406 protein-coding genes, 1 tRNA gene, 15 pseudogenes and 1 riboswitch (1 of these 423 running past the window's edge) are annotated in these 459,128 nt (G+C 71.5%); of the genes and pseudogenes, 202 read left to right on the top strand and 220 right to left on the bottom strand.

The annotated features are described in order from the left end of the window. Positions 1-132: 132 nt before the first annotated feature. The 3 genes and pseudogenes from ACFPIJ_RS29015 to ACFPIJ_RS64590 form a co-directional block, all read right to left on the bottom strand. On the bottom strand, positions 133-693 hold the full coding sequence (locus tag ACFPIJ_RS29015) for a transposase (RefSeq protein ID WP_380119406.1): 561 nt from the start codon (positions 691-693) through the stop codon (positions 133-135). Between the two features lie 168 nt (positions 694-861). Next, positions 862-1,830, bottom strand: coding sequence for a transposase (locus ACFPIJ_RS29020; protein ID WP_380119408.1), 969 nt, complete (start codon positions 1,828-1,830; stop codon positions 862-864). A gap of 177 nt (positions 1,831-2,007) precedes the next feature. Then, positions 2,008-2,330 (bottom strand): annotated as a pseudogene (locus tag ACFPIJ_RS64590) (IS110 family transposase); the annotation flags it as partial. A gap of 310 nt (positions 2,331-2,640) precedes the next feature. On the opposite strand from ACFPIJ_RS64590, the gene ACFPIJ_RS29025 reads away from it, so the two are divergent. Both ACFPIJ_RS29025 and ACFPIJ_RS29030 read left to right on the top strand, forming a co-directional pair. After that, on the top strand, positions 2,641-3,330 hold the full coding sequence (locus tag ACFPIJ_RS29025; protein WP_380119410.1) for a DUF998 domain-containing protein: 690 nt from the start codon (positions 2,641-2,643) through the stop codon (positions 3,328-3,330). Between the two features lie 262 nt (positions 3,331-3,592). Next, positions 3,593-3,934, top strand: a complete 342-nt coding sequence (locus ACFPIJ_RS29030; RefSeq protein ID WP_380119412.1) for a CPCC family cysteine-rich protein — start codon at positions 3,593-3,595, stop codon at positions 3,932-3,934. A 461-nt stretch (positions 3,935-4,395) separates the two neighbouring features. On the opposite strand, the gene ACFPIJ_RS29035 is transcribed toward ACFPIJ_RS29030, so the two are convergent. Together ACFPIJ_RS29035 and ACFPIJ_RS29040 are read right to left on the bottom strand one after the other, a co-directional pair. Beyond that, on the bottom strand, positions 4,396-4,992 hold the full coding sequence (locus ACFPIJ_RS29035; RefSeq protein ID WP_380119414.1) for a hypothetical protein: 597 nt from the start codon (positions 4,990-4,992) through the stop codon (positions 4,396-4,398). Positions 4,993-5,232: 240 nt separating this feature from the next. Further along, positions 5,233-5,583, bottom strand: coding sequence for a hypothetical protein (locus tag ACFPIJ_RS29040; protein ID WP_380119416.1), 351 nt, complete (start codon positions 5,581-5,583; stop codon positions 5,233-5,235). A 754-nt stretch (positions 5,584-6,337) separates the two neighbouring features. Between ACFPIJ_RS29040 and ACFPIJ_RS29045 the strand changes: the two genes are divergently transcribed. Beyond that, complete coding sequence (locus ACFPIJ_RS29045) at positions 6,338-6,604, top strand: STAS domain-containing protein (protein WP_380119418.1); 267 nt, start codon at positions 6,338-6,340, stop codon at positions 6,602-6,604. A gap of 34 nt (positions 6,605-6,638) precedes the next feature. Next, positions 6,639-7,127, top strand: coding sequence for a cation:proton antiporter regulatory subunit (locus ACFPIJ_RS29050; RefSeq protein ID WP_465252339.1), 489 nt, complete (start codon positions 6,639-6,641; stop codon positions 7,125-7,127). 843 nt (positions 7,128-7,970) lie between these two features. On the opposite strand, the gene ACFPIJ_RS29055 is transcribed toward ACFPIJ_RS29050, so the two are convergent. Both ACFPIJ_RS29055 and ACFPIJ_RS29060 read right to left on the bottom strand, forming a co-directional pair. Continuing rightward, positions 7,971-9,191 (bottom strand): IclR family transcriptional regulator domain-containing protein, encoded by a 1,221-nt coding sequence (locus ACFPIJ_RS29055; protein ID WP_465252340.1) that lies wholly within the window; start codon positions 9,189-9,191, stop codon positions 7,971-7,973. A gap of 231 nt (positions 9,192-9,422) precedes the next feature. Then, positions 9,423-9,575 (bottom strand): hypothetical protein, encoded by a 153-nt coding sequence (locus tag ACFPIJ_RS29060; RefSeq protein WP_380119422.1) that lies wholly within the window; start codon positions 9,573-9,575, stop codon positions 9,423-9,425. Positions 9,576-9,699: 124 nt separating this feature from the next. On the opposite strand from ACFPIJ_RS29060, the gene ACFPIJ_RS29065 reads away from it, so the two are divergent. From ACFPIJ_RS29065 to ACFPIJ_RS29080, 4 genes are all read left to right on the top strand, one after another. Then, positions 9,700-10,062, top strand: coding sequence for a hypothetical protein (locus ACFPIJ_RS29065; protein WP_380119424.1), 363 nt, complete (start codon positions 9,700-9,702; stop codon positions 10,060-10,062). A gap of 25 nt (positions 10,063-10,087) precedes the next feature. After that, positions 10,088-11,086, top strand: a complete 999-nt coding sequence (locus ACFPIJ_RS29070; protein ID WP_380119426.1) for an amidohydrolase family protein — start codon at positions 10,088-10,090, stop codon at positions 11,084-11,086. Between the two features lie 193 nt (positions 11,087-11,279). Then, positions 11,280-11,762, top strand: a complete 483-nt coding sequence (locus ACFPIJ_RS29075) for a nuclear transport factor 2 family protein (RefSeq protein WP_380119428.1) — start codon at positions 11,280-11,282, stop codon at positions 11,760-11,762. A gap of 115 nt (positions 11,763-11,877) precedes the next feature. After that, entirely contained in the window at positions 11,878-12,258 is a 381-nt protein-coding gene (locus ACFPIJ_RS29080) for a PPOX class F420-dependent oxidoreductase (RefSeq protein ID WP_380119430.1), read from the top strand. 431 nt (positions 12,259-12,689) lie between these two features. Here ACFPIJ_RS29080 and ACFPIJ_RS29085 read toward each other — a convergent pair whose 3' ends face one another. Together ACFPIJ_RS29085 and ACFPIJ_RS29090 are read right to left on the bottom strand one after the other, a co-directional pair. Continuing rightward, positions 12,690-13,538 carry an SDR family oxidoreductase gene (locus tag ACFPIJ_RS29085; RefSeq protein ID WP_380119432.1) on the bottom strand — a complete coding sequence of 283 codons (849 nt, stop codon included), beginning with the start codon at positions 13,536-13,538 and terminating at the stop codon, positions 12,690-12,692. Between the two features lie 478 nt (positions 13,539-14,016). Then, complete coding sequence (locus ACFPIJ_RS29090) at positions 14,017-14,805, bottom strand: IclR family transcriptional regulator (protein WP_380119434.1); 789 nt, start codon at positions 14,803-14,805, stop codon at positions 14,017-14,019. Positions 14,806-14,921: 116 nt separating this feature from the next. Here ACFPIJ_RS29090 and ACFPIJ_RS29095 point away from each other — a divergent pair, with 116 nt between their 5' ends. Next, the gene (locus ACFPIJ_RS29095; protein WP_380119436.1) at positions 14,922-15,845 is read left to right on the top strand and encodes an alpha/beta fold hydrolase; all 924 of its coding nucleotides are present in this window, start codon (positions 14,922-14,924) and stop codon (positions 15,843-15,845) included. Positions 15,846-15,874: 29 nt separating this feature from the next. Here the strand turns inward: ACFPIJ_RS29095 and ACFPIJ_RS29100 are convergent, their stop codons facing one another. Next, the gene (locus ACFPIJ_RS29100; protein WP_380119438.1) at positions 15,875-16,792 is read right to left on the bottom strand and encodes a hypothetical protein; all 918 of its coding nucleotides are present in this window, start codon (positions 16,790-16,792) and stop codon (positions 15,875-15,877) included. A gap of 620 nt (positions 16,793-17,412) precedes the next feature. Then, positions 17,413-17,802, bottom strand: a complete 390-nt coding sequence (locus ACFPIJ_RS29105) for a winged helix-turn-helix transcriptional regulator (protein ID WP_380119440.1) — start codon at positions 17,800-17,802, stop codon at positions 17,413-17,415. An 87-nt stretch (positions 17,803-17,889) separates the two neighbouring features. On the opposite strand from ACFPIJ_RS29105, the gene ACFPIJ_RS29110 reads away from it, so the two are divergent. Both ACFPIJ_RS29110 and ACFPIJ_RS29115 read left to right on the top strand, forming a co-directional pair. Beyond that, positions 17,890-18,390 (top strand): luciferase domain-containing protein, encoded by a 501-nt coding sequence (locus ACFPIJ_RS29110; RefSeq protein ID WP_380119442.1) that lies wholly within the window; start codon positions 17,890-17,892, stop codon positions 18,388-18,390. Between the two features lie 2 nt (positions 18,391-18,392). Then, positions 18,393-19,319 (top strand): NADP-dependent oxidoreductase, encoded by a 927-nt coding sequence (locus tag ACFPIJ_RS29115; RefSeq protein ID WP_380119444.1) that lies wholly within the window; start codon positions 18,393-18,395, stop codon positions 19,317-19,319. Here the strand turns inward: ACFPIJ_RS29115 and ACFPIJ_RS29120 are convergent. From ACFPIJ_RS29120 to ACFPIJ_RS29135, 4 genes are all read right to left on the bottom strand, one after another. Continuing rightward, positions 19,309-19,470, bottom strand: a complete 162-nt coding sequence (locus ACFPIJ_RS29120; protein ID WP_380119446.1) for a hypothetical protein — start codon at positions 19,468-19,470, stop codon at positions 19,309-19,311. The two genes, ACFPIJ_RS29115 and ACFPIJ_RS29120, sit on opposite strands and share 11 nt — an antisense overlap. Before the next feature lie 1,222 nt (positions 19,471-20,692). Continuing rightward, entirely contained in the window at positions 20,693-21,160 is a 468-nt protein-coding gene (locus tag ACFPIJ_RS29125) for a nuclear transport factor 2 family protein (RefSeq protein ID WP_380119448.1), read from the bottom strand. Positions 21,161-21,181: 21 nt separating this feature from the next. Continuing rightward, positions 21,182-21,598: a hypothetical protein gene (locus ACFPIJ_RS29130; RefSeq protein WP_380119450.1), complete on the bottom strand. Its 417-nt coding sequence runs from the start codon at positions 21,596-21,598 to the stop codon at positions 21,182-21,184. Positions 21,599-21,607: 9 nt separating this feature from the next. Then, positions 21,608-22,039: a hypothetical protein gene (locus tag ACFPIJ_RS29135; protein WP_380119452.1), complete on the bottom strand. Its 432-nt coding sequence runs from the start codon at positions 22,037-22,039 to the stop codon at positions 21,608-21,610. Between the two features lie 175 nt (positions 22,040-22,214). Between ACFPIJ_RS29135 and ACFPIJ_RS29140 the strand changes: the two genes are divergently transcribed. From ACFPIJ_RS29140 to ACFPIJ_RS29155, 4 genes are all read left to right on the top strand, one after another. Further along, a complete protein-coding gene (locus tag ACFPIJ_RS29140) occupies positions 22,215-22,754 on the top strand; it encodes a TetR/AcrR family transcriptional regulator (protein WP_380119454.1) in 540 nt (179 codons plus the stop codon). Positions 22,755-23,648: 894 nt separating this feature from the next. Further along, complete coding sequence (locus tag ACFPIJ_RS29145) at positions 23,649-24,083, top strand: NfeD family protein (protein ID WP_380119456.1); 435 nt, start codon at positions 23,649-23,651, stop codon at positions 24,081-24,083. Positions 24,084-24,089: 6 nt separating this feature from the next. After that, the gene (locus ACFPIJ_RS29150) at positions 24,090-25,151 is read left to right on the top strand and encodes an SPFH domain-containing protein (protein ID WP_380119458.1); all 1,062 of its coding nucleotides are present in this window, start codon (positions 24,090-24,092) and stop codon (positions 25,149-25,151) included. A 104-nt stretch (positions 25,152-25,255) separates the two neighbouring features. Next, positions 25,256-26,461 (top strand): cation:proton antiporter, encoded by a 1,206-nt coding sequence (locus ACFPIJ_RS29155; protein WP_380119460.1) that lies wholly within the window; start codon positions 25,256-25,258, stop codon positions 26,459-26,461. A 15-nt stretch (positions 26,462-26,476) separates the two neighbouring features. Here the strand turns inward: ACFPIJ_RS29155 and ACFPIJ_RS29160 are convergent, their stop codons facing one another. Further along, positions 26,477-27,130 carry a response regulator gene (locus ACFPIJ_RS29160; protein ID WP_380119462.1) on the bottom strand — a complete coding sequence of 218 codons (654 nt, stop codon included), beginning with the start codon at positions 27,128-27,130 and terminating at the stop codon, positions 26,477-26,479. After that, complete coding sequence (locus tag ACFPIJ_RS29165) at positions 27,127-28,038, bottom strand: sensor histidine kinase (RefSeq protein WP_380119464.1); 912 nt, start codon at positions 28,036-28,038, stop codon at positions 27,127-27,129. Before ACFPIJ_RS29165 ends, ACFPIJ_RS29160 begins: the two co-directional genes overlap by 4 nt. Before the next feature lie 698 nt (positions 28,039-28,736). Between ACFPIJ_RS29165 and ACFPIJ_RS29170 the strand changes: the two genes are divergently transcribed. Beyond that, positions 28,737-29,939, top strand: coding sequence for a HEAT repeat domain-containing protein (locus tag ACFPIJ_RS29170; RefSeq protein ID WP_380119466.1), 1,203 nt, complete (start codon positions 28,737-28,739; stop codon positions 29,937-29,939). 530 nt (positions 29,940-30,469) lie between these two features. On the opposite strand, the gene ACFPIJ_RS29175 is transcribed toward ACFPIJ_RS29170, so the two are convergent. From ACFPIJ_RS29175 to ACFPIJ_RS29200, 6 genes are all read right to left on the bottom strand, one after another. Next, positions 30,470-31,327: an SAM-dependent methyltransferase gene (locus ACFPIJ_RS29175; protein WP_380119468.1), complete on the bottom strand. Its 858-nt coding sequence runs from the start codon at positions 31,325-31,327 to the stop codon at positions 30,470-30,472. Further along, complete coding sequence (locus ACFPIJ_RS29180; RefSeq protein ID WP_380119470.1) at positions 31,324-32,868, bottom strand: hypothetical protein; 1,545 nt, start codon at positions 32,866-32,868, stop codon at positions 31,324-31,326. The genes ACFPIJ_RS29175 and ACFPIJ_RS29180 overlap by 4 nt, the downstream gene beginning before the upstream one ends. Then, positions 32,865-33,305, bottom strand: a complete 441-nt coding sequence (locus ACFPIJ_RS29185; protein WP_380119472.1) for a hypothetical protein — start codon at positions 33,303-33,305, stop codon at positions 32,865-32,867. Before ACFPIJ_RS29185 ends, ACFPIJ_RS29180 begins: the two co-directional genes overlap by 4 nt. Next, a complete protein-coding gene (locus ACFPIJ_RS29190) occupies positions 33,299-34,519 on the bottom strand; it encodes a pyridoxal-dependent decarboxylase (RefSeq protein WP_380120910.1) in 1,221 nt (406 codons plus the stop codon). Before ACFPIJ_RS29190 ends, ACFPIJ_RS29185 begins: the two co-directional genes overlap by 7 nt. Beyond that, positions 34,519-35,361 carry a hypothetical protein gene (locus ACFPIJ_RS29195; RefSeq protein ID WP_380119474.1) on the bottom strand — a complete coding sequence of 281 codons (843 nt, stop codon included), beginning with the start codon at positions 35,359-35,361 and terminating at the stop codon, positions 34,519-34,521. Before ACFPIJ_RS29195 ends, ACFPIJ_RS29190 begins: the two co-directional genes overlap by 1 nt. 433 nt (positions 35,362-35,794) lie before the next feature. Then, the gene (locus ACFPIJ_RS29200; RefSeq protein ID WP_380119476.1) at positions 35,795-37,270 is read right to left on the bottom strand and encodes an APC family permease; all 1,476 of its coding nucleotides are present in this window, start codon (positions 37,268-37,270) and stop codon (positions 35,795-35,797) included. A 1,255-nt stretch (positions 37,271-38,525) separates the two neighbouring features. On the opposite strand from ACFPIJ_RS29200, the gene ACFPIJ_RS29205 reads away from it, so the two are divergent. The 7 genes from ACFPIJ_RS29205 to ACFPIJ_RS29235 all read left to right on the top strand — a co-directional run bounded on the left by ACFPIJ_RS29205 (position 38,526) and on the right by ACFPIJ_RS29235 (position 45,926). Beyond that, complete coding sequence (locus ACFPIJ_RS29205) at positions 38,526-39,413, top strand: helix-turn-helix domain-containing protein (protein ID WP_380119478.1); 888 nt, start codon at positions 38,526-38,528, stop codon at positions 39,411-39,413. Further along, a complete protein-coding gene (locus ACFPIJ_RS29210) occupies positions 39,410-39,607 on the top strand; it encodes a DUF397 domain-containing protein (RefSeq protein WP_380119480.1) in 198 nt (65 codons plus the stop codon). The genes ACFPIJ_RS29205 and ACFPIJ_RS29210 overlap by 4 nt, the downstream gene beginning before the upstream one ends. A gap of 138 nt (positions 39,608-39,745) precedes the next feature. Continuing rightward, positions 39,746-41,239 (top strand): hypothetical protein, encoded by a 1,494-nt coding sequence (locus ACFPIJ_RS29215; protein ID WP_380119482.1) that lies wholly within the window; start codon positions 39,746-39,748, stop codon positions 41,237-41,239. Next, a complete protein-coding gene (locus ACFPIJ_RS29220) occupies positions 41,236-42,165 on the top strand; it encodes a phosphotransferase enzyme family protein (protein WP_380119484.1) in 930 nt (309 codons plus the stop codon). Before ACFPIJ_RS29215 ends, ACFPIJ_RS29220 begins: the two co-directional genes overlap by 4 nt. Further along, complete coding sequence (locus tag ACFPIJ_RS29225) at positions 42,166-43,551, top strand: hypothetical protein (RefSeq protein WP_380119486.1); 1,386 nt, start codon at positions 42,166-42,168, stop codon at positions 43,549-43,551. Then, the gene (locus ACFPIJ_RS29230; RefSeq protein ID WP_380119488.1) at positions 43,548-44,264 is read left to right on the top strand and encodes a 2'-5' RNA ligase family protein; all 717 of its coding nucleotides are present in this window, start codon (positions 43,548-43,550) and stop codon (positions 44,262-44,264) included. The genes ACFPIJ_RS29225 and ACFPIJ_RS29230 overlap by 4 nt, the downstream gene beginning before the upstream one ends. Before the next feature lie 387 nt (positions 44,265-44,651). Continuing rightward, positions 44,652-45,926 carry an XRE family transcriptional regulator gene (locus tag ACFPIJ_RS29235; protein WP_380119490.1) on the top strand — a complete coding sequence of 425 codons (1,275 nt, stop codon included), beginning with the start codon at positions 44,652-44,654 and terminating at the stop codon, positions 45,924-45,926. Positions 45,927-45,942: 16 nt separating this feature from the next. Here the strand turns inward: ACFPIJ_RS29235 and ACFPIJ_RS29240 are convergent, their stop codons facing one another. Beyond that, entirely contained in the window at positions 45,943-46,659 is a 717-nt protein-coding gene (locus ACFPIJ_RS29240; protein ID WP_380119492.1) for an HAD family hydrolase, read from the bottom strand. 148 nt (positions 46,660-46,807) lie between these two features. Further along, the gene (locus ACFPIJ_RS29245; RefSeq protein ID WP_380119494.1) at positions 46,808-47,764 is read right to left on the bottom strand and encodes a hypothetical protein; all 957 of its coding nucleotides are present in this window, start codon (positions 47,762-47,764) and stop codon (positions 46,808-46,810) included. 228 nt (positions 47,765-47,992) lie between these two features. On the opposite strand from ACFPIJ_RS29245, the gene ACFPIJ_RS29250 reads away from it, so the two are divergent. The 9 genes from ACFPIJ_RS29250 (at position 47,993) to ACFPIJ_RS29290 (ending at position 58,872) form a co-directional block, all read left to right on the top strand. Next, positions 47,993-48,181, top strand: coding sequence for a hypothetical protein (locus ACFPIJ_RS29250; RefSeq protein WP_380119496.1), 189 nt, complete (start codon positions 47,993-47,995; stop codon positions 48,179-48,181). 510 nt (positions 48,182-48,691) lie between these two features. After that, entirely contained in the window at positions 48,692-49,042 is a 351-nt protein-coding gene (locus ACFPIJ_RS29255) for a DUF2306 domain-containing protein (RefSeq protein ID WP_380119498.1), read from the top strand. A 140-nt stretch (positions 49,043-49,182) separates the two neighbouring features. Further along, the gene (locus ACFPIJ_RS29260; RefSeq protein WP_380119500.1) at positions 49,183-49,623 is read left to right on the top strand and encodes a hypothetical protein; all 441 of its coding nucleotides are present in this window, start codon (positions 49,183-49,185) and stop codon (positions 49,621-49,623) included. Next, a complete protein-coding gene (locus tag ACFPIJ_RS29265) occupies positions 49,620-50,540 on the top strand; it encodes a hypothetical protein (protein ID WP_380119502.1) in 921 nt (306 codons plus the stop codon). Before ACFPIJ_RS29260 ends, ACFPIJ_RS29265 begins: the two co-directional genes overlap by 4 nt. Beyond that, positions 50,537-51,490 carry an AAA family ATPase gene (locus tag ACFPIJ_RS29270; protein ID WP_380119504.1) on the top strand — a complete coding sequence of 318 codons (954 nt, stop codon included), beginning with the start codon at positions 50,537-50,539 and terminating at the stop codon, positions 51,488-51,490. Before ACFPIJ_RS29265 ends, ACFPIJ_RS29270 begins: the two co-directional genes overlap by 4 nt. A gap of 6 nt (positions 51,491-51,496) precedes the next feature. Beyond that, positions 51,497-53,239 (top strand): hypothetical protein, encoded by a 1,743-nt coding sequence (locus tag ACFPIJ_RS29275; RefSeq protein ID WP_380119506.1) that lies wholly within the window; start codon positions 51,497-51,499, stop codon positions 53,237-53,239. Next, positions 53,236-54,468, top strand: coding sequence for a CHAT domain-containing protein (locus ACFPIJ_RS29280; protein ID WP_380119508.1), 1,233 nt, complete (start codon positions 53,236-53,238; stop codon positions 54,466-54,468). Before ACFPIJ_RS29275 ends, ACFPIJ_RS29280 begins: the two co-directional genes overlap by 4 nt. Then, entirely contained in the window at positions 54,465-57,926 is a 3,462-nt protein-coding gene (locus ACFPIJ_RS29285) for a hypothetical protein (protein ID WP_380119510.1), read from the top strand. The genes ACFPIJ_RS29280 and ACFPIJ_RS29285 overlap by 4 nt, the downstream gene beginning before the upstream one ends. Beyond that, the gene (locus ACFPIJ_RS29290) at positions 57,841-58,872 is read left to right on the top strand and encodes an aminoglycoside phosphotransferase family protein (RefSeq protein WP_380119512.1); all 1,032 of its coding nucleotides are present in this window, start codon (positions 57,841-57,843) and stop codon (positions 58,870-58,872) included. The genes ACFPIJ_RS29285 and ACFPIJ_RS29290 overlap by 86 nt, the downstream gene beginning before the upstream one ends. Here ACFPIJ_RS29290 and ACFPIJ_RS29295 read toward each other — a convergent pair. Together ACFPIJ_RS29295 and ACFPIJ_RS29300 are read right to left on the bottom strand one after the other, a co-directional pair. Further along, complete coding sequence (locus ACFPIJ_RS29295) at positions 58,867-59,874, bottom strand: M23 family metallopeptidase (protein ID WP_380119514.1); 1,008 nt, start codon at positions 59,872-59,874, stop codon at positions 58,867-58,869. The genes ACFPIJ_RS29290 and ACFPIJ_RS29295 overlap by 6 nt on opposite strands. A 444-nt stretch (positions 59,875-60,318) precedes the next feature. Beyond that, on the bottom strand, positions 60,319-60,501 hold the full coding sequence (locus tag ACFPIJ_RS29300) for an alpha/beta fold hydrolase (protein WP_380119516.1): 183 nt from the start codon (positions 60,499-60,501) through the stop codon (positions 60,319-60,321). A gap of 121 nt (positions 60,502-60,622) precedes the next feature. Here ACFPIJ_RS29300 and ACFPIJ_RS29305 point away from each other — a divergent pair, with 121 nt between their 5' ends. Further along, positions 60,623-60,946 (top strand): trypco2 family protein, encoded by a 324-nt coding sequence (locus tag ACFPIJ_RS29305; RefSeq protein ID WP_380119518.1) that lies wholly within the window; start codon positions 60,623-60,625, stop codon positions 60,944-60,946. Continuing rightward, on the top strand, positions 60,852-64,691 hold the full coding sequence (locus tag ACFPIJ_RS29310) for a trypsin-like peptidase domain-containing protein (RefSeq protein ID WP_380119520.1): 3,840 nt from the start codon (positions 60,852-60,854) through the stop codon (positions 64,689-64,691). Before ACFPIJ_RS29305 ends, ACFPIJ_RS29310 begins: the two co-directional genes overlap by 95 nt. Before the next feature lie 149 nt (positions 64,692-64,840). Here the strand turns inward: ACFPIJ_RS29310 and ACFPIJ_RS29315 are convergent. From ACFPIJ_RS29315 to ACFPIJ_RS29345, 7 genes and pseudogenes are all read right to left on the bottom strand, one after another. Then, positions 64,841-65,352 (bottom strand): annotated as a pseudogene (locus ACFPIJ_RS29315) (DUF4262 domain-containing protein). 34 nt (positions 65,353-65,386) lie between these two features. Then, complete coding sequence (locus ACFPIJ_RS29320) at positions 65,387-66,391, bottom strand: NACHT domain-containing protein (protein WP_380119521.1); 1,005 nt, start codon at positions 66,389-66,391, stop codon at positions 65,387-65,389. A 23-nt stretch (positions 66,392-66,414) separates the two neighbouring features. Beyond that, entirely contained in the window at positions 66,415-66,633 is a 219-nt protein-coding gene (locus ACFPIJ_RS29325; protein ID WP_380119523.1) for a hypothetical protein, read from the bottom strand. A gap of 86 nt (positions 66,634-66,719) precedes the next feature. Next, on the bottom strand, positions 66,720-68,663 hold the full coding sequence (locus ACFPIJ_RS29330; protein WP_380119525.1) for a tetratricopeptide repeat protein: 1,944 nt from the start codon (positions 68,661-68,663) through the stop codon (positions 66,720-66,722). Between the two features lie 131 nt (positions 68,664-68,794). Further along, positions 68,795-69,472 carry a hypothetical protein gene (locus ACFPIJ_RS29335; RefSeq protein ID WP_380119527.1) on the bottom strand — a complete coding sequence of 226 codons (678 nt, stop codon included), beginning with the start codon at positions 69,470-69,472 and terminating at the stop codon, positions 68,795-68,797. 129 nt (positions 69,473-69,601) lie between these two features. Next, positions 69,602-69,952 carry a hypothetical protein gene (locus ACFPIJ_RS29340; RefSeq protein WP_380119529.1) on the bottom strand — a complete coding sequence of 117 codons (351 nt, stop codon included), beginning with the start codon at positions 69,950-69,952 and terminating at the stop codon, positions 69,602-69,604. Between the two features lie 1,064 nt (positions 69,953-71,016). Then, complete coding sequence (locus tag ACFPIJ_RS29345) at positions 71,017-71,607, bottom strand: hypothetical protein (RefSeq protein WP_380119531.1); 591 nt, start codon at positions 71,605-71,607, stop codon at positions 71,017-71,019. A gap of 392 nt (positions 71,608-71,999) precedes the next feature. On the opposite strand from ACFPIJ_RS29345, the pseudogene ACFPIJ_RS29350 reads away from it, so the two are divergent. Continuing rightward, a pseudogene (locus ACFPIJ_RS29350) lies at positions 72,000-73,234 on the top strand (IS110 family RNA-guided transposase). A gap of 78 nt (positions 73,235-73,312) precedes the next feature. After that, a complete protein-coding gene (locus tag ACFPIJ_RS29355) occupies positions 73,313-74,257 on the top strand; it encodes an O-acetyl-ADP-ribose deacetylase (RefSeq protein ID WP_380119533.1) in 945 nt (314 codons plus the stop codon). A 374-nt stretch (positions 74,258-74,631) separates the two neighbouring features. Here ACFPIJ_RS29355 and ACFPIJ_RS29360 read toward each other — a convergent pair whose 3' ends face one another. Together ACFPIJ_RS29360 and ACFPIJ_RS29365 are read right to left on the bottom strand one after the other, a co-directional pair. Further along, the gene (locus ACFPIJ_RS29360) at positions 74,632-75,309 is read right to left on the bottom strand and encodes an XRE family transcriptional regulator (RefSeq protein ID WP_380119535.1); all 678 of its coding nucleotides are present in this window, start codon (positions 75,307-75,309) and stop codon (positions 74,632-74,634) included. Between the two features lie 209 nt (positions 75,310-75,518). After that, positions 75,519-75,923: a hypothetical protein gene (locus tag ACFPIJ_RS29365; RefSeq protein WP_380119537.1), complete on the bottom strand. Its 405-nt coding sequence runs from the start codon at positions 75,921-75,923 to the stop codon at positions 75,519-75,521. A 14-nt stretch (positions 75,924-75,937) separates the two neighbouring features. Between ACFPIJ_RS29365 and ACFPIJ_RS29370 the strand changes: the two genes are divergently transcribed. Together ACFPIJ_RS29370 and ACFPIJ_RS29375 are read left to right on the top strand one after the other, a co-directional pair. Next, positions 75,938-77,164: a hypothetical protein gene (locus ACFPIJ_RS29370; protein WP_380119539.1), complete on the top strand. Its 1,227-nt coding sequence runs from the start codon at positions 75,938-75,940 to the stop codon at positions 77,162-77,164. 90 nt (positions 77,165-77,254) lie between these two features. Then, a protein-coding gene (locus tag ACFPIJ_RS29375; protein ID WP_380119541.1) for an IS3 family transposase occupies positions 77,255-78,489 on the top strand; the annotation gives its coding sequence in 2 pieces (ribosomal slippage) (positions 77,255-77,534 and positions 77,534-78,489; 1,236 coding nt in all). Between the two features lie 147 nt (positions 78,490-78,636). Here the strand turns inward: ACFPIJ_RS29375 and ACFPIJ_RS29380 are convergent. Both ACFPIJ_RS29380 and ACFPIJ_RS29385 read right to left on the bottom strand, forming a co-directional pair. Further along, positions 78,637-79,674, bottom strand: coding sequence for an IS110 family RNA-guided transposase (locus ACFPIJ_RS29380; RefSeq protein ID WP_380119543.1), 1,038 nt, complete (start codon positions 79,672-79,674; stop codon positions 78,637-78,639). 85 nt (positions 79,675-79,759) lie between these two features. Beyond that, a complete protein-coding gene (locus ACFPIJ_RS29385; RefSeq protein ID WP_380119545.1) occupies positions 79,760-80,971 on the bottom strand; it encodes an IS110 family RNA-guided transposase in 1,212 nt (403 codons plus the stop codon). Positions 80,972-81,378: 407 nt separating this feature from the next. Here ACFPIJ_RS29385 and ACFPIJ_RS29390 point away from each other — a divergent pair, with 407 nt between their 5' ends. From ACFPIJ_RS29390 to ACFPIJ_RS29405, 4 genes are all read left to right on the top strand, one after another. Beyond that, entirely contained in the window at positions 81,379-82,362 is a 984-nt protein-coding gene (locus ACFPIJ_RS29390) for an IS110 family RNA-guided transposase (protein ID WP_380119547.1), read from the top strand. 290 nt (positions 82,363-82,652) lie between these two features. Continuing rightward, positions 82,653-84,434 carry an RICIN domain-containing protein gene (locus ACFPIJ_RS29395; RefSeq protein ID WP_380119549.1) on the top strand — a complete coding sequence of 594 codons (1,782 nt, stop codon included), beginning with the start codon at positions 82,653-82,655 and terminating at the stop codon, positions 84,432-84,434. A gap of 118 nt (positions 84,435-84,552) precedes the next feature. Further along, positions 84,553-85,719, top strand: coding sequence for a NucA/NucB deoxyribonuclease domain-containing protein (locus ACFPIJ_RS29400; RefSeq protein ID WP_380119551.1), 1,167 nt, complete (start codon positions 84,553-84,555; stop codon positions 85,717-85,719). Between the two features lie 50 nt (positions 85,720-85,769). Further along, positions 85,770-86,213 (top strand): hypothetical protein, encoded by a 444-nt coding sequence (locus ACFPIJ_RS29405; protein WP_380119553.1) that lies wholly within the window; start codon positions 85,770-85,772, stop codon positions 86,211-86,213. Between the two features lie 296 nt (positions 86,214-86,509). Here the strand turns inward: ACFPIJ_RS29405 and ACFPIJ_RS29410 are convergent, their stop codons facing one another. Further along, the gene (locus ACFPIJ_RS29410) at positions 86,510-88,039 is read right to left on the bottom strand and encodes an AlbA family DNA-binding domain-containing protein (RefSeq protein WP_380119555.1); all 1,530 of its coding nucleotides are present in this window, start codon (positions 88,037-88,039) and stop codon (positions 86,510-86,512) included. A gap of 696 nt (positions 88,040-88,735) precedes the next feature. Here ACFPIJ_RS29410 and ACFPIJ_RS29415 point away from each other — a divergent pair. The 11 genes and pseudogenes from ACFPIJ_RS29415 to ACFPIJ_RS29465 all read left to right on the top strand — a co-directional run bounded on the left by ACFPIJ_RS29415 (position 88,736) and on the right by ACFPIJ_RS29465 (position 104,752). Further along, positions 88,736-90,331 (top strand): ATP-dependent nuclease, encoded by a 1,596-nt coding sequence (locus ACFPIJ_RS29415; RefSeq protein WP_380119557.1) that lies wholly within the window; start codon positions 88,736-88,738, stop codon positions 90,329-90,331. 151 nt (positions 90,332-90,482) lie between these two features. Further along, a complete protein-coding gene (locus ACFPIJ_RS29420; RefSeq protein ID WP_380119559.1) occupies positions 90,483-91,373 on the top strand; it encodes a UvrD-helicase domain-containing protein in 891 nt (296 codons plus the stop codon). 308 nt (positions 91,374-91,681) lie between these two features. After that, positions 91,682-92,146 (top strand): AbrB/MazE/SpoVT family DNA-binding domain-containing protein, encoded by a 465-nt coding sequence (locus tag ACFPIJ_RS29425; protein ID WP_380119561.1) that lies wholly within the window; start codon positions 91,682-91,684, stop codon positions 92,144-92,146. Then, positions 92,136-93,164 carry a tyrosine-type recombinase/integrase gene (locus ACFPIJ_RS29430; RefSeq protein ID WP_380119563.1) on the top strand — a complete coding sequence of 343 codons (1,029 nt, stop codon included), beginning with the start codon at positions 92,136-92,138 and terminating at the stop codon, positions 93,162-93,164. The genes ACFPIJ_RS29425 and ACFPIJ_RS29430 overlap by 11 nt, the downstream gene beginning before the upstream one ends. A 200-nt stretch (positions 93,165-93,364) precedes the next feature. Beyond that, the gene (locus ACFPIJ_RS29435) at positions 93,365-93,688 is read left to right on the top strand and encodes a trypco2 family protein (protein WP_380119565.1); all 324 of its coding nucleotides are present in this window, start codon (positions 93,365-93,367) and stop codon (positions 93,686-93,688) included. Between the two features lie 18 nt (positions 93,689-93,706). Further along, a complete protein-coding gene (locus ACFPIJ_RS29440) occupies positions 93,707-95,740 on the top strand; it encodes a trypsin-like peptidase domain-containing protein (protein ID WP_380119567.1) in 2,034 nt (677 codons plus the stop codon). A 124-nt stretch (positions 95,741-95,864) separates the two neighbouring features. After that, positions 95,865-96,707: an AAA family ATPase gene (locus ACFPIJ_RS29445; protein WP_380119569.1), complete on the top strand. Its 843-nt coding sequence runs from the start codon at positions 95,865-95,867 to the stop codon at positions 96,705-96,707. After that, a complete protein-coding gene (locus ACFPIJ_RS29450; protein ID WP_380119571.1) occupies positions 96,704-102,616 on the top strand; it encodes an SAV_2336 N-terminal domain-related protein in 5,913 nt (1,970 codons plus the stop codon). Before ACFPIJ_RS29445 ends, ACFPIJ_RS29450 begins: the two co-directional genes overlap by 4 nt. A 12-nt stretch (positions 102,617-102,628) precedes the next feature. Then, positions 102,629-102,823 (top strand): annotated as a pseudogene (locus ACFPIJ_RS29455) (ParA family protein); the annotation flags it as partial. Between the two features lie 3 nt (positions 102,824-102,826). Beyond that, positions 102,827-103,147 (top strand): annotated as a pseudogene (locus tag ACFPIJ_RS29460) (transposase); the annotation flags it as partial. Positions 103,148-103,318: 171 nt separating this feature from the next. Next, complete coding sequence (locus ACFPIJ_RS29465) at positions 103,319-104,752, top strand: NF041680 family putative transposase (RefSeq protein WP_380120912.1); 1,434 nt, start codon at positions 103,319-103,321, stop codon at positions 104,750-104,752. A gap of 2 nt (positions 104,753-104,754) precedes the next feature. On the opposite strand, the gene ACFPIJ_RS29470 is transcribed toward ACFPIJ_RS29465, so the two are convergent. Next, positions 104,755-107,409, bottom strand: a complete 2,655-nt coding sequence (locus ACFPIJ_RS29470; RefSeq protein WP_380119573.1) for an AAA family ATPase — start codon at positions 107,407-107,409, stop codon at positions 104,755-104,757. A gap of 361 nt (positions 107,410-107,770) precedes the next feature. Here ACFPIJ_RS29470 and ACFPIJ_RS29475 point away from each other — a divergent pair, with 361 nt between their 5' ends. From ACFPIJ_RS29475 to ACFPIJ_RS29510, 8 genes and pseudogenes are all read left to right on the top strand, one after another. Next, a complete protein-coding gene (locus ACFPIJ_RS29475; protein WP_380119575.1) occupies positions 107,771-108,364 on the top strand; it encodes a hypothetical protein in 594 nt (197 codons plus the stop codon). Between the two features lie 253 nt (positions 108,365-108,617). Continuing rightward, positions 108,618-109,148: a hypothetical protein gene (locus tag ACFPIJ_RS29480; RefSeq protein WP_380119577.1), complete on the top strand. Its 531-nt coding sequence runs from the start codon at positions 108,618-108,620 to the stop codon at positions 109,146-109,148. Positions 109,149-109,214: 66 nt separating this feature from the next. Then, the gene (locus ACFPIJ_RS29485; RefSeq protein ID WP_380119579.1) at positions 109,215-109,535 is read left to right on the top strand and encodes a hypothetical protein; all 321 of its coding nucleotides are present in this window, start codon (positions 109,215-109,217) and stop codon (positions 109,533-109,535) included. A gap of 183 nt (positions 109,536-109,718) precedes the next feature. Beyond that, a complete protein-coding gene (locus ACFPIJ_RS29490) occupies positions 109,719-110,696 on the top strand; it encodes an HNH endonuclease (RefSeq protein WP_380119581.1) in 978 nt (325 codons plus the stop codon). A 78-nt stretch (positions 110,697-110,774) separates the two neighbouring features. After that, on the top strand, positions 110,775-111,428 hold the full coding sequence (locus ACFPIJ_RS29495) for a hypothetical protein (RefSeq protein WP_380119583.1): 654 nt from the start codon (positions 110,775-110,777) through the stop codon (positions 111,426-111,428). A 356-nt stretch (positions 111,429-111,784) separates the two neighbouring features. Next, positions 111,785-112,249: a hypothetical protein gene (locus ACFPIJ_RS29500; RefSeq protein WP_380119585.1), complete on the top strand. Its 465-nt coding sequence runs from the start codon at positions 111,785-111,787 to the stop codon at positions 112,247-112,249. Next, positions 112,239-113,267 carry a tyrosine-type recombinase/integrase gene (locus ACFPIJ_RS29505; protein ID WP_380119587.1) on the top strand — a complete coding sequence of 343 codons (1,029 nt, stop codon included), beginning with the start codon at positions 112,239-112,241 and terminating at the stop codon, positions 113,265-113,267. The genes ACFPIJ_RS29500 and ACFPIJ_RS29505 overlap by 11 nt, the downstream gene beginning before the upstream one ends. Positions 113,268-113,572: 305 nt before the next feature. Next, positions 113,573-113,794 (top strand): annotated as a pseudogene (locus ACFPIJ_RS29510) (response regulator transcription factor); the annotation flags it as partial. Between the two features lie 108 nt (positions 113,795-113,902). Here the strand turns inward: ACFPIJ_RS29510 and ACFPIJ_RS29515 are convergent. The 3 genes from ACFPIJ_RS29515 to ACFPIJ_RS29525 are packed head-to-tail and all read right to left on the bottom strand — an operon-like array spanning position 113,903 to position 117,116. Continuing rightward, the gene (locus ACFPIJ_RS29515) at positions 113,903-114,688 is read right to left on the bottom strand and encodes an ABC transporter permease (RefSeq protein ID WP_380120946.1); all 786 of its coding nucleotides are present in this window, start codon (positions 114,686-114,688) and stop codon (positions 113,903-113,905) included. Continuing rightward, entirely contained in the window at positions 114,688-116,196 is a 1,509-nt protein-coding gene (locus ACFPIJ_RS29520; RefSeq protein WP_380119589.1) for a hypothetical protein, read from the bottom strand. The genes ACFPIJ_RS29515 and ACFPIJ_RS29520 overlap by 1 nt, the downstream gene beginning before the upstream one ends. Then, positions 116,193-117,116 carry an ABC transporter ATP-binding protein gene (locus ACFPIJ_RS29525; protein WP_380119591.1) on the bottom strand — a complete coding sequence of 308 codons (924 nt, stop codon included), beginning with the start codon at positions 117,114-117,116 and terminating at the stop codon, positions 116,193-116,195. Before ACFPIJ_RS29525 ends, ACFPIJ_RS29520 begins: the two co-directional genes overlap by 4 nt. Positions 117,117-117,251: 135 nt before the next feature. Here ACFPIJ_RS29525 and ACFPIJ_RS29530 point away from each other — a divergent pair, with 135 nt between their 5' ends. The 3 genes from ACFPIJ_RS29530 (at position 117,252) to ACFPIJ_RS29540 (ending at position 119,808) form a co-directional block, all read left to right on the top strand. Beyond that, a complete protein-coding gene (locus tag ACFPIJ_RS29530) occupies positions 117,252-118,400 on the top strand; it encodes a sensor histidine kinase (protein WP_380119593.1) in 1,149 nt (382 codons plus the stop codon). Continuing rightward, on the top strand, positions 118,397-119,059 hold the full coding sequence (locus ACFPIJ_RS29535; protein WP_380119595.1) for a response regulator: 663 nt from the start codon (positions 118,397-118,399) through the stop codon (positions 119,057-119,059). The genes ACFPIJ_RS29530 and ACFPIJ_RS29535 overlap by 4 nt, the downstream gene beginning before the upstream one ends. Positions 119,060-119,535: 476 nt before the next feature. Further along, on the top strand, positions 119,536-119,808 hold the full coding sequence (locus ACFPIJ_RS29540) for a hypothetical protein (protein WP_380119597.1): 273 nt from the start codon (positions 119,536-119,538) through the stop codon (positions 119,806-119,808). A 294-nt stretch (positions 119,809-120,102) separates the two neighbouring features. Here ACFPIJ_RS29540 and ACFPIJ_RS29545 read toward each other — a convergent pair whose 3' ends face one another. The 9 genes from ACFPIJ_RS29545 to ACFPIJ_RS29585 all read right to left on the bottom strand — a co-directional run bounded on the left by ACFPIJ_RS29545 (position 120,103) and on the right by ACFPIJ_RS29585 (position 132,901). Next, entirely contained in the window at positions 120,103-121,008 is a 906-nt protein-coding gene (locus ACFPIJ_RS29545; RefSeq protein ID WP_380119599.1) for a DUF2637 domain-containing protein, read from the bottom strand. Next, positions 121,005-123,332 (bottom strand): BTAD domain-containing putative transcriptional regulator, encoded by a 2,328-nt coding sequence (locus ACFPIJ_RS29550; protein WP_380119601.1) that lies wholly within the window; start codon positions 123,330-123,332, stop codon positions 121,005-121,007. Before ACFPIJ_RS29550 ends, ACFPIJ_RS29545 begins: the two co-directional genes overlap by 4 nt. A gap of 296 nt (positions 123,333-123,628) precedes the next feature. Further along, complete coding sequence (locus ACFPIJ_RS29555; protein WP_380119603.1) at positions 123,629-124,129, bottom strand: hypothetical protein; 501 nt, start codon at positions 124,127-124,129, stop codon at positions 123,629-123,631. 192 nt (positions 124,130-124,321) lie between these two features. After that, positions 124,322-125,704, bottom strand: coding sequence for an IS607 family element RNA-guided endonuclease TnpB (gene tnpB / locus ACFPIJ_RS29560; RefSeq protein WP_380119605.1), 1,383 nt, complete (start codon positions 125,702-125,704; stop codon positions 124,322-124,324). A 203-nt stretch (positions 125,705-125,907) separates the two neighbouring features. Beyond that, on the bottom strand, positions 125,908-126,693 hold the full coding sequence (locus tag ACFPIJ_RS29565) for a hypothetical protein (RefSeq protein ID WP_380119607.1): 786 nt from the start codon (positions 126,691-126,693) through the stop codon (positions 125,908-125,910). 170 nt (positions 126,694-126,863) lie between these two features. Next, complete coding sequence (locus tag ACFPIJ_RS29570; RefSeq protein WP_380119609.1) at positions 126,864-127,988, bottom strand: hypothetical protein; 1,125 nt, start codon at positions 127,986-127,988, stop codon at positions 126,864-126,866. Next, the gene (locus tag ACFPIJ_RS29575; RefSeq protein WP_380119611.1) at positions 127,985-130,045 is read right to left on the bottom strand and encodes an AfsR/SARP family transcriptional regulator; all 2,061 of its coding nucleotides are present in this window, start codon (positions 130,043-130,045) and stop codon (positions 127,985-127,987) included. The genes ACFPIJ_RS29570 and ACFPIJ_RS29575 overlap by 4 nt, the downstream gene beginning before the upstream one ends. Next, positions 130,042-131,988, bottom strand: coding sequence for an Hsp70 family protein (locus ACFPIJ_RS29580; protein ID WP_380119613.1), 1,947 nt, complete (start codon positions 131,986-131,988; stop codon positions 130,042-130,044). Before ACFPIJ_RS29580 ends, ACFPIJ_RS29575 begins: the two co-directional genes overlap by 4 nt. Positions 131,989-132,235: 247 nt before the next feature. Continuing rightward, entirely contained in the window at positions 132,236-132,901 is a 666-nt protein-coding gene (locus ACFPIJ_RS29585; RefSeq protein WP_380119615.1) for a hypothetical protein, read from the bottom strand. Here ACFPIJ_RS29585 and ACFPIJ_RS29590 point away from each other — a divergent pair. Continuing rightward, on the top strand, positions 132,882-134,255 hold the full coding sequence (locus tag ACFPIJ_RS29590) for a PepSY-associated TM helix domain-containing protein (RefSeq protein WP_380119617.1): 1,374 nt from the start codon (positions 132,882-132,884) through the stop codon (positions 134,253-134,255). The two genes, ACFPIJ_RS29585 and ACFPIJ_RS29590, sit on opposite strands and share 20 nt — an antisense overlap. Before the next feature lie 230 nt (positions 134,256-134,485). Here ACFPIJ_RS29590 and ACFPIJ_RS29595 read toward each other — a convergent pair whose 3' ends face one another. The 3 genes from ACFPIJ_RS29595 to ACFPIJ_RS29605 all read right to left on the bottom strand — a co-directional run bounded on the left by ACFPIJ_RS29595 (position 134,486) and on the right by ACFPIJ_RS29605 (position 136,695). Further along, positions 134,486-134,740: a hypothetical protein gene (locus ACFPIJ_RS29595; protein ID WP_380119619.1), complete on the bottom strand. Its 255-nt coding sequence runs from the start codon at positions 134,738-134,740 to the stop codon at positions 134,486-134,488. 31 nt (positions 134,741-134,771) lie between these two features. Beyond that, positions 134,772-135,716 (bottom strand): aldo/keto reductase, encoded by a 945-nt coding sequence (locus ACFPIJ_RS29600; RefSeq protein ID WP_380119621.1) that lies wholly within the window; start codon positions 135,714-135,716, stop codon positions 134,772-134,774. Between the two features lie 268 nt (positions 135,717-135,984). Further along, positions 135,985-136,695 (bottom strand): GNAT family N-acetyltransferase, encoded by a 711-nt coding sequence (locus tag ACFPIJ_RS29605; protein ID WP_380119623.1) that lies wholly within the window; start codon positions 136,693-136,695, stop codon positions 135,985-135,987. Positions 136,696-137,007: 312 nt separating this feature from the next. Between ACFPIJ_RS29605 and ACFPIJ_RS29610 the strand changes: the two genes are divergently transcribed. Beyond that, positions 137,008-139,038, top strand: coding sequence for a GDSL-type esterase/lipase family protein (locus tag ACFPIJ_RS29610; protein ID WP_380119625.1), 2,031 nt, complete (start codon positions 137,008-137,010; stop codon positions 139,036-139,038). 55 nt (positions 139,039-139,093) lie between these two features. On the opposite strand, the gene ACFPIJ_RS29615 is transcribed toward ACFPIJ_RS29610, so the two are convergent. The 4 genes and pseudogenes from ACFPIJ_RS29615 to tnpA (ACFPIJ_RS29630) form a co-directional block, all read right to left on the bottom strand. Next, positions 139,094-142,072 (bottom strand): discoidin domain-containing protein, encoded by a 2,979-nt coding sequence (locus ACFPIJ_RS29615; protein ID WP_380119627.1) that lies wholly within the window; start codon positions 142,070-142,072, stop codon positions 139,094-139,096. Between the two features lie 69 nt (positions 142,073-142,141). Beyond that, on the bottom strand, positions 142,142-144,037 hold the full coding sequence (locus ACFPIJ_RS29620; protein ID WP_380119629.1) for an amylo-alpha-1,6-glucosidase: 1,896 nt from the start codon (positions 144,035-144,037) through the stop codon (positions 142,142-142,144). Beyond that, positions 144,034-146,655, bottom strand: a complete 2,622-nt coding sequence (locus tag ACFPIJ_RS29625; protein ID WP_380119631.1) for an MGH1-like glycoside hydrolase domain-containing protein — start codon at positions 146,653-146,655, stop codon at positions 144,034-144,036. Before ACFPIJ_RS29625 ends, ACFPIJ_RS29620 begins: the two co-directional genes overlap by 4 nt. Before the next feature lie 139 nt (positions 146,656-146,794). Continuing rightward, positions 146,795-147,209: pseudogene (gene tnpA / locus ACFPIJ_RS29630) on the bottom strand (IS200/IS605 family transposase). A gap of 26 nt (positions 147,210-147,235) precedes the next feature. Here tnpA (ACFPIJ_RS29630) and ACFPIJ_RS29635 point away from each other — a divergent pair. Continuing rightward, positions 147,236-148,471: an RNA-guided endonuclease InsQ/TnpB family protein gene (locus ACFPIJ_RS29635; RefSeq protein WP_380119633.1), complete on the top strand. Its 1,236-nt coding sequence runs from the start codon at positions 147,236-147,238 to the stop codon at positions 148,469-148,471. Positions 148,472-148,484: 13 nt separating this feature from the next. Here the strand turns inward: ACFPIJ_RS29635 and ACFPIJ_RS29640 are convergent, their stop codons facing one another. Next, positions 148,485-148,823: a VOC family protein gene (locus tag ACFPIJ_RS29640; RefSeq protein WP_380119635.1), complete on the bottom strand. Its 339-nt coding sequence runs from the start codon at positions 148,821-148,823 to the stop codon at positions 148,485-148,487. Positions 148,824-148,944: 121 nt separating this feature from the next. Here ACFPIJ_RS29640 and ACFPIJ_RS29645 point away from each other — a divergent pair, with 121 nt between their 5' ends. After that, complete coding sequence (locus tag ACFPIJ_RS29645) at positions 148,945-149,421, top strand: GNAT family N-acetyltransferase (RefSeq protein ID WP_380119637.1); 477 nt, start codon at positions 148,945-148,947, stop codon at positions 149,419-149,421. Positions 149,422-149,451: 30 nt separating this feature from the next. Beyond that, positions 149,452-150,738, top strand: a complete 1,287-nt coding sequence (locus tag ACFPIJ_RS29650; protein WP_380119641.1) for an EAL and HDOD domain-containing protein — start codon at positions 149,452-149,454, stop codon at positions 150,736-150,738. Between the two features lie 6 nt (positions 150,739-150,744). Here ACFPIJ_RS29650 and ACFPIJ_RS29655 read toward each other — a convergent pair whose 3' ends face one another. The 3 genes from ACFPIJ_RS29655 to ACFPIJ_RS29665 form a co-directional block, all read right to left on the bottom strand. Further along, the gene (locus ACFPIJ_RS29655; RefSeq protein WP_380119643.1) at positions 150,745-152,127 is read right to left on the bottom strand and encodes an alpha,alpha-trehalose-phosphate synthase (UDP-forming); all 1,383 of its coding nucleotides are present in this window, start codon (positions 152,125-152,127) and stop codon (positions 150,745-150,747) included. Positions 152,128-152,191: 64 nt separating this feature from the next. Beyond that, positions 152,192-152,779 carry a class I SAM-dependent DNA methyltransferase gene (locus tag ACFPIJ_RS29660; protein WP_380119645.1) on the bottom strand — a complete coding sequence of 196 codons (588 nt, stop codon included), beginning with the start codon at positions 152,777-152,779 and terminating at the stop codon, positions 152,192-152,194. 88 nt (positions 152,780-152,867) lie between these two features. Then, positions 152,868-153,716 carry an RNA-guided endonuclease InsQ/TnpB family protein gene (locus ACFPIJ_RS29665; RefSeq protein ID WP_380119647.1) on the bottom strand — a complete coding sequence of 283 codons (849 nt, stop codon included), beginning with the start codon at positions 153,714-153,716 and terminating at the stop codon, positions 152,868-152,870. 98 nt (positions 153,717-153,814) lie between these two features. On the opposite strand from ACFPIJ_RS29665, the pseudogene ACFPIJ_RS29670 reads away from it, so the two are divergent. Continuing rightward, positions 153,815-155,407, top strand: a pseudogene (locus ACFPIJ_RS29670) (IS1634 family transposase); the annotation flags it as partial. Between the two features lie 40 nt (positions 155,408-155,447). Here ACFPIJ_RS29670 and ACFPIJ_RS29675 read toward each other — a convergent pair. Further along, positions 155,448-156,056: a TetR/AcrR family transcriptional regulator gene (locus ACFPIJ_RS29675; RefSeq protein WP_380119651.1), complete on the bottom strand. Its 609-nt coding sequence runs from the start codon at positions 156,054-156,056 to the stop codon at positions 155,448-155,450. A gap of 98 nt (positions 156,057-156,154) precedes the next feature. On the opposite strand from ACFPIJ_RS29675, the gene ACFPIJ_RS29680 reads away from it, so the two are divergent. Both ACFPIJ_RS29680 and ACFPIJ_RS29685 read left to right on the top strand, forming a co-directional pair. Next, positions 156,155-157,045, top strand: coding sequence for an alpha/beta fold hydrolase (locus ACFPIJ_RS29680; protein ID WP_380119653.1), 891 nt, complete (start codon positions 156,155-156,157; stop codon positions 157,043-157,045). Between the two features lie 701 nt (positions 157,046-157,746). Next, positions 157,747-158,340 (top strand): integrase core domain-containing protein, encoded by a 594-nt coding sequence (locus ACFPIJ_RS29685; protein WP_380119655.1) that lies wholly within the window; start codon positions 157,747-157,749, stop codon positions 158,338-158,340. Positions 158,341-158,544: 204 nt separating this feature from the next. On the opposite strand, the gene ACFPIJ_RS29690 is transcribed toward ACFPIJ_RS29685, so the two are convergent. The 4 genes from ACFPIJ_RS29690 to ACFPIJ_RS29705 form a co-directional block, all read right to left on the bottom strand. Then, the gene (locus tag ACFPIJ_RS29690; protein WP_380119657.1) at positions 158,545-158,955 is read right to left on the bottom strand and encodes a hypothetical protein; all 411 of its coding nucleotides are present in this window, start codon (positions 158,953-158,955) and stop codon (positions 158,545-158,547) included. A gap of 232 nt (positions 158,956-159,187) precedes the next feature. Next, a complete protein-coding gene (locus ACFPIJ_RS29695; protein WP_380119659.1) occupies positions 159,188-163,069 on the bottom strand; it encodes a trypsin-like peptidase domain-containing protein in 3,882 nt (1,293 codons plus the stop codon). 37 nt (positions 163,070-163,106) lie between these two features. After that, the gene (locus ACFPIJ_RS29700; RefSeq protein ID WP_380119661.1) at positions 163,107-163,430 is read right to left on the bottom strand and encodes a trypco2 family protein; all 324 of its coding nucleotides are present in this window, start codon (positions 163,428-163,430) and stop codon (positions 163,107-163,109) included. Between the two features lie 186 nt (positions 163,431-163,616). Beyond that, the gene (locus ACFPIJ_RS29705; protein ID WP_380119663.1) at positions 163,617-164,204 is read right to left on the bottom strand and encodes a hypothetical protein; all 588 of its coding nucleotides are present in this window, start codon (positions 164,202-164,204) and stop codon (positions 163,617-163,619) included. Positions 164,205-164,286: 82 nt separating this feature from the next. Here ACFPIJ_RS29705 and ACFPIJ_RS29710 point away from each other — a divergent pair, with 82 nt between their 5' ends. Further along, on the top strand, positions 164,287-164,694 hold the full coding sequence (locus tag ACFPIJ_RS29710) for an ester cyclase (RefSeq protein WP_380119665.1): 408 nt from the start codon (positions 164,287-164,289) through the stop codon (positions 164,692-164,694). A gap of 353 nt (positions 164,695-165,047) precedes the next feature. On the opposite strand, the gene ACFPIJ_RS29715 is transcribed toward ACFPIJ_RS29710, so the two are convergent. Next, positions 165,048-166,109, bottom strand: coding sequence for a C40 family peptidase (locus ACFPIJ_RS29715; RefSeq protein ID WP_380119667.1), 1,062 nt, complete (start codon positions 166,107-166,109; stop codon positions 165,048-165,050). Positions 166,110-166,518: 409 nt separating this feature from the next. Here ACFPIJ_RS29715 and ACFPIJ_RS29720 point away from each other — a divergent pair, with 409 nt between their 5' ends. The 5 genes from ACFPIJ_RS29720 to ACFPIJ_RS29740 all read left to right on the top strand — a co-directional run bounded on the left by ACFPIJ_RS29720 (position 166,519) and on the right by ACFPIJ_RS29740 (position 171,346). After that, positions 166,519-166,821, top strand: coding sequence for a hypothetical protein (locus ACFPIJ_RS29720; protein ID WP_380119669.1), 303 nt, complete (start codon positions 166,519-166,521; stop codon positions 166,819-166,821). 3 nt (positions 166,822-166,824) lie between these two features. Beyond that, positions 166,825-167,562, top strand: a complete 738-nt coding sequence (locus tag ACFPIJ_RS29725; protein ID WP_380119670.1) for a DUF8175 domain-containg protein — start codon at positions 166,825-166,827, stop codon at positions 167,560-167,562. Between the two features lie 32 nt (positions 167,563-167,594). After that, on the top strand, positions 167,595-168,974 hold the full coding sequence (locus tag ACFPIJ_RS29730) for a hypothetical protein (protein WP_380119672.1): 1,380 nt from the start codon (positions 167,595-167,597) through the stop codon (positions 168,972-168,974). Between the two features lie 5 nt (positions 168,975-168,979). Continuing rightward, positions 168,980-169,726 carry an SCO6880 family protein gene (locus ACFPIJ_RS29735; protein ID WP_380119674.1) on the top strand — a complete coding sequence of 249 codons (747 nt, stop codon included), beginning with the start codon at positions 168,980-168,982 and terminating at the stop codon, positions 169,724-169,726. 261 nt (positions 169,727-169,987) lie between these two features. Beyond that, positions 169,988-171,346: a YncE family protein gene (locus ACFPIJ_RS29740; RefSeq protein WP_380119676.1), complete on the top strand. Its 1,359-nt coding sequence runs from the start codon at positions 169,988-169,990 to the stop codon at positions 171,344-171,346. 60 nt (positions 171,347-171,406) lie between these two features. Here the strand turns inward: ACFPIJ_RS29740 and ACFPIJ_RS29745 are convergent, their stop codons facing one another. Continuing rightward, positions 171,407-171,907: a hypothetical protein gene (locus tag ACFPIJ_RS29745; protein WP_380119678.1), complete on the bottom strand. Its 501-nt coding sequence runs from the start codon at positions 171,905-171,907 to the stop codon at positions 171,407-171,409. 645 nt (positions 171,908-172,552) lie between these two features. On the opposite strand from ACFPIJ_RS29745, the pseudogene ACFPIJ_RS29750 reads away from it, so the two are divergent. From ACFPIJ_RS29750 to ACFPIJ_RS29765, 4 genes and pseudogenes are all read left to right on the top strand, one after another. Then, positions 172,553-174,340: pseudogene (locus ACFPIJ_RS29750) on the top strand (sensor histidine kinase); the annotation flags it as partial. After that, positions 174,264-176,198, top strand: a complete 1,935-nt coding sequence (locus ACFPIJ_RS29755; RefSeq protein ID WP_380119680.1) for a glycoside hydrolase family 15 protein — start codon at positions 174,264-174,266, stop codon at positions 176,196-176,198. The pseudogene ACFPIJ_RS29750 and the gene ACFPIJ_RS29755, both read left to right, overlap by 77 nt. Positions 176,199-176,328: 130 nt before the next feature. Continuing rightward, on the top strand, positions 176,329-176,973 hold the full coding sequence (locus ACFPIJ_RS29760; protein WP_380119682.1) for a DedA family protein: 645 nt from the start codon (positions 176,329-176,331) through the stop codon (positions 176,971-176,973). Positions 176,974-177,132: 159 nt separating this feature from the next. Beyond that, complete coding sequence (locus tag ACFPIJ_RS29765; RefSeq protein WP_380119684.1) at positions 177,133-178,230, top strand: integrase core domain-containing protein; 1,098 nt, start codon at positions 177,133-177,135, stop codon at positions 178,228-178,230. Between the two features lie 288 nt (positions 178,231-178,518). On the opposite strand, the gene ACFPIJ_RS29770 is transcribed toward ACFPIJ_RS29765, so the two are convergent. Further along, positions 178,519-179,244, bottom strand: a complete 726-nt coding sequence (locus ACFPIJ_RS29770) for a DUF4184 family protein (protein ID WP_380119686.1) — start codon at positions 179,242-179,244, stop codon at positions 178,519-178,521. A gap of 137 nt (positions 179,245-179,381) precedes the next feature. On the opposite strand from ACFPIJ_RS29770, the gene ACFPIJ_RS29775 reads away from it, so the two are divergent. Together ACFPIJ_RS29775 and ACFPIJ_RS29780 are read left to right on the top strand one after the other, a co-directional pair. Then, positions 179,382-180,128: an SDR family oxidoreductase gene (locus ACFPIJ_RS29775; protein WP_380119688.1), complete on the top strand. Its 747-nt coding sequence runs from the start codon at positions 179,382-179,384 to the stop codon at positions 180,126-180,128. A 37-nt stretch (positions 180,129-180,165) separates the two neighbouring features. Beyond that, positions 180,166-180,918, top strand: coding sequence for a GNAT family N-acetyltransferase (locus ACFPIJ_RS29780; RefSeq protein WP_380119690.1), 753 nt, complete (start codon positions 180,166-180,168; stop codon positions 180,916-180,918). On the opposite strand, the gene ACFPIJ_RS29785 is transcribed toward ACFPIJ_RS29780, so the two are convergent. Together ACFPIJ_RS29785 and ACFPIJ_RS29790 are read right to left on the bottom strand one after the other, a co-directional pair. Next, positions 180,893-181,600 carry a hypothetical protein gene (locus ACFPIJ_RS29785; RefSeq protein ID WP_380119692.1) on the bottom strand — a complete coding sequence of 236 codons (708 nt, stop codon included), beginning with the start codon at positions 181,598-181,600 and terminating at the stop codon, positions 180,893-180,895. The genes ACFPIJ_RS29780 and ACFPIJ_RS29785 overlap by 26 nt on opposite strands. Before the next feature lie 5 nt (positions 181,601-181,605). Next, entirely contained in the window at positions 181,606-182,271 is a 666-nt protein-coding gene (locus ACFPIJ_RS29790; protein WP_380119694.1) for a hypothetical protein, read from the bottom strand. A gap of 77 nt (positions 182,272-182,348) precedes the next feature. Here ACFPIJ_RS29790 and ACFPIJ_RS29795 point away from each other — a divergent pair, with 77 nt between their 5' ends. Next, positions 182,349-184,622 carry an ATP-binding cassette domain-containing protein gene (locus tag ACFPIJ_RS29795; protein ID WP_380119696.1) on the top strand — a complete coding sequence of 758 codons (2,274 nt, stop codon included), beginning with the start codon at positions 182,349-182,351 and terminating at the stop codon, positions 184,620-184,622. A gap of 154 nt (positions 184,623-184,776) precedes the next feature. Further along, positions 184,777-185,169: a hypothetical protein gene (locus tag ACFPIJ_RS29800; RefSeq protein WP_380119698.1), complete on the top strand. Its 393-nt coding sequence runs from the start codon at positions 184,777-184,779 to the stop codon at positions 185,167-185,169. 66 nt (positions 185,170-185,235) lie between these two features. On the opposite strand, the gene ACFPIJ_RS29805 is transcribed toward ACFPIJ_RS29800, so the two are convergent. Next, positions 185,236-185,463 carry a hypothetical protein gene (locus tag ACFPIJ_RS29805; RefSeq protein WP_203847366.1) on the bottom strand — a complete coding sequence of 76 codons (228 nt, stop codon included), beginning with the start codon at positions 185,461-185,463 and terminating at the stop codon, positions 185,236-185,238. Between the two features lie 100 nt (positions 185,464-185,563). On the opposite strand from ACFPIJ_RS29805, the gene ACFPIJ_RS29810 reads away from it, so the two are divergent. Beyond that, on the top strand, positions 185,564-186,091 hold the full coding sequence (locus ACFPIJ_RS29810; RefSeq protein ID WP_380119700.1) for a hypothetical protein: 528 nt from the start codon (positions 185,564-185,566) through the stop codon (positions 186,089-186,091). Between the two features lies 1 nt (position 186,092). Here ACFPIJ_RS29810 and ACFPIJ_RS29815 read toward each other — a convergent pair whose 3' ends face one another. The 6 genes and pseudogenes from ACFPIJ_RS29815 to ACFPIJ_RS29840 form a co-directional block, all read right to left on the bottom strand. Further along, entirely contained in the window at positions 186,093-187,325 is a 1,233-nt protein-coding gene (locus tag ACFPIJ_RS29815) for a hypothetical protein (protein ID WP_380119702.1), read from the bottom strand. A gap of 47 nt (positions 187,326-187,372) precedes the next feature. Next, positions 187,373-187,663, bottom strand: a complete 291-nt coding sequence (locus tag ACFPIJ_RS29820) for a hypothetical protein (protein WP_380119704.1) — start codon at positions 187,661-187,663, stop codon at positions 187,373-187,375. A gap of 26 nt (positions 187,664-187,689) precedes the next feature. Next, a pseudogene (locus ACFPIJ_RS29825) lies at positions 187,690-188,418 on the bottom strand (phosphotransferase); the annotation flags it as partial. Next, positions 188,408-188,860 carry a hypothetical protein gene (locus tag ACFPIJ_RS29830; RefSeq protein WP_380119706.1) on the bottom strand — a complete coding sequence of 151 codons (453 nt, stop codon included), beginning with the start codon at positions 188,858-188,860 and terminating at the stop codon, positions 188,408-188,410. The pseudogene ACFPIJ_RS29825 and the gene ACFPIJ_RS29830, both read right to left, overlap by 11 nt. Further along, a complete protein-coding gene (locus ACFPIJ_RS29835) occupies positions 188,857-189,366 on the bottom strand; it encodes a P-loop nucleotide/nucleoside kinase family protein (RefSeq protein WP_380119708.1) in 510 nt (169 codons plus the stop codon). The genes ACFPIJ_RS29830 and ACFPIJ_RS29835 overlap by 4 nt, the downstream gene beginning before the upstream one ends. An 18-nt stretch (positions 189,367-189,384) precedes the next feature. Beyond that, positions 189,385-190,332 (bottom strand): hypothetical protein, encoded by a 948-nt coding sequence (locus tag ACFPIJ_RS29840; protein ID WP_380119710.1) that lies wholly within the window; start codon positions 190,330-190,332, stop codon positions 189,385-189,387. A 44-nt stretch (positions 190,333-190,376) separates the two neighbouring features. Here ACFPIJ_RS29840 and ACFPIJ_RS29845 point away from each other — a divergent pair, with 44 nt between their 5' ends. Further along, entirely contained in the window at positions 190,377-191,639 is a 1,263-nt protein-coding gene (locus ACFPIJ_RS29845; RefSeq protein ID WP_380119712.1) for a hypothetical protein, read from the top strand. A gap of 35 nt (positions 191,640-191,674) precedes the next feature. On the opposite strand, the gene ACFPIJ_RS29850 is transcribed toward ACFPIJ_RS29845, so the two are convergent. Beyond that, on the bottom strand, positions 191,675-192,814 hold the full coding sequence (locus ACFPIJ_RS29850) for an RNA-guided endonuclease InsQ/TnpB family protein (RefSeq protein WP_380119714.1): 1,140 nt from the start codon (positions 192,812-192,814) through the stop codon (positions 191,675-191,677). A gap of 50 nt (positions 192,815-192,864) precedes the next feature. On the opposite strand from ACFPIJ_RS29850, the gene tnpA (ACFPIJ_RS29855) reads away from it, so the two are divergent. Together tnpA (ACFPIJ_RS29855) and ACFPIJ_RS29860 are read left to right on the top strand one after the other, a co-directional pair. Next, a complete protein-coding gene (gene tnpA / locus ACFPIJ_RS29855; protein WP_380119716.1) occupies positions 192,865-193,260 on the top strand; it encodes an IS200/IS605 family transposase in 396 nt (131 codons plus the stop codon). Between the two features lie 57 nt (positions 193,261-193,317). Further along, positions 193,318-194,715: a nitronate monooxygenase gene (locus ACFPIJ_RS29860; RefSeq protein WP_380119718.1), complete on the top strand. Its 1,398-nt coding sequence runs from the start codon at positions 193,318-193,320 to the stop codon at positions 194,713-194,715. Here ACFPIJ_RS29860 and pyrF read toward each other — a convergent pair. Next, positions 194,660-195,421 carry an orotidine-5'-phosphate decarboxylase gene (gene pyrF / locus ACFPIJ_RS29865; protein WP_380119720.1) on the bottom strand — a complete coding sequence of 254 codons (762 nt, stop codon included), beginning with the start codon at positions 195,419-195,421 and terminating at the stop codon, positions 194,660-194,662. The two genes, ACFPIJ_RS29860 and pyrF, sit on opposite strands and share 56 nt — an antisense overlap. An 18-nt stretch (positions 195,422-195,439) precedes the next feature. Here pyrF and ACFPIJ_RS29870 point away from each other — a divergent pair, with 18 nt between their 5' ends. Beyond that, complete coding sequence (locus tag ACFPIJ_RS29870; RefSeq protein ID WP_380119722.1) at positions 195,440-196,048, top strand: HIT family protein; 609 nt, start codon at positions 195,440-195,442, stop codon at positions 196,046-196,048. A gap of 5 nt (positions 196,049-196,053) precedes the next feature. Here ACFPIJ_RS29870 and ACFPIJ_RS29875 read toward each other — a convergent pair whose 3' ends face one another. Together ACFPIJ_RS29875 and ACFPIJ_RS29880 are read right to left on the bottom strand one after the other, a co-directional pair. Further along, positions 196,054-196,482 carry an ASCH domain-containing protein gene (locus ACFPIJ_RS29875; protein WP_380119724.1) on the bottom strand — a complete coding sequence of 143 codons (429 nt, stop codon included), beginning with the start codon at positions 196,480-196,482 and terminating at the stop codon, positions 196,054-196,056. Next, the gene (locus tag ACFPIJ_RS29880) at positions 196,479-197,480 is read right to left on the bottom strand and encodes an ArsR/SmtB family transcription factor (RefSeq protein WP_380119726.1); all 1,002 of its coding nucleotides are present in this window, start codon (positions 197,478-197,480) and stop codon (positions 196,479-196,481) included. Before ACFPIJ_RS29880 ends, ACFPIJ_RS29875 begins: the two co-directional genes overlap by 4 nt. Before the next feature lie 72 nt (positions 197,481-197,552). On the opposite strand from ACFPIJ_RS29880, the gene ACFPIJ_RS29885 reads away from it, so the two are divergent. Further along, positions 197,553-198,461, top strand: a complete 909-nt coding sequence (locus ACFPIJ_RS29885; protein ID WP_380119728.1) for an aldo/keto reductase — start codon at positions 197,553-197,555, stop codon at positions 198,459-198,461. A gap of 16 nt (positions 198,462-198,477) precedes the next feature. Next, complete coding sequence (locus tag ACFPIJ_RS29890; RefSeq protein ID WP_380119730.1) at positions 198,478-198,834, top strand: hypothetical protein; 357 nt, start codon at positions 198,478-198,480, stop codon at positions 198,832-198,834. A 4-nt stretch (positions 198,835-198,838) separates the two neighbouring features. Here ACFPIJ_RS29890 and ACFPIJ_RS29895 read toward each other — a convergent pair whose 3' ends face one another. The 3 genes from ACFPIJ_RS29895 to ACFPIJ_RS29905 form a co-directional block, all read right to left on the bottom strand. Beyond that, complete coding sequence (locus tag ACFPIJ_RS29895; RefSeq protein ID WP_380119732.1) at positions 198,839-200,071, bottom strand: PP2C family protein-serine/threonine phosphatase; 1,233 nt, start codon at positions 200,069-200,071, stop codon at positions 198,839-198,841. A 66-nt stretch (positions 200,072-200,137) separates the two neighbouring features. After that, positions 200,138-200,443, bottom strand: a complete 306-nt coding sequence (locus ACFPIJ_RS29900) for an STAS domain-containing protein (protein ID WP_380119734.1) — start codon at positions 200,441-200,443, stop codon at positions 200,138-200,140. Between the two features lie 68 nt (positions 200,444-200,511). Then, positions 200,512-201,657 (bottom strand): diguanylate cyclase domain-containing protein, encoded by a 1,146-nt coding sequence (locus tag ACFPIJ_RS29905; protein ID WP_380119736.1) that lies wholly within the window; start codon positions 201,655-201,657, stop codon positions 200,512-200,514. Positions 201,658-201,746: 89 nt separating this feature from the next. Between ACFPIJ_RS29905 and ACFPIJ_RS29910 the strand changes: the two genes are divergently transcribed. Both ACFPIJ_RS29910 and ACFPIJ_RS29915 read left to right on the top strand, forming a co-directional pair. After that, complete coding sequence (locus ACFPIJ_RS29910; RefSeq protein ID WP_380119738.1) at positions 201,747-202,070, top strand: ArsR/SmtB family transcription factor; 324 nt, start codon at positions 201,747-201,749, stop codon at positions 202,068-202,070. Beyond that, on the top strand, positions 202,067-202,549 hold the full coding sequence (locus tag ACFPIJ_RS29915) for an SRPBCC family protein (RefSeq protein WP_380119740.1): 483 nt from the start codon (positions 202,067-202,069) through the stop codon (positions 202,547-202,549). Before ACFPIJ_RS29910 ends, ACFPIJ_RS29915 begins: the two co-directional genes overlap by 4 nt. A 91-nt stretch (positions 202,550-202,640) precedes the next feature. On the opposite strand, the gene ACFPIJ_RS29920 is transcribed toward ACFPIJ_RS29915, so the two are convergent. The 3 genes from ACFPIJ_RS29920 to ACFPIJ_RS29930 all read right to left on the bottom strand — a co-directional run bounded on the left by ACFPIJ_RS29920 (position 202,641) and on the right by ACFPIJ_RS29930 (position 204,711). Continuing rightward, positions 202,641-203,339, bottom strand: coding sequence for an RICIN domain-containing protein (locus tag ACFPIJ_RS29920; protein ID WP_380119742.1), 699 nt, complete (start codon positions 203,337-203,339; stop codon positions 202,641-202,643). A gap of 104 nt (positions 203,340-203,443) precedes the next feature. Next, entirely contained in the window at positions 203,444-204,283 is an 840-nt protein-coding gene (locus tag ACFPIJ_RS29925) for a glycoside hydrolase family 26 protein (protein WP_380119744.1), read from the bottom strand. 41 nt (positions 204,284-204,324) lie between these two features. Then, positions 204,325-204,711, bottom strand: a complete 387-nt coding sequence (locus ACFPIJ_RS29930; protein ID WP_380119746.1) for a ricin-type beta-trefoil lectin domain protein — start codon at positions 204,709-204,711, stop codon at positions 204,325-204,327. A 16-nt stretch (positions 204,712-204,727) separates the two neighbouring features. Here ACFPIJ_RS29930 and ACFPIJ_RS29935 point away from each other — a divergent pair. Further along, positions 204,728-204,892 (top strand): annotated as a pseudogene (locus ACFPIJ_RS29935) (RICIN domain-containing protein); the annotation flags it as partial. Positions 204,893-204,952: 60 nt separating this feature from the next. Here the strand turns inward: ACFPIJ_RS29935 and ACFPIJ_RS29940 are convergent. The 3 genes from ACFPIJ_RS29940 to ACFPIJ_RS29950 form a co-directional block, all read right to left on the bottom strand. Next, positions 204,953-205,780, bottom strand: a complete 828-nt coding sequence (locus ACFPIJ_RS29940; RefSeq protein ID WP_380120913.1) for a DUF72 domain-containing protein — start codon at positions 205,778-205,780, stop codon at positions 204,953-204,955. Positions 205,781-205,806: 26 nt separating this feature from the next. After that, positions 205,807-206,250: a nucleotidyltransferase domain-containing protein gene (locus ACFPIJ_RS29945; RefSeq protein WP_380119748.1), complete on the bottom strand. Its 444-nt coding sequence runs from the start codon at positions 206,248-206,250 to the stop codon at positions 205,807-205,809. A 732-nt stretch (positions 206,251-206,982) separates the two neighbouring features. Further along, positions 206,983-207,747 (bottom strand): LysR substrate-binding domain-containing protein, encoded by a 765-nt coding sequence (locus ACFPIJ_RS29950; protein ID WP_380119750.1) that lies wholly within the window; start codon positions 207,745-207,747, stop codon positions 206,983-206,985. A gap of 93 nt (positions 207,748-207,840) precedes the next feature. Here ACFPIJ_RS29950 and ACFPIJ_RS29955 point away from each other — a divergent pair, with 93 nt between their 5' ends. Further along, positions 207,841-208,347 carry a DUF5997 family protein gene (locus tag ACFPIJ_RS29955; RefSeq protein WP_380119752.1) on the top strand — a complete coding sequence of 169 codons (507 nt, stop codon included), beginning with the start codon at positions 207,841-207,843 and terminating at the stop codon, positions 208,345-208,347. A 14-nt stretch (positions 208,348-208,361) separates the two neighbouring features. Here ACFPIJ_RS29955 and ACFPIJ_RS29960 read toward each other — a convergent pair whose 3' ends face one another. The 6 genes from ACFPIJ_RS29960 to ACFPIJ_RS29985 all read right to left on the bottom strand — a co-directional run bounded on the left by ACFPIJ_RS29960 (position 208,362) and on the right by ACFPIJ_RS29985 (position 212,395). Further along, complete coding sequence (locus ACFPIJ_RS29960; RefSeq protein WP_380119754.1) at positions 208,362-208,847, bottom strand: DinB family protein; 486 nt, start codon at positions 208,845-208,847, stop codon at positions 208,362-208,364. Beyond that, on the bottom strand, positions 208,847-209,362 hold the full coding sequence (locus ACFPIJ_RS29965) for a hypothetical protein (RefSeq protein WP_380119756.1): 516 nt from the start codon (positions 209,360-209,362) through the stop codon (positions 208,847-208,849). Before ACFPIJ_RS29965 ends, ACFPIJ_RS29960 begins: the two co-directional genes overlap by 1 nt. Positions 209,363-209,379: 17 nt before the next feature. Further along, positions 209,380-210,300: a hypothetical protein gene (locus ACFPIJ_RS29970; RefSeq protein WP_380119758.1), complete on the bottom strand. Its 921-nt coding sequence runs from the start codon at positions 210,298-210,300 to the stop codon at positions 209,380-209,382. A gap of 16 nt (positions 210,301-210,316) precedes the next feature. After that, positions 210,317-211,117, bottom strand: a complete 801-nt coding sequence (locus tag ACFPIJ_RS29975; protein WP_380119760.1) for a MerR family transcriptional regulator — start codon at positions 211,115-211,117, stop codon at positions 210,317-210,319. Positions 211,118-211,157: 40 nt separating this feature from the next. Beyond that, a complete protein-coding gene (locus ACFPIJ_RS29980) occupies positions 211,158-212,039 on the bottom strand; it encodes a UbiA prenyltransferase family protein (RefSeq protein ID WP_380119762.1) in 882 nt (293 codons plus the stop codon). 83 nt (positions 212,040-212,122) lie between these two features. After that, the gene (locus ACFPIJ_RS29985; RefSeq protein ID WP_380119764.1) at positions 212,123-212,395 is read right to left on the bottom strand and encodes a hypothetical protein; all 273 of its coding nucleotides are present in this window, start codon (positions 212,393-212,395) and stop codon (positions 212,123-212,125) included. A gap of 100 nt (positions 212,396-212,495) precedes the next feature. Between ACFPIJ_RS29985 and ACFPIJ_RS29990 the strand changes: the two genes are divergently transcribed. The 3 genes from ACFPIJ_RS29990 (at position 212,496) to ACFPIJ_RS30000 (ending at position 215,275) form a co-directional block, all read left to right on the top strand. Beyond that, entirely contained in the window at positions 212,496-213,434 is a 939-nt protein-coding gene (locus ACFPIJ_RS29990) for an RNA polymerase subunit sigma-70 (protein ID WP_380119766.1), read from the top strand. A gap of 55 nt (positions 213,435-213,489) precedes the next feature. Then, entirely contained in the window at positions 213,490-214,053 is a 564-nt protein-coding gene (locus tag ACFPIJ_RS29995) for a dihydrofolate reductase family protein (RefSeq protein ID WP_380119768.1), read from the top strand. A 30-nt stretch (positions 214,054-214,083) separates the two neighbouring features. After that, positions 214,084-214,169: riboswitch (ZMP/ZTP riboswitch) on the top strand. A gap of 29 nt (positions 214,170-214,198) precedes the next feature. Then, positions 214,199-215,275 carry a phosphoribosylaminoimidazolecarboxamide formyltransferase gene (locus tag ACFPIJ_RS30000; RefSeq protein ID WP_380119770.1) on the top strand — a complete coding sequence of 359 codons (1,077 nt, stop codon included), beginning with the start codon at positions 214,199-214,201 and terminating at the stop codon, positions 215,273-215,275. A gap of 17 nt (positions 215,276-215,292) precedes the next feature. Here ACFPIJ_RS30000 and ACFPIJ_RS30005 read toward each other — a convergent pair whose 3' ends face one another. Then, positions 215,293-215,703 (bottom strand): VOC family protein, encoded by a 411-nt coding sequence (locus tag ACFPIJ_RS30005; RefSeq protein WP_380119772.1) that lies wholly within the window; start codon positions 215,701-215,703, stop codon positions 215,293-215,295. 91 nt (positions 215,704-215,794) lie between these two features. Further along, entirely contained in the window at positions 215,795-216,412 is a 618-nt protein-coding gene (locus ACFPIJ_RS30010; protein WP_380119773.1) for a GDSL-type esterase/lipase family protein, read from the bottom strand. A gap of 128 nt (positions 216,413-216,540) precedes the next feature. On the opposite strand from ACFPIJ_RS30010, the gene ACFPIJ_RS30015 reads away from it, so the two are divergent. Together ACFPIJ_RS30015 and ACFPIJ_RS30020 are read left to right on the top strand one after the other, a co-directional pair. Then, the gene (locus tag ACFPIJ_RS30015) at positions 216,541-217,320 is read left to right on the top strand and encodes an ArsR/SmtB family transcription factor (protein ID WP_380119775.1); all 780 of its coding nucleotides are present in this window, start codon (positions 216,541-216,543) and stop codon (positions 217,318-217,320) included. Between the two features lie 74 nt (positions 217,321-217,394). Continuing rightward, positions 217,395-217,667 (top strand): annotated as a pseudogene (locus tag ACFPIJ_RS30020) (SDR family NAD(P)-dependent oxidoreductase); the annotation flags it as partial. A gap of 62 nt (positions 217,668-217,729) precedes the next feature. Here the strand turns inward: ACFPIJ_RS30020 and ACFPIJ_RS30025 are convergent. Then, positions 217,730-218,899: an RNA-guided endonuclease InsQ/TnpB family protein gene (locus ACFPIJ_RS30025; RefSeq protein ID WP_380119777.1), complete on the bottom strand. Its 1,170-nt coding sequence runs from the start codon at positions 218,897-218,899 to the stop codon at positions 217,730-217,732. Then, positions 218,896-219,315 (bottom strand): IS200/IS605 family transposase, encoded by a 420-nt coding sequence (gene tnpA, locus ACFPIJ_RS30030; RefSeq protein ID WP_380119779.1) that lies wholly within the window; start codon positions 219,313-219,315, stop codon positions 218,896-218,898. Before tnpA (ACFPIJ_RS30030) ends, ACFPIJ_RS30025 begins: the two co-directional genes overlap by 4 nt. A 102-nt stretch (positions 219,316-219,417) precedes the next feature. Here tnpA (ACFPIJ_RS30030) and ACFPIJ_RS30035 point away from each other — a divergent pair, with 102 nt between their 5' ends. Next, positions 219,418-219,822 (top strand): SDR family NAD(P)-dependent oxidoreductase, encoded by a 405-nt coding sequence (locus ACFPIJ_RS30035; protein WP_380120916.1) that lies wholly within the window; start codon positions 219,418-219,420, stop codon positions 219,820-219,822. Between the two features lie 5 nt (positions 219,823-219,827). On the opposite strand, the gene ACFPIJ_RS30040 is transcribed toward ACFPIJ_RS30035, so the two are convergent. From ACFPIJ_RS30040 to ACFPIJ_RS30055, 4 genes are read right to left on the bottom strand one after another with little or no spacing between them, the layout of a single operon-like run. Beyond that, positions 219,828-220,226, bottom strand: a complete 399-nt coding sequence (locus ACFPIJ_RS30040) for a hypothetical protein (RefSeq protein ID WP_380119781.1) — start codon at positions 220,224-220,226, stop codon at positions 219,828-219,830. Between the two features lie 43 nt (positions 220,227-220,269). Then, positions 220,270-221,106 carry a hypothetical protein gene (locus ACFPIJ_RS30045; protein ID WP_380119783.1) on the bottom strand — a complete coding sequence of 279 codons (837 nt, stop codon included), beginning with the start codon at positions 221,104-221,106 and terminating at the stop codon, positions 220,270-220,272. Further along, on the bottom strand, positions 221,103-221,654 hold the full coding sequence (locus tag ACFPIJ_RS30050) for a SigE family RNA polymerase sigma factor (RefSeq protein ID WP_380119785.1): 552 nt from the start codon (positions 221,652-221,654) through the stop codon (positions 221,103-221,105). The genes ACFPIJ_RS30045 and ACFPIJ_RS30050 overlap by 4 nt, the downstream gene beginning before the upstream one ends. A gap of 48 nt (positions 221,655-221,702) precedes the next feature. Continuing rightward, positions 221,703-221,894, bottom strand: coding sequence for a hypothetical protein (locus tag ACFPIJ_RS30055; RefSeq protein ID WP_380119787.1), 192 nt, complete (start codon positions 221,892-221,894; stop codon positions 221,703-221,705). A 51-nt stretch (positions 221,895-221,945) separates the two neighbouring features. Between ACFPIJ_RS30055 and ACFPIJ_RS30060 the strand changes: the two genes are divergently transcribed. The 3 genes from ACFPIJ_RS30060 (at position 221,946) to ACFPIJ_RS30070 (ending at position 224,131) form a co-directional block, all read left to right on the top strand. Then, positions 221,946-222,482 carry a uridine kinase family protein gene (locus tag ACFPIJ_RS30060; RefSeq protein WP_380119789.1) on the top strand — a complete coding sequence of 179 codons (537 nt, stop codon included), beginning with the start codon at positions 221,946-221,948 and terminating at the stop codon, positions 222,480-222,482. Positions 222,483-222,620: 138 nt separating this feature from the next. Continuing rightward, positions 222,621-223,085: a GNAT family N-acetyltransferase gene (locus tag ACFPIJ_RS30065; protein ID WP_380119791.1), complete on the top strand. Its 465-nt coding sequence runs from the start codon at positions 222,621-222,623 to the stop codon at positions 223,083-223,085. A 110-nt stretch (positions 223,086-223,195) separates the two neighbouring features. Continuing rightward, complete coding sequence (locus ACFPIJ_RS30070; RefSeq protein WP_380119793.1) at positions 223,196-224,131, top strand: septum formation family protein; 936 nt, start codon at positions 223,196-223,198, stop codon at positions 224,129-224,131. Between the two features lie 38 nt (positions 224,132-224,169). Here ACFPIJ_RS30070 and ACFPIJ_RS30075 read toward each other — a convergent pair whose 3' ends face one another. From ACFPIJ_RS30075 to ACFPIJ_RS30110, 8 genes are all read right to left on the bottom strand, one after another. Further along, positions 224,170-225,651, bottom strand: coding sequence for a family 43 glycosylhydrolase (locus ACFPIJ_RS30075; RefSeq protein WP_380119795.1), 1,482 nt, complete (start codon positions 225,649-225,651; stop codon positions 224,170-224,172). A 9-nt stretch (positions 225,652-225,660) separates the two neighbouring features. After that, positions 225,661-228,117, bottom strand: a complete 2,457-nt coding sequence (locus tag ACFPIJ_RS30080) for a glycoside hydrolase family 127 protein (RefSeq protein ID WP_380119796.1) — start codon at positions 228,115-228,117, stop codon at positions 225,661-225,663. Between the two features lie 71 nt (positions 228,118-228,188). Continuing rightward, on the bottom strand, positions 228,189-228,986 hold the full coding sequence (locus ACFPIJ_RS30085; protein ID WP_380119798.1) for a carbohydrate ABC transporter permease: 798 nt from the start codon (positions 228,984-228,986) through the stop codon (positions 228,189-228,191). A gap of 10 nt (positions 228,987-228,996) precedes the next feature. Further along, positions 228,997-229,911: a carbohydrate ABC transporter permease gene (locus ACFPIJ_RS30090; protein WP_380119800.1), complete on the bottom strand. Its 915-nt coding sequence runs from the start codon at positions 229,909-229,911 to the stop codon at positions 228,997-228,999. Positions 229,912-229,961: 50 nt separating this feature from the next. Further along, the gene (locus tag ACFPIJ_RS30095; RefSeq protein WP_380119802.1) at positions 229,962-231,230 is read right to left on the bottom strand and encodes an ABC transporter substrate-binding protein; all 1,269 of its coding nucleotides are present in this window, start codon (positions 231,228-231,230) and stop codon (positions 229,962-229,964) included. Positions 231,231-231,268: 38 nt separating this feature from the next. Beyond that, entirely contained in the window at positions 231,269-232,300 is a 1,032-nt protein-coding gene (locus tag ACFPIJ_RS30100) for a LacI family DNA-binding transcriptional regulator (protein ID WP_380119804.1), read from the bottom strand. Positions 232,301-232,340: 40 nt separating this feature from the next. Beyond that, entirely contained in the window at positions 232,341-235,649 is a 3,309-nt protein-coding gene (locus tag ACFPIJ_RS30105) for a discoidin domain-containing protein (RefSeq protein ID WP_380119806.1), read from the bottom strand. A 41-nt stretch (positions 235,650-235,690) separates the two neighbouring features. After that, complete coding sequence (locus tag ACFPIJ_RS30110; protein ID WP_380119808.1) at positions 235,691-237,445, bottom strand: glycoside hydrolase family 127 protein; 1,755 nt, start codon at positions 237,443-237,445, stop codon at positions 235,691-235,693. Positions 237,446-237,666: 221 nt separating this feature from the next. Between ACFPIJ_RS30110 and ACFPIJ_RS30115 the strand changes: the two genes are divergently transcribed. After that, entirely contained in the window at positions 237,667-238,698 is a 1,032-nt protein-coding gene (locus tag ACFPIJ_RS30115) for a LacI family DNA-binding transcriptional regulator (RefSeq protein WP_380119810.1), read from the top strand. On the opposite strand, the gene ACFPIJ_RS30120 is transcribed toward ACFPIJ_RS30115, so the two are convergent. Beyond that, positions 238,669-239,040 carry a GntR family transcriptional regulator gene (locus ACFPIJ_RS30120; RefSeq protein ID WP_380119812.1) on the bottom strand — a complete coding sequence of 124 codons (372 nt, stop codon included), beginning with the start codon at positions 239,038-239,040 and terminating at the stop codon, positions 238,669-238,671. The two genes, ACFPIJ_RS30115 and ACFPIJ_RS30120, sit on opposite strands and share 30 nt — an antisense overlap. 13 nt (positions 239,041-239,053) lie before the next feature. Continuing rightward, the gene (locus ACFPIJ_RS30125; protein WP_380119814.1) at positions 239,054-239,443 is read right to left on the bottom strand and encodes a winged helix-turn-helix transcriptional regulator; all 390 of its coding nucleotides are present in this window, start codon (positions 239,441-239,443) and stop codon (positions 239,054-239,056) included. A 174-nt stretch (positions 239,444-239,617) separates the two neighbouring features. On the opposite strand from ACFPIJ_RS30125, the gene ACFPIJ_RS30130 reads away from it, so the two are divergent. Next, positions 239,618-240,175, top strand: a complete 558-nt coding sequence (locus ACFPIJ_RS30130; RefSeq protein WP_380119816.1) for an NADPH-dependent FMN reductase — start codon at positions 239,618-239,620, stop codon at positions 240,173-240,175. A gap of 63 nt (positions 240,176-240,238) precedes the next feature. On the opposite strand, the gene ACFPIJ_RS30135 is transcribed toward ACFPIJ_RS30130, so the two are convergent. After that, on the bottom strand, positions 240,239-240,754 hold the full coding sequence (locus ACFPIJ_RS30135; protein WP_380119818.1) for a hypothetical protein: 516 nt from the start codon (positions 240,752-240,754) through the stop codon (positions 240,239-240,241). Between the two features lie 111 nt (positions 240,755-240,865). Then, entirely contained in the window at positions 240,866-242,347 is a 1,482-nt protein-coding gene (locus ACFPIJ_RS30140; RefSeq protein WP_380119820.1) for an MFS transporter, read from the bottom strand. Between the two features lie 62 nt (positions 242,348-242,409). Here ACFPIJ_RS30140 and ACFPIJ_RS30145 point away from each other — a divergent pair, with 62 nt between their 5' ends. Together ACFPIJ_RS30145 and ACFPIJ_RS30150 are read left to right on the top strand one after the other, a co-directional pair. Next, entirely contained in the window at positions 242,410-243,033 is a 624-nt protein-coding gene (locus tag ACFPIJ_RS30145) for a TetR/AcrR family transcriptional regulator (RefSeq protein ID WP_380119822.1), read from the top strand. A 74-nt stretch (positions 243,034-243,107) separates the two neighbouring features. Beyond that, positions 243,108-246,734 (top strand): Hsp70 family protein, encoded by a 3,627-nt coding sequence (locus tag ACFPIJ_RS30150; protein WP_380119824.1) that lies wholly within the window; start codon positions 243,108-243,110, stop codon positions 246,732-246,734. 53 nt (positions 246,735-246,787) lie between these two features. On the opposite strand, the gene ACFPIJ_RS30155 is transcribed toward ACFPIJ_RS30150, so the two are convergent. Then, entirely contained in the window at positions 246,788-248,719 is a 1,932-nt protein-coding gene (locus ACFPIJ_RS30155) for an IPT/TIG domain-containing protein (protein WP_380119826.1), read from the bottom strand. Between the two features lie 238 nt (positions 248,720-248,957). Here ACFPIJ_RS30155 and ACFPIJ_RS30160 point away from each other — a divergent pair, with 238 nt between their 5' ends. From ACFPIJ_RS30160 to ACFPIJ_RS30170, 3 genes are read left to right on the top strand one after another with little or no spacing between them, the layout of a single operon-like run. Next, positions 248,958-250,250 carry an ABC transporter substrate-binding protein gene (locus ACFPIJ_RS30160; protein WP_380119828.1) on the top strand — a complete coding sequence of 431 codons (1,293 nt, stop codon included), beginning with the start codon at positions 248,958-248,960 and terminating at the stop codon, positions 250,248-250,250. A 3-nt stretch (positions 250,251-250,253) separates the two neighbouring features. Continuing rightward, entirely contained in the window at positions 250,254-251,117 is an 864-nt protein-coding gene (locus ACFPIJ_RS30165) for a carbohydrate ABC transporter permease (RefSeq protein WP_380119830.1), read from the top strand. After that, positions 251,114-251,926, top strand: a complete 813-nt coding sequence (locus tag ACFPIJ_RS30170; RefSeq protein ID WP_380119832.1) for a carbohydrate ABC transporter permease — start codon at positions 251,114-251,116, stop codon at positions 251,924-251,926. The genes ACFPIJ_RS30165 and ACFPIJ_RS30170 overlap by 4 nt, the downstream gene beginning before the upstream one ends. Positions 251,927-252,031: 105 nt before the next feature. Here the strand turns inward: ACFPIJ_RS30170 and ACFPIJ_RS30175 are convergent, their stop codons facing one another. From ACFPIJ_RS30175 to ACFPIJ_RS30185, 3 genes are read right to left on the bottom strand one after another with little or no spacing between them, the layout of a single operon-like run. Beyond that, positions 252,032-252,676: an SRPBCC family protein gene (locus ACFPIJ_RS30175; protein WP_380119834.1), complete on the bottom strand. Its 645-nt coding sequence runs from the start codon at positions 252,674-252,676 to the stop codon at positions 252,032-252,034. Continuing rightward, the gene (locus tag ACFPIJ_RS30180; protein WP_380119836.1) at positions 252,673-253,023 is read right to left on the bottom strand and encodes an ArsR/SmtB family transcription factor; all 351 of its coding nucleotides are present in this window, start codon (positions 253,021-253,023) and stop codon (positions 252,673-252,675) included. The genes ACFPIJ_RS30175 and ACFPIJ_RS30180 overlap by 4 nt, the downstream gene beginning before the upstream one ends. Before the next feature lie 32 nt (positions 253,024-253,055). Further along, a complete protein-coding gene (locus tag ACFPIJ_RS30185) occupies positions 253,056-254,996 on the bottom strand; it encodes a glycogen debranching N-terminal domain-containing protein (RefSeq protein WP_380119838.1) in 1,941 nt (646 codons plus the stop codon). 118 nt (positions 254,997-255,114) lie between these two features. On the opposite strand from ACFPIJ_RS30185, the gene ACFPIJ_RS30190 reads away from it, so the two are divergent. From ACFPIJ_RS30190 to ACFPIJ_RS30205, 4 genes are all read left to right on the top strand, one after another. Then, complete coding sequence (locus tag ACFPIJ_RS30190; RefSeq protein ID WP_380119840.1) at positions 255,115-256,119, top strand: LacI family DNA-binding transcriptional regulator; 1,005 nt, start codon at positions 255,115-255,117, stop codon at positions 256,117-256,119. 31 nt (positions 256,120-256,150) lie between these two features. Continuing rightward, complete coding sequence (locus ACFPIJ_RS30195; RefSeq protein ID WP_380119844.1) at positions 256,151-257,374, top strand: sugar ABC transporter substrate-binding protein; 1,224 nt, start codon at positions 256,151-256,153, stop codon at positions 257,372-257,374. Between the two features lie 63 nt (positions 257,375-257,437). Continuing rightward, positions 257,438-258,445 carry a carbohydrate ABC transporter permease gene (locus ACFPIJ_RS30200; RefSeq protein ID WP_380119846.1) on the top strand — a complete coding sequence of 336 codons (1,008 nt, stop codon included), beginning with the start codon at positions 257,438-257,440 and terminating at the stop codon, positions 258,443-258,445. Between the two features lies 1 nt (position 258,446). Then, entirely contained in the window at positions 258,447-259,277 is an 831-nt protein-coding gene (locus tag ACFPIJ_RS30205; protein ID WP_380119848.1) for a carbohydrate ABC transporter permease, read from the top strand. 7 nt (positions 259,278-259,284) lie between these two features. On the opposite strand, the gene pth2 is transcribed toward ACFPIJ_RS30205, so the two are convergent. From pth2 to ACFPIJ_RS30220, 3 genes are all read right to left on the bottom strand, one after another. Next, positions 259,285-259,638 carry a peptidyl-tRNA hydrolase Pth2 gene (gene pth2, locus ACFPIJ_RS30210; RefSeq protein WP_380119850.1) on the bottom strand — a complete coding sequence of 118 codons (354 nt, stop codon included), beginning with the start codon at positions 259,636-259,638 and terminating at the stop codon, positions 259,285-259,287. Positions 259,639-259,698: 60 nt separating this feature from the next. Then, positions 259,699-260,952, bottom strand: a complete 1,254-nt coding sequence (locus tag ACFPIJ_RS30215) for a phytase (protein WP_380119852.1) — start codon at positions 260,950-260,952, stop codon at positions 259,699-259,701. A gap of 108 nt (positions 260,953-261,060) precedes the next feature. Then, positions 261,061-261,987: an anti-sigma factor RsbA family regulatory protein gene (locus ACFPIJ_RS30220; protein WP_380119854.1), complete on the bottom strand. Its 927-nt coding sequence runs from the start codon at positions 261,985-261,987 to the stop codon at positions 261,061-261,063. 153 nt (positions 261,988-262,140) lie between these two features. Here ACFPIJ_RS30220 and ACFPIJ_RS30225 point away from each other — a divergent pair, with 153 nt between their 5' ends. Genes ACFPIJ_RS30225 through ACFPIJ_RS30235 form a run of 3 tightly spaced genes read left to right on the top strand, consistent with a single transcriptional unit; the run spans position 262,141 to position 265,222 of the window. Further along, positions 262,141-263,397 (top strand): EAL and HDOD domain-containing protein, encoded by a 1,257-nt coding sequence (locus ACFPIJ_RS30225; protein WP_380119856.1) that lies wholly within the window; start codon positions 262,141-262,143, stop codon positions 263,395-263,397. A gap of 15 nt (positions 263,398-263,412) precedes the next feature. Next, positions 263,413-264,420, top strand: coding sequence for a hypothetical protein (locus tag ACFPIJ_RS30230; RefSeq protein WP_380119858.1), 1,008 nt, complete (start codon positions 263,413-263,415; stop codon positions 264,418-264,420). A 55-nt stretch (positions 264,421-264,475) separates the two neighbouring features. Beyond that, the gene (locus ACFPIJ_RS30235; protein WP_380119860.1) at positions 264,476-265,222 is read left to right on the top strand and encodes an SDR family NAD(P)-dependent oxidoreductase; all 747 of its coding nucleotides are present in this window, start codon (positions 264,476-264,478) and stop codon (positions 265,220-265,222) included. A gap of 9 nt (positions 265,223-265,231) precedes the next feature. Here ACFPIJ_RS30235 and ACFPIJ_RS30240 read toward each other — a convergent pair whose 3' ends face one another. After that, complete coding sequence (locus tag ACFPIJ_RS30240) at positions 265,232-266,656, bottom strand: aldehyde dehydrogenase family protein (RefSeq protein ID WP_380119862.1); 1,425 nt, start codon at positions 266,654-266,656, stop codon at positions 265,232-265,234. A gap of 172 nt (positions 266,657-266,828) precedes the next feature. Here ACFPIJ_RS30240 and ACFPIJ_RS30245 point away from each other — a divergent pair. Beyond that, positions 266,829-267,020 (top strand): annotated as a pseudogene (locus ACFPIJ_RS30245) (helix-turn-helix domain-containing protein); the annotation flags it as partial. 124 nt (positions 267,021-267,144) lie between these two features. After that, positions 267,145-267,666 carry an MmyB family transcriptional regulator gene (locus tag ACFPIJ_RS30250; protein ID WP_380119864.1) on the top strand — a complete coding sequence of 174 codons (522 nt, stop codon included), beginning with the start codon at positions 267,145-267,147 and terminating at the stop codon, positions 267,664-267,666. 39 nt (positions 267,667-267,705) lie between these two features. On the opposite strand, the gene ACFPIJ_RS30255 is transcribed toward ACFPIJ_RS30250, so the two are convergent. Next, entirely contained in the window at positions 267,706-268,578 is an 873-nt protein-coding gene (locus tag ACFPIJ_RS30255) for an alpha/beta hydrolase (RefSeq protein WP_380119866.1), read from the bottom strand. 22 nt (positions 268,579-268,600) lie between these two features. Then, positions 268,601-269,407: an alpha/beta hydrolase family protein gene (locus ACFPIJ_RS30260; RefSeq protein WP_380119868.1), complete on the bottom strand. Its 807-nt coding sequence runs from the start codon at positions 269,405-269,407 to the stop codon at positions 268,601-268,603. A gap of 116 nt (positions 269,408-269,523) precedes the next feature. Between ACFPIJ_RS30260 and ACFPIJ_RS30265 the strand changes: the two genes are divergently transcribed. Next, on the top strand, positions 269,524-270,648 hold the full coding sequence (locus tag ACFPIJ_RS30265) for a PucR family transcriptional regulator (RefSeq protein ID WP_380119870.1): 1,125 nt from the start codon (positions 269,524-269,526) through the stop codon (positions 270,646-270,648). Between the two features lie 46 nt (positions 270,649-270,694). Here ACFPIJ_RS30265 and ACFPIJ_RS30270 read toward each other — a convergent pair whose 3' ends face one another. Next, positions 270,695-271,999 carry a condensation domain-containing protein gene (locus tag ACFPIJ_RS30270; RefSeq protein ID WP_380119872.1) on the bottom strand — a complete coding sequence of 435 codons (1,305 nt, stop codon included), beginning with the start codon at positions 271,997-271,999 and terminating at the stop codon, positions 270,695-270,697. 205 nt (positions 272,000-272,204) lie between these two features. After that, a complete protein-coding gene (locus ACFPIJ_RS30275) occupies positions 272,205-272,858 on the bottom strand; it encodes a hypothetical protein (RefSeq protein ID WP_380119874.1) in 654 nt (217 codons plus the stop codon). A 169-nt stretch (positions 272,859-273,027) separates the two neighbouring features. On the opposite strand from ACFPIJ_RS30275, the gene ACFPIJ_RS30280 reads away from it, so the two are divergent. The 4 genes from ACFPIJ_RS30280 to ACFPIJ_RS30295 all read left to right on the top strand — a co-directional run bounded on the left by ACFPIJ_RS30280 (position 273,028) and on the right by ACFPIJ_RS30295 (position 278,601). Further along, positions 273,028-274,518, top strand: a complete 1,491-nt coding sequence (locus tag ACFPIJ_RS30280; RefSeq protein ID WP_380119876.1) for a M1 family metallopeptidase — start codon at positions 273,028-273,030, stop codon at positions 274,516-274,518. A gap of 162 nt (positions 274,519-274,680) precedes the next feature. After that, positions 274,681-276,843 (top strand): ricin-type beta-trefoil lectin domain protein, encoded by a 2,163-nt coding sequence (locus ACFPIJ_RS30285; protein WP_380119878.1) that lies wholly within the window; start codon positions 274,681-274,683, stop codon positions 276,841-276,843. Positions 276,844-276,916: 73 nt separating this feature from the next. Beyond that, entirely contained in the window at positions 276,917-277,744 is an 828-nt protein-coding gene (locus tag ACFPIJ_RS30290) for an NmrA family NAD(P)-binding protein (protein ID WP_380119880.1), read from the top strand. A gap of 41 nt (positions 277,745-277,785) precedes the next feature. Next, the gene (locus ACFPIJ_RS30295; RefSeq protein ID WP_380119882.1) at positions 277,786-278,601 is read left to right on the top strand and encodes an NAD(P)H-binding protein; all 816 of its coding nucleotides are present in this window, start codon (positions 277,786-277,788) and stop codon (positions 278,599-278,601) included. Between the two features lie 163 nt (positions 278,602-278,764). On the opposite strand, the gene ACFPIJ_RS30300 is transcribed toward ACFPIJ_RS30295, so the two are convergent. Continuing rightward, positions 278,765-279,418 carry a GNAT family N-acetyltransferase gene (locus ACFPIJ_RS30300; RefSeq protein ID WP_380119884.1) on the bottom strand — a complete coding sequence of 218 codons (654 nt, stop codon included), beginning with the start codon at positions 279,416-279,418 and terminating at the stop codon, positions 278,765-278,767. 120 nt (positions 279,419-279,538) lie between these two features. Here ACFPIJ_RS30300 and ACFPIJ_RS30305 point away from each other — a divergent pair, with 120 nt between their 5' ends. Next, entirely contained in the window at positions 279,539-279,973 is a 435-nt protein-coding gene (locus tag ACFPIJ_RS30305; RefSeq protein ID WP_380119886.1) for an EAL domain-containing protein, read from the top strand. Further along, complete coding sequence (locus ACFPIJ_RS30310) at positions 279,910-280,386, top strand: hypothetical protein (protein ID WP_380119888.1); 477 nt, start codon at positions 279,910-279,912, stop codon at positions 280,384-280,386. Before ACFPIJ_RS30305 ends, ACFPIJ_RS30310 begins: the two co-directional genes overlap by 64 nt. A gap of 6 nt (positions 280,387-280,392) precedes the next feature. Here ACFPIJ_RS30310 and ACFPIJ_RS30315 read toward each other — a convergent pair whose 3' ends face one another. Further along, the gene (locus ACFPIJ_RS30315) at positions 280,393-282,606 is read right to left on the bottom strand and encodes a DEAD/DEAH box helicase (protein WP_380119889.1); all 2,214 of its coding nucleotides are present in this window, start codon (positions 282,604-282,606) and stop codon (positions 280,393-280,395) included. Positions 282,607-282,740: 134 nt separating this feature from the next. Between ACFPIJ_RS30315 and uppS the strand changes: the two genes are divergently transcribed. Then, a complete protein-coding gene (gene uppS / locus ACFPIJ_RS30320) occupies positions 282,741-283,523 on the top strand; it encodes a polyprenyl diphosphate synthase (RefSeq protein WP_380119891.1) in 783 nt (260 codons plus the stop codon). Positions 283,524-283,527: 4 nt separating this feature from the next. On the opposite strand, the gene ACFPIJ_RS30325 is transcribed toward uppS, so the two are convergent. Further along, positions 283,528-284,172: a CBS domain-containing protein gene (locus ACFPIJ_RS30325; RefSeq protein WP_380119893.1), complete on the bottom strand. Its 645-nt coding sequence runs from the start codon at positions 284,170-284,172 to the stop codon at positions 283,528-283,530. Between the two features lie 197 nt (positions 284,173-284,369). On the opposite strand from ACFPIJ_RS30325, the gene ACFPIJ_RS30330 reads away from it, so the two are divergent. Next, positions 284,370-285,233, top strand: a complete 864-nt coding sequence (locus ACFPIJ_RS30330; RefSeq protein WP_380119895.1) for a universal stress protein — start codon at positions 284,370-284,372, stop codon at positions 285,231-285,233. 2 nt (positions 285,234-285,235) lie between these two features. On the opposite strand, the gene ACFPIJ_RS30335 is transcribed toward ACFPIJ_RS30330, so the two are convergent. Together ACFPIJ_RS30335 and ACFPIJ_RS30340 are read right to left on the bottom strand one after the other, a co-directional pair. Next, positions 285,236-285,898, bottom strand: coding sequence for a response regulator (locus ACFPIJ_RS30335; protein WP_380119897.1), 663 nt, complete (start codon positions 285,896-285,898; stop codon positions 285,236-285,238). Beyond that, a complete protein-coding gene (locus tag ACFPIJ_RS30340) occupies positions 285,895-287,001 on the bottom strand; it encodes a sensor histidine kinase (RefSeq protein WP_380119899.1) in 1,107 nt (368 codons plus the stop codon). The genes ACFPIJ_RS30335 and ACFPIJ_RS30340 overlap by 4 nt, the downstream gene beginning before the upstream one ends. 195 nt (positions 287,002-287,196) lie before the next feature. On the opposite strand from ACFPIJ_RS30340, the gene ACFPIJ_RS30345 reads away from it, so the two are divergent. Then, positions 287,197-287,523 carry a DUF6223 family protein gene (locus ACFPIJ_RS30345; protein ID WP_380119901.1) on the top strand — a complete coding sequence of 109 codons (327 nt, stop codon included), beginning with the start codon at positions 287,197-287,199 and terminating at the stop codon, positions 287,521-287,523. Positions 287,524-287,852: 329 nt separating this feature from the next. On the opposite strand, the gene ACFPIJ_RS30350 is transcribed toward ACFPIJ_RS30345, so the two are convergent. Beyond that, on the bottom strand, positions 287,853-288,494 hold the full coding sequence (locus ACFPIJ_RS30350) for a response regulator transcription factor (RefSeq protein ID WP_380119903.1): 642 nt from the start codon (positions 288,492-288,494) through the stop codon (positions 287,853-287,855). Positions 288,495-288,536: 42 nt separating this feature from the next. After that, the gene (locus ACFPIJ_RS30355; protein WP_380119905.1) at positions 288,537-290,486 is read right to left on the bottom strand and encodes a sensor histidine kinase; all 1,950 of its coding nucleotides are present in this window, start codon (positions 290,484-290,486) and stop codon (positions 288,537-288,539) included. A gap of 160 nt (positions 290,487-290,646) precedes the next feature. Between ACFPIJ_RS30355 and ACFPIJ_RS30360 the strand changes: the two genes are divergently transcribed. Both ACFPIJ_RS30360 and ACFPIJ_RS30365 read left to right on the top strand, forming a co-directional pair. Next, on the top strand, positions 290,647-291,357 hold the full coding sequence (locus ACFPIJ_RS30360; protein ID WP_380119907.1) for a hypothetical protein: 711 nt from the start codon (positions 290,647-290,649) through the stop codon (positions 291,355-291,357). A gap of 13 nt (positions 291,358-291,370) precedes the next feature. Then, positions 291,371-291,721, top strand: coding sequence for a hypothetical protein (locus ACFPIJ_RS30365; RefSeq protein WP_380119909.1), 351 nt, complete (start codon positions 291,371-291,373; stop codon positions 291,719-291,721). 58 nt (positions 291,722-291,779) lie between these two features. Here ACFPIJ_RS30365 and soxR read toward each other — a convergent pair whose 3' ends face one another. Further along, the gene (gene soxR, locus ACFPIJ_RS30370) at positions 291,780-292,244 is read right to left on the bottom strand and encodes a redox-sensitive transcriptional activator SoxR (protein WP_380119911.1); all 465 of its coding nucleotides are present in this window, start codon (positions 292,242-292,244) and stop codon (positions 291,780-291,782) included. 84 nt (positions 292,245-292,328) lie between these two features. Here soxR and ACFPIJ_RS30375 point away from each other — a divergent pair, with 84 nt between their 5' ends. Both ACFPIJ_RS30375 and ACFPIJ_RS30380 read left to right on the top strand, forming a co-directional pair. Continuing rightward, positions 292,329-293,216: an NmrA family NAD(P)-binding protein gene (locus ACFPIJ_RS30375; RefSeq protein WP_380119913.1), complete on the top strand. Its 888-nt coding sequence runs from the start codon at positions 292,329-292,331 to the stop codon at positions 293,214-293,216. Positions 293,217-293,347: 131 nt separating this feature from the next. Then, complete coding sequence (locus ACFPIJ_RS30380) at positions 293,348-293,845, top strand: pyridoxamine 5'-phosphate oxidase family protein (protein ID WP_380119915.1); 498 nt, start codon at positions 293,348-293,350, stop codon at positions 293,843-293,845. A gap of 10 nt (positions 293,846-293,855) precedes the next feature. Here the strand turns inward: ACFPIJ_RS30380 and ACFPIJ_RS30385 are convergent, their stop codons facing one another. Then, positions 293,856-296,255: a phosphoketolase family protein gene (locus ACFPIJ_RS30385; RefSeq protein WP_380119916.1), complete on the bottom strand. Its 2,400-nt coding sequence runs from the start codon at positions 296,253-296,255 to the stop codon at positions 293,856-293,858. A gap of 370 nt (positions 296,256-296,625) precedes the next feature. On the opposite strand from ACFPIJ_RS30385, the gene ACFPIJ_RS30390 reads away from it, so the two are divergent. Continuing rightward, positions 296,626-297,840 carry an EAL and HDOD domain-containing protein gene (locus ACFPIJ_RS30390; protein ID WP_380119918.1) on the top strand — a complete coding sequence of 405 codons (1,215 nt, stop codon included), beginning with the start codon at positions 296,626-296,628 and terminating at the stop codon, positions 297,838-297,840. A gap of 241 nt (positions 297,841-298,081) precedes the next feature. Here the strand turns inward: ACFPIJ_RS30390 and ACFPIJ_RS30395 are convergent, their stop codons facing one another. Continuing rightward, positions 298,082-299,302 (bottom strand): MFS transporter, encoded by a 1,221-nt coding sequence (locus ACFPIJ_RS30395; protein WP_380119920.1) that lies wholly within the window; start codon positions 299,300-299,302, stop codon positions 298,082-298,084. Positions 299,303-299,374: 72 nt separating this feature from the next. Between ACFPIJ_RS30395 and ACFPIJ_RS30400 the strand changes: the two genes are divergently transcribed. Continuing rightward, complete coding sequence (locus ACFPIJ_RS30400) at positions 299,375-300,217, top strand: LysR family transcriptional regulator (protein ID WP_380119922.1); 843 nt, start codon at positions 299,375-299,377, stop codon at positions 300,215-300,217. 140 nt (positions 300,218-300,357) lie between these two features. Here the strand turns inward: ACFPIJ_RS30400 and ACFPIJ_RS30405 are convergent, their stop codons facing one another. Together ACFPIJ_RS30405 and ACFPIJ_RS30410 are read right to left on the bottom strand one after the other, a co-directional pair. Continuing rightward, positions 300,358-301,677: a glycosyltransferase gene (locus ACFPIJ_RS30405; protein ID WP_380119924.1), complete on the bottom strand. Its 1,320-nt coding sequence runs from the start codon at positions 301,675-301,677 to the stop codon at positions 300,358-300,360. Positions 301,678-301,725: 48 nt separating this feature from the next. After that, the gene (locus tag ACFPIJ_RS30410) at positions 301,726-304,725 is read right to left on the bottom strand and encodes an AfsR/SARP family transcriptional regulator (RefSeq protein WP_380119926.1); all 3,000 of its coding nucleotides are present in this window, start codon (positions 304,723-304,725) and stop codon (positions 301,726-301,728) included. A gap of 120 nt (positions 304,726-304,845) precedes the next feature. Between ACFPIJ_RS30410 and ACFPIJ_RS30415 the strand changes: the two genes are divergently transcribed. From ACFPIJ_RS30415 to ACFPIJ_RS30425, 3 genes are read left to right on the top strand one after another with little or no spacing between them, the layout of a single operon-like run. Further along, the gene (locus ACFPIJ_RS30415; RefSeq protein WP_380119928.1) at positions 304,846-306,690 is read left to right on the top strand and encodes a serine/threonine-protein kinase; all 1,845 of its coding nucleotides are present in this window, start codon (positions 304,846-304,848) and stop codon (positions 306,688-306,690) included. Then, positions 306,687-308,987, top strand: coding sequence for an FHA domain-containing protein (locus ACFPIJ_RS30420; RefSeq protein WP_380119930.1), 2,301 nt, complete (start codon positions 306,687-306,689; stop codon positions 308,985-308,987). Before ACFPIJ_RS30415 ends, ACFPIJ_RS30420 begins: the two co-directional genes overlap by 4 nt. Positions 308,988-309,023: 36 nt before the next feature. Continuing rightward, positions 309,024-309,671, top strand: a complete 648-nt coding sequence (locus ACFPIJ_RS30425) for a hypothetical protein (protein WP_380119932.1) — start codon at positions 309,024-309,026, stop codon at positions 309,669-309,671. Between the two features lie 22 nt (positions 309,672-309,693). Here the strand turns inward: ACFPIJ_RS30425 and ACFPIJ_RS30430 are convergent, their stop codons facing one another. Then, positions 309,694-310,239, bottom strand: a complete 546-nt coding sequence (locus ACFPIJ_RS30430) for a GbsR/MarR family transcriptional regulator (RefSeq protein ID WP_380119934.1) — start codon at positions 310,237-310,239, stop codon at positions 309,694-309,696. Positions 310,240-310,310: 71 nt separating this feature from the next. Between ACFPIJ_RS30430 and ACFPIJ_RS30435 the strand changes: the two genes are divergently transcribed. From ACFPIJ_RS30435 to ACFPIJ_RS30445, 3 genes are all read left to right on the top strand, one after another. After that, a complete protein-coding gene (locus ACFPIJ_RS30435) occupies positions 310,311-311,204 on the top strand; it encodes an ABC transporter ATP-binding protein (RefSeq protein ID WP_380119936.1) in 894 nt (297 codons plus the stop codon). After that, positions 311,201-312,805, top strand: a complete 1,605-nt coding sequence (locus ACFPIJ_RS30440) for an ABC transporter permease (protein ID WP_380119938.1) — start codon at positions 311,201-311,203, stop codon at positions 312,803-312,805. Before ACFPIJ_RS30435 ends, ACFPIJ_RS30440 begins: the two co-directional genes overlap by 4 nt. Before the next feature lie 96 nt (positions 312,806-312,901). Next, positions 312,902-315,133 carry a molybdopterin oxidoreductase family protein gene (locus ACFPIJ_RS30445; protein ID WP_380119940.1) on the top strand — a complete coding sequence of 744 codons (2,232 nt, stop codon included), beginning with the start codon at positions 312,902-312,904 and terminating at the stop codon, positions 315,131-315,133. Positions 315,134-315,142: 9 nt separating this feature from the next. On the opposite strand, the gene ACFPIJ_RS30450 is transcribed toward ACFPIJ_RS30445, so the two are convergent. Then, positions 315,143-315,631 carry a sensor histidine kinase gene (locus ACFPIJ_RS30450; RefSeq protein WP_380119942.1) on the bottom strand — a complete coding sequence of 163 codons (489 nt, stop codon included), beginning with the start codon at positions 315,629-315,631 and terminating at the stop codon, positions 315,143-315,145. A gap of 241 nt (positions 315,632-315,872) precedes the next feature. Between ACFPIJ_RS30450 and ACFPIJ_RS30455 the strand changes: the two genes are divergently transcribed. The 4 genes from ACFPIJ_RS30455 (at position 315,873) to ACFPIJ_RS30470 (ending at position 319,909) form a co-directional block, all read left to right on the top strand. Then, positions 315,873-316,505: a hypothetical protein gene (locus ACFPIJ_RS30455; RefSeq protein WP_380119944.1), complete on the top strand. Its 633-nt coding sequence runs from the start codon at positions 315,873-315,875 to the stop codon at positions 316,503-316,505. A 69-nt stretch (positions 316,506-316,574) separates the two neighbouring features. Continuing rightward, a complete protein-coding gene (locus ACFPIJ_RS30460; RefSeq protein WP_380119946.1) occupies positions 316,575-317,411 on the top strand; it encodes a universal stress protein in 837 nt (278 codons plus the stop codon). A 129-nt stretch (positions 317,412-317,540) separates the two neighbouring features. Further along, positions 317,541-318,176: a response regulator gene (locus ACFPIJ_RS30465; RefSeq protein WP_203847504.1), complete on the top strand. Its 636-nt coding sequence runs from the start codon at positions 317,541-317,543 to the stop codon at positions 318,174-318,176. Positions 318,177-318,301: 125 nt separating this feature from the next. Beyond that, positions 318,302-319,909, top strand: a complete 1,608-nt coding sequence (locus ACFPIJ_RS30470) for a sensor histidine kinase (RefSeq protein WP_380120918.1) — start codon at positions 318,302-318,304, stop codon at positions 319,907-319,909. Positions 319,910-319,925: 16 nt separating this feature from the next. Here ACFPIJ_RS30470 and ACFPIJ_RS30475 read toward each other — a convergent pair whose 3' ends face one another. The 3 genes from ACFPIJ_RS30475 to ACFPIJ_RS30485 all read right to left on the bottom strand — a co-directional run bounded on the left by ACFPIJ_RS30475 (position 319,926) and on the right by ACFPIJ_RS30485 (position 322,088). Then, positions 319,926-320,906 (bottom strand): Acg family FMN-binding oxidoreductase, encoded by a 981-nt coding sequence (locus ACFPIJ_RS30475; RefSeq protein WP_380119948.1) that lies wholly within the window; start codon positions 320,904-320,906, stop codon positions 319,926-319,928. 51 nt (positions 320,907-320,957) lie between these two features. Next, positions 320,958-321,278, bottom strand: a complete 321-nt coding sequence (locus ACFPIJ_RS30480) for a DMT family transporter (RefSeq protein WP_380119950.1) — start codon at positions 321,276-321,278, stop codon at positions 320,958-320,960. A gap of 174 nt (positions 321,279-321,452) precedes the next feature. After that, positions 321,453-322,088: an FMN-dependent NADH-azoreductase gene (locus tag ACFPIJ_RS30485; RefSeq protein ID WP_380119952.1), complete on the bottom strand. Its 636-nt coding sequence runs from the start codon at positions 322,086-322,088 to the stop codon at positions 321,453-321,455. 60 nt (positions 322,089-322,148) lie between these two features. Between ACFPIJ_RS30485 and ACFPIJ_RS30490 the strand changes: the two genes are divergently transcribed. Next, positions 322,149-322,703 (top strand): TetR/AcrR family transcriptional regulator, encoded by a 555-nt coding sequence (locus ACFPIJ_RS30490; protein WP_380119954.1) that lies wholly within the window; start codon positions 322,149-322,151, stop codon positions 322,701-322,703. On the opposite strand, the gene ACFPIJ_RS30495 is transcribed toward ACFPIJ_RS30490, so the two are convergent. Next, positions 322,700-323,164 carry a chemotaxis protein CheX gene (locus tag ACFPIJ_RS30495; protein ID WP_380119956.1) on the bottom strand — a complete coding sequence of 155 codons (465 nt, stop codon included), beginning with the start codon at positions 323,162-323,164 and terminating at the stop codon, positions 322,700-322,702. The two genes, ACFPIJ_RS30490 and ACFPIJ_RS30495, sit on opposite strands and share 4 nt — an antisense overlap. A 178-nt stretch (positions 323,165-323,342) precedes the next feature. Here ACFPIJ_RS30495 and ACFPIJ_RS30500 point away from each other — a divergent pair, with 178 nt between their 5' ends. Continuing rightward, positions 323,343-323,933 (top strand): hypothetical protein, encoded by a 591-nt coding sequence (locus ACFPIJ_RS30500; RefSeq protein ID WP_380119957.1) that lies wholly within the window; start codon positions 323,343-323,345, stop codon positions 323,931-323,933. Positions 323,934-324,013: 80 nt separating this feature from the next. Here ACFPIJ_RS30500 and ACFPIJ_RS30505 read toward each other — a convergent pair whose 3' ends face one another. Genes ACFPIJ_RS30505 through ACFPIJ_RS30515 form a run of 3 tightly spaced genes read right to left on the bottom strand, consistent with a single transcriptional unit; the run spans position 324,014 to position 327,747 of the window. After that, entirely contained in the window at positions 324,014-324,460 is a 447-nt protein-coding gene (locus ACFPIJ_RS30505) for a GNAT family N-acetyltransferase (protein ID WP_380119959.1), read from the bottom strand. A 29-nt stretch (positions 324,461-324,489) separates the two neighbouring features. After that, entirely contained in the window at positions 324,490-326,286 is a 1,797-nt protein-coding gene (locus ACFPIJ_RS30510; RefSeq protein ID WP_380119961.1) for a WD40 repeat domain-containing protein, read from the bottom strand. Continuing rightward, positions 326,287-327,747: an alpha/beta fold hydrolase gene (locus ACFPIJ_RS30515; protein WP_380119963.1), complete on the bottom strand. Its 1,461-nt coding sequence runs from the start codon at positions 327,745-327,747 to the stop codon at positions 326,287-326,289. A gap of 136 nt (positions 327,748-327,883) precedes the next feature. On the opposite strand from ACFPIJ_RS30515, the gene ACFPIJ_RS30520 reads away from it, so the two are divergent. The 4 genes from ACFPIJ_RS30520 (at position 327,884) to ACFPIJ_RS30535 (ending at position 332,896) form a co-directional block, all read left to right on the top strand. Then, positions 327,884-328,432, top strand: a complete 549-nt coding sequence (locus ACFPIJ_RS30520) for a TetR/AcrR family transcriptional regulator (RefSeq protein ID WP_380119965.1) — start codon at positions 327,884-327,886, stop codon at positions 328,430-328,432. A gap of 142 nt (positions 328,433-328,574) precedes the next feature. Continuing rightward, positions 328,575-330,779: an MMPL family transporter gene (locus ACFPIJ_RS30525; protein WP_380119967.1), complete on the top strand. Its 2,205-nt coding sequence runs from the start codon at positions 328,575-328,577 to the stop codon at positions 330,777-330,779. 108 nt (positions 330,780-330,887) lie between these two features. After that, entirely contained in the window at positions 330,888-332,219 is a 1,332-nt protein-coding gene (locus ACFPIJ_RS30530) for a TrkH family potassium uptake protein (protein ID WP_380119969.1), read from the top strand. A 20-nt stretch (positions 332,220-332,239) separates the two neighbouring features. Then, positions 332,240-332,896, top strand: coding sequence for a potassium channel family protein (locus tag ACFPIJ_RS30535; RefSeq protein WP_380119971.1), 657 nt, complete (start codon positions 332,240-332,242; stop codon positions 332,894-332,896). A 9-nt stretch (positions 332,897-332,905) separates the two neighbouring features. On the opposite strand, the gene ACFPIJ_RS30540 is transcribed toward ACFPIJ_RS30535, so the two are convergent. Beyond that, positions 332,906-333,304: a RidA family protein gene (locus ACFPIJ_RS30540; protein ID WP_380119973.1), complete on the bottom strand. Its 399-nt coding sequence runs from the start codon at positions 333,302-333,304 to the stop codon at positions 332,906-332,908. A gap of 69 nt (positions 333,305-333,373) precedes the next feature. On the opposite strand from ACFPIJ_RS30540, the gene ACFPIJ_RS30545 reads away from it, so the two are divergent. After that, positions 333,374-334,399 (top strand): hypothetical protein, encoded by a 1,026-nt coding sequence (locus ACFPIJ_RS30545; protein ID WP_380119975.1) that lies wholly within the window; start codon positions 333,374-333,376, stop codon positions 334,397-334,399. Positions 334,400-334,401: 2 nt separating this feature from the next. Here ACFPIJ_RS30545 and ACFPIJ_RS30550 read toward each other — a convergent pair whose 3' ends face one another. Next, positions 334,402-334,566, bottom strand: a complete 165-nt coding sequence (locus ACFPIJ_RS30550) for a hypothetical protein (RefSeq protein WP_380119977.1) — start codon at positions 334,564-334,566, stop codon at positions 334,402-334,404. 76 nt (positions 334,567-334,642) lie between these two features. After that, positions 334,643-335,656, bottom strand: a complete 1,014-nt coding sequence (locus tag ACFPIJ_RS30555; protein ID WP_380120920.1) for a saccharopine dehydrogenase NADP-binding domain-containing protein — start codon at positions 335,654-335,656, stop codon at positions 334,643-334,645. Positions 335,657-335,736: 80 nt separating this feature from the next. Here ACFPIJ_RS30555 and ACFPIJ_RS30560 point away from each other — a divergent pair, with 80 nt between their 5' ends. After that, positions 335,737-336,681, top strand: coding sequence for a helix-turn-helix domain-containing protein (locus ACFPIJ_RS30560; protein WP_380119979.1), 945 nt, complete (start codon positions 335,737-335,739; stop codon positions 336,679-336,681). On the opposite strand, the gene ACFPIJ_RS30565 is transcribed toward ACFPIJ_RS30560, so the two are convergent. The 4 genes from ACFPIJ_RS30565 to ACFPIJ_RS30580 form a co-directional block, all read right to left on the bottom strand. Then, the gene (locus tag ACFPIJ_RS30565) at positions 336,671-338,194 is read right to left on the bottom strand and encodes a bifunctional 3-(3-hydroxy-phenyl)propionate/3-hydroxycinnamic acid hydroxylase (RefSeq protein ID WP_380119981.1); all 1,524 of its coding nucleotides are present in this window, start codon (positions 338,192-338,194) and stop codon (positions 336,671-336,673) included. The two genes, ACFPIJ_RS30560 and ACFPIJ_RS30565, sit on opposite strands and share 11 nt — an antisense overlap. A gap of 55 nt (positions 338,195-338,249) precedes the next feature. Then, positions 338,250-341,249 carry a BTAD domain-containing putative transcriptional regulator gene (locus ACFPIJ_RS30570; protein WP_380119983.1) on the bottom strand — a complete coding sequence of 1,000 codons (3,000 nt, stop codon included), beginning with the start codon at positions 341,247-341,249 and terminating at the stop codon, positions 338,250-338,252. A 192-nt stretch (positions 341,250-341,441) separates the two neighbouring features. Further along, on the bottom strand, positions 341,442-344,159 hold the full coding sequence (locus tag ACFPIJ_RS30575; RefSeq protein ID WP_380119985.1) for an AAA family ATPase: 2,718 nt from the start codon (positions 344,157-344,159) through the stop codon (positions 341,442-341,444). Positions 344,160-344,272: 113 nt separating this feature from the next. Then, entirely contained in the window at positions 344,273-344,773 is a 501-nt protein-coding gene (locus ACFPIJ_RS30580) for a nuclear transport factor 2 family protein (protein WP_380119987.1), read from the bottom strand. Positions 344,774-344,850: 77 nt separating this feature from the next. Between ACFPIJ_RS30580 and ACFPIJ_RS30585 the strand changes: the two genes are divergently transcribed. Further along, positions 344,851-345,744: a LysR family transcriptional regulator gene (locus ACFPIJ_RS30585; protein ID WP_380119989.1), complete on the top strand. Its 894-nt coding sequence runs from the start codon at positions 344,851-344,853 to the stop codon at positions 345,742-345,744. A 60-nt stretch (positions 345,745-345,804) separates the two neighbouring features. Here the strand turns inward: ACFPIJ_RS30585 and ACFPIJ_RS30590 are convergent, their stop codons facing one another. The 5 genes from ACFPIJ_RS30590 to ACFPIJ_RS30610 all read right to left on the bottom strand — a co-directional run bounded on the left by ACFPIJ_RS30590 (position 345,805) and on the right by ACFPIJ_RS30610 (position 350,567). Then, positions 345,805-346,215, bottom strand: coding sequence for a hypothetical protein (locus ACFPIJ_RS30590; protein WP_380119991.1), 411 nt, complete (start codon positions 346,213-346,215; stop codon positions 345,805-345,807). Between the two features lie 209 nt (positions 346,216-346,424). Further along, positions 346,425-347,237 carry a class I SAM-dependent methyltransferase gene (locus tag ACFPIJ_RS30595; protein WP_380119993.1) on the bottom strand — a complete coding sequence of 271 codons (813 nt, stop codon included), beginning with the start codon at positions 347,235-347,237 and terminating at the stop codon, positions 346,425-346,427. Between the two features lie 14 nt (positions 347,238-347,251). Continuing rightward, positions 347,252-347,896: a response regulator gene (locus ACFPIJ_RS30600; protein WP_380119995.1), complete on the bottom strand. Its 645-nt coding sequence runs from the start codon at positions 347,894-347,896 to the stop codon at positions 347,252-347,254. Positions 347,897-347,898: 2 nt separating this feature from the next. Further along, positions 347,899-349,950 carry a sensor histidine kinase gene (locus tag ACFPIJ_RS30605; protein ID WP_380119997.1) on the bottom strand — a complete coding sequence of 684 codons (2,052 nt, stop codon included), beginning with the start codon at positions 349,948-349,950 and terminating at the stop codon, positions 347,899-347,901. After that, complete coding sequence (locus ACFPIJ_RS30610) at positions 349,947-350,567, bottom strand: hypothetical protein (protein WP_380119999.1); 621 nt, start codon at positions 350,565-350,567, stop codon at positions 349,947-349,949. Before ACFPIJ_RS30610 ends, ACFPIJ_RS30605 begins: the two co-directional genes overlap by 4 nt. A gap of 127 nt (positions 350,568-350,694) precedes the next feature. Here ACFPIJ_RS30610 and ACFPIJ_RS30615 point away from each other — a divergent pair, with 127 nt between their 5' ends. Then, positions 350,695-351,171 (top strand): VOC family protein, encoded by a 477-nt coding sequence (locus tag ACFPIJ_RS30615; RefSeq protein ID WP_380120001.1) that lies wholly within the window; start codon positions 350,695-350,697, stop codon positions 351,169-351,171. 33 nt (positions 351,172-351,204) lie between these two features. Next, positions 351,205-351,807 carry a gamma carbonic anhydrase family protein gene (locus ACFPIJ_RS30620; RefSeq protein ID WP_380120003.1) on the top strand — a complete coding sequence of 201 codons (603 nt, stop codon included), beginning with the start codon at positions 351,205-351,207 and terminating at the stop codon, positions 351,805-351,807. 9 nt (positions 351,808-351,816) lie between these two features. Here the strand turns inward: ACFPIJ_RS30620 and ACFPIJ_RS30625 are convergent, their stop codons facing one another. The 6 genes from ACFPIJ_RS30625 to ACFPIJ_RS30650 all read right to left on the bottom strand — a co-directional run bounded on the left by ACFPIJ_RS30625 (position 351,817) and on the right by ACFPIJ_RS30650 (position 357,497). Beyond that, positions 351,817-352,584, bottom strand: a complete 768-nt coding sequence (locus ACFPIJ_RS30625; RefSeq protein WP_380120005.1) for a class I SAM-dependent methyltransferase — start codon at positions 352,582-352,584, stop codon at positions 351,817-351,819. Between the two features lie 71 nt (positions 352,585-352,655). Next, positions 352,656-353,525, bottom strand: a complete 870-nt coding sequence (locus tag ACFPIJ_RS30630; protein ID WP_380120007.1) for a M23 family metallopeptidase — start codon at positions 353,523-353,525, stop codon at positions 352,656-352,658. Between the two features lie 97 nt (positions 353,526-353,622). Next, positions 353,623-354,894: a sialidase family protein gene (locus ACFPIJ_RS30635; RefSeq protein ID WP_380120009.1), complete on the bottom strand. Its 1,272-nt coding sequence runs from the start codon at positions 354,892-354,894 to the stop codon at positions 353,623-353,625. After that, on the bottom strand, positions 354,891-355,445 hold the full coding sequence (locus ACFPIJ_RS30640) for a SigE family RNA polymerase sigma factor (RefSeq protein ID WP_380120011.1): 555 nt from the start codon (positions 355,443-355,445) through the stop codon (positions 354,891-354,893). The genes ACFPIJ_RS30635 and ACFPIJ_RS30640 overlap by 4 nt, the downstream gene beginning before the upstream one ends. A 66-nt stretch (positions 355,446-355,511) precedes the next feature. Further along, positions 355,512-356,246 carry a dienelactone hydrolase family protein gene (locus ACFPIJ_RS30645; RefSeq protein WP_380120013.1) on the bottom strand — a complete coding sequence of 245 codons (735 nt, stop codon included), beginning with the start codon at positions 356,244-356,246 and terminating at the stop codon, positions 355,512-355,514. A gap of 24 nt (positions 356,247-356,270) precedes the next feature. Beyond that, on the bottom strand, positions 356,271-357,497 hold the full coding sequence (locus ACFPIJ_RS30650) for a glycosyltransferase (protein WP_380120015.1): 1,227 nt from the start codon (positions 357,495-357,497) through the stop codon (positions 356,271-356,273). Positions 357,498-357,770: 273 nt separating this feature from the next. Between ACFPIJ_RS30650 and ACFPIJ_RS30655 the strand changes: the two genes are divergently transcribed. From ACFPIJ_RS30655 to ACFPIJ_RS30690, 8 genes are read left to right on the top strand one after another with little or no spacing between them, the layout of a single operon-like run. Further along, positions 357,771-365,642, top strand: coding sequence for an amino acid adenylation domain-containing protein (locus ACFPIJ_RS30655; RefSeq protein ID WP_380120017.1), 7,872 nt, complete (start codon positions 357,771-357,773; stop codon positions 365,640-365,642). Then, positions 365,639-371,086: a non-ribosomal peptide synthetase/MFS transporter gene (locus ACFPIJ_RS30660; protein ID WP_380120019.1), complete on the top strand. Its 5,448-nt coding sequence runs from the start codon at positions 365,639-365,641 to the stop codon at positions 371,084-371,086. The genes ACFPIJ_RS30655 and ACFPIJ_RS30660 overlap by 4 nt, the downstream gene beginning before the upstream one ends. Continuing rightward, positions 371,079-371,255 (top strand): MbtH family protein, encoded by a 177-nt coding sequence (locus tag ACFPIJ_RS30665; RefSeq protein ID WP_380120021.1) that lies wholly within the window; start codon positions 371,079-371,081, stop codon positions 371,253-371,255. The genes ACFPIJ_RS30660 and ACFPIJ_RS30665 overlap by 8 nt, the downstream gene beginning before the upstream one ends. Before the next feature lie 17 nt (positions 371,256-371,272). Beyond that, positions 371,273-371,608, top strand: coding sequence for a phosphopantetheine-binding protein (locus ACFPIJ_RS30670; protein ID WP_380120023.1), 336 nt, complete (start codon positions 371,273-371,275; stop codon positions 371,606-371,608). Next, positions 371,609-372,832 (top strand): glycosyltransferase family 4 protein, encoded by a 1,224-nt coding sequence (locus ACFPIJ_RS30675; protein ID WP_380120025.1) that lies wholly within the window; start codon positions 371,609-371,611, stop codon positions 372,830-372,832. Next, positions 372,829-373,710, top strand: a complete 882-nt coding sequence (locus tag ACFPIJ_RS30680) for a thiamine pyrophosphate-dependent dehydrogenase E1 component subunit alpha (protein WP_380120027.1) — start codon at positions 372,829-372,831, stop codon at positions 373,708-373,710. Before ACFPIJ_RS30675 ends, ACFPIJ_RS30680 begins: the two co-directional genes overlap by 4 nt. After that, positions 373,707-374,702 carry an alpha-ketoacid dehydrogenase subunit beta gene (locus ACFPIJ_RS30685; protein ID WP_380120029.1) on the top strand — a complete coding sequence of 332 codons (996 nt, stop codon included), beginning with the start codon at positions 373,707-373,709 and terminating at the stop codon, positions 374,700-374,702. Before ACFPIJ_RS30680 ends, ACFPIJ_RS30685 begins: the two co-directional genes overlap by 4 nt. After that, positions 374,699-375,862, top strand: coding sequence for a 2-oxo acid dehydrogenase subunit E2 (locus ACFPIJ_RS30690; RefSeq protein ID WP_380120031.1), 1,164 nt, complete (start codon positions 374,699-374,701; stop codon positions 375,860-375,862). The genes ACFPIJ_RS30685 and ACFPIJ_RS30690 overlap by 4 nt, the downstream gene beginning before the upstream one ends. Here ACFPIJ_RS30690 and ACFPIJ_RS30695 read toward each other — a convergent pair. Beyond that, positions 375,834-376,652 carry a DUF4261 domain-containing protein gene (locus ACFPIJ_RS30695; RefSeq protein WP_380120033.1) on the bottom strand — a complete coding sequence of 273 codons (819 nt, stop codon included), beginning with the start codon at positions 376,650-376,652 and terminating at the stop codon, positions 375,834-375,836. The genes ACFPIJ_RS30690 and ACFPIJ_RS30695 overlap by 29 nt on opposite strands. A gap of 75 nt (positions 376,653-376,727) precedes the next feature. Here ACFPIJ_RS30695 and ACFPIJ_RS30700 point away from each other — a divergent pair, with 75 nt between their 5' ends. Then, positions 376,728-377,234 carry a GNAT family N-acetyltransferase gene (locus ACFPIJ_RS30700; protein WP_380120035.1) on the top strand — a complete coding sequence of 169 codons (507 nt, stop codon included), beginning with the start codon at positions 376,728-376,730 and terminating at the stop codon, positions 377,232-377,234. Here ACFPIJ_RS30700 and ACFPIJ_RS30705 read toward each other — a convergent pair. The 6 genes from ACFPIJ_RS30705 to ACFPIJ_RS30730 form a co-directional block, all read right to left on the bottom strand. Next, positions 377,215-378,150: a hypothetical protein gene (locus tag ACFPIJ_RS30705; protein WP_380120037.1), complete on the bottom strand. Its 936-nt coding sequence runs from the start codon at positions 378,148-378,150 to the stop codon at positions 377,215-377,217. The two genes, ACFPIJ_RS30700 and ACFPIJ_RS30705, sit on opposite strands and share 20 nt — an antisense overlap. Continuing rightward, the gene (locus ACFPIJ_RS30710) at positions 378,117-378,266 is read right to left on the bottom strand and encodes a hypothetical protein (RefSeq protein ID WP_380120039.1); all 150 of its coding nucleotides are present in this window, start codon (positions 378,264-378,266) and stop codon (positions 378,117-378,119) included. Before ACFPIJ_RS30710 ends, ACFPIJ_RS30705 begins: the two co-directional genes overlap by 34 nt. A gap of 54 nt (positions 378,267-378,320) precedes the next feature. After that, positions 378,321-378,902 carry a TetR/AcrR family transcriptional regulator gene (locus ACFPIJ_RS30715; protein ID WP_380120041.1) on the bottom strand — a complete coding sequence of 194 codons (582 nt, stop codon included), beginning with the start codon at positions 378,900-378,902 and terminating at the stop codon, positions 378,321-378,323. 10 nt (positions 378,903-378,912) lie between these two features. Beyond that, positions 378,913-379,257, bottom strand: a complete 345-nt coding sequence (locus ACFPIJ_RS30720) for a hypothetical protein (protein WP_380120043.1) — start codon at positions 379,255-379,257, stop codon at positions 378,913-378,915. Further along, positions 379,254-379,799: a carboxymuconolactone decarboxylase family protein gene (locus ACFPIJ_RS30725; protein ID WP_380120045.1), complete on the bottom strand. Its 546-nt coding sequence runs from the start codon at positions 379,797-379,799 to the stop codon at positions 379,254-379,256. The genes ACFPIJ_RS30720 and ACFPIJ_RS30725 overlap by 4 nt, the downstream gene beginning before the upstream one ends. A gap of 103 nt (positions 379,800-379,902) precedes the next feature. Beyond that, positions 379,903-380,754: an ATP-grasp domain-containing protein gene (locus ACFPIJ_RS30730; protein ID WP_380120047.1), complete on the bottom strand. Its 852-nt coding sequence runs from the start codon at positions 380,752-380,754 to the stop codon at positions 379,903-379,905. Positions 380,755-380,815: 61 nt separating this feature from the next. On the opposite strand from ACFPIJ_RS30730, the gene ACFPIJ_RS30735 reads away from it, so the two are divergent. The 3 genes from ACFPIJ_RS30735 (at position 380,816) to ACFPIJ_RS30745 (ending at position 382,319) form a co-directional block, all read left to right on the top strand. Further along, positions 380,816-381,700, top strand: a complete 885-nt coding sequence (locus ACFPIJ_RS30735; protein ID WP_380120049.1) for a GNAT family N-acetyltransferase — start codon at positions 380,816-380,818, stop codon at positions 381,698-381,700. 63 nt (positions 381,701-381,763) lie between these two features. Beyond that, on the top strand, positions 381,764-382,075 hold the full coding sequence (locus ACFPIJ_RS30740; protein ID WP_380120051.1) for a hypothetical protein: 312 nt from the start codon (positions 381,764-381,766) through the stop codon (positions 382,073-382,075). Continuing rightward, positions 382,062-382,319, top strand: a complete 258-nt coding sequence (locus tag ACFPIJ_RS30745; protein ID WP_380120053.1) for a YciI family protein — start codon at positions 382,062-382,064, stop codon at positions 382,317-382,319. The genes ACFPIJ_RS30740 and ACFPIJ_RS30745 overlap by 14 nt, the downstream gene beginning before the upstream one ends. Before the next feature lie 4 nt (positions 382,320-382,323). On the opposite strand, the gene ACFPIJ_RS30750 is transcribed toward ACFPIJ_RS30745, so the two are convergent. The 4 genes from ACFPIJ_RS30750 to ACFPIJ_RS30765 all read right to left on the bottom strand — a co-directional run bounded on the left by ACFPIJ_RS30750 (position 382,324) and on the right by ACFPIJ_RS30765 (position 386,701). Beyond that, entirely contained in the window at positions 382,324-382,995 is a 672-nt protein-coding gene (locus ACFPIJ_RS30750) for a hypothetical protein (protein WP_380120055.1), read from the bottom strand. A gap of 36 nt (positions 382,996-383,031) precedes the next feature. After that, positions 383,032-383,988: a sigma-70 family RNA polymerase sigma factor gene (locus tag ACFPIJ_RS30755; protein ID WP_380120057.1), complete on the bottom strand. Its 957-nt coding sequence runs from the start codon at positions 383,986-383,988 to the stop codon at positions 383,032-383,034. Continuing rightward, a complete protein-coding gene (locus ACFPIJ_RS30760) occupies positions 383,985-385,400 on the bottom strand; it encodes an MFS transporter (RefSeq protein WP_380120059.1) in 1,416 nt (471 codons plus the stop codon). Before ACFPIJ_RS30760 ends, ACFPIJ_RS30755 begins: the two co-directional genes overlap by 4 nt. A 131-nt stretch (positions 385,401-385,531) precedes the next feature. Further along, on the bottom strand, positions 385,532-386,701 hold the full coding sequence (locus tag ACFPIJ_RS30765) for an ankyrin repeat domain-containing protein (protein WP_380120061.1): 1,170 nt from the start codon (positions 386,699-386,701) through the stop codon (positions 385,532-385,534). Between the two features lie 123 nt (positions 386,702-386,824). Here ACFPIJ_RS30765 and ACFPIJ_RS30770 point away from each other — a divergent pair, with 123 nt between their 5' ends. Together ACFPIJ_RS30770 and ACFPIJ_RS30775 are read left to right on the top strand one after the other, a co-directional pair. Further along, positions 386,825-387,271: a hypothetical protein gene (locus ACFPIJ_RS30770; protein WP_380120063.1), complete on the top strand. Its 447-nt coding sequence runs from the start codon at positions 386,825-386,827 to the stop codon at positions 387,269-387,271. A gap of 52 nt (positions 387,272-387,323) precedes the next feature. Continuing rightward, positions 387,324-388,649 (top strand): sulfatase-like hydrolase/transferase, encoded by a 1,326-nt coding sequence (locus tag ACFPIJ_RS30775; RefSeq protein ID WP_380120064.1) that lies wholly within the window; start codon positions 387,324-387,326, stop codon positions 388,647-388,649. Here the strand turns inward: ACFPIJ_RS30775 and ACFPIJ_RS30780 are convergent, their stop codons facing one another. Further along, on the bottom strand, positions 388,650-389,300 hold the full coding sequence (locus tag ACFPIJ_RS30780) for a hypothetical protein (protein ID WP_380120066.1): 651 nt from the start codon (positions 389,298-389,300) through the stop codon (positions 388,650-388,652). A gap of 159 nt (positions 389,301-389,459) precedes the next feature. Between ACFPIJ_RS30780 and ACFPIJ_RS30785 the strand changes: the two genes are divergently transcribed. Next, a complete protein-coding gene (locus tag ACFPIJ_RS30785; RefSeq protein WP_380120068.1) occupies positions 389,460-390,431 on the top strand; it encodes a cellulose binding domain-containing protein in 972 nt (323 codons plus the stop codon). A 120-nt stretch (positions 390,432-390,551) separates the two neighbouring features. Here the strand turns inward: ACFPIJ_RS30785 and ACFPIJ_RS30790 are convergent, their stop codons facing one another. Continuing rightward, complete coding sequence (locus tag ACFPIJ_RS30790) at positions 390,552-390,821, bottom strand: multicopper oxidase domain-containing protein (RefSeq protein ID WP_380120070.1); 270 nt, start codon at positions 390,819-390,821, stop codon at positions 390,552-390,554. Positions 390,822-391,243: 422 nt separating this feature from the next. On the opposite strand from ACFPIJ_RS30790, the gene ACFPIJ_RS30795 reads away from it, so the two are divergent. The 4 genes from ACFPIJ_RS30795 (at position 391,244) to ACFPIJ_RS30810 (ending at position 396,904) form a co-directional block, all read left to right on the top strand. Further along, positions 391,244-391,564, top strand: a complete 321-nt coding sequence (locus ACFPIJ_RS30795; RefSeq protein ID WP_380120922.1) for a MarR family winged helix-turn-helix transcriptional regulator — start codon at positions 391,244-391,246, stop codon at positions 391,562-391,564. 72 nt (positions 391,565-391,636) lie between these two features. Beyond that, positions 391,637-391,767 (top strand) — tRNA-OTHER (locus ACFPIJ_RS30800). Between the two features lie 23 nt (positions 391,768-391,790). Then, positions 391,791-393,956: a TerD family protein gene (locus tag ACFPIJ_RS30805; protein WP_380120072.1), complete on the top strand. Its 2,166-nt coding sequence runs from the start codon at positions 391,791-391,793 to the stop codon at positions 393,954-393,956. 251 nt (positions 393,957-394,207) lie between these two features. After that, the gene (locus ACFPIJ_RS30810) at positions 394,208-396,904 is read left to right on the top strand and encodes an ATP-binding protein (RefSeq protein WP_380120074.1); all 2,697 of its coding nucleotides are present in this window, start codon (positions 394,208-394,210) and stop codon (positions 396,902-396,904) included. Here ACFPIJ_RS30810 and ACFPIJ_RS30815 read toward each other — a convergent pair. From ACFPIJ_RS30815 to ACFPIJ_RS30840, 6 genes are all read right to left on the bottom strand, one after another. After that, entirely contained in the window at positions 396,874-397,656 is a 783-nt protein-coding gene (locus ACFPIJ_RS30815; protein WP_380120076.1) for an SDR family NAD(P)-dependent oxidoreductase, read from the bottom strand. The two genes, ACFPIJ_RS30810 and ACFPIJ_RS30815, sit on opposite strands and share 31 nt — an antisense overlap. A 698-nt stretch (positions 397,657-398,354) precedes the next feature. After that, positions 398,355-398,909: a DUF4240 domain-containing protein gene (locus tag ACFPIJ_RS30820; protein ID WP_380120078.1), complete on the bottom strand. Its 555-nt coding sequence runs from the start codon at positions 398,907-398,909 to the stop codon at positions 398,355-398,357. 54 nt (positions 398,910-398,963) lie between these two features. Then, entirely contained in the window at positions 398,964-400,244 is a 1,281-nt protein-coding gene (locus ACFPIJ_RS30825; protein WP_380120080.1) for a tetratricopeptide repeat protein, read from the bottom strand. A gap of 58 nt (positions 400,245-400,302) precedes the next feature. Beyond that, entirely contained in the window at positions 400,303-402,600 is a 2,298-nt protein-coding gene (locus tag ACFPIJ_RS30830) for an FdhF/YdeP family oxidoreductase (RefSeq protein WP_380120082.1), read from the bottom strand. Positions 402,601-402,649: 49 nt separating this feature from the next. Then, complete coding sequence (locus ACFPIJ_RS30835; RefSeq protein WP_380120084.1) at positions 402,650-403,249, bottom strand: GrpB family protein; 600 nt, start codon at positions 403,247-403,249, stop codon at positions 402,650-402,652. 83 nt (positions 403,250-403,332) lie between these two features. After that, entirely contained in the window at positions 403,333-404,721 is a 1,389-nt protein-coding gene (locus tag ACFPIJ_RS30840; protein ID WP_380120086.1) for a cellulase family glycosylhydrolase, read from the bottom strand. Positions 404,722-404,962: 241 nt separating this feature from the next. On the opposite strand from ACFPIJ_RS30840, the gene ACFPIJ_RS30845 reads away from it, so the two are divergent. Then, on the top strand, positions 404,963-405,643 hold the full coding sequence (locus ACFPIJ_RS30845; protein WP_380120088.1) for a M23 family metallopeptidase: 681 nt from the start codon (positions 404,963-404,965) through the stop codon (positions 405,641-405,643). Between the two features lie 28 nt (positions 405,644-405,671). Further along, entirely contained in the window at positions 405,672-406,232 is a 561-nt protein-coding gene (locus ACFPIJ_RS30850; RefSeq protein ID WP_380120925.1) for a DUF4240 domain-containing protein, read from the top strand. Between the two features lie 209 nt (positions 406,233-406,441). On the opposite strand, the gene ACFPIJ_RS30855 is transcribed toward ACFPIJ_RS30850, so the two are convergent. After that, the gene (locus tag ACFPIJ_RS30855) at positions 406,442-407,002 is read right to left on the bottom strand and encodes a TetR/AcrR family transcriptional regulator (protein WP_380120090.1); all 561 of its coding nucleotides are present in this window, start codon (positions 407,000-407,002) and stop codon (positions 406,442-406,444) included. A 95-nt stretch (positions 407,003-407,097) separates the two neighbouring features. Between ACFPIJ_RS30855 and ACFPIJ_RS30860 the strand changes: the two genes are divergently transcribed. After that, complete coding sequence (locus ACFPIJ_RS30860) at positions 407,098-407,817, top strand: MBL fold metallo-hydrolase (RefSeq protein ID WP_380120092.1); 720 nt, start codon at positions 407,098-407,100, stop codon at positions 407,815-407,817. A gap of 68 nt (positions 407,818-407,885) precedes the next feature. Here the strand turns inward: ACFPIJ_RS30860 and ACFPIJ_RS30865 are convergent, their stop codons facing one another. Both ACFPIJ_RS30865 and ACFPIJ_RS30870 read right to left on the bottom strand, forming a co-directional pair. Beyond that, positions 407,886-408,377 carry a hypothetical protein gene (locus ACFPIJ_RS30865; RefSeq protein WP_380120094.1) on the bottom strand — a complete coding sequence of 164 codons (492 nt, stop codon included), beginning with the start codon at positions 408,375-408,377 and terminating at the stop codon, positions 407,886-407,888. A gap of 241 nt (positions 408,378-408,618) precedes the next feature. Next, on the bottom strand, positions 408,619-409,059 hold the full coding sequence (locus ACFPIJ_RS30870; protein WP_380120096.1) for a MarR family winged helix-turn-helix transcriptional regulator: 441 nt from the start codon (positions 409,057-409,059) through the stop codon (positions 408,619-408,621). Positions 409,060-409,188: 129 nt separating this feature from the next. Between ACFPIJ_RS30870 and ACFPIJ_RS30875 the strand changes: the two genes are divergently transcribed. The 4 genes from ACFPIJ_RS30875 to ACFPIJ_RS30890 all read left to right on the top strand — a co-directional run bounded on the left by ACFPIJ_RS30875 (position 409,189) and on the right by ACFPIJ_RS30890 (position 414,066). Next, positions 409,189-410,544, top strand: a complete 1,356-nt coding sequence (locus ACFPIJ_RS30875; protein ID WP_380120098.1) for an MFS transporter — start codon at positions 409,189-409,191, stop codon at positions 410,542-410,544. Positions 410,545-410,726: 182 nt separating this feature from the next. Further along, positions 410,727-410,906: a hypothetical protein gene (locus ACFPIJ_RS30880; protein WP_203851492.1), complete on the top strand. Its 180-nt coding sequence runs from the start codon at positions 410,727-410,729 to the stop codon at positions 410,904-410,906. Between the two features lie 238 nt (positions 410,907-411,144). Then, positions 411,145-412,575 (top strand): protein adenylyltransferase SelO, encoded by a 1,431-nt coding sequence (locus ACFPIJ_RS30885; protein ID WP_380120100.1) that lies wholly within the window; start codon positions 411,145-411,147, stop codon positions 412,573-412,575. 45 nt (positions 412,576-412,620) lie between these two features. Beyond that, positions 412,621-414,066 carry a family 43 glycosylhydrolase gene (locus ACFPIJ_RS30890; protein ID WP_380120102.1) on the top strand — a complete coding sequence of 482 codons (1,446 nt, stop codon included), beginning with the start codon at positions 412,621-412,623 and terminating at the stop codon, positions 414,064-414,066. On the opposite strand, the gene ACFPIJ_RS30895 is transcribed toward ACFPIJ_RS30890, so the two are convergent. Together ACFPIJ_RS30895 and ACFPIJ_RS30900 are read right to left on the bottom strand one after the other, a co-directional pair. Beyond that, positions 414,060-414,977, bottom strand: a complete 918-nt coding sequence (locus ACFPIJ_RS30895; RefSeq protein ID WP_380120104.1) for a DUF3500 domain-containing protein — start codon at positions 414,975-414,977, stop codon at positions 414,060-414,062. The genes ACFPIJ_RS30890 and ACFPIJ_RS30895 overlap by 7 nt on opposite strands. Positions 414,978-415,006: 29 nt before the next feature. Beyond that, positions 415,007-415,717, bottom strand: coding sequence for a ribonuclease HII (locus ACFPIJ_RS30900; RefSeq protein ID WP_380120106.1), 711 nt, complete (start codon positions 415,715-415,717; stop codon positions 415,007-415,009). A 221-nt stretch (positions 415,718-415,938) separates the two neighbouring features. Here ACFPIJ_RS30900 and ACFPIJ_RS30905 point away from each other — a divergent pair, with 221 nt between their 5' ends. Continuing rightward, the gene (locus ACFPIJ_RS30905; RefSeq protein ID WP_380120108.1) at positions 415,939-416,469 is read left to right on the top strand and encodes a P-loop nucleotide/nucleoside kinase family protein; all 531 of its coding nucleotides are present in this window, start codon (positions 415,939-415,941) and stop codon (positions 416,467-416,469) included. Between the two features lie 52 nt (positions 416,470-416,521). Here the strand turns inward: ACFPIJ_RS30905 and ACFPIJ_RS30910 are convergent, their stop codons facing one another. Then, the gene (locus ACFPIJ_RS30910) at positions 416,522-417,739 is read right to left on the bottom strand and encodes a ricin-type beta-trefoil lectin domain protein (RefSeq protein ID WP_380120110.1); all 1,218 of its coding nucleotides are present in this window, start codon (positions 417,737-417,739) and stop codon (positions 416,522-416,524) included. Between the two features lie 187 nt (positions 417,740-417,926). Beyond that, the gene (locus ACFPIJ_RS30915; protein ID WP_380120112.1) at positions 417,927-418,361 is read right to left on the bottom strand and encodes a hypothetical protein; all 435 of its coding nucleotides are present in this window, start codon (positions 418,359-418,361) and stop codon (positions 417,927-417,929) included. Positions 418,362-418,496: 135 nt separating this feature from the next. Between ACFPIJ_RS30915 and ACFPIJ_RS30920 the strand changes: the two genes are divergently transcribed. Then, entirely contained in the window at positions 418,497-419,654 is a 1,158-nt protein-coding gene (locus ACFPIJ_RS30920) for a sensor histidine kinase (RefSeq protein ID WP_380120114.1), read from the top strand. Continuing rightward, complete coding sequence (locus ACFPIJ_RS30925; RefSeq protein ID WP_380120116.1) at positions 419,651-420,292, top strand: response regulator; 642 nt, start codon at positions 419,651-419,653, stop codon at positions 420,290-420,292. The genes ACFPIJ_RS30920 and ACFPIJ_RS30925 overlap by 4 nt, the downstream gene beginning before the upstream one ends. 25 nt (positions 420,293-420,317) lie before the next feature. Here ACFPIJ_RS30925 and ACFPIJ_RS30930 read toward each other — a convergent pair whose 3' ends face one another. Continuing rightward, positions 420,318-423,113 (bottom strand): putative bifunctional diguanylate cyclase/phosphodiesterase, encoded by a 2,796-nt coding sequence (locus ACFPIJ_RS30930; RefSeq protein ID WP_380120118.1) that lies wholly within the window; start codon positions 423,111-423,113, stop codon positions 420,318-420,320. A 108-nt stretch (positions 423,114-423,221) separates the two neighbouring features. Next, complete coding sequence (locus tag ACFPIJ_RS30935) at positions 423,222-423,704, bottom strand: hypothetical protein (protein ID WP_380120120.1); 483 nt, start codon at positions 423,702-423,704, stop codon at positions 423,222-423,224. A gap of 120 nt (positions 423,705-423,824) precedes the next feature. On the opposite strand from ACFPIJ_RS30935, the gene ACFPIJ_RS30940 reads away from it, so the two are divergent. Continuing rightward, complete coding sequence (locus tag ACFPIJ_RS30940; protein WP_380120122.1) at positions 423,825-424,277, top strand: GyrI-like domain-containing protein; 453 nt, start codon at positions 423,825-423,827, stop codon at positions 424,275-424,277. 4 nt (positions 424,278-424,281) lie between these two features. On the opposite strand, the gene ACFPIJ_RS30945 is transcribed toward ACFPIJ_RS30940, so the two are convergent. After that, positions 424,282-425,280, bottom strand: coding sequence for a metallophosphoesterase family protein (locus ACFPIJ_RS30945; protein ID WP_380120124.1), 999 nt, complete (start codon positions 425,278-425,280; stop codon positions 424,282-424,284). 117 nt (positions 425,281-425,397) lie between these two features. Between ACFPIJ_RS30945 and ACFPIJ_RS30950 the strand changes: the two genes are divergently transcribed. Then, entirely contained in the window at positions 425,398-426,210 is an 813-nt protein-coding gene (locus tag ACFPIJ_RS30950) for an RNA-guided endonuclease TnpB family protein (protein ID WP_380120126.1), read from the top strand. Positions 426,211-426,293: 83 nt separating this feature from the next. On the opposite strand, the gene ACFPIJ_RS30955 is transcribed toward ACFPIJ_RS30950, so the two are convergent. Genes ACFPIJ_RS30955 through ACFPIJ_RS30965 form a run of 3 tightly spaced genes read right to left on the bottom strand, consistent with a single transcriptional unit; the run spans position 426,294 to position 428,987 of the window. Then, the gene (locus ACFPIJ_RS30955; RefSeq protein ID WP_380120128.1) at positions 426,294-428,369 is read right to left on the bottom strand and encodes a hypothetical protein; all 2,076 of its coding nucleotides are present in this window, start codon (positions 428,367-428,369) and stop codon (positions 426,294-426,296) included. A gap of 49 nt (positions 428,370-428,418) precedes the next feature. After that, positions 428,419-428,766: a hypothetical protein gene (locus tag ACFPIJ_RS30960; protein WP_380120130.1), complete on the bottom strand. Its 348-nt coding sequence runs from the start codon at positions 428,764-428,766 to the stop codon at positions 428,419-428,421. A 23-nt stretch (positions 428,767-428,789) separates the two neighbouring features. Continuing rightward, a complete protein-coding gene (locus tag ACFPIJ_RS30965) occupies positions 428,790-428,987 on the bottom strand; it encodes a hypothetical protein (protein ID WP_380120132.1) in 198 nt (65 codons plus the stop codon). Positions 428,988-429,249: 262 nt separating this feature from the next. Here ACFPIJ_RS30965 and rox point away from each other — a divergent pair, with 262 nt between their 5' ends. Further along, positions 429,250-430,710 carry a rifampin monooxygenase gene (rox, locus tag ACFPIJ_RS30970; protein ID WP_380120133.1) on the top strand — a complete coding sequence of 487 codons (1,461 nt, stop codon included), beginning with the start codon at positions 429,250-429,252 and terminating at the stop codon, positions 430,708-430,710. Positions 430,711-430,764: 54 nt separating this feature from the next. Next, complete coding sequence (locus ACFPIJ_RS30975; RefSeq protein ID WP_380120135.1) at positions 430,765-431,646, top strand: hypothetical protein; 882 nt, start codon at positions 430,765-430,767, stop codon at positions 431,644-431,646. 36 nt (positions 431,647-431,682) lie between these two features. On the opposite strand, the gene ACFPIJ_RS30980 is transcribed toward ACFPIJ_RS30975, so the two are convergent. After that, positions 431,683-433,149 carry a PhoX family protein gene (locus ACFPIJ_RS30980; RefSeq protein ID WP_380120137.1) on the bottom strand — a complete coding sequence of 489 codons (1,467 nt, stop codon included), beginning with the start codon at positions 433,147-433,149 and terminating at the stop codon, positions 431,683-431,685. Positions 433,150-433,344: 195 nt separating this feature from the next. Here ACFPIJ_RS30980 and ACFPIJ_RS30985 point away from each other — a divergent pair, with 195 nt between their 5' ends. Next, on the top strand, positions 433,345-434,661 hold the full coding sequence (locus tag ACFPIJ_RS30985) for a diguanylate cyclase domain-containing protein (RefSeq protein WP_380120139.1): 1,317 nt from the start codon (positions 433,345-433,347) through the stop codon (positions 434,659-434,661). Between the two features lie 29 nt (positions 434,662-434,690). On the opposite strand, the gene ACFPIJ_RS30990 is transcribed toward ACFPIJ_RS30985, so the two are convergent. The 6 genes and pseudogenes from ACFPIJ_RS30990 to ACFPIJ_RS31015 all read right to left on the bottom strand — a co-directional run bounded on the left by ACFPIJ_RS30990 (position 434,691) and on the right by ACFPIJ_RS31015 (position 438,666). Beyond that, on the bottom strand, positions 434,691-435,701 hold the full coding sequence (locus tag ACFPIJ_RS30990) for a chemotaxis protein CheA (protein WP_380120141.1): 1,011 nt from the start codon (positions 435,699-435,701) through the stop codon (positions 434,691-434,693). 98 nt (positions 435,702-435,799) lie between these two features. After that, positions 435,800-436,060, bottom strand: a pseudogene (locus tag ACFPIJ_RS30995) (chemotaxis protein CheD); the annotation flags it as partial. Between the two features lie 67 nt (positions 436,061-436,127). Beyond that, on the bottom strand, positions 436,128-436,964 hold the full coding sequence (locus ACFPIJ_RS31000; protein WP_380120143.1) for a CheR family methyltransferase: 837 nt from the start codon (positions 436,962-436,964) through the stop codon (positions 436,128-436,130). Next, the gene (locus tag ACFPIJ_RS31005; RefSeq protein WP_380120145.1) at positions 436,961-437,518 is read right to left on the bottom strand and encodes a chemotaxis protein CheW; all 558 of its coding nucleotides are present in this window, start codon (positions 437,516-437,518) and stop codon (positions 436,961-436,963) included. The genes ACFPIJ_RS31000 and ACFPIJ_RS31005 overlap by 4 nt, the downstream gene beginning before the upstream one ends. A 96-nt stretch (positions 437,519-437,614) precedes the next feature. After that, the gene (locus ACFPIJ_RS31010) at positions 437,615-437,974 is read right to left on the bottom strand and encodes a hypothetical protein (RefSeq protein WP_380120147.1); all 360 of its coding nucleotides are present in this window, start codon (positions 437,972-437,974) and stop codon (positions 437,615-437,617) included. Between the two features lie 104 nt (positions 437,975-438,078). After that, on the bottom strand, positions 438,079-438,666 hold the full coding sequence (locus ACFPIJ_RS31015; protein WP_380120149.1) for a TetR/AcrR family transcriptional regulator: 588 nt from the start codon (positions 438,664-438,666) through the stop codon (positions 438,079-438,081). Between the two features lie 49 nt (positions 438,667-438,715). Between ACFPIJ_RS31015 and ACFPIJ_RS31020 the strand changes: the two genes are divergently transcribed. Next, positions 438,716-439,531 carry a class I SAM-dependent methyltransferase gene (locus tag ACFPIJ_RS31020; RefSeq protein WP_380120151.1) on the top strand — a complete coding sequence of 272 codons (816 nt, stop codon included), beginning with the start codon at positions 438,716-438,718 and terminating at the stop codon, positions 439,529-439,531. Positions 439,532-439,542: 11 nt separating this feature from the next. Here the strand turns inward: ACFPIJ_RS31020 and ACFPIJ_RS31025 are convergent, their stop codons facing one another. Together ACFPIJ_RS31025 and ACFPIJ_RS31030 are read right to left on the bottom strand one after the other, a co-directional pair. After that, a complete protein-coding gene (locus ACFPIJ_RS31025; protein ID WP_380120153.1) occupies positions 439,543-439,881 on the bottom strand; it encodes an ArsR/SmtB family transcription factor in 339 nt (112 codons plus the stop codon). Positions 439,882-439,946: 65 nt separating this feature from the next. Then, entirely contained in the window at positions 439,947-440,585 is a 639-nt protein-coding gene (locus ACFPIJ_RS31030) for a hypothetical protein (RefSeq protein ID WP_380120155.1), read from the bottom strand. A 275-nt stretch (positions 440,586-440,860) separates the two neighbouring features. Between ACFPIJ_RS31030 and ACFPIJ_RS31035 the strand changes: the two are divergent. Then, a pseudogene (locus ACFPIJ_RS31035) lies at positions 440,861-441,133 on the top strand (IS630 family transposase); the annotation flags it as partial. A 33-nt stretch (positions 441,134-441,166) separates the two neighbouring features. Here the strand turns inward: ACFPIJ_RS31035 and ACFPIJ_RS31040 are convergent. From ACFPIJ_RS31040 to ACFPIJ_RS31050, 3 genes are all read right to left on the bottom strand, one after another. Further along, a complete protein-coding gene (locus tag ACFPIJ_RS31040; RefSeq protein WP_380120157.1) occupies positions 441,167-441,649 on the bottom strand; it encodes an NADAR family protein in 483 nt (160 codons plus the stop codon). Positions 441,650-442,012: 363 nt separating this feature from the next. Next, positions 442,013-442,222: a hypothetical protein gene (locus ACFPIJ_RS31045; protein WP_380120159.1), complete on the bottom strand. Its 210-nt coding sequence runs from the start codon at positions 442,220-442,222 to the stop codon at positions 442,013-442,015. Continuing rightward, positions 442,219-443,103 carry an MCP four helix bundle domain-containing protein gene (locus tag ACFPIJ_RS31050; RefSeq protein WP_380120160.1) on the bottom strand — a complete coding sequence of 295 codons (885 nt, stop codon included), beginning with the start codon at positions 443,101-443,103 and terminating at the stop codon, positions 442,219-442,221. The genes ACFPIJ_RS31045 and ACFPIJ_RS31050 overlap by 4 nt, the downstream gene beginning before the upstream one ends. 206 nt (positions 443,104-443,309) lie before the next feature. Between ACFPIJ_RS31050 and ACFPIJ_RS31055 the strand changes: the two genes are divergently transcribed. Together ACFPIJ_RS31055 and ACFPIJ_RS31060 are read left to right on the top strand one after the other, a co-directional pair. Beyond that, positions 443,310-444,353 carry an ATP-binding cassette domain-containing protein gene (locus ACFPIJ_RS31055; RefSeq protein ID WP_380120162.1) on the top strand — a complete coding sequence of 348 codons (1,044 nt, stop codon included), beginning with the start codon at positions 443,310-443,312 and terminating at the stop codon, positions 444,351-444,353. Further along, a complete protein-coding gene (locus ACFPIJ_RS31060) occupies positions 444,350-445,129 on the top strand; it encodes an ABC transporter permease (RefSeq protein WP_380120164.1) in 780 nt (259 codons plus the stop codon). The genes ACFPIJ_RS31055 and ACFPIJ_RS31060 overlap by 4 nt, the downstream gene beginning before the upstream one ends. Here ACFPIJ_RS31060 and ACFPIJ_RS31065 read toward each other — a convergent pair. Both ACFPIJ_RS31065 and ACFPIJ_RS31070 read right to left on the bottom strand, forming a co-directional pair. Then, positions 445,107-448,283, bottom strand: a complete 3,177-nt coding sequence (locus tag ACFPIJ_RS31065) for an ATP-binding protein (protein WP_380120166.1) — start codon at positions 448,281-448,283, stop codon at positions 445,107-445,109. The genes ACFPIJ_RS31060 and ACFPIJ_RS31065 overlap by 23 nt on opposite strands. A gap of 13 nt (positions 448,284-448,296) precedes the next feature. After that, positions 448,297-448,839: a helix-turn-helix domain-containing protein gene (locus ACFPIJ_RS31070; protein WP_380120168.1), complete on the bottom strand. Its 543-nt coding sequence runs from the start codon at positions 448,837-448,839 to the stop codon at positions 448,297-448,299. A gap of 34 nt (positions 448,840-448,873) precedes the next feature. Here ACFPIJ_RS31070 and ACFPIJ_RS31075 point away from each other — a divergent pair, with 34 nt between their 5' ends. Then, positions 448,874-450,145: an alpha/beta hydrolase gene (locus ACFPIJ_RS31075; RefSeq protein WP_380120170.1), complete on the top strand. Its 1,272-nt coding sequence runs from the start codon at positions 448,874-448,876 to the stop codon at positions 450,143-450,145. Here the strand turns inward: ACFPIJ_RS31075 and ACFPIJ_RS31080 are convergent. After that, positions 450,102-451,577: an NCS2 family permease gene (locus ACFPIJ_RS31080; protein ID WP_380120172.1), complete on the bottom strand. Its 1,476-nt coding sequence runs from the start codon at positions 451,575-451,577 to the stop codon at positions 450,102-450,104. The two genes, ACFPIJ_RS31075 and ACFPIJ_RS31080, sit on opposite strands and share 44 nt — an antisense overlap. Before the next feature lie 100 nt (positions 451,578-451,677). On the opposite strand from ACFPIJ_RS31080, the gene ACFPIJ_RS31085 reads away from it, so the two are divergent. Continuing rightward, positions 451,678-452,760 carry a calcium:cation antiporter gene (locus tag ACFPIJ_RS31085; RefSeq protein WP_380120173.1) on the top strand — a complete coding sequence of 361 codons (1,083 nt, stop codon included), beginning with the start codon at positions 451,678-451,680 and terminating at the stop codon, positions 452,758-452,760. A 186-nt stretch (positions 452,761-452,946) separates the two neighbouring features. After that, on the top strand, positions 452,947-453,729 hold the full coding sequence (locus tag ACFPIJ_RS31090) for a polyprenol monophosphomannose synthase (protein ID WP_380120175.1): 783 nt from the start codon (positions 452,947-452,949) through the stop codon (positions 453,727-453,729). Between the two features lie 12 nt (positions 453,730-453,741). On the opposite strand, the gene ACFPIJ_RS31095 is transcribed toward ACFPIJ_RS31090, so the two are convergent. Then, entirely contained in the window at positions 453,742-455,724 is a 1,983-nt protein-coding gene (locus ACFPIJ_RS31095) for a putative bifunctional diguanylate cyclase/phosphodiesterase (RefSeq protein ID WP_380120177.1), read from the bottom strand. A gap of 162 nt (positions 455,725-455,886) precedes the next feature. Next, entirely contained in the window at positions 455,887-456,906 is a 1,020-nt protein-coding gene (locus ACFPIJ_RS31100) for a coiled-coil domain-containing protein (protein ID WP_380120179.1), read from the bottom strand. Positions 456,907-457,067: 161 nt separating this feature from the next. Here ACFPIJ_RS31100 and ACFPIJ_RS31105 point away from each other — a divergent pair, with 161 nt between their 5' ends. Both ACFPIJ_RS31105 and ACFPIJ_RS31110 read left to right on the top strand, forming a co-directional pair. After that, entirely contained in the window at positions 457,068-457,442 is a 375-nt protein-coding gene (locus tag ACFPIJ_RS31105; RefSeq protein WP_380120181.1) for a hypothetical protein, read from the top strand. Positions 457,443-457,552: 110 nt separating this feature from the next. Next, positions 457,553-458,836 (top strand): L,D-transpeptidase, encoded by a 1,284-nt coding sequence (locus tag ACFPIJ_RS31110; protein ID WP_380120183.1) that lies wholly within the window; start codon positions 457,553-457,555, stop codon positions 458,834-458,836. Positions 458,837-458,871: 35 nt separating this feature from the next. On the opposite strand, the gene ACFPIJ_RS31115 is transcribed toward ACFPIJ_RS31110, so the two are convergent. Beyond that, positions 458,872-459,128: the 3' end of an MgtC/SapB family protein gene (locus ACFPIJ_RS31115; protein WP_380120185.1), read on the bottom strand. 373 nt of this gene lie beyond the right edge of the window; the window shows 257 of its 630 coding nt (coding positions 374-630); its start codon lies beyond the right edge, outside the window — the gene reads right to left on this strand; its stop codon occupies positions 458,872-458,874.

The raw sequence follows: 459,128 nt of genomic DNA on the forward strand, positions 1-459,128 counted from the left end.
GGTGTCCGGAGACCTGGGGTGCACCCATCCGTGGTGCACCCCAGTACGGCAGACGGACTCACCATCCTTTTGTCAACGGACATCTGGTGTTGGCTCTGGCACGAAGTTTGGATGCTGTTGGTGATCTTGGGGTTAGTCGTCGGTCATGGCGCGGAAGAGTTGTTGAAGACGGCTCCGTGGTCGTCGACGCGGGTCCGGCCGGTGTTGGGCGAGTCGGATGATGCTGGTGCCGGCGGCGGTGAGGACGTGTTGGACGTGAGTCTTCGCGAGTCCGCGGTATCGGCAGTGGCGCAAACCGTGTGCATGGACGGTTTCTGAGACAGTGGCCTCGCATCCGGCGCGGAGTGCGTAGCGGCGTTTCCACTCGGGAGTCAGCTGCTGTGCTCGGTTCCGGTTCTGGATCTCCTGCAGCGGTTCCGGCAGCAACAGCAGGTGCCGGCCTTTGCCATCAACGTTTCCCGTGCACTGCTGCCGGACCGTGCAGGCGCGGCAGTCCGCCCGCCGGAACAACACCGACAGTCGCGGCTTGCCGTCCGCGACCGCCGGTTTCCACGGCGGACTGACCATCCCTTGTGGACACGTGACGGTCTCGGTCTGCCAGTCAACATGGAAGTCCTCCTTGGCGAAGCCGGGCCGTTCAACAGCACGCGGATCCTGACGAACCGGCCCGACAATCGTTATCCCATGAGCCATCGACGCCCGGTGCACCTTTCGGGCGTGACGTAGCCGCTGTCCAGGAAGTGCTCCGCCGGTGCCATGCGCCGACCGGCCAGCGCGGCATGGATCGCAGCAACGACGCTGATGTCCTGTTCCGGAGCCGGAGTTGTCACGACATGCACGATGACGTTCGGCCGTTCCTCGTCACAGGTCTCCGTCTGATGATCCTTGTATCCGACCCGTTCGACCTTGCCCGGCTTGTAACTGAACCGGGCCTGCGGATCGTGCGGGACACGACCTCCACGCCCGACCACGGCACTCGACAGGCTCCGGATCATCGTCGGGCGGCGTGCTGCCGAACCGCCACCGCGTCGTGCCCTCCCGGCTCTTGCGAGCTCGGGACAGCTTCGCCTCCCGCCATCGCAGCTGCCCGGACTCGTCAAACCAGCACTGCTGCACCCAGACCTGGCGCAGCACCTCGACAGCAGCCGCACCCGACCCGACCGCCGGCCCTGTCGGGCCGTAGACGGCCTGGAGCAAGGCAACACCATCAGCACCGACCAGCTCCACATACTGCCGCACCGCAGCCGCACCGGTCGGCTGCCGCTCGTGCCGCGCCGACCGGCCGTAACGCTCGGCCCAACCCGCCGGCATGACACCGGCCAGCCACACCTCATCCACCTTCGCCAAGGCCTCCAGCGCGGCGCGCATCGTCTCCGCGACCAACTCCACCCGACTCAGCCGACGAACCGCCGCCAGCACATGCGTGGAGTCCGCCCGCTGCCGTCCCCGCGCCCGCACCAAACCCGCCTCCGCGAGCCGATCAACCATCACCGCCAGCAGCCGATCAGCCCGGTCACCCTCGGCCAGCCGGTCCCGGAACTCGCTGAGCACCGAATGATCGAACCCGGGCTCGGTCAGCTCCATTCCCAACGCGTACTTCCAGTCGATACGACACGCCACCGCCCGCACCGCCTGCCGATCAGTCAGGTTCTCCGCATACTGCAAGACCGACACCAGCGCCAACCGGGCTGGCGCCACACCACGACGGCCGTCCACCGGAAACCAGCCGACGAAGTCGTCGTCGGTGAACAGGTCCTGCAGCCGATCCCGTATCAACATCGCCGGCGTGCCCTTCGGGCTCGCCGCCCACGCCACCCGAGCCGTCTCCACCGGAACACCAGAACCCGAACTATGACCCATCGACATCCTGCTATCCCAACATCGGGGCACCTCCGAGCCTGGCAACGACGCGCTGCAAACTGATCAACCAACCAAGATCACCAACAGCATCCGAACTTCGCGCCAGAGCCAGTATTCACCGGCCGCGGACACCCAGGAGCTTGAATGTCAAGCAGCGCCCTCAGTGAGGTGATGCGACCAGGCTGTCGTCTCGTCGTAGGGCTTGCCGGTTTTGAGGCATCCGTGGAGGATGCCGACGAGTCGGTTGGCGAGTTTGGCGCAGTGCGGCGTTGTAGTTGGCGCCGCGGGCGCGTTGCTGGTCGTAGTAGGCCCTGGCGCCCGGAGAGTTGCGCAGCGATGTAAACGCCTGCGTCATCAGGGCGTCGATGAACCGGTCGTTGTGCACGAACCGGGGCGGCGACGATCTTCTTCTTGCCGGAGGCGCGGGTGATCGGGCTGGTCCCGGCGTAGTTCTTGCGGGCCTTCGCCGACGGTGCCGGCGATGTCGTATCGGTATTTGGCGCGTGCATCGCCGCGTCAGCAACGACGACCGCACGCAGCCGCATGAACGTCCTCGACCGCCACGATGTGGACCGTGGACCACCAGCGCCGGGTGTGCACCCGGCCCTGCCCGTCGGCATGCGGTGAGCCCGCAACGCCAGCGCGCAAGTATTGGCCTACCCGGTAGTGCGTCCAGAACTTGCGGCTCTCCCAGCAACGCCTCTGCGGGAACTCGCGCGATATGTACCCGGCGGCGTACCGCGGCGCGAGCGCGGGCCACGGCTCGTACCATGTGGCGCTATGACGATCGGGGCGTGGGCGAACTCGCGTAGCGCGATGGTGTTGGCGGCTGGAGGCACGTGTTGGCTGCTGACCATCGGCTACTTGGCGGTTCAGCCGTTCGTCGCGGCGGCGTGGGTTGATCCCGGCTACAGCTTCGTTTCCAACACGATCAGTGACCTGGGTAACGCCTCGTGCGGGCCGTTCGTACGACCAGACGGTACCGAAGCGTATGTGTGTTCTCCTCGGCATGCGGTGATGAACACGGCGTTCATCGCGGTGGGGGCGCTGACGGCTGCGGGAGCGATACTGGCTCGGCGGTGGTGGCCGGGAGGCAGGGTCGTCACCACCGGGCTTGGCCTTGTCGCGGCGGCCGGCATCGGCGGTGTCATGGTTGGACTAGCGCCAGCGGACACCAATCTACCCCTGCATGCCGCAGGTGCGTTGCTTCAAGTGCCGGGAGCGGTGGGAATGCTGCTGCTCGGATTCGCGACCGACAAGACCGGCTGGCCGCGAATCTTGAGTCTGGTCTGCGGAACGACAGCGACAGCCGCGTGTGTGCTGTTCTTGGCCGGTGTCCACCTTGGTCTGGGCGTCGGCGGAATGGAACGCCTCGCATTCGACACCCTGACGGTATGGACCGGCGTGCTCGGCGCGGCGGTACTTCGCCGTACCCATCTGACGCACCGGACCGCGCCTGCAGGGGGCTGAGGCGACCGGAGTCCGGCCAGTCACGCGCGGCGCAAGGATCTCGGGCGAGAACCCGCCCAGGTCAGAACCCTGGGACACGCGGCGCGGACTCGCCACTTGCGCAGGGGGCATTGCCCGGCCTCATCGCTGCTACCGACCGTCGCCGCTGGGCTGGGGGCGTACGCCCCCAGCCCAGCAACCGCCTGGCGCGGTCGTGGTGTGTGGCGAGGACGTCGAGCCGGTCGACGCCGGGGTTGAGTTCAGCCGGCGAGAGGACCGGCTGATGACCGCAGCGGGGGTGCTCGCGCGCAGGAATGGACCGGACAGCCACCGAACGGCCTCGTGCTATTCCCGGCGCTGCCGGGCATGTGGAAGGCTTGCCGGCGTGGGTCAGCCAACCTTGCCCCGGTGCGCTTGTTGTGGTTTCCGAACAGGCTGCACCACCTGCCCGATCTGCTATTGGACCGATGACGGCCGCAGCGACGTGCACGACGATGTGGGTGCCGGCAGCCGCAACGGCGACCTGAGCCTCGCCGATGCTCGGCTCAACTTCAGCATCTACGGGGCCAGTACGCCCCGCTACAAGGACCTGGTCCGCGCGCCCCGCGCCGACGAACGACCCTAGGACCGGGCAGCGCTGCCGTCACGAACGACACTTGCGGCGGTGGTCTGCTGCAGCGCTCCGCGGTCTGCCGACGTCCATGCCGACCGACGACCGGGCGGCTGTTCCAGCTGCCGGCCGGGTTACCAGGCGTCGTGGACGGCGATGATGCGCCACCACGGGACCGTGACAATGAGACAGCCAGATCGCCCCGCCCGGTCTCGATACTTCCCTTTCTCCTCCAAGCTCGCGAGCAGCCCGGCTGCACACTCACGTCCAGGTCCGCTGCACCCACGACAGGCCGGGGGTTATTCCGCGAACACAAGTACCGCACCAACCACGAACCAGAGTCCGGCGATCGCGAGCATCGACCAATGGACGACCCTCCGTTTCGACACAACCTCCATGCCGGTGGCGAGCCGGGATGCCGACGGATCGCCTCCATCAGCCGTTCCGACTGACGCACCGTCTTCCGCCAACGCCACCTACCCTGGTCTCGCCGTGAATCCCCTGCCACCAACGCTTCCAGGTCGATGGTCCTGCCCGAGGTTGTCTGCAGGTAGACGTGTTCCCGCTCGACCCCACCCGCGCGGACGATTGCCGCGCGCGGGACAGTTCGTCGACAGATACGTGACCCGGATCTCACCGCCGGTGCCGTTGCTGAGCCTGGTCACCCGGTACTTGTTCGTCTGCGGCACACCCGCAGAGACGTTGTAGTCCATCCGGTTGGCGTAAGCGGTGCCGCCGAACGTGATCGTCGGTAACGCCTTGCTGCCGCCGACCTTGCCGGTGTGGGTGATGCTGGCCAGCCACAGCGACGGGCTCGTACCGTCGTTCGTCGGCGGGTACTGGTGCGTGAACGCCCAGTCGTCCACGTCGCGGTAGGCGCTACCGTCCCACACCTTCGTCGTGACACCCGTCAGCCGCTTCGCCGTCCAGAACGACGGCGCGACGTTCGTGTTGCACGGCGGTCTGGCGCACTTGAGGTCCCGCGGGGTATCCGGCCAGTTCGCCGCCACCGGGTTCGCACCGGACCAGCACGACGCCAGGCAGCGGTCACCGGTCGAGAAACCCATCCGCATCGGCGCTGGCGTCGACAGCGACCCATTCTTCCGCGTGCCATAATCCATGTGGTCCAGCACGACACCCCGTCGTACGCCGCGGTCGCGTTCGGGTTGCCGAACAGACCGGTGGCGTTGCCCTCTTTCGTGTACCAGTACGACATCGTGTTGCCGTGCGGGTCCTCGACATAGTCGAGGTTCCACCGCCACGTCCGGTGACACCACGACGACGCGAACCCGCCAACCTGGAAGCACGGCTCGTCACCCCGGTTGGCGAACACCGGGATCCGCAACGCCGAGTTCGTCTCCGGGTTCCCCGACACCCACCCAGGAATGCGGTTCAGTCCGAAGTAGTACTTGGTGCCATCGGTCGTTGTGAGCTTCCAGTGCTCGGCGAACTGGTCGCCGTTTGGTCGCACCGGTCAGCAGTTCGAACTTCGAACCGTCATCGCTGGCCAACCGCCACATGCCGGTCGCATCATCCAGGACCAGTTCACCGGAGTGTCCATCGAACACCACGGTGGCGTTCTGCGACCGCCAGCACGAGTCGCTGGTGGCGTTGGTGAAGTACGGCGCGTAGACCGGCTCCCCCGGCTTCCGACGTTCAACCACGCACGCAGCACGTCACCTTCACGGCCGATGACGTCGACCTTGCCGTCAGTGTCGAAGTCGCGGGCGACGAGGAGGTTGACCGACCCCAGACGCTACTGGAGAACACTCGCGCCGCCGCAGACACGACACCGTCGGTGGAGGTGTTGCGGTGGAAGTACATGTCGGCCGACGACCGCCATGATGTCGGGGTTGGTGTCACCGTCGTAGTCCTCCAACGGCAGGAACGCGCCGTACCCCGACCAGCCCGTGGACCAGATCGTCGACGCCCCGACGCTGAACGTGCGCCCCGGGAGAAACACGCATCGGTTGTATACGACATTTCTGGGTAAGTCGATTGTATCCGAAATCGGCATCTCCGTGGCAGTCCCGATGGTGCGGCGGGCGTAGCGCGCGGACTACCTCGTGAGGGTTAGCAGTAGCCGCGGACGGCTGATCGCGGTCGGGAACCCAGGCGGCACAACCAAATGCCGGGCACCTGAAACGGCGCGGTGCCGCCGCGTGACCGGTATGGCAGTGGAACCATAAGGACCCCAGCTGCGATTGTCGATGTCCGGGCACGGGCACGGCTCGCGCACGTGGCTTTCGGCCGCTCAGGGGGGTTCACACACCGCCGAATCAGGGAAATTGGGTGCTGCCCCCGATGGGGGGTGTGTGCCGTCGCGGGCATCGTGGACAGGGAGGCGGGGCCGGGTGACCCGGCGGCCGCCGTTGCATCGCCGCCAAGGCATCACCCACGGGTCATCGGGAGGCATGGGTGACGTTCTCCATCACCGCGCGGTATCCGACGAACCGATCCACCGTCCTCGTGCTGCGCGGGGTGATCGACTATGACAGCGCTCGGGTGCTACGCGCCGCGATCTCTGCCGCCGTCGCCCGCCGTCCCATGCCACGGCTGATCGTTGTTGACCTGCAAGCGGTTACGTCGGTCAACGACGTCGGGGTTGGCACCCTTGTCGTCGCCGGTCGGATCTGCCAGGACATCGGCATCAGCCTTGTCGTGCGTCACCCCTCGCCGGCTTGATGCCGATGGAGCGTAGGCCGTAATTGTCGAACGCATCCCGTTGCCGGGCGTTGGTGTCTGCCACACGCTCGTCACCGCCGGCCGGCAGCGCCTCGGCGTGGTCTGTCACCGCACCGGCCGCCGCGATCTGGTCGTGTACCACCCCGACGACCCTGAGCCCGCCGCGCACGCCGTGGTCCTCGGGACCGACGAGGCGCGCCACATCGGCGACCTGCTGGCCGCCACCGCCACCGTCGAGCACCTCGTCGAGCCGCGGGCACTGCCCGCCGGCATCACGGTCACCTGCATCCGCATCGCGGCCGACTCGCCCTACCACGACCGGCCGCTGCGAGACGTCTGTGCGCGATGCGATCCGAGTGTCTGCCTGGTCGCGGTCATCGGCGACGACCGGGTGGTGCCGGCCCCCGATCCGGCAGTCGTCCTCCACCGTGGCGACACCCTCATCCTCGCCGGCGATCCTGCGGCCGTCACCGAAGTGGCGGACCTCCTCGGGGCCGGCGGGGTCCGGACACCTGCGCGATAGCACGAACCGCAAACGCGACGGTCATGTCCGTGACCACACCGAACCCGCCGATCCTGACGGCGTCAATCGGACGCAGCTGCGCCGCGTGCAGCGTGTGTGTGCCTCACGGCGGAAGCAGCAGGTCGGCTGTGCGGTGCCGGTGCAGCCACGCATGGCTTCGTCGGTGAGAACGGGCCCAGACGTGCGTGAGTTCGGGGCCCGGGTGGGCCACTGTTCCTTGATCATTGTCCGTGAGATTGGGGCCCACCCTGCAGCAGGCTGCGGCGGGCGCTTCAGAACGGTGGGTCGGATCGCAATCCGCCGGTGAGCGCCGGGCCGGTCGGGTATAGGAAGGTCGGGAGGTCGTGGCTGGTGGGACGGGTCCAGATTCCGTGCTTCGGACACTTTGACTTCGACCTACGCGACCTTCAATAGGTGTCCCCGTCGATCCCGCCAGTCACCGCGCCAGGCTACCCAGATCCCGGCTGGGCCAGCTCGTGCAGCGTCGGGGACGATCGACGCGACGCGGCCAGGTGCAGTCGGGGTTCACGTAGCGTCATCGCGTGGGTTGGCCGGTTGCGCGGTAGCGCCGGGTTGTTTTGGCTTCCACGGTGGCGGCGGCAGCCGGTGACTCATCTGCTCGGTGAGCGCCGGCGTACGGCGGGTTTGGTGGCCGCGACGTGGGCGGCGATGGCCTCGGGCCCGGGCCTCGCGTCGCGACCGAGGGAGCGTACGAGGCGCGAGGCATTCCGGCACAGTCAGCGATCTCTGCCGGCGCCCCGCGTGCCAGCCCGGATCGGTGATGCCGCGGGCCATCGTCTCGGCCCGGCCACTGCCCGGGCAACCCCGCCCAGCGCCAACGCCTCAGGTGGAAATCTCAGAAGTCTCGCTGAACTGCACTAGCTCCTCCCGTAGGATTTTCAGCGCATCGACCGTCTGCGCCCGGACGATGTTCCACGTGTCGTCCCAGCTCGGTGAAGCATCATGGACGCCAAGGTTGCGTAGCGCAGCCAGCAGGCCCCCTCGCGTGCGACTATGCTGGAGGGCGTTGCGGACCTGCCGAATTCTGCGCAAGGCCGACACCGCCTCCTCGACGCGAGCCTGTTGGCTCGCAGGCAGCCGATGCCGCAGCACCTCAGTCAGCCGATCGAGGCTCCTGCTCGCCTTCTCTACATCGATGTCGGCCGGCAGAAGGGCGTCGCCGGGCCAGATTTGATCGATGACGTCCGCGAGCGCGCTCATCCGTGACTCGAACTCCTCCAGATCCGCGCAGTCCACCGCCAACGAGGCCGTGTTCTTCATTGACCCTGGTTTGCCGCGAAAGCGCTCGCGCTGCCCGAATGCAAGTCGCCATGCGAGATCGGTGACGTCGAACGCCTCGGGAACGCTCAGCGGCGGCAGTCGGGCCGGCCGCACCGGCTTAACCTCGACACGGCGTTGCCAGCAGGAGTGGCCACCGGCGGTGCAGCCCTCCGGCTCCTCGACTTCTTTCTGCCCTCGGTCGCAGAGCGCGCTGACCACGTCCCGCGACTTGATCCCGCCAGCATCAGTCACGCTGGTCACCTGCGGATGCAACAGGTGCGAACACACGAGATCCGCTGGCGGGAGGGCGCAGGAATGACACAACGGTCGGGAAGTCGGCGCGCTCAACAGCCCCTCGATCTCGACCCGTGCGGTCGCGTCTCCCGGTGCCGCAGCAGTGCAGAACAGGTCCCGCGATGACCGCCGTTCATCGTCTTTGTGGTCGACGGCTGCGCGCGGCATGACGACGGACAGGGCGGCGTAGACCTTGCCGCCAAAACCCAGGGGAGGCGCGGCCACCGAGGTCCGCGGCCACGGGACGGTCAGCGTCACGGTAGCGAATCCGCTATGGCGCACGTCGGCCAGGACCCGGCGCAGTTTCTGCGGCGTCTGGCGCGTCCTGGCCGGCCGGATCGGAGGGGAGGTTGCCCAGGATCCGCTTCTGCACGGAGGGCGGTGCGCCGGCGAGCAGGACAGCCCGACACCCGTGGAGTGCAGGGGCATACGCCCGCCGACGTGGTACAGCACCGGATCGGCGTCGTGGGCGGACAGCCGCTCGACCAGCAGCGCCTCGTCGCCGTCGCGTATGGCCAGAAGGACGTGCTGGCGGTGATGTGAAGAGGTCCTCCATGAACGGCATGGCGGCGGCCCGCAGGCCGTGGCCCGCACGGCGCCAGCGCGGCGATCTCCAGGAGCCGCAGGCCGATGGTGTACCGGCCGTCCTCCCGGCGTTCCAGCGCGCCGTCTCGACCAGTTTCCTGGCCAGGTGCAGCGTGATGCTGCGCGGTATTCCGGTCAGAGGTGCGTCAGGTCGGCCAGGGACAGGACCCGGTGCGCGGGGTCGAAGGCGCCCAGGAGCGCGAAGGCCCGGTTGATGACCGCGTCAATCTGCGCAGGCCTGCGGCCTCGCGGTGGGGCCGGTTCGCCGGGCGAGGTCGCTTGAGTCATGTCTGGACCCTGCTATTCCATTCAATGGCATTCATGATGCCAATATATGGCACCTGTTCCTACGATCGCTCCGTACCTACGGGCAGTGCCCGGCTGACACCCGAACCCCACTCAGGAGTGATCCATGAACGATCTGTCCAGCGACGTCACGCTGCTCGGCGGCAAGACGACCGGCATCGCCACTCTGCCCGATGAGGTGACGGACAAGCCCGTGGTGGTATTCGTGCACGGCGGCGGCGCCACAGCGAGGTCGTTCGACTACCGCCTGGTCGAGTTCGACACGCTGTGGACCGCCCGCCCGGACCTCGTCGACGAGTTCGCCGACGCGCTGCGCACCCGTTCGCCCTACGTCGATGCCGCCCTCTTCCCCGGTTCCACGCACGGCATCGCCGACAGCATCGCCGGCCACGAGTACTGCCTGCAGGTCCTCGGCTTCACCGAGAGCTGCGCCGCCGCCGTGAGCACCCCCCAACTCCTCGGCCGTTGAACGGCATCCGAAACGGAGCAGTCGCATGACCACGTCCGCCGAGAATCTCATCGACATCCACGCCCACTTCGTCACCGACCGCTACATCGAGGCCGCCCGGTCAGCGGGTCACCACCATCCCGACGGCATGAAGACCTGGCCCCGCTGGGACGCCGCCGAACACCTCCGGCTGATGGACCGCCACGGCATCCGCACAGCCGTGCTGTCGCTCTCCTCGCCCGGCGCACACTTCGGTGACCACGAAGCCGCCCGCCTGCTCAGCCGGGAGGTCAACGAATACGGCGCCGGGGTCAGACGGCGCTATCCCGGACGGTTCGGCCACTTCGCCTGCCTGCCCCTGCCCGACGTGGCGGGGTCCCTGAACGAACTCGCCTACTGCCTGGACGTTCTGGGAAGTGACGGAGTGGCCGTCATGACCAACACCCACGGCGTGTACCTGGGCGACCCGCGGTACGAACCGCTGTGGAGCGAACTCGACCGCCGCCAGGCGGTCGTCTTCGTCCACCCCACCTCACCCCCGTGCGCCGAGGCCGTGGACCTGGCACGACCCCGGCCCATGCTGGAGTTCATCTTCGACTCCGCACGTACCGTCAGCGACCTGGTTTTCGCGGGCGTCTTCAGCCGCCACCCCGCCATCCAATGGGTCTTCACCCACGGCGGCGGCGCGCTCCCCCTGCTCGCCGACCGCATGGAACTCTTCCGTACCGTCTTCTCTGGCACCGACCCTGCCGACGACACCTACCCCAGCGTCCAGGAACAGATCAGCCGCTCGTGGTTCGACATGGCCGGCACCCCCTTCCCGCACCAGATCCCCACCCTGGCCGGGAGCTTCGGCACCGACCGCATCCTGTACGGCAGTGACTACTGCTGGACCCCGGGGGCGGGTGTGGGCTCGCAGATCGTCTCCCTCCAGACGGCCGAACAGCCGTCGCCGGACACGTGGCGCACCCTGACCACCCGCAACGCCGAACGCCTGATGCCGCAGTTCGCCCGGAAACTGCCCGCCCAGTGCAGGGGCCGATGAACCCGCCCCTCCCTGACGAGGACCTTCGAGGCAAGCGTGTCCTGGTCGACGGCGGCGCTCTGCCCACCATCTAGCGTCCCCCCGCCGGCCGGCGGACGACCGGACGAAAGCCGTCCGACAACCGCCGCAGGCACCACCCGCAACCCGGACCACCCCGTGGTCCGGCCCAGCCCGCATCCACCAAGGAGACACCATGAACAGCACGCCAGCAGACATCCAGAAGACTCCGGCAGACATCCAGGAGCTTCTCGAGATCGAGACCATCAAGGGGATCATGGCGCGTTACGCACGATTCGGAGAGACCGCCGACTGGGCGTCCTTCCGCAAACTGTTCACCGAGGACTTCACCTACCGCGCCGACGCCGGGCCGCGTGCCTCGGCAGATGCCTCGCCCGTCATCGCCGTCGAGGGGCGGGACGCGTTCGTCGACGCCATGGAGAACCTCCTGGACGGCGTCGTGGCCGTGCACCAGATAGCCCTGCCCGAGGTCACGCTCACCAGCCCGACGACGTCCAGGGCCGTGTGGGCCATCCACGACTACATAAAGTCCCCGGGGGTGGGCAACTTCAAGGGCTGGGGGCACATCACCCAGGAGTACGTCAAGATCGACGGCGAGTGGAAGATCCGCAGCTCCCACACCACGCGCACCCTCGTCGAAGAGGAATGGCCGTCCTGAACGGCTGCCGCGACACACCCGGGCGGCAGCGCACGACGAGCCGCCCGGGGCCGGAGCGCGGAACATCGTCGCCCGGCACCGCCGATCGCCCCCCGCAGGAAGGAATCGACACCCTGTGACCGTCCTTGATGAACTGAGCCGCAGCCGCTACGTCAGCCTCACCACGTACCGCAAGAACGGCACGAGCGTCGCCACGCCGGTCTGGCACGCCGTGGACGGCGGTGAGCTGTTCCTCTCGACAAACCCGGACTCCTGGAAGGTCAAGAGGATCCGCAACAACGCTCGTGTCGTCGTCACGGTGTGCAGCGCGCGTGGCCGAATCGCAGAGGGCGCACCGAGCGCCGAGGGCACGGCGCGGCTCCTGGACCCCGCAGGAACCGACGACGTCCGCCTGCTGCTGGCCCGCAAGTACCTCGCGGTACGGCTGACCGTCTGGCTCCTCCAGGTCCTTCGACGTCGAAAGCGTCCCGCGATCGGGATCGCCGTGTCATTCTGACCCCAGCCACGACGGGGACGTCATTTGATTCCGAGCACGGACAGTTGCCGTGAGTTCTGCCGGCCGGGACGTCGCGGGGGACGGCTGTCCCGACCGGCCCCGGCGCCGGGTGCGGACCTGTGCGTGCCGAGGTTTCGTACTCGCGGAGCGCGTGCAGTAGGTGGGCTTGGTTCACGATCAGGGTCCGGTCGAGGAGTTCGGCTCGGCATGAGCGCACCCAGCGTTCCATGATCGCGGGCCTGCGCGGTATGCGGATGCTGGTCTTCACGATAGCGATGCCAGTGTCTACGAAGACCGCGTCGAAGGCGGTGGTGTACCTGCAGTCGCGGTCGCGGATCAGGTACTGCGCTGTGGTGCTGGCGTCGTGGAGATCCATGACTCGATGCAGGCCCGTGACCTCGGCCGAGAAACCTGGTTCGTAAACCGTCTGCCTAGATTGTGGGGAGGGTGCCGCCGTCGATGACGTGCTCGGCGCCGATGATGGAGGGTGCACGGTCCGAGCAGAGGAAGGCGATGAGTTCGGCCACCTCTGCGGTGGTCACCGGTCGGCCGAGGGGCATCCCTGCGGGGTACAGCGCGTCGGCGATCTGCTGCAGTACGGTGGCCTGGTCGGTTCCTGTAGCACGAGCGAGATGGTCGGCCAGTTCCTCGGTGGCAGGTGTTCGGATGAAGCCAGGGGCGATCGTGTTAACGCGGACTCCGCCGGGGGCGACCTCGGCGGCGAGTCCCTTGCTGTAGGCGGTGAGAGCGGCCTTCGCGGCAGACAGTGTGATGCTGTTCTGCGGCAAGCCGCCAGCCAACATATCCAGCCGTACGTTCGTCAGTGGCATCCGACGTTGGATGGTGGTGATGTGCAGCACGACGCCGTAGCCTGCCGCGAGCATGTCGGGCACGAAGGTGCGGTCGAGACGAACAGCGGCCATCAGGACAGTGTCTAGGCTCGTGGCCCACTGCTGGTCATCGAGGTCGGCGAAGCCGCCGGTGGCCAAGGTTCCGCCGACGTTGTGGATGAGGATGTCCAGACCGCCGAGATGGTCACGTACGTGACGCGCCACGGTCTCAATGCCGGAGGCGGTGGACAGGTCGGCTGAGACGAAGAACGGGTGCGCCGCCTCGGCCGGTGGGACCGTACGGGCCGTCACCAGGACGGTCGCGCCCGACTGGCGGAGACGAGCGGCCGTCGCGGCGCCCAGCCCCCGGGTGCCGCCGGTGATCAGGACACGTTTTCCGTGCAGGTCCTCGTGGGGAAGGTAGTCGTCGGGAGGGGAGGCGTGGGGCATTGCGATCCGATCTCTGTGCGCGTGAATATTGACGATCTGACTTTCCCGAGAGCGATGATCTTCGTCAGACGTTGCTGCTTTTTCTTTGCAGACGTGGACGATGTTGCGGGTCGCGGCGATGTTGGCGACCCGGCCGTCGTCGACCGGAGCGCAAGCACGGCGCGATCGCGCGGTGGTCGGGCAGCGCGAAGCAGGGAGCCGGCAGCTCAGAGCATCGACACTGCTCAGGCTGGCCCGGCCGAACAGCTCGAGCTGATGGTACGTTCTCGCGGTGCTTGAACTGGGCGAGAACGTTGAATGAAAAAGTAGACGTCGGTTCTGGCCAGAAGGGCACGCCGGCGAGCAGGAGACCGACTCTGTCCAGCGTTCCGGCGTCGAACGCGGTCGCCGGGTACGCGGACCACGCCGCTTGGCGGTGATCAGGCAAAGGGTCGCGCTCGTCCGTAACCGACGGGTCGATGCAGTGCAAGGTGGGCGGCTACTCCGCCCCGCGGAACAGCGTGCTGCTGCGCAGCTCGCGGGAGATGCCAAGCGCCGTCGCCCGCACGACCGGGACGAACTGCCGCGCGCTTACGTCCTCATCCGGAACGACGACTGATACCGCCGCCACGACCCGACCCCCGCGGCCGAGGACGGGCGCGGCGACGCTCAACCGCGGCCACGGCTCACTGAGTACGGTCGTCGCGAAGCCGTTCCGGCGCACATCGGCGAGCAGGCGCTCCCACTCCCCGACCGGCTCTCCGTCATCGACCGCTTCGAGATGGGCGCGGCGTCTCGCCGGCTCCATCGCGGCCAGGAACACCTGCCCGACACCGGTACTGACCAGCGGGAGCCGCCCGCCGACGCGGTACAGCACCTCACCGGCATGCCGGGCGGACAGCCGCTCCACCAGGAGCGCGTCCTCCCCGTCCGGCACGGCCAGCAGCACGTGCTGGCGGGTCACGTGGAACAGGTCCTCCAAGTAGGGCATGGCGATCTGCCGAAGGCCATGCCCTCGCGGTGCGAGCGACGCGATCTCCAACAGGCGCAGGCCGACGACGTACCCGCCGTCCCTCATTTGCTCCACGGCGCCGTTTGCCACGAGCTGGCGAAGCAGCCGCAGCACCGTCGACCGCGGAATCCCGGACCGCTCGGCCAGCTCCGTGAGGGTCTGGACGCGGTGCTCGCCATCGAAGGTGCCGAGCAGGGTAAAAGCCCGGTCGAGCACCGGCTCGCCCCGCTCCGGCTTGCGTCCACGTCGCCCCGCACCCGTTCCCACGTCACTCATGGACAACAGTATGCCATTCAATGGCATTCTACGTGCCATCGAATGAAACACTGCCTAGCGTGGTGGACGTGGCACTTCCCCCGCCGCCCGGCGCGGGACGACCGAGAGGAACGACGATGAGTTTCAAACGCGACGAGGTCACCTTGCTCGACGGCGCCATCAGCGGACGGATCGCCGTCCCCGACGAGACGGCGGAGACACCCATGCTGGTCCTCGTCCACGGCGGCGGGGCCAACGCGCTGAGCATGGACATCCCCGGCCACTCGTTCATCGGGACCGCCGCGCGATGCGGTTTCCCCGCGATCGCACTGAACCGGCCCGGCTACGGCGGCAGCAGCACCCTCGGGTTCCCCGCCGACTCCGACGACGGCCTCCTGGCGGCGAACGCGAGCCGCCTGATCGACGCCATCGGCGAAGCCTGGGAACGGTACGGGCGGAACACTCCCGGCGTCGTCGTGTACGGCAGCTCCGTCGGCGGTGCCGTCGTGCTGCATCTGGCCTCCCAGTGGAGCGAGCAGAGCGCACCCACGTGGCCGCTGCTGGGCGTCGCGACCGCGGACGTCGCCCAGAAACCGCCACAGAAGGCGCTCGACGCCTGGCACGGCACGCCGGTGACCGAATCCGTAAACATCGCGGCGCTGCAGCCGCTGCTGGACGCACCGCCGCTGTGGACGATCCCGACCTACGCCTTCGACCCCAGCGCCCTGCCCGGCGTGTTCGCGCCGGTCATTCGCGCCGAGATGATGGAGATCATCGGCGGCTGGGCACGCAACTGGAAGGAGATCGCCACCAGCATCACTGTGCCGGTGCACTACCGGCTCGCCCAGTACGACACCTTCTGGCAGGTCGCCCCCGAGCTGATCGACGAGTTCGCCACCGCGCTGCGTGCGCACGCGCCCTACGTCGACGCGGGCGTGTTCGCCGGCTCCGCCCATGGACTTGCCGACAGCCCGGCGGGAGACGAATACTTCCACCTGGTGCTCGGCTACGCCCTGCGCTGCGCCGCCAACCTGCGCACCCCCGAACTGCTGTCGGCCTGACGGGAACCAGCCGGGGCTGCTGCGGGCGATCACGGCGTTGATGCCGCCGATGCGGGCGGGGACGGCCGGCTGGGTCGAGGAGGAGACCCGGGACGGGGACACGATCGGTGATGCCGGTGATCAACACTCGTTTCGCCACCGAACAAGGCTTTCACGGCATCGGGCTGGTTCTGGCGGCGCCGCAGATGGGCACTGGCAATCCGACAACCAAATGCGTCGACAGCCGAATCGGACGAGCCCGCCAAACCAGCTGACTGCATCTGGCTGGTACCGGCAAAGGACGTGACGCCACCGGCCGGATAGCAACACGTACAGGTCAGCGAGATTGGTTCCGCGGTATACGTCCCGCGGCCCGATTGATGGTGATGCGGGTCAGCCAGGCCAGGGCTGCGGTGAACAGCGGAGGAAAGTCGATCGGCGGCCGGGCTGCCATCGGGATCGTAGCCGATTTCCCACCAGTGTGGTTCGTGGTGCAACTCTGCGGTCTCCTCCAAGAGCAGTTCGGCGGCCTTGCGAGCGCCGTGGTGCTGCACGTCGGCGGCGAGGCGGGCGTCGGCGGTGCCGGTCAGCAGCGTGGCGAGCAGGTCTATGAGCGGTTCGGGTCCCAGGTCGGCCAGGGACCGGAAGCGTAGCCACGGGTCCTCGGCGGGCACGTCGGCGCCGGTGAGCCATTGGAACCGCCGGCCGTCGCGGGCCTGGGTGAAGCCGGCCCGGCGCAGCAGTTCGATGCGCCGCTCGGGGTGGCGTTCGACCTGCGGCGGCTGGGCCGGCGAGTCGATGACGTGGCCGAGTTCGTCGGCGCCGAGCGTCTTGGCTGTGGCGAGCGCCCGTTCGAGCAGGGCTTGTCCGGTCGCCAGGTCCGGGTCGTCCCACGGGGCCTCGATCAGGACGAGGTCGGAGGGGGTGTCGTTGCCGGGCAGGGTCCACAGCACGGCGCTGCCGGTCAACGTGCCGTCCTGCTCGGCGACGAGGCACCAGTCGGGTCGGGTGCAGGCCTTGGCCAGTAGGTCGGCCAGGTAGGTGCCGGTGGCGGCGTTGCGGTCCGGGTCGTCCAGGTGCTCAACGAGGCCGGGGAGCTCGTCCGGGCGGGCGGCGCGGACGGTGGTCACAGATGTGGTCCTTCGGCGAGGTTGCGTAGGGAGCGGATCGGTGAAAGCAGCAGTGGCAGTGCGGCGGTCACGACGAGGAGTGCTGATCGTAGACCGAGCACACCGCCGAGCCAGCCGCCCAGGACGCTACCGGCCGGCACGGTGCCATAGGACAGCAGCCGGTAGGTGGCCAGGGTGCGGGCATGGCCGCGGATCTGCCCCTCACCATCGTCGTCGGCGAAACGCCGCCAGGTCTCCAGAAGGACCAGCGACGTGGCATCCTCCGCAGTGTTCCACGAACCCAGGCGGCGGAAACAGGGGATCGCCTATCTGTCCGCGGGCATGCATCACCGGAGCGCCGGCGCCGTGCGGTTCTACGGCCGACACGGATACGCCGATTCGGGCATCTCGCTGGTGAGGCGCGTAACTACCGACGCACCGTTCTCGGCAGATCTTTGGCGTCGCCGGGGAGCTGGTGGTCAGGAGTTGGACGCGTCGTACCAGAGTCGGGCGTTGGCCACGTATGCGCGGTGCTGTTCGGCCCATCGCATCAGCGAGCTGACCTCGACGGCGAGGGTTTCGCCGACCGGGGTCAACGCGTAGTCGACCCGGGGCGGCGAGGTGGGCGTCACCGAACGCGTGATCAGGCCGTCGCGTTCCAGGCTGCGCAGGGTCAAGGTGAGCATCCGTTGGGAGATGCCGTCGACGGCCCGTTGCAGCTCGGAATAGCGGCGGGGTCCGTCGGCGAGTAGCGCCATGACCAGCACGCTCCATTTGTCGCCGACCCGGTCCAGCACGTCACGCAGCTGGCAGGTGTCGGTCGCCGCGTTGACCGGCTCGCGCACATCGGTGTTCGGTACGCGGGTCAAAGTGCCTTCTTCCGCCATGGAGGCATTGTCGATCACACTCGGTGGCACGCACAAGAAGTAACCAGCACACAGAAAGTGCGTGATCTAATGGATCTTGACACGACGCTCGACCTGACCGCGCCACCGGTACGTTCCGGCTCGCGGCCGACCACCACCGGCCGGGAGATTCCCCACGACCAACTCGACCAGTTCTCGCCACCGGCGATCCGGGCCGAACTGGTCCGGTGGGCCAAGGCATTGCCTGGTGTGTTCACCGGCCCGAGCCAGGTGTCCGAACCATCCTCGCTCGCGCTGCGACTGCACCGGCCCGGTGGTCTGTGGGAGGCGTTCCTGCTTCCGAGCCGCGACGAGTTCGGCCACATCCACCGCGCCGGCTTCCTGCATCTCACCCTGCCCCGACCGCTCATCGCGCCGCTGGCCGAGGCGGGCTGGCTCGAGGCACATCCAATCAGCCGCCGTCCCGAGTGGCCGGACACCATCGTCATGCTTTACGCGCCCCGCGACCCGGCTGAACTCGACGTCGTCGCTGCCGCCCTGCACGCGTCCTGGCAGCAAGCCACTTCCGACACCACGACGAAGGAGCACTGAACATGCGCGCAGTAGCGTTCGCCGGCTTCGGCGCCGCCCCGACCCTCACCGACCTGCCGGCTCCCGAACCCGGGCCCGGCGAGGTCCTGATCCGGGTGCAGGCCTCGTCGGTCAACGGATTCGACCTCGGCGTGCTCGGCGGCCACCTGCAAGGGGTCTACGAGTACGAGTTTCCCGTTGTCCTTGGAAAGGACTTCGCCGGCATGCTCACCGCGATCGGCCCGGGCGTTACCGACCGGGCCGTCGGGGACACCGTGTTCGGCGTTGTCATGCGGCCCACCCTCGGCCAGGGCGGCTTCGCCGAATACGTCGCAGTCCCCGCCGGGTACGGCATCGCCCCGGTACCCGACGGGCTCGACGTACGCCGAGCCGCAGCCCTCGGTCTGGCTGGCACCGCGGCGCTCAACGCGGTCGAAGCCGTCGGCCTCACCGAGGGGGAGACCGTCCTGATCTCGGGTGCCACCGGCGGCGTCGGTGCCTATGCGATTCAGCTCGCCGCGGCCCACGGCGCCACGGTCATCGCGACCGCCAGACCCGGTCCGGAATCCGCCTTCGTCACCGGCCTCGGCGCCACGCACATCGTGGACCACACTGACCTTGTGTCGCAGGTGCGCGCTCATGCCCCCGGCGGCGTGCATGCCGCCCTGCACCTGGCCGGCGACGGCGCGACCGTGGCCGGGCTCCTCGTCCCGGGCGGCCGGCTGGCCTCAACGCTGCACTACGCCCCCGGCGACTTGGCCGAGCGGGACATCAAGGCCACCGCCGTGATGGCCGACCCGAGCCCGGCCACGCTCGCCCGGCTTGCCGACGCCGTGGTCACCGGACAGCTCCGCGTTCCGGTCGGCAGGGCGTACCAACTCGCCGACGCGGCCCGGGCCATCGCCGACTTCACCAGCGGCACGGTCGGCAAACTCGCTATCACCGTCTGACGGCCGGATGCGACGTGGTCTGGTGGCGGCCGCGGAACTCGGCGAGCAACTCGTCCGTGACCTCGGCGCCGCCGGCCACCGCCGCGTGCACCTGCCGGAAGTAGTCCTCATACCCGGCCGGCGTGTACAGGCACAGACCCCGCGCAACCACCGCATCCGCATTGCAGGGCAGGCCAGGCCAGGCCGACGGTCGGGCAGGCCACCACGACCGTCCCTGCCTGCGGGCAGACCCGCAGCGCCACGTGGGCGGCGGTGGCGGTCTTTCCGGTACCGCACGCGGCGACAGGCTCTGGCTCGGAGCCATCGATATCGACTTCGTCGACTTCGCGGCCCGCGTCACTTATCACATCCACGTGCACCTTCACCGTGCTTTTGATGAGGACCAGGTGATGGACCACGACGACGGTCGGCGCGAGGTGCCGCAGCGGGCCGTGCCGCGATGTCGGCAAGGAAGACCTGGAATGCCGCCACGAGCCCTTCTGCCGCCAGGATGGTGAACCGGTCGTTGCTGTAGGTGAATTCAACGCACATCGAGGACTTCGAGGTCGACGATGCGGGTGGGACCGACATCACGAACACGGGTCCGGCGAGCTGTTCAACTGCAGCCCGCTGGTACTCGGCGCCTGATCCATCAACGGTGGATGTCAACAGGTCGAACCACTCGGTCCGGGAGTGCGCTTCGGCGATGAGGGGCTCAAGCGTGGGCCAGGACTTCCGGACCCGCAGAGCTCCAACGTGTCAGCGACCGAGCCGCCGCACGCGGTCGCATTCCGGGGCGGGGTGGTGACCAAACCTCGGCACTGGGTTCGAGCTCGACCACCTTCGCGTCCGACGTCAGCGACGGCGGCCATATTGTCGGCCAGCGCAGCGCCGGCCATCTGGGCCCGGACCTGGCCACGATATGGCGGGACGGACAGATCATCACTGCCCACCCGGGCTCACCCGTGTGGGCAGTGAAGCGAACGCTGCGACTGTCCGCGACGCTGGCGGCGTCCGACGACCCTGGGCGCACCTGGCGTGAGCGACCGGCTGTGCGGACCCCAGCGTCGCCACCTACATCGACTCCGGAGAACGCCTCGATGTTGTGGATGCACGTGCCGGCGCTGGGCATGGGTTCGAACCGCGAGAGGTGGCAGCTGCGCACGCCGTTGCGATCGCTGGACAAAGACGCACGGGCGCCCGGCTCGAATTCGCCGAAGGTCACTCGCTCTCGCCGCCCAGAACTGCGCCGGAGACGCCTTGGACGTGCCGGAACCCGCGACCACGTGCGACTTTCAGTCCGCTCGGGCTTGACTGATCTTCGCCAGGCAGTAGGCGACATCCAAGTCCGTCATGCGTGCTCCACTTCGTCTCGCTCCACGTCTGTGACGCGGTCAGGCGATGTGGGTGCGCACTGCGTCATCGCCGTTCGTGGCAGAGACGTCGAGCTGGAAGCGGTTCATCTTCCAGCCGGTTTCGGCGCGCTCGAACGACAGGTGGTATGTGCCCCAGACCTCCCACATCCCGCTGCCGAGTTCTTCGTCCAGCCTGTTCCAGGCGTAGCCTTTCAGCAGCACCGCGGCCGTGGCCGCGTCGTCCGCGACTCGCAGCCGGTGGTGTCCCACCAGGTGCCAGCTGCGCTTCCGCGCGTGCAGGCCGGTCTCCCAGCCGGCCACCAGCTGATCCCCGGTGATGCGCGCGGGCTCGCCGCCCCCGAGGCTGGTGACGTCGACGTCGACCTCGTCGGCGATGAGTGCTCGCACCGCCGCCCAGTCCTTGGCGTCGACGAGATCGAAGATCGCATTTACCGTCTCGATGATCGCGAGCTGTTCTTGCATGTGGTACTCCTTGTCATGGTTCATCTTGTTCAGATTGCGTGCGGACTACTGGGCGAGCATCCAGCGCCATCGGCGCAGCTGAAGGACGCAAGCCGCAAGTGATGCGACGACGACCAATGACGTCATGACGGCTGGCCAGGCCGCGACGGCGGCTGCGCAGGCGGCGACCGGCTGGAGCAGTTCGAGAGCGATCGCCGGCCGGGCGGGGATCGAGACCGGATTCTGCTGTTTCTTCGCTCCAGGCATGCCAAAGACTGTGGGCAGCCCGATGAGCAGGACATCAGCAAGGACGGCGAGCCAGATCGAATAGGTCGTGAGTGCCCAGGGGGCGGCGATCCAGGCGATGATCTCGACCAGGAACCGCGGTGCGGACGCGCTCAGCGGGTCCGGGGCGGCAATAGCTGCGTGCGTCGAAGGACCTCGATGCCTCCGGCCGTGTTCATTGCTCACGTCGGTGCCCATCAACCTGCGTCACGCCATGGTCCGTGCGGCTGACCATGCCGTCCAGCCCCGGGCGAGGACATATGCGGCCAGCAGCATGAGCGTGACCGCGCCGTCGGCGATCAGGGCCGCGCGAGCGCCGGCGGTCTCGCTTCCGAAGAACAGCGCGGCGAGGCTCAGGCCGAGCTTGTTGAGTATGGAAAGTTCCCAGACCCCGGCGTAGAGCCGGGGCCGGTAGGCCAGCAGCAGGAACACGCCGGCGAAGACGCCGAAGCCGAGCATGCGCCACGTCTCGACCATGCGCGTGGCCGGTCCGGCGTCCGCGACGGCGCCGACCGCGCTGACCACCGCGACGACGGCGCCCAATGCGGTGAGGACGAGCAGTGCCTGCGCAACGCGGTCACGGACCCGCCCGGAGTCGGCGACGGCACCGACTGCTACGGATGGGGTACGAACGGTCATCGGCACTCCTTTCTCGGCCAGGATCACTGCCCGAGATCCTGACCCTAACGGTGTTAGGCTGGTACCCTAACACCGTTAGGGCGGCACGGAAAGGGCGATGTGGGATGTGTGCTCCATTTGTTGACCTCGAATTGGTTGGCCCTGAAATATCTGGGCCTTGGACCATGGACGGCCGATGACGTCCCAAGCGCTGAGTCAGCTCACTCCGCGGGCCCGAGAGATTGTGCAGACCGCGCGCGAGCTTCTCGAGCGGGAAGGCCCTGACGCGCTGTCGATGCGTCGCCTCGGCGCCCACCTCGGGATCCGCGCCTCGTCGATCTACGAACACGTCCGCGACAAGCAGGCGCTGGAGGCCGCGCTGATCTCAGTGGGCTTCGAGGAACAAGCCGAACTGTTCACCCGGGCCGTCGACCGGTCCGACGATCCGATCGCCTCCCTCACCGCCGCGTACCGCGACTTCGCCTGCCGCCAGCCGAACCTGTACCGGCTGATGACCGAAAGGCCCCTGCGCCGCGACCTGATCACTCCCGGCGTCGAGGAGGCAGCCGCGATGCCGCTGGTCAACGCAACAGGCGGCGATCTCGAACGAGCGCGGGCCATCTGGGCCTTCGCGCACGGGATGGTCATCCTCGAGCTGAACCATCGATTCCCACCCCACGCCGATGTCGACACCACATGGCGCAACGGAGTCAACGCTTTCCGCGGCACGCCCTGATACGCGGCGCCGCCACCCACCGACCCGTACTCGCGACCGCGACCACGACCGCGACCACGACAGCGCAAGAATTGTTGGCAGGCCGATACCGAGGGGCGGTTGGCGCAGCTCACCGAACTCGTGGCCACCGCCGTCGCGAGCGCAGAGTGCCGCGCCGAGCTGCAGACGCCACGTGCTCGGATCGTCACAGCCATCCTCTCCCAGGGCGGCCCGGGCCCGCGCTCAACCCGCTCGCCCGGCGCTGCCCGGTCCCGTTCACGACCAACCCCGCCGTGTGCCCGCGCCCCCAGCAACGGCTGCCCGAGTGCGTGAGGTGGCCGCCCACTACGTCGTTTCCGAAGCGCTGACGAGCACCATCAAGCATGTACACCGCATCCCAGGTCGCCGCACTCATCGACCCCGTCCAACGAGACGCCAGCACGCCTGGTGGCGCCGCGCGCCCGGCGAACTGCGCGCATCAGTGTGCGGCGTATCAGTGGCACCGGTTCGCCGGCGTGGTGGCCCGCGCTCAACGGCGGTGCTCACCGTCGCCGTCCTCACCGCACCGGGCGGACACCACCACGGACAGTGCCGACCCCGGTCCGTGGTCTCGCCGCCTTCGAGCCCGCCAACCCTGCCGGCCGCGCACCAACCAGCCGCCGCCGACGCTGATTACGGCCCTCTACCGGCACCGGTGTGCACCATCAGCGACCTACAGCCGCAGCCCGGCACGACGCCGACCGCCGCGCCCCGCGGGGAAGGCAACCCGATGGTGCGGTGGGCGGACACGGATCGCTGCGATATCGGCCTGGTCGTGGGGGTCGGCACGCATTTCGTCGGGGGAAGGATGCGGATTTCGCGAGCGGCGCGGGTCGGCAGGCGCCGCCACGTATATCGGCGTGACACCGTTGAGGTGTGGATGTCTGGCTGATCGTCTGGTTGATCGTCGGCGCCGCGCTCGTCGCGGCGGAGATCTTCACGACCACGTTCGTGCTGCTGATGTTCGCGATCGGTGCGCTCGCCGCCGCCGGGGCCGCCGCCCTGGGCGCCGACGAACCGGTTCAGGCGATTGTTTTCGTGGCCGTGACCGCGTTGTCGTTCGCTGCCGTACGACCGATGCTGCGCCGCTACATGCGCCCCGACCAACGCGACACGCCGATGGGTGTGCACGCCATCGAGGGTTCGATGGCGTTGGTACTGGAAGACGTCGACAACGACAACGGCATGATCAAGATCGAGGGTGAGCTATGGCGGGCCCGCTCGTACGACGTCACGCAGCGCTTCGAGCACGGCGAACGGGTCCGGGTGATCGAGATCAGGGGTGCGACCGCGATGGTATGGAAGGACTGAAACCAAATGACTGCAGACACGTTCATGGCGGTGCTCGTGGTCGCTGCCGCGTTGATCGGCGTCATCACCGTGGCCAAGATGGTGAAGGTGGTACCGCAGCAGGTCGAATACGTCGTGGAGCGGCTCGGCAAGTACAGCCGGACCCTCACGCCGGGCCTCAACATCCTGGTGCCGTTCATCGACTCCGTCCGTAACAAGGTCGACAAGCGTGAGGCAGTGGTCAACTTCCCGCCGCAGCCGGTCATCACGTCCGACAACCTGGTCGTGTCGATCGACACGGTGCTGTACTTCAAGGTCGTCGACTCGGTCCGCGCGACGTACGAGATCTCTTCCTACCTGCAGGCGATCGAGCAGCTCACCGTGACCACGCTACGTAACGTGATCGGCTCACTCGACCTGGAGAAGGCGCTCACCAGCCGCGACGAGATCAACCGCCACCTCTCCGGCGTGCTCGACGAGACCACCGGCCGGTGGGGGATCAAGGTCACCCGGGTGGAGCTCAAGGCGATCGAGCCCCCGCCGAGCATCCGCGACTCGATGGAGAAGCAGATGCGCGCCGAGCGGGACCGCCGCGCGGCCATCCTGCACGCTCAGGGGCTCAAGCAGTCCCAGATCCTCACCGCCGAGGGTGAGAAGCAGGCCGCCGTACTGCGCGCCGAAGGCGACCGGCAGTCCCGCATCCTGACGGCCGAGGGCCAGGCGAAAGCGATCCGCACGGTGGTCGACTCGATCCACGTGGCCAACCCCGACTCGAAGGTGATGGCCTACCAGTACCTGCAGTCGTTGCCGCAGATCGCCGCCGGGCAGTCCAACAAGCTGTGGATCCTGCCGGTCGAGTTGACCAAGGCGCTGGAGGGCATCGGCGGCACCCTGGGCGGAATCAGCCAGATGTCGAACGATGAGCGCAGTCGACATATCGACCGGCGGCCCGCCGAGGAAGCGGAGTCAGACGAGTTGCGGGAGGCTCGCCGGGCTGCGGAAGAGGCCGCGGCGGCGGCGAACGCCGAGGCTCAGGCCGCGGCGGCGCAGGTCTCCGGGACGCCACAGACGCGCGAACTCTCCAGCTGAGCCGCCGACATGGGCGTACGCACCCATGGTCGCCGCGGCCGCCGTACCAGATCGTTGGGCGAGGCCGCTGCCGCAGTGCGCACACGAACGCGGGAGGTTGATCGGTGGGACATGCTGACACTTTGCTGGCGATGGGTGGCGCGTTCCTTGCCGCCGCGTTGCTGGCCCGCATCGGCGGCCGGGTGGGGCTGCCGACGATCCCGCTGTTCATGCTCGCCGGCATTCTGCTCGGCCCACACACGCCCGGTGTCGTGCTGATCGAAAACTCGCACGACCTTGAGATGCTCTCCGCGCTCGGGTTGGTGTTGCTGCTGTTCTACCTCGGCCTGGAGTTCCACCTGGACGACCTGCGCCGCGGCGGCCGGCGGTTGCTCGCCGCCGGTGGCGTCTATCTGCTGCTGAACGTCGGGGCCGGGCTCGCGTTCGGGTTCGTGCTGGGCTGGGGCGTCGGGGAGGCGCTGGTCCTGGCCGGGGTGCTGGGCATCTCATCCTCGGCGATCGTCACCAAGATCTTGATCGATCTCGGTCGGCTGGCCCGGCCGGAGACCCGGCTGATCCTGGGTGTGATCGTGGTGGAGGACCTGTTCCTCGCGCTGTACCTCGCGGCGCTGCAGCCAGTGCTCGGCGGCGCGCACGAGCCGGCGGAGATGGCCCTGCAGGCGGCGAAGGCGTTCGGGTTCCTGCTGGCCCTCGCAGCCGTAGCCAGGTTCGGCACCCGGCTGGTCGGGCGGCTGATCGCCGTGCGCGACAACGAGCTGCTGGTCATCACCTTTCTGGGCGCGGCCGTGCTGGTCGCCGGGGTGTCGGAACTACTCGGCGTGGCCGACGCGATCGGCGCGTTCATGGTCGGGCTGATCCTCGCCGGCACCGACTCCGCACCGCGGATCCGCGACCTGGTGCATCCGCTCCGGGACGCCTTCGCCGCGATCTTCTTCTTCGCGTTCGGGCTCGCCATTGACCCCGGTGACGTCGCGTCGGTAGCCGGACCGGTGGCCGCAGCCGCGGCCCTGACCATTGCGATGAACCTGGCCGCCGGTCTCGTCGCCGCCCGCCTGCACGGGTTCGGACCGCAGCCAGCCGCGAACGTGGCCGCCACACTGCTGGCCCGCGGTGAGTTCGCGCTCATCCTGGCCGCCATGGCGGCCGCTGCCGGCCTTGACCGGCGCCTGGCGCCGTTCATCGCCGGGTACGTCCTCGTCCTCGCCGTGCTGGGACCCGTCATCGCGGACCGCTCAGGCTGGCTGGCCAATGCTCTCGTAGCCCTCCGGCGGGATGCGTCGAAGCAGACGGCGTCGGTCACGATGCGTTGAGTCGCCCCGGCCGCCTCAGGGCTCGATGAGCCCGGCCCGGATCGCGTAGCGGGTCAGTTCCAGCCGGTCGCGCAGCCCGAGCTTCTGCAGCAGGTTCGCCCGGTGCCGCTCAACGGTCTTCACGCTGATGAACAGGATGTCGGCGATCTGCTTGGACGAGTGACCCTCGGCGACGAGCTTCAGCACCTCCTCCTCCCGGTCGGTGATGATCCGGCCGGTGCCGAGGTCGCCGCCCGCGGCCCGCTCGAGATAGTTGCGGATGAGGGCGCTGACAGCGCCCGGGTAGAGGAACGGTTCACCGCGTACCGCGGCCCGGCAGGCCTCCACGAGGTCCCGGTCCGCGACAGACTTGAGCACATAGCCGGATGCGCCGGCTTTGAGCGCGGCGAAGAAGTACTGCTCGTTGTCGTACATCGTCAGCATCAGGATCCGCAGCTCCGGCAGCAGCCGGGCAAGCTCACGGGCGGCTTGCAGGCCGGTCATCCGCTGCATGGCGATGTCGAGGATCGCCAGGTCCGGCCGCTGAGCGCGGGTCTTCTCGATAGCCTCGGCGCCGTCGGCAGCCTCGGCCACCACGGTCAGATCGGGCTCGTTGTCGAGAATGAGCCGCACCCCGCGGCGCACCAGCGCGTGGTCGTCGGCCAACAAGATTCGCGTGCGCCCGGTCATATCACTCGCTCCCCCGCCGGGACGGGCACCCACAACCTGACCTCGGTACCACCGCCAGCGGCCGGTCCGATCGTGAGGTCGGCCCCAACCAGCAGCGCACGCTCGCGCATGCCGCGGATGCCCGCGCCCTCTGGGGCACCGACCAGCCCGCGGCCGTCGTCACGGATGCACAGTTCCACCGCCGCGCCCACCGCCGCGCTCCGGCGGGCCAGCACGAGCCTGACACGGCGGGCGCCGGCGTGGCGGGCCGTGTTCGTCAGGCACTCCTGCGCCACGCGGTACAGCACCAACTCAGCGTCCCTGCCCAGATCGGGGCAATGGTCGAGACGGTGCTGCACGGTGAGCCCGCCGGTGGAGAACTCCGCAGCCAGCGCCTTCAACGCACTGGTCAGGCCGAGCTCCTCGAGGACGCCGGGACGCAGCCGCCGGGCGATCCGCCGGATCTCGTCGAGTCCGTTTCGTGTACTTTCCTGCACCTGGTGCAGCTGCGCGCGCATCGGCGGCGGTGTCTGATCCGCGACATGCTTGAGCTCCAGCAGTACCGCGGTAAGCGTCTGACCGATCTCGTCGTGCAACTCCTGCGCGATCCGGTGCCGCTCCGACTCCTGAGCGGACAACGCGCGGGCGGTGCTGGCCGCCCGTTCCGCCTCCAGCCGATCGAGCATCGTGTTGAAGGCGCGGATGAGGCCACCGATGCCGGCCTGCCCGGTGACCACCAACCGGTGACCGGGGCGCAGCAGGTCGATCGTGGTCATGGTCCGGGTGAGCCGATCCAGCGGCCGCAGGCCGACACGCAGCAGCGCGGCATTGGCCACCAGCATCGCCGCCAGCCCCCCGGTCAAGATCAGCGCCTCGGTCAGCACCACCGGTGTGGACACCGTAACCGGCCCGAGCATGAGCAGCACCATCGCCGCGGCCAGCACAGCCGCGTTGAGCAGGAAGATCCGCCAGAACAACGACACCCTGGGCCGCCTCCTCAACCAATACGCACATCCAGCCTGTCTCTCCCGCAGCATGGCCGTCCATCGGTGATGACACCCATTCGGTGTGGCGGCGGAAACGGCGCCGGGCTTGGTTGCCGGCCCCGATGCGCCGGCCACCGCAACCGCGGGCGACAGCGGAACGGCGACGCACCCCGCACGCAGGTCAGATGGAAGACAGCATGCTGCTCGAACGCACCCCGCTCCCCCGGCATCGGCCACACCGCTGTGACCGAAGCGCGGCAACGATTCGGGGTCATCTACCGAGGATTCACCGCCCGCGCCGAGCTATGACGGCAGCGCGTTGCAACCGGTGGTTTTGTTCGCGAGTTTGGGCGCCAGATGTCGCTGAGTTTAGGCCCCACCGAGATCTCACCGATTTCGTTGTTCGCGAGTTTGGGCCCCACCCCGAGCGATACGCGATCAGGCATCGTCGGTCGGCCGCATCGTTCACGCACAGTGACGGGCGGCTGAGACGGGGGACGCCATGTCTGCGGCATGAGCGCGCACCGGGCGAGATCGCCGGCGCCAAGTATCGGGTGATGTCGGCGTTTCGCTCTACCAAACCTTCGTCGGCATTTGCTCCCGCCGCGGACGTGGTGGACGCGTAGAGCACAATGACGGCCGTGGAAGACCGGCTGGTGCACCCGCCCGACACCGTGACGATCACGGACAACGCCCTGCTACACGCGGCGATCGTGGCCGGGCACGGCGACATCGTCCGCGACGTGCTCGACAATCGCAGCTGGCCGACCGAGGAGACTCGCGACAACATCGAGTTGCTGTCATGGGCAGCGGACTACGGCGCCTACGCAGTGATCCACGACCTGCTCGGCGGCTATCTTCCGACCTGGGGGGACCGGGCGTCGGAGGGCACCGTCCGGACCGTGCTGGAAATCGCCCGTAGCTGGGTCGGCGTCGACCCGGTGGCCGAACTGCGGCGCCGCCTCGGCGACGAAGCCGCTGTAGTCACGCGCGAGACCGTGCCCGTCGAGGGCGATCTCACCCACGCCGATCGAGTCCGGGTGACCACTGCCGACGGCCGATGGGCTGAGGTACAGACGACCCACCTGGGTATCGTCACCTACATTGAGGACCGTCTCGGCACCGTTGTCTCGCGCGACGCGTTGCTAGCCCGAGCCCTAACCAATCCAGACACCGACTCGGTCGACTGGTCCCAGGCGTGGTTCTCCGTCGGGAACATGCCAGATGTCGAGGCCACCTACCATTGGGCCGCCGGCCTGCTGGCCGACTCGGACCCCGAGGTCAGGCGGTTCGCCGCCGAGGTCGTGGCGATGCTGTCCAGAAACGAGGAGCCATGCCGGGAGGAAGCGCTGGCTATCCTGCGGGCCCGGATGCCGGTCGAACCGAACGCCGAGATCCTGTCCGCGCTGATCGACGCCTTCGGCAACTACCAGCTCTCGGGCGACATGCCCGAGGTCGAGGCGCACATCGGGCACCCCGATCCGCGGGTCCGTCGGCAGGTAGCGGAGGCGCTCATCAACAAGGTGACGGACGCCGCGTCCGCAGCGCGGGCCATCCGCTTGCTGACCGAGCTGGGATCGGACAGCTCGAGCCAGGTGCGATCGACCGTCGTCCGTGTCCTGCGCGACCACGCGCCGGACAGCCCGGTGACACGTCAGCTGCTGGCCTCAGGCCGTGACGACCCGGACCCGGAGGTACGGCTGGAGGCGCTGGCCGGACTGGCCCGCTACCGGGACGCGCCAGCGTACGAACAGCTGCGGCGACTCGCCGACGAGGCCGGGGAGGACAGCCACGCATGGTGGCTGGCGTACGACGTGGAACGACACCTACGAACTGCCGACTGAAAGCTCGCGTGGTCAGGGCAGCCGCGAAAGGCACGGACAGCGGATGCCGTGCGCGGGATGGCCGCACATCGGCATATCAAGCAGATCCGTGCACCCGCGCCCCGAGTGGTTTCATGATCGCTTACACGCAGCGTGAGAGGGCTCCCGAGGAGCCGTCGGCGCCACCCGGCGGCCAAGATCTGTAAGTGGTGCCGGTTCTCACGAACATCTCGGCGATCGGTGGCAGCAGAGTGGTGCCGAAAGTCACGAACATCTGGTGCCCAAACTCGCGAACGAAGCCAAAGCTGCATCCCTGCCTGCGCGCCGGGTCGTACGGCAATGAAGATGTCCTCCTGCGGGCTGACGATTACTGGCATCTGTGGCCCTCTCGGTGCTGTTCGGCAAAGCGGCGTGGCATGGTGCGCGGCCCGCTCAGCGATGAGCGGAACCGCGGCTTCGGGTTGCGATGGCGCGCGACGTTCGCTTGGCGGTCTGCCGGATCGACTCGTGCAGCTGCTCAGCCGGCTCCTCAGTCAGCTGGGTCGCGCCTCTTACGGCAGCCTCGCCACGACGGCGTCGAACGCGGCGTGTTCGGCGGGTGCCTGCGGCTTCGGGTCCTGGTCCGGGTGCCAGTCGACGACCGACACGAGGCCGGGCTCGATCAGGTCCACGCCGGTGACGAACTGTGCGATTTCGGTGCGGGTGCGGGCGCGGAACGTTCCGTGCCCGGCGGCCGGTCGGGCGAGCGTGGTGAGGGTGCGGGTCGTGTCGTCGGGCAGCGGGTCGAAGGTCACGTGGGACAGGGCGAGGAAACTGCCGGGTGGTAGCCCTTCGATGAGGGTGTTGACCGCCTCGTAGGGGTGGTCGGTGTCGTCGAGGAAGTGCAGGACCGCGACGAGGAGCAGTCCGATCGGCTGGTGGAAGTCCAGCGTGGCGCGCGTCTGTGGGCTGTGCAGGATCGCTGCCGGGTCGCGCAGGTCTGCCTGCAGGTAGCCGATGGCGTCCGGTTGCGGGCTGGTCAGCAGGGCGCGGGCGTGGGCGACGACCACCGGATCGTTGTCCACATACAGCACCCGGCTGTCCGGGGTGATGGCGCGGGCGGCTTCGTGGACGTTGGGTGCGGTGGGGTACCCGGTGCCGATGTCGAGGAACTGGCGGATGCCGGCCCGCGCCAGCCATCGCACGGCGCGGATCAGGAACCGGCGGTTCTCCTGTGCGGCGGTGCGGATGTGTGGAAACGTCCGTGCGAGTTCGTCGGCGGAGGCGCGGTCGGCGGCGAAGTTGTCCTTGCCGCCGAGGAGGTAGTCGTAGCGGCGGGCTGGATGCGGTCGACTGACGTCGACGCCGAGCCGGTCCAAGTCAGCTGGTGGGTCTGGTGCGCTGGCGTGCGCCTGACGGTTGTCGGTCATGGCAGCAGGTCCAGCCAGACGGGGCCGCGACGCCGGCGTGCGATGTCGTCGGCGATGGCGAGTGTCTGCCGGCACGCCTGGTCGGTGCACGCGTCGTCGGGGTGGTACCTGCGGGCGTGTTCGGCCATGACCGTCAGGCCATGGCAGTGCAGCGTGAGCGCGGTGGCGGTGTCGCGGTCGCTGAACGCGAAAAGGCTGACGGGGTCGCTGTCGGGGTATTCGTGGTGGCGGTGACAGCCGTCGAAGAGCAGACGTGCCCGCACGACGGCGACCGTTCCGGCGAGGGTGTTGCGGTGCTGCCGGGTTCGCCAGGCAGTGACGGCGGCGGTGGCGGTGGCGAGTGCCGCATCGCAGCGACCGTGCCGGTAGTGCTCCTCAGCGATAGCCATGCGGCAGGTGACCGCGTCGTCAGGGTTGCCGCCGTCGAGGTGGTCGGTGTATTCGGCGAGGCGCTGCCACGCCCGATCCGCCTCCTGCGGCTGGCTGAGCCGCTGGAATGTACCGGCGGCGGTACGGGTCGCGGCGACCGCCTGCGCGCAGTCAATGCCCGGAAGGTGGAGGACAGCGTCGTGGGCGTAGTGCGCCCAGTCCAGCGGCGTCACGGTGCACCGATCTGGGTGGGGGTCGGCGACTGCCGTGTACCGGGCGGCCACCGTGATCAGCGCCGGGTGTGCTGCTGCGTTGGTCGGGTCGTAGCCGGCCAGGATCAGGCCGAACAGCCGGGCTGTCATGGCTCGTTGTCGTTCGGCGGGTGGGGTGTCGCCGGTCGGGTCCGGGACGGGGCAGTCGCCGTGGTCGCAGACGGCTTCGGCGTGGACGCGGGCGGTGTGCTGCACGCCGATGCCGGTGTCCGACTCGATGCTGTCCAGGAGCGCGTCGAGCTGGTCGGTGTCGGCGAGGTCGGTGATGCGGAGGTTCGCTGCGACGGTCTCGGCCTGGTCGTGACGGTGGCATGTTTCCAGGCCGAGGAGTATCGGCAGGGTCTGCACGAGCCTGCTGATGCTGGTGTCTGGGTGGCGGGCGTGCCGCTCGGCGAGCGCGGCGAGGGCGTCATGACTGGCCTCGTCGCATCGCCGCTCGTGCTCCTCGGCGGCGAGCAGGATGCGGCGGTCCACGACGTCGTCGATGTCGCCGCGGGCGAACGCAAGGTCGATGCCTTCCCGACTCACCGCGAACGCCTCGTCGTGGCGGTCGAGCCCGTAGAGGGCGTCGGCGTAGGCGTCGGTGCTGGCCTGGCGTCGGTCGAGGTCCGCAGGCTTGCCGGGCAGGGCGCGGCTGGCGTCGTAGGCGTAGCGTGCCCACGCCAGCCGCGCCGGATACGTGTCCGGGTCGTCGTGGGTGAGATGGACCCACAGGACGGCGGCGTCGATCAGCCACCGGTCCGGTGCCGCGCCGATCGGCGGCTGTGGCGGCAACGTCGCCTCCAGCAGCGACCGCGCGTCCACCGTCCGGCCCTCATCCAGCAGCCGTCCCGCACGGCCGACGGCGGCGCGCCGGGCGCTGCGCTGCGGCATTCGGGACCTGCCGAGACGTCCGATCATCGCGGCACCTCCGAACCATCGAACGCCGCGACAGTCGCGGGCAGCGCACCGGCGGCGATGACGGCGGCTCCACCGACCCGCTGGCCGTGATCTTCAAGCACGCAGCGGCGCCATGCGGTCAGGAACCGGGCCCGGTCGATGTCGCGGTCCGGGCGGCCGGCGGCGTCCATCTGGACGGGCGTGAGTGCGGTGGCCGGATCGTCGGTCGCCGGCTCGGCTCGGCACTCGGTTGTGTGCGCCGCCCCGAGCGACCGACACAGCCGGCGGCCGTCACCGAGCGCGTCGACGACCGCAACGAGCTTCCCGGCGCTGACGCTGTGGCGCACCACGCCAGGTGCTGCGCCGAGGTCCGCGTCGACGGTGCGCTGTAGCCGCACGCTGGCGCGGGACCGCAGCGTCATGACGCCAGCGGATCCGGAGGGTTCCAGCGTCAGCATGCGATCGCCTCCTCGTGGTCAGCGTCGGCCACTACACGCTGGCCGGGCACATGTGGGGCAGGTGGGTGCTGGCCGGCAGCGTTGCGGTCGGCGACGTACTCGGCGGCGAAGCGTTCGTACCAGTGGAAGGGCTTGCCCGGCATGCAGATGACGTGCCCCCACTCGCCCACGACCGGCAGCGGCCAGCGGGCCTGCAGCTGCGGTGACGGCGCCGGAATGACGACAGTGAAGCCGAGCTGATGCCGCCACGCGGGCACGTCCGCAGCAGCGAACAGGTCGACGAGCTCGGCGGCGTTACGTCGGCACTGCTCCGCCCTCATGCGCAGGCCCTCCGCGCCGAAGCTGTGCAGCGCGGCGAGCATCAGCAACGGGGTGTGCCCCGACCTGGAACCGGCCGGGGTCAGGTCCGGTGCGCCGGTGTACGTGGTCGTCTGGTCCTGGGCCGGGCAGCGATCGGCACGCAGCACGACAGCCCCACACGGGGTCGGGACACCGAGGAACTTGTGGCCGGAGATGTTGAGGCTGTCGACGTCAGCAGCGAAGTCGAACCTCGGCCGGTCGGCCGGATCGAGCGTGGCGAGGGGGATGCCGGCCAGGGCCGCGTCGGCGTGCACCCACCGCCGGTCGGCGGGGACGCCGGCGGCGTCGAGCGCGGCGTGGATGGCCGGGACCGCGTCGACGGCCTCGACAATCGTGGTCCCAATGGTCGCCACCACCACGACCGCCGCACCTGCCGGACGCTGCGCCACCAGTTCGGTGAGCGCAGCGACGTCCATCACCCCGTCCAGGCCGGCCGGGACCAGCTGCAGGCGCATGCACAGCTCGTCGGCGGCCTTCGCCACACAGGTATGTGCCGCGGTGGAGGCGTAGACGACGACCCGGCGGCGGAACCGGCGGCGGGCCTGCAGCAGCGCGGCCTTGACCGCCGCGGTGCTGCCACTGGTCACGAACCCTGTCACCAGGTCGGGCGGGCATCGGAACATGGCGCCGAGCTCCCGGATGAGCTGCTGCTCCAATCCCAGGGTGTGCCCGGAGAACCCGGTGGTCGCCGCGAACGGGTGCCCGACATTGTTGAGGGTGACGTCGAACAGCCGCAACAGCGTCGAGACGTCGAAGTCGACGGCGTTCGGGTAGCCGATGTCGAACTCGGCCCCGGCCAGCCACCGCTGGTGCAGGTCCCGTACATCGGCGAGGGTCAGCGGCCCGGCAGTCATCAGCGCCACGCCTGCCACCCCCAGTAGACGGTCCGGGTCAGTTCGGCCAGGAAGTGCCATACGTACGCGGTCGGGTCGGTGGGCCAGATGTCGTTCAGCGCAAGCTTGGACTCCCACGGCAGATACGGCGGCCGCCCGTCGGGGTTGAGCGACGTGCTGGCCTGCCGTTCGATGCGGTGATACTCCTTGCCGGCGTGTCGCATGACCCTGATCCGGCCGCCGTCGGTGAGCTGGATCAGAACCTCGCTGGGCACGTCGTCTCCGGAACCGATCCGGCCATGCAGCCGTTTCCACGGCCCGTAGACGCTGGTGTCCAACGTCGACAGCGCCACTCCCAGGAACTCTGGCCGCTGCCGCAGTTCCTGCTCCGTCCACCCTTCGTCGGGCTGATTCGTCAACGCGGTCCGCACGTCGAACGCGCTGCCGTGCTGCCGCCAGCCGCGGTGCACGAGGATCGCCATCTCCTGCAGCACCGCCGCCGGGTCGGCGACCCGCTCGCTCAGATGCCACGTCCGCACGTCAGCGCGCAACGCGAACCGCAACAGCCCCTGATGCTCGAACGGCACCGCGAATAACAGCACCACCAGCATCGGGCTCACCGGCTTGCTGTAGCGAAGCTTCCATGCCGCCTCCGCATGGTTCGTCGTGACGTCGGACAGGCGGCGAACCATCGCCCACCGCAGGTCAGCCACCCCGGACCGCTCCCCCGGGTCGAGTTCACAGTCCGGGCGGCGCGGCACGGCACCGACCAGGTCCGGCGACGGGGGCCGCAACTCGTACGGGTGCCGCGGCCACGGCATGCCCACCGTCTGCATGCTCGGCAGTTCCTCGGTCTCCTGCACCTGCTCGGCCGGCGTCGGGTGACCTGCCGCAGTCTGAGTAGATGCGGAGGCCGCGACCGCTGCCTGAGACGCGAGTACGGAGTACTCCGACGGAAACGCCGACGCCGTACCGGAATGGGTCGGTCGTTGCCGGTAACCGCGTCGCGCGGGCAGCTGCTCGGGCCCGTTGTGCTCGCCGCGGTCCTGGCCTCGTTCTGTACCTGGGACGCGCTGCATCCCAGTGGGACGCTGATCCGAGCGTTCTCCGTCGCGGACCGGCGGGACAAATCGCCTGTTCTCCGCGCCGGCCGAGGCGGTACCGCGTGCCTCGCTTGCTGGCGGCCGCGCTTCGCCCGTGTCCGGGTCTGCGGCGACGTGCCGGACCAGATACAGCGGACGCGGAGGGTGTTCCTGGGAGGAGTTCGGGTCGTTGCCGGGATCCGGCTGGGGATGGCTAGACACGGAAGGCCACCTGCTGGTCCGGGACCGTGATCTCGTCCGGGCGGCCCATCCCGACCGCGGCATAGCGGTCCGGCCACAACCGGCGAACCCGGCGTGCGTACCCGAACCCGGCCACGATCGTGACCAGGACCAGCAGCGGGATCACCGCCTGCAGCCCGACGCTGGTCACCCCGAGCAACGCCGCCTGGTTGACGACGATGACCGCCAACAGCGCGCTGCCGACGATCGCGCCCAGTACCGGGCCGGCAGTGCGCACGATCAAGGGATCGCGGCGGCCACCGCCGCCCTTGCGGAAATAGAACACCGTCGCGATCGACACTCCGACCAGCGTCACCAGCACCCCGACCGCGGCAGCGGACGACAACCAGATGAACATCCCGCCGATCGGATCCACTCGCAGCAACGCGCAGACCCCGATGACGGCCAGCGCGATCCCGCTCTGCAGCAGCGACGCCGGCGCCGTCGCCCCCGCCATCCGCCCACCGAGACGACCGACGTCGGCCAGCCACGCCGCGACCACCCGTTCCCGGGCGATCGCGTGCACGTACCGGCCGATCACTTGATGGAACGACAACGCCGAGATGAAGAAGCTCGTCAACATCAGCAGCTGCGCTACCGCCACCATGCCGCCGCCGTAACCGGCGGCCACGATCGTGAACGGGAACCCGCTCTGTGCGGCGTTACGGGCCTCCGCGACGATCTGATCCGGGCCGGTCCACACCGGCAACGCCCACGCCATCGCGCAGTACAGCAGCGGCAACACCAGCAACGTCGCCACCGTCGCGTGCACCATCGTCTTGTCGGTCTTGCCTTCCTCCGCATACGCCGCGCCGGTCTCAATCCCAACGAACGCGGCCACTGCCAAGGCGAACACACCACCGATCAGGGCACGTTGATCCCACAACGCCCCGACCGTCAGCGGTGCCGTGCTGACGTGCCCGTCGTGCGGGTGCGTGAACGCGGCCAGAACCACCGCGCCGATCATCACCAGTTCAGCGACGCCGACGATCGCGATGAACACCTTGCCCAAGGAAAAGTTCGCCAGCCCGAGCACTGCCACCAGCCCCCACGCCGCCAGCGCCCAGCCCGTCCAGTGACCTACCCCGGTCAGGCCGGCGGTGGTGGCGCCGAACAGGCCGTACAACGAGATTTGAATGGCGTTCGTCGCAGCGAACATCAACACCCCGCCGGCGATCCCCCAACTCGGGCCCAGGCCCAGACCCAGGAACGCGTACGCGGGTGCGGCGTTGCCTTCCCGGTTCGTCATCGCCAGGTAGCCGATCATCAACAGGGCTAGGGCCCCGCCGACGATCAAGAACGCCAAGGGCGTGCCGAGCACGCCGGTCGTGCCGTACGTGTTGACCACGCCACCGACCAACACTGCCATCGGCGACGTCGCGCCCACCATGAACTGCCACGCGTTGAATCCGTTGATATGTCTGCGGATCAAGCCTGCTGCGGGACGCATACCCCGTCACCTCCCGCCATCCCGAGAAGCGACGCCACCGTCGGGCAGGTCAACGAGCTGCACCGGTGCTGATGCCCGGCAAATACCGACCTGGTCATCGGCGCTACCGTCACCGCAAGCGGCCGGACCGGGCTGCGCTGCCAGAACCGATGCGTGCGAACGGCCCGCTGCAAAGCCCGCGGCAGGCTCGCCGTGAACTGCGCGAAGTCGTGACTGACCGCGCCCCCGCTCGCACCGGGCCAGTCGATCCGCACCGCAAAACCCGGCCCACCAGGTTCCGGCCGGAGCAGCGAGCGCAGGCTGCCGCCCAGGTCGTGTGATGGCATGTTTCTCGACGAAGGTCTCGTCGGTGGCATGTGAAGCTCCCCAGGTTTCGTGTTTCGTCGTGCTGCGTGTCGGCGTTCGGCAGCTGGAGGCATGTTGGTCTAGGCCGTCGGGTGTGCCGACAAGCCGCGGATGGCGCGCTGATCCGTGTTCCGAGCCGTGTCGAGCAGCAACGTGCGTGGATGTTCGGCCCGGGCGGTGGCGTGCCGGCTGCCCACCGGTCACGCCACCGCGGTTCCTGCGATCGCCGGTCCGGACCCGCGCGGGGATGCGCGCCGAACCGCCGGCGAGGCGGCAAGAGACCGACCTGTGGTCGCGTCCTCGGCAGGAGGAGCATCCCGAGCCGCCCGACCGATACCGCAGGAATGCACGACCGGACCCCGCCGCCCCTCGGCACCAGATCGGGGTCGCGGTCGTGCGCTTGCCGACCGGAGGCGGGCGGCGACGACGCAAGCACCCGCCCCCGGCCAGTCTCACGGGAGTGGCGCGATGCCACGCCGTGCACTGCGGCCGACATCTGACCGCACGACACCATCCAGCTCATCGCACTCACCTCCTTGCGCCACATCAGGCGACTTCGAAACGCCGACCTTCGCAGGTGATCGGTGTCATCGCAGCCGCATCCAGCTCGGCGGCATTCACTTCACTTCGACGCTGTGAGCGGCGGGGCAGACCAGCTGACGTCACGGTCATCCATCGACGGATAACTCGTTGCATCTCAACGATCACGGAATCCCCGCCGGCCGGGAATGCCGACCTGCGGTCCGACTTTGCATCCCGACCTTCGGTCCGACCGAGCCTTGAACTGCCCATTCGCCAGGACTGGACAGCGCCATCAAGATCATCGAGGCGGCAGCCGGGGTTACATTGAGTGCACCCGGTCGGCCCTCAACGCCATCCGGGCTCGCGTGGACCATCGTGGAGGCTGCCGGTGACTCGTCCCAGTCCGTACGTCCGGCGGCGATGGCTGGGGCGTGAGATCCGCCGCCTGCGAGGCGAGCACGGCATGACGGCCGAGTCACTCGCGCATGACGTCGGGTTTTCGCGCCAGCAGCTCAGCGCACTGGAAAATGGGCACCTCGGTCCAGACATCGACCTGGTCAGCGCGATCTGCGAGTATCTGACCGTCGGCGTCAGGCGACGCACGGCGATCATGGATGCCGCCACCGACGGCTGGGCGCAAGGCTGGTGGGCTGCGGACGCGGAACGGATGGGTGCCCGGCAGGCGCTCTACGCCGACCTCGAAAGCGGCACCACGTCCATCGCCGAGTACGCCCTGTCGCTCATTCCCGGCCTACTGCAAACGGCCGCGTTCGCCGACGCACGGCTACGTAGTGACCCGACCCGTTATCCCGACACGTTCGACCCTCGCGTCGCGGTCGCCGCTCGCACCTACCGCCAACAGTTGCTGCTGGCCAGCGGAGGACCGCGGTACGAAGTGGTCCTCGACGAGGTCGCGATCCGCCGCTGCGCAGCCGAACCCGGCGTCGTGGCCGACCAGCTGCGGCACATCATCCAGGTATGCGTGACTCACGCATCCGTGACGGTCCACGTCCTGCCGATGGACGCGTCCATCCGAGGCCACAGTGCTCCGCGGTCGGCGCACTCGATCTACCGATATCGCGACACGGCCGGCTCCAGAGCCGTCGCGGTTGACACACTCCGGAAGGACTTCGTTCACACCGAGCCGGAAGAGATCGCCCCCTACCTGAGCCTCCACCGCCAACTCAAGGCCGCCGCCCTTGACCCTGATCCGAGTCTCCGCCTGCTGCACAAGACCGCGCAGGCACTATTGCCGATCGAAGGAGCAGCAGCATGACCACACGGACCTACACCAACTGGCGCAAATCCACTCGCAGTGACGACGGCAACTGCGTCGAGGTGGCGTGGGCCGACGACGGCACCATCGGTCTCCGCGACTCCAAGGACACCGCCGGGCCGGTTCTGGAGTTCGGCCCGCTCGCCTGGCAAACGTTCACGGACAACGTACGGGCCGGGAAGTTCGACCTGTAACCCAGCAGAACGGGTGACCGGCGCAGGCCGATCGTCCGACGTCACCGCACCGGTCAACCGCACAGCGATCGTCGGGACCCAACTGCGGTACCGGGCCGGCCGACCGCCAGTTGTTCGTACCCGACGATCTCATCTCACGTGACACGGCTGCGAAGAACTACCTCCGTTCACCCGCGACCGGCAATTGCGGGTGGCGAGATACACACGAATGGTGCGATGCTACCTATCAATTCACTTCAGGTTGTCGGGCGATCACACCCAGGCAGATTCGCATCTCATAGGGAGGTCGGCGCCTTGCCCCGCCGTCCCGACTCGGTCATTGTCCCAAACACCCGGCTTGCCGACGGCCGCCGACGACTGGCCTCACCCGTGCGGCCAGGACAGCGCATGTCCCGCGTCGAGCTGGCCGATGCCGTCAACGCCGGCCTCGACCGGCTCTATCCCGGCCGGATACTCACCGCGCACTACGTGGACGCACGCTGGGTCGGCAAGCTCGAGCGCGGCGAACACCGCTGGCCCAGCGACGAACGGCGCGCGGCCCTCCGCGCTGCCCTGCGCTGCCACTCCGACGCTGACCTCGGCCTGTACAGCCCCCGGCACAGCGAAGCGGCGTCCAACGGCAACGAGCTCGATGAGTCGCGTCGCGATCTCCTGCGCTGCATCGCTGCCGTCGCCGCCGCATCAGGGCTGTTGGGCGGTTCAATCCTGCAGCAGCGGCAACTTGGTACCGCCGACGTCGAACGCCTCGGCGCTGTGCTCGCCTTGTACCGGTCCCTGGACTACGAAGTCGGGGGCGGCGCGTTGGCCGACGAACTCAACCGCTTCGCCGCCAGCTCCGCAACGCTGCTCGAACACCGAATGTCCGAGTCCATCGCACCGTCACTGTTCGCCACCGTAGCCGCCGTGCAGCAGCTCGCCGGCTGGACCGCGTTCGACGCCGGCCGGCACGCAAGCGCGGAGCAGCACTTTCTCACAGCCGAACGGACCGCAGCCGAAGACCGGCAACTGACCGCGCGGATCCGATACTGCCGCGCCCGGCAGCTGCAACACCTGCGGCGCAACCGCGCCGCCCTCCACGTCCTGACCCAGACCATCCACCAGCTCGATCCCGCGACCACTCCAGGCGTCACCGCCATGCTGCTCGGCGCGCAAGCGGCGTCGCAGGCGGCACTCGGCGACCAACACGCCGCCCTCACCACGCTCGGCCAGGCCCAGAGCGCGTTCGACCGTCGGCGGACCGACGAGGAGCCGGACTGGATGCGGTTCTACGACCACGGCGAACTGCTCGCCCAGTACGGCCGCGTCTACCGAGACCTCGCCCGCCGCGACCCCCGGCACGGCGGCCACGCCGTAGACAGAACCAGCGCAGCCATCGCCGCATTCGGATCCCAGAACGTACGCAGCATGGTCCTGAACGAAGTCGGCCTCATCAGCGCCCTGTTCCTGGCCGGCGAGCCTGAACACGCCGTTGCCCTCGGCGAACGCATGCTCGTGCCCGCGAACCGGCTCACCTCCCGCCGCGTCACCGACCGGGTCACCAACCTTCGCCGCGACGCAGCCGCGTATCAGCGCATACCGGTGGTGGCCGCGTTCATCAACGCCCTGCCTCGCCCGTCAGGCACGCCGGCATGACGATGACCAGCGGCCGGTTCACCGAAACCGCCATGACCAACGCGATGCGGAAGGTCACCGGCGACCTTCAAATCCCCAGCGACGGGGCGCGGCTGCTACGGCTGACCAACAATGCCGTCTTCGCACTGCCCGACGTCGGCCTCGTCATCCGAATTACCAGGTCACACGGTCTGCACGACCGGGTCCACAAGCTTGCTCGCCTGGGCGTTTGGTTCGCGGGCATCGATGCTCCCACCATCCGGCTCGCCCCCGGACACGAACAACCCTTCACCGTCGATGGACTGCTCGCCACCATCTGGACGTACGTACCGCCGTGCCCGCCCGAACCAACCGGCCACGATCTCGGCCGTGTCCTGCGGCAATTCCACGCGCTGGGTTCGCCGCCGTTCGACCTGCCCGCCTGGGACCCGATCGGCGACGCGCGCCGCCGGATCGTTGACGCCGAGGCGCTCAATGACAGCGATCGCAAGGTCCTGCTGCGATGGTGTGACCAGCTGGCGCCGCGCGTGGCCAGGCTCAACGCGCAAGCTGCCGGAGGACTCATCCACGCCGACGCTTACATCGGGAACCTTCTCCGCGAGAATCCTGACCGCGTCGTGCTGTGCGACTTCGATGCCACCTGCACCGGCCCCTGGCAAGTCGACCTCGCCGCCGTCGCCGTCGGCGAATCCCGCTTTGGCCGAACGGGCGCCTACGCAGGTCTCGCCGCAGCCTATGGCTACGACATCACCACCGACCCGGACTGGCCCACCTTCCGCGAAGCCCGTGAACTCAAGATGGTCGCCGCCGCCGTGCCACTACTCGCCAGCAGCCCTTACATCGCCGAACAATTCCAGATCCGGCTCCAATCCATCACCAACGACGACCCCGACATCCGCTGGACGCCGTTCGCAGACCTCCGCCAACCTGAGCAAAGGGAGGCGTGAATGCCCCGACATCCAGAAACGCTCATCACGCCAAACACGTTGCTGAGCGCAGCACGCGAGCGACTACCGTCGCCACGGCGGCCGGGACAGCGCATTTCCCGAAGCGAGCTCGCCGACGGAGTCAACGCCGCACTCGACCTGCTCTACCCACACCGCAACCTCACCGCCCACTACGTCGACGCCCGCTGGATCGGCAAACTCGAACGCGGCGAACACCGCTGGCCCAGCGCCGAGCGCCGCGCCGCGCTGCGCCACGTCGTTCACGTGGCCACCGACGCCGAGCTCGGCCTCTACAGCCCACGACGCACCAACTACCCACAAGCTGGCACCGATCACGAGCGGGGCGCTGTGGCGGGTAACGGACTAGCACCAGTGCTGCCTGCGGTCCCACGTACGAGCGTTGCGCCGGAACTCGACGGCGACGAAGCGGCCCTGGCTATCCAGCAACGGATACATCGACTCAATCGGACCATTGATCCCGACGTCATCTCCCAGCACGACGAGCTGACCAACGACATCGTGTCCCGATACGAACGCCTCGATCATGCGGAGATCCTTCCCATCCTTGTCCGGCAGCGGGCAGCGCTGGATTCGCTGCTCACCGACTGCAACCGTTCCGCACAGCGCATGCAGCTCCTTCACATCGCCGCCGGAACCTCGGGCGTACTGGGCTATCTGGCCGTTGGACGTGCCCGGTTCGCCCTTGCACGCGCCTACTGCGCTGAGGCGTTCGCACTTGCGGGTCATGCTGCCCAGCCCAGCCTTCAGGCATGGGCACGTGCACTGCAAAGTTTCTGCGAGTACTACGCCTCCGACTACCCGCAGGCGCTGCGGCTCGCGCAAGATGGCCTCGCCTACGCCGGCACCGGCCCGCAGAGCGTACGACTCACGATCAACGGTGTAGCCCGAGCGTTGGGAAAGCTCGGAGACACCGACGGCGTCCACTGCGCGGTCGACACCGCACACGATCTCCTGGCACGTCACGATGCCCCGGGCGGCATGCCGTCCAGCGTGTCATTCGGCTGCTACAGCAAAGCCCAGACGGCCGGCAATGCCGCCACCGCGTACGTGTCCCTCGGCATGGCCGATCACGCCGAGACGTTCATCGACCTTGCCATGCCCGACGTGACACGCTCCGGCTCCCCGTGGAGCCGTTCCCTGGTCATGCTCGACCACGCCGCCGCGCTCGCCGCCTCCAAGAACGGCGACCTCGACCGTGCAAGCCGCCTCGCGGTCGACGCACTCACCGTCTCAGCCGGACGCCCGATCATCGCAGTGCGGCAACGAACCATGGACTTCATCCAACGTGCTGCAACACACTGGGGCGACACCACGCAGGTCCGAGCGGTCCGCGACGCCGCGACCAGTACCATGCCAGCACCATGAACGACGCCGGCAACGAGCGCCTCCCAACCGCTCACCACGCCACAGCAGCAGCGGAGCTCGAACGATTTCGAAGCATCCGACAGCTGCGCGACCACTGGACCAGCCGACACACCGAACCGGCCTACTACTGGTACCTGACCTTCGAACACAGCACAGCCGTGCACCTGCTCGCCAAACACTGCCAAGACAACATCCCGCTCTCCTACTACGACTTCACCCCATCAGAAGACCTGCACATGACACTCGACCGCGTCGCCTTCGTCCGAGAAGCGATCCCCGACCGCATCCGGGCGATTACGGCTGCAGCGATCGCGAACTGCGCCGGCGTGCCGCCGTTCAACATCGCCATCGGCGGTCTTGGCGGCACACCAGGAGCACTCGGATTCATCGCGTTTCCACCCGAGCCGCTCCAGCATCTTCGTGACGCCCTGCGCGCCGCGACACTGTCGGTCGATCCAGGCGCGCCGGTCAAGGACCAATCGTTCCACCCGCATGTCGCGATCGGCTACTGCAACGCGACCGTCCCGGCGCAGCCGGCCATCACAGCCGTCGAGCGCCTACACCACCTCGCCACCACCTCCGTCTTGGTCGACCACGTGACACTCGTCCTGCTTGAACAGCAGAACCGCGGTTACAAGTGGAGAGCAGTGACCCACTTACCCATCGGACCGACTTCCGAGCCGCCCGTCACGAACCGTTGTTCACCGGATTGACGGGCATCACCGTGGAGCGAGAGGTCAGACGCCTACGGCGCGTTCGCCCATCCATCACGGACAACCCATATCCCCCGCGCGCCGAGGTTGCCGGCATCGCGCACGCTACCTCCACCAGCTCAAACCCGGTCTGTGGCTCTTCGATCACCCACCGCCGGGGTAACCGAACGCATGTGCACGGTCGCCGCGGGTGCGCATATCACGTCGACGACCGATACGCTTGCATCACTGCTCGCGCCCTGGGCGGCTGCACCCCAGGCATGCACCGAGTCCGTTCGCACGGGAGGAAGGTCGATGCCTCGGCATCCCGACACTGTCATTACCCCTAACACGGTGCTCAGCGCGGCCCGGGAACGCATGCACTCACCCCGACGAGCTGGCCAGTGCATGTCCCGCAGCGAACTCGCCGACGAGGTCAACACTGCCCTCAACCAGCTCTACCCCAACCGCAACCTCACCGCCCACTATGTCGACGCCCGCTGGATCGGCAAGCTCGAACGCGGCGAACACCGCTGGCCCAGCGACGAGCGACGCGCTGCCCTCCGGCGCGCCCTCGCCGCCACCACCGACGGCGAGCTCGGCCTCTACATCCCACGCCGCACCGAAGGTTTCGTCAGTGACGAAACCGTCCCACGAACGCCGACGAGCCGGGTCTCGGCCAGCATGGGCCTCAGTCGAGCTGCCGAAACAGGGAGCGGCGATCCGCGGTTCTCCGACGTGCTCACCGATGAGATAGCTCGTCTTGATGGCGGCGAGTACGACGACTGGAACAGTTTTTCAGTCGTCACGAGCATGCTTGCACAGCAGCGGCAAGCGGTTGCCCCCGCAGCCCTGCTGAGTCTCGTGGAGGCGCATCGTGATTGCCTACTGACTTTGTTCCGAAAAGCGGTTGGGGATCCGGCGGGCGCCGCCATCGGCGCGATGCTCGGTGAAGCATCCATCGTCGCTAGCCGACTGTGGAGCGCGCAGGGAAACCGATCCATGGCCCTCGCCCGATGCGCCTACGCACGAACCCTCGCCGAACGGCTTGGCAACATCCGGCTCGGTGCGACCGCCCGGATCTTCGAGAGCAACCTGCACTCCGGCGCCTCCACACTGATTCATGCCGACGGCAACATCATGACCGGGCTGCAGCTGCTGGACGAGGCCGCGGCCGCAGCCGAGCATCTCAGCTGCGCCGCACAAGCCAGAATCGCCGCGGAGCAGGCCCAAACCTATGCGGCACTGAACATGCGGACGGAAACCGAGGCCGCGCTGGACCAAGGTCGGCAAACAGCTGCCGGAATCACGTCGTCCAACCGGACCGGCCTCTTCAGCGACTGGACTCCTTCGCGTCTGGATGTGTACGAAGGCACGTGCCGCATTCTGCTCAATGAACCAGAGGCCGCCATCCTGCACCTTGAGCGAGCCTCGGCGGTTCTCGACCAGGACCCAGACAACACGAACGTGGCGCTTGCCGCTCACGTCGACCTCGCCAGCGCTTATGCGCTGGCCGGCCATCTGGACATGGCTTGCACCACGCTCGGTGACGCATACGAACAGCTCGGGCGGATCGGCAACCTTCGGGGCATCTCACGCGCCCGGCGCGCGCGTGAAGGATTGAGCCGATGGAACGCCGAACGCGCTGTGCAGGATCTAGACGAGAGGATGGCGGCGGTCTAGGAAAGACGGCTGGAGGTCAGACCTTCTGGACGAGGGACGCGATGGTAGAGACGACCAGGTCAGGCTCGAGTGAGTCCAACACGGCGTCCGGGCCATAGCCCGATAGTTCTTCGCGGCTCGCCCGATGCGCGACCACCACAGCCCGGAAACCTGCGCTCCTCGCGCACGCGATGTCGTTCGGCGCGTCTCCGACCACCACGGTCCGGTGCGGTAAGACAGCCGCTCCATACTTGCTCTGATAGCGACGCGCAACGACGCCGGGAAGGCGGAACCTGTCTCGTTCGTCGGAGCCGTATCCCCCGATCTCCAGGTCCAGTTCCCCTGCGAGGTCCAGTGATTGGATCTTGATCTCGGCCGCTAGTCGCAAGTTCCCGGTGAGAACCGTCTGCACGAAGCCTCGCCGGTGCAGCTCGCCGACACTGTCTGCGACGCCGGGATATGGCGGCTGAACGCGAGCAAGCTCGTTGCGGCCTGCTTCCATGACTTCCGCCAGGACTTGGTGGAAGCGTGGGACGCCAGCTTCGGCTTCGGTGTGTGCGATGCCGGAGGCGATCGCAGTATCGATCACGATGGACTCGTCGGTGTAGCCGTGGACCTTCTTGTCCGGGAAGGTCACGACCGCCTCATCGATCTTGTACGTTCGGGCGATAGAACGGCGCAACCAGCGAAGATCTGCCGGAATCAGCGTGCCGTCCACGTCCCAGATCACGAGGCCAGCATCCTGGTACTCCACCGGCCCATCGTCGCACAAAGGAACGGCACGACGTCGTGGCCACCCGACCGCGGCTGCAGTCACAGCCGTGGCCGGCCATCGCCCGGCTTAGGATTGCGGCGCATGCCTGCAGAGCTCGGGGCGTCGCACGGCGCTCCGAGCCGGACGTTCATCCCGAACGCTGCGAGCGCAGGTGGGCGCTGACGATGGTCAAGGCAGGTCGGTCGAATCCGCTATCGAAGGTGCGGAACCGATAGGGCTGCCGCGTGTACCTCGGGCTGGACCGCTTGATGATCCTGCCGTCCGGGCTACGGGCCGGGTCGTCGAGGCGGCGGATGAGACCGTATCCAGCGAGCTGCCGGTGGGTGGCGTACACGTCGCGACGGACGCCGTACCGGTCGACCCGCTGCGCGGCGACCTTGAAGACCCCGTCGCGGCCGCTCTCGGGATAGCGGGCCTGCAGATCGAGGATCATCAGGTAGGTGGTGATCTCCGCAACGGTCAGGACGTGGACCCACCCGTTGAGGAAGAACGCTTTCGGCAGGTGCACGACGTCGCCGACCGAGTCCGACCGCGGGATGCTGTAGCGGCGAAGCCACCTATGCCTCGTGCCGTCGCCTGTCTCGTCGAGGAACTGGACACGGTCGTAGCGACCGGCGACGCCGCCACGGCCAGCGATCACCGCGAGGTGTTCGCGCTCGAGGAGGTTCAAGGCGTGCACAGCCTGCCGCCGCATTCCTGCCCGTTCTGGCGCGGTCTGGGTAATGGCGGGCAGCAGGTCAGCCCATCCGGCTTGCCCGTTGCCGACCCGGAACAGCGGACGGGCGTGGTCGACAGTGGCCCCGGCCGGACGGCGTGACTGCGCGTCGAAGATGGCGATCAGGTACAGCGGCATCGCCCACCCCTTCAGCGGCGCAAGGGCGCCGGCCGGAGACGACGGCGGCGAGCCCGCGGCGCCCGCACGCCGGGCGTGGACGAGTGCCGAGCGGATCGCGTATTGGGACCGGATACGGTCCCCCGCCTCGTAAATCTCTACAAGTTTGTCCCGAGCCGCCTCGTAGGCGGCGGCATGCTGCAGCAGCGCGCCGGCCCGCGCCTCCTGACGATCCAGGTCCCTTCGGTTCACCGTCTTGAACCTCTCCCGTGACGCTTCTGCCGCACCAAACCATATGGGAGAGGCATTCGTGGTCCTTCTCGCGACCCCCCGTGACCTCCGGTTTTGCTGTCCTTGTAATGCGGCTGATGTGTCACGGGGCGTCCTGGCCTGCGCCGAGCGGAGGTGCGACGGTTGCCAAGCTCGTGACTGGGCCCGGTACGTTGCCGGGCTGGCGGGCCGCCTGGAGTGGAGGTCGCGGTGTCGAGGTATGCGCTGGCCGCGTTGTGGATCGTGGTCGTGGGCCTGTGCGGGCTGCTGGTGGGAACCGCAGCCGGCTGGTTGTCGTGGCTCGACGAGCGGCGGGTGCCGCGCGCCATCCTGGTCGCCGGGTCAGCATGCGGTGCAACCTGGGTGTTTGCCGTAGCAGTGGCGGCCCTGGTGGCATGAGGTGGCCCGCCGTCGCCCGTGGCAGGCGGGACCGTGGATTGCGGTCCCGCCTGCCAAGGTCGCGATCAGCCACGTCAGACGACCGAAGTTGCCCGCAGGCAGCGGAGTCGGTTGCGGAAAAGCTGTGGGTATTCATGCGCGCGGATCAAGTTGCCGAACGGAGCTCGTCGCTGCAAGGCGTCGGCCGGGCGATGAGCAAACTTGACGCCCGCACCCGCGCGCAGCTGGTGGCCATCGGCATCCGGGCTGGGCTGGCGGTGCCGTGCTGATGGCCCGCGTCCTGCTCGCCGTCGCGGTCGTCGCCGGCCTCGGGCTGACCACCACGTTCTTCGTGGGCTTCGACGGCCGCACGTCCTGGCGGTGCACGTGTGCACCGCCAGGACGTGGCGCTCATCCTGGGCCCGTTGCAGTTCATCGCGTCGGTACGGGCCCGCCGGCGCACCCACCGGATCATCGGCCGCGGGTACCTGCTCGGCGGGGTCCCTGCCGGCAGCCGTGACCGCGGTGCCGGTGGCCCTCTGGTCCGGCCGGCTGCTGATGCAGGTCGGCCTCACCGCGGCGGCGGTGCTGTGGCTCGTCACCGGCTGGCTCGCCTACCGCTCGGCCCGCCGCATGGACTTCGCCGCGCACCGGGAGACGATGCTGCGCAACTACACGCTCACGTTCCTGGCCGTGACCGCCCGCCTGCTGGTCCCGCTGATGCTGCTGGCGCGGCTGCCGTTCACCGACGAGAGCCCGGCTAGGCTCGCACCGGCGCTCATCCCGGTGGGGCAGACCGCCGGCTGGATCCTCAACCTGATCGTGGTCGAGACCCTGATCCGCCGCCGGCCGGGTACTGTTCTGCGCCGCCTACCGGGCTGACCGCTGCGGCACGAGCTGTCACATTTCTGTCACCCCGAGTGGTCCGTACGGCCATCGGAGTATTCTCGCCGCCTGACATGCGGCCGGGTCGGCAGGCCCGCCCGCGGATGCCGCCGAGTGCATCAGCGATCGGAGCTGCGTTGACCGAACTCACGGCCGACTACTGGCGACGCATGTACCGGCCGGTTCTCGACGCCCGCGCCGGTGAACCCGAGGACGCGCTGGATATTCCGCCGGACACGCAGCTGCCGGGACTCATCCGCGTGCTACGGCCGTGGTACAGGGAGCATCCCGGCGTCGACCGGGTGACGATCCGCGTCAAAGGTGCCGATGTCGGCGTCACAACGCGTGCCAAGGTCATGAAGGACTGGGGGCACCTCGGCGAGGACCCTTCGGCCGCGGTCGGTCCCGGTGCCGGGGACGGCGCCACGCTGCCGGGCTTCCCGGCCGAGTTCCGCGCCATTCGCTACACGTGCGGTGAACGGGGCTGTGACCGTACGATGTTGCGGATCTTCTATGACGAACGCGATGTGCCGCAGTGTGCGGAGCATCCAGCCATCCGGATGGTCTACTCGCCGTGACAGTCCCGTCCTCGCCGGCCTCCATGACCGCCCGCTTCTTCCTCGTCAGTTACCTGCCCACCTGCGCGGCCCTGCTGTTCCTGCTGGTGCTGGGCTGGGCCGCCTACGGCCCCGGCACCTCCTTCAGGCGCGCGTGGCGGGTCGCCACCGCACTGTCCCCGACGCAGGTGGTGCTGCTCGTCCTGCTGGCCACGGTGGTGGCCGTGCTGCTGATGCCGTTCCAGCTCTGGTTCGTCCGGCTATTGGAGGGCACTTGGCCGGGCTGGCTCGGCGGAACCCTGAGCGTCGAACGGCAGAAGGCGAGGCGATCGGAGCTCGCACGGGCGGCGGTGCCCGCGTCGGACGCGCCGGAGGTGCTGCGGGCAGCGGGGCTGGCCGGGCTGCGCCTGCGCCAGCGCTATCCGGGCGCCGAGCATCTGGTGCGGGCGAGCCGGCTCGGCAACATCCTCGCGGCGACGGAGGACCGCGCCGGCCGCGACTACGGCATCGACGCGGTGGTCGCCTGGCCGCGGCTGTATCCGCTGCTCGGCGGCCAGCTGCGCACGGTGGTGGACGACCGGCGCAACAACCTGGACAGCATGGCACGGTTCACGGTGACCGCGGTGGTGACGGCGGTCGCCGCGCTGGTCGTCCTGCGCGACGCCGGGGCCTGGGCGGCGCTCGCGGCCGCGCCGCTGGTGGTGGCCGTGCTGGCGTACCACGCCTGCCTGCACGCCGCGGTCGCCTACGGCGAGAGCGTCCAGGTCGCCTTCGACCTGTCGCACCTGACGTTCGGCGCCACATTCGGCCTCGCGCGCCCCGGCGACCTGAGCGGGGAGCGCGTCCAGTACCGGCATCTGTGCGACCTTTGGCGGCAGAGCATTCCGACGCCGTTCCCCTATGCGGCACCGGCCCCGTCTGAGGGCGGTGCCACGTGAGCAGCGACCCGCGGAGGATCCAGATCCTGCCCTACTCGAAGATCGTCGGGCAGCGGGAGCTGTGCGACGCGCTCGAGATCGGCTTCGTCAGCGGCCTCGGGGTGCTGGCGACCGGGCAGCGGGGCACGGCGAAGTCGACCACGATCCGGGCCTTCGCCATGGCGATGTACGGCAGGCTGCCGATCACCATGCCCCTGGGGGTCACCGACGACCGGGTGCTCGGCGGTTTCGACATCGTGGGGCTGCTCGACGAGACGCCCGAGCCGAAGTGGCAGCAGGGCCTGCTCGCCCAGGCGGACGAGGGCATGCTGTACATCGACGAGATCAACCTCCTCGAGGACCACATCGTCAACCTTGTGCTGGACGCGGCGACGGGCATCCTGCAGGTCCAGCGGGAGGGCGCGGACCTTCCGCCAGTCGGCGTGGACTTCGTGCTGGCCGGCTCCATGAACCCGGACGAGGGGGCACTGCGCCCGCAGCTGCTGGACCGGTTCGGCATGGTGGTCCCGGTCACCGGCGAGAGCGACTTCGCCACCCGCAGGGCGGTCCTGGCCAACGTCCTCGACTGGGAACTGTACCGCGAGGACGAGACCTCGCCGTTCATGACCGAGGCGACGCAGGCGGACGAAGCGCTCCGGAAGCGTCTGGGCGCCGCGCGGGAGCTGTTCCCGAATGTCGGCCACTCGGCCGACCTGCTTGACACCTGCGCGCGGGTGGCCCACGAATTCGACATCGTCGGCCATCGCGGCGAAGGGGCGATGGCGAGGACCGCCCGGGCCGTCGCCGCGCTCAGCGGGGACGTCACCGCGCGGGCCCGGCACCTGCGGGCGTCCGTCGTCAAGGCGGTACTGCTGCATCGCCGCAGCCGCGACAACTCCGGCGCGCTGCACAAGTGGGGTCCTGCCGAGGACGCCCGGCTCGCCGAGGCACTGCAGCAGGTCACGGGGTAACCGGCCATGAGCCCGCCGAGTGTCGTCGAGCTGATCGGTTGCCTGGCCGTGCAGTCCGAGCCGGTCGGGGTGATCCTCGTCGACCTGCACCCGGCCTTGCTGCCCCAGCACGTCGAGCTGCTCGCTGAGGCCGTGCGGTTCCATCAGGGGCATGAGCCTCCGGTGCGCGTGCTGGATGCCGGGGTGACCGACGACGACCTGTGGCCGCGCTGGGTGCTGGCCGCCGGCCGGTCCGGGCTGGGGCTCCAGGTTCGCGACGGCGCCCTGTCCCCGGTGGTCGGGGCGCCCGGGCCGATCGTCGTGGTGCCGGACCTGGCACGGGCCGGCACTGCGGTCGCCCGGGCCGCGGTGGCCGCGCTCGGCAACGACGTGGTGCATGTCGAACGGTACGGTTTCAGCCGGTCCTGGTCGCCGGCCGGGCTGTGGCTGGCCTCCTGCGCACGGCAGGACCTGGCGGCGCTGTCCACGCACCTGCTCGACCGGTTCCCGATCCGGTTCGACTGCCGCGCCGCCGCGGCGCCCGGGCCGGTCACCTGGTCACCGCGCGGGCCGCGGGCCACCGTCCCGCCCGGCACGCTCGACCTGATCCTGCGCGCCGCGACCGGCCGGCCCAGCGCCCGGCTGGACCTGGCCCTGGCCCGCATGGCCCGGGCGGCCGCCGAGCTGCGCGGCGGTCCGGTGGTCCAGGACGAGGACGTCGCCCGGGCCGCCGCCCTGGTCGGTCTGGCGCAGCCGGAGATCCCCCGCCCCACGCCTGTCGACGGCCCTGAACCGGCGGTGCCCCCGGCGCCCGCCGAACCCGGCGACCTGGGGCAGCCGGCGCCAGAGCATACCCTCGCACCGGCTTTCGTCGACGACGATCCGGCCCCCTTCGTCGAGGAGCCGACCGGCACCACGGTCAGCGGGCCAGCCGACGTCGCGCCGGCCGATCCGCTGCGGCCGGAGGACGACCCCGAGGCGCTGCCCGCGCCACGCTCGCTGCACTGGATGGTGCCCGGGCGCCGGCAGGCCAGCCGGCGGGACGGCGTCATCATCGGTCATGAGCGCGGCAACGACCTGGAAGACCTGGCGATCATTCCCACGCTCTTCGCCGCCGCCCGGCGGCGCCGGTGGTCCGCAGGGGGTCGCGCGGGAGGGCTGCGGATCGCGCGCATCGACCTCCGCCGGCACCGGCGGCGGCATGACTCCGAACACGCCCTCGTGCTTGTCCTCGACCACACGGCACGGCGCGGGTGGGACTGCGGTCCCGGGCTGGCGCCGCACCTGCGCTGGGCGTACGACCGGTCGTCCACGGTGTCACTGGTCGAGTTCGGGCATGCGGACTGCGTCGACGAGCTGCGGCCCGAGCGCTACCGGGCGCGCACCATCGTCGATCCGCGGGTCGTCGTGTCCCTGACCCGCGCGCCGGGATCGGCGTCGCCGCTGGCCGCGGCGCTCCGGCTGGCGTCCGAGGAGCTCCGCGGCGTCATGCGCCGCGGCTGGGCGCCAGTCCGCACGGCCCGCCTGGTCGTGGTCACCGACGGCCGCGGGAACGTGCCACTGGAGGCGACGGCCGAGGGTCGGGTCAACGGCCGTGTCGGGCGGCAGGGGATCGACAGCGCCATCTCCGTCGCGACCGAAGTGGCGGTCCTGCAACGGGTGGACTCGTTCGTCGTCGCACCCGACGCCGAGCAGTACCCACAGCTCACCCACGACCTGGCGGCCGCGCTGGGCGCGACCCTGCGCATCGTGAGCGGCAGCCCGCGATGAGGTCGTTCCTGGCGGCCGACGAGTCCGGGTCCGGCGTCGAGCCTGGTCCGCTCCGCAGCGAGTTCGACGGCGAGCTGCCCGACCTTCAGTCCGGTGCGGCGAAGACGTTCGATCCGGTCCAGGTGGCGTTGCCGGCGACCGGCCCGCCCGACATCGCGTTGCTGGTCGTGCACGACGACCGGACGATCGACGGCGTCCCACGCCTGCGGCTCGACTTCCACTTCCACGGCCGGGAGGAGTCCCGCGACGATGACGTGCGCACGCAGGCTGTCACCGACCTCAGCGTCGCATCGATCGCCGCGCGCCGACAGTGGCAGACCGACTTCGACCAGCTGCGCTCATGGTGGAAGAAGATGTGCCGGCTGGCCGGGTGGATGCGCCGCCTGGCCGACACGCACCCGGTGCCGCGGCTGCTCGTCTGGGACAACACCACCCACCAGATCCCGTGGGAGCTCTACTACGACCACCATCCGGACGAAGAAGCCCGGTCGAGATGGCTCGGTGCCGAGCTGGAGATCATGCGATGTCTCGGGGCCGTGCCCGACGCTCCCGGCCCCCGCCCGGCGACACCCCAGGACGCCGCGGGTGCGTGGCTGTTGATGGAGTCCGACGACGACATCGTCGACGCCGACTATGCGGTCAGCAACCTGCTCCCCCCGTCCGGGCCGGCCAAGGTGACCGAGATGCAGCACCTGCTGGACCAGCTCCGCCGGGACGACCTGCGGGTGGCGCTCCTGATGTTGTACGGGCGCACCACGAACCCAACGGACGGCACCGCCTTCCGGTTCGGCGGGCTCACCCTGAACCAGCTCGACCACAAAGGCATGCCGGCGCTGCGCGGATCCGATGCCGTGGTCCTGCTCAACGGTTGCAACACGGCGAAGCCCGTCCCGATCGGCCCGCAGGTGCCGGTCGGGACCGCCAGTTTCGCCTCGGTCTTCCTCAGCAAAGGCGCCTCGGCGGTGATCGCGACGCTGGGTGAGGTTCGTGTCGACCATGCCTATGCGTTCGTGCTCCACTTGCTGGAGTCACCGGGCGACAACCGCCGCCTGGGCGTCCTACTGCGCACTTGGCGGCAGCGCTACGTCCAGGACGTCCTGCCGTTGGACAGCGCCGATCCGCGGCACAGCGCGGTGTTCGAGGCCTTCTTCCAGGGCTTCATGTATGTGTGTTACGGGCATCCCGACCGGACCCTGCAGGTCCGAGGCACCGTCGTCGCGGGCCTATGAACGTCGCACCCGTCGGTGTCCGGGCAGTGGTTCAGTGGCCTCGCCACGCCGAGGCCCGGGGCCGCTACCTGGTCGTCGCCGACGTGGAGCTGGGCGAGCCGGGTGAGTGGCCCTACGCCCGGGAGGAGTTCGTCATCGGGTGCGTGCTGGAGGGCGGCACGGCGTTCCGGGTCGAGGCGATGGGCAGCACCGGCCTGGTCCTGCACCGGTTCGGGGGGACCTACGGCCCGGTACGGTTCGTGGTGCACGCCGAACGGGACCCCAGCGCCGACGGCTCCGACGGCCTGCGCCTGACGCTCCTGACCGAGGGCGGCGTGCCGTTCCAGACGCTGCCCCTCCAGGTGCTGCCCAGGAGCGCGGCCACGGCCGGTCGGCGACCCGCCGCCGTGGAAGGCCCGCTGATCCGGCCCGTCCCGCGGCAGCGCACTGAGCCGCCGGCGCGGCTGCGGCGGGAGCCCAGGCGCAGCGCGCTGCTCATCGCCGCGACCGCTGGCGGTGAGGCGGTCGGCGACGTGTTGCATGCCCGCCACGGATTCGGCCGCATCATGTCCCACGCCGGTGACACCGTGACGCGGATCGCGGGCGCCTACGAGGAGCTGATCGCCACCACCGGCCCGGGCGATGCGGTCGTGGTGCACCTGCACGGGCGCGCCCTGCGGCACCCGCCGGACGACACGGACGGCGGCGGCGTGCTACCGGTGACCACGGCGGAGCTTGACGCCTTCCACCGGCGGCTGACTGCCGTCACCGCCAACGTCACAGTGATCTATGATATCGGCGGCCTGGACCAGACGTGGCGCACCGGGCACCCGCTCGATCCGCAGCCGGTCGAGCTGTACTCCGGCGCGAGCCCTGGACCCGCACGCGAGCCGAACCCGTTCGCCGCGGAGCTCGCACGGGCGCTGGGCGAGGCCGCCGGCCTGCGGGTCACCTGGGCGACCCTGGTCGACGAGGTCTGCCGCCGGGTGCTCCGCCTGTCGCCCGAGCAGCGCCCGGCGGTGGTCGGCCCGGCACAGCGGGTGCTGTTCGGCACGGCCGAGGCGCGGGGCGAGCCGACCCTGCCGGTCGTCGTGTCGAAGCGGGGTGACCTGGTGCGGCTGTCGGGTGCCCGGTTGCTGAACGTGCAGATCGGCGACGAGTTCGCGATCCTGGCCGGCGGTGCCGATGGACAGCCGGTCCTGGGCACCGCGACCGTCGAGGGCCTCGCGGAGTTCGGCGCTTACGCCCGGCTGGAGCTGCTTGACGCCGCGATGGCCGTCCCGGCAGGCGCCGTCGCCCGCCGGACCCGGGCCGCGGCCGAGCGTATCCCGGTCCGGCTGCCGCCGCTGGACGACGACCTCGCGCGGCTGCACGCGGCGGTCAGGTCGAGCACGATGCTCCGGCCGTCGGGCGACGACGGCTGGGTCTACGAGGTGCGCGGCGACGATCGGCACCGCCTGACGATCCTCGACCGGATCGGGCCGCTGTCGGATCCGGTGTCGGCGATGAGCGGCAGCGGCCGGGTGCTCGCGGACCTGGAACGGCTCGCCCGGGCCACCGCGCTGCGCCGCCTGGCGAACGGCCCGGTGCACGGCTTCGAGCCGGTCGCCGCCGCCGGGCTGGTGGTCGACGGCGCGCCGGTGCCATTAGACGGATCGGCGTTGCTCTACCCCGGCGACAGGATCTCCATCTCACTGCGCAACGACAACACGCATCCGGTCCACGTATCGCTGGTCGACGTCGGCGTCGCAGCCGACGTGACCGTCCTCACCGCCTCCTCGCCGTCCGGGATCCGGCTCGACCCGGGTGCCCGGCACGTCGTGGATGGCACGGACCTCTCGCCCGGGACGCCGGGCCTGCGGATCGAGTGGCCGGCCGGCCTCGCGCCGGCCGGTCCCCGGCCGGAGACGATCCTGGTCATCACCACGGCGGAGCCGCACGACCTCGGCAGCCTGGGGCAGCGCCGCGTCCGTGCGCCGCTGCGGGACTCGCCGCTCGCCCGGGCGCTCGCGCAGGCCAGCTACGGGATCGGCAGGGCCACCGGCGACGTCCCGGACGACGGGTCGGGCGCCTACGCCATCCGCGCCATCCGGTTCGACCTGGCGCCGGGCGCGCGGCCCGTCGCCATCCCCGACGACTGGCCGGCGCCCGGGTCGATCATGACCGCGGCGGAGCTGCGCGACCTCGCGCCCCGGTTTCGGCAGTCCGGCCTGGAGTGCGACGCCTCCCTGGTGGCGAGGATCGTGTCCGACGTCGCCGAGTACGACGCGTACGCCCGGACCGTTCCCGGGCCGACGCCGCCGCAGCCGCTCGACGAGTTGCTGCCTTTGATGGGCTGGCTGCTCTACGAGGCGTCCTGGGACGCCGTCCAGCGGCTGCCCGCGATGCTGAACGCCACGATGACGGCCGCCGATGAGCTGCGCCGGGGTCTGGACCTGCTCGGCTGGATCAGCGCGCTGGCCGACGCCGCCCGCCGCCTGCCGTGGCCCGCGTTCGCCGGGCGCGCGCTCGGCGCGATCCGGGCGCAGGCCCTGGCCGAGTCGAAGCGGGACACCGAGGCCGGGTACGACGTCGCCTGGATCGTCCATCAGGAGGCCAACCGACGCTATTACGAGTACCGCGAGTCCCTTGCCACGGCCGCGCGGCGCGAACGGTACGTGCGCGACCTCGACGAGATGCTGCTGCAACTGGCCCTGGCCGAGACCGGCACCGCGTGCCGCAAGGCGGAACGGGTGATCTCACGGTGGCCCGAAGAGTTCGCCGACGACGACGAGGACTTCTGGGTCGACCAGCTCTTCGGCGACCTGACAGCCGCCGCGGTGGCCGGCGAGCTGGCGATCGACACCGGCCGCAGGATCCAGCAGCGGTACGGCTTCGCCGATACCGTCACCGAGCAAAGACTGGCCCTGCACACGGCGCTGCAGAACCCGGGCATCATGACGGCGCGGGTGTCGACGCTGCTGCTGGCGCTGGGACCGGCGATACGGCGCACGGGCCGGCTGCCGGGGACTTTCCAGACGTGGGAGCAATGGGAAGCGCATGAACTAGGCCGGTTCACCAAGGCGTACCAGACGATCGAGGCCCCGGTGCTCGTCGACCGCCGGCCCGAGCCGATGCGCCCCACGGTGCTGCGGCAGCTCATCCACATGCGGCTCAACCTGGCGCTGCTCAAGCCCGGCTACCGGCTCCCCTCGTCGCTCTCACTCGATCCCGTGCTCCAGTTGACCGAGCTCGACGACGCGGCACTGGCCGCGCTGTCGGATCGGCTCGCCCCGGCGGACGGGCGGCCGGGCCGCGAGCGGGGCGTTGGCGCGGCCATGATGCCCGCCGTGATCCGTTCCATCCGGGCCTGCCGGGGCCGCGGCCCGGAGGACCGTAGCTATGATCGTTGGCGTGTCGACTGGTTCCGGCTCGACCGGTTCAGCAACGAAAGCGGACGGCGGACCCGGCTCGACGAGGCCCTCGCGGCCTCCCGTTGAATCCGGCCCGGCCAACCGGCTCGCGGATTTCGACCCCGAGCTCGCCGGGCTCGTCGCCGACGCCCAGTGCTTCGCCGAACACGGGACCGTGCCGGCCGGGTGGACCCTTGAGCAGACCGGGACGAAGGTCGGACCGCGGTCGTTCGTCTTCAACGTCCCGCACCGGGATCGCGACGCCATCCTCAAGATCCACCTGGACCCGTCGCGGTACGCGGCCAAGGAGGCCCGGGCACTGCACCTGCTGTCCGGCGATCCCGGCTTCCCGCGGATCCTCCACCAGCGGCTCGGCCCACCGCCGACCCTCACCATCGCCTACCGCCTGCCCGGCGCCACGCTGGACCGGCTCCCCCCGTCGGCGGTCATGGCGGCGCTTCCGGCGGTCATCGGGACGCTGCGACGCGTACACGCCGTCACGCTGGACTTCTACGGCGAACTCGTCGGCGACTTCGCGTCGGCACCGAACTCGGCGCGGCTCGACCGGTACATCACCGCCAACCGCGACTACTGGGCGCGCAACATCGGCCAGTGGTCAGCACTGCCCGGCGCCGCCGCCAGCGCCGCGCGGATCAGCTCCCTGCGCCCGCCCGCCCCCTGCCTCGCCGACCGTCCGACGCTCATCCACGGCGACCTCACCCTCGACAACATCGTCGCCGCGGACACCGGCGTCGGCATCATCGACTTCGACGGCGCCCTCTCGATGTTCCCCGAATACGACCTGGCCACGCTGTTCTGGTCACTCACCACCAGCGACGTCCCGCTCGGCCTGCCGGACTTCTGCCGCATGGTCAGCGAGGTGTACGGGCGGCCGCCGCGCCTGGTGGAGGACGCGATCCGAGCCGCGTGCTGGCTGCCGATCGTCCGGTCGCTCAACCTGTGCCGCCGCGCCGAGGACCCGGTCAGGTTCGCCGATCTCTGGCTAACCGCCGCCGCCTTCCTGGAGTCATGACCTTCCAGGCGGCAGCGGCGAGCCGACCTTGCCGAGCTTCACGGCGTAGACGGGGCTGTATGCCCGGTACCCCGGATCGGAGAAGCCCGCGGGCGCCGCGACGGTGACCGACGGGTGGTATCCCATCGGCGCGTCGGACCAGAGCTCCCAGTGCACGTGCGGCCGGGCGGCCGACGACACGGTCGGGTCGCACGGGAGGCTTGCGACCGGCGGCGCGGACGTGCCCAGCACATCCCCGCGGGCCACCGTGTCGCCGTCGGCCAGCCTTGGATCCGCGACGACCGGCAGCAGCGCCGACGTGAGCCGCAGCTGTTCGTCGCGAACCACGATCGACGCCTCGCTCTTGTGCAACGAGACCGTGCCGCCGATCGACGCGCGGATCGGCGTGCCGTGCTCGACGGCGACGTCGACGCCGCTGTGCCGGCGCACCGCTGCCCAGGGTTGCTTCAGCCGTACACCCAGGCGGCCGAGCTTCGGCACCCGCCGGACGAGTTCCGCCCAGTCACCGGCGGCGTACACGACCAGCGGGTTCGGGCAGAACCGCCGGATCCCTCCGCCGAGCCGGGCCTGGGTCAGGCGGATGATCTGCGTCCCGGCGCTCTCGGAGGCCTGGATGGCCCATCCGTCGCCCTGCCCATCGCTCTCCAGCACCAGTGCCACGTGGTTGTGCCGGCCACCCGGCGCCGCCTCCAACGACGCGTAGGCGACGAGCACGTCACCGGGCAACGCGTCGGCAAGGCCGGCAACGACCGCGGCCGACCTGGCGGTCCGCTGGTTCTCCGCGATGAAGGGCGTCTGCACGGCGGCCCCGTCCCAGTGGGCCTGGCTCACCAATGTCGAGCAGTCAATCTGGCCCGGCAGCAGTTGACGGGACCTGTGGTATCGCTTGGCGAGGTGATCCAGCGAGGCAATGGCGACCGAGGTGCACTCCAGCGGCGACGCCCGGTACGCACTCAGCAGCCGGTCTCGAACCTCCGCGATCACCGGCAAGCGGTCCGTCATGCGCTTACCTGCATCGAGAGCACCGGTGCATTCTTGCATCTTCGATCTCGTTCCTGACCTTCTGAAGTCAGGGTCAGGGTGGTTTCAGGCCGCTGGTGGTGAGGAAGCCGTGGGCAAGGGCGGGCCTGTACTGCATGCTTGTACGTCGGTTCTTCGTGGCGCGGAGCAGGTAGTTGATGGTGCCGGCGGCGAGGTTGGCCAGGCTGCGTTTGAGGTTGGACCAAAGGTTCTCGACAGGGTTCAGTTCGGGCGCAGTCGTCGCGACGCAGCGTCCGGGCTGGCATCAGGGTGCGCGGATCAAGGTTGTCGTCCAGACCGTCCCGTCATCGGCACGCACCTCGACCCCGTTCGGCTCGACAAATCATCTGGCGGCGACGAATCCTCCGGCACCGCCCCGGCATGTGCTGCGAAAAGCACGCAACGCCCCGCGCGCGTCGGCGAGGATCACGTCCAGGGCGGTTCGCCGGGCGAGAGCCCATGTCCCCTGAGGTCCGGGGCGAACACCTGGAAATCAGACAACTGCTCCTCGGCGAACACGCGCCACCGCCCGCCGTAGCCCTTCAGACCGTGCACCGCGACGATTGCCCGGCCGCTCTCCGGCCCGACGCGGTACACGTGCAACGACATGGTGGGTGACGATGGACGGCTATGGAGCAAAGAGCGATCTCACGTCGCCTTTGAGACTGATGTGTAGCCAGTCGCCGGGCGCTAGGGTCGCCGTACTGGCGGTGACTGGGAGGTTGATCGCATGGCGGATCCTTCGGACGGTATCGGGCTGGCAGAGGCGATCGCGGCGTTGCGTGATGAGCTGCTGCAGGCCCGCGCGGAGGGGTCCGGTAGCGACATTCAGCTTCCGATCGAGTCGATGACGGTTGAGCTGACCGTGACGGCGACTCGTTCGGCCGAGGGCAAGGCGGGGTTCAAGGTGCCGATCGTCGAGGTCGAGCTGGGCGGCGGTGGTAGCCGGCAGCGCGCCGATGAGCAGAGGGTCACGGTGGTGTTCGGCGGCCCCGTCAATCGCGCTGGCCAGCCGGTCAAGGTTGCTGGCTCGGGTGACGAACTCAAGGGGTAGTCGATTGGATGTGCCACTGGCGAATCGGCTCGTCGAGGTCATCGTCGACGCTGGCGAGGGCGTCAAACCTCGGTACCGGTACGGGTCAGGATGCATCGTGGCCGGCCGTACGGTGCTCACCGCCGCCCATGTGGTTGCCGCTGGCGTGACGGTGCGCGTCCGCACGTCCAAGAAGGAGCTCCGCGACGCGTCGATCGATGCTCGTTTCGTCGGCCAGGAGCATGGTCCGGCGCCCGATCTGGCGCTCATCGAGATCATCGATCCGTCGGTGGACTATCCCGCGCTCCGGCTGGCCCGCCTCGATCGGCAGAGCGCGGTCGAGGCCGCGGTCCAATGCCACGCCTTCGGCTATCCATGGTTCACCGAAAGGCCGTCACCGGCGGCGGTCCGCGAGATCGCCGATGCCATCGGCGAGGTTCCAGTGCTGTCGAAGCTGGCCACCGGGCTCGCGAGCATCCTGGTGCGAGACTCACCGCGCCCGCTGCCCCTGGAGGATTGCACGCTGGCCGAGTCTCCATGGTCCGGTATGTCCGGAGGGCCGGTCGTTACCGAAGGAAAGCTGCTGGGCGTGGTGATCGAGCATGCGCCGCGGGAAGGGCCGTCGACGATCACCATGGCGCCCATCAGCCTGCTCGAACACGATCCGGACTACCCATTGTGGGGGCCCGGAGTGAGTGATCCCGGCGCGTGGTGGAGCCGCTTGGGGGTTACCGGTATCGCCGACGTGGTGGTTCTGCCTCCAAGATCACCGGACGTTGCCGTCGTGCCCGAAGTCGAGCCCTCACCCGACGCGATGGAACATTTCCGTACGAAGTTCGAATCGGCCGGGTTCGCCCCGCCCGCGCGGTGGACGGCCGGTGCGCCGCCCGTGTCGCAACGGAGACGGTCGATGCTTGCAGGTACGGCGGGCCTGCTGGCTGCGTTGCTGACATTGCTGCTCTGGACGACGGCCGGTTCGGCACAGGTCAGCGCAATGTGGGGCGCGCTCGGCGGTGTGATGCCGTTCGTGATCGCCTTGGCCACGTGGGTCTTGGCGAAGCCGGTGTTGGTGGTCGCCGATGATGTGACCCTCATCCGCTACATGTCGACGACGTTGGCGGAACAGGAACGCTCGCAGGGCGTTCATGATCCGTGGCCTATGCCGGTCGTGTTGCGCGTCGCGGCGCATCAGTCGATGGATCGCTGGGACGTCATCCGCGGCGAGCCGGACGTCCGTACCCCAATCGAACTGGACGGCGACGTCCGAGCCATCGAAAAGGTGTTCGCCGCGATCCCCTCCGGTCGTATCGTGCTGGTCGGCCCGGGAGGCGCCGGCAAGACGACGGCCGCCCGGCGGCTGGCGGCCGCCTGCGCCGAGTCGTGGTCGCCGGGCGCGCCGATTCCGGTCATCGTCCCGCTCGCCCTGTGGGACGTCCACACGGTCGATCTCTCCGACTGGCTCGTCAGCTGGATGAGCGAGAACCTAGGCCCACTGGTGAACCGGCCACAGGCGGCACGACAGCTCCTCGACACCGGACAGCTGATGCTGATCATGGACGGATTCGACGAGATCCCGGCGTCCGTGCGCCCGTCGGCGCTCATCGCCGTCAACCGGCTCCTCCGGCCAGGCCAGCGGATCGTGCTGACGAGCCGGCCGAGCGAGTACGCGGCGGCCACCGCACGCGGCGAGGTGCTGCGGGCGGCGCCCGTGCTCGAACTCGCGCCGCTGACCCCGGCGGCGATCTGGGACTACCTCGCCGCGGCGGCGTCCCCGACGGCCGCGGCCGCCTGGCGGGACCTGCGCCGCAGGGTCGACGACCGGCATCCGCTGCTGCGCACCCTGGCCGTCCCGCTGTTCCTGAGCATGGCCCGCGAGCTGTTCGGCAGCGGCGACCGTGACCCACTCAACCTGCTCGACCCGCGACGCTACGCCGGCCGTGCCGCCATCGAGACGGCGTTGCTGGCCGCGTACGTCGAATACGCACTGGGCGAGCGCCTTCGCCCGGGGCGGCGCGGGGCGACGACCCGCCGGGTCCGTGAGGCGGAGCGGACGCTGCGCTTCCTCGCCCGCGCCACCATCGATTCGAAGGATCCGACGATCGCGTCGTGGCGGTTGCACAACTTTGCCCCGCGGCTGGCTGTCGGCGGCCTGTTCGGCGCGGTCGTCGGGGTGACGGCCGCCTTCGGCCTGACGCTGTCGTTCATCGTGTACCGGCCGGCGAACGCGGCGTCAGCGGCCGACCTGGTGTTCATGCTCAGCGCCCTGCTCGTCGGCGGCGTCGCGGCCGCCCTAGCCGCGCCGCCGCCAAAACCGGTGTTCACGCAGGCTGCGTGGCTGACTGCTGCACGCGGCCGGAGCCCGTGGCTCACGGTCCTCGGCGTGGTGGCGCTGGTCCTGGTACTTCGATCGGTGACACCATACGGCGTCCTCGATCAGGTCCTCGCGATCGCCGCGACGAGTTGTGTCGTGCCCTGGGCCATGCTGCCGTCCCGCCGGCAGCGACGGGTGGCGGACGCCGTCGACCGATACCACCGGGCGGTGGTCGCCGGTGTGGTGTTCGCCGTCGCCGCCACGATGGCCCTGCTGCAGCGATCAGCTCAGCCGGAGATCCCCGTGAGCGCCGCGCTGATCCTCGCCAGCGCGCTCTGCGGCTACCTCAACCACGACCGGCAGGCACACGTGCCGGCCCCGCGCAGGCCCCTTAGCAGTGTTCGATCGCGGGTCGCCGTGACCATCGCGGTGGCCATGGTCGGGCTAGTCATCGCATCCCGCCCGCAGACGGCTGCCCTCGTGGTGAAGGAAGTCCTCGGTGGGGCCCTTGACCTGGTCAGCCTTGGGCTGCCGGCGAGTGCCGGACTCAGCGACACCAAGCTGTTCGGGGTCGTGGTCGCCGCCGCGGTCGCGCTGCTGTCCGCCCAGGTCGGCGGCGGCCTCGCTGCGGCTCGGACGGACGGCCGGCAACCACGCCGGATCGCACCGCGCCTCCGCGACCTTCCCGAGGTGGCCTCCGGGCGAATCGCCCGAGGTGCCGCGGTCGGCGCCGTGCTCGGCTTCTCGTCCGACCTTCTGACGGGCTTCTTCGACTTCGTGTCGTCGCTCCTCGCCGGTGGCGTCACCCTGTCGCCACCGGTTTCTCCGATGGCCGCCGAGTTGCGGTTGACCGGCGTCGACCGGGTGTTCTCGGCGCTGGGCAGCAGCGACGTGATCAGTGCAGCGTTCCTGGGCGCGGTGATCGGTCTGCTGCTCGCCCTGCTGCGTTGGGTCCAGACACCAGTCGACACCGCGGACGCGGTCGACCACCGCGCAGTGCTGCGGGCCGACCGCCGGGTCTTCGTCCTAGCCGCCGCAGTGCCGGCCGTACTGTCGGTCTCCGCCGGCAACGCAGTCGTCGGCCACCCCGTCCCAGTCGGCGCCGACGCCTGGCTCGGCGTCGCCGACTGGTCCGCCATGGCCTTGCCCCGGTTCGCGCCGTATGCCACGCACCTGGCGAGTAGCCCGGTAGCGGGCGGCACGCTCGGCGTCATCCTCGTCAGCTCCTTCGTCATGAGCTTCGTCGGCGTTCCGCTGCTGCTGTACGTCACCCGTGACATCGCCTGGCAGCAGTACCGCTGCGCTCACGTATGGCTCGTCCTGAGCGGTCGGGTGCCGGTCCGCCTGGCACGGTTTCTCGCGTACGCCCAGACCGCTGGCATCCTGCGTGAAGTCGGCGGCGCATACCAGTTCCGCCACGAACGGCTGGCCAAGCACCTGTCAGGGCGGCGGTGACGAGCATTTCTGGTCCCTGAAGAGGCTGCGGCGTCCTCGCCGACCCCGACTCGAGGTCAGGGCGCACGGCGATCGTTGTCGGCACCGAATTCCTGGCCGTCTGGTGCTGGACGCCGAACGGGGAACCGCCCAGGACGCGCCGCTCCGTCTCATAGATCCTGAGTCCATACGCCCTTCGGATGTACGGCAGGCGGCAGCCAGAGTTGCGGCTGACGAAGGCGAACGACGTCCTCGCTGCCGGCATCCCATGTGCAGCGGCCGTTGCGATCCGGCCATACGACCTGGAGAAACGGGATCGGCGGCCGCCGGTAGAACGCGATGGCACGGCCGAAGAAGGGCGGCACCAGCGCAGGTCGACGGTCCTGAGGTGCACCGGCCACCGCTCGATCACGTCGTGTGTTTGGTCGGCCTCGACAGGCTGCCCGGCCACGGCCCGCCTCCCAATGTCGTTGAGGCAGGTACGCAGCGACTCGACATCCAACCCGAACATGGCAAGCTCCGGAATCCGGTGACTGTGCCACAGCCCGATCGTGTATGCCCAGCCCGGACCGTGCTCGTCCTCGGGGACCATGAGCACGCTCCAGCCGTGCTCCTGCACGTGGTCGACGGTGCCGGCCTCAGCAGGGTCGCGCTCGTCCCGGTCGCCATAGTCTTGGCACATGACGCAGCGACAAGCTGAATGCTCAAAATCGGTGCTACGTAGCAGTGAACGCCCTATGCGGCACCCAGATTCGGATGGTCTTGTCCTCGAGGTGCAGTTCGACGTTGCCGGGTTCGGTGAAGGTAAGCAGCTCAGCGGGGTTGCTGCCGGGCGCGCGGTAGGCGGTCCGGGCCAGGTACACCATCAGCGGAGTACGAAAGACGTGGGCCAGGCCGCCGTCAGGTTCGGCGGCGAGGTGGGCCAGGACGGGCCGCCAGCGGGCTGCGCCGTCGAGCTGTCCTTCGGGCAGGTATGCGGCGGCGTCGGCGGCGCTGACCGGCTCGATCTCAACTACCGCGGCCCGGGCCAGAGGGCTGCCGGCCTGGGCCACCGCACGCTGGTACTCGTCGGCACGGCAGGTCACCACCAACGGCCGGTCCCGACCGACGGCGGCGGTCAACGCCGTGATGGCCGGGGCCTGGGCCGGTCCGGCCATCTCGTCCAAGCCGTCCAGGACCGGCACGACCAGGCCCCGGTCGACCAGCCACATCGCCGCGTCAGGCCCGTAGCCGCCCCGGGCCCCCAGCGCCGGGTACAGCTCAACCAGTCGACGCACGAGCCATGTATCGAGGTGTTCGCGCCCGGGATCCCACGACGACACGGTCACCAGCACCGGCAGCGGGTCTCCGGGCTGTCGCCGGGCGAGCAGCCCCAACGTCAGCAGCATCGCGAGCGTGGACTTTCCCGACCCCGGTGACCCGATTATCGCCACCTGCCGAGCCGGCGAGTTCGCCAGCATCCGTGCCATGTCCTCGACCCGACCGGACAGCCGCAATCGCGTCACCCTGACCGGCGACGGGGGCAACCGATCACCGCCGACGATCTCCTCTGGCGGCACCCCGACCGGCCTGGATGTCGTGGCCCATCGCACCGCGCTCGGGTCCAGGTGGCCCAGGCCCCGAGCGCTCAACTCCGCCCGCCATTGCCGGGCCACCTCTACGGCCAGGGCGTCCACCGCACGCCCGAGCATCCCGGCCGGATCTACAGGCTGCACCTGCATCGCCTATACGGTTGACCAGCCGCTCATGCCAGCGCCGCGATCGCCACAGCCAACCCGCCGACGCTTCCCAGCCGGTCGAATTTGTCCAACCAACGATCAGGTCCGAACCCGAAGAACGTCAACAGCCCGGCGAGGCCGATCACTCCGCACACGTTGGCGAGCCACCATCGTCGCGACCGCAACTGGTTGCCGTCCGCCACCACGCCACAATGCCAGTCAAGCGCCGACGCCTGCTCATCCAACCGGACCGATCCCTTCGGTGGCGCTCGACTTCGAGGGTGGTGGCGAGGCCGCGTTCCACGAGGTGGCCGCCGCCGCGGTCGACCCGTCAGCCGGCTGACTGCCGGGTCGCCGCGTCGAGGTCACGGCGGAGCTCGGCTGCCTCCTCGTCGCGTCCCAGTCCGGTGAGGATTAGGACGAGGTGTTGATAGGTGATCAGTGCGGCCTGTGCGGCCTGTGTTTGTTCGGGGTCGGGCGGGTCCCCGATGAGCTGGGCGTAGTGCTCGATGGCCTCGTCGCCGGCGGCGAGCCCGCGTTGCAGCTCCAGGCCGTACGAGGCCGAGACGACGGTGTAGAGCAGCAACGCGTCGGCCAGCGCGGCCCGTCTGCGGCCGTCAGCGTCGGTGAGCACGCGGTACGCCTGGACCGCGCCGTCCAGCAGCGTCAACGCGCGGGCCGGCTCCTCGTCGGCGCAGGTACGCCCGGCGTTCAGCAGTCCTGCCGCCGCGCCGTCGAGAACGGCCGACAGCTGGGTCCTGGCGAACGTGTCGGCGGCTCCGAGGATCGGTGCCACCAGTTCTCCGGCCTCGGTCCAGACCAGCACCGCGTCGTCCGTCCGCCCTTCGTCCGCCAGCCCGTTCGCGAGGTTGTACAGCGTGATCGCAAGGTGAGCGGCGTGCTCGGGATGTGTGCCGGCCAGGTCGCGGTACGTGCTGGCGGCCTGTTCCAGCGTTGCGAGTCCTTCCGCCGGGCGGCCGACGCGAGCGAGCGTCGAGCCGAGGTTGGTCAGCGAGGCCGCGTACTGTCCGGTGTATTCACCCGGGTCTACCTCGGCCAGCGCGCGGTAGATGTCGCTGGCCTCGCGGGCGGCGTCGGCGGCCTCGTCGGCCCGTCCCAGATGCAGCAGCGGATCCACGAGATTGACCAGCGACAGGGCCAGGTCCGGCCGATGGCCGGGATCGGCCGTTGCGAGTTGCCGGCGGATCTGGAGGGCGCGCTGCTGCGCGTCGAGGGCTTCTTCGTGGCGGTCCAGGCGGAGCAGCGCGAGACCGACGTTGCTTTCGATCCCGGCGATGCCGGGCAGCTGCTCCTCGGTGGGCTCGCCCGCGCGCCGGAGCAACGCCAGCGCCTCCACGCCTGCGGTCCACGCGGCCTCGTACTCGCCGGTGCGCACCAGTGGCTCGACCAGCCCTCGCAGCGCGGCGGCGAGACCGTCGGTGTGCCGTTGCGGGTCGGCCTCGGCCAGCTGCCGGCAGATCGCGTGTGCGGCCAGACCGGCCTGCACGGCCGCACCCGCGTCGCCCAGTCTCAGCTGCACCGCGCGCAGCTCGGCGAGGGTCCGCGCCAGGTCGGGCAGCAGCTTGCCGACGTCCGCGTGCCGCTGGACCTTCCCGGCAAGGGAGCCCAGGGCCCGGGCGAGGTTGGGCAGGTACGCCGTGGGATCGCTCTCGGACAGCACGCGATAGATCTGGCAGGCCTCGGCCGCCGCGGCGAGCTCCTCGTCGCGGCGGGCCGGGGCGTTCGGGTCGGGTGGCTCCTCGAAGCGGCTGCCGCGCCAGTGCGGCACCAGCTCCCACACCGGTGTCGGCCCGAGCGTGCCGCCGGGGCGAACGGTCAGGTTGCCGGTCTCGGCGGTGGTTTCGAAATCGGCGGTGACCATGGCCTGGTGTCCCGACCATTCGACGCCGGCGATCAGTTGCCAGTGCACCCGGCTGCGGTCCTCGGTCAGGGGCGTCACCACCAGGTGCAGCTCGGCGCCCGCCGCGACGGTGACCGGAAACTCCGGCGTCGAGTCAGCGCCGGGGACGGCGACGACCGCAGGCGGATCGTCGTCGAGATACAGCTCCAGCTGCGGATCCGACAGCGCGCTGTAGCGTTCCAGTGAGCGGGCGCGGGCGTCGCCGAGGTCGGGTGCCAGGATGAAGTGCAGGTCGCCTTTGCCGCCCGGCTGCGGCGTCAACGAGACGCCGCCGTCGAACTCGGTGGGGACGCGGCGGCTCACCTTCGCGGCCAGCCCGTGCAGCACCACGTCGTCCGCCGTCGGGTTGGCCACCGTTACGGTGAGCCGATACCCGCTAATCGGCACGTGGACCGGGCGAGGTCCGACCGCGGTGCTGGGATCCAGATTCATGAAGGCGTGGGAATGGACGACGACGGACATCCGGAACGACGGCGCGTCGGGGCTCACCATTGCAGCGCCCCACGCGGTGGCCGGGCTATCACCCGGAACGGATACCCGGCGAGGTCGACCGGGACGGTGCCGCGCCGGCCGCCGCAGACCCAGTCCAGCTCCAACAGCCACGTCACGTCCCATTGCATAGTGCGTACCTCGATCTCCAGCACCTCGGGGTCGTGCGGGGCAACCGTGAGCGGGAAGTCCACGCTCGAGCCGTCCTGCGGCACGAGACGGGGCGGATCGTCGTCCAGGTTCAGCACGAACGGCCGTACCGGGGCCATGCCGGCGTGCGGGCTCAGCTCCCCGCTCGGCGGCCGGCGGTCGAGCACTTGCGGGCGCATCGCCTGCAGGACGACCGCGCGCTCGGCCATGCCCTCGATGGTGACTCGCAGCGTGAAGCCGCTGCACGGGACCTCGATCGGGCGGCCCGCGTCATCATCGACGATCAGGTAGTGCGCCCTGCGGACCGCCACCGTGACAGCCACCGGCACCACTTCGGGCACACGCCGGGCGCGTACGGTCCGGACGGCGGTCAAGATCAGGTCGACGGCAACGCCGGACAGTACCGCGGCGGCGAGGCCGGCCAGCCAGGCCCGGGCACCGGACGGGGCCCACACGACCGCGACGGCGATCAGCCCCGCGCACGCGACCGCGATGACGACCGCCCAGACCCACCGACGCCTCAATTGCCGACCTCCGATGGCACCGGTTCCGCGAGCCGATCACGTCCGCGTCAGCGTATCGGCACGAAGCGTCACCAGGCACCGGACGATCGTCCATGCTTGCCCATAGAGCCGGGCGGCGGGGGTCAACCACTATTCAATGTGGACTACACCGTGGCCAGCATCGCCCGGATCTTCTGGCGGGTCGGCGCCAGCGTCGCGCCCTCGGCACCGTGAGGCATCGAAGTGGACGTGCCCACGAAGGTCCGACAGACCGGCTTGAAGCATGTTGAGGGCATAGCGGGTTTCGGCGGTGCCGAGCCCGCAGCGGGTCGCGATGTTCGGCAAGGGCGGCGGGGTGGCGAGGAGTAGGCGCGCGGCCGCCGCGGTGCGGATGTCGCCAACGTAGCGGCCCGGGGTCTGACCGAGGTTCGTCAGCAAGGCCGGTTCGGCTCCAGTTTCTTCGAACTCGATCGACGCTACTCGCCACGTGGAGGAGGTCAAACGACGCCACCCAGCTGCCACTCCCCTACCCGTCGTTGCAAACGCGCAGGGCCTGTTCAGCATCACCAGCCAGGGCTACGTCCGGTTACCGGCATACCTGGCGAAGAGATCACTGGTCGCTGATGCTCCCCGCACCTCCGGTCGTAAGCAGATCAGAACAAGGCAACGGCTCATAGGCTGTAGCGATCGACGTCCAGGCGCAGCACATCATTCGAGATCAACAGCGTGGGCATTGGTGCGTGTCAGCCCCCGGCACGCACCTCACCCCACCACCCAGCTCAACACGTGTACGGAGCCATCGAGCCACTCGACGAGTCGAACCCCACGCCCCAAGCCTCGATCCACCAATGCCGCGCCAAGGGCTGAGCCAGTACGGCCTGCCGTACCCGACGGCAGTGATAGCGCCACGCAGGCGACGAGCCCGCACTTACGCGCGGGCAGGTGAGTTCGCCGGGATCGAACTGGTCGCGCTGCCCGACGACCCAGACAGGGCATCGCCACCACACTCGTCACCGCCCAGCGGGAATCCCGACCAGCGCCTCGCCTTGTCAAGCACCCCGCTACGGCAGCGTGAGCCTCTCACGGCGCCGGCGTTGCGCATCGCCGACAACGCACAGGCCCGCGCGTCGCTCCGGCTCTTCCCAGCGGGCAGCACAACCGGCCCCTGTCCGCGGACCGGCTCCACGAGCGACTTGCCGGGCTGGGCGTCGACCGGACCCTACACACCCGCAACAGCGCGCTCGCCGCCCAGCTCGGCCTTTCATGGTCCGCCGCCGCCAGCGGATCAGCTTCCTCCTCGGGCAGCGCCGCAACCTGCAAGCCACATACACCGCAGGCACCGCCCAGCGCATGGCCGAGGTGGCTTCGTTCGCGACTTTCAGCGCCACGCTGCCGACACCGCAAGCCGCCATGTTCGTAAGAACCGGCGCCACTGCCCGATCATGACCGCCCGGCGGCGCCGACGGTCACACCCGCAGCCGTTCACGCTACGTATAATTGATCATGACGTTGCTCGAGCGCGAGGTGCGCGGATCTGCCGATGTGAGAGCATTGCGGCGGGGCGGCTATCGTCGCATCTTGAGATAATCGGACACGTCGCCTGCAGTTTCCAGAAGGGCCTGGCCTTCCGGGCTGAGTTTCAGAAGTATTCTCAGCATGGTTCGTATTGATCCGCCTTCCTCAAGGTCAATGACTCCTTGTTCGACGTCGGATGACGTAAAGGGCTTGCCTTCGAAGTAGTTGTGCGCGCTAGCAACGAAATCGTGCCGGCGGGTCCATCTGGCGCCTTCCGGATCCCGCTCACGAAGCCACCACATCATCGCGTTTCGGACGGCCGGCTGCCGCAGCACCGGGTCGGCACGCCGTTGTTCACGTGCCGCCACGTAGTCGATCCCCTTGCTCGTCAGGCGGACGGGGCATCCGTTTTGCGGGTAAGGATTGTCCACCGACATGATTTCCACAGTCGTCCGGACCGGCTGGTTGTATATAGTTGCCAAAAATCCGTCTTGGACCGCCTGAGCCAAGATGGAAAGGCCGATCTGCAGGGGAATGCGCCGTTCCTTGAAGAAGTGCCCTATCCCTATATAGGCATTCTCGTGCATGCGCCGCGGCATCCACTCGAGAAGGTCGGCTTGAATTTCCTCAAACTGTCGCATACCAGTACCTCCGTACGCGGATCTGAGACCGGTGGTGTCGGGGCTTGCACCCAGGCGCATCGATGGTCTCATGAGAAGTCGGTTGCGAGGCGATGCCCGCGACGTCGCTGACCAGAGGCGCCTCAACCGTGGTGTGACCGGATCTCATAGGTCCTTGTCAGCCTGCGGATGCAGGATGGCTCTGGAGCGATCGGCGGGTCAGCACTCTTCGGATCTGACCCTGGTGAGGTCTTGCGGCAGACCGTGCGCCCGCTGGTCGTGAGGAGATGTAACAGCTGATGGGATGACGTGCCTTGGCCACGAGGCCGGTGAGCACCGGACTATGAGATCGCTGACGTCTCCTCCGCGCTTCCACCAGACTGTCCACAATGGAGGAGGTTGAGTTGGACGAGCTGATGTGGATCGGTGACGACTGGGCCGAGGACCACCACGACATCGAGATCCAGGGTGACGGCGGCCGGCGGTTGGCCCGGGCACGGCTGCCCGAGGGCCTCGAGGGCATCACCCGGCTGCATGCGCTGATCGCCGAGTCGATGCCGGCATCGTGGGTACAACTCGACCCGGCGCAGGCCGCCGGCCGGATCCGGGTCGGGATCGAGAGCGACCGCGGCGCCTGGGTGCAGGCGCTGCGCGGCGCTGGTTACCGCGTCTACGCGATCAATCCGATGTCGGTGGCTCGGTACCGGGAGCGGCACTCCACTTCCGGGGCCAAGTCCGACGCCGGCGACGCTCACGTCCTGGCCGAGATCGTCCGCCTGGACCACGCCCACCACCGTGCGGTCGCGGGGGACAGCCCGGCCGCCGAAGCGGTCAAGCTCGTCGCCCGCGCGCACCAGAACCTGATCTGGGACCGCACTCGCCAGGTGCTGCGGCTACGCGCCGCGCTGCGGGAGTTCTTCCCCGCCGCCCTGCAAGCCTTCGACGACCTCACCGCCGGCGACGCCCTCGAGCTGCTGGACCGCGCACCCGACCCGGACCGGGCCGCCCGGCTCCCACGGCTGACCATTGTGGCCGCGCTGCGCCGTGCCGGCCGCCGCAACCTCGACGCCAAGGCCGACGTGATCCAGCAGACCCTGCGCCAGGACCAACTCCGCCAACCCAGTCCGATCCAGCACGCCTACGCGGCGATCGTGTCCAGCCAGGTCCAACTCATCAACATCCTCAACGTCGAGATCGCCGAGCTCGGGCAGGTGGTGGCCGATCATTTCGGCCAGCACCGGGACGCTGAACGCTACCTGAGCCTGCCCGGACTCGGACCAGTGCTCAGCGCCCGGGTCCTCGGCGAGTTCGGCGACGACCCCACCGCTACACCGACAGCAAGGCCCGCCGCAACTACGCCGGCACCTCACCGATCACCCGCGCCTCCGGCAGCCGCCGGGTCGTGCTGGCCCGCTACGCCCGCAACCGGCGTCTCGGCGATGCAGTACACCAATGGGCCTTCTGCGCCATGCGCGGCTCACCCGGCGCCCGCGCCTACTACCAAGCCCTACGCCAGCGCGGCACCGGCCATCAGGCCGCCCTCCGCCAACTCAGCAACCGCCTCGTCGGCATCCTCCACGGCTGCCTCAAGACCGGCACCACCTACGACGAAGCCACCGCCTGGGCCCATCTTCAACCCACCCCTTGACAAAACAAAACATGGGATGTCTGCCGCCGATCGTGCGCTGGGCTGTGTTTCGGTCGTTGTCTGGCATGCTGTGCGGTCATGCAGATCGTGCTTCAGCGGGGTGACCTGACCGACCAGCGCGTCGATGCGATTGTCAACCCGACCGACAGCAGACTCACCGGCGGCGGTGGTGTCGACGCGGTGATCCACCAGCGGGGCGGTCCGGCGCTACACGCGGACTGCGGGGCGCTGCTCGCGGGCCGGTACCGCGACGGGTTGCCAGTCGGGCAGGCGGTCGCCACCACCGGTGGTGATCTCCCGGCCCGTTGGGTGATCCACACTGTCGGTCCGGCGTACTCCGTTGCCGAGGACCGCACTGCGTCACTTGTGTCCTGCTACCGGGAGAGCCTGCAGGTCGCCGACGCGCTCGGCGCGGTGACCGTTTCGTTTCCGGCGATCTCCACCGGTGCTCACGGGTGGCCGGTCGAGGATGCTGCTCGGATCGCAATCGGTGCGGTGCGGACCGCCCGCACTGGCGTGACCGAGGTGCGGTTCGTGATGCGTAGCGTAGACGCTCACCTGGCGTTCCGCGCCAATCTTGAACCTACCGACGAAGAGATCGCGCTCGCACTGGCCGCGAAGCCAGCCATCCGGTGGCGGGAGCTGTTCGCACTGGCCGACCGGTTCACTCCACAGGATCTGCGGGTGGAGTGGACGGGTAGTGGCGAACCTGCGCCGGGAGTGCTCACGCTCCACTACCCGGACTACAGCCCGGCGGTGCGGGAGGTCGTCCGGATGTTGAGCGAACTCGACGTCGTGGTGCCGTTCAACTGGTCCGCCTGGCACACCTCCAGCCCGTTGTTCCCGGAGGCGACCGGCCTGGCAGAGGCGCCGGTGGCTGACGCAGCCAGGCTGGCCACGACGTACATCCGTGGCGAACGGTTCAGCGACGGCGCGATCGAGCAGGCCCTGCAGAACGGCGCGCTGCTCGCAATCCTTGCCAGGTTACGTCGATGGTTCGAAACCGAACATCCCGACCGCTGACATGATTTGCTTCGATGTCGTAGGAACGCCAGCCACGCGCGCGACGCGCACAACCAGACCAGGTCGGCGACGCCATCCTGGTCTGCCACGATCCGAGCAATGCCCTGCAGGCTGCCCTCAACTGGTTCGGTCAACCGCTCGTTCCTTCGCCAAGTCATTGATGACCCAGCGAAGCGCCGACACTGCGTTCGAGTATCGGAGGTACCGCGGGTTCTGGTTTGACTTCGGCTCGCACCGCTCACGCATACGGCGGAGTTCGTCGATTATCTGCTGGAGTCGCTGCTCGTCCGTCATGCCGATCATCGTTGCGCTGCACAGGTCCGGCCGACAAGGCGCGCTCATGCCGAATACAGCACAGCCGATCATGGCGGATTTCAGGCACGTCGGATTGACCCGGCCGCCGCCATGACCTCGCTCAGTTGTTCATTGCTCAGCCGTCGCGCCTGCCAGGCCAGCGCGGCGATCTCTTTGCTCGCCGGGTGCACCCGCGCGTCCTCGACGACAGGGCCCACCCCAGTCAGCGCGACCACATCGCTGGGCTGATAGCCGAGCATGTGCGCGAACGCAGTCACGTACTGCGGGGTGATCACGACCCTGCCGTGCCCGAGTTCCGCAACGGTGAAACTGGGGACGTACGGGCCGTCGCCGACCGCGGCGAGGATGTCCGCGTTGCCCGGGCGGATGTTGCGATTGCGGAGCAACCGCAACAGCAGCGCTCCAGGGGTGTCCAGGTAGTCGTCGGTCGGTGCAGGCCCGCTCCGCGGCTGTTCCGGCAGCGATCTGACCAGCGTTTCAAGCTGCCTGCACTGGCCGGCATTCATCGAAATGGCGTGCCGGAGGATCGAACCCACGTCCCACGGCGCGGTCGGCCACGCTGAGGCGAGGTCGTCCGGCACCGGCAGCCCAGCGATGACGAACAGGTCGGCAGCATGGATATCGAGCGCCGGCGCCAGTTTCCGGACGAGGGCCGGGCTTGGCACCGCACCGTCGACAACGACGGCTGCAAGCTCCTCATCGGGTACACCGGCATCCCAGGCGAGGAGGGTTCGCATCTGCGGGATCGACGAGTTGACCCTCGGTCGACGGTGCGACAGGAGGCGCCACAGCCGGACGCCGAACGGTGAACTCCCCACGACGTGCGACCGTACCCCCCAACGGTGCTGTTTGCCGTCCCTCCGGCGATGGTTCGAGCCCGGCCGCGCAGCTTGTCCGAACCGCCTGATCACGTGCGCGCTCATGCCGCGGACAACGCGCGGCCGCGTCAGCTGGTGGGGTCGTACGACCAAAGCACCGCTACGTCCGGCTTCATGCGCAGCCACAGGGTCGATGCCGGCGAGCCGTCCGGAAAGTCCAGACGCAGCAGTTCGCGACCATGGATGCGCTCGACGCCGACACTGCGTACGCCTCGGAGAGCCAGGTCGAGCAGCTCAGCGCCGTTGGGCGCGACACGTAGCCGGAGCCGGACGACCTCGTATCCGGGCGCGATGTACATCTCGATGTCGTAGCCGGCCCGCGTGCTCTGGAACGTCACGGCCGTGTAGGGCCACAGCTCGCGCCAATCGAACTCATAGTCGGCCGTACGCTCGCCCTCCACGTACCGATAGACCGGCTCGGCCTCGAATAGCCAGATCAACTCCTCGTAGCTAGGGACGGGATCCATGACCACCAAACGATGATCACATGCCGTGCGAACGGTTCGCGAGGCATCCGGATCTGCCGCAACTGCTGCATGTCGGCACTCCCGTGCTGGTCACCATCGGTAATGGAAGCGACGACGCCGAGGCTTGCTGTCCTGCCGATGAGCGCGCACAGGCTGCGGCGGAAGCTGTGGTCTCGTCCGTCCGGGGTCCGGCTACGATCCGTTGCGTGGCTTGGCGTGGTGATGCGGCCGTGATGCGTGACGGTGTGTGGCGTAGCTATGGATCCAAGGCGCTCGGGTTCGCATTCGAGGCGTATCTGGTGTTCGGGCCGGACGTGGCCGCGACCGTATTCGAGGCTCATCCGGCTCGACAGCCCGACCGCTGGAACGACGAGACGAAATGCGAGGCCGCCGCGCTGGTCGATTTCGACCACAACGAGTTGATGTTCTTCATCGACGCCAGCTACGGCTACGCGCGCCGAGAGGCGATCCTCCGAGCTGTCCAGCACAGTTGGGAGTCGTGGACCATCCGTTGGGCCTACAAAGGACTTCTCGACATCACCGAGGCACTCGGCGTGGCGCAGCCACACCGCGATCCCTGGTCTGCCGGGCCACCGCCGCAGGACTGGTGGAACCCGCCGTCACTTATCTCAATCCGCGACATCGGCGGCGTCCGGCTGCATACGTCGGCCTCCGCCCAGCCGTGGCGACGTGGACCGCAACTGCTGAACGACCCGATGGACGCACCGCCCAACGATATCCCCGACTGGATGCCACGGGCGGGCATGCACATCGACGTGGATGACAGGTTCGTCGGCGTGTGGTCGACCGCGCCGATCCTGGACCTGCTGGAGGGGTTCGGCCAGGCGTGGCCGGAATGGCGGCTGGAGTTCTGGCAGCACCACTACACCGAACAGGTCCGCCGCTGCGATGACGCCCCGGCGTTACCCGATTCGGCATCGCGTATACACGCTGACCGCTACGCCGTCGTACAGAGCACCATCCTGCAATGGGCCGACTGGGCCGTTGAGCGGAGCGAAACCACGCTCGCCGGCCGCCGGGGCAGACGCAACCGACCGCCCCGGCTGGACCCGCACGAGCGGGGAATGCTTCAGGCGGGCGTGAGCTTCGAACGGCTCGATCAAGCCTGCCGACGGATCCTGGAACCCGAAGACCCACCCGGCACGGAGCTCGATGACCACTACGACTGGCTGCGTCCACTCGACGTGCGGAAACGGCCACCGATGCAATGGGTAACGCTGAGCTGATCACCCACACCAGCGCCCGAGCTGTAACGGGTCGAACGTGTTCCGCCCCGGGTTTGATGGAGACATCGAAACCTGGGAGATGATGCTGCTGTGCCGGCACCGAAGAAGTACGACGATGAGTTGCGTGAGCGGGCGACCCGGTTGGCGGTCGAGGCTCGCCGGGATCCGGTGTCCGCGGTCGGGGCGATCCGGCGGATCGCTGATCAGCTCGGGGTGCATCCGGAGGCGTTGCGGACCTGGGTGAAGAAGGCCGAGACCGACGCCGGGGACCGTCCGGGTACCACCAGCAGCGACGCCGAACGCCTCGCCGCTTTGGAGCGGGAGGTCCGCGAACTGCGGCGGGCGAACCAGATCCTGAAGTCCGCGGCGAGTTTCTTCGCGGCGGAGCTGGACCGTCCGTCGCGATGAAGGTCGGCTTCGTCGACTCCCAGAAGGAACAGCACGGTGTCCAGCCGGTCCTGCAGGCGCTGGAAGGCACGCCGGCACAGATCGCACCGTCGACCTACTACGCCGCCAAGACCCGCCCTGTCAGCGCCCGTTCCCGCCGCGACGAGGAGCTGACTGTGCTGATCAAGCAGATCCACGCGGAGAACTACGGCGTCTACGGTGCCCGCAAGGTCTGGCACGAGCTGCACCGCCGGGGCGTCGAGGTAGCCCGGTGCACGGTCGAGCGGCTGATACACGCCGCCGGGCTGCGCGGGCTGCTGCGCGACAAAGCACCGCGCACAACCCGGCCGGCCGCCGAAACCGACCGCCCTCGTGACCTGGTCAACCGCGTCTTCACCGCAGCGCGTCCGAACCACCTGTGGGTCGCGGACCTGACCTACGTACGCACCAGCGTCGGCTGGGTCTACGCCGCGTTCGTCCTGGACGTGTACTCCCGCATGATCGTCGGCTGGCAGGTCGCCACCAGCCTCTACACCGACCTGGCGTTGGACGCGTTGAAGATGGCGATCTGGCGCCGCCAACATCAAGGCGCTGAACTGCATGAACTTGTCCATCACTCGGACCGCGGCATGCAATATCGCGCGATTCGCTACAGTCAGCGGCTCGCCGAGGCCGGCGCCGTCGCCTCGGTCGGCTCGAAAGGCGACTCGTACGACAACGCCATGGCCGAGGCGTTCAACTCCCTCTACAAAGCCGAACTCGTCCGCAACAAGGGTCCGTGGCGCGGGCTCGACGACCTGGAGATGGCCACCGTCGAGTACATCGACTGGTACAACAACCGACGGCTTCATGGCGAGCTCGGCCACGTCCCGCCGGCCGAGTACGAAGCACGACACGCGGTGACCCAGCCGATCACCGCACCCCTGAAAACCAGCTAACCAACTCTCCATCAAACCCGGGGCTTGACAAGGGGCGTGGTGATGTGCGGCCGTGACCGGGCAGGATCAATCAAGAGGGCGACCACGCCACCGGCCGGTGGGGGTCAGACACAGAACGATCTCGTGCCCGGTCACGTCCGAACCTGTTCACGCCGCCGCCCTCCCGGCCCGGGTGAGAGCGCGGATGTGCCCGTCGCGCAGGCCGTAGAAGACGAGGGTGAGCAGTTTGCGGGCCACCGCAACGGTGGCGATGTTGCGGCCGCGGCGTTCGCCGATACGGGCCTTGGTGGTGGCGAGCCAGCCGGTGTGGGCGGCGCTGTGCGCGGCCTCGACCGCGGCCCACCGCACCAGGGTGGATCCCTGCTTGGTAATCCGTCCACGATGGACGGTGGTATCGGACTCGCGGTGCCGTGGGGTGAGTCCGGCCCACGACGCCAGCTGCGCCGGGCCGCCGAACCGGTCGACGTCGCCGATCTCGGCGACGAAGATCGCCGCCAGGACCGGGCCGACACCGGGGATCGCCTGGATCGCGGTGAACCCGCGGTGCCCGGCAAGCCGGGACCGCACCGGCTTGGCGAGGGCGTCGATCTCGAAGGTGACAGCGTCGATGAGCCGGCACAGCGAATCGACCCGGCCGCGGAACGCACCGTCCAGCGGCGCGGCGGCGAGCAACTCACGCCCACCCACGCCGAACAGATCGGACACCGCGATGTGCAGACCCTGCTTGGCCAGCACCGCATGCACCGAGGCCTTCAACCCGCTGCGCAACGCCACCAGTTTGGCGCGATGCCGGACCAGCTCCCGCAACTCGCGGACCGCCGGCGGGGCGATCCACGCCTCCGGCAGCCGACCCATCCGCAGCAGATCCGCGAGATCGGCGGCGTCGCGCACGTCGTTCTTCACCCGCCGGTAGGCGAACCCTTTCACGCCCAGCGGGTGCGCCAGATGCACCGCGGCGCCGGCCTCAGCCAGCACGTCCGCCGCCCAGTACCAGCCGTAGGTGGCCTCCAACACCACCTCCGGATGTTCGCCGGCCTTCGCGATCTCCACACTCAGGGCGACCGGGTCGTTGTCGATCCGGACTGTATCGAGCCGTTCCCCGGACCCGGTCATCCGCACCAGCACCGAACGGCGCCGGTGCAGATCCATCCCAACGATCTGCCGACCGTCGTATCCTGCCTGCACGTGGGGCCTCCTTCGTCGTGAGACGTGAGCACCCCGAGCATCCCCCCGGGAGCCACGAGGAGCGAGGCCCCGCTCCTTCATGCCATCAAGAGGCCGTGAGTAGGGGTGTTCTAGAGTGGGTGGCGGCGGGTCCGGGAAGTGGCTTCTCCGAAGTGCTGGCTGTCGGGATTGAGCCGGCCGCGCTGGATTGCAGAGTCGCTCCCGCTTGCCCTCCCGGGCCCGTCCGCATGCGTCGTGCGTCGGTGATCATCTGTTGATAGACCACATTGGACAGTCGGCGTTTGAGGCTACGCATAGCTTCCATGGAGGTTTTGCCCGCGGCCCGCTTTCGGCGGTAGTAGGCGCGGCCTTCGGTGTCGTTGCGCAGCTGGACGATGGCCATGATGTGCAGCACCCGGTTGATGCGCCGGTTCCCGGTCCTGGAGAGTCGATGGCGGTGTTGATCGCCGGAGGACGCGTCGATGGGTGCGGTGCCGTTCCAGGACGCGAAGTGGTCGCGGCTGGCGAACCGGTCGATGTCTCCGATGTCGCCCAACAGCCGGGCAGCGCCGGACGGTCCGATCCCGTTGAGCTGCTGCAGCGTGCTGCCGGTCGATGCGATCAGCTCGGTCAGCTGGACGTTCGCGGCCTTGATCTTCTTGTCGATGACGGCGATCTCGGTGATCAGCTCCGACGCCAGCTGGCGGCGGGTGCGCCCGACGATGTCACGCGGCCGGACGGTGTTGAGCAACGCGCGGGCCTGCGGTGCGGACAGGAACGTCTTGGCCCCGCCCGGGACGAGCTCGAGCAGCAGGTGATGCAGCCGGCTCACCGCGTCGGTCCGGGCGCGCCCCAGCGTGTCGCGGCGGTCGACGAGCAATTTCAGGGCAACCGTGGTGTCCTCGACAGTGACTTGCCGCAGACCGCCGGCGCGTAACGCGGCGACCGCCACGCAGTGCGCGTCGGCCGGGTCGGTCTTGCGGCCCTGGGCGGTGTCGAACAGCCGCGCCCGGGCCGACAGCTTCGCCGGCACGTCGAGCACGGTCTCACCGTCGGCGACAAGCCGCTGGGCGACGTGCCGGCCGATGCCGTTGCAGCCCTCGACCGCCCAGACCCGGTCCTTGTACTGCCGACCGGCTTTGAGCATCGCGGCGTAGCCGCCACGATCAGTGCCGAAGCGTCCCTGCGTAAGGACCTTCTCCCGGCTGTTGATGACCTCGATGGTCGCGGACCGCTTGTGCGGATCCATGCCGATGACAACGCGGGCCATGCCAGTCCTCCTCGATCTGACGAATGCTGATGTCAGCGAGGAGGGCAACGCTACTTTGAGCTGGGCATACCCCTCTTGAGCCTCTCCGCGCCACGGTGACCGGTAGGACGCACGCCATGAGTGAGCCACACCAAACCGCGGTGGGCAGCCGCAGATAGAGCGATCCTCCCGGTCACCTCGACCAAGCCTGGCCGGGCTGCGGTCGTACCGCCAGTTAACAAGTAGTCCTTTGTGTCCTTTGTGGACGCCCTGGTGGGTGGAAAATTGGGTGTGGCTGCCCGCCGACGTCGTCGCGGCTTGGTTCGATAAGACCGTCAAGTAGTCTGACGCTGGGAGCCGGTTCCAGGGCCCTGCACTGTTGCCTCGAGCACGCGAGTCCGCCTCTTTGTTGTCCCTCGGCCCCGCGGGCAGCCACCTGATAGGTGTCCGCGTGGTGCACGACGAGGAGCAAGAGGATGGAAGCAACCGACGAAACTATCCAGCTTGTGGAGCGGGTCGCCGCACTGGATATCGGCAAAGCCAGTCTGATGGCATGTATCCGAGTACCCAACGAACGCACCGTGGGCAGGCGCCGGCAAGAAGTGACCGAATACGCCACGACCACCGGCGCGCTGCTTCGCCTGGCCGACCGACTCCGTGAACTGGGCGTGACCAGGGTGGCCATGGAGGCCACCTCGGACTACTGGAAACCGGTGTTCTATCTGCTCGAGGCCGAGGGACTCCAGTGCTGGTTACTCAATGCCACACACGTGAAGAACGTGCCCGGTCGACCCAAGACCGACAAGCTCGACGCGGTCTGGCTGGCCAAGGTCGTCGAACGAGGCATGTGCGCACCCAGCTTCGTACCACCCAAACCGATCCGCCGACTGCGGGACCTGACCCGATACCGCCGATCGTTGATCCGGGACCGGACCCGGGAGAAGCAGCGTCTGGAGAAGCTCCTGGAGGACGCGCAGATCAAACTGTCGGTGGTCGCTTCGGACATGTTCGGGGTCTCCGGGCGGGCCATCCTGGCCGCGTTGATCGCAGGGCACCGCGACCCGGTTGTCCTGGCGGAACTGGCCCGCGGTCGGCTGCGTTCGAAGATCAGCCAGCTGCGAGAGGCATTGACCGGTCATTTCCAGGACCACCACGCGCTGTTGTGCGCCAAGATGCTCGACCGTGTCGACGCCATGACCGCCGACATTGCCGAGGTAAGCACCGCGATCGAAGCCGCGATCCGCCCCTACGAAGCTCAGGTCAACCAGCTCGATGAGGTCACCGGCATCGGCGTCACCTGCGCTCAGGAACTCATCGCCGAACTCGGCGTGGACATGACCGTCTTCCCGACCGCCGCGCACCTGGCATCCTGGGCCCGGTTCGCGCCCCGCCACCGGCTTCCTCTGGGGCACGTCACCATGACCGTGTACCCGATCATGAGCCCCGAAGTGGGCGCGTAGCGTCGCCTGTCAGCGGATCATGGCCTGAAACGTCGTCGGTCCATTCGGCGCCTGCGAGTCGCCTACGCGACCCTGCTGGCCTGCGCCGCCGGCACGGTCGCCACGCAGCGCCCTGGCGCCCGCCGCAGAGCGTAACCGCCGAAAAGCTTGCAGTTACATCGAAATATTGAAATGCTACGCAGTAGTCGGGCACGGGGGTGCTGAACCGGCTGCTGTCGCACTCCCATGCCCGTTCGCAGGTCGGGCCGCCCCGTACGCCCGGGCGGTGCCGCGAACAGAGAGGTATGGGTTTGCCGAAGATCTCACGCTGGCCGCACCGATTGCGGATCGCTGCGACGCTGGTCCTGGTCACCGCCGGTGCAATTGCGCTGACCCCGCAGGCGGCGTCCGCCGCGACGTCCGGACCCCTCGCCGTCGGGCAGGCCGAGCCCGGCGACATCAACGTGCTGAGCATCGACGCCACGAACGTGAACACCCCAGTGCTCGTGCGGCCCTACCTGGTCGGGGCCGGCACGGCGGTGGCAAAGCAACGATGGACCTTCGAGGAGATCCCCGCGGGGGGAACCATCCCCGCACAGACCTACCGGATCCGCAACGCGTCGGCCGGCAAGTGCCTGGAGAAGCCGCTGTCGGCCGGGGATGTCGACGGTGCCGCCGTTGTCATCGCGACCTGCCAGTCGGCCAGCAACCAGTACTGGTCGATCCCCACCGACTATCCCTTCGGCGGGTATCAGCTTCGCAGCCTCCGCGACGGTCGCTGCCTCGACCTGTACAACAGCGACGACGGCGACCCGGTCATCATGTGGGAGTGCGACGGCATCTACAGCACCCAGCTGTGGAAGGTCCGCAACGGCCCGTTCGACTGCAACGACCGGTCCGTGACCGCGATGTGCGCCCGTCCGAGCGCGCCGGTGTTCGGCGTGTTCGCCACCTGGCGGCAGTACCCGGTCACGTTCACCGCCGGCGACTACTCCGACATGGCGAACTACACCGGGTGGGACACCATCAACTTCAACAGCCCCGAGGACAGTTTCGACTACCTCGAGGTCGGCTGGCGGGCCCGGCACGACGCGCCGACCAGCCAGACCGCCTACGACGCCTACTGGCTGGAACAGGGCCTCGTCGGCGACGACTACATCTACGAGGAATACAGCCTGGCCAACCAGCCCGGCGGCTCGACCGCGAACGGGCGCAACCACACCTACATGGCATTGAGCAACGACCAGGGGCAGTGGGACATCCTGTACGACTACAACGCCGTCGGGGTGACCCATGTCGCCTCTGGTAACCGGCTCAGCTACCTGGAGTCCGGTCTGATGACCCCCTACCCGGAGCGGTTGACGCTGACCGCGCCGTTCGAGCACCGGATCCAGTTCCTCGACGGCAACGACGTCTGGCGCCGCCTGTACCTCGGTGAAACGTCGAGCCAGGAGCAGAACGCGTGCGGCGCACCACCGACCCCGATGTCATGGAACCTGCCGAACACCCCGCCGTACTGCTTCACCAGCACCGTGAAGTCCGTCGCCGGGGACGGCGTCACCAACCTTGACGTGTACACCGTCGACAAACCCACGACCGCCGCCCCGGCCGCGGTCCCACCCGCCGCTGCGCCAACCACTGCGGCGACGACGCACAACGGCGTCGACCAGCGTGCGCTCGCCGACTGCCTGGCCCAGGACGCCGGCCAGTGCCTGCGCACCGTGCCCGGACTGGCGGCGTGCGTCGCGGCCCGCAAGGTCTGCAATGTGACGGTGGCGGCGAGCCCTCGTGCGAACGCCCGCGCTCTTTCGCCTGGCGCCGTCCGGGCGGCGGCCGGTTCGGTCCTGTCGGCCGACGTCATCTCGCGTAGCTCATCGAAGACCGTCACCGCAGCGCAGTACCGGAAGATAGCGCCGCGGGCCCTGGGCTCGCTGCCGGGCGACGAGTCGATCGTCGTGATCTCCGGCGATGAGACGGTGACCCGTGTCCACGGCCGTGCGATCCGGCCGGCCCGTGGTTACGTCCTGGCCTACGACGGGCGCACCGGCGTGTTGCTGCATGCGTGTCTCGGCGCGGCGTGCGGACGGCCCTGACCCCTTTCCCTCCCCTCGGTGCGGCGGGGCGTCTCTGCGCGTCCTGCCGCCGCGAAAGGACACCATGAGCATTCGTAGGATCATGCTTGGTTTCGGGCGCGTACTTGGTCGTGTGCGCGTGTTCGGTTTGGCGCTCGTGCTCGGTATGGGGCTGGTTGCCGCGATCAGCCCCGCGGCTGCGGCGGCCCCGGTGGACGTGGCCGCGCCGGCGGCCGGCGCCGGCTCGTCGGGGCGCATCCAGTTCAGCCGGCTTGAGGAGGACGACTTCGAAACGCAGTGTCTGGCGACGCCGTCGGCAGCGGTGGACCCCGGCTGGTTCCCCGACCGGTTCGCGCAGTGCCGGCGTGGCACCGGCATCCACGACGTCTTCGACGCCGACAACGTCAAGGTCGGTGAGGTCCGTGTCAGCCTCATCATCATGGGGTTCGCCGTCGACGGCGACCGGAAGGTCGACTACTCGGTCCGGGTCCTCGGCATTACCAAGGTCAACGCGCCCGACCTGGTCCTCGGGACGGTGAGCATCGGCATGTGGTTCGCCTGCGGCGTGTCGCTGACCCCGTGCGCCGAGCCGGCCGCGCCCAGCCGCGTCGACACCGTCTCCGGCTGGCTCGCCGTCAACTACTTCACCACCATCCTGAGGTCACCGGAGACGGCGGACCCGGGCGACCAGCGGGTCCAGCGGCGCTTCGCCCTCGTCCTGGACCTGGCGACACCCGGACAGCCGTTCTTGCCAGGGCCGCCGATCGAGGCGATGTACTCCAACGTCCGCTACGACTCGGCCAAGTATGTCGGCAAGTTGCGGGGCACCGTGTTCCTCGACCACCGGCTCGTGTTCGTCGTCGACGAACGCCTCGAGAACCAGGACGAGAGCGCACAGCACATCCGGCAGGCCTTCGACCACCCGGTGCTCACCTTCCCCAGCTGGGCCGGGAAGTCCGTCCCCGGCAAGGACGACGGGATCCCGAGCGCCGACGACGAGCCCCTGACCCGGATGTACAACCCGGCGTTGAACGACGCCAACCGCGCCCGGTCCCAGCAGATCTGCAAGAACCTCTTCGGCGAGTGGGACGGCGACCTGGTGAATTGCGACGAGTTCCCGTTCGCCTCCACCTATGAGGGCTCGAAGAACGGCACCGAGGCCAACAACGGACTGCAGCGCTTCTCGGTCCGGCTGATCGACGCGGCCGACAATCAGTACGTCGGTCGGCAGATGCTCGAGGTCGAGTTCTACCGCCCGCTGCGGATCCTCGACGGCGACAAGTACTTCGTCCGCGTGGTGTTCTGAACCGGCCCGCCGGGACGGTGGGTCCACCACCGTCCCGGTAGGCTGCCCGGGTGGCAGAGCTGCTGACGCGGCGGAGGATGCTCGTGCATCCGACCTACCGGATTTTCGTGTTGCACGACCCGGAGTGCGACGACAGCACCAACTTCAACGAGGCGATCGTCGCGGCGATCGCGGAATCCGTCGGCTGGGCGTATGGCATGGTTGCCGTCACCACCGTCGCGGAGATCGGGCAGGTGCCGGTGACCGTCGAGGTCTGGGACGGCGCCGTCGAGGACGCCGGGGCGGCCTGGTCCGCCGAGCTCGACTTCCCCAGCGGGCGGTACGTCATCGACGTGGCCGTCGAGGACGAGGACCGGATCGGCCATGATCTGCCCGGCGGGCCCGCTGTGTATCGCGTCCATCTCACCGCCCGGCGGGACGACCCGGAGGAATACCTCTTCCACCTGTGGCGGCTCGCCGACTCGCCGCCGTCGCCCGACGACGACGACGAGTAGGCCAGCGTTCCTGCCCTACCACATCGGCCATGCGGCAGGTCGCCTTGATCAACAGCTGGCGAACGCCGAAGTTGGTGCCAACATCGATGCTCCGCCTGCGTCAGGACCGCGAATCTGCCGACATCGGCGGAGTGCGCAACCGCGCCGGCCGCCGGCGTCCGCAACCGCGGCTGTCGTGCTAGGCACCCCTGCCGGCCTATGTGTGTCCCGATCCGGCCACATCGCCATTTCCCGCCGACACCTGCCTGGCAGAGTTGCGATCGTCGACTGGAGCCAGGCGACCAGACCGGCTCTGTCTACGGTTGAGCTGTACGGGTCGCATGGTGGTCGAGGTACCGAAGCACCAAGCGGCTCCTGGCGTCGGCAAGGCCACCCCAGCCGTCGTATTGCACCCCAACCTTTTGCGCGTGGGCGTCAATGTCAGCCATGGCATTCGCGATGCGCTCGTCGTCGCCGTGGGCGATACGCTCCCGCATTGCGGGGTCCGTGGCGAGCGCTGCGAAGACCGGCTCGGTGCGCTCCTGGTCGTACCGTGCGAAGCTCGGAAAGTAGCTGGGACTGCCGGAGCCGTCGGGATCGGCAATGAAGATGACACCGGTCAGCGCATCGAACTGGCAGAGACTGTCCAGCACTCGCCCGTCATCCAGCGCGACGTCGGAGCGCAGAGCCGCGGTTCCGCGGATGATGTTGTGCGCCATGCCGATGATCCCGCCGGTCGCCTCATTGAGCAGGTGCGCTCGATTGGCATGCACGATGCTGTAGCGCAGCCAGTTCCTGTAGTAGTCGAACTCTCGACCACGGACCTGTCGATCGGCCAGCGCACGCACCGCGGACCAGTCCCGGAGCCGGACCGCCAACGCCCCGAGCGCGTAGGCGTGCCCTGAGATCTGCAGCCGACGCTCCAGATCGGCCGACTGGTCTGCCGCGGTCGGCTGGTACTCGAAGATCCGCACCAGACCATCCAAGGCCTCGGTGAACCACTGGGTCTGCCGGTGTGTCAGCGCCAAGGCGGCGAGGCTCGCCACCCGATGCAGCAGCGTCTGCAGGTCTGCCGGGTCCGACGAAACGACCTCGGCGGTATCGGCCACTGCCTGCTGCAGACCGCGCCGCAGCGGAATCTCATCCTTGCGGCGCATCAGCTCCAGTGCGAGCTCGTCGAAGGCCTCAGCGTCAAGGCGCCAGGTCATGGCTGCTGTCGGCAGCCGCTCCAAATTCTGGGCAGTGAGGTGCCCGCTGAAGATCGAAACGATCTCGTCGCGGAACTCCGTCCGCCACTGTTCCCTGCGCCGCATCATAATCGCCGCAATCACGCGTTCACGGTCAGCCGGCTCCCACACCGTGCTGGCAGTACCACGACGGACATAGACCTCGCCCTTGCGGAACTCGAACTCCTTGCGGACGCCGCCCTTGCCGTCGTCCTTCTCGTACTCACCGTTACGGGGAAACACGTGGAAGCCGTCCGGGCTCGCAGCGATGTACAACAGCACCACCGAGCAACCGTCGACCTCGTGCCGGGCCGCGCGTACGTCGAGCGGCTCCTGGAGATAGCCGACGATCTTCGAGCGGAGTGTCGCCTCGTCGAACATCCGCAGATGCCGTTCCGTCAGGTTGGGAACGGGCGCACCGGCATCGGACGCACCGATGACGATGTACCCGCCGTGCTCGTTGCTCTGCATGGCGGCGATGTCTTTGACCAAGGACACAATGCCGTACCTGGTGCCGAGGTCGCATTCGGACTTGAAGTCGAGATTGGTCTGTTCACAACCTTCGGCCAGCAGCGACTGCAGCTTCTCCAGCGACAGCACCGGCTCGACGACCACCGCCATGATGTTCCCTCCAATCAGCCATAAGCATGCATCTCCCACGCTCACCCACCGCGTTTGAGGAGGCCACGCACAAGCGGTTCGATCCGCCGTCATTCTCGCGGGCGAGTGTGACCGTCCGGCGTCGGCGCATCGGGCCTGACACGCAACGTCGCTAGCCATACTGTTCCGCAGGTGTGGCCCATCATGACGCTCGGTACGCGTCGAACGCCATCGGTTTCGTCGTCTCCTGCTCCCCGGCCGCGCTCGAGGTCTTCAGCCAAGGCGGCGCGTTGGTCCACAACGTCGACCTCGGCACCGTGCGCCTCGAATCCGTCCTAGGCACGCCACCCCGTACCACCGCCCGCACAGCCCCCAAGTCGCCGGATACGCCGTCATCGTCGGCGGCGACGACCGGTGGACCGGCAGTCTGTTCGCCGTCGCCGACCCTGCCACCGGGGCACGTCCGGCTATGACAGACATCCCGCATCGTTCGACGAATACCTCGACCGCATCCAACAGGGCGCAGCTGCGGACAACCGCTCGTCCGTCGTGCTCGACCACCTCGCTGCGTCGCGCCGCTCCTTGGGTGATGGGCGGTTCAACCCATCGGCCACCCCTGAATGAGTGAACTTCACGAGCGCAGCGTCACGTCGCTTCGTCGGGGCCGTTGGAGGTTGTGCCCTTCGTCTAGCGACTCCGTACAGGAGACATCCCTCAGTGCTAAAGAAGATCGTCATTAAGAACTACAAGGTGTTCCGTGACTTCGTCCTCGATCTTGCCCCAGGTATGAACGTTGTGGTCGGCGACAACGCGGTCGGCAAGTCGACGCTGCTGGAGGCGGTCAACCTCGCGCTGACCGGCCGGCTCAACGGCGCCCCGCTCGCAGCGGAGCTCTCGCCGTTCCTGTTCAACCTCGACGCGGCCCGGACGTACACCAGGGCACTGCGTAGCGGGGGCCGCCCGGTCCCGCCGGAGATCCTGATCGAGGCCTACTTCGAAGACGCTCAGGATGGTGCACCGCTGCTGGGGCAGAACAACTCTCTGCGGGAGGACGTTCCAGGCGTCCGCATTCGGGTATCCTTCAACGAGGACTTCCGCGAGGAGTATGACGCCTATGTCGCTGACCCGGCGCAGGTCACGACCGTGCCGGCCGAGTACTACAAGGTCGACTGGCTCGGCTTCGACGGCAACGGCGTCACGGCACGCAGCGTGCCCGCGACGGCCTCGTTAATCGACGCGACCGCGATCCGGTTGCAGCGCGGCGCTGACGCCTACCTGCAGACGATCATCGGCAGCAACCTCGAACCGAACGAGCGGGTCGAGCTGTCGCGGTCCTACCGGAGCCTGCGCGAGACGTTCTCCGGGATCGACGCCGTCGCCGCGGTGAACGAGAAGCTGGCCGGGGAACGCGGCGACATTAGCGACCGGCGGCTGACGCTGTCGATCGACCTGTCGCAGCGTTCCGGCTGGGAACGCAGCCTCGTGCCGCACCTGGACGACCTGCCCTTTCCCTATGTCGGCAAAGGCGAGCAGAGCACGCTGAAGATCCTGCTCGCACTCAACCGCAAGAAGGTCAAGGACACCCACGTCGTGCTGATCGAGGAGCCCGAGAACCACGTCTCGTTCTCCACACTCAACCAGCTGATCGACAAAGTCATCCAGAAGTGCGCGGGCAAGCAGGTTCTGGTGACCACGCACAGCGCGTACATCCTCAACAAGCTCGGCCTCAACGAGCTCGTCCTGCTGTCCCCGCAGGGCGGTCACCGGATCACCGACCTGCCGCCCTCGACCGTGGACTACTTCAAGAAGCTCCCCGGCTACGACACGCTGCGGCTCGTCCTGGCGAAGCGGGCCATTCTCGTCGAAGGACCCTCCGACGAGCTGATCGTCCAGCGCGCCTACCTCGACGTCCACGGCAAGCCGCCGATCGCCGACGGGGTCGACGTCATCAACGTGCGCGGCCTATCGGCGAAACGGTTCCTCGACCTCGCCGTCCCGCTCCGCCGATGCGTGGCGGTCGTCAACGACAACGACGGCGACGTCCAGAAGATGGCCGCGAAGTACGCCGGCTACAGCGACCACGACTTCATCTCCATCCACATCGGCAAGGGCGACCCGAACACGCTGGAGCCCCAGGTGATCGCGGTCAACGGGCTGCAGCGGATGAACGAGGTGCTCGGCACGAGCCATCAGACCGAAGCTGCCGTGCTGACCTACATGCTGGCCAACAAGACCACCTGGGCGCTGGCGGTCGCGGAGTCCACCGAGACGATCGTCATGCCGGAGTACATCGTCGATGCCGTCTCCTTCTAACCGCGTCATCCTTGCCGCCGCCGGATCACGCAAGACGCAGCTCATCATCGACGGCGCCCTCGAGGCCCCCGACCGGCGGACGCTAATCACGACCTACACCACCGAGAACCTCGCCCAGATCACCCGCCGGCTGCAGGAGCAGACCGGGCTCGTGCCCGGCAACGTCACGCTGCTGGGCTGGTTCTCGTTCCTGGTGAACCAGGCCGCCCGGCCCTACCAGGCGGCGCTGCTCGACCGGACCGACTTCATCCAGTCGCTCAACTTCACCGGCGAGCGGTCGCGGTACGCCCCGCGCGACCAGTGGCGTCGGTTCTACTTCGACCTAGGTGCGAACCTGTACCGCGACGGCGTCGCCGACTTCGCCTGCCGCGTCGACGAAGCAAGCGACGGCGCGGTCGTTCGCCGCCTCGCCGCGATGTACGACCGGATCTACGTCGACGAACTCCAGGACCTCGTCGGCTACGACCTCGACTTCCTCGACCGACTGTTCCGGTCCGGCATCGAAGTCATCGCCGTCGGCGACCCACGCCAGCACACCTTCGCCACCAACAACTCCCGACGCCACAAGAAATACCGCGGCGCCGGACTGCTGGATTGGCTTCAGAAACGCAACCGCCGATGCATTGTCGAAACCCGCGCCGAAAGCTGGAGATGCAACCAGCAGATCTGCGACTGGGCCGACGCCATCTACCCGACCATGCCACCGACCAAATCCCACAACAACGAGTTGACCGGCCATGACGGAGTATTCGCGGTCGCCCACGCCGACGTGCCCGCCTACATCGCCAAATACAGGCCGACCGTCCTGCGCAACAGCCGCACCGCACCGACCATGGGCCTTCCCGCGCTGAACATCGGCCTGTCGAAAGGCAGCACCTACGACCGGGTCCTCATCTTCCCCACCAAGCCGATGCTCGACTACCTCAGGACTGCCGACCCCAGCCCGCTCAAGGCGCCAGACCGGCTATACGTCGCGGTCACCCGTGCACGCCACAGCGTCGCGTTCGTCGTCGACCGGCGCCACGCGAACTACATTCCGTAGCGGCTCCTACAGCAACGAGTGACATCAGGCTGCCGCCGACCCCTGCGTCGGCCTGCTTACAATGACGCGAGCGAAGGTGTTCTATCCCGCTTGAAGGAATGCTTTTCCGTCGATACCATAAACGCATGAATCCCCGCCTCGGGCAGGGATGCTATGGGCGGGGGTTAATCCCCCCTTCGACACTGGTCTTGGTGAATGTTTACCAAGATCGACGTACTCATAGCATCCCAGCAACCGCACCGACCGGGTGATCACCCGGTCGGGTTTCAGCATGTGCAGGCCCCGCTCCGGCGGCGACGATGACCCGCGTGCCGCGCAGCAGACCGGCCCCGGCCGAGCAGATGATCGCGGCGCTCATCCCCGCACCACTCCCCCGCGCCCGCCCGCCACGGCCACCCCTGCCCCTGCTGCCAGCACCTCGCACCGGGCCTGACCAGGTCGAGGCGCACCTCGACGTCGGTCGGCTCGACCCGTCCGGCCGGATCTCGGCCCGCGCACTGCTGCACCAGCTCGGCTGGCCACCAGGGCACCGCATCCAGTTCGACATCGCACACAGCGCCGTCACAGCGACCTCCGACCCGGCCGCGCGCCACACCATCGGCGCCACCGGCCTCCTGGCCATCCCGGCGCCGGTCCGGCAGCTGTGCAACCTCACCGCCGGCGACGTCGTCGTCCTTGTCGCCGACCCCACCCATGACCTACTGCTGGTGTACCCGGCCCGAACCGTCGCCCGCCTGCTGGCCGACCAATTCGCCCAAGGCGATGACGGCTGACCGCGAGCGGCTCGACGCCGCCTGGACAGCCCTGGCCGAGCTCGGCGTCACCCTCGCCGATCTACAAAACGACGCCCGACCGGCACTGCCGACGTTCGACGCCTACCTCCCGCAAGTGCTCGCCGCGGCCGGTCCGGGCGCGCTAGGCGCCTACCGCAGCTACTGGCAACGCATGACCACAGCCTGGGGCGACCTCGCCATCGACGCCGTCTCCGCGAGCGACATCCAGGCACTCCAGCGACGCGTCGTCGGCAATGCCCGGGCCCGGCGCAACAGCCGCGGCGGCCGCCACGCCGGCGAACTGCTCATCGCCGCCGCCCGCGCCTTCTACAACGTCGCCATTGCCGACGGCCTCATCGACGGTGCAGACAGCCCAGCCCACCGAGTCCACAAGCCCCGACGGCTGCCCACCACCCGGCGGGCACTCACCCCGGCCGAACTGAACGACATCAACCTCGTCGCCCGCACCACCGGCAACGACACCATCCTCGACGCACTCCTGCTGCGCCTGCACACCGAAACTGCTTGCCGGCGCGCCGGCGCCCTCGCGCTGCGCCTACAGGACCTCGATGCCGACCGCGGCCTGCTGCAGCTGCGGGAGAAGGGCGGCACGGTGCGCTGGCAGCCGATCAGCCTCGACCTCGCCGCCAGCCTCGTCCAGCACGCCACGGTCCGCGGCGCGGTGCTGCCCACCGATCCGCTGCTGCGGTACCGCAACGGTCGCGCCTTGACCAGCCGCCGCTACGACGAACTCTGGCGCCGCATCGGCCGGCACCTGCCCTGGGTCGCCGACCAGGGCATCACCGCCCACTGGCTGCGCCACACCACGCTCACCTGGGTCGAACGGCACTTCGGGTACGGCACCGCCCGGGCCTACGCCGGCCACACCGACACCACCGGCCCAGCGACCACCACCTACATCCGCGCCGACCTTCAAGCTGTCGCCGCCGCCCTGGCCGCGATGACCGGCCAGGCGCATCCGCTCGCACAGCCCGACGACGGCCAACCGGTGGTCTAGCGCGGCCTTGAACACGCCTGCGTCGCCGCATTCCGCCCCGTCGGTGCGGGACCGCGCTGCGGGACCGCGCTGCGGGCCGCAGGAGTGCCAACTCACAGATATGGAGCAAAGACGATCTCATGTCGCCTGTGAGACTGATGCATGGCTGTCCGTCAGAGCGCTAATGTCGCCGCACTGACGGTGACTGGGAGGCTGATCGTATGGCGCGTCCTTCGGACGGTATCGGGCTGGCGGAGGCGATCGCGGCGTTGCGTGACGAGCTGCTGGAGGCCCGTGCGAAGGGGGCAGGTAGCGACATTCAGCTTCCGGTCGAGTCGATGACGGTTGAGCTGACCGTGACGGCGACGCGGTCGGCCGAGGGCAAGGCGGGGTTCAAGGTGCCGATCGTCGAGGTCGAACTGGGCGGCGGTGGTAGCCGGCAGCGTGCTGAGGAGCAGAAGGTCACCGTGGTGTTCGGCGGCCCTGTCAATCGCGCCGGCCAACCGGTCAAGGTTGCCGGCTCGGGTAACGAGCTCAAGGGGTAGTCGAGATTGGATGTGCCATTGGCGGATCGGTTCGTCGAAGTAATCGTCGACGCCGGCGAGGGCGTCGAGCCTCGATACCGGTACGGGTCTGGATGCATCGTGGCCGGTCGTACGGTGCTCACCGCCGCCCATGTCGTCGCCGGCGGCGTGACGGTACGTGTCCGCACCGCCAAGAAGGTGCTGCGTGACGCGTCGATCGACACTCGTTTCATTGGGCAGGAGCATGGGCCGGCGCCGGATCTGGCGCTCATCGAGATCAGCGACCCGGCGATGGACTTTCCCGCGTTGCGGCTGGCCCGCCTCGATCGGCGGAGCTCGGTCGAGGCCGCGGTCCAATGCCATGCCTACGGTTATCCATGGTTTGCCGAACGGCCGTCACCGGCGGCGGTCCGCGAGATCGCCGACGCGGTGGGCGAGGTTCCGATGCTGTCGAAGTTGGTCTCCGGGCTCGCGAGTGTCCTGGTGCGGGACTCGCCGCGTCCACTGCGCCCGGAGGATGGTGCGCTGGCCGAGTCGTCATGGTCCGGCATGTCCGGAGGGCCGGTCATCACCGGAGGGAAGCTGCTGGGTGTGGTGATCGAGCACGCCCTGCGGGAAGGGCAGTCGACGATCACCATGGCGCCCATCAGCCTGCTCGAACATGATCCGGAATACCCACTGTGGGGGCCCGGCGTGCACAATCCCGCCACCTGGTGGGGCCGTCTGGGGGTGACCGGAATCGCCGACGTGGCGGTCCTGCCGCAACGATCACCGGACGTTGCCGTCGCGCCCGACGTCGAACTCTCCCCCGAAGCAATGGAACGCTTCCGTGCGACGTTCGAGTCCGCCGGGCTCACCCCGCCGGCACGATGGACGGTGGTGGCCCTGTCCCAGATCGTCGTTGCGCAAAGTGCACCCCGGATGAGGGAACTCGTGCCGGCGCTCCGCCGTGCGGTCGAGGCGAAGGCCGTGCTCGCCGACCTGGGAATCGACCAGCTCGGCCTCGCACAGCTGCAAGTGATCTATCGCCGCGAGATCGGCGCCTGGCCGGAGGACGGTTCGGCCGATGCGTTGCTGGTCCAGGCCGCCGAGGTGGAGGAACGCGAGCGGCGCGACCGGACGACAGGCGTCCTGGGAGCCCTTGCCAGGTTCGTCATCGGAGTCGCCGCCGCCCGGTCGATGCCGCCGAACAATCATCCCAAGCTGGCGGCGTGGCTCGGTTCGCTCGGCTATCAGGTGGCCGACGCGCAGTGGCGCTACCAGGATCAGCTCGGCGCACGGGCCTGGCTGCTCGTCGATCTGGGCAAGGAACCCTGGCCGGGGACGGCCGCGGGTAGGCCGGGTACGCCACCGTGGCCTGCACGGATCGCCTGGACGTACATCACCCGACAGGGAACGACGACGACCAAACTTTCCGGCGAGAAGCGCGCCTCGCCGACGAAGGACGGGCTGGCAGACGCGCTCAGAACCATTATCGCGGCGCTGCCACCGGTACACCTGCTGCTGGTGGATCTAGCTGTGCCGGCCGGGCTTCTCGATGCTGGAATCGAGCATTGGCCGTTGTTCCCAGCCGACGACCCATCGGAGTCGCTGCACGACCGCCACCGTGCACGGTTGCGGTGGTCTCAGCGTCTCCACGACCTCCACCTGCGAGGCCGGTGCGTGGAGCGCACAGCGCGATCCAGCTGGACCACCATGCCCAAGCCGCTGACGGAGGCCGTGCTCGCCAACGAGCCCCGCCTGCACCAGTGGATCCGCAACGACACGGAGCACGCCTGGCTGATCGGCCGCAATCCGGCCGCCGCACAGTCGGACCCGTTGCGTGCCCTACTCAAGGCGGGCTACTGCTTCCTGATCTGGTTCCCGGAAGCCACGTACTCGGGTCGTCGGCGCGTGATCACCAGGGCCGTCGCACGGATCCCAGCCGCCGCGCGCCGGATCGTGATACCGGACGAACTTCCTGGATGCACGGACCGACGCATGGTCATATGGGACGACCCTCGCGGACGCGAGGATGAGTTCGCACTGCCTTCCTCGATGGCGGCTGAACACATTTCGACGCGGGCGACGTGAGGAGACCGGCGTGACGTGGCGCATTTTCACCGGGAGCGACCAGGCCAGCTCGACAGATGATGCCTGGCAACGCCTGCCGGACCCGCCCCCGTGGCGTCAGCGCGACGTGGCGATCACTCGCTTCGTGGTCACCGACGACCTCCTCGACGCGGTCAACGCCGCCCTGCACCTGCGGCGGCCGCTGCTACTCACCGGCGCTCCCGGATCGGGAAAGTCAACCTTGGTCAGCCTGGTCGCGGCCGAGCTGGCTCTGGGGGATCCGCTCAAGTGGTACATCACCTCGCGCAGCGCACTGGCCGATGGATTGTTCCAGTACGACGCCCTCGGGCGGCTGCACGCTACCCAGATCCGCTCGGGCGAGGACGCCAGCGCGCTACGACCCGAGGACTACGTAACCCTGGGGCCGCTCGGCACCGCGCTCGCCAGTCGGGACAAACCCCGCGCCGTCCTTATCGACGAGATCGACAAAAGCGACTTCGACCTGCCCAGTGACCTGCTCAACGTCCTTGAGGAAGGCGAGTTCGACATACCGCCCCTCGTCCGAGCGGCACGCGCCACCAGAGAAGGCGCCGACGGGCCGGTCCTGCAGCAGGTCCGTGGCGCCGATCGGCGCATGTACACGGTGGACGATGGCGTAGTACGCCGCACCCACTGGCCGGTGATCATCATGACGAGCAACGGGGAGCGGACGTTCCCGGCACCGTTTCTACGGCGCTGCGTCCGGTTCGAGATGGCGACACCGACGGTACCCTTCCTTGAGAGCGTGGTCGACGGGTACCTGGACAAGGTCAAAGGCAAGGACCGCAAGAAGATCGCCGAGTTCGCCCAGCGCCTCGTCTCCGGGGAACGGCTCGCTGTCGATCAGCTGCTGAACTACCTGTTCCTGGTCACGGCCGACCACGGCATCGACGCGACTACCCGGGAACGGTTGGAGAACACGCTGCTGGAGGAGCTGAGCGGCCGGTGATCGATCGGCTCGCCCGCGTCCTCGCATCGGCGTTGACCGAACTCGACGCCGAGCAGCTCGCCGAGGCGGTATGGCTGGCGGCGCGGTGGACCGAACCGGCTGATCCCGCAGCTGCCCTTGCACCCGAGGACAGCATCACGGCGGCGGCGACGAACGACGCCGACGTGGCGGCGCCAGCTGGACAACCCGGCGGCTCACCCGCGGGCGCTGATCTCGCGCTGCCCGCGCAGGAGGCGGATCCGTTCGGCGACAATGGGGTGCGGGTGACGGAGGTCGGTCTCCGGCTACCGGTGACGCTGTCGACGGCTCCCACCACTGCGACCGCGCTGTCACAGTTCCGTCGCGTCCACCGGTCGGGATCACCCGTCGTCGACGTCGACGCGACCGTGGAGGCGACCGCGGATGCCCGGCGGCTCGTCGTCGTTACACGGCCCGGCCGCGAGCGCGGCCTCGACGCGGCGATCGTCGTGGATCAGACCCCGGTGGCGCTGGTGTGGGCCGAAGCGGTCGACGAACTGGAGGCGACCCTGCGCCGCACAGGCGCCTTCCGCAACGTCACCCGCTGGTCGCTGGACCGTTCCGCACGGACCTCGGCCGGCGAACCGCCGCTCCTGGACAGTGCCGGCGTCATCCACCACGCCGACCAAATCGTTGACCCGGCCGGCCGACGGCTCGTGCTGATGCTGAGCGACGGCACAGCCGACGAGTGGTACCAGAGCGGGATGTGGCAGATCCTGCGACGATGGGCACGGGCGATGCCGACCACCCTGGTGCACCTGCTGCCCACGTCCTACTGGGGCTACACGGCATTCGGCCGGCCCGGCGCCGTCATCCGGTGCCGGCGACCGGCCGAACCCAACGCGTCGCTGGAAGTCCGAGCCGCCTGGTGGAGCGACGACGACGTGTCCCCCGCCGACCTTCCCGTCCCGGTGATCGCCCTCGAATCGAACGCGATCATGCAATGGACCCACGCGGTTGTCGGCGGCAGCACCTGGACTGAGGCGATCTGGGCGCGTCCGCCACGCCCGGTCGTCGGCACGGCGACCGACGCGGACCTGACCGCCGCAGACCGGGTCAGCGCCTTCGAGATGCGGGCCAGCGACGGTGCGCAGCGACTCGCCCGCGTCCTGGCCGGAGCACCATTGCTGTCGTTGCCGTTGATTCGGGTGCTCCACAAATACCTGGTCCCCGATCCCGCGACTAGCCACGTGGCCGAGTTGCTGGTCAGCGGCCTGCTCGAGAAGCTGCCGGAGAAGCCCGGCCCCGGCACCTTGCTGCTGAGGTTTCTGCCGGGAGTAGCCGACCTGCTCTATCGCGGCACGACGATCACCCAGGAATGGGATACTTACGAGCTGCTGACGGGGTACATCGAACGCAATGCCGGCACGGGTGACGCGGTACGCGCGGTGGTGGTCGACCCGGATGGAGCCATCTCCCTCGACAGCGAGCTGGTGCCCTTCGCGGCGATGGGTCGCCGGATGGCGCTGCGGCTCGGCCTCGACCTCAGCGAGCCCGCTGATACCACCGCCGCTACTCCATCCGACGTCGGCCGGGACACCGCCAGCGACGTCCGTCGCTACCTGCTGCTGTTCGCCGCAGACGAATACGCCCCGGGCCTCCGACCGCTTCCCGCACGAGCCATGGCAGCGGAGATCTCCGAACTTTTTCAGTCGTTGGGCTATGCACTCGCTGTCACAGCCACGGGATTCGTCACCCATGACGCGGCGCTCGAGGCGATGGCGCGATTTTACAGGGATCCCGATCGCCGCCCAACCGACGTGGTCGTACTCTACCTGTTCGGTCACAGCGGCCTCGTCGAAGGCGAATTCCGCTTCCTCTTATCCAACGCACGGATCGACGGCAGCGGACCCGGGACCATCGCGGTCACGGACCTCACGACCCTGCTGTTCGGGGGCTCTATCGTGAGCCGCAACCTGGTCATCGTCGACGCCGACTTTGCCGCAACGGCGACGAGGAAACTCGCCGTAGCAGCGCAGGCCGCCTCCGTGCCGTCGTTCGCGGCGATAGCGACAACGGGACCGGACTCTGACACCTTTATCAACACCTTTCCCCGTACGCTCTCGGCCACCGTCAGGTCTTGGCTGGAGGGGCCCGCGACATCGGCGCACCTAGGCCTTGACGAGTTGATGCAAGGCCTCAACACAAGGCTCCACGCAGCTGGATCACAGCAGGCAGAGCTGGTCACCGCCGGCCTCGGCGGGCGGTCGCTGCCGGCGCACTTCACCCGGTCCGCCATTCCCGCTGTGACGCCAACGTACCTGCAAACCATCAAACGACTCGCGCCAGATCCACTTGTCGGTCGCGAAGATGACCTCGCCGACCTCGCCGCCTTCTGCACCTCCGCCGACTCACAATCGCGTTACCTGTGGCTGCAAGGCCCAGGGGGGGTAGGAAAGACTGCGCTGCTCGCCCATTTCGTGTGCCATCCACCGCCCGGCGTGCTGATCGTCTCGTTCTTCACTTCCGCCCGCCTTGCGGGGCACGACAGCGCCTCCGCCTACACCGAAACTGTTCTCGAACAGATTGCCAAGATGGCGGGAGAACCGATTCCAGCGCCGCTGACCGGCACGGCCGTCGACGCGTATCTGCGGGACATGCTTAATCGGGCGGCTAAGTTGTGTCGACGGGCAGGACAGCGCCTCGTGCTCGTGGTCGACGGACTCGACGAGGACAGCTACCTCCCTGGTGGACGGCATGAGTCGAGTATCGCGGCGCTCCTGCCCACCAGCCCGGCCGCCGAGATGCGGATCATCGTGTCCTCGCGGCAGGACCTACCGCTCCCCGTCGATGTTCCGGGCGATCATCCGCTGAGAGATACCCTCATCGTCAAGGCGCTCTCACCGCTGCCATATGCCCAGGTGACCCTGTTGGCGGCCAAACGTGAGCTGACGCGACTGCTTCTGGGCACCTCGGGCGAGCCCGATCTCCTTGGACTCATCGCGACGGCCCATGGCGGACTGTCCCACCGCGACCTGACCGAACTGACCGGCTTGCCGGCCGCCACGGTCAACCAGCACTTGACCGATGCCGTCAGCGACCTCGTCCTGATCATCAGAGAGGGACGCTTACGTCCGGACACCACCCAGTTCCTGCTAAGCCACGAGGAGCTTCAGCGACTTGTCGTCGAGTCCGTCGGTGAGGATGGCATCCGTGCCTATCGAGCGCAGATCGACGCGTGGGCAGCAGAGTACGCGCAGCGTCATTGGCCGGCCGATACCCCGGAATTTCTGCTGACCGGCTATATTCGGCTCCTCATCGACGACGGCGCGGTGGCGCCGGTTGTAAGCCTCGTCCTCGACCGCGACCGCCAGGAGCGGATGCTGGTCCTCGGCGGCAACGACGACGCACTTCTGGCCGACATCATGGCCCTGCAGAAACTCGATCCCAGTCGATCGACAGATGACTCGATCACGCTGGGCCAACTGGCCGGGTTGCTGGATGCCATCCAGCGTCGCAACAGAGACGTGCCATCCGCCCTGCCTGTCGCGTGGGCAGCGCTAGGAGATCTGGACAAGAGCGAAGCACTCGCTCGCCGGATTGCCGATCCGGGCGAGCGCGAAAGAGTGTTGGCCGCTTTGGCCGCTGCGTACGCCGCAGCTGGTCAAACGGATGATGCTGCACGTCTTGGGGCTCCTGCACAAGCGATCTGGACGCTGGACGAACTGACGGCTCAGGTGTCAGCGGCACTCGGCGAGGGCGACCGAACAGACGGCCGCATCAGGGATGTCCCGGACGCGCGAGCAATCCGCTGGTACACCACCATCGGTCTGGTCGATCGGCCCACTATGCGCGGACGCACCGCGCTCTACGGCCCCCGACACCTTCTCCAGTTGGTCGCACTCAAGCGGCGACAGGCCGACGGGCACAAACTCGCTGACATCCAGGCCGAACTGGCCGACGCTAGCGACGAGACGCTGAGAAGCATCGCCCGCCTAGACCACACGCAGCCGGTCACATCCGACGATGCGCCACCGCCCCCGCAACGCACCGAATTCTGGGACGAGGCCCCCACGGCGCCGAGAGCCGAGAACATTCCAGAATATCTCGGACGGATCCACGATAGCGCCGGCAATATTGTCGGCACCTGTTTCCAGGCTCGACCCGGCGTCCTGGTCACTGCCTTGCATGTCATCAGCGAATTGGCACCCGATATTTTCGTCGCTGCGCTAAACCATCATAGCCGGCCGATCCCAGCGCGGATAGCTGTGGTCGACGAGCGGACCGATCTTGCGGTGATGAGGTGCGATCAGCCGTTCGACGCATCGGTCGCGGGCTTCGCCGCGACGGACTCAATCCCGGCCGGTGCTCGGGTGACCATTGACCGCGCTCTCCTGGGCACAGAACCTCATTCCTCCTTACACACCGAAGACATTGGGGCGACCGGCGATACTAGAACTGCCGCTATCCCCTCAATCATGGCCGGCGCACCTGTTCGGCGCCCTAGCGACGATTTGGTCGTCGGGATTGTCGTGGCCCGCCGATTCGCACCGCGAGGAGCAGCACGCACTGAGGACTTGATACCACTCCTCGATCTTGTGGAGGCCGCGAGCGGGAGGCCCGAAACGATTGGGCCAGAAGGCACGGCGACAGCGGCCACCGTGAGAGCGCCTTCCGACGAGTCGGAGATCGACCTCGCGGCGCATCGACTGCGGGCCGGCAACATCGCCGAGGCGCAGAACGATTTCGAACAGCCAATCGTTGCACCGCTCTCGCCAGACACCGACAGCGACGGACGGACCCTGCCGGACGAACCCGACACTGATACCGCCCGGCTCGTGGTGATGGACCTGCAAATCGCGCAGGCTGGCGATGAAGTGATGGCGGTCGATTCCCAGGCGCGGTCGCAGCCCGACGGTGTGTATTTCTACCTGAGTCACGGGCACGGGTCCGAGGACTCCGCACAGGACCGGGACTACTGGGTGTCGGCCGTGTTCCAGGACCTCGTCCGGGAGATCGACCGGCGGCCCCGGGCGCACCTCGGCTGGCGGATCGGCGAGCTGCGCTCCTGCAACGCCCCGCAGCGCGAGGACGCCGTGCGCCGCGCCCTGGAGCGGGCCCGGGTCTTCGTGGCGCTGTACTCCAAGGGATACCTCAGCGACGAGCAGGCCCTGGCCGAGCGGGACGCGTTCACCGCCGCCGCAGGGGACGCCGCCGACCTGCGGATCCTGCCGGTGGTGTGGGAGCCGGCCCGCGACGGCGGCGCCGCCGAACTGGCGCACGCCGCGTCGATGGCGCCCCCGGTCGCCGAGTACGCCGAGCACGGGCTCCTCGCGCTGAGCCGGCGCAAGCAGACCGAGGACGTCTACCGCCGGGTGCTCGCGTTCCTCGGCGAGTGGATCATCGCGGTGGCCGACGGGCGCCCGCCGCCGGGGGAGCTGATCCGGCCGGTGCCCCCGCCGCGGACCCGCCCGGCCGGTGGCTTGCTGATCGCCCGGTTCGCCGGGTCGGACTCAGAGCGGCTGGCCGCCGCGGCCGACCAGCTCGCCGGTCTCGTCGACCCCGACGTCCACGACGTCCATGTGACCGAATACGTGGACGGGCAGCAGTACGCCGACCGGCCGGGGCTGTTCCTGGTGGACGCGGACCTGACCGGCGCCGCCGCGGCGCACCTGCGGGCTGTCCTGCGGCTCCTGCCGGACTGGGTGGTGCGGGTGCGTGTCGGCACGCCCCCGCCGGAGGCCGCCGACGAGCTGTGGCGCCGGTTCCAGGTCTTCGGGGAGCCCGGCGGGGGCGCCCAGCCGCGGATCTCCGCGCCACCCGACCCGGTGGGCGTCGCCGGGCGCGAGCTGATCGCGCTGGCGGTGCAGCGGCACGAAGCGGCCCGCCGGCAGCAGCAACGGGTCCGCCCGTTCGCGCCCAACATCCGGGTCCTTGACGCCGACGAGTGAAGAGTGGCTGAGATAGCGGAAAGCCGCAACGGTCAGGTGGTCACCTTCTACTCGTTCAAGGGTGGCACCGGCCGGACCATGGCTGTGGCCAACATCGCCTGGATCCTCGCCGCGCACGGGCACCGGGTGCTGGTGGTCGACTGGGACCTGGAGTCACCGGGGCTGCACCGGTTCTTCCGGCCGCTCGTCTCCGACAGCATGCTGGCCGGCCACGCCGTCGTCGAGCAGGTCTTCGCCGACGTCATCGACGGGCCTCTCGCCCACCTGCCGTCGGGCCGGTTCGCCGCCAACGCCGCGTGGCTCACCCTGACCGCGATAGCCCACAACCTGCTCCGCGCCGCCGGCTGCCTCACCGGACCCCGCTACAGCACCGCCAGAGCCGCGACCATCCGCCGACACCTGGTCAACATCCCAGCCCGGCTCGCCCACCGGGCCAGACGCGTCACGCTGCACCTGCCCGACCGGTGGCCCTGGCAACAGCCGTGGCAAACCCTCTTCGACCACATCCACCCACCACCGATCAGCGCCTGAACCCGACCAGCCGCCGCCAAGGCCCGACCAGCGCCACGGAGCACGCCGGAGCGCCCGGCGGAACAACCACACCCACCGAACGCTACATCCGCGCACATCGATGAATCCGCCCCGCCGACCTTCGAAGGATGCGGGGTGGCCGTGGGGCCTACTATGCCAGGTTTGAAGGCCGTGGTGGCAACAGATGCCTCGGTGTGTCGTGCGGCATTGGTCGCGTTCCGGGCCGGGTTGTATGCGTGTTTCGGCAGACGCGCGGACGCGTTGTTCGAGCTCGTGGATGCGGTGTTGACCGTCGAGGGTCCGGTGGACTCCCTGGTGGAACTGTCGCAGGAGAAGGTGTTCCGGCGTGGACATGGGGCGTTGTATGACGCGCTGGCTTGTGGTGACCTCGACGTTGAACAGCTGGCTGGGCTGATCGCGTCGTCGTGGCAGCCCGCCGACGACGGTCCGGTGAAGATCGCGGTGGATACCTCGGCCTGGCCACGGCCGGACGCGGTGACCTCCGCGGGGCTGTGCCACTGCTACACCTCCTGCCGCTGCGACGGATCCCGTAAAACGATTCCGGGCTGGCCCTTCTCCTTCGCCGCCGGGTTGGAGTGGGGTCCCTCGTCGTGGACCGCGCTGCTGGACGCGGTGCGTATCGGCCCCGACGACGACGCGACGGTGGTGACCGTCGCCCAGATCGGCAACGTGCTCGCCCGCCTGGACGCGGCCGGGACGCTCGCGCGGCGGCCCGCGCCGGTGTTCACGTTCGACTCCGGATACGACCTCACCCGCATCACCTATCTCACCGAACGCGATGGTCTGGGTGTGCAGGTCCTGGGTCGGGTGCGCAGCGACCGGGTGTTCTACGCACCGGCACCCAAGGGGCGCAAGGACGGCCGCCCGGGCCGGCCCAAGAGACACGGCAGCCGTTTCGAACTGTCCAAGCCGGCATCGCTTCCGGCACCCACTCAGCGGCTGCGTGGGCAGAACCCGCGATACGGCGAGGTGATGGTCAGCGCGTGGCACGGGCTGCACCAGAAACTGTCCAGACAGGCCGGCTGGACCGGCTTCGAGGGGGTCCTGCCGGTCGTGGCCGGCACCGTGATCCGCATCCAGGTCGAGCGTCTGCCCGGCAACCGGGCGCCGGAAGACCTGTGGCTGTGGCACACCGCACCACCGGGCACCGTCTTCGACCTTGACCTGCTGTGGAAGACCTACCTTCGCCGGTTCGATGTGGAACACACCTTCCGGCTGCTCAAGTCCAGCCTGGGCTGGACCGCCCCGCACATCCGTACTCCACAACAAGGTGAACGCTGGACATGGCTGATCCTGGCCGCACACGCACAGCTGCGGCTGGCGAAGACTCTCACGACCGATCTACGCCGTCCCTGGGAGAAGACGATCCCTGCCGGGCGGTCGATGACCCCTGGACGGGTCCGCCGGGGTTTCCGTAACCTGCGCCGGCATCTGGGCACTCCGGCCAGTAGGCCGAAAACGACCACCCCCGGCCCCGGCCGTCCCAAGGGCAGCACCCGGCCCCCACGAACCCGCTACCCAGTCGGCAAGAAGAAGTCCACAGTGGACATTCTGAAAGCCCGCAAGCAGGCACTCAAAGGATAAAACTAAAGCTTAAGGCGTACGAAGTCCCACGCCCGAACCGATCCGTCCTCGGAGCCGATTACCAGAACGGGATGACCGTCAACCTGGGTGCCGGCCAGCGTGCGTACGCGGCCCGACTCGGTGAACAGCGGATCGGCCACTGCTTTCCCGGTCGCCGGCTCCCAGAACGACAGCGCCCCATGCTCGACCTGCGCGGACACCACAGGCCGACCGTCGACGTGCGTAAACGCGACGGCCCAGACCGGCGTGGTCCGGCCGCCGCTTGCAGTGGGATGCGGCGTGCCGCGAGCCCAGATCGGCTCCCATATCGAGGATGGCCGTAACCGGCGTGCCATCTCCGGGTCACGCTGCCGTATCGCCTCAACGGCCAGGACTCGCCGCCGCACCGCTGGCCGCGTTGTTCCGTCATGGCGGGCCGCGCGATACACCGCGGCGGCCCTTCTCGCCCGATCATCACCGGCCCTGCCGAGTTCCGGAGTCAGAGTCACCGGGTCGGCGTGCACCAGGAACTCCGGATCGGATAGGAGCCGATCCACATCGTCCGCCTCGACGGCATGCTGAATCGCGTGCCGCAGCAGGTAAGGCTCGCTGGCATCCCAGCGAGCGGGCAATCCGGCTGGGCGCGCCCAGCCCATCAACCGGTGCATGACGACGCTCGGTCCGTCCGGATGCCTTCCACGCAGCCGCTCCGGCAGGGAGTGGTGGAACAGCCGATACAAGGTAGTGCCGTCCACGTCCACCGAACGCCGCAGGTAGAACGACGCGCTGTCGAGCGCGTCGGCGATGTCGTTCCCGGACGGCCCCGCAGGATCCGTGCCAACCTCGGCGAAACCGGGTGCAAGCAGCGCGACGACCCGGGCGGGCATGCCGTCGCCGTACCCGAACGCCAACGCGGACAGCGCGGGACGCAGCCATGGCCGGTCGCCGAGCGCGGACAGGTCACGATCCAGCAGGTCCGGCACCGTCAGCGGGACAGCCTTTGCCACCCGGACCGCCGTCTCCACCGCGGTCACCGGCTCCGGCCGGTCTACGAGCTCCTGCACGACGACCCCGGCCAGCAGGTAAGGCGCCCAGCGCGGTTCGCCGTCCGGCAGTGCGTCGGGAGCGAGCGTTTCGGCCACCGCGGCAGCCACCGCTCCGCAGACCTGACGGTAGGCGAAACGCCGGTAGACAGTGCTGGAGCGCAACAGGCCAGCCACGTACTCGCGCAGGTCGGTGCGGAGCTCGCCGGACGGGATCGCATCAAGATCGACGAGGGTGCGCCCTCGGCGCGCCCACTGCACCAGGTCGCCGAACTCCGGCCACGGCCGCACGCTCGCCACCAAGCGGCACGCCGCCGTGCCGTCCGTCCGGCGGGCCCGGGCGAGCGGCAGGAGAAGATCGTTCACCAGTTCCAGCGGCGCCGCAGCCTCGTCGACCGCGTCGATCACCACGACCGGCACGCTCGACCGGCCGCGCATCTCCGAAATGAGCACGGCCGCCGTCCACGACTCGCCCGCGCGCGGGCGCATCAACAACTGGGCGGCCAGCGACTCGATGATCTGCTGGAGCGTGCGCTGACGGGCGTGGATCGCCGCCAGCGCGTCGTTCACCGACGGAACCGCCGCGACATGGTGCCAAAGGCCCCGGGTCGGCTCGGACAACACTGGATGTGCCGCACAGACCAGCACACCCAGCAGCGCGGACTTCCCCGTCCCGGCGCTACCGATCACCAGATGCAGCCCGGCGCCGGTGCCGGCGCCGGCGCCGTCCATCCAGTCGGCCAGGTTGCGCAACTGTTCGCCACGCCCGCAGAAGCTGCCCAGCAGCGGGTCCCCTGGCCCGAGCCTGCGACCACGGGCTCGACCCACGAAGTGCGCCGGGTCGAGCGCCGGGTCCACCTCGGCGAGGAACGGCCGAATAGCCTCGTCCACGGCGTCCCGCAGCCGGTCCCGAGGATCTTCGCGATATCCAGGATTGACGAAGAACGGCAGATCCGGCTCCTCCGCCAGGTCGAGCACCGTCGCCATGATGGTCTGGTCGAAGCCCCCCGCCGCGCGGCGCCGGTCGGTCAGTTCAATCCGAGTCGCCTGGACGATCGTGCCCAGGCGCACATGCCGCACGGATGGATCGATGCCGAGCCTGCCCTCGGCGAGTCTCCGCAGTACCGCCGCGGCCGAGGAGGTGAACCGGCCGCCGAATGCAGCCTCGGCCGGCCCGGCAGCCGCGAGCACCCAGGCCCGGGCACCGCCGCCCGCCGTCCGCAGTTGCCACGACAGGCGGGCGGCAGTGCCCGCATGACAGAGGTCCAACAAGAACAGCACCAGCGGCCGGTCGCGGAAGTCCTCAACGGCCTTGAGCCACGACTCCACCTCGGTCGACTCATGCTTGCCGTCGCTGCCCACCGCATACAGCGAGCCGGTGTGCTCTATCAACTCACCATGGGTAAGCACATGCACGATCACGACGTCCTCGGGCGGGCCGGTCAACGCCGAGTGCACTGCGGCGCCCAAAACCGCGCCGGTCGGCTCACCAGCCGGCGCCGGGATGGCCGCATACCCTAGGGAGACCAGAGCGGATGCCAGTTCAGCCGCAGCGGCGGGCGCGAACGGCAGATCCGGTGCGTCAGCAAAGCGGGAGACGGAGAGGGTCAGGGCATGGCGAACAGGCTGCCACACACCATCTCCCGAACGTAGAAGATCAACCAGAAGTCAAGCGACTCTCGACGGTACATCTGGGTCCCAGCGGCCCATATCGCTCGAACGGTCGGTGATGTTCAAGGATGAGATGGAATACCGATCAGGTGCTTCGGGCCCCGTCATAGACGGCGGGCTCCTCAGCCACCGGACGGTCATTGAGGGCCGACCGACACCCAGAGCAGGTAATTCGCGAAGCAAGCCATCAAGCAGCTGAGCGGCGTCATGATCGCGTGCTCACCCAACGGCCGCCTACGTGGCGGGCATCCAGGCTGCTGAGTCGGATCACCCGATCGTGAAAATGTGCTTCTGCCGGCCGGGCGGTGTCGCGACACTTGGACGCGTGGACAGCAACTTCGATCGGGACGCATACCAGGCTTTGCTGGAGGCGAAGCTCGAGCCGTGGCGGGTTCGCGCGACGCTGGCGTTCGCGGGTGTCTATCAGGTGGCCCATGAGCTGATCAAAGAGGCAGTAATCGACGAGATTCGGTCGTTCTACTGTATCGGGTTCAACGAGGCAGGCATGACCTACAACGAGGCCGGATACGAGGCTGAGGTGCTGGCCTTGGACCCGAAGAAGCGCAAGATGCGCGCATCGCTGCTGTGGATGGTAAATAGCGGGGCCATCACGACTGCGCAGGCCGACCGGCTCGACGCGATCTACACGCATCGCCACGAGCTCACTCACGAGTTGGGCAAGTACATCGTCGACCCGGCGTTCGAGCCGGACATGCAACTGTTCACCGACGCCGTCGAAATCCTGCGGGACATCTTGCGGTACTGGACCCAGGTGGAAATCGACCTCGGTTCGTTCGAGCAGTTCGGCGCCGTCGATCTGGATGAGGTCACACCGGGCCGGCTGATGCTGCTCCAGCTGTGCATCGACGCGTACGTGGACGGCCTCAAGATGGAGCAGGCCGCGGGGCAAGTGTCATGACATCTGGTCGACGGTCAAGTGCGGGCAGCTGCGGAGGCGGGGCGTGACGCGGCGGGTGTTCGATGAACCAGCAGTCCGCCGTGACCGAGGCTTGTCAGCGGCGGAGCCCACGGTCGTGTGGTTCACCGACGTCACCCGGCCGGACGCAGCGGCGGGACGGCGGTTGATCAACGAGTTGTACGCCCGGTACCCGGATCAGTCGGCGCACACCTGGGCGCGGCTGCACTCCACGGATGACCGGCAGTTCCTCGGCGTGCTCGACGAGCTGTACGTACATCACCTGCTGGCGCGACGCTACCGGGTGGAATACGAGGAAGGTTCCGGCAGGCAGCCGGCCTTCTGCCTGTACGACAACGACGGCCAGTACGTCGGCCGGGTCGAGGTGCTCACCCTGTTGCAGCGGCAGGACTGGGACGCCGAGGAGCTCCGGCACGGTCAGCTGGTGGAGCAGATCAACCAGCGGCTACCGCTGACGACACACTCGGTCGTGCTCGACATCGAACGGTGGACAGACGCACCGAGCATCAAACACCTCGTCGCGTGGCTCACCTCTACCATCGAAGACCTGCGCAACCAACCGTCGACGCATCCTGCCGATGCCGGCGGGCCCGTGCGAACCTACACCGGCCGCAGCGCCGAGATCAGATTCGAGTTCCTGCCGCTGCCGCCCGGCTACCCCGTTACTGCCGACGATGCCGTCGTCGTCGGCGGTGCGTGCACGGGTGGGCTGATCGACACGGCAGCCCGCCTCCGAGACCGGCTCGACACCAAAGCCAGCAAGTAGAATGCCGACGGCAAGCCGTACGCCATCGTGGTAGGTGCCCGGGACCGGTGGTGCGATGTCGGCGAAGTGCACCGCGCGCTGACCGGCACCCAAGCGTTCGACTGCCGGACCGGTGAGGCCGTCCGGCGCGGTGACGGCTTCTACGGCACCGGCCGCCATCACCCGCATGGGAAACACCCACAAGTATCGGCGGTGTACTCGCTGCATGACTGGTTTCCCGGCGGCGCATACCAGCCGCGGCTCACCCGATTCGACAACCCGTTCGCCGCTGCGCCGTTCCCAGACGACGCCCTGCCGTGCGGCGGGCATTGGGGCGTTTCGCACTGCGACGAGAGCTGGGTACGGGCCGACTGGCTCATCGGTGCGGAAGGCCGGATCGCGACGTGAGCTCGGCGATCAGACCCTCGGCTTCATTCGGTCGGGTGATGTTGGCGACCGACGCCAAGGCGTTGACGCATCCCTCTGAGTCCGCTGCACGCATACGGCTCGCCTGCAGCGCTCACGCGCGGGACCTCGTGCAGCAAAGATGTCGATTGACTGTGTCCTGTCGCGGTCGGCACGATGCGAAGCGTGGAGAAGCGGCTGCGGTGGTTTGACGAAGGCGCGCCGCTGCTGCGGGCGGCGGCCGACCGGCTCGGGTTCGGTGCCGCATTGCCCGCCGGTGAGGATTGGTACGCCTGCCCACTGTGCCTGGTGGCATGGCCGCGGTCCGCCGTCACCACCAGGCTACTCACCGAGGAGCATGTCCCGCCGCACGCACTCGGTGGTCGTGGTCTCCTGCTGACCTGCGCCGAATGCAACAACACGGCCGGAACGGCGCTGGACGCCCACGCCGTTCGCCGCCGGCACGTCGAGGATTTCGCCGCCGGCCGGGCCACCGGCCACACCCTGCCGGTCACGGTCCACGCGGACGGGATTCCGCTGCGCGGCACCATCCAATGGACCGACGACGGCAGCCTGCAGATCTTCGGCGTGCCCCAACGCAACCACCCCGGCCAGCAGGCGGCGCACCTGCGCACACTCGACGAGTACGCCGACCAGGCAGACCCGAACCCTGACGTCGCCTTTACCATCCAGGGCGACCGGTACGACGCCAACCGGGACCGGCTCTCTTGGGTCCGCGCCGCCTACCTCGCTGCGTTCGCCGCGCTGGGCTGGCACTACATCTTCCGGCCGATCATGAACCCCTACCGTGCGCAGTTCCGCGAACCCGACAGAGCCATCGCACCGATCCAAGTCCTGCGCGACCGCACGGCACCCGCCGACCAGCGTCGCATCCTGTTCGTCGAAGAACCCGACGACCTGCGCGGGGTCGCCGTCGCATTCGGCCAGCGCCTCATCCTGCTGCCCGGCGTCGACCGGCCGCAGACCTGCCACCAGCTCCACGACGCGCTCACCGCCCGAAGCACCGGCGCCGAGCCGCGAGCCGACCTCAACGGCAAAGAGGTGCCCTGGCCTCGATGGCCCGTCTACCTGCTCGACCGCCACCTGCCCGAACGGCCAGGTCGATCACACGGATCGCCGGCCAGCACCCCGACCTCATGCTGAGGTGACGATGACGACCGACTACCCGTTCGACGGCCCAGGCGGCGACGGACAGTTGACCTTCAGCCTCAGGTTGAGCCGGTGTCGTTGCAGGCGAAGAAGACCGCACGCGCGGCGTTCGACGCCGCCCTCGCTGCGAAGCTGGCCGCCTTCGATTTCGTGATCGACTCCCAGGTCACGCTGAGCGTCCGACAGTGGGCGGTGCCGCGCCGACGGTGGGAGTCCGACGTTGAGCCGGATCTTGACAACTGGCTCAAACCGTTGATCGACAGCTTCGTCGGCGCGGACCGGCTGCTCGTGGACGACTCACTCATTCGCTCAGTCGAGGTTTCCTGGGGAGAAGGAAGCGTCAGCCAATCTGTTCTGCAGGTGCGCCTCGACTTCGACACCGATCACCGCCTTATGAAAAACGGTCTGCGATACATTCAGTTCCCGGGCGGCCTGTGCTTTCCGCTACCCGGCGACGTGACCGGCGAGGCGGCCGCGATATGGCTGAACGTCGCAGAGTCCACGCTCGATACCGTCCGCAGCTTAAATGCCGTGGCCGATTCCGGCTGGCTACTACTGACCAATGGCTGGATCCATAGAGCCAGACTGGGCCAGTCGTTCACCGTAGTGAGTGCAGCCGACTTGAAAGTCGAGGTTGGGTTGCCTCGAATGCACCAGAACCCCGATCAGTCGCAGAGTAGCTGGTCCGCCAGTGCAGAGGGGCAGCGCTTGCGGCGCACCAGCTGAGCAGCGCCGACGGATCTGCGGCGCAGTCGACCAACACGACCGTGGCCGCAAGTATCCGCTCGCACGAGCGCCGCTATCGATTCAGACGCACTCGTGCGCCAGATCACAACAGTACGGGCGGTCAAAGCTCAACTTTGATAGTTGAAATACTCGCGTCTCGTCTATAGGTTAGTCACATGAATCCCCGCTTCGGGCAGGGATGCTATGGGTGGGGGTTAATCCCCCCTTCGACACTGGTCTTGGTGAATGTTTACCAAGATCCTCGAACTCGTAGCATCCAACGCGACCCGAGCGGGTGACAACCCGGTCGGGTTTCAGCATGTGCGGGCCGCGCTCTGGCAGCGAAGATGACCCGCGTGCCGCGCAACGTTCCGGCCCCGGCCGAGCAGATGATCGCGGCGCTCATCCCGGCACCACTCCCCCGCGCCCGCCCGCCACGGCCACCGCTGCCCCAGCTGCCCGCACCTCGCACCGGGCCTGACCAGGTCGAGCCGCACCTGGACGTGGGCCGGCTCGATCCGTCCGGCCGGGTCTCGGCCCGCCCGCTGCTGCACCGGCTGGGCTGGCCGCCGGGGCACCGTATCCAGTTCGACATTGCGCACGGCGCCGTCACGGCGACATCCAGCCCGGCAGCGAGCCACACCATCGGCGCCACCGGCCTGCTCGCCATCCCGGCGCCGATCCGCCAGATGTGTCACCTAGCCGCTGGCGCCGTGGTTGTCCTACTCGCCGATCCCGCCAATGACCTGCTGCTGGTGTACCCGGCCCGGACCATCACGCGACTCCTGGCCGACCAGTTCGCCGCAGGCGATGCCAGCTGATCGCGAGCGGCTCGACGCCGCCTGGACGACTCTGGCCGAGCTCGGCGTCACCCTCGCCGACCTGCAGCGCGACGCCCGACCCACGCTGCCGACGTTCGACGAGTACCTCCCACAGGTCCTCGCCGCGGCCGGTCCCGGCGCGCTACGCGCGTACCGCAGCTACTGGCAGCGCATGACCACGGCCTGGGGCGACCTCACCATCGACACCGTCTCCGCGAGCGACATCCAGGCGCTCCAGCGACGCGTCGTTGACAACGCCCGAGCCCGGCGCAACAGCCGCGGCGGCCGCCACGCCGGCGAGCTGCTCATCGCCGCCGCCCGCGCCTTCTACAACGTGGCCATCGCCGACGGTCTCATCGACGCCGCGGACAGCCCGGCCCACCGAGTCCGCAAGCCCCGGCGGCTACCCACCACCCGACGAGCACTGACACCGGCCGAACTGACCGACATCAACCTCGTCGCCCGCACGACCGGCAACGACACGATCCTGGACGCGCTACTGCTGCGACTGCACACCGAAACCGCCTGCCGGCGCGCCGGTGCCCTCGGGTTGCGCCTGCAGGACCTGGACGCCGAACGCGGCCTACTCCTGCTGCGCGAGAAGGGCGGCACGGTGCGCTGGCAGCCGATCAGCCTCGACCTCGCCGCCAGCCTTGTCCAGCACGCCGCCATCCGCGGCGCCGTCGTACCAACCGACCCGCTGCTTCGGTACCGCAATGGTCGCGCCTTGACCAGCCGCCGCTACGACCAGCTCTGGCGGCGCATCGGCAACCACCTGCACTGGGTCGCCGCCCAGGGCATCACCGCCCACTGGCTACGCCACACCACCCTCACCTGGGTCGAACGACACTTCGGCTACGGCACCGCCCGCGCCTACGCCGGCCACACCGACACCACCGGGCCGGCCACCACGACCTACATCCGCGCCGACCTCCAAGCCGTCGCTAACGCGCTCGCCGCCATGACCGGCCAGCCGCATCCGCTTGCGCAGTCAATTGACGGGAACCGAGTGGTCTAGCGCGACCTTGAACACGGCGGCCCCGCAGCGCTGCCGTGACGCGCTCATCTGTGGTCAAAGGTTGCCGCCATTTGCTGCTCGTCGGACGGAAGGCCGCCGCAGTCGTGGCAACTGGTCCGGCATGTGAGGACAATCGCGCAGGCCAGCAGTCCGGCGACGCAAATGCCGGCCCCCAGAAGTCGCGTACAGCGAACCGCTGCCGAGGAGATATCCGAGCTGTCCGGCCGCCTCGCCGACCGTGGTTTCGTCGGCTTGCCAAACAGGACGACTGCGCGACGGCTCACCGCGGCTCGGGAGCTGGTCGCATGATCCGCGTCGTGATCGCCGACGACCAGTTCCTCGTCCGCGCCAGGTTCCAGATGATCTTCGATGGCGTGGACGACATGACCGTGGTCGGTGGGGCCGGCGACGGGCTGCAGGCCGTGACCGTCGTCGCCGAGACCTGCCCCGACGTGGTCCTCATGGACGTGCGGATGCCGGGCATCGACGGCATCGAGGCCACCCGCCGGATCCGGGCTATGCCGGACCCCCGCGCGGCTTGCCACCGCCCGCCGGGACGGGTGAGCCGCAGCGAACGTCCGCACCGCGGCGAGGCCGGCCCAGGACGTCGCCCGAGTCGGCTCCGCCGCAGCACGTCAGGCGTCTCGGAAGCGAACCACCAGCGCGCCGGCGACCAGCGCGGCCAGGGCCCACAGCGCCAGGACGCCGAGGCCGTGCCACGGGCTGATGGGGCCAGGTGCCGGATGCAGGGTGTTCTGGATGGCCAGCCCGGCGTCCATCGGTCCCCACTTGTGGAGCCGGTCCTGCCACCGGGGCGCGGTCACGAACGCACGCGCCAACGGGAACAGGAACAGCAGGCCGAGCACGGTGCTGATAGTGGTGGCCTGGCTGCGGGTGGCCGCCCCGATGCCGAGACTCATCAACCCGACCAGGCACAGGTACAGCACGGTGCCTCCGGCGGCTCGCTGCAGGTCGCCGTCGGTCGCCGACAGCACGGGGTATCCGCGAGCGGCTGTGTATCCGTGATACGGCAACGTGAATCGGGCCAACAGCAACGTCCCCGCGACCGCGGCCGCCCCGACCACGGCGACGGCCGCGGTGAGCACGGCAGCTTTGGCCGCGTAGACCCGCAGCCGCTTGGGTGTGGCCGAGAAGGTGGTCATCGCCATGCGGTTCTCGTACTCACTGCAGATGACCGCCGCGGCCAGGACCACGACGAGCACCTGCGCCAGGCGGGTGCCGAACAGGCTCAGCCGGGGCGTGTCTTCCATGCACGTCGTGTCGGGGCCGCAGTGCGGCAGGTCCACGTTGAGCGTCACCGCCGCGGCGATGCCGACCATCATGACCAGGACCCCGGCCAGCAGCCACCAGGTGCCGCGTACGGTCGCGAGTTTGCTGCCTTCGGCCTGCAGCAGCCGCATCACGCGTCTCGCTTTCGGGTCAGCCGGATCCCGATCACCGTGGCCAGGATCGCATAGCCGGCTACCGCAGCCAGGCCCTGCCATGGCCAGATCATCGAGGACGGCACCGCGAGGGTCGGGTCCGGCGGCAGTGTCCGTTGCATGGCGAAGCCACCGGCGGGGGTGAGGTACATCAGCCACCGTGCGGCGGCGAGCGGCAGCGGGGTGCCGATGAACATCGGGACGATGACCAGCGCGATGGTGGTGGCGATCGCCGCCGCGGAGTGCCGCATGATGGCGCCGAGCCCCAGGGCCAGGACCGCGATCCCGGCGAACAGCGCGCCGCTGCCGACGATGGCCCGCCACACGTCGATGTCACCGAGGGAAACGGTCTGGAAGTTCGGTGGGGCGTAGCCGTTGGCCCTCATTCTCGGCATCGACACCGAATACGAGACCAGGGCCGCGACGGTGCCCAGGACGAAGCCGGTCACCGCGATGACGGTGGCCTTGGCCGCGATCACGGTGCCGCGATGCGGGCTGGCGGCGAAGGTCAGCTTCAACAGTGGGCGTTTGTGTTCGGTGGTGATGAACAGGACCGCGATCGGGATGAGCAGCATGAGGCCGAAGAACAGCGGAATCAGGGCGCCTTCGACCGGGTCGTCGGGCATCAGATTGGTCCTGAACGTGCCCGAGCCTTGCAGCGTGTACGTGCCGTCGAGCGCGCGGGTGCTGCCTTGCGGCCCGTTGCCCTTCTCCGGGGACTCGCCGGACCGGTCGACGCTGCCGATGTCGTCGCTGACCCATTCGCCGGCGACGGATCCGGGAACCTTGAGGTTGTCGAACGTCGCGACGCTCTGCGTCGGGCGCAACCCGAGCGACGTCGAACCCAGCGACTTCTCAAGTTTGGTCTCGTCGGGCGAGGACGCGAACAGGCCGACCTGCGCGGTCGCGGGCAACTGCGGCACGCTGACCGTCGCGACCTTGGTCCACGCGGCGCCGTCTTCGCTGGTGTACCCGGTGACGGTGGGACCGGTGCGGTCCAGGCGCAGCCACTGCGGGCTGGTCGCGGCCGGTCCGGTGATGTCGTCGCCGAAGTTGCTCGACATCAGGACCCCGGCATGCGGTGTGACCATGATCGCCGCGTAGGCGGCGCCCGCCTGTGCGGCGGATTTGATCATGATACCGGCGCCGGCCCGGTCCTGCAGTACCGGGACGACGACCTCGCCGTTGTCGCGGATGATCTCCCGTTCCTGCGGGGGCAGGTGCTGCTCGGTGACGTGCACGGTGATGCTGCCGTCGCCGGTCATCGGCTGGTGCATGAACCGGAACTGGTCCTGCACCGCCAGGCCGTGCGGTCCGACGATCGGGGGCAGACCCCCGGGGCTGTACTTGAATGTGGACGACAGCAGCAACGCGAACCCTGCGGTCAGCGGGATCAGCGCGATCAGGACGATGACCCAGCGGCGCACGGTGCGCAACTTGAACAGTTCGGCGCCGACCAGGCGGCGGTAGCGGCTCCAGGAACTCATGTTGCGGCCTCCGGACTCGCGCTGAACTCGGTGACGTTCCTGGTCAGGTCCAGATATGCCTCTTCCAGGGACGCCTGGTGGGCGCGCATCTCGGTGAACGTGACCTGGGCAGCGGCCAGCGCGGCGGCGACCTGGTCGCCGGCCAGCCCGCGGACGGTGATCACGCCGGTCGTCAAGGTGCTGGCCTCGCCGCCAGCGTTGGCCAGGGCCGTCATCGCCTCGGTCGGCTGGGGCGTGCGGACGTCGATGCGGTCGCCGGACGCACCGGCCAGGAGTTCGGCCATGCTGATGTCGGCGACCAACCGGCCTACACCCATGATCAGGAGGTGGTCGGCGGTGCCTTCGAGCTCGCTCATCAGGTGACTGGAGACGAACACGGTGCGGCCTGCGGCGGCGAGTTCGCGCATGAAGGTGCGGATCCAGATGACGCCTTCGGGGTCCAGGCCGTTGCCGGGCTCGTCGAACATCAGGATCGGCGGGTCGCCCAGCAACGCGCCGGCGATGCCAAGCCGTTGGCGCATGCCCAGGGAGAAGCCACCGACTCGTTTGTTGGCGACCGAGCTGAGGCCGACCTGGGCCAGAACCGCGTCGACGCGGGCGGCCGGGATGCTGTTGGTGTACGCCAGCCAGCGCAGATGGTTGCGGGCGGTCCGACCCGGGTGCACGGCGTTGGCGTCGAGCAGGGCGCCGATCACCCGCAGCGGATCGTCAAGATCGCGGTAGCGTGATCCGTTGATCAACACGGTGCCGTCGGCCGAGTCAAGACCGAGGATGATCCGCATGGTGGTCGACTTGCCGGCGCCGTTGGGTCCGATGAACGCAGTCACCTCACCCGGACGCACAGCGAAGGTCACGTTGTCGACGGCCGTGGCCTGGCCGTAGCGCTTGGTCAAACCGTTGACCTCGATGGTCGATTGCATGGTCACGACGCTACGAACTCCATCGCTCGCGCACATCACGCTGTGGAGCGCAATCGCGCCTCCCTCTCAAGAGCGCATCGCCCGACGCGGAATTGCCTCTCGTCGGTGACGTCAATCCGGAGGCGAACGGCAAGAATGATCCGTGTGTCGCGACCGGGCGGGGATGCCGGGTGGCGGTCGCCGCTGCCCGGCGTGACCTGGGCGCAGCTGGCCGTCGCCGGTCTCGCGCTGCTCGGCATGGCGCAGGTCGTCGCCGAGACGAGCGGCTCCGGCCCGGCAGGTGCCCAGGCGCTGATGCTGACCCTGGTTGGGACCGTGCCGTTGGCGTTGCTCTCGCTGCAGCCCGTCGCCGCGCTGGTCACGATCCTGGTGGCGTACGTGTTCTCGTTCGCCGCGGACGGTCAGCCGACCGTCGCGGTCATGATCGCGGCGGTCGTGGCGGCCTGGCTGGCCGGCCGCCGTTGCCCGCCGCTGCACGCGGGGCTGGCCGCGACGCCGGCAGCGGCGGCGCTGGTCCTGGCAGTCACCCAACGGCAACACCTCGCCGCGATCGTGTCGGGGGTGATCCTCGCCGCCGCCGCAGTCGGGGCGCTCTGGCGTACCCGCCGGGCATCCGTCCAACGTCAGGCATCGGTCCGCGCAATGCAGGGAGCCTTGCTCGAGCATGTCGCGCGAGGGGAACGGGCCCGCATCGCCCGAGAGTTGCACGACGTGGTGGCACACCACGTGTCGCTGATCGCGGTGAGGGCCGAAGCCGCCCAATTCGTGGCCGACCGGCCGGCCGCCGCCAACGCCGCGGAGTTCGCGACCATCGCCGGCAACGCCCGCACCGCCTTGGCCGAGATGCGCCGCCTGCTCGGCGTCCTGCGCACCGACGCCGACGCCGAACCAGACGAACGCGAACCGCAACCCGGCCTGGACCAACTGGCCAACCTGGTCGCGGGCGCCCGGCCGTCCCAGGGTGCCACCATCCGGCTCACGCTGCGCGGCCCGGTCCGGCCGCTGGACTCCGGCATCGAACTGATCGCCTACCGCATCGTGCAAGAAGCCCTCACCAACGCCCGCCGCCACGCACCGGGCGCAGCCGTCGACGTCGACCTGACCTACTCCGCCGACACCCTCGAAGTCCAGGTCCAGGACACCGGGCCGGGACCGCACGACGCGGAGTCCGGCGGCCACGGCCTCACCGGCATGCGGGAACGCACCACCATGCTCGGTGGCCAGTTCGGGGCCGGGCGCGCACCCTCGGGCGGGTACCTGATCAGAGCGAGGCTACCGATATGACCATCCGCGTGGTTGTCGCCGACGACCAGGAAGTTGTGCGCGCCGCCTTCTCGGTCCTGCTGCAGACCCAGCCGGACATCGAGGTCGTCGCCACCGCAGCCGACGGCGTCGAGGCCGTCGGCCGGTCGCGCGAGCAGCAACCCGACCTCGTACTGATGGACGTACGAATGCCCAACCTCGACGGCATCGAAGCAACCCGGCTGCTCTGCGCCGGTGACCCCGCCCCGAAGGTGATTATGCTGACCACCTTCGATCTCGACGAGTACGTGTACAACGCACTGGCCGCGGGAGCCAGCGGCTTCCTGCTCAAAGATGTCACCGCCCAGCAGCTGTTCGACGCGGTCCGCGTGGTCGCCGCCGGCGACGCCATGCTCGCCCCGTCCATCACCCGCCGGCTCATCGCCCAGTTCGCAACACCGCGCCCCGCGCCGCGACGCACACCGGCTGAACTCACCGGCCGGGAAACCGACGTCTTGCAGCTGATCGCCGAGGGCCTGTCCAACCAGGAGATCGCCGTCCGTCTGGTCATCACCGAAGAGACCGTGAAGTCCCACGTCAGCCGGCTCCTGGCCAAACTCAGCCTCCGCGACCGCACCCAAGCCGCGATTTACGCCTACGAAACCGGGCTCGTGGCCCGCCGCCAAGGCTGGAAACGTTGAGGCTCGTACTCGCTGAGCTCCGGTGGTGGGCTCGCCGGACCGATTGTCGACGGCGAACGCCACCGCCGGTCCCGCGTTCGAGGTCGGTGGTTTTCGGCACTTCCCGCGGTCTTGAAGTGGCGCAGGTCGGTGAGGCCATGTCCCGCCACGCCGCGGTTCCCGCTGGCCGGCTGGGCGGCCTGTTTCGGCTCGACGTGCCCGCCGGAGCGGGTGTCGTAGTACTCGTTGGACGAGGTCGACCAGGCGACCGAGTCGAACAACTCCCCGCGCCACATGAAATACCGTGTCGCCGGACTGCTGAATTGGCTTCAGACACGAACCGACCGGTGCACCGTCGAACCCGCGCTGAAAGCTGGCAATGCAATCAGTAGATCTGTGTTGGGCAGACGCGCTCCACCCGACCATGCCACCGACCAAATACCACGACGACAAATGCGCCTGGCCACAACGGCGTCTTCGCGATCGCCCACGCCGACGTGCCCGCCTACATTGCCAAATACGGGCCGACCGTCCCGCGCAACAGCTGCGCCGTGCAAACCATGGGCCTGCCCGCACTGACCATCGGGCTATTCAAGGGCAGCACCTACGACCGGGTCCACATCTTTCCTACCAAGCTGATACTCGCCTACCTGAGGACCGCAGAACCCAGCCCGCTCAAGGCACCCGACCGGCTCTACGTCGCGGTCACCCGCGCACGGCACAGCGTCGCGTTCGTCGTCGACCGCCGCGACGCAACCTACATCCCGTAGCGGATCGCATAGCAATGAGTAATACCGTGCTGGCACCGGTCCCTGCATCCGACGGTTTACGATGACGCAAGTGAAGCCCCCGATCCCGCTTGAAGGAATGACTCGGTGTCGATAGCATAAAACGCATGAACCCCTGTTTCTTGCAGGGGTGCTATGGGTGGGGGTTCACATCCCCCCTTCAACACGGACCGATGGCTAACCCACCGGGCGTCCAACCAATGCCACGGTGGCGTACGTGTACGGCCGTCGTCGGGTACCTTGCACGACTCGGTCCGTCCGCGCCTGTGAACCGGCCTACTTGTATCTGGCACGAACAGCGGACAGCAGCGGCGTGATCTTGGTGCTGCGAAGTGGTTGACCTCTGTCGCGGAGCGCCGCGGCAAAGGTGTCTCTTGTGATCGGTGTTCCAGCTGCCCGCAAGTCCGCGTAGGCGCTTGCCGCTGGTTCGAGCAGGTGCCGTAGTTCGGCCGGTAGCGCCTCAGCGCCGTCGGGTGAATCCGTGGTCGTGGCCTGTGACGGAGCCGTTGACCTGGGGCTGCTGGCTGGTCGTCGCCCGCTGGGTCGTCGCATACGTGTAGGTTCCTCTAGCGGTGCGGCGGTGGCCCTCGAGGCGGCTGCGCCGTCGCTTGCGGGGCTGCCGGCCAGCACGCGCGTCGGGACAACGACGGCGGTCGGCGCCACGAACGGTGTAGCGGCGGCTCGTCCGTCGAGGTACTGCTGTGCAACGGGCGGTCCTGCACTGATGGTGCGGACCTGGGTAGCGATGTCCAGCAGGCTGAGGGTGAGCACGGCGACGAGGCCGTCGACGCTGATCGGTAGCAGGTACACGACCTGCCAGCTTTCGCCGTAGCGTTCGGCGACGCCGACCATGTGCAGGTAACTGGTGACGCCGGCGATGACCGCGATGGCGACGGTCGCGACGATACGGATACCGCCGAGCAGCCGGTTGCGGATCGGCACGCGGGTCATGACCTCGATAGCGGCGTACAGCGCCAGCGGTGACCAGGCGGCGATGCTGCGGGCGACGGGGTCCGGTGCAGCGTGCAGGACGTTGGCGGCCATGCTCACCGCAAGCGCCAGGCCCAAGGTCCCCCGCAACGTCCACTGCATCAGCCGCAGCCGCCGCAACTGCGCATCGTCAGGTACCGGCTTACCCGGTTGATCCACGATCTGGCCGGCGTCGCTGGTCACCGGGGTCATGCCGTCGCCTCGCCCGGTTCGTCGTCGAGTGCGTCGCGGCCCAGGACGGTCTCGACGAGGGCCTTGGTGGCGGCATCGGGCTGTTCGTCGATGTCGGCGAGAGCTGCCCGCAGCTGGGTGTAACGGTGCCGGGCCGTGTCGGTGTCGCCGAGAGCGGCGTGTGCCTCGATCGCGGCGCGGGCGAGGGTGTCGCTGTACGGGTCGACGTCAGCAGCGGCGTCGAGCAGCGCCGCCGCCTCGGCCAGGCTGGTGGAGGCAACGACTGCGGCGAGCCGCTGTCTGACGGTGATCCCCTGTCGCCGGCACAGTTCCCGTGCTGTCTCGATCCACGCGTACGTGGCCGCTCCGCCGAGTTCGCCGGTGTGCACGGCGACAGCGGCGCGCAGGCGCGTCTCCCGGTCGGGTGCGTCGGGGTCGTCGGCCGTGAGGGCCTGGTCGAGTTGCCAGGCGTCGATGTCGAGAGCGTCGGTGTTCAGCCGGTACCGGCCGCCCGGGTTGTGCACGGCTTGAACGCTGCCGTCACCTGCGGCGGTCCGGATGGTCCGGCGCAGGTTCGCCACTTCGGTGGAGAGGCGTTCGGTGGCCCTGTTCACGGTCGCCTCCGGCCAGAGTGCCTCCATGATGTCGGGCAGTTCCGCGCCGTCACGGTGAACGGTCAGGTAGGCGAGCAGTTCCTTGGCGCGGCCGCGGAACCCCGGGACGACTTTGCCTCGACGGTCCAGGACGTTGACGTCGCCGATGACCCGTACCTGCACCTTCTCCGATGCAGGCGGGTCCGCTGTGCTCGGGGCAGCGGGCTCGTCGTTGGTCGCCGGTAGGTGCTCCGGCGCGGGTAGGGGCGGGTCACGCCGGACGGCGGACGCCGGGTGGTCAAGGGTGATCGCGTGGATGTCGAAGGCCTGGCCCTGCTCGGCTGCGGCGGCGATCCGGGCCTGCTGCGGCCGGTCGGCGTGTGCGACGAGCACGATCGACGGCAGGGCTTCGATGTCGCGCAGGTCGGCGTAGTCATCGACGTCGTGTTCTTCCATGAGCCGGGCTCGGTGCAGGGCCTGCGCTTCCAGTGCGGTGACAGCGTCGTCGACGGTTGCGGTGACCGTGAGCGTGGCGGAGTTCGCGGCGTGCGGCCGGTCCGGTGCCAGGACGCGCAGCGTAATCCGGGGAATGATCACGTGCGTGTCTGGGTTGTCGTCGAGTGCAGCGGCAACGAATTCACGGGCCGCCTCGAGCGGATCTGCCGAGACGGCCGCAGCGGCATCCGAAACGTCAGCGGCCGGCGGGGCGAGAGAGGTGCCGGCACGTGCCTCAGGGACAGCCGCGGCAGTCCGGGACCTGCTCCGGGCTTCGGTCCGGTTCTCGACGGCAGGGCTGGCCGGGCGGATGCCCGCGCGGCGACGTCGGCGCAGGAGCACGATGACGGCCGGTGCGCTGAGCAGCGCGAGCCACGGCAGCAGATCGGTGAGTCGGTACTTCGAGCCGCTGTCCGCGGTTGCCGGCGGCTCGGCCTCGACGCTGGCCTGTGCCGGAGGCGTCGTGGGCGGTGCTGTCGTGGTGGCCGGTGCGACGTCGACCGGTCTCGGCGGTTCCTGGGTGACGGTCGCGACGGGCGGGGCCGGGATCTTCAGCCGCCAGCCGGGATAGATCACGTCCGGGTTGGTGAGGGTACCGCCGACGCCGGGAAAACGGGCGCCGCGGTTGAGGGTGTAGATCTCCGGCCATCGTTTCGCGTCGCCGAGCTCGTTCCTCGCGATCCGAGCCAGCGCATCCCCGCGGCGCACGACGTAGATGACCGGCTCCGCGGGCACCGCACCCGGCGCCGACACGGTGCTCGCCGGAACGGCAACGACGGGCGGACCACTCTGGACGGCCGTCGACCGGTTCGCCGTGTCGTGGGTCTGCAGTGCCGGTGTCGCCGCCACCGAGCCGGCGGCTGCAACACCCGGTTGCAGGAGCGTGCCGAGCAGGCCCGCGGCGGCGGTGACCACCCGGTGCAGCGACATCGGCAGCCGTATCCGCCGGTTGCCGTTGCCGCGTAGGGCGGTGACGGTGTCGGCGATCGTCGCGTACAGCAGCCAGCACCACCACACCCAGGCGGTGGCGACCGCGGCGAGGATGAGCAGCGGCGCGTTGATCGGCTGGCTGACCGACTCGGCCCAGTCGATGCTCTGCCAGCAGGCGCAGGCGACGAGCCACAGCGGGTACGGCAGGACGGCAAGGCTGAGCAGACCGACGATCGCGGTCAGCCCACCGAGGAGCAGCCGTCCGACGCTGTGAACCGGTCGCCGGCCGGACCGGACCGGCAAGGACCGGGTGCGGGTCGGATACATCGGTGACCTCCAAGTCGACGAGCCGCCGGGTGACCTCGGGACCTCGGCCCCCCGCGGCAAGCATCGACGAACAACACACCGGATGGAACGGATCCGCAGTTCACACGGCATCACAAACGGTCACACGAAGTCACACGAGGTCGTCTGCGCCTGACCGCCGGGGCAGGCACCGCCGCACCTTCGATACTTGATCTTGTCGTTGTATTCCCGGGCCCGGGATGGCAAGCCTGCAGCACCACCGGCCCCGGCCAACCGATCCACCTCCAGCTGGTCCGGAGCGTCTGGTTCCGAGGCCCCTACTTTGTGCGGTCGTCTTGGCTGCCGGGGTACGCGATCCCATCACCAAGCGGCTCAGCAGTGACCGCGATCATCAGGACGATCGGATAGTGCTTGTCGACCTGGCCGAGGACTACGCACACCGTTCGGTGAGGCCGAGGCCAAACGTCGGCGTGATGGTCACACGCAAACAGAGCGAGGTCCTCAATCACCGGTCGGACAGCTTGACCCGCGATGATCCGCTCGAAGTCGGGTTCGAACGAGTGGATCTGCGAAGGACCCCAGGCCGCTGTCAGCGCCTGGACGACCTCCCGGCGCCGGCGCTCGAGGCGGTCCTGGGCCTCTGCCCAGCGCTCGGCCGGTGCGTCCTCCAGAACCTCACTCGCGGCGACCGGTACGAAGTGACGGTCGGGCCCGCTCGTTGCCCGGCCGATGATCCAATCGTCAGCTACGGTCGCCGCCGGTGGAAACGGCAGCGTCACAAGGCGTTCGGCCAGCGCGACGCAGTCGGCCGGCTCCACCCGCGGATCCGGGCCAGGGAACACGGCTGGAAGGTAGCAGACCATGCAGCGCACATCCGGTCACGCCGCGATCCTCGACGTTCTCACCGACGAAGCCAACCGGCCGCGCTCGGAACAGCGGTGGCCAGGTTCTGCATCAGGTGATGGCCGTTGCCGTTGAGTGCTCAGTGGCGCTCATGCGGCAGTCCTGTCTTACGACGGGACGGTCCCGGTCTGATCCGCTGGTGCGGTGTCGGGTTGACGGTTCTTCGCCTCCTGCCCACCGAAGTGGGTCTTCTGGATGGCTCCCCGTCCTGCCACCGGGCCACTCCCGGCGGATACCACCCCACCCATGCCCGTGCCCGTTTCCGGGTCCGTGGGCTGCACGGCGAGGTCGGCGAGGTTGCGTGCGGCATTGACATCCCGGTCCAGGACCAAGCCGCAGCTTGTGCACGTGTACGTCCGCTCACGCAGGGGCAGTTTGGCTTTCACCGCGCCGCAGCGTGAGCAGGTCTTGCTGGACGGATACCAGCGGTCGGCGACCACGAGCCGGCCACCATTCCACACCGTCTTATAGGCGAGTTGCCGCCGGAACTCGGCGAACCCGGCATCCGCGATGTGCCGGGCCAGCCGCCGGTTCCGCAACATCCCCGCCACGTGCAGGTCCTCCACCACGACCGTGCCGTACGTGCAGGCGAGCCGGGTGGTGAGTTTGTGCAGGCCGTCCCGGCGCAGGTCCGCGACCCGGGCGTGCGCCCGGCCGAGCCGGGCCGACGCCCGCCGCCACCGCTGCGACGGCACCCGCCCAGTCCGGCGGTCCGGACCCTGCTTGCGGGACAGCGCACGGCCGAGGGCCCGCAGCCGGGTCTGGGCGGTGTCGAGGTGACGTGGGTTGGCAACGAACTCGCCCGTGGACAGCACGGCGAGGTGGCGGATGCCGACGTCAACACCAACCGTCGCGGCGGGCCGCTCCGGTCGCCGGTCAGTGCGCTCGACGGTGACGGTGAACGCGACATGCCACCGGCCGCCGGCACGACGGACCGTCGCCGACATGATCCGCGCCGTGCCCGCTTCCACACGTCGGGCGAGTTTCCGCGCTGACTCATGCAGCTTCAGCCGACCCAACCTGGGCAGCACCACATGCTTGCGGTCCGGCTCCACCCGGATCGCACCCGTCGTGAACCGGACGCTTGGAATGCTGCGATGCCGGGACTTGAACCGTGGGAAACCGACCGGACGACCGGCCCGCTGCCCGCGGCGAGAATCACCCCACTGCTTCAGACCGCGGGCGAGGGCATCCAGGCCGGTGTTGAACGCCTCCTTCGACACCTCCCGCCACCACGGCGCCACCACACCCTTCTCCACATTCCACACCCGCCGCAACGCTGGCAACGACCAACCCACCACCGGCGTCAACAACTCCTCCGCGACACCGTAGGACCGCTCCGCCGAACGCTGATCCAACACCGACTTCACCCTGGCAAGCGACCAGTTGAACGCCACCCGAGCCGCACCCGCATGCGCAAGCAACGCCCGTACCTGAGCCGGGGTGACGTCCAAGGCAAACTGGTACGCCTGCACCGTCTGCACTGCCACACCTCCCCGTCTCTGACCGTGTCGGCGAGCAGTATGAACCGCGGGTACGACACTTTCCGCCACACGTGCAACGCACGACGCTCAACAGCGTCAAAGCGCGTTACAGCTCACTCAACCGACAACAGCTGACAGCCCCTGTCCGCCGGTGGAAGAAGATGCACCGCGTCACCGCACAGCATCGCCACGCACCACCACCGCTCGGGTCAGCCGCCGCTCGGTGCCGGGCGGCGCGTCCCCGCGAACCGACTGATGCCGAGCAGGGCAGCGAGGAACAGCCACAGCGGCACCAGCATGAACAGCAGCGACGGCCACACCGTCCAGAACGGCAGCGCCGGCGACTGCCGCACGTTGAGCACCATGCCGATCGCCCCGAAGATCATGCCGGGGAGCAGCCCGATCGCCGCGAGCGTCACGACGAGCGCCAGCAGCGGACGGGGCCGGCGCGTCAGCAGCATGGCGGCGAGCGCCCCGGCCGCCGCGCCGAGAAGCGCCCCGGCCAGCGTGGCAAGCCCGAGGCCGGCCGGTGCCGCCCGGTGAAACGTGAACGAGGAACCCAAGCCGTCGGTGCTGAACACGATGGCCAGGTCGCCGCGTTCCGCGGTCCACTCCTCGCACGGCCCTGCCACGGTGCGGTGCAGGTTGCGCCAGCCGTGCAGCAACGCGTTGGCCTGCGACCGACGCGACAACCCGCAATCCACGTCCACCGCCGCTGATTGACCCTGCTCCGGCGGGGCGTAGTCGATCTCCACGAACCCCGGGCCGAAGTCATCATCGCCCAGCGCGTACCCGTACCCGTAGTCGCGCCGCTGGACCCCACCGGTGGGATCGGCCCCCGGCAGCAACTCCGCCGCCAACTCGACCGCTCGGCTGTCGGTGGGCAGGGGCTTGGAGTCGCGGCCGCCGTACCAGGAGCCGGCGGTCGCTCCGACCGTCGCCATGATCAGCGCGCAGGCGATCAACACCCACGTCCGTAACGCACCGCCAGCCACGGATCCTCCCAGATCGAGTGGCGCGAAGCGTATCTCCCGGCCCCGGGCGGCGTCCGCCCGCCGGCGCAGGTCACCGCACACGATGTGCTTGGCTCGCTCGCGCCACAACCTCCGTTCTGACGAGCAGAACGAGCAGTCCGGACAGCGCCACCGGTACCGATGCTACGGCGCTATCCAACCCAGTACGGGACGTTGTCCTTCACGCCGACCTGACCGCCGATGCTGAACTCGACGGTGCCGCTGGCATCGGTCCATCGGCGGGGCTCGACGATGTCGGTGCTCCACTGGTACCGCACGGTCGCGATGCCGGCAGCCGTCGTGCGGACGGTGATGGCGGCGTGGTCGTCGACGGACAAGACGACCTTCGGTAGCCGCTCGACTGTCCAGATGGGCGGCTTCGTGAACGTCACCCGTGCGTTGAACCCGAACGGGCAGGTCTGCGTGAACGTCTGCCAGTCCGGGGTGTACGGGTGGAAATCACGCTGGTCGGCGCAGTAGCTGATCCGGTCCCGGATCTGTTGCTCGATCTGCCCCTGCAGCTCCGGCCGCAGCGTCGGCGTGACCACGGTCGGCGGCGGGTCGACGCTCCCGGCGACGACGACCGGCATCGACGTCGCGGCGAAGAGCGCGTCGGCGTCGGCCGCGACGGTGTAGACGCCCGGCGGCGCGAACGGCCGCGGCACGTTCGCGCCGGTGGGGACGTCGACGGGGTTCGGTGCGACGGTCAGCCCGGCGACGTGGACCTTGTCGCTGGCCGCGGTGCGGACGTCCAGGTGCGCACCAGGCAGTTTCGTGATCTGCCACCGGTGACCGAGGATGCCGACCCGGAACCGGGTGAGCTCCACAGTGTCTTCAGCGACGTCACCACCGACCGTGTAACGGATCTTGATGACGCGGTGGTCCTTGCCCCGGTCGGACGACACGATCTCGAGGTGCTCCGGCGCCTGGTAGCCGGCGGCGAGCCCACCCGTGGTGCACAGTGGGCTGTCGTCGCAGTAGCCGAGTTCGTTGACCCGCTGCCCGTCGTGTGCGGTGAGCGCCGCGAACACCGACCGGACCAGGCTCTCGGGCGACTCGGTGGGCCCGATGCCCGAGCAGCGGACTGCTGTCGCGGCGACCAGCAGCACGGCGACGGCGCCTCCCATTGACCGGATCCAGCGGCGGGTCTTCCGGTTGCCGGGCCGGCCGCCGCTGCCGGTGGGCCGTAGGACCCGCGGCGCCGGTGCGGTCGCCGGGATCATCGGGTAGCCGGTGGTGTCGTAGCCGATGAGCACCGTCGGCGGCGTGGCGGTCATCGTGGTGTCCGTTCCGGCGCGCCTGCGCCTGTCGAAGCTGTCACGGCCGTGTCGGTGAGGTCTTCGTACAGCTGGACCGTCGCCGGCTCCGGAAGATCCGAACGTGCCGCGCAGCGGTCCCGAAGGGCGTTGTAGACGCGCCGGACACCGTCGAGGTCGCCGGCGGTGGCGTGGCGGCGCAGCACGGCCCGCTGCACGGCCTCGTTGTCCGGTGCGAGCCGCGCCGCGCGGTGCAGCAGCGTGAGTGCGATGCCGTGATCCGGTTCGGCGTCGGCGAGGTAGGTGAGGACGTCGATGCAGTGCCGTGCCGTCGCTTCCCGCGGCCGCGCAAGCCATTCGCCGGTCAGGCCTTCGGCGAGCTCGCCGTGTTCGAGGTCCGCCGCCTGCCGCAGCAGTGTCCGGCGTTCGGTCTGCGTGGCCGCGCTGCCGGCGGCGTCGAGCAGGTCGTGCAACCGCCACAGGTCGACCTCGACGTGTGCCGGGTCGAGCTGGTGTCGACTGCCGCCGCCGAGCACCGGGTCGCGATGCACGACGTCGGCGCCGGTTGCCTGCTGCAAGGACCGCCGCAGTTCCCACAGGCTGGTCGCGAGCCGACGGGCCGTGAGGTGTGCGGGTTCGTCCGGCCAGAGCGCTGCGGCGAGGTCGCCGCTGGTGGCACCGCCGCGGTGCACGGCGAGGAGCAGCAGCACGTGCAGACTCGCACTGCGCCGCAGCGGGACCGGCGTCCTGGCGCCGTCAACGTTGATGGATTCGACGCAGACCGGCCCGAGGATGGTGACGCGCAGGCGTCGCGGTGCCGCGCCCGCCACCGCGGCAACCGGCTGCCGCGGGTCCTCGGTCGCCGTGACCGGTGGCGCTTCGTCCGGCGGTGGCACGGCTTGCGGTGCGACGCGTCGCAGCCCGGCGAGGACGACCGCGGCGGCGGCAGCGTTGAGCACCGCGAGCCGTACCGCGGGCCGCCCGACCCTCCCGTCGGTGCTGACGTGCCACGACGGCAGCGACGGCTCGGCGCCAGCGCTGATGACGGTCAATCCGGTGCGGTCAACGTCGTCGGGCCATCCGCCGGGATGACCTGCCCGGCTGCGGACGATCAGCACCCGGCGGCCGCCCGTGGCGAGCGCCGCAGCGACGCCCGGCGCCGCGTCGGAACTCTCGATGACATGCAGGCCGCCGACGCCGACGCCGTCGCCGTCGATGCCCACGAGCGACCGCAGGTCTTCAGCAGTGATCACCGCTACGGGACCGCTGTCCAGGCCTGCGGTGGCGGCCAGCACGGTGACGAGCAGGCCGCGCAGAGCGCTCAGCCCGCCTGGGCCGGTGAGGCGCACTCCCCCGGCCGGCAGGCCCGCCAGGTCCAGCCAGCGGCCGTCCGCGACACCGATCGTGACACGACCGTCCGCGTCGGGCCGGGCGGGCAGCGGCGCCAGGTCCGGGTCGTCGCGGTGTGCGCCACGCGGCGGCTGCGGCTGGTACTGGCGGCGGCGCTGTGCCCAGATCCACGCCGACACGGCACCCGCGGCCACCGCCGGCAGCGGCAGCCACCCGGCGTCGCCGACGTCCATGCCGCCGACACCGGTCCCCAGGCCCGCCGCCGGCGTCTCGGCGTGCAACGCCAGCATGCCGCTGGTGCGCGGCGACGCCACGGCGGCCGCAGCACCGGTCGCGCCGTCGTCGGCCGGGTGCGGGCCGGCCGCGGCCTGGGCAATCCCGTCCAGGATCAACGCGACCGTCCCGACGACAGCGCTGACCGACGCGTACAGCGGCGCCGGTGGCCGCAGCCGACGGTGGTCCGGGCGACGCACCCGATCCACGGCCTCGAGGACCGCACCCACCAACAGCCAGCCCCAGAACACCCACGCGCCCGCCACCACGAACAGCACCAGGGTCGCACCGGACAGCGGCTCGTTGACCAGCGTCGCGACATCGGGCGGGTCGGCGAGCACCCGCCGCGTCAACGCCAGCAGCAGCCACGGCATCCCGGCCAGCACCGCGACGAACACGACCCCACCGACCACCACCCGCGCCAGCTGCCGTACCAGCCAGATGCCACCCTTCACCGGCCGCCCTCCGCCGCCACGCCTGCGGACGAGACGTCCGGCGTGTGCTGCCACGACGCCCGGGCCGCCGGGTCACCGGCGGCGGACCCGGACAACGGTGTGCGCTGCGACCGTGGCACCCGCAACGCGGCCGAACCCAACGCGGCCAAGACCCGCCACAGCCACCACCCGGCGATCACGACACCGACGGTCGCCGCGATCAGCCCCGTCGACCGAGGCGCGAGCACCACCGCGGTCAGCAGCGCCAGCGGCACCGCCGTCACCACCCGAATCCAGGCCCGGCGGGCCACCAACAGCGTCACCGCGACCCCCAGACACACCGCGCCGACCCGCCCGATAGCGCTGAAGACATCCGGTTCCTCCGGCAGGAACCGGTACAGCCACCACTGCAACGGCCGCAGCGCAAGCGGCGAACCCGACATGTCATAGCCGATCAGGTACGCGCCGGCACCGACCAGCACGACCACCGATACCGGGAACCGGAACCACGACGGCCACGACCGCTCGACCAGACCCGGCCGGGCGATCACCAGCAACCCGGCCACCGCCACCGCCGCGGAGACCGGCGCCGCGGCCAGCACCGACCAGCGCAGCAGCGGCCCCGCCGGCACATCGAAGTAGCCGACCGCGAAGATCGCGTACCCGACGCAGATCCCGACACCGAGCACCGCCGCCCCTGCCAGGGCCACCCCGTACAGCCGCCGCTGCAACCGCTCATCCTCCAGCGCCGCGTACCGGGCCACATGCAGCCACGACGCGCCGAAGGCAGCGGCGACGACGGCGAGCACCGCCGCAAGACACAACCCGCCCCAGTGCGCCAGCAACCAGCCACCGTCGATCGAGTTCGGCGGCCCGTACCGGTGCGTGCCCGTCACGAACTGGGCGAACAATGCCACCGACGCCGCCGCGGCCACGACCGCGCCGGCGGCATCCCGCCCGCTCGGCACGACAGCAGCGGCTTGCACCGGTACCGGCTGCTGCACCGCGCCGAGGACCGCTGCCGCCTCAGGCTGCGGCACCGTCACCGGACGGACCCCGACCGCGTCACCGAACGCATCCGCCACGATCGGCAGCCGCGCCCCGCCACCGACACACACCACCAGGGCGAGGTCTTCCCGCCCGACGTCGGCCGCTTCGATCGCACGCCCGGTCGCGGCGACAGCCCGGTCCAGCACCCCGGCGACCGCCTGCCGCAGCTGCGGTATCCCGAACACCACCTGCCCCACCGCACCGGGCACGAGCACCGTCGGTGCCGATGACAGTGCCTCCTTCGCCAATCGCGCCGTCGCCAGTACCTCCGCCGCGGCCGCCGGCAGTGTCACCGCGTCGCCGGGCGTCGGCGGCGACAACCACGCGGCGACCGCCGCATCCATCGTGTCGCCACCACCCAGCGGCTCCTCGACACTGGCCAGGACCTCGAACCCGTCGCCGGCCCGGGACAGCACCCTGGCAGAGAACCCTGCACCCAGGTCGCAGACAGCCACGACCGACTGCTCCGGCAGGTCGACACCGCCGGCGAGGAGATGCCAGCCGACCGCGACCGGCGCCGCGATCAGCTCCGCATCGCCGGCCCCCGCCCGCTGCAACGCGCTGCGCAGGGCACCCCGACGTCGTGGACCCCACGAGCCCGAAGACACGACCCGGACCACGGCCGCCGGCGAGCCCGCGGCCTGCGCCGCGGCGGCGAGCGCCACCCGCAGCAGCGCCGCGACCAGGTCCGCCGTGCCGATCACGACACCGCCGGCGTCCACGGTGTCCGCCGACAGCCGACCCATCGGATCGGCGACGAAACCCTCCGGACGCTGCACCGCCCGCCGCACCGCAGCAGCGCCCGTGACCAGCCCACCGTCCTGCTCGACCAGAACACCGGACGGCATCCACCACTCCCGCCCGAACTGGACCAGCCGCACCACACCGTCCACCCCGGCGTACGCAACCTTCATCCGAGCAGCGCCGATGTCCACAGCGACAGTCACTCCGGAATGCGATGACATAGATACATCTTTACGCATCAACTTCTTGCTGTGTGACCCGCCCGTCACCTTGCGCAATCCCGCGCTCTGACCGCGAGCAAGGAGCGCCCGCCCTCGGCATCTGGCTCGTGTGCGGCAATGCTACCGGCAGCTTCACCAGCGGCGAGGACCTCCGACCAGCAGTCACGGAGCATGCAGATCGCCCACCGGCTGCCGGTCAGTGGTTCGTGAGCTGGTCATCGAGGTCTGATCGACCATCGCCCACCTCGGCCTCACCGGCGCGCTGACCGGCACCGTGCTGTTCGCCGCGCTCCTGGCGACCCGGCCCGTCGGTGAATTCCTCGCCACCGCCGCCGGCCGGCCGGCTGCTCAGACCGCCGTGGCCGACCGCACCACCACGAGGCAGCGAGCCGCCGGGATGGCCCTGCTCGGCGTCGCCACCGGCCTCGGGCTGCTCGACGGACCCGCCGTCGGCGTCCTCGACGGCATCGCCGACATCCTCACCCCGATCTGGGTCATCGGGGCCGTCGCCCTCGCACTGGCGGCGGCGGTGCCGTTCGCCCTGCCCGATCCAACCCCGAATCGCCGCCGCCATGACCTCTTCGACATCGCCGCCGACGCTGCCGCCGGGTACACCGGCCTGTTCCTCGTCATCGTCGGCGTCGGACTCGTTGCTGCCCAGATCGCCGTCCGGCAGCGCCCGAACACGCCTATCACGGCGCTGCTCACCATCGGCTCGGTCATCGGCCTCGTCTTCCCCGCTCTGCTCACCGGCGCCTCCCTGGCGGTCGAGGCAACCGACCAAGGCGCCGTCGCCGGCCTGTTCAACCTCGCCCGGGCCGCGGCGTTCGCCATCGGTCCGCTTGCAGGCTGCGTCCTGCACGACCCCACCCCTGCCGCGTTCCACCCATCGGCGCCACCGGCTTTGCCGTCATCGCCGTGCTCGCTCACCGGCGGCCTCCCGACCCGCCGATCGGCCGGTGAACGAACCAGGCGCTCCGCAGTCTCTCCTGTCGGAGCAGGTCGCCGCCGCGATCGCCGCGCACCCGACCGGCACGTTCTCCTCCGTCATCCCCGCCGCCGCACCCGACGCCACGACCAAGGTCGTGTTCATGGTCCCGGAGCTCGGCGACAAGCAGGAGACCGTCTACGTCGACCCCTACACCGGCGAGATCCGCGGCCAGCTCGTCACCTGGTGGGGCTCCACCCCGCTCACCACCTGGCTCGATGACTTCCACCGCCACCTGCACCTCGACGACCTCGGCGTCCTCTACTCCGAGACCGCCGCCAGCTGGCTGTGGGTCGTCGCGCTCGGCGGGCTCATTCTGTGGTGCAACCGGCAATGGCGCATCCGCGGCGAGAAGCGCCGCAGCCGCGTCGAGGCGACCCTGCTCTACGACACCGCCGCCGCCAAGGGCGTGCGACGCACCCGCGGCATGCACGCCGCCACCGGCGTCTGGCTCGTCGTCGGCCTGCTGTTCCTGTCCGCGACCGGCCTCACCTGGTCCGACCACGCCGGCGCCAACTTCACCCTCGCCCTGGACTCCATGCACGCCGGCCGTCCCGAACTCGTCACCACCGGCGCCACCGCCGGCGGCGCGGCCACCGGCGGGCACCACAGCGAAGGCGGCGCGGCCGCTGCCGGCGACCCCGCCCAGGTCGACAACGTCCTGCACATCGCCCGCACCAACGGCATCACCGGCCCGATCGAGATCGGCGCACCCGCCGAAGACGGCGCCGCGTGGAGCGTCGTGCAGAACGACAACGTCTGGCCCGTCCACTTCGACAAGATCGCCGTCGACCCGGTCGCCGGCACCGTCACCCACCGGGTGAACTACGCCGACTGGCCGTTCCTCGCCAAACTGTCCGCGCTCGGCATCCAGGCGCACATGGGCTATCTGTTCGGTCTGGCGAACCAGTTGCTGCTCGCCGCGCTCGCCATCGGCCTGCTCTGCGTCATCTTCTGGGGCTACCGCATGTGGTGGCAGCGCCGCCCCACCCGCAGCGCACAGCGCCGCGCCCCTGTCGGCGCGCCACTCGCCCGTGGCGCCTGGCGCAAGCTGCGCGTGCCGTTGCTCATCATCGGCATCCTCGTCACCGCCGCGATCGGCTGGGCCCTGCCGGCGTTCGGCGTCACCCTCGCCGCGTTCCTGATCCTCGACATCGTCGCCGGCCTCATCCGGCGGCGGCGCCGCGGCGCACCGGCACCGACCTCACCGGCACCGGCCGGCGCCTGACACACCTGGCTGGGACCGGGTCACCAGAACCTCCGGTGGCCCGGTCCCACCCGGCCACGCCGGCGGCCGTCACCTGGCATCGTTCGCCGGCGCGCTGGGCCTGACCGCGTTCCCGCTGTGATACGTCCGCCGGCTCGCCCGCACACCCCACACGGCAAACGGCCGCCCACGGCTCCTGAGCGGGGCTGCACGCCATGCCTGAGCGCTGCCGCGACGCCACTCCTGCTGTACTACACCTGCACCCGATCCCGCCAGTTCTCCAGACCCACGCAACAGCCAGGCAGCACCGCCGTCCCGATGACGGTGTCGGTCAGTCGCAGGCCACCAGCCACGATCAGGCACTCCTCGGCGAGCAGTGTGTCCACTACCTCGTCGCGTCCGGCGGGAGACGCCACATCACGCCGATGAGCCAGTGCCGCCACGAACAGCCCCACCTCCTCATCGACGCGGAACCTGGCCGGCATGATGATGGCGGGACCGGTCATTGATCCTGCAGGTGCATCTGCGGGGCTGCGTTCACATCGGGGCGAGTTTGAGCGTGGTGAAGTTCTCTTCCGCCTGAGCTTCCGTGCGTGCGCCCGGGATAGGGATGATCACGGGACTGCGGGCCAGTAGCCAACTCAAGGCCCCCTGCGCCAGGGTTCGGCCGTCGGCCGTCAACTGCTGTCGTAGTTGGTCGACCCGTTCGGCCCAGGCCGGCACCGCCCGTCCGGCATCGAACCAGGGCAGCCACTCCGGTGAGAGAGTACGGACATCATCGGCGCCGAGCGCGGCCCGGTCCCCGTGATACTTGCCTGTCAGCAGTCCCATCGCCAGAGGTCCACGGGCTAGGCTGGCCAGCCCCCGGGACTCGCACACTGCGATCATCGCGGTGTTGTCGTGCAGCACCGACTGGTCGTGCTGGATGGCTGTGCAGTGGGGAGCCGCATCAGCGAACGCGGCCGCTTTCGCCGGATCGTCGGTGCTCCACCCGTAGGCGCGGATGCGGCCCCGGTCCACTTCGTGCTCCAGAGCGTCGACCATGGTCAGGGCCGTCTGCAGGGGTAGGTCGTTGAGGTGGAGCTGGTAGAGGTCCAGGTAGTCGGTGCCGAGCCGGTCAAGGATGCCGTCAAGGCAGGAGACGAGGTACTCGACGGAGCTGTCCACGCCGGTGGCCAGTTGGCGCGGTTCGTCGAAGGTGTGGCCGAACTTGCTCGCGATCACGACCCGCTCGCGGCGGCCCGCGACGGCACGGCCGAGCACGCGCTCGCTGTGTCCTGCGCCGTAGTTGCTGGCGGTGTCGAAGAGGGTGACACCGAGATCGATAGCCCGGTGGACGGTGCGGATCGACTCGGCGTCGTCGACCGTGCCCCAGCCGAACGGTTCACCTTGCGGGCTCCAGAAGGGACCGCCGATCGCCCAGCAGCCCATGCCGATGGCGCCGACCTCGATGCCGCTGCGGCCCAGAGTTCGTGTTGTCATACGCTCAGCCTCATACCTGGAGCGCGCTCCACGTCAACTGTCGTGCCGCTGGCGTCGGCGACGAAGGACGAGCCCAGCTCGGCGTATCGCAGGGCATCGTTAGCGCCGCGCCGTCACGGTCCTGCTCCACCCGTGATCCGGTGACGGAGCCGTCGGCCCGAAGGCGGGAGACCCAGGGGCCGGCCGATGGTCCGACGGCGGTGGCCGGTCACGGAACGCGGTAGCCGTGGAACCTGACCTGCTGACGGACGGTGAAACCGAGGCGTTCCTACAGCCGGATCGCGCCAAGGTTCTTCGCCGCGACATGCAGGAACGGGCGTCCACCACCCGCGGTGATCCCGTCGACGGCAGCCCGGACCACGTGCGCCGCGAGCCCGCGACCACGCGCGTGCGGCGCCGTGCACACGCTGCTGATCTCGGTCCAGCCGGGCGGCTGCAGCCGCTCGCCGGCCATGGCGACCAGCGCGCCGGCCTCGCGCACGCCGTAGAAGGTGCCCAGCTCGATCGTCCGGGTCCAGAACGGCCCTGGGCGGGCGAGGTCGGTGAGCGCCAGCATGTCGCCGACGTCGGCTGGTCCCAGCTCCACGATTTCGCCGGCCGGTACGGCTGGTCCGGCCGGAGGCCGGTCGAGGACCATCTGGAAGCCCGCCAGGTCGAAGACCGGCGCCCAGTCCGCGGGCGGGGTGACCGGAGCGCTGAACAGGTCGGCCAGTTCGCCGCGGCCGAGCAGCACCGCCAGGTCGTCCCAGTCCGCCTTCGTCGGCTCGAGGGTCACGGTCGCGAACGTCGCGACGCCGGTCTGGTACGTGGCGGCGTTGCCCAACCGGCGGGCGAGGTTTGCGTGCCGCCCCCGGAGGGAGTGCCCGACCGGGTCGTCCAGGACGGCGGTGTCGATGTCGTACAAAAGTCTGCTCGCAGCCGGTCGGCGATCAGGCACGACCTGATGCCGCCACGGCGCCCGGTCGTGCCTGCGGGTCACGACGAGCATACGGCCGGACGACATCAGCCATCGACAGGAGGAGGCAGGCGGTGAACGGTGTGGGGCGCACGCCGTCCGCCACCCCGGCTCGGCGCCCATACGGGCACGTCGGCTTTCCTTCACCGGCCGACCACCGGCCGACAGGTCGGCGGTTTGATACATGTACCGGCCGTCCTGAATCGGACACCCGGGGTGGCGGAAAGGCCGAGGCCGGCGGCTCGCGGCAGTGGGACCGTCAGGTCGGACGCCCGTGGCGGACCCGACCCACCACGCACCGGGCAGGCGTCCCCGTCGGTGAAGTGAGGTTCAGCGATGCAGCCATCAGTGCACCGGTTCGGATCGATCCTGCGGACCCTGTGGGTCGCCGTCGCCCTGACCGTCATGCTGATCTACGCCAGTGACGGCGCCAGTTCGCTCACCACGCAGGTGCTCTTCACGGTCTTCATCGCCGTCGCGGCGATCTGGCTGCGCGGACAATACGCTGACAGCCTCGACGGCCGGCAGTGGGTGATCCCGTACTGGTTCGGCGGGTGCCTCCTGGCCGCCGCGGCCGTCCTGGTCGCCCTGTACAAGGTCCTCGACATCGGCGCGCTCGGCATGGCCGGACTGCTCGTGGCATACTTCGTCGCCGGGTCGGTCGTCGCCCAGATCCGGCAGAGCGACTCGGTCCACCTGATCTGGCTGCCCAACGACCGACGGCGCCTGGAGGTCCGTCCGATGCGGTGGGGTCTGCAGCTGACCATCGCCGGCGTGGTCCTGGCGTTCGGCGGCGCCGTCGTGCTGTGGGCGACGGGGCGGCTGGGCCTGAGCCTGGCGCTCATTGTCCTCGGCGTGCTGGTGGTGCTCCCGCTCGGGCTGTCCATCTGGTCGGAGCGGGTCATCAGCTGGCTGCAGAGGATGGACGACGCCCGGGTGTGGCTGTGGTCGCTCGCCGGAGCCGGCGCACTGGTCTTCGGCGGTGTCACGTTCCTGGCGGTCACCCTGTCCCACTCGCGCTGGCTGATCGTCGTCATGGTGGTTCTCGGACTGCTGATCGTCGCGCTGGTGTCCAGCACCCAGGCCGACCTCGTGGCGGTCATGGCCGTCGTCGCGCTCATGGGCGTGACCCCGTTGCAGGCAAAGGAGCACGGTCAGCTCGATCCGAGCGGCGACCACGACGTCCTGGTGGCGCTCGGCGACTCCTACATGTCCGGGGAGGGCGCCGCGATCTACTTCGAGGGCACCGACGACGGCGGTGGCAACCAGTGCCGCCGCTCACCGACGGCGTGGGCGGCGATGGCGGCGCGGGACGAGCGCAACTTCGACGGGTTGATGTTCCTTGCCTGTTCCGGCGCCCGCACCGCCAACGTGCTCACCGAGAAGCCGACCGTGCCGAGCGCCGACGCGACACTGACCCGCGTCGGCGTGCCGGAGCCGGAACCGATGGTCGGCGAGGCGCACACCCAGCTCGACGCGTACAACGCCGTCCGCGGCAGGTTCACGCCGAAGCTCGTGGTGCTGAGCATCGGCGGCAACGACGCGGGCTTCTCCACGATCGGCGAGATGTGCCTGGCGCCCGCCAACTGCAACAAGATGTCCTACCTGTGGATGCAATCGCTGGATCAGGTCCGCAAGCAGCTGCGCGCCACCTACCTCGAGGTCGACGCGGCGTTCCCCGGCGTGCCGGTGCTCATCGTGCCGTACCCGGACCCGATCAGCACCGAGGCGAACGGCTGCACCCAGGTCGTGCTGTCCCACGCCGAGCAGGAGTTCGTCCACCTGTTCCTGACCGAGGGCCTGAACGCGGTCATCCGCCAGACCGCCGAGGAGTTCGGTTTCCACTACCTCGCCCCGATGCAGGACGCCCTCGCCAAGGCGCACCTGCAGCTGTGCGACCCGCTCAACGACGGCCGGCCGGGCATCAACTTCATCGGCCTGCGCTCGGTGCGCGGCATCGCCGAGCAGCGGTTCAACCCGGCCAACTGGATCCACAGCAGCCTGCACCCCAACGAGCGCGGCCACGCCGCCATGCAGCAGGTCTTCCAGACGTGGCTGGCCAGCGACAAGGACGCGCTGAAGCCGCGCCTGGAGATCCCGGGCACCGCGGACACGCGCAAGGACGACGCCCTGGCCGACCAGCGGGACACGACCGAGGACGCCGCGCAACAGATGGCAACAGACGAGGCGCCGCCGTGCAACCTGTTCGACGACACGAACGGCTGCCGCCCGAAGGGCAAGGACTGGGCCTTCCGGCAGATCGGTCACACCCTCGTGATCACCGGCTGGTTCGTGCTGCTCATCGCGGCCGGTGCGTGGTGCATGGCGATCGCGCTGTTCGCCTGGAGGCGCCGCCGGTGGGCATGATCCGGGGACGGTGGTCACCGCATGGCGGCTCGGGCACGGACGGCGCGACGTCGGGTCACAGAACCGTCAGGTGGACCAGGTCTGGGTCGCCGGTGCGCCACGCCGGCACGGCCACGGCGACGTACCGCGCGGACACCGTCCCGCTGAACGTCGTGTAGGCCGCCCCGTCGGTGGACGTCTCGATGCGGGCGGCCGGGACGGTGCCCGCGGTCCAGGTCAGCGCGACGGCCGCGACGCTCTGGGCGGCGCCGAGGTCGACGACCATCCGCCCGCCGGTGCCGGGCCGCCAGGACGTGGCCGGGTCGCCGTCGACGGCCCGGGACGGCTCGCCCATGCCCGCCGGCAACGGCGAGGTGGGGAACGTGGTGCGGCCGCGGGCCAGGTCGGTGGCCGGGGTCACCGGCCCGCCGAAGGTCGTGGTGTAGCTGCGGGTGGCGCCGGCCGGCACCTGCGCCTGCACCGACCAGCCGCCGGCGGCCAGCCGGACGTCGACGGCCGCGCCGGCCGGGGCGGTGACGCTGAGATGGTGCGAGTCGGCGACGTTGAACCGGGTCCCGGCCGGTGCGGTGCCGGTCACCGTGAACCGGGTGGGCCGCACCGCGCCCCCGCCGGCGGGCACGGACGCGGTCAGGTCCAGCCCGCCGTCGGCGCGGGCGACGGACAGTCCCCGGTAGAGCCGGTCGCCGCGTGGCAGCGTCAGCACCGCGTTGTTGACCGCGGTCGTGGACAGGTTGAGCAGCGTGAGGTACCCGTCGGCGTCGCTGAGCCGCAGCGTCGCGGGCCCTCCGGTCGGCAGTCGCCGGGCGCCGGCCGCGGCCAGGTCGGTGCCCGCGCCGGTGTAGCCCTCGACGAGGGCCGCGGCCGGGATGCTGACCTGGGTCGGGGAGGCGGTGATCGGGCCGGTGGCGCCGTGCGCGACGACCCCGGCGCGGGCGTCGATCCCGGCCCACGCGCCCAGCGTCGCGACACCGGGTGCGGCCACGGCGGTGCTCCACGTGCTGCCGTCGGTGGAGGTCTGCACGAGGTACGACGTCGCGTACGCGGCCTCCCAGGTGAGGGTCACGCCGGTGAGCTGGACGGCGGCGCCGAGGTCGACCGCGAGCCAGCTGTCGGCGCGGCCGCGTTCCTCCCGGGCGACCGCCCAGCGGGTGCCGGCGTTGCCGTCGACGGCGTTCGCGGCGGGGTAGGCCGGGTCGGCTGACGAGACGGTGACGGTGCGGCCGCGGGCCCGGTCGGTGCCGGCGGCGTCGAACGCCTCGAACGCGAACAGCGAGTAGCCGTACTGGTTGGCCGCGGCCCGGCCGAGGAACCGCACGTGCCGGGCGGTGCGGGCGGCGAACGTCATCCGGTCGGTGCCGCCGTCGCCGACGCCGGTCGGCGGGGTCACGCTGCCGGACGGGCCGGTGAACGTGCGGGTGCCGTCGAGGCCGGGCACCCCGGGCATCGACAGGTTGAACAGGGTCAGCGACGACGGGCCCGGCCCGGTGTAGACGACGGTGCCGGTCGGCAGCGTGGCGTAGCCGGCCCACCCGGCGGCGGTCTGCAGCACGGTGGCGGTGGAGTCGACGCCGTCGCGGGCGGCGGTGTACGCGACGGTCGACTGCCGCAGTGGCGCCGCCGTCTGGGCCGGCAGGAACGCGGGCGCCCGGGTGTCGATCAGCCAGTTGTCGTGGCCCGGCTGCCACAGGAACTTGACCTGGCCGGCCTTGGTGACCGCGGCGGCGAAGCCCGTGGCGCTCTGGTGCGCGGTCAGCCCGACGGCCGGGCCGAAGTCGCGGGCACCGGCGGCCGCGGCGAAGAACTCGGCGGCCGTCACCGGCTGCACCGGGGTGGTGCGCCAGCGGTGGAACAGGTAGGCGATGGCGAGCTCGGCCCGGGCCTCCGGCTCGTACTTCTCCTCACCGCTGAACTTCGTGAGCCGGTTCTCCGGCGCGTACTGCAGGTAGGGCATCAGCCGCGCGGCGAGGTCGGCCTCGGCGCGGGCGGCGTGCGGGTCGCCCTGGACCTGCGCGAGGAAGGCGAGGGGCAGCACGTCGCGGCCGTACAGGTGGTATCGGTCGGCGACCATCGGCATCACCGGCTCACCCGCGTCGCTGGCGAGCAGGCGCAGCGTCGCCCACAGCTCCCGCCCGTTGGGCTGGCGGGTCAGCACCTGCGGCAGCGGCCGGCCGGCGGCGAGGAAGTGCGCGGCCGCCCGCCCCGCGGTCCGCCACAGCTCGGCCTGGTAGTGCGGGTTCGCCGAATTGTGGTTCTCCACGATGAAGGTGTCGTGCAGGTTGCGCGCGACGTTCCAGGCGCTGACCGCCTTGCCGTCGATCACCGCCGGGTTGGCCCGGTCGGCCGCCGGCAGGCCGCTGGAGTTGGCCGCCCAGAACACGAACCGCTCCTGCCAGCGGGTCGCGTCGGCGTCGCCGGTGGGCGCCCACGCCAGGCCGGGCGCGATGGCCTGCGCGTAGACGCCCATCTCCTCGAGCTTGGTGTCGCCGAGGTACCCGCCGGTGCTGCCGTTCGGCGTCCAGGAGCCGCTGAGCGGGTCGTTGCCGGTGCCCAGCCCGTACGCATAGGCGGCCTGCCCACGCGCGATCGCGTCCACGTTCGCGCGGGTGGTCGCGCTCAGCTCCGCCCACAGCAGCCGGGCGGCGAGCACGAAGTACAGCTCGAACGTGGAGTCCCAGAACAGCCGCTTGCCCCACTCGGTCCCGCCGGCAAGCGTGTTCGTCGCGGCGAACCGGGTGATCGTGGCGAGGGTCCGCGAGCGCAGGGTGGCCGCGTCGACCCCGGCGAGGTCGGCGTCGTAGCCGTCGGTGGTCAGCAGCACGGCGTTGCCGAGCACGGCGGCGAACCGGAAGTCGGCGACCCGGTATGCGCCGATCGCCGGATCCCACTGCTGCTGCACCCAGCGGGTGTGCACGAGCAGCAGCCGGTGGTACTCGTCGGCGACCGGGTCCGCGTCCGCCGCCGCGGACGGAAGCGGCAGTGCGAGCGCGCCACCGGCGGCGCCGAGCGATGCGAGCAGGGTGCGGCGGGTCAGCATGCCTGCACCCTCGCAACGCCGCGGCACCGGGTCAATCGCCGCCGGCAAGGTTTACAAAACCCCAGCAGGTCAGTGCACGGCGGCTCGGGCGCGGATCAGTTCGGCGACCGACCAGGCCTGGAACGGGCAGCCGGTCGCGGTGTGCGGGGCGTCGCCGTCCGCGGTCTCCGACACCGAGCCCAGGCCCCACTCGCCGAGGTGCAGCTCCAGGCCGTCCAGGACACCGGTGACGTCGGCGCCGACGCGTCGGGCGGCGTCGACAAACGGGCCGATCAGCCAGGGCCAGACGGTGCCCTGGTGGTAGGCGCGGTCGCGGTCGGCCGGGCCGCCCTGGTGGCGGCCCTGGTACGACGGTGACTCCGGGGCCAGTGAGCGCGGGCCGAGGGAGGTGAGCAGCGCGGTGCGGCAGAGCTCGACCGTCCGCGGGTCGGCCGCCGGCACGTGCGGCAGCGCGACGGCCAGGAGCTGGTTCGGGCGCACGGACGGGTCGTCGCCGGCGGGGCCGTCGACGACGTCGTAGAGGCCGAGGCCGTCCGGGCGGGGGAAGCGGCGTCCGAAGGACGCAGCGGCGCGCGCGGCCGCGGAGGCCCAGTCGTTGGGGCGGCGGACGCGGTCGAACAGGGCGGCGGTGGTGGCGAGGCCCGAGATCCACAGGGCGTTGATCTCGACGGCCTTGCCCTGGCGTTCGGTGACGGGGTCGCCGCCGATGCGGGCGTCCATCCAGGTGAGGGCGAAGCCGGGCTTGCCCTGGGTGAGGAGGCCGTCGGCCGGGTCGGCGGCGATGCCGTAGCGGGTGCCCCGCTGGTGGTGGGTGAGCACCGCGTCCATGCTGTCGGCGAGCTCGGCGACCGTGTCCAGGTCACCGGAAGCGGCGCAGTACCGGTCGATCGCACGCAGGAACCACAGCGCCGCGTCGGCGGTGTTGTACTCCAACGTCCCGGTGTCGGCGGTGTTGGCGAGCATCCCCTCCGACACGGTGGCGCCGGCGCGCAGCAGGACCCGGCGGGCCTCGTCGAGGCGGCCGGTGGTCAGGAACAGGCCCTCGAAGGACGTCATCAGGTCGCGGGACCATTCCCCGAACCAGGGGTAGCCGGCCGCGGCCGACGGGCCGGTCGGGGTGTCGATGACGAACTGGTCCGCGGCGATGGCGAGCTGCCGGCCGACGGCGTCGCTCGCTCCTGCGCCCCGGCAGAGTGCGCGGGCGCGGGACCGGGCGGTGGCGACAAGGGCGTCCGCGGAAGGCAGCACACCGCCGTAGGGGGCTGCGGCAGCGGTGACCCCGACGGACGCGCCAGGCGCGAGGGAAGCGGTGAACCAGCCGGCGGCCCACAGGTCCTCGTCCGGGTTCAGGCCCCGGGCGGCCTCCGCGCGGGCGTGGACGCCGCGGTACCACTCGCCGCCGGGCTGCCAGTTCGGCCCGGTGACCCGGTACGCGCCGTCGAACTCGAAGCCGTCCGCGACCGGGATCATCCGTGGCTCGATGTCGCCGTGGCGTTCGCCGTGGGCGTCGCGCCAGGTGCACAGCGGGGTCAGTTCGAGCGTGATCGGGCCTGGTGCACGCAGGACGCGGAAGACGACGCCGACCGCGGGGCGGCCGTGGGCCATCGCGATCTCCCGTTCGAGCACCACGTCGCCGAGGTCCCAGCGCCAGCACGGCACGCCGTCCTCGATGCGGAACTCGGCGAGGTGGATGTGCCCGGCGGGGTCGACGGCGCCGCCGGCCCATTCGTCGGTGGCGAGGCGGAACACCCGGTCGCCGGCCCGCACGACCGGGTCGAGGGCGGCCAGGCCGAGCATCCGGGAGCTGGCCCCGGGCGCCGCGACGACGAGCAGGCCGTGGTACCGGCGGGTGCGCAGGCCTGCGACCGTGCCCATCGCGTAGCCGCCGAGCCCGTCCGTCACCAGCCACTCGCGGGTGGACGCCGAAGCGAGGTCGCCGCACACCTGGCGGCCAAAGGTGATCACCGCTGCGCTCCAATGGAAGGACGGGCGATGAGCTCGGCCAGCAGCCCGGTCCAGCCGGTCTGGTGCATCGCGCCGAGCCCCGCGCCGTTGTCGGCGTGGAAGTACTCGTAGAAGAGCAGGTTGTCGCGCCAGTTCGGGTCGTGCTGCAGGCGGTCCACCCAGCCGAAGGCCGGTCTGCGGCCGTCGGGACCACGGCGATACAGCGAGAGCATCCGCTGGCGCAGATCCTCGGCGATCTCGCCGGCGGTGCACTGGCGCCCGGAGCCGGTCGGGTACTCCATCTTCACGGCGTCGCCGAGGTTGGCGTGGTAGTCCTCCAGGGTGCGCAGCACCAGGTAGTTCAGCGGCATCCACAGCGGGCCGCGCCAGTTGGAGTTGCCGCCGAACATGCCGGTGGTGGACTCCGCGGGCTCGTAGGTGACGCTCGCGGTCCAGCCCGGCAGCTCCACGCTGAACGGATGCTCGGCGTGCCAGCGGGACAGCGCCCGCAGCCCGTACGGGGACAGGAAGCTGTCCTCGTCGAACAGGTGCGGCAGGATGCGGCGGGCCCGCCCGTGCGCCGCCACGCCGACGGCCACGAGCCCGGTGTCGCCGTCCCGGCTGAGCACGTGGTGCGCCGGCATCTCGGCAAAGCCCTTGGACAGCCGCCGTACCCGGTCGAAGTCCTCCTGCCGCAGCGCCTTGGAGGCGAACAGCGGGATGACGCCGACCATCGAGCGGACCCGCAGCGGCGTGCTGGAGCCGTCGGGGGCGCGCAGCATGTCGTAGTAGAAGCCGTCGTGCTCGTCCCAGAGGTCGTTGGTGCGCATCGCCTCGGAGATGAGGGCGAAGTGCTCCAGGAACTTGACCACGAGGTCGTCCAGCGCCGGGTTGTGCCGGGCCAGTTCCCGGGCCATCTCCAGCAGGTTCAGGCAGTAGAACGCCATCCATGCCGTCGCGTCGGACTGCTCCAGCCGGTACCCCGGCGGCAGGTGCGACCGGTCGATCGGGCCGATGTTGTCCAGCCCCAGGAAGCCGCCCTGGAACAGGTTCCTGCCGTCGGCGTCCTCGCGGTTGACCCACCAGGTGAAGTTCAGCACCAGCTTCGAGAAGACCCGGGTCAGGAACTGCAGGTCGCGCCGGCCGTCGATCTCGTACACCTGCAGCGCGGCCCACGCCTGCACCGGCGGATTGAGGTCCTCGAACGCCCACTCGTAGGCCGGGATCGCGCCGTTGGGGTGCTGGAACCACTCGCGGCACAGCAGCACCAGCTGGTACTTCGCGAAGGCCGGGTCGAGATGGGCGAGCGCGACGGCGTGGAAGGCGGAGTCCCACGCGGCGAACCACGGGTACTCCCACGGGTCCGGCATCGACATGATGTCGGAGGCGTCCAGGTGCCGCCAGCCGGCGTTGCGGCCGTGCTGCCGGCCGGGTGGGGGCGCCGGCTGCGCCGGGTCGCCCTTGAGCCACTGGGCGACGTCGTAGTTGTAGAACTGCTTGCCCCAGATCATGCCGGCGAAGCCCTGCCGCATGATCATGGCGTCCTCGTCGGTCGTCCCGGGCGGCGTCAGGTCCGCGTAGAAGGCGTCGGCCTCGGCGCGCCGCTGCCGCAGCACCTTCTCGAACGTCGGCCCGAAGGCGGACGGGTCCGCGTCCGGCGCCAGCCGCAGTGACAGCGAGACCGTCTCGCCCGGCTGGGCCGTCACCTGATACCAGAACGCGGCCTTCGTGCCCTCCCGCTCCGGGTTGACGGTGCCGGCGCCGTGCACCACGTGGTCGTTGATGCCGTCCTTCGGAAACGGCGTGACCGACGGGCTGCCGAACAACCGCTCCGCGTTGGTCTCGTTGTCGCAGTACACCTGCCGCGGCGTCGCGCCGTCGGGCCCCGGCGCGGCCTGCAGCACCATCGGGCCGAGGCCCTCGTGCTCGATGCCGATCGTGGCGCCGCCGGCCGCGGCGAGGCGCGGCCTGGGCCCGTCCTCCGAGGACCACGACCAGGTGTTGCGGAACCAGACGGTCGGCAGCACGTGCAGGGTCGCCGCCTCCGGCCCGGTGTTGGTGAGCCGCACCCGGATCCGCAGGTCGTCCGGGTCCGCCTTGGCGTAGTCGGCTTCGACGATCCAGTACCGGTCCTCGTCGAACGCGCCGGTGTCCAGCAGCTCGAACTCCGGTTCCTCCCGGGACCGGCGCCGGTTCTCGCTCACCAGCTGCTCGTACGGGAACGCCCGCTGCGGGTAGTGGTACCGCCAGCGCATCCAGGCGTGGCTCGGCACCGCGTCGAGGTACCACCAGTACTCCTTGGCGTCCTCGCCGTGGTTGCCCTCGTTGCCGGTGAGCCCGAAGATGCGTTCCTTGAGGATCGGGTCCTCGCCGTTCCACAGGCCGAGGCCGAAGCACAGCCGCTGCTCGGCGTCGCAGATGCCGCCGAGGCCGTCCTCGCTCCACCGGTACGCCCTGGATCGCGCGTGGTCGTGCGGGAACGCCTCCCACGCCGTGCCGTCGCCGCTGTAGTCCTCGCGCACGGTGCCCCAGGCCCGCTCGCTGAGGTACGGACCCCACCGGTACCAGGGACTCGCGTCGAGAAGCCCGTCCTCCGGCCGCCCGAAGGACGCGACCCGCTCCCGCTCCGCATTGCTCATGCCGCCAGCGCACCATCCCGCGGTGTGCCCGGGCGTCACCCCGGCGGCATGAGGCTGCCGGATTGCGGGCCAGTGCTCCGCCCTTCAGGGCGGGGGCGCAGGCCTGCACTGGGAGAGCCGTCAAGGCTCGAGCAGTATTTTAAGCCGGGCGGTTCTGCTGCTCGATGTACTGACGCACCACGCTCAACGGTGCCCCGCCCACGGAGCCCGCGAGGTACGAGCCTGACCAGAGTTTTGTCGGCTCGGTAGTAATGGCGCACGAGGTCCGGGAACTCCTGCCGCATCCGCCGCGATGAGACGCCCTTGAGGGAGTTGACCAGCTTCGCCAGGGCGACCTTGGGTGGAAAGTTGACGAGCAGGTGGACGTGGTTGTTCTCCCCGTTGAACTCGACCAGTTCCGTCTCGAAGTCGGCACACACCGCCAGCATGATCTCCTTCATCCGGGCGAGGTGCCGGTCACTGAACACCGTGTGCCGGAACTTCGTTGCGATGACCAGGTGGCCGTGTAGGGCGGAAACGCAGTGGCTGCCAGTGCGAGTGTCTTCGGGGAGCAGCCATAGGCCATTGATACGGTGGCGTTGTGCAGCTGCGGTACAACTACCGCGTGTACCCGACGCCCGGTCAGCAGATTGAGCTGGCGAAGGCGTTCGGGTGCGCTCGCGTGGTGTTCAACGACGGGCTGCGCCTGCGTCAGCAGGCACGCGAGGCGGAGGAGAGGTACGTCTCGGACGGCGAGCTGTCGCGTCGGATCATCACCGAGGCGAAGCTGACGCCCGAGCGGGTGTGGCTGGGCGAGGTCTCCTCAGTCGTGCTCCAGCAGGCCCTCGCGGATCTGAACGTGGCGTACCGCAACTTCTTCGCCTCGATTTCGGGCAAGCGCAAGGGTCGCAAGGTGGCGCCACCCCAGTTCCGGTCGCGCAAGGACAACCGGCAGGCGATCCGGTTCACCAGGAACTCCCGCTTCAAGGTCCTGGACAACGGTCGCTTGCGGCTGCCGAAGATCGGGGATGTGGAAGTGCGCTGGTCGCGTGGCTTGCCGTCCGAGGCTAGCTCGGTCACGGTGATCCGGGACGCGGCCGGCCGGTACTTCGCCTCGTTCGTCGTGCAGACCGTCCAGGACGAGACGCTGCCGCCGGCCGACTCTGAGATCGGCATCGACCTGGGCCTGACGCACTTCGCGGTCCTGTCCGACGGCCGTAAGGTGACGGCACCGAAGTTCCTGCGCCGCGCGGCCAGCAAGCTGCGCCGGCTGCAGCAGGATCTGTCCCGCAAGCAGCGGGGCAGCCAAAACCGCAAGAAGGCCGTCGTGAAGGTTGCTCGGGCGCACGCCCGAGTGGCCGACACCCGGCGCGACTGGCAGCACAAACTGTCCACGAACGTAGTTCGCGACAACCAAGCGATCTACGTCGAGGACCTGTGCGTGGCCGGTCTCGGCCGGACCCGGCTCGCGAAGTCCGTGTACGACGCCGGATGGGCGGCGTTCACGGGCATGTTGGAATACAAGGCCGCCCGGTACGGGCGCACCTTCGCCCGGGTGGACCGCTGGTTGCCGTCCACCCGGATGTGCTCCGACTGCGGGCGGACCAACGAGAAGATAGATCTGTCGATCCGGTCGTGGGTGTGCCCGTGTGGCAGCACCCACGACCGCGATCACAACGCCGCGAAGAACGTGTTGGCCGCCGGACAGGCGGACAACTCAAACGACCGTGGAGCGCAGATAAGACCAGCAGCGATGCTGGCACCGCGCGGCGAAGCGGTAACCCACCCGGACGCCGCGCATTCCATGCGCAGCGTGGAGGGAATCTCCGTCCATTAGGGCGGAGAGGATGTCAATTCTTCCAGAAGAAGACGAGGTGGTACCCGTCGGGGTCGGCCAGCTCGAACTCGACCATGCCGGCCTTCTTCGTCGGCTCGGTCGCCGGCTTCAGGCCCAGCGCCTGCACGCCCGCGTAGAACTCCTGGATGTCCTCGACCTTGATGTACAGGTAGGTGCCGGCGCCGCGGACCGGCGGCTCCTCGTCCTGCGGCCGGAACATGATCCAGAACCAGTTCACGTAGGCGGTCAGCTGGTTCGCGTCCCTTTTCAGCCGGAAGCCCAGCTGCTCGTAGAAGGCCGCCGTCTCGTCCAGGTCCTTGACGTAGCAGACCACTCCCGAGATGCTGCTCATATTCATCGTCGTGCTCCTCCGTGCCGTCGGCGAATGCTCTCTACCGGGTCTGACGGAGCGGCCGCACAGGATGTGACGAGGTGCGACCATCGAATCCGAGGCGATCACCACCGAGCGGCTCGTGCTGACCCCGCTGCGCCCGTCCGACGCCGACGTGATGGCCGACGTGCTCGGCGACGAGGCACTGCACGGGTTCACCGGCGGCCACCCGCTCGGCCTTCCCGAGCTACGCCGCCGGTACGAGCGGCTGGTGGCCGGCCCGGACGACCCTGACGAGTCCTGGCTGAACTGGATCGTGCGCCGCGCGGACGGCGGGGCACCGATCGGCACGGTCCAGGCGACCGTGACCGGCCGGGCCGCCGAGATCGCCTGGGTCATCGGCGTGCCCTGGCAGGGGCGCGGCTTCGCCGGGGAGGCCGCGACGGCACTGGTGCGGTGGCTGCTCGAGCGGGGGCTCCCGGTCGTCACCGCCAACATCCACCCCGACCACCACGCCTCGGCGGGCGTCGCGGCGCGGGCCGGCCTGACCGCCACGGACGAGGAGGTCGACGGCGAGCGGGTGTGGCGCTCAAAGCCGCATTCCTCCGTTTTCCGGTAATCGGGGGGATTTTCGGGCGATCATGACGAGGTGAGCCAGGAAACGGGTGGGCCTGACGGCGATCACGTGGTCCACGTCGGGCGGCAGCCGATCTACGACCGCGACGGGGCGGTGATCGCGCACGAGCTGCTGTTCCGGGCCGGAGCGACCGCCTCGACCGCCTCCCGTCGCGACGCGCACGCCACCGCCAGGGTGCTGGTCGCCGCGTTCACGGAGTTCGGGCTGGACGAGGTGTCCGGTGGCCGGGTCTGCTTCATCAACCTGACCCGGGACTTCCTCACCGGCCAGCTGCCGCTGCCCTTCGACTGCAGCCAGGCGGTCCTGGAGGTCCTGGAGACCACGGACGTCGACGAGGACGTCCTGGCCGGTGTGACCGCCCTCGCCGAGGAGGGGTACACCATCGCCCTGGACGACTTCGTGTTCGGCACCAGCCACGAGCGGCTGCTCGACATCGCCACCTACGTGAAGATCGACATGCTGGACGCCGACGAGGCAATGGTCCGCGCCACCGTCCTCAACTGCCGGCTGCACGCCCACCTGCAGCTCATCGCGGAGCGCCTGGAGACCCCCGAGGCGCTCGACTTCGCGATGTCGCTGGGCTTCGAGTTCTTCCAGGGGCACGTGCTGGGCCGCCCGCACGTCAGCTCGACCGTCGCCCTCGCCCCGTCCCGGCTCACCCGGCTGCGCGTCATGGCCGCGCTCAGCACCGACGACGTCGACATCGACGGGCTCGTCGACCTCGTCGGCCAGGACGCGGCGCTGAGCCTGCGGCTGCTGCGCGCCACGAACGCGGCGTCGTTCGGCCTCAACCGCACCGTGTCGTCGATCCGCGACGCGGTCGTGGCGCTCGGCCTGACCCGCCTGCGCCAGTGGGTGACGCTGATGCTGGTCGCGGACCTCACCGAGGCCGACCCGGAGCAGCTCAGCCAGCTGCTGATCCGGGCCCGATGCTGCCAGCTGCTGGCCGAGGCCTCGGCGCTGCCGGGCGAGCCCGCCTACATCGGCGGGCTGCTGTCCGCCGTCGCCGACCTGTTCGGCGAGCCGACCGACCGGGTCCTCAACGGCGTGCCGCTCGACCCGGCCCTCACCGACGCCCTCGTCGCCGGCACCGGCCCGCTCGGCGAGGTGCTGGCCATCGTGCGCGCGTACACGACGCCGGGCGCCGAGCCGGCCCTTCCGCGGTCCCTGGCGACGGCGGACCCGGCGGCCCTCGCGTCGCTGTACCTGACGGCCGCGCGCTGGGCGAACCGGACCCTGAGCGACCTGTCCGGCGAGCTGCGCCACCCCGAGCCGGACCCGGTCCCCCACACGCACTGAGCCTGGTCAGGCGAGTGCCTCGAGGAACTGGCGGGCCCAGCGGTCGACGTCGTGGGCCTGGACCCGGGCGCGCATCCGGCGCATCCGCACGGCGCGGTCGTCCGGTGGTGCGTCGAGCGCGGCGATGATCGCCCGCTTGAGGTCCTCGACGTCGTGCGGGTTCACCAAGAACGCGTCCTCGAGCTCGGCGGCGGCGCCGGTGAACTCGCTGAGCACGAGCGCGCCCTGCTCGTCCCGGCGGGCGGCGACGAACTCCTTGGCCACGAGGTTCATGCCGTCCCGCAGCGGGGTGACGAGCATGACGTCGGTCGCCAGGTACAGCGCGACCAGCTCGGCCGGCGAGCGCGACTGGAACAGGTAGTGCACCGGGACCCGGCCCACCGCGCCGAACTCGCCGTTGATCCGGCCGACCTCGCGTTCGACGCGTTCCCGCAGCTGCTGGTACTGCGCGACCCGCATCCGGCTGGGGGTGGCGACCTGCACGAGCACGACTTCGTCGTTGGAGACCACGCCCTCGGCGAGCAGCTCGCCGAACGCCTCGACGCGCTGCTCGATGCCCTTGGTGTAGTCGAGGCGGTCGACGCCGAGCAGCAGCCGCCGGTCGCCGCCGAGTTCGGCGCGCAGCCGGTCCGCCTCCCGCTGGATGTCGGGGTCGGCGGCGAGGCGGTCCGTCTCGGCCACGTCGATGGAGGCCGGGAAGGCCTGGGCGACGACGGTGCGTCCCTCGTAGGCGACCCGGTCGTCGTCCGGTTCGAGGCCGAGCAGGCCGGCGGCGAGCTGCAGGAAGTTCTGCGCCGCGTGGGGGCGCTGGAACCCGACCAGGTCGGCGCCGAGCAGCCCGCGCAGCAGATCGGCCCGCCGGGGCAGCTGCATGAACAGCTCCACCGGCGGAAACGGGATGTGCAGGAAGAACCCGATGCGCAGGTCCGGCCGCAGCGCCCGCAGCATCGCCGGGACGAGCATCAGTTGGTAGTCGTGCACCCACACGGTGGCACCGTGGGCCGCGGCCTCGGCGGTGGCCTCGGCGAAGCGGCGGTTCACCGACTCATATGCCTGTCGCCACGGTCGCCGGTGCACGGGTGGCTCGACGAGATCATGGAACAGCGGCCAGATGGTCGAGTTGGACTGGCCCTCGTAGTAGCGGTCGACGTCCTCGGCGCTCAGCGGGACGGGGCGCAGCTGGATCCCGTCGACCTCCTGCGGGCCGGTGTCGTCGTCGGGCGCGCCGGTCCAGCCCACCCAGGCACCGCCGGAGCTGCGCAAGATCGGTTCGAGTGCGCTGACCAGCCCGCCGGGGCTGCGGGTCCAGTGCTGGTCGCCGTCGTCGCCGGTGGTGCGGTCCACGGGGAGCCGGTTCGCCACCACGACGAACTCGTACCCGTCGGCCATCAGGACGTCTCCACACCCCTGGTCTACCTCACCCGGCGCGCGGGAAACCGCATCCGGGGACGAATCACGCCGCGCGGAGGGCGAACAGCACCGCGCCGGGGGCCGCCTGGTCCGGGTCCAGCAGCAGCTGCGCCTCGATGGTGAACCCGGCGTCGCGCAGCCAGGCCGCGACCTGCTCGGGACTGCGACGGTGGACGTGGACCCGCATCGGGTGCCCGCCGTACCCCTCCGTCTTCAGCCGCGACCCGTGGCCGGCGTGGAACCCGAGCAGCAGCGGGGCACGGGGGCGCAGCACCCGCCGGAAGCCGTCGAAGACGGCCGGGATCGCGGCGTCGGGGACGTGCACCAGCGACCAGAAGGCGAGCAGCCCGGCGACCGACGCGTCGGGCAGGTCGAGGTCGGTCATCGAGCCCACCTCGAACCGGATGCCCGGGTGATCCCGCCGGGCGATGTCGACCATTGCCTGCGACAGGTCGATGCCGAATGCGTCGACGCCCAGCTCGTGCAGGTAGGCGGTGACGTGCCCGGGGCCGCAGCCGACGTCGGCGACCCGGCCGACACCGACCTGGCCGGCGAACAGCTTCAGGGCGGCCCGTAGGTAGGGCTCGCCGGTCAGCGCGTCGCGCAACTGGCCGGCGTAGCTCTCCGCCACCGTGTCGTAGGAGGTCCGGGTGTCCGCCAGCCAGTCGTCCGCGCTCGTGACTCCTCTGACGTCTGAAGACGTCAGCTTATCTGCGCGCTCAGGCACGGAGAAGGGCCAGCCCGGCCCTGAGGACGTTCGTGGCGCCGACCACATCCCCGTGCCCGGCAAAGCCGCAGGCGACACAGACGAACCCGGCTTGGGTGACGCGGTTGCCCTTCGCGCAGTGCCCGCAGGACGGGCAGGTACGGGAGGTGTTGGCGGGGTTCACCGCAACGACGACACGACCGGCGCTTTCAGCCTTACTCGCGAGCACGTTCAGGAACACCCCCCAACCCGCGTCCAGGACGCTCCGGTTCAGACCCGACTTCTGGGCCACGTTCGTGCCCGGCGCCTCCACGGTGCCGGACGCGGACTGGGTCATGTTGCCAATCCGCAAACCCTCGTGGGCGATCACGTCATGATGACGGACCAGCCACAGCGCGGTCTTGTGGGCATGATCGAGCCGCTGCCGGCGGACCTTGCCATGCAAGCCCGCAACCCGCTCTCGGGCTTTTCGGCGGCGGTTCGAGCCGCGCTGCTTGCGGGCAAGGTCACGTTGCGCCGCGGCGAGCCGGTCGGCGTTGCGGCGGCCGTGGCGTGGGTTGGGAAGATGCACGCCGTCGGAGGTGGTCAGGAACGACGTCACGCCCATGTCGATACCGAGGACGCCGCCCGTCTCGGCCAGGTTCAGGGCGGGGACCTCGTCGCAGGACAGCACCACGAACCAGCGCCGACCCTCACGCTTCACGCTGACCGTCTTGACCACACCTTCGACCTTACGGTGCGCGTGCACCCGCACATGCCCGACCCCCTGCAGATAGACACGGACCTGCCCACCATCAGCAGTCGAGTTCCAACGACAGCCGTCGCGGTCCTTCGGCCACTCGACCGTGTCGAACCACCCCACCCCCTTGAACCGGGGAAACCCGGCGCCCTACCGGCCTTCACACGCCGGAAGAACGCCTGCATCGCCTTGTCCAGACGCCGCAACGTGGCCTGCTGCGACACTCCTTCGGCCGTGAAGACGAACTCGACCGCCCTGCGGTGCAGCGCCTCGTCACAGCGTTGAGCAGGCTGCTGGATCCGGCGGCCGCCGCGGCGCTGGCCACGCCGGCGGACATTACGTTGACCGACTCGCGGCCGATGGGCGGCGCGTACGCCCTCGACGGCCTGTGGCGGCGGCTCGGTATCGACACCGCGATCCGTGACGCCCTGGCCGGTAAGCGGGTCGACGACACCCGCGTGGAGCGGATCTTGTTCGCCTTGACCGCGAACCGGGCGCTCAAGCCGTCCAGCAAGCTCGCCGCGACCGATTGGATCGCCCACGACGTGCACATCGACGGCCTGTCCGAGGTCGTCGACGAGGCCTGCTACCGGGCGATGGACGCCCTACTCGGGGTGGAGACGGTGGTGGCCAGGCAGGTCTACCACCAGGTCGCCGACCTTCTGAATCTTGAGGTGGACCTGCTGTTCTTCGACACGACCAGCACGTACTTCGAGACCGGCGAGGCCGACGAGCCGGTCGCCCGTGACGAGCACGGCCGGGTCCAACCCGGTGCCGAGCCGTCCGATCCGGTGCGTGACAGCGGGTTTCGCACCCACGGCCGCAGCAAGGACCACCGCGCCGACCTGCCCCAGGTCGTCGTCGGGATGGCCGTGACCCGTGAGGGGATCCCGGTCCGGGTGTGGTCGTGGCCCGGCAACTACAGCGATTCGGCGCTGATCCGCCAGGTCAAGGACGACATGCGTGACTGGAGCCTGGCCCGCGTCGTCTGGGTCGCCGACCGCGGGTTCACCTCCGCGGAGAACCGCCGATACCTGCAACGCGCCGGCGGGCACTACATCATCGGCGAGAAGCTGCGCTCCGGCTCGGCCGAGGCCAAGACCGCCTTGTCCCGCCAGGGCCGCTACGCCCAGATCACCGCCAGCCTGCAGGTCAAGGAAGTCAAGCTCGACGACGGCGGCGACCGGTTCGTCATCTGCTTCAACCCCGACGAAGCCGAGCGGGACGCCCATGTGCGCGGACACCTGGTCGTCCGCCTGACCGACAAGATCACCGGCTCGGATGCCCTCAGCGCCACCAAACGGGCCGAACTGCGCGGGCAGATCTCCACCCAGCCCGGCCTCAACCGGTTCCTGCGCGTCACCTCCGCCGGGCTGCTACGCATCGACCACGCCGCGATCAAGGCCGAAGCCCGCCTCGACGGCAAGTACCTGCTGCGCTGCTCCGACCCGAAACTGACCCCCGAAGACATCGCGCTGGGCTACAAGCAACTCCTGGAGGTCGAACGCGGCTGGCGCGACATGAAGTCGGTCCTGGACCTGCGGCCGGTCTGCCACCGCCTGGAAGAACGCATCCGCGCCCACGTCCTGCTCTGCTGGCTCGCGCTGCTGCTGATCTGCGGCGCCGAGACCACCACCGGCCGCACCTGGACCAAGATCCGCGCCGAACTCGACCGGCTGCACGCGATCACGTTCACCGGACCCGCCGGCACGTTCCGGCAGACCACCGAGCCCACCAAGAGCCAACGCGACCTGTTCACCGCGCTCAAGCTCGACCCGCCAAAGAAGATCATCGAACTCACGGCAAACCTCTAATGGGGGGGCATCGCGCACGTTCTCCACACGCCCCCACCGGTCACGACTTGGGGTCGAACAGGCGATCGAGGTGGTAGGTGAGGATGGCCAGCGCCGCATCGCCGTCGCGCTGGCCGCCGAGGATGCTGGAGCCCAGGCCGTTGGTCAGTGCGAGAAGTCCGGCCACTACGGTCGGCGTGTCGAGGTCGGCGTCGACCTGGCCGGCCTGCTGCGCCGTACGCAGGTGTCCGGCGAGGAAGCGTTCCAGCAGGTCCGGGTAGGTGGCGCCGTGCGCGGCGCCGAGGGCTGGCTCGGCGAGGGCCAGCGCGTAGTAGGCCGCGTAGGTCCTGGTCAGCCGTCGGCCCTCGGCGTCGGTGGGCAGGATCGCGCTGAGGGTGCCGTAGATGACGCCACGCGGGGTCGGCGGCGTGCCGAGAGCGCGGATGCTCTGCTCGACGCGGGCGGACAGCTGCTCGCCGAGGTAGCCGAGCGCGCCGAGCAGCAACTCGGTCTTGGTGTGGAAGTAGTACTGCACCAGCCGTAGGGACACCCCGGCCTCGGCCGCCACGTCGCGCATGCTTGCCGCCTGCAGGCCGCGCGTGCTGGCTATACGCAGCAGCGCCTCGCCGATCTGCCGGCGCCGCAGGTCGTGATCGACGCGTTTCGGCATGGTGCTCCATCCACAGGCGGCGGTCGCGGTGCGGACCACTTCATCACAGCATCCCTTTGATGATACGCTTGTATCATCAAAGGGAGCGGAGGCGGATGATGACGGAGCAGCAGCGGATCAGCGCGTTCACCAGCGACCAGGCGCGCGCGAAGTTCCTGGCGACCTACACGCAGACGTTCGACCGGCTGTGGCCTGCCGCCCACGAATCGCTCGACGTCGTCACCTCCTTCGGCAGCACCCGCGTCTACCGGTCGGGGCGGACCGACGGCACTCCCGTGGTACTGCTGTCGGGCGCCGGCGGCAACTCGCTGATGTGGCACCGCCACATCGCTCAGCTGAGCAGGGCCCGTCCAGTGATCGCCATCGACACCGTCGGCGAGCCGGGCGCCTCCGACCAGCGGGTGCCGATCGGCACCGGCCGCGAGCTGGCCGGCTGGCTCGACGAGGTGCTCACCACGTTGGGTGTCACGCGCGCGCACCTGGTGGGCTGTTCCTACGGCGGGTGGATCGCCGTGCAAAACGCCCTTCACGTGCCCGGGCGCGCTGCCACGGTCACGCTGCTGGATCCCGCGGGCTTCGGGCGGGTCACCGGCCGTTTCATGATGTGGGTGATCGCCGGCGGACTCGCGGGGCTCACCCACGCGCCCCTGCGACGACGCCTCGCTCGACCGCTGCGCAACGCCACCCTCCGCGACGACGACCTCATGCGCCTGGCCGCGGTGACGATGGGCTTCCGCCGCCGGCTGCCCGCGCCCCCCACGCTCACCGACGACGACCTGCGCGGGATCACCGTGCCGACCCTGGCCCTGTTCGGCGAGCGGAGCCAGATGTACGACGCGGAGCAGGTGGCGAGTCGGATCCGGGCGCAGCTGCCCGCCGCTCGCGTCGAGATCGTTCCCGGTGCTGGCCACGACCTGCCGGTGTACTGCCCGGACCTCGTCGCCGAGCGGACCATCGAGTTCATCGAGCAGGCCGAAACCCTGGCCTGACCCGGTCATCCGCGAAACCGCGCCGAGCACCGGCAGCGACCACCTGCCCGTCGCCGCCCGGAGCAGGCTCTAATCTGACCAGCACGAACCCGACCGCCTAGTGACACGCCCGCTAGGCGGCCGAAGCCGTGTTCCCGCAGGTCACGCCTCAGGTCCGTGGACTAGTCGATCAAGGCATCTGTGGAACCCAGGCGTCAGGATCCGCCCTGCGGATGTCCTTGAGCTGTGCGGACTGGTCACCGTAGCGGATCGAAATCCTGCATTTGTGCCACGCCTCGCGGCGCTCTTCCAGCGCGGCGTTGTACAGGCACCGATGGATGCCGGCCCACACCCTGTACCGCGCCAAAACTCGTCGCACAGGGTGTGAACTGCTGTTTCGCGACAGTGGGGCAGGGAGCGGGCGGTGTTGTCCGCGCTGGCCCAGGCGCTGCCGCAGGAACTGTGGAAACACCGGATCGTCACCCCGGCGACCCTGTTGGCCTGGCACCGCCGGCTGGTTCGCCGGCACTGGACCTATCCGAACCAGCAGGGACGGCCACGGATCAGCGACGAGATCCGTGACCTGGTTCTGCGCTTGGCCAGGGAGAATCCCGGCTGGGGGCATCGGCGCATCCAAGGTGAGCTCGTCGGGCTCGGCCATCGGATCGGCGCCGGCACCGTCCGTCGTATCCTCGCCCGATCGAGGGTCGGGCCTGCCCCGCGTGAGATCGACACCAGTTGGCGGACATTCCTACGCGCAGGCGTCCGGGCTGCCGGCGACCGACTTCTTCCACATCGACACCATCGCGCTGCGACGGTTGTATGTGCTGTTCGTCATGGAGATCACGACCCGGCGGGTGCACATTCTCGGTGTCACCGCCCACCCGACCGCCGCGTGGACCACCCAACTGGCCCGTAACCTGATCATCGACCTCGACGATCGGATCAGCGCGTTCCGGTTCCTGATCCGCGACCGCGACGCCAAGTTCACCGCATCCTTCGACGCCGTGTTCGCAGCCGAAGGCATCGACGTCGTGAAGACCCCTCCCCGCACACCACGGGCAAACGCGTTCGCCGAACGCTTCGTGCGCAGCGTCAGGGCCGAGTGCACCGACCGGGTACCGATCTACAACGAACAGCACGCCCACACCGTGCTCCACGACTATGAGGACCACTTCGACCGGCACCGGCCGCACCAGAGCCTGGACCAGCATCCACCCGACCACGACCCCGGCGCGGTCATCGCGATCGACAAGCCGATCCACCGGCGACGGGTTCTCGGCGGCACGATCAACGAATACCGCCGGACCGCGTGATCCACTCGCAAATCCCCAGCTCACAAGCGTGAGCACCGTTTTGGCACGGTACAGGGTTGATGAGGGTGCTCAGTGACGGCGGGAGCTGAACGCGTTCAACGCGCTATCGACACAAACTTGAACGCGTTCAACTCCAGCTGCGCAGCGGCGCTCGTTCGAGCTGCCTATAACTACGCTGACCTGCGCGGATGAGGTTCTCGGCACCTACAAGCCCCAGCCGGGATTGTCGCGGGCCATCTGTTCGATCAGCCCGGTCACGACCGGGTCGACCGGTGGGCGCCCCGGTCGGTGGGGATATGTCCAGTGCCGGGCGACCAGCCGCCGGTGCCACCGCATGACCGCGGCCGGGGTGACGAGCCGATGCACCTTCAACGCCCGAGGCAAGAGCTTGATCAGGGCGGCGAGCACCGCTCGGTCGGCCCAGTCCAGACGCGGTTTCGGGTTCTGGCGGCGCAGGACCGCGTTCTCATGACGCAGGACCAAGATCTCTATATCTTTGGCCGCGCTGGTACGGGCGAGGAGCGCGAGCCAGCCCACGGTGCGGCAGAACACGAGGTAGAGCAGGCGTAGCGAAATACGTAACGATGATGCCTGACGACGGGGACGGCGCTGCATCTGTCCAGGTCAACCATGGTAACGAGGTTTTGGAACCCCGCAGGGCGTGGACACACGACCATCTCTAGACACCCGTCGATTTTCCCTGCTCAAAGTCCAGATTCGCATGATCATTTGACCACGAACTGCGGAACCCGGGGGGCAGACCTCGCACAAAAGCGCATGTCACAGGCCCGACCCGCATTTACGAGCCCGACAGGTTTTGGAACCCCGCACCGTAGCTGCGTGCAGGTCACGAATTGGAAATAGTGATGGCCCAGACGGTGAAGCCTGTTCGTTCGTGGGCGATCACGAGTGTGGCTACCTGTGGGTCGACTACCTGCGCTGCGAGTGTCTTGAGGCTCGTGTCGAGCTGATCGGTGATGCGACCGGTCGCTGGGTCCCACACCAGGACCCGACCTTCGGCGCCGGCGGTGGCCACCCGCCCGTCCGCCAGCACTCCCACCGCCCGCACGTAGCCGTCGTGGCGGCCCAGCTCCCGCCGACCGGCGCCAGGCCGGCCCGGGTCCCACATCAGGACAAGACAGTCAATTCCACCGGTCACCACCCGCCCGTCCGGCAGTATCCCCATCGCAAACACTGTGTCGTCGTGGCGGCCCAGCTCCTGCGAGCTGGTGCCGGGCTGATCGGGATCCCACACCAGCACGCGGCAGTCGTTGCCGCCGGTGACCACCCGCCCGTCCGGCAGGGCCCCCACGGCCCACACCGACCCGTCGTGGCGGCCCAGTTCCTGCGGACCGGCGCCAGGCCGGGCTGGGTCCCACACCAGGACAAGACCGTCCTCGCCGCCGCTGATTACCCGCCCGTTCGGCATTATTCCCACCGCAAGCACCCTGCCGTCGTGGCGGCCCAGCTCCTGCGGGCCGGTGCCTGGCTGGCTTGGGTCCCATACCAGGACCCGACCGTCGTCGCCGGCGGTGACCACCCGCCCGTCCGGCAGTATCCCCACGGCCTCCACAGTGGCGTCTTGGCGGCCCAGCTCCTGCGGGCCGGTGCCTGGCTGGCTTGGGTCCCATACCAGGACCCGACCGTCGTCGCCGGCGGTGACCACCCGCCCGTCCGGCAGTAACCCCAGTGCCTCCACAGTGGCGTCGTGGCGGCCCAGCTCCGGTGGGTCTGCGCCAGCCTGATTGGGGTCCCACACCAGCGCCCGGTAGTCGTCGCTGCCGGTGACCACCCGCCCGTCCGGCAATATCCCCACCGCCCACACCGTGGCGTCGTGGCGGCCCAGCTCCTGCGGACCGGTGCCCGGCTGGCTTGGGTCCCACGCCAGGACAAGACCGTCGTGGCCGCCCGTGACCACCCGCCCGTCCGGCAGTATCCCCACCGCAAACACCCTGCCGTCGTGGCGGCCCAGCTCCTGCGGACCAGTGCCCGGCCGGCTTAGGTCCCATACCAGGACAAGACCGCCGTCGCCGGCGGTGACCACCCGCCTGTCTGGCAGTATCCCCACGGCCTCCACAGTTTCATCGTGGCGGCCCAGCTCGTGCGGGCCAGCGCCGGGCTGGCCCGGGTCCCATACCAGGACCCGACCGTCGTGGCCGCCGGTCACCACCCGCCCGTCCGGCAACACAGCCACCGCCTCCACCCCGAAGTCGTGGCGGCCCAGCTCCTGCGGGCCGGCGCCGGGCTGGCCCGGGTCCCATACCAGGACCCGACCGTCGTGGCCGCCGGTAACAATCCGCCCATACGGCAGCAACCCAACCGCGTACACCGGGCCTTCGTGGCGGCCCAGCTCCTGCGGGCCGGCGCCGGGCTGGCCCGGGTCCCATACCAGGACCCGACTGTCGTCGCCGCCGGTGACCACCCGCCCGTCCGGCGGCACAGCCACCGCCTTCACCCCGAAGTCGTGGTGGCCCAGCTCCTGCGGGCCGGCGCCGTGCTGGCCCGGGTCCCATACCAGGACCCGACCGTCATCGTCGCCGATGATCACCCGTCCGTCCGGCAGCACGCCCAACGCATGCACCCAGCGGTCGTGGCCCAGCTGTTCAATTAGGGCTGGGCTGGCACGGCGTGTGGTCCAGATCGGCACCATCGCGGCTCGGCCGCGACCGCGGATGCGAATGCGGAGCTGTTCGGCGATCTCGTCTGCGCCGAGTTCGACCGCGTGCAGGCACAACTGCCGTGCGATGTAGTCCGGTTGCGCCGGTGGCGGGCGACGGAGGTGGTATGCCTGTGCGCTGACGACCGTCACCAGTTCGGTGAGCACCGTGCGTCCCTGACCTTGGCGCTGGATGGCTTCGGCGCGGCGCAGGTCCGCCAGGACCGGGTCCACGCCAATGCAGCTGATCGCGGCATCGACCCAGCCCGGGTCACTTACCAACGCGGCCAACTCTTCCGGCTCTGTGGTGAGGCTGGCGGGATAGCTGTCGAGCAGATACCGCGGCGTCGTCGTGACTGGGTCGTCGGTGACCGGCCAGCCGGCCGCGCGCCATTGCGACGCCCAGGCATGGATGCGCCGCCGGTACACCGGGTCGGCCAACTCCACACTGCTCTGGGCGTGCTCCAGCAACGAGGCGTGCGCGAACTGGTACCCCGGCCGATCGGCTGGCCCGACTGGTTCTAGGCTCCTTGCGGCTTCCTCGGTGACGAACCGGTACACCCGTCGCCGCAACGCCGCCAGCGATACGCCGTCGGCTCCGTCGAGACTTGCCGCCAGTACCGTGAGATCGGCCACGGTCAGCGGACCGGCGGCGGCGGTCAAGACGCCGAACAGGTCTGCTGCCCGGTCGGCGTTTGCGCCGCTGATCGCTGCGTTGATCTCCTCCCGGGCTTTCGCCGCCAACGCCGTCGAGCCTGGGAACGGTGTCACCGGGATCGGGGTCACCCTGCGCAGCGGGTGCCCGTCCTCCACATCATCGGGCAGCTGCGGGTTGGGGCGGCTGGCTACCAGCACATGCGCCCATCCTCCGGCAAGGGTTGGCAGCAGACTGGCCACGCTCGGCGTGCTGGTGGGGCGGAGATCCTCATCGAGCCCGTCAACGACGAGCAGCAGATGCCGACGCTGATTCCTCGCCCGCGCGACCGCCGCCTCCCATAGCATCAGGAACTGGTCCACGTTCACCATCGATGGCGGTGGCTGCCCGCACATGGCCGCCAGCTGCGGCAACACAGCGGCGACGAACCGGCTGCTGTCGGCGTCCGAGGCACGCCGGGACAGGAAGTAGGCCACGATGTCCACCTCAGCCGACAGACCCGCGGTCACCGCCTCAAACAACAACGCCGTCTTCCCCACGTATGCCCCACCCACCAACCATCGGTAAGGCTCATCACCGGTGGCGAACCGGCTGATCTCGATCAGTTCCCGTTCCCGCCCGACCAGCTGCGGCATCCGCGCATGCAGCGTGCGACCGAACTGCCGCAAAGTCGCCCAATAGGGCGCCTCGTGCACCCCACCCATCGGCGCCGGCACCGGACGCAGAGCCTGCGGGCCCGCCACCCCCAGCCGGCTCCACCACTGCGCCGGCGGCCGTAAGTTGGCATCCGACCGGCCGGCAGCGGAATCCACGGCCGTCAACGGGGCCACCGTGATCGCCGACGGGCCCTCCCGATCAGCGTGCTCGATGACGACCCCCAGCAACAACCCCTCCGCGGTGATCACCGGTGCGCCAGACATTCCCGACCACGGCGAGTTACCCAACCGCACCTCCGCCTGCGGCAACGGCCGCGGCGCAACAGACACCACCAGGCTCAACCTACCGCTGACCAGCCTCGACAACACCGGGATTTCCCCGACCGCGTCGACCACCTCACGCACCGCCCCCGGCGACGGCGACTCGGCGAACCACGGATACCCCACCGCATGACACCGCTCCACCACACCCGGGCCCGCCCCGTCACGCACCACCCGCCCCAACGGCATCGCCGGCAACCCGGGACCGGGCACATCAGCCTCAATCAATGCCAGATCCGACTCACCCTCAACCTCGTGGACAAACCCCGCATCGATCACGGCCTGGAACCGGCGCTTGCCCACATCACGCACCCACACCGCCGCCGCGCCGACCACCACGTGCGCCGCCGTCAGGACCGTCCTGCCCGCCACCAGGCAGCCGGAGCCGTACCGATACCGGCCCCCCACCGCCCCAGCCCCACGATCAGCGATCACCTCCACCAACCGATCCGCCAACGACGGCACACCCACCGGATCGTCAGCCCTTCAACTCGTCATCAGCCCGCGCCACCCGCACCGGCCGGCCCTCATCATCAACCGGCGACCCGAACACCACCGTCACCGTCTGTGTCAACCCGCGCCCCCGACTACCCCCACCACCCAACTCCACCTCCACAAAGGGCACCTTGAACCCCGCCTTACCATCCACCGACCGAGACGCCGTCACGGTCAACTCCACCGTCATCGACTCCACCGGCAACTGCACCCCAGAACCCGCACCCGCCGCCCGCGCCCGCAGCAACTCATCCCGCAACACGGCAATCGCCTCCGCCAACCCCAACCCCTCCACATCGGCACCCATACATCCTCCTCCTCCAGCTGTTGCCGGTAATCATCAACGCCGACACCCCCGGCCACGTGCCTACGACATCACACTGCGAAGTGCAACCCTGGACCAGACAAGCCTCACGATGTCGACTCGACAACCGCAGCTCGCAGCATAGAAGACCGGCTTGGTCACTGTCCGGGACACGCAGGGCACCTCAGGTTAGTGCGCGGCGGCGCGGTACAGGACGTTGGTCTCAGAGACCGTCTTGATGGTCAGGGAATTGGTCCAGTTGGTCATCCAGGCATCGCGGACCGTCGCCATGCTGACGAATATCTCGCCGGGCTGCAGTATGTCGGCCAGCACCGGGCGTTGCAGTGTGTTGAGCGCACCGGCGAGCGCCTGGAACCGGTCGCCGGCGAGGCCGAACACAGTGACCTGCGCGCGGTTGGTCGAATAGAAGGCGGAGTCCAACCCGGTCAGGGCGTCGAAGGACGAGAGCGGGAACAGTCTGGCGAAGCCGCCGTGGTCGATCTCCCATTGGTGCGGCGGTGGATGGATCCGCACGCTGGCCCGGGCCAGGACGAACCCGAGGTCGCGGCCCTCGACGTCGATGTCGTACTCCCACCGCACCAGCAGCATCACCTCCCGATCGATCCCGAGCGCCCACGCCCGCGTCACGGTCCCAGTGCGGGATCCCGCACCGGCGGAGGCCGTCGGCGACCGCCGCGGATGCTGGGGCAACAGCGGCTCGATCCGCTCCCACAACCCGTCCGGCACGATCCATGGTGGCTGCTCGCCCTTCCGCACGGTCAACACGGTAGATCATCGTCCACAAAGGACGGAAGACCCTAGATCATTCTGTTAGGACTTGTAAGACACGGAGCTGTGTATGGACCCCCGCGAACTGGTGCACCGCTACATCGAGATACTTCAGACCGGCGCCTTCGACCAGCTTGACAAGATCTTGGCGCCTGACGTCTACGACCACGTGGGACAGCAGTCCGGCATCCAGTGGTGGAAAGACATCCTGAGCAAACTGGCTGACGGCTTCAGCGACACACGCACCACGATCGAGCACGTGCTGGTCGATGGCGAACACGTCGCGGTCCATCTCACCGTAACCGGCCGCCAGACCGGCCGATTCCTGCCCCAACTCGGCCCGGTGGAGCCCAGCGGCAAGCCGTTCTCATGGACGCACATCCACATCTTCCGGGTCCGCGACGGCCTGCTAGCCGAACACTGGGCCGTCCGAGACGACATCGGTCTGGCCAAACAGGTCGGCGCATTGCCTAGCTGACCGATTCGACCAAGTACCCGACGTGGCCATATCCGACTGTCGCCTTGGACCGCCACACACGTCACCACCACACGACCAACCGCGCCCGCTGACGGCGACCTCGTTGATCCACTGAGAACCGCCAACTCTCCTGAGACGAGATTCATACCAAGCGCCATAAATGAGCCAGTAGTCGTCAAACCAGCCGAGAATTGGCCGTGTCAACGCCAGGAACACTGGGATTCTGCCAGCCCGCCGATAACGGACGGACGTTGTGGCGCGACGTGGTTCTCATCGAGTTGGCCCAAGGGACAAACTGTGGTCATCTCATCTGACAATGGGACATCGATTTTGACAATCTACATACAGCTTCGTCAGCGGGTAAGCGGGCGGCGGATGGCCGCAACAGGCTTGAAGTTCGCAACGGGCGTGATCTTGACGACGTCGCCGGTATGCGGTGCTTGGACGAGGTACTGCCGGCCGTCGCCGCCGCGGCCGATGTACATGCCCACATGGCCCGGACGCTTCATCGAGCCGTTGGAACCGGGGATGAGGATCAGGTCGCCCGGCTGCATCGCGTCAAGCCCTGCCACCGCGACGCCGGTGTGGACCTGATCGCCGGTGACGCGCGGGATGCGCACCCCGGCATGCGCCCACGCCTGCATCATCAGGCCCGAGCAGTCGTAGCTGTCCGGGCCTTCGGCGCCGAACACGTAGGGCTTGCCGAGCTGGGCGAGGGCGAAGGACACGGCGGCGGCCTGCTGCGCGTCGGTCGGCAGGGTGTAGCCGGGCGGGATGCCGCCACCGCCGTTGGGCAGGCCGTCGCCGCCGGTGTCGACGGCGTACTTCGGTAGCCGACTACGAATCTGTTGCGGATAGTCGTGCGCGAGACCGGAGGCCGGAACCCCGCCCGCGGCGAGGATGCCGCCGCGGCCGGCGAAGTACGCCGCCCACGCCACGTCGAGCGGGTTGCCGACGAGGCGACCGTTGGCGAGGTTGGTTTCGGCCCAGGTGACCAGGTCACACATGAGGTGCCCTTGGGCGAGGATCGCGTCACCGGCGTCGTACGGCGAGCTGACGCCGTTGCGGTCGTAGTCGTACCCCCAGGTCTGCCAGGTGGCGTCGGTGAACTGCGCGATGCCCTTCGCTGGTACCTCGCCGATGTCGGTGTAGGCGTTGGGGTTCCAGCTCGATTCCAGGTCGAGCTGGGCGGCGATGTCAGCCGGCCCGATCGACGGGCACAGCGCGCCGGCCGCCCGCACGTAGGCGAGGTACTGCGCGGGTACCGGCGCGTCGGGGCGTAGCTGGTTGCCGTCACCGCCACCTGTCTGGGCGGCCTGGATCGTCCCGACCGACCCTGCCGAGGCCGCCAGCACGAACCCGCCGCAGCAACAGCCACCGACGACCAGCGACACGATCAGGCCAGCGATGACCACCCATCGCGTCCCGGCCCCTCCCGTCTGATCCTGGCCGCTCACCGCGCAACACTCCGGCCGCCGCCGAGCGCGCGGTCGCGGCTCGCGCCGCGCCGGCCTGCACTGCCGTCCGCGACAGGCCGACGGCCCGCATCGGAATGCCGGAGACAGGCGCCGACGCCGACCTGGGCACGGTCCACGGTGGAGGTGGAGTGCGTTTCGGCGGGCGATGGTGATGTGACAGACATGGCCGCTCCTCGGCATCGGTGACCGCTCTACCGAACCCGTCAACGGTGGGTGGTGGCGCTACCCGTAACGCCCGTAGCGCTCCCATCACCTTGTGCGCCAACGCTTTCGTCCACACCTCCGGCTGATCGTCCAGGTCACGACCCGCCACTGGGGTGGGTCATCTGGACGAAGGAGCGCACACGTGCTCACACATCTGGCAGACGTCGCGTTGAACGTGCTGGCCGCCCCTGAGCCGGCAGACCTGGACCCGGGCGCTATCGAGATCCCCGGTCTCGGGTTCCTGGTCACCCAGTTGCTCGGCTGGGCCAAGTGGGCGCTGATCGTGGCCGGCATCCTCGGCATGTTCATCTGCGCCGGCATGATGATCATGGGTCGTCGTAACCGCAGCTCGACCGCGGTTGACGGCGCCACCGGCATCCCATGGGTACTGGGTGGCCTCACGCTCGGCGCGGTCGCCGCCACGGTCGTCGGGGCGGTGCTGTAGGCCATGACGGACGACATCACCCTGGCGGCCAGACGGCGCACCCGCGCCCTGGTGGCAGCGGTGGCGGCCGTTGTTCTGATTGTGGTTGCCGTCGTCGGCGGACTCGTCGCGACGGTAGGGCGCCGGGGCAACCCGGCGCCCGCGCCGCCATCGGCCAGCACCGCGACCGCCGCTCAGTCAGCACCGCAACCCGGGCCGACGACACCGGCCGCTCTGGAGTGGGTCACCGTCGCCGGGGCGCACCTGCCCGCAGGCGCGGACGGGCCACGCGACACGAGCGCCGGCCGTGCCCGCGGATTCGCGCACACCCCGATGGGCGCGGTCTTCGCCGCCGCGCACATCAGCGTGCGGCTGTCGCCGCAGGCCGGTCCGGCTGTGTTCGAGCCCACCCTCCGCGAGCAGGTCGTCGGCCCTGAGGCGAACCGGCTGCTCGCGGCCCTGGAGGAGGAGTACCAGGAGCTGCGGGCACAGTTCGGCGTCGCGGCGGGCGAGCCGGTCGGCCAGCTGTACTCGACTGTCACCGGCTACCGGATCGGGTCCGCATTGCCCGACGTCATCGAGGTTGGCCTGCTCATCGAAGGGCCGGGGCAGTCCGGCCCAGCCCGGGTGGCGCTGTCCGCCCAGATGCGGTGGGTCGATGGCGACTGGGCGCTGCAGGCGCCGCACGGCGGGGACTGGAACACCGCAGTGGTCCTCGTCTCGACGACCGCCGGCTACACCGGCTTCCCGGCGGGGGGCTGATCGCTGTGTGCGCCCCGTGGGACACCAAGTGTGTGGCCGAGGCCGTCTCGACGGCGGTCGCCAACAGCTTCTTCGGTCAGCTCGAACAGATGATGATCACCGCGGCGTTGTGGACGATCGACATCTGCGCTACCTGGTGGGTGGCGGTGCCGTCACTGAGCCTGTACCCCGACCCGCAGCAGATCACCGCATCGTCGACACCGATCGACGCCGTCACGCACCTGCGTGCCCTCATCATGCCGATCACCGCGGCGGTCGCCGTCGGAGGCATCCTCTGGCAGGCCATCGTGATGGTGCTGACCCGCAAGCCCGCCCCCCTGGTGAACGTGCTGCGGGGACTGTGGAACACGTCGCTGTGGGCGGCCGTCGGGATCTTCGGCACCCAACTGCTGCTGACCGGCTGCGACCAGTTCAGCACCGCAGTCTTGAACGCCGCGCTGCAGTCGGTCGGCGAACCCAGCCTCGGCAAACGGCTAGGTGCCCTCGCCGTGCCGGCCTCGGGCGGCGGCTTCCCGCAGATCGTCGTGATTCTGGCCGCCACCCTCGCCATGGTCGCGTCGCTGACCCAGGCGTTCCTGATGCTGTTCCGCGACGGCTCCGTCGTTGTCCTCGCCGCGCTGACGCCGCTGGCCGCGGCGGGCAGCTTCACCAATGCCACCAACGGGTGGAAGAACAAGCTGCTCGCCTGGCAACTCGCGTTGATCTTCTACAAGCCGATGGCGGCCATGGTGTACGCCACCGCGATCTGGGTCACCGGCGAGAACACCTCGAAGGATCCACGGATCCTGTTTGTGGGCCTGGCCATGATGGTGATCGCCCTGGTCGCGCTGCCCGTGCTGATGAAGTTCTTCAACTGGTCCGTCGGCTCGCTCCAGTCCGGCAACGGGGGTCTCGGCATGTTCGCCACCGCTGGAGCGGCCGGCATGCACGCGGCGTCGTCGATGCTGGGCGGTTTCGACGCTGGCATGCACGCCCGCTACCTCGCCGACACGTTCGACCGGGCAGCCGGCCGGCCGACCGGCGGCGCCGACCCCGGTCCCGGACCGTCCGGCCCCGGCTTGGGTCCGGACGACCGCGACCCGCCCAAACCCGGCCGCGGCCCGACACCCGGGCAAGGACCCGGCTCGGGCGGCGGGCCAGGGCCCGGCGGAGGGCTCAAGCCGCCGGCGTTCGTCGGCGAAGCCGGCTCAGGCAAGGTCGCCAACATCACCTCGGCCGGGGACCCGGCGGGCGCTGCCGCTTCCAGCACCGCCACCGCCCCCACGGCAGCGACGGGTGCCGCAGCAGCAGCGGGACCGGCCGGGCTCGCGGTCGCCGGTGCAACCGAAGTGGTCGGCACGGTCACCAAGGCCGCCGGCGCCGCCGCCAACGCTGCCGCCAACGCCCTCGACGACCCCACGAAGGAGGCGTGACCATCATGACCGCATCCGAAGGCCAGGTACGAACGTACGGCGGCTGGCGCCGAAGTCGCGGCATCGGGCTGATGGGCCTGGGGTCGGCGCAGACGCTCATGGTCGTCATCGCGTTGACGGTCCTGATCATCTCGGTGTCCGTCGACCGGACGGTCGGCATGATCGTCGCCGGGCCTGCACTGCTGCTCATCGGCGGGACCGTCTTGCGCTGGGACGGTGTGCCGTTGCTGCACGGGCTACTGCAGCGCATCCGCTGGGGGTGGGGATCCGCCCGCGGCTACACCGCCTACCGGTCCGGGGTGACCGCGGCGCACCCGCACGGCTGGCAGCTGCCGGGCGTGCTGGCACCGACCACCCTGCTGTCAGTGACGGACCCGGCCGGTGACTACGGCGTCGTGTGGCACCGCCGGCTCGGCACCATGACCGTCACCCTGCGCGTGGCCGCCACCTCCACGTGGCTCGTCGACCCCGGCCAGGCCGAGCGGTGGGTCGCGAACTGGGGCTCCTGGCTGGCCAGCCTCGGCTACCTGCCGACCGTGCGATGGATCGCGGTCACCGTCGACACCGCCCCTGCTCTTGCCGAAAACCTCGTCCGTGCAGGTCAGGCGGCATGCTCGTACTCGTGGAGGATGCCGCCGAGGCGGTCGCGTCTTCGTATGTCGAGGCGGGCCATCTTGTCCGGGTCGGCGACCCCGGCAGAGCGGTCCTGCTGCACCTCGGCGGCGCCCAGCGCCATCTGCTGCCGTGGCTGATCGCCGTGGTCGTACTCTACGGGGTGGCCTTCGTCGTCACGGCGGCCGTCAACATGCCACTCAACAACCAGCTGGAGGCCGCCAGTCCGGTGGACCGGATCCAGGATCTCGCAGCGGTACGGGCGAGCTTCGAGGCGACAGGGTGCGCCGGAACATCATCCGGACAGTCGCGTCGGCGGGATCGCTGCTGGCCCTCGCCATCCCGCTGCCGAAGCGTAGCGGTTTTCGTTAACCACCGACCGGTCCGGGTAGCGCATGGTGATGTTGCGGTCCCTCCTCGTCGCCGCGCTGCTCCTCCCGCCGCCTTTGCAAGCGGCCAGGCCGATCACGTCCAACGACCGCGTGTATACCGCGGACCAGACCTCCAACACCGTGACGGTGATCGACCCTCGGGCGAACAAGGTCCTCGGCACCATCCCGCTGGGCAGCGTGCGGATGGACACCAGCGCCGACGTGCTCGGCGCGATGTACGACGGGCAGCTCGACGTCCACGGGCTCGGCTTCTCTCGCGACGGCCGCTACCTTGACGTGATCGACGTGACCACCAACGCCGCACACGTCGTGGACACCGCCACGAACAAGGTCGTCCACACGATCTACCTCGGCCGCGCCCCGCACGAGGGGTTCTTCTCCCCGGACGGCAAGGAGCTGTGGGTCGCCGAGCGCGGGCAGGACACCATCGCGGTCATCGACTGGCGCAACGAGAAGGTGCTCGACCGGATCGTCTCCGAGGACGGCCCGTCGAAGGTGGTGTTCAGCCCCGACGGGAAGCTGGCGTACGTCAACCACCTGCGCGCGAGCGCCCTGGATGTCATCGACGTGGCCGCCCGCCGGATCGTCACCCGCGTGCCGATCCCCACCGCTGCGGGTGGCTCGTCCGACGAGGCGATCTCGCCCGACGGGCGGGAGATCTGGCTGGGGATGCCGAACAACGGGCGGACGACGACGGTGCTGAACGCGCAGACGTACAAGGTGCAGGCGGTCCTGGACACCGGCCCGCGGACCAACCACCCGAACTTCGTCACCGTCGGTGGCGTGGAGTACGCCTACATGACCGTCGGTGACCTCGACCAGACGCTCGTGTACCGGAGGGACCCCGGTGGGAAGCCGCCCACTCTCGTGCGGCGGATCCAGCACAAGGGCGCCGGGCCGCACGGCATCTGGCCCAGTCCGGACAACAGCCGGATGTACGTGGCGATGCAGTACTCCGACGGCGTCGAGGTCATCGACACGCGGTCGATGAAGGTGGTCCAGACGCTGCGGGCCGGCCAGTCGCCGATGGCACTGGTCTACGTGGCCCGCTCCACCGCCGGCAGCACCGCGAACCTGAGCCGTCAAGGTCTGGACCAGCGTAACGAGGTGCTGAAGGTGGACGTCCAGAACAGCGACGGAACCGGTACCGCGCAGGTCCGCTCCCTGCCGGGCCTGGACGAGGTCATCGTCGACGTCCGCGGGCTGCCGCCGAACCGACGGTTCACGGTCTATGCCGCGCGCGGTCACGACACGACGGCCCTGCTCTCGGCGACCAGCAACGCCGCCGGTGCGATCCCCGAGGCGAGCGCCTACCTGCAGTTCTTCGGCAACCGCTGGGACCGGGTGATCGTCAGACCGGCCTCATGACGAGACGTGCCGACGCTGGTCGGGGACCCCTGTCTTTCGCACGTGGTGTTGAGCGGTGGTTCATGGCCAGCGTGGTTGGGTGGGGTCGACGTTGAGGAGGGTGAGGAGTTGGGCCTGTAGCCATCCGGGGTGCGGGATTTTGGGTGGTTGCTGGTTGTGGGCGGGGATGAGGCGGAGGTCGTGGAGGGCTTGCAGGATGAGTCGGCCGGTGGGTCGGGCGGGACGGTTGTCGTAGCCGTAGAACCCGACCATGTCGGTGTGGCCCTGCGCGGCGAGGTTGGTGCGGACTTCTCGTTCGATGAGGCTGAAGATGAGCAGGGCGAGGCAGATGACGGTGATGAGTGCGGTGATCCGCCGGTTGTGTTGCAAGAACATGGGTGCGACCGCGAGGGTTCCTTTGATGGTGGCGTAGCCCTGTTCCACGGCGGGCTGGTTCTTGTGTCGGCGCAGGATTTCGGCGGGGTCGGCGTCGGCCGGGGGCAGGTTGGACAGCAGCGTGTACCAGCCGTCGGTGGCGGCCTCGCCCTGGATGGCGTCCTGGTCGTAGTGCCAGGCGAACACGGGCTTGCCGGTGTCGGGGTGTTCGGTGATGCGGGTGCGTAGGTAGCCGCCGATGCGGCGGTCCCGGCTGATCTGCTCGGCTTTGGCGGTGACCGCGGCGGTGTCGGGTAGTACCGGGTGCTGGCGGTGCGGACCAGGGTGTCCAGTCCGGTGGCGGCCTTGCCGAGTTTCAGCGTGCGGGCCTTGCCCGCGGCGGTCTGGTTCGCGGTGGAGTGCACCAGGACCCGCCGCAGTTGGTGCACCGGATCGGTTTTCCGTGGCCCGGGCAGGTTCATGACGTCCTCGCAGACGCGGTAGGCGCCGCGCCGGTCGGCTGGCTTGCCCAAATCGCGGGCCGCGACGTAGTCCACCGGCATGGCAGCGGCCGGGTCGAGCGCGGCGAACAGCCCGGCCGGGACCCGTTTCGCGGCCAGGGGTGCGATGAACCCGACCCCGGGCGTCGCTCATCGCGAATACGAGCATGCCGCCTGACCTGCCCGGATGGCATTCTCGGCAGTTACAAACGTTGTTCGATGTCGGGTCGGTCGACGGGTCGGTTGGTCACCCGATGCGTCACTCGGTCGTGATCGGTGATCGGCATAGCGTGAGCACGTGTGTGCGCCGGGTACGTCGAGCTGGTACGTCTAGTAGGAGAAGGGGGCCGTGATGCAGGGAGACCTGGCGGGTTGGCTGGTGCGGACGAAGCCGCCGCCACTTGCGCTGGGGATCGCGGCCGGGGCGCTGTTCGTCGTGGTCGAGATGCTGCTGGCCGATGCGCTCGGATTCCTCGGAATGCGGAACGGCTCAGTGGTGATCTTCCTTCTTGGCCTGCTGGTGGTCTCCTGGATTTGGGGCCTGTGGCTTGCGGTGGCGGTGACGGTGGCCAGTGCAGTCGCCTACAACGTCTTGTACGTCCCGCCCGTTCGCCACCTTGAGATCAAACAGACGCGGGAGTGGGTGGCACTGGCGTTATTTCTCGTCATGGCGGCACTCGCTGGCTCGATGGCCCGGCTTGCCCGTGTCCGAGCGGTCGAGGTGGCCGAACGCCGCCAGGAGGCCGAACTCCACGCCGAAACGGCCCGGCTCATGCTGGGCGCGGACGAGCTGCGGTCGGTGTTGCCGGAGGCATCGCGCCGCCTGGCGCGAGCGCTGCAGCTACCGTATGCGGCAATCGAGTTCGACACCGTCCCGGGCGATGAGCCCCGAGTGGCGTTGCCGCTGCGGTGCCGCTCGCGGACCGGCAACCTCGTCGTTCCCGCTGACCTGCCGGAGCCGATCCTGCGGCGGCTGCGCGAACGGGTGGTGCCCGAACTGGAGAGAGTGCTGCTGGCCGCGATCGAGCGCGAGGCGATGGGTAGCGCCCTGCGGACGAGCCGGGACGAGCTGCGCGCGCTCGCGACGGAGCAGGCGAGCCTACGGCAGGTGGCAGTGCTCGTCGCGCACGGTGTACCGCCGGCCGACGTGGTCGCCGCGGTCGCCACGGAGACGGCGTCGCTGCTGGACGCGGACGCCACCAGGCTGATGCGCGAGGAGACCCCCGGCACCGTTACCGTCGCCGCCGAATACAGCAAGCCCGGCATCGAGCCCCTGCTGGGCCGGCGGCTTGCCGTCGCAGGCGGCGTCACCGAGCTGGTGCTGCGCAGCTCCCGTCCGGCCCGGGTGGACAGCTACGACGACCGCCGCGGCGGGCTCGCCGACCTGGCGCGCAATGAGAGGTTCCGTTCGTCGGTCGCCGCGCCGATCAAGGTGGACGGTCGCGTGTGGGGCGCGCTCGTGGTGCTGTGGGCCCGGCCCGCGCCGCCGCCATCCGACGCCGAGGAGCGGCTGGCGCAGTTCACCGAGCTCGTCGCGACCGCGGTCGCGAACACCCAGAGCCGGGCGGAGCTCACCGCGTCGCGTGCCCGGATCGTCGTGGCCGCCGACGAGGCCCGCCGCAGCATCGAACGCAACCTGCACGACGGCGTCCAGCAGCGCCTGGTGTCACTCGGCCTGGAACTCCGCGAGGCCGAGGCGCTGCTGCCGGGCGATCTCGACGAGGTCAAGGAGCGGCTCGGCCGGACGACTGAAGGCCTGGCAACCGTCTTTGAGGATCTGCAGGAGATCTCGCGCGGCCTCCACCCGGTCCTGCTGTCCCAGAGCGGCCTCGGGTCCGCGATCAAGGCGCTCGCCCGCCGGTCCCCTGTACCGGTCGCGGTCAGCCCTGGCCCGAAGCGCCGACTGCCCGACTGCGTCGAAGTGGCCGCGTACTACGTCGTGTCGGAGGCGCTCACGAACGTGGCCAAGCACGCGCACGCCTCCTCGGCCGAGGTCGATGTGGACATCACCGCCGACCGCGCGACCGGGCGCGAGGTCCTCGTGGTCTCGGTCCGCGACGACGGTGTCGGGGGAGCGGACGAAGCCCGCGGCACAGGACTTCTGGGTCTTATCGACCGGGTCCAGGCGCTCGGCGGGCACCTACAGATCGCAAGTTTGGCAGGTCACGGAACGTCACTGTCCATTACGCTACCGACGGACATCGACTGCGGGCGGCTTCACGCCGCCCCGCAGGCGACGGGTGAGTGACCGGGCGCGGCGGTTCGCCGAGGGTAGTGCGCTGGAGCAGCGGACGACGGCCTTGCATGTGGCCACCGCCGATCAACTCTGTAACGACAACCGAGAGCCAGCACGGCCGCATGTGCCGTGCCATAACCGCCAGCTGTACCTGCCCGGGACCGCGATTCTGATCACCCGATTCATGAGCCCGGAAGGCGTCGGCGAGCTGCTCGACTTCATGCCGATCACCGGTAACAAGGCGACCGACCAGCACCGGATCCTGCGGATCCTGCGGATCGTCCGGGGCCACGGGCGCTTCGTTTTCGAGTGCGAGCCGCGCTTCGACTACGGCCGCGTCGACCACGAGACCGCGCTCCTTGAAGACGGGCAGGCGTTCCGCAGCGCGTCGGAGGGGCTCAACCTGAACCCCATGAGCAGGAACGGCTCGTACACCAAACAGCGCACCGAACGGGGGTTTCGGCTGGTCCACGAGGCGAGCGCCGGCGATAGCGGCGGGGTGGTACTGGAGACCAGCCCGGGCGGACCGCCGCACATCGTGCCTATCGAAGAGATGTGGCACATGTACGAGCTGACGCGCAATTTCTGGTGCTCCTGGATCGGGCGGTCGAAATACCAGGGTCGCTGGCAAGAGATGGTCGAACGGTCGGCGATCGCGCTGAAGCTGATGACCTACGCGCCGACCGGTGCGCTGATCGCGGCACCGACGGCAGGCCTACCCGAGCACGTCGGCGGCGAGCGGAACTGGGACTACCGGTACACCTGGATTCGTGACGCCTCCCTCTCGGTGCAGGCACTGCTCGGGCTGGACTACACCGAAGAGGCGGAGGCATTCCTGGTCTGGCTTACCGATCGGCTCGCCGACGCAGGACGCAAACACGAACCGGTGCACGTCCTGTACCGGGTGGACGGCGGAGCCGACCTACCCGAACACTCATTGCCGCACCTCGACGGGTACCAGGACTCCCGGCCGGTGCGCATCGGCAACCACGCCGCCGAGCAGTTGCAGCTCGACATCTACGGGGAGGTGCTCGACGCGGTGTACCGCGCAGGCAAGTGCGGGCTCCAGCCATGGTGGGACGCGTGGCACTACCTGGCCGCCGACGTCGACTGGCTGTGCGACAACTGGGATCGGCCCGACGACGGGATCTGGGAGACGCGAGGCGGGCGGCAGGACCACACCTACAGCCGGGTGATGAGCTGGGTCGCGTTTGACCGGGCGATGCGGTTGTCCCGATCGTTCGGGCTGCCGGGCGACATGCCCCGGTGGATGGCCCAGCGCAACAAGGTGTACCAGCAGATGATGGAGCGCGGCTGGGATCCCGAGCAGAAGGCGTTCGTCCAGCGGTACAACAGCCCAGTGCTGGACGCGGCAATGCTGTACATGCCACTGGTCGGCTTCGTGTCTCCGAGAGATCCGCGGTGGCGGTCGACCCTAGACGCGATCGACCGGCACCTGGTGTCCGACAGTCTGGTGTATCGCTACGACCCGGAGGCGTCACCGGACGGTCTGCCGGGTGCCGAGGGGACGTTCTCGATGTGCACCTTCTGGTACGTCGAGGCGCTGGCCAGCTCCGGCCGGTTGAGCGAGGCGCGGCTGACGTTCGAGAAGATGCTCACCTACAGCAACCCACTCGGACTCTATTCGGAGGAGATCGGACCGACCGGCGAGCAGCTGGGCAACTTCCCGCAGGCGTTCAGCCACCTCGCGCTCATCAATGCGGCGATGCGGCTGGATCAGCTGATCCGGGCACGCCGGTGACGCATTCACTGCGGTGGACGTGGCCATCGAGACCTGTGCCGGGTGGTACCAGCAGGTGCCCGGCCCGGGCTGGCTGACGATACGCGGAGCTTCCACGGCGAAAGCCATGAGTTCTCGCGATGATGGCGCCATGACCAGGTTCCTGGACCAGTTGCTCGGATTGCACGGCACGGCCGTGTACGCGATCGTCGGACTGCTGGTCTTCGCCGAAGACGCTCTGTTAGTGGGGTTCGTGCTGCCCGGCGAGGCGGCCGCGATCCTCGGCGGCGTCGCGGCCAGCCGCGGCAACGTGTCGCTGGGCCTCATGTGCACGGTTGTCGTCGTCGCCGCGATCGTCGGCGACAGCGTCGGCTACGAGATCGGCGCCCGCTACGGTGTACGGCTGCTGCGTCTGCGCCCGCTGCGCCAGCGCAGCGCACGAATCGACGTCGCTCGTTCAAAGCTCGCACGCCAAGGCGGACCCGCTGTCGTCGGCGGCAGGTTCGTCGCGTACCTCCGTGCGGTGATGCCGTTCCTGGCCGGCACCTCACACATGCCCTACCTCCGGTTCCTCACGTACAACGCCTTTGGCGGACTGGTCTGGGGCGCCGGCAGCGTCCTGCTCGGCTACCTGGCCGGCAACTCCTACACCGCCGTCGAGAACACCTTCGGCAGCGTCACCACCGTGGTCGCCGCACTCCTGCTCATCCTCGGCGTTACCGCATGGACCGTTCGACGGCACCGTCGGCAACGCCGAAGCGTACGAGACCACGAACCCGACCCAACCGACTCCTGAGGTTCACGTGACTGCGCCCGCGGTGGCGGACGCTGTGCCTGCCGAAAAGTACGTCCGGACTGGTCAGAGGCCGTCCGAGTCCTGAAACGCCGATCTGGGTTCGCACTGCCTTGCGCTCCTCACTCAGCATCGGTGGCGGCTGTGCGATGATGCTGGCTCGTGCTGCTGCGATTGGCGTACCTGGGGATCACGAACGCGTTCGCTCTGCTGCGGCTGCTGCCCGGCTCCGATCGGGACAAGGACGCGGAAATCCTGGCCCTGCGCCATCAGCTCGGGGTGCTGCACCGGCAACTCGGCGGGCAGCGGGTGCGGTTCGATGCGGCCGACCGGGCCTGGCTGGCCGCACTGCTGCACCAGGTGCCCCGGCCCAGCCTGCACCACCTGCGGCTGCTAGTGCGACCGGACACGGTCCTGCGCTGGCACCGTGACCTCGTCGCACGCCGCCACGCGAGGGCGTCGCGGCCCCGGCGGCGAGGCCGGCCGCCGACCGTGCGCTCGATTCGCGCGCTGGTGCTGCGCCTGGTGGCGGAGAACCCGTCGTGGGGCTACCGCAGGGTGCACGGGGAACTGCTGGTCCTCGGGATCAAGGTCGCCGCATCCACCGTATGGGAGATCCTGCGCGAGGCCGGCGTCGACCCCGCACCCGAGCGGGCCGCCACGACCTGGACGCAGTTCCTGCGCTCACAGGCCGAGGCGCTGCTGGCAGTGGACTTCCTCGAGACGGTCACGCTCGCGGGCAACAGGATGTACATCCTGGCCGTGATCGAGCATGCCAGCCGTCGTGTCCGGATCCTCGGCGCGACCGCGCACCCGACCGCCGCCTGGGTGACCCAGAGCACCCGTAACCTCGTCATGGATCTCGAAGACGCCGGCTGCCGGGCGAAACACCTCATTCGCGACCGGGACGGCAAGTACCCGGCCCTGTTCGACACCATCCTCGCCGACGCCGGCATCACCGTTGTGCTCAGCGGCGTCCGGATGCCCCGGATGAACGCGGTGATGGAACGCTGGGTGCGCACCTGCCGGCGCGAACTACTCGACCGGACTTTGATCCTCAACCAGCGACACCTGCTGCACGCGCTACGCGAGTACGAAGTCTTCTACAACGAGCACAGACCTCATCAGGGCATCGCCAACGCCCGGCCACTCACACCGCTACCCGAACCGATCACCGACCCGCACCGGCTCACCCACCTAAACATCCATCGACGTGACCGCCTCGGCGGCATCCTGCACGAGTACGAACATGCCGCCTGATCTGCCCGGATGACATTTTCGGCAGGTACAACCCCGCGACACTGACAGCACTTGATTTTGGGTCAAGTGCGATGTGCCCAAAAGGGACCAACCCGGCGCCGACCAGGGCACTATGCCCGATTTTAGCCGAATTATTGTTAGCGCCTCCGTTAGCGCGCGCTAACAAGAACTGTCCAATGTGTACATCATGAGCTTGAATATTCCCAGCTCACAGTGTCGGGACGGCGGGATTCGAACCCACGACCCCTTGACCCCCAGACAAGGGGCTTAGTCCACGGAACGCGGGGCTCAGTCCACCGGACGCGAGGCGAGAGAGCCGAACGCCGTCCGCCTGGCGAACCAGGAACTCACCGCACACGCGAACGACCCGGCGAGCAGACCGGCGGCGACCGCGCACATCAACCGGGTCAGGCTGGTGTGCACCAGCCCCGCCGCCGGCAGGAACGGAACGGTGGCGGCGGCGGCGAGGGTGACGGCGACGGCAACCGTCCAGAACAGCCCCAACCGGCGGCGCACCGGCGGCGGTTCACCATGCCATTGGCGCACCAGCCGCCCCCGGCCGATCACCACGACGATCGCGAGCAGACCGGCGGCGCCGAGGACGTGCATCGCGTACTCCGACACGGGCGCGACGGCCTCGAGCCGGTCCAGCGCGAGGTGGCTGGCCGCGCCGAGCAGCGCCGAGGACACGGCGACCCGCCATCCGGGCCGGAACCGGCCGAGCGCGCCGTAGTCGGCGAGGGCGAGGGGCCGCCAGCCCGGCAGGTGCGCCGCCACCACCGGCGCGACCCGGCGGATCAGCCAGGTCGCGGCGAGGGTGACCGGCAGGCACCACAGGAGCAGCCCGCGGACCTGGTGCGACAGCGGCCAGACCGGCAGCCCGGAGCCGTCCAGGGCATACGCGAGGTCCGGCGCCATCGACCCGATCACGAGCGCGATCTCGTCGAACCAGCGCGGGCGCCACAGCTTCAACGGCAGCACGGCGGCGGGATGGGTCGGAAACGTCAGGGGCACCACCGCGACGGTAACGGCAAACCGTGCGGGCCGGGTGCCGACGCCGTGGAGATCGTGTGACGGTCCTCATGTCACAGCCGACTGCATTGCCACGTCTGGTGTCTGGTCCTACGAAACCGAACACACTGGGAGCGGACATGAACATCGCGCTGGTCACCGGGGCGAACAAGGGCATCGGCCGGGCGGTCGCGGAGCAGCTCGCGGCGCTGGGCATGACGGTGCTGATCGGCGCCCGGGATCCGCACCGCGGCGAGCAGGCCGCCGCCGCGCTCCGCGAGCGGGGCGCGGACGCGCACGCGCTCGTCCTGGACGTCACCGACCAGGCCTCCGCGCTGGCGGCCGCGGCCTGGATCGAGGAGCGCCACGGCCGCCTCGATGTGCTCGTCAACAACGCCGGCATCACCGGCTCCGGGCAGGTCTCACCCCAGGACGCCACGGACCAGATCCCGAGCTCCGTCGATCTGGACATGGTCCGGGCGGTGTTCGAGACCAACGTCCTCGGCGTGATCGCGGTGACGAACGCCGTGCTGCCGCTGCTGCGGCGGTCACCGGCGGCGCGGATCGTCAACGTCAGCAGCCACGCCGCGTCGCTGACCCTCACCAGCGCCCCGGACGGCCCGTTCGCGGCGCTGCTGCCGTCGGCCGCGTACACCCCCTCCAAGGCCGCCCTGAGCGCGCTGACCGTCCAGTACGCCAACGAACTGCGCAAGGACGGCATCCTGGTCAACGCCGCCGCGCCCGGTTTCGTCGACACGGACAGCAACAACCACACCGGATTCCTCACCCCGGCCCAGGGCGCCGCGGTCGTGGTGTGCCTGGCCACACTCGGGGCGGACGGCCCCACCGCCGGATTCTTCAGCGCCGACGGGCCGGTAGCGTGGTGACGCCGACCCCGGCAGAGGAGAGGGACGCCGCACCGTCATGACCATCGGAACCGACCCGGCCGGCCTGGCCGACGCGCCGCTGCGCCAGGCCCGCAACTCCGCCGCCTTCTGGACCGCCACCGGTGTCGCCCGCGGCCACGAGGTGATCCGCCGCCCGGGCTTCCTCGCCGTCGCCGGTGACGAGCGCGCGGGCCTTCGGATCCTGATCCAGGAGCCCGGGCTCGACGCCGGCGCGGTCGCCGACCTCACCGACCTGGCCGGCCGCGCCAAGGGGCCGGTGGACGTCGAGGACCCGTTCAGCTCGACCGACCTGGGCCACCTGGGGATGCGCACCTGGCAGATGCCGGTCATGCTGCGCGGGCCCGGCCCGGTGGAGGCACCGGCGATGACCGTGGCGAAGGTGCGCGACGAGCAGGACCTGCACGCCGCCGAGCGGGCCGTGATCGCCGGGTTCGAGCTGACCCGGTTCGAGCCCTTCCGCGGCGGCGAGCTGTTCCCTCCTTCGCTGATCGAGCAGCCGGGGGTGGACGTGTTCGTGGCGCGGCTCGACGGTGCGGTCGCCGGGGCCTGCGTGACCGTCGTGGCGGACGGGTTCGGCAGCCACTACTGGGTCGGCACCCCGGCGGCGTTCCGGTCCCGTGGGGTGGGCCGGGCGGTCATGCTCGGCTCCCTCGCCCAGCTGGTGGACCTGCCGGTCACGCTCACCGCCTCGCGGCTGGGCCGGCCGCTGTACGAGTCCCTCGGCTTCACCGCCGCGGCACCGGCTACGTGGTGGTCGTCGTCCCGCTGAGCCCGTACCACCACGACGCGCTCTCGTCGTCCATGGCTTCGACCTCCTCGTCGGACGGGCGGTGGCCGGGCGGCACCGGCACCGAGAGCGCGTCGGTGCGCAGGGCGATCTCCCGCAACTGCAGGACCGCGGGGATCGCCCTGAGCTCCTCGACGGTCGCCGCGAGGTCCACGAGCATGCCGCTGCCGAGCGTGTACCACAGCGCGATCAGCTCGCGGTCGCCGGCGCGCTCCGCCGCGGTGGCGACGGCCAGCACCGCGTCGATCAGGGCGACCGGGCGTGGTGCGACGGCGTCCGCACCGGCGAGCCGCCCGGCGTCGACCATGCGCCGCCACAGGTCGGTGCCGGCGTCGCAGTACAGCAGCGGCGGGTCGACGTAACCGTCCTCCAGCTCCGTGTCGTACCCGTCGAAGTCCTCGGCGTCCTCGTCGAACGTGCGCAACGTCGTGAACTCCGTCAGCGCGTCGAAAAACTCCCGCCGCTGTGGGTGGTCGGGGTGCTGGTCGATCGGGAACCGGTACACGAACCGGCGCCGCAGCAGCAGGTCGATCCCACGGAAGTACGTGATCGAACCGTCGTGCTGCCGCTGGAAGGCAAACAGCTCCGGCAGCCAGTCCCGCATCCGGTCGTCGTCGTGCGCGTCCAACATGCGCACCGATTCCCACACCAGATCGTCGAACACCGCCCTCACCCTTGCGTGATCATCAGCGGCCGGCCTTCGCGGGCCCACTCGACGGCGAGTCTGACGTCGACCCAGTGATCGTCGCCGTAGAGCCCGGTGACGAAGGTGGCCGGCACCTCGGCGCGGCTCAGCGTGATGGCCGTCCAGCCCCAGCCGTCGAACGCCTCGGTGTCGCCGGTGGCTTCGACGGCTCCCGGCAGCGTCGCGTAGCGGCGGCACAGCACGTGGCCGGTGTTGTTGACGTTGAGGTCGCCCTCCTCGGAGATGATCAGCGGGCAGTCGGTGGTGCCGGCCACGGACAGGGTGCCGTCGGTGGTGGCGAAGTCGATGAGCCGGGTGACCGTGGCGCCCCGGTAGACGAACAGCATGGTCGCGTCCAAGGTGACCACGTCGGCCCGCAGCGCGCCGGTCACCATGAGGGCGAAGGTCTTCTCGGCGTCCTCGTCGAGGTCGAGGGTGCCGTCGACGGTGAGGTCGCCGTCGATCACGAACGCGATGAGCCCGTCGTCCTCGTCGTTCGTGTCCGTGTTCGCGCCTCGGAACAGGCCCCCGCCGGTCCAGTCTCCGCCGATGTGGATGTCGCCCGTGAAGACGTATGCGGTGTCGAAGCCCGCGTCGAACCGCTCGAACCGGGTGAGCCGCAACGCGGCGTCGGCATCGTCGAAGGGCATCCTCGCCCATGATCCTGTGGTCACGCCGGGTCACGCTACCCGGCTGTTTTGTCATACCCCTCGTTTAGAGTGGCCGGGTGCATGTCGCAGACAGTCATGACCTGGTCAAGGTCCACGGGGCCCGTGAGAACAATCTGAAGGACGTCAGCGTCGACATCCCGAAGCGACGCCTGACGGTGTTCACGGGGGTGTCTGGATCCGGCAAGAGCTCGCTCGTGTTCGGCACGATCGCGGCCGAGTCGCAGCGGCTCATCAACGAGACCTACAGCGCGTTCGTGCAGGGGTTCATGCCCAGCCAGTCGCGGCCCGACGTCGACCTGCTCGAGGGGTTGACCACGGCGATCATCGTCGACCAGGAGCGGATGGGGGCCAACTCCCGTTCCACCGTCGGCACCGCGACCGACGCCAACGCGATGCTGCGCATCGTGTTCAGCCGGCTCGGCGTGCCGAGCGCCGGGCCCGCGTTCCACTACAGCTTCAACGTCCCGGCCGGCGCCTGCCCGAAGTGCGAGGGCATGGGCACCACCAACGACATCGACCTCGACGAGCTGTTCGACCGGGACAAGTCCCTCGCCGAGGGTGCTATCACCATCCCGGGATACAGCGTCGACGGCTGGCTGGTGCGGATCTTCGCCGCGTCCGGGTTCGTCGACGCGGACAAGCCGATCCGCGACTACACCGAGCAGGAGCTCCACGACTTCCTCTACAAGGAGCCGGTCAAGGTCAAGATCGAGACCATCAACATGACCTATGAGGGGCTCGTCCCCCGGGTCCAGAAGTCCTTCCTGCAGAAGGACAAGGAGGCGCTGCAACCGCACATCCGCGCGTTCGTCGATCGGGCCGTCACGTTCACGGCCTGCTCCGAGTGCGGCGGGACCCGGCTCAACAAGGCGGCGCTGGACTCCCGCATCGAGGGCGTCAACATCGCCGACGCGTGCGCGATGCAGATCAGCGACCTCGCCGACTGGGTCCGCGGCATCAAGGACAAGGCCGTGGCACCGCTGCTGAAGACCCTGCAGCAGACCCTGGACTCGTTCGTGGAGATCGGCCTGGGATATCTGTCGCTGGACCGGCCGTCCGGCACCCTGTCCGGCGGTGAGGCGCAGCGCACCAAGATGATCCGGCATCTCGGGTCGAGCCTCACCGACGTGTCGTACATCTTCGACGAGCCGACCGTCGGTCTGCACCCGCACGACATCCAGCGGATGAACGGGCTGCTGGTGCGCCTGCGCGACAAGGGCAACACGGTCCTGGTCGTCGAGCACAAGCCGGAGACGATCGCGATCGCCGACCACGTCGTCGACCTCGGCCCCGGCGCGGGCGGCACCGGCGGCACGGTGTGCTTCGAGGGCACCGTCGAAGGGCTGCGCGCGAGCGGGACGCTCACCGGGCGCCACCTGGACTACCGGGCATCGTTGAAATCCGATCCACGCAAGGCGAAGGGCGTGCTGCCGATCCGCAACGCGACGCGGCACAACCTGCAGGACGTCAGCGTCGACGTGCCGCTCGGTGTGCTGGTCGTCGTCACCGGCGTCGCCGGCTCGGGCAAGAGCTCACTGATCCACGGCTCGGTGCCGAAGGGCGCCGGTGTCGTCTCCGTCGACCAGACCGCGATCCGCGGCTCGCGCCGCAGCAACCCGGCGACGTATACCGGCCTGCTCGACCCGATCCGCACCGCCTTCGCCAAGGCCAACGGCGTGAAGCCGGCCCTGTTCAGCGCCAACTCCGCCGGTGCCTGCCCCAACTGCAACGGCAACGGCGTCATCTACACCGACCTGGCGATGATGGCCGGCGTCGCAACCGTGTGCGAGGAGTGCGAGGGCAAACGGTTCCAGGCGGCCGTGCTCGACTACAAGCTCGGCGGCAAGGACATCAGCGAGGTGCTGGCGATGTCCGTCACCGAGGCCGAGGCGTTCTTCGCCGCCGGCCACGCGAAGTCCCCGGGCGCGCACGCCATCCTGCACCGCATGGCCGACGTCGGCCTCGGCTACCTCACGCTCGGCCAGCCGCTCACCACCCTGTCCGGCGGCGAGCGGCAGCGGCTCAAGCTGGCCATCCACATGGCGGAGAAGGGCGGCGTCTACGTCCTGGACGAGCCCACCACGGGCCTGCACCTCGCCGACGTCGAGCAGCTGCTGAAGCTCCTCGACCGCCTCGTCGACTCCGGCAAGTCCGTCATCGTCATCGAGCACCACCTGGCCGTGATGGCCCGCGCCGACTGGATCATCGACCTCGGCCCCGGCGCCGGCCACGACGGCGGCAGGCTGGTCTTCGAGGGCACCCCGGCCGACCTGGTCGCCGCCCGCTCCACCCTCACCGGCGAACACCTCGCCAAGTACGTCGCCGCGTAACGCCAACCATCTCCGCAGGCGGGCGGCGGACCCCATCCACCGCCCGCCGCGGCGCCGCGCAGCCCGGCAGATGCGCCTCGTTGGTCTCTTTGGTCCACCCGACCCAGGTGATCGACAACCACGCTGTGACCAACATCGGAAGTCGGTGGTCGCGATGCTCATCGTGCAGGGCACCGCGCCCTACCCATGGGGTCTTCTGGTGGTGTCCGACGCCGGTTCCACGTTCCAGGATCTGCCCGAGCAGTTTCCCCCTGGGTGGCAGTTCGTCGCCGCTCGCGACGCGGTGGTGTTCAGTGTCGAGCACATGCAGTTCGCCGATGTGACGGTCCGGGTCTGGCGCGATCAACTCGGTCGCGGCGGCGGCCAGGCGCCGATCAGCTCGGCGCCGCTCACGGTGGCGTCGGGCCAGCTGGTCGTCGGTGACGTCGAGCGAAGCCCAGAGATCACGATGTACGTCGAACAGGAACCCGACGCATGCGTCATCGATGCGTACTTCGACGTACCGCTCGCGCCGGAGGCGGTCGATCTGGTGATACGCCCGGCCTGAGCCCAGAATTCGTGCCACACCGTCGCCGAACAACCCGGTGCATGCCCGCTACCTGGTGGATCGCTGTTATCGGCGGCGGTTGCGGGGGTGGTCCTTCGCGGTGCGTTCGTTGCCGTGCTTGTAGTTGCCGGTCAGGCGGGCCATCAGCTCCTGCGGATCGTCGTTCTCGACGTCGACCAGGAACCGGGCCGCCGCCGCGCCACGCAGCACGCCCGCGGGGCGGCCGTGGTGCAGCAGCTCGATGTCGCCGCTCTTGCGGACGCGGTACGTGAAACCCTCAGGCGATCCAGTCACCACCGCATCGTCCCCGCGACGGGCGGCCCACACGAGCGAGTTTCGACGTGTCGACGGCCCGGACCCGAGATCACGACGGCGGCGGTTGCTACCGTGGGCCGTGCCCATCCCGTGGCGGTCCAGCCCGGACGTGTTCGCCCAGATCCTGCGCCGCCATGGTGTCGATCCCGCGGCCGTGACCGATGTCGAGGCGGCCTGGCGCGCGTTCGGCGAGTTCCTGGACGTCGAGGTCGACGGCGTCGACCCGGACCAGGACGGCGACGGCTTCGTCATCCAGTGGGGCCGCAACTCGTGGACCGACGGGCGACTGTCCCTGACGCTGACCCGGCAGCTCATCGTCCACGACGACGCCGACCCGGAAGACGATGAGGACGCCTACGAGGGCTACGAAGGCCACGACGATTTCTGGCAGGTCGAGCTGACCATGTGCTTCGCCGACGAACCGGACCTGGTCGGCCTCGACGGGCTGGAGATCCAGGACACCAGCTTCGCCTTCGATCCGATCGGCCCGGCGAGGACGGCCGCGCTGGCCGAGGCCAGGGCGACGATGGAACGGCACGCGCAACTGCGCGCCGTCTGGCGGGTCACGCCGGTCGGCAGCGAGCTGACGTTCGACAATGTCTGCTGACTCAGCGGGCAGCGGGCGGGTCGAACCGGCCGGCCAGGTCCTTCAGGATCTCTGAGCGGCGCTGCTCCCGCGCGGCGGCCTTCGCATCGGACCGGGCGGCGGCGTGCCGGCCCGCGAGGGCGGCCTGGGCGGCGAGCTGCCGCAGCCGCAGCCCGAGCCGGCGCAGTCCGTCGTCCGGGCGCACCGCCTCCGCCAGCGCCTGCACGACCGCGATGTCGTCATTGTGCAGGGCACGATCCAGGGCGGTCGCGTCGACCGCCGCTCCCCGGTCGAGCAGGTGCCGGGCAAGGTCCGCGTCGACGGCGTGAGCGCCGACCCGGAGGCTGTTGCCCACCGGTACACCACGATCGACGAGCCACCGGGTGACGGTGGAGGACCGGTGCCGCAGCGCGACGTCGACCGGGGTCAGCCCGCCGCCGACCTCCTCGGCCGGGTCGCATCCCGACGCCACCAACCGCTCCAGCAGTGCGAGGTCGTCGGCCGCGGCGGCCCGCTCCAGCGCCAGCCGGCGCAGCCTGCGCTCCTCGATGAGGGTGCCGCGGTCCAGAGCGCCGCGCCAGTCGAGCACGGAGGAGCGCACCAGCCGGCGCAGCTTCTCTGCCAATTCCCGGACCCGCGGGTCGCCGGAGTCGTGCAGGTCGTCCACGGCGTAGCGCAGCTCGGCGCCGGCGGTGTTGTCGGCCTCCCACGGGTCGCGCTCCAACGCCAGCCGGCCGAACAGCGCACGGAGGTCACCGGCGAGCGGCGCGGCCCGGTCGCCGGCCACCAGCTCCCATCCCGCCGGTAGCCCCTGCTGCCAGGCCACGACCGCGCCGTGGTCCGGGCCTTCGGCGGTCCGGACGTACACCCGGTCGAGGTACTCGAATCCGCCGATCGGCAGGTGGACGAGCCGCCCGGACCAGCCCGGCTGGTGCTCCGCGGCCAGCGCGCACTCGTGGTCGATCCAGCCCCACAGGCCGTCGTAGGCGCCGCTGTCCGGGTAGAACAGCTCCGCGAACGACAGTGCCACGTCGTGCCCGCCGAGGTCCGCGCGCAGGTCGTAGTACAGCCGACCGCCGAACGTGGTCCGCCACAACGCCACGAGCGCGCCGGGCAGCGGTCCGGCGCACCGCGATTCCACCGCGGCGAGCACCTCGTCGGTGACGGGCGGCTGTGCCCGCAGCACCAGCCGGTCCTCGAACACCGCGATCCCGGCCTCGGCGAGGATCCGCAGTTCGGTCCCATTCATCTGCATCGCTGCTCCAGGGCAGTGCGAACGATCTCCACAGCACGCGGCACCGGTCAGGACCCCGGGTCGAACGCCGGCGCGTACGGCAGGGGGACGGATCCCCACCGGGCGGTGAGGGTGTCGTGCAGGCGGCCCGACAACTCGGCCAGTGCCGGCGTCGCGGAGGAGTGGCGGGCCTGGTCGAGCCGGTGCAGGATCGTCGCCTGGTGGGTCGGCGCGGGAGGACCCGGAGCTGTGGTCGGCGAGGCGAGCAGCGCCCGGGGCAGGAACCAGGACATCGACAGGAACGCCCAGCCGACCGTGGCGGCGTCGAGGTCCGCGCGGAAGGCGGCGGCATCCGGCACGCGGCCGCCGCCGCATACGCGTCGAGGGCGCGCCGCGTGACGGCGGACGGGAGCCGCCACGAGCACCAGCAGGACGGCCACGGCGCGGTCAGGTACGCGACGTCCCACGCCACGTGTCGCCACTGCGCGCTCTCGAAGTCGATCAGCGCGATCCCGTCGCCGGTGCGCACGTTGTTGTCCGGGCACGCGTCGGCGGGCGTCAACGCGGCGGGGCCGGCACGGTCGCCGAGCGCGCGTAGCTCGTCGAGGGCGTGCACCGGGACGTCCACACTCAGCTCGCCGCAGTGCTCCGCCAGGCTGCCGGCGGCACGGTCCAGATCCGCCGGCAGCGTCGACTCCGCCGAGGCTGCGGGAAGGGCGTCCCGGAACGCGGCGCGCAGGCCGGACGTCGCGCGGTGCAGCCCGGCGACCGTCGTGGCCCACGCCGTCACCGCGTCCGCCGCGGCGACCGGGTCCTGGCCGAGCAGCGCGTCGGCGACGCTCGGCCCGGAGCCGAGGTCCGACATCACGACGGTCGGCGGGTCGGCGCAGGCCGCGATCAGCCGCGGCGCGAGGACCTCCGGCGGCAGCATGGACAGCGCCGCGGTCTCCCGCGCCCAGCCCTCGCCCGCGTCGATGAACTCCTTGACGATGAGGGTGCGGTTGTCCGCGCGGATGCGCCGCACGCGGGACCGGTCGCTGCCGCCCAGCGGGCCCAGCGACTCCAGCCGGGCGCCCGGGAGCAGCACCCGTGCCGTGTCGAGGTCATTCCCCACCGGTGGTCCGGGGCAGTGTGAACGGCGGGGCGGTGCGGTCGAAGGCGCCGAGTTCGCCGCCGGGTTCGCCGATGTACGCGTAGCCGTCCTGGACGTAGAAGTGCATCCACGGTTCCCCGGACGGGTGCACATAGGCGACGCCGATCCAGCCCTGCGTTAGCGACCACGGGGCCAGCCAGCGCGGCACGGAGCGCATCAGGTCATACATCGCGTCGTCGACCAGGTACATCCGCACGTACAGCGCGTTCGACTCCAGCGACCGGGCCCAGCCGCCGGGCATGGTGTCGTCCGGGACCGGGAGCAGGCACTGCCAGGCCTCCAGCTCCGGCCGCTCCGGCGGCTGGTCGGTCAGGCCGAGGTGGAAGCGCAGTTCGGCCAGGACCGACTGGGGTGTGTCGGGGCGCAGCCGCAGCCGCAGCGTCCACTCGTAGTGCAGGCTCATTGGCGGGCGTACTCGAGGGCGCGGCGGACGTTGTCGGCGACCGGGTCGACCGAGTCCAGGACGAGGCGTTCGTCGTCCCAGCCTTCGAAGCCCGCGCGGCGGGCCTCGACCGACTCCCAGGTCGGCTCGGCGGCGCCGGCGAGGTCGACGTCGCGGCGCTCCTCGAGCCGCCGCCGGTGCAGGGCCGGGTCGGAGCAGACGACCTCGACGAACCGCAGCGGCACCTCGTGCCGGGCGGCCAGGTCGCGCCACTGCTGGCGGGCCACCTCGGCGTCGTTGACGGCGTCGACGACGACGGTCTGGCCGAGCTTGAGCATCGCCCCGGCGAGCGCGCCGACGACGACGAACGCGGCCAGCCCGGTCGGCTGGTCCCGGTCGATCCCCGCGGCCCACAGCGCGATCTCGACCGGGTCCACCGGCAGCACCGGCGCCGGCAGCTCCCGGGCCAGCTGCCCGGCGATCGTGCTCTTGCCGGTCCCCTGCAGGCCACACATCGCGATCAGCACCTGCACAGGTTGCCACAGTCAGTCGAGCGGATCCCAGTGTCCGGCGTACCGCAGCAGCGAGGCGGCGAGGTCCGGGTGCGCCGCCGCCCAGACCGTGTCGAACAGGAACCACTGCTGGTGCCCGAACGGCTCGTTGCAGTGCATCGCCAGCTGGGCGAGGTGCTCGTCGACCCGGAGCAGGGAGGCGCCGGGGTCCCGCCCGTCGGTGCACTCGCCGACCGCGATCAGCTCGGTGGCTTCCTGATACGCGGCGGCGTGCGCGTCCGGCATGCCGCCCGGCCACGGGTCGTCGTTGAGGTTGAAGCCCGGCCACTGGTTGCACCGCCGCAGGGTCGGTTCGACGGTGGTGTCGTCCGGGGCGACGAGCGCCCGCAGCACGAGCAGTTCCGGCGGCCAGTCGCCGGCCGGCGCGGCCGCGCGCAGGTGACCCGGCAGCCCCGGCAGGTCGACGCCGGGGAACTCGAGGGGTGCCAGCCGGGCCAGGGTCTCGCCGTCGTAGTGGGTGAGGAACACCGCGTAGGTGGTCACCGCGCCACCGGCGGGCAGTGCGTCGCCGGGCAGCGGCCAGGACCCGTGCAGCAGGTAGGCGAGCCGGTCGGCGCGGGCCGTTGCCAGGTCGTCGTGGAGGAAGAAGTAGGCCAGTTCGACCTCGTCGTCGTCGGTACGCACGCGCAGGCTCTGTCCGTCGAGCCGGATGTAGTCGGCGTCGCCCTCGACGTAGAGGTGTTCGTGCAGCAGCGTGCGCAGCTCATCGACCGTCTCCGGCCGAGCCAGCGGGTGAGACCGGGCCGCTTCGAAGATCGAGGCCAGCCCGTACACCGGACCGCCGAGCTCCGCCTCGATCCAGTCCCGTGGCGCGTCGTGGTCCCAGCCGCGCCGGAACCAGTCCAGCACGTCGCGATCCGGCAGCCGGCGGATCCGCAGGCTCAGCGGGCCCTCGTAGTGCGTGCGGTAGACGAAATACACGTCCGCGACTGTACGGCTCGCGGCAGGTCCAGTACGTTGCGCGCGTGAAGATCGTGGAGGACGACGAGCCCCGGCCCGTCGAGTTCGTCGGCGCTGGTGGGTACGGCGTGCCGTTGCCGTTCACGAACTCCTCCCGCAGACCGCCCGAGCCGCCGGCACCCGACCCACCACGAAGGCGGTGGTGGTGGCTGGTGTCGACGGGTGTCCCGGTGCTGCTGCTCGTGACGCTGTACCTGAGCGCCAGGACCACTACCGCGCCATCGGCACAGCCGGAGACGCCCCCGGAGGTGAAGAAGGCGCTCATCGACGCCGGGCTCGCCGCGCAGAGCGAGGCGCTGCTCGGCGGTGACCTGGCCGCGTACCTCAGGTTCGTGGACGCCCCGCTGCACGCCGAGTTCACGCAACGGTTCCACTCATTGCGGGCGCTGCGCGTGGGGCGGTGGTCGGCGACGGTGACCCGCATGCCGCTGGACCTCGACGACGAGGCAAACATCGACGTGGGGGTCGGGTACTGCCTCGGCGACAAGGACTGCGTACCCGTCAAGATGGTGCTGTCGAGCCGGTGGACGGTCCGGGACGGCAGAGCAGTCGCGACCACCTTCCAGCGGACCACGCTGCCGTGGGACGTGACGCCCCTGGAAGGCGTCACCGGCCGGCGGGTGATCGTGGCCGGACCGGCCTCCGTCGCCGGGCAGTTGCCGCAGATCGTCGCGGCCGCGGACCAGGCGGCCGAGGTCGCCGACCGGTACGCGCGGTGGGAACCGCCGCCGAAGCGGTACGTCGTCTACGTCGCCGCGGACGAGCAGGTGGGCTACTGGTGGATCGACGAGGGCGCGACCGCCGCGTGGACGCACGGCATCGCGGTCCAGGCTGGCCAGCAGGGCCTGACGAACCTGCTGGCGCACGAGTTCACGCACGTGGTGAGCCTGCGTCGCGGGCAGCGCCCGGAATGGTGGTTGTCGGAGGGGCTCGCGGAGTACGTCGCCGACCGCGCCGGCTCCTCGACGCGGGACCGGCTGCCGTCCGTGCGACGGTTCCTGCAGGCCGGCGGCTGGGACGGCGAGGTCGCCTACCACGGGCCGCCGCCGGGCACCCCGGAGGACGAGCGGCTCGCCCGGCTCGGCCTGGCGCTGCTCACCGTGACCTGCCTGGCGGACCGGTTCGGCGAGGACCGGATGCTGGCGTTCTTCGCGGCCGTCGTCCGCGACGAGTCGACTCCGGAGTGGGCCGCGCCGGCGTTGCTCGGCACTGACTGGGCGCCGGTCGCCGCGGCCTGCTCGGCCGAGATCCGTGGCAAGGTCAATTAACGCTTCCCCACGGATGAATCCGGGGGATTTCTGACTCAGGCTGCACGCAACCCGCTCCCGGAGGAGGTGATTGCATGTCTTACGCCATCAACGCCAGCACGGTCACGCTCCACCGTGGCGAGGATGAGCCTCGCAGCATTCTCGTCGCGCCCAGCGGTGTAGCCGCAGGACTCGCAGACGAAGATCCGTACACCCAGCCCGAGTCTTTGCTTGGCTCTCGTCAAACACCCGGAACAGGTCATGGTCGTGTAGGCGGGCGGTACCAGCACCACCCTCCGGCCCGCCCGCGTGCCACGTTCGATCAGTTCCCGCTTCGCCGCACCGATCGCGGCGTCGGCGGCCTTACGCGCCATCGTCGACTTGGCGAGGAACGTCGGTTTGAAGTCCTCGACGGCGATCGTCTGATGGTTGTCGACGACGGCCTTGGCCCAAATGCGGGCGGTGTGCTGGTTCTGCCGGGCGGCCTTCTTGTGCAGCTTCGCGGCCTGCCGTTTCGCGCGCAGGTAGCCCTTCGAAGCGGCGTGACCTCGCGGTGGGCGGCGGCGGGCCATCTTGCGCTGCGCCTTCGAGAGTTCGGCCGCGCACCTCTTGCGGTAGCCCTGGTACGGCAGGTTGTAGGCGGGATCTGTGGTGGTCGCCGTTGTGCTGACGCCCCAGTCGATGCCGATCGACCCGTCGACCTCGGGCGCATCGACGGGGTCGTGGCGGACCACGAACGACGCGTACCAGTGGCCGAGGGAGTCCTGGAGCAATCGGACGCTGGACGGTTCGGACGGCAGATTGCGGGACCACACGACCGGAATGATGATGCCGCCCGCCAGCCTGAGGCGACCGTCCTTCAGCGTGAAACCGCGCAGCGTGTAGTCGAGGCTGGGCAGCGTCTTCGACCGCTTCTTCAGGGCAGGCCGACCACGGCCCTTGACCTTGAACGAGTGCGTCAGAGCGAGGCTGTAGGTCCGCAGGATCTGCTGTTGAGCAACCTGCGACCCGTCGCGCAGCCAGCCGTTGCGGGCGCGGGCTTCGGTGAGCATCTTGCAGAGCTTGGCGAAGGTGGGTTTCCGACCGGTCTTCTGCTGGTGGACGGCCTCGTTCCACAGCCAGCGGCAGCGTCCCCATTCGGCGAGCAGTGCGGCTTCCGCCGTCGCGCCGGGGCGCAGACGGTAGGTGTAGCGCACTACCCCTTTCATAAAGAAAAATATACAGCATTGAGCTATATAGTGTCGGCATGGACGAGGTCCGATCGAACAACAACGTCGTCTACCGCTGCAACTTCCACGTGGTCTGGTGTCCGAAGTACCGGCGGCCGGTCATCACCGGCGCGGTCGATGTTCGACTCAAAGAAATTATCCGCGAGGTGTGCGCCGAACGGGACTCGCCCATCGAAGCGATCGAGACCATGCCCGATCACGTGCACCTGCTCGTCGTCTGCGATCCGCAGTTCGGCATCCATCGCCTCGTCAAACAGATCAAGGGTCGGTCTTCACGACTCCTCCGCGCCGAGTTTCCCCACCTCAAGTCCAGGCTGCCGACCCTGTGGACCAACTCGTACTTCGTCGCCACAACGGGCGGCGCGACCCTGGAGATCGTCAAACACTATGTCGAGAACCAACGCAACGTTTAAAGCACTCCCTTACCTCCCCATGCCTGAAACCAGGGGCTTCTCGGGAGCTTTTCGGTGATGACGTTGACGACGCGGTTCACGACGCTCGCGGGGGTACGGCATCCGATCATGCTCGCGCCGATGGGCGGCTCGGCCGGCGGGGCGCTCGCCGCGGCCGTCTCGCGGGCCGGCGGCCTCGGCATGCTCGGCGCCGCCGACGGCAACCGGGCGTGGCTGGACCGGGAGGTGCCGATCGTCGCCGCCGGCACCGACCGGCCGTGGGGCATCGGCTTCCTCACCTGGATGCTCGACGCCGACGCCGTGCGGCGGGCCCTGCAGCACCGGCCGCGGGCGGTCATGCTGTCCTTCGGCGACCCGGCCCCGTTCACGGAACTCGTCCGGCAGGCGGGCGCCCTCCTCATCATCCAGGTCACCGACCTCGAGGAGGCCCGCCGCGCGGTGGACCTGGGCGCCGACGTCATCGTGGCGCAGGGCACCGAGGCCGGTGGGCACGGCGCCCGGCGGGGACGCTCGACCCTGCCTTTCGTCCCCGTCGTGGTGGACCTCGCGGCGCCGGTGCCCGTCCTCGCCGCCGGTGGGATCGCCGACGGGCGCGGCGTCGCGGCGGCGCTCGCCCTGGGCGCGGCCGGCGCCGTGATCGGCACCCGGTTCCAGGCCACCAGCGAGGCCTTGGTTGACCCCGCGATCGCGAAGGCGATCGTCGACGGGCGCGGCGGGGACACCGAACGCAGCCGGCTCCTCGACCTCGCCCGTGGTTCCAGCTGGCCGGAGCGGTACACGGCGCGGACGCTCGGGCATCCGTACCTGGACCGGTGGCGCGGCCGGGAGACCGAGCTCGACGCCGGCGCCCGGCAGGAGTATCAGGACGACGTGGCCCGCGGCGCGATCCCGCCGCTGCCGGTCTGGGCCGGCGAGGCCGTGGACCTCATCAACGACCTGCCGTCCGCCGAAGACCTCGTGCCCGCCCTGGCGGCGCAGGCCGAGCAGGCACTGCACCGGGCCGGCCGGAGCGACCTGCGCCGGAAGCTGCCGATGCGGGTCCGCACCGCGGACGGCATCCACGAGTGGACACTGATCCGCACCGACGACGACCTGCTCCTGCGGGCACCCGACGGCAGGCAGTGGGCGGCCGGCGGCGACGACCTGCACGAGTCGCTGCTGTCGCTACGCCGCCGGCTGGAGGCCGACGGCATCCTGCTGTGCTGCAACGCCGCCCGGCGCAACGCGCACGGCACGGGCATGTCACGCAGCATGAGCGGGGGCGAGGCCACCTACCTGCTACGGCGGGGACGCCGCATGCGCATCCGGGACATCGTCCACGTGCTCGACCCGGCCGACTGCGCCGACGTGGTCACCATCGACGAGCAGCAGGCGTGGTTCGACGCCTGGCTGCGAACCGTCACCGGCTGGGGCTATCTGGTCCATGGCCCGCTGAGCGTGTTCCGTCGCCGCTGATCCGCAGTTCCTCGGCGATCGCGGCCAGGACGGCCCGCGGGTCGGCGGCGCGGGTCAGGGCGCGGCCGATGACGACGTGTGAGGCGCCCGCGCGGAACGCATCCACCGGGTGGGCCGGCCGGGCGTGATCGGTGCCGGCCGGGTCCGGTGCCGGCAGGGTGACGCCCGGCGTGACGATGAGCTGGTCGGAGCCGAGCAGGCGGCGCAGCGGTGCGGCGTCGTGGGGTGCGGCGACGACGCCGTGGCAGCCTGCGGCCCGGGCGAGCAGGGCCAGCCGGGTGACCTGCTCCTCGGTCGAGGCGGCCACCCCGACCTCGGCGAGGTCGGCCGCGGTGAGGCTGGTGACGACGGTCAGCGCGACCACCCGCAGCCGCGGGAACTCGGCGGCGGCGCCCACCGCGGCCGCGAGGATCCGGGAGCCGCCGGTGGCGTGGACGGTCACCATCGTCGCGCCGAGCCGTCCGGCGGCCCGGACCGCCCCGGCGACCGAGGTCGGGATCTCGAACAGCTTCAGGTCGAGGAAGACGTCCTTGCCCGCCTCGGCGAGCGTGGTCGCCAGCGCCGGGCCGGCGGCGGTCAGCAGCTGCAGCCCGATCTTGTACGACTGGCACGCGTCTCCGAGCCGCTCCACGACCGCCGACGCCTCACCGGCGGTGTCGAAGTCCAGCGCGACGATGACCCGACGGGTGAGATCCATGGTCGTCATGCTGGCATGATCACAGGCATGACCGACCGGTTCCTCACCCACCTGCCCATCGGCGGGCCGGCCGTGCCGTTCGACGGCGACGGCATTCCCGGCTGGGACACGTTCCCGTTCGACGGCGACCTGGCGGTGAAGTCGCTCGACCCGCCGGTGCTGCCGGAGCCGCCGCGCAACGGCGATGACGACCCGGCGTCGTGCTCCGTCTGCCGGGACGGGCTGAGCCGGGCGGTGTGGGCCGATGAGCACTGGATGCTGCGGCACTCCGGCGGGCCCACCGCGATCCCCGTCGTGGTGCTGCTGTGCCCGATCGGCCATTACGACCTGAGCGACCTGCCGCCCGAGCGGGCCGCCGAGATCGGGCCGATGATGCAGCGGGTCGAGCGGGCCATCATGTCCGTCGGTGGGATCGCCCGGGTGCACACGCAGAAGATCGGTGACGGGGCGGCGCACCTGCACCTGTGGTTCATGGGCCGGCCTGCCGGGCTGACCCAGCTGCGCGGCAGCTGCCTGACGCTGTGGGACGACGTGCTGCCCAAGCAGGACGAGGCCCAGTGGCGGGCGGTCCTGGCCGAGGTGGCCGCCGCCCTCGCCGCCGACGGCGGCACCGCCCACCAGAGCACCGCCGACTGAGGCGGCTACCGGACGGGCAGCGCCTCGACGAGCCGGAACCGTTGCAGCACGGCGGGTGTGGTGTCGTCGACGGTGAACTCCGGGTCGCCGAGCCAGCCACGGTAGTCCGGCCCGTGCCAGAACTCCTCGTGCCCGGCCCGCCACGCGGCGACCGTGTCGTGGCCCTCACCCTCGTCGCGGGCGTGCCTGACGTCGACGTCGCCGAGCGGGAGCACGTCGACCCGGGTCATCTCGATGACGGCGACCGGGCGCCCCGCGGAGTCGATCACCGCCGCCCGGTCGCCGGCGGCCGGCATCGGCTCGCCGTCGAGTTCGTAGTCCTGGGCCAGGGCCGTGGTGGTGGTCTTCGTCCCGTCCAGCACCGCGGCGACGAGCGCGTCGCGCAACGGGCCGGGGAAGGCGAACTGGAACACGGGCAGGTCGGCGGCGGTCATCCGGCCAGCGTAGTGCCCGCGGCGGCGGCCAGGACGACCTCGGCGGCGGTCGTGCGCGCGTAGAGCACCCGGCGCCCGGCGCGGTGCGCGCTGACCAGGCCCGCGTCGCGCAGGGCGGTGAGATGCTGCGACACGCCGGAGGCGGAAACGCCGGTCCGCTGGGCGAGTTCGGTGGTCGAGGCGGGTGTACCGAGTTCCGCCAGCAGCTGTGCCCGCGCCCGGCCGAGCACCGCAGCCAGTGCGGTCACACCCGACATGGGCCGGCTGTCCCACAGGGTGCCGGCTCCCCTGGCCGGGTACGCCAGCTGCAGCGGGTCCGGCGGCGCCGACCTGGTGAACAGGTCCGGCCCGGTGAATACCGACGGGATCAGCAGCAGCCCCGGACCGGTGGCGGCAAGGGACACCGGACCCGGCCGGCGGGCCAGGCGCAGCGTGGTGTCGACCCACGCGACCGAGGCGTGCAGGTCGTTGAGGACGTGACCGGCGCCGTGCTCCGCGACGAGGCGGGCCCGGTGGAACACGTCGGCGTCCAGCACCGCGCGGATGCGCGCCCAGTACGGCGCGAGCGCCAGCTGCCAGTACACCTCGATCTCGCTGGTGAGCAGCGGCAGTTCGGCAGCCGGGTCGGCGTGCAGGCGCCGCGCCCGCGTGCCGAGGCCGCCCTCCTGCCGGGCGAGTCGGTCGAGGTCGCGGTGGACCTGCGCGGGCGGCGTGGCCCGGATCGCGGCGAGTTCGCCGGCGAGGGTCGGGGTCGCGCCGGCGGGTGCCGGGTTGAGGAAGTCGGGCACGTATCCGGCCGCCGGGATCAGCTCGGCCAGCCGGCCCGCGGCGAGGCCGGCCGCGGCGACCCTGGGCCGGACGTCGTCGATCCACGCCTGGTGCACTGGGTGCGCCCGGCTCCGCGCGAGCAGCCGGTAGCTGGGCCCGGCCTCCCACATCGGCGAGACCGCGAACCGGACGCGGGCCAGGTCCGCCACCGAGAACGCCAGCTCCTCCATCACCCGACCCTAACGATTCGTTCCTGGCTGAATCATTCGGCCCGGCGGTGCCCGTGCCGCCAAGCTGCCGGCATGACTTCGCAGATGATCGACGCGGCGGCCGCGGGCACCTGGACTCTCGGCGATCTGGTGGTCAACCGGATCGGGTTCGGTGCGATGCGCCTGCCGCAGCACGGTGAGGCGTTCGCGCCCGGCGCCGTCCCACGCGACCGCGACGAAGCCGTCCGCGTGCTGCGGCGCGCCGTCGAGCTCGGGGTGAACCACATCGACACCGCCGCGTTCTACTTCTCCGCGCTGCGCTCGGCCAACGAGCTGATCGGCCGGGCGCTCGCCCCGTTCCGCGCCGACCTGGTCATCGCCACGAAGGTCGGACCGGCGCGGGACCGGTCGGGCGCGTGGGAGCCGCACGCGACCCCGGGGCAGCTGCGCGCGCAGGTCGAGCAGAACCTGCGGGAGCTCGGCCGGGACCAGCTCGACCTGGTGAACCTGCGCGTCGTGGGCACCGACCCGGTCGCGGAACGGTTCGGCGCGCTCGCGGACCTGCGGCAGGCGGGGCTGATCCGGCACCTGGGCCTGTCCAACGTCCACCCGCACCACCTCGACGAGGCCCTCGCCATCGCGCCGGTGGTGTGCGTGCAGAACATGTACGGCGTCGGGGTGCGCCCGGAGCAGGCCGGCCTCGTGCGGCGGTGCGGGTCGCTGGGCGTCGCGTTCGTGCCGTTCTACTCCATCGCCGGCACCGCCCGCGCCGCAGGCACCGCGGGGGTGGGTGGCACCGGCGGGGATGACGCGGTGCGCGCGGTCGCCGCGGCGCACGGGGCGAGCCCGGCGCAGATCCGCATCGCGTGGACCCTGCATCAGGGCCCGCACGTCCTGGCGATCCCCGGCACCGGCGACCCGGAGCACCTCGCCGCCAACGTCGCCGCGGGCGCGCTGCGGTTGACGGCACAGGACCTGGCGCGGCTCGACGCGGACGGGTGACGGTTCCCTCGCACCCGTGGGTGGTCGTTCGTACCTGCTCGCGACCCGGATGCCGATGTCGCGGGCCGGCTTCGAGGCGTGGCTCAACGCGCCGCTGCCGGGCCTGGACGTCATCGAGAACCCGGCCGCGATGTGGACCGGCGACGTCTACCCGGACCTGCCGCTCGGCGGCGACCAACCGCTGGCCGTGCTGCTGGTCGACCGGGCCGGCGCCCGGTTCGTCGACCGCTACCCGGTCGGCGCGCTGATCGAGCGGTTGCGCCCGGTCGAGGCCGCGTTCCTGGCGGCCGGCGAGGCCGCCGGCGGCGAAGGCGACTGGAACGCCGAAGGACTGGTGGACCCCTTGATCCGCGACGGCGACGGCGACGGCTGAAGGGCTATCCGCGGCGCACGGCCAGGACGGCGACGTCGTCGGTCGGTGCCGTGCCGTCCAGCAGCCCCATCGCCGCGTCGCAGGTGGCGTCCGCCGTGCCTGGGTGCAGGGCGCCGACCATCCGTTGCAGGCCCTTCATGATGCTCTGGTCGCGGCGTTCGACGAGACCGTCGGTGTACAGGAACAGGCCTTCGCCCGGCGCGATGGGCAGCCGGGTGACCCGGCGTTCGGCGCCCCGGTAGGCGCCCAGCGGCAGGTCCGGCGCGAGGGCGAGCAGCCGGCCCGGCCGGTCCGGATGGGTCATCACCGGTGGCAGGTGGCCGGCGCTGGACAGCGTCACCGTGCTGAGGGTGGGGTCGAGCACCGCGTAGACGGCGGTGGCCATGGCGTCGGGTTCGAAGCGCTGGACCTTGCGGTCGAGGCGGGTCAGGACGTCGGCCGGGTCGTCGGTCTCCATGGCGTACGCCCGCAGCGCGCTGCGGATGCGGCCCATCACCACGGCGGCGTGCAGCCCGCTGCCGGCGACGTCACCGATGACGATGCCGACGTGACCGGACGGCAGGTCGAAGACGTCGTACCAGTCGCCGCCGACGCCGACCTGGGCGCCGGGCACGTATCGCACCGCCACGTCCAGGCCCGGGATCGAGGGCGGCCGGGCCGGCAGGAGGCTGCGTTGCAGGGCCACCGCGGCGGCCCGGTCCAGGTGCGACCGGCGGGCCTCGGTGGCGAGACTGGCCCGGTCGGCGACCAGCTGCAGCAGCTCGATGTCGTCGGCGGTGAACCTCCGGGGCGCCGCGGTGCCGACGTGCAGCACGCCGGTGACCCGGCCGCTGCTGAGCATCGGCACCCCGAGGACCGAGACGATCCGCGCCGGCAGCAGCGCCGCCTCGACGCCGCCGGGATGGTCGAAGCGCTCGACGGCGACCGGCTGCCCGCGCACGGCGACACCGCCGGCGAAGCCGAGACCGATGGGCACCCGCACGTCGTGCCGCAGGTCCTGGTCGAGGCCGGCCGCCGCGGTGGCGACCAGGAAGGTGCCGTCCTGGTCGAGCAGCAGCGCCACGGCGCTGTCGGCGCTCAGGATGTCCAGGGTCCGCTCCAGCAGCTCGTGGAGCAGGTCCTCGAGCCCGAGCTGGGACAGGGCAGCGTCGGTCACCGCCTGCAGCCGGCGTAACCGCTCCGCACTGTCGGCTGTGGCCTTCCCGCCGCGCTTCGGCACCGTGTCCCTGCCCCTCACCCGTCGAGCTGCCTGCCCAGTGTCGCACCCGTCCCGTGCCCGCCGGATCGACCACGGTCCCCGTGGTCAGCCGGACAGGTGAATCAGCACCCCGGTCAGGTCGAGCACGTCCCGCACGATTCCGGTCGGATTGGTGATCCGGAAGTGCTGCCCCCGCTCATCCGCCAGGCGTCTGCTCTTGAGCAGCGTGTTGATGCCGGCGGAGTCGATGAACGTGACCGCCGCCAGGTCGACCACCACGCTCGGCGGGCCGGCGTCGATGGCGGCGAGGACGGCCTGGTCCAGCTCGGCGACCGTTGACAGGTCGACGGCGCCGGCGACGGTCACGGTGATCATGCCGGCGTCGCGGGTGGTGGACAGCGACAGTGCCATGGGCCCTCCTTGCGCGAAACGACGAGCGCCTGCTGACCCTATATGGTGGCGCCGCCTCGGCAGCGACGTCAGGCCGCGGCTTTGCGGTGGTGTTTGGTGCGGTACATCGCCGCGTCCGCGTCGCGCAGCAGCCGGTCGGGGTCGCCGGCCGGACCGGTGGCGACTCCGACGCTGGCGCCGACGCGCAGCGGGCGCCCGTCGAGGTCGATCGGCGCCGAGAGCGCGGCCACGATCTGCCCGGTGAGTGTGTCGACGCGGGCCGGGTGCGGGTCGGCGACCAGCACCGCGAACTCGTCGCCGCCGAGCCGGGCGGCGAGGTCGCCGGGGTGCAGCAGCGCGGTCAGCCGGCCGGCGACGGTCGTGAGGACGTGGTCGCCGACGTGGTGGCCGTGCCCGTCGTTGATCGCCTTGAAGCCGTCGAGGTCGATGACGAGCACGCTGATCCGGCCGCCGGCGGCGGGGCGCTGCAGGCGCTCGCCGAGCAGGGCACGGTTCGCGAGGCCGGTCAGGGCGTCGTGGGTGGCCTGGTGGCGCAGCTTGTCCTGCAGGGCGCGGGCCTCGGTGATGTCGCGGGCGTTGTACACCACGCCGCGCACGCTCGGGTTGCCGCGCAGGTCGGCGCCGATCACGTCGAGCCACCGGTAGGTGCCGTCGGTGTGCCGGAGCCGCACCTGGGCCGAGGCCCGGCCGGTGGGGCCGGCGGTGAGCGCGTCGAACAGGCCGGCGTCCACGGGGTGCACGCGTTCGCGGAGCACCGTGCCGAGCGCCTGCTCGGGGTCGATCCCCAGGATCCGCCCGGCGGCCGGGCTGGCGTAGATGACGGCGTCCCGGTCGTCGACGACGAGCGTGACGTCGGAGGCGTGCTGCACCAGGGAGCTGAACCACTCCTTCTGGTCGCGCAGCTCCAGCATGCTGCGGTCCAGGTCGGTCAGCAGCCGGTCGTTGTCGTGGAAGGCGGCGAGCTGCCGGGTGAGCACGAGCACCGTGATGATCACGACGCCGGCGGTCACGCCCCAGATCCGGGCGTCCGGGCGCACGCCGGCGAGCGCGGCGACGAGCAGGATCTGGGTGGCGATGACCGCCAGGTAGGGCATCCGGCTGAACCGGCCCCGCGGCCCTCCCGGCCGGTCGCCGGGGTGGTGGCGGGTCTGCAGTTCCTGCAGCCGGAGGCTGAACGCGACCAGGATGCACGGGATGAGCTGGGCGACGTTCATCAGGCCGGGGTCGGTGTCGCCGGTGACGACGGCCGCGACGGAGGCGCCGTCGCTTGACGGGCACGACGGTAAGCCGTAACTTACCGTTCGTGGCCACTTACCAAGCCGGCGACGGCTGGGACGCGCTCGGCGACCCCACGAGGCGCGCGATCGTCGCGTGCCTCGCCCAGCGGCCACAGGCCGTCGGCGAGCTCGCGGACTCCCTGCCGATCAGCCGGCCGGCGGTCTCCCAGCACCTGAAGGTGCTCAAGGACGCCGGCCTCGTCACCGATCAGGCTGCCGGCACCCGCCGGGTCTACCGGCTCAACCCGGCCGGCGTCGCCGCGCTCCGGGACCAGCTCGACACCTTCTGGCGCCGCGCGCTGGAGGGATACCAGGACGTCGTCGAACCACCCGCCGAGGAGCAGTCATGACCGGGACCGCCGAAACCACCGTCGTCCGCCGGCAGATCATCGTGCAGGCATCGATCGAGCGGGCATTCACCGTGTTCACCGAGCGGTTCGGCGACTTCAAACCGCCGGAACACACCCTCCTCGGCGTCGCGCTCGCCGAGACGGTGTTCGAGCCCAGGGTCGGCGGGCACATCTACGACCGCGGCGTCGACGGCAGCGAGTGCCGCTGGGCGAGGATCCTGGCCTACGACCCGCCGCACCGGGTCGTGTTCAGCTGGGACATCAGCCCCGCCTGGCGGCTGGAGACCGACCCGGACAACACCAGCGAGGTCGAGGTCCTCTTCACCGCCGAGGCCGCGGACCGCACCCGGGTGGACCTGGAGCACCGCCTCCTGGACCGGCACGGCCCCGGCTGGCAGGGCGTCCACGACGGCGTCTCCGGCGACGAAGGCTGGCCGCTGTACCTCGACCGCTACGTCGCCCTGTTCGCTGGGCACTGAGGAGCCGATGGCGGTGTGCACCCCTGCGCACCGCCACCGGCGTCCTGGCGTGGCAGCCGACGCCGACGGCCGCCACGGGTATCTCTCTATCTCAGCGCACCGTCCACAGCTGGTTCGGTAGGCCGAGGCAGTCCCAGATGATCATCTGGGTACCGTTCGCCGTGCCGCGGCCCGACGCGTCCAAGCAGCGCCCGGACGGAGGGTTGTAGATCGAGCCGTCGGCGCGGATGACCCACTGCTGGGCCGTGTTGCCGTAGCAGGTCCACAGCTGGACCTTCGTGCCGTTGGCGGTCAACGCCCGGTCGATGTCCAGGCACTTGCCGGACTGCGGGTTCACCAGGGCGTTGTCCTCCTGCCGCCACTGCTCGGCGCCGTTGTTCAGGCAGTCCCACAGCTGGACCTTCGCACCGTCCGCGGTGCTGCCGCCGGAGATGTCGAGGCACCGGTTCGAGCCGACCCCGACGATCGTCTTTGCGGTCGACGTCGTGGTGCCGCCCCAGTTGGCGCCGCGGCCGGACAGGGTGCCGTTGACGAACAGGGAGTTCTGCAGCTCCCGCTTGAAGCCGGCCTTGATGTTGGCGTTGTCCTGGATGCGGCTGTTGCCCCAGTAGCCGTCGGAGCAGCCGGGCTGGCCCGACGACGCGCCCGGCGGGCAGGCGAACTGCGCGATCGCCTCCCAGTTGCTGTTGATGTACGCGGCGGCCCGCAGCACGTCGGCGTTGCTGTTCACGTAGTTGAAGTACTCGTTGTACCAGGAGCCGAGCTTCGTCCAGTCACCGCCGAGCGACACCCGGTTGTTGACGTTGGTGCAGCTGGCGTCCAGCTGCGCGGTGCGGTACGCCTGCGGGGTCGACTCGGCGATCAGCGCCGGCTTGTTGTGCCCGCGGGCGAAGTTCAGGACCCGGTCGTAGAGGACCTTCGGGCTGCTGGTCGGGTTGTCGCAGGCCCACTGGTACTGCCGGAGTTGGCGTCCCAGTAGAACGTGCTCAGCGCGACCCAGTCCACCACGTCGTCGCCGGGGTACCAGTCGGCGAGGTGGTTGGCGTTGCTGAAGTCGAACTTGTACTGGGCGTCGCCGTCCTTGGCGTAGCTCGCGCTCTGCCACACGGTCGCCACGTTGGTGGCGCCGAGGGCGTCGATGCGCTGCTTCACCACGCGGAACGCGGCCTTGTAGAAGTCGTAGTTGTAGCAGTTCCACGGGCCGTCGAACTCGTAGCCGACCCGCAGGTAGACCGCCCGGCCGGTGTTGCGCAGGTAGACGATGAGGTTGTCGAGGTTCTGCCGGTACTGCGCACCGAGCGCGCCGGCGATGTCGGCGTCCTGCCGGCCGATGATGGCCCGCAGCGGCTGGTTCTGGCAGCCCGGGTTGTCGGCGAGGTACAGGCCGACGGCGAGGGCGGTGCCGGGGTACTCGGCCAGGGTCCGGTCGAAGTTGAAGACGTTGCCGTTGAGGTTGCAGGTGGCGGTCAGGCCGTTGCACGCGTTCGGGGAGATGTTGGTGTACAGCGTGACGCCGCCCAGGCGGGGGAAGGACGCGTCGACGTCGAGCACCTGAGACTTGTACGCGGTCAGATCGGGGGTGGTCTGACCGGCGAGGAACAGCACCTTGCCGTTCGGGGGGAGGTTCCGGCCGGCCACAGCGCTGGCGGGCTGCTGTGTCACGGCGGTCAGGACGGGCACGGCGACGGCGGTCGCCACGAAGATGCCCAACCCGATCAGGAGTCTTCGGGACATTGGCGGATTTCCCTTTCCTTACATTCGGGGGTGGTGTTGCTCTACGCGAGGCGCCAGTTCTGGTTGGACTGGCCGGTGCCGCACGTCCACAGCTGCAGGCGGGTGCCGTTGCCGGTGCCCCAGGCGGTCGCGTCGAGGCACTTGCCGGAGGCGGGGTTGAGGAAGGTGCCGTCGGCGCGCGGCACCCACTGCTGGGCGCTGTTGTTCAGGCAGGTCCACAGCTGCACGAGGGTGCCGTTGGCGGTGCCAGCACCCGCGGCGTCCAGGCACTTGCCGGACTGCGGGTTGATCCAGGTGTCCCCCTGCCGCCGCCACTGCTGGGCGCCGTTGCCGAGGCAGTCCCACAGTTGCACGGCGGCGCCGTCGGTGGTCCGGCCGCCGCTGATGTCGACGCACCGGTTCGAGCCCTGGCCGATGATCCGGTTCACGGTGCCGGTCCCGTCCGCGCAACAGTGGGTGGTCAACGGCAACGGCACGATCGTGAACCCGGCCTCGGGCAAGTGCCTGGACGCCACCGGCCGCGGCACCGCCAACGGCACCGGCCTGCAGATCTGGGACTGCTACGGCGGCCCCGGCACCCAGTCCAACCAGGTCTGGTCCCTGCGCTGAGCCGACCGGCGCCCCGTCGGCCATCCGGCCGGCGGGGCGTGTCACGGCCGGCGGCGCGCCTCAGAACAGGCTGAGCGGCTCGACCGGCTCCGGATCGGGCAACGGCTCCAGCTGCGGCAGCCGGGCGCGGACGGCGTCATGGAAGCGGCGGGCCAGGTCGGGCGCGTCCGCGTTGTCCGGGGTGTGCACGAACACTGTCGGCGAGCGGCCTTCACGCAGCCACGCGGTGACGACGTCGAGCCAGCCCTGCCACCCCTCGACGGTCCTGCCGTTGTCGTCGCGGCCGAGGTACCGCACGATCGGCCGCTCCGTCAGTGCCACCGTCCGCAGCGGCATCCGCGGCTTCTTGCTCCAGGCGTCGCGTTCGGCGTCACTGGTCGGCGGGTCGCGGAAGAACGCGGTGGTGTCGAACGGAATCCACTCGGCCGCGGTGCCTTCCAGCGCCGCCTCGAGGCTGGCGGTCGAGCGGGCGTCGGTGAAGAAGCCGGGGTGCCGGACCTCGACCGCGTACCGGTGCGACGCCGGCATCCGCCGCAGGAAACTACTCAGCACCGGGACGTCGTCGGGCCCGAACGACCCGGGCAGCTGGATCCACAACGCGTGGGCGCGGGACCCCAGCGGCTCGACCGCGTCGAGGAACGCGCGGACGTCGGCGGCCACGTCGGTGAGGCGGCGCTCGTGCGTGATCCGCTTCGGCAGCTTGACCACGAGCCGGAACCCGGGGTCGGTCTGCTGCGCCCACGTCGCCACCGTCTCCCTGGACGGGGTCGCGTAGAAGGTGGTGTTGCCCTCCACCGCGTTGCACCAGCCGGCGTACGCCCGCAGCCGCTCACCCGCCGGCAGGGCGTTCGCCACGAAACGCCCCTGCCAGGCCTTCAGCGTCCACATCGCGCATCCCACGTGCAGCCGCATGGTCAGGTCATCGTCTTCAAGCGGCGCAGGTCCAGGATGTCGACGTCGCGTGGTTCGTAGCCCTGGTGGAAGGTGAGCTGCAGGCGCGCCGAGATGCACGGGACTGCGCGGCCGTCGATCGCGCCCGTGGTGAGGTCGGCGCCCGGGTAGTCGAACCAGGCGCCGTCGAAGCCGGCCTGCCGTCCGTCGCCGTCCTGGAACACCACTGGGTGCAGGTCGACGCGCCCCCGGTCGGGTGCCACGACCTCGACGCGGACCGGTCGCCAGTCGGTCTCCACGACGTAGCCACGGTCCGCAAGCACCCGCAGCGCGTCGGCCTCCCGGGCCGCGTCGATCGCGAGGTCGAGGTCGCGGTGCGGGCGCGTCTGCCGGCCGACCAGCGCGTCGACACCCCAACCACCGGAGATCCAGCACGGACAGCCGGCCGCCGCAAGCGCGTCAAGCACCGCATGCACTTCCGCCGCTTCGGTTTCCACCCGTGGATTGTGCCGTGCCCACCGCCGCCCACCGCAGGTCGGGTCATCCCAGGCCGCCGAGGCGGTCCGTTGCGGTCCGCGTGGGTTTTTCGACCAGACCTTCAAATATTCGCCCAAACGGCGCGGGGACTTGATGGCACCGCCCGGCCTTCGGCCGTGCGACAGGGTTGCGTGGTCACCCTTGTAGCCGTCTTGCGGTGATCCCAAGCCAGGCCCGAACTCACATGATCCAGCGCCGTCGAGGTCATCATTCGGTGCTACAACACCACCTTCCCGCCCAAGAACGAAAGACGTCGATTGCTGGACCGGTCGGTACCAGCGCTCCCGAACAGAAATCTTGAACTACCCGGTGGATTACCCCCCGTGGGACAACAGCGATCCACCAGGTACCGAGAATCCACCGGGTTGTTTGTGACCAGCGGCGGTGTGGAACCACCGAATGACGACCTCGACGGCGCTGGACCATGCGAGGGCGGACCTGGCTTGGCAGCACCGCAAGACGGCACGGACGGTGACCGCGCTACTCCACCGCGCGGCCCGCCAGGGCCGTGCGAAACCACCGAGCCCCGAGGACCGACACCAGGATCCACTCCAAGCGGATTACCCTCACCAAGGACCGCAACTGGCAGCTGTCACAAACTCTCGGGGGAGAACGACCACCACGCGGCCGTACCTCTCAGGCCCCGGAGCACGCTGGAGACGTCAGCGGCCACGCCGCTTGGCCGGACCGCCGCGCGTCGAGGCACCCCGGCCCGCTCCGGGCTTGCCCGCCTGCCTGCCCTGCTGACCGCCGGGCTGTCTGCCCTGCTGGCGGGCTGCCGCCTGGCGAGCGGGCTGGGTGGCGGGAGCGGCGGCGGGTGGATCGGCGGGCTGGTCCTGGACGCGTCCCCGGGTGCTGTTGGCGGTCCGGCCGCGGACGATGCCGATCATCTCCTCGACCAGGTCGGTGTGCCGGTCGCGGACCCAGGCCAGCCCGACCGACGACGTGGGCGCGTCCGTCACGACCCGATACGTGAGGTCCTTGCGGTGATGCGCCCGGGCCAGCGACTGCGGCACGACCAGCACGCCGACCTCCGCCGCGACCCATTCGACCGCCGTGGCCGTGCTCGCCGGCCGCTCCGCCAGCACCGGGCACGGCGGGGAGGGCCAGGTCAGCACGTCGTCGAGCGGGGTGAGCAGCGTCTCGTCGGCCAGGTCGGCAACCGTCAGCTGGTCGGCGGCGGCGAGCAGGTGCTCGCGGGGCACCACGACGACGGTGGCTTCGGTGTACAGCGGGATCGCATGGAACCCGAGCGGATCGACCGGCAACCGGATCAGCCCCGCGTCGGCGCCCGCGGTCAGCAGCCCGGGCGCGTCGGCGGCCTCGGTGGGCTCTAGCCGCAGCTCGACCTCCGGCAGTCGCTCGGACCACATCCGCGTCCACTTGTCCACGGTGACGCCGGGGACGACGAGCAGGCGGAACGTCACAGCACCTCCCAAGCGTCGTCGACCCTGACCCGGCCAGGGTACCCGCCACCCCCGACACAAAAGCGTCACCGCACGGGCCGCTACCCTGAGCCCGTGAGCAAGCCGAAGAAGTCCCAGGTGATGAAGCCCTCCACGGCGGCGCTGAAGCTTGACGTGTATCTGCCCGCGACCCCGCAGGAGTTCCAGGACGGGATGGTGTCCCGCGAGGAGCTCGACGAGATGCAGCACAATCCCCCGCAGTGGCTTGCCGACCTGCGCCGGGACGGGCCGCACCCGCGCAATGTGGTCGCCGCCCGGCTCCGGGTGTCCAACAGCGGGCTGGCGCGCGGGGGCATCACTGAGCCGCTCACGACCGCGCAGATCGCCGCCCTGGCCGCCGACCCGCCGGCGTGGCTCACCCGGGAGCGCGAGACCCACGCCGAGAACAAGCGCGAGGAGCGGCGCCTGCAGGCCCTGCGCGAGGAGGAGGCCGCCCTGGGCGAGCGGCCCAAGGCGCAGCCGGTGAAGGCCAAGACGCCGTCGCGCGCCAAGGCGAAACCGGCCACGGCCTCCCGTAGCAAGGCGAAGCCGGCCACCGCCCAACGCCGGCGCGGCGCCTAGCTGAGCCGCGGCGCCTAACGGCCGACTGCGAGCACCTGTTCGCGCAGAATGTCCGCGTGGCCGCAGTGCTGGGCCATCTCCCGCAGCACATGCAGGTACACCCAGCGCAGCGGCAACGGCCCGCGCCGGTTCCCGGGCAGCACGTCGTCCAGGCCGAGCGGCGCCGTCGCCAGCCGCGACGCCTCGCACGCCGCCCGGTAGGCCCGGCGCACGGTCTCGATCGTGTCGCCGTCGTCGAGGACGAAGCTCTCGTCGGGCGTCGCCGGGATGCCGATCTCGGCCCGGGACCGGCAGGTGACGGCCTCGTCGAACCAGACCTTCTCCACCACCGTCACGTGCTTGACCAGCCCGAGCAGCGTCGTTCGGGACGGCACCAGCGACCGGCGGGCCTGCTCCTCGGTGAGCCCGTCCAGGCACTCGTCCAGTGCCGTGCGATGCTCCTCCAGGAACGCCTCGAACTGCGCGCGCAGCGGCCCGTCGTACACGTCGTCGGCGGACATCAGATCACCACCAGGTCGTACGTCGCGGACACCCGGAAACCGTGACCGTCGGTGCCGTGGAAGCGCACCTGATGCTGTCCCGGGGCGAGCGGCGCGACGGTGGCCCAGAGTCCCCAGACCCGCATGCCGACGGCGCCGCGCCGGCCGGTGACCGGATTGCGGAACACGCCCCGGACCTCGAACAGTTCCGCCGCGTCGATCACCTCGACGGGGTGCGGCTCGTCGTCGACGTACGCCTCCCCGGTCGCGCGCGGCAGCGGCGGGATGTGCGTGCCGTTCGGGCACCACATGTTGAACGCCGGGAAGAACAGCGGGCGGCCGCCCGGGATGATGCAGCGCCGCTCGACGGCCCCGCCGAAGCTGCCGGCCAGGAACCACACGTCGCCGGGCTGGTTGCGGTGCGCGTGCCGGCCGGTGTCGTCGGCGACCGGGTTGCGGAACGGGCCGCTGGCGGCGACCCATTGCACCCAGCGGGCGGCCAGGCCCTCGGGGCTGCCGGGCTCATAAGGGAACACGACAAGATCATAAGCGGCTACAACAGGGCGGTCCGAAGCTGGTCGTAGGTCGGGGCGAGGGCCCGCAGCGCGGCCGCCGCCGCCGGCAGGTCGCCGCTGACCATCGGGCGCTGCAGCGAGCCGACGAGCCGGGCCTGCGTCGCGGCGACGGCCGCCGCCTCCGGGTAGCCGGCCAGGAGCAGGCAGTCGGCGGTGTCACTGAGCCGGCGCGCGCCGACCCGGACCGCGAAGTAGATCAGGTGCTCGCGCAGCCCGTCGCCGGCGCCGGCCTCGACGAGTTCGGCGACCCGTTCGGCGGCCGCGGCGTTGCCGAGGCTGCCCGGTGGCAGGTCGGCGTCCTCATGCATCCCCAGCCAGTCGACCGCGGCCGGGACGGCGGCGCGGATCGCGTCGACGTCGGTCACGTCGGCGACCTTCTCGAAGCCGGTGCGCATGGTGTACGGGTCGCCGTAGCTCACCGTCTCCGCCCGCCACGCGACCATGAACTCGCCGACCGGGATCTCGGCGTACGGGTAGCCGTGCGGGTCGTGGACGAGGACCCGCACGTCGTCGACGTCGAGGACGACGACGAAGTGATCGGCACCGATCGGGCCGGTCATCTCGGGCTGGTGGTGCAGGTACCCCATCTCCAGCGGGCCCACCCACACCGGCCCCCGGGACGCGGCGGCCCGGAGCCGGGCGAGCGCGTCGCCGGCGGCGCCGCCGTGCTGCACGGCCGAGGTCCAGCCGATCGCCGCGAGGGCCCGGTCACAGCCGATGCCGGGATTCCAGCCGTACGCGTCGAAGAACGGTTGCGTGCCGCCGACGAGCTGCATGCCGAACGGCCCGCCGGTGGTGACCTCGATGACCGCGGTCGACGGACCGCGCGGGCCCAGCAGCATCGCGAACGAGTTGGCGTAGCAGTACGGTCCGTTGCCCACGTAGGCCAGATGACGCACGGAGAAGTCCTCGCATTCAGCGTGAGACCGGGTACGCGACGTCGAAACGCGCCGCCCCGGTGCCTGGATAGAGCTCGTACGGCCGGCCGGTGCACGTCACGCCGGGCCGCTGGTCCGTCCACGCCTCGACGGCGTCGTACACCCGCAGAATCAGCGGGTAGTCCTCCAGCGGCGCGGGCACCGGCAGGTACGCCTCGGTGTGCGCCGGCACCAGCCGGATGTACAGGTCGCCGGCCGGCTCGGCGGTGCCCTCGTAGGCGATCGCCACCTCGACCGTCGCCTCGCTCTCCGGGGTGACGAGGTCCCCGAAGCCGACCCGCATCGGGCCGTCGGGCGGCAGCCCCGAGTCGCGCAGGTGCGCGCGGATGTCGTGCTGGGCGGTGCGGATCAGGTCCGGCAGGGCAACGGTGTCGACCTGCCGGCTGCGGCAGACGACCTTGGTCGCCGGGACGTCCCGCAGCCGGACCGCCCCGATGAGGGTGACGTCCTCGCAGGAACGATCGATGGCCTCCACCACGGCGGCGCGTTCGTCGAGCCGGTCGCGCTCACTGCGCAACCACCCCCGTAGCTCGAGCGCCCGCGCCTGCGGGGCGAGGTCGACGAGAAACGCGATCCGCGCGAGGGGCACACCGAGCCCGCGGAGCCGGCCGATGAGCCGGGCCCTCGGGAGCTGATCCGGTCGGTAATACCGGTAGCCGCTGCCCGGGTCGACCCGGGCGGGCACGAGCAGGCCCTGCTCCGCATACAGGCGCAGGGCCTTCGGCGACAGCCGCGCCGCCGCCCCGAACTCCCCCGCCAGCAGGTGTTTCCCGTCCACAACCCCGAGTCTGCGGCACGCCCTTGGGGCAGGGTCAAGGTCAGCCGATGTACGCGAGCGCGAAGCCGACCGTGGGGATGCCGAACAGCACCGACAGCACGGCCATTCTGGTGATGGTGGGCCGCCGGGTCAGGATCGCGTAGCCGGCCAGGAGCACCGGGGTCATCAGCAGCTGCGGCACGAGCGTCGAGCGCGGCACCAGCACGTCGAGCCACGCGCACCCGACCGAGAACGCGAGGGCGGCACCCCACAGCGCGACGCCGAGCCGGTGCGCGAACCGCGGCCCGAACCGCACGGCGAACGTGGTGTCGCCGGCGCCGGTGTCGGCGGCGAGGTCGGTGACGGTCGTCGGGACGTACAGGGCGGCGGCGAACAGCAGGCCGATCAGCCCGAACTGCCACGGGAACTCCCACGGCGGGCGGGTGATCGCCCAGCCCGCGGCCGGCGACACCACCCCGACGACGAGCGCGTTGACCGCGACGTCCCAGCCCGGCCGGGTCTTCAAGCGCAGCGGCGGCACGCTGTACGCCCAGCCGAGCAGCAGCACGCCGGCCACGCCCAGCACGAACAGCGGCCCCACGTACAGCGCGGCGGCGACGGCGGTGAGCGCGATCCACCGGTACCACATCCGCAAACGCTTCGCGGAGACCGCTCCGGTGACCAGTGGTGCCGTCGACTTGCGCGGGTTGGCCCGGTCGCTGCGCAGGTCCTGCAGGTCGTTCTGGGCGAGGACCGCGCCCCAGATCAGCGGGCCGAGGACGAGCAGGGCGACCAGGGCCCGCGGCACGTCGGCGCGGTCCGGCAGCCACGCGTGGCCGGCCAGGACCGTGCCGAGGTAGGCGGGCACCCAGGACACCGGCCAGAACCACGGCCGGGACACCGCGACGAGCACTGCGGTCGGACGTTCCAACACCGCCGTCATACCTGCATCATCGTCCTGGTCCGCTGTGCCCGCACTGAGAGCCGCGTCATGGACGCCCGTCACTCGCCGCGTCTGGACGCGGCTCAGTCCAGCAGCGGCTCCGCCCAGGCCGCGTGGGTGAACTGCCACGCCCCGGCAATGCTCTGCCGGACCCGCCGGTCGTGCCGGATGGTGTACCGCAGACCCTCGATCTCCACGACGCCACACTCCGGCCCCGGCTGGTCGAGCACGGCGGACTCGACGGTCACCGGCCAGCCCGCCTTGCTTGCCTTGTGCTGCCAGACCTCGAACGCCCGCTGCTTGCCGTTCTCCTCGCTCACCTTCGCGATGATCTCCACCGGATCGATCCGTGCCATGCCTGCCCCCTGCGGGAAAAGTGTCTCGGACTGCGTCACCGTAGCCGGAAGCCGGCGCCCGCCGCGGCTGCATCCGACGGCGATCCGCCATGATGGGCGGGTGGAGTACGAGCCGTTCCGGGGTGAGTTGATCGCGTACTGCTACCGGATGCTGGGCTCGTTCCACGACGCCGAGGACCTGGCGCAGGAGACGATGCTGCGCGCGTGGAAGGCCCGCGACTCCTACGACAGCAGCCGGGCGTCGGTGCGCACCTGGCTGTACCGGATCGCCACCAACGCCTGCCTGACGGCGCTGGCGGGACGGGCCCGGCGGCCGCTGCCGTCGGGGTTGGGCGCGCCCGCCGACGATCTGGAGGCGCCGCTCACCCCGGCGTTCGACGTCGCGTGGCTGCAGCCGTTCCCGGACGCCCGGGTGGACCTGCAGGTGCGCACCGACCTGCGGCTCGCGCTGGTGGCGGCCGTGCAGTTCCTGCCGCCCCGCCAGCGCGCCGTGCTGCTGCTGCGCGACGTGCTCGACTTCAGCGCCGCCGAGGTCGCCGGGCACCTGGACACCACGGTCCCGGCCGTCAACAGCGCGCTGCAACGGGCCCGCGCCGCGCTCGCCGGCATCGGCGGGATCGACGAGGTCACCGAGCCCGACGACCCGGCGACCCGCGCGGTCATCGACCGGTATGCGCGGGCGTTCGTGGCGGCCGACGTGCCGGCGCTGGTCCGCCTGCTCGCCGACGACGCGATCCTGGAGATGCCGCCGGTGCCGTTGTGGTACCGCGGCCGCGACGACTACGGCCGGTTCATGGACCGCGTGTTCCGGATCCGTGGCACCGGGTGGGCCGTCCAGCACCTCACGGCCAACGGGCAGCCGGCGCTCGCCGCGTACGCCCCGCAGCCCGAGGGCGGGTTCCAGGCGCACACGCTGCAGGTCTTCAGCGTCGCCGGCGGCCGGGTGGCGCGCACCGTCGTGTTCGCCGACCCGGCCGTGTTCGAGCTGTTCGAGCTGCCCGCCCAGATTTCCGCCGACGATTTCCGCCGGCTGCGATGAGTTCCGGCGGCGCCGCTGGTACGTACCGGCGAGCACCGACCGAAAGGACATCATCGTGAGCGTCATCGTCATCGAGTTCATCACCGTGGACGGCATCGTGTCCGACCCCGACGGCAGGGACGGCACACCGACCGGCGGCTGGGCGTTCCGGCACGGACCCGCCACGGTCGCGGGTGACAAGTTCCACCTCGGCAGCACCCTTGACGACGGAGCCCTGCTGCTGGGCCGCACCACCTGGCAGGCCTTCTCGAAGCTGTGGCCGCACCGCGACACCCCGTTCGCGGCCCGGATGAACGCCGTGCCGAAGCTGGTCGTCTCGAACACCCTGTCGGACGTCTCGGCTTGGGCGAACTCGTCCGTCGTCGACGGCGACCTCATCGACACGGTCAAGCGGGCCGAGCGGGACCTGGTCGTCGCCGGCAGCCTCAGCGTCGTGCACGCGCTGCTGGCCGAGGACCTGATCGACGAGTACCGGCTCCTGACCTTCCCCACCATCGCCGGCACCGGGCGGCGGCTGTTCCCCGAGTGCGCGCCCGCCTACCTGGAATGCCGGTCATCCGAACACCTCGGCGACACGGTCCTGAGCCGCTACCACCGGGCGGCGCCGGCGACCGGTTGACGCTTCAGGCCAACGGGATTCGGTACGCTGTCCTCGGCCGGGTACTGGCGAGGGTGGAGCACCACCGGGGACCCGGCCGGATCGAGGGTGTGGCGCCGACCGCCTGGGTGCCTCCGGAAGCAGACTTCTGCGATTCGGAGGCGGCATGGAACTGCGCTATGGCATGAACCCGCACCAGACGGCGGCGACCGCGGTGCCGATCGAGCCCGAGCGGCAACCGTTGCGGATGGTGCACGGGCAACCGTCGTACATCAACGTCCTGGATGCCGCCGGGGCGTGGCAGCTGGTACGGGAGGCCGCCGCGGCGCTCGGGCGACCCGTCGCGGCGTCGTTCAAGCACGTGTCACCGGCCGGCGCCGCGACCGCGGGTCGCCTCGATGACGTCATGGCGCACACGTACCAGCTGGATCCGGGCCAGACCGGGGAACTGACCAGTGCATACGTGCGGGCGAGGGACGCCGATCCGAAGAGTTCCTACGGCGACTTCGTCGCGGTGTCCGGGCCCGTCGACGCGGAGCTGGCCGACCTGCTGCGGCGGGTCGTGTCCGACGGCATCGTCGCACCCGGGTTCGAGCCGGGGGTGGTGGCGACCCTCGCCGCGAAGAAGGGCGGCCGGTTCCTCGTCGTGGAGGCCGACCCGGCGTTCGAGCCGCCGGCGGTGGAGACCCGCGACGTCTACGGGCTGCGCCTCACCCAGCCCCGCGACGCCGCGCCGCTGACCCGGGCGCTGCTCGGCGACCCGCGACTGCCCGCCGTGGCCGTCGACGACCTGCTGCTCGGCCTCGTCGTGGTCCGGTACACCCAGTCGAACTCGGTGGCGTATCTGCGCGACGGGATGGCCCTGGGGATCGGCGCCGGGCAGCAGTCCCGGGTCGACTGCACCCGACTCGCCGGCGCCAAGGTGTCCACCTGGTGGCTGCGCCGCCACCCGTCGTGCCAGGCCCTGGCAGCCGGGGCGAAGGTGCAGGACCGCGTCGCGGCGCAGCTCCGCCGGGTCGGGGCCATTCCCGACCCGGCGGCGTGGCTGCGGGACCTCGACGGGGTCGCGTTCGTGTCGGACGGTGCGCTGCCGTTCCCCGACAACGTCGAGGAGGCCGCCCGGCACGGCGTGCGGTACATCGCCGAGCCGGGCGACTCGATCCGCTCGACCTCGGTCCTCGATGCGTGCGAACGGCTGGGCGTCACGCACGTGCGCACCGGCGTGCGCCTGTTCCGGCACTGACGCAGCCGGCGAAGCGGTCAGCCCTGCTGGATCCGCACGGTGTTGCCGGACGGGTCGCGGAACGCCGAGTCGCGCGGGCCCCACGGCCGCTCGATCGGCTCCTGCAGCACCTCGGCGCCAGAGGCCCGGACCCGCTCGAACGCCGTGTCGAGGTCGTCGGTGCTGAGGACGATCATCGGCAGGACGCCCTTGGACAGCAGCTCCTGCAGGGCGTCGCCGTCGGCCTCGGTGCGACCGGCGTGCGGCAGCGACAGCACGAACTGCAGCCCGTTCTGGTCCTTGCCGCCCAGCGTGACCCAGCGGGCCGCACCCTCGCCGATGTCGTTCTGCACCTCGAGCCCGAGCGCGTCCCGGTAGAAGGCGAGCGACGCATCCCAGTCGCTCACGGTGATGTGGTGGTACTTGAGTGCCAGCAGTTCGTTTTCCATGCCCGTAACCCTAGGAACGCCCAGGTCCGGGCCGCTTCTTGATTCCTGACCGGATTCCTGGCTGCATCCTTGCCCGGTTCGCAGGCCCCGGTTAGGTGGCCGCGCTCCGGGCCACCGCGGCGGCCCGGACGGTGGGGGTCAGGGCGGTCGCGATCACCGCATATCCCGCGCTGGACGGGTGGAAGCGGTCCGGGCTGAACAGGGCGGGCTCCGCGGCGAACGCGGCCGCGCTCCGGCCGATGTCGGCGATGTGGGCGCCCGCGGTGCGCGCCGCCTGGGTCTGGGCCTGCTGCAGCGCGTGGCTGCCGGCGCGGACGGCCGCCCGCAGCTGCGGCGGCACCCACGGGATGACGCTCAGGTCGGGTGCGGGCGCGACCACGACCTCGGCGCCGGCGGCACGCAGGGCGCGGACCGCGGCCCCGAGCAGCGCCGCGGCCCGCTGCGCCGGGACGAGGTGGGTGAGGTCGTTGGCGCCGACGATGATGAGCGCCAGGTCCGGCGTCGCGGCCGTCGCCCGGCGGACCTGCTCCGCGAGGCCCTGGCTGTCGGCGCCGGGCACCGCGAAGACCCGCACCTGCGTCGGCGTGCCCGCCGCGGTCAGCGCCGCGGCCAGCCTCGCCCCGACGGTGTCGTCGGGGCTCGACGCGCCCTGCCCGTATGCGATGGAGTCGCCGAGCACGGCGAGCGTCAGTGCCACAGCAATGGACAACACCGGCACCGCCGCGTTCGTTCCCGCGCCGGCTCAGCGGGTTCGTCGGCCCTTCTCGTCGGCCCGCACGATCCGGCGGTCCCTGGCCACGGTTGACATTATGCAGGCAACTGCCTGCATAATGGGGTATGGGAGAGATGGAGCCGGTCTTCAAGGCCCTGGCCGACCCGACCAGGCGGCTGCTGCTCGACCGGCTCCGCGACCGCAACGGACAGACCCTGCGCGAGCTGTGCGAGCACCTCGCGATGGCCCGGCAGTCGGCGACGCAGCATCTCGATCTGCTCGTGGCGGCGAATCTCGTCACCGTCGTGCGGCGGGGGCGGGAGCGCCTGCACTACCTGAACCCGGCGCCGATCCACGAGATCGAGGAGCGCTGGATCTCCGGCTTCGACCTGCCCCGGCTACGGGCACTCAGCAGCATCAAACGGCAAGCAGAGGAGCACGCCATGACATCCGTGCCGACGTACGTGTACGTCACCTACATCCACGCGACCGCCGAGCAGGTCTGGCGGGCGTTGACCGACGCCGACCTCACCGCGCGGTTCTGGGGCCACGCCAACATCTCCGACTGGCAGCAGGGCTCCGCGTGGGAGCACCGGCGCGCCGACGACTCGGGCGTCAACGACGGGGTCGGCACGGTGCTCGTCGCCGAGCCGCCGACGCGGCTGAGCATCACCTTCGAAAGCGGCGGGGAGCAGGACCCGTCGGTCGTCACCTTCCTCGTCGAGCCGCACCACGACATCGTGCGGCTCACCGTGACCCACGAACGCCTCGGCGACCTGGACATGTACACCAGCGTCTCCAGCGGCTGGCCGGCGGTCCTGTCCAACCTCAAGTCCCTGCTCGAAACCGGCGACGTGCTCCCCCAGACGCCATGGGAGATGCCCAGCGCCCGCGCGGCTGTTTGAACCCATCCGCACGGCTGAACCACCGCAGGTGACTGATGCCATACGGTAACCGGATCACCTCAGGAGGTAACCGCATGGAGATCGACGGATCCGTCGCACTGGTCACCGGCGCCAACCGGGGGCTCGGCCTGCACATCGCCCGCGAGCTGCTGGCCCGTGGCGCCACCGTGTACGCGACCGCCCGCGACCCGAGGACCGTCGACCTACCGGGCGCGACCGTGCTGCCGCTCGACGTCACCGACCCCGCGTCGGTGCGGGCCGCCGCCGCTGCCGCCGCGGACGTCACACTGCTGGTCAACAACGCCGGCGTGGCGACCTTCTCCAACCTCGTCGACGGCGACCTGGACAGGACAGCATCCGCCTCGAGGTGACTCCTCTGACGCCTGAAGACGTCAGCTTCTCTGTGCGCTCAGGCGCGCAGAAGGGCCAGCCCGGCCCTGAGAATATTCGTTGCGCCGACCACGTCCGCGTGCCCGGCAAAGCCGCAGGCGACACAGACGAACCCGGCTTGGGTGACGCGATTGTCCTTCGCGCAGTGCCCGCAGGACGGACACGTGCGGGAGGTGTTGGCGGGGTTCACCGCAACGATCACACGGCCGGCGCTTTCAGCCTTACTCGCGAGCACGTTGAGGAACACCCCCCAACCCGCATCGAGAATGCTCCGGTTCAGGCCCGACTTCTGGGCCACGTTCGTGCCCGGCGCCTCGAGGGTGCCGGACGCGGACCGGGTCATGTTCGAGATCTGCAACGCTTCATGGGCGATGACGTCGTGATGACGGACCAGCCACAGCGCGGTCTTGTGAGCATGATCGAGCCGCTGGCGACGGACCTTGCCGTGCAAAGCTGCAACCCGCTCCCGCGTTTTGCGGCGGCGGTTCGAGCCGCGCCGCTTGCGGGCAAGGTCGTGTTGGGCGGCGGCGAGACGTTCGGCGTTGCGGTGGCCGTGCCGTGGGTTGGGGATCTGCGTGCCGTCGGAGGCGGTCAGGAACGACGCCACGCCCATGTCGATACCGACGACGGCGCCCGTCTCGGCCAGGTTCAGCGCCGGTACCTCGTCGCAGGACAGCACCACGAACCAGCGACGGCCCTCACGCTTCACGCTGATCGTCTTGACGACACCGTCGACCTTGCGGTGCGCGTGCACCCGCACATGTCCGACGCCCTGCAGGTAGACACGGACCTGCCCACCATCGGGCGTGGAGTTCCACCGACAGCCGTCGCGGTCCTTCGGCCACTCGACCGTGTCGAACCACCCCACCCCCTTGAACCGGGGAAAACCCGGCGCCCTACCGGCCTTCACCCGCCGGAAGAACGCCTGCATCGCCTTGTCGAGGCGGCGCAGCGTGGCCTGCTGCGACGAGAACGACCAGCGGCCCTGCCCGTCGGGGTCGGCCCTGCGGATGTCCTTCAGCTGCGCGGACTGCTCACCGTAGCGAACCGATACCCTGCACTTGCGCCACGCCTCGCGCCGCTCTTCCAGCGCGGCGTTGTACAAGCACCGATGATCGTTGATCAAGGCATTGAGCGCGGCGGCCTGCTTCGTAGTGGGACGCAGCAGGAACTTGTATGCGCGTCTCAACGGTTGCCGTCCTTGCAACACGGACGCTCATGCTGCGTGTCAATGTACTGGTGCACCGTCGCGGCGCAAACGGCACCGACGGTGGCTGCAAAGGACGACCTCGACCACAGGGTCGGCAGCCGGGAACGCAGCGACGCGAACTCGGCGCGGAGCACCCGTGACGTATCTCCCTTGAGCTGGTTCGCGACATGCGCGGACGAGTCGGCAGGGTGCCCCTCGACGAACAGGTGCACGTGGTCGGGCGCTACCTCAAGCGCGACGACCTGCCAGCCACGTTCGCCGCACCGCTGCTGGATCAGTTCGCCACACCGGTCCGCGACGGGACCGGTCAGCACAGGGCGGCACTTCGGACACCACACCACGTGGTACCCGAGATCGTATGCCGCTCCAGCGGAAACCTGCACCTCGCAGGGCATGCCACAAAAATACGTGGACGGTCTATCCGCTCAGCCCATGACACGCCACTTGTGGGCTCCAATTCACCTATCGCCTGAAGGCGACAGTCCCCTTGGAGCAAGATAATGGACACGCAATTCTTCGGCACGCTGCGGATGGTCCGCGCGTTCGCCCCGGTCCTGGCCCGCAACGGCGGCGGCGCCATCGTCAACCTGCTGTCGGTGCTGTCGTGGGTCACCTTCCCGGACGCGACGTCGTACAGCGCGGCGAAGGCGGCCCAGTGGAGCCTCACCAACGGCGTGCGCGCGAAGCAGGGCACTCAGGTCACCGCCGTGCACCTGGGCGCCGCCGACACCGACATGATGACCCGCTGGGAGATCCCGAAGCTGGACCCCGCGTTCGTCGCCACCGCCGTGGTGGACGGCGTCGCCTGCGGCGACCTGGAGATCCTCGTCGACGACGCCACCACCGGCGCGAAGGCCGCCCTGGCCGCCGACCTCCGGATGGTGTACCCCCAGCTGGCCTGACCCGGTCACACCGGTTCGACGGTCACCGTGCCGCCCGCCGCGGTCAACCGCTTCCCGAGCAGTGCCATCTCGGCGGGCGTGCCGGTGATGCCGTCGCCGGTCAGCAGCGCGTAGGCCCCGGTGGTCTCCGCGAGGGTCCGGCCGTCGCGACGGAGCGCGGCGAGCAGCCGGACCCGCAGCGGCCGGTTGACCTCCGGGTCGGCGCACAGCCGTGCCAGGCCGGACTCCGCGATGATCGCCGCGCGGAGCCTGGGGTACATCTCGCCATCGCCGCACTCCTGGGTCGTGTAGCCGCAGCCGGCGCAGTGCACGAAGACGCCCCACACATGACGGTTACCGTCGATGGACTCCGAGACGGAGACCTGGCGGGTCCCACCACAGCGGCACGGTTCCGCTTCCCCCATGGCGGCCACGGTACCGGGCGGCGCCGGCACCGTGGCCGCAATATCAGGGCAGCATCGCGGGGTTGCCGGCCAGCGCGGCGAGCCGGTCCGCGTCGATGAACCAGTCGGTCAGGGGCGGCCGCGCGACCGCGTTCTCCAGCTGCCCGCCGACGGCGTCCGGTGGCAGCGTGGTGTCGGTGCCATACCGGGGGACGCTGCGCTGGGCGACGACCATGAGGTAGCCGCCCTGCAGGTAGCGGCGGGCGACGAGCGTGTCACCGCCCTCGCCGTCGTCCTCGTGCCAGACCGCGACCGGCACCCCGGCGACGTCGACGACGCGGCACTCGCGGCCCACGCCGGGCTGGGCGCACAGGTCGCCGGCCGGGACCGGGTTGCCGTCGCCGAGGACCGCGGCCCACAGCTGGCCCTGGCCGCTCCCGTTGGAAACCAGGACGTTCGCGGTCATGAAGATACGCAGCGAGCCCGCCGACGGGGTCTGGTCGAGGCGGACCGGTGGCTGCGACGGGTCGGCGAACGGATACCTGCTGCGCCCTTCGTAGCCGGCCGGCAGCGCCGCCACCAGCAGGTCGTAGACCACTCGGTCCCGGGTGGCGGGGACGTTCGCCGAGGGTACCGACGCCGCAGCCGAAACACTCACAGGTGCCTTCGGTGGCTCGGCGACCACCGCGGGCGCCGACACGGCGGGCGGCCGGGACGGCAGCAGGGCGGGCGTCACCAGCGCCGCGACCACGGTCACGCCGGCGAGCCCGACGGTCGCGGCCACGACCCGGTCGCGGCGCGCGGCGGCTCGGGACGCGATGGCGAGGACCTGCTCCGCCTCGCGCAGCGGCGGCGCGTCCACGTCGAGGGTGACCTCGCACAGGTGTTTGACGTCGTTCACGGTTGTCCTCCCGGGATGGTTGGCTTGAGGTTGTCGCCGAGCACCTCGCGCAGGTTGTCGAGGCCGCGGGCGGTCTGGCTCTTGACGGTGCCGGGCGAGCAGCCGAGGATCTCGGCGACCTGCTCGACCGAAAGGTCCGCCCAGAACCGCAGGACGAGCACCGCCCGCCGCCCCTTCGGGATGCGCAGCAGCGCGGTCTTGAGCACCTGCCGCTCCTCGACGCCACGCTGCTCCGGCTGCTCGGGCGCCACCGTGTCGAGCGCCTCGTCGTCGTGCGTCGGTCGTTCCCGCCGCCACGGCCGCCGGCCCTCGTCGAGGAACGCACGCAGCAGCACCCGGCGGGCGTACTGGTCGAGCACGTCGTGCCGGTCGATCCGCGTCCACGCCCGGTACAGCTTCGTGAACGCCGTCTGCGTCAGGTCCTCGGCGAGGTGCCAGTCGCCGCAGAGCAGAAACGCGGTGTTGCGCAGGTGGCCCGCCCGGGCGGCGTAGTACGCGACGAACTCCTCGTCGTGTTCACGCCGCCCGCCGCGCCGCAGGATTCGCATCATCATCGGGTTAGACACGTACGGCGCCCCACAACCGGTTGCCTGCCGCTACCGCCTCCGCCCGGCCTGCTTCACCTTGTTGTTGGTGATCAGCAGCCCGATCGCCCCGACGATCGTCACCGGCGCGAAGATCAGCGTCAGGATCGGCACGTCACTGAGGATCCCGGCCATGTTGCCGACCAGCCCCACCAGCACCACGATCCGCCAGACGGCGAGTCTCTTGCGGGCGTCCTCCGCCATGTCGTCCCTCCCAAGGTCGTGCCGGGACTGTACTGCTGAGATAGTCACCAGGTGCCTCCGGTCCTCGTCATCGCCGGTGCCGCCGGGTCCGGCAAGAGCACCCTCGCCGCCGCCCTGGACGCGCCGATCGTCAGTCTCGACGACTGCTATCACACCGATCCCGACCAGGCCCCGAGCCTGCCCCGCTACGACGGCCCCGGCCGTGTCGTCAATTTCAGCGACCCGGCCTCGATCGACATCGCCCTGGTCCGGCACCGCCTCGCCGCCTGCTGGGACGCCGACCTGGTCGTCGTGGAGGGCATCTTCGCTCTCACCCTGGACGCGGTGCGCGCCACAGCCCGGTGGACGGTCTTCCTCGACACGCCCGCCGACATCAGCATCGCCCGCAAGACGCTGCGCAAGATCGGTGAGGGCCGCGACGCCGGCCTGGTCCTGCGGGGGCACCTCGAGCACGGGCACGCCGCGTACGTCCGGCACATCGCGCCTGCCCGGCAGCACGCGGACCTGGTCCTCGACGGCACCCGGCCGATCGGCGAGCTCCGCGCCGCCGTCTTCCAGTACCTCACGACGAGAAGAGGCACCGCGTGACGCCCACCCGAGCGGCGGCCTGCTGGGCGCCGGCACCGCCCACCTGACCTTCGCCCGTTCGGAGTTCCAGACGCAGGTGCCGTCGTGGCTTCCCCTGGACGCGGACTGACGTGGCGGGCCGCGGCGGGAACCCGGCGCATGGATAGAGTCGCGCGCATGGGAGTTGCCGTCGAGGTTGTACGGGAAGCTACCGACGAGGTGTTGCAGGCGTTCGGCCGGTTGCTGCCGCAGCTGTCACGCTCTGCCGAACCCCTCGACACGGAGGCGTTGCGGGCGCTGCTCGCGTGGCCGGGCAATCGCCAGCTGATCGCCCGGGTGGACGGGCCCATCGTCGGTGCGTTGACGCTCGTGGTGTTCCCGATCCCGACCGGGCTGCGGGCCTGGATCGAGGACGTGGTCGTCGACGAGGCGGCGCGGGGTCAGGGTGTGGGGGTGGCCCTGACCCAGGAGGCCGTCCGGCTGGCCCGGGCCGAGGGCGCCCGGACCGTCGACCTGACGTCGCGGCCTTCGCGGGTGGCGGCGAACCGGCTGTACGAGCGGCTGGGGTTCCAGCTGCGCGACTCGAAGGTGTACCGGATGCCGGCCGCCGACCTGGAGGTGTGACGAAGTCGGCAGGCAAAGGACGGCCGTAAGGACGTTGACAACGGGACCCGCGCAGCAGACAGTCATGGCCTCCACTGTCAGGTGGAGGTCCACGGGGGAAACGGGAAACGATGATGACGCCTGTCCGGGCGGCGGTTGCCGCTGTGCTCGTCGGGGTCCTGCTCGGGGTGGCCGGGTGCGCTCAGCGAGCCAAAGGCACCGACGGCAACCTGGTCGACGACTGGCAGGTCCTCGCGGCGCCGAGGTTCGACCTGCCCAGCGTCGGGATGTGCCTGGAGAGCACGGCGAAGGAGACGTTCAACCCGTCGTCGCTGAAGGGCACCCAGATCGAGTGCGAGCGCGGGCACACGCTCGAGGTGGTCCTCGTCGGCACCGTCGAGGGCAACGCCGCGCAGACGTCCGAGCCGCCGGCCGCGGCCGGCGAGGCGTACCAGGCGGCGTACACCGCCTGCGGCAAGGCGGCCAGCGACTACGTCGGCGGCGACTGGCACACCGGCATGCTGGGCATCAACGTGCAGTGGCCGAACCGGACGCCCTGGACGGGTGGGCTGCGGTCGTACGTCTGCTCGGTGTACTCGTTGAGCAGCGCCTACGGCGTGACCGCCCTGTCCACCAGCTCGCTGAAGGGCTCCCTCGCCGGGAACGCGCCGAAGGCGATGCACTGCCTGGACGTCAACGGCACGAAGGACAAGGACGGCTGGTGGGACCGGCTGCAGGCGCTGACCCCGATCGACTGCGCGCAGCCGCACGAGGCCGAGTTCGTCGGCGCCATCCAGGTGGGGGTCGGCAACGCCGGGCCGTTGCCCGACGACAAGCTGCTGCACGACTGGTCGAGCGACGCTTGCTGGGCCGCCGTGGCCAAGTTCGTCGGCCTGACCGATGCCCAGCTCGACTCCCGCGCCGAGCTGGGCATCACCTGGGACAGGCTCGACAAGTTGCAATGGGAGTCCGGTGAGCGGCACGAGCGCTGCTTCGCCCTGCTGAGCCCGGGCAAGAAGGTCCGCGCCTCGATCAAGGGGCTGGGCAAGGGGGCGCTGCCGGTCTGACCGGTGCGCCCGGAAGCTCCGGGCGCACCGGTGCAGGATCAGGAGGCGGGCTCGCCGGAGGGGACGGCGAGTTGCGTGCCGAGGGCGACCGGGACGCCGAAGTTCGGGGTGCCGTCGGCGTTCCAGGTGAACTTCTGGGCGCGGGTGCTGCGGTTCATGTCGCAGCCGCCGCTGGTGGAGCTGTTGGCGTGGTACACGATCCAGTCCTCGGTGCCGTCGGGCGACTTGAAGAAGCCGTTGTGGCCGGGGGCGTAGACCGAGTTGGCGTTGGAGCGCTGGAACACCGGGTTCGGGGACTTCACCCACGACGACGAGCTGAGCGGGTCGCCGCCGTTCCAGGTGAGCATGCCGAGCTTGTAGTCCGGGGTCGAGCAGTGGCTGGCCGAGTAGATGATGAAGGTCTTTCCACCGCGCTGCAGGACCTCGGCGCCCTCGTTGACGGCGCCGCCGACCGTCTCCCAGCTGTAGGTGGGCGTGGACAGGATGCGGCGGGTGCCGCTGGCCGTCCACGGATTGCTCAGCGGTCGGATGAACATCGGCTGGGAGCCGTTGTAGAAGGTGCCGAGCAGGTACAGCTGCCCGTTGAGCTGCAGGATGCTCGGGTCGAGCTCCCAGGTGTTGTCAGCCGTCGGGTCGAGCAGGTCGGCCTTGAACGTGTAGGGGCCCATCGGGTCGAGCCCGGCACTTTCCAGGACGTGGATGCGTTGCGTGCCGAGGTTGTACGGCTCGGCGCCGGCCGTGTAGTAGAAGTACCACCGCTGCCCGTTGGGACCGTTCAGCAGGTGGAACTCGGGTGCCCACATGGTGCCCGCGCCGTTGGGCCGGGTCAGGTTGAAGATGACGGTTTCCGGCGCGGTGGCGAGGCCGCCGAGGGTGGTGCTCTTCCGCATCGTGATCGTGCGGTTCCAGGTGGTGGACGCCAGGTAGTAGTAGCCGCTGTAGTAGGTGAGCCACGGGTCCGGGCCCTGCGGGTCGAGCGGGTTGGCGAAGGTCCGCGTGGTCGTGCCGCCGTTGTAGGACGGCAGCCGCCAGACCCGGTCCGAGGCGGTCGAGCAGGTCAGCTGCACCAGTCCGGCGGAACCCGCGGCGATGCACTTACCGGACTGGACACCGACGAGGTTGAACGTGTTGGTGACGCCCGAAATCGTTACCGCTGACAGCCGGAACTGCTGGTTGGTCTGGCCGTTGCAGGTGTACTGGATGATCGTCGCGTTGTCCGCGGTGGAGCGGCCGGTCACGTCGATGCAGGATCCCGAGGTGAGCGTGTTGACGGTGTAGGTGCCGGTGGTGTTGGCCACCGGCACGAAGGTGAAGTTCTGGCTGGTGGCGCCGTTGCAGGTGGCCTGGACCAACTGCAGCACGTTGGTGGGTGCGCCGCCCGGGACGTTGGCGCACTGGCTGCTGGAGCGGTTGACGACGGTGCTGGTGAAGGTGACGGGCGCGGCCGAGGCCGCCGGTGGGGCGAGGATCGGGACGCCCACCGCGACGAGCAGGGCGAGCACAACGTGTCGATGCAGCATCAAAACCCCTCAGGTCCCGTTGGAGGCGAAGTCCGCGACCTCGGTGGCGGTCAACGCGCGGCTGTAGATGCGGAGGCTGTCGACCGCCCCGTCGAGGTACGGGTCGGCGTACTGGGAGCGGCCGACCCAGTTCTGGGTGGTGGCGCCCAGGTTGGCCGGGCTGAGCGTCAGCCCGGTGTTGCGGGCGACCTCGGCGCCGTTGACGTAGAGCACGCCGAGATTGCCGTTGCGGGTGACCGCGACGTGCGTCCACGCCCCGGCGGGCAGGGCCGTGGGCGCGTCGATGCGCTGTTCGCCGCCGGCCCCTGTGGCGGTGATGGCGAAGCGGGCCGTGCCGGAACCGGATCGCGCCGTGAGGAACATGTTGACGCCGGTGCCGCTGCCGAAATCGAAGACGCGGGCCCAGTTCGCGAGCACGTCCACCCGGACCCAGAGCGCGACGGAGAAGTTCGTGGCGCCGGACAGGATGCCCGACGGCAGCGCCACGTAACCGTTTGAGCCGTTGAGGTTCACGGCGCTGCCGGTGCGGCCCGTGACGTAGGTGCCGTTGACGGCCGTGGCGGTGCGGCCGTTGCCGGTGGCGTCGTTGCCGTTGCCGTCGAACAGGTAGTGCGCGACGAACAGCGGCAGCGGCGGGGTGCTGTTGACCGACCAGTAGACGCTGTAGCGCTGGCCGTGCACCTTGTAGAAGGGCTGGAGGGTGACGCCGCCGGCGGTGTACTGCAGCGGGGTCGACGTCGGGGTCAGCGTCGACGGGTTCAGCACCGGCAGGGCACTGAGATTGTTGGTGCCGAACAGTCCGCCGAGCACGATCGGGCCGACCTTCACCGCCTGGACGCTGCTGTTGTCGTTCGCGGCCTCGCGGGTCAGCGCCATCGGCAGCGTCAGGTCGACCACGTCGCCCGAGGCCCAGGTGCGGTTGATCGTGGCGAACGTGCCGGGCGCCGGACTCACGAAAACGGTTCCGTTGATGCGGACAGCGGCACCGCTGGCCCACGAAGGAATCCGCACCTTCACCGTGAACGTGCCGGAGCCGGTGACCGTCAGCTTCGTCGCGGCGGTCTCCGGGAACCCGGTCTCCTGCCGGATCGTGACGCCGCGCGCGGACCAGGTCAGCACCGACGGGATGAACAGGTTGACGTACAGGGTGCTCGCGCCGTCGTGGAAGTAGATGCTGTCGCCGAACTTGGTGTTGCTCTCCATGCCGGTGCCGTGGCAGCAGACGAAACTGTTGTAGTCGTTGCTGTAGGTCTTGATGCCGCCGGCCCGCAACGGCACGTAGTAGCACTGGAAGCCGTGCGCGGAGTTCGGGTCCTGCGAGGCCAGGATGTGGTTGTAGAGCGCCTTCTCGTAGTAGTCGAGGTAGTCCACCCTGGACGGGTCGGTGAAGAACAGCTGCCGGGTCAGCTTCAGCATGTTGTGGGAGTTGCAGCACTCGGCGGTCGTGTCGGACAGTTCGCTGGCGATGCGGTCCGGTGCCTTGAAGTACTCGCCGTTGGAGTTGCCGCCGATCGCATACGTGTGCCGCCGGGTAACGATGTCCCAGAAGTTGACGGCGATGTCGCGGTACCGGGTGGTGCCGGTCGCGTGGTATTCGCGGATCGCGCCGATGATCTTCGGGATCTGGGTGTTGGCGTGGTAGTTGTTCAGGTTGTCGGTGTTCGCGGCCAGGGGGTCGAAGATCTCGGCGTGGTCGAACTGCTGCGCTGCGGCCAGGTGCGCGGCGTTGCCGGTCAGCTGGTAGAGGTTGGTGAGGACCTCGTTCATCCCGCCGAACTCGGTGTCGAGCATGTTCTGCCGCTGGGTCTGGGTCAGCCGGTCGTTGCGGAACTTGACCCACGCTGCCATGCCGGTGAGCACGGTCAGCGCCTGGGCGTTGCCGGCCAGCAGGTGCATGTCGAGCAGGCCGGCGAAGAGCTTGTGCAGCGTGTAGTAGGGCGCCCAGACGGCCTGGCGAGCCTCGACCCGGTCGATGAAACTCTCCGGGAAGGCGCTGAGGTAGCCGGTGTTGTAGCCCGCGGTGGCGGCCCGGGACTGGCACTGGGCGAGGACGGTGACGAGCTGGTCGCCCTTGGTCTTGAAGGCGGTGTTGCCGGTGCTGGCGTAGGCCTGGGCGAGCGCGGACAGGATGTGGCCGGTGGAGTGCCCGCGCAGCTCGGTCGTCGGGGACTCCCACCCGCCGCAGGGGGTGGCGGACGAGGACAGGCCCACGTTGAGGCGGAACGTGTGCAGCAGCCGGTCGTTGTCCAGGAACAGCAGGTAGGAGTGGATGCGCCCGGCGGCGGCGCTGAACGGGCTGCTGAGCAGCTGGACTGCGGTGAGTGGGAACGCGTAGGCCGAGACGCCGGTGTCGGGTCTGGCGGCGGCGGCTTCTCCGGACATCAGCAGCGGCGCGACGGCAGTAGCGGCGCCGGCCACGGCGGTGGTCCGCAGCACGGTGCGGCGGGTCACCGGTGGTGAGGACATGGTGCCTCCCGAGGGTATGGGGTGTCCGCGGACCGTCCCAGGTGGACGGTCCGCTCAGGTGGAACCGACGTTCAGCCGCGCAGTGCGCCCGACATGAAGCCCCGGACGTAGCTGCGTTGCAGGACGAGGAAGAGCAGCAGGCAGGGCACCGCCATGAACGTGACGCCGGCCTCGAGCGCCGCGTAGTCGATTGCGCCGAACGACGCGGTGCGCATGTTGACCACCGCGAGCATGACGGTGAACTTGCTCGTGGAGTTGAGCAGGATCAGCGGGGCGAAGAACTCGCTCCACGAGGTGAGGAAGGCGAACAGCCCGACGGTGATCAGGCCGGGCCGCACCGCGTGCAGCATGATGCGGGTGAGCGCGCCGAAGCTGGTGCACCCGTCGATGAGCGCGGACTCCTCCAGTTCCTTCGGGATCGCCTCGAACGCGTTGCGCATCATGAAGATCGAGAACGGCAGCTGGAACATGATGAGCACCAGGCTGAGCCCGAGCAGCGAGTCCTGCAGGCCGATCCACTCCAGCAGCACGTAGAGGGCGATGAGGATGGTCGCGTAGGGCACCATCAGGATCGCGAGGGTGAGCAGGAACAGGGCGTTCTTGCCGGGGAAGCTGAACCGGCCGAAGGCGTAGCCGCCGAGGGTGGCGACCAGCAGCGTGCCGCCCACGGTGAGCGCGCACACGGTGAGGCTGTTGACGACGTGCTCGACCCGGATGCCGTTGTCGGAGGTGAACAGCCGCCGGTAGTTCTCCAGGCCGAAGCCGGTCGGGGTGCGCACCGACGCCCAGGCGCTCCACAGCAGCGGGAACAGGAACAGGATGGCGAGCGCGGCGCCGGTCACGCCGAACGTCGTTGAACGCAGCTTCACAACGGCTCCCCTACTGCGATCGGCGGCGCAGCACGCCGAGCTGGATGGCGTTGAACACGACGAGCACCCCGAGCAGGACCACCGAGATCGCCGCCGCGGAGCCGAGGTCCAGCTCGATGAAGGCCTCCCGGTAGATGACCATCACCAGCGACGTGGTGCTGTTGTCGGGCCCGCCGCGGGTGAGGATCCAGAACTGGTCGAAGGCGAGCAGCGAACCGGTGATCATGAGGGTCAGCACGAGCGCGATGGTCGGGCGCATGAGCGGCACCGTGATCCGGCGGAAGATCTGGAAGCGGGTCGCCCCGTCCAGCCGGGCCGCCTCGTAGACGTCCAGCGGGATCGCCTGCAGGCCGGTGAGCAGGATCAGCATGTTGAACCCGGCGAAGCGCCACAGCACCAGCACGACCGCGGACCCGAGCGCCGTGTTCGGGCTGCCGCTGGTCCAGGACACGTAGGCGTCCCCGGCCAGCAGGTCGTTGACCGGGCCGATCTCGTCGCTGAGCAGGCCGAGGAACAGCAGCGACGCGCTGGCGAAGCCGACCGCGGCGGGCAGGAAGAACGCGGTGCGCAGCAGCCCGACCCCGCGCCGGCGGTGCTGGACCATGAGCGCCAGCCCGAAGGACAGCGCGAACAGCAGGACCGTCACCACGACCGTGTACTTGAGGGTGAACCACACGGCGGTGCGCAGCAGCTCGTCGTCGCCGAGCCCGGCGTAGTTCTCCGGAACGTTCAAGGACGGCGCACCGAGCAGCGGCCAGTGGTGCAGGGACATCCACACGACCAGCCCGAGCGGCACGACGAAGAACATGCCCACCACGAACGCGGTCGGCGCGGCGTAGAGGGCGCCGATCCAATGCTTGTTGCGTTTCCTTCGCGGTGGCGCCGACGGCAGGACCGTCGGTCGCGCTGGCGCCAGCAACGTCATCATCTCTCCGTTTGCTGGCCTGCCCCTGCTGCCAGGGGCAGGCCGAGGGGCTACTTCTTCAGGGAGGCGGTGAGGGCGGTGGCACCGTCACCGAGGGACTTCTGCGCGTCGCCGAACAACGCACCGCGGAACGCGGTGTTCCACGGGCTCTGCGGGTCGTTGTAGGTGGCGTTGAAGTTCTTCGCGTACGGCGTCTTGCCCTTGCCCATCAGGTTGTTGATGGTGACGACCCGCGGGTCGGCCGAGGAGTACTTGTTCGCGGCCAGGTCGGTGCGCGTCGGCACGCCCTTGCCCTTCGCCACGACCTCGACCTGCGCCTCGTCGCCGAGCGTCCAGGCCAGGAAGTCCCAGGCCTGCGCCGCGTGCTTGCTGGTCGCGCCGATGCCGATCGAGTCGCCGCCCACGAACGTCGACTCGCCCCCGTTGATGCCGCTGATCGGCGCGATGCCGACCTTGAACGCGGCCTTCTCCTCGATGATGCCGAGCCACGCCGACGGCGCCGGGGCGATGCCGATCTTGCCGCTCTGCAGCGCGCCGAGCCAGGTCGGGCCGGCCTCGTCCTTGGACGCGGGCGCGGCGACGCCCTCCTCGTAGAGCTTGCGGTACAGCGCGAAGACCTCCGCCATCTCCTTCGAGTCGATCGTCGACGCGGTGCCCTCGGCGTTCATCACGTCGCCGCCCGCGGCCCACACCGACGGCCAGAGGGTGAAGACGTTGCAGCCGCCGCAGTTGCCGCCGAAGTAGGTGCCGTTGATGTCCCCGCCGAGCTTGTCGACGGCGCGGGCGGCGGCGGCGAACTCGGTCAGCGTCTTCGGCGGCTTCTCCGGGTCGAGGCCGGCCTTGGTGAACAGATCCTTGTTGTAGAGCATCACCGACATGTCGATGGTGTGCGGCACCGCGTAGTTCTTCTTGTTCCAGGTGCCGTTGCGCACGTGCGCGGGGGCGACCTTGTCCTTGACCGGCAGCGCGTTGAACTTGTCGGTGATGTCCAGCCACAGGCCCTGCGACGCGTACTGCGGGGCGAAGACGACGTCGGAGGCGAACAGGTCCGGCAGTGCCTTGGCGCCGGCGGCGGAGGCGAGCTTCGCCGGGTACTCCTCGTTCGGGTATGCGGTGACCTGGACCTGGTTCTTGTGGGTGGCGTTGTAGGCGGCGGCGTAGGCCTTCGACACGGACTCGGTGGCGGCCCGGGTCCACAGGGTGAGGGTGGCGCCGCTGTCCGCGGCCTCACCGGTCGCCGCCGGCGACTCGTCCGATCCGCAGGCGCCGAGCGCCAGCAGCAGGGTGGCGGCGACGGTGCCGCTCAGTAAACGGTTCAAGGTCGTTCCCTTCCTGGACTCATTGTTTGTGAGCGCTATCAAAAAGCAAGAGCGGAAGTGCTTTCACGCACGACGAGGTCGGGGGCGGACCGGTGCTGCCCGGTCTGCCGCACGCCCGTCGCGATCTGGGTGACGAGCAGGTGCATGCTGCGCCGGCCGAGTTCGGCGAAGTCCTGCCGGACGGTGGTCAGGGGAGGCTGCAGGTACGGCGCCTCCGGCATGTCGTCGAACCCGACGACGCTGACCGCGCCGGGCACGGCCCGCCCGGCCTCGTGCATGGCGCGCAGCACGCCGATCGCCATCTGGTCGTTGCCGCAGAACACGGCGGTGACCGCCGGGTCCGCGGCGAGCGCGCGGCCGGCGGCGTAGCCGGACCGCGCGCTCCAGTCGCCGGGCAGCGCCCGTGGCACCGGCAGCCCGGCCGCCTCGAGCGCGGCCTGCCAGCCGGCCATCCGCTCGCGGGCCTCCGGCCATTCGGGCGGCCCGGCCACGTGGTGCACGGTGCGGTGGCCGAGGGCGATCAGGTGCCGGGTGGCGAGCCCGGCGCCGGCGGCGTTGTCGACGGCGACCATCGGCACCTCGGGCATCGCGTGCACGTCGATGCCCATGCCGACGATCGGGACGTGCGCCGGCACGTCCAGCAGCGAGCGGCCCAGCGCCGTCCAGGCCGCGGCGACCGGGGCGAGGGTGATGATCCCCTCGACCGCCTGTTCCCGCAGCCGGCGGATCGCTTCGGTGACGGAGGGCACGTTCAGCTCCCTGGCGCTCGCGATGCTGACGAAGTAGCCGGCTTCCCGGGCCGCGCGTTCGATGGCGTGGACCATGAACGACGGCCCGAACAGCGTGGTGTCGAAGGTGACCAGGCCGACGGTCTGCGACCGGTTGGTGGCGAGGGTCCTGGCCGCGACGTTGGGCTGGTAGTCCAGCGCCCGCATCGCGGCCAGGACCCTGGCCCGGGTCTCGGACCGGACGCTCGGGTGGTCGTTGACCACCCGGGACACGGTCTGGTGGGACACCCCGGCGAGGTGGGCGACGTCCCGCATCGCCGGGGGCCTTCGAACGGAATGCATGTCCTGAGGACCTCTTTCAAAAGGTCAGGGACTTCAAAGGTCAGGGACCGAACGCTTTGACTTCGAGGAGCCCGACCGACGCCGTGCCGCTCTGCAGCAGCACCCGCAGCCTCGTGGTGCTCACCGCCGTGAACGTCACGTGGTTGTACTGGTTGATCCCGAGCGGGTAGCCCGAGGCGCCGGCGACGTCCACGTAGGCGGTGCCGTTCCAGTACTGCAGTTTCCACGAGGCGGGCAGCCGCACCCCGCCGTTGTCGTCGAAGAAGTAGACGTCGGCCGAGTTCAGCGTCTGCGCGGTCGACCAGGTCAGCAGGCCCCACTGCTCGCCCGTGTTGGGCCAGGTGCCCCAGCGCGGGTTGACCGTGTCGTTGGAGCTCGGCGGGTCGATACCGTCGTTGAGCGCGGCGACGCTCTCCCACGCCGAGGTGTACGACGCGCTCGGGGTGGCGCTCGTCGCGAGGTTGCCGCCGCCCGTCGGTGGTGGCACCGTGCCGCCGCGGTTGTAGACCTTCACCTCGGTCAGGCCGGTCTTGAAGCCCGACGCGTGGGTGACCTGCACCCGCAGCCGGGTCGTGTTGACCCCGGTGAAGTTGACGACGTTGTAGTTGGCCCGTGGCGTGCCCGGCGTCTTCACCGCGGAAGCCACGTTCACCCAGGCGCTGCCGTTGTAGTACTGGACGGTGTACGAGCTGGGCTGCCGGTAGCGGTTGGTGGCCCGGTCGTTGCGGAACCACAGCCGCACCTCGTCCACGGAGCGGGCCTGCCCGAGGTTGAGCTCCAGCCAGTCGGTGGCGTTCGGCGAGCCATAGGTGCCCCACAGCGGTTCGTTGATGGGGAACCCGTCGACCGCGTTCGCGCCGGCCGTGCCGCTCGCGGTGTAGGACGCGGTGGTGGCGACGCCCTGCGCGTAGTTCGGCAGGGTCGAGGTCAGGTCGACGCCGGCCTTGTTGAACATGTCGACCAGCTGCGTGCTGCTCTGGCTCACCTGGGTCGGCGCCTGCAGGCCCGAGTAGGCCGCGCTGAACTGCACGGTCGCGCCGCCGCCGGCCGGGAACGTGACCGCGCCGGTGGCGGGGTTCCAGACCAGGCGGACCAGCTTGTCGACGGTCGCCACGCGGGTGCCGTTGACGAAGATGGAGTAGCCCTGCGGGATGCCGCTGTACTTGACCACGCCGTCGGCCGGGTCGTCCCACACGACGCTGAGGTCGGCGTTGCGGTAGCGCAGGTTGTTGGCCGCGAAGTTGGGCCAGCCGATGTTGAGCGGGCTCAGCTCGACCTGGTTGTCGTTGCGCGGCCGCAGCCCCATCACGTCCTCGATGACGGTCCAGTTGCTGCTGCCGAGGATGTTGTGGTGGATCCAGGACCGGTAGTCGATGTTCTTGGTGCCCGCGTTCCAGTCGGCCCAGAACTCGTTGGCGTCCGGCCACTGGGTGCTGCCGCCGATGTACTGCGCCCAGGCGTTCCAGTACAGCAGCTTCTTGTAGTCCTCAGTGGACATCCACTGGTTCGGGTAGTTGCGCAGCACCGAGGAGTACAGCCGGAACTGCACCGTGGAGTTGATGGTGGAGAAGTTGTTGCTGCCCGGCTGGCCCGCCGCGGCGGCGGCCGCCTTGTCCTTCTGGTTGGCCGTGAAGAACGGGAACACCGGGTATTCGGCGGGGTCGGCGAACAGCCGCAGCGCCTGCTTGTACTCGTCGGTGTTGGGCATCGCGCCGACCGAGTACGGGTAGTAGTTGTTGATCTCCTTCCACGGCACGAGCGCGTTGGTGGACACGTGCCGGTGCTCGATGAGCTTGTTCGTCGAGTCCCACAGCGTCGACACGATCGCGTTGCGGATGCGGTCGGCGATCACCTGCATCTCCGCGGCCTTCGTGGTGTTGCCGATCGCCGTGTACGCCTGGACCGCGGCGAGCGCTCCACTGTAGACATACGCGGACTCGGCCCGGTCCATGTTGCCGGAGCGCCAGTGGAAGGACACCGCGTCGGCGTCGTTGCCGGTGAGCGCGCCCCAGTCGTACTCGATGAGACCGTTGTTGTTGTGGTCGTAGTAGGACAGCTGCCCCTTCACGTCGCCCTCGGCGTACTTCGCGAGGTTGCCGGCGATCGCGGGCTGCCCGCCGTGGATCTGGTAGCTGCGCCAGGCGGCCTCGGCGATGTACTGGGTGTAGCTGTTGGACCAGTTCTCCGGGTCGCCGGGGTTGTCCATGAACCTGCCGCCCTTGGAGGTCTGCCCGACGGACAGCCACGGGCCGTAGGAGTAGGCGGCGTTACGCAGGTACTTGAGGTCGTCGATGTGCATCGGCTGGGTGAGCGCGATCGCGTTGTTGTAGCCCAGCGCGCCCTCGACCGACACCGGGAACTGGAAGTCCTGCCCGGGGATGTCGACGTCGAGGTAGTTGAAGCGCATCAGCCACCAGCGGTAGTAGATGTTCTTCTTGATGGCCGGTTCCGGCACGTCCAGGTACGGCACGTTGACGGCCCACCAGCGGTTGTACTCCCGCACGTGGGTGGAGAACGCAGTCGCCGCGCTGTAACCCTTGTAGGTGTTGTACTCCGTCAGCGAGTCCGGGATCTCGTTGGCCACGAAGCCCAGCAGCACCTTGGTCGTGACGGTGGCACCGGCCGCGATCGTCACCGACCGGTTCAGCCCGCCACTGGTGGCGGTGAACCCGTCCGCGGACAGCCGCGGGTAGAGCGTGGTGAGGTTGTTCTTCACGTTCACCTGCCCGGTCAGCTCGTTGCCGCTGCCGGAGGTGGCGTAGGGCGAGGTGACCCGCAGCGCGATCGTCTGCGACGCGGTGCCGGTGTTGGTGATCGCCAGGTTGTCGACCGCGACGTTGTTCTGGGTGATGAACTTCGTCTGGTTGATCCGCAGGGATCCGTTGGTGTGCACGCTCTTCCAGTGGCTCGGCGCCTGCCACCGCTGCGACACCTGTTCGGTCCAGGTGCCGGTGCCGGCGGTGACGGTGAACGCGCCCTGGCCGTTGATGCTCTCCCAGTAGGCGACGTCGCCGCCGAAGCCGAGCGTCGCCGGGGTGTGCGTCTTCATGAACACGCCCCGGCCGCGGCTCATCAGCCAGGTGCCGGCGGGGTCGTTGCCGGGCCGGGCCAGCAGCCGGTCCATCCAGTAGTCGGTGCCGCCGCTCTCCGCGTCGAAGATGGCCTGCATCGTGTTGCCGGTCGTCATCGCGACCGGCGGCGCGGGCACGGCCGGCCCGCTGAACGTGGGGTAGCCGATGGTCTGTGCCGCGGACGCCGGTTGGGCGGCCAGGGTCGCGGCGGCGGTGGATCCGGTCAGGACGGTCGTCAACGCGAGTGCCAGCCTGAGTTTCCAGCGGGGGTGTGGCATCGCGTCACCTCCATTCGGGTGGGGGGCGGGGGTGCCGGCGTTCATTGGGTGGCGGGCAACCAGATCCGCATCGTGGAGGGCCCGCGCCGGGCCCAGCGGTGGTAGGGCACGAGGGTGACCACGATCGGATCGGAGCGTTCCGGGATCTCATTGCGGCTCTGGTACGGCCAGTCGCGCTCGACGGGATTGATCAGGCGCCCTTTGACGGCGGTTGCCTCGGGCGCGACGGACGTGTCGACCTGGATGTCGTCGAGGGTGACGCCGTCCTCCTGGTCGACCGATTCGGCGCACATGACGACCGGACCGACCTCGACGGCCGCGCAGCCACGGGTCGCGTCCACGCGGGAGTCGGGGAACGTCCAGCGGGGCTTCATCGGCAGTTCGAGGCGCACCTGGTCGCCGTCCCGGGCCGGCGCGGTGCCGTGCGCCCAGGCCGGCACCCGCACGGTGACGGGCCGGTCGGCGGTGACGACGACGCTGCCGCCCTCCGGGTAGTCGGTCTCGACGGTCAGCCGCGTCCCGTCGACGGTCATCGGGGCGTAGTGGTGCACCTGCACGCCCGCGTCGTCCTCGGTCACCAGGTAGGTGCCGAGCGATGCGAGCAGCCGGGCGACGTTGTTGAGGCAGCAGGAGACCTCGAACCACGGGGCGCGCGGCCCGCCGCCGAAGCGCAGCTGCTCCCGGTCCGGCGGCACCGCCTCGGTGGGGGTGCGCTGGTGCAGGGTGTTGGCGTAGAAGAAGGCCTGCCCGTCGTCGGCGACCGCGGTGGCGATCACGTTGTGCAGGACCCGGTCGACGATGTCGCCGTAGCGCAGGTCGCCGGTCGCGAGGAGCAGGCGGTGCGCCAGCATGACGGTGGCGACGCCGGCGCACGTCTCGGAGTAGGCGCGGTCCGGCGGCAGCGCGAAGTCGTCGCCGAACGACTCGTCGAGGTGCCGCGAGCCCATGCCGCCGGTGATGTAGGTGCGCCGGGCCAGGGTCCGGTCGAGCTGCCCGGCCACGGCGGCCAGCAGCGCGTCGTCGCCGGTCTCCACGGCCACGTCGACGGCCCCGGCGGCGAGGTACAGCGCACGGACCGAGTGCCCGTGGAACACCTCGCCGGCGCGCACCGGCACGGCGTCCTGGAAGTACCGCCACCCGAACTCGTGCTCGGGCAGGCTGCGGTGCCCGCGCCGCTCGACGAACCGGGCCGCCTGGTCGAGGTAGCGTTCGTCGCCGGTGACCCGGAACAGCTCGACGAGCGCGGTCTCGATCTCCGGGTGGCCGCAGATCCGGTCGTCGTCCTTGAACGTGTCGCAGATGTGGTCGGCGACCCGGCGGGCCACGTCCGGCAGGCCCGGCGCCCGGCCGGTGCGGGCGGCGGCGACACCGGCCTGGATGAGGTGCCCGGCGCAGTACAGCTCGTGCCCGAAGTTGAGGTCGCTGTACCGCTCCGGCTGGCCGGGCCGGCCGAACGCGGTGTGCAGGTAGCCGTCGGCGGCCTGCGCCCCGGCGATCATCGCGGTGAGCTCGTCGAGCCGGTCGCTGTAGTCGGTGCCGCCGGGGCGCACCGACTCCCAGCACATCGCCTCGACGTGCTTGTACACCTCGGAGTCGGAGAACTCGCGGCCCCGGCGGCGCGCCGTCCCGGTGCCGGTGGTGGCGAAGTTGCCGGTCCAGCCGAGGCGGTCCAGCCAGGTGCGGCAGTGCTCGATCGTCGCGGTGCCGTTCACCGCCTGCCGCTGCGCCCAGAACCCGCCGGTGATGTGGACCCGTCGCGGGTCGACGGCCCGCAACGTCCCACGGGAGGGGAACACCGGCCCTCCACTGGCCACCGTCACGTGGCACCGCCTTCCTTCGCCGTTGCACCTGTTGTCGAAAACCTTTTCGGAAGAATGGCAGCCGGATCCCACCGTGTCAACGGTCGATTTGTGCGCGCTCACTCAGCGGATCAGCGTTGTCCCCAACCTGGTGACAGTTGTGACACGCAATCCCGCATGTGTATGCTCGCCGAAAAGTTTTCGGTACCGACGAAAGGATGCCGGTGAGCAGGAAACGCGCGCAGGTCACCCTCACGGACGTCGCCAGGCTCGCCGGCGTCTCGGTTGCGACCGCCTCCAAGGCGCTCAACGCCCGCGACGAGGTGGCACCGGCGACGCGGCGCCGGGTCCAGCAGGCCGCCGAGGAACTTTCATTCCAGCCCAACGTCCTCGCCCGCGGCCTGATCTCCGGCAACACCCGCACCATCGGCCTGCTCACCGACGAGCTCTCGGCCGCGCGCTTCGCGATCCCGGTCCTGCTCGGCGCCGAGAACGCGCTGGGCAACGAGCAGATGAGCGTGCTGCTCTGCGACGCCCGCGGCGACGCGATCCGCCGCCAGCACTACATCCGCACGCTGCTCGCCCGGCAGGTCGACGGCTTCATCATCCTCGGCGACGCCAACGATCTGCGCCCGTCACTGACCCGCAGCATCCCGGTGCCGGTCGTGTACGCGTACTGCGAGTCCGACGACCCGGCCGACCTGTCCGTGGTGGCCGACGACGCCGGCGGCGCCCACCTGGCCGCCGAACACCTCGTGTCCCTGGGCCGCCGGCGCATCGCCCACATCACCGGCGACCCCGGCTACCGGGCCGCCCGCGACCGCGCGCTCGCCTTCGCTGCCGGTCTGTCGTCAGCGGGGCTCTCATTGGTCGGCGAGCCGCTGTTCGGCCAGTGGTCGCAGCGCTGGGGCCGGCATGCCACGTCCCGCCTGCTCGCCTCGCACCCCGACATCGACGCGATCTTCTGCGGCAACGACCAGATCGCCTCCGGCGTCACCGAGGCCCTGCGCGACCTCGGCCGCACCTGCCCCGACGACGTGGCCGTGGTCGGCTACGACAACTGGGAGGTGTTCGCCACCGAGTGCCGCCCGCCACTGACCACAGTGGACCTCAACCTGGAGCAGCTCGGCGCGACCGCGGTGCGGCACCTGTTCGCCGCGCTCGACGGCGACCAGCACTCCGGCGTCGTGCGCCAGCCCGGCCGGCTGGTCGTGCGCGAGTCAACCGGTGTGGCCCCCTCGAGCCGTTAGCGCTGCCTCGGCGATCCGCAGCGCCTCCTCCGCGTCGAAGCCGACGCTCGCGACCACGGCCGCGTAGTCGGCGGCGGCGCGGCGCACCCGCTCCCGCACCTGCTCCCCCGCCGCCGACACGAAGGAGCCGGCCCGCCCCCGCGTCTCGATCAGCCCCGCCTCCTCCAGCTCCCGGTAGGTCCGGGCGACCGTGTTGACCGCCAGCCCCAGATCGGTGGCCAGTCCCCGGATCGTCGGCAGCTTGTGCCCGACCGGCAGCGTGCGGTCCTGGATCTGCTGCGCGAACTGGAGCCGCAGCTGCTCGAACGGCGGCACCGCCGAGGTCGCGTCGATGACGAACATCCCCGGATCCTATTTACGACCCGTCCGAACCCTCGTGGCGGCGGCCGGCGCGGTGCTCGATGACGGTCCGGCCGTGCTCCTCGACCCACCGGACCAGGCCCTCGACGGGCTCGAGCAGGGTGTGGCCGAGCGGGGTCAGCGCGTACTCCACCCGCGGCGGCACCTCCGCATGCACCTCACGCGACACCAGCCCGTCGTGCTCCAGGTCCCGCAGCGTCTTGGTGAGCACCCGGTGCGAGATGCCGTCGATCTCCCGCTGGAGCTCCGTGAACCGCTTCCGCTTGTCGACCAGAGCGGCGACCACGACCAGCGTCCACTTGTCACCGATCGTGGTCAGCAGCCCCCGGACCACCCCGCGCAGCTCGTCGTCCCAGCATGTGGGCGACACGCTCACGACCTCCATCGCAGCTCCTCCCCAATGCGCACCTGAAGGTGCGTGACGCACTAAATAGTGCTGATTTCCGACCGGGAATCCAGCGTATTGCAGGACCGCTCACACCGTACGGGTGGCGCCGCCACCGCCTTTCGGATCGAGCGCATCGAATGCATCGAGCGCATCGAGTGAGGAGTCCAGCACGTGACCAGGATCGCCATCATCGTCGGAAGCGTCAGGCCCGGCCGGTACAGCCGGCTCGTGGCCGATTGGGTGCACGAGACCGCGGCCCGCCGCGACGACGCGGAGTTCGAGCTCGTCGACCTCGCCGACCACCCGTTGCCGCACCTCGACGAGCCCATCCCGGCCTCCGCCGGCCAGTACGCCAACGAGCACACCAGGGCGTGGTCCCGGGTCATCGACAGCTTCGACGGCTACATCTTCGTCACCCCGGAGTACAACCACTCCACCACGGGGGTGCTGAAGAACGCCATCGACTACCTCTACGCCGAGTGGAACAACAAGGCCGCCGGCTTCGTCGGCTACGGCGTGGTCGGTGCCGCCCGCGCGGTGGAGCACCTGCGGCTCATCGCCGCCGAACTCCAGCTCGCCACGGTGCGCTCGCAGGTCGCCCTGTCCTTCTACACCGATTTCGAGAACTTCACGACGCTCACTCCCGGCCAGAACCAGATCGACGCCCTGAACTCCACGCTGGACCAGGTCGTCGCCTGGTCCGACGCGCTCGGCAAGCTCCGCACCTGACCCAGTCCGTCCCGGCGGCGGCCGAGGGTGCCGCCGCCGGGCACATCACCAGTCCGTGGCGGACTACTCCGCCTCGAACCCGCCGCGCTCCCGGGCCAGCGCGAGCCACGCCAGCCACTTGACCCAGGTGTCATCGGTCTCCAGGTCGGCGCGCTGCTCCGCCGGCACGCGGGCGTACGCCGCCAGGGCTTCATCGATCTCGCGCACGCTCACCAGCCACCGGTCGTTCGACATGAGCTTGAACGCCGGGATGCCGGTCCTGCCCGGCGCTGTCTGGGACCGCCAGCGCAGGTCGGCTTCCCGCCAGCGGCGCTGCGCCTCCTCGTCGCCGCCGGGCCGGGCGTCCCCGAACAGGGACTGGTCGATCTCCGCCTCGTAGCCCATCCCAGTCAGGGCCATGATTTCGTTGATCCGGCCGAATCGACGGCACCCTTCGAACTCGTACGGCCCGAGGTCGCGGAGGCGCCGCCACGCCTCCGCGCAGGTCGGATCGTGCACGCAGCCACGCCCCGACTCCTCGCAGGCCTCGAAGTCCTCGCGGGCGGCAAAGACGTCACCGAGTTCCAGGTCGATTCCCACGTGGCGATGATGGTGCGCCGCCGGCCTCCGCGCCACGCAATTGACCGCCGGGCCCTCATGACTTCTGTAGGGTTTGTGCACCCGGAACTCCCAGAGCGCCCCACGGTGCCTTCACGCGCTGCTCACGGGTGCGGGTGCAGGCCGGTGCGCCGCGCCGGCGTCAGAAGATCCGGGAGTCGCCGGCGCCGGCGCGCGCAGCAGCAGGGCGAGGACGAACGCGACGGTCATGACGCCCGCGCCGCACAGGAACACCGTGTCGATGGCCGTCACGAACGCCGCCGGGGCGGTCGGGGCGCCGCTGCCGACCGTCGTGCCGGCCGGGGCGTTCGCCAGGTACACGCGCAACAGCACGGTGCCGAAGACCGCCGCGCCGAAGGCGCTGCCGAGGCTCTGCCCGAAGCGGATCGCGGTGGTGGTGACGCCCAGCTGGTCGGCCGGGACCGCCTGCTGCGAGAGCAGGATGAGCTGGCCGAGCAGCTGGCCCACGCCGGCGCCGAACAGGAACAGCGCGGCGAGGATCTGCCAGGTCGGCGTCGCGACGTGGACGAGGCTGAGCAGGCCGAGCCCGAGCGCCGCCGTCGCGGTGCCGAGCAGGACGGTGCCCCGCACGGGCCAGCCGCGGCGCTCCAGTGCGTTCGCGAGCAGGCCCGACAGGGAGATGCCGACCGCGACCGGGATCAGGAACCGGCCGGCGCCGCTCGGTGTGATCCCGCGGACGACCTGCAGGTAGACCATCACGTAAACGATTGCGGCCATCATGGCCACGCCCAGCAACGCCTGGATGGGCAGCGCCACCCGCAGCGTCGGGTTACGGAACAGCGACAGCGGCAGGACCGGTTCGGCGGCGACGGCCTGCCGCCACAGGAACAGCGCGACGAGCACGGCGCCCCCGACCGCGAGGGCGATGGCAGGGGCGGACGTCCAGGCGTACCGGTGACCGCCCCACTCGGCCAGGAGCAGCAATGTGGACGCGGCGGCAGCAACGAGCGCGGCGCCGAGATAGTCGACGCGGTGCCGGCGGCCGGGCAGGGGCAGCCGCATCGCGGTGGCGGCGACGGCGAGCGCGAAGAGGCCGAGCGGCAGGTTGACGTAGAAGATCCAGCGCCACTGCCCCGAGTCGACCAGCACGCCGCCGATCAGCGGGCCGGCGACCATGCCGAGCCCGGCGACGAGGCCGGCCATGCCACCGCGACCGCCGCGCTCGCCCGGTGCGCTGACCTGCGCGATGACGACCATCGTGACGCTCATCAGCCCGCCGCCGCCCAACCCCTGCAGGCCACGGAACGCGATGAGCTGGTCCATCGTCTGCGCCATCCCGCACAGCGCCGAGCCGAGCAGGAAGACGCCGACGGCGACGGCGAAGACCCGCCTGGCGCCGTGGATGTCGCAGAGTTTGCCGTACAGCGGCAGCGCGGCCGTGGCAGCGAGGGCATAGCTGGTGATCAGCCAGGGCAACCGCTCCAGGCCGTGCTCGGGGTCGAGGTCGCGGACGATCGGCACCGTCGCCGCCGAGACGATGTTCTGGTCCAGGATCGCCAGCACGATCGTGACCAGGCAGGCCAGCGTGGTCAGCCGTTTCTGCAGCGGAGTCATGTTGGCTATACTCAGTCAATTTTTATGTTGAGTCAAGATTTATATCTGGTACGGTCAAACGCATGGTCGACGGGCCCGGCCTCCGGGAGCGCAAGAAGCTGGAGACGCGCCGCGTGCTGTGGCAGGCGGCGGTGCGCCTGTTCGACGAGCGCGGCTACGACCAGGTCTCGATCGCGGAGATCGCCGCGGCCGCCAACGTGTCGAAGATGACCGTCTTCAACTACTACGCGACCAAGGAAGACCTCGTGTTCGGCCCGATGGAGGAGCACATCGAGGACTTCGCGCGGGTGATCCTGACCCGGCCGCCCGGCGCGGGCGTGGTCGCCGCGCTGCGTGAGCACTTCCTGGAGCTGCTCGCCAACCGCGACCCGGTGTCCGGCCTCAACGACCTGCCGCAGATCCGGGCGCTGCAGCTGCTCATGCTGCGCACGCCCGCGCTGCAGCCCCGGGCCCGGATGTTCTTCCACCGCAGCGAGGAGGCCATCACCGCGGCGCTGCGGAAGGAGACCGACGAGCTCACCGCGCGCATCGCCGCCGGCCAGATCATGGCGGTCCGCTCGACGCTGATGCAGACCAATGTCGAGCAGCTCTGCAAGGGCCGCAGCACCGACGAGGTGTACCCCGAGGCGGTCGCCGCCACCAACCGCGCCTTCGACCTGCTGGAGCACGGCCTCGCCGCGCTGTGAGCCTCAGCCCGTCACACGGTATCGATGGCTGTTCGTACGGTGACCGGTGCTGCATCGACCATTACGGTGTCGGCATGCGCGCAGATCGGGTGCGACTCGGCATCGACTTCGGCACGTCGAGCACCGTTGCCGTCATCGGCCAGCCGGACGGTCAGGTCCGGCCCCTGTTGTTCGGCGAGACACCCATCCTGCCCTCGGCGGTGTGCGTGGACTGGCGGGCGGCCGAGGCCGCCTTCCTGGTCGGCCGGGACGCGATCCATGCCGGCCGGGCCCACCCGGACGCCTTCGAACCCAATCCGAAGCTGCGCGTCGACGACGGCTCCGTCCTCCTCGGCCCCGCCGAACTGCCGGTCACCACGCTCATCGGAGCGGTGCTGCGCCGGGTCGGCACCGAGGCGGAGCGGGTCACCGGCGCCCCGGTCGGCGAGATCACCCTGACCTACCCGGCGTCGTGGGGACCCCGGCGCCGCGCCGTGCTGCTGGAGGCCGCCCGTGCGGCCGGTCTGGCCGAGCCGGTCATGGTCGCCGAGCCGGTCGCCGCCGCCGCGTACTTCGTCGAGGCCCTCGGCCACGCCGTCCCGGTCGGCCAGTGCGTGGTGGTGTACGACTTCGGCGCCGGCACCTTCGACGCCTCGGTCGTCGGCCGCACCGACGACGGGTTCACGGTGCTGGCCGAGGAGGGCCTGCGCGACGCCGGCGGGCTCGACATCGACAACTCGATCGTGGCGTACTTCGGCGCGACCTACGGCGTGGCCAACGGCGACCTGTGGCGCCGCCTGACGCACCCGGAGACCCCGGCGGACCGGCGGTCCTCCCGGCACTTCTGGGACGACGTGCGCACCGGCAAGGAGATGCTCTCCCGCTCCTCGTCGACGTCGATCTTCCTGCCGCTCGTCGAGGCGGACGCGCTCCTCGGGCGGGAGCAGCTGGAGCACCTGGCCCGTCCCCTGCTGGACCGCACGGTCACCGCGACGGCCGCCGCGATCCGGGCCGCGCAGGTCGACGCCTCCCGGATCGCCGGGGTGTTCCTCGTCGGCGGGTCCAGCCGGATCCCGCTCGCCGCGACGCTGCTGCACCGGACCCTCGGCATCGCCCCGACGATCATCGAGCAGCCCGAGCTGGTCGTGGCCGGGGGGAGCCTGATCGCCTCGGCGGCCGCGACCGCCGGCTCCGGCACGGCGCCACCGGCGGCGTTCGGTTCGGCGATCGTGCAGGCCCCGCCGTCCGCGCCGATTCCGGCCCCTTCGCCCGTGTCCCCCGCGGGCGCGGTCCCGGCGACCGCCGCGGTGTCACCGGCGGCTCCGGTTCCGGCACCTGCCCCCGTGTCACCTGCGGGCGCAGTCCCGGCGACCGCCGCGGCGTCACCGGCGGTTCCGGCCACGGCTCCATTTTCGGCGGCGGCTCCGGCCTCGGCGGCTGCTGCGGCGGCGGCTTCAGCGGCGGCGGCGGCTTCAGCGGCCGCGGTATCGATGCCCGCAGCGGCGGTGTCACCGGCGTCGACCGGCGATCCGGCGGCGCAGGGCGGGTCTGCGGGCGCGGGCGGGCCGGTGTACACGTTGCCGTCGCCGGACGTGCCGTCGACATTCGAGCAGTCGTTGCCGCCGTCGCCATGGGAGCAGACACCGGCCGAGCCGTTCACCACCGCGCCGATCAGCGCCGCGCCGGTCTCGCCGGGGGTGAGTGCGACTCCCGTTCCGCCGCCCGCCGGTCAATTCACCGCCGCCCCGGTCAGCGCCGCGCCAGTCTCGCCGGGGGTGAGCGCGGCTCCCGTTCCGCCGCCCGCCGGTCAGTTCGCCGCCGGCCCGGTCAGCGCCGACCCGGGATCGAGTGCCGCCCCTGTCTCCCCGCTCGCCGGTCAGTTCGCCACCGCGCCGGTCAGCGCCGACCCGATCGCGCCGCCGGTGGGCGCCGTCCCCGTCTCGCCGAGTGGCACCGCCGCCCCCGCCGGGCAGTACACCGCCGCCCCGATGTCGCCGCCGGTCAGTGCTGCCCCGGTGTCGCCGGGTGTGAGCGCGGCTCCGGTCTCGCCGTCCGCGGCGCAGTTCCCGGTCCAGCCGGTGGGCGCCGCCCCGGGCTCCGCGTGGACACCCGCGGCCCCACCGGTCGCCGCGCCGGACGCCTCGTGGCCGCCCGCGGCGCCGTTCGCCGCCGCACCGCCCGTTTCGCCCGCCACGCCGGACTCGGCCTGGCCGCCGGCGACGCCGCTCGGCACCGGGCCGACGGCGCCGCCCGACACCGCGTCGGCACCGCTGGGCTCCGCCGCGGTCGTGCGGGGCCTCGGGATCGCCGTCGCGGTCACCGCCCTGCTGCGGTTCGCGCTCATGTTCGGCGACAACGGCCCGGCATCGCTCATCTTCCACGAGGGGTACGAACCGGTCTTCGACTACACGGCCCTCGCCCTGCTCGTGGCCCTCGGCGGGTGGCTGATCGCCCGCCCCGGCGCGGCCCGGCCCGCGCTGGGCCTGATCGCCGGGCTCGCCCCCTGGGCGCTCCTGCCGATCGTCGGCTCGCTCGGTCTCATCTCCCGCTTCTACGACTGGACCGACGAATACCCGCTGTTCCCGCCGCTGCTCGTGCTCCAGCTCCTCACCCTGCTCGCCGTCGCCGGCCTGGTCTGCCAGGCCACGCTGCGAGCCGGCACGTCCCGGCGGCTGCTGCCGATCGGGCTCGGCGGTGTCGCGTTCGGCACCGCGATCGCCGCCGTGCTCTGGCTGGGCTCCGGTTACGTCCGGATGCTCGCGTCCGCCGAGCTGGCGCGGTTCGAGCTGGCGATCGGCGTCGGCACCGTCGTCGTCTACGCCGCGGCGTGCTCCCGCGCGTGGGCCGGTTGGGTCATCGGCGCCTGGACCGGCGGCGGGCTGCTGTGGCTGGTCGGCGCCGGCTTCGGCCAGAGCTCCCCGGGGACGGAGGCGCTGCCGCTGACGCTCGTGCTGGTGCTGCTGGCGGTCGCCGCCGTGCTGCTCGTGGTCCGGCTGCGCACCGACCGCGACCCCGAGGCGCCGCAGCAGGACCTGGCCAAGGGACCGGCCACCGTCGCGCTGGTCGCCGCCGGCATCGCCGCCATCGGGGTCGGGTTCATCGCATTCGAGCAGCTCGAGCGGTGGTCGTACATCGTGGCCCCGTATGACGTCGCGGAGATCTTCGGGGAGTTCGCCGGGATTGCGGTGCTGCTGTGGGCGCTGCCGCTGCTCGCGGCCCGGCGCAGCGCCGGCGCGGCGGCGTACTTCGTCGGCGCGGCCGCCGGCCCGGTCAGCCTGCTGGCCAGCCCGGACCTGCTGGACGAGTTGCGCTGGCAGCTCATCACGGGGCTGGTGCTGGGAGGCGTCGCGGCGCTGGTCCTCGTGGTCCTGCTGGTCCGCGCGGCGCCGACCCGGCTGTCCTGGCCCATCGCCGGCGGTGCGCTGGCGTGCCTGCTGCTGCTCGGCTGGGCCGCGACCGCCCAGCCGTTCTTCCACGTGGACCCCACCGACCGGTGGCTGGTGCTCGTGCTGGCCACCGTGATCCCGGCCACCGTGCTCTGGAAGGGCGGCATGGTCGCCGCGGGTGCGTTGCTCGGCGCCGCCGCCGGTTCGGTCGGTGCGCAGTTCATCGCCGCGGACGAGCAGGTCGACATGTCCGACACCCTGCCGCTGGCCGTCGCCGTCCTCGCCACCCTCGTCACGGCCTTCGTCGTCGCGCGGACCGCCCAGCGCCAGGAGTGATCCGGAAGACCTTGCGCGCCCCTGGGTACACAAGGTCTTCCGGATCATGAGAGTCAGGACGCGAAGCGGCGCTCGCGGCCGGCCCGCAGGGCGAAGAGGCCGGCCACCAGCATCGCCAGCCCGGCCATCGCGAGCCGCGCCACCGGTGCGCCCGTGACCGCGAGGTTCGACGTGGCGACGGTGACGTTGAGCTTCATCGCGTGCGGGTTGCCGTCCGGGTCGACGCCCTGCGCGGCGAGCGTGTGCGCGCCCGCGGCGAGGCTCGGCGGCACCGTGACGGCCTTGGTGAAGTTGCCGTCCTGATCGGTGACGACCGTGCCGAGGACGACCGGGTCCGAGTAGATGGTGATCGTCGCCGTGGAGTGCGGCGCGAAGCCGGTGCCGATGACCACGATCTGCTGGCCGGGTTCGGCGGTCTTGATCGCGCCCTTGTCGGTGGTCAGGGTGAGGCTCGTGTCGGGCGGCGTCGTCGGCACCACCGGCGCCGTCGGAGTGGCGGCGGCCTGGCCCGAACCGGGCGCGGAGTTACCGGCGGCCGAGGTGGCCACGACCGTCACGGTGTAGCTCCTGCCGGCCTCCGCGCCGAGGACGCAGCCCGTCTCCTGCGCGGTGGCCGTGCAGGTCGCCGGGCCCGGGTTCGCGCTCACGAGGTACCCGGTGATCGGGCTGCCGTTGGTGTCCGGCGCCGTCCAGCTCACCGCGATCGACGACACGCCCGCCACCGCAAGAACCCCGGTCGGCGCGCCCGGCACCCCCGGATTGACGGTCAGCCCCGCCGCGTTGCTCTCGGCGTCGGCGCCGGATGAGTTGTGGAACACGGCGCGGTACTGCCGCCCGGTATCGGTCAGTGCCGGGGTGAACGTCAGCGAACTGGTCGTCGCGCCGGGCACGTCGGTCCAGGTGCCGCCGGCGGTGAACGTCTGCCAGCGCACCGTCGGCGTCGGGTTGCCGGAGGCGGCGGCGGTGAACGTCACCGGGCTGCCGACGGTCGCCGTCTGCGCCGTCGGGTGCGTGGTCACGCTCGGCGCGGCCAGGCAGGCGCTCGCGGCCTCCGGAGTCAGCTCGTACTTGACACCGACCACCGACGCGGCGGCGCTGCCCGTGTACTCGTAGCCGCCCACCTCCGTGTCCTGGCCACCGTAGGCGTAAACGGTTACGTCGACGAAGCCGTCCGCGTGCGACGGCGTGGTGATCGTGAACGAGGTGTCGGTGTGACCGACGTTGATCGTGTTGAAGTCGGCGAAGTTGCCGGTGCCGAACTCCACGAGCATGACGCCGATGAGGTTGGTACCGGTGATCGTCACCGTGTCACCACCGCCGGCGGACCCGGACCCCGGCGAGATCGACGTGATCGTCGGCGCCTCGTCGTAGTGGAAGGTGATGGCGTTGGAGTCGCCGCCGGGTCCGGTGGCGACGATGTCGACGTCGCCGGCGGCGTGCGCCGGTGAGGTGAAGGTGAACGAGTTGTTGTTGATCTTCGTGAAGGACGCGGACACACCGTCGACCTTGACGTCGGTGATGGTGCCGTGCCTGAGGCCGGTGACGGTGTGGGTCTGCCCGCCCGCGACGTTGACGTAGCTCGGCGACGAGCAGCACAGGACCGGCGGCTGCAGGTATTCGAACTGGACCCCGGCAGCCGAAGAGCCGGCGGGGGTCTGCACGACGACGTCGACGAAGCCCGTGCCGGCCGGGCTGACCGCGGTGATCTGGGTGGCGGAGTCGACGGTGTACGACGTGGCGTTGTTGCCGTCGAAGGTGACCGCGCTGGCGCCGGTCGCGCCGGTGAAGTCGGTGCCGGTGATGGTGACCGTCGTGCCCGCGGCGCCGACGGTCGGGCTCACGCCCGTCACGACGGGCACCTCGGCGGCCTGCACGAGACGCGCGGCGCCGGTCTCCGCCCGGGCCAGTGCCACGGCCACCGCCGAGGACAGTACGAACAGGCCGGCGGCGAGAACGCCTGCCCAGACCCGGTACGAAGCGGACATGGTTCCCCCGAACACCGACTGCTGATATCAACCAGCAAGCTAGTTGAGAATGCGCACATTTATCGCAAATCGGCGATCTTGCCACCGTCGGCCCGGTTCCGGGCGGGGGCGGGGCGGCCGGAGCAGGTTATCGCTCACATCAGCGGCCGGCGGTGGAGGTACCAAGAATTAACGTCCTGAAGGTGGTGTTGACAACATCCATGTGATCGCTAACATTCGCTCGGAGCGGAGGCGGTCAATGGAAGCACGGAAAGCCGGATGGCGGTGGGTGGTGGCGCTCGCGGCCGTGCTCGCCATGCCGGCCTGTCAGCGCGCCCATGAGGGGCCTGCGGCGACCGGCACCGCCACCGTCGACGACGGCACCGTCCTCACCATGTGGACCCGGTCGCTGACGGGTTCGTTCAGCCGGGTGCTCATCGACGAGTACAACCGCAGCCACCGCAACAAGGTCAAGCTCACGGTCATGCCGGCGGACTCCTACCAGCAGCGCGTCGGTGCGGCCGCCGGCACCCGGCAGCTGCCGGACCTCCTCGCCATCGACGTCGTGTACGCCCCCAACTATGCCTCCCAAGGGGTGTTCACGGACATCACCGCGCGGGTCGGCACGCTGGGGTTCCGCGAGCACCTCGCGCCGTCGCACATGCGGGCGGTCACCCACGCGGGGCACATCTACGGCGTGCCGCACGACATCGACCTGGCGGCGCTGTTCTACAACAAGGACCTGTTCATCCGGGCCGGCCTCGACGGTGACCGGCCCCCGGCGAACCTGCACGAGCTGCACGAGTTCGCGGCGAAGCTCACCGCCCTCGGCGGCGGTGTGCACGGGTTCAACTTCGGCGGCGCGTGCCCCGACTGCATGTTCGCCACCTCGTGGCCGATGATCTGGGCGTCCGGCTCGAAGGTCCTCACCGACGACGGCACCGCCGCGCTGCTCAACAGCCCCGATGCGACGCAGGTGTTCGAGTTGTACCGGCGGATGTACGCCGAAGGGCTGGCGCCCCGCGCCGCCAGGAACGAGAGCGGGCCGTCGTGGACGCAGGCGTTCAGCGAGGGCCTGATCGGCATCCAGCCGATGGGGGCGACCGCGCTGCGCAACATCGAGGAGGCGTCGCAGCTGCAGGTCGGCGTCGCCGCCATCCCCGGACTGGAGGGCGGCGCGTCGTCGTTCGCCGGCGGTGACGTGCTCGGCATCAGCTCCAACAGCCGGCATGCGGACCAGGCGTGGGACTTCATCGCGTGGACGCTGTCGGAGCAGGCGCAGGTCGAGGTCGTGGCGAAGAACCGGTACGTCACCGTCCGCAGCGACCTCGACGGCAACGTCTACGCGCAGCAGGACCCGCGGCTGGTGACGTTCACGCAGATCGCGCGCAAGGGCCAGACGCCGTATGCGGTGGCGTTCGGCAAGACGTTCAACGACCCCAACGGGCCGTGGATCTCCGCCGTTGCCGACGCCGTGTTCGGCACCGGCGACGTCGGCGCCGCCCTGGACCGGCACAACGCGAGCATCACCGCGTCGTTGAGCGGAGGCTGAGCCATGGCGCGCCGCTCCACCGGCTTCCTCTACGCACTGCCCATGGCCGTGATCGTCGCGGTGCTGTTCGTCGGCCCGCTCGGCCTGATGGTCTGGATGTCGCTCAACGACTGGCCGTTGCTGGGCGACTCGGCCCCGAACGGCGTGGCGAACTACGAGGCGCTGCGCGAGCCGCTGTTCACCCGGGCCGTCGTCTTCAGCCTCAAGTACACCGCGATCGCCACCGTCCTGGTGACCGCGATGGCGTTCGGGCTCGCCCTGCTCGTGCAGCGCCCGGGCCCGGTGGTCGCGGTGTTCCGGACCGTGTTCTTCCTGCCGGCGGCCGTCGGCCTGGCCTCGGCCAGCCTGCTGTTCTACGGCATGTTCCACCAGGACTCCTCGCCGCTGAACGGGCTCGCCCGGCTCTTCGGCGACGACGGCCTCGACTGGCTCGGCGACGGCAACCATGCGCTGTTCTCCACCGCGCTGCTCATCACGTGGAAGTTCGCCGGCTACTACATGGTCATCATCATGGCCGGCCTGCAGTCGATCAATCCGCTCCTGTACGAGGCGGCGACCCTCGAAGGTGCCACCCGCTGGCAGATGATGCGCCGCATCACGCTGCCGCTGCTGCGCCCCACCATGACCCTCGTCCTCGTGCTCCTGGTGACCAGTTCCCTGCTCGCCTTCGACCAGTTCTTCATCCTCACCGGCGGTCGCCACGGCACCGCCACGGTCGTCATCGGCATCTACCGCGAGGCGTTCACGTCCCAGGACCTCGGCCGCGCCGCCGCCCTCTCCGTGGGCATCCTGGCCGTCCTGTACGTCATCAACGGCGCCCAGGTGCGGTTCCTGCGCGGGTCTTCCACCGACAGGAGCGCCGCATGAAACGGTCCCGGACCCGCACCGCCGGCGTCTACGCGACCTGCGCGGCGCTCGCCGTGCTCTTCCTGACCCCGATGCTGTGGGCGCTGTACAGCTCGTTCCGCGGCCGCACCGGCACTGGCACGCTCGGCCTGGGCAACTACCGGCGGCTGCTGGACTACGGCAGCGGGCTGCCGGTCTACATGGCCAACACCGCGTTCGTCGCGCTCATCACCGTCACCGTGACCGTCGTGGCCACCACCCTCGGCGGCTACGCCGTCGCCAGGTTCTCCTTCCGCGGCAAGAACCTGCTCTTCATGCTCACCCTGACCATCCTGATGGTGCCGCACAGCACGATCCTGATCCCGCTGTACATCATGCTCGACTGGCTGGGCCTGCAGAACTCGCTCATCGGTCTCGCCCTGGTGCTCGCCATGTTCCAGCTGCCCTTCGGCCTGTTCATGATGCGCAACTCCTTCGAGGCCCTGCCGGTCGAGCTCGACGAGGCCGCCCTCATCGACGGCTGTGGCACCGCCGGCGTCCTGCGCCACGTCCTGCTGCGCGGCGTCGTGCCGGGCATCGTGACCGTCGCGCTGTTCTCGTTCCTGGCCTCGTGGAACGAGTTCGTCGCACCGCTCATCTTCATCACCGACGACGAGAAGTTCACGCTGCCGGTCGCGCTGTTCAACCTGCAGTCCGGCAGCCTCGGCGCGGTCGACTACGGCCCCCTGCTGTCCGGCGTCGTCACCGCCGCCGTCCCCTGCGTGCTGTTGTTCCTGCTGCTGCAGCGGTACTACGTCCGCGGCTTCGTCAAGGGCGCGCTGAAGGGCTGACCGGTCGTCCGGCCCGGCACATCCCGGATCGGGGCGCGGGCCCGGCCCGCACCCCGCACTTGCGATCACGGGTGGGAGATCGCCGTCCGGCGGCCTTGGTCGCGGTCAGGCGCCGTCCGGCGCGTACTGCTGCACGGCCATCGCGATGGCCGCGGCGATGTCGGCGTCACCGGTGCCCCACGCCGCCTGGATCACCGCGCCCCAGGCGTGGCAGGCGCCGATCGCGAACTCCTTCACCTCGGGCAGGCTCTCCCACGTGGCCGGGTCCAGGTCGGCGCCGTGCAGGTGCCGGTCCAGGCCGAACAGCGCGATGTCCCAGCCGCCGCCGATGCCGATCGTGCCGCCGGGTCCGTACGTGCGCACCATCTCGTCGATGAACCCGGCCGGCGAGGAGTGCTCCAGCTCCAGCACGGTGCCGTCGTCGCCGTCGGGCGTGAGGCGCAGCTCGACCTCGGTGTCCACGCCCCCGCCGAAGGACCAGGTCACCTGCAGCAGGCGCGGCTCCTCGCAGCGCACGATCTCACCGCCGGCGTTGTCCTTGATCTGGAACCTGCCGCCGAGCCGCAGGTCGCCGTCGACCTGGCCGAGCCAGCGGGCCAGCCGCTCGGGGTCCGTGCAGGCGTCCCACACGTCCTCGATCGTGGCGGGGTACGTGCGGCGCAACAGCACCGAACGGCCCTCGCCGGTGGCGACCGGGTGGTTGCCGATCGCGCGGTGCGCGGCGTTGATCTGGTTGACGATGTCGGTCACGGTCTGGGCCCTTCTCTCGGTGACGGTGGTCTGCGCTTGCCGCGGGCGAGTTCGGTGCCGAGCGCGTCCAGGCGCTGGGACCAGAACCCGCGGAAGCGCTCCAGCCAGGCGTCGACCTCCTGCAGCGGCGCGGCGTCGACGGCATACAGGCGGCGGGTGCCGTCGGCGCGCACGGTGGCGAATCCGGACTCCCGCAGCACCTTCAGGTGTTGCGACACCGCCGGCTGGGAGATGCCGAACTCCGCCCGCACGGCGTCACTGACCGCGCCGGCGGGCTGTTCCCCGTCGGCGAGCAGCTCCAGGATCCGGCGCCGCACCGGGTCGCCGAGCACATCGAACGCATGCACGGCACGACGATGTCACTCCTGACTTATATAAGTCAAGACTGAATTATGGTGAGCCCGGCCGGGCCGTCGTGGACGGTGACCGCGCCGGCGGCGGAGACGCTCACGTCGAGCTCGCCGCCGCCGACCCGCAGGCCCCGCACCCGGTAGGCGCCGACGGGCGACGGGCTGAGCGGGGCGAGCCGCAGCAGGCCGGCGGGCACGTCCGCGTCCAGGCCGAGCAGCGCGGTCAGCACCGCCGGGCCGGCCGCCGCGGCCCACGCCTGCGGCCGGCAGGACGCCGGGTAGGGCGCCGGGCCGTCATCGCCGCCGAAGAGCTCCGGCAGCCGGAAGTCGAACCGTGCGGCGGCGTCCAGCACGGCCCGGATCACCGCGGCCGCATCCTGCCGGTGCCCGTCGCGGACCAGGCCGAGCAGGCCGATCGCGGTGTCGTGCGGCCAGACCGAGCCGAGGTGGTAGGACAGGAAGTTGTACCCGGCCGAGGACGGCGCAAGGGTCCGGATGCCGAACGGTGACCGCAGCCCGGCGAGGTGCCCGGCGACCCGGGCGCTCTCCCCCGCCGTGAGCAGGCCGGTGCCGAGCAGGTGGCCGATGTTCGAGGTGATGCTGTCGACCTGCTCGCCGGCGCCGTCGAGCGCGACCGCGGGGTAGCCGCCGGGGCACCAGAACGCCGCGCGGAACCGCTCCGCGAGCCCCGCCGCCCAGTCGCGCCACCCGGCGGCCCCCGGGCGGCCGAACGCGTCCAGCAGCCAGGCGCCGTCCACGGCGGCGCGGTAGGCGTACCCCTGGACTTCACACAACGCCAACGGACCCTTCGCGATGCGACCGTCGGCGTGCTGCACGCCGTCGCCGGAGTCCTTCCAGCCGTGGTTGGCGAGGCCCTTCGCGCTGGACTGGTAGGCGATGAAGCCGTCATGGCCGGCGAGCCAGGCGAGGGCCCGTTCGACGTGCGGCAGCAGCGGTTCGAGCTCCGTGGCCGGCAGGCCCCACCGGTACGCGTCGGCGGCGGTGCTGACGAACAGCGCGGTGGCGTCGACGGTGCCGTAGTAGACCGGCGGCAGCCAGTGGGCGGCGTCGGCGGGGCGCACCTCGTGCAGGATCTTGCCGGGCTCCTCGTCGGTCTCCGGGTCGTGCCGCACGCCCTGCCGGGCGGCGAGCGCGCGCAGCGTCCCGGCGGCCACGGCGGTGCCGAGCGGCAGGCCCAGCCGGGCGGCCCAGAGCGAGTCGCGGCCGAACAGGGTGAGATACCAGGGGCTGCCGGCCGCGTAGTAGACGTGCTCGCCGTCGGTGTGGCGCAGCGCGTCGAGGTCCTCGACGCCGGTGCGCACGAGGGCGTCGAGGCGGCGGTCGTCGGCGGTGACGCGCAGCCGGCTGGGCTCGGCGACCCGGGTGATCGGCGCGACGTCGGTGCGGGTGAAGCGCAGCCGCACGCTCCAGCTGTCGCGGGGCGCGACGGTGACCCGCCAGCGCAGCGCCCCGGCGGCGTCCGGCGCGGGGTCCGCCGCGACGGAGACCCGCATCCCGTCGTCCGCCGCGGCCGGGGTACCCCCGATGTCCACAGTGGACCCGGTGCCCCTGCCGTCCTTCACCGCGCCCATGGTCGCGTAATCGGTTTCGCACGTCGCGGCGACCTCGACGGTGAGTGCGGCGTGGGACAGGTTGGTCAGGATGAGGGTCTCGGTGCCGCCGCGCGGCCCGGCCTCGCGGCGGCGCTCGAGCGTGACGGTCGGGTCGGGCCCGTCGTCGCCGAGGCCGGGCAGCACCGCGGTGAACCGGGCCGAGGCCGCACTCGTCCGGCGGACCTGGACCGGGACCGGTTCGGCGCCCTCGACGGTCACGATCAGCCTGGACAGCACCCGGCGGTCGTCGACGTAGAGACCGTCGGCACCGCCGCGGAGCTGGCCCGAATGGTCGGAGAGCCAGGTCGCCGGTGCGGCGACACACGTCACGTGCTCGTGCAGGTAGGGCTGCGCCATGGGGTCCTCTTGACAAGCCGGTGGTGGGGTGAGACTGTCCGAACATCCATGTTGAACGTTCAAACGGACAATCCGCAATACCTGATTTGAACGTTCAACACGACATTGGGAGGAAAACATGCACCCGCCGACCGTCGAGGACGTCGCACGGGCCGCCGGCGTGTCCCGGCAGACCGTGTCCAACGTGCTCAACGCGCCGCAGCGGGTGCGGCCCGAGACCCGAGCCCGGGTCGAGACGGCGATCGAGCAGCTCGGCTACCGGCCCAACCGGGTCGCGCAGTCCCTGCGGGCCGCCACCTCACGCATGATCGGCTACCGGATCGAGCCGATGCACCCGCACGCCCTGGGCAGCATCCACGACCGCTTCCTGCACGCCCTCGCCGAGGCCGGCCGCGCCGCCGACCGTCACCTGCTGCTGTTCACCGCCGACGACCCGCAGGACGAGGTCGCCAACGTGCAGGCCCTGCACCGGGCCGGCGCGATCGACGGGGTGGTGCTCTACGGCATCCAGTCCGGCGACCCGCGACCGCCGGGGCTGCGCCAGCTGCGCATCCCGTTCGCCGCGTTCGGCCGGACCGGCGCCGACACCGAGCACCCGTGGGTCGACATCGACAACGCCGCCGGCACGGCCGCCGCGGTCGAGCACCTCGTCGCCGGCGGCCACCGGCGCATCGCGTTCGTCGGCTATCCGCAGGGCGCGACGGTCGGCGACCGGCGCGCCGAAGGATGGCGCACCGCCCTGGACCAGCACGGCCTGCTCGACGGCTCGCACCACCTCGACCTGCGCGGCGAGGACTCCCTCGCCACCGGGTCACGGCTGGCGGAGGCACTGCTGGACCACCCCACCCCACCCACCGCCGTCGTCGCCGCCACCGACACGCTCGCCGCGGGCGTGCTGCGCACCGTGCGGCAACGGCACGCCCGGCTCGCCGTCGTCGGCTTCGACGACACCCCCACCGCCGGCGCCCTCGACCTGTCCAGCGTGCGGCAGCCGATCGAGGCCGTCGGGCACGCGATGATCCGCGCCCTGCTCGGCCCCGTCACGGGCGAGACGCCCGGCGAGCCGACCGGGCAACTGCTGGCACCCGAGCTGATCGTCCGGGCCTCCAGCGCCCCGCATTGAGTGTTTCTCCGACCCCCTGGGAGCGACCGCCATGATCCGACCATCCCGCCTGCTGACCATCCTGCTGTCCACCGTGCTGCTCACCGCCGCGTGCGGCGACGACGGCAGCGGCGGCGGCACCGAGGGCAACGCCACCGGCGCCAAGCTCACGATGTTCGCGTTCTCCTCCTCCCCCGCCGAGGACGCCGTGCTGCGCAAGGCCGTGGACGACTACAACAAACAGGGCCGCAACACCGTCGACCTGAAGGTCCTGCCCGAATACGACACGGCGCTGACCACCGCGCTGTCCGGCGGTGAGCCGCCGGACGTCTTCTACGTCAACGACAACAAGCTGCCCGACTTCGGCAAGAACGGCGTCCTGGAGCCGATCGGCGACAAGGTCGACAACCCCGGCGACTTCTACGACACGCTCAAGCAGTCCTTCACCTACAAGGGCACCTACTACTGCGCGCCGAAGGACTTCTCGACGCTGCAACTGGTCTACAACACCGCCGACTTCACCGCCGCCGGCCTCAAGCCGCCGACGACCTGGGACGAGCTGACCGCGGCCGCGAAGGCGCTGACCAAACCGGGCCACCCGGGTCTGGTCCTCGCGCCGGAGTTCTACCGCTGGGGCGCGTTCCTGGCGCAGGCCGGTGCCTGGCCGACGAACGACGACGTCACCAAGATGACGATGGACACCGCCGAGATGCGCACCGCCCTGCAGTACGTGACCGACAACCACAAGGCCGGCTGGTTCGGCACACCGGCGGCGGTCGGCGCGGGCTGGGGCGGCGAGGCGTTCGGCAAGGCCCTCACCTCCATGACGATCGAGGGCAACTGGATCGTCGGGGCGATGAAGAACGACTTCCCGAACACGAAGTACGCCGTCGCCGAGCTCCCCGCCGGCCCCAAGGGCAAGGGCACCATGTCGTTCTCGGTCTGCTACGGCGTGGCCAAGGCGGCCAAGAACAAGGCCGCCGCGCTCGACTTCGTCAAGTTCCTCACCTCGCCCGACGAGCAGTACGCCGTCACCAAGGAGTTCCCGGTCATGCCGTCGCGCAAGTCCCTCGCGGACAAGTGGCTGGCCGACAAGCCGGAGCTCAAGGCGTTCGTCGCCGGCGGCGACTACGCGAAGAAGTCCGTGTTCGTGCCCGGCTTCAGCACCGCCATCGACACGTTCAACGACGGGATCCAGGGCCTCGCCAAGGGCAACAAGCAGGTCGGCGACGTCATCACCAGCACACAGAAAGCCGGGACCGACATCCTCGGCTGATCCTCTCGACCGGAGCCGCCGCCGTCCCCCCGCGGTGGCGGCCCCTCCCCCTGGGAGTCCCGCATGTCACGCATCCACGGCCGGCAGGGACTGGCCGGCTGGCTCTTCATGTCCCCCGCGCTCATCGGGCTCGGCGTGTTCATGGTCGCGCCGATCGCCCTCGCCCTGTGGGTCAGCTTCCGCGACTGGAGCGGGCTCACCCCGCTCGGCGCCTCCGAACCCGCCGGCGCCGCCAACTACGCCGATCTGCTGACCGACTCCGGCATCGTGCGCGGCGACTTCGCCAAGAGCCTGCGCAACAACCTGTACTACGTCCTCGGCGTGGTGCCCGCGCAGACGTTCCTGGCGTTCCTGCTCGCGATCGTCGTCAACGCCCGGCTGCTCAAGGGCCGCACGTTCTTCCGCACCGCGTTCTACTTCCCGTCGGTGACCAGCTCGATCGCGGTCGCGTTCATCTTCATCTTCCTGTTCAGCCCGACCGGCGTGGTCAACACCGTGCTGTCGGCGGTGCTGCCCGGCAAGGTCGACCTGGTCTGGCTCGACGACTCCGACGGGCTGCTGCACCTGCTGCTGCGCGCGGTCGGTGTCGACGCCGCGCCGGGCGCGCTGCGCGGCGAGTTCATGGACCTGTCGTGGTGGGACTGGCTGTCCGGGCCCAGCGTCGCGCTCAGCTCCGTCATGATCCTCGCCACCTGGACCACCACCGGCACGTTCATGCTGATGTTCCTCGCCGGGCTGCAGAACGTCCCCGAGGAGCTCGACGAGGCCGCGTCGATCGACGGTGCCTCGCCCCGGCAGCGGTTCTTCCGCATCACGCTGCCGCTGCTCAAGCCGACGCTGTTCCTGGTGCTGACCCTCGGCGTCATCGGCACCTGGCAGGTCTTCGACCAGGTCTACGCGATGACGTCGGGCGGTCCGCAGAAGACCACGCTCACCCCGGCGTACCTCATCTACCGCGAAGGCTTCCAGAACAGCGCGATGGGCCGCGCCGCCGCCATCGCCTTCATCGTGCTCGTCATCATCCTCATCTTCACCGGCGTGCAGCGCCTCGTGCTGCGGAAGGAGCGCTGACGTGGTGTACCGAAGGGCGCTGCGCTACGGGCTGCTCATCACCTTCGCCGTCGTGTTCATCTACCCGTTCCTGCTGTCGCTGGGCACGTCGTTCAAGTCCCGGCCCGAGGTCGCGACGAGCTCCGTGTCCCCGTGGCCGCGCTCCTTCGACCTGCGCGCGTGGACCGACGTCCTCGTGCACAGCGACTTTCCACTGTGGACGTTCAACTCGATCGTCGTGACGGTCGCCGCGACCCTCGGCCGGGTCTTCATCGACTCGCTGGCCGGCTACGCCCTGGCCCGGCTGAACTTCCGCGGCCGGGGCATCCTCTTCGCCGGGATCATCTCGGTGCTCGCGGTGCCGCCGATCGTGCTGACCGTGCCACGGTTCCTGGTGCTCAAGGAACTGAGCCTGCTCAACTCCTACAGCGGCCTGATCCTGCCGCTCGCGGTCGACGCGATGGGCATCTTCCTGATGCGGCAGTTCTTCGTCGAGCTGCCCCGGGAGCTGGAGGAGGCCGCCCGCATCGACGGCGCCTCGATCTTCCAGGCCTACTGGCACGTCGTGCTGCCGCTGGCGCGGCCCGCGCTGCTGACCCTGACGATCCTGTCGTTCCAGGGCGTGTGGAACGAGTTCCTGATGCCGCTCATCGTGGTGCGGGCCAGCCCCTCGCACTGGACGCTGCCCTTCGGCCTGTCGACGCTGGGCCGCGGCGGGGCGGGCGGGCAGAGCTTCGACTATCCGGTGATGATGGCCGGTTCCATCCTGACCATCATCCCGGTGGCGATCGTGTTCGTCATCTTCCAGCGGTACTTCGTGCGCAGCGTCGCCAGCAGCGGCGTGAAGGGCTGAGCCGGCCCTACAGCAGGCTCAGCACCGCGGTGACGGGATCGACGTCGGCGGGCAACGCCGGCCCGATCGCACAACAGGTCGCGGTGCCCGACGCGACCTGGGTCCGGCCGGCGTCGCGGATCACCTGCACCGGCAGGCCCGCCTCGCCGGCCCGGGCGCACAGGTCGGCGAGGTCCGCCTCCCCGCCGACCTTCAGCACCACTTTCGGCTGGCCGGCGCGCAGCCAGTCGCCGAACACCGCACCGTGCGGTCCTTCCAGGACCGCGGCCACCGCCGCGTGCGCGACCTGCGCCGCGATCTTGCCCTTGCCCATGCCGAGGTCGGTGCGCACGACCAGGACCATCTTCGGTTCGCTGTTCACGACCCCGGATGCTATCGCTGTGACCCGCGTGCGGCCCGGACGGCCGCACGCGGGTCGCCGTCACGAGGTGCGAGCGCCGCGCAGGAAGCCGGCGTCGAGGAACTTGAAGTTGGTGTTCTCCCGGTCGCCGTCCGCCGGCGTGTTCTGCCCGTCGTGCACGACCAGCAGCCCGCCGGGGAAGCCGGGCAGGGCGGTGGCGGTCACGGCCGCGCCGTCACAGGCCTGCGAGCCGTCGGTGCGGGCGCCGTCGACGACCGCGAACCGGCCGGTCGGGCGCAGCGTCAGCCGGTCGTAGGTGTAGAACGTGTCGTCGCCCTGGCTGGACACCAGCAGGGTGCCGGTCAGCGGGCCGGTGCGCAGGATGGTGAGCCCCTCGACGTCCGCGGCGATGCGGCCGCCGTAGCCCGGGTCCGCGGCGTAGTCCACGACGCAGTCGTCCTCGGCCTCGTCGAAATGGGCCGGCACGCCGAACTCGCGGGTGCGTTCCACCGGCTGCGGGGCACCGCGGAAGCGGCCGCCCCACACCGCGACCCGCCACAGGCCGACGGTCTCCTGCGCCAGGTACGCGACCCGGGTCGCCGGGTCGACGACGCTGCCCTCGACCTGCGGCCCGTCGCCGGGGTCCGCGCACGGCGACCACGCCGAGCCGTCCGGCAGCCGGAACGTCGAGGGCAGCGTCAGCCGGTCGACCCGCTGGTAGCTCACCGCCGCGCCCTTCGCGACGAGTTTGAACAGCCCGACCTCGCTGGTGCTGCGGCGGCTGACGACCGCATACGGGGTGCCGTCGAAGTCCCGGTAGGTGGCCAGCCCGTACGCGGTGCGCTGCTCGTTGACCTCGGCCTGCCCGGCGCTGAACGCGAACGGGACGTCCGGTGCGGTCACGTCGGTGAGCGTCCCGGTCGCCGGGTCGATGCGGTAGAAGCGCAGCTGGTCGCGGCCGCGGTCGGTGACGACGGCGAGGTCGACGCTCCGGCCGCCGAGCCGGAAGCCCTGCACCAGGTCGACGTTGTTGAACCGGCCGGCCTCGTCGTCCTCGCCCGGGGCCGGCGGCGTCGCGATCGCCTGCCGTTCCCGGCCCGCGAGGTCGTAGACGCGCAGGCCGCCGTTCTTGGCGGTGGCGATCACCCGGCTGGCGCCGCGGTCGCGCTCGTTGACCCAGATCGCGGGGTCGTCGGCGTTGGCGTCGCCACCGGCCTCGTCGTCATACAGGGCCGGTGTCTCCACGCGGGGGGTCACGGCCTGGGTTCCCGGTGCAGCCTGGGTTCCCGGTGCGGCCTGGGCGGTTGCGGGGATGAGCAGCAATGGCACGGTCACGGCCGTGAGCGTCAAGAGTCGTCGCATCGACCGAAACTATGGTGCGCCGCCGACGCGCAGGCGAACGCCGATGGAACACCGGCGTTCGCCTGTGCCGGTCGCCGGCGGTCAGGGGCGCAGCAGGGCGTAGCGCACGCGGGTCCAGCCGTCGTCGTGGCTGACGGCGAGCGCCTCGCTCAGCTGCCGGGCGATCCACAGGCCGCGGCCGCCGATGATCAGCTCGTCCGGGGGCCGGTAGCCGACGAGGGGGTCGGCGGGGCCGGGACCGTCGTCGGCGATCTCGCACACCAGCGCCGGGCCGTCGACCCAGACGCGCAGCTCCCGCCGGGCGCCGCCGTACAGCACGGCGTTGGCGACGATCTCGCTGGTGACGAGCAGGAGCTCGTCGAGCCGGCCGGTGCCGGCCCAGCCGTGCTCGGCGGCGACCCGCCCGACCAGCCAGCGGGCGTCGGCGACGTTGTCACCGAGTGCCGCGACGAGCGCCGGTGGGCCGTCGACCGGTGGCACCGGCTCGGGCACCGCGTCGAGGAACTCCGCCGGCGGGCGGTAGGCCGCGTTGCCGCCGGGTTCCGCCGCGGTCAGCGTCGGGTGGGTGCGGCAGGCGTCGGCGAGCACGGCGCCGGGCAGGAGCCGGGTGTCGTAGGGGCAGACGATCCAGGCGGGCGCGTCGGCGAACACCGTGTTGAGCACGGACTCGTAGCGGGTCCAGGTCGTGTGCCGGGCCGGCGGGCCGAAGCCGACCTCGCCGATGATGCGGACCGCTTCGTGCCCACGGCTGGTCGCGTCGGCCAGGAGCCGTCCCCAGCGCGCGACGGTGCGCGCCGGTCGCTGATACCACTCGTCGCGGGCGATGAACTGCACCGCCGCCGCGGCCTGACCGAGCGCGTTGCGCAGCAGTCCCGCGTTGGTGTGGGTGACGGCGGCCACGACGGCGTCGTCGCGCTGCAGCCCGTCGCGGACGAACGGCACGAGCACGTCGGTGAAGCGCGCGTCGGTGCCGTAGAAGAACGCGTCATGGGTCAGCTGGTCCCGCATCCCCATCAGCCTCCACCGGCTTCCCCGCCGACCCGCCGGATCGACGAAGTCCAGGTCACGCAGGTCCACCGTACTCCCAACACCGTCACCTACGGTAAAGGGCACATTGACCATTCCGCACCATTCAGCCGGTTTTAGCGCGATTATCGCCTGGTGAGCGAGCATGCGGAGGCACCTGGCAGCGGTCACGTCGTGCACGTCGCCCGGCAGCCCATCTACGACCGCAACGGCGTCGTCGTCGCCGACGAGCTGCTGTTCCGGGCCCGGGCGACCTCGTCCGGCGCCGACCGCAGCGACTCCCACGCCACCGCCCGGGTGCTGGTCGCGGCGTTCACCGAGTTCGGGCTGCGCGACCTGTCCGGCGGCCGGGACTGCTTCGTCAACCTGACCCGCGACTTCCTCACCGGCCGGCTGCCGCTGCCGTTCGACGGCACCCAGGCCGTCCTCGAGGTCCTGGAGACGACCACCGTCGACGACGAGGTCATCGCCGGTGTCACCGCCCTCGTCGAGCACGGGTACACCATCGCGCTGGACGACTTCGTCCTCGGCGGCGGCCACGAACCGCTGCTCCCGCTCGCCAGCTACGTGAAGATCGACCTGCTGCACGCCTCGGAGCCCGAGGTCCGCGCCGCCGTCGCCGAGTGCCGCCGGCACGGCCACCTGCGCCTCGTCGCCGAGCGGCTGGAAACCCCCGACGCGCTCCGGCTCGCCTTCGCCCTCGGCTTCGACCTGTTCCAGGGCGACATCCTGGGCCGCCCGCACGTCAACTCGACCGTCACCCTCGCCCCGGCCCGGCTGACCCGGCTACGGATGCTGCACGCACTCAGCGCCGACGACGTCGACGTGGACGAGGTCGTCGACCTCGTCGGCGGGGACCCGGCGCTGAGCCTGCGGCTGCTGCGCGCCACCAACAACGCCGCGACCGGCCGCAGCCGGACCGTGTCGTCGATCCGCGACACCGTCGTCGCGATCGGGCTCAACCGGATCCGCCAGTGGGTCACGCTGATGCTCGTCGCCGACCTCACCGAGGCCGACCCCGAGCAGCTCAGCGGCGTGCTGGTCCGGGCCAGGTTCGCCCAGTTCCTCGCCGGCGCCGCGGGCCTGCCCGGCGACGTCGCCTACATCGGCGGGCTGCTGTCCGCGATCGCCGACCTCTTCGACGAGCCCGCCGACCGGATGCTGCAGGGCCTGCCTCTCGATGCGACGCTCGTGGAGGCGCTCACCACCGGCAACGGGCCGCTCGGCGACGTGCTGCGCACCGCCCGCGCGTACATGATGCCGTCGGCTCAGATGCCACCGGCCGGCACCCTGCCGGCGCAGACATCGATGGACACCGCGGCCATGGCCATGGCCTACCTGTCCGCGATCCACTCGACGAACGCCACCCTCGCCGAGCTCACCGTCGGCTGACTCCCGCACCGCGGGGTGCTGGCCGCGCCGACCGCACCAGCCGGGGTCACCGGCATCCTGAACATCACCTACGACGGCATCATACGGATAGGCGGCGGGCACACCGCGTACGTCGTCGCCAACACAGGCGTGCACCACTACGTCGCGGAACTGGTCCGCGACGACCTGCCCGCCCGGTGGACCTCGCCCGAACTGACCGTCGTCACCGCATCCAGCACCCCGACGCTGACGTTGGCGATGCAACCGGCCGGCGAACTGTACGCACCCGACGCGTCGAACCGGGCAACCGTCACGGTCGCTGTCGCGGGGGTCCCCGCCACACCGGGTGACCTGCACATCTTCGACGGCGACGTCGATCTCGGCGCAGGGCCCGCCGTGACGTTGACGGCCCAGGAGACACCGCATCGCCTGGTCGCGGTGTTCGTGCCCGAGGACCCGTCACAGCCGCACTCGACGTCGGCGATCGTGCCGTACCTCGTCCGGCCGTGCGTCTGCATCACCGTCCAGGCACAGAACGACACGCAACCGTATGCGGGCAGCCTCACGCTGAGCGTCGCGGCGGGCACCCGCACGACCCTCACGCAGGTGGACCCGGCGACGCCGGCCGGGCATCCGGTGCAGGCCACCGACCCGACCGGGCACCGGCACGCCTGGGTCTTCACCGGCCACCTCAGCGGCGTCAGCGTCACCGAAACCCGTCCGGACCATCCCGGCTGGCTGCTGACCGGACAGGCCGACGGCTTCGTCAACGGCGCCGCGACCCTCCCGGCGGCGGATCTCGGCTGGCGGCCCGCGTTCGACGCCGACCCCGGCGACGCGGAGGGCACGATCGTCCTGGGCAGCGGCATCGCCTCACGGCTGGCGGATCCGTCCAGTCCGGGCCTCGGCCAGGCGGCGCCGCTGGCGGCCGGCGGCGGGCTGGGAACCGTCCGGTTCGGGGCAGACCTGGAGCTGCGGATGCCAGACACGTCACCGACCGGCCACTACACGTCCGTCCTCACCCTCACCTTGATCAGCCCCTGACCTCGCCACCCCGGCGCCGTCCGCGCCGCTGCCACGCCTGTTACCGTCCACGACCATGTCCGTTGCAGGGGTGGTTCTGGTCACCGGCGCGTCCCGGGGCCTCGGTGCGTCGATCGCGCGGGCCCTGGCGGCGGACGGCTGGGCCGTCGCCGTCAACTACCGGCACGGCGCGGACGCGGCCGGCGCGGTCGTCGACGGCATCCGCGCCGCCGGCGGCACCGCCGAGGCGTTCGAGGCCGACGTGACGGACGAGGCGTCGGTCGCCGCCCTCGTCACCGCGGTGACCGACCGGCTCGGACCGGTCACCGCGCTCGTCGCCAACGCCACCGGCCCGCAGCCGGAGGTCACCGTCGAAGACCTCACCTGGGACGACCACCTCGGCCAGCTGGTGTTCTTCGTCAAGAGCCCGACGCTGCTCGTCCAGGCCGCGCTGCCGGCGATGCGGGCCGCCGGCACCGGCCGGGTCGTGCTGATCGGCTCCGACATGGTCGACCGGGCCCTGCCCGGCTGGTCGGCGTACGTGGCGGCGAAGGCCGCCCAGGTCGGCCTGGCCCGCACCTGGGCCCGTGAGCTCGGCCCGCACGGCGTCACCGTCAACGTCGTCGCCCCCGGCTGGGTCCCGGTCGAACGGCACGCCGGCGTCACCGCGGACGCCGTCGCGCAGTACGTCGCCGACATCCCGCTCGGCCGCATCGGCCGCCCCGAGGACGTCGCCGCCGCGGTGCGCTGGCTGCTGTCGGACGCCGCGTCGTTCGTCACCGGCGAACGCGTCACCGTCAACGGCGGGCACACCATCGGCTGACCCTCGCGTTCAGCGCTGGATCGACTTCGTCTCCAGGAACTCCTCGAGGCCGTAGCGGCCGAACTCACGGCCGTTGCCGGACTGCCGGTAGCCGCCGAACGGCGCCAGCGGATTCCAGTGCGCGCCGTTGACGTCGACCTGACCGGTCCGCAGCCGCCCGGCGACCGCGAGCGCGTGGTCCGGCTCGCCGAACACCGCACCGCCGAGCCCGTACACGGTGCCGTTGGCGATCTCGACCGCATGGTCGTCGCCGGTGTACGGGATGACCGCGAGCACCGGCCCGAAGATCTCCTCCTGGGCGATGACGGCGTGCGGGTCGACGCCGGCGAAGACGGTCGGACGCACGTACGCACCGGTCCCGAGCCCGTCGATGCGGGCCGGGCCGCCGGCCGCGAGCGTGGCACCGTCGGCGATGCCCCGCTCGATGTAGCCGATGACCCGTTCCTGGTGGGCCCGGGTCGCCATCGGCCCGATCCGGGTCGTCTCCGCCAGCGGGTCGCCGACCGTGTACCGCCCGGCGGCCGCGACGACCAGGTCGACGATCTCGTCGTGGCGGGCGGCGGGGACCAGCATCCGCGACAGCGCCCCGCACACCTGGCCGCCGTTGGCGAACGCGCTCGCGAGGCCGTGTTCGACGGCCCGGGGCAGGTCCGCGTCGTCGAGGATCACGTTCGCGGACTTGCCGCCGAGTTCCAGCGCGACCCGCTTCACCGTCTGCGCCGCGACCGCGGCCACCCGCCGCCCGGCGCGGGTCGAACCGGTGAAGGACACCATGTCGATGCCGGGATGCGCGGCGATCGCCTCCCCCACGACCGGTCCGGTGCCGTGCACGACGTTGAACACCCCCGCCGGTACGCCGGCCTCCGCGACGACGTCGGCGAGGAGCTGCGCGGTCAGCGGGGCGATCTCCGAGGGCTTGAACACCATCGTGTTGCCGGCCAGCAGCGCGGGCGCCAGCTTCGACACGATCTGCTGCAGCGGGAAGTTCCACGGCGTGATCGCCCCGACCACCCCGATCGGCTCCCGCAGCACCAGCGACGTGCCGATCTCCTCCCGCCACGGGAAGTCCGCGGCGAGCCCGGCGAAGGACGCGGCCACCGCGACCGGGAACACCGCCTGCGCGGACCGCGACAGGGTGATGGGCGCGCCCATCTCCGCGGTGATCGTGGCCGCGATCTGCTCGGCGCGGGCGTGCAGGCCGTCGGCGATCCGGCCGACGGCCCGGGCCCGCTCGGCGGGCGGGACGGCGGCCCAGCCGGGGAACGCCGCCGTGGCCGCGGCGACGGCCGCGTCGACCTCGGCGGCGGTGCCGGCCGGGACCACGGCGACGACCTCACCGGTGGCCGGGTTGATGACGGGAACGGTGTCGCCCGTGCCGGCGACGGCCTTGCCGCCGATCCAGTGGGCGGGTGCGATGCGTGTCGGTGTGCTCATGCCCTCGACCGTGCCACCGGTCCGCGGCCGTAGGCATGCCCTGCCGATCCACGGATCCGGGCAGCTGTGACGCCGATCGCAGGACCGCCGGTGCCTGGATCCGCGCCGGTGGCGGCGTCAGTGTTGGCGCAGGTGCCCGGCATCGCGCCGGGACGGGAGGAGACTGGGCACCGTGGACCGGGCCCGACTCGCCGACTTCCTGCGGACCCGCCGGGAGGCGCTGCAACCCGAGGACGTCGGCCTGCCACGTGGCCGCCGGCGACGCACCGCAGGGCTGCGCCGCGAAGAGGTCGCCGTGCTGTCGGACATGTCGATCGACTACTACAGCCGCCTCGAGCAGCAGCGCGGCCCGCACCCGTCCGGGCAGATGCTCGCCGCCCTGGCCCGCGGGCTGCGCCTGTCCCTGGAGGAACGCGACCACCTGTTCCGGCTCGCCGGGCACGCCACACCGCACCGCGGCGCTGCGCGCCGACCACATCAACCCGGGCATGATGCGCATCCTGGACGGGCTGCAGGACGCGGCCGCCCGCGTGGTGAACAACGTCGGCGAGACGCTGCACCAGACCCGTCTCGCCGCGGCGCTGCTCGGCGACGACAGCGTCCACACCGGCCCGGCCCGCAGCATGCACTACCGGTGGTTCACCGACCCGGCGTCCCGGTTGATCTACCCGCCGGAGGACCACCCGACCCACTCCCGGCTCATCGCCGCCAACCTGCACGACGTCGCCACCCGCGACGGCCGCGGCTCGCGGGCCGCGCAGATCGCCGACGCGCTGCTGGCCGCCAGTGCCGAGTTCGCCGCGATCTGGCGGGAGCATCCGGTCGCCGGGCCCTACTGCGCCCCGAAACGCGTCCAGCACCCGCGGCTCGGGGTCCTGGACCTGCACTGCCAGACGCTCGTGGACCCCGACCAGTCGCAGCTGCTGGTGGTGTACACGGCCACGGCCGGCACCGAGTCCCACGAGAAGCTGCGACTGCTCAGCGTCATCGGCGATCAGCGCCTGCCGTGACCGGTGCAGACCCGGCTCACGGGCCGGTTCAGGGCTCGGTCACGGCCGGGTCAGCACCTCGCTGATCCGGGCGGCCGGCTTCGGGTCGGTCAGGATCGTGTAGTGGTTGCAGTCCGGGATGAGCTCCGCGCGCACCGGGCTCCGCGCCGTCCACTGCTCGACCAGGGGCTGCGGCAGAATCCCGGGTTCCTGGCCGAACATGCCCCGCGGCGCATACAGCAGGTCGGCGGGCAGCGTCAGCGCCTGCAGGTCCGCGCCAAACGTGGCGGCGTTGACGATCAGGTCCCGGCCGTCCGCGGCGACGGCGGCCGGGTCGACCCGGGAGCGGATCTCCCCCGGGTCGCCGGTGCTGTCATAGCGGGCGTACGCGTCGAGGTCGTCGTTCCAGGACGCGGCCAGGGCCGGATGGTTGCGGAAGAGCTCGACGTAGGCCTCCTCGGAAGGGAACGTCATCCGCAGCCGCAGGATCGCCGGGCCCAGGGTGGCCTCCAGGACCGCGTCGGGGTCGGCGCCGGCGGGGACCGGCAGCGGCAGGCCGCCGTCGATGAGCACCAGGCGGGTGAACAGGTCGGGGAACCTGGTCGCCGCCCGCAGCGCCGCGTACGCACCCATCGACTGGCCGGTCAGGACGACCGGCCTGCCGACCTGCCGGGCCACGGCGGCGAGGTCCCCGGCGTGGCGGTCCATGCCGAACGGGCCGGGCAGGGTGTTGCTGCGGCCCCGGCCGCGCAGGTCCAGGGCGAGCAGCGTCCACCCGGCCGGCAGGGCCCGGGCGACCGCCGCGAACGACATCGCTGAGGCGGTGATGCCGTGCGCGGCGAGCACGACCGGGCCGCCGTCGCCGGGGACGGCGGGCCCGGACCGCAGAGCGTGCAGCGGGCCGTCCGGGGTGGGGATCTCGACGCTGTCCATGGTGCTCCGTCTGGTCGTGGGGTCAGGGGACGAGGGCGTTGCGGCGCACGTCGGACCACGTGCGGGTGTCCGTGCAGATGCCGCAGGACGGACCGTAGAACTCGGCGCGGGCCGCGGTGTCGCCCATCAGCTGGAACCGGAACCAGGCGGTGGTCGGCGCCGCGAACGGGCCCGGGTCCCCGACGACGGTGAAGTGGTCGGCGCCCCGGACCTCAGCGTAGATCGCCGGGATGTGGGTCGCGTCGTTGTAGAACGCCTTCACCAGGAACGGGAACACGATGCTGTCGTACTGCCCGGCCAGCAGCAGCGCCGGCACGTGCACGTCGTCGATGTCGGCCAGGGGGCCGGGCTGGATCGGCAGGATCGCGTCGATGCGCGGGTCGGCGCCGACGACGATCGCGGCGGCGCCGCCCTGCGAGTGCCCGGACGCGCCGATGTGCGCCAGGTCGACCTTGCCCCGGAAGATGCTGGCGGGGTCGGCGTCGGCCGCGGTGAGGGCGTCGATGCCGAGCCGCATCGAGATGCCGAGGTTGGAGGCGGGGGTGTTGGCGGCCGAGACGATGAAGCCGTGGCTGGCCCAGTACAGCAGCAGGTCCCGGTAGACCAGCGGCGCGGCGCCGGTGCCGTTGCCCCACACGATCACCGGGTGGCGGCGCGGGCTCGAGGCGATGTCACGCGGGTAGTACAGGGTGTTGACCGCGCCGATCTGCACGGCGGTGGCGTAGGGGCCGGGGGCGTCCCAGGGGTCCGCGGCGGCGGCGGGCGTCGCGGGGACCAGGACCGCCGCTGCCACGCACGCGGCGGCGGCGAGGCGGAAACGGTGAGACATGGTGCCTCCTCGTTGCTTCGGGGGTCCTTGCATCGTCGGGGTTCACCCGGGCCGGTGTCTGTGCGCATCTGCGGCAATGATTGACGCGCCGGTTTGGGCAATGTGACGATGCCGGGATGCCGGACCTGCATGATCGGATGGCGTCCCGGCTCGACCGGCTGACCACCGAGATCGTCACCGGATGCGCTGCCGACGTGCCCTTCTACCGTGGACTGCCGGCCGCGGCGCTGGACGGTCCGGTCCGTGACTCGGTGAGCGCCGTGTTGGGCCTCCTGCTGAGGATGCTGCGCGACCCCGGCCCGCTGCGCCCCACGGACCTGACCTGGGTGGTGGAGCTGTCCGCCCGCCGGGCCCGTGACCATCTGCCGCTGGAGGCGGCGCTCGCGGCGTACCTCATCGGCGCCAGAGCATGGTGGCGCACGGTCACCGGGGTCGCCGGCCCCGACGAGCTCGCCGTGGCCGGGGCGCGCCTGCTCGACGGCCTGGCGGCGGTGATGCCCGCCGTCGTCCTCGCCCACCTCCAGGCGCAGGAGGACCTGCACAGCGAGTCCGCCCGGTCCCGGCGGGAGCTGCTCGCCGCGCTCCTGCACGGCGGCCCGTTCCAGACCCTGGCACAGGACGCCCGGCTCGAAATCGGCCGCCGGCACACGGTGCTCATGGTGCGCTTCTCGCCCCGCCCGCCGGACCGGCTCGTCCAGGTGGCGCTCGACGCGCACGCCGGCACCCCGGTCCTCGTCGACCACGTCGACGGCGTGGTCCTGCTCCCGGACGGCGTCGACGCCGAAGCGCTCCTCGCGAGCCTGCACGAGGCCCTTCAGTGCACGGTCCTGGCGGGCATCGCCGGCGCCGCCACACCCGCCGCGATCCCGGCCGCCGCCGCGGAGGCCCGTGAGGTCCTCGACCTGGTCGGCCGCCTCGGGCGCGGATCCGGCCTGTACCACTTCGACGACGTCCTCGTGGAATACCAGCTCGCCCGTCCCGGGCCGGGCCTGCACCGGCTCGCCGCGAAGCTCGACCCGCTGGGCGGGCACCCGTATCTGCTGGAGACGCTGCGCAGCTTCGTCCGGCACGGCCACAACCGCCGCCAGGCCGCCCTGGAGCTGCACATCCACCGCAACACCCTGGACTACCGGCTGCACCGCATCGCAACGATGACGGGCCTCGATCCGGCGGTGCCCGCCGACGCCCGGGTGCTGGCGGCCGCGCTCACCGCCGCGGACCTGCTCAGAGGTGCGGCGTAACGCCGACCTGCTCAGGGGTGCGCCGTGACGCCGGCCGTGGACCCGCTCAGGGGTGCGGCGTGACGCCGGCTGCGGCGACCGCGATGCGCTCCATGCCGCGCAGGACCCGCTCGCCGTCGGTGGGTGACACGTAGTCGGCGTCGAGCTGGATCGTGAGCCGCATGGTGCCGGGCGCGTCGTCGACGTGCACGAACAGCGGCTCGACCGCCGGAGCGTCCTGTTTGGACAGCCAGCGCAGCCCGGCCGGAGCGGCCCCGTTCCCGGGCGCGCTTTCGGCGGCGTTCAGGTCCTGCTCCCGGTTGGGGCCGCGGCGGTCGTTGTAGAAGCAGCCGATGTCGACGGCGGCCCGCTGCCGCAGCTCGCCCACGTCGTCCGGGTCGAAGTACGCGTACTTGTACGCCGGCAGCGTCAGCCGCCGGGTCCGCTCCAGCAGCTCGTCGAACGGGGTGTCCGCGACGTGCACCATGAGCAGCCCGGCCTGCACCAGGGTGCACACGACGTCGGACAGCCCGGCGCGGAACCGGTTGCTGACCGTCGGGCGGATCGCCACCGGGTCGATGCCGCTGACCTGGCCGATGGCCGCGACGTACAGCGTCATCAGGACCGTGGAGGAGTCGACACCGGTCTGCCGCACGATGGTGCGCACCGCGCGGTGCAGCTCCGGTGAGGTGAACTCGCCCTGCCAGAACCGCGGCGAGGTGCGGGTGACCGGCTCGGGGAACCGGCGTGGGCCGATCGTGCGCAGGATGCCGTCCCAGTAGCGCAGCGCGGCGGCGTTGTGCCGCTGCCCGGCCGGGGACCGCTGCCACTGCGCCTGCTGCAGCGGCTGCTGCCCGGTCAGCGGGGAGGTGTCGCGGGTCGACACGCCGGCGAGCATGGCCGCGGCGCCGGTGGCGTCGAGGGCGAAGTGGCTCAGCAGCGCGACCAGGTGGGTCAGTTCGCCGCCGCTGCGGACGGCGGCCATGCGGATCGGCCACTGGGTGGTGAAGTCGAGGTCGGTGTCGCGGTACCGGTCGTGCACCTCACCGGCGACCGTGCCGGGATCGCGGTCACCGGCGTCGACCACCTCCAGGGTGATCTCGCCGGCACCGGCGACCACCTGGGTGGGGCGCTCCCCGGCGGTGAGCCGCAGCCGGGTGCGCAGCGACGGGAACCGGCTCAGCAGGTAGCGCAGCTCGTCGGCGACGCCGTCGACGGTGCTGCCCGGCGGGAGGGGCTGCACCCCGCCGAGCGGCAGCCAGGTCTGCTGCCGCTGGATGGCCAGCCAGTTCTCCGTCTGCCCCCACGACAGGGGTCCCTCACCGGCGCCGTCGCCCTCGAACCGCACCACGACCCGCTCCGGTGCCTGCATGCGCCCGTCCTCCGATTGCATTGTTTCACGCATGAATCGCGCAAAACATCGACGACTTCTTGCTGGATTCGACGTTCAAGGTTGCAGATTTGTCAGTGGCCGTCAATGCCCGCGGCACGGTGAGCCGAAGCCGACGACCCGTGCCGGCGACCCGGCCGACGCACCCGCCACCGCCCGCCTGTGGACCGCAGCGAACCGCCCGCCGCTACACCCCCGACCGGTGACCCGCCCCGCCCGGCACATCCGGCGCGGCCGGCGCGTCGGCGGCGGTCTCCGCGAGGCGGACCAGTCTCCGAAGGTCCTGGAGCTGGTGGAGCCCCCCGAGGTCGTCGTGCGCGGGCCAGGCCCGCAGCCGGTCCCCGACGGCCTGCGCAACGGCCGCCAGCCGCTCGCGCTGCGCCGGTGTCAGCACCCCGTCCGAGGCCAGGCACGCGGCGACGCACGTGTCGACGTCCCCGGCCAGCGCGTCCCGCGTCCATGATCTCCGGCGTGGCCCGCGGCGCAGCGCGTGCAACGCGGCCCGCCGCGCGTCGCCGTACCAGCGCAGCGGGGCGTGGCTCGGATCAGGGCTGCCCGGGCGGGGACTGCGCTGCCCGAGCCGCTTCGCCGCCCGCCGCTCGGCCGCGTACCGGTCGACCTCCACGTGCCACGCCGCCCGGCTCGCCGTCAGCGCGTCCAGCGCGCGGAGCAACGCCGTCTCGTCGCGGTGATACGGACCGGCCAGCACCGCGAGGAAGCTCAGCGACGCATGGAATCCGATCGGCCGGTACAGCTGCACGCACGACCGCAGCGCCGACACCCGGCGCTGATGGGGCAGCGCCGCATCGCGCACATGGTTGGCGAAGGCGCTGAAGCTCACCGGCCCAGGCTACGGCGCGGCGTCCCAGGACATGGACCGACGAGAGCGGCAACGGGTTGCCGCTCGGCGCCGAAACCCCGGCCGGTGCACATATCCCGCACCGGCCGTTGCGCGGCGGCGGCCGGCTCCGATACGACGGTCCCTTGTGGACCGCTGATCGGGGGAATCGATGCGACACATGGTGGTGGCGGCGCTCGCGCTCGTCCTGATCACGCCCGCGACACCGGCCGCCGCGGCCGGGGTGCGGTTCCAGCCCGGCGCCGCCGGCATCGGCGACCCGCAGTACCCGACCGACGGCAACGGCGGCTACGACGTGCGGCACTACGACCTCGCGGTGCGGTACCGGCCCGCCATGCACCACCTCGACGGCCACGCCACCATCATCGCCACGGCCACGCAGAACCTGTCCCGGTTCAACCTCGACCTCATGGACCTGACCGTCGAGGCCGTCACCGTCAACGGGCAGCGCGCCACGTGGAGCCGCGACGCCGACGAACTCGTCATCACCCCCGCGCGAGGCCTCAACACCGGCCGGCCGTTCGTCGTCGACGTGCGCTACCAAGGAGTGCCGCGGACCTTCAGCGTTCCCGAGATCCCGCTCGAATCGCTGTTCATGCCGACCGACGACGGCGCGATCGTCGCGGGTGAACCGCAGTCGGGCGCGTCGTGGTATCCGGTGAACGAGCATCCGCAGGACAAGGCGACCTACACCGTGGCCGTCACCGTGCCCGAGGGCCTCACCGCGCTCAGCAACGGCGTGCTGCTGGGGTCCAGCACCCGCGACGCGTGGACGACGTGGCGGTGGGCGACCACGAGCCCGATGGCCAGCTACGTCAGCACCGTCGCGATCGGGCGGTGGCGCATCGACCAGCACCAGCACGACGGCCGGCAGACCATCATCGCCGTCGACGAGACGCTGCCGCCGGGCCTCGCCGACGATGCGGTCAGCCGCACCGACGAGATCACCGACTACCTCGAGACGCTGTTCGGGCCGTACCCGTTCGAGGCCAACGGCGCCATCGTCGAACAGCACGAACCGCTGCTGTTCGCCCTCGAGACACAGACCCGGCCGATCTACCCGGCGAGCTTCTTCGCCGACGGCCCCAACCCGTTCGACGACATGCTCGTCGCGCACGAGCTGGCACACCAGTGGTTCGGCGACAGCGTCTCCGTGCAACTCTGGCGCGACCTGTGGCTCAACGAGGGGTTCGCCACGTACGCCGAATGGATGTGGACCGAACACGACGGCGCCATGACGGTCCGGGAATGGTTCAACCTGTTCTACGACACACCCGTAGACGACGCCTTCTGGACCCCGCCACCGTACGACCCGGCCGCCCCGAACCCGTTCGTGATCTCGGTGTACCACCGCGGCGCGATGACCCTGCACGCCCTGCGGCTGCGCATCGGCGAAACCGCGTTCTGGCGGACGATGCACGCCTGGACCGCCGGGCACCGCCACGGCAACGCCTCCACCGCCGACTTCATCGCCCTCGCCGAGCACGAGTCCGGCCAGCCGCTCGGCGCGTTCTTCACCGCCTGGCTCAGCGGCCCGACGAAACCACCGAACCCCGACCCGCTCCCGCCAGGCCTGCGCGGCACGACACCCGCCGCCTGTGCCGTCGTACCCCACGCGCAGCTGCACCGGGTCACCTGCTGAGCGATTCGACGGCCGTCGCTACTTGACATGCCGGAGAGGCCGACGCAACACTTTGGCCATTGCTGAGAGCGCTCTCACCGCCATGACGGCGCCCGGCAGATGAGCAGAGAGAGCAGGTAGGCCATGAGAGCCGTACCAAGAACGCTGTACCGCGTCCTGGTTATGACAACGTTGACAGCCCTGGCCGCGTTCGGGCTCACCATGACCACGGCGGACGCGGCCGTGGTCGGCAACCCCATCCTCGGACCCGGCGGGAAATGCGTCGACGTCGCCGGCGACGACACCGGGGTCAACGGCGCCGCCGTCCAGCTGTGGGACTGCCAGAGCACCGCCGCCGACCAGCACTACACCTGGAACGGCAGCGCGCTGACCGCCATCGGCCGCTGCCTCGACATCACCAGCGGCGGCACCGCCAACGGCGTCAAACTGCAGTTGTGGGACTGCAACGGCACCGGCGCCCAGCAATGGACCGCACAGGCCGACGGCTCACTGCGCAACCCCCAGTCCGGCCGCTGCATGGACTCCCCCGGCGGCGCCACCGCCAACGGCACCCGCCTGCAGATCTGGGACTGCAACGGCACCGGCGCGCAGAAGTTCGCGCTCCAGACGACCCAGCCGCCGACCGGCAGCTGCCCGACCTACTCCGAAACCCCCGACTTCGGACCCAACGTCAAGATCTTCGACCACAACTCCAGTGACGCAACCATCCAGGCCGCACTGAACAGCGTGTTCGAGGCCACGAAGTCGACGCAGACCGCACAGTTCCAGACCCGCCGCGACGCGCTGCTGTTCAAGCCGAGCGCGACCCCGTACAACGTGGGCGCCAACATCGGGTTCAACACCTCGATCTCCGGGCTCGGCCTCAACCCCGACGACACCCGGATCAACGGCGCCGTGACCGTCGACGCGTTCAACGCCAGCGACGCCGGCAACGCCACCCAGAACTTCTGGCGCTCCACCGAGAACCTGTCCGTCAACACCCTCGGCGGCACCAACCGGTGGGCGGTCGCGCAGGCCGCGCCGTTCCGGCGGATGCACATCATCGGCGGGCTCAACCTGTTCCCCGCCAGCTACGGCTGGGCCAGCGGCGGCTACATCTCCGACTCGAAGATCGACGGCAACAGCGAATCCGCGTCCCAGCAGCAGTGGTACACCAAGGACAGCCAGCTCGGCAGCTGGAGCGGCTCCAACTGGAACATGGTCTTCTCCGGCACCCCCGGCGCACCGGCGACGAACTTCAACACCAACCCCGCGGCCGGCCCGCGCTACACGACCCTCGCCACCACACCCGTCTCCCGCGACGTGCCGTACCTCTACATCGACGGCGCCGGCAAGTATCGCGTGTTCCTGCCGAACCTGCGCACCAACGCCTCCGGACCCAGCTGGGCCGGCGGCTCCACGCCCGGCACCTCGGTGCCGATGAGCACCTTCTTCGTCGCCAAGCCCAGCGACTCCGCCGCCACGATCAACACCGCCCTCGCCAACGGCTGCAACATCTTCTTCACCCCCGGCGTGTACCACGTCAACCAGACGCTGCACGTCACCAAGGCGAACACGACCGTCCTCGGCATCGGGTACGCCACCATCATCCCGGACAACGGCGTCAACGCGATGGACGTCGCCGACGTCGACGGGGTCCGGATCAAGGGCCTGCTCTTCGACGCCGGCACCACCAACAGCGACACCCTGCTCAAGGTCGGCCTGTCCAAGACCGGCGTCTCGCACGCCGGCAACCCGACCACCATCCAGGACGTGTTCTTCCGCATCGGCGGCATGGTCGGCGGCAAAGCCACCAACAGCCTGGTCGTCAACACCAACAACACCATCGTCGACCACACCTGGGCCTGGCGCGCCGACCACGGCAGCGGCGTCGGCTGGACCGTCAACACCGCCGACACCGGGCTCATCGTCAACGGCGACAACGTCCTCGCCACCGGCCTGTTCGTCGAGCACTATCAGAAGAACGAGGTCATCTGGAACGGCGCCAACGGCCGGATCATCTTCTTCCAGAACGAGATGCCCTACGACCCGCCGAACCAGGCCGCCTGGATGAACGGCTCCAGCCAGGGCTACCCCGCCATCAAGGTCGCCTCCGGGGTCACCACCTTCGAGGCGTGGGGCCTGGGCAGCTACTGCTTCTTCAACGTCAACAACACCGTCGTCTCGGCCCGCGCGTTCGAGGTGCCCGCGGTCGCCGGTGTGAAGTTCCACAACATGGCCGTCGTCTCCCTCGGCGGCGTCGGCACCATCTCCCACGTCATCAACAACACCGGCGCAGCCGCCAACTCCACCACCAACAACGTGTACCTGCTCAACTTCCCGTAACCGATGTCGCGGGGGCCGCTCCGGCGGCCCCCGCCCCGGTAGACGAACACACATGCAACCGCGGGTCTCGGCTATGGAACGTCTCACCCCGGTGCACTGCAATGGATGCATGAACGAAATCCTGGTCCTCGGCGGCACCGGCAAGACCGGCCGCCGCATCGTGCACCGCCTCCAGTCCGCCGGCTTCCCGGTCCGGGTCGGCTCCCGCACCGCACCGATCCCGTTCGACTGGACCGACCGGGCCACCTGGACCCCGGCGCTCAACGGCATCGAAACCGTTTACGTGTCCTACTACCCGGACCTGGCCGTGCCCGACGCACCCGACGCCATCGGCGCGTTCACCACGGCCGCGGTCAACGCCGGCGTGTCCCGGCTGGTCCTGCTGTCCGGCCGCGGCGAGGACGAGGCCGCGACCTGCGAACGCATCGTGCAGGGCGCCGGCATCGACTGGACGGTCCTGCGCTGCAGCTGGTTCAACCAGAACTTCAGCGAGGACTATCTCCTCGACGCGGTCCTCGCCGGTGAGGTCGCCCTGCCCGTCGACGACGTGCCCGAGCCGTTCGTGGACGCCGAGGACATCGCCGACGTCGCCGTGGCCGCACTGACCCAGGACGGGCACACCGGTCAGGTGTACGAGCTCACCGGGCCCCGCCTGCTCACCTTCGCCGACGCGGTCGCCGAGATCGCCGCCGCGACCGGCCGGCCCGTCACGTTCGTCCGGGTCCCACCGCAGGACTACGCCGCCGCCCTCCCACCCGAGGTCGCGGAGCTGCTCATGTACCTGTTCACCACGGTCCTGGACGGCCGCAACGCGCACGTCACCGGCGACGTGCGGCGGGTCCTGGGCCGGGAGCCCCGCGACTTCGCCGACTACGCGAAGGCAACCGCCGACGTCTGGTAAATCGCTGGCGCGACCGGCGCGAACGGGTGTTGCATGCCGCCATGATCATTGTCACCGGCGCATCCGGCGCCCTCGGCCGGCTCGTCGTCGAACAGCTGCTGACCCGCTTCCCGGACCGGCCGGTCGGGGCCGCCGTCCGCGACCCCGGCCGGTGCGCCGACCTGGCCGCCCGCGGCGTCGACGTCCGCCACGGCGACTACGACGACCCGGCCACCCTGCGCACCGCGTTCCGGGACGCGGACCGGCTGCTGCTCGTCTCCTCCCCCACCCTGGACGGCGAGGTGCGGACCCGCCAGCACCTGGCCGCGGTCGACGCCGTCGTCGCGTGCGGGGTGCGGGCCGTCGCGTACACCAGCTTCCTCGGCGCCGACCAGCCCGGCGCGGCGCAGGGCCCGAACGCCGCCCACCACGCGACCGAACGCGCGATCGTCGACAGTGGACTGTCCTGCACGATGCTGCGGAACCCGTTCTACACCGACGCGTTCATCAACGCCGGCCTCCGCGACGCGGTCACCGCCGGCGTGCTGACCAGCAGCACCGGCGGTCGCGGCCTGAACACCGCAACCCGGGCCGACCTCGCCGCGGCCGCCGCCAACGTCCTGACCGACGACGCCCACCTCGGCCACGGCTACGACCTGACCGGGCCCCTGTGGACGTATCCGCAACTGGCCGCGGAGCTCACCTCGGTCAGCGGCCGGACCGTCACGTCCGTCGACGCCCCCGTGGACACCCCGCTGGGGTTCCTGATGAACCTGGCCAAGGCCGGCCTGCTCGAACGGCAGACCACGGACCTGGAGCTGGTCCTCGGCCGGCCGCCGACCACGCTCCGGCAGGCGGTGACCGCCGCCCTCGCCTGATGTCGGGCCTGCGGTGCGGGCCACACCGCGTAAGGCATCCTAGGACACTAGGTTCCAGAACTCGATGGCCGCCCGGCGCAGGGCGGCCATCATCGGCGGGCGGCCCCTCGCCGGCCCGGGCCTGGCCACCGGCACCGCCGGGTAACCCCGGGTAACCCCGGGGTCAGCTGGGTGAGGGACGCCGGTGCAGCAGCAGCTCGGAGGCGACGGGGCGGAAGCCGGCGGCCTGGAACGCGCGGATGCTGCGGGCGTTGCCGGCCGCCTGCTGCGACCAGACCGGCTGGCCCGCCGGGACGAGGTGCCGGGCGGCGGTGGCCAGGGCCCGGCCGAGCCCCCGATGGCGCACCGCCTCGTCGACCTCGATCGCGGTCTCCCAGCGGCCCGCCACCCCGCGGCCGAGGATGACGATCCCGCCCTCGGTGGTCCAGACCCGCACGTCGTCGCGGTGGTCCAGGGCCCTGCGGACGCGGGGATGCGCCGGGTCGGTGAGCTCCCGCAGCCGCACCGGCGGGTCGCCCGGCAGCGGCGGCGCCACGGTCAGCAGATCGATCGTGTCGGTGCCCCGGCCGGTGCGGTCGAGCAGCGCGGACAGGAACCGCGGGTGCATCGCCGCGGCGAGCGGGTCGCAGTCGACGGCGGCGAGGGCCGAGCGCACCCACTGCGGATCCTCGTCGGTGAACACCACCGAATGGGCGGTGAACGCGACCACCCCCGCGTCCCGCGGCCCCGGCTGCGCGACGACGGTCACGCCGCCGTCGGCGGGCGGGAACCGCCCCGCTGCCGCCGCGTCGAGAAGCTGTGCGAGGGTCGCCGTCATCCGGTCACCCTACGGTGAACTTCTCAAGACCCCCGCCACACCGCCGATGGAGCAGGAACAGCGCATCCTCTGGGAGGCGGGCATGGCGGACAAGACGGTCCAGACCCGGGGCTGGACGCTGTGGTCACGCAGCGGCTACCGGGGCCCATCAACGACATCGAGTTCAGCGCCGCCGGCGCCGCGCTGCTGCCGACCCTGGAACCCGACGTGGTCAAGCTCAACCATCAGCTGATCTCCAGCGGGCTCGGGCAGGCCAACGTCGCGCTGATCGCCGCGATGGCCGAGTGCGAGCGGACCCGCGCGGCCCTGCTGGTGGAGCGGGTGGAGAACAGCGACGCGTCGATGATCGCCCGGGCCGCCGGGTCGTACTTCCAGCAGGGTCACCTCCTGGGCAAACCGGGGCCGCTGCCGGAGCATCTCCCGCAGCCGTTGCACCCGATCCCGCTGCTGGTCCATCCGGACCCGGACGAGGCGGTCAGCACCCGTGGAGCGTGCTGTCGACCGGCGGCGCCCGGCAGACCTCCGCCGTCAGCCAGGCTGGGCTCGACCACCTGATCCTGGGCATCACGACCAGGGCCGCCGTCGGCGACCAGGCACCCGCGGTCGCGGTCGTCACTCCGGCCGGCGCCGCGACGATGGCGCCGGAACGGCCGGTGATGTTCACGATGCTGCTGGAACACTGCCCGCTCATCATCGTCGTCGGCCCGGACGTGTCGGCGTGGAGCAGCTGGCGGGTCAGGGCCGCCGACATGCCGGCCGGGCACGCGTTCGCGCACGAGACCTGTTTCGTGGTCCTGTCCCCCGGGCTGTCGATGGCCGTCGCCGGTTGGCCGCACGGCGGGCACCCGCAGGACCCACCGGTGTGGGACATCGCCGTCAGCCAGAGTCCCGATCTGTGCCGCACGGTGATGCGGCAGATTCTGCGCACCGTGGACACCCTCGCCGGCGGGGTCCACCACCACGGCTGACGGCCGCTACGGGGACCGGGTCACCGCCGCCGGGCGGTCGTCGTGCTGGCGGCGGGGCTCCGGCGTGCCGGCCAGCCGCTGCTGCTCCTCCGCCACGATCATCCGGGCCAGCTGCACCTCGGAGATGTCCACGGCGCCCGGCGCGGCCTGCGCGATGGTGCTGTGCCGGACGTACGCGTCGAACAGCTGCGCCTTCGAACCGAGGATCTCGATCATGCGCTCGTCGACCGAGTCCGCGATCAGCAGTCGGTGCACCTGGACCGTGCGCACCTGCCCCATCCGGTGTGCCCGGGCGATCGCCTGCGCCTCGATGGACGGCTTGACCTGCGGCTCGCACAGGATCACCACGGAGGCCGCCTGGATGTTGACGCCGACCCCGGCCGCCTCGATCTGGCAGACCAGGACGGCCGGCTTCTTCGCGGCGGTGAACTCGTCCACGATGCGCTGGCGGTCGGCGACCGGTGTCGAGCCGGTGATCGGCCCGCGCGCATCGGCACCGAGCGCGGCACCCACCACGGCGAGGACGTCACGGAAATAGGAGAAGACCACGACCTTGCGTTTGGCCGCCATGGCCTCGTGGGCGAGCTCGAGCAGCCGGGTGAGCTTTGCCGAGTCGTTCGGCCGGTGTACGGCGAACGCCGCCCGCCGCATCGCCATGAAGTTCCCTTCCCGCACCGCGGTCCGGTACGCCGCCGCGTCCTCGGCGCCGAACTCCTCCCACTCGTCGACCTGCACCAGCTCCGGCAGTTCGGTGAGCACGTCGGGCTGGTTGCGGCGCAGGTACACCGGTGCGGCCGCGCGCCGGAACGCCTCGACACTGATCGCCGCGTGCTCGGGCCCCATGTCGGCGGCGATCTCCGGCCGCAGGTGGTCGATCAGGGCCCGGAACTCGTCGATCCGGTTCTCCATCGGGGTGCCGGTGAGGAACAGCACCCGGTCGGACTCCGCCGCGACCCGGTTGACCGCCTGCGAGCGCTTCGCGTCGGGGTTCTTCACGTAGTGCGCCTCGTCGACGATCAGCATGGCGGGCCTGGGCGGGGGCAGCTGCAGCGCGCCGAGCGAGCCGAACGTGACCACGCCGACGCCGCCCTGGGCCCGCCACCGGGCGACGGCCCGCGTCCGGCCGTTGCCGTGCAGCGTGACGACCGGGATCGTCGAGTGCTTGGCGACCTCCCGACTCCAGTTGATCAGGACACTGGCCGGGCACACGACGAGAAAGTGGGTGGCGCCCCGCGCGGCCAGGTGCGCCATCGCGGCGATGGCCTGGACCGTCTTGCCGAGCCCCATCTCGTCGCCGAGGACGACGCGCCGCTGTACCAACGCGAAACGAGCACCGAAGGACTGGTAACCGCGCAGTCGCAGGTTGTCGCTGAGCCGGGACGTGTCCAGCTGCTGGGCGCCGACCCGCTCGACGATGTCCGCGGGCAGGAACCCCTCGCTGGCCGCCACGTCACCGCCGAGGCCGACGACCTGGCTGAGCAGGCCGTAGTAGTCCGCCGAGCGCTGCTCGAAGTCGCGCCAGGCCTGCCGGTCGGTGGGGGTGCGCAGCGCGCGGAGGTCCCGGGCCGCCTGCGGCACGGCGGTGTCCAGCAGCGCGCCGATCCGCCGCGCGGCGTCCTCGGCGACGGCCCGGTCCGCGGCCCGCATGAACAGCCGGCGCAGCGGCCCGACACCGGCCGGCGCGGCGACCGGCCGCAGCGCGGCGAGCTCCTCGGCGAGGCGTCCGGCGTCGGCCTCGTGCGCCCCGGCCGCGTGCCACACCATGCCGAACCTGGCGAGGGCCCGCACCAGCCGGGTCATCTCAGGGTTCTTCGGGTCGAACTCGATCCGGAACTGCAGCGAGTCCTGCGCCGCCCGTTTGAGCTGCTCGGCGGCGTGGATGGTCTTGCGGGCCGTGCCCTCGCCGATGCCGGGCACGCCGATCAGCCGCGCCGGGCCGGCCCGCAGCACGTCGGCCACCGACCGGATGCCGTGGGCGGGCAGCTCGTCCAGCCTGGCCCGGCCGTCCACGGTGTCCTTGACCGTCTCGACCGACATCTGCTCGAGCGCGGTCCACACCTGGGGCTCGCGCGCGATCTCATACGCCTCGACGACCTCCGCGCGGGCCGCGCCGACGGTGTCGACGATCGCTTCGGCGTCGGCCTGCACCTCGGCCGCACGGGCGAGCAGCGCCCGCACCTCCCTGCGACTCCAGGCCGTCATGGGGGGCTGCGGAGACATGCCCTTGAACGTACCGACAGACCGCCCGTGGCGCTCGCCGGGTACCTCCGGGAACACCGGGCGTGTTGTGAGGGTGTTGTGGAGGCATCCGCGATCAACGGACCGGCGGCGCCGGCGGTGGTTGAATCGCGCGCATGCGGAAGTCCCTGCAGCGCACCGTCTACACGATCTACGCACGCCGGCTCCGGGCCCAGCTCACCGGCGCGGACCTGCCCCGGCACATCGCGATCGTCATGGACGGCAACCGCCGCTGGGCCAGGCAGGCGGGTTTCGAGGACGCCAGGATCGGCCACCGGTACGGCGCGGAACACCTCGACGAGGTGCTGCGCTGGTGCGCCGAGATGGGCGTCCGGCACGTCACCGTGTTCGTGGCGTCCGTGGACAACCTGCGCAAGCGCGCCGCCGACGAGGTCGGCAACCTGATGCGCATGATGGAGGAGGTCGTCGCCGAGCGCCTGCGGAAGCCGACCAGCATCTGGCAGGTGCACCTGGCCGGCCGGCTGGACGTCCTTCCCGACTCGACCCGCCATGCCCTGAAGCTGGCCGAGGAGGCCACCCGGGACAACGGCGCCGACTTCCACCTCACCATCGCCATCGGGTACGACGGCCGCGAGGAGATCGTCAACGCCATCCGGTCGCTGCTGGAGACCGCGAAACGGGCCGGCCACAGCATCGACGACGTCGCCGAGCGGCTGAGCGCCGACCAGATCGCCGCGCACCTCTACACCCGCGGTCAGCCCGACCCCGACCTGGTCATCCGCACCAGCGGGGAGCGCCGGATGTCGGGCTTCCTGCTGTGGCAGGCCGCGTACTCCGAGCTGCACTTCTGCGACGTCTACTGGCCCGGGTTCCGGAAGGTCGACTTCCTTCGCGCGCTGCGGTCCTACGCCGCCCGGCACCGCCGGTTCGGCGCGTAGCCCCTCACGCCGGTGACAGGTGGCTGACGACGTCGACGACCCCGTCGACCCGCTCGATCCGGCGGACCAGCGCCGGGACGAGCGAGCCCTGCTCCACCGTGCCCAGCAGGGTCACCACCCCGTCGTCGACCTCGACCCGCACCTGGTCCCGCGGCACGCCGGCCACGCCTTTGAGCGCCTCGTCGACGATCTCGCGGCGGATGTCCGCGTCCGTGCGCAGGAACACCTTCAACAGGTCCCGGCGGGTCACCATGCCGATCAGCCGGCCCGTGCCGTCGACGACCGGGAGCCGCTTGAGCTCGTCGTGCTCCATGGCCCGGGCCGCGGCGACGACGGACGTGGTGCTGGTGACGGTGACGGCCGGGGCGTTCATCAGCTCGCCGGCGGCGGTGCCCTGGGCCTTGCCGCGCGCCTGGCGGGTGTGCCGGCCCTCGAAGGACCGCGGCTGGTCGCCGTCCCCGGCGAACTCGATCTTCGGCACCAGGTCGGCCGACGACACCACGCCGACGACCCGGTCGAACCTGTCGACGACCGGCACCGCGTTGATCTCATGGGCCTCCAGGAGGTCGACGATCTCCTTGAACGGCGTGTCCTCCTGCACCGATATCGCGCCGATCGTCATCACGTCGGCGACGTTCCAGCGGCTCATGGCAATCCTCCCTCGTGCGGCTCCTGCGCCGAACGTATGGCTCCCCGGACCCTCGCGGCAGGGCACAACGACACCTCCGCGGGTGACGTCCGGCCGGTCCCGCGAACCCGGGTCCATCGGCCCTGCCCCGGCCCGGCAACCGTGTCTAGGTTCCGCGGTGAAGGGGTAGGACGGTTGCCCCGTAGGGAGGGGACATCATGAACGCCAACCGGATCGTGGTCGGCTACGACGGCTCCGCCGAGGCCCGCAAGGCGGTGGACTGGGCCGCCGTCGAGGCCGAACGGTCCCGCGCCCAGTTGCAGATCGTGTACGGGTACCACGCCGTGTGGCCAGGCATCTACTACGACGTTACGGCAGAGCTCATCGAGGCGGCCGAACGCGACGGTGAGCGGATCGTCGCCGAAGCGGTCGCCCGGGTCCGGGTGCACCACGACGGCGTCGACGTCATCGGCACCGCCCTGCACGCCCCAGGTGCGGCGACGCTGCTCGACCTGAGCGACGTCGCGAGCCTGCTGGTCGTGGGCAACCGCGGCGCCGGCGGGGTCAGCAACCTGCTGCTGGGTTCGGTGAGCCAGCAGGTCGCGACGCACGCCCGCACCCCGGTCGCGGTCGTGCGCGGGCACTGGGACGCGACCGGCGGCCCGATCGTGGTCGGGGTCGACGGATCGGCGTCGGCGGAGTTGGCCCTGCGCCTCGCGTTCGAGGCCGCCGCCGCCCGTGACACCGAGGTCGTGGCGATCCGCGCGTACCAGCCGCCGTCACCGGCGCTGATCCCTGCCGACGCCGCCGAAGCGGCCGAGCGGGCGGTGCTGGCGTCGTCGCTGGCGGGCTGGCACGAGCGGTACCCCGGCGTCAAGGTCGAGGCACTCGTGGCCGTCGGCCGGGCCGCGAAGATCCTCATCGGCGCGTCGCACACGGCGCAGCTCCTCGTGGTCGGCAGCCGCGGGCACGGAGGCTTCACCGGGCTGCTGCTGGGCTCCGTCGGGCAGCAGCTGATGCACTACGCGGAATGCCCGGTGCTGATCGCCCACGCGCCGGCGGCCGGGTGGCCGACCGGGTGAGGTCAGGGGCGGCGGGGGGTGACCAGGCCCGACTCGTAGGCGATGACCACGAGCTGGGCGCGGTCGCGGGCGTGCAGTTTGGTCATGGCACGGTTGACGTGGGTCTTCGCGGTCACCGGGCTGATCACCATGCGGGCGGCGATCTGGTCGTTGGACAGGCCCTGCGCGACCAGGGTGACGGCCTCCCGCTCGCGGCCGGTCAGCCCCCGCAGCGCGGTCGCGGCGCCGGGATGCGGCGGCTGGGCGACGTAGCGGTCGATCAGTTTGCGGGTGATCGACGGCGCGAGCAGGGCGTCGCCCCGCGCCGCGACCCGGACGGCGTGCAGGAAGTCCTCCGGCTCGATGTCCTTGACGAGGAAGCCGGCCGCGCCGGCCCGCAGCGCGTTGAAGACGTGCTCGTCCAGCCCGTAGTTGGTCAGGATGACGACGTGCACCGCGGCCAGGGCCGGGTCCGCCACGATGCGCCGGGTCGCCTCGATGCCGTCGACGACCGGCATCTGGATGTCGACGAGCGCGATGTCCGGCAGGTGCCGCCGCGCCAGCGCCACGCCTTCGGCGCCGTCGGCGGCCTCGGCCACCACCGCGATGTCGTCCTCGGCGTCCAGCAGCGCGCGGAACCCGCTGCGGATGAGCGGCTGGTCGTCGACGAGCAGGACCCGGATCACGAGGCGCCCTCGACCGGCAGCTCGGCCTGCACCGTGAAGCCGCCCTCGCGGCGCGCCTCCGCCCGCAGCCGGCCGCCGAGCGCGGTCACGCGTTCGCGCATTCCGAGCAGGCCGACCCCGGGCACCGGCGCCGTGCCGGGCCTCGCGCGGCCGTCGTCGTCGACCTGGAGGTGCACCGCGCCGGGCCGGTACGTGACCCGCACCGACGCGGTCGTGGCCGCGGCGTGCCTGGCGACGTTGGTCAGCGACTCCTGCACGATCCGGTAGGCGGTGCGGTCCACCGCGGCCGGCAGGTCGGTGCGCTGCCCCTCGATCGTCAGGGTCGCCGGCGGGACCGCCCGGCGCACCAGGTCCGGCAGCTGGTCGAGGCCGCACCGCTCGGTCCTGCTGTCGTCGCGCAGGGTCTCCAGGGTCGCGCGGAGCTCCCGGGCCGCTTCCCGCCCGGCGTCCCGGATCGCCAGCAGGGCCTCCGGGACCTGCTCGCCCCGCTTCTGCGCCAGGTGCACGGCCGCCTCCGCCTGCACCTTGATCACCGAGATCTGGTGGGTGAGCGAGTCGTGCAGCTCCCGGGCGATGTGCAGCCGCTCCTCGTCGGCCCGGCGCAACGCGCTCTCCTCGCGGCCGCGCTCGGCCTCGTCGGCCCGGCGTTCGGCCTGGCGCAGCGCCTCACCCGCCGCGCCGGCGGCGATCAGCCAGGCCAGCTCAAGCACCCCTCTGGCCTGCGCGAACGCCCCGGCCGCGTCGTGCAGCCCGGACGCCACCACGGCGAGGGGCAGGGCGGCCAGCATGATCACGCTCGTCACCACGGTGGCGGTGCGGCGGCCCGCCCGCACGGCCGCGTACACCGCGATCAGGTAGCCGACGGCGAACACGTTGTAGCCGGCCGCCTGGTACCCCACCGCGCACGCCCCGGTGACGACCAGAACGGCGACCGGGGCGCGCCGGCGCGCGGCCAGCGCCAGCCCGCCAGCGACGAGCAGCACCCCGCCGAGCACGCCGGGACCGGTGCCGGAGCGCTGCTCGGACAGGCCGGCGATCAGCAGGATCGCGGCAACGCCGGCGGCGACCGCCCAGTCCCGGACCCCGATCCGCGCACCGCCCATGCAGGCACAGTAGCCGGATGACGGCTGCGGCGACTCATGCCGCAGGTGCACGGCCGGGTACCGCAACCGTGGTAGATCCCGGCGCCGCTACCACGCCCGTGGCAGCGCGAAGTGCCCACGCCGGCACGATGCGGCGCGGGGGTCGGGGCGGCCACGATCGACGGCATCCAGCCCCGCACAGACGAGGAGCCCGCCATGTCCGTCCGCCTCCTGCTCGCCGAGTCCGTCAGCTCGTCCACCCTGACCACCGACCGGCTCGTGGCCACCGTGGCGGCGTTCGTGGCGCTGGCCGGCGCGGTCACCGGCGTGCTCGCACTGGCCCGCGGCTCCCGCCGGCGCCAGTTCATCGCCCTGGCGGCCGGTGCGGTCGGCGTGGTCGTCGGCGTCCTCGTGCTGGCCACCGCCGATGGTGGGCCGGGCACCGGCAACGGTGTCGTCGGGGGCTACGCGGCCATCGTGTTCGGCCTGGCTGCGGTGGTGCTCGGTGGCTTGGCTGTCGCCCGGTCCCGCCGGGCGGCTTGAACCTCCGGAGCGGCAGTCTTGAACTACCTGGTGGATTGGTGGCCGCCCGCGACCACTCATCAACCAGGTAGTTCGAACGTCGAGCTCCGGTGTGGGCGGGGCGGGGAGATTGCGGTCTTGTGACCGGCGACGGTGTGGGACCACCGAATGATGACCTCGACGGCGCTGGACCATGTGAGTGCGGACCTGGCTTGGGATCACCGCAAGACGGCTACAAGGGTGACCACGCCACCCTGTCGCACGGACGCGCCAGCGGCCGGGCGGTGCCATCAAGTCCCCGCAACCTTGGGCGAATATCTGAAGGTCTGGACGACAAGAACGCGCGAACCTCAACCCCGGCCGAGGCCCGCGTCGCGGGCCCGGACGATCGCCTCGGCCCGGGTAGCGACCTGCAGCTTGGCGAAGATGGTGGAGATGTGGTTGCCGACGGTCTTCCCGGCCAGGCCGAGCCGGGTGGCGATGGTGGCATTGGGCAGACCGGCGGCGATGAGGTCGAGGACCTCGCGTTCGCGGCGGGTGAGGTCCGGAAACGGCTGCCCGGCCGCCGGGGGCGGCGCCGCGAAGTAGCTCAGCATGCGGCGGGCGACGCCGGGGCCGAAGACGGCGCCACCGGCGGCGACGGTGACGATCGCGTGGGAGATCTCCTCCTGCGACGCGCCCTTGATGAGGTAGCCGCGGGCGCCGGCCCGCATGGCGGCGAAGATCGAGTCGTCGTCCTCGAACATGCTCAGCACGAGCACGGCGACGGCCGGTGCGATCCGGGTGATCTCGGCGGTGGCGGCGACGCCGTCGAGGTCCGGCATGCGCAGGTCCATGACGAGGACGTCGGGCTGTGCGGTGACCGCGGCCCGGACCGCCTCCCGGCCGGTGGCCGCCTCGGCGACCAGTTCGAGGCCGGGCAGGGACGCGAACAACGCGCGGAGCCCGTCCCGGACGACCGGGTGGTCGTCCGCCACCGCGACGCGGGTCATGATGTCACCACGACGCGGGTCATGACGTCACCACGACGCGGGTCATGACGGCACCGCCAGCGGCAGGACGGCGACGACCCGGCCGCCGGTCGGGGTCGGGCCGGCGACGCAGGTGCCGCCCAGCTCGGTGGCGCGTTCCCGGATCGAGTTCAGGCCGACGCCGGGGACCCATGGGCCGTCGGGCGATCCGTCGTCGAGGACCGACAGCCGGACCGCGGAGTCGACGGCCAGCTCCACCCGGGCCGCGCCGGCGTTCGCGTGCCGGGCCACGTTCGTCAGGGCCTCGGTGCCGATGCGGTAGACGGCGACCTCCACCGCGGCGGGCAGCGCCGGCAGCGCGTCGGGCGCGTCGACGGTGACCGTGAGGGGCAGCGTCGCCCCGTGCCGGCGCAGCGCACCGGCGAGGCCGAGCTCGTCCAGCGTCGGCGGGCGCAACCCGTACACCAGGCGGCGGACGTCATCGATCGCCTCACGGATGTCGCGGCGGAGCTCGGCCAGCAGCGCCGTGGCCTGTTCGGGTGCGCCGGTCACGAGGTTGTGCGCGGCGTCGGCCTTGAACCCGGCGCCGGTGAGCGCGGGCCCGAGCCCGTCGTGCAGGTCGCGGTGCAGGCGGCGGCGTTCCTCCTCGCGGGCGGCGACGATGCGCTCCCGGGACGCCTGGACCTCCTCGGCGAGCGCGGAGGCGTGCAGCGCGGTGGCGAGGGGCCCGGCGAGCAGGTCGAGGACGGCGTGGTCCGCGGCGGCGAGCCGGCGGTCGCCGGACCGGACCCCGACAAGCAGCTCGCCGACCCGGGCACCGTGGAAGGTCAGGGGCACAGTGTGCAGGCTAACCGGTGGCTGGCCGGCCGCGGCGAGTTCCCGCCCGTCGCGGCGCAGCGCGGCGAACGGCAGCCGCAGCGCGTCGCGGATGCCGTCGAGGACCCCGGTCAGGTCGTCGGCGGCCAGGCGGGCACCGACCTGCGACACGGCGAGGACGGGGTCGGACCGGGAGCCGTACAGCAGCCGGTCGACCCGCCGCTGCGACCACACCCGGACCGGGTTGAACGCCAGCGCGATCAGCAGCGTGGCGAGCAGCGGGGCGCCGGCACCGCGCAGCAGCACGTCGAAGAGGGTCAGCAGCCCGGCGTACGCGCCGATGACGGCGAGGCTCAGCGTCAGGTAGAGCACGGTGCGGGACAGCACCAGCCGGATGTCGAGCAGCTGGTGGCGCAGGATCGCGATGGTGACCGCCACCGGCACGAGCGGGATGGCGAGCAGCAACAGGATCGGCCCGCCACCGACCAGCCACCGCGGCAGGTTCAGCCCGACCGCCACGACCAGCGCCCACACCAGCCACAGCAGCTGCCGGCGGAGCTGTTCGTCGCCGCGGCGGTAGCGCACCACCAGCGCGGCGATCGCGCCGAGCAGCGCGAACAGCGGCGCCAGGTTCGCGGCGAACCACAGCGGCCCGAGCGCGTCGTAGAACGGCAGCTCGAGGTACGAGTGGACGCCCCGCCCGGCGACGACCAGCGGCGACGGCTCGGTGGCCATCGCGGCGGTGAAGCACGCCCCGACGGCGACGGTCGCCCGGAACAGCCACCGCCAGCGCGGCGACACCGGCCGGCCGGTCGGGAAGACCTGCAGGGCGAGCGGCAGGAACATGCAGATCCCCCACGGCCACGCCGCGTAGAAGACGCTGGCCAGGAGCCGCAGTGTCCACTCGGGCCAGCCGTGCACGATGCCGAACAGCAGCACCGGCGTGATCGCGGCCGTCGTGAGCGGCGCGAGGCCGGCGCCGAGCAGCAGCCAGCCGACCCGGTTGGCGGGCCGCTGCACCGCGAGGATCCCGCCGCAGCCGGCGAAGCCCACCCCGATCGCGGTGTTGGTCAGCATGTACGAGTCGACCAGGTCACCCAGCGACACCCGCTGACCGGCCGCGCCGACGGCGGCGACCAGCACCTCCATGCCGGCGAGGGCGCACAGCGTCCAGGCCAAGGGTCTCCGCGAGCTCACGCACCCATGGTGCGGCACGAGCGGCGTTCCGGGATGGGGGCAGGCCCCTACCCGACCGGGCGGATTTCCCCGGGCGCTCGGGGACGGCGCCTCAACCGGTCGGGGGCGGCCCGGCGCGACCGTGGACGGCATCACCCGACCGCCTCCGAAAGGACGCGCCATGTCCGTCGCCATCGCCGCGCCACCGGGCACCGTCTCGCGCGACACCCGCACCACCCGCCGGGTCGCCGCCGCCGTGCTGCTGCCGCTCGGCCCGCTGTGCGTCGCCGCCCTGCGCGGCGTCCTGCCGTACTTCCACGCCGCCGACAACCGCGAGACGGTCACCCAGACCGCGGCCCACCTCGGCCGGCAGGACGCCGTGCTCTGGCTCAGCCTCGTCGCGCTCGCCGCGTTGATCCCCTCCGTGCTGGCGGCGGGCCGGCTCGCCCAGCGACGCGCTCCGGTGCTGACGCTGTTCGGCGTCGGACTGCTGGTGCCGGCGTTCGCCGCGCTCTTCTTCTTCGCCGGTGACCCGACGATCCGGGCCGTCGCCGGCGGGGCGGCCGACACCGACACCGCCGTGCGGGTGCTCGACGCGCAGACCGCCCTCGCGCCGCTCGGCGTCGCCGCGTTCATGTTCGTCGCCGGGCACATCCTCGGCATGATCCTGCTCGGCGCCGCCCTGTGGCGGGCGCACGCCGTCCCGGTCTGGGCCGCCGTCGCGGTCATCGTCTCCCAGCCGCTGCACCTGGCGTTCGTCCTGATCGGCAACCAGCCGCTGGACGCCGCCGCGTGGGGGCTGACCGCGCTCGGTTTCGCCGTCGCGGCAGCGCGCGTCCTGCGCACCCCGGACGACGACTGGGATCTCGCCCCCATCTCCCGTGCTGTTTGAGAGAGGAACCGTCATGCGTACATTCCGGATCGGCCTGGTCATCGCCGCGCTGCTTGGCGTCGCCGACATCGCCGCCGCGATCGCGGGCGGCGGTGACACGCCACCGCTGCCGGTCGCCGTCGCCGCCGTCGCGCTCGGCCTGATCACCCTGGTCGCGGCCGGCTACGGCTGGCGCGGCCGCCGCTCGGCGGTCGGCACCGTCGTGGTCACCCGGGTGCTGTCGGCACTCGGCGCGGTGCCGGCGTTCTTCGCCGACGACGTGCCGGCGGCGTTCATCGCGTCCGCGGCGGTGCTGGTGGTGCTGACCGCCGTGGTCGCCGCCCTGCTCGCCCCGCGCCTGCGCCGCCGGCCCGCAACCGGGTGATGCCCGGCCGGCGTGCACCACGAACGGTGCACGCCGGTCCCGGTGCTCAGGCGTCACCCTACGGCGCCGCGGGCGGTGGCAGGCGGCGGGCACCTGGGCCTTCCCGGCCGAGCAGGTCGCGCGGGTTGGTCAGGTGGCAGACCCGCAGCGACAGGCAGCCGCAGCCGATGCACTCGGTGAGGTCGTCCCGGAGTGCCTGCAACTGCGCGATGCGCGTGTCGAGCTCGGCCCGCCAGGCCATGGACAGGTGGGCCCAGTCCTCGCGGGTCGGGGTGCGTTCGCTCGGCAGCCGGTCGAGGGCGTCGCGGATCACCGCCAGGGAGATCCCGACGTGCTGGGACGCGCGGATGAAGGCGACCCGGCGCAGCGTGTCGCGGCTGTACCGGCGCTGGTTGCTCGGCGTCCTCGTGCTGCGGATGAGTCCGTGCCGCTCGTAGAAGTGCAGGGCGGAGATCGCGACGCCGCTGCGGTCGGCGACCTGACCGACGGTGAGTTCGTGGAACGTGGTGCGGGGCCTCGGCATGCGTCGACCGTAGCGCTTGACCTCAACCATGGTTGAGGCCAGAGGATCGGTGTCGTCCACTCGTCACGATCGAGGAGTCAGTCTGTGACCACCGTTCTCGTCATCGGCGCCACCGGGAAGCAGGGCGGCGCCGTCGCCCGGCTGCTGCTCGACCACGGTCATGAGGTGACCGCCTACGTGCGGTCGCCCGAGTCGCCGGCCGCCCTGGCCCTGGCGGCGGCCGGGGCCAGGCTCGCCGCCGGCGACCTGGCCGACCCGGAGCCGCTGTCCCGCGCCGCGCTGGGCGCCGACGCGATCTTCGGGCTGTCCGTGCCGTTCGGCGCCGGCGGGAAGGACGAGGAGGTCGCCCAGGGCCGGCTCCTGGTCGACGTCGCGGCGCGGGCCGGTGCGCACCTCGTCTACTCCTCGGTGCGCGGCGCGGGCCAGCTGGTGGAGACGAACATCGACCACGCCGACAGCAAGCAGCTCGTCGAGGCGCACCTGCGGGCCCAGGAGGTCCGCGCGACCGTTCTCGGTCCGGTGTACTTCATGGAGAACGTGCTCAACGTCGGGTTCAGCCGCCTCACCGACGGCGTCCTGGCCAACCCCTTGTCCCCCGGCAAGCCGCTGGACCAGGTGACCGTCCGGGACATCGCCGGCCTCGCCGTGCACGCCGTCGAGCACCCGGACCGGTTCGCCGGGCAGCGCATCGACGTCGTGTCCGACCGGGTGACCGGCGAGGAGGCGGCCAGGGTGCTCAGCGACGTGCTCGGCCGGGAGATCCCCTACCGGCAGCTGCCGCTGGACCAGGTCCGGCAGTGGGCCGGCGACGAGATCGCCGACATGTTCCAGCGCTTCGAGGACAACACCGACTTCCTCGACGCCGCCGCGCTGCACGCCGCGTACCCGGACGTGGCCTGGCACAGCTACGCCGACTGGGCCCGCACGGTCGACTGGGACCGCGTCCTGGGGGACCGCACGGCCGCGCGATGAGCTGGCCGGTCCGGTTCTTCGGGATGCCGTACTTGTCGCACAGGTGGCTGTCGAGAACGCGGTGCCGGCTCCGTCCCAGGTGCATGAGCATCTTTGAGGGAACCACCGAAGCGCCGCAGCCGGGATCGACCATGACACCGGACGAGATCACCGGCGTGCTGCACCGGCCGTACAGCCAGGAGCTGCTGGCCCGCGACGTGACCCGGCTGGCGTACGTCGCCAAGGACGGCACGCCCCGCACCGTGCCGATCGCGTTCACCTGGAACGGCGCGCAGATCGTCATGTGCACCACGAAGAACGCGCCGAAACTGGCGTCGTTGCGGCGCAACCCGATGGTCGCCCTGACCATCGACACCGAGGTGCACCCGCCCAGGATCCTGCTCATCCGCGGCCGCGCCGAGCTGGACGTCGTCGACGGCATCCCGGCGGAGTACCTGCAGATGAACGGCAGCTACGAGATGACGGACGAGCAGCGGGTCCACTGGGAGGCCGAGGTCCGCTCCCTGTACGACGGCATGGTCCGCATCGTCGTGACCCCGACCTGGGTGAAACTGATCGACTTCGAAACGACGCTCCCGAGCGCGGTCGAGGAACTGATCCGCGCCCGGGAGGAGCGGCAGCGCGCCTGAACCGCGCGGTTCAGCGGGTCCAGTTCCGGATCTCGGGCAGGTCTTCGAGGTGCTCCACCACGTACGTCTCGTGCTCGGCGAGTTTCTGCTCGCACCATGCCTTGAGCTCGGCGGCGCCGCGGGGCAGCCGCTTGGCGTTGTTGATGGCGTCCATGACGAGGTGATAGCGCGACGCCCGGTTGCGGACCGTCATGTCGAACGGGGTCGTGGTGGTGCCCTCCTCGATGAAGCCGCGGACCCGGAACCGGTCCGTGTCGGGGCGGCCGTGCACGAGCTGGTGGATCGCGCCCGGGTAGCCGTGGAAGGCGAACACGACGTCGACGGTGTCGGTGAACAGCTCCGTGAACCGGGTCGGGCTCATCCCGTGCGGGTGGTCCTTCGGCCGGGGCAGCGTCATCAGGTCCACGACGTTGACGACCCGCACCTTGAGCTTCGGCAGTCGCTCCCGCAGGATCTGGGCCGCCGCCACGGTCTCCATCGTGACGACGTCACCGGCGCAGGCCAGGACGATGTCGGGGTCGGTGCTGCCGTCGTCGGTGCCGGCCCAGTCCCAGATGCCGGCGCCCTCCGCGCAGTGGGCGACGGCCTCGTCCATGCTCAGCCACTGCAACTGCGGCTGCTTGTCGATGACGATCAGGTTGATGTACGACCGCGACCGCAGGCAGTGATCGGCGACGGACAGCAGGGTGTTGGCGTCCGGCGGCAGGTACACGCGGGCCACGTCGCCGCGCTGGGTCAGCACCACCTGGATGAGGCCGGGACCCTGGTGGGAGAAGCCGTTGTGGTCGTTGCGCCAGGCGGTGGAGGTGAGCAGCACGTTGAGGCTGGGGACCTTCGCCCGCCACGGCAGCCGCTTCGCCTCCTGCAGCCACTTGCCGTGCTGGACCGTCTGCGAGGCGGACACCATCGCGAACGCCTCATAGGTGGCGAACATGCCGTGCCGGCCGGTGAGGTTGTAGCCCTCCAGCCAGCCGTGGCAGTTGTGCTCGGACAGCACCTCCATGACCCGCCCGTCGCGGCCGATCGCGACGTCCGCGTCGGTGACCCGCTCCATGAACGCCCGGTCGGAGGCCTCGAAGACGGCGCCGAGCCGGTTGCTGTTGGTCTCGTCGGGGCAGAACAGCCGGAACCGGTCCGGGTTGCCGCGGTACACGTCGCGCAGCAGATCCCCGAGCCGCCGGGTCGATTCCGCGTGGTCGCGGCCGGGGGTCTTGACCTCGACGGCGTAGTCGCGGAAGTCGGGCAGGTCGAGGGCGCGGGTGAGCAGACCGCCGTTGGCGTGCGGGCTGGCGCTCATCCGCAGGTCGCCGTCCGGGGCGAGGCCGCGCACGAGCGCGACCGGCGCACCGGTGGTGTCGAAGAGTTCCTCCGGCCGGTACGAGCGCATCCAGCGCTCCAGGATCGCCAGGTGCTCCGGGTTGTCCTTCACCCCGGACAGCGGCACCTGGTGCGACCGCCACGTGCCGGTGACCTTGACACCGTCGACCTGGTCGGGTCCGGTCCAGCCCTTCGGCGACCGCAGGATGATCATCGGCCAGCGCGGCCGCCGGCCGTCCCAGTCGCCGGCGCGGGCGGCGCGCTGGATCGCCCGGATCTTCCCCCACGCCTCGGCGAGCGTGGCCGCGAACCGGTGGTGCATGCCCGGCAGGTCGTCGCCGCCGACCTCGAGCACCTCGTAACCGTGGCCCTCGAACAGCTCGCGGACCTCGGCCGGGTCCTTGCGGCCCAGCACCGTCGGCCCGGCGATCTTCGCGTCGTTGAGGTGCAGGATCGGCAGCACGGCGCCGTCCCGGGTGGGGTTGATGAAGGAGATGCCCTTCCAGGACCCTTCGAGCGGGCCGGTCTCGGCCTCGCCGTCGCCGACGACCGCGATCGTCAGCAGATCCGGGTTGTCCATCACGGAGCCAAACGCGTGCACCAGGACGTAGCCGAGCTCGCCACCCTCGTGGATGGAGCCCGGCGTCGTGACGGACACGTGGCTGGGGATGCCACCGGGGCTGGAGAACTGCCGGAACAGCCGCAGCAGCCCCGCCTCGTCCTGGGACACCGCCGGGTAGATGTCGCTGTAGGTGCCCTCCAGATAGCCGGCCGCGACCAGGGCGGGACCACCGTGACCTGGCCCGGCCAGGTAGATCGTCTCCTGGCCGGTCCGCCGGATCAGCCGCGACACGTGCGCGTAGATCAGCGACAGGCCGGGGCTGGTGCCCCAGTGGCCGAGCAGCCGCGGCTTGATGTCGTCCGGCACGAGGGCCCGGCGCAGCAGCGGGTTGCCCTTGAGGTAGATCTGGCCGATGGTGAGGTAGTTGTTCGCCCGCCACCACGCGTCCAGCTGGGCGACCTCGTCGTCACTGGGCCGGCCGAGCGCGTCGGTCAGATGCTCGTCGGTGGTGCGGTCCGCGACACTGGTCACCGGACGTCCCTTCGTCAATGTGCGTGCAGTCCGTCCCGGGCCTACGAGCCCGAGGCTACGCCGTGCGGCGGGGGCTCGCCGCCGGTCTGCGGCGCCTCCCTCGACGATCGCCCGGACCGGGGATCCGGCGGCAGGGCCGGAAGTCCCCCCGCACCCGGGTCCACGGGCCCGGCGGCAATCGGAGGCGCTCGGCGGCGTTTCGGCGGTGCTCGGCGGTGCTCGGCGGTGCTCGGCGGCGTTTTTGGCGGTCAGGTGGCCGGCTGTCGGGTGATCGGCGGAGTTCGCGCACATTCGGCCGTCGCCACCGCGCACCCGCGCCGGTCACCATGAACTACGCAAGGTGTTCGTTCACACACGGATCGGGAAGTCCATGTCGCATGTCATCCCTGAGGTCACCGATGTCCACGTCGGGCGCCAGGCGATCTACGACCGGCAGGGTGATGTCGCCGCTTACGAGCTGTTGTTCCGCAACGCGCCCGGCGCCCGGTCCGCGACGAACGGCGGGGTGCTGGCGACCAGCCAGGTGATGGTCACCGCGTTCACCACCGTCGGCCTGGACGAGCTCGCCGGCGGGCGGCGCTGCTTCATCAACCTCACCGCGGACTTCCTGCTCGGCGAGCTCCCCGTGCCGTTCGCACCCGAACATGCCGTGCTGGAGGTCCTGGAGACGGTCGACGTCGACGACCGTCTCGTCGCGGGCGTCGCCGCCCTGGTCGAGCGCGGCTACGTCATCGCGCTCGACGACTTCGTATCCGGCTCCGGGCACGAGCGGCTGTTCGAGCTGGCCAGCTACGTGAAGGTCGACTTCCTGGGCACCACCGCCGCGCAACGGCAGGCGATTCTCGACGTCCGCAAGGCCCACCCGCACCTGCGGTTCGTGGCCGAACGGCTCGAGACCCCGGCCGACGTCACCGAGGCACACGAACGCGGCTACGACCTCTTCCAGGGCTACGCCCTCAGCCGCCCCGCGGTCGTCACGGCCCGCACCCTGAGCGCATCCCGGCTGCGCTGCGTGCACCTGCTGGGCCTGCTGATGGCGCCCGACATCGGCCTGGACCGGGTCGTGTCGATCGTGTCGAGCGACCCGGCGCTGAGCTACCGCATGCTGCAGGCGGTCAACACCGCCGCGACGGGCACCGCGCACCGCGTGTCGTCGGTCCACGAGGCGGTCGTCATGCTGGGCACCGCACAGATCCGCGACTGGGTCACGCTCATGCTCATCGGCGACCTCACCGAGGCCGGCGAGGAGCAGACGGCCGACATCCTCGTCCACGCGCAGCTGTGCCGGCTGATCGCCGAGAGCGGCGGCCTGTCCGGCGACGAGGCCTTCACCGCCGGCCTGCTCGACGCCGTCGCCGGGCTGCTCGGCCTGCCCGTCGACGCCCTCGCCGCCAAGCTCCCCCTCGCCGCGATGGTCCGCGACGCGCTGCTGCACGGTGCCGGTCCGCTCGGCGACGTTCTTGCCGCCGTCAACGCCCACGAGCACGAGACCGCCACGGACCTCACGAACGACGACGTGCTGTTCCAGCAGCTGGCCGCCCTGGCCTGGGCAACCCGGACCGTCCAGGCCATCCGCTCCAACTGAACCCGAACCGTGCTGGCCATCCGTTCCAACTGAACCCGAACCGTGCTGGCCATCCGCTCCCACTGACCACGTGGATCGAACCCGGCTGCCTGGCTGCTCTACAGACCGTAACCCATGCCGCCTAATTGATCTCCAAAGGCGCTACATCCCGCTACGTTCCGTATTCGCCCGCCGTTCATAAGGCACCCGGACCGCATGTCGTCTGGCATTGCCCGCAAGGTCGCGACCAGTTCGAATCAGCCTACGCGACTCGGTGCGGCGCGCGGTCCGGCGCCGCGGGGCGACCGGAACCACTATGGGAAACGGCGGCCGGGCGGCGGGAGAGCAGGTATCCGGTCAGTGCGGCGGTGAGGCCGGCCAGTCCGGCCGCGGCGAAGCCGCCCGCCGGGACAGACAGGTCGATCGCCACACCGACCAGCGGGGAGCCGATCGCGAAGCCCGCGCTCAGCGCCGAGGAGTGCAGCCCGGCCGCCTCGCCGCGCACGCCGGCCGGGGCCAGCCCGCTCACCGCGTCGGCCACCGTGGACAGCGTCGGCGCGGTGAGCAGGCCGGCACCGACGACGGCCACGCACAGCCAGCGCCAGTCGTGGGCCAGACCGGCCGGGATGGTCAGGAGCCCGAGCAACGCGAGCAGCAGCCACGTGGGCAGCGGGCGGGACAGCGCGCCGTAGGTCAGGCCGCCGGTGACGGACGCGACCCCCAGCACGATGACGACCACTGCGGCCCAGGACACCTGATGGGCCGCTTCGAGGGTGGCGACGATGGCGAGGTCGATGCCGCTGAGCAGAGTCGTGGTGCCGAACGCCAGCACCAGCACGGCGATCATGCGGGCGTTCAGCCACTGCCGGCGCGGGGGGCGTGCGGCCGGGCCGGCGCCGGTCTCCTCGTCGGTGCGCACGGGCGGGTTGAGCCAGGCGATCCCGGCGCCGCCGGCCGCGATCGTGGCGCCGGCCGCCCACGCCATCGCCTCGGGCGAAACCGTCGCCGCGCCCAGGATCACCACCGCCGGTCCGACGATGTAGGACAGCTCGCCCTGCACCGACTCCAGCGCGAACGCGGCCCGGCGCTGTCCCGTCGTCGTGGTCGCGGTGATCGCCTGCCGGGTCACCGACTGGGCCGGCACCATCAGCAGGCCCGCGACGAAGGCGGCGCCGAGCAGCAGCCCGTACGGCAGGGCCGGCACGCTGAGCCAGAACACGACCTGCACCGCGGCGGTTGCCAGCAGCACGGGACGCACGCCATGCCGGTCGATCGCCCGGCCGAGCAGCGGTCCGCCGAGCGCCACGCCGGCCGTCAGCAACGCCACGACGCCGCCCGCCGCCGCATAGCTCAGGTCGAGGCCCAGCACGACGTGCAGCGTCAGCACCATCACGTCGGCGGTGATCGCGGTCCGGGCGAGCAGCGAAACGGCCAGCAGCGACGGCATCCCTGGCACGGCGAGCACCTGCCGGTATCCGGTCACGCAATTGACGCTAGGGCATGCAACGCATCGTAGGAACGCTGATATTTGCTGGATCTGCCATAATGGATCCTTATGGGCAGGGATCTGGAGATCGGGCTGCTGCGGTCGTTCGTCGCCGCCGTGCGGGCGGGCAGCATCAGCCGCGCGGCGACCGAGCTCGGATACACCCAGCCGGCACTCAGCCAGCAGCTGCGCAAGCTCGAGAGCGTGGTCGGCCGGCCGCTGCTGTTCCGGTCGCCGTCCGGTGTGTCGCCGACCCGGGCCGGTGGGGAGCTCGTGCCCTACGCCGAACGCATCCTGTCGCTGTCCGCGCAGGCCCTCACCGAGACGGGACGCGCGCTCACCGGCCACTGCGGTGTCGGGCTGCTCGAGGACCTCGCCGCGGCCCAGCTCCCGCAGGCCCTCGCCGACCTCGCCCGGCTGCACCCCGGCGCGACCCTGGAGGTCCTCAGCGTCCCTACCGCCGCGATGCGGGAGGCGTACGACGCCGGCCGGATCCACCTGGTGCTCGACGAGGTGGCCCACCTTCCCGGACCGCCGCGCTGGACGGTGCGCCGGCCGCTGGTCTGGGCGGTCGGCCACGGTGTGGAGGTGACCGCCGATCCGCTGCCGGTGGTGCTGTTCTCCAACACGTGCGCCTGGCGCACCGCGGTGCTGGAGACCCTCGAACGGGCCGAGCGGCCCTGGCGGGTGGCGTTCGAGAGCAACAGCCTGGTCGGCGTGCTCGCCGCGCTGCGGGCCGGGCTCGGCGTCGCGGCGCTCATGCCGTCGAACCTGGAGCCGGCGATGGCCAGCCACGGCGCGGACGTCCTGCCCGCCCTGCCGGACGTCGAGCTCGGCCTGGCCCGGCACCCGCGCACCGACGGCGACCCGCTGGTCGACGCCGTGGAAACCGCGCTACGCCGCACCATCTGACTCCGGCGCGACAAGCAGCCGCTGGCCGACGCCGTGAAAACCGCGCGAAACCGCGCGACAAGCAACCACTGGCCGACGCCGCGGAAACCGCGCGACGCCGCGCGACAAGCAACCACTGGTCGACGCCGCGGAGACCGGCGCTACGCCGCACCATCTGAGGTCCGCGCGACGAGCAGCCGCTCGACGAGATCCGCCGCGGCGCGGACTCCGCCCGCCGCCGTCAGCGCCGCGCCCAGCTCACCCGCCCGGCGCCGGAACCCGGGATCCGTGAGCACCTGGGCGACGGCGCGCCCGATCCGGGCGCCGGACGGGCTCCCGGTGCGCAGGTCGACGCCCACGCCGGACCAGGCGACCCGGCGGCCGGTCTCGGGCTTGTCCAGCGTCGCACCGGCGACCACGAGCGGCACCCCGGCCTGCACCGCGGCGAGTGTGCCGCCCCAGCCGCCGTTGGTGACCACCACGTCGACCAGCGGCAGCAGCTGGTCGTGCGGGAGGAACCGCGCCACCCGGACGTTGTCCGGGACCGGCTCCAGCACCGATTCGGCAGCGCCGCCGGTGGTCGCGACCACCAGCGGCGCCCGGCCGGTGAGGGCCGCGATCGTCGGGCGCAGCAGGTCGTCCGGGTCGACGTCGAGGGTGCCCTGGGTGACGTGGACGACCGGCCGGCCCTGCGCGCGGGCGGCGGCCAGCTCGGGCCACCACGCGGGCAGCAGCGCGCCGGGCTGCGGGGCGGGCGCGAGCCGGCCCACGTAGTGCACGTGCGCGGGCAGGTCCGGGCGGGGATAGTCGAGGCCCGGCACGCCCTGCGCCAGCACCAGCTGCGGGGAGTACGCGTCGTCGAGGCTGCCGTTCACCCGCTGCGGCAGGCCGGCCTCGGCCCGGACCCGGTTGACCTGCGGGGCGAGCATCCGGCGGGAGACCCCGGCGACGAGGGACCGCAGCGCCGCGTCGCGGAGCCGCCCGACCGGGCCAGTGGCCGGCAGCAGCCGCGTCCCGGACGGGGGCAGGTGCCGGCTGGCGAGGGTCAGGGCGGTGACCACCACCGTCGCCCAGGGCAGCCCGAGCGCCTCGGCGGCGAAGGCCGAGCCGAGCGCGAGCTGGTCGGCGGCGATGAGCTCGATCGGCCGGCCCGCTGCGCCGCTCTCCTCGACGATGGCGCGGATGTCGGCGGCCTGCCCGGCGGCCGTGCCAAGCAGGATCAGCTCGACGTTGGCCCGGCCGCTGCGCAGCCCCTTGCCATTGCCGACCGCCGGGAAGGTGGCGGCGAGGTCCGCGTCGTCGAAGTCCTGGGCCCGTACGAACGGCCGGCCCTGCGCGCCGAGCGCGGTGAACCGCGGGACGTACTTCGCGCCCGTGTACGCCACGACCTCGTGCCCGCGGGCGATCAGTTCCGCGGCCAGCCCTGCGGTGGGGCCGACGTGCCCGGCGAACGGCATGGACGTGACCAGGATGCGGCTCATGCCCAAGAGCATGGCATCGAGGCACGCGCCGGACCCGGCGGCCTCACCTCACGTGGGCACGGCCGAGTGCTCGACGGCCGGCAACTGCAGCGCGGACTCGTCCAGCTGCAGCTCGGCGAGCACGGCGCGCCATTGCCGGCGGTACCCGGCGGCCGCGGCCCCGTCACCGGACGCGGACGAGACCCGTTCGAGGCGGGCCAGTCCGCGGGCGGTCGGCACCGCCGCGCCGATGCGCTGCCAGATGTCCACGGCGTGCCGCAGGGCGACGACCGCGTCGGCCCAGCGGCCCTCGGCGGCGGCCAGGTCACCGGCGGCGCGCAGGGTCTCGGCGAGGCCGTCGGGGCGGTCGAGCTTCTGGTGCCCGGCCAGCGCCCGGTCCAGCAGCCGCGCCGCCTCCGCCAGCCGGCCCTGCCGGACGGCCACGTCGGTGAGCGCCTGCTCGACGTACGCCGTGCCGAGGTCGTCGCCGACCGCGACGCTGGTGCGCAGCGCCGCGGTGAGGGCGTGCTCGGCGTCGTCGAGTCGGCCGACGGTGGTGAGCGCCAGCCCGTAGTGGTAGCGGCGCAGCGCCGTCCGCAGCGACCGGTCCGGCAGCTCGTCGACGGCGAGCGCCTCCTCCAGCATCGGCAGGGCCGTCGCGGCGTCTCCGGCGTCCCAGCGGGCGAAGCCGAGGCTGTCCAGGCTGTCCCCGAGCAACCCGGCCGCCGCCGGCTGGCTGCGGGCCGTCGCCACCGCCCGCTCCAGGTGGTCGAAGGCCTCGGCGAACCGTCCGAGGCGCATGGCGGCGAGCCCGGCGTTGCGCAGGGCGAGCACCTGCAGCGGCACGTCGCCGAGCGCGACCGCGACGGCCAGCTGCTCGGCGGAGACGGCGGGCAGCCGGGCGTGCTCGTCGCGTTGCAGGTGGGCCTTGAACAGGCCGTCGAGCAGCCGGGACAGCAGCCGGGCCGATCCGGTGGAACGCACGCCCGAGATCGCCGTGTGCAGGGTGTGTGCCCAGTCGTCGGCGTAGCACCGGTTGCCCAGGAAGGCCGACATCCGCAGCGCGAGCCCACCGGCGACGTCCGGCAGGCCCGCGCGGCCGGCCTGCTCGACCGCCGCGACCAGGCCGGCACGTTCGGTCTCGAACCAGTCCAGGGCACCGGCGCGCACCGCCTCGACACCGTCCTGCGGCGCGGGCGCGACGCTCACGCCCGGGTCGCCCGTCGCGTCGCCCAGCAGTTCGTCGGCCGCACCGGCCAGCGCGAGCCAGCCGTCGAGCAACCGGTGCAGCGCCGCGTCCCGTTCGGCCGGCGCCTCATCGGCGGGATGCCGCTCGCGGGCGAACTCGGCGACCAGCTCATGCAGCCGGTACCGGGCCTGCCCGACGGTGTCCCGGCCCAGCGGCTCCACCAGGTGGACCTCCGCGAGCCGGTCGAGCAGCGTCCGGGCGAGCGGCGCCGGCGCGTCGAGCAGGGCATGCGCCACCCACGCCGGCCAGTCGCCGGCGGCGACCAGACCCAGCCGCAGCAGCAGCCGCCGCGCGCCGGCCGGCAACGCGTCGTAGCTCAGCGCGATGCTGGCCCGCACGTCGAGGTCGCCGACCGCCAGCTCGTCCAGGCGCCCCCGCTGCGCGGCCAGGCGCCGGCGCAGCTCGTCGAGGGTCGCGTCGGGGCGCACGGCGAGCCGGGCCGCCACGATGCACACGGCGAGCGGCAGCCCGCCGCACAGCCGCACGATCTCCCGCGCCGCCACCGGGTCCGCGGCGACGCGGGCCGCACCGGCACCGGCGGCGAGCAGCTGGACCGCGTCGCCCGGCGGCAGCGCCGGCACCACGAACCGGGCCACGTTCAGCAGCGCCGCCAGGTGCCGCCGCGAGGTCACCACCACCCCGCCGGCTCCCGGCAGCAGCGGGCGCACCTGCGCCTCGTCGGCGGCGTCGTCGAGCACCACCAGCGTCCGCCCACCGGCGATATGGCTGCGGTACAGCGTGATCCGCTCCTCAGGGTCCGCGGGCAGGTCCGAGCCGGGCACGCCCAGCGCCCGCAGGAACCGCTCCAGGACCCGCAACGGGTCGGCCGGGACGTCGTGGCTGCCCCGCAGGTCGGCATACAGTTGCCCGCCCGGGTACACCGGGCCCAGCCGGTGCGCCACGGCCACGGCCAGTGCGCTCTTGCCGACCCCACCCGGGCCGACCAGCAGCACCACCGGCGCGGCGGTGCCGGTGCCCTCGAGCCGCCCGGCCACGTCGTCCAGCAGCGGACCGCGCCCCGACAGCTCGACCGCCGGCGGGAGCTGCCGCGGCACCGGCCGGGCCGGCGGCGCGGTCGCCTGACCCACCGGCCGGCCCCGCAGGATGAACCGCTCCGTGGCGCGCAGCAGCGGACCCGGCTCGACCCCGACGTCGTCGACGAGACGCCGGTACGCGCGGCGGTACACGGCGAGCGCCTCGGCCCGGCGGCCCACCCCGGCCAGCGCCAGCATCTGGTGGCGGTACAGCCGTTCAGCGTACGGATGCGCGGCCACCAGCGGCCCGACCTCACGCAGGACCGTGTCGTGGTCACCGAGGGCGAGCGCGGCGTCCAGCTTCAGCTCCGCCGCCGCGAGCCGCTCCCGGTGCAGCGCCTCCCGGACCTCCAGCACGGACGGGCCGTCGAGGTCGGCGAGGGCCGGCCCGCGCCACAGTGCCAGCGCGCGGTCCAGCAGCGCCGCCGCGGCGGTGTGGTCGCCCGCCCCGGCCGCGGCCCGGCCCTGCCCGGCCAGCGCACGGAATTCCGCCAGGTCCAGCCGGTGCGCCCCCAGCCGCAGCGTGTATCCGGTGGAGCGGGTCTCGATCAGCGCGGGGTCCACGGCCCGGAACCGGCGGCGCAGCCCGCTGACCAGGTTGTGCAGCTGCGCCTTCGCCGACGCGGGTGGGTCCTGCCACAGCCGGTCGATCAACAGGTCGGCGGGGCTCAACCGGTCGGCGTCGATGAGCAGGACGGCGAGCACCAGCCGCGCCCGCCCGCTCCCGCCGGGCAGCGCACGGCCCTGCTCGCGCACCTCGACCGGTCCCAGCAGTCCGAACTCCACAGGCCATTGATACCGCACGGCGGCGCTAACAAGCCGCTAACAACGACCGGATCGGGGCGTCGCAACTCCGTTACGCTCGCCCGACGTTGCCTCTGGGCGGAAAGAACGGTGAGAGATTTCGTGTCGACGGACGGGGCCTCGCAGTACGTCGGCCCGGCCGACGCGCTGCAGCGCTACGAGCTCGTGGAGCGCCGGGCCGCCGGCGGCGAGGGCGAGGTCTGGCTCGCCCGTGAGCATCACGGCACCGCGTCGTTCCAGTACGCGGTGAAGATGATCCGGATCGACGACGACTCGGCCGCCGAGCGCCAGTTCGAGGAGCTGCGGCTGCAGGCGGCGCTCGCCACGCAGGTGGAGCATCCGGCGCTGGTGAAGGTGAAGGAGGTGTTCATCGGCCCGCCGCCACACACCGCGGACGAGCCCGCAGACGCCGGGCGGCGGCTCTACTTCGTGATGAAGTGGATCGAGGGCCGCAATCTCCAGGAGGCCCTCGAGCGGGGCGACGTCGGCGGTCTCGACGTGCTCGCGCCGCTGGAGCGGGTCGCCGAGGCGGTCGACCACCTGCACAGCGGGCACGACACGAACGGTGCGGCGGTGATCCACCGCGACATCAAGCCCGCGAACGTCCTGCTCGCCACCGACGGCCGGGTGTACCTGGTGGACTTCGGGCTGGTCCGGCTGCGCAGCACCGACCGGACCTCGCGGATCTTCGGCACCGCGCCGTTCATGGCGCCGGAGTCCCTCGCCCGCGGCGAGTACACCCCGGCCACCGACCGGTACACGTTGGGCGCGACGGTCTACTACGCGGTGACCGGCGAGGCGCCGGTCACCGGTGACGTGGAGGGCATGGCCGGGCGGCTCGCGGCGGCGCTCGGGCCGGGCAACGACCGGGAGGTCCGCGGCATCCTCGCGATGCTCGCGGCCCGGCCCGAGGCGCGCCCCGCGTCGGCCGCCGGCTGGATCCGCGCGCTGCGGGCGGCGCCGTTGCAGACCACCACCGGCCTGGGCCTGGCGGCGCTGCCTCCGACCACCGGCCCGGTTTCGTCCGGCCCGCCCGTCACCCGCCCGGCGTTCCAGGGCCCACCACCCACCGGCCCGGCGTTCCCGGGGCCGCCCGGCACCGGTCCGGTGTCGGGAGCGTCCGGGTATCCCATGCCGCCCGGTTCGTTCGCCGGTGCGCCGGCGTCGCCCCGGCCGGTGGCCTATCCGCTGCCGCCGCTCCCGCCGGGCGCCGGTGGGCATCCGGGCGCCGGCCGGCCGAAGGGTGGCGCCGGCAAGGTGCTGCTCGTGATCGCCGGCGTCCTGCTGGCGGTCGTCGGCGGCTGTTGCTTCGCGCTGAACAAGTTGGGCTCGTCGTTCGACGACCTCGGCGGTGGACCCGGCGGCACCGGCCGGCCCGGTGCCACCCGCTCCTTCGACAAGAGCCGGCCACCGCCGCCGGTGACGCAGCTGCGCCCGGCGCTGGTTTCCGTCGGCGACATCGCGGCGGTCATGAGCGTCGCGCCCAACACCGTCGACGCGCGGTCCGACACCTCCTGGCTGGAGGGTGGACTGTCCAAACTGGAGCTGTGCGCCGGCGGCGCGGTGCCCGGCGACGCCATCGCCGGCACCGAGACCAACACCTTCAAGGCAAACGGCGCCGAGGGCTACCCGTTCGTGAGTTCGGCGGTGGCGGGCTTCTACAGCGACGAGGCGAAGGTCTTCTTCAGCGCGCTGCGGACCACGGCACAGCGCTGCGGATGGCAGGAGCTGCAGACCACGGCCCTCGGCGAGGAGAGCCTCGGCGTCTTCACCGACGACGGCGACAGCAGCAAGCTCGCCATCGTCTTCGTCCGCACCGGTCAGGTGGTCATCGAGGTGGCGGTGACCGGGGCGCACTTCCTGGGCACCAACCACGGCAGCTACCAGTCCGACGTGATCCAGCTCGCCACCGCGATGTCGAAGCGGATCCCGAAAGGCGGCCCGTGAGCGGGACGGCACTGCTGATCGGCACCCCCGACGGGGAACGCCGGATCGGCCCGGAGGAGCAGGCGCTGCGCATCGGCCGGGACCCGCTGTGCCGGATCGTGATCGAGGACCCCCGGGTGTCCCGCGAGCACGTCGAGCTGCGGTTCCAGGCCGGTGGCTGGCGGCTGCGCGACCTCGGCAGCAGCAACGGCACCTACGCCGCGGGCGCGCGGGTGGACGAGCTCGACCTCGGCCGGCCGTGCCAGGTCCGCCTCGGCGCGCCCGACGGGCCGTCGCTCACCCTGCGCCCGGAATCGGCCCCGCCACCGACGGTCGCATCGGGCCCGGGCGCAGCCGGGTCGTTCGAAGCCGGCCGGGTGCCGGCCGCGACGTACCACGCGGCGCAGCGCACCCGGATCGGGCGCGCCCCGGACAACGACATCGTCCTGGCCGACCTGCAGGTGTCGCGGTACCACGCGGACCTGGTGCGCACCGGGACGGGGCTGCGGCTCGTCGATCTCGGCACCCGCAACGGCACGTTCGTCAACGGCCGCCGCGTCGACGACGCCGACCTGCGCTCCGGTGATCTGCTCTCGTTCGGCCGGCACCAGCTCGTCGTGGACGGCACGGAGCTGCGCGAATACGTCGACACCGGCCGGGTCTCGCTGCGGGTGGACGGGCTGGGCGTCACGGTGGCGGGTGGCAAGCGGCTGCTCGGCAACATCGGGTTCGAGCTCGGCGAATGTCAGCTGCTCGCCGTCGTCGGCCCGAGCGGCGCCGGCAAGTCGACGCTGCTGGGCGCGTTGACCGGGTACCGCCCGGCGAACGAGGGCGCGGTCGTCTACCAGGGCCGCGACCTGTACGCCGAGTACGACGACCTGCGCCAGCGGATCGGCCTGGTGCCGCAGGACGACATCCTGCACGCGGCGCTGACCGTGCGCCGGGCCCTGCGGTACGCGGCTGCCCTGCGGTTCGGCACCGACGTCACGACGGCCGAGCGGGAGCAGCGCATCGACGAGGTGATCGGCCAGCTCGGCCTGACCGGCCAGGCGGACCAGCGCATCGACACCCTCTCCGGCGGTCAGCGCAAGCGCACCTCGGTGGCGTTGGAGCTGCTCACCGAGCCGTCGCTGCTGTTCCTCGACGAGCCGACCTCCGGGCTCGACCCGTCCCTGGACCGGGACGTGATGGTGAGCCTGCGGGATCTCGCCGATCGTGGCCGGACCGTCGTCGTGGTCACCCACAGCCCACTGCACCTCAACGTCTGCGACCGGGTGCTGGTGCTCGGGCGGGGCGGCAAGGTCGCCTACTTCGGGCCGCCCGGCGACCTCCTGCCGTTCTTCGGCGCCGAGGAGTACGCCGACGTCTTCAAGCAGGTGTACGACGACCCGGACGGCTGGGCCGCGCGGTACGCCGGGACCGCGCCGCCGCGCCACGATCCGGCCCGCGGCGAGGTGGCGCCGCAGCCGCAGCCGGCCGAGGCACCGCCGCCGCGGCAGAGCTGGTGGCGGCAGCTGGCCGTGCTGACCCGCCGGATGACCGCCGTGACGCTCGCCGACCGGATGTACGCGGCCCTGCTGCTCGGGTTGCCGCTGGGCCTGGCCGCGCTGCTGTACGTGATCCCCGGCGACGACGGGTTCGCCCGGCCGGACAACCCGCTCGGGCGCAGCGCCGAGGCGTCGCAGCTGACCGTCGTGCTCATCATCGGCGCGGTGTTCTTCGGGCTCGCCGGCGGCGTCCGGGAGCTAATCCGGGAGCGCCCGATCTACCGCCGGGAACGCGCGGTCGGGCTCGCGCCGGGCGCGTACCTCGGCTCGAAGGTGCTCGTCTTCGCCGCGGTGAACGCGATGCAGGCGGCGCTGTTCGTGGTCGTGGGCCTTGCCGGGCGGCCGGGGGCGCAGGAGGCGTTGGTGCTGGGCTGGCCGCCGCTGGAGCTGATCGTGGTGGTCTGGCTGACGGCGCTGGTCTCGACCGTGACGGGCCTGCTCGTCAGCGCCTACGTCTCGACCGGTGAGCAGACGATGCCGATCCTCGTGGGGTTGGTGATGGCGCAGCTGGTGCTCTGTGGCGGCCTGTTCGCCGTGGTCGGCCGCACGGGCGTCGAACAGCTGTCGTGGCTGGCGCCGGCCCGGTGGGGGTACGCCGCCGCGGCGGGCACCGTCGACCTGCGCGCGCTGGAGCTGAACCCGAGCGCGGACGCGCTGTGGAACCACACCGCCGCGGCGTGGTGGTGGGCGATGGCCGTCCTCGCGCTGCAGGGCGCGGTGGTCACCGGCGCCGGCAGGTGGGCGCTGCGGCGGCACGAGCCGGGTCGCTGACCGTCCGGCAGACTGGAGACACTGGTGCAGCACGGGATGGACGGACGGCAGGTCGCGCTGCGTGCGGGCTGGGACAGCGCCTGCCAGCTGTACGGGTACCTCCACGGCGGCGGTGACCTCGCCGCGCTGCCGCCGGGCGCGGTCCGGTTGAACCCGGACGAGGTGGCGTACGGCGATGCCCTGCTCGGCTACGCCCGCTTCTACGGGACCACGGCGACGTACCGGCAGAGCAGCACCTTCCTGTTCGGCTCCGCGACGTTCGTGGCCGCCGGGCTGGCCGCGACCGCGATCGCGAACTCGTCGGCGCGGCAGCGCGCGCAGGCGCAGGCGCAGGCCGCCCATCAGTGGCGCGACCAGGCAACCGTCCGGACCATCCTCACCAACCAGCGGCTGCTCTGCGACTACCGCGGGCAGTGGCTGAGCTTCTGGCACCAGGGCGTCGTGGAGTTCCAGGGCGACGTGGCGCAATGGCTGTTCGTGCTGCGCTACGAGGTCGGCGACCCCGTCATGCTGCACGGCCCGGCGGCGCCGTGGTTCGCGGTGAGCATCGCCCGGCTGGTCTACGGCCCCGCCGGGCTGCACCTTCCGGCCCTCGCGCCGCTGGCCCGCGCGGTCCTCGAGGCGACCCGCAACCAGCGGATGCTCGGCGGCCCACCGGGTCCGCAGGCCCTCCCCCCGGCGTAGGCAGCAGCGAACCGCGCCACGATCACCAGGGGCGCACGGCGGGGTCCGCGACGGCCGGGGCGATGGGGTCCGGCGGGGGCTGACCGGCCTTGGCGGCCTTGAGCTCGGCCCACTGGTCCAGCAGGGTCGGCATGCTCTCCTGGACCCAGTTGTAGAAGTCGCGCATGTTGGCCAGCCGTGATCCGGCGACGGTGCCGGCCCCGCCAGCCGCCTCCGCGCCCTGGGCCGCCGCGTCGGCGAGGGTCTTGAGCAGCGTCATCTTGGCGACGGTCACCTCATACCAGGAGTCGTCGACGAGCCGGTAGCGGTCCCGCCGCGACCCGGGGACGTGCTCGCGGTTGACCATGCCGAGGTGGCCCAGGTAGCGCACGGCGCCGGAGATCGCGGCCGGGCTGGCGCTCAGGCGGTCGGCGAGCTCGCCGGCGCTCAGGGAGCGCTCATCGGCGGCCATGAGGGTGAAGACCACCCGGCCGGCCATGCGCGGGAAGCCCCAGTCGCCGAGGAGCCTGGCCATGTCCTCGACGAAGGCGCGTAACGCCGCCTCGTCCCGCTGCCGTCGCTGGGTCATCGAAGGTTCCACCCATCAATTATTCATCACGTACTTTCACACATGTGTGAAGCAAGTGTAGCGTCTGAACCATGGAAAATTCCATTTCGGTCGCCGGGCTGGTCAAGCGGTTCGGGCAGACCACAGCGCTGGACGGTCTCGATCTGACCGTCGCGCAGGGCGAGGTCCACGGGTTCCTCGGTCCCAACGGGGCAGGCAAGACCACCACCATCCGGATCCTGCTCGGGCTGCAGCGCGCCGACGGCGGGACCGTGCGCCTGCTGGACGGCGACCCGTGGCACGACGCCGTCTCGCTGCACCGCCGCCTGGCCTACGTGCCGGGCGACGTCACGCTCTGGCCCAACCTGTCCGGCGGCGAGGTGATCGACCTGCTCGGCCGGCTCCGCGGCGGCCTCAACCAGGCCCGCCGCGACGAGCTGCTGGAGCGCTTCGACCTCGACCCGCGCAAGAAGGGCCGGGCCTACTCCAAGGGCAACCGGCAGAAGGTCGGGCTCATCGCCGCGCTCGCCTCCGACGTCGAGTTGCTGCTGCTCGACGAGCCGACCTCCGGCCTGGACCCCCTCATGGAGGAGGTGTTCCGGCAGGTCATCGCGGAGGAGAAGCACCGCGGCCGGACCGTGCTGCTGTCCAGCCACATCCTGTCGGAGGTCGAGGCGCTCTGCGACCGGGTCAGCATCATCCGGCAGGGCCGGACCGTGGAGACCGGGACCCTCACCCAGCTGCGGCACCTGACCCGCACGTTCATCTCCGCCGAGCTGAGCACGCCGCCGAACGGGCTGGCGAGCCTGTCGGGCGTGCACGACCTGCACGTCGACGCCAACCAGGTGCGCCTGCAGGTGGACTCGGCCCAGCTCGACACCGTGCTGCGGCAGCTGACGTCGCACGGCGTGCGCAGCCTGGTCAGCCAGCCGCCGACGCTGGAGGAGCTCTTCCTGCGCCACTACGAGACGGAGCCGGCCAAGTGAACGCCTTCACCGGCACCGGATCGCTCGCCCGGCTGATCGTGCGCCGCGACCGCGTGCTGCTGCCGATCTGGATGCTGTTCCTGGCCGTGCTGCCGCTGTCCCTCGCGTCCGGCACCGCCGCGCTGTACAAGACCGACGCCGAGCGGCAGGGCTACATCGACGACCTCGGCGCCAGCCCGCTGCTGCTGCTCTTCTACGGCACGAAGCCGAGCGACCCGAACCTCGGCGCGCTGATCTTCTGGCGGTCCGCCACCGGCATGGTGATCATGGCCCTGATCGGGGTGCTGTTCGTCATCCGGCACACCCGGGTCGAGGAGGAGGCCGGGCGCCGCGAGCTGCTCGGCGCCACCGTGGTCGGCCGGCACGCCGCCGTGGCCGCGGCCCTGGCGACCATGACCGGCGCGAGCCTGATCGTCGGGCTGCTCGTCGCGCTCGGCATGATGAGCCAGGACACCCCGGCCGCGGGGGCCTTCGCCATGGGCCTGGCCTGGGCGGCCGCCGGCATCTTGTTCGGCGCGATCGGCGCGGTGACCGCGCAGCTCAGCGAGGGCGCCGGCGCGGCCAGGGGCATCGGCATCGCGGTGCTCGGCGTGGCGTTCGGGCTGCGCGGCGCCGGCGACGTCACCACCGGCCTGTCCTGGCTGACCTGGGTCTCGCCGCTCGGCTGGATCTACAACGTGCACGCCTACGCCGGCGACCACTGGTGGGTGTTCGGCGTGATCGCCGTCGCCACCGCGGCGGTCGCCCTGCTCGCGCTGCGCCTGTCCGCGCGCCGGGACGTCGGCGCCGGGCTGCTCCCACCGCGCCTCGGCCCGGCCTCCGCCGCCCCGAGCCTGTCCAGCCCCCTGGCGCTGGCGTGGCGGCTGCACCGCGGGTCGCTCTACGGCTGGCTCGTGGGCCTCGGCGTCGTCGGCGGGCTGCTGTTCGGCGGGGTCGCCAAGACCTCGGCCGACCTCCTCGCGGACAACGAGGAGCTCACCCAGATCATGCAACGCATCGGCGGCCGGTCCGGCGCGGCAGACGTGTTCCTCGCCGGCACGCTCGGCCTCGGCGCGATCGCCGTCGCCGCCTACGGGATCTCCGCCGCGCTGCGGATGCGCACCGAGGAGGCCGCGCTGCGCAGCGAGGCGCTGCTGGCCACCGGGGTGAGCCGGCTGCGGTGGGCCGCCAGCCACCTGGTCTTCGCGTTCCTCGGCCCGACCGTCGTCATGCTCGTCACCGGTCTCGCCGCGGGGCTGTTCTACGGCGCGACCACCGGCGACGTCGGCCGGGAGGTGCCCCGGGTGCTGGCCGGTGCGCTGGTGCAGCTGCCCGCGATCTGGGTCCTCGCGGCGCTCACCGTGGCCGTCTTCGGGCTGACGCCCCGGCGGGCGCCGGCGATCGGCTGGGCGGCGCTGTCGGTGTGCGTGGTCCTGGGCCAGATCGGCGCGGCGCTGCAGCTGAGCCAGACGCTGCTGGACGTGTCCCCGTTCACCCACATCCCGCGCGTCCCGGGCGGGCCGGTGGCCGTGGTGCCGCTGCTGGTCCTCACGGTCATCACCGTCGCCCTGGTGGCCGCGGGCCTGGCCGGATTCCGCCGGCGCAGCGTCCCGGTCACGTGAAGGATGCTGAAACCGCGCACGTGAAGGTTGCTGGGACCGTGTCCCACGGGCCAAGCTGACGGCGACGAGTTCCTCGACCAACGACGGTGAGGCACGATGAACGCGACCCGCACGGCCTACCGGACCTGCCCGCTGTGCGAGGCCGTCTGCGGTCTCGAGCTCACCGTCACCGGGGACAGGATCACCTCGGCCCGCGGCGACCGCGCCCACGTCCTCAGCGCCGGCTTCGTCTGCCCGAAGGGCGCGACGTTCGGGCAGCTGGTGCACGACCCCCACCGGCTGCGCCGGCCGCTGCTGCGCGGCGCCGACGGCGAGCACCACGAGGTCACCTGGGACGAGGCGTTCGCCGCGGTCGAGGCCGGGCTGACCGGCGTGCTGACCCGGCACGGCCGGGACGCCGTCGCCGTCTACCTGGGCAACCCCAACGTGCACACGATGGCGGGGCCGCTGTACGGCGGCCCCCTCGTCAAGGCCGTCGGCAGCCGCAACGTGTTCTCCGCCAGCACCGTCGACCAGATGCCGAAACACGTCGCGTGCGGCTACCTGTACGGCAACCCCGACGCGATCCCGGTGCCCGACGTCGACCGCACCGACCTGCTCGTCCTCATCGGCGCCAACCCCCTGGAGTCCAACGGCAGCCTGTGCACCGCCCCGGACTTCCCGGGCCGGCTCGCCGCCGTCCAGGCCCGCGGCGGGCGGATCGTGGTGATCGACCCGCGGCGGACCCGGACCGCCGCCATCGCCGACGACCACCTCTTCGTCCGGCCCGGCGGCGACGCGCTGCTGCTCTTCGGGCTCGTCCACACCCTGTTCGACGAGCAACTCGTCGCGCTGGACCGCCTCGACGGGCAGGTCCGCGGCGTCGACCAGGTCGCGGTCCTCGCCAAGGACTTCGCGCCCGAGCAGGTCAGCGCGGCGTGCGGGGTGCCGGCCGCCGACATCCGCCGGCTCGCCCGGGAGCTCGCGGCCGCACCCACCGCCGCGGTGTACGGGCGGATCGGCACCTGCGCCGTGGAGTTCGGCACGCTGACCAGCTGGCTCGTCGACGTCGTCAACGTGCTCACCGGCAACCTGGACCGGCCCGGCGGGGTCATGTTCCCCCTCGCCCCGCACGCCCGCCCGGCGGCCACCCCGGGTGGCAAGGGGTTCCGGGTCGGGCGGTGGACCAGCCGGGTGCGCGGCCTGCCGGAGGTCAAGGGCGAGCTGCCGGTCGCCACCCTCGCCGACGAGATCACCACCCCCGGCGACGGGCAGGTCCGGGCCCTCGTCACCGTCGCCGGCAACCCGGTGCTGTCCACGCCCAACAGCGGCCAGCTCGACGAGGCGCTGACCGGGCTCGAGTTCATGGTCAGCGTCGACCCGTACCTCAACGAGACCACCCGGCACGCCGACGTGATCCTGCCGCCGACCGACCCCGCCCGCGTGGGCCACTACGACTTCGCGTTCCTGACCCTCGTCGTGCACAACATGGCCGCGTACTCCCCGCCCGTGCTGCCGAAGGACCCCGGCGGCCTGGACGAGAGCGACATCCTGGCCCGCCTCACCCTCATCGCCGCCGGGCAGCGCTTTGAGGATGTCGCCGTCGGCCACGAGCTTCTGCTGACCCAGGTGCTGCAGCGGGCCGCCGACGACCCGGGCTCCCCCGTCGCCAGCCGGACCACGGCCGACCTGCGGGCCCTCGTCGACGGCGACGGGCCGGCCGAACGGCTCCTGGACGCCCGGCTGCGGCTCGGGGCCTACGGCGACGGCTTCGGCGCCGACCCAGACGGGCTGACGCTGCGCAAGCTCCTCGACCACCCGCACGGCCTGGACCTCGGGCCGCTGCGCCCGCGGATTCCGGAGGTGCTGCGGACCCCCAGCGGGCAGGTCGAGCTGTGCCCCGAACCCGTCGCCGCCGACGTCGCCCGGCTGCGGGCCGCCCTCGACCGCCCCAGCGACGGCCTGGTCCTCGTCGGCCGGCGGCACCTGCGCTCCAACAACAGCTGGATGCACAACGTGCCGGCGCTGATGAAGGGGCGCGACCGGTGCACGCTGCAGGTCCACCCGAGCGACGCGGCGGCGCTGCGCCTCACCGACGGCGGCCGGGCGACCGTCGCCTCCCGGGTCGGCACGCTCACCGTGGCCGTCGAGATCACCGACACGGTGATGCCGGGCGTGGTGAGCCTGCCGCACGGCTGGGGTCACGGCGCGCCGGGGACCCGGATGCCCGTCGCGGCCGCCCGCCCCGGCGTCAACAGCAACATCCTCACCGACGACCGGGCCATCGACCCGCTGTCGGGCAACAGCGTCCTCAACGGCATCCCGGTGACCGTCCTGCCGACCACCTGACCGCCGGCCTCACACCCCGCGGGGCAGCTCCAGCGCGAGGTGGGTGCCGCTGCCGGGCGGGCTGTCGACGTGCAGCAGGCCGCCGAGCACGGCCGCCCGCGCGGCGAGCGTGACGATGCCGCCGCCCAGGACCGGCGTGGCCCCGCCGGCGCCGTCGTCGGCGACCGCGACCTGCACGGTCGGGCCGTGCCGGCGCACCGTGACGATCACCCGCCGCGCGCCGGCGTGCCCGACGACGTTGCCGAGCGCCTCGCAGATCGTCGCGTACGCCATCGAGGCCACCGCCGGGGCGAGCGGCATCTCCTCCAGGTCCACGAGCACCGGCAACGGCATGACCGCCGCGAGCCGGTGCACCGCCGGGCCGAACGCGAACTGTTCCGGTGTCGCCGGCCCCGCGGCGAGGGCCACGTCGCACAGGGACCGCAGGGTGTTGCGCAGTTCGGACTCGCGTTCGCGGCGCTCGGCCGCCGCGCCGGCGCCCAGGTTGATCTTCCCCACGCCTACCACCCTTCCATGATCAGGTTGCGCGCGCGCACCGAGGTCCTCGCCCCGATGTCGTCGACATGAACGTCGTCACACGAACGTCGTCACATCGACGTCCGCACATCACAAGGAGCGCACCGCGGGCCGTCCGCGTTACGGGCCGGAGGTCCCTTCGACGGGGGTCGTTGCGCACTGATCCGCGGCGCGAGCCGGACGGCAACCTGAGGGCACCACCCCACGACCCCCGGAGGCCACCATGAAACGCAAGACCCTCGACATCCTGTTCGGTCTCGGCGGCGTCGTCCTCGCCGGCCTGCTGCTCATCGCCGGCATCGTGCTCACCAGCAACGCGGACTTCGCCAACGACTACGTCCGCAGCCAGCTCGCCCAGCAGCAGATCTCCTTCAAACCCGCGGCCACCATGACCGCCGAGGAGCAGCGGTCGGCGTGCCTGGTCCGCTACGCCGGGCAGCAGCTGACCACGGGCAAGCAGGCCGAGTGCTATGCCAACGAGTTCATCGGCCTGCACCTCAAGTCCATCGCCGGCGGCAAGACCTACGCCCAGCTCGGCGACGTCCAGACCGAACTGCGCGCGAAGATCGCCGCACTGCCCAAGGACGACCCGGCCGTGGCCGGCCTGCAGCAGCAGCTCACCGACACCACCACCGCCCGGGAGACCGTCTTCAAGGGTGAGACGCTGCGCGGGCTGCTGCTGACCTCCTACGGCTTCAGCGAGTTCGGCGTGAAGGCCGGGCAGGCCGCGCTCGTCGCGTACCTCGCCGCGGGCCTGCTCCTGCTGCTCGGCGCGGCCGGTCTCGTCCACGCCGCGATCACCCCAGCCACCAGGGGCTTCGCGGTTCCCGAGACCACCGGCCTCGTGACCGCCTGACCCTTCCCATGCGGGTCCCGGCGCGCGACCGTGGAGTGGACAGCTCGTCAGGCTGTGAAGGAGGCCGTCATGACCAACATCCATCGGCCGGTGATCGTGGGCGTCGACGGCTCGCCGGCCGCGTTCGGCGCGGTCCGCTGGGCCGCCGACGCGGCGGTGCACCACGGCCAGCCGCTGCGCATCACCCACGCGCTCGGCGTCCCCGGGCCCCTCCAGGAGACGTTCGACGATCAGGGCCTGGTGCTGGAGACCGCGGTGGAGGCCCGCCGCTGGTGCCCGGGCCTGCCGGTGACGACCTCGACCTGGCACGGCCAGCCGGAGCAGGTGCTGGGCGAGCAGTCCCGGCAGGCCGACCTCGTCGTCGTCGGCAGCGGCGGGCACGGCGGGTTCCACGCGCTGGTCGCCGGCTCCGTCGGCGTCCACCTGGCCGGTGTCGCGCACTGCCCGGTCCTGGTGGTGCACCACGCCGAGCGCTGGGCCGGCCCGGAGAGCGTCCTGCCGTCGCACCGGCCGGTCGTCGTCGGCGCCGACGGGTCCCTCGGCGGCCATCAGGCGCTCGAGCTGGCGTTCCGGGAGGCGTCCGCGCGCAAGGTCCCGCTGGTCGCGGTCCGGGCGTGGCAGAGCCCGCCGACCCGGCTCGCCCGGCGGACGGATCCGGCCCGGGTCGCCGCCGACCTCGACGCCGACCTCGAACCCCTGCGGGCCAAGGACCCGGCCGTGCAGCTGATCGCCAGGGTGGTCCACGGCGCGCCGGTGCGGGCGCTGCTGGACGAGGCACGCGACGCGCTGATGCTCGTGCTCGGCGGCAGCGCCCAGGCGGGGTTCGGCGGCCCCCGGCTCGGCCCCGTCACCGCCCACGTCCTCGAACACGCCGACATCCCGGTGCTCGTCGCCAGGCACGGCTGACCCGCCCCGGCACCCCGCTACCATCGACGTCGAACGGCGCGGGCCTGAGGTCCCGAACTGCTGGGACCTTGGGCCCGACCTCGCCCGTTCGGCTTGGCGGCGCCGGAGCACTCCAGTAAGAAGGAACCTATGATTCGGGTTTATCTGCTCGACGACCACGAGGTCGTCCGCTTCGGACTCCGCGAGATGCTGGAGCGCGAGGGCGACATCGAGGTCGTCGGCGAGTCGGGATCCGCGGTGGACGCCACCCACCGCATCCCGGCGCTGCGACCCGACGTCGCCGTCCTCGACGGCCGGCTGCCCGACGGCAGCGGCATCGACGTCTGCCGCGACGTCCGGTCCGTCGACCCGTCCATCAAGGCGCTGATCCTGACGTCGTACGACGACGACGAGGCGCTGTTCGCCGCCATCATGGCCGGTGCGTCCGGCTACGTGCTCAAGCAGATCCACGGCACGGACCTGGTCGACGCGATCCGCCGCGTCGCCGCCGGCCAGTCGCTGCTGGATCCGGCGGTCACCGCCCGCGTCCTGGACCGCATCCGCAAGGGTCCCGAGCAGCCGGACGAGCTCAAGGACCTCACCGAGCAGGAGCGCAAGATCCTGCTGCTCGTCGCCGAGGGCCTGACGAACCGGGAGATCGCCGAGCGGATGTTCCTGGCCGAGAAGACCGTCAAGAACTACGTCTCCAGCCTCCTGGCCAAGCTCGGCCTGGAGCGGCGCACCCAGGCCGCCGTCCTCGCGTCCCGTCTGCTCAACAAGCGCTGAACCGCATATACGATCACCTCGTGACCGATCAGGCCGACTGGCAACCGTCATTGCCGCTGCCGTCACTGTCCCGGGTCGACCTGGACGCGCTGCTGCAGGAGCTGCTCGCCCGGGTCGGCGCGGTCATGACCAGCCGGGAGCGGCTGCGGGCGCTGCTGGACGCGGTCGTCGGGATCGGCTCCGACCTCGACCTGCACAGCACCCTCGAACGCATCGTGCAGGCGGCGTGCCGGCTCGCCGACGCGCGCTACGGGGCGCTCGGCGTCATCGGCCCCGACCGGATGCTCATCGAGTTCATCAACCACGGCGTCACCGCCCAGGAGCGGGCCGACATCGGCGACCTGCCGCGCGGCCACGGGGTGCTCGGGCTGCTCATCGAGGAGCCGCGACCGATCCGGCTGCATGACATCACGCAGCATCCCCGCGCATACGGGTTCCCGCCCAACCACCCGCCGATGCACAGCTTCCTGGGTGTCCCGGTGCGCATCCGCGACCAGGTGTTCGGCAACCTGTACCTGGCCGAGAAGTCCGGCGGTGAGCAGTTCACCCAGGACGACGAGGACCTCGTCTCCGCCCTGTCGGTCGCGGCCGGCGCGGCGATCGACAACGCCCGCCTCTACGCCCAGGCCGAGCGGCGGCAGCGCTGGCTGATGGCCGCCGCCGAGATCACCTCGGTGCTGCTCGGCGAGGTCCGCCGCACCGAGGCGCTGGAATTCGTCGCGACCCGGGCCCGCGACGTGGCCGGCGCGGATCTGGCCATGGTCCTGCTGGCCGACGAAACCAGCGGCGAAACCAACGGGCGTCTGACCGTCGAGGTGTCCGTCGGCGGGCCCGGCGACGCCGCCGGCTGGTCGGTCGCCGTCGACGGCAGCGAGTTCACCGAGGTGCTCGGCCGCCAGCAGCTGTCGGTGGTCACCGACCTCGCGACGGCGGCGGACTGGCCGGCCCCGCTGTCGACCGGCACGGCGCTGCTCGTCCCCCTCGCCGTCGGCGGTGTCGCACTGGGCGTGCTCGTGGTGGCGTACCGCAAGGACAGCGTCCCGATCGCCGAGGGCCTCGAACTGGCGATGGTGGAGACCTTCGCCGGACAGGCGGCCCTGGCCCTGGAGCGGGCCCGGGCGCAGGACGAGCGGGAGATGCTCGCCGTCGTCGGCGACCGCGAACGCATCGCCCGCGACCTGCACGACGTCGTCATCCAGCGGCTGTTCGCGGCCGGGATGCAGCTGCAGGGCGCGACCAGGCTGTCCGGCCAGCCCGATGTGCAGACCCGCATCGAACGGGTCGTCAACGACCTCGACACCACCATCCGCGACATCCGCGGCGCCATCTTCGAACTGCGCGGCCCGGCCCAGCACAGCTTCCGCACCGAGATCCGCGACCTCGTCGACGAGGCCCGCGAGCCGCTCGGCTTCCGGCCCGCGCTGCGCATCGACGGTCCCGTCGACACCGCCGTGCCGGACGCGCAGCGCACGGCCCTGCTCGCGGTCCTCCGCGAGGCGCTGAGCAACGTCGCCAAGCACGCCAAGGCCCGGGCCGTGACCGTCACCGTCGCGATCGTGCAGGGCCGGCTGTCGCTGGCGGTCCGCGACGACGGGCGCGGCATCGCGGCCGGCGCCGGGCCGTCCGGTCAGGGGCTGCCGAACATGCGGGCCCGGGCCGTCGACCTCGACGGCGTCTGCACCGTGGAGTCCAGCACGGCCGGCACCGTCGTCAGCTGGCACGTCCCGCTGTGAGTGCCGGGCCGGCCCGTCAGCCGGCACGTCCAGCGGTGAGTGCCGGGTCGACCTCGATGACGTCGGCCACCGGACGCCGGTTCGTGGCGCCGATGGCCGGCGCGTAGCCGAAGCGCAGGACGAGCTGCGGGTCGTACAGGCGGTGCACGGCGCGGCGCAGCTGTTCCCGCACCGCCGGCACCTCGATCGGCTGGGAGTACATCGCCGCGGCCAGCCCGAGGTCGGCGGCGAGCAGCAGCAGGTGCTGCAGCACCATCCCGGCCCGCACCTCGTCGGCGGCGTGGTCGCCGTGGACCCCGAACACGGCGACCGCCGGGCTCCGCGTCGGGTCATGGGTGACGGCCAGCTCCGGGCCGCCGAAGTCACGGCGCGGCATCAGCTCATCGGAGTGCGGGGCGGCACCGGCCGCCGGCCTGCCGACGCCCTCGACGGCCAGGTCCGCGGACCGGCTCCAGGCGCGCAGTTCGGCCACGTAGCGGGGATCCGCGGCCAGTCGCGCGTCGGCCTGGCGGGTGAGCGACGCCAGGACGGCGAGCTTCGGCTCATCCAGAGCGAAGTCCAGCCAGCCACCCTCCCCCGCCACCGCCTCCGCCAGCGTGGCCAGCACGCCGGGGTCGACGTGGGCCTGGACGAACGGAGCGCGGTTCGTGCGGCGGAGCGGGATCTGGCGGTGCAGGCGGCGCTCCAGCGGGGTGGCCGACCTCGCCTCGGCCGGGACCAGGCGCACCACGCCGGGGCCGGCGGTGCAGGCGGCCGGGCCGCCGGCGACCGCGAGCGCCAGGGCCAGGTTGGTGGCGGCGGCGCCGCACGACACCCGCGCCGCCCGGCCGTCCGGGTCACAGACCGGCAGCACCCGGTCCTGGTCGACGTGCACCTCGATGCCGTGCACGGTGCGGCGGAACCGCCACGGCTGGCTGTTGTGGATCGACGGTGCCAGCACCGCCTCGCCGACCGCCGCGGCGAACGTGTCCTGATCCCAGGTTCCGGTGGCTGTCATATCTCCCACGCTTCCCCCGCGGTCCCGGCACCGGACAGGGCCGAAGGTCCCTCATGCCGGGGTGGCGATGCGGGCCAGCAGGAGCCCGGCGACGATGAGCGAGACGGCGAGGAGCCGCAGGGCGGACATCGGGTCGTGGTGGACGACGACACCCAGGACGATGGCACCGATCGCGCCGATACCGGTGAACACGGCGTAGGCGGTGCCGACCGGCAGCGTCTGCATCGCCCGGGACAGCAGGTAGACCGCGCCGACGCCGAGGATCACGCACAGCGCGGTCGGGCCGGGCCGGGTGAAGTTCTGGGTCGGCTTGATGCTCTGCGACCACGCGATCTCCACCAGCCCCGCCAGGCACAGCATGACCCAGCTCATGCCGCCACCTCCGCTGCGCTCCGGCGTCGGCCTGAGCCAACACTGAGCCCACGATTCGCGGCCCCTCCGCTGCGCTCCGGCCCGCTCACGCCGCCACCTCCGCTGCGCTCCGGCGTCGGCCTGAGCCAACACTGAGCCCACGATTCGCGGCCCCTCCGCTGCGCTCCGGCCCGCTCACGCCGCCACCTCCGCCAGTGCGGCTGCGTAGGACTCCTGGTAGGCCGGGCGGGCGTCGGACAGCCAGGGGTCGACGAGGGCGTTGGTCAGCTCCACGGCGATCACGGTCACGTCCTGGACGCCGAAGTGCCCGGCGAAGAAGTCGCGCAGGTAGCGCTCCTGATGGTCCACGGGTTCGCGCGGGGTGCCGGGCGCGTAGGTGCCGCCGCGCGCCGCGGTGACGACGACGCGGGTCTCGAGCCGGGCCCGCGGGAACGTGACCTGGTCGATCCACGCCTTGAGGCTGGCCGGCACGCCGTAGTTGTACATCGGCACGCCGATCAGCACCTCGTCGGCGCTGACCAGCTCGGCCAGCAACGGCTCGACGACCGCCCAGGCGGCCCGCTGCGCCGGCGTCCGCACCCCTTCCGGCAGCCGCCGGGGGTCGGTGATGCCGTTGGCGAGCGCGTGGTCGCAGATCTCGGTCCACGCCTCGTCGATGAACGGCACGGGTGCCGCCACCAGGTCGCGGTAGGTGTATCGGCCGTCGGGGTGCGCGGCCCGCCAGGCCTCGGCATACCGGGCGCTGAGCGTGCGGGAGTGCCCGTTGCGGCGGGCGCTGGCATCGAGGTGCAGCAGGTGCGGCTTCGTCACGCCGTAACACTATCGCGCAAGTGGACACGGTGTCCACTTCGTCGGCGGTACCGTGGGCGCATGGCGGTCGAGCGGACGGACGCGGCCCGCAACCGGGCCCGGGTCCTCGCCGCGGCGCAGGAACTGTTCGCCACCCGGGGCGCGGACCAGGTCACCATGGACGACATCGCGCAGGCGGCCGGCGTCGGGCGGGCCACGCTGTACCGCCGCTATCCCGACCGCGCCTCGATCGCCGTGGCACTCCTCGACGAGCACGAGCGGGCGCTGCAGGCCAAGATGCTGTCCGGACCGCCACCGCTCGGGCCCGGCGCCGCGCCGGCCGAGCGGCTCACGGCGTTCTACGCGGCGCTGGTGGACCTCCTGGAGCAGCACGTGCACCTGGTGCTCGGCACCGAGATCGGCCAGTCGCGCTACCGGACCGGCGCCTACGGGTTCTGGCGCGCGCACGTGCTGTCGCTGCTGCGCGAGGCGGGCTCGCCGCGGCCCGAGGTGCTCGCTGACGTGCTGCTCGCCCCCCTCGCCCCCGACCTGTACCGCTACCAGCGCGAGGTCCTCGAACACCAGCCCGCGCAGATCCGGGAGACGCTCGGCGAACTCGCCCGCCGCGTGCTTTAGCGCTTGTCCTCGCCCCGCAGGATCGTCAGCACGGCCGGCTCGTCGTTGCGGGTCACCCGCAGCGAGTGCAGCGGTGTGGTGCCCGGCCACACGACCTTGGCCCGGCCCACCACCACCTGGGGCAGCGAGAGGTGGCTCGGCTTGGGCAGCAGGCTCTTCACGTTGCCGGCCAGGATGTTCACCAGCTCGCCGAGGGCGTCGGCGCAGTCGTCGGCGTTCGCGCCCACCGGGTCGATGTCGAGCATCGCGCCGGCCATCTGACCCGCCGCCGGCAGCCCGCACCGGATCACGGCCAGGCCGTTCCACGCGCCGGCGACACCGACGCTCGCGGTGACGTCCGCGGTGTCCGGCATCGGCTCCGGACTGCCCTCGACCTCCGGCGTGCAGTGCAGGTAGGCCGTCCAGACCTGCCACACGATGCCGCGCAGGTCGTCCTCGGACAGGGACGTCTCCGGATCCACCGAAACCCCTCTCGGCCCGGTCCGTCGTCCCACCCCGGTTGCCCAATCGACCGGCGCGGGCCCGGGTTGAGCAACTCCGGGCCTTTCGGCCCGGTGGATCCGGGAGCTTCGGCACCGGCGTACCCCTGCCGACACGGACAACACTGAGGTCGTCAAGGAAACCGACTGGAGGCCCACAATGAGCGCCGTGCCCGTCCACCACACCCCCGCCAACCACCTCGAACGCGTCGAAGCCCCGGGCGCCATGCTCACCCGGACCGCCGCGAAGGGCCTCGCGGTCCTGCGCGTCGCGACCGGCACGGTGTTCCTGTGGGCGTTCCTGGACAAGACCTTCGGCCTCGGGTACTCGACGCCGTCGGCGAAGGCGTGGATCCACGGCGGCTCGCCCACCAAGGGCTTCCTCAGCTCGGTCGACGTCGGCCCGCTCCAGTCCGCGTTCCACGCCATGGCCGGCACCTGGTGGGCGAACTGGCTCTTCATGCTCGGCATGCTCGGCGTCGGCGTGGCCCTGATCGCCGGGGCCGGCCTGCGGATCGCGGCCGCGTCGGGCGCGCTCATCATGGGTCTGATGTGGTTCGCGGAGTTCCCGATCGCGCAGCACACCGCGACCGGCGCCGCGAGCGGCTCCACCAACCCGCTGACCGACTACCACCTGATCTACGCGGTCGTGCTGGTCGTCCTCGCCGCGGCCTACGCCGGGCACACCTGGGGCGTCGGCCGCAAGTGGGCGAAGCTGCCCTTCGTCCAGCGCCACCGCTGGCTCATCTGACTCCAGCGCCACCGCGGGCGCATCTGACCACAGCACCCGTCGAGGACCCGGGACCACCGTCCCGGGTCCTCGCACTATGTTCAGGAGGTCGCCGGTGCCGTCCTGGTCATGACGTGCCGGCGGCGCGCCGGCCGGAAGCCGGCGGCGGCGTAGAACTCGGCCGCCGGGCCCTCGATGTCGGTCAGCAGGTAGAAGGTGCTGACGTCGCTGAGCCGGTCGAAGTAGGCGCGCAGGAGGCGGGTGCCGTGACCGGACCGCTGCGCCGAGCGCCGCACCGCCATCTCGGCGATGTAGCAGTGGTCGCCGCCGTCCCACCAGCGTTGCCGGTGGCCACCGACGAACGCGGTCAGGGTGCCGTCGACGAGCAGCGCCGCCCCTTCGAACCCGGGTGTGTCGTGGAGGTCCCGTAGCCGTCTGGTGGCGTCGTCCACGGCCCACCGGTCGTTCCACGGCGCCGCGTTGAACACGTCGACGAACACCTCGACGATCGACGGCAACAGCGCAGGTTCCCAATCGGTGATCGACACGGCCACAGGACCATCCTCCTCCGTCGTCTTCAGTACGGGTACTCGGCGCAGATGCGCTCCACCTCGGCCATCGCCCAGCGGATGTTGCCGCGTTCGTCGTCGCGGAACCGGGCGAGGGCGGGGATCGCCGCCCGGACCGCGGCGACCTCGTCCGGTTTCTTGGTCCCGCGCCTGGTGTCGGCGATGTCGGCGATGAGCATCAGCACGAGGTTCTGCGCCTTGGCGTCGGGCAGCAGCATGAGATCGACCAGGAACGGCACCGCCGGTGGTGCGGCCGACAGCCGGCTGGAGCGGGACACCAGCAGCTTGTAGAGCTGCTTCGCCGCGTCGAGGGCGGTCTCCTCGTCGTCGGAGGCGGCCTGCGCCATCAACCGTGGCACGGCGTACGCGGGGCCCAGCGTCGACCACAGCTTCGCCCAGTCGATCTCCGCGAGCCGGCGTTGCAGGTCGCGGGTCGGCCACAGCCGGTCCAGGTCGAGCTGGACGGTCGCGGTGCCGGCCGGGATGCGGACCGACATCACCGCCGAGCCGTCGACGGCGATGGCCTCGATGCCGGTGCCGAGGCGCAGGTCGGCGGTGGCGCCGGTGGTGCGGTCCCAGGCGCGGACCAGGCCGTCCTCCCACGCCGCGAACAGCGCCGGGCCGGTGCTGAGCTCGGCGGCGGCCAGGGCGGTCACCGGCGCGGGACGCCGGTCCAGCGGCGTCCGGCGTGGCGTGCCGTCGACCGGCCAGGAGCGCAGCACGCCGTCGGCGTCGCCGCTCACCACGGTGTGGCCGCCGCCGGGCTGCCCCGCGAGGACCACGGCCGTGACGGGCGCCCGGTGCAGCACCTGGTGCCGGGCCGCGGTCCCGCCGTCCACCGCACCCGGCGCAGACGCGCCGTCCACCGCACCCTGAGCAGACGCGCCGTCCACCGCGGCCGGCGCAGGCGCACCGTCCACGGTGGCCGGATCGGTCGCACCGTCCACAAAGGACACGACGTGCCACCGGCCGCGCCCGTCTGCGGAGCCGGCGGGCAGGGTCGCGGCCCGCAGCCGCAGCGGGCGCAGCGGCTTGAACGACGGCGCCGTGACGGCCTTGTCGTCCCACGTGAGGCCGAGGGACTCGGCGACCGCGGTCAGCGCGTCGCGGCTGCGGGCCCGGATCAGCACCGGGTGCGCGGCGCCCGCCCCGCGGCCGTGGCTGACGAGCGCGTCCGGTGCACCGTGCAGCACCGCGTCGACGCCCATCTCCTGCCACGGCGGCAGGCCGAGCTCCGGGTACTGCTCCCGCAGCCGCTGCACCACGTCGGCGCCGGCCGCGTCGGGTCCGAAGGTCAGGCTCCAGCCGTACGCCGCGGGCAGCCGGTCGAGCGTGAGGTGCAGCAGGAACTCCGAGATCGAGCGGTTCTGCAGCACCCACCCGTCACCGCGGTCCACCAGCACCCGCGGATCCGGCAGGTGCGCCTCGGCGGCAAGGTAGCCCCACGTGTTGGAGTAGTGGTACTCGGACATGAACCCGCACACCCGCCGGTCGTCGCCCGCAGCGGTGAACGGGTTCTGCTCCGGCAGCTCACCGGCCACCGCCGGCGGCCACTGCGAGTGGGTCCAGTACAGCCGCGGGTTGAACAGGAACGAGTTGACCGGCCGCTGCCACCACTCGTCCAGCGCCGAGGGGACCGGGAGGCCGGGGTCGACCTCGCCGGCCAGGTTCTCGCCGCCCTCGCGGGTGTGCGGCGGGTCGCCGCCGGGGTCCTGGAAGCCCCACTCCGCGTGGATCTCGTCCAGCAGTGACCACCGGTCGGCCTGCTGGGCGAGCCGTTGGGCGAACGCGCCGTAGTTGATCATTCAGTACCCTACCGTGAACCGCTGCCGGACGAACGAGCCCTGCTCGACCGCATCGACGACCGCTGCGGCGTAGTCGCCGACCGTGACCCGGGACTCGCCGGCGGCGTCGGTCAGCGGGGTGTCGCCCGCCTGCGCGCGGTAGCTGCCGGTCTTGTCGCCCGGCACCAGGTGCACCGGCGGCGGGCTCACGTAGGACCAGTCGACGGGGGTCTGCGCGGCGCGCAACAGGTCCAGCGCGGCCGCCTGGTCAAGCGCGGTTTCGCGGTACACCTGCGGAAAATGGGGCGAGTCGACGAATCGCTCACCACTGGGGGCGAGCAGGCTGCCCCCGCCGCCCAGGAAGACGAGCCGGCCCACCCCGGCCGCGGGCAGCGCCGCCAGCACGGCGGCAACGGCGCGCGGGACCAGGTGGTCGGGGCCCTTGACGGCGACGATCACCGCGTCGTGCCCGGCGACGGCGTCCTGGACCGAGGCCGCGTCGGTGACGTCGACGTCGGCGCTGCCGAGCGCGGTGACCCGGTGGGCCCGGTCCAGCGCCTCGCGGGACACCGCGCCGCCGAGGTTGCCGGTCGCGCCGATCACGGCGATGCGCAGGGTCCGCGGCGCCCAGGTCCGGTCGAGGAAGTCGGCGAGCAGCGGCGCGATCTGCGGCAGGCACTCCTCGAGGGCGAAGTGCCCGGTGTCCAGCACGTGCAGCTCGGCGTCGGGGAGGTCGCGCAGGTAGGCGTGGGCGCCGGCCTCCGGGAAGAACGGGTCGTTGCGGCCCCAGACGATCAGCGCCGGCGGCCGGTGCTCGGCCAACCACTGCTGCCACGCCGGATACTGCGCGACGTTGGTGTGGTAGTCCAGCGCGAGCGCGACCTGCGCCTCCTTGCGGCCCGGCAGGTCCAGGAAGTGCTGGTCGAGGGTCCAGCCGTCCGGCGCGACCAGGGCCGGGTCGCCGGTGCCGCCCTCGTACTGGTCGCGGGTCACCGGCAGGACCAGGATCTCCCGGACCCGATCCTCGGCCCCGGCGACGCCCGGACGGTTGGCGATCATGCCGCGGGCCAGGTCGGAGAGGCCCTCCTCGTAGGCGTTCGCGTTCTGCACGACGAGACCGGCGACGGCGGCCGGGCGCCGCGTGGCCAGCCGCAGGCCGACCGGTCCGCCGAAGTCGAAGGTGTAGAGCACGAAGCGGTCGAGCCCGATCGCGTCGACGAAGCCCTCGACGACGTCGGTGAGGTGCTCGAACGTGTAGGTGAACCCGTCGGGGACCTCGGTGTGGCCGAAGCCGGGGTAGTCGGGGGCGATCAGCCGGAACCGGGTGCCGAGCGCGTCGATGAGCCGGCGGAACTGGTGCGACGCCGAGGGGAAGCCGTGCAGGAGCAGCAGGACAGGCGCGCCGGAAGGACCGGCTTCGCGGTAGAAGACGCGGACGTCTCCGACCTGCACGAACCGGTGTGAGACGCGAGGGATCTCCATGGAACGCACCTCTTAACGAGAAGGATCTTGCGTTAACATGGTCATCGTGGCAGAGGGTGACGGCTTAATGCAACGTGATTCTCGTTTAGGTGGGTCGGTACGCCCCGGCGGGCGCACCGCACGCACCCGTGCCGCCGTGTTCGACGCCGCCATGGCCGAGCTGTCCGAGAAGGGCTTCGCCGGCACCAACCTCGAGAAGATCGCCGGGCGGGCCGGCGTCGCGCTGTCCACCCTGTACCGCCGCTGGGGCAACCTGACCGGCCTGCTCCAGGACCTCGTCGACGAGCTCACCCTGGACCTGTCCCCGCCGGACTCCGGCTCCCTCGACGGCGACCTCGCCGCCCTCGGCCGGCTCATCCTCCGGCTGCACCGCCACCCGGTGCACCGGCCGTGGATGGACGCCGTGACCGCCGCCGCCGTGCACGACCCGGCCGCCCGCGCGGTGCTGTCGCGCACCATCATGGCCCGGATCCAGCGCGCCGCCGGCGTCGTCGAGGCGGCGGTGGCCCGCGGCGAGATCCCGGCGGACACCGACGCCGAGGACGTGATCCGCATGCTCGCGGCGCCCTTCTACTACCGGATGTACGTCAGCGGTGAACCCCTCACCGACGACCTGCCGGAGCGGGTCGCGGGCGCGGTGGCCGCCGCCGTGCGCGCCGGCACCCTGCGCCGGACCGCGCCGTGACCTGCGCCCGGGCCGTGGCCGGGCGGACAGCCCCACCGGCCCGGTAGGGCTGCCCCTACCAGGGGTGAGTGGGGTTGCCGTACCGCAGGTCAGCGGGCTCGCCGGATCGATAACGCCGGTTGGCGAAAATAGCGTTCCCAGCATGGAATCCAGGGAGAACGTGAAGGGCATCGCGGCGCGGATCGCGGTGTGGAGCGCCCGCCATCGCGCGCTCGCCATCATCGGCTGGCTTGCCTTCGTCATCGGCGTGACCGTGCTCAGCGGCCAGGCCGGCATGGTCGAGGCCGGCAGCGGCGACTTCGGCAACGGCGAGTCCGGCCGCGCCGACCGGATCGTCGAGCAGGCCGGCTTCCCCGAGCAGGGCGCCGGCGAGATGGTCATCGTCACCTCGAAGACCGCCCCGGTGGACAGCCCGCCCGTGCAGGCGGCGATCGCCGAGGTCACCAGGGCCGTGCACGACACCGGCGCGACCGAGCCGGTCGCGGCGCCGCTGACGTCCGAGGACGGGAGGTCGGCGCTGCTCACGTTCACCGTGCGCGGCGACCCCGAGACCGCCAAGGACCGCATCCAGCCGGTCCTGGACGCCGTCGCGGCGGTCCAGCGGGCGCACCCGGACCTGTACATCGCCGAGGCCGGCGACGCCAGCGGCGACAAACTGATCGGCGACGAGCTGGACGAGGGCCTGAACCGGCTGTCGCTGCTGTCGATCCCGGTCACCCTCGGCATCCTGCTGGTCGCCTTCGGCGCGATCGTCGCGGCGCTGCTGCCGGTCGGGCTCGCCGTCACCGCCGTCGTCGGCGCCGTCGGCCTGCTCGCCTACGCCAGCCACCTGGCGCCCGCCGTCGACACCACCATGCACGTCATGCTGCTCGTCGGGCTCGCCGTCGGCGTCGACTACTGCCTGTTCTACATCCGCCGCGAACGCGACGAGCGCCGCAACGGCGCCGACCGGCACCGGGCCCTGGTCATCGCCGCGCAGACGTCCGGCCGGTCGATCTGGGTCTCCGGGCTGACCGTCATCGTCGCCATGGCCGGCATGTTCCTCACCCGGGACACCACCTTCGTCAGCTTCGCCATCGGCACCATCCTCGTCGTCGCGACCGCGGTCCTCGGGTCGCTGACCGTCCTGCCGGCGCTGCTGTCCGCGCTCGGCGACCGCGTCGACCTCGGCCGCATCCCCGGCCTGTACCGCAAGCGGGCCGGCGGCGGCCGGGTGTGGAGCGCGTTCCTGCGCCTGGTCCTGAAGCGCCCGCTCATCTCCGCGATCCTCGCCGTCGCGGCCCTCGGCGCGCTCGCCGCACCCGCCCTGGACCTGCGCACCAAGGGCGAGGGCGTGGAGGACCTGTCCCCGAGCGCGCCGATCACCCAGGCGTTCCTGGCCATCCAGGCGGCGTTCCCGGGCGGCACCGGGCCGGCCGAGGTCGTCGTCAAGGCACCCACCGTCAGCGGTCCCGGCTGGGACGGCGCGGTGGCGGAGTTCAAGCGGCAGGCACTGGCCACCGGACAGTTGCACGAGCCGGTCACCGTCGAGGTGAACCCGGCCGGCACGGTCGCCGTGATCAGCGTCGGTCTCTCGGGTACCGGCAGCGACCGCGCCTCCGAGGACGCCCTGGCGGCACTGCGCCGCACCGTCATCCCGGCCACGCTCGGCGGATACCCGGGCGCCTGGGTCGGCGTCACCGGCGACACCGCGGGCTCCAAGGACTTCAACGACCAGCTCGCCGACTCCATGCCGCTGGTCTTCGGGTTCGTCCTCGGCCTGGCGTTCCTGCTGCTGCTGGTGTCGTTCCGGTCGGTCGTCGTGGCGGTCACGGGCGTCGTGCTCAACCTGCTGTCGGTCGCCGCGGCGTACGGGATGCTCGTCTTCGTCTTCCAGTACGGCCACTTCGAGTCGCTGCTGGACTTCCGGGCCGCGGACGGCATCACCAACTGGATGCCGCTGTTCCTGTTCGTGATCCTGTTCGGCCTGTCGATGGACTACCACGTCTTCGTGGTCAGCCGGATCCGCGAGGGCCACGACCGCGGGCTGCCGACGCGCCAGGCGGTCACCGAGGGCATCACCGCCACGGCCGGGGTCATCACCAGCGCGGCGGCGGTCATGGTGGCGGTGTTCGCCCTGTTCGCCACGCTGCCACTGGTCTCCACCAAGGAGCTCGGCGTCGGCCTGGCCGCGGCGGTCCTGCTCGACGCGACGATCGTCCGCGCGGTGCTGCTGCCGGCGACCATGGCGCTGCTCGGCGAGCGGAACTGGTGGCTGCCCCGCTGGCTGAACTGGCTGCCGCAGGTCTCCCACGACGTGCCCGCCGCACCGCCGGCGGACCGGGAGCTGGCCGCGACCAGATCCTGACGGGGAACTGACGGGGGGAACTGACGGGGGAACAGGTGCGGCGGCCGTCCGGTCGCCGCACCTGTCGTTGCCCGGTGCACGGCGCGCCGCGGCCATAGGATCTTCCGCATGTTCCGTGCCCTGCGGCACCCCACCCGCCTGCTGCCGGCGGCGTTCCTCGCCGCGCTGCTCGTCGGCACCGGCCTGCTCATGCTCCCGGCCGCCCGGGCCACCGGCGAGCCGGCGCCGCCGCTGGTCGCGTTGTTCACCGCCGCCTCGTCGGTGTTCATCACCGGCATGAGCACCGTCGACCCCGCGACCTACTGGTCGCCGACCGGCCAGGGCATCATCCTCGGCCTCATCCAGGTCGGCGGGTTCGGCATCATGACGTTCGCGACCGTCCTGGGCCTGATGGTGTCCCGCCGGCTGGCGCTGCGCACCCGGCTCGTCGCGCAGGCCGAGACCCGGTCGCTGAACCTCGGCGAGGTGCGGGCGCTGCTGCTGCGGGTCCTCGCCATGATGGTCGGCTTCGAACTGGTCGTCGCCGCCGTGCTGACCACCAGGTTCCGCATCGCCTACGACGACTCGTTCGGCACCGCCCTGTGGCACGGCGTCTTCCACGCGGTCAGTGCGTTCAACAACGCCGGCTTCTCGCTGTACTCCGACAGCTTCATGGGTTTCGTCGGCGACCCGTGGATCTGCGGCACCGTCGCGGTCGCCGTCATCCTCGGCGGCCTCGGCTTCCCCGTGATGCTGGAGTTGTACCGGGAGTGGCGCAAGCCGCGGTACTGGTCGATCCACACCCGGCTCACCGTGTGGGGCTCGGTGATCCTGCTGCTCATCGGCATCGGCGCGATCACCGCCTTCGAATGGTCCAACCCGGCCACGCTCGGCCCGCTCAACTGGCGGGAGAGCCTCGTCGGCGGGATGTTCAGCGGCGTCACCCCCCGCACCGCCGGGTTCAACAGCATCGACTACGGCGCCGCCCGGCCCGAGACGCTCGCCCTCACCAACGTGCTCATGTTCATCGGCGGCGGCAGCGCCGGCACCTCCGGCGGCATCAAGGTCACCACGTTCTTCCTGCTCGCGTTCGTCATCTGGGCCGAGGTCCGGGGCGAGGACGACGTCAACGTCGGCGCCCGCCGGGTGCCGGCGCAGGCCGTGCGCCAGGCGGTCACCGTCGCGCTGCTCGGCGTCGGCACGGTCGCGCTCGGGACGCTGACCCTGCTGCTCGTCACGGACTTCCCGTTCGACCGGGTCCTCTTCGAGGCGACCGCCGCGTTCTCCACCGCCGGCCTGTCGACCGGCATCACCGGCTCCCTGCCGGCGTCCGGCCAGCTGGCGCTCGTCGCGCTGATGTTCATCGGCAGGGTCGGTACGATCACGGTGGCCTCCGCGATCGCGCTGCGACACCGGAAGCTGCGCTACCGCAGGCCCGAGGAGCGACCGATCATCGGGTGACCCGTCCGGCAGGAGCAACGATGAGCAAGAGCGGTGTGGTGGTGATCGGCCTCGGCCGCTTCGGCGGGCAGGTCGCCGAGTCGCTGACCGAGCTCGGCCACGAGGTCCTCGGCATCGACGAGAACGCCGAGATCGTCCAGAAGCTCTCCGACGTGCTCACCCACGTCGTGCAGGCCGACTCGACCGACGAGGAGGCGCTGCGCCAGATCGGCGTCACCGAGTTCAGCCGCGCCGTCGTGGGCATCGGCACCGACATCGAGGCCAGCGTCCTGACCGTGCTGGCGCTCACCGAGCTCGGCGTCGGCGAGATCTGGGCCAAGGCGATCTCCGCCAAGCACGGCCGCATCCTGGAGCGTGTCGGCGCCCGCCACGTCGTCTTCCCCGAGTCCGACATGGGCGTCCGCGTCGCCCACCTGGTCACCGGCCAGCTGCTGGACTTCATCGAGCTCGACGACGGTTACGCGATCGCGAAGGTCTGCCCGCCCGACGAGCTGATCGGCAAGACCCTGACCCAGCTCGGCCTGCGCACGAAGCACGGCGTCACCGTCGTCGCGGTCAAGCGCGCCGGCAAGGAGGCCGAGACGGCCCTGCCGGACACCGTCATCGAGCGCGGCGACACCCTGATCGTGTCGGGCCCGACGAAGAAGGTCGAGCAGTTCGGCGAGCGCCGCGGGTAGGCAGCCCGCTCACGGGGCGACGGCAACGGCCTCGACCTCGACGAGCTGGCCCCGGTAGCCGAGCACCGTGACGCCGAGCAGCGTGCTCGGCGCGTCGTGGTCGCCGAACCGGGCGCGCACCACGTCCCAGGCGGTGACGAGGTCGGCCTGGTCCGTGCTGGCAACGTAGACGGTCGTGCGCACGACGTCGGTCAACGCGGCCCCGGCCGCCTGCAGCGCCACCTCGAGGTTGTCCATGACCTGCCGGGCCTGGCCGGCGATGTCTCCGAGCGCCACCACCCGGTCGTGCTCGTCGATCGGGCACGCGCCGGCGGTGTGGATCAGCCGGGCGCCGGCGGGAACCACCGAGGCGTAGGCATACGGGACGGCGTCGGTCAGGCGGGCGGCACGGATCAGTTCGACGGACATGACGCGGACTGTGCCAGGGCCGGCGCCCGAGGTGCCACCGAATTCGCGGGGCCTCGCTATCCTCGCGGTGTGACGGGCTCGCTGCGGCGTGTGTGGCTTCTCGGCACGATCGCGCTGACCGTGGGCGCGGTCGCGGTGACGGTCGCGCTCGCCCCGGCCGGTGACGCGCCGCCCGGGCGGGCCCTGCAGTGGCTGCTGTTCGTCGGGTCGTCGGTGCACGTGGCGGCGACCGGGTGGTTCTTCAGCGTGCCCGAGGTGCGCCGGCACGCCGCCGCGCACCCGGGCCGCTACGTGTGGGCGCCGATCGGCCTGGTCGTGGGCACGGCCGCGGTCGCCGCGGTGCTGCCCGAGCGGCTGTTCATCTGGCCGCTGCTGGCGTTCTTCGCGTGGCAGTTCTTCCACTTCCAGAAGCAGAACCTGGGCCTGGCCGCACTGGCCGGCGTCGCCCACGGCGCGGGGTCGGTGCGCCCGAGGGAACGCCTCGCCATCGTCGCCGCCGGCGGCGCGGGGATCGCCGGCCTGCTGGTCCGGCCGGACCTGCTGCAGCTGGCGGTCGACCTGCGGACCGGCTGGCTGTTCCCGGTCGCCGGGGCCGCGTTCGTGCTCGCCGCCGGCGCAGGAATGGTGGTGCTGCGGGAGCGACCGCCCGCGGCGCGTCCGGTCCAGTACGTCGCGGTGTACCTGATCTCGCTGCTCTTCTTCGGCCCGGTGTTCCTGTTCGACTCGCCCTACGCCGCCGTCGCCGGGCTCACGATCGCGCACGGGTACCAGTACCTGCTCATCGTCGGGCTGGTGGCCGGGGCGCCGCGCCCGGGGCTCGGGCCGGTGGTGAGCCTCGCCGTGCTGGTCAACGTCGCGCTGCTCGGCGGGCTGGCCCTCAACACCGCCTCGCACCTGCACGGCGGCGGCATCGCGGCGCGGGCGGTGTTCGGCGCGTACACCGGGCTGCTCATGGCGCACTTCGTCGTCGACGCGGGGCTGTGGCGCCTGCGGGACGCGTTCCCGCGCCGGTTCCTGACCGAGCGGTTGCCCTACCTGCTGCCGAGGCCGGACCCGGCCGGAGACCCGATGGCGTCCCCGGCCAGATCGGCGTGACCTCAGCCTCCGCCGCAACCGCCGGCGGCACCGGCCGCCGGCGCGACGAAGACCACGAACGTGACCACCAGCGCGGTGACCGTGGCCATCAGCGCGAGCAGCCCGAACAGGAGGATCTTCCTGCCGCGCCCCCGCACCGGCTCCACGGGCTCCGGACCCGCAGCCATGGCCGGCTGCATCGCAACCACCACCTCTCCGGTCGGACGAACTTGCGTCGAGCGTAAGGGCACCGCGCCACACGGGTCAGGAAACGGACAGGTGCGGGGACAGCGAGCGCAGGAAGTCCGGGGCGTCGAACGCCGCCCCCGCGGCGGCGACGCCAGTGGTCGTGGTGCGGCCGGTGAGGATCCGGTCGACGGCCTCGACCGCGAGCGGTGCGCTGATGGCGTAGATGTCCTGGCCGCCGGCGGTGATGCGGCGTTCGGTGCCGCCGGAACGCACGAGGACGTCGACCACGAAGGTCTGCGCGGAGCGCCCGCGGTCGTCGACGGGCACCGGTCCGGCGCCGCCGGCGGACAGGTCCGCGGCGGCCGTGGTGGTCATGTAGGTGCGCACCTCCGGCACCGCCAGGTGGCTGGGGACGGTCACGATGTCGGCCATGCTGAACTCGCCGATGACGTCCCGCGGGCCGAGCGGCGCCGGGAACGGCCACCGCAGGGTCGGCAGGGCGTCGTCGTGATACTCCAGCCCGCCGCCGGTGTACCGGACCCGGCGCCCGCCGCGCCGCTGACCCGACACCGCACCGGCGACGAGCGTGCCGGCGGTGGGGTGCCAGCTGCTCAGGCCGTAGGCGACGTGCACCTCGTCGGCGCCGGTCCAGTCGCCCATCGCGGTGGTGACCAGCAGGTCGCCGAGGCCGCCGAAGAACGCCATCGCCGGGACCACGACGACGCCCGCGGCGCGCGCCCGGTCGGTGAAGTGGCGGAACGTGTCGCGGTTCGCCTCGATCTCGGCGGCCACGTCCACGTACGGGATGCCGGCGCGCAGTGCGGCCTCGATCAGCGGCGCGGCGGTCGTGGCGAACGGCCCGGCGGTGTTGATGACGGCCGCCGCGCCGGCCAGGGCCCGGTCGAGCGCGTCCGGATCGTCGACCGGCGCGGCGGCCGTCTTCAATGGGCGCGTCGTGCCGGCCCCGAGGGCGAGCAGCTTGTCCCGGTCCCGGCCGAGCAGGAGCGGGGTGTACCCGCGAGCGGCCAGCTCCGCGACGACGAACCGGCCGGTGTGCCCGGAGGCGCCGTACACCGCGACGTTCTTCAAAAGATCCACACCGGAGATCCTGTCCCGGCCGCACAGACCGGGCCAGTGTCCGGAACGACGTGACCCGTACAATTTCCGACATGACCTCTGTCGCGGTTGCCGCCACCGACGGGATGCTGCATTTCGAGCTGGCTCTGGCCTGCGAGGTCTTCGGCCCCGCCCCCGACGCCGTCCGCGGACCCTGGTACGACGTCGCGGTGTGCGGCACGCGCGCCGTGCGGGTCGGCCGGTTCCTGCTGGAGCCGGACCGCGGGCTCGACGGCCTGGCGCACGCCCGCACCGTGATCGTCCCCGCGCTCGCGGACGTCGACGTGGACCCGCCGGCGGACCTGGTCGAGGCGGTCCGCGCGGCGCACGAGGCGGGCGCGCGGGTCGTCTCCCTGTGCACCGGCGCGTTCGTCCTCGCCGCCGCCGGGCTGCTGGACGGGCTGCGGGCGACCACGCACTGGGCCCACACGGACCAGCTCGCCGCGCGGTACCCACGGGTGAGCGTCGACCCGGACGTGCTCTACATCGACAACGGCAGCGTGCTCACGTCCGCGGGCAAGGCCGCGGCGATGGACCTGTGCCTGCATCTGGTCCGTCTCGACCACGGACCGGCGGTCGCCAACGTCGTCGCCCGCCGGCTGGTCGTGCCGCCGCACCGCGCCGGCGGGCAGGCCCAGTTCGTCACCACGCCGGTGCCGGACCACGACGGCCATCCCCTGTCGGCGCTGCTGCCCTGGGTGATGCGCCGGCTGGACCAGCCGCTCACCGTCGAGGACCTGGCCCTGCAGGCCAACATGAGCTCCCGCCATCTGGCCCGGCACTTCCACGCGATCACCGGCACCACCCCGCTGCAGTGGCTGCTGGCCCAGCGGATCCGCCGCGCCCAGGAGCTGCTGGAGAACACGGACGACGGCATCGACACCATCGCCGCGGCGGCCGGCATGGGCACGGCGACGACGCTGCGCCGCCACTTCCAGCGGACCGTCGGCGTCCCGCCGGACACCTACCGCCGCACCTTCCGCGCCGTCACCTCGTGAGCGGTGCGTCCAGGGCCGCAGCGTAGACGAAGCGGTCCGGACGCAGCACCGCCACCTCGGCCCGGTGCCTGGCGAACCAGGCGGTCAGCACGCCGTCGGTGTCGACGACCTCACGCACCCCGGACCCGGCGGTCGCGACGGAGCCCGGCGGCAGGACGCGGATGAAGGCCGCCGGCGGCCCGGTCCAGACGGTCGCGGCGGTCACCGACGGGCCGATCACGGCGAACCCGGCCCCCAGCACGTCGTCGAGCCGCACGGGTGCGGCCTCCCCGGCGGCCGACACCCTGGGCTGGGGGAACATGGTGCCGACGGCGCCGCGGCGGGTGCCGCCGGCGAGCAGGCCCTTGCGCAGGACCGGCGCCGGCTTGAACTCGAAGTGCCGCACGAACCGGCGGACCCGCGGGACGGCCTGCACGGCGCGCAGCGCGGTGTCGCGCAGGAACGCCGCGGCCCGGTTGCGGACCAGGAAGACCCGGCCCAGCCGGACGCTCGTCACCGCCATCTCCTCGGTGTGCGGGCGTCGTTCGGTCTCATACGAGTCGAGCACGTCGTCGCCCGCGGTGCCGTCGACGACCATCGCCAACTTCCACGTCAGGTTCGCCGCGTCGCGCAGCCCGCTGCACAGCCCCTGGCCGAGGAACGGCGGCATCTGGTGCGCGGCGTCGCCGAGAAGGAACACCCGCCCGGCCCGCCAGCGCTCGGCGACCAGATGATGGAAGGTGTACACCACGGCGCGGGTCACCGTGAACCGGGCCGGGTCGACGTACGGCGCGACGAGGCGCTCGAGCGTCTCGGGGCGGGTCATCTCCTCCGGTGTCTCACTCGCGCGGAGCATGAACTCGAGGCGGTGCGTGCCGAACGCGCCGGGCGACACGAACGCGGGACGGCGCCAGTCGCAGACGAACCTGGTCCGCGGTTGCCGCACCCCGCCGGGCTCGACGTCGCCGGAGATCGCCAGCCATGGCTCGGCGTAGGACGTCCCGCTCAGCTCGATCCCCGCCGCCGCCCGGGTGGCGCTGCGGGCGCCGTCGCAGCCCAGCACGTACCGGGCCCGGATCGTGCTGTCGCCCCCGGTGTCTCTCAGTCGGACGGTCACCCCGTCGGAGTCCTGTTCCAGGCCGGTCATCTCCACGCCGGTGCGCAGCTCGACGTGCGGGAACCGGTCGAGCCCGCCGCGCAGCGACGCCTCCAGCCACGGCTGGTCGAAGAAGTGCAGCGGCTCGCTGCCCAGGCCGAAATCGATTTCGTCGAGGGCGATCGTCGCGAACGGCCGGCCGTTGCCGCTCACGTACTCGACGACCGGCGGCGGGTACATGTCGGCGGCGACCTCGTCCCGGAGGCCGGCCTGCTGGTACGCCCGCAGCGCCTCGTCGTCGCAGGAGAACGCCCGCGGCTGCCCGTGCGGCGCGGTGCCGCGCTCCACGACGAGGGTCCGCACGCCGCGCATCCCGAGCAGGTTGGCGGTGAGCGCGCCGACCGGCCCGCAGCCCACCACGACGACATCTGTGTCCATGCCGCACAGTCCAGCAGGGCCCTGTGGATACCGTGTGGAGCCGCTGTGGAGACGGCTACCGCTGGGCGATGCGGGCCAGCAGCAGCCGGGCGCCCTGGCCGGCGGCGATCCCGGCGCCGGCCCGGACGTCCTCGTCGTCGCCGTTGGCGAGGCCGCGCACGCGGCGCAGCTCGGCGGTGAGCACCTGTTCGCCTGCGGCGGCGGCCGCCTCGATGCCGTCGCCGGCGAGGCGGGCGGCGGTCGTCGGGTCGCCGGCCACCAGGTGCGCGTCGGCCATCGCCGCGATCGATATGGTCAGGGTCGCGCGCAGCCCCAGCCGGTGGATGGCCTCACCGGCGGCTCGCAACGCGGCGAGCCGGCCATACTCGCCGCCGCGCACGGCCGCCCACTCGGCGACGAAGTCACCGGTGGTGACGAAGTGCGGCATGCGCTGCCGCGCGCCGATCTCCCGGCACCGCCGGGCGGCGTCCCGGCCCGCGGCGACGTCGTGCTCCTGCAACGCCGTCCACGCCGCGTAGAGGGCGGCGTTGGCGCGGCCGTACGCGTCGTCGCTGCGCTCGGCCAGCGCCGCCGCCGCGTCGATGTCGGCGCGGGCCGCCCCGGCGTCGCCGAGCAGGGACCGGACCAGGGCACGGAAGTTGTACGCGGCGAGCGCCGGCGTCCGGCCCGCCTGCTCGCGCAGCTGTCGCGGGTCGACCGCGGCGAGGCGCTGCACGGCGGTGCTGAGGTGCCCGTCGGCCTCGCCGAGCCGGCCGGTGAAATAGCACACGACGCCGAGCAGGTACGGTCCGGCGGCCGCGATCAGCTCGTCGTCGGAGGTCACCGCGCGGGTGAGCCGCTGGGCGAGGTCTTCGGCGACGGCGTACTCGGCCCGGTTGCAGGCGACCTCGCCGAGCGTCCACAGCGCGGTGCGCACGTCGGTGGCGGGCCCGGTGTACGGCAGCAGCCACCTGGCCCGGGCGGCCGCCCCGGCGACGGCGTCGCTGCCGACGCCGACGGTGATCTGCAGCAGCGAGGCCCGCCGCAGCTGCACGCCGAGTTCGGCGGCGGCCGCTTCCGGCGAGGTCGCGGCGTCCGGCGCGAGGTGGTCCGCGGCCCGGCCGAGGTGGGCGAGGGCGTCCTCGTAGGCCAGGCGCCGGGCCGCATCGTCGGCGGCCCGCACCGTCCACCGCAGGAAGTCCGCCGCGTGGCCGAGCCCGATCGACTGCCCATAGTGGTGCGCGATCTCGCCCGCGGTGAGGCCGCCCCGGTCCGCGGCCGCGCCGGCGAGCCTGGCGTGCAGGGTGGCCCGCCGCGGTGGCGGCAGCTCGGCGTAGGTGACCTCGGCGAGCAGCGGGTGCCGGAAGCGGACCGTGCCCGGACCGGCCTCCGTGACGAGCCGCGCCGCGCCCGGCCCGGCGAGCAGCTGCGCGGCGTCGGTGCCGGTCACCGCCCGCAGCAGGTGCAGGTCGAGCTCCCGGCCGGCGACGCTGAGCACGTCCAGGCACTCACGAGCGGCCGGGTCGGGTCCGTCGAGCCGGAGCCGGACGGCATCGCGGACGCTCGGCGGCAGCGGCCGATCGGGCGCGGCGAGCAGCTCGGTGAGGAAGAAAGGGTTGCCGCCGGTACGGTCGGCGAGCCGCCGGACGAGGTCGTCCGGCGCCGGCCCGCCGGTCCGGTCCGCGACCAGGTCCGCGACGCCGGCGGGGTCGAGCCCGCCGAGGCGCAGCTGCCCGGATCCGCGGCCTCGGGCCAGGTCGTTGAGGGTCGCGACGAGCCCCGGGTCGTGCTCGTACGGCCGCAACGTCGCCAGCACGAGCGCCCGTCCTGTGTGGACGGTCGTGGTCAGGTACCGCGTCAGCAGCAGCGAATCGGGGTCGGCCGCGTGCACATCGTCCAGGACGAGCAGCAGCCCCGCCGGTCCGGCGGCGGCACGGATCAGCTCGGACACGGCGTCATAGGCGCGGAACCGGGCGGCCGGGTCGGGTCCGCCGTCCTCAGGAGACTGTCCCTCGACGAATCCGGCCAGCGCGGCAACGTCATCGGTGTGCGGCAGGGCGAGCAGTCCCCGCACGACCTGGCTCCACAGCCAGAACGGCGGCGCCTGGCCGACGTCGGGGCAGCGGCCCCACACCACCGGGATCCCCACCGCCGCGGCCCGGTCGGCGACGGCGGCGGCGAGGGTCGTCTTGCCGATCCCGGCCTCGCCGACGACGGCCACCATCCGCCCGCCGCCGCTGGGGTGCCGCGCCCCGTCGAGGTGCGCCGCCAGGGCTTCCAGCTCCGCGGACCGCCCGACGAGCCCGCGCAGCGGCGGCGCCGTGCGGGGAACCGTGTGGCCGAGGATCTGGTGGTGCAGGGCGCGCAGCTCGGCGGCCGGCTCCACGCCGAACTCCGCCGCCAGGAACCGGCGGCCCTCGTCGTACACGGCCAGGGCCTCGGTCTGCTGCCCCGCCCGGTACAGCGCCAGCATCAGCTGCCCGCGCGCCGCTTCCCGGGCCGGCTGCTCGGCGACGTAGCGCCGCAGGTCGGGCAGCACGGCGAGGTGCCGGCCGGCGGCGACCGCGGCGGTGCAGCGGCCCTCCTCAGCGGCGAGGCGCGTCTCGGCGAGCCGGGCCGTCTCGGCCCGCACCGCCGCCAGGTCGCCGGCGGCCAGGCCGCCGCGCCACAGCGCAAGGGCCTGCGTGTAGTGCCGTTCGGCGGCGACCGGATCGCCCTCGGCGAGGGCCCGCGCGCCCGCCGCCGACAGCTCCGTGAACCGCACGGCGTCGATCGCGTCGCCGGCCACCCGCAGCTCGTAGCCGCCGTCGTGGCCGACCAGGATCCGGCCCTGCGCCCGCGCACCCCGGCCCGGCTCGAGGGCCCGCCGCAGCGCGGCGACGTAGGTGCGCAGGGTGACCTCGGCGCTCGGCGGCGGCGCCCCGTCCCACAGCGCGTCCACCAGCCAGTCCGTGGTGTTGACCCGGTTGGCCCGCAACAGGAGCAGGGTCAGCAGCGCCCGCTGCTTCGGCCCGCCGACCGGCACCGCCTCGCCGTCGCGCGACACCCGCAGCGGCCCCAATATCGCGAACCACACCGCTGACTGATCCCCCGGAACCCTGGACGTGACCCCGCGAGCATAGCCCCGGGACGCGACCGTTCGATCCGAAGATCAACTTCGGGTCGCCGGTGTACCGGACGACAACGCTGCGCCGCCACTTCCAGCGGACCGCCGGACACCCGCCGCCGCACCTTCCGCGCCTGATCCCGTCAGGCGCACTGCGCTCCGTCAGGTGGTTTGAGCGAGGGCCTCCAGGGCGTCGCGCAGCTGCGAGCGGCCGGTGATGCCGAGTTTCGGGAAGATCCGGTACAGGTGCGAGCTCACCGTGCGGTGCGACACGAAGAGCCGCTGCCCGATCTCGCGGTTGCTGAGCCCGGCCGCCGCCAGCATCGCGGTCTGCAGTTCCTGCGCGGTCAGGCGCTCCCGTTGCGGCACCGCCCGGCTGGTGCTCTCCTCGCCGGCCGCGCGCAGCTCCTCCCGGGCGAGCCGCCCCCACGCGACGGCACCGAGCGTGTCGAAGCCGTCCCGGGCCGCGCGCAGCGGGACCCGCGACTCGAGGATCCGCTTGCGGCGGCGCAGCCACGTGCCGTACGCCAGATCCAGCCGCGCCCGGTGCACCGGCCAGGCCGCCAGGTCCATCGCCCGGGCCCGGTCGAACGCCGCCCCGGCGTCAGCGCCGTCCGCGACGGCCAGGACGGCGGATGCGTAGGCGTGGCAGCGCAGCAACATCGGCGACGGCAGCCGGGCGGCACGTTCCCCGGCCGCCTCGACGATCCCGCGGGCCTCGCCGGGCCGCCCCGTGCGGGCGGCGGCGTCGGCCAGGTCCGGCAGCGCCCACCCGTGCATGTCCGGCTGGTACGCCGGATCCGCCGGGGCGTACATCCGCAGCAGCAGGTCGAGGGCCTCGTCGTGGCGGCCCTCGGCGTTGGCCACGATGCCGCGGGCGTGCTGGGCCGCGCCGGCCGCCGCCCGGACCCCGGCCGTGGCCGGGCTCGCGGTGATGTCGTCGGCGAGGTTCAGCGCGGCGGCGTGGTTGCCGGTCAGGGCGTCGTGCATCGCCCGGCTGGCCCGCGCCGTCACCATCCAGAACGGGTCGCCGGTCTCCTCGGCGAGCGCCTCGGCCTCCTCCAGGTCGGCGCGGACCGCCGGCCACCCGCCGAGCCACAGCCGGACGTAGCCGGCGACGGCGAGCGGGCGGGTCAGCAGCGTCGCCCGGCCCTGCGCGCGGTAGTTGGCGGCCGCGGTGCTCATGAACGACGCGGCCGACGGGAAGTCGCCGAGCGTGAGCGCGGCGCTGCCGAGGTAGCGCATCCCGTCGGCGTCCGCCCGGTCCGGCACCAGGCGGGGCAGCTGGTGCAGCACGCCGGGCCCGAGCGCGTCGGGCTGGGCGTGGGCCTGGATCGCCAGGCCGATCGGCTCGTCGGCGGGCAGGCCGAGGGTGCCGAGCACGGCGGTGATCCGCGCGCCGACCGCATCCGGCAGGCCCGCGAACCAGCAGCACAGCGAGGCCCGCCAGCACAGCAGCGCGGCCAGCCCGGTCTCCCCCGCGGCGTGCGCCTCGGCGGCGTGGTCACACAGCCGGTGGATCCGGGCCGCGTCGGCGACGCCGGCGGGTTCGATCGTGTCCCGGACCAGCGCGAGGCGCGCCCGGTCGGCGGCGCCGGCGAGCAGCTCGACCCGGCCGACCAGTCCGGCGGCCAGGCCCAGGTCCTCCGTCGAGGCCAGCTCGGCCGCCTGCAGCAGCAGCGCCGAGCGGCGCTGCGGGCTCCCGGTCAGCTCGGCGGCCCGGCCGAGGCCGCCGACCGCCGCGCGCACCGCCCCACGGCCCAGCGCCCGGACGGCCGCCGCCTCCAGCTCGGCGCAGGCCTCCTCGTCCGGGCCGAGGGTCGCGGCGCTGCGGTGCCAGGCCCGCCGGTCCGGGTCGTCGGCGAGCGCGTCGGCGAGGACGGCGTGGATCGTCAGCCGGTCGAACTCGGTGACGCAGCGGTACACCGCGGAGCGCATCAGCGGATGCCGGAACCGCAGCCGCCGCCCCTGCACCTGCAGCAGGCCGGCGTCGATCGCCGGCTGGAACGCGGCCGGGGTGACGGCGGTCCCGGTCGTGGCCCGCGCCGCGGCCAGCAGCGTCGGCACCGGGCAGTTCGGGTCGGCCGAGAACGCAGCCACCGCCGCCCGGGTCCCGGCGGGCAGCTGCGCGAACCGGCCGGCGAACGCGGTCTCCAGCCGCTCGCTGAGCGGCACCAGCTCCGACGGCAGCTCGACCTGTGCCTGGATCGAACGGGGCAGCTCGACCAGCGCCAGGGGGTTGCCGGCCGCCTGCGCCAGGACCCAGTCCCGTGCCGGCGGCGACAGGTGCGGGGCGTGGTCGGCCAGCACCCGCGCCGCCGCGCCGTCGTCGAGGTCGCCAAGGGTCAGCTGGCCCAGGCCGGTGCCGGTGAGCACGCCGGCCGGCTGGGTCCGCACGGCCAGGACGGCGGCGATCGGCTCGCCGGCCAGCCGGCGGGCGACGAAGACGAGCACGTTGAGGGTCTCCGGGTCGAGCCAGTGCGCGTCCTCGGCGACGAGCAGCAGCGGCGTGCGGGCGGCCCGGTCGCCGAGCAGCTCCAGGACCGCCAGCCCGACCGTGAACCAGTCGGGCCGCTCGTCGTCCTGCCCGAACGCGCTGCGCAGGGTGCGCTGCAGCCGCGGCGTGAGCGCGCCCAGGTCGCCGAGGAGCGGGCCGAGCAGCTGGTGCAGCCCGGCGAAGGGCAGCGCGGACTCGGCCTCGGCGCCGTTCGCCTGCAGCACCGCCATCCCGGCCCCGGCCGCGGCCTGCTGGGCCGCCGCCAGCAGCATCGTCTTGCCGATCCCGGCGTCGCCGCGGATCACCAGTGCCGCCCCGCGTCCCGCCCGGGCCTCGGCCAGGAGCCGCTCCACGGTGGCCAGCTCCTCGTCCCGCCCGTGCATCCGGCACCTCCTCCCGCCCCCGCGCGACGCTAGACGGGCCGGGACGCCACCGAAGGGTCTGTGCGTGCATCCTCGGGGCTCACCGTGCACTGTCGCCCGGGACGGCGATCGTACTACCCGAAGATCGACTTGGGGTCGCCGGTGTACCAGACGTTCTCGATGCGCATCCGCCGGATGACCCAGCGGGCGCCGTCGCGGACCAGGTCGACGTCGTAGAGGTTCTTGAGCAGCGCGTGTGTGCCGTGGTCGGCGGTGAGCAGGTGTTGCGCCTCGACGACGGCCGTGAGCCGGGCGGCGTCACCGTCGATGCGGACGCGCGGGTTGGTGACCACGTGGGTGGTGTCGACCCGCCCGGCGAACAGCGCCAGGATGGTGCCGGTGATGGCGTCCCGCCCGGTCATGAGCGGCGCCTGCCCACCCCAGCGGGCCGCCGCGGGGCCGAAGTCCAGCTCGGCGTCGCCGGCGAACGCCGAGGCGAACAGGTCGCGGTCACGGAGGTCCTGACCCAGGCCGAAGCGGTACACGGCGTCGATCACCTCGGTGCGGTCGCGCAGCTCGGCGGCGAGGGCCCCGGCGTCGGTGGCGGACAGTGCGCGGTTGTCTGTGACGTACATGTCGTCCACCGTCGCCCACCGGCACCGGCCGAACAACGCCGATCCGTGCAACGATCGTGAAGCATGGCTTGACGATCATGGAGACGCGAGTGGAACGGCACGAGATCGAGACCTTCCTGGCCCTGGCCGAGGAGCTGCACTTCGGCCGCACCGCCGAGCGGCTGGGGCGCACGACCGCCCGGGTCAGCCAGACCATCCGGGTGCTGGAACGGCGGGTCGGTGTCCCGTTGTTCGAGCGGACCAGCCGCCGGGTGGCGCTCACCGGGACCGGCCGGCGGCTGTACGAGGATCTGCGCCCGGCCTACGACCAGGTCACCGCGGCCCTGGTCCGGGCCGTGGCCGACGGGCGCGGCCTGACCGGCGTGCTGCGCGTGGGGTTCGTCGGCGCGGCCACCGGGCAGCTCGTCGTCGACGGCGCCGAACGCTTCCGGCGGCGCCACACCGGCTGCGAGGTCCGCCTGCACGAGGTCCAGTTCGCCGGCGCCGTCGAGCGGCTCCGCGCGGACGAGCTGGACCTGCTGTTCGGCTGCTTCCCGTTCGACGAGCCCGACCTGACCTGCGGCCCGGTGCTGCTGTCCGAGCCACGCATGCTGGCCGTCCCGGCCCGGCACCCGCTTGCCGGCCGGCCCTCGGCCTCGGTCGAGGATCTCGCCGGCAGCCCGTTGCTCGTCGCGCCGTGCTCCATCCCGGAGTACCGGCCGGACCCGGCCCGGCGCACGCCCGGTGGCCGCCCGATCGTGGACGGGCCGTCGGCGCAGACGTTCCAGGAGGTGCTGACGCTGATCGGGGCCGGGCAGGGCGTCTTCGTCGTCGGCGAACACGCCACCCGCTTCCACGCCCGCCCGGACGTCGCGTACGTGCCGTTGCACGACGCCCCGCCGCTGCGGTGGGGACCGGTGTGGCGCACGGTGCGCACGACCGAGCGGGTGCGCGCCTTCGTCGCCGCCACGGCCGAAGGCCCACGACGCTGACGGCGCTTACGCCCCTCGCCGCGACGGCCGAAGGCCCACGACGGTGACCGGGCGCGCCCGTCAGTACAGGACGTCCACCGACGGCAGGTCGCGGTGGGCGGCGTGGACCTCGGCGATGCCGGCCAGGGCGTCGCGGCCCAGCGCCCGGTAGGCGCCGGTGAGCAGGTCGACGGCCTCGCGCCGGTACTGGTCCGCGTCCAGCCAGTGCAGCTCGCTGAGCGGCGCGGCGAGCGCGGCTCTGGCGGCGCCGGGCACCTCGAGGCGGGCGAGGGCGGCGGTGAGCCGCTGCTCCGCGTCGTCGCCGAGGACGAGCGAGGCGGTCGGGCCGCTGTAGGTGCGCTGGTCGTAGAGCGACACCCGGACCACCGGGCCGAGGCCGTTGACGGGCGCCGGCTCGGACAGCGTGCTCAGGGTGACGTGGTCGCCGTCGAACTTGCGGTAGCTGATGAGCCGGGCTGTTTCGCTGGTCACCCAGGCACCTTAGTGCTGTGCCGCATCAGTGGGATGGCTGGATGCGTGGGCGGTGGGCCTGCCCGATGGTGATGGTCCTCGTTGCTGCTTGCCCGGTGGTGTGATGCGCTACCGGCGTGGCCGGCGAAGCGGACGGAGCGACGGAGCACTCGCGGCTGATCCCGTCGCTGGCTTGCCGGTGAGGTCGTCAACAACCATGTCGGGATCATTCAGGGCTTGCGTGCGCGGAGGGAATAGGTCAGCGGATAGCGCGGCGCGGCGGCAGGGTGCCGGTAGATCTCCCCGGGATCCCGCTGCAGCGACTGCCGTTGCAGGTAGAAGGTGTGGTCGTGCTCGTGCAGGAACTCGATGCACAGTCCCGCGGCCGCGATCGCGGAGACCACGGATCCGAGCATGTGTTCCCACTCGATCGTCACGTTGTGCTCGGTCACGGCCGTCTCGTCGGCATACGTGCCGGACCCGCCGGAGAGGTGCGGGCCCTCGTCGAAGTAGTCATGGGTGACGGTCCGGCCCGTCTGGTCGTCGAGGATGAAGCTGAACGGATGGAACTCGGCGAGGTACAGGAATCCGCCGTGGTCGAGCAGCTCCGCGACGAGCCCCGCCCAGCGCGGCAGGTCCGGTAGCCAGTTCAGCGCGCCGAAGCCGGTGTAGACGATGTCGAACGTCTGGCCCGCCATGGCCGCGACCGCGTGGTAGACGTCTGCCGTGACGAACCGCGCGTCGAGGTGCAGCTCGGCCGCCAGACCCGTGGCCGCCTCGATGGCCGCGGGCGAGAAGTCCAGCCCCACCGCACGCGCCCCGCGCGCCGCCCACGACAGTGTGTCCAGTCCGAAGTGGCACTGCAGGTGGAGCAGTCGCTTGCCGGTGACGTCCCCGACCTCGACCTTCTCGAAGTCCTTGAGCGAATCGCGTCCGTCGCGGAACCCCGCCACGTCGTAGAACGGCCCGCGGAGATGAACATGCACCCGTTCGTCCCAGGAAGCCTGGTTCAGCTCGCGCCATCGCCCGGTCTGATCGTCCATGGCCCGTACCCTCCTCACAACCCGGCTGCGCGGGCCTTGTCGATTGCCTCGGCCCGGGTCTCGACGCCGAGCTTGGCGAAGATCGTCGAGATGTAGTTGCGCACCGTTTTCGGGCTGACGCCGAGCCGGTCGGTGATCGCGGTGTTGGTCAGACCGGCCGCGACCAGCTCGAGGATCTCGTGTTCGCGGACGGTGAGGGTGGCCAGGACCCCCGGGGTACGAATGGGCCGGGCCGGTGCCGACACCTGCTGGGCGAGGTGCTGGGCGGCGGCCGAACTGAAGATGGCGTCTCCGGCCGCGGCCGCGTGCACGGCGCGCAGCATCTCGTCCCGATCGGCGCCCTTGACGAGATAGCCGCGGGCGCCCGCGCGGACGGCGGCCAGCACCGAGGCGCTGTCGTCGAACATGGTCACCACCAGGATCGCGACCTCGGGTCTCCGCTGCAGGATGCGGCGGGTCGCCTCGACCCCGTTGAGCTGCGGCATCGTCAGATCCATGACGACGACGTCCGGGCCCAGCTCGACCGCCTGCCGGACGGCGTCGGCCCCGTCGCTGGCCTCGCCGACGATCTCGACCGCCGGATCGGAGGAGAGTGCGGCCCGCAGCCCGTAGCGGAACATGGGATGGTCGTCGGCCAGCAGCACGCGGATGACGGACATGGTCACTCCGATCGCACCGGCAGCCGGGCGGTGACGACGGTGCCGCCACCGGTGGCGGCACCGATGTGCAGCGTCCCGCCGAGTTCCTCGGCGCGCTCGCGCATCGACAGGGTGCCGACGCCGGGACGCACGCCGGCCGGCAGGCCGGCACCGTCGTCGATGATCTGGAGACACAACGCGTCGCCGTCGACGGTGACCCGCAGGCGGACGGTCGCCGCGCCGGCATGCCTGGCGACGTTGGTCAGCGCCTCGTGCACGATCCGGAACGCGGCGACCTCCACCGCGGCGGGCAGCCCGGGAAGGTCGTCGACGGTCACGTCCAGACCGAACGTGCGGTGCTGCTCGGCGGCGTGCTCAAGCGCGGCGGCCAGGCCGAGTTCGTCGAGGACGGGCGGGCGCAGCTCGCGGGCCAGCCGCCGGACCTCCTGCAACGCCTGCTGGCTCTGCGTCTTGAGCTCGCCGAGGATCATGTCGGCGGTCGCCGGGTCGCTGCCGATCATCGACCGGGCGGCGTCGATGGTCAGCGCCTGGCTGCCGAGTGCCGAACCGAGGGAGTCGTGCAGGTCGCGGCGGATCCTGCGGCGCTCCTCCTCCCGGGCGGCGACCAGCTTCTCCCGGGCCCGCTGCAGGTCGGCGGCCAGCCGCCGGGTCCGGGCCGACTCCCGGGCGGCGGACAGGGCGGCGCCACAGTGGTCGGCCAGGTCGGCGATCAGCCGCCGGTCCAGGCGGTCGAGCGGGCCGGCGATCTCCAGCCGACCCAGTTGGCTGCCCTGATAGGTCAGGTCGACGGATTCCAGCTCGGCGGTGGACGTCCCGATGGAGGCGGTCAGCTCGCCGTCGAGGTGGATCGCCACGTAGGGAGCGTTGAGCGCCCGGCCGACGGCGTCCACAATGGCCGGCGCGACCTGATCCGGTTCGACGATCTCCGTCATGCGGCGGCCCAGCCGCGACAGCACACCGTACGGGTCGCCCCGTTCGCCATGGACGACCCGGCCGACCGCCTGCTGCACGCGTTCGCGGACGGGGTTGAAGACGACGGCCACGATCCCGGCCGCCAGCAACGGGCCCGCGATGGTCCGGTCGGTCGGCCACAGGGCGCCCACCCCGGCCACGACGACGGCGTACACGCTGACGACGAACCCGGTCAGGATGACGAACAGCAGCGTGCGACTGATGACGGCGTCGACGTCGAACAACCGGTGCCGCACGATCGCGACCGCGATCGCGGCCGGGAGCAGCGCCGCCATCACGTAACTGACCAGCATCAGGAAGACGTACACGGCCAGGCCCCGGGAACTGGTCTCGTTCTGGATCCGCAGCAACGGCGTGGTCGCGTACGCGATCGTCAGCGCGAACCGCAGCGCGACCGCGAACATCACCAGCTTGGTCTGGCGTCGTTCCTGCGGTCCGGAGACGCGTGCGTAGCGGTAGATCTGGGCGACCGCGCAGCTGCCGAACAGCACCAACAGGATCACCGCCTCGGCCGGGCTGCCCGCCAACGCGGGCACGGCGACCGACGCGACCAGGTACGCCGCCCAGCCGGCCGCGAACCAGCGGCCCCACCGCGGCACGAACCGGCCGTCGGGGAACACGTAGGCGAGCTGGAACAGGCCGATCCAGGCCAGCCCCTGCAGCAGCCCGGCCGGGTCGGCCAGGGCCGGAACGAGACTGCCGATGACGTAGGGGACGCCGCCGCCCGCGACCGCGAACAGGACCAGCACGAAGGCGAGGTACAGCCGCATCCACGACAGCCGCCCGCGCAGCACGAACCCGGCGGCGACCACGCTGACCGCGGTCAGCATCAGCTCCAGCAGCAGGAAGTAGCCGACGTACCAGCGTTGCGGCAGTGCCCAGCCGCCGAGCACGTCGCGCAGCTGACCGGCCGACCAGCCCTCCGGCGCGACCCAGGCAGGGGACGCCTCGTCGGCGTGGTGGCCCCAGACGATCAGCCCCGCGACGAACCCGGCCAGCAGCAGCCCGATCGCCGTCAGCACGGCGGCCCGGCCCAGGCGCAGCGCGCGCCCGGCCGAGCCGATCGTGGCCTCGGAGCTCATGCCGTGGAGGCTACCGGCTGGACTGTTGCGGTCACCGGACGGCGCACCAGGCCGATCCCGATCGCCAGCCAGAAGAACCCGACGACCAGCGGAGGGAACGCCCCGCCCAGAGCGAGGTCCGCCAGCAGGATGACGCCCGCGATGATCGCCACCACCAGTCCGGTGCGTCGCAGGACGCCCGTCCGGCGCAGCCCCACGCCGGTCAGGACGACGGCGGCCAGCGCGGCCCAGATGGAGATGATGCTCAGCCACAGCGACGGGCCCCACAGCGAGTTGTCGGAGAGCTTCGCCGTCGTGGACCCGGCCATCGACAGGGCCAGCACGAGGTTCCCGGTGATCGCGACCGCCGAGACGCCGGATGCGATCCGGGTCGCGACGGTCAGGCCGGGAGAGGTCGCGACCATCGCCATCCCGGCCGCTCCCGCCAGCACCGCCAGCGCGTACAGGATGGCGATGGCGACCCACTGCAGGCGGACGTCGGCCAGGACGCCCGGCGTGAAGTCGGCGGAGTTGTTGTAGCCGGTCTGCGCCAGCGTCGCCATGGCCAGGACGAACCAGGCCAGGAAGGGGACCAGGGCCAGCACGAGCAGGCGGCCGGTTGCTTTCGGATCGCGCATCATGAACTCCTCGGTCGGTTTGGTTTCACTGCCACGATCCCGAGCCCGATGTCCCAGGCGGTAGGGGCGAGAAGTCCCGGCCGCGACCGACCTCCAGGCGGCCGGCCGGGATGCGAGGATCCCGGCCATGAGCATCGGCATCGAGCGAATCCTGCAGGTCAAGATCCCGGTCACCGACCTGCGGCGCAGCGTCGCCTGGTACATCCGGGTGCTCGACCTGCGGCTGAGTTGGGAGTTCGTCGAGGAGGGCGTCGTCCGCGGCGCGGTGCTCACCGACGAACACGAACGATTCCTGATCGGACTGCGGGACCGGGCGGTGGTCTCCGGGCAGCCGGAGTTCCCCGGCTTCGACCTGTTCAGCTTCGGCGTCGCGGCGGTGACGGTCCTCGAAGACCTGGTGCGCCGCTTCGACGACCTCGACGTCGAGCACGGACCGCTCATCGATCGCGGGCCCGGCGGCGGCGTGCAACTCGACCTGCCCGACCCGGACGGCACCGTCATCCGATTCCTGTCACCGTTCGGGGCACACCCGCCGTTCGCCGGGGTCGAATTCCACGCCGACGGACCACCGTCCTTCTACGACACCCCCCGGCTCACGGCCTGACGACGATCGCCGGGCTGCGGCATCATCGACCCCATGCTGATTGAGCACGAGGGCTGTTCCCCGACCGTTGACCCCACCGCCTACGTCGCGCCGACGGCGACCCTCAGTGGGGATGTCCGGGTGGGGCCGGGCTGCCGCGTCCTGTTCGGCGCCGTGCTCACCGCCGAGGGCGGCCCGGTCGAGATCGGCGAGGACTGCATCATCATGGAGAACGCCGTCCTGCGCGGCACCCGCCGCGACCCCCTGCGACTGGGCCGCCAGGTCCTGGTCGGACCCACCTCCTGCCTGACCGGCTGCCAGGTGGACGACGAGGTGTTCCTGGCCACCGGCAGCCGCGTGTTCAACGGCGCCAGCATCGGCACCCGCAGCGAGATCCGCATCAACGGCCTCGTCCACCTCCGCACGGTGCTGCCACCCGACTCCATGGTGCCCATCGGCTGGGTAGCGGTCGGCGATCCGCTCCGCATCCTCCCCGCCGAGGACCATGACGGCATCTGGGCCGCGCAGCGGGAGCTGGACTTCCCCGGCTACGTCTTCGGCCTGGACCGCCCGGCCGACGGCGAGAGTCTCATGCCGGGGATCGCCGAACGGTACGGCCGCGCCCTGGGCCGCCACCGCAACGACCGGCAGGTCTGACGCGGGTGCTCAGCGCGCGGCGGTGATCAGCACCGTGTGCTTGCCGACGCGGTAGCTGCCGTCAGCGTCGATCCGCGCCTGGACGAGATCCCGAGCGGCCGATCGTTGCTGCGGCGTGAGCGGGTCGTCCGCCAGGCTGTCGAGGTAGGCGAGGATCGGCTCGGCGGTGGGGATGTCGAGGTCGCAGTGGTAGCGCTCGACGGTGACGGCGGTGAAGGAGCGGGCCACGTAGGTGGGCCCGGCCTGAGCGGTGAAGTCGTTCTGCGTGGCGGCGAGCGCAAGCTCCGGGCGGCCGATGGCGGGTCCGATGACGTTGAGTTCGTCGAGGTGGTCGCTGCCGTTGGTGGCGATGGCGAGCCGCCCACCGGGACGGAGCACCCGGGCGAACTCGCGGAGCGCGGCGCCGGGGTCGTCGAGGTGGTAGAGCATGTGATTGGCGATGACGGTGTCGAAGCTGCCGTCGGGAAACGGCAGGTCGGTCGCGTCGCACTGCTGGACCCGGGCGCCGGGGACCGTGCGCAGCTGTGCACACATGGCCGGCGAGAAGTCGGTCAGGGTGAGGCTGAGCCCGCGTCCGACGTGATCGACGTGGGTCCACAGCTTGCCGGTGCCGGCACCGACTTCGAGGACGTCGCCCGCGAGGGGAAGCCGTTCGTCCAGCCAGGAGAACCAGTCCTGCGCGTTCGTGCCGTAGGCGTGCAGCGCGATGCGGGCGGTGAGGTTGCCGGTCGTGGTCGCGTACTGGCTGACGGCATGCGTTGACGGCGTGACGGTCATCGACCGATGGTAATCGCCGCTGCGCCTCGTCGAGCCCCTCCGCCGTGATCACCGCGACGTCGTCATGCCCTTCAGGCGACGGGGGCGCCGGCGGTGCGCATGAAGGGGACCGGGTCGATCGCGTTGAGGCGGGTGGCGGGGCGGCCGAAGTGGACCTCGAAGTGCAGGTGCGGGCCGGACGAGTTGCCGGACGTGCCGACGGAGCCGATGGTCTGCCCCGCCGTCACCTGCTGGCCGACCGTGACGTCGGGGCGGCGGATCATATGGCAGTACCGGGTGGTGATGTCGCCGGCGTGGTGGATCTCGACGTACCAGCCGCAGCCCTTGATGCCGGGTGAGCCGTCGACGTCGCAGGACGGGCCGGAGGTGTTGCACACGACGGTGATGACGGTGCCGGCGGCGGTGGCACGGATCGGGGTCTCGCGGGCGGCCATGATGTCGATGCCGTCGTGGGTGGGGCGGGAGACGGTGCGGAAGCCGCTGGTGCCCTTGCCCGGCACCGGGGCGACCCAGGTGCCGACGGCCACGGCGCCGGTCGGCGGCACGATCACGGGTGTGGGCGTGGGCGACAGCGGCACCGTCGGGGACGGGGTCGGCGTGACCACCGGGGTGGGGCAGGACGGCGGGGCCTTGCGGCGGCTCACGTACGCGTCGGACACGTGGCCGCCGCCGGCGAGCCGGTCCCACCGGTCGGTGGTGCGAACCTTGCCCTTGGTCCTCGGGCCGGCCACCGAGCACACCAGGGCGAGCTTCGCCCCGTTGCGCAGCAAGCCGACGGCGGCCGAGGCGGCCGTCGGCGCGGCGCGGACGGTGAGCTTCATCTTGCCCGAGGAGACGGTGCCGGGCAGCGGCGCGGGTGCGGCGGTCGCCGCCGGTGCGAGCAGGGCCAGCCCGGCGCTGCTCGCGACCGCCAGCCCGAGAATCGTGAGACGCCGACGCATGGGTACCGCCAAGGGGGACGGGGCCGGGCCGTCTCCCCGCCGTGTCCCCCCAGGCGGCGCGGCCCCGGGTCCTTCCCGGGTGCCGCGCGGGTGCCGTTCAGGAGGGGCCCACCTGGTGCCGGGTCCAGTGCAGGCCGTCCGGCGAGGTGTAGACCGCCGTGCGGTCGAAGGCGGTGTAGACCCCGGGCGCGGCGACCTGGACCGGCTGCCCCATCTGGTCGACGTGCTCCAGGCCGGTCGTCGGCGCCGGTTTCGTGAAGGCGCCGGAGGTGCCGGCGTACCACTCGGCCGGGTTGTCGATCACGGTCTGCACAACGAGGGTGCCGTCGGCGGTGACGAACGCGCGCTCGCCGTGTTGCAGCCACGGCGGCTCGTGCCCGCGCTCGCCGCGCTGCCAGGTGAGGCCGCCGTCGGCGCTGCGGTAGACGAGCAGCCGGTTCTTGCCGTCGTTGCCGACGACCGTGACGACGGCGTAGACGGTGGTGCCGTCCAGCGTGGCGATGCCGACCTGCTGGTTGTTGACCCCGGTCGGATAGTCGGCCTCGTCCTTGCCGAACACGTGCGTGGACCAGGTCCGGCCGTTGTCGCGGCTGACCGCGGCCCCGGTGTACCTGCCCTGCTGGACGTATCCGGAGACCCACAGCCCGGTGCCCGGCGGCGTCGGGTTGACCGCGATCGGGGTGAGGTTCGGCGGCTGGGCCGCCAGTTTCCGCTGCGTGCCGGTCTGCCGGTCGACCCCGTACATGGCGCACCGCATGACGCCCGAGTTGTCCTCGCGGCACGTCGGCCAGCCGCCGGCCGGCACCGCCGGGATGGTGCCCGACGCCGCCTTCGAGTCCTTCCAGGTGCGCCCGCCGTCGGCGCTGATGCGGTACGCGACGCTGGTCGGGCTGGTGGTGACGAAGGCGCCGAGCACACCCGGCGCTGGTGTCTGCAGCCCGCTGGCGATGCCCCGTTTCCGCTCGGTCCAGGTCCTGCCGCCGTCCTCGGAGCCGTAGAGGACGCTCACGCACGATTCCTCGTCCTTGGTGGCGCAGCGCAGCTGGACCGCGTAGAGGTGGCCGGCGTCGGTGGCGAGTGCCTGCTCCACGCGGCCGTCGAAGGAGTAGGGCCGGTCGGCCGCCGGTGTCGGTGTCGCGGAGCCGCTGACCGCCGGCGTGGGCGCGGCGCGGTCCTTGCCGTCGGCGGTGACGAGCGCCGCCACGACCGCCACGACGGCCGCCGTGCAACCGGCCACCGCCGCGGAGACCAGGCGGTTGCGGACCCGGCGCCGGTGCAGCGCGGTCGCGTACAGGGCTTTGCCGCTGATCGGGATCGTGGGTGCCGGGCTCGCCACGGCGTCGTCGAACCGTTCACGCAGGGAAGTCACGAGCGTCCCTCCATCATCGCCGCCGGCCGCTGTTCGAAGTCGTCGCCGAGCAACTGTTTCAACCGGGCCAGCCCACGGGCCGTGTGGCTCTTCACCGTGCCCTCCGAGCACCGCAGCGCCTCGGCCGTCGCGGCGATGTCGAGGTCGTGGTAGTAGCGGCAGACGAGCGCCGCCCGCTGCCGTGGCGGCAGCTGGCCCAGCGCCGCCGTGAACGCCGTGCGCTGCGCCGACTGCTCGACGGTGTCCGGGCCGGCCGTGGTGTCCGGGACCTCGGCGTGCGACGCCTCCCGGCGCCGCCAGGCCCGGCGGGTCTCGGACAGGTAGCACCGCATCAGGCAGGTCCGGACGTACGCGTCCAGCGCACCACGGTCGCGTACCTTGCGCCAGCTCACGGCCAGCCGCATGAACGCGACCTGGGTCAGGTCGTCGGCCCAGTGCCAGTCGCCGCACAGCAGGTAGGCGGTGCGACGGACCACGTCACGTCGCGCCGCATAGAACTCACTGAACTGCTCCTGGTCATCCGAAGGGTCCTCCGACGTATCACTCGGCATCTGCGCCTCCTCGCCGGATAGGTGCACACCGGCGGCCCGCCGGGTTTACCCGCGCAACGAAAAACTTCAGCGCGCCGTGAAGAAGGACACCGCCTCGGTCAGCGCGAGGTCGGTGAGCACCGGGTCGTGCCGGGCACCGACGTCACGCATGAAGGCGTGCTCGCCACCGGCGTACACGTGCAGCTCGAGGTCCTCCAGGCCGGCGGCGTACAGGGCGGACAGGATCTCGACGCGGGCGGCGGCGGGGACGTGCGGGTCCTGCGAACCGAAGACGATCATGAGCCGGCCGCCGATCGAGGCGGCGAGCGCGAGGGAGCCGGCGTCGGCGTCGGCACCCAGGGCGCCGTTGTGCAGGCCGGTCGGGTAGAAGCACACGGTCGCCTCGACCCGCGGGTCGAGGGCGGCCCGGAACGCCAGGTGCCCGCCGATGCAGAAGCCCGTCGCGAACAGGGTGGTGGTGTCGGCCCGCAGCGCCAGGAAGTCCAGCACCGCCACCCGGTCGGCGTCGAACTGGGCGGTGGTGGTGGCCGCGGCACCGGCGAGGCCTGCCCGCTTGCCGTCGTCGTCGAACTCCAGCGCGACGCCGGCGAGATCGCCGTGCGGGTAGATCTCCGGGACGCAGACGACGAACCCGGCGGAGGCGAGCCGCCGGGCGGTGCGCAGGGTCGACTCGGTCAGCTGGAAGATGTCGGTGTACAGCAGCACGCCCGGCAACGGGTCGTCCCCGACGGGACGCAGCACCACGGATCGGATCGCACCACCGGGTGCCGGCACCAGCACCTCGTCCTCACGCAACTTCATGCCCAGTGACATTACGGGTCCCGGTCACCGCCGGGCCGCGAGACGCAGGGCAAGGACGCGGCGCTGCTCCGGGGTGAGCCGGCGGGGGCCCGCCGACAGCAGTTCCTCGAGGGTGGCGGCGGCGCGGTCCGGGGCGGCGTCCTCGGGCTCGTCGAGCAGCCCGGCCATCCGCGCGCCGTAGCCGGTGTCTGCCGCGGCGGCCTCCAGGTGCGCCGCGACCGCCTGCGGCGCCCAGTCCGGCTCCGGGACCCAGCGGGCGGCTCCGCGGGCGGCCAGCCGCGCGGCGTTGTCGGGGCGGTCGGCGCCGTACGCCATGATGACCTGTGGCGTGCCGGTGCGCATGGCCCGCACCGCGGTGCCGATGCCGCCGTGGTGCAGGATCGCGGCGACCTGCGGCAGCACCGCCGGGAACGGCAGCCGTGGCTGCCAGTCCACATCGGACGGCAGCCGGGCCGGCAGCAGGGCCCGGGCGGGCGCGACGACCAGCGCGGGCCGCCCGGTGGCCGCGACGGCGTCCAGGGCGACCGGGTAGAAGCGCGGGTGCAGCAGCTGGCCGGTGCCGCCGGTGACCAGCAGCGGACGGCCGGCAACGGGCCATGGTTGCGACGGAGCCGGGTCGCCCGTGACGAAGCCGGTCAGGGTCACGCCGGCGGCCGCGCGCGGGCCGGACGCGTCGAACCACGCCGGCCACAGGCCGAGCACGGCACGGGGGGAGTGCAGCCAGCCGCCCCAGTCCCCCACCGGCGGCAGGCCGAGGCCGGCCCGGACGGCGTCGATGCCGGGGGCGAGCCCGGCCCGGACGTGCGCGGCGGCGACCGGCGCGACGAGCAGCTGGACCGGTGCGACCGCGACCCAGGCGGCGGGCGCGGCGAGCAGGTCCGCGGCGACGAGCACGGACAGCGCCGACGTGTGCCGCCCGACCAGTACGGTCCGGCCGGGCCGGTGCCGCTCCGCGATGAGGTCGACCTCGCGGCGCAGCTGGGCGAACAGGCCCTCCCGCTCGTAGTAGTCGCGCAGTTCGTGCGGCCGCCGGGCGGCGAGGAGGTCGGGCGTGCGGCGCTGGCCGGCCTCGTACTGCGCGACGGTGTCGACGGCGGCGAAGCCCAGCCCGGCGGCGCGGGCCGGGTCGGCGTAGGGCGCGTGGCTGATGAGTGTCACGGCATGCCCGCGGGCGGCGAGGGCGGCGCCGATGCGGACGAACGGCAGGACGTCGCCGGCGGTGCCGTGCGTGACGAACAGGAACTCCCCCATCGGCGCAGTATGGCCGCACCCACCGAGCGTGATCAATGCCCATACGACGGAGAATCACGTACCGTAACCATTGATGATCAAAGATGCGTCAATTTCGGCTGTAAGTCCGTTTTATGACGTGGGTGTTTCCGAATCTCTTGACGCTAGGCTATTCATCTCAGTAGCGTGCTCGCGGACTGGAAGCGCTCCCATGGCCGTCTGCGCACCTCAGCGACGTGCCGAAGCGGCGCTGTACGCTGAACGCAGATCAATGTTTCGGGGGAAACGTCTGCCATGGTCTCGCCGGTTCTCGACCCACGTCGCCGCGCCGCGCTCACGAAGTTGCTGGCCTCCAAAAACCGGGAGGTCACACCGATCACCGCACAGCCGCGCGACGGCCGGACGTTCCCGTGCACTCCCGCCCAGCGCCGGATCTGGCTCGCCGACCAGTTCGACCCGGCCCGCGCCGCCGTCCCCAACGCGACGTTCGGCCTGCGCCTCGACGGCCCGCTGCACATCGACCCCCTCGCGGCCGCGTTCGCCGCGGTGGTCCGCCGCCACGAGGCCATGCGGACCGTGTACGTCGTCGAGGACGGCCGGCCGCGGCAGCTCGTCCTGGACACCGGCCCGGCCCCGGTCGACCTGATCGACCTCACGGCCACCGGCGACCCCGACGAGCAGGCCGCCGAGCACGCCGCGGCGGCCGCCGCCGAACGCTTCGACCTGAGCCGCGGCCCGCTGTTCCGGGCCACCGTGCTGCGCCTGGCCGAGGACCGGCACGTGCTGCTGTTCGCCGGGCACCACATCGCCTTCGACGAGCAGTCCGTCGCGATCGTCGAGCGCGACCTCGCCGCCGCGTACGCCGGTCGCCTGACCCCCGGCCCGGCGCTGCAGTACGCGGACTACGCGACCTGGCTCGCGGACACTCCCGCCGCCACGGACCGGCTCGGGCACTGGCGGGAAAGGTTCACGCCGCCACCGGCCGACCTGGAGCTGCCGTTTGCGATAAAGCCCGCCGACCCGGACGGCACCACCCACAGCGTGCGCACCACCCTGCCGGCCGAGACCCTGGACCAGTTGCGGCCCGACCCGTCCGCCACCCCGTTCGTCGTGCTGATGGCGCTGCTCGACGTGGTGCTCATGCGATACACCGGCCGCCAGGACCTGTGCGTCGGCACCGTGTCCTCCGGCCGGGCGCGGGTGGAGCTGGAGCCGGTCGTCGGATGCTTCCTCAACCCGGTCGCGGTCCGGACCGACCTGCGCGGCGCGACGACCTTCGGCGAGGTGGTCCGGCGGGCCCGGCACGCCGTCGTCGAGGCGTTCACCCGGGAGGTGCCGTTCGAGGAGGTCGTCGCGGCGGTCAACCCGGCCCGGCGGCCCGGCGTGCACCCGCTGTTCCAGGTTGCCCTGCACCTGCACCGGCACCGCGCCGACACCGGCGACTGGCCGGGACTCACCGCGCAGACGTGGCACCACGAGGTCGGCGCGCCCGGGCTGGACCTGACCGTCGAGGCGACCCCGCTGCCCGGCGGCGGTGCCGAGCTGACGTTCCGGCACCCGGTCGGCGTGCTGGAGCCCGGCGCCGCCGAGCGCCTCGCCGCCGACTTCCGCGCCGTCGCCGCGGCCCTCGCCGCCGACCTCGACCGTCCACTGTCGAGCATCGGGCCGTCCGGCGAGGACATCGCGCTCGCCCGCCGCTGGAACGACACCGCGGCACCCACCGGCGGGACCGTCCCGGACCTGGTGACCCGGCGGGTCACGGCGGCACCCGGCGGCCCGGCGGTCGTCGCCGGCGCGGTGACGCTCACCGCCGCGGACCTGTCCGCCCGCGCCGACGCGATCGCCGCGGCGCTCCAGGACGCCGGTTGCGCAAAGGGCACGCTCGTCGCCGTCCGCGTGGACCGCTCGGCGGATCTGCCCGCGGCGGTGCTGGGCGTCTGGCGGGCCGGTGGGGCCTACGTGCCGATCGACCCCGACTACCCGCCGGCCCGGCAGGCGCTCGTCCTCGCCGACTGCGCCGCGCCGATCGTGCTGACGCAACGGGCGCTGCTGGCGGACCTGCCACCGCACGACGCGACCGTGGTCGTCCTCGACGACGTCACCGGCACCCCTCCCGATCCCCGACCGGCCACGGTCACCGCCGGCGACGTCGCCTATGTGCTCTACACCTCCGGCTCGACCGGCCGGCCCAAGGGCGTCGCGGTCGAGCACGGCGCCCTCGCCAACTTCGTCCTCGACATGCGGGACCGCCTCGAGGCCGGACCCGAGGACCGGTGGCTCGCCGTCACGTCCCTGGCCTTTGACATCGCCGGCCTGGAGCTGTTCCTGCCGCTCGTCACCGGCGGCCGGGTCGTCGTGGCCGGCGAGGCGCTGCTGCGCGACGGCGCCGGGCTCACCGCCCTCGCCCGCGACGCCGGCGTGACCCATGTCCAGACCACACCGTCCCGGTGGCGGCTGCTGCTGGCCGCCGGGTTCGACGGGCCCGGCGTGACCGCGCTCGTCGGCGGCGAGGCGCTGCCGGCACCACTCGCCCGGCAGCTGCGGGCCGTCGTGGGCCGGCTCGTCAACGTGTACGGGCCGACGGAGACGACCATCTGGTCGACCGCCTGGGAGGTGCCCGCCGACCCGCGCGAGGTGCTCATCGGCGGGCCGATCGCGAACACGCAGGTGCACCTGTGCGACGACCTCGGCCGGCCGGTGCCGGTCGGCGCCGCCGGCGAGCTGTGCATCGGCGGCGACGGCGTGGCCCGCGGCTACCTCGACCGGCCCGGGCTCACCGCCGACCGGTTCCGGCCCGACCCGTGGGGCCCGCCGGGGGCCAGGCTGTACCGCACCGGCGACCTCGCCCGGTGGCGCCCGGACGGGCAGCTCGAATTCCTCGGCCGCGGCGACGACCAGGTGAAGCTCAACGGCCACCGGCTCGAGCTCGGCGAGGTCGAGGCGCGGCTGGCGGAACTGCCCGGCGTGACCCAGGCAGCGGCCGCGGTGCACGGCGACCCGGCCGCGGAGCGCTGGCTCGCCGGCTACCTGGTGACCCGCGACGGCACCGCCCCGCAGGACTGGCGGCAACGGCTCGCGGCGGTGCTCCCGGCGGCCGTGACACCGCGGCACGTCATCGTCGTCGACCACCTGCCGCTGACCCCGAACGGCAAGCTCGACCGGGCCGCGCTGCCCGCCCCCGACCCGGTGGCGGCGGGCGCGGGCGCCGCACCGCGGTCGGCCACCGAACGCCTTGTCGCCGACGTCTGGTCGGAGGTGCTCGGCCGCGACGGGATCGGCGTCGACGACGACTTCTTCACCCTCGGCGGGCACTCGCTGCCGGCGATGACCGTCGCGGCGCGGCTGTCGGAGGTGTCCGGCCTGGAGGTGTCGGTGCGTTCGGTGCTCGCGCACCCGACGGTCGCCGAACTGGCCGCCGCGATCAACGGTCTCACCGGGGGCGGCGCCCGCACCACCGGCCCGATCGTCCGGCGCCGGGGCGCCGAGGCGCCGCTGTCGATCGGGCAGCAGCGGCTGTGGTTCCTGCACCAGCTCGACCCGACCGACGCTGCCTACAACATGAACCTGACGTACCGGCTGCGCGGCCCCGTCGACGTGGACCGCTTGCGCACGGCGCTGGGCACCCTCGTCGACCGGCACGAGACGCTGCGGACCCGGTTCCTGGAACGCGGCGACGACCTGGTCCAGGTCATCGCTCCCCCGGGCGGCGCCCACCTCCACGTGGCCGACGGCGACGCCCGGCAGGCGGTCGCGGCGTGGACGAACGCGCCCTTCGACCTGACCGCCGGAGCGCTGCTGCGCGCCGGACTGGTGCGCATCGCCGAAAACGATTACGTGCTGTGCCTGGTGATGCACCACATCGCCGGGGACGGCCGGTCCCTGGGCATCCTCGTCGAGGAGCTGCACGCCGCCTACAAGGGGACCGTGCTGCCGCCGCTGCCGGTGCAGTACGCGGACTTCGCCGTATGGCAGCGGGCCAGGCCCGACGACGACGCCGCGCTCGCGTACTGGACCGGGCAGCTCGACGGCGTCAGCACCCTGGAGCTCGCCACCGACCGGCCCCGGCCGCCGGTCCAGACCTCGCGCGGCGCGTTCGTGCGGCACCGCCTCGACGCCGCGCTCGCCGACGCCGTGGACCGTGTCGCCCGCGCCGAGCGCTGCACCCCGTTCATGCTGTTGCTCGCCGCGTATCAGGCCGTCCTGGCCCGGCACACCGGTCAGGACGAGGTCAGCGTCGGCTCGTCGATCTCCGACCGGGCCCGGCCCGAACTGCGCGACCTCGTGGGGTTGTTCGTCAACACGCTGGTGCTGCGCACCGACGTGTCCGGCGACCCGACGTTCCGCGAGCTGCTCGCCCGCGCCCGCGACACCGCCCTGGCCGCCTACGCCCACCCGGACATCCCGTTCGAACGCCTCACCGCGGCCCTGGACCTGCCCCGGGACCCGAGCCGCACCGCGCTGTTCCAGACCATGCTGATCCTGCACACCGAGGACGGCGCCGGCCTCGACGTGCTGCCCGGCGTCACCGCGGAGCTGTTCGACGACGGGTTCGCGCAGACGAAGTTCGACCTGATGCTGGACGCCTGGCGGGAGCCGGACGGGCTGCAGCTGTCGCTGAACTACCGCACCGACCTGTTCGACGCGGCCACGGCCGGCCGCCTGATCACCCGCTTCGGGCTGCTGCTCGAGGCCGTCGCCGCCGACCCGGACCGCCGGCTGTCCGACCTGGACCTGTCGACCCCGCAGGAGCGGGCCGAGCTGCTGGACCTGGGCCGCGGGCCGGTCCGCGCGGAACCCGACGACGACGTGGCCGGGCTGGTCGCGACCTGGGCGCAACGGACCCCGGAGGCCGTCGCCGTCGTCTGCGGCGCGGACCGGCTGACCTACGCCGACCTCGACCGCCGCGCGACCCGCCGCGCCGCCGCGCTGCGCGGCCTCGGCGTCGGACCCGACCGGACCGTCGCCGTCGCCCTCGACCGGGGCGTCGAACTCGTCGTGACCCTGCTCGCGGTGCTGCGGGCCGGCGGTGCCTACGTGCCGATCGACCCGCGCTACCCGCAGGCCCGCCGGGAGCTGCTGCTGCGCGACTGCGGCGCGACCGTCCTCGTCACCCCGGACACCCTGCCCGACGGGGCCGGCACCCCGGCGACGGACGCCGCCGGATCCGGCCACCTCGCCTACGTCATCTACACCTCCGGCTCGACCGGCACACCCAAGGGAGTCGGGGTGACTCGGGCCGCCTTCGCCGCACGGGTCGCCTGGATGCGGCAGCGCTACGAACTGGGCGTCGACGACCAGGTCGTGCAGTTCGCGTCGATCAGCTTCGACACGCACGTCGAGGAGGTGTGGCCGGCGCTGACCGCGGGCGCGCGGCTGGTGCTGCCGCAACCCGGCGAGGACCTGCCCGAGCTCCTGGCCCGTGAGCCCGGCATCACCGTGCTGGACCTGCCGACGCCGTACTGGCACGAGCTCACCGGCATCGTCGGGCAGGTGCGCTGGCCGGCGGCGCTGCGGCTGCTGATCCTCGGCGCCGACCAGGTCCGCGCCGACGCCCTGGCCGCCTGGTTCGGGCACGTCGGCGACCGGGTCACCGTCCTCAACACCTACGGCCCGACCGAGGCGACCGTCATCGCGACCACCGCCGAGCTGCGCGCCGACGACGGCGGGCGGCGGCCGCCGATCGGCACCCCGATCTCCGACACCCGCCTGTACGTCGTCGACCGTGACCTGCGCCTGGTCCCCGCCGGCGTGCCCGGTGAGCTGTGCATCGCCGGGGCCGGGCTGGCCCGCGGCTACCTGGGCCGCCCGGCGCTGACCGCGGACCGGTTCCGCCCAGACCCGTTCGGGCCGCCCGGCGGCCGGCTGTACCGCACCGGCGACCTCGTCCGGTGGCGCACCGACGGGCAGCTCGAGTTCCTCGGCCGGCTCGACGACCAGGTGAAGATCCGCGGCTTCCGGATCGAACCGGGCGAGGTCGAGGCCGCCCTGACGGCGCTGCCCGGGGTGCGGCAGGCGGTGGTCGTCGCCCGCCCCGACGCCGCCGGGCACCTGATCCTCGCCGGTTACGCCGCCGGCGACGGGCTGCGCGCCGACGACCTGCGCCGGGCCCTCGCCGAGCGGCTGCCCCCGTTCCTCGTGCCGACGCACCTGATCCCGCTCGAACGCATCCCGCTGACGGTCAACGGCAAGGTCGACCGGGCCGCGCTGCCGGCACCGGACGCCGCCGGCGGCGGCTACGTCGCGCCCCGCACCCCGACCGAGGACCTCGTCGCCCAGGTGTGGGCCGGGGTCCTGGGACTGGACCGGGTCGGCGCCGACGACGACTTCTTCGCCCTCGGCGGGCACTCGCTGCTCGCGGTCGGCGTCGTCGCCCGGCTGTGCGCGGCCACCGGGCGGGACGTGCCGGTCCGGGCGCTGTTCCTGCAGCCGACGGTGGCCGGGCTGGCCGCCGCCGTCGACCGGTTGCGCAGCGGCGAGGACGAGCCCGTGACCCGCCGCGCCGCCGGGCCGGCGCCGCTGTCGTTCGGCCAGCAGCGGCTGTGGTTCCTGCACCAGCTGGACCCGGCCGACGCCTCCTACAACATCAGCGTCGCGTACCGGCTGCGCGGACCGGTGTCCGAACCGGCGCTGCGCGGGGCGGTGCGAGCAGTCGTCGAACGGCACGGGTCGCTGCGGACCCGCTACACGGCCGGCGAGGACGAGCCGATGCAGGAGCTCCTGCCGCCCGGCGGCATCGAACTGACCATTGTGGACGCCTGCACCGACGCGGCGCGGGTCGTCATGGAATGGACCAACACGCCGTTCGACCTGGCGGAGGGACGGTTGCTGCGGGCCGGGCTCATCCGGCTCGGCCCCGACGAGCACGTGCTGTCCCTGGTCGTGCACCACATCGCCGGCGACGGGCGGTCGATGGGCATCCTCGTGGAGGACCTGCGGGCCGCGTACGAGCAGCAGACCCTGCCGGAGCTGCCGGTGCAGTACGCCGACTTCGCCGCCTGGCAGCGCACCCGCGTCCTCGACGGGGACTCGCTCGGCTACTGGCGCGGCCAGCTCACCGGGGTGCCGGTGCTCGACCTGCCGACCGACCGGCCGCGACCGGAGCTGTCCGGGTTCGCCGGCGACTTCCTCGCCCACGACCTGCCGGAGCCGGTCGTGGACGCGGTGCGGCGGCTCGCGGCCGACGCCAGGTCCACGCCGTTCATGCTGCTGCTCAGCGCCTACCAGGTGCTCCTCGCGCGGCTCACCGGCCAGGACGACGTCTGCGTCGGCACCCCCGTGGAGCACCGCCCCCGCGTCGAGGTCGCCGGCGTCGCCGGCTACTTCGTCAACACCCTCGCCCTGCGCGGCGACCTGTCCGGCGACCCCACGTTCCGGCAGCTCCTCGCGCGGACCCGGGACACCGCGCTGGCCGGCTACGCGCACCAGGACGTCCCGTTCGACCGGCTCCTCGCGGCGCTCGACGTGCCGCGGCTGCTGAACCGGACCCCGCTGTTCCAGACCATGTTCACCATGCACACCGAGGACGCCGCCGGCACCGACGTGCTGCCCGGGGTGACCGCCGAGTTCTTCGACCCGGGGGTGCGGCAGGCGAAGTTCGAGCTGAGCCTCGACGTGTGGCGCACCGGCGGCGGGCTGCGGCTCGTGTACGGCTACCGCACCGACCTGTTCGACCGCGCCACCGTCGACGGGCTGGCCGGCCGGTTCGCGGCACTGCTCGGCGCGGTCCTCGCCGCACCCGACGCGCCACTGTCCACCGTGGACGCGTCCGGCGACGGCGCCGACCGGGCCCGGCTGCTCGCCGCGCCGGCCCGCACCGACCGGCCCGCCGTCGCCGACGCACCCATGGCACCGCGCGGATACGTGCCGCCCCGCACCGCCGCCGAGGAGCTCGTCGCCGGCGTCTGGTGCGAGGTCCTCGGCCTGGATCGGGTCGGCGCCCACGACGACTTCTTCGCCGTCGGCGGGCACTCGCTGCTCGCCATGAAGGTCGCCGGTCGGCTGCGCGCCGCGACAGGGACCGAGGTCCCGCTGCGGACCATGTTCAGCCACCCGGACCTCGGCGGGCTCGCCGAGGCCGTGGAGGCGCTGATGATCGCCGACCTGGCCGCGCTGACCGACGAGGACGCCGAGGCGCTGCTCGTGCTGGACGAGGAGCCGACGCCGTGACCACTGCCCGCGAGGGACTGTCCGCCGCCAAACTGGCCCTGCTGGAACGCCGGCTGCGCCAGCAGGCCCCCACCGGGCCGGTCGTCCCGGCGCTTCCCGACGACCGGCCGGCGCCGCTGTCGTTCGCGCAGGAACGGCTGTGGTTCCTGGAGCAGTTCGCGCCCGGCACCGGCGCCGCGAGCATCCCCGTCGTGCTGCGCCTGCACGGTGAGCTCGACCCGGCCGCCCTGTCGGCCGCGTTCACCGGGGTCGTCGCCCGGCACGAGCCGCTGCGCAGCAGGTTCACCGACCCCGGCGACGGCCGGCCGGTGCTGCACGTCGACCCACCCGCGGCGGTCGACATCGCGGTCCTGAACCCCGGCGGCGAGGATGCGCAACGCGAGGCCCGGCGTCTCGTGGCGGCGCACGTCGCCGAGCCGTTCGACCTCGCCGCCGGGGCGCTCATCCGGCCGGTGCTGATCCGCCTCGCCGCCGACGACCACCTGCTCGTCGTCGCCGTCCACCACATCGTCACCGACGGCTGGTCGATGGACGTGCTGGCCGACGAGCTCGCCGCCCTGTACTCCGGGACGCCGCTGCCGGACCCGCCGGTGCGCTACCGCGACTACGCCGCCTGGCAGCGCGACCGGATGGCCGGACCGGCGAAGGACGCGGACCTGAGGTACTGGCGGGACGCCCTCGCCGGGGTGGAGGCCCTGGAGCTGCCGACCGACCACCCGCGGCCGGCCCGGCAGACGTTCAACGGCGCCGAACACACCGTCGCGCTCGGCGGCGGGCTGCGCGACGACCTGAAGGCGCTGAGCCTCGCGCACGGGGCGACGTTGTCGATGACGCTGCTCGCCGCGTTCCACGCCGTCCTCGGCCGGGCCGGCGGCCAGACCGGCTTCGCCGTCGGCTCCCCCGTCGCCGGGCGGGCCCACCCGGAGCTGGAGCGCCTGGTCGGCATGTTCGTCAACACGCTGACGCTGCGGGCGCGGCTGGACGGCGACCCGACGTTCACCGAGCTGCTCGCCCGCACCCGGGAGACCTGCCTGTCCGCGTACACGCACCAGGAGCTGCCGTTCGAGCAGCTGGTGCAGGACCTGGACGTGCCGCGGGACGTGCGCCGCCCGCCGCTGTTCCAGGCGCTGTTCGCGATGCAGAACTACGCCGAGACCACCGGCCGCGCGTTCGCCGGGCTGACCGTCGGGCACTGGCCGGCGCCGGTCACCGCGACCCGGTTCGAGGTGGAGCTGTACGTCAGGGAGACCCCGGACGAGCTGTGGGCGACGTTCGTCTACAACACCGACCTGTTCACCGAAGGCACCGCCCAGCGGCTGGCCCGGCACCTGTCGGCCTTCCTGCAGGCCGTGGCCGCCGACCCGGACCTGCGACTGTCCGACGTGGACCTGCTGGCGCCCGGCGAGCGCGAGGACCTGGTGCGCCCGCCGCAGCGGATCGACCTGCCGGACGGCGCGACCCTGCCGGCGCTGATCGCCCGCACCGCCGCGGAGCGGCCCAGTGCCGTCGCCGTCACCTTCGACGGGCGGGACCTCACCTACGCCGACCTCGACGCGCGGTCCGCGGCCCTGGCCGGGCACCTGCGCCGGCTCGGCGTCACCCGGGGCGACCTCGTCGCCGTGTGCGCGGAACGGTCCCACGACCTGGTCGTCGCGCTCCTGGCCGTCATGCGGGCCGGCGCCGCCTACGTGCCGCTGGACCCGGAGTACCCGCCGGAACGCCTCGCCTTCATGCTCGCCGACGCCGCCGCGCCGGTGGTGCTGACCCAGGCCCGGCTCGCCGGGTCGCTGCCACCGAGCGACGCGACGGTGGTCGTGCTCGACGATCCCCTGCCGCCCTGCGACCCGCCACCGGACGACCTCACGCCCGACGACGTCGCCTACGTCATCTACACCTCCGGATCGACGGGACGGCCGAAGGGCGTGCCGAACACCCACCGGGGCATCGTCAACCGGCTCGACTGGATGCAACGCGCGTACCGGCTCCAGGACGACGACGTGGTCCTGCAGAAGACCCCGGCGAGCTTCGACGTGTCGGTGTGGGAGTTCTTCTGGCCGCTGCTGACCGGCGCCCGGCTCGTCCTCGCCGCGCCCGGCGGGCACCGCGACGCCGAATACCTGCGCGATCTGATCCGCGCCGAGCACGTCACCACGCTGCATTTCGTGCCGTCGATGCTGGCCGTGTTCCTCGGTGCCGACGGCGTGTCCGGGTGCACGTCGCTGCGGCGGATCGTGTGCAGCGGCGAGGAGCTGCCGGTCGACCTGGCCCGCCGCTGCCTCGCCACGCTCCCGGCCGCCCTGCACAACCTCTACGGGCCGACCGAGGCCGCGATCGACGTGTCCGCCTGGCACTGCGACGGTGACGCCCTCGCCGGGCTGGCGCGGGTGCCGATCGGCGCGCCGATCCAGAACATCGCCCTGTACGTGCTCGACGCGAAGCTGCGTCCCGTCCCCACCGGCGTGCCGGGCCAGCTGTTCATCGCCGGGACCGGCCTGGCGACGGGCTACCTGCGGCGGCCGGCGCTGACCGCCGAACGGTTCCGGCCCGACCCGTTCGGACCGTCCGGCACCCGGATGTACGCGACCGGGGACCTGGCGCTGCGCCGGCCCGACGGCACGATCGACTTCCTCGGCCGCATCGACACCCAGGTGAAGCTGCGCGGGCTGCGGATCGAGCTCGGCGAGATCGAGGTCGCCCTGCGCGACCAGCCGGGGGTCCGCGACGCCGCGGTCATCGTGCGCGAGGACAGCCCCGGCGACAAGCGGCTCGTGGCGTACCTCGCCGCCGGCGCGGACCTCGACGACGCGCCGGTGCGGGCGGCGCTGCGCACCCGGCTGCCCGACTACATGGTCCCGTCCGGGATCGTCGTGCTGCCGGAGCTGCCGCTGACCCCGAACGGCAAACTCGACCGGCGGGCGCTGCCGGCGCCGGTGATCCGCCGCGACGCCGCGACCGAACTGGTCGAGCCGCGCACCCCGACCGAACGGCTCATCGCCGACGTGTGGCGGGACCTGCTCACCGTCGAGACGCTCGGCATCGACGACGACTTCTTCGACCTGGGCGGGCACTCGCTGATCGCCACCCAGGTCGTCGCCCGGCTGCGCACCGCGACCGCCGGCGGCGTGTCGGTCCTCGACGTGTTCCAGCACCGCACCGTGCGGGCCCTCGCGGCGCTGCTGGACACCCCGGCCGGCGCGCGCGGCCCGCGGCGGCTGCTCAACGAGCTGACCCGCCCGGTGCCGGCGGCGCAGCGCGTCGCGTCGCTGGTCTGCGTGCCGTACGGCGGTGGCAGCGCCGTGGTCTACCAGCCCCTGGCGGACGCGCTGCCGGCCGGCTGGTCGCTGCACGCGGTCGCGATCCCCGGGCAGGACATCGGGCTCAAGGAGGACGCACTGCCGTTCGACGAGCTGGCGGCCCGCTGCACCGCCGAGGTCCTCGAACGGGTCGAGGGTCCCCTGATCGTCTACGGGCACTGCGGTGTCGGCTCATCGCTCGCGGTCGAGCTGGCCCGGCGGCTCGAGGCGGCCGGGCGCACCGTCGACGCCGTCTACATCGGTGCCGTGTTCCCGTTCGCCCGCCCCACCGGCCGCGTCACCGGCCTGCTGTCGCGGATCGCCGGGCGGGAGGCGCTGCTCGGCAACCGCGTCTACGAGAACTGGCTGCGCTCGATGGGCGTCGACATGGCCGAGTTCGACCGGGCCGAGGCCGACACCATCATCCGCAACATGCGCGAGCACACCAGGCTCGCCGAGGAGTACTTCACCGGCCTGTTCGCCGACGTCGCCGCCGGGCGGATCACGCCGCTGCGGGCGCCGATCGTGTCCGTCATCGGCAGCCAGGACACGCAGACCGAGTTCTACGCCGAACGCTACCGGGAGTGGCACTTCCTGACCGGCACCACCGCGCTCGTCGTGCTCGACGAGGCCGGGCACTTCTTCCTCAAGTACCGCGCGACCGAACTGGCCGGCGTGGTGACGGCGGTCCACGACACCGGGGAGCCGCTGCGGGACCCCGACGGCGGATGGGCCGTCGCCGGGCGCTCCACGTCGCGGACCGCTTCCGTCGCCACCGGTCCCGAGCCGAGCCTGGGCCGGTTCCTCGCCGTCGCCGCCGGGCAGCTGGTGTCGATCGTCGGCTCCGCCCTCACCGAGTTCGCGATTCCACTGTGGATCTACCTGCAGACCGGTTCCCTGGTCCGGTTCGCGGTGTTCGCGGTCCTCGGCCTGGTCCCCGGGATGCTGGTCGCGCCGATCGCGGGTGCCGTCGTCGACCGGTACGACCGCCGCACCGTCATGCTCGTCGGTGACGTCGCCGCCGGCGCCAGCCAGGCGGTCCTGCTCGCGCTCGCCCTCACCGGCAGCCTGCGCGTCGGGCACATCTACGTGCTGCTGGTGACCCTGTCGGTCGCGTTGACGTTCCAGCGGCTCGCGTTCGCCTCCGCGGTGCCACAGCTCGTGCCGAAGCGGTACCTCGGCCACGCCAACGGCATCGTCCAGCTGAGCTTCGGCGCCGGCCAGTTCCTCGTGCCCCTCGCCGCGGCCGGGCTGATGGCGACCGTCGGGCTGCGCGGGGTGCTGCTGCTGGACGTCGCCAGCTACGTGTGCGCGATCGCCGTCGTGGTGGTCGTCCGGTTCCCGCGGACCCTCGCGTGGGCCCGCCGCGAGACGTTCTGGCAGGAGGTCGTCGGCGGCTGGCGCTACTCCCTCGGCGAGGGCGGCCTGCGGCCGGTGCTCATCTTCTTCGCCGTGCTCAACCTGTTCATGACGCCGCTGTTCCTGCTGCTGTCGCCGCTGGTGCTGTCCTTCGCCGACCTCGACGCGGTGGCCCGGGTCAGCATGGCCGGCGGCCTCGGCGCGATCCTCGGCGGCCTGCTGATGAGCTTCTGGGGCGGTCCGCGCCGGCAGCGGGTCCGCGGCATGCTGCTGGTCGTGCTGCTGCTGGCGGTGTTCAGCGCGCTGCCCGGGCTGCGGACCAGCGAGCTGCTCGTCGCGGTGGGCGCGCTGGGCATGTCGTTCGGCCTGACCCTCACCAACGGCATCTACACCACGATTGTCCAGGTGAAGGTGCCGCAACGGTTCCACGGCCGGGTGTTCGCGGTGAACACCGTCATCGCGTTCTCCACCATCCCCATCGGCTACGCGGTCGTCGGCCCGCTCGGCAGCCACCTGCTGGAGCCGCTGATGGCTCCCGGCGGGGCCCTGGCGGGCACGCTCGGCGCCGTCATCGGCACCGGCCCCGGCCGCGGGACGGCGCTGCTGTTCCTCGTCCTGGCGGCGGTGATGGCGGTGCAGGTCTTCGTGTCGCTGCGGCTGCCGAGCCTGGCCGGGTTCGACGACCGTGTCCCCGACGCCGTCCCCGACGACCTCATCGGCGCCCAGGTGCGCGCCGCGAAGGCCCGCGGCCTCGCCGCGAACGCGAACGTCAAGGAGTCCGACGATGAGTGAGCAGCTGTATCAGGTGGTCCGCAACGACGAGGACCAGTACTCGATCTGGCCGGCCGGGGAGGACCCGCCCGCCGGCTGGCACCCCGACGGCGCCGCCGGCAACCGGCAGGAGTGCCTCGACCACATCGACGCCGCGTGGACCGACATGCGTCCCCGCAGCGCGCGCTGAACGGCAGGAGACCGACCATGACAGCGCCCACCCCCGACACCACCGAGGCCACGGTCCTGCGCATCTGGACGGATCTCGGGCTGCCCGCCACGTCGGTCGACGACGACTTCTTCGTCCTCGGCGGCCAGTCACTGACCCTGGTCGCGTTCCTGGCCCGGATCCAGGAGACGATGGGCGTCGAGGTGCCCGTCGACACGTTGTTCGAGACGGACCTGACCGTCGCGGCGGCGGCCCGGGCGATCACCCAGGCGCAGCTCGACGGGCTCGCACCCGACGACCTGGCGGCGGTCATGGCCGAGCTGGACGGCATGTCCGACGACGAGATCGCGGCGCTGCTGGCCCAGGCCGAGTAGATGGCCGGCCTGACGGTTCTGCTGGCGCAGAACATGCGGTATCTGCCCAGCCACGGCGGCGCCAACCGGTCCAACCGGATCCTCCTGGAGGAACTCGCCGCCCGCGGGCACCGCTGCGTCGCGGTGACGCCGCTGCACGCCACCGAACACCGGCTCACCGTCGAGGACCTCCTCGCCGAGCTCGCCGGGCGCGGCGTCACCGACGCCCGGCAGACCGGCGACGCCGTCGTCTACACGCACCGCGGGGTGACCGTCCACGCCGTCACCGCGCCGGCCCGGCTCGCCGCGCACGTCCTCGCCGTCGCCGCCGCCGAGGCACCCGACCGGACCCTGGTCCCGTCCGACGACCCGGGCCTGCTGATGCTCGGCACCGCGCTGCGCGCCACCCCCGACCGGGTCGTGTACCTGGTGCACACGTTGCAGCAGCTGCCGTTCGGCCCGCGCGCGTTCTACCCGCAGGCGTCGGGGCAGCGGCTCCTGCGCCGGGTCGCCGGCGTGGTCGCCGTCAGTCGTGCCGCCCGCGACTACGTCCGGGTCCACGGCGGCCTCGACGCGACGCTCATCCACCCACCGGTCTACGGCGCCGGGCCGTGGCCGGCGAGCACCGGCGACGCGGTCACGATGGTGAACCCGTGCGGATACAAAGGACTGCCGATCCTGCTCGGGCTCGCCGACGCCTGCCCGGACGTGCCGTTCCTGGCCGTGCCCACGTGGGGCACCACCGCCGCCGACCGGGCCGCCCTCGCCCGCCGGCCGAACATCACGATCGTGCCGCCCGCCGACGACCTCGCCGCCGTGTACGCCCGCAGCCGGGTGCTGCTCATGCCGTCGCTGTGGGACGAGACGTTCGGCTACACCGCGGTCGAGGCGATGCTGCACGGCGTGCCCGTCCTCGCCGCCGACGTCGGCGGGCTCGGCGAGGCGAAGCTCGGCGTGCCGTACCTGCTGCCGGTCACGCCGATCAGCCGCTACCTGCCGCAGCGTCCGGACGCGCCGTACCCGGAGCCGGAGCTGCCGCCGCAGGACCTCGTCCCGTGGCTGGCCGCGCTGCGGCGCCTGCTCACCGACGACCGGCACCACGCGTCGATCGCCGCGGCCGGACGGGAGGCGGCGGGAGCGTTCGCCGGCGGCCTGGAGCCGGGCGCGTTCTCGCGGTATCTCGAGGCCGTCGACCCGGCGCGGCAGCGCGCCCTGGCCCTGCTCCTGGCCCGGCGGTCCGCGTGAACGACGACGACCTGCGGCTGCTGCTGCTCATCCGGCACTTCGAGACCGCGCTGCTCGACCTGTTCGGGCAGGGGCTGCTGTCCGGCACCACCCACACCTGCCTCGGCCAGGAGCCGGTCCCGGTCGCGCTGCGCCCGCTGCTGCACGCCGACGACTTCGTGTTCAGCAACCACCGCGGCCACGGGCACTACCTCGCCCGGTTCGGCGACCCGGCCGGCCTGCTCGCCGAGATCATGGGCCGGGAGGGCGCGGTCTGCGGCGGGGTCGGCGGCAGCCAGCACCTCAAGCGGGGCAGGTACCTGTCCACCGGCGTGCAGGGCGAGAGCCTCCCCGTCGCCGCGGGCACCGCCCTGCACCTCGCCCAACACGAGCCCGGCCGCCTCGCCTGCGTCCACATCGGCGACGGCACGTGGGGTGAGGGCGCGGTGTACGAGGCTCTGAACATGGCGGCGCTGTGGCGGCTGCCGCTGCTCGTCGCCGTGGAGCACAACGGCATCGCCCAGTCCACCCCGACCGCGGCGCAGCTGGCCGGCACGATCGCCGCGCGCGCCGACGCGTTCGGCGCCGCGTACCTGTACGTGCCCGCCGACGACGTGACGGACATGCGGGACCTGCTGGACAAGCCCCTCACCCGGGTCCGCGACGGCGGCGGCCCCCTCGTCGTGGAGTTCGCGACCCGGCGCCTCGGCCCGCACAGCAAGGGCGACGACCCACGCTCCGCCGTGGAGGTCGACCGGCTGCGGGCGGCCGACTGGCACACCCGCTACGCGGCAACGCTCGGGCCGCGCTTCACGGACCTCGACGCCGAGCAGCGCGACCGGATCGCCGCAGTGGTGCGCGACGTGACCGGGCGGCCACCCGTGCAGGAGCGGCGATGACGACGCACCGGCGGGTCGGCGACGCCCTGAACGCCGCCCTCGGCACGCTCCTGGCCGAGGACCCGGCGTTGTACCTGCTCGGCGAGGACATCGCCGACCCCTACGGCGGCGCCTTCGGCATCACCCGGGGGCTGTCCACCCGCTTCCCGCGGCAGGTCATCACCACCCCGATCAGCGAGGCCGGCATCGTCGGCGTCGCCAACGGGCTCGCCCTCGCCGGCGACAAGGCGATCGTCGAGATGATGTTCGCCGACTTCGTCGCGCTCGCCTTCGACCAGATCGTCAACTTCGCCGCCAAGTCCACCACGATGTACGGCCACCCCGTGCCGATGCCGGTCGTGGTGCGCTGCCCGACCGGCGGCAACCGCGGCTACGGCCCGACCCACAGCCAGAGCCCGCAGAAGCACTTCATCGGCGTGCCCGGTCTCGACGTGTACGAGCTGAGCCCGTATCACGACCCGGTCGCGCTGCTGCGGGAGCTGCTCGGCAGCGGCCGGCCGTCGCTGCTCTTCGAGGACAAGACCCTCTACGCCGCGCCGCTGCGCCCCGACGACCTGTTCCGCGTCACGCACCTCGGCGGCACGGCGGAGGTCCGCGTCGACGACGACATCCCCGCCGACGACTACCTGATCGTCGCCCCCGGCGGGCTGACCGGGCGCGCCACCGCCGCGATGCGCTCATTGCTGCTGCGGCACGAGCTGAGCGGCCGCCTGCTCGTCCCGGCCCGGCTCCACCCGCTCGACCTCGACCCGCTGCTGCGGGCCGCAACGTCGACGAGCCGGGTGGTCGTGGTCGAGGACGGACCGCCCGGCGCGGCCTGGGGCACCGAGGTCGCCTACCGGCTGCAGCAGGCGCTGTGGGGCACGTCGTCCGGGCCCGTGCGGCTCTGCCAGGCCGCCGACGGCGTCATCCCGACCGCCGCCCATCTGGAACGCGAGGTGCTCGTGCAGGCGGAGACCATCGTGCAGGCCGTGCTGGAGGCACACCGATGACCGAGATCCTGGTGCCGAAACTCAACGCCAATGACACCTCGTACACCCTGGTCGAATGGCTCGTCCCGGCGGGCACGGTGGTCGGCGCGGGCGACCCGGTCGCGACGGTGGAGACGTCGAAGGCGGCGGAGGACCTGCCGAGCCCGGGTGACGGCGTGCTGCACCACCTCGTCGCCGTCGGGGCGGAGTGTGCCGTGGGCGCGGCGATCGGGCGGTTGTTCGGGTCGGCGGCGGACCGGGACCGGTTCCTGGCCCCGGATCCCGGCGCCGGCGGCGGGCCGGTCATCACGGAGCCGGCGTTGCGGGTGATGGCGGAGCGGGGCATCTCCGTCGCCGCGGTGCATGCGCTCGGGCGCAAGGTCGTCCGGGTCGCCGACCTCGCCGCGCTGGATCCGGCCGGCACCGCCCCGGATCGTTCGGAGCCGCACGCCACCGGCCCGGATCGTTCGGTGCCGGACGTCGCCGGCCCGGAGCCGGACATTTCGGGTGGCGGGCGGCGGGTCGAGCTCACCGCGGCGCAGCGGGCCGTCGGCGTCGTGGTCGCCGAGTCGCACCGCACCGTGCCGGCCGCGTTCGTCGCCGTGAAGGTCCCGCTCGACACGGCGGCCGAGCACGCCAGGGCGCTGACCCGCGAGCACCGCCGCCTCGTCGGCGTGCCCGAGCTGCTCATCGCCGCAATCGGCAGTCTCCTGGCCACGCACCCGTTGTGCTTCGCCCGCCTGGTCGCCCCCGGCGTCGTGCACGTGCCCGGCACCGCCGACGTCGGCGTCACCATCGACGTCGGCAAGGGCCTGCACGTGCCGGTCCTGCGCGCCGTGGAGGCCACCCCGGTCCACGACCTCGCCGCCCGGCTGATGGCCCACCGGATGACCGCGCTGCGCGGCACATTCCGGGCCGGCGACCTCACCGGCGCGAACATCCTCCTCGCCCTGCACACCGACGACGACGTCACCCACGCCGTCCCCGTGGTCCTGCCCGGCACGTCGTGCGCCGTGTCCCTCGCGGGCCGCCAGACGGAGCTGTTCCCCGGCCCGGACGGCGCGGTGGCCCAGCGGACCGTGGTGCAGCTCGGCCTCGCCTACGACCACCGCGTCCTCAACGGCCGCGACGCCCTCGCGTTCCTCCGCGACCTCAGCGCCGCCCTCCAGCACCCGGCGTGATCGACAGCACCGGCCGTTCGGGGCCGACCGAGGCCGTTGCGGCCGTGACCCGCCACCGCCCGTCCCGCGGCAGCCCCTGCACGACGCTGCCGCTGCGGATCGTCCGGCCGCCGACCAGGTCCTCGGCCAGCGCGGTCAGGTAGGCGGCCATGTGCTCCTCGGGCAGCCCGCTGAAGACGCACTCCAGGTCGGGCAGACCGAGCGGGCCCAGCCCCAGGGTGTCCATCAGCAGCAGGCCGGGGCTGCCGGCGACGTTGAACAGCCGCACGTTGACCAGCCCGGCCAGGGGACGCACGGCCAGCGCCCCGGGCGGGGTGGCGACGCCGCTCGCCGGCCACCAGATCCCGGCCGGGGCCGGCACCTCGGCCAGACCACGCACGGCCGACGTGAACGCCCGGATCCGGTTGGCGGGGGCGAACGACGTACCGAAGATCTCGGTGACCGTCACGGTGTGCCGGACCGCCGCCATCGTCGCCGCGGCGTCCGGCCATTCCCAGGTCTGGGTGAGATCCCGGCGGCCGCGGGCGTCACCGGGCTGCGGCAGCGGCCGTCCGACCGCCACGAGCAGGCGGATGTCCACGCCGTCGCTGGTGAGCGTGGTGAGCTCCGGGAAGGCGACCATCAGCCCCCCGCCGCGGCCCGTGCCGTCGACGAGCTCGGCCGACGGCCAGTGCCGCCGGATCCCGGACAGCACGTCTGCCGGGCGCGGCCGCACCGCGTCGACGTAGCAGAGCTCAGCCGCCAGTCCAGCGTTCATCGGGCCCTTCGACTCCTCAGACCACTCGCGCATCATGCCACGATGGCGCACCTGTGCCGATCCGCAATCCGGTGGCGGATCCCGACCGGGTCAGCCGATGATTGCCCGGTGACAGCGCATCCCGGCACCGGTCTCGTCGTCGCCGTCGTGAAACCGGCGGAGCCGCCGGCCCGCCAGGCGCTGCGCGACTACTACCACGACATCGGCGGGCGGTACTACGACCGGCCGATGACCGAGGCGGAGATCGACGACATCCTCACCGAGGAACCCGACGAGGACCTGCAGCCGCCGACCGGCTGGTTCTGGGTCGCGACCAGCGAGGACCGCGTCGCCGGCTGCATCGGCCTGCGCTACGTCACCGAGGACGGCGTCCGCGTCGGCGAGCTGACCCGGGTCTTCGTGTCGGACACCGTCCGCCGGCAGGGCCTCGGCGCGAGGCTGCTCGGCGTCGTCGAGCGGCAGGCCCGCGCCGACGGCGTCCCCTCCCTGCGCCTCGACGTCCGCACCGACCTGGTCGAGGCCCGCGCCCTCTACGCCCGGCACGGCTTCCACGAGGTCCCGCGGTTCAACGACAGCCCGTACGCCGGCCACTGGTTCAGGAAGGCGCTGCGCTGATCCGCTCGAGGTTGCGCCGCGCCGCCGCCGTCCCGGGGTGATGCTCGCCGTGCCGCGTGACGCACGCCTCGATCACCGCGGTGAGCTCGATCGTGGCGTTGGCCACGTCGCCCTGCAGCAGCATCACCCGCGCGATCCCGTCGCGGGCGGCCAGATGCTCCGGGTCGAGCGGGTCGCTCAGCTCGGCCGCCCGCTCGTAGGCGCGGTAGGCCGCCATCAGGTCCCGCTGCTCCCGCAGCACCATCGCGTAATCGTTCAAGCCGGCCGGCGAATCGAAGGCCGCGGCGGCCAGGGCCCGCGCGCCGGCGAGGTCACCGGCGGCGAGCCGGGCGATCGCCGGGCCGTCCGGAGCCGACTGCCGCCGGGCGATGCGCGTGTCCGGGTGCGCCGGGCCGAAGAGCCGCTCGTAGAGCTCCGCCGCCTGGGCGTGCTCCCCGGTGATCCGCGCGACGCCGTTGCGCGCCGCCACGGACTCCGGGTGCGCGTCGTCGAGCAGCCGCCCGCACCGCGCAAGGGTGTCGCGGTAGCGGTCGCCGGCCGCCTCCCGCTCGCCGTGCGTCAGCAGCGCCGCCGCGAGGCCGTTCGCCGCGGCCAGGGTCGGCACCGCGTCCGCGCCGTTCTCGTCCTTCTGCAGCTGGTACGCCGTCAGCCACACCGCCACCGCCCGGCCCGGGGCGCCCTCAGCGAGGTGCACCGCGGCGAGCCCCTGCAGCAGCTCGGCCGTGTAGTCCTCACCGCCGGTGGCGCCCAGCGCCTCCTCGAACCGTTCGGCGGCGCCGGTCAGGTCGCCGCGTTCGGCCCGGTCCAGCGCGTCGGAGTGCAGCTCGTGCACGGTGTCCGTCGCCTGCCGCTCCACCCGGGTGGCCCGGACCTCGCGCCACTTCAGCCAGCCGACACCGGCGAGGAGCACGGCCACGACCGCGAGGACCCACGACCCGAGCCATCGACGAGACCGGCGACGATGCAGGCCAGCGGGCACGCGGCGGCGACGACCACGACCGCCGTCACGACGCCCTCGCGCGTCCTGCCCATCGTCACATCATCGCCGCGCCCGGCGTGCCGGGCGCGCGGTGAGTCGCGCATCCGTTAGTCGGCGTTGGTCTCCGTGTGCAGCAGGGCGGCGGCGGTGGACCGGGCGACAGCGGCCGCGGCCGGCGTGCGTTCCCGGAGCGCGGTGACGATGGCGCCGTCCATCAGCATCACGAACTGCGCCGCGAGCGTCGCGTGCCGGGCGTATCCGGCGGTGGCGAGCAGCCCGTCGACGTAGGTGGTGACGGCCCGCTTGTGCGCGTCGGCGACCTGGTGCGCCACGCTGTGCGGGTCGGCGGTCTCGACGATCGTGTTGATGAACGCGCAGCCGCGGAAGTCGGCGCGGGCGAACCGCTCCGCGAGGGCGTCGAAGACGGCGAGGGGGCGGTCGTCGCGGCCGTGCGGCACCGGGCCGGCGATCCGGTCGACGGTCTCCCGCAGCCAGTCCCGCCAGTCCTGGTCGCGGCGGCGCAGGACCGCCACGACCAGGTCGTCCTTGCCCGGGAAGTGCCGGTACATCGAGGCCCGGCCCACGCCGGACTCGGCCACGATCCGGTCGACGCCGACCGAGCGGATCCCTTCGGCGTAGAAGAGCCGCTCGGCGGTGTCGAGCAGCCGGTCACGGGCACGGGTCGGCACGACGCGAACCTTACCGCGCGACGGTTTCGCCGGCGCCGCGGTCGCGCGCGCCCCCGCCCGCGCGCCCGCCGTCGGCCGGCCGGGCCTCCTCCGCCGGTTGGCCGGCGGCCGGTTGGGCGGCGGCCGGTTGGGCGGCGGCCGGTTGGGCGGCGGCTTTCCGAGCGGCGGCGGAGTCGCCGGCGGCTTTCCGGGCGGCGGCGAGGGTCAGTGCGGCGGCGTTCCAGACCACGTATCCGGCGACCGCGAACGGCACCAGCAGCGGCCGGCCGGCGGCGACGGCACCGGCCGCCACGACGGCGAGGAGCACCGCGCGGACCACCGCACCGTTGCGGGCGAGGCTCCCCAGGACGCTCATCGGGCCACCTCGAGCGCCACCGGCGGGAAGTCCAGCTCCGGCTGGGCCAGGTGGTTGAAGGAGTTCGACAGCACGTTGAGCGCGACGTGCGCGACGACCTCGGCCAGCTCCGCGTCGGTCACGCCGGCCGCGCGGGCGGCGGCGAGCTGCTCGTCGCCGACCCGGCCGCCCTCGTGCAGCACGGTGTGCGCGACCGCCAGGATCGCCGCGACGTGCGGGTCGGCGTCGGCGCCGAGCCGGGTTTCGGTCACCTGCTGGTCGGTCAGGCCGAGTTTCGCCGACCGCATCACGTGCGCGGCGACGCAGTAGGCGCAGCCGTTCTCCTGCGCGACCAGCAGCGCGAGCTGCTCGCGGACCCTGGCGCGCAGCACGCCACGGGTCAGGGCGTCGCGCAGCGCCAGGTAGCCGGCGAGGGCCTGCGGGCCGTTCGCCAGGGCCGCGTACAGGTTCGGCACCCGGCCGAGCTGGCGCCGGGTCTCCTCGAGCAACTCCCCCTGCCGCGGGTCGGCGGTCTCCAGGGTCACGAGCGGAAGACGGTTCACCACGATCCTCCAAACGGTAACGATCAGTCTCATCTTGCGAGCCAAACGGTACTGATCATTACCGTTCTTGGGAAGCGTGTGCTGGACCACCCTCCGGCGGGCGTCAGGCCGGGTCGATGACGCCGCTGACGAAGGCCTCCGGGTCGACGGTGCCGGGGCGGTCGCTGACCTGGCCGTCGCCGAGCTCGATGACCCGCCACACCCCGTCGGCGCGCAGTGCCAGATCCACCGTGACGAACGGCAGGCGCAGCGCGGCGACGAGCGGCTCGACGGCGGACAGGTCCAGCCCGGCGGGCGGCGCGTCGTGCGGGGTGTCCGGGTGCGGCCCGACGAGGCGGCACACCCCGCCGACCCACCAGGTGCGGACCTCGGCCGAGCCGAACTCCTCGAACCGGCGCAGCACGAACCCGCCGGTGAACTCGTCGTCGCGCAGCTCCCGGAACCGCGCCGCCACCGTCCATGCGGCGTCCACGTCGGCGAGGTCGGGGATGTACACGGCCTCGTGCCAGTAGTGCTTCATCGATTTCGTGTAGTCGCGCAGGACCGCCGGGCCGGGCCCGAGCGCCGCCGCGGCCCGTTCGAACACGTCCCGGTCGTCGCCGGTCGACCACTGCGTCGGCGGCGTGACGTCCGACAGGGCCGCGTACCAGCCCGGCAGCTCGTGCGCCTGCCGGTACTGCGCGGCCCCGGTGCGCAGCTCGACCCCGCGGTCGGCGAGCGCCCCGGCGAACGCGGCGTACTGCCCGGCACGCAGCATCCAGCCGCGGTAGACGGCGGTGCCGGCGTCCTGCGGCACCCGGGCGACTCCCCTGGTCGCACCGTCCGCGGAGGTCAGCGCGTCGTGGTCGACGACCGCCACGTCCAACCCCGCCGCGCGGGCGGCCCCGGCCTCCGCGGCGAAGTGCTCGTCAGGACGGCGGGGGCGCAGCGGGTCGGCCGGTACCAGCAACATCATCGGGCCATGGTGCCATCGAAATTCCGTGCCGGGGCGACACGACGGTCGATATGGTGCTCGAATGGGCGAGCTCGAGTTCACGACGGATACGGCCGCGTTCCTCACCGCGGCCGGTGACCATCTGGCCGCCGAACCGGTCCTGAACACGGTCGTGACCGCCAACGCGCACCGGCCCCGGACCTGGCCGGACGGCGGCCCGCCCCAGCACTTCTGGTGGCTGATCGTGCGGGACGCGGCCGGTGCCGTCGTCGGGGCGGGGATGCGCACCGCGCCGGACCCGCCGCACCCGCTGTTCCTGCTGCCGATGCCCGGCGACGCGGCGGTCGAGGTGGCCCGCGCCCTGCACGGCCGCGGTGAGGAGACCCTCGCGGTCCACGGGGCGCTGCCGGCCGCCGAGCGGTGCGCAGAGGAGCTGACCCGCCTCGGCGGTGGCCGGGCCGAGGTCGTGATCCACACCCGGCTGCACGAACTCGGCGAGCTCGTCCCGCCCAGGCCCGCGCCGGGGCACCTCAGGGTCGTGACCGACGACGACATCGACCTGGTCGGCCTCTGGGTCGACGCGTTCCTCGGCGACGCCGACGAGCAGGCCGGCCGGGCCCGGGGCACCGGCGTGCACGTCATGCCCGACCGCGCGGAGCTGCTGCGCCGCATCGGTGAGCAGCAGTACTGGTTCTGGGTCGACGGGACCGGCCGGCCGGTGTGCCTCACGGGCGTGACGCCGCCGCTGTACGGCGTGGCCCGCGTCGCCCCGGTGTACACGCCGCCGGAGCAGCGGGGGCGCGGCTGGGCCAGCAACGCCGTCGCCGAGGTCTCCCGCCGTGCACGGGCCGGCGGTAACCGGGTGTGCCTGTTCACCGACCAGGCCAACCCGACCTCGAACAAGATCTACGCCGCTCTCGGCTACCGCCCGGTCGTCGACATGGCCAATCACGTGATCGTGCGCTGAGCCCCGCCGGTCTGGCGGTGCCGGCCCGCGCCGCGGGTGGACGGCGGCTGCGACGCTGGGCGGGTGACGCCACCCTTGCCCTGGCCGACCCGCACGGAGCTGGAACGCTGCTTCGCCGGCATCCTCGACGGCAGCCGCTCCCGCGAGGACGTCGACCGCTGGGCCGCGCCCTGGCACACCGACCCGGACACCACCGGCGACCAGGTCGTATGGCTGGCGCTCAACATGCTGCACGGCATCGACCTGCGCATCGCCCCCGACGGCCCGTACCTGCACTCCGACGAGCAGGTCCGGCAGTGGCTGGCGGCGTACCGCCAGGTGTGCGCCACAACGCCGGAACCGCCGGCCTACCATGGGCCGGGTGTTCCTTCTTGAGCTCGCCTTCGACGGCAGTCCCGACCGGCTCGCGCTGCGCCCGGCGCACCGTGAGCGGCTGCAGGCCCTCCACGCCGCGGGCAAGGTGGTCCTCGCCGGGCCGTACTCCGACGAGAGCGGCGCGCTGCTGGTCTTCGACGTGAGCGCGGCGGAGTTCGCGGCGATCATCGACGAGGACCCGTACTACCGGGCGCCGGGCGTGACCATCGCCCGCCGGCAGGAGTGGAACCCGATCTTCCGCTGAGCGCTCAGCCGCCCTTCTGTTCCGACGCCGACGGGCGGATCCGGATCGTGCCGATCGTGGCGCCCTTGCCGTCGTAGGCGGTGACGAGCGGGTACTGCTCCGGCGGCAGCGGCGTCGTGCGGCCCTCACCGTCGGGGATGTTGTGCGGCAGCGGCTTGCCCTGCCGCTGCTCCCAGAACATCGTGACCGACCGGTTGGCGCTCCACCGGGCGTACTTCGCCTCGACGGTCTTGCCGGCGGCCTGGACGGTGACGCGGCCGGGCTCGGCGAACACGGCGCCGAACTCGATCAACGTGCCGTCGGGCGTGACGCACTGGTGCACGTCGAGCCACCGGACCGGTTCGGTCTGCATCGTGTCGGCGAAGAACCCGTAGCCGCCGGCGCAGGGCTGGTCGACCTCGACCGCGCCGGTGCGCCGGTCGCGCCACGCGTGGTCCAGGTGCGGCCAGTCGGGTGAGCCGCCCCAGAAGTACAGCACCATCTCCTTGCCGCCGATCACGATGCCGGTCGGGACGGTGTCGCCGACCGGCAGGGCGCTGGGGTTCACCGTGATCGGGACCGGCGACGGCGTCTCAAGCCCGCCGGGCTGCCCGTCCGGGCCCTTGGCCGCGCACGCCGCCAGCCCGACGAGCACCGCCGCCGACACGATCACCCCTGGAACCGAAAGCCGATGCATGCCGCCTCCTCTGCCGTCAATGACGAGCTGGCCGGCTCACATGGTTGCCTCACCCCGGTCGATCGGGAGGCCGAAGGCGGCGAACAGGTCGGGCCGGTGGACGTCCAGCACCGCGGCGACCCCGGCCTTGGTCAGGGTCAGCACCTGGATCGAATGGGCGTGGAAGGCACGGTCGCGGCCCCGGACGTACCAGGCGAACGCGGGCTGCCCGTTCGCGGCCGTCTCCACCATGAGCCGGTGCCCCTCCCCCGGCAGCATCCTCGACCGCAGCAGCCGCAGCACGGCGTCGCGGCCGGCGAACCACGTCGGGATCGGTGGCATCTCCCAGCGGGTGTCCTGGGTCAGCAGGCCCTCCAGGGTGGCGAGGTCCGCGGTCTCGAAGGCCCGGGCGTAGCGGTCGAGCAGCGCCCGCCGCTCCGGCTCGTCCGGTTCGCTGATCTCGTCCTCGGCGGGTGCGAGCCGGGCCAGCTCGGCGCGCGCCCGCTGCAGCGAGCTGTTGACGGCCGCGGTGCTGGTGTCGAGCAGGCCGGCCACCTCGGCCGCCGGCCAGGCGAGCACGTCACGCAGGATCAGCGTGGCGCGCTGCCGGGGCGGCAGGTGTTGCAGCGCCGCGACCATCGCCAGCCGCAGGCTCTGCCGGGTCCCGACGACCGTGGCCGGGTCGGCGCTCATCAGCAGGTCGGGCAGTGGCTCCAGCCAGTGCGTCTCCAGGTCGTGCGGGCGCACGTCGTCCGGGTCGGTGCCGGGCGCGCCCAACGCCGACGGCACCAGCCGGCGGCTGCTGTGCTGCAGGGCGTTGAGGCAGACCCGGGTCGCGATCCGGTAGAGCCAGGTCCGGACCGACGAGCGCCGCTCGAAGTCCGCGAACCCGCGCCAGGCCCGCAGGTAGGTGTCCTGGACCGCGTCCTCCGCGTCGTGCAGCGAGCCGAGCATCCGGTAGCAGTGCGCCACCAGCTCGCCGCGGTGCAGCGCGAACTCGTCCTCCAGGTTCATCGCCGCTCCTGGACTAGATCCTGCCGGGCGACGTCCTGAACGGTCCGGCGCCGGGCGCCGATGCCGAGTCCCGCGAGCGCCCCCAGCAGCGACAGTACGCCGCAGACGGCCAGGGCCCGGCTGAACCCGCCGGCAAATGAGCCGTAACCGCCGGCGGCGGCGAACACCGCGGCCAGCAGCGCCACCCCGACCACCCCGCCGAGCTGCCGCATCATGCTGTAGATCCCGGAGGCGATGCCGACCGCGCCCGGCGGCAGCGCGCCGATGCTGGCGCTCTGCGTCGCCGGCATCGCCATCGACACGCCGCAGCCGGCCACGATGAGCGGCGCGACCAGGTCGGCGTAGTGGACCGCGCCGGCGTCGACCCGGCTGATCCAGAACATGCCGGCCGCCTGCAGCGTCAGGCCGGCCACGACGAGGGGCCGTTCACCGACGCGGTCCACGAGCCGGCCGGCGATCGGCGCCACCAGGAACAGGGTCGCCGTCCACGGCAGCAGCCGCAGCCCGGCGAGCAGGGGGCCGGAGCCGAACGCGACCTGCATGAACTGGGCGAGGAAGAACACGGCGCCGAACAGCGCCGCGGTGAGCATGAACCCGGCGGCGTTGCCGGCCGAGAACGAGCGGGACCGGAAGAACGCCGGCGGCACCATCGGCTGCGGCGCCTGGACCTGCCAGATCAGGAATGCCACCAGGAGCAGGCCGCCGAGTGCCAGCGAGCCGACCACCTCGGCGCTGCCCCAGCCCGCCTCCGCGCCGCGGACGACGCCCCACACGAGGCCGAGCACGGCGAGGGTGCTCAGCACCGCGCCGCCCGGATCGAGCCGCCGCGCCGGTCCCGTGCTCTCCGGGATCCGCCGCATGACCAGCGGGACCGCCGCCGCGGCGACCGGCACGTTGATCCAGAAGATCCACTGCCAGGCGAGCCCCTCGGTGACGGCGCCACCGATCACCGGGCCGCTCAGCACGGCCAGCCCGGTCAGTCCGCTGAAGACCCCGATCGCCCAGCCGCGGCGCTCGGGCGGGAACGCGGCGCCGAGCAGCCCCATCGCGAGGGGCATCACGACCGCCGCGCCGACGCCCTGGACGGCCCGCGCGGCGATCAGCGCCGTCGTCGACGTCGCCAGCGCGCAGCCGACCGACGCGACGCCGAACAGCGCCAGCCCGGCCGCGAACGTGCGCCGCCGCCCCCACCGGTCGCCGAGCGCCGCCGCGGTCAGCATCAGCATCGCGAAGCTGAGGCTGTAGGCGTTCATCGTCCATTCCAGTTGTTCCACCGTCGCGCCGAGGTCGTGCCTGATGGTGGTCAGCGCCGCCGCGACCACCAGGACGTCCAGCGCCACCACCACCGAGCCGATCGAGGTCAGCCCCAGCACCCAGCGCTGCTCGACGGTTGTGCGTTGTGTACCGCTCACGAAAGGTCCCCCAAAGTCGCTGTCACTGGTACTGACCGCGATGGAGGACCGGACTCATCGCCCGGCGGCGACGAATTTTCAGGCGACCGGCAGCGGGCTGAGCACCAGCACCTCGGCCGGACCGGGCGGCGTCAGTGCGGGATCTGGCCGAAGAAGTCCTCGGCGAGGTCCCGCACGTCCCAGACGCTGACACCGGCGGCTCGCAGCCGCGCGTCACCGTTGGCCGACTCGTTCAGGGCCGACCACGCGACGGCCACCTCGTCCCGGGACGCGGTCACCGTGTGCCACGAGGCGCGCGGGACGGACACCTGGTCGCTGCGCAGCCGGCCCGCGACGGCCAGGGCCGCGGCCTCGGTGTGGCCGCTGCGCACCTCCCATTCCTCGCCGAGCCCCTCGACGACCGCCTCGATGACCGAGGCCAGGAGCTCGAACTGGGCCGGGTCGCCCTCCAGCCGAAGCTCGTCCGGGCGCAACCGCAGCAGCGTCCGGGCGACCGGCACGTCGTCGCTGCCGACCGACATCTCACCGAGCGCGAACTGGATGTTCTGCCAGTGCCACGCCTGCGCCAGCCGCAGCGCGGTCGTCCCGTCCGGGGCGGCCAGGGTCCGGTCGGCGCCGGCGAGCAGCAGCACCGCAGCGGCGGCGCGGTGGTTGCGTTCCACCGCGTGCATGAGGGCGGACCGGCCGCGCGGGTCGGTGGCGTCGACGTCCGCGCCGGCCCGGACCAGCAGGTCCACGGCGGCGTGGTCGCCGAGCCGGGCGGCCAGCACGAGGGCCGGGGTGCCGTCCGCGCGGCGCTGGTCCGGGTCGGCGCCGTGGTCGAGCAGGATCCGGAAGACGGCCGGCGGCGCGGACGCCCGCACGGCCGCGACCACCGGCGGGTCCTCGCGCGGTCCCGTGGTGGCGCCCAGCTGCAGCAGCACGTCAAGGGTGTCCAGCAGCGCCAGCGCCGGCTGGAAGGCGACCTCGGAGATGACGTGCCCGAGAACGCTCTGCCGGCGGTCGGGCTCGGCGGCGGACGCGCCCGCGGCGACCAGCAGCCGCACCACGCCGGCGTGCCCGGCGCCTACGGCGACGCGCAGCGGCGTGGCGCCGTACCGCCCGGCGCCGCCGACCGTGGCGCCCGCCTCGAGCAGCAGCGTGACGAGGTCCGCGCGGCCGGCCCGCGCGGACTCGAGCAGGACGCCCCAGCTGTGCCGGTCGACGAGTGCATCGGGGTCGGCACCGGCGGCCAGGGCGGCGGCGACACCGGCCGCGTCGCCGCCGGCAACGGCCGCGCGCAGCTGGTCGTCGAAGGTCACCGGCCGACTATAGGCCGCACCGGATCGTGCACCTGCGGCGAAACCACGTACCGACGGCCTCCGATGAACGGCACAGCGGGTTACCCTGTCAGTTCCGACGGTGATCCTGCCCCGGAGGTGGCGATGTCGGTCCCCGATCCCCGGCGCGAGGCCGAAGGCTGGCAGGCCCTGGCCCATTCGGCGGTGGCGGCCGCGGTCTTCTACCCCTTGGCGACCTACGGGCCGGGATGGTGGCGCGGCGCGCGGCTGCCCTACATGGATCCGCCGTTCGACCTGGCGTGGCTGCATGACGCCTTCGCGTGGACGGCGCAGTACGTCGGGCCGGTGCTGACCGGGGCGTTCGGCGGGATGGCCCTGCTGCTGCTCATCGTGGCGGCGTTCACCAGCGGGTTCAGGTCCGAGTCGGCAGCGGTCGGGCGGGTGGTGTCGGCCGGCTGGTCAGCGCCGGTGCTCGCGCTGTTCGCGGTCGCGGCCCTCGCCGTGGCCTGGTTCGCGCTCAGCCAGGTCGCCGCGTTCATCGCCCCGTTCCTGGGGATGTACCACGGGGAGATCTACCCGGCGGTCCCATGACCCGCATTACGGCATGTAGCTCAACGTGTTTGAGCGCATACCTGGAGTGTTGATGCGGGCATTGCTGGCGACGATCGTGATGGCGGCCACCCTCGTGGCGCCCGCGCAGGCAGTCGCGGCACCCGCGCGGCCGAACGTGCTGCTGCTGCTCATGGACGACGCCCGGACCGGGCAGACGTTCGTGATGCCGCGCGCCCTGGCCTGGCTGCGCGACCACGGCACCAGCTTCCCCAACGCGATGGTGAGCACGCCGAGCTGCTGCCCGAGCCGGGCGACGATCCTGTCCGGCCGGTACGCGCACAACCACCACGTCACGCAGCAGGCCGCCGTCGGCCGGTTCGACCACACCCGGTCGTTGCAGCACGAGCTGTACACCGCCGGGTACCGCACCGCCGCCGTCGGCAAGCTCTTCAACACCTGGGACCTCACCCGGCGCCCGCCCTACTTCGACCAGTGGGCGCTGACCGGCGGCGGCTACGTCGACGCGGACTTCGTCGTCGACGGGGTGGCGACGAAGGCGCCCTACTCCACCACGTTCATCGGCAGCCAGGTCAACCGCTACCTCGACCGGTTCGAGCGCGACGACGCCCGCCCGTGGTTCATCTACGCCGGCTTCACCGCCCCGCACGCGCCGCAGGTGCCGGAGCCGCGGTACGCCAACGTCAGCTACCCGTGGGCGGGCAACCCGGCGACCCGGGAGACCGACCGCAGCGACAAGCCCGCGTACGTGCGCCACTTCAACCGCACCCAGGAGCAGGGCGCCGAGGAGCGGCAGGGCCAGCTGCGCACGCTGCGCTCCGTCGACGACGAGGTCGAGTCCATCCGCCGGCAGCTGGAGGCCCGCGGCGAGCTCGAGAACACCCTGGTGATCCTGATGTCGGACAACGGCAAGTTCTGGGGCGAGCACGGCCTGCAGGAGAAGTTCATGCCCTACCTGCAGGCCGAGCGCGTGCCGCTGCTGATGTCGTGGCCGGGGCGGCTGGACCGGGGTGACGACCCGCGGCTGGCCGCGAACCTCGACATCACCCCGACCGTGCTCGCCGCCGCCGGACTGACCCCGAGCTACCAGGTCGACGGCCGCAACCTCCTCGTGCCCGGCGACCGCTCCGCGCTGCTCACGGAGTACTGGCGCGACCCGGCCAACGGCGCCGGCATCCCGCCGTGGGCGTCGACGTATGTGCCGGAGCGCTACCGGTACACCGAGCTCTACGACGACACCGGCGCCGTGATCGACCGCGAGTACTACGACCTCGCCCGCGACCCGTGGCAGCTGACGAACCTGCTGCGCGACGGTGTTCCCGGCAACGACCCGGCGCTCGGTCCGCTGTCGGCAGCGCTCGCCCGACAGCGGACCTGCGCCGGACCCGCCTGCCCGTGACTATCTGCTGGGCATCGGGGTCCGGTGCGTGCCGGGCACGCCCCGACCGGCCTTGGGTGTCCTGGCAGTGGGTGGTGTACCGGTGAGCTTCGCCGCGATCGCGTTGCTGCGTGGCTGCCCTGCCGCGCTGAGCAGCCGGAGCCCTTCGGCCTTGAGCGGGGCGGCCGCGTGGGAGCGTTCGCGGCGCTCCAGCAGGCCGGCGCAGTGCAGCAGGGCGATCCCGAGCCGGCCGCCCGGCAGCACGCGCCGCCCCCGCTCGACGGCGATGAGCTCCTCGACGGCGGCCAGGGCCGCGTCGGCGCGGCCCGCCTCTTCCAGGGCCACGGCCACCGCGAGCAGGTCCCACCCGGGGCCGTCGTCCACCACGCGGCGCCTGCGCTGCCGCGTCACCACCTCCGTGAGCACGTCGATCTTCGCGCTGATCAGGTCGCGGGCCCAGGTGAGCAGGGCGGTCGCTGCCTCGTCGAGCAGGGCCTCGACGGCGCCCGCCGGGGCCGCCGGGGTGAAGCCGTCCACCAGGTCACCGAGCGCCCGGGCGAGCCGGGGCCGGTACACGTCCGGTCGTACTGTCGTCATGATGCGGTACGCCTGCACCAGCTCGTACCGTCGCGGCCGGTCCTGCAGCAGCACCACGCGCGCCCACGTCACCATGCCGGGATCGAGCAACACATACCTCCAGCGTCGGGAGCGACCACCGTACGACGAAGAAACCCCAGGTCAACAGGGCTACTCACCCGAGTGATCGGCGCCGATACGTGCGGTATGCTTTTGACGGTTGACGGTTGCGCCGACCCCGTAGTCTCTATCGACATGAGTCGATTTATGTCGGGGACGGCCGCCGTCGCGGCGGCCGCTGTCCTCGCGATCACGCTCAACCCGGTGCCCGCCAGTGCCGCGACCGTCCCGACCGCCGTGTTCACCCAGGACAGCACCTGGCCATCCGGCAACTCGGGCCACTACACCGTCACCAACGGCGGTGCCACGGCCCTGCCGAACTGGCGGGTCGAGTTCGACCTGCCGGCCGGCACGACCATCTCCCACTACTGGAACGCCACCATCACCCACTCGGGCACCCACTACGTCGCGCTCGGCGCCTCGTGGAACGCGAGCCTCGCGCCGGGCGCCTCGACGAGCTTCGGCTGGGTCGCCGCCGGGACCGGCACGCCACAGCGGTGCCTGCTCAACGCCGCACCGTGCGACGGCCTGCCGTCCACCCGCGACGTCCGCCCGCCGACCACCCCCGCCGCGCTGCGCGGCACCGCCCAGGCCAGCAGCTACACCCTCAGCTGGAACGCGTCCACCGACGACCGCGCCGTCACCGGCTACGAGATCTACAGCAACACCAGCAGTACCCCGCTGGCCACCGTCACCACGTTGAGCTACAGCATGCCGACACCACCGCCGATGGTCATGTCGTTCGGGGTGCGGGCCGTCGACGCCGCCGGCAACCGCTCCCCCTTCGCGGTCGTCGGCCTCGGCACCCCACCGGACACCACGCCACCCGGCCCGCCGTCCGGCCTGACCCTGCGCGGCCCGGTCGACGGCTCCTGGACGGTCGGCTGGACCGCCGCCACCGACGACCAGTTCGTGGCCGGTTACGAGGTGGCCCTCAACGGCACCGTCATCAGCCTGGTCGGCAACACCACCGCCTACGTGCCCTACACGGGCTACGGCACGTACATCGTCACGATCAGGGCCTTCGACGCCGCCGGCAACTTCTCGACCCGGGCCCAGATCGGCATCGCGGTCGACCCGCCACCCCCGCCGCCGCCCGGCGCCTGACCCCGGCCCGCACGCCAAGCCAAAGATCCTGCCCGCTCGATCGAAGGAGCGCTGTGGCCCCCGGACAACCACAGCGCTCCTTCGAGCACCTGATCGCCGACGCCCCAGAACGTCGCGACGCTAGGTGGTCCGGAAGGTGGCCATCATCGCCATGTCCTCGTGTTCCAGGTTGTGGCAGTGCAGCAGGTAGCGGCCCGGGTAGTCGGTGAACCGAACGGCCACGTCCACCGACTCGCTCGGGGAGAGGTCCACGGTGTCTTTCCAGCCGGCGTCGTGCGGGCCGGGGCCGCTGCCGCGGCGAACGAGCACCTGGAACGGGTCGAGGTGCAGGTGTACGGGGTGGTGTAGGTCCGAGGTGAACCGCCGCCGAAGTCCACGACGACCTCGCACCGTTCGCCGGGGGCCAGGAGCACCGAGGCGTGTGTGCGTGGTCGCTCCAGCAGCCCGCCGTCCGACCCGATCTGCACGAGCGGTGCCCGTGGCGGGTTCAGGGTGAGCTGGTAGCGGCGCGCGTTCGAGGCGTTGAGCAGCCGGAGGCGGTAGCGGGCGGCGGTGACCTCCAGCACCGGCCAGGGCGCGCCGTTGACGAGGATGACATCACCGAGCACCCCTTCCATGTACGCGTCGGTGACGCCGGCGCCGTGGTGGTGCGCCGGATACCGGAACGAGCCGTCCTCGTCGAAGGACCGGTCGGTGATCATCAACGGGATGTCCCGGTCGCCCTGCGGTAGCCCCAGCTCGTGGCGGCAGGTGACCGGATGGTGGCGCCACTCGGGCTCACGAGCCCCCGCTGGCAGGTGCTCTGAGCGGTCATTGACGCCGAACGCGCCCAGCCCGTTGCCTGGCTCGCCCGCGACATGGGCGGAAATCGCCAGAACGTGCAGCGAATCGTGAACGACCTGCAGACGCTGGGGTTCGTGACACTCGAGGAGAACCCGCATCACCGCCGCGCGTCACTCGTCGTGCTGACCGACAAGGGCCGCGAGGTGTACGACGAGGCCAGCCGACTGCAAGCGCCATGGGCCAACGGCATTTCCGAGGACCTGGTGATCGAGGACATCGAAACGACTCGCCGCATCGTCGCAGAGCTCCGGAAAAAGCTGGAGCTGAACAGCGACCAGGCTTCGACCTGACCGGCACGACGCGTGCAGGCGTCGCCGATAATCGATGGCCCGCTCGGTCGGCCGGTGCGATGATCGAGATCTGGGTCGCTAGCTCAACTGGTAGAGCATTCGACTGAGTAGCGCGTCCGCTCTCCGCCTGTGCGGGTATGGGTGCGCTTCCTTCTCCTTGTTGGATCGAAGGGTTCGGGGTTCGAGTCCCCGGCGGCCCACCAGCGACGTTGGATCGGAGGGCCGTGTGCTCGAGAAGCTGATCATCTGCAAGACGCTCCGCGTGCCGGCAAGCACGGGCTCGGCCGGCGACGGCTCGGCCGTGGCCCGCCAGTTGGACGCGGCGCTGCTCGATGCCGGGTTCTCGGCGTCGCGGGCGCTGCTGGAGCACGTCGGCGCGCTGGCCCACGGGCCGGCGATGGACCTCGCCGCCACGGTCGTGTCGGCGGTGCGCGAGCTGGTCGGTGACCACGTGCAGCACAACGCGTACTTCATCGGCTTCCCCGACGACGTGCCGGACACCGTCGAGTTCTGGGCTTCTCGGCTGCGGGCCGCCGTGCTCGCCGGCGGTGGCACGGCCAGCGACGCGCAGCTGCGCGCCGCGGTCGTCTCGGGTGGCGTGAACCTGCTCGACCTGCCGGGCTACGGCACCTACCAGCACACCTACGCCGAGCTCCTCGCCGCGCACGACGAGCTGATCGCCTCGGCCGGTGACCGGCTGACCCTGCTGCAGCTCGGCGACACCGCCGACGTGGAGGCCGGCCGGCTCTACCTGGCCCTGGCCGGCAGCACGACGCCGCACGGCGAGGCGGACCTCGCGCTCCTCAGCGAGCTCGCCCTCACCTGCATCGACGACGCGCAGCCGGCGCAGATCCCGGTGCGGGAGAACCGTGCCGTGCTCAACGGCGTCCGGCTCGTCCTCGGCCGGCCGCTGGTCGCCGTGGACACCACGACCGACGTGCTGCGCCTCGCCTGCCACGTCTCCGGCGGCGACGTGTCGCTCGCGACGCCCACCCGGTTCCGGTCCTTCGGACGTCCGGAGCGGCGGATCCTGCTGGCCGCGCTGGACGGGATCGTCGCCGCGAACCAGGACAAGCTCGGCGACGTCGCGCCCTACGCGGAGCGGTGGAAGCGGCTCGGGGAGCGGCTGCACCCGCACGAGCACGAGCAGTGGCCGCACGCCCAGGCGGTGTTCGCGGTCGCCCGCGGTGAGCGGCGGGTCCGCAACCTCGCCGGCCGCGCGGAGGCGGCGATCGGCGCCGGAGCCATCGGCCCGGCCGCGTCGGTGCTGTCGGCCGCGCCGGGCCTGTTGCTGCGGTCCGCGGACCGGTTGCTGCGCCTGGCGTCGCCGTCCGAGCGGGCGGGCGTGGTCGAAGCGGTCACCGGCGCGCTCGGCTCGGCGTCGGGCCGGGTGCTCTGCTCGCTGCGGGAGCACGTCGGCAACCGGCTGACGCCGGCGTCCGCGCGGCTGTACGCGAACCGTTCGCGGCGCGCCTGGGTCGGGCCGGACGAGCGGCCGCCGCTGCCGGCCGAGCTGGTCGCCGAGCTGTCCGCGCGGCTCGACGCGGAGATCGGCGCCCGGCTGCCGCTCGCCGGGCAGGAGCGGCCGTTGCTGGTGGACCCGGACGTGCTCGACGTCGCGCTGCCGCTGTCCGGCAAGGCGGCCGAAGGCGGCTTCGCGGTCCTGCCGAGGGGCTCGCGGGCACCGGTCTCCGGTGAGCTGCTGCGTTTCTTCACGTACTGGCGCCAGACCAGCCGCCGCACCGACTTCGACCTGTCCGTGCTGCTGCTCGACCGCAAGTTCCACACCGCCGGTCAGGTGTCGTGGACGCAGTATCGCCACGGCGGCATCGTGCACTCCGGCGACATCACCGACGCGCCGGACGGCGCGACCGAGTTCATCGACGTACCCCTGAAGATCAACGTGCCCTACGTGGTGCCGCAGGTCCACATCTACTCGGGTGAGTCGTTCGACGAGGTCGCCGAATCGATGTTCGGCTACCAGACCCGCGCCAAGAAGCAGCGCGGCGCGCCGTTCGACGCCCGGACCGTGCGGGCCCGTTCCGACCTGCGCGGCCAGGGCCGGATCGCGCTGCCGATGGTGTTCGCCAAGGGCGAGCGCGGCTGGCAGGCGGTGTGGCTGCACCTGTACCTGCAGGGCCGGCCGAACTTCAACCGGGTGGAGGAGCACACGTTCGGCACGGCGGACCGGGTGCGTGCCGTGCTGGAGCGGCGCTACCTCACCGTCTCGTATCTGGTCGACCTGATGCGCGCGCGGACCGAGGTGCGCACCTGGGACGGCGGGTTGCCGGACGAGCCGGTCACCTTCATCGGCATCGAGGCGCCCGAAGGCCTGCCGGCCGGGTCGGACGTCTTCCCACTGGGTCGGCTCAGCGAGCTGATCCCCGCGTAACCTGGCACCACCGGTGACGGCCGAGGCCATGCCGGCGCTTCCTCCTATTCCGTTCGATTCGGGAGCCTCCGCGCAAGCGGAGGATCTGGCATTCAGCGCCGGCGCCTTCCTCGGCCGTCCCCGGGCAGGCCTGCACCGTGACACGCGTCCATCTCCGGATCCGGTTGCCTCGCACCGATGTCGCACATGCGGCTGACAGGCGAACCGGCCGTCGGGCAACCTTGCTGCCCAACGGTTGCGGGTGAGGTGTAGTGAGCGGTGGCGTAGATCCCGGCGACCTGTTCGTCGGTGTGCTCGGCCCGACCGTCGTGCGGCGCCACGGCCGTGACGTGGCCACCGGCGGGCGGGCGCCGCGGACGGTGCTGTGCCGGCTGATCGTCGCCGGCGGCCGGTTCGTGGCGCTCGACGCGCTGGTCGACGGCCTCTGGCCGCACGAGCCGCCGCCGAGCGCGCGGATCACCGTCCAGGGGTACCTGTCCGTGCTGCGCCGCGCCCTCGAACCGGACCGGCCACCGCGGGCGCCCGGTCGGCTGCTCGTCCGCGACGGCACCGGGTACGCGCTGCGACTGGCCCCCGGCACGCTGGACACCGACCGGTTCGGCGCCGCGCTGCGCCAGGGCCGGGACCTGCTCGCGGCCGGCGACCCCCGATCCGCCCTCACCCACCTCGACGAGGCACTCGCGCTGTGGCGCGGACCCGCGTACGCCGACTGCGCCGACCGCCCATTCGTGCTCGCCGAGGCGCACCGCGTGCGGGAACTGCGGACCGCCGCCACGGAGCACCGCCTCGCCGCCCTGGTCGAGCTCGGCGCGCACGAGACGGCGGCCGCGCAGCTGCGGGCGTTCCTCGCCGAGCATCCCCTCCGCGAACGCGCCTGGGCGCTGCTGGCTCGGGCGCTGTACCTCACCGGCCGGCAGGGCGACGCACTCGAGGTCCTTCGCGACGCCCGGCGCCGGCTCATGGACGACCTCGGCGTCGAGCCCGGGGCGGAGTTGGCCGGGCTCCAGCACGAGATCCTGGACCACACCCTGGACACCGCGCCCGCCGGCAACCTGCCGCATCCGGTCTCGGACCTGGTCGGCCGGGTCGCCGAGCGGCGGGCGGTGACCGACCTGCTGCGCCGACACCGCCTCGTCACGCTCACCGGCGCGGGCGGGATGGGCAAGACCCGGCTCGCGCTGGCGGTCGCCGCCGACCGTGCGGACCCTGACGGTCCCTGGCTGGTCGAGCTGGCCGGGCTGCACGAGCCCGCGGTGCTCGCCGAGCGGGTCTGCGCCGCGCTGCGGATCGCCGGACCAGGCACCACCGGTGCCCTCATCGCCGCGCTGCGGACCCGGCAACTGCTGATCGTCCTGGACAACTGCGAGCACCTGGTGGGCGCCGCCGGCCCGCTCGTGTCGGCGCTGCTCAGCGCGTGCCCGCAGGTGCGGGTGCTGGTCACCAGCCGCGAGTCGCTGCGCGTCGACGGCGAGCACCTCTTCGACGTGCCGCCGCTGTCGGCCGGCGAGGCGGTCGACCTGTTCACCGCGCGGGCCGCCGCGGTGCTGAGCGGGCGCCGCCCCGGCCCGGCCGAGCGGCACCCGATCGCCCGCCTCTGCGCGGCCCTGGACCACATGCCCCTCGCGATCGAGTTCGCCGCCGCGCAGAGCCGGGTGCTGTCGCCGCGGCAGATCCTCGCCCGCCTCGACGACCGGTTCGCCGTCCTGGCCGGGCCACGAACCGCGAGCCGGTACGCCACCATGCTCGGGCTGATGGACGCCTGGTACGAGCTGCTGACCGCCGCCGAGCAGGACCTGCTGTCGGCCCTCGCCGTGTTCGACGGCGGGTTCGGGCTGGCCGGGGCCACCGCCGTCGCCGGCCGCGCGGACACCCTCCCGGTCCTGACCGCCCTGGTGGAGAAGTCCCTGGTGAAGGCCGACGACCGGCGGTTCATGCTGTTGGAGACCATCCGCCGCTACGCGGTGCGCCGCACGTCCCCGGCCCACCGGCACGCGCTCGGCGTCCGGCACACCACGTGGGTGCTGCACCTGGCCGACACCGCCGGCGAGCAGCTGCGCGGCCCCGGCAGCGCCGCCTGGATGCGGCGCCTGCACCTGGAGAGCGACAACGTGCGGGCGGCGCTGCGGCGGGCGGCCACGGCCGGGGACACCGCCACCGTGCTGCGGATCGCCGGTGGCCTGCACTGGTACTGGTACCGGCAGGGCCGCGTCACCGAAGGCCTGCGCTGCCTGGAACCGGCGCTGCGGCAGGCGGACCCGCGCGTCCACGACCCCGCCTGGATCGCCCGCGCCGCCGTCGGTCTCGCGCTGCTGCGGTACCTCGGCGGCGCCCACGACCAGGTCGCCGACGCCCTCGCGGTGGCCGCCCGGCACGGCGCCGCGACCGACGACCCGGCGGTGCGGGCACAGGTCCTGGCAACAGTCGCGTACTTCCAGGCCGGCGCCGGGGACGTCGGCGCCGCGACCGCAAACGCCACCGAGGCCCTGGCGCTGGCCCGGACCGCCGGCCACCGCGCCACGGCGGCCGAGGCGCTCATGTGCCTGGGCGAGGCCGAGCGCCGCGCCGGCCGGCTGGAACGGGCGACGGCGACGTTCACCGCCGCCCTGCGCGAGGCCGAGGAGTGCGGCCACGGCTGGGCGGCGGTGTCCGTGCTGTGGCTGATGAGCAAGGTCGAGCTCGCCGCGGACCGGCCCGACCGGGCGGCGCCGCTGATCCGGCGGATGCTCGAGGAGGCGCACCGCGGCGCCGACACGACCGGCTGGCTGGTGGCCGTGGCAATGTCCGCGCACCTGCTGGCGCTCGCCGGCCGGACCGCCGCCGCGGCGGACCTCCTCGGCACGGTCCGCGCCCTCGGCGACCGCGTCGGCTACCAGGCCGAGGCGATGGACGCCGAGCTGGCGGGCTACCTCGCGACGCTTCAGCCCTGCGGGGTGTCTCCGGGCAGCTGAACCCCGGTGAGGTCGGCGCAGTGGGTGAGCAGGGCTTCCAGCAGCGCCGGCTCCAGCACGGCCGGCCGCCATGCCCTTTCGCTGAAGTACCGGCCGGTGACCAGCACCTCGGGGTCATCACCGATGGCGAGGCGCACCTGGGCGCTCGCGGCGTCCTCGGGGCTCGTCGGCGCGCCGTCGCCGCCCATGGCGGTGCGCACCCAGCCCGGGTCGAGCGCGTTGCTCAACGTCGACGGCCACCTGCGGGCAACGGCGACGGCGAGCATCAGGTCCAGCAGCTTCGACGTCGAGTACACCGCGAACCCGTTCCAGGGCCGCCGGTCGTACTGCAGGTCGGCGAGGTCGACGGCACCGTCCGCGGCCATCGCCGACGACACGAACACCAGCCGCTCCGGCTGCGGCAACAGCGCCGTCAGCAGGTACGGCGCGAGCACGTTGACCTGGAACATCGACTCGAGGCCGTCGCCGGTCAGCTCGCGTTCCGAGCTGTCCAGCCGGGCGATCCCGGCGTTGTGCACGATCGTGTCGAAGCGACCGTACGCCCGCAGCGAACCCGCGAGGGCCGTCGTCTCGGCGAGGGAGCGCAGGTCGCCCACCGCGATCCCGGCCGCGCCGGGCAGCGCCACCTTGGCCGCCGCGGCCCGGTCCTCGTTGCGGGCGTGCACCACCACCCGGTGCCCGCCGGCGATGAGCTGGGCCACGGTACGCCGGCCGATGCCGTCGACGGAGCCGGTGACAAGAACATTGCGCATGGTTTTCCCTTCGTCGTGTGCCGCACCACGATGATCGCGACCGTTGGGAAACCATCGGGAACCCGTTGGGACGGTACCGGCGCCGTGTTGCCGGCCGCCGTCACCGCGAAGTCACGCGTGCGCCACGCCACTCCGATGCGCCCGCCTCTCGGGGTATCCGATCCGGCGCGGCTGTCCAGATCAGGCCCTTTGTGTGTTTGCTCCGTGTCGGGAGCGGATCTTCTGCGTGCTCGAAGGACGGCGCTGGCTGTTCGCATGGCCGGTGCGCGACTTCGATCAACGACGAGGGTGGCGGTGCCGGAGCAGATCCGGCAAAACCGACGGAACGCCGCCCTGGCAGCGTCCGCACTGGGCGGTGCGTTCCACGCTCGCGATTCGGGCCCTCGATGTCCACGGCAGTTGACCGGCACACCGGAATTCGCCGCCGCGGGTCGGAGCCGACGACGGGGATGGCGGGCGGCGCGAATCACCCGATCGCTGAACCGCGCGGCACCGTGTCCCGGCCCGGATTGCGCTGCGGCCGGTGGGAGATGGCACGTCGGTGCGGGACCGGAGGGATCAGGGTCGGCCGCGACGCAGGTGGCGCGCCTGTTTTCCGGTCGGCCGGTGGTTGCGCTCGGTGGCGGTTGCTTGTCGTGGTTGCCGAGCCCGGCGGCGGGCCGAGGCACGCGCCGGTCGGTGGTTGCGCTGGGTTGCGGCTACTCGTCGTCGTAGCCGAACAGGGCGACGAGCCGAGGCAGGCGCCGCCGCATCTGCGTGGTGTCGGCGTCGTCGTCGTCGAGGTCCCAGGCCGGATCGAGCTCGGGGAACTCGATGACGAAGTCCCGGTCGGGCAGCTCGCTCGCGCCGGTGACCCGCTCGTACGCCTGCGACGCGACCGTCAGGACGTCCTCGGACTCGAGCCTGGCCCCGTCGTCGGCGGCCGCGATGACCGCTGCATGACCGGCGAGGCTGTCCGGGTCGGCGAGGGCCCGCTCGAACGTGTCGCGGCCCTGGGCGATCAGCCAGCCGCGGAAGTAGTCGAACCCGTCGGCGGACGCACCGCCGTTGATGATGGCCGCGGCGGCCCACAGGTCACCGCGGTAGGACGCCGTCAGCAGGTCCCACAGCGGCTGCTCGAACGCGGCGATGTCGGCGGGCGCCCAGGCGCTCAGCACCCGCACCATCGACTCGGCGACCTGATCGGCCGGCGCGGTCTCCGGTTGCCCCGCCCGCGCCTGCTCCACCACGCGCCACACGTCCTCGATCCCCATACCCGTCATGATGCGGGAGCGCTGCCCGTCATGATGCGGGACCGGCACGACGGATCATCCGGTGTCGTGGCCGTCAGCGGGGGCCGAGGCGACGGTGATCGCCAGGTCGACACGGCCCTGGTGGACCAGCAGCATCGCCAGGTCGTGGCGGCAGGTCCCGCGATACGGCCACAGCGCCTCGACGGCCTCGTCGAGGCGGCCGGCGCCGGCGAGCAGTTCGGCGAGCAACGTGGCGCCATACGAGGTGTCGCCCTCGGGGTGGGCGCGGACCTCGTCGATCGCCTGGTCGGTGCGGCCGCACGCGACGAGCAACCGGGTGCGGAACGGCAGCAGCTCGAACCACATTCCGCCATGGCTCGCGGCGATCTCGTCGACGGCCGCGACCGCCTCCTCCGGGCGCCCGAGCCGCAGCAGCAGGGTGCCGAGCGTGTCGGCGAGCCACTCCTGATGGTCCAGCGACGGCTCCCCGATCATCGTGCGCAGCAGCGCGATCGCCTCCTCGGTGCGGCCGTGCCGGTCCAGCAGCGCGGCCAGCGCCGGCTTGGCGTTGCCCCGGTCGCCGACGGTGAACGGGCGCAGCGCTTCGACGGCGCTCTCGAGGCGGCCCTCCCGCTCCCGCAGCTCGGCCAGGCGCTCCGCCGCGTATTGGCCGTCGTCCGTGGCGGAAAGCTCACGCAGCCGCTCGCCCCGGCCGTGCCGGCCCAGCAGGTCGGCCAGCGGCCGGAACGTGCCATCCCAAAGGTTGCCACGCAGCACCGAGAATGCCTGGTCGAAGCGGCCCTGCCGATCCAGGACCGTGGCGAGGCACGCCAGGACGAACCCGCGGTCCGGAGCGTCCTGAAGCGCCGCGGTCAGCACCGCCTCGACCTCGTCGTCGTGGCCGTGGCCGTCGGTGAGCCGGACGAGCGTCTCCGACAGGGCCGGGTGCGGGCGCAGCAGCGCCACCACTTCGTCGATGAGGCCCTGCCCGGCCAGGAGCGTGGCCAGCAGCTCCAGCGCCGCCCGGTCGCCCGCCTCGGCGAACGGGCGGACCAGCGCGACCGCCTCGTCGGCCCGGCCGTGCCCGGCGAGGACGCCGGCTAAGGCCTCCACTGCCACCCACCAACCGGTCCCGGCGACCGGGCGCAGCAGGTCCACCGCCCCGTCCACGTCGCCTGCCGCCACCCGCAGGTCCGCCAGCGCACGGAGGCAATGCCAGTCACCCGACGTCGCCTGGCTCCGCACCGCGTCCAGGTGCCCGCGCTCCACCAGCAACGTCACGAGCGCCGGCAGCAGCCAGCCGTCCTGCCGGCGGAAGCGCCGGTCGAGCTCGGCCACCAACGTCAGGTCCCCCATGGCAGCCATCATGCCGGAGGGGTACGACAGAAACGGCGCGTCGACAACAGCACCGAGGTCACGCCCCAGCAGGGCGCTCCAGCCGGACCACGACCCACTTCGACGTGGGCGTGCCGCTCACGGCCGCCTGCGAATCCAGCGGGACCAGAGGGTTGGTCTCCGGGTAGTACGCGGCGACGCAGCCCTTCGGGGTGTTGTATTCGACGAGCCGGAATCGCGGCGCCCTGCGGTCCCGGCCGTCGGTCCACTCGGAGACCAGGTCCACGATGTCGCCGTCGGCGAAGCCGAGCTCGGTGAGGTCCTCCGCGCTGATGAACACGACCCTCCGCCCCGAGCGGATGCCACGGTACCGGTCGTCGAGCCCGTAGATGGTGGTGTTGAACTGGTCGTGGCTGCGGATCGTCTGCAGGACCAGGCGGCCCGGCGGCACGGTCAGCACCTCCAGGGGGCTGACCGTGAACACGGCCCTGCCCTCCGGTGTCGGGAACGTGCGGGAGTCCCGCGGCCCGTGCGGCATCGTGAAGCCGCCGTCGGCCCGGATCCGCTCGGTGTAACCGGCGCAGCCGGGGACGACCCGGCCGATCCGGTCGCGGATGCGGTCGTAGTCCTCGGGGAAGTCCCGCCACGGGATGTCGTGCCGGTCGCCGAGGGTGGCGGCGGCGATGCCGCAGACGATGTCGACCTCGGAGCGCAGCAGCGGGCCGGCCGGGGCCGAACGACCCCGGGAGGCGTGCACCTCGGACATGGAGTCCTCGACGGTGACCCGCTGGACCCGGCCGCCGGTCAGGTCCTGTTCGGTGCGGCCGAGGGTGGGCAGGATCAGTGCGGTGTGGCCGGCGGCGACGTGGCTGCGGTTGAGCTTGGTGGAGATCTGCACCGTCAGCGCGGCACCGCGCATCGCCTCGGTGGTGACGTCCGTGTCGGACATGGCGGCCACGAAGTTGCCGCCGAGCGCGATGAACACCTTCGCCCGCCGGTCCCGGAAGGCCCGCACCGCGTCGGCGGCGTCGAACCCGTGCTCGCGCGGCGGCGCGAAGCCGAACTCGGCGCCGAGCGCGTCGAGGAAGAACGCCGGCGGCTTCTCCCAGATGCCCATGGTCCGGTCGCCCTGCACGTTGGAGTGGCCGCGGACCGGGCACAGACCGGCGCCCGGCTTGCCGATCATGCCCTGGGCGAGGGCGACGTTGACGAACTCCTTGATCGTGGCGACGGCGTTGTGGTGCTGGGTGATGCCCATCGCCCAGCAGTGCACGATGCGCTTCGAGGACGCCAGCATCGCCGCCGCCGTCTCGATCTGCGACCAGGCCAGACCGGTCGCGGCCAGCACCGCGTCGCGGTCGACGGCACGCACATGGCGCTGCCATTCCTCGAAGCCGGTGGTGTACCCCTCGATGAAGGCCCGATCGAGCACCGTTCCGGGTGCCGCATCCTCGGCGCCCAGCAGCAGCTGGCCGATCGCCTGCCAGAGCGCCAGGTCGCCGTTGGAGCGGATCTGCAGCAGCTCGTCGGCGAGGTCGGTGCCGCGGCCGGCGAGCCCGCGCGCCTTCTGCGGGTTGTCGAAGCGCATCAGCCCCGCCTCGCGCAGCGGGTTGATCGCCAGGATCCTGGCGCCGTTGCGCTTGGCGGTCTCCAGCGCGGTGAGCATCCGCGGGTGGTTGGTGCCGGGGTTCTGCCCGGACACGACGATCAGGTCCGCCTCGTGCAGGTCCTGCAACGACACCGAGCCCTTGCCGACGCCGATGGTGCGGGCCAGCCCCGCCGACGTCGACTCGTGGCACATGTTGGAGCAGTCGGGCAGGTTGTTGGTGCCGTACGCCCTGGCCAGCAGCTGATACAGGAACGCCGCCTCGTTGCTGGCCCGCCCGGAGGTGTAGAAGACCGCCTCGTCCGGGCCGGCGAGGCCGTTGAGGTGGGTGCCGATGAGCGCGAACGCGTCGTCCCAGGAGATCGGCTCGTAGTGCTCGGCGCCGTCGCGGCGGACCATCGGGTGGGTGAGCCGCCCCTGCCGCTCCAGCCAGTGGTCGGTGCGCCCGGCCAGGTCGGTGAGGGAGTGGGCGGCGAAGAACTCCGGCTCGACCGTCTCCCGGGTGCCTTCCCACGACACCGCCTTGGCACCGTTCTCGCAGAACTCGGCGGTGTGCCGGTGGCCCTTCGGGTCGGGCCAGGCGCAGCTCATGCAGTCGATGCCGTCGACCTGGTTGAGCGCCCGCAGGTTGCGGGTGGCCTTGACGACCCCCATCTGCCGCACCGCGTTGCCGACGCTGAGCCGCACCGCCTGCAACCCGGCGGCGTGGTCAGCGGGCGGCCCGACCCGCAGCCGGGCGTCGTCGTCGACAGGCGGGTCGGGGGTTGCCATGCGGTACTCCAACGGTCGAGGTCTTCGAAATGACTGTAGTCCCTCTTCCTCAGCCCGGTCCGGCCGCGAAGATCCGGGCGTAGATCGCATCGATGACGTCGTTCTTCGCCAGGCTGTAGTCGCCCGGCCGCTCCACGGTGTCGCGGGCGAGGCTGCGCTTGGTGCTCGCGTACAGCTCCAGGTCCTCGGGGTGGCTGCGCAGCCAGTCCCGGAACAGCCGGTGCCGGACGAGTTCCGGCGCACCGACCGGCCAGACGTGCAGGTGGATGTCGTCCTCGGCGTTGACCAGCATCCGGTGCCCATACCACCAGGGCTCCCGCAGGACGAGCCGGTAGCCGGCGCGGACCAGGTCGGGGACGAACAGGGTCTCGTCGGCGGTATCCTCGACGGTCAGGTCGACGTCGATGATGGGCTTCGCCGGCAGCCCCGGCACGGACGTGGACCCGACGTGCTCGACGGCGACGACCCGGTCGCCGAGCGTCTCGACCAGAGCCGCACGGATGGCGTCGTAGCGCCGCGGCCAGCCGGGGTCGTAGTCCTCCAGGACAATGGTCTGCCACCGCGTCGGCGGCTGCCCGACCAGCCCGGCTTCCAGCTGCTCAGGCGTGCCGTGGAACCGCTCAGTGATCTCCGGTGGATACCCGGCCATCGAACCTCCCCGAATTTGGCAAGTCGTCCAGACTACGACAAAGCCGGCCGGGAAGGTACCCGGCCGGCTGCCATGCCGGTGGATCAGGTCGCGGAGCAGGTCAGCGGAGCGGGGACGCTGTTCGTGCCGGTCCAGGAGCCGAGGAAGCCGAACGACGTGCTCGCGCCCGCCCCGACCGTCCCGTTGTAGTTCACGTTGCGGGCGGTGACTGCCGCTCCGGAGCTGGTCACGGTCGCGCTCCAGGCGTTGTTGACGGTCTGGCCGCTGGTGTACGTCCAGCCGACCGTCCAACCGGAAATGGCCGCGCTCCCGGCCGTCACCTTGACCTCGGCCTGGAAGCCGCCCGGCCACTGGCCGACGATCGCGTAGGTGGCGGTGCAGGCCTTCGTGCCGCCCGGCGAGGAGGACGGGCTGCGCGACGCCGACGGCGAGACCGACGGGCTGCGCGACGGCGACACCGACACGGACGGCGAGGACGGCGCCGGGCTGGTCGTCTGACCACTGTAGACGGACGCCTCGCGGGACGTGGCCTTCAGACCGTTGGCGCCGTTGACGATCCGGTCGCCGAAGGTGGTCAGCTGCGCCGGGTTGAAGTTCGTCGTCATGTCCAGGATCGGGTCGCTGTTGCCGCTCCAGGACCAGGCGATCCAGCCGAGCCCGCGGGCCTGCGCCTCGGACAGGATCGTCTCGTGGTCGACCTCGCCGGTGTTGAACTTCCAGCCGAACTCGCCGACCACGAGGGGCCAGCCCTTGTTCTTGAAGGCGTCGAAGTAGGACACGATGGTCGAGGCGTTGGCGTACACGGCGTACATGTGGATCGACAGCACCGTGTTGTGCTTGGTGTCGGCGTCCAGGACGGTCTGGCCGGTGTCGCGCATGACGTTCTGCCAGTCCTGGCCCCAGTTCGGGGCGTCGACCATGATGAGGTGCTCGAAGCCGTTGGTGCGCAGCTTCTGGATCGCGGCGGCGGTCGCGGCCGTCCACTGGGCCGGGTTGGTGTTGCCGATCGGCTCGTTGCCGATGTTGATGACGACGTAGTTCTCCTGGCCGACGAGGTTGGCCTTCTGGCTGATCCAGTAGTTGGCGGCCTCATCCAGGGACGCGGCCGCGCCCTCCTCGCCGTAGCCGGTGGTGTCGTGCACCTCGAGGACGCAGATGAGCTTGTTCTGCTTGCACAGGGTGATGACGGCGGGGACGTCGTTGGACGGGCCCCAGCGCTTGCCGGTGCCGAGCACGACCCGGATCGTGTTGGCCCCGGCGGCCTTGATGGCGGCGAACGAGGAGGTCTGCCCCGTGTACCACACGTGCGGATGGTTGACGCCGCGCATGATCAGGTTCTGGCCGTTCGCCTCCACGATGTTGCGGCCGCTGATGTGCAGGCCGACGGCGGCGGACGCGGGCTGCATGAACAACACCACCGACGCGGTGACGGCGAGCATCACGGCGCCGAGAACAGCGAGTTTTCTCCTCATGGCCTACCTCGAGACGTCGGGAAGTGCGGGGCCCGTGACCCGGGACCGGCGCGGCGGACACTAGGTTCGGCCGCTGAGCACTGTCAATGCGCCCGTATACCTCGACGTCCCTGTTTCGCCGGGGTTTTCGCTGGTACGGGCGTCGGCCGCGCTTGATGACCGGCGCGGACCGGACCATGAACGTTTCACGCTCTTGTCCCGGGACTGCGCGTTGCGGCGGCCGGGTAGATTGATCGCCAGAATGAGTGCGCGTGGTGCCTACCGGTTGACGATGCTGACGATCATCATCGGGTGCGTGATCGTGTCCTACGTCGTGCTCGCCCGGCGGGCCGACGGGCACCCGCAGCACCCGGGTCCACGGCCGGCGTTCCAGCTGCCGTTCACCTGCGGCGAGTCATGGCGGCTGACCACGTACGCCGGCCACGACGACTACGACATCGACTTCTTCTTCAACGGCGGCCCGAGCGGCGGCCGCGCCGTCCTTGCCTCCGCCGCCGGCACCGTGGCGTGGGCCGGCTGGCAGGCCACCCTGGAGAACGGGGCCGCAGCCGCGCCCGGCACCGTCGGCACCCGCGGCGGCCTGGGCTACGGCGTGATCATCGACCACGGCGGCGGCTGGTTCACCTCGTACGGCCACCTGCAGGCCCCGCCCGAGGTCAAACAGGACCAGGTGGTGCCGCGGGGCCAGCTGCTCGGGCACGTCGGCAAGACCGGCTCGACCCAGGTCGAACACCTGCACTACGAGCAGCACGACGACACCCGGGACACCCGCCACACCCGCGGCAACGCCGACAAGGTGGAGTCGGTCTTCGACGGCGTCCCGTCCGGGATCACCAGCGACGGCAGCGCCGGCACCGGCCCGATCCGCACCGCCGGCCCGGTGTCCCCGTCCCACGACCTGACCAGCCGCAACTGCCCATAGTCCGTTTTTGTCGTACCCGACCGGCATGATGGCGGGCACGGAGATCGGGGACGTGTGGCGGGCGGTCGAGCAGGCGCGGGCGGGGCTGCCGGTCACGGCCGAGGCCGAGAAGGTCGCCGAGTCGATGGTGCGGCTGCTGAGCCGGTGGCAGCCGGCCGACATCGCCGCGTTCGATCGACCCGTGCGTGAGCTGCTGGCGGTGTCCTACCGCAGTGACCTGTGGGCCGCGGCGTACATCATCAACGGCGGCGCGTCCGACGACGGGTTCGACTACTTCCGGGGCTGGCTCATCGCGCAGGGCCGGGACACGTTCGAGCGGGCCCTGGCCGACCCCGACAGCCTCGCCGGGCACCCCGCCGTCGTCGCGGCGGCCGCCGAAGGCCGGGACGACCTCGAAGGCGAGGACATCCTGGGCGTCGCGTGGCAGGCGTACCGGGACGTGACCGGCGCCGACGGCCTGCCCCGCCCGGTCGACCCTGTCGCGTTACCCGACCTGGATCCGGACTGGGACTTCGACTTCGACGACTCGGCGGAGATGCGGCGCCGCCTGCCCCGGCTCGCCGCCCTGCACGACTACGCCGAGGGGTAGGCGGATGCTCCAGCGGGCGGGGTGGGACAAGCGGAAGGGGTTTCCCGCGTCAGGTGCCCGGGGATCCTTCGGGTTGTGGGGGCCCGGGCAACAACGCCGCCTGCCCGGTTCACAAGCCTGTTGACGGTGTGACTCAACTCGATGAGACGCGTCGAGGACCCGCTCCGCCGGGGCATCGATGACGCGCTCCACATCCAGTCCGTGTTCAGTCATGGGACCTGCCGTACGGCCAGCGCCGCGGTCAGGCGGGTCAGGCCGAACTCGAAGGCCTGTTCGATGTCGCCGCCCATCTGGAAGGCGCCGCCGATCTCCATGCCGATGAACCCGTTGACCCAGGCGGTCAGGGTGCGGGCGGCGTCCAACGCGTGGTCCTCGCCGGCGAGCTGGCCGGCGACGCGCAGCACGGGCTCGATCGCAGCGGTCACCGTCGCCACGTCGAGCCCGGACGCCGGGGTGAACATCAGCTGGTACGCCATCGGCCGCTCGTGCGCGAACGCCCGGAACTCGCGGACCAGGACGACCAGGTCACGGCGCGGGTCGGCGCCGGCGCCGAGCGCGGCCAACCGCTCGCGGACCTCGGCGATGGTCGTCTCGGCGACGAGCCGCACCAGCGCGTCGCGGTCGCGGACCCGCTTGTAGAGCGACGGTGCGCGCACCCCTACCCGGGCGGCGACGGCCTGCATGGTCAGCCCGGCGAGGCCGGCGGACTCCAGGATCTCGCGGCCGGCGTGGACGATCTGGTCGAGCGAGGTCCGGTCGGGGGTCGGCATCTGACATCGCCCTGCTCTCCGCGGATGGCTATTGACCGTAGCCATGATGGCTATGTACCGTAGCCATCATAACCACGAGCACCCCGGAGGCCGCAATGCAACTCGCCCCGCACCTGCACCGCATCGGCAACGACATCGTCGCCGCGTACCTGGTCGACACCGACGAGGGCGTCACCGTCATCGACGCCGGCCTGCCCGGGCACTGGAGCGAGCTGCGCGCCGAGCTCGCCGCGATGGGCCGGTCGGTCGGCGACGTCCGCGGCCTGGTGCTCACCCACGGCGACAGCGACCACATCGGGTTCGCCGAGCGGCTCCGCAGCGAGCACGACGTGCCCGTCCACATCCACGAAGCCGACGCCGCCCGCGCCCGCGGCGAGGTCAAGGCCGACAACTCGTGGGGGCCGATGAAACTCGGTCCGACCGCCGGGTTCATGGCGTACGGGATGCGCAAGGGCATGCTCCGCAGCAAGCCCCTCAAGGAGGTCGTCACCGTGCGCGACGGTCAGGTGCTCGACCTGCCGGGCGCGCCGCGGATCATCGGCATGCCGGGCCACTCCCCGGGCAGCGTCGCCGTCCACGTGCCCGTCGCCGGTGCCGTCTTCGTCGGCGACGCGCTCACCACCCGGCACGTGCTGACGGGCCGGCAGGGCCCGCAGCCGGCCCCCTTCACCGACGACCCGGCCGAGGCCCTCGCGTCGCTGCGCCGCATCGAGGACCTGCCCGTGCAGTGGCTCCTCCCCGGCCACGGCGCCCCCTGGTCCGGCGGCGTCACCGAGGCCGTCCGCGCCATCCGGGCCGCGGCACCTCAGGCGTGACGCCCCGGTCACCTGGCGGCACGCACGACTCCACCTCCGCCCCCTGGTGACGAGGCGCGGTCGCCGGATCACCGGGACGGCGACGGCGACACCCCGCTGCCGCCCACACAGGGCTCGGGGCACCTCGTGAACACGATGGCCCGGAACTGCAGCACCGTCTGGGAGCCCCGCGTCTTCACATCGAGCCCGGCACCGCCGCGGCTCTGGATGAACCCGCCGGGCTCGAAGGTGATGTCGACCATGTTGCGGACCTGAGCCGGGGCGGAAGGCTTGCTGCCCGGCAGGGTCCAGGTGCCGACCGCGTCGATCCGGTCCCGGCTCCGGTCGTACTCAGGGGTCAACGCGTTCTTGAAATCGAGGAAGTACTCCGGCGGCACATTGAGTGCCTGAAATGTGCCGTCGGCGGCGAACACGAAGGTGGCGTCCCGCTCCACGTCGCGCCAGGTGCCGACGACCATCTCCGGGGTGACGTCCACGATCAGGTCCGGCCCTGAGTCGACGCTTCGGAGCCCACAGGCCATCAGCACCAGCGCCACCAGCGCGAACGCCACCTTTCGCATCCACTGTCCTTCCGTGCCGTCATTCGCCACCTTCGGTGCGAGCCCTTTTCCGCTGAGGCCGTTCTGCCACCGCTCGCATTCTCCGTCGGTCAACACGTCGATGGGGACGCTGCCCAGGTCGGGTGGGCCGAAGCACATTCCATGCCCGCCGACGCGGAGAGCGGACGCGCTACCCAGTCGAATGCTCTACCAGTTGAGCTAGCGACCCAGAGCTCAATCATCACACCGGTCGGGCCATCGACTATCGGCGACGCCTGCCGTCCACGTTGCCGGTCATGGTGTTCAGGATGCCGGGGATCTGTTCGACGGTCGCGGCGGGCAGGCCGCGCACGGTTTCCTCGGCCAGGTCGCGCCACAGCTGCTTGAGTTCCTCGACGAGGGCCCGGCCGCGGTCGGTGAGCACGACGACGCTGGCACGCTTGTCGGTCGGGGCGGGTTCGCGCCGGATGTGGCCGGACGCCTCCAGCTTGCGGGTCATGAGGGTGACGCTGGGCGGCTCGCAGCCGAGCGCCTCGCTGAGCTGCGCCTGGATCATCGGTCCGGTCCGGGCGAGCTCGAGCAGCAGGGTCTCCTGCCCGGGGTGCAGCCCGAGCGGGGTCAGCAGCGCGGCGGCCCGGGCCCGGTGGCGCAGGCTCAGCAGACGGATGGCCTGGTTGAGAGCGTCGGCCTGAGCGAACTCCACGGGCACTCCTTGACAGGTTAGTTACGCGCATAACATTATGCGCGTAACTAATTCTACGACATCGGGGGGCATCGTGACCGTCAAGGTCGCCGCCATCTACTCCAGCGCCACCAGCGATGGGTGGCGGGCATGACGAGCACCGTGACGCGGCGGGCGACGCCGCGCACCGCGCCCGCCTGGCTGGTGCTGGCGCTGGTGAGCGCCTGCCAGTTCATGGTGATCCTGGACGTGTCCATCGTGAACGTCGCACTGCCCTCCATCCAGCGGGACCTCGGCTTCACGCCCACCGGGCTGGCCTGGGTGGTGAACGGCTACCTGCTCGCCTTCGCCGGGTTCATGCTGCCCGGCGGTCGCGCCGCTGACCTGTTCGGCCACCGCCGGATGCTCGTCGCCGGCCTGGCGCTGTTCAGCGCCGCGAGCCTGGCGGCCGGGCTGGCGACGATGCCGGAGGTCCTGGTGGTGGCCCGGGTCGCGCAGGGCCTCGGCGCCGCGATGCTCGCCCCGGCGACCCTGGTGGTGCTCAACAGCTCCTTCACCGACCCGCACGCACGGGCCCGGGCGTTCGGCGCCTGGTCCGCCGCCGGCGGCGCCGGCGGCGTGGTCGGCGCGGTCGTGGGCGGCGCCCTCACCACCGGCCTGTCGTGGCAGTGGGTGTTCCTGATCAACGTGCCGATCGGCGCGGTCCTGATCACGGCCGCCATGACGGCACTCACGCGCACCCGGACCGGCCGGCGGGAGACGCTCGACCTCGCCGGCGCGGTGACCGGCACCGCCGGGCTGACCGCACTGGTCTACGGGGTGATGCAGAGCGCAGGGCACGGCTGGACGTCTGGACGGGTGGCCGGGCCGATCGCGGCGGGGGTCGTCCTGCTCGCCGCGTTCATCGTGGTCGAGGCGCGGGTGGCGAGCCGGCCGATGATCCCGCTGCGGCTGTTCGCCATCCGGGGCGTGGCCGCCGGCAACGCGATGCTCCTGCTGTTCGGTGGGGTCGCCATCGGGATGTGGTACTTCACGTCGCTGCTCCTGCAGGATGTCCTCGGGTTCGGCGCGCTGGACGCCGGACTCGGGCAGACCCCGGCGGCAGTGACGTTCGTGGCGGTCGCGCGGCTGGCCGCCGGACTGCTGCCCCGGGCCGGGGCCAGGACCCTGATCCTGGCGGGCAGCGCCTGCCTCGTGGCCGGCTTCGGCTGGCTCGCCCAGGCGGGCGCCGGCAGCGACTATGTCACCGATGTGCTCGGGCCGACGCTGCTCGTCGCGGCCGGCATCGGGCTGGCCTTCCCCACCCTCATGGCCGCCGCGACCGCGGGCGCCCCTGACGGCGAGGCGGGGACCGTCGGCGGCCTGGCCAGCACCGCGAACCAGGTCGGCGGGTCGATCGGGCTGGCGGTGCTCGCCACTGCGGGCGGCTACGACGTGGTGTTCCTCATCGCGGCCGGGCTCGGCGCGGCCATCGCGGCGCTCAGCCTGCTCCTGCCACGGCACTGAAGCCGCGACACCGGGCGCCGCCGAAGACGGCCGCAACGGGCGGGCCGAAGACGGGGGCGACGGGCGGGGCTGGAGCCGCGACAACGGGCGCCGCCGAAGGCGGCCGCAACGGGCGGGGCGGCGCTGAAAGCTGAAAGCCGCCGCAACGGGCGGGACGGCGCCGGCGGGTTGATACTGGCGGGATGGCGAACCCGGATCTTGACCCAGACGAGTACCCGCCGATCGACCCGCGTGAGCCCGTGCCGGACGACCCGGGTGAGCTGCTGCCCGACACCCCGGACGAACTGCCGGAGGCGCTGCCGGAGCCGATGCCGGGCGACGGCGACGGCGGCGACCCGGGCGGCGTGCGCGAACCCGCATAGCCGCACGCAAGCCACGCAGCACCGCCCGGGCCCGCGCGGCAAAGCGGTGGTCCGCGCAGCAAGCGCCCGCGGAGATACACCACAAATCAATACAAAAGCCGCCCGAGGTCGCGCAGCAAAGCGATCGGGCCCGCGAAGATGCGCCCGAATCCGCACAAAAGCCGCCCGAGCCCGCGCAGCAAGCGGTCCGGACCCGCAGCAAAGCGGTCGGGCCCGTGGAGAACGTACTCTCGACCGGGTGAGCATCGTGACCCTCGACAGCCGCTTCGCCCGGGACCTCGCCGAGATGGCGGTGCCCTGGAAGGCCGAGGACGTCGCCGAGCCGCGGCTGCTCGCGCTCGACGACGACCTGGCGGTCGAGCTGGGGCTCGACCCCGCGTGGCTGCGCGGGCCCGACGGGGTGCGGCTGCTCGTCGGCGGCAACGTCCCCGAGGGCGCCGCCCCGGTGGCGCAGGCCTACGCCGGGCACCAGTTCGGCGGGTTCGTCCCGCGGCTCGGCGACGGGCGGGCGCTGCTGCTCGGCGAGCTCGTCGACACCGAGCAACGGGTCCGCGACCTGCACCTGAAGGGCTCCGGGCGGACCCCGTTCGCGCGCGGCGGGGACGGTCTGGCCGCGGTCGGGCCGATGCTGCGCGAATACGTCGTCAGCCGGGCCATGCACGCGCTGCACATCCCGACGACCCGCGCCCTGGCCGTCGTGGCGACCGGCCGGCAGGTGCGCCGCGAGCGGCTGCTGCCCGGCGCCGTGCTCGCCCGGGTCGCGAGCAGCCACCTGCGGGTCGGCAGCTTCCAGTACGCCACCGTCACCGGCGACGAAGGGCTGCTGCGGCGGCTCGCCGACCACGCGATCGCCCGGCACCATCCCGCCGCGGCCGGTGCCGAGCGGCCGTATCTGGCGCTGTTCGAGGCGGTCGTCGCCGCCCAGGCCCGGCTCATCGCGCAGTGGATGCTGGCCGGGTTCGTGCACGGGGTCATGAACACCGACAACATGACCATCTCGGGCGAGACCATCGACTACGGGCCGTGCGCCTTCATGGACGCCTACGACCCGGCCACCGTCTACAGCTCCATCGACCACGGCGGGCGGTATGCGTACGGCAACCAGCCCCTGGTCGCGGAGTGGAACCTGGCCCGGCTCGCCGAGACGCTGCTGCCGCTCATCGACGACGACCAGGATCGGGCCGTCGAGCTCGCGACAGCTGCTTTGCAGTCGTTTCGGCGGCGGTACGACGAAGCCTGGTCGGACGGCATGCGCACGAAACTCGGCCTGCGCGACCACCACCCGGCGCTGGTCGAGGAGCTGCTCACGCTGCAGCAGACCGGCCGGGCCGACCACACGTCGACCTACCGCGCCCTGGCCACGGCGGCCCGCGGCGACGACGCGCCGATCCGCGAGCTGCTGCCCGGCCCCCTCGGCAGCGCCTGGGTCGCACGCTGGCTGGCGCTCGAGCCGGACGCCGATGCCATGGACCGCGTCAACCCGCTCTACATCCCGCGCAACCACCTGGTCGAGGAGGCCCTGTCCGCCGCGGTCGAGGGCGACCTGGCACCGCTCACCCGCCTGGTCGACGCCGTGAGCGATCCCTACACGGTGCGCCCGGGTCTGGAAAGTTTCACCACCGCGGCACCGGAGGAGTTCGGCGGGTACCAGACGTTCTGCGGGACCTGAGGCCAGTCATTGACCTGAACCGATGAGAGCGCTAACAATCGTGGCGTGACCACCGCCCGCAGGATCTGGCTCGGACTGGCCGCCGCCACGGCCGTCGCCGCCGGCGCCGCCGTCGTCGCGCTGCCACCCGCCGGCGCGGCGACGATCGACCCGGCCGCCTACTACCAGCTCACCGCCCGGCACAGCGGCAAGGCCCTCGCGGTCGCCGGTGGGTCCACATCGGACGGTGCCGCGATCGTCCAGCAGACCGGCTCGTCCGCCACGAGCCAGCAGTTCCAGTTCGTCGACGCCGGCGGCGGCTACTACCGGCTCCGCGCCCGGCACAGCGGCAAGGTCCTGGACGTGTCCGGACGGTCCACCGTGGACGGTGCCGACGTCGTGCAGTGGGCGGCCAACGGCGGCACCAACCAGCAGTGGTCCGTCGTGGACACCGCCGGCGGCTACGTCCAGCTGATCAACCGCAACAGCGGCAAGGCCCTGGACGTCTGGCAGGCCTCCACCGCCGACGGCGCGCGGGTCTCGCAGTACACCGGCACCGGCGGCACCAACCAGCAGTGGCAGCTCGTCAGGGTCCCGACCACCCCGACGCCGCCGGCCGCGTATCCGAACCCGGGCACCGTCACCGGTGACACCGGCGCGCACGACCCGTCGGCGGTGAAGACGCCCACCGGCACCTACCTGCTCGCCGCCACCGGCAACAACCTGTCACTGAAGACGTCGACGGACCGCACCGCCTGGCGCAACGCGGGCACCGTCTGGCCTGGCGGGGCGCCCTGGACCACGGCCTACACCGGCGGCGGCGCCAACCTGTGGGCGCCCGACATCTCCTACCACGACGGCCGGTACTACCTGTACTACTCGGCGTCGACGTTCGGGTCCCAACGGTCCGCGATCTTCCTGGCCACCAGCCCGACCGGGGCGTCCGGCTCGTGGACCAACCAGGGGCTCGTCATCGAGAGCAGCACCGCCGTCAACTACAACGCCATCGACCCGAACCTCGTCGTGGACGGCGCCGGGCAGTGGTGGCTGACCTTCGGCTCGTTCTGGAGCGGGATCAAACTGATCCGGCTCGATCCGGCCACCGGCCGGCGTGCCACGGGAGACACAATCGTGCGGGGACTCGCTACCCGTACCAATGCAAACGGCGCCATCGAAGCACCCTTCGTCTACCAGCATGCCGGCGCCTACTACCTGTTCGTCTCCTTCGACGTGTGCTGCCAGGGCGCCGCCAGCACCTACCGGGTCATGGTCGGCCGGTCCGCGAGCGTGACCGGCCCGTTCACCGACCGCAACGGCACCGCCATGACCGCCGGCGGCGGCACCCAGATCCTCGCCGGCCACGGCTCGATCCACGGGCCCGGCCATCAGGCGGTCATCGCCGACACCGACGGCGACGTGCTCGTCTACCACTACTACGCCGACAGCGGCGCGTCGTTCCTGGGCATCAACCGCCTCGGCTGGGACGCGGCGGGCTGGCCGTTCGTCTACTGACCGGGCCAGCCGGCCCGGTGGGCGGCCAGGACGTCGCCGCCGAAGTCGGAATCGGGGCGGCGCAGCACGGTGTGGGCGTGGTTCAGGTCGGCGGCGGTGTTGTCGTACTCGACGAGCAGGTCCGGGCCCTGCACCCGGTAGTAGTGCCGGCCGGTGCGCTCGGTGGCGCCCTCCCACGCGAACGACAGGGCGTCGCGGTCCACGGCGGGCGCGATGTCGGCCGGCAGCCGGTCGAGATACACCGCGAGGAGGTCGTCCAGGAGGCGCCGGGCCGGGTCGGGCAGCTCCACCGCCGCGATCCCGGGCCGGATCGGCGGGACCACCGCCATCGGTCCGCTGTGGATGTCCGGCGGCGCCGCCGGGTCCAGCACGACCCGCGGCAGCAGCTGTTTCGGGACCGCGTCGAGGACCGCCCAGCCGAGGTCCTCCTCCGGCCCGAGCGGGCGCACCACCGGCCGGCCGCGATACCAGGTGGCGAGGGGGTTGGCGCCGAGGAACACCGGCGTCGGGGAGACCGCGTCGCCGTCGAGGGTCATCGACACCGACAGGTGGTGGCCCTCGAACCGCCAGCCCCACCGCTCCCCCACCGCCGGGGTGCCGAACACGACGACGCTGTAGTCGTTGCTGTGCCGGCCGCGCCGGTACCCCTCCTCGCGGTCGAGCACCTCCTCGAGGGCGAGGATCACGGTCGCCTGCGCGAACGCGTGCGGGCGCAGCGCGGTGGCCAGGAGCCGGTGCGCGGCCTTGCGGCCGTCAGGGTCCAGGGCGCCGAGGCTCACCCCGGGCCGGGACCGCGGCCGGTATTCGATCCGGCGGCGGTGCGCGTCGGCGGAGAACGGCAGCCCCACCGCGGGCGCCAGGCCCAGGAGCGCGGCCGCCGCGGCCCGCATCGCCGCCGCCGTCGTCGTCATCCCGCCGTCCCGGCGAACCGCTGCGGTTGTCATCCCGCCGTCCCGGCGGTCAGCGCCGCGTCGACCCGCCACGAGCGGCGGTGGTGCACGCTCAGCCCGTGCGCGGCGACCCCGTCGAGGTGCTCGGCGGCGCCCCCGTAGCCGGCGTTGCGCTCCCAGCCGTACTGCGGGAACTGCCCGGCGAGCGCGGCCATGTGCAGGTCCCGGTGCGACTTCGCCAGGATCGACGCCGCGGCGACGACGGCGCACCGCGCGTCGCCCTTGACCTCGGTGCGGACCGGCGGGATGCTGCGCTCCGGGCAGAACAGCGTCTCCTCCATCGGGTCGCTGAGGTAGTCGTGCGCGCCGTCCAGGATGATCACGTCCGGGTGCTGCGGCAGTGCCGCGAGGGCCCGCCAGCCCGCGGTCCGCAGCGCCGCGGTGACCCCGAGCCGGTCGATCTCCTCCACGGTCGCCTCACCGATCGCCCAGTGCCCCACCCAGTCCCGCACGACGGGCACCATCCGCTCCCGCTGCGCCTCGGACAGGAACTTCGAGTCGGCGAGCCCGTCCGGCACCGGCGGGGCGTCCTGCGCGAGGACCGCGATCCCCACGGCGATCGGCCCGGCCCACGCACCCCGGCCGACCTCGTCCATCCCGGCGACGGTCAGGTGCCCCCGCCCCCACAACTCGGTCTCCACGTCCAGCGTCGGCGTGACCTTCCGGGTGCTGCGCGGGGCTCGTGGCGTTGGTGCGGGCAAGGTCGGGCTCCCTCGTGCGGCGGTCCGGAAACGGCGATGCCCCAGTCAACCAGATGCCCACACCGCCAGGTCGGCTATGGTGGCCGCATGGGTTGCTTCGCTGCCATGAACATCCGCGCCGCTTAGCGGCGGTTTCGCGGTCACCTGCCCGCACCGCCGGCTCAGTGTCCTGCCGGCAGTCCCACGCCGGCTCGTCCTGCCGGATCATGGGAGCAACCCCAATGGCACACCTTTTCCTGATGGTCGGGCTCCCCGGCGCCGGGAAGACCACCCGGGCCCGAGAGCTCGCCACGACACAGCCTGCGCTGCGGCTGACGCCGGACGAGTGGATGATCCCGCTCTTCGGCGAGTCGACCGCCGGGCGCAAGCGCGACCTCCTGGAAGGGCTGCTCATCTCGACGGCCCTGCGGACGCTGCGGCTGGGCACCTCCGTCGTGCTCGACTTCGGGCTCTGGGGCCGCGACGAACGGTCGGCGCTGCGCTGGCTCGCGGCCTCGGCCGGGGCCTCCTGCCGGGTGGTCTACCTGCCGGTCGACGAGGACGTCCAGCGCGCCCGGATCGCCCACCGCCAGGCCACCGCGCCGCACACGACGTTTCCGATGACCGACGCCGACATCACCCAGTGGCGCAAGCAGTTCCAGGTGCCCGAGGCCGCCGAACTGCGCGGCGGCGTGGTCCCCGCACCGCCGCCGGACTGGTCCAGCTGGCCGGCGTGGGCCGTGGACCGGTGGCCCTCACTGGTGACCCGTTGAGGCCGCCGCGGGCCTTGCGTCAGTGGCGACGCAAGGCCCGCGGGATCACAGGTCAGACCCGGGTCCACTTCTGGTTGGAGCCGCCGGAGCAGTCCCACAGCTGCAGTTGCGAACCGTTGGCGGTGCCGCGCCCGACCACGTCGACGCACCTGTTGGCGCCGACGTTGACGATGTCGCCGGAGGCGGTGACGGTGAACCGTTGCGCGTTGGTGCCGTTGCACGTCCACAGCTGGATCGGCGTGCCGTTGGCGGTGCCGGCCGAGGCGGCGTCCATGCACTTGCCGAGCGCACGGATGGTGCCGTCCGAGCCGATCGTCCACTGTTGCGCGCCGGAGCCGTTGCAGTCCCAGATCTGGAGCCGGGCCCCGTCCGCCGCGTTGGCGCCGGGGATGTCGACGCAGCGGCCGCTGCCGGTGCCGCGCAGCGCGTTGGTCCCGCCGGTCGGCGGCGGCGTGCCCGACGTGCTGACCCGCACGTAGTCGATCAGGAACCGGTTGACCGACGGGGTGCTACCGCTCGGGCTGCCGGGGAAGTTCCCGCCGACGGCCAGGTTGAGGATGATGAAGAACGGGTGGTCGTAGACCCACCGGTTGCCGCGGAGGCTGGCCGGGGTGGCCCGGAAGTACTCCGAACCGTCGACCGTCCAGACGATCAGGTTCGGCGACCAGTCGATCGCGAACACGTGGAACGCGTCGCCGACGGGCTGGCCCAGGTTGCGGGTGCCGCCGACCGCGTTGCCGCCGGAGTAGCCCGGACCGTGCAGCGTGCCGTAGATCGTGTTCGGGTCGCGTCCGACGTTCTCCAGGATGTCGATCTCGCCGTCGGTGGGCCAGTTGCCGCCGCCGAGCATCCAGAACGCCGGCCAGAGTCCGGTGCCCTTCGGCACCTGCGCCCGGGCTTCGATGTGCCCGTACTGCTGGGTGAACTTCCCGGCGGTCTGGATCCGGCCGGACGTCCACTGGCAGGTGCCGTACCAGCAGCTCCGGCCACCGCTCTCCCGGCGCGCCTCGATCACCAGGTTGCCCTGGCCGTCCTGGTACACGTTGCTGGTGCCGCTGTTGTAGTACTGGAGTTCCTGGTTGCCGAAGCCACCGCCGCCGGTGTCGAAGTTCCACCGCGCGGTGTCGACGCCCTGCCTGGCGGCGCCGTTGAACTCCTCGGCCCAGACCACCGCGGCTTCCGCGGTGTCCTGGCCGGCCGTGACGACCACGCCGGCCGCGATGGCCGTGGCGGCCACCACGGCGGCAGCCAGGGTCTTGAGATTGCGCAATTCGGGTCCCTCCTGGGCGAAAGTACCCGCCATGGACCGCATCGGGTGATGAGGGCGGGGCCCGTGGCGGGCGGGAACCTCTCCTGCCGGCCGGGTGGGGACGGCAGGGCGATCGATCTGTGAAGTTGCTTAACAGATCCACCGCAGGCTATGCCAGCAGGGCAATCGCGTCAATACGGGACTTGAACTAAGACCTGGATGCGTGCCGGGCGGCCGGGGTGGTCGCCGACTCCCCCGCACCCGCCTCCATGGACGACCGGACCACCCGGAGGTTCGTGCGGACCACGACGCTGAGCATGAAGACGCCGCACACGGCCTGCTCGACGCGCAGCCAGAGCGGGAACGCGCCCGGCCAGGCGACGACAGCGACGATCGCGGCCAGCACCACCATCGAGATGATGCGGAGCCGGCGGAACGAGCCGCGGTGGCCGGCGGCGGCGCGGCGGGCGAGCAGCAGGAGCACCGCCGCGCTGGCCGCGACCAGCGGCGTGCGGACCCAGACGGCCGTGGTGACGAGCGCGGGGTCGTGGCGCATCACCACCACGGCGACGACGGTGGCCACGCTGATCACCAGGAACGCGGCCAGCAGCTTGACAACGGTGGGCAGATGGTCGTTTTTCATGCCGCCCAGCCTGCGTTTCGGGGCCGGGGTGCGGCATCGGCGCGCGGATCGAAGTCGCGTCTCCACCCGGGGGTGCAGACGCGCCTCCAACCGGGTGCCGATGCCGCCGGAGCGAGATCGTTCTAGGTTCTAGGGGTGCAGACCGAGGAGCCCGCGCTGACCCGCCTGCGGGTCATCCGGTGGATGCAGTTGCTGACGCCACTGATGCTGGCGTGGTTCGTGTGGGCCGCCGCCACCACCGAGCCCGGCTTCGGGCCGACCGGCAGCCGGCTGGCCGTCGTGCTGGCCACCGCCGGGTTCGTCGTCGGGGTGTTCGGCCGCAACGCGACCGCCACACTGCCGATCAGGCCGCCGCACGTGGCCTTCGTCGGGGCGATGCTGGTCAGCTCGGTGACGCTGGTGGCGGTGCAACCGGGCGGTCCGGGTTCGGTGGCGGTGCTGGTCGCGGTGCTGTGCGCGGCGACCGGGCTGATGTCCGTGCGGGTGGCCGTCCCGGTGTTGATCACGGCATTCGTGCTGCTCGAGGCGGTGGCTACGATCGCCGGGCAGGACTTCGGCTTCCTCGCCGTGCTCGCCGGGTTCGCCGTCCTGTTCGGATCGCTGTATCTGGCGTTCCGGCTGGCCGAGGCGCAGCGCGAGACCAAGCGCCTGCTCGCCGAGCTGCAGGCCGGCCAGGCGGCGCTGGCCGAGGCGGCCGTGCTGGCCGAGCGGCAGCGGCTGGCCCGGGAGATGCATGATGTCCTCGCCCACTCGCTGTCGGGGCTGTCGCTGCAGCTGGAGGGCGCCCGCATGCTGATCGCCGAGGACCCGGCCGACCCGCGCCTGCCGGTCGTCGTCGACCGCGCCCACCACCTCGCCCGGGCCGGCCTGCAGGAGGCTCGCCGGGCCATCGGCCTGCTGCGCGACGACGAGCTGCCCGGCCCGGACCGGCTGGCCGAGCTGGCCGAGCAGTTCACCCGCGACCAGGCGGTGCCGTGCGACTTCGCGATGACCGGGGAGCCGCACCCGCTGGGGTCGCAGGCACGGCTGGCGCTCTACCGGGTGGCGCAGGAGGCGCTGACCAACGTGATCAAGCACGCATCGCCGACGCGGGTCTCGCTGCGCCTCGCCTACGAATCGACGGCGACCCGCCTGATCGTCGAGGACTTCGCCGCTGAGCGGCCCGTGATCCCTGACGAGACGGACGGTTACGGGCTGACCGGGATGCGGGAACGGGCCGAGCTGCTCGGCGGGACGCTCACCGCGGGCGCGACCGGCCAGGGGTTCCGGGTCGTGCTGGCGGTGCCGGCATGATCCGGGTGGTCATCGCCGACGACCAGCGGGTGGTCCGCGAGGGGCTGAGCATGGTGCTCGGGCTGATGAAGGGCGTCGAGGTGGTTGGTGCGGCCGCCGACGGCGCCGAGGCGGTCGCGCTGGTGCACGCCGTGCGGCCGGATGTCGTGCTCATGGACCTGCGCATGCCGCGGTGCGACGGGATCGAGGCCACCCGTCGCCTGTGCACCGAGGCACCCGAGGTCAAGGTGGTGGTGCTGACCACGTATTCCGACGACAGATCGGTGCTGGACGCGTTCCGGGCCGGCGCCCGCGGCTACCTGACCAAGGACGCCAGCGGCGAGCAGATCCATGCGGCGTTGCGCCAGGTCCTCGACGACCACGCGGTCATCGACCCGGCCGTGCAGCGGCATCTCGTCAACGCCATCGCGGGTGCGCCGGCGCCGCGGCCGGAGTTCCCGGACGGTCTCACGCCGCGGGAGGCCGAGGTGCTGTCGCTGATGGCCCGGGGCCTGTCCAACACCGAGATCGCCGCCCGCCTGACGGTCAGCGAGGCGACGGTGAAGAGCCACATCAACCACCTGTTCGTGAAGATCGGCGCCCGCGACCGGGCCCAGGCCGTCGCCTACGCCTTCCGCCACGACCTCGCCGGGTCATGACCGGCCGGCGCAGCGTCTCGGCCGGTCATCGTGTGGCAAGCCCCGGCTGCTCGGCGCGCACCAGGTGGCCCGCCGCGAGCAGCGCCTCGATCCGCTCCGGGGGCTGGGGCCGGGCGAAGTGGTCGCCCTGCCCGTGCGGGTAGCCGAGCTCGCGCAGCCGTTGTGCCTGCGCCTGGGTCTCGATGCCCTCCGCGACGGCCGTGAGCCGTAGCGCCCGGGCCATCTGGATCACCGCGGCGGCGACGGTGCGGCCATCCGGCGCCGTGCACGTGCCGGTGAACGCGCGGTCGAGCTTGATCTCGTCGACGGGGCAGGTCTGCAGGGTGCTGAGGCTGGAGTGCCCGGTGCCGAAGTCGTCGAGGGAGATGCGCACGCCGAGCGCCCGCAGCGCGTGCACCGACTGGACGCAGCTCGGGTGCAGTGTCGCCGTCTCGGTGATCTCGACGGTGAGCCGCTGCGGGGCGAGACCGGTGGCGGTGAGGACGCGGTCCACGTCGGCGGCGAAGTCGGCCTCCTGCAGCTGCCGGGCCGAGACGTTGACGCTCAGGCGGGGCGCGGCGGCGCCGTACGCGTGGTGCCACGTCACGGCCTGCCGGCAGGTCTGCTCCAGGATCCACCGGCCGAGCGGCACGATGAGGCCGGTGGACTCGGCGACCGGGATGAAGTCGGCCGGCGGGACCGTGCCGCGGCCGGGGTGCTCCCAGCGCACGAGGGCCTCGACCATCGCCGGCACGCCACCGGCGTCGAGGCGCACGCCGTCCAGGGCGACGATCGGCTGGTACACGACGGAGAACTGTCCCTCGTCGATGCCGGTGCGCAGGTCCCGTTCCAGGGTGGCCCGGGCACGGACCGGCACGTCCAGCGGCGCCGCGTAGTCGACGTGGCGGATGCGGGGACCGTCGCGGTCGGCCTTCGCCGCGTACATCGCGACGTCCGCGCGGCGCAGCAGCTCCTGCGGGGTCGCGGCGACGGTGCCGAGCGCCACGCCGATGCTCGCGGCGAGCCGCAGCCGGTGCCCGTCGACGTCGACGGGCTGCTCGAACGCGGCCGCGATCCGGCCGATGACCGTGAGCGCGGCGGCGTCGTCGGCGTGCTCCAGCAGGACCGCGAACTCGTCGCCGCCGAGCCGGGCGACGATGTCGCCGCGCCGCACCGCGCCGCGGAGCCGGTCCGCGGCGGCGACCAGCAGCGCGTCGCCGACGGCGTGGCCGAGGGTGTCGTTGACGGTCTTGAACTCGTTGAGGTCGATGAGCAGCACCCGCAGCCGCTCCGGCGGGCCGGCGGCGAGCGCCTCGGAGACGCGCTCGCCGAAGAGGCTGCGGTTGGCGAGGTCGGTGAGCGCGTCGTGGCTGGCCTGATGGCTGAGGCGCTGCTGGAAGTCGCGGGCGTCGGTGACGTCGCGGGAGTTGCAGACGATGCCGGCCACCCCGGGGTCGTGCAGGAGGTTGGCCATGGTGATCTCGGCCCACCGCCAGCTGCCGTCGACGTGCGCCAGCCGGGCCTGGAACACCACCGGCGCGCCCGGTTCGCGGATGACCCGTTCGTACGCGGCGAAGACCTCCTCCGCGTCGTCGACGTAGATCATGTCGGCGGCGGCCCGGCCCGGCCACTGCTCGGCCGGGAGCCCGAGGAACCGGGTCGCGCCGGGGCTGACGTAGGTGAGAATGCCGTCGGCGTCGGTGACGGTGATGAGGTCCGAGGCGTTCTGCACCAGCGACCGGAACCGCCGCTCCCGGTCGCCGAGCTCGACCATGCCGGCGTCGAGCCGGGCGACCAGCCGGGTGTTCTCCTGGAACGTGAGCATCTGCCGGACGACGACGAGCACGGCGAGAATCACCACGCCGACGGCGACGCCGAGCCGCTCGCCGGGGTTGTCGGAGGTCATGACGAACAGCAGCAGCAGGTTGCCGGCGCCGACCGCGACGTAGGGCAGGACGCTGAACGAACGGCGGCGGCCCTGCACGACCGCGGCGTCCGGAGCGGGCCGGTCGCGCCGCTCGCAGCGGGCCGCGAACACCGCGAACAGGCAGCTGAGCGGCACGGCCAGCTGGCTCGGGCTGGGCGCGCCGGGTGGCAGAAACGCCTCCGGCGCGGACGCGAGCGCACCGACGATGATGGCGAGGCCGAACCACCGCAGCGCGGCCCGGTCGACGGTGGACCCGCCGGTGAGCACGACCTTGACGATGGCGAACAGCGCCAGCAGCGACACGACCAGGGTGACCAGGCCGGTGAAGAACGCGGTGCGGTTGCCGCCGTCCTGCTCGAGGGACGGGCGCAGCCAGAACTGCCACAGGAACAGCCCGCCGGCCGCCACCACTGTGCAGGCGTCGAGCAGGAACGTCACCCGGCGCGGCCGGCTGTCCAGGCCCAGCGGCAGCCGCAGCAGCGCCCAGCCCTCCAGCAGCACCGCGACGAGGAAGACCGCGCCGTCCACCGCGCCGATGCGCCCGCCCGGGTCGCCGATCGCCTGGATGCCCCGCACCACCGAGCCGACGCCGACGAGCAGCGTGCCGGCGCCCATGAGCCGCCAGAACCGGGCGGCGGCCCGGTTGACCCGGGCGTCGGCGCCGACCGTCCAGAGCGCGGCGCCGGCCAGCGCCGCGGAGCACAGGTTGGGCACCCAGCCGAGCGCGGAGGGCCCGATCGGGCCGCGCACGTTGAGCGCGAACCAGCCCCAGGCGATCAGGACGATCACGACCTGGGCGATCACGTCGGCGTGCGAGGGCCCGAACACGGCGTCACGCAGACGCGCCGCCGATCGCGGCCGTCCGGTTCCCGTCATCTGCAGCCCGTCCTCTGCGTGCTCGTCCGGACTGCTCATCGACCGCTCCCCGCGGGACCTGAGCGTCGTCCGCCTGCCGAGGCACCGTACCGCCCCCGGCGCCCGCGCGCCGATCGTCCACCGGTACCTCGATGACGAGCCTGCCGGTCAGGCCGCGGGCGCCGGGGAGAACGGGCGGACGCCGTACCGCTCCGACTCGCCGATGACGTCCCAAAGGATCTTGGGCGCGTCGGTGCCCTGGACGGTCCTGACGGTCTTGCGGAAGCCGCCGCGGTAGGACACGGTGACGCGGTACGCGTAGCGGTCGCAGCAGGGGTTCCGCGGCTGGTACGAGTTGCGCAGCCACTTGAACCGGTGACTGCCGGCCAGCCGCAGCGCCCGCTGGCCGCCGACGGTCGTGCGGTCCACGACGAACGACTCCTGCTTGCCGGCGAAGCCGCCCGAGCGGTCCAGCACGATCTTGGTGGCCGAGCCGAACGGCGCCGGCGCGGCGGCCGCTGGTGTGGCGGGTGCGAGCGCCGCGATCCCGCAGACCGCGATCAGTGTCACGATGCTGTTGCGCGTCCTGGTGCGTCCCATGATGTCCCCCGTGTCGGGCGTCGCCGTCGACGCCTCCTCACCCGAGGACACCACACGGGCACGTTCCCGATATGCCGGATCTGCCGGAAATAAGCCTTACGTACCACGGCACGCGCACGGCGACGGACCGGGGCCTGACCGTTCGGCCCCGATTGCGAGGGAAGGAGCCCCATGTCGTACGAGGTGACGGTGGACGAGGCGGTGGCCCGGCCGACGGCGGTGGTCGCCGCGACGACGACGTGGCGGGAGTTCCCGGCCGTGTGGCCCGGCCTGCTCGACGAGGTGTGGGACTGCCTGCGCGCGGCCGGCATCGACCGCGGGTGCCGCAACGTGATGCTGTACCTCGACGACGTGCCGAACGTCGAGGTCGGCGTGGCCCTGGACCAGCCGTGCCCGCTCACCGGCCGGGTGACCGCGTCGGCGCTGCCTGCCGGGCCGGTCGCGACGACGGTGTATCGCGGGCCGTACGCCGGGCTCGGCGCGGCGCATCAGGCCGTCGCCGACTGGTGCGCCGGGCACGGGTGGCCGCCGGCCGGCCCGCGGTGGGAGGTCTACGGGCCGCACCACGACGACCCCGCCGAGGTGTGGACCGAGGTGCACTGGCTGCTGCGCCCCGCGGGGTAGCCGCTCAGGCCGGAAGGTCGGGCACCTCCAGCCCGAGCGCCGCGGCCAGGTCCGCCGTCCGGCGCGGGGTCGAGCACCGGCGGGCGAGCGTGATCTCGTCGAGCCGGCCGGCGCGGGCCTGGAACAGGACCTGCCCGGCCGGGTGCGCCCGCAGCTGCTCGGCGGTGAGCCGGCCGGCCAGGTCCCGGGCCGCGGCGACGATGGCGGGCAGCGCCGAGCGCAGGTCGCCCGCCCACGCCGCGACCGCACGGAGCCAGTCACCGGCGTCCGGCGACGCGGAGAACCGTGCCACGGCGGCGTCGATCTCCGGCCACGTCCAGTCCCGCCAGGGCCGGGACCGCAGGACCGGCAGCTGCCACACCCGCCGGGTCGCCGACCAGTGGTCGGCGTGCGCCGGCACCGAGTGCACGGTGAGGTCCGGGACGCACAGCGCCGTCAGGTTCCAGCCGTGGCAGGCGCCGGTGTCCAGACCGAACACCCGGCCGTCGCGCAGCAGCGGCTCACGGCCGGTCACGTGATGGCCGAACACGACCGGCTTCGCGTCGGTGTAGTGCTCGTGCCAGTGCCCTTCGGGGAACAGCCCGGCGAGCGCCTTCTCGCCGCTGGTGGAGCCGCAGAGGATCTCCTCCCGCTGCGCCGCCAGGGGCGTCCCGGACAGCATCGCGGCGTGCACGACCCGCACGTCGTCGTTCTCGAAGAAGTACGGCAGGGTCGCCATCCACTCGACCGCGCCGGCGTAGCCGTCGCCGAGCTGCAACCGGGTGATCTCCTGGGCGTAGGAGTAGACGCCGCGGACGTGCTTGCGCTCGTGGTTGCCCATGACCACGACGGAGTTCGGCCGCTCCCGGAAGAACCTGATGACCTCGCCGGGCTTCGGCCCCCGGTCGACCAGGTCGCCGACGCTGACGAGCAGGTCGTCGGGGCGCAGGCGCACAGCGTCGAGGAGCTCGATCAGCTCGTCGAAGCAGCCGTGGATGTCGCCGACGACGACGGTGCGCCCCATGCCCGGGAGCCTAGGAACGCATCGGCCCGATGGGCAAAGGGTTATCAGCTGTTGCCCGGCGTGTAGAGGCGGGCACGGCGCGGATCATGTCCGCGACGGTCGCCGTGCCGGCGGACGGTGGCATGTCGCGTTCACCGTCACCGTCGAACGCACCGACCGGCGACCGACGCAGCCAACCGCGGCAGTCGGTGTCGACGTCGGCATCCGCCACCTCGCCGTGCTGTCCACCGGCGAACTCGTCGCCAACCCCGCCACCTCGACACCGCGCAGACCCGGCTGCAAGCCCTCGGCCGGGCTCTGGCCCGCAAGCAGGGACCGGACCGCCGGACCGGGCAGGCGCCGTCGCAGCGGTGGCGTCGCGCGTGCGCCCGGCTCGGCCGGGCGCACGCCCGGGTCGCTGACCTACGCCGAGATGGCCTGCACAAACTCACCACCCGGCTCGCCTCCACCTACGGCACGATCGTGGTGGAGGACCTGCACGTCGCGGGGATGCTGCGCAACCGGAGCCTGGCCCGGCACATCGCCGACGCCGGGTTCGCCGAGATCCGCCGGCAACTCAGCTACAAGACGACGTGGAACGGTGGCCGGCTCGTGGTCGCCGGCCGCTGGTATCCGTCCAGCAAGACCTGCTCACGCTGCGGCGCAGTGAAAGCCAAACTGCCCCTGCGTGAACGGACCTACACCTGCACCAGCTGCGGCCTGGTCCTGGACCGAGACGTCAACGCCGCACACAACCTCGCCGTCCTCGCCGCGGACCCCGCGGACGCGAGCATGGGTGGGGTGGTATCCGCCGGGAGTGGCCCGGTGGCAGGACGCGGAGCCAACCGCAAGTCCCACTCCGGTGGGCAGGAGGCGAAGAACCGTCAACCCGGCACCGCACCAGCGGATCAGACCGGGACCGTCCCGTCGCAAGACAGGACTGCCGCATGAGCGCCAAAGAGCACTCGACGGCAACGGTTATCCGATGCGAGGAAAGCGGTGACCCTAGTTGGCAAAAATCGCCGTAGCGATTCTCAAGGAGAAGGAAGGACCACCATGGCCTCGCCCGTCGATGCTAGCACCGGACCCAGTTCCACGGGGACGAAATTACTGTCCTGATTGGACGGACGGAACACGTAAGCGGGCCCGGTGACGGCCGCGTCCGCGTCGTCATAGCGCACGGGCAGGCCGTCCGCGGCGGCCGGTGCGTGCCGGAACAGGTCGTGCACGCTGGGCAGGGTGTCCAGGTACTCCACGTAGGCCGGCATGGTCTCCGCGAGCAGCCCGCCGTTGTGGGCCGCGGACTGCACCCGCGAGCGGAGGTTCGCGTCGAGATACACCAGCTCGCGGCGGGCCAGGTCCAGGTAGGCGACGAACTTGGTCAGGTGGTTGCCCCGCACCGGGAACGACAGCTGGGTGCGGCTGGGCTCGAACAGCCTGCCCTCCTGCGGCTCCTCGCCCCACTGCAGGGCCGCGTGCACGTCGTCGGCGTCGGCGAAGGTGCGGCGGGAGTAGCACAGCAGGCTCCACACCGCGTAGCGGACGCCGGCCCCGGCGAGCTCGTCGAGGTGCAGGTCGATGAGCTGGCAGGCGCGCCCCTGGAGGTCCTTGGAGTTCGTCGGGTCGCCGGAGAACACCGAGCCGCCGCCGAGGCCGGGCCGGTCCCAGCAGCACTCGCCGAGCGGCGTCCAGCCCGCGCCGAAGAAGTTCCAGCTGTTGTCGTACCAGACGTTGTGCCCGACGGGCCCGCTCGCCCAGTACGACGCGGTCCGCACGAACCGGACCCGGTCCGGGATTCCGAACACGGTGCCGCGGCCGTACGGCGCCAGCTCGGCGTCGTTCGTCGGCAGCTTCACCTGCGCCACCGCCGGGTCGAGCGCGACCGGGCCGACGCCGGCGAGGCGCCGGGTGAGCTCGTCGCCGATGACCGGGAGCACCGCGTCGCGCGCGCCGAGTCCCAGCCGGCGGTGCGGCTCGGCGTCGACGATCTGCGCCTTCGACCAGTTGCCGCGCGGCGGGAACATGCGCCACCGCCGGGCGTTGGTGGTCTCCAGGTGCCGCTGGAGCTTCAGCAGTTGCAGCGTGGTGAGCCGCCCGGTGACCGATTCCAGGCCGGGTGCGGCGCGGAAGGTGAGCAGCAGGTGGTGCAGCCGCCGGGCGTATTCGCCGGGGCGCTCCGCGAGGCGGTCGAACACGGCCGGGTCCCGTTCGGCCAGCAGCCGCTCCACGTCGGCGGCGAACCCGCGCACCGGGGCGCCGGTGTACAGCACGTCGTACGCCGCCACGACCCGCGGGAAGGTGGCCCGGTAGTCGCCGGGGTGCAGGGCGAACAGCAGCCGCTTGAACTGCTCCCGGCGCCGGGCGACGTCCTCCAGCAGATGGGTGGCGCCCTCCAGCAGGCCGAGCAGGTAGCGGCGCTCGGCCCGGGTGAAGCGCCGCAGCCGCTGCGGCGTGCGCAGGCCGGGGTCGCCGCCGGACAACGAGACCGCCAGCCGCAGCACGTCGGTCGCGGTCGCCACCCGCGCCGCGACGCCCTGCTCCAGCAGCAGCACCGCGAGCCGGATGCGATTCTCCACAAAGGACACCGCGGCGAGGTCGACGGGTGCGGCGGCGAGCGCGGCGACGTCGGCGAACTGCGCGTCGGTCCAGCGGGCCGGCAACGCGAGGAGCCCGTCGAGGATGCGGGCCGGGGCGTCGTCGTCGGCCGGGTGCAGGACCCGCGGCGCCGGCAGGTCCGCCAGCGGCGACCGCTCCGCCGGTTCCTCGGTGACCAGGTCGTTGGGCAGGCCCCAGTACATGAGGATCTGGCGGATCCAGTACCCGGCCTCGTCCATGGCGAGCACCTCGGCCGGGAAGTTCTTGTAGACGACGAAATCCGCCATCCGCTTGTCGTCGCCGGTCAGCGCGGCGAGGACCGGCTCGACCCCGGCCCACCAGTCCCGCAGCTCGTCCTCACCGGTCTCGCCGAGGACGGTGTATGCCCGGGCCGACAACGCGAACCCGTAGTAGGCGATGTTCGCCGTGACGGTGGCGAGCGACGCCACCGCCGCGACGGGCGTGCCGGCGGCGGGCAGGGCGATGAGGTCACGCGGGATCAGGACTCGTTGCACATCGACGAGCGTCCCGCACCCACCGCGACGCGGTCAAAGCCGTTTCGCGTCAGTCCTCCACGCCGTAGCCGACGAACGCGTACACGCCGGGAGCGGCGCGCTCGACCGCCTCGGCGACCCGGCCGATCTCTCCCTCCCACGTCACGTCCTGCTCCTGCTGGATCTCCTCCGGCATCTGCCCGTAGGCGTAGCCGGAGTACAGCAGGATGCCGACGGCACGCGGCTCGTACTCGTCGTAGTCGTAGACGCGCGGCTCGGCGGGTGCGCCCTCCTCGTCCTTCAGGCGCACCGCGCCGGCGGCGGCCCGGGCGAGGCGCAGGATCGTCTCCTGCTCGTCCTCCGGCACCTCGGCGCCGTCCTTCCTGGACACGAACAGGGCTGGGCCATAGGCGGACATGCGGCGAGGGTACCGGCTGACGCTCAGGCCGCTTCCGGCGACGCCTCGATGAAGTCACTGAGGTCGACGCCCACCTCGAGCAGCACGTCGGCGAGCTTGTCGACGCTCGGCACAGCCCGCGAAACGCCGGGGCCGACCAGCGTGTACCAGGCGATGGACCCGACGCCGCCGACCTCGACCCGCCACCTGCCGTCGGGTGTCTGCATCGCCGCCAAGCTCACCTCCCGACGCTACGACAGCGCCACGACCAGCGGGAAGACATGATCGATAAGTACACCGATGTAGTTTCCGGGCAGGGAAAGATTGGACGGGACGACGCCCGGGCTTGTAGCCTGCACGCGACCGAGACACCGCCCGAGGAGGTGAGACCCATGAACGCTGCAGCGATGTGTGGGTGCTCCCCCTTGCCGTCACGGTCGGGCGACTGACGTAGGTGTCGCCGGGAGCGCCCCGCCAACCAGGCACTCCCGAAAGGCAACACCAATGGACACTCCACAGGTTCCCGGCGCCGACCGCGCGCCCCTCACGTTCGACGTGATCATTGCCGGTTGCGGGCCGACCGGTGCGATGCTGGCCGCCGAGCTGCGGCTGCACGATGTGCAGGTGCTCGTCCTGGAGCAGGAAACCGGGCCTACGTCGTTCGTCCGCATCGTCGGCCTGCACATCCGAAGCCTCGAGCTGATGGCGATGCGCGGGCTGCTGGATCGCATCCTCCCGCACGGACGACAGCGTCCGGCCGCCGGCTTCTTCGCCGCCATCGCCAAACCCGCGCCCAAGGGCCTGGACTCCGCGTACGCCTATCTGCTCGGCATCCCCCAGCCGGTCATCGAGCAGTTGCTCGAGGCCCACGCGATCGAACTCGGCGCGCAGGTCCGGCGCGGGTGCGCGGTCACCGGATTCGAGCAGGACGACGAGGGGGTGACCGTCGAGCTGGCCGGTGGGGAGCGGCTGCGGTCGCGGTACCTCGTCGGCTGTGACGGCGCGCGCAGCACGGTGCGCAAGCTCCTCGGCGTCGGCTTCCCCGGCGAGCCGGCGCGGACCGAGACGCTGATGGGCGAGATGGCGGTCGGCGTGCCGCCGGAGGAGATCGCCGCCAAGGTGGCCGAGGTCCGCCGGCAACGATTCTGGCTGCGACCCTCGGGCGCCGGGAACTACAGCGTCGTCGTGCCCGCCGCGGGCGTCAGCGACCGCTCGGCACCGCCCACCCTCGAGGACTTCAAACACCAGTTGCGCGCCGTCGCCGGCACCGATTTCGGCGTGCACTCCCCGCGCTGGCTGTCCCGCTTCGGGGATGCCACCCGGCTGGCCGAACGGTACCGGGTCGGGCGGGTGCTGCTGGCCGGCGACGCGGCACACATCCATCCACCCACCGGCGGGCAGGGCCTCAACCTGGGCGTCCAGGACGCGTTCAACCTCGGCTGGAAGCTTGCCGCGCAGGTCCGCGGCTGGGCGCCGGCCACCCTGCTGGACACGTATCAGGCCGAGCGTCATCCGGTCGCCGCGGACGTGCTGGACAATACCCGCGCCCAGATGGAACTGTCGTCCGCCGAGCCGGGGCCGCAGGCCGTGCGCCGGCTGCTCACCGAGCTGATGGACTTCGACGAGGTGAACCGCTACCTGATCGAGAAGATCACCGCGATCGACATCCGGTACGACCTCGGCGAAGGCCCCGACCTGCTCGGCCGGCGCCTGCCCGACGTCGACGTGCAACAGGGCCGCCTCTACGGTCTGCTGCACCGCGGCCGCGGCCTGTTGCTGGACCGCACCGAACGGCTGACCGTCGGCGGCTGGTCCGACCGGGTCGACCACCTCGCGGATCCCACCGCGGCGCTGGATGTCCCGTGCGTCCTGCTCCGCCCCGACGGCCACGTCGCCTGGATCGGCGACGATCAGCAGGACCTGGACGGCCACCTCGCCCGCTGGTTCGGCAGCCCCACCGGCTGATCCCGCCGGGCCACCGGCCCGGCGGGAAGTCGATCCGTGTGCCACGATCCTGCGGTGCGGCTGTCAAAGGTGTGGCTGGTGTTCGGGGTGACCGGCGCGCTGGCGGTCGCGGCCGCGACGGTGTCGGCGACCGAGGTGTCGCTGCGGTGCGCCGCGGTGGCGTTCGTGGTGCTGGCGTGGCGAGCCGCCGCGGGCGCCGGGCCCGCGCCGAGGCGCCTGCGGTGGCTCCTGGCCGCCGGCTGCGTTCTGTTCGCCGCCGTCCCGCTGGTCCAGCTCGCCGCGATCGCCGACCGGACCGCCGACGCCGGCTGGTTCGGATACGGCCCGCCGGGCAATGCGGAGCTGACCGCGCTGCTGGAAGCGGCGTGCCGGGCGCTGGACTGGGAGCGGACCGCTGCCGGCGTCCGGCTCGGCGCGGTGGTCCTGCTCACCGGCGCCGTGTACGGCCTGCCCGGTGCCCGCCGGCGCGGCCGGGTCGTAGCGACCGTGGTCGGGGCCGTGGTGCTGGGAGCCGGGATCGTCGCGGACCGCTGGCTCGGCATCGACCTCGACCGGCTGGTCCCGGCCGTTCGTGGGGTGTGGCCCGGGCTGCTCGCGGCCGCCGCCGGTATCGCCGGGCTCGTGCTCGCCGGCCGGCGCGCCGATCACCGCTGGCTGGTGGTGGCGGGCGCGGCGCTGGTCGCGGTCGCGGCCGCCGTCACGCAGTCCGACCTGACCGGTAGCTGGCTCAGCGTGGCGGCGCTCGCGGACGCGATCTGCGGGACCACACAACCCGCGATCATGGTGAGCACGGCGATGAGCGGTGCCGCCGGCCCGAGCCTGGACCTCGATCCGGCGCTGGCAGCGGCGGTGTTGCTGGCCGGTCCGGCGCTGCTGGTGGCAGGCGTGCTGCGCGCCACCGCACCGCCCGGCACCGGCGAGCCGCAGGACGGCTGAGGGGACGCGCTCCGGTGCGCCCCCTCAGCCGCGGCGTCACACGCCGATCCTGCGCCAGTCGCCCCAGATGGCGAACGTCATGCCGCGGCTGGCCTGGATGTTGACGAACAGGGTGTGCCCGTCCGGGGAGAACGTCGAGCCGGCGAACTCGTCGTCGTAGCGGGGTGCGCCGGTGCTGCTGACGAGCCGGTTGAGCGCGATGTCGAACAGCTCACCCCGCGGGGTCAGCCCGCGAAGGTAGTTGTCGTTGGTGTTGTCCTCGCAGACGACCAGCGTGCCGCGGGGGCTGGTGGTGACGTTGTCGGGGAAGTCGAGCACGTCGGGGCCGGTGGACTGGTACAGCAGCCGCAGCCTCCGCGAGTGCGTGTCGTACGCCCAGATCTGGCCGTTGCCGTTGCCGTAGCCGTTCGCGATCGGGCCGGTGCTGGTCTCCTCGGGGCCGCCGCCCTGCGTCGAGGTGAAGTAGACGACGCCACGGTCGTAGGTGGCGCCTTCGAGACGCGAAAAGTACGCCGCGCCGCGGGCCCAGCCCTGCCGGGCGACGTGGCTGATCGCGTCGTTGTTCGTGGTCGGCGCGGGCTCGCCGGGCGTGTACGGGTAGACCGGTGACGGGTCGTCGATGTCGACCCACTCGACGGGGAACGTCGACCCGGCCGGCAGCGCGGCCTCCAGGTGGATGTTCGGCCGGCCCTTCACCTTGAGCATCTGCAGCCGGCCGCGGTTGCCGAGGCGGCCGGCGCGCATCGGGTGCTGCCGTGGCGTGTACCGGTAGAGCCCGGACGCGAACCCGAAGTCGTCCTCGGTCAGGTAGAGGGCGCCCTCCCCCGGGTCGAACGCGACCGCCTCGTGCGCGAACCGCCCCGCCGCGGTGATCGGCTCCCGCTCGGCGCGGCCCTTGACGGGCACCTCGAAGACGTACCCGTGCGGCTTCTGGAGCGGCACGTTGGACACGCCGGTGAAGTCGGCGCCGACGTCCGGGCCGTTGACCGTCTCCTCGCACGTCACCCAGCTGCCCCACGGCATGGGCCCGCCGGAGCAGTTCATCTGGGTGCCGTTGATGCTGGTGTACGCGCGGACGACCTCGCCGTGCCGGGTGACCTCGATCGTCGTGGTGCCGCCCTGCGCCATCGGGTCGTAGGCGGCGGTGGCGTCGCCGAACGCGGCTCCGGGACCGTTGACCTCGTGGTTGCGGATCAGGGTGTAGTTGCCGCGCGGGCCGCGGAACGCCGCCATGCCGTCGTGCCGGCCGGGCAGCGTGGTGCCGTCGTCGAGCACGACGGGTGTCTCGGTGTCGTGGAACGACCGGTACTCGAACCCGGCGGGCAGCCAGAGCCGGACCGCGCCGTCGCGGTGGTCCGGCACCGGGCCCAGGGTCGGGCGGGGTCGGTCGTGGGTGGGTGCGGCCTCGCCGCGCGCGGCGAACCCGGCGAACGGGCCGATTGCGGTGCCGCCGAGTATCGCGGCGGCGCCGCGTAACGCGGTCCGCCGGTCGATGCCAGCCATGGGCACTCCCTTCGCATGGCGTCAATGCCATTGAGAAGCCCCGATCATCGACCGTCGTTCACCGCTCCGCAACCCTCCGTTCATCTATGCGCCCGACGCCGACCACGGCGGGAACCTGGCGCACAACGCTTCAGTCGCCGGTTTCGCGGCCGATAGGACCACGTGTCCCGTCTGCGTGCGGTGGCAGACGTCTGCGTGCGCCTGTTGGACGCACCGCCGGACGACGGTCATCTGCTGGAGCGTCTGGTCTCCGCCATCGGGGCGGAGCTCACGGACTGCTGTGTCGCGGGCGCGCTCGCCGGGCCGGCCGGGGCCGTGCCGGTGGTGCGGACCGTCCCCTGCGGCGCCGACCCGGCCCTGGCGGGAACGCTGCTGGACGACGTGGTCACGGCGCTGGACGGATCCGGCCACGCGACCCAGGGCGAGGCCCTGGTCGTGCCGGTGCTCGCCCGCGGCGCGGTCATCGGCGCGCTCGGGGTGCTGCGGCCCGGCGGCGGCCCGGTCCCGCTCGCCGACGGCGCGTTCGTCGAGGCGGCGGCCACCGTCGCGGGCGGCGTGATCGAGCACAGCCACGCGTTCGCCGCGGCCCTCGAACTCCTCGAGGACGCCCGCCGGCAGGGTGACCTGCTGGACGCGATCTCCGACGCGATCGTCTCCTGCGACGCCGACGGCGTGATCGTGAGCTGGAACTCCGGCGCCGAGCGGCTGTACGGCTACTCCTCCGGCGACGCGGTCGGCTGCGACCTGCTCGCCCTGCTCGCGACCGCGTGCATCACCGACGGCGTCGAGGTCGGCGCGGCGCGGATGCTGCAGGACGTGGCCGGGGCCGGCCGCTGGGAGGGTGAGCTGCGCGAGCGGCGCTCCGACGCGGCGCAGCTGACGGTGTTGTCGTCCGTCTCCGCCCTGCACGCCGCCACCGACGGCACGCCGGCCGGCTACGTGTTCGTCAACCGCGACGTCACCGAGCAGCGCCGGCAGGAGCACGAGGCGGCCCACGACGTGCTGACGGGCCTGCCGAACCGGCGGCGGCTGGTCGGCCGCATCCGCGATGCCGGCGAACGGGTCCGTCGCGGCGGCGGTCCGATGGCGGTGCTGTTCCTCGACCTCAACGGGTTCAAGCCGGTCAACGACCGGCACGGCCACGCCGTCGGCGACGAGCTGCTGATCCGCATCGCCGGGCGGCTGGCCGGCACGGTACGCAGCACCGACTTCGTGGCCCGGCTCGGCGGCGACGAGTTCGTGGTGGTGCTGGAGCAGTTCGGCGCGGTGGATCGGGTCATGTCGGTGCTGCGCCGGATCCTGCACGCGGTCGAGGAGCCCATGGAGCTGTCCACGGCGACCGTGACCGTCTCGACCAGTATCGGCGTGGCGCTCGCGGAGGACGCCGAGGTCGCCGTCGATCCCGAGTACCTCGTGAAGGCGGCGGACGAGGCCATGTACCGGGCGAAGCGCCGCCCCGGCCGGGTCGCGTTCGCCGACCCGGACCTCGACCGCCGCTGGCTGGAACGCTGAGCGGCGGCCGACGGCGGGCGGGGTGAGGGTTAGACCAGGACCTGTTCGCGGCTGACGTTCTCGGCGACCAGCGGGCCGACGTCCAGGATCAGGGCCACCTCGCCGTTGCCGAGGATGGTCGAGCCGCTGATGCAGCGGGCCTCGCTGAACAGCACGCCGAGCGGTTTGATGACCGTCTGGAACTGGCCGAGCAGGGTGTCCACGACCAGGCCGGCGCGCTGCCCGGACTGCTCGATGACGACCACGTTCTGCCGGCGGGGCGGGTTGCCCGCGATGTCGAAGATCGTGCGGAGGCGGATGAAGGGCAGGACCTCGCCGCGCAGGTACATGCAGTCGCGCTCGGCGGCGTTCGGGGGCAGTTCCACGCATTCGGTGACCCGGTCGAGGGGGACGATGAACGCCGAGGGCCCGACGCCGACGAGGAAACCGTCGATGATGGCGAGGGTCAGCGGCAGCCGGATCCGGAACGTGGTGCCCGCGCCCGCCGTCGTCAGCACCTCGATGGTGCCGCGCAGTTCGGCGATGTTGCGGCGGACCACGTCCATGCCGACGCCGCGGCCGGAGAGGTTGGAGACCGTTTCGACCGTGGAGAAGCCCGGCTCGAAGATCAGGTCGTACACCTCGTGGTCGCTCAGGACGGCGCCGGGCTGGACCATGCCGCGCTCGACGGCCTTGCCGAGGATGCGGTCGCGGTTGAGGCCGCGGCCGTCGTCGTCGACCTCGATGACGATGGAACCGGCGTCGTGGAACGCGTTGAGCCGCAGCTTGCCCCGCACCGGCTTGCCCTGCCGCTCACGGTCGGCGCGGGGTTCGACGCCGTGGTTCAGCGCGTTGCGGACCAGGTGGAGCAGCGGGTCGCCGATCCGCTCGACGAGGGCCTTGTCCATCTCCGCCTCGCCGCCGGTGATGACCAGGTCGACGTCCTTGTCGAGGTCGACGCAGACGTCGCGGACCACCCGTTCGAACCGGCGCAGGGTCGTGCCGATCGGCACCATGCGCAGCGACAGGGCGCTGTGGCGCACCTCCTCGACGAGGCGCATGACCTCGCCCTGTGCCTCGTCGTAGCCTTCCTCGTCCGGTCGGCGAGGCGGAATCCGTGTCGGCGCAGCAGCCGCATGCCGATCGCGATGTTGTCCCTCGGCACCTTCGGGGCCGGCCCGGGTGAGGCGCCGGGGAACTGGTCGCCGCCGCCGAACATCTTCGCCTGGTACTCCTGCGGCCGGGTGCCGTGGCGGTCGATCTCGTGCAGGAACAGCTCGATCGCCTCGTCGGCGTAACGGCCGCTGAGCGCCGGCAGGTCCGCGGTCGGCGCGGTGCGGTGCGACAGCAGGTAGTGGCACATCCCGCCGATCCGCAGCCGCGGGTGCCACAGGGTGATCGCGACGCAGGAGCCCAGCATGGTACGGATCCGGGTACCGGCGGCGGTGAAATGGAAGTCGCCCGGGTTGAGGTACACGTCCGGAGGGCTAGCCAAGATCGGCTCCGGGGAGCTGGTAGACCGACGGTTGCACCTGCCGCAGCCGTGACGGGATCCCGTTGAGCGTCTCGGACAGGCTCACGATGAAGTAGCCGCCGGGGTGCAGCATGTCCTGCAACCGCCCGACCACCTCCGCCTTCGTGGCGGCCTCGAAGTAGATCATCACGTTGCGGAGCATGATCACGTCGAACCGGCCGAGCCGGCTCTGGTCCTCGAGCAGGTTCGCGCCCAGGAACGTCGTCCTCGCCCGCAGCGCCCGGTCGATCGCCATCAGGCCCTCGTACTCGGCCCGGCCCTTGCGGCAGTACCGGCGCAGCAGCGGCGTCGGGATCTTCTCCGCCGCCGAGATCGGGTAGAGGCCGGCCTCGGCCCCGGCCACCACCCGCGAGGAGATGTCGGTGCCGACGACCTCCGACGGCACGTTCGGCAGGGTGTCGGCGAGCACCATCGCGGCGCTGTACGCCTCCTCACCGCTGGAACTCGCCGCGCTCCAGAGGCGAAACGGCCGGCTCGTCCGGTGTGCCGGGGCGATGACCTGGCCGAGGAACTCGAAGTGCCGGGGCTCGCGGAAGAAGAACGTCTCGTTGGTGGTGAGCAGGTCGATCGCCTGGCGGGTCTCGGCCGGGTGCTGCGGCGAGCGGAGCACCTGCAGGTACTCCGTGTAGCTGCGCAGCCCGAGCTTGCGCAGCCGCTTGTCCAGCCGCCCCTGCACCAGGGTCTCCTTGCCCGGCGACAGCCGGATGCCGGTGCGCTGGTGCAGGAACTGGCTGATGGCCTGGAACTCGGTCGCCGTGGTCTGCGTGGGCCCGACCAGTGACGGTGTCATGAGTCATCCGGGATCGCCGTCGCCAGCTCGGCCATGTCGCTCAGCGACAGGACGTGGTCGATGTCGAGCACGATGATGAAGTCGTTGTCCCGCTTCGCCATCCCGCTGATGAAGTCGGCCCGGATGCCGGCGCCGAACGACGGGGCCGGCTCGATGTCCTCCGCCGTGAAGGTCTCGACCTTGCTGACCGCGTCGACCAGGATGCCGATGTCCTGGCCGTTGCCGCGGGCGTCCGCCGCAGCCGCGTCGCCGGATCCGGGCATGCCGCGGATGTGCACGATGATGATGCTGGTGCGCCTGGCGATGCTGGTGGCGCCCTTGGCGAAGCGGATCGCCAGGTCGATGACCGGGACGGCCCGGCCGCGCAGGTTGATGACGCCACGGACGAAGTCGGGCGTCATGGGCACGACGGTGAGGTTGCGGTACTCCAGGATCTCGGTGATGTGGAAGATGTCCAGCGCGTAGGACTCGCCGTTCAACGTGAACGTCAGATACCGCGTCGCGTCGTCGGCGGTGCCCTCACCGCGTCCCCGGGCCGCTGCCTCAACGCTCACTGGATCTCCCCTTCCGGGCAACCGCGCGCCCACGGGCACGCCTGTCAGGAGACCCATCGGCGGCGCGGCGGCGCCCTGAAGGAGAACGTCGGACAGTTACCGGCTGGCGACCACCCTCGCGGCGACGAGCGCGCTGCCGGTCTGCGTCCCGGTGACGGTGACCTGCATCCCGGCACGGACGGCGCCGAGCCCGCTCGCCGAGCCGTTGACGACGACGGCGGTGCTCGAGGTGAGGCTGAACTTGACCGTCTTGGGCCGGCTGTCCCGGAACCGGTAGGCCCGGGTCACGACCAGCGTCGAGTCGGCGGTCCGCACGGACGTGACGGTGCCGACCGCGGACACCGCGACCGCCGGCGTCGTGGTGGCGGCCGCCCAGGCGTTGCCCGGTGCCAGGATCTGACCGCCGGCCACCGCGACGGCGATCAGGCCCGCGGCTCGATGAAGTCGTCGCGACAAGTTGCCCCCCGTGGTTGTGCTGGAAGTTGTAGCGTGCCCGACCCCGGTTGCCGCCGGGGTGCGCCCGTGGTGCGGCCGGGTTTCAGCGCAGGCTCCGGCCGGCCCTACATCGGCAGGCGCCCGGCGGTCGCGATGACGGTGGTGACGATCCGGCGCACCGTGGCCGGGTCCGGCGGCGCGTCGGCGTAGCGCAGGTGGGTCGCGCCGATGAGCATGGCGGCGAGGGTCTCGACGTCGGCGCCGGCCGCGACGCGACCCAGGTCCCGCTCGGCGGCGAGGTACACGGCGATCAGCTCGGCGGCCTCGGTGAGCACCGGCACGCCGGCCGGCAGGTCCCGGCGCAGCCGGGCGCGGAGCTCGTCGCGGGCCGCGATGAGGCCGACCAGCGCCAGGGCCACCGACGCGAACAGGGCGGTCAGCGCGCCGGTCAGGTTGTCCGCGACGGTGCCGGTGCCGGCGGCGTCGCGCAGGCCGGCGGTCCGCTCGTCGAGCCGGGCGATGCGGTCCAGCACGAACTCGGCGAGGAACGCGTCGAAGTCGGCGAAGTGCTTGTGCAGCACCCCCTTGGCGCAGCCGGCCTCGGTGGTCACCGCGCGGCTGGTCAGCGCGTTCGCCCCGTCCCGCAGCAGGACCCGCTCGGCGGCGCCGAACAGCTGCTCGCGGACGTCGCGGATGGCGACCCCTGTGGGCATGGACGTGTCCTCCGTTGACGAGTGGGCGCTTGCCCACTAGCGTGGGCACATGCCCACTATAGAGCCGCACCAGGCCCGGCAGGTCGCGGAGTCCTTCGGCGTGGACGCCGGACGCTACGACCGGACCAGGCCCAGCTACCCGGAGCCGATGATCGACCGGATCGTCGCCGCCAGCCCCGGACCCGCCGTGCTCGACGTCGGCGCCGGCACCGGCATCGCGGCCCGGCAGTTCGCGGCGGCCGGCTGCACGGTCCTCGGGGTCGAGCCGGACGCCCGCATGGCCGCCTTCGCCCGCCGGGGCGGCCTCGAGGTCGAGGTGTCGACGTTCGAGGCATGGGATCCCGGCGGCCGGCGGTTCGACACGGTCGTCGCGGGCCAGGCCTGGCACTGGGTGGATCCCGTCGCCGGTGCCGCCGCCGCGGCCGGGGTGCTGCGCCCCGGCGGCCGGCTCGCGGTGTTCTGGAACGCCTTCCAGGCCCAGCCCGAGGCGGCCGAGGCCTTCGCCGCCGTCTACCGCCGGGTCCTGCCCGGCTCGCTCGCCGCGGCCGGGTTCGGCACCGCCGCGCCCGCGGCCGAGCCGTACGGCAAGCTGTGCGACGCGGCCGCCGACGGGTTGCGGGCGTCGGGGGCGTTCGGGGACGCCGAGCGGTGGCGGTTCGACTGGCAGCGGTCCTACACCCGGGACGAGTGGCTCGACCAGCTGCCCACATTCGGCGGCAACACCCAGCTCCCGCCGGAGGCATTGCAGCAGGTGCTGGCGGGCATGGGCGCGGCGGTCGACGCCCTCGGCGGCAGCTTCACCGCGCACTACAGCACGGTCGTGGTCACGGCGGCGGTTCGGTCAGGAACGCCGACGACCGGGTGACGCGGTTATGGTCACCGCGGCGGTTCCGTCAGGAACGCCGACAGCCGGGTGAACCGGTCGTCCCAGTCGGCGGCGAGCGCGGCCAGGTAGGACTGGGCGACCCGGATCGGCTCGGAGCGGTGCCGGTAGAGCACCCGCCGCCCGCCGCCGGCGTCGCTGGTGACCAGGCCGGCGTCGGCCAGCAGTGCGAGGTGCTTGGCCACACCCTGGCGGGTGATCGACAGCCGGCCGGACAGGTCCGTCGCGGTGCTCGGGCCGTGCGACGCGAGCGAGGCGAGAATCGCGCGGCGGTTCGGGTCGGCGAGGGCCGTGAACACGGCGACCGCCGCCTCCTCGGGATCAGGCGGCATCGGTCGAATCCGGTGTCGGCATGGGTGGCTCCTGTGGCGGCTGCATGGCGCCCCACCGTACCGAACTACGTGAGGGCGACGGTCGCCACGCCGGAGCCGATCAGCGCGAACGCCCACACCCGATCCACGTCGATCCGGGCGCGGACCCGCACGGCGCGCACGTGCAGCAGCTCGTACGCGACGAGCGCGACCACGCCGGCGGCCGCGACCATCGCGGCCGTGTGGACCGCCGTGGCCAGCAGCCCCGCCCAGGCCGGGACCCGCCCGCCGACGTCCACCCCGCCGTGGTGGTGGGCGGCGGTGGCCGGGACCGCGGCGATCACCGGCAACAGGATCAGCCCGGCACCGTGCGCGGACGACATCAGGAACGACCAGGCGACCAGGTGCCGGCCGGCGGGGCGGAGCCGGGTCCAGCGGTGCTGCCCCCGGCCGAGAAGCCGCCAGAGGCCGAACGCGGTCAGCGCGACCCCGCCGGCGGTCGCGACGAGGCGCGCCGTGGTCACCGACATCAGCGCCACGACCAGGGTCGCGATCACGAACACGGACGCGGCGTGCCCGAGCGCGATCGGGCCGAGGGTGGCGAAGATCGCGGTGCGGCGGCGCTCGCGGATTCCGCCGGCCAGGGCGAGCAGCCAGCCCATGCCCGGGTTGAGGCCGTGGAGGGTGCCGAGGCCGGCCAGCACCAGGAACTGCCACGTGGCCATGACCATCTCCTTCGCAACCATTTGGTTGCGTCTCACGCTATAGCAACTTACTGGTTGCGTCAAAGGTGGACCCGGTACGCGGACGGGGTAGGTCGCGCGGCCGGAACCCGGGGTCTGCCCGGACCGGCCCCGCCACCCGGTGGCCCGCCCGGCGCGGCCGTTCCGCCCGATCGACGCCGACAGATCGCCAGCATCGCCGCCGACCCGCCCGCAGGCGCGGTGCCGGGTGTCAGACATGGGCGACATGCCCACACCGACGAAGGGATCCACCCATGCACAAGGTCGAACTGTGCTTCACCCCGACTTACGCCTCCTGGGCCAATCCGATTGAGGCGCACTTCGGACCGCTGAGGCAGTTCACCATCGCCAACTCCAACCACCTCAACCACGCCGTGCAGACCCGAGCCCTGCACGCCTACCTGCGGTGGCGCAACGCCAACGCCCGCCACCCCGACATACTCGCCGCACAACGTCGAGAACGCGCCCGCATCCGCAGCGAGAAAGGCATCCGCTGGGGAGGGCGCCCCCTCCTCGCGACCGTGGCCTGAGCCGTCCTACACATGCGGCACACGTTTCCCGGATCACCGCCTCGAGCGGCGGCCATCGCTGTCGAGAGCTTCGGCGAGTTCGGCGTGCAGCTGGCTACGGGTGCGCACCAGAATCCGCCCGAGCATGTTCTTGCCGTTCCCGGTCCTGCCCCGACCCCAGTAGTGATCGGTGGTGGTGTCCTCGACGATCTCTTCGTCACCGGTGGACAGCAGAATGTCACGGATATCGGCATGCGCGCGGAACTTGGTTACCACCGCACGGCGCATCACGTCGTCCTTGACCCGCTCCCAGTCCCTCCGCAGCGGTTTGGACGAGTCACGGCCCAGCTCCGCTGCCCGCAGCGGCGTGCGAGCACGCCGGATGAGATCCGCGTGACGAGTGCCCTTGAATTTCTGCGCCTGGAAGTAGTGCTCCGAGGCTGGCCACCAGACCCCGTCGAGGTCGAACCCGTGATCGGAGAAGTTCGAGAAGCATCCGTAAGGGACCTCGTCGGCGCCATAGAAGTAGATCGTCATGGGAACCTCGCGGGTGTTACGGAAACCCGCACCGTGTCAGGCATGCCCCAGCCCCCGCAACCAGTTTCTTCGCCAGGCCCTGCCTTTCAGCGCACCACCGACCCGGTAAACCTTCCCGGTCAGAGCACGAGCCAGGCGCCGGTCCCGTCCGCCCTGCCGGCCAGGCGCCGGCAACCCCGCCCACCGCCGTCCGGCGAAGCTCGCCGACCTGATCCGTCGCGCTCCATCTTCTATCCCTGGCCCGCCCGGTCATGATCGGTGTTGGCGCACCGAATGATGCCTCGACGGCGCTGGACCATGTGAGGACGGCGTCGGGGAACATCACCGCAACAGGATTGCTGTCACAGGCTCTCGGAACGCGGGTCAGAAGCGGTCGAACTTGCTCTCGTCGATGTCCGGGACGGTCATCTCGGCGGCGCGCGGGAAGTATGTGCTGCTGCCGTTGCCGCTGTACTGGGAGGTGTTGTACAGGCCCTTCGACTGGCCCTTGGACTGCGACACCTCGCGCTGCGGGCGGCTGTTCCCGGCGGGGCGGCGGCCGCCCGTGGCGCCGGTGGTGAAGAACGACATCATGTTCTGCAGCTGATCTGGCTGGAGGCGTTGCTGAGCTGGGTGGCGGAGTCCACGACCGTGCTCACCGTCTCGGCCAGCCGGTCCAGCGCGCTGTTGAGCGCGGCGCCCATCCGGCCGACCTCGTCCCGGCTCGCCACGGTGACCCGCTTGTCCAGGCGCCCCTCGGCCATCGCGGACAGCACCGCGACGGTCTCGTTGAGCGGCTTGGAGATCGACCGGCTGATCACCTGCACCACCGTGAACGCGAGCACCAGCGCCACCACGATCAGCCCGATCGACAGGATCCGCGAGGAGTCGTAGGTCGACTTCGACTCGGCGAGGGTCGTCTCGGCGGCCTTGTTCTCCTGCTCGACGAGATTGGTCAGCGCGGTGTCGATGGCCGCGGCGAGCCCCGCTCCCTGGCCCTTGGTCGTTGCGTTGAACTCGTCGTACTTGTTGGCCCTGGCGAGCGGGACCAGCTGCTCCGCGAGCAGGGTCTGGTAGGACTTCCACGCCGCGGCGAACGCCTCCTGGTCGGCCTTGCCGTTCTGCGCGTCCCGCGCGGTGAACGTCTGCCAGCTCTCGTCCAGCCCGTCGACGGCCGTGTTCAGCTTCTGCTCGACGGTGTCCTTCTCCGCGGCCGTCTGGGCCAGCGCCAGCTCGCGGATGTAGAACCGGAGGTCCTTGTAGTCGCCGCCGACGTCGTCCACCATCTGCACGGTTCGCAGATTCTTGTTGTACAGCAGATCGAGCCGTTCCTGCGCGTTGCCGAGCTGGACCAGCCCGAACACCCCGATCGCGAGCAGCAGCACGGACACCACGCCGGCCAGGCTGCCCAGTTTCCAGGCGACGGACAGGTCCCGGAATCCGGAGCGGCGTCGTTCACCGGTTGCGTCTGCCATGTCCTGGGCCTCCTCGGGAGTTGGATCATGCTCCCTGATCATCGGCGCAGCACCGCGAACGTCTGAGTGTTTCCGCCATGAAGCTCGCGTCATCGATCGGCTGGAAGCGGCCTGAAACCCGGTGAAGCCGCACTGAATGCGGGGGCCCGCACGATCGGTGCAGTCGTGGCGGACGGCGCCACAGCGGCACTTCGGAAGGGAGGGACGTGGCTACCACCCCGTCCCCGTCGGCAATCACCGCAACCGGGTTGAGCAAGTCGTTCGGCGACCACGTCGTGCTCGACGGCATCGACCTGGACGTCCCCCGCGCCACGGTCTTCGCCCTGCTCGGGCCGAACGGGTCCGGCAAGACGACCACGGTGCGGATCCTGTCCACGCTGATCCGCTCCGACGGCGGGCAGGCGACCGTCGCCGGGCACGACCTGGACCGGGAGGCCGCCGCCGTGCGCGCCGCGATCGGCGTCACCGGTCAGTTCTCGGCGGTCGACGGCCTGCTCACCGGCGAGGAGAACCTCCAGCTCATGGCCGACCTGCAGCACCTCGGGCGGGCCGAGGGGCGGCGCCGGACCGCGGACCTGCTGGACCGGTTCGACCTGCTCGACGCGGCGAAGAAGACCGCCGCGACCTACTCCGGCGGCATGCGGCGCCGGCTCGACCTGGCCATGACGCTCGTCGGCGACCCCAGCGTGATCTTCCTCGACGAGCCGACGACCGGGCTCGACCCGCGCAGCCGGCGGACCATGTGGCAGATCATCCGCCGGCTCGTCGCCGGCGGGGTCACGGTGTTCCTGACCACGCAGTACCTGGAGGAGGCCGACGCGCTCGCCGACCGGATCGCGGTGATCGACCACGGCAAGGTCGTCGCCACCGGCACCGCGGACGAACTCAAACGGCAGATCCCCGGCGGGCACATCCGGGTGCGGTTCGCCGACGCCGCCGGACTCGACGCGGCCGCCCGCGTCTTCGACGGGTCGTCGCGCGACGACGAGGCGCTCACGCTGCGGGTGCCCGGCGACGGTGGCGTCCGGTCGATGCGGGCGCTGCTCGACCGGCTCGACGCCGTCGAGGCCGAGGTCGCCGACCTGTCGGTGCACACACCGGACCTCGATGACGTGTTCTTCGCCCTGACCGGAAACCCGGCCGGCAACCCGGCCGGCAACCCGACCGGCAACCCGACCGGCAACCCGACCGGCGCCCGGGCCGGCAGTGAGACCACCGAACCGACGACCGAGAAGGAAACCGCACGATGAGCACGCTGACCCACGCCGTGACCGACTCCACCACGATGCTGCGCCGGAGCCTGCGGCACACGCTGCGGTACCCCGCCTCGATGGTCACCTCGCTGCTGGTGCCGGTGCTGTTGCTGCTGTTGTTCGTCGGCGTGTTCGGCGGCGCGATCAACGCCGGCATGACCAACAGCGGCGACTACATCAACTACATCGTCCCGGGCATCCTGCTGGTGACCGTCGGCTACGGCGCCTCGACCACCGCCCTGGCCGTCAACAAGGACATGACCGAGGGGATCATCGACCGGTTCCGCACCATGGCGGTCGCCCGCGGGGCGGTGCTCTCCGGGCACGTGCTCGCCGCCACGATCCGCACGATGGCGAGCCTCACGCTGGTCGTCGGGGTGGCGCTGCTGATGGGGTTCCGGCCCACCACCGACCCGGTGCGGTGGGTCGCCGCGATCGGCGTCGTGCTGCTGCTCGTCCTCGCGCTGACCTGGCTCGCCGTCGCGATCGGGCTCGCCTCGCCGACCGCGGAGGGGACCACCGGGTTCCTGCTCCTGGTGCAGATGCTGCCGTTCATCAGCAGCGCGTTCGTCGCCCCGGAGACGATGTCGGGCCCGGTGCGCTGGTTCGCCCACAACCAGCCCTTCACCCCGATCATCGACACGCTGCGGGGGCTGCTGATGGACACCCCGGTCGGCGACCGTGGCCTGGTCGCCGTCGCCTGGTCCGCCGGGCTGGCGCTGCTCGGTTACCTGTGGGCCCGCACGGCGTTCAACCGGCCTCCGCGGCCGTGAGGCCCCCCGCCGCCGGGCTGCGACGCGCTGCCAGGGCCGCCGACGCGGCACCGAACAGCGCGTCGCGGTCCAGCCCGGCGTAGGACGCCGCGGCCTCGGCGTAGGCGGCAGCGTAGGCGGCAGCGGCGCCGGAAGCGGCGAGGTGCCGGGCGGACACGGCGGACATCCGGGCCTGGAACTCCGGTTTCAACCGGAACGACTCGGCGAGCGCGACCATCCGCGCCGCCGCCGCGACCCGGGCGTCGCCGGTGCGGCGCCCGGGGTCGAGGTCGACCGCGGCGAGGGCGAGCAGCAGCGCGCCGCGGACCGCGTCGCCCACGTCGGTGCGGGCGTCGGGCGCGGTGAACACCCGCGACAGCAGCTGCGGCAGGTCACCGGCGATGTCCCGGACCAGGTCCAGCCGGTCGTGCTGGGCGTGCGCCAGCACTGTCGTGGCCTGCACCTCCAGCGCCCACGCCGCCGAGCCCGGCAGGTCACCGCGGCCGGCGGCGGCGTCACGGAGCCGATCGGCGATCCTGTGCCACAACCGCAGCCCGCCGTCGACGTCGCCGCGGGCAACCAGGATCTCCGCCCGGATCCCGGCCCCGAACGTGAGCGTGTCGGCGTCCGTGCCGCCCTCACCCTGCGTCTGCTCGAGCCAGTCCTCCGCCTCGTCGAGCGCGCCGCGCTGCAGGTGCGCCAGGGCCATCGCACCGCGCATCCGGGAGGCGCTCGACGCCACGCCGGGCTCCCGCAGGTCGTCCAGCACCGCGAGGGTCGCCGCCAGGTGCTCGCGGGCCTCCTCGCCGCGGCCGACGTAGAGGCACAGCTCCCCGACCCGGGAGTGCGCCACCGCCCGCATCCACGGCGTCGCCTGGCCGCGGAACGCGGTGAGCATCGTCCTGGCGGCCCGCAGCCCGCCGTCGATGTCCTGCTGACGCTCGTAGACGTAGCTGGCGGCGCCGTTGGCCACGCCGGCCAGCAGCGGATCGTCGCTGTCGCACAGCGCCCGCAGCGAGTCCAGGTCCACGGTCAGCGCCCGGGCGACCGTGTCGGCGGCACCCATCAGCGTGCCCGGCGGGGCCGGCGGCAGCCGGCGCAGGGTGGCGAGCAGCCGCACCGGGTCCGGCCCCCGCATGAGGTACACCCACAACGCGCACAGCAGCACCGCGGTGTGGGTCGCCGCGAGCAGTTCGGGTGCCGGCCGGGCGTGCGACAGGATCCAGGTGGTCTGCTCGGCGAGGGCCGTCATCCCCGCGAAGTTCGACTCGATGGTCCACAGCCCGGCCAGGATCGCCGCGGTCGCGGCGACCGACGCGCCGTCCTCGCGGTCGAGCGCGTGGCGCAGCGCCAGCACGAGGTTGTCCCGGTCGGCCCGGATCAGCTGGACGGCCGGGAGGAAGTCGGTGCCGAAGACCGCGCCGGCGTGCGTGACGCCGAACTCCCGGGCCCAGGCCAGGAGCCCGTCGATCGCCGCCGTGGTCTCGCCGGCCCGCTCCCGGTGCGCGGTGCTGAACTCGCGGACCGTCTCCAGCATCCGGAACCGGGTGCCGGACGGGGTGTCGGTGACCTTCAGCAGCGACTGATCGGCGAGCTGGGTGAGCGCCGCCACGACGTCGCCGTCGCCGAGGACGTGCCGGGCGGCGCCGGCGGTGAACCCGCCAGGGAAGATCGACAACGCCCGCATCGCCGCCCGGCCGGAGGGTTCCAGCAGGTTCCAGCTCCAGTCGATCACGGCGTGCAGCGTGTGGTGCCGCGCCGGCGCGTCCCGGGCCCCGCCGCGCAGCAGGGCGAACCGGTCGTCGAGCCCGCGGGCGATCTCGGCCACCGACATGACCCGGACCCGCGCCGCGGCCAGTTCCACCGCCAGGGGCAGGCCGTCGAGGTGGGCGCACACCTCCCGCACCGCTGCGGCGGGGACGTCGGCGCCCGGCCGGGCCGCCCGCGCCCGCTGCTGGAACAGCTCGACGGTGGTGTCCAGGCGCAGCTCGGGCAGCGGATACACCGACTCCGAGGACAGCCCGAGCGGCGCCCGGCTGGTGGTCAGCACCCGCAGGTCCCGGCTCGCGGACACCAGCGCCCGGACCAGGTCGGCCACGCCCCGCAGCACGTGCTCGCAGTTGTCCAGCACCAGCAGCGCCGGCCCGGTGCCGAGCGCGTCGACGATCCTGACCTCCGCCGGGCGCCCGTCGTTGAGGGCGCCGAGCGCCGTCGCGACCTCCTGGGCGACGTCGGTGTCGGCGGCGACCCCGGCGAGCGCGACCAGGTGCACGACCGGCTGCGGTGCCTGGCGGCTCACCGCGTTGGCGAGCCGGGTCTTGCCGAGCCCGCCGGTGCCGACCACGGACGTGACCCGCGCCGTGCTGAGCAGCGCCGTCACCGCGGCGATGTCGTCGTCGCGGCCCAGCAGCGGGTTTGGGTCGTGCGGGACGCCGCGCCGCACGGTCGCTGGTGCCTCGTCACGCAGCAGTTCCCGGTGTGCCTCCTGCAGTGCGTGGCCGGGGTCGGCGCCGAGCTCCTCGCGCAGCCGCCCGCGGTAGGTCTCGTACCTGTCGAGCGCGGCCGCCTGGCCGGCCGTGGCCGCCTCGGCGCGCAGCAGCTCCAGCAGGACCGTCTCGTCGTGGGGGCGCTGCCCGGCCAGGTCGATGAGCGGCCCGACGGCCTCGGCGTGCCGCCCGAGCCGCGAGAGCGCCAGGGCACGGGCGGCCAGCAGGGACTGCCGCGTCTGCTCCCGCTCGGCGCGCAGCGCGGACAGCGGGTCGGCGCCGCCGGGATCGCTGGGTTCGGCCGCCGCCCACAACGCCAGTCCGGCCTCGGCGCTCGCGAGGGCACCGCCGTGATCGCCCGCCCGGTCCAGCTCGGCGGCCGCCGAGGCGTGCAGCAGCGCGGCGGATGTGTCCAGCTGCGCCGCCGGCACGGCCAATCGATAGCCGACCGCGGTGCGCACGATGATGTCGGCGCCGGCCTGCGCGCGGGCCCTCGACACGATGACCTGCAGCGCCTTCGCCGGATGCTCCGGCCGCTCGTCCGGCCACAGCCCGTCCACCAGCCGGGCGGTGCCGCAGCCGGTCCGCAGGTCGCCGGCGAGCAGCGCAAGCAGGGCGCACTGCCGGGGGCCGACGATCTCCCGCCCCCGGTAGGACACCCGCCCCAGCAGGATCAACTCCACGGTCACGGGCCCAGGTTAGTCAGCCCGTCGGGTCGGCGGCGTCCAGCGGCTCGTCGATGGGGAACAGGATCGGGCTCAGCAGATACTGCGACCGCTGCGGCGTGGCCTGGTTGGCCAGCCGGGGCAGGATGGCCCGGCGCATCTCCCCGATCAGCTCCAGCAGCTCGTCGCGGCTGAGCCACACGGCGTGCTGCCGGTAGCCCACCAGGTCGGCGGTCGGGTCGGGGTCGCGGCCGAGGTAGGCGTCGAACTCGGCGAGCAGCGCGGCCATGGCGATGCCGAAGCTGCGCCGGTAGTCGTCCAACGACAGCGTGCCGGCGTCGATGACGGCCCGGTCCGGACGCAGCCGGTAGTGGCGTTCGACGGCGCCGCGGACCCGCCGCTCCTCGGCGACCTCGAGGACGCCGCCGTCGCACAGCAGGTCGATGTGGCGATAGACGGTGGCCTTCGACACGTCCGGCAGCCGGTCGCACAGCTGCGACGGCGTGAGCGTCCGCCCGCCGCGCAACGCGTGGACGACGCGCAGCCTGACGGGGTGCGCGAGCAGCTCCAGCGGGTCCATCGCACCAATCTTACATGTGCTACCGTTCGCAAATATGAGAACGGTCGAGACCGCCCTTGACGTCGTCGCGCTGCTGCGGGCCGGACAATTCACCCAGCTGCAGGACCGGTTCGCGGCGCCGCTGCGGGCTGCGGTCTCCGGCGAGACCGTCCGCATGGCGTGGCAGGTGGAGACCGACCGGCGCGGCGCCGTCCGCGCCGTCGGCCCACCGGCGACCGAGCCGATGGGGTCGGGCCTGGTCCGCGTCAGCGTCCCGGTGACCTGCGAGCGTGGCGGGCTCACCGTCGTCATGTCCGTCGACGGGGACGGCCGGCTGCACGGCCTGCGGCTCGCGCCGGCCACCGAGCCCTGGACGCCACCGCGCTACGCCAGGACCCGCCGGTTCGCCGAGCACGACGTCACCCTGGGGACCGGACCGCTCGCCGTGGCCGGGACCGTCAGCCTGCCGCGTGGCCGGGGCACGCATCCGGGTGTCGTGCTGCTCAGTGGCGGCGGGCCATTCGACCGCGACGCCACCACCGGGGCCAACAAGCCGCTCAAGGACCTGGCCTGGGGCCTGGCCAGCAGGGGCGTGGCGGTCCTGCGGTTCGACAAGGTCACCCACACCCACCCGCACGTGTCGGCGCCGGGCTTCACGGTGTTCGACGAGTACGTGCCGCACGCGGTCGCGGCCGTGGACCTCCTGCGCCGGCAGCCCGCCGTCGACCCCGGCCGGGTGTTCGTCCTCGGGCACAGCCTGGGCGGCAAGGTGGCCCCGCGGGTGGCGGCCGCCGATCCCGCCGTCGCCGGCCTGGTCCTGCTGGCCGCGGAGGCGCAGCCGATGCAGCGCTCGGCCGAGCGGGTCGTGCGGTATCTCGCCGCCCTGCGGCCCGGCCCCGAGTCCGACGCGGCCGTGGCAACGATCACCCGGCAGGCCGCGCTGGTCGACGGACCGCTGACCCCGGCCACACCCGCCGCCGACCTGCCGTTCGGGCTGCCCGCGTCGTTCTGGCTGGACCTGCGCGACCACGACCCGGTCACCGCCGCGGCCGCCCTGGACGTGCCGATGCTGCTCGTCCAGGGCGCCCGCGACTACCAGGTGACGGTCGCCGACGACCTCACCCGGTGGCGGTCGGGGCTGGCGCACCGCCCCGACGTCACCTTCCACGTCCACGACGCCGGCAACCACCTGTTCTTCCCAGGCAAGGGGCCGTCGACGCCGGCGGAGTACGAGCCGGCCCAGCACGTGGACCGGGCCGTGGTCAGCCTCGTCGCCGAGTGGGTCAGAACAGCCCTTCCAGGGGGCCGCGCAGGAAGTACACGATGAACAGCGCCGCGACCCCGTACAGCAGCGGATGCACCTCGCGGGGCTTGCCGGCGGCCACCTTGATCACCACGTAGGAGACGATGCCGGCGCCGATGCCGTTGGAGATCGAGTACGTGAACGGCATGATCACGATCGCGAGGAAGGCGGGCAGCGCGATCTCGTAGTCGGACCAGTCGATGGTGCGCACGGCCGTCATCATCAGGAAGCCGACGACCACCAGGGCGACCGACGCCGCCTCGAACGGCACCACCGTCACCAGCGGCGCGAAGAACATCGCCACCAGGAACAGCGCGCCGGTCACCAGGCTCGCCACACCCGTGCGGGCGCCCTCGGCAACGCCTGACGCGCTCTCGATGTACGTGGTGTTGCTCGACGTGCTGGCGGCACCGCCGGCGGCCGCGGCGATGGAGTCGACGAGCAGGATCTCGCGGGTGCGTGGCGGCATGCCCTCCGCGTCGAGCAGGTCGCCCTCCTGCGCGACCGCGACCATCGTGCCCATCGTGTCGAAGAAGTCGGTGATGACCAGGGTGAACACGAACATGAGCACGATCAGGACGCCGGCGGTCTGCCACGAGTGCAGGACGTTGAAGTGGCCGAGGAGCGACAGGTCGGGCTTGTCGATGACCTTGTCCGGCAGGACGGGGACGTTGAGGCTCCAGCCCTTGGGGTTGGGCTTGCCGTCCACGAACGACGGGCCCGCCTTCGCTATCGCCTCGATGACGATCGCGAGCACGGTGGAGGCGAGGATACCGATGAGGATCGCACCGCGCACCTTGCGCACCACCAGCACGACGGTGAGCAGCAGCCCGACGCAGAACGCGAGGGCCGGCCAGCTGATCAGCTTGCCGCCGATGCCGAGCCCGACCGGGACCGTCGTGTTCGCCGCGTCGGGTACCCGGCGCACGAACCCGGCGTCGACGAAGCCGATGAGCGCCAGGAACAGCCCGATACCGACACCGATGGCGGTCTTGAGCTGGGTCGGCACGGCCCGGAACACGGCCGTGCGCAGGCCGGTGAGCACCAGGATCGCGATGAGCACGCCCTCGATGACCACCAGACCCATGGCATCGGCCCAGGTCATCTGGGGTGCGATCTCGAACGCGACGAGCGCGTTGACGCCGAGCCCGGCGGCGAGCGCGAGCGGGAACCGGGCGACGACCCCCATCAGGATGGTCATCACGCCCGCGACGAGGGCCGTCGCGGAGGCAACCGCGGCGATCGCGAGCTTGCCGCCGTCGCCGTCGACGCCACTGCCGAGAATGAGCGGGTTGAGCACCACGATGTAGGCCATCGTGAAGAACGTGGCGAGCCCGCCCCGGATCTCCCGGCTCAGCGTCGAGCCGCGTGCACTGATTTCGAAGAACCGGTCGAAGCCGCTGTGCGGCGCCGGCGTGGTCGCGGTGGTCCCCGCACCGGCGGACGGTTCGTCCATTGAGCCTCCCTGGCTGACAGATACCCCCTGACGCGCGATGATCCCACCTGCCGCGCGGGATTCAATGGGACGCAGGTTTCATGCTGGCAACGGCGGTCAGATGCCCGCCGTGGGTGCATCGCTGAACCGTTCGGCCGTCGTCCTGCCGCCGCTCGCGCTCGGCGTCCTCGCCGCGGTGTGGGGCCGCAACTTGCCGATCCCCGTCGAGGTCGCGGTGGTGGCGCTGCTCGCCGGGTCGGTGCTCGCCGCCGTCCACCACGCCGAGGTCGTCGCGCACCGCGTCGGGGAGCCGTTCGGCTCGCTCATCCTCGCGGTGGCGGTCACTGTGATCGAGGTCGGCCTGATCATCACCCTCATGGTCTCCGGCGGCCCCGGCACCGCCACCCTCGCCCGGGACACCGTCTTCGCCGCGGTCATGATCACCTGCAACGGCATCGCGGGGTTGTCGCTGCTGGTCACCGCGCTGCGCAGCCACGTCGCGGTGTTCAATCCCGAGGGCACCGGTGCGGCCCTGGCCGCCGTCATCACCCTCGCCACCCTCAGCATGGTCCTGCCGACCTTCACCACCAGCGCGCCGGCACCGCAGTTCACCGGCCCACAGCTGGCGTTCGCCGCGGTCGCGTCGCTCACGCTCTACGCGCTGTTCGTGGTGGTCCAGAACGTGCGGCACCGGGAGTACTTCCTGCCCGTCACCGGCCCGCCCGAGGAGCACGCCGAGTTTCCCTCCCGGCGCCAGGCCATCACCAGCCTGGTGCTGCTCGTCGTCGCGCTCATATCGGTCGTCGGGCTGGCGAAGGTCGAGTCCGGCACGATCGAGGCCGGCGTCGCCCGCTTCGGGCTCCCCCACTCGTTCGTGGGGGTCGTCATCGCCGTGCTGATCCTGCTGCCGGAGACCCTCGCGGCCATCCGCAACGCCCGCCGCGACCGGGTCCAGATCAGCCTCAACCTCGCCCTTGGCTCCGCCATCGCGAGCATCGGGCTGACGATCCCCGCGATCGCCGTCGCGTCGATCTGGCTCAGCGGGCCGCTGATCCTCGGCCTCGGCGCCACTCAGATCGTGCTGCTCGCCCTCACCGCCGGGGTCGGCGTCCTGACCGTCATGCCCGGCCGCGCGACGCTGCTGCAGGCCGCCGTCCACCTGTCCATCTGCGCCGCGTTCCTGTTCCTCGCCGCCAGCCCGTAGCAGCCCTCGCCGCCGGCCCGGAGCAGCCCCCGCCGCCGACGCCATGGACGTCCCGGTCGCAAGCCATAGAGCAGCGCCGAGGTGCCGGCGGCGCCGGGAGGGGCCCGGTGCTCAGGTGGCGGGCCCGGCCCGACTACCCTTTGCCTCTGAAGAACCCCGCCGGCGAACCGAGGATGGTCCACCGTAATGATCGAGCCAGTGCGGCTGCCGTCGCCGTGGTGTGACGAGCCCCTGACCGTGGTCGTGCCGACCTACAACGAGGCGGGCAACCTGCCCCGGCTGGTCGAGCGGCTGTTCGCCCTGCCGTTGCCGGGGCTGAGCATCCTCATCGCCGACGACAACTCGCCGGACGGCACCGGTGAGGTGGCGGAGAAACTCGCCACCGAGCACCCCGGACGCATCCGGGTGGTGCACCGGGCCGGCAAGGAGGGCCTCGGCCGGGCCTACGTGGACGGCATCGGCAAGGCACTCGAGGACGGCGCCAAGTTCGTCGCGCAGATGGACGCCGACCTGTCCCACCCGCCGGAGGCGCTGCCCGGCATGCTCGGCGCGCTGCTGTCCACCCGGGCCGGCGTGGTCATCGGGTCACGCTACGTGCCCGGCGGGCAGCTCGACGAGCAGTGGCCGCTGTACCGGCGGGCGCTGAGCGGCTGGGCCAACCTGTACGTGCACACCCTGCTCCAGGTGCGCATCCGCGACCTGACCGCCGGGTTCAAGATCTGGCGCGCGGAGGCGCTGCAGGCGATCGGCCTGGACCGGGTCCAGTCCAACGGCTACAGCTTCCAGGTCGAGATGCACTTCCTGGCCACCAAGCTCGGGCAGACGATCATCGAGGTGCCGATCCGCTTCGAGGAGCGCACCGACGGCGTGTCGAAGATGACCACGGCCACGAAGATCGAGAGTGCCACGATGCCGTTCAAGCTGCGGCTGAAGCACCGCAAGATCCAGCGCACCCAGCCGAAGATCTGACGCAGGCCGTATCTATCGGACCAGCGCCGTGGCGGCGCTGGTCCGCAGCCACGCGGTCAGCTCCGCCGGGGGCATCGGCCGGGCGTAGTGGTAGCCCTGCGCAACGTCACACCCGAGCTCCTGCAACGCGGCGACGTGCGCGGCGCCCTCGACGCCCTCGGCGACGACCGACATGCCGAGGTTGTGGCCGAGTTCGATCGCGCCGCGGACCAGGACCGCGTCCTCGGGGTCGTCGTCCATGTGCATGACGAACGTGCGGTCGACCTTCAGCTCGTCGACGGGCAGGCTCTTGAGGTACGCCATCGACGAGTACCCGGTGCCGTAGTCGTCGATGGACAGCCGCACGCCCAGGCGGTGCAGCGCGACGAGCGTCTCGGTGGCGAGGGCCGGGTTCGCCATGACGGCCGTCTCGGTCACCTCCAGGCGCAGCAGCTCGGCGGGCAGGTCGTGCTCCTCCAGCAGCCGCGTCACGTGGCCGACCAGCTCGGGGTCCAGCAGGCAGCGCGGTGACAGGTTGACCGCGATCGGCACGACGAGCCCGTCGTCGAGCCAGGTGCGGGCCTGCGCGACGGCGAGGCGCAGCACGTACATGGTGAGCCGGGTGATGAGGCCGGTGGTCTCCGCGACCGGGATGAACTCCGCCGGTGGGATCGGCCCGCGCGTCGGGTGCGTCCAGCGCACGAGCGCCTCGGCACCGGACGGCCGGCCGTCGTCGAGCCGGATCTTCGGCTGGTAGTGCAGGGTGAGCTGGTCCGTGACGTCCAGGGCGCGGCGCAGGTCGCCGAGCAGCAGGAGCCGGTTGCCGTCCTCGGTGTGCATGTTCGGCCGGTACAGCGTCGCGCCGGTCTTGCTGTCCTTCGCCGTGTACATGGCGATGTCGGCGCAGCGCAGCAGCGCGTCGGTGTCCCCGGCGTGCTCCGGCGCGACCGCGATGCCGATGCTCACCTCGACGTCGACCGCCACGTCGTCCAGCGCGAAGCTGCGGTGCAGCTCGCTCTGCAACCGCGCGGCCAGGCCGGCGGCGTCGGCGGCCGACGCGCCGGGCAGCAGCACCGCGAACTCGTCCCCGGCCAGCCGGGCGACCATGTCGCCGCCCCGCAGCGCCGCGGTGGTCCGGGCGGCGACCTGCCGGAGCAGCTCGTCGCCGTACTGGTGACCGAGGGTGTCGTTCACCTCCTTGAACCGGTCCAGGTCCAGCAGCAGCACCGCGAGGCCATGGCCGTCCGGTTCGGCGGCGTGCAGGGCCTCCGCGGTGCGTTCGGTGAACAGCGTGCGGTTCGGCAGGCCGGTCAGCGCGTCGTGCGAGGCGTGGTACTCGTGCTCGGCCGCGTGCCGCAGCAGCCGGCGCTGGTAGCCACCCGCGACCACGGCGAACGCGACCAGCAACGCGAGCCCGACGCCGAATGTCGAGGCCGTGGCGGTGAAGACGATGCCCTCGACGCGGTGCAGGTCGCGCATCGCGCCGGCCGCCTCCGCCGCGGTGGCCGCCGAGGCGCTGTGGACCAGGCCGCCGATCTCCTCCGCGACCGGGTCGACCTCGGCCTCGTCGATGCGGTCCGCGGCCGCGGGGTCCCCCCGGTCGACGGCGTCGAACAGCCGGTCCTTCGCGGTCAGATAGGACTCGTGCAGCGTGCGCACCCTGGCCGCGAGGTCCCGGTCGGCGGGGCCGCCGCGCAGCTCGACGTCGTGCAGCGCCACCTCGAGCGCGCCGGCCGCGCCGCGGTGCAGCTCGCGCGCCGCCTCACGGGCCGCGTCGCCGGCCGCCAGCCGGTACTGCTGCTCGGCGATCTCCTCGAGGGCCACCGCGTCGTCGGCCAGCTCGTACGCCTCGGCCAGCGCGGTCGCGGCGACGGCGGCGTTCGCCGAGGCCCGGGTCCGGGTCGAGCCCACGACGCTGACGCCGGTCAGGCCCAACAGGACGGTGGCGAGTCCGAGCACGGCACCCGTGCGGAGCAGCCGGGATGGTCGCAGCGCCACGAATTCCTCCTGTCCCACCGACTGACCGAGCGTCTGACGGCTCCGTCAGCCGAAGCACCGACCCTGCCATCGGCCCGCCGTGCGGACATCTGACCCCTCCGGCCGGGAGCAAATCGGTTGCAGCCGCCGTCCGCCACGTCTGACGGTGGGGCGGAGGCAACGCGGCACGCGTGCGGCGCGCTACTGCATCGACAGGTGCACGTGGTTGTAGTGGTCGCCGGCGGGGGTGCCGTCGCCGCCGTAGGACTTCCAGCCGCTGCTGGGCTGCCAGATCCGCTTGTACCAGATGACGTACTTGACGCCGAGGTTCTTCGCGTTGGCCACGCACCAGGCGGCCAGGGCATCGCCGTACTGCTGGTCGGCGCCGGTGGCCCTGGCGTTGACGAAGGTCTTGGCGTTGGCGGAGAAGTCGCAGGCCTTACCGGCCGGATGGTCGCCCCCGCCGCCGCTGCGGAAGCACGACGTGTAGTGCGTGTAGCCAGCCGCCCGCGCCGCGTTGTAGGCGGCGAGCATCCGCGGGGAGATGCAGCCGCTGGTCGTCGGGTCGTTCTGGGAGCAGCCTTCCTTCGTGAAGGAGCCGTCCGCGTTGCGACCCCCGGCACTGGTGGTGACCTTGCCGCCGCTCGGCGCGCCGGTGGTGGCCCCGCCGCCGCCCGCCTTCTTCAGCGCGTCCTCGGCGGCCTTCTTGTTCGTCTCCATGATCTTCAGCTGGGCCTGCTGGTTGGCGACCGCCGCAGCGATGTCGGCCTTCTGCTGCTCCAGCTTCCTGCGCGTCTCGGCCAGCTCACGCAGGGCCTTGTCGTCACGGGTCAACATGTACTGCACCGTGGTCAGGCCGTGCATCACGGTCTCGGGGTCCTCGCTGGCGAGGAAGACGCTGGTCAGGCTGACCCGCTGCCCGCGGTAGGCGGCGTTGGCCACGGTCCCGGCCGACGCCTCGAGCTCGCCGACCCGGGTCTGCGTCGCGGTGAGCTGCTCACCGATCGCGGCCTGGTCGGCGACCGACTTGTCCAGCCGACCCTTGGCGTCGTTGTATTCGGCGTTGGCCTTGTCGAGCGCCTGACGGACGGTGAGGTTCTGGCCGCCGTCCTCCCCGGGCTCGGCCGTCGCGGGGTCGGCGATCCCGACCACCCCCAGGAGCAGGGAGGCCAGCAGCAGCGTCAGAACCCAGGGCAGTCGGCGGGTCGAAGCGGTCAGCATTGTCGTCAGCTTAGCCAAGGCGCCGGGAAGCGCCAGTCGGCCGAAAACCGGTGAAATACCGGCATTCTCGCGCATCTCGCATCGCTGTCCCGGGCTCCTTCAGGTGAGAGCGCCGGGGTAGATTTCTCGCCAGAACGACGGGGTGGCGGGGGGAGCGCATCGTGCAGTGGGGGCCTGTCGCACGAGTTGCGCGGCCCCGGCGCACCGGACAGTTGCTGTCCGTCCTGCTGCTGGCACTCGCAGTGAGCTGGCTCGCCCTCGGCGTCGTGCACGACCCGACCGCCGGCCACGCGCCGAGCGCGGCCGTGCAGGACAGCGGCTGCCAGTTCCTCGGCAACCCGGGCGGACCGGCCCGGTGCGATCACGGCGGCAACCACGGCGCCACCGGGCGGTTACAGCCGGCCACCACGGGCCAGGACGGCGCCGGTGCCGGTTACCCGGCCGACATCCCCGCGGACCCGGTCGATCAGCACTCCCCCACGGCGCGGCCACCGGCACGCCCGTCGCTCGCCGAGCTCCAGGCCTGGCGGCGCTGACGGTCGCGGCCCGCCGCCCGCAACCTTCGCGGCCCCCGCCGTCGTCAAAACAGTGCGCGTCCCATGATCCAGCCGCTGACCACCACCGACACCCGGATGGCGAACACCTGATGACATACACACCACCCCCACGCACCCTCGGCCGGCGCCGCGTGCTGTCCGCCGCCGCCGCGGCCGCCGCGGCGACACTGCTGGCGGCGTGCACCTCACCGTCGAAGGACCCCGGCGCGGCGCAGGGCAAGCCGACGGCGAGCCCGCCACCGCCGGCCCTGCCGGTCCAGCTCGCGATCAGCGGCCCCGCCGACGGCGCGGCCAACGTGGCGACGGCCCTGGACATCGGCTACACCGCCACCAACGCCGCCAGCGTCACGGTCAAGCTCACCGACGCCGCCGGCGCGGAGGTCGCCGGCGCCCTCGCCCCGGACGGCAAGGCCTGGCAGCCGGCCGGTCAGCTGAAGTACGCGACCAAGTACACCGCGACGGTCACCGCCACCTCGACCGACGGCAAGCCGACCACGATGACCACCTCGTTCACCACGATGGCCAAGCCCGGCAAGCTCGGAAAGATCACCAGCATCATCAACGACAAGCAGATCGTCGGCGTCGGGATGCCGGTCGTCATCACCTTCGGCGTCGACGTCGCGCCGGCCCAGCGCGCCGCCGTCCAGCAGCGAATCCAGGTGATCAGCGACCCGCCGCAGGAGGGCGCCTTCAACTGGCTCAAGGGCAACGAGCTGCACTTCCGCCCGAAGGAGTACTGGCAGTCCGGCACCAAACTCCAGGTGAACGCCCGCACCGGTGGCACGAACCTGGACGGCAAGTGGTGGGGCGAGCGGGACGTCGCGTTCAGCGCGACCGTCGGGCCGAAGTTCGTCATGGAGGTCGACAACGCGACCAAGCAGATGACCGTCACCCAGGACGGCCAGGTGCTGCGCACCATCCCGGTCAGTCTCGGCAAGCCGTCGAGCCCCTCGGCGAGCGGCAACTTCGTCATCATGGTCAAGAACGAGTGGGAGTGGTTCGACTCGACCACCTTCGGCGTCCCGTCCGACTCCAGCGGCGGTTACCGGACCAAGGTGTACTGGCCGCAGCGGCTCACCTACGACGGCGAGTACATCCACTCGGCGCCGTGGTCCGAGCGCGACCAGGGCAAGCGCAACGTCTCCCACGGCTGCACCAACGTCTCCGCCGCGAACGCGGACTGGCTCTACAAGCAGACCCGCATCGGCGACCCGGTCATCATCAAGGGCACCGAGGAGAAGGTGAAGTGGGCCAACGGCTGGACCGACTGGTCGGTCAGCTGGGACGAGTACGTCAAGGGCAGCGCCGTGCCATACGTGCCCGCCACCACCAGCGCGTCACCGTCCGCGTCGCCGTCCCCCTCGGCGAGCTGACTCCCCGATCGGCGCGGCCGGGAAGGCCGCGCCGGTCAGCGGGCTATCTCCACACCCCGCACACCCTCGAGCAGGCGCAGGGACTCGGCGATCGCCGGCAGTGAGGTGTTGTTGTCACCGCGGGCGGTCAGCACGATCGACTGGTCGTGGCCGGCGTAGTCGACCCGCAGCACGTGCCCGCTCGGCAGGGCCTCCAGGGCTTCCCGCTCCACGACGTCGAGCGGGAAGTCCGGGGCGAGGGTCAGCGTGATCTGGATGCGGTGCCGGTCGGGCAGCCAGTTCGACTCGGCCA

Source organism: Dactylosporangium cerinum, from assembly GCF_042653625.1.
GTDB lineage: Bacteria > Actinomycetota > Actinomycetes > Mycobacteriales > Micromonosporaceae > Dactylosporangium > Dactylosporangium cerinum.

Coding starts and splice junctions, on each gene's coding strand:
- ACFPIJ_RS29925 (WP_380119744.1), bottom strand. CDS start 204,283: ATGTCCCGAAGACTCCTGATCGGGTTGGGCATCTTCGTGGCGACCGCC.
- ACFPIJ_RS29355 (WP_380119533.1), top strand. CDS start 73,313: ATGCAGATCGTGCTTCAGCGGGGTGACCTGACCGACCAGCGCGTCGAT.
- ACFPIJ_RS29070 (WP_380119426.1), top strand. CDS start 10,088: ATGACCACGTCCGCCGAGAATCTCATCGACATCCACGCCCACTTCGTC.
- ACFPIJ_RS30500 (WP_380119957.1), top strand. CDS start 323,343: ATGAGCGCCGTGCCCGTCCACCACACCCCCGCCAACCACCTCGAACGC.
- ACFPIJ_RS30605 (WP_380119997.1), bottom strand. CDS start 349,950: ATGAGCTCCGAGGCCACGATCGGCTCGGCCGGGCGCGCGCTGCGCCTG.
- ACFPIJ_RS29370 (WP_380119539.1), top strand. CDS start 75,938: ATGCCGTGCGAACGGTTCGCGAGGCATCCGGATCTGCCGCAACTGCTG.
- ACFPIJ_RS29140 (WP_380119454.1), top strand. CDS start 22,215: ATGACGTCCCAAGCGCTGAGTCAGCTCACTCCGCGGGCCCGAGAGATT.
- ACFPIJ_RS29655 (WP_380119643.1), bottom strand. CDS start 152,127: ATGGCCGACGGGTACGAGTTCGTCGTGGTGGCGAACCGGCTCCCCGTG.
- ACFPIJ_RS30515 (WP_380119963.1), bottom strand. CDS start 327,747: ATGGAGATCCCTCGCGTCTCACACCGGTTCGTGCAGGTCGGAGACGTC.
- ACFPIJ_RS29525 (WP_380119591.1), bottom strand. CDS start 117,116: ATGCAATCGACCATCGAGGTCAACGGTTTGACCAAGCGCTACGGCCAG.
- ACFPIJ_RS29915 (WP_380119740.1), top strand. CDS start 202,067: ATGACCGGGACCGCCGAAACCACCGTCGTCCGCCGGCAGATCATCGTG.
- ACFPIJ_RS30780 (WP_380120066.1), bottom strand. CDS start 389,300: ATGGTGACGTGGGCGCGCGTGGTGCTGCTGCAGGACCGGCCGCGACGG.
- ACFPIJ_RS29285 (WP_380119510.1), top strand. CDS start 54,465: ATGAACGTCGCACCCGTCGGTGTCCGGGCAGTGGTTCAGTGGCCTCGC.
- ACFPIJ_RS30915 (WP_380120112.1), bottom strand. CDS start 418,361: ATGAAAAACGACCATCTGCCCACCGTTGTCAAGCTGCTGGCCGCGTTC.
- ACFPIJ_RS30330 (WP_380119895.1), top strand. CDS start 284,370: ATGAACGCCAACCGGATCGTGGTCGGCTACGACGGCTCCGCCGAGGCC.
- ACFPIJ_RS29780 (WP_380119690.1), top strand. CDS start 180,166: ATGACCATCGGAACCGACCCGGCCGGCCTGGCCGACGCGCCGCTGCGC.
- ACFPIJ_RS30350 (WP_380119903.1), bottom strand. CDS start 288,494: ATGACCCGCGTCGCGGTGGCGGACGACCACCCGGTCGTCCGGGACGGG.
- ACFPIJ_RS29680 (WP_380119653.1), top strand. CDS start 156,155: ATGACGGAGCAGCAGCGGATCAGCGCGTTCACCAGCGACCAGGCGCGC.
- ACFPIJ_RS31080 (WP_380120172.1), bottom strand. CDS start 451,577: ATGGACGAACCGTCCGCCGGTGCGGGGACCACCGCGACCACGCCGGCG.
- ACFPIJ_RS31030 (WP_380120155.1), bottom strand. CDS start 440,585: ATGGCCACGTGGCAGTTCCTGGTGCTGGCCGGCCTCGGCACCCTCCAC.
- ACFPIJ_RS29225 (WP_380119486.1), top strand. CDS start 42,166: ATGCCCCGACATCCAGAAACGCTCATCACGCCAAACACGTTGCTGAGC.
- ACFPIJ_RS29030 (WP_380119412.1), top strand. CDS start 3,593: ATGACCGCAGCGGGGGTGCTCGCGCGCAGGAATGGACCGGACAGCCAC.
- ACFPIJ_RS30550 (WP_380119977.1), bottom strand. CDS start 334,566: ATGGCTGCGGGTCCGGAGCCCGTGGAGCCGGTGCGGGGGCGCGGCAGG.
- ACFPIJ_RS30755 (WP_380120057.1), bottom strand. CDS start 383,988: ATGAACCTGGAGGACGAGTTCGCGCTGCACCGCGGCGAGCTGGTGGCG.
- ACFPIJ_RS31000 (WP_380120143.1), bottom strand. CDS start 436,964: ATGACACCGTCACTGGTCGGGCCCACGCAGACCACGGCGACCGAGTTC.
- ACFPIJ_RS30160 (WP_380119828.1), top strand. CDS start 248,958: ATGGAAGCACGGAAAGCCGGATGGCGGTGGGTGGTGGCGCTCGCGGCC.
- ACFPIJ_RS30405 (WP_380119924.1), bottom strand. CDS start 301,677: ATGAGCCGCATCCTGGTCACGTCCATGCCGTTCGCCGGGCACGTCGGC.
- ACFPIJ_RS30600 (WP_380119995.1), bottom strand. CDS start 347,896: ATGTCCGTCATCCGCGTGCTGCTGGCCGACGACCATCCCATGTTCCGC.
- ACFPIJ_RS29135 (WP_380119452.1), bottom strand. CDS start 22,039: ATGACCGTTCGTACCCCATCCGTAGCAGTCGGTGCCGTCGCCGACTCC.
- ACFPIJ_RS31110 (WP_380120183.1), top strand. CDS start 457,553: ATGACATACACACCACCCCCACGCACCCTCGGCCGGCGCCGCGTGCTG.
- ACFPIJ_RS30895 (WP_380120104.1), bottom strand. CDS start 414,977: ATGACGACGACGGCGGCGGCGATGCGGGCCGCGGCGGCCGCGCTCCTG.
- ACFPIJ_RS29880 (WP_380119726.1), bottom strand. CDS start 197,480: ATGGAGGAGCTGGCGTTCTCGGTGGCGGACCTGGCCCGCGTCCGGTTC.
- ACFPIJ_RS30670 (WP_380120023.1), top strand. CDS start 371,273: ATGACAGCGCCCACCCCCGACACCACCGAGGCCACGGTCCTGCGCATC.
- ACFPIJ_RS29305 (WP_380119518.1), top strand. CDS start 60,623: ATGGCGGATCCTTCGGACGGTATCGGGCTGGCAGAGGCGATCGCGGCG.
- ACFPIJ_RS30290 (WP_380119880.1), top strand. CDS start 276,917: ATGGAACGTCTCACCCCGGTGCACTGCAATGGATGCATGAACGAAATC.
- ACFPIJ_RS29735 (WP_380119674.1), top strand. CDS start 168,980: ATGACCGCATCCGAAGGCCAGGTACGAACGTACGGCGGCTGGCGCCGA.
- ACFPIJ_RS29595 (WP_380119619.1), bottom strand. CDS start 134,740: ATGACCGGTCCCGCCATCATCATGCCGGCCAGGTTCCGCGTCGATGAG.
- ACFPIJ_RS29320 (WP_380119521.1), bottom strand. CDS start 66,391: ATGCAGGTGCAGCCTGTAGATCCGGCCGGGATGCTCGGGCGTGCGGTG.
- ACFPIJ_RS30845 (WP_380120088.1), top strand. CDS start 404,963: ATGAGTGCGCGTGGTGCCTACCGGTTGACGATGCTGACGATCATCATC.
- ACFPIJ_RS30625 (WP_380120005.1), bottom strand. CDS start 352,584: ATGACCGTCACGCCGTCAACGCATGCCGTCAGCCAGTACGCGACCACG.
- ACFPIJ_RS30645 (WP_380120013.1), bottom strand. CDS start 356,246: ATGAAGTTGCGTGAGGACGAGGTGCTGGTGCCGGCACCCGGTGGTGCG.
- ACFPIJ_RS30080 (WP_380119796.1), bottom strand. CDS start 228,117: ATGTCCTCACCACCGGTGACCCGCCGCACCGTGCTGCGGACCACCGCC.
- ACFPIJ_RS30940 (WP_380120122.1), top strand. CDS start 423,825: ATGTCGTACGAGGTGACGGTGGACGAGGCGGTGGCCCGGCCGACGGCG.
- ACFPIJ_RS29985 (WP_380119764.1), bottom strand. CDS start 212,395: ATGGCACGGATCGATCCGGTGGAGATCATCGCGAAGGTGAGCGAGGAG.
- ACFPIJ_RS30000 (WP_380119770.1), top strand. CDS start 214,199: ATGGAACTGCGCTATGGCATGAACCCGCACCAGACGGCGGCGACCGCG.
- ACFPIJ_RS29535 (WP_380119595.1), top strand. CDS start 118,397: ATGACCATCCGCGTGGTTGTCGCCGACGACCAGGAAGTTGTGCGCGCC.
- ACFPIJ_RS29610 (WP_380119625.1), top strand. CDS start 137,008: ATGCAGCCATCAGTGCACCGGTTCGGATCGATCCTGCGGACCCTGTGG.
- ACFPIJ_RS30560 (WP_380119979.1), top strand. CDS start 335,737: ATGACCTCTGTCGCGGTTGCCGCCACCGACGGGATGCTGCATTTCGAG.
- ACFPIJ_RS29160 (WP_380119462.1), bottom strand. CDS start 27,130: ATGACCGGGCGCACGCGAATCTTGTTGGCCGACGACCACGCGCTGGTG.
- ACFPIJ_RS30400 (WP_380119922.1), top strand. CDS start 299,375: ATGGGCAGGGATCTGGAGATCGGGCTGCTGCGGTCGTTCGTCGCCGCC.
- ACFPIJ_RS29760 (WP_380119682.1), top strand. CDS start 176,329: ATGACCAGGTTCCTGGACCAGTTGCTCGGATTGCACGGCACGGCCGTG.
- ACFPIJ_RS29360 (WP_380119535.1), bottom strand. CDS start 75,309: ATGCGAACCCTCCTCGCCTGGGATGCCGGTGTACCCGATGAGGAGCTT.
- ACFPIJ_RS30580 (WP_380119987.1), bottom strand. CDS start 344,773: ATGTACGTCACAGACAACCGCGCACTGTCCGCCACCGACGCCGGGGCC.
- ACFPIJ_RS30470 (WP_380120918.1), top strand. CDS start 318,302: ATGACCAGCCGGGAGCGGCTGCGGGCGCTGCTGGACGCGGTCGTCGGG.
- ACFPIJ_RS30930 (WP_380120118.1), bottom strand. CDS start 423,113: ATGAGCAGTCCGGACGAGCACGCAGAGGACGGGCTGCAGATGACGGGA.
- ACFPIJ_RS30785 (WP_380120068.1), top strand. CDS start 389,460: ATGAGTCGATTTATGTCGGGGACGGCCGCCGTCGCGGCGGCCGCTGTC.
- ACFPIJ_RS30675 (WP_380120025.1), top strand. CDS start 371,609: ATGGCCGGCCTGACGGTTCTGCTGGCGCAGAACATGCGGTATCTGCCC.
- ACFPIJ_RS30260 (WP_380119868.1), bottom strand. CDS start 269,407: ATGTCTCACCGTTTCCGCCTCGCCGCCGCCGCGTGCGTGGCAGCGGCG.
- ACFPIJ_RS29090 (WP_380119434.1), bottom strand. CDS start 14,805: ATGAGTGACGTGGGAACGGGTGCGGGGCGACGTGGACGCAAGCCGGAG.
- ACFPIJ_RS30945 (WP_380120124.1), bottom strand. CDS start 425,280: ATGGGGCGCACCGTCGTCGTCGGCGACATCCACGGCTGCTTCGACGAG.
- ACFPIJ_RS30050 (WP_380119785.1), bottom strand. CDS start 221,654: ATGCGAATCCTGCGGCGCGGCGGGCGGCGTGAACACGACGAGGAGTTC.
- ACFPIJ_RS30860 (WP_380120092.1), top strand. CDS start 407,098: ATGCAACTCGCCCCGCACCTGCACCGCATCGGCAACGACATCGTCGCC.
- ACFPIJ_RS29025 (WP_380119410.1), top strand. CDS start 2,641: ATGACGATCGGGGCGTGGGCGAACTCGCGTAGCGCGATGGTGTTGGCG.
- ACFPIJ_RS29900 (WP_380119734.1), bottom strand. CDS start 200,443: ATGGCACTGTCGCTGTCCACCACCCGCGACGCCGGCATGATCACCGTG.
- ACFPIJ_RS30125 (WP_380119814.1), bottom strand. CDS start 239,443: ATGGAGGTCGTGAGCGTGTCGCCCACATGCTGGGACGACGAGCTGCGC.
- ACFPIJ_RS29545 (WP_380119599.1), bottom strand. CDS start 121,008: ATGACCCCGGTGACCAGCGACGCCGGCCAGATCGTGGATCAACCGGGT.
- ACFPIJ_RS30770 (WP_380120063.1), top strand. CDS start 386,825: ATGTCGGTCCCCGATCCCCGGCGCGAGGCCGAAGGCTGGCAGGCCCTG.
- ACFPIJ_RS30070 (WP_380119793.1), top strand. CDS start 223,196: ATGATGACGCCTGTCCGGGCGGCGGTTGCCGCTGTGCTCGTCGGGGTC.
- ACFPIJ_RS30990 (WP_380120141.1), bottom strand. CDS start 435,701: ATGCGCCTCGTCGAGGAGGTGCGCCACAGCGCCCTGTCGCTGCGCATG.
- ACFPIJ_RS29220 (WP_380119484.1), top strand. CDS start 41,236: ATGACGATGACCAGCGGCCGGTTCACCGAAACCGCCATGACCAACGCG.
- ACFPIJ_RS29690 (WP_380119657.1), bottom strand. CDS start 158,955: ATGCAGCGCCGTCCCCGTCGTCAGGCATCATCGTTACGTATTTCGCTA.
- ACFPIJ_RS30255 (WP_380119866.1), bottom strand. CDS start 268,578: ATGGACAGCGTCGAGATCCCCACCCCGGACGGCCCGCTGCACGCTCTG.
- ACFPIJ_RS30690 (WP_380120031.1), top strand. CDS start 374,699: ATGACCGAGATCCTGGTGCCGAAACTCAACGCCAATGACACCTCGTAC.
- ACFPIJ_RS29600 (WP_380119621.1), bottom strand. CDS start 135,716: ATGACAACACGAACTCTGGGCCGCAGCGGCATCGAGGTCGGCGCCATC.
- ACFPIJ_RS30535 (WP_380119971.1), top strand. CDS start 332,240: ATGAGCAAGAGCGGTGTGGTGGTGATCGGCCTCGGCCGCTTCGGCGGG.
- ACFPIJ_RS29190 (WP_380120910.1), bottom strand. CDS start 34,519: ATGACTGCCGGGCCGCTGACCCTCGCCGATGTACGGGACCTGCACCAG.
- ACFPIJ_RS30695 (WP_380120033.1), bottom strand. CDS start 376,652: ATGCGCGAGTGGTCTGAGGAGTCGAAGGGCCCGATGAACGCTGGACTG.
- ACFPIJ_RS30750 (WP_380120055.1), bottom strand. CDS start 382,995: ATGCATCGGCTTTCGGTTCCAGGGGTGATCGTGTCGGCGGCGGTGCTC.
- ACFPIJ_RS30610 (WP_380119999.1), bottom strand. CDS start 350,567: ATGCGCGATCCGAAAGCAACCGGCCGCCTGCTCGTGCTGGCCCTGGTC.
- ACFPIJ_RS29725 (WP_380119670.1), top strand. CDS start 166,825: ATGACGGACGACATCACCCTGGCGGCCAGACGGCGCACCCGCGCCCTG.
- ACFPIJ_RS30855 (WP_380120090.1), bottom strand. CDS start 407,002: ATGCCGACCCCCGACCGGACCTCGCTCGACCAGATCGTCCACGCCGGC.
- ACFPIJ_RS30565 (WP_380119981.1), bottom strand. CDS start 338,194: ATGGACACAGATGTCGTCGTGGTGGGCTGCGGGCCGGTCGGCGCGCTC.
- ACFPIJ_RS29675 (WP_380119651.1), bottom strand. CDS start 156,056: ATGCCGAAACGCGTCGATCACGACCTGCGGCGCCGGCAGATCGGCGAG.
- ACFPIJ_RS30220 (WP_380119854.1), bottom strand. CDS start 261,987: ATGCGGGACCAGCTGACCCATGACGCGTTCTTCTACGGCACCGACGCG.
- ACFPIJ_RS30170 (WP_380119832.1), top strand. CDS start 251,114: ATGAAACGGTCCCGGACCCGCACCGCCGGCGTCTACGCGACCTGCGCG.
- ACFPIJ_RS30820 (WP_380120078.1), bottom strand. CDS start 398,909: ATGGGGATCGAGGACGTGTGGCGCGTGGTGGAGCAGGCGCGGGCGGGG.
- ACFPIJ_RS31040 (WP_380120157.1), bottom strand. CDS start 441,649: ATGACGATCTACTTCTATGGCGCCGACGAGGTCCCTTACGGATGCTTC.
- ACFPIJ_RS29570 (WP_380119609.1), bottom strand. CDS start 127,988: ATGACCGCCACGCCGCCGACGGTGCTCATCGGCTACGACACCACCGGC.
- ACFPIJ_RS29980 (WP_380119762.1), bottom strand. CDS start 212,039: ATGACGGCGGTGTTGGAACGTCCGACCGCAGTGCTCGTCGCGGTGTCC.
- ACFPIJ_RS29200 (WP_380119476.1), bottom strand. CDS start 37,270: ATGCGTCCCGCAGCAGGCTTGATCCGCAGACATATCAACGGATTCAAC.
- ACFPIJ_RS30340 (WP_380119899.1), bottom strand. CDS start 287,001: ATGGGCGGTGCGCGGATCGGGGTCCGGGACTGGGCGGTCGCCGCCGGC.
- ACFPIJ_RS30140 (WP_380119820.1), bottom strand. CDS start 242,347: ATGACTCCGCTGCAGAAACGGCTGACCACGCTGGCCTGCCTGGTCACG.
- ACFPIJ_RS30345 (WP_380119901.1), top strand. CDS start 287,197: ATGTCCGTCCGCCTCCTGCTCGCCGAGTCCGTCAGCTCGTCCACCCTG.
- ACFPIJ_RS31100 (WP_380120179.1), bottom strand. CDS start 456,906: ATGCTGACCGCTTCGACCCGCCGACTGCCCTGGGTTCTGACGCTGCTG.
- ACFPIJ_RS29085 (WP_380119432.1), bottom strand. CDS start 13,538: ATGCCCCACGCCTCCCCTCCCGACGACTACCTTCCCCACGAGGACCTG.
- ACFPIJ_RS30775 (WP_380120064.1), top strand. CDS start 387,324: ATGCGGGCATTGCTGGCGACGATCGTGATGGCGGCCACCCTCGTGGCG.
- ACFPIJ_RS30165 (WP_380119830.1), top strand. CDS start 250,254: ATGGCGCGCCGCTCCACCGGCTTCCTCTACGCACTGCCCATGGCCGTG.
- ACFPIJ_RS29275 (WP_380119506.1), top strand. CDS start 51,497: ATGAGCCCGCCGAGTGTCGTCGAGCTGATCGGTTGCCTGGCCGTGCAG.
- ACFPIJ_RS30005 (WP_380119772.1), bottom strand. CDS start 215,703: ATGGAAAACGAACTGCTGGCACTCAAGTACCACCACATCACCGTGAGC.
- ACFPIJ_RS30040 (WP_380119781.1), bottom strand. CDS start 220,226: ATGGGGGAAGCGGAACCGTGCCGCTGTGGTGGGACCCGCCAGGTCTCC.
- ACFPIJ_RS31075 (WP_380120170.1), top strand. CDS start 448,874: ATGAGAACGGTCGAGACCGCCCTTGACGTCGTCGCGCTGCTGCGGGCC.
- ACFPIJ_RS31060 (WP_380120164.1), top strand. CDS start 444,350: ATGAGCACGCTGACCCACGCCGTGACCGACTCCACCACGATGCTGCGC.
- ACFPIJ_RS30540 (WP_380119973.1), bottom strand. CDS start 333,304: ATGTCCGTCGAACTGATCCGTGCCGCCCGCCTGACCGACGCCGTCCCG.
- ACFPIJ_RS29230 (WP_380119488.1), top strand. CDS start 43,548: ATGAACGACGCCGGCAACGAGCGCCTCCCAACCGCTCACCACGCCACA.
- ACFPIJ_RS31070 (WP_380120168.1), bottom strand. CDS start 448,839: ATGGACCCGCTGGAGCTGCTCGCGCACCCCGTCAGGCTGCGCGTCGTC.
- ACFPIJ_RS30925 (WP_380120116.1), top strand. CDS start 419,651: ATGATCCGGGTGGTCATCGCCGACGACCAGCGGGTGGTCCGCGAGGGG.
- ACFPIJ_RS30825 (WP_380120080.1), bottom strand. CDS start 400,244: ATGGGGGACCTGACGTTGGTGGCCGAGCTCGACCGGCGCTTCCGCCGG.
- ACFPIJ_RS30065 (WP_380119791.1), top strand. CDS start 222,621: ATGGATAGAGTCGCGCGCATGGGAGTTGCCGTCGAGGTTGTACGGGAA.
- ACFPIJ_RS30720 (WP_380120043.1), bottom strand. CDS start 379,257: ATGAGCGTCCTGGGGAGCCTCGCCCGCAACGGTGCGGTGGTCCGCGCG.
- ACFPIJ_RS30615 (WP_380120001.1), top strand. CDS start 350,695: ATGAGCATCGGCATCGAGCGAATCCTGCAGGTCAAGATCCCGGTCACC.
- ACFPIJ_RS30685 (WP_380120029.1), top strand. CDS start 373,707: ATGACGACGCACCGGCGGGTCGGCGACGCCCTGAACGCCGCCCTCGGC.
- ACFPIJ_RS30730 (WP_380120047.1), bottom strand. CDS start 380,754: ATGATGTTGCTGGTACCGGCCGACCCGCTGCGCCCCCGCCGTCCTGAC.
- ACFPIJ_RS31050 (WP_380120160.1), bottom strand. CDS start 443,103: ATGGCAGACGCAACCGGTGAACGACGCCGCTCCGGATTCCGGGACCTG.
- ACFPIJ_RS30435 (WP_380119936.1), top strand. CDS start 310,311: ATGGAAAATTCCATTTCGGTCGCCGGGCTGGTCAAGCGGTTCGGGCAG.
- ACFPIJ_RS31090 (WP_380120175.1), top strand. CDS start 452,947: ATGATCGAGCCAGTGCGGCTGCCGTCGCCGTGGTGTGACGAGCCCCTG.
- ACFPIJ_RS30490 (WP_380119954.1), top strand. CDS start 322,149: ATGGCGGTCGAGCGGACGGACGCGGCCCGCAACCGGGCCCGGGTCCTC.
- ACFPIJ_RS29580 (WP_380119613.1), bottom strand. CDS start 131,988: ATGAAGGTTGCGTACGCCGGGGTGGACGGTGTGGTGCGGCTGGTCCAG.
- ACFPIJ_RS30185 (WP_380119838.1), bottom strand. CDS start 254,996: ATGGCGCAGCCCTACCTGCACGAGCACGTGACGTGTGTCGCCGCACCG.
- ACFPIJ_RS30620 (WP_380120003.1), top strand. CDS start 351,205: ATGCTGATTGAGCACGAGGGCTGTTCCCCGACCGTTGACCCCACCGCC.
- ACFPIJ_RS29505 (WP_380119587.1), top strand. CDS start 112,239: ATGCCAGCTGATCGCGAGCGGCTCGACGCCGCCTGGACGACTCTGGCC.
- ACFPIJ_RS31020 (WP_380120151.1), top strand. CDS start 438,716: ATGCCCACTATAGAGCCGCACCAGGCCCGGCAGGTCGCGGAGTCCTTC.
- ACFPIJ_RS30200 (WP_380119846.1), top strand. CDS start 257,438: ATGTCACGCATCCACGGCCGGCAGGGACTGGCCGGCTGGCTCTTCATG.
- ACFPIJ_RS29280 (WP_380119508.1), top strand. CDS start 53,236: ATGAGGTCGTTCCTGGCGGCCGACGAGTCCGGGTCCGGCGTCGAGCCT.
- ACFPIJ_RS30360 (WP_380119907.1), top strand. CDS start 290,647: ATGTCCGTCGCCATCGCCGCGCCACCGGGCACCGTCTCGCGCGACACC.
- ACFPIJ_RS30265 (WP_380119870.1), top strand. CDS start 269,524: ATGCCGGACCTGCATGATCGGATGGCGTCCCGGCTCGACCGGCTGACC.
- ACFPIJ_RS29175 (WP_380119468.1), bottom strand. CDS start 31,327: ATGACCGACAACCGTCAGGCGCACGCCAGCGCACCAGACCCACCAGCT.
- ACFPIJ_RS30120 (WP_380119812.1), bottom strand. CDS start 239,040: ATGTTCGTCATCGACGCGACCTCGGCGGTGCCGCCGTTCGAGCAGCTG.
- ACFPIJ_RS29815 (WP_380119702.1), bottom strand. CDS start 187,325: ATGCAGATGAATGGGACCGAACTGCGGATCCTCGCCGAGGCCGGGATC.
- ACFPIJ_RS29345 (WP_380119531.1), bottom strand. CDS start 71,607: ATGCGACAGTTTGAGGAAATTCAAGCCGACCTTCTCGAGTGGATGCCG.
- ACFPIJ_RS29035 (WP_380119414.1), bottom strand. CDS start 4,992: ATGCGGATGGGTTTCTCGACCGGTGACCGCTGCCTGGCGTCGTGCTGG.
- ACFPIJ_RS30425 (WP_380119932.1), top strand. CDS start 309,024: ATGGACGGACGGCAGGTCGCGCTGCGTGCGGGCTGGGACAGCGCCTGC.
- ACFPIJ_RS29740 (WP_380119676.1), top strand. CDS start 169,988: ATGTTGCGGTCCCTCCTCGTCGCCGCGCTGCTCCTCCCGCCGCCTTTG.
- ACFPIJ_RS30530 (WP_380119969.1), top strand. CDS start 330,888: ATGTTCCGTGCCCTGCGGCACCCCACCCGCCTGCTGCCGGCGGCGTTC.
- ACFPIJ_RS30815 (WP_380120076.1), bottom strand. CDS start 397,656: ATGCGCAATGTTCTTGTCACCGGCTCCGTCGACGGCATCGGCCGGCGT.
- ACFPIJ_RS31025 (WP_380120153.1), bottom strand. CDS start 439,881: ATGCCGCCTGATCCCGAGGAGGCGGCGGTCGCCGTGTTCACGGCCCTC.
- ACFPIJ_RS31015 (WP_380120149.1), bottom strand. CDS start 438,666: ATGCCCACAGGGGTCGCCATCCGCGACGTCCGCGAGCAGCTGTTCGGC.
- ACFPIJ_RS30480 (WP_380119950.1), bottom strand. CDS start 321,278: ATGAGCTGGGTCATGCTGTGCCTGGCGGGGCTGGTGGAGATCGCGTGG.
- ACFPIJ_RS29800 (WP_380119698.1), top strand. CDS start 184,777: ATGCTCATCGTGCAGGGCACCGCGCCCTACCCATGGGGTCTTCTGGTG.
- ACFPIJ_RS30155 (WP_380119826.1), bottom strand. CDS start 248,719: ATGTCCGCTTCGTACCGGGTCTGGGCAGGCGTTCTCGCCGCCGGCCTG.
- ACFPIJ_RS30105 (WP_380119806.1), bottom strand. CDS start 235,649: ATGCCACACCCCCGCTGGAAACTCAGGCTGGCACTCGCGTTGACGACC.
- ACFPIJ_RS30980 (WP_380120137.1), bottom strand. CDS start 433,149: ATGGCTGGCATCGACCGGCGGACCGCGTTACGCGGCGCCGCCGCGATA.
- ACFPIJ_RS29185 (WP_380119472.1), bottom strand. CDS start 33,305: ATGCTGACGCTGGAACCCTCCGGATCCGCTGGCGTCATGACGCTGCGG.
- ACFPIJ_RS30525 (WP_380119967.1), top strand. CDS start 328,575: ATGGAATCCAGGGAGAACGTGAAGGGCATCGCGGCGCGGATCGCGGTG.
- ACFPIJ_RS29180 (WP_380119470.1), bottom strand. CDS start 32,868: ATGATCGGACGTCTCGGCAGGTCCCGAATGCCGCAGCGCAGCGCCCGG.
- ACFPIJ_RS30585 (WP_380119989.1), top strand. CDS start 344,851: ATGGAGACGCGAGTGGAACGGCACGAGATCGAGACCTTCCTGGCCCTG.
- ACFPIJ_RS30655 (WP_380120017.1), top strand. CDS start 357,771: ATGGTCTCGCCGGTTCTCGACCCACGTCGCCGCGCCGCGCTCACGAAG.
- ACFPIJ_RS30285 (WP_380119878.1), top strand. CDS start 274,681: ATGACAACGTTGACAGCCCTGGCCGCGTTCGGGCTCACCATGACCACG.
- ACFPIJ_RS29960 (WP_380119754.1), bottom strand. CDS start 208,847: ATGTCCGCCGACGACGTGTACGACGGGCCGCTGCGCGCGCAGTTCGAG.
- ACFPIJ_RS31085 (WP_380120173.1), top strand. CDS start 451,678: ATGCCCGCCGTGGGTGCATCGCTGAACCGTTCGGCCGTCGTCCTGCCG.
- ACFPIJ_RS29295 (WP_380119514.1), bottom strand. CDS start 59,874: ATGACGGACCGCTTGCCGGTGATCGCGGAGGTTCGAGACCGGCTGCTG.
- ACFPIJ_RS29165 (WP_380119464.1), bottom strand. CDS start 28,038: ATGGTGCTGCTCATGCTCGGGCCGGTTACGGTGTCCACACCGGTGGTG.
- ACFPIJ_RS30380 (WP_380119915.1), top strand. CDS start 293,348: ATGACACCGGACGAGATCACCGGCGTGCTGCACCGGCCGTACAGCCAG.
- ACFPIJ_RS30445 (WP_380119940.1), top strand. CDS start 312,902: ATGAACGCGACCCGCACGGCCTACCGGACCTGCCCGCTGTGCGAGGCC.
- ACFPIJ_RS30865 (WP_380120094.1), bottom strand. CDS start 408,377: ATGCGAAAGGTGGCGTTCGCGCTGGTGGCGCTGGTGCTGATGGCCTGT.
- ACFPIJ_RS29710 (WP_380119665.1), top strand. CDS start 164,287: ATGGACCCCCGCGAACTGGTGCACCGCTACATCGAGATACTTCAGACC.
- ACFPIJ_RS29060 (WP_380119422.1), bottom strand. CDS start 9,575: ATGACTCAAGCGACCTCGCCCGGCGAACCGGCCCCACCGCGAGGCCGC.
- ACFPIJ_RS29410 (WP_380119555.1), bottom strand. CDS start 88,039: ATGGCGGTGGTCGTCGAGCCGGTGCTGTCGCTGGAGAAGCTGCAGTCG.
- ACFPIJ_RS30270 (WP_380119872.1), bottom strand. CDS start 271,999: ATGCAGGCACCGGAGCGGGTCGTGGTGCGGTTCGAGGGCGACGGCGCC.
- ACFPIJ_RS30250 (WP_380119864.1), top strand. CDS start 267,145: ATGATGCGCATCCTGGACGGGCTGCAGGACGCGGCCGCCCGCGTGGTG.
- ACFPIJ_RS30295 (WP_380119882.1), top strand. CDS start 277,786: ATGATCATTGTCACCGGCGCATCCGGCGCCCTCGGCCGGCTCGTCGTC.
- ACFPIJ_RS29905 (WP_380119736.1), bottom strand. CDS start 201,657: ATGAACGTCGCCCAGCTCATCCCGTGCATCCTGGTCGCGTTCAGCCTC.
- ACFPIJ_RS30665 (WP_380120021.1), top strand. CDS start 371,079: ATGAGTGAGCAGCTGTATCAGGTGGTCCGCAACGACGAGGACCAGTAC.
- ACFPIJ_RS30390 (WP_380119918.1), top strand. CDS start 296,626: ATGTCGCATGTCATCCCTGAGGTCACCGATGTCCACGTCGGGCGCCAG.
- ACFPIJ_RS29095 (WP_380119436.1), top strand. CDS start 14,922: ATGAGTTTCAAACGCGACGAGGTCACCTTGCTCGACGGCGCCATCAGC.
- ACFPIJ_RS30575 (WP_380119985.1), bottom strand. CDS start 344,159: ATGCACGGGCGGGACGAGGAGCTGGCCACCGTGGAGCGGCTCCTGGCC.
- ACFPIJ_RS29065 (WP_380119424.1), top strand. CDS start 9,700: ATGAACGATCTGTCCAGCGACGTCACGCTGCTCGGCGGCAAGACGACC.
- ACFPIJ_RS29115 (WP_380119444.1), top strand. CDS start 18,393: ATGCGCGCAGTAGCGTTCGCCGGCTTCGGCGCCGCCCCGACCCTCACC.
- ACFPIJ_RS29885 (WP_380119728.1), top strand. CDS start 197,553: ATGACTTCGCAGATGATCGACGCGGCGGCCGCGGGCACCTGGACTCTC.
- ACFPIJ_RS29775 (WP_380119688.1), top strand. CDS start 179,382: ATGAACATCGCGCTGGTCACCGGGGCGAACAAGGGCATCGGCCGGGCG.
- ACFPIJ_RS30235 (WP_380119860.1), top strand. CDS start 264,476: ATGTCCGTTGCAGGGGTGGTTCTGGTCACCGGCGCGTCCCGGGGCCTC.
- ACFPIJ_RS30100 (WP_380119804.1), bottom strand. CDS start 232,300: ATGCATTCCGTTCGAAGGCCCCCGGCGATGCGGGACGTCGCCCACCTC.
- ACFPIJ_RS29515 (WP_380120946.1), bottom strand. CDS start 114,688: ATGCGGCTGCTGCAGGCCGAAGGCAGCAAACTCGCGACCGTACGCGGC.
- ACFPIJ_RS30145 (WP_380119822.1), top strand. CDS start 242,410: ATGGTCGACGGGCCCGGCCTCCGGGAGCGCAAGAAGCTGGAGACGCGC.
- ACFPIJ_RS30075 (WP_380119795.1), bottom strand. CDS start 225,651: ATGCTGCATCGACACGTTGTGCTCGCCCTGCTCGTCGCGGTGGGCGTC.
- ACFPIJ_RS29530 (WP_380119593.1), top strand. CDS start 117,252: ATGATCCGTGTGTCGCGACCGGGCGGGGATGCCGGGTGGCGGTCGCCG.
- tnpA (WP_380119716.1), top strand. CDS start 192,865: ATGGACGAGGTCCGATCGAACAACAACGTCGTCTACCGCTGCAACTTC.
- ACFPIJ_RS29210 (WP_380119480.1), top strand. CDS start 39,410: ATGACCACACGGACCTACACCAACTGGCGCAAATCCACTCGCAGTGAC.
- ACFPIJ_RS30315 (WP_380119889.1), bottom strand. CDS start 282,606: ATGTCTCCGCAGCCCCCCATGACGGCCTGGAGTCGCAGGGAGGTGCGG.
- ACFPIJ_RS30840 (WP_380120086.1), bottom strand. CDS start 404,721: ATGAGGAGAAAACTCGCTGTTCTCGGCGCCGTGATGCTCGCCGTCACC.
- ACFPIJ_RS30465 (WP_203847504.1), top strand. CDS start 317,541: ATGATTCGGGTTTATCTGCTCGACGACCACGAGGTCGTCCGCTTCGGA.
- ACFPIJ_RS29520 (WP_380119589.1), bottom strand. CDS start 116,196: ATGAGTTCCTGGAGCCGCTACCGCCGCCTGGTCGGCGCCGAACTGTTC.
- ACFPIJ_RS29110 (WP_380119442.1), top strand. CDS start 17,890: ATGGATCTTGACACGACGCTCGACCTGACCGCGCCACCGGTACGTTCC.
- ACFPIJ_RS30960 (WP_380120130.1), bottom strand. CDS start 428,766: ATGTCCGCCTATGGCCCAGCCCTGTTCGTGTCCAGGAAGGACGGCGCC.
- ACFPIJ_RS30735 (WP_380120049.1), top strand. CDS start 380,816: ATGGGCGAGCTCGAGTTCACGACGGATACGGCCGCGTTCCTCACCGCG.
- ACFPIJ_RS30710 (WP_380120039.1), bottom strand. CDS start 378,266: ATGGGCAGGACGCGCGAGGGCGTCGTGACGGCGGTCGTGGTCGTCGCC.
- ACFPIJ_RS29940 (WP_380120913.1), bottom strand. CDS start 205,780: ATGTGGACGCTGAAGGCCTGGCAGGGGCGTTTCGTGGCGAACGCCCTG.
- ACFPIJ_RS29870 (WP_380119722.1), top strand. CDS start 195,440: ATGACCGACCGGTTCCTCACCCACCTGCCCATCGGCGGGCCGGCCGTG.
- ACFPIJ_RS30460 (WP_380119946.1), top strand. CDS start 316,575: ATGACCAACATCCATCGGCCGGTGATCGTGGGCGTCGACGGCTCGCCG.
- ACFPIJ_RS29125 (WP_380119448.1), bottom strand. CDS start 21,160: ATGAACCATGACAAGGAGTACCACATGCAAGAACAGCTCGCGATCATC.
- ACFPIJ_RS29390 (WP_380119547.1), top strand. CDS start 81,379: ATGGAAGCAACCGACGAAACTATCCAGCTTGTGGAGCGGGTCGCCGCA.
- ACFPIJ_RS30195 (WP_380119844.1), top strand. CDS start 256,151: ATGATCCGACCATCCCGCCTGCTGACCATCCTGCTGTCCACCGTGCTG.
- ACFPIJ_RS29860 (WP_380119718.1), top strand. CDS start 193,318: ATGACGTTGACGACGCGGTTCACGACGCTCGCGGGGGTACGGCATCCG.
- ACFPIJ_RS30905 (WP_380120108.1), top strand. CDS start 415,939: ATGGCACACCTTTTCCTGATGGTCGGGCTCCCCGGCGCCGGGAAGACC.
- ACFPIJ_RS30650 (WP_380120015.1), bottom strand. CDS start 357,497: ATGGGGGAGTTCCTGTTCGTCACGCACGGCACCGCCGGCGACGTCCTG.
- ACFPIJ_RS29640 (WP_380119635.1), bottom strand. CDS start 148,823: ATGAGCAGCATCTCGGGAGTGGTCTGCTACGTCAAGGACCTGGACGAG.
- ACFPIJ_RS30875 (WP_380120098.1), top strand. CDS start 409,189: ATGACGAGCACCGTGACGCGGCGGGCGACGCCGCGCACCGCGCCCGCC.
- ACFPIJ_RS29015 (WP_380119406.1), bottom strand. CDS start 693: ATGGCTCATGGGATAACGATTGTCGGGCCGGTTCGTCAGGATCCGCGT.
- ACFPIJ_RS30280 (WP_380119876.1), top strand. CDS start 273,028: ATGCGACACATGGTGGTGGCGGCGCTCGCGCTCGTCCTGATCACGCCC.
- ACFPIJ_RS30830 (WP_380120082.1), bottom strand. CDS start 402,600: ATGGCAACCCCCGACCCGCCTGTCGACGACGACGCCCGGCTGCGGGTC.
- ACFPIJ_RS29430 (WP_380119563.1), top strand. CDS start 92,136: ATGACGGCTGACCGCGAGCGGCTCGACGCCGCCTGGACAGCCCTGGCC.
- pyrF (WP_380119720.1), bottom strand. CDS start 195,421: ATGACGACCATGGATCTCACCCGTCGGGTCATCGTCGCGCTGGACTTC.
- soxR (WP_380119911.1), bottom strand. CDS start 292,244: ATGCCGAGGCCCCGCACCACGTTCCACGAACTCACCGTCGGTCAGGTC.
- ACFPIJ_RS30365 (WP_380119909.1), top strand. CDS start 291,371: ATGCGTACATTCCGGATCGGCCTGGTCATCGCCGCGCTGCTTGGCGTC.
- ACFPIJ_RS29550 (WP_380119601.1), bottom strand. CDS start 123,332: ATGTATCCGACCCGCACCCGGTCCTTGCCGGTCCGGTCCGGCCGGCGA.
- ACFPIJ_RS30630 (WP_380120007.1), bottom strand. CDS start 353,525: ATGCGTCGGCGTCTCACGATTCTCGGGCTGGCGGTCGCGAGCAGCGCC.
- ACFPIJ_RS30090 (WP_380119800.1), bottom strand. CDS start 229,911: ATGACGTTGCTGGCGCCAGCGCGACCGACGGTCCTGCCGTCGGCGCCA.
- ACFPIJ_RS29075 (WP_380119428.1), top strand. CDS start 11,280: ATGAACAGCACGCCAGCAGACATCCAGAAGACTCCGGCAGACATCCAG.
- ACFPIJ_RS30115 (WP_380119810.1), top strand. CDS start 237,667: ATGCCGGTGAGCAGGAAACGCGCGCAGGTCACCCTCACGGACGTCGCC.
- ACFPIJ_RS29235 (WP_380119490.1), top strand. CDS start 44,652: ATGTCCCGCAGCGAACTCGCCGACGAGGTCAACACTGCCCTCAACCAG.
- ACFPIJ_RS30640 (WP_380120011.1), bottom strand. CDS start 355,445: ATGCCGAGTGATACGTCGGAGGACCCTTCGGATGACCAGGAGCAGTTC.
- tnpA (WP_380119779.1), bottom strand. CDS start 219,315: ATGCCCTGCGAGGTGCAGGTTTCCGCTGGAGCGGCATACGATCTCGGG.
- ACFPIJ_RS30240 (WP_380119862.1), bottom strand. CDS start 266,656: ATGAGCACACCGACACGCATCGCACCCGCCCACTGGATCGGCGGCAAG.
- ACFPIJ_RS29790 (WP_380119694.1), bottom strand. CDS start 182,271: ATGCCCTTCGACGATGCCGACGCCGCGTTGCGGCTCACCCGGTTCGAG.
- ACFPIJ_RS29875 (WP_380119724.1), bottom strand. CDS start 196,482: ATGACCGCCGCCGACCTGCCCGTGTTCCAGTTCGCCTTCCCCGGCCCG.
- ACFPIJ_RS31045 (WP_380120159.1), bottom strand. CDS start 442,222: ATGATGTCGTTCTTCACCACCGGCGCCACGGGCGGCCGCCGCCCCGCC.
- ACFPIJ_RS29300 (WP_380119516.1), bottom strand. CDS start 60,501: ATGTCGTTGCACGTGTACCGCGTCGGGCCGGAGAGCGGCCGGGCAATC.
- ACFPIJ_RS30190 (WP_380119840.1), top strand. CDS start 255,115: ATGCACCCGCCGACCGTCGAGGACGTCGCACGGGCCGCCGGCGTGTCC.
- ACFPIJ_RS30430 (WP_380119934.1), bottom strand. CDS start 310,239: ATGACCCAGCGACGGCAGCGGGACGAGGCGGCGTTACGCGCCTTCGTC.
- ACFPIJ_RS30835 (WP_380120084.1), bottom strand. CDS start 403,249: ATGGCCGGGTATCCACCGGAGATCACTGAGCGGTTCCACGGCACGCCT.
- ACFPIJ_RS29625 (WP_380119631.1), bottom strand. CDS start 146,655: ATGAGCAATGCGGAGCGGGAGCGGGTCGCGTCCTTCGGGCGGCCGGAG.
- ACFPIJ_RS30510 (WP_380119961.1), bottom strand. CDS start 326,286: ATGATCAACTACGGCGCGTTCGCCCAACGGCTCGCCCAGCAGGCCGAC.
- ACFPIJ_RS29700 (WP_380119661.1), bottom strand. CDS start 163,430: ATGGGTGCCGATGTGGAGGGGTTGGGGTTGGCGGAGGCGATTGCCGTG.
- uppS (WP_380119891.1), top strand. CDS start 282,741: ATGCGGAAGTCCCTGCAGCGCACCGTCTACACGATCTACGCACGCCGG.
- ACFPIJ_RS29435 (WP_380119565.1), top strand. CDS start 93,365: ATGGCGCGTCCTTCGGACGGTATCGGGCTGGCGGAGGCGATCGCGGCG.
- ACFPIJ_RS29130 (WP_380119450.1), bottom strand. CDS start 21,598: ATGGGCACCGACGTGAGCAATGAACACGGCCGGAGGCATCGAGGTCCT.
- ACFPIJ_RS29150 (WP_380119458.1), top strand. CDS start 24,090: ATGACTGCAGACACGTTCATGGCGGTGCTCGTGGTCGCTGCCGCGTTG.
- ACFPIJ_RS30455 (WP_380119944.1), top strand. CDS start 315,873: ATGAAACGCAAGACCCTCGACATCCTGTTCGGTCTCGGCGGCGTCGTC.
- ACFPIJ_RS30300 (WP_380119884.1), bottom strand. CDS start 279,418: ATGACGGCGACCCTCGCACAGCTTCTCGACGCGGCGGCAGCGGGGCGG.
- rox (WP_380120133.1), top strand. CDS start 429,250: ATGGACACTCCACAGGTTCCCGGCGCCGACCGCGCGCCCCTCACGTTC.
- ACFPIJ_RS29615 (WP_380119627.1), bottom strand. CDS start 142,072: ATGCTGACCCGCCGCACCCTGCTCGCATCGCTCGGCGCCGCCGGTGGC.
- ACFPIJ_RS30880 (WP_203851492.1), top strand. CDS start 410,727: ATGGCGAACCCGGATCTTGACCCAGACGAGTACCCGCCGATCGACCCG.
- ACFPIJ_RS30015 (WP_380119775.1), top strand. CDS start 216,541: ATGGGAGAGATGGAGCCGGTCTTCAAGGCCCTGGCCGACCCGACCAGG.
- ACFPIJ_RS29310 (WP_380119520.1), top strand. CDS start 60,852: ATGAGCAGAGGGTCACGGTGGTGTTCGGCGGCCCCGTCAATCGCGCTG.
- ACFPIJ_RS30595 (WP_380119993.1), bottom strand. CDS start 347,237: ATGGACGATCAGACCGGGCGATGGCGCGAGCTGAACCAGGCTTCCTGG.
- ACFPIJ_RS30055 (WP_380119787.1), bottom strand. CDS start 221,894: ATGGCGGAGGACGCCCGCAAGAGACTCGCCGTCTGGCGGATCGTGGTG.
- ACFPIJ_RS30325 (WP_380119893.1), bottom strand. CDS start 284,172: ATGAGCCGCTGGAACGTCGCCGACGTGATGACGATCGGCGCGATATCG.
- ACFPIJ_RS30150 (WP_380119824.1), top strand. CDS start 243,108: ATGCGCGCAGATCGGGTGCGACTCGGCATCGACTTCGGCACGTCGAGC.
- ACFPIJ_RS30850 (WP_380120925.1), top strand. CDS start 405,672: ATGGCGGGCACGGAGATCGGGGACGTGTGGCGGGCGGTCGAGCAGGCG.
- ACFPIJ_RS30475 (WP_380119948.1), bottom strand. CDS start 320,906: ATGACAGCCACCGGAACCTGGGATCAGGACACGTTCGCCGCGGCGGTC.
- ACFPIJ_RS29830 (WP_380119706.1), bottom strand. CDS start 188,860: ATGAGCCTGCACTACGAGTGGACGCTGCGGCTGCGGCTGCGCCCCGAC.